This is a genomic window from Escherichia sp. SCLE84 (genome assembly GCF_012584495.1).
Taxonomy (GTDB): domain Bacteria; phylum Pseudomonadota; class Gammaproteobacteria; order Enterobacterales; family Enterobacteriaceae; genus ECMA0423.
The window spans coordinates 3,397,359-3,858,731 of sequence record NZ_CP051430.1 but is presented as its reverse complement, the minus strand read 5'-3'; the positions used below and the strand labels follow the sequence as shown (position 1 = coordinate 3,858,731).

The window sequence follows — 461,373 nt, the reverse complement described above, 5'->3', positions numbered from 1 at the left end:
AGGCAGCAGAAATGTCGGATAAGGCACCGCTGATTACTGATACACCGGCAGTAAATTAAAGCTCGATAAAATATGGACCAGTGCGTTGCCAACGCCAAACACCAGAATCAGCGTAATCATCGGCTTGCCGCCCCAGACGCGGAATTTCGGGCTGCCAAAGCGTTTACGCGATGCGCGGGCTAACAGCGCCGGAACAATTGCCGCCCAGATGGTAGCTGCTAAACCAGCATAACCAATGGCGTACAGGAATCCGTTCGGGAACAGTAGACCACCCACAACAGGCGGGGCAAAGGTCAGCAATGCCGTTTTCAAGCGCCCCAGGGCTGAGTCATCGAAACCAAACAGATCTGCCAGATAGTCAAACAAACCCAGCGTTACGCCAAGGAACGAACTCGCTACCGCAAAGTTTGAGAACACGACCAGCAGAAGGTCCAGGCTACGGCTGTTCAGCACGCCGCTTAATGCCTGTACCAGCACATCAATATTACCGCCCTTCTCTGCAATACCGATAAACTCCGGACGCGGGATGTTACCCATCGTCGCCAGCAACCAGATGGTATACAGCGCCAGTGCCATCAGCGTACCGTACACCAGGCATTTCACGATGGTTTTCGGATCTTTGCCGTAATACTTCATCAGGCTTGGCACGTTACCGTGATAACCAAACGACGCCAGGCAGAACGGCAATGTCATCAGCAGATACGGCGCATAAGATGCATTGCTTTCTGCAACGTTGAACAATGTCGCAGGCTGCACATGCCCCAACAGGCTGCCAAAGGTGAGGAAGAAGGTAATGACTTTCGCCCCCAGCACAATCGCCGTCATGCGGCTGACGGCCTTAGTACTCAACCACACCACAAACGCTACCAGCAGTGCAAAACCAAAACCCGCCGCCCGTGCCGGGACGTTTAGCGACATCTCTGCGAAGGTGTGATGCAGAATTGAACCACTGGCAGAAATATAGGCATAGGTCAGGATATAGAGCACAAAGGCAATGGAAATACCGTTGACCACGTTCCAGCCTTTGCCCAGCAAATCTTTGGTGATGGTGTCAAAACTCGAACCGATTCGGTAATTCAGGTTAGCTTCCAGAATCATCAAGCCGGAATGCAGCATACAGAACCAGGTAAAGATCAGCGCCGCCATTGACCAGAAAAACCACGCCCCGGACATGACCACTGGCAGAGAAAACATCCCTGCGCCAATAATGGTGCCGCCGATAATCACCACGCCGCCAAGCAGCGACGGTGACGTTTGGGTGGTGGTTAGTGTTGCCATGAGGGCTTCTCTCCAGTGAAAAATAGTGCGACTGCGTTGTTATGCATTGCACTGTACCAGTACACGAGTACAAAAGACAGAAAAAAAGCCCCGATGGTAAAAATCGGGGCTGTATATATTATTTTACAGATTGTGTTCGCTGTTCAGCGATGATTACGCATCACCACCGAAACGACGACGACCGGTAGAGTCATCACGACGCGGAGCGCGGCCTTCACGACGTTCGCCGCTAAAACGACGACCATCACCACGGCCACCTTCACGGCGTTCACCGCTGAAGTTACGACCGCCTTCACGACGTTCGCCACCGAAACCACGACCACCGCCACGACGCTCACCGCCAGTATGCGGCTGTGCATCGCCCAGTAACTGCATGTTCATCGGCTTGTTGAGAATGCGAGTGCGCGTAAAGTGTTGCAGCACTTCACCCGGCATACCTTTCGGCAGTTCGATGGTGGAGTGAGAAGCAAACAGCTTGATGTTACCAATGTAACGGCTGCTGATGTCGCCTTCGTTAGCAATCGCACCAACGATATGACGAACTTCAACACCATCATCGCGGCCCACTTCAATGCGGTACAGCTGCATATCGCCAACATCACGACGTTCACGACGCGGACGATCTTCACGGTCACCACGCGGGCCACGGTCGTTACGATCGCGCGGACCACGGTCATCACGGTCACGGAATTCACGTTTCGGACGCATCGGCGCATCTGGCGGTACGATCAGAGTACGTTCACCCTGTGCCATTTTCAGCAGTGCCGCAGCCAGAGTTTCGAGATCCAGCTCTTCACCTTCTGCAGTCGGCTGAATTTTGCTCAGCAGTGCGCGGTATTGATCCAGATCGCTGCTTTCCAGCTGCTGCTGTACTTTAGCGGCGAATTTTTCCAGACGGCGTTTGCCCAGCAGTTCTGCGTTCGGCAGTTCTACTTCCGGAATAGTCAGCTTCATAGTACGTTCAATGTTGCGCAGCAGACGACGCTCGCGGTTCTCAACGAACAGCAGCGCGCGGCCAGCACGACCCGCACGACCGGTACGACCGATACGGTGAACGTAAGACTCAGAATCCATCGGGATATCGTAGTTAACTACCAGGCTGATACGCTCAACGTCCAGGCCACGGGCTGCAACGTCGGTCGCAATCAGGATGTCCAGACGACCATCTTTCAGGCGTTCCAGTGTCTGTTCACGCAGCGCCTGGTTCATGTCACCGTTCAGCGCGGCGCTGTTGTAGCCGTTACGCTCAAGAGCTTCAGCCACTTCCAGAGTCGCGTTTTTGGTACGAACGAAGATAATCGCCGCATCAAAATCTTCCGCTTCCAGGAAACGTACCAGTGCTTCGTTTTTGCGCATACCCCAGACAGTCCAGTAGCTCTGGCTGATGTCAGGACGGGTAGTCACGCTGGACTGAATGCGCACTTCCTGCGGCTCTTTCATAAAGCGGCGGGTAATGCGACGAATCGCTTCCGGCATGGTTGCAGAGAACAGAGCGGTCTGATGACCTTCCGGGATCTGCGCCATAATGGTTTCAACGTCTTCGATGAAGCCCATGCGCAGCATTTCGTCAGCTTCATCCAGAACCAGACCGCTCAGTTTAGAGAGGTCCAGAGTGCCACGTTTCAGGTGGTCCAGCAGACGGCCCGGAGTACCGACAACGATCTGCGGCCCCTGACGCAGGGCGCGTAATTGCACGTCATAACGCTGGCCGCCGTACAGAGCAACCACATTTACGCCGCGCATGTGTTTAGAGAAATCCGTCATTGCTTCAGCAACCTGTACCGCCAGTTCGCGGGTCGGTGCCAGCACCAGAATCTGTGGTGCTTTCAGCTCAGGATCAAGATTCTGCAACAGAGGTAAAGAGAATGCTGCAGTTTTTCCGCTCCCCGTCTGGGCCATACCCAGAACGTCGCGGCCATTCAGCAGATGTGGAATACACTCTGCCTGAATTGGAGATGGTTTTTCGTAACCCAGATCGTTAAGGGCTTCAAGGATAGGAGCCTTCAGGCCCAGATCTGCAAAAGTGGTTTCGAATTCAGCCATGTAGTACGTGTGCCTCAAAATTAATGGCGGCCAGTCTACATAACTCATCATGAAATTGATCAGCAATTTTCATTGAAAAGTGTGAACCGGCTCAAAGTAGGTGTATTAACGAACAACAACGCCCTCACCCGTTAAGGTGATGGCAATCAAAAAAGATTACGGGCTGATGTGTACGTCAGCTATTGCTGGTCCGATTCTGCCAGGTCATCTTGGTCCTGGCCCAGGAGCGATAATTCCAACAATGCGTATCGGTGCTCAACAAAGTTATGAACGTTGTTGGCAACCGCCAGTTTGAACAGTGCCGTGGCGCTGTCCAAATCCCCCAGACTTAGGTAGTACTTACCTAAATAGAAGTTGGTTTCACTGAGATGCTCAGCGAGCGAGGTGTTATCCGTTGCGTCCGCCTTGAGCCTTTCCATTAACGTTTGTTCGCTAATGTTGCCCAGGTAGAACTCGACAATGTTCCATCCCCACTGTTCCTTATCCGATTTTTCGAAGTGCTGTTTCAACACTTCTTTAGCCTGCTTCTCATCGAGCTTCTGCTCGGCGAGATAAAGCCACAGACTACGGAAAGGATCATTGGGATCGTCTTGATAAAACGCCAGCAGATCATCTTGCGCTAACTTGTCACGACCGCCGTAATATAATGCGATCCCGCGATTCAAGTGCGCGTAGTTGTAAGTTGGATCAAGCTCAAGTACAGAATCAAACGCTTCATAGGCAGCATCAAAATTGCCTGCCTGCGTTAAATATATGCCTAAGTAATTGAATACTTCAGGCATATCCGGTCGGATTGCCAGCGCTTGCGAAAAATCGTTACGCGCTAATGCCCTCAGACCGAGACTATCATACAACACTCCGCGCTCATATAAAAGCTGTGCGCGTTCGTCATCGGTTAAAGCCCGACTGGCAAGGATTTGTTCCATACGTGCCAGAATCACTTCCTGCTGTAAAGTCGGTTGCAATGGTACCGCGAGGACTTCACTTTTACGCCAGGAAGTATTACTGCATCCTGCAAGCGTAAGTGCTGTCGCAACGAAACACCAGCGCAAAAAAGGCTTCATTTCCCACTCCCGAAGACCACGGTTGAATGAACGTCCTGTTCCCGGTTGCTAACAAGGCGTCCTGCCCGGTTAAAAGCCCCCCGCCGCAGCGGAGGGCAAATGGCAACCTTACTCGCCCTGTTCAGCAGCCGGAGCTTCCGGTGCTGCAGCAGGTTGAGACTGCTCAGTCGCTTCTTTAATGCTCAGACGGATACGGCCCTGGCGATCAACTTCCAGAACTTTCACCGGTACTTCCTGACCCATCTGCAGGTAATCGGTCACTTTCTCAACGCGTTTGTCAGCGATTTGAGAGATGTGGACCAGACCTTCTTTACCGCCGCCGATGGCAACAAATGCGCCAAAGTCAACGATACGGGTCACTTTACCAGTGTAGACGCGGCCCACTTCGATTTCTGCAGTGATCTCTTCGATACGACGAATAGCATGTTTCGCTTTCTCGCCGTCGGTCGCTGCGATCTTCACAGTACCGTCATCTTCGATTTCGATGGTAGTGCCAGTTTCTTCGGTCAGGGCACGGATAACAGAGCCGCCTTTACCGATAACGTCTTTGATCTTATCCGGGTTGATCTTGATGGTATGGATACGCGGTGCGAACTCAGAGATATCGCCACGCGGCGCGTTGATCGCCTGTTCCATTACGCCCAGGATATGCAGACGCGCACCTTTAGCCTGGTTCAGCGCAACCTGCATGATCTCTTTGGTGATACCTTCAATTTTGATATCCATCTGCAGTGCAGAGATACCGTCGCGGGAACCTGCAACTTTGAAGTCCATATCGCCCAGGTGATCTTCGTCGCCCAAAATGTCAGACAGTACAACGTAGTTGTCGCCTTCTTTCACCAGACCCATTGCGATACCCGCAACGGCAGCTTTGATTGGCACACCTGCGTCCATCAGCGCCAGAGACGCGCCGCACACGGAAGCCATAGAAGAAGAACCGTTGGATTCGGTGATTTCAGACACTACACGTACGGTGTACGGGAATTTGTCCATATCCGGCATGACTGCCAGCACGCCGCGCTTCGCCAGACGACCGTGACCAATTTCACGACGCTTCGGAGAACCGACCATGCCGGTTTCGCCTACGGAGTACGGAGGGAAGTTGTAGTGGAACAGGAAGGTATCGGTACGTTCGCCCATCAGTTCATCAAGAACCTGCGCGTCACGAGCGGTACCCAGCGTTGCAGTAACCAGTGCCTGCGTTTCACCGCGGGTGAACAGCGCAGAACCGTGAGTACGCGGCAGCACGCCAGTACGCACATCCAGACCACGGATCATATCTTTTTCACGACCGTCGATACGCGGTTCGCCTGCCAGTACGCGGCTACGAACAACGTTTTTCTCGATAGCGTGCAGAATTTCACCCAGTTCGTTTTCGTCCAGGGTTTCGTCTTCAGCAAGCAGCGTCGCGATGGTTTCAGATTTGATGACATCAACCTGCGCATAACGCTCTTGTTTGTCGGTGATGCGGTAAGCATCGCTCAGGCGAGCTTCAGCCAGTGCAGCAACGCGCGCGTTCAGCGCTTCGTTTACCGGCTCCGGCTGCCAGTCCCAACGTGGTTTACCGGCTTCTTTCACCAGTTCATTGATGTTCTGAATAACAACCTGCTGTTGTTCATGACCGAACACTACTGCGCCCAGCATCTGGTCTTCGCTCAGCAGTTCAGCTTCAGATTCAACCATCAGAACAGCGGCTTCAGTACCGGCAACAACCAGATCCAGTTTGCTCTCTTTCAGCTCGTCCTGAGTCGGGTTCAGTACGTACTGGTCATTGATGTAACCTACGCGAGCAGCACCAATCGGACCATTGAACGGAATACCAGACAGAGACAGTGCTGCGGAAGCACCAATCATCGCGACGATATCCGGGTTAACTTGCGGGTTAACAGAAACCACGGTGGCGATAACCTGAACTTCGTTGACGAAGCCTTCCGGGAACAGCGGGCGAATCGGGCGGTCAATCAGACGCGCGATCAGGGTTTCGCCTTCGCTTGGGCGGCCTTCACGACGGAAGAAGCTACCCGGGATACGACCAGCAGCGTAGGTACGCTCCTGATAGTTAACGGTCAGTGGGAAGAAGTCCTGACCTGGTTTGGCTTTTTTCTGGCCAACAACGGTAACAAATACCGCGGTGTCATCCATGCTAACCATAACAGCGGCAGTAGCCTGACGAGCCATCATGCCGGTTTCCAGAGTCACGGTGTGTTGGCCGTACTGGAATTTACGAACGATCGGATTAAGCAATGTAATATCCTTTCTCTTTCTTAGACAGTACCTTACGGCACTGGTGTTAATACCCGATCTTCTGCGCATCCTCGCGACTAATGACAACCCTAACCCAGCTCTATGTGGGTAAAGCCTCTCATTAGCCGCGCGAACCTCTGCAACGGAAGATCATTCATAGCAACAATACATTAGTTTCCAGTGAATTGCTGCCGTCAGCTTGAAAAAAGGGGCCACTCAGGCCCCCTTTTCTGAAACTCGCAAGAATTAGCGACGCAGACCCAGGCGCTCGATGAGCTGGGTGTAACGTGCTACGTCTTTACGTTTCAGGTAGTCGAGCAGTTTACGACGCTGAGAAACCATGCGCAGCAGACCACGACGGCTGTGGTGATCTTTTTTGTGCTCTGCAAAGTGGCCCTGCAGGTGGTTGATCTGTGCAGTCAGCAGTGCTACCTGAACTTCGGTAGAACCGGTGTCGTTTGCGTCACGACCAAACTCAGAAACGATTTTAGCTGTTGCTTCAGTACTTAGAGACATTTTAAAACTCCAAAGTATATAGAATGAAAGGACGCCGATCTCTAATTCAGCGATCCCAGTGTACGTTACGCAAAGTGTTAAACAATTTACGCGACGTTAAGCGGCAGTATTCTACTCGTAGCGACCTGTTATCGCAAGACGGTTAACATTACGCCGGGTATTCAACCACCAGGCGACGAGGCGCAACGCGGCCTTCATCGTCAATTTCGCCCATACCGATAAATTTGCCGTTCTCACCTTCTGTAACGCGAACCAGTCCTTCCAGCGGCGCACCGGATGTACGAACTGGGTTACCATTTTTGAAGTAAACAGAAGACGTTAACGGAAGATTCACCACCGGGTAGTCCGAAGCTGGACTGTCCATTGGCATCAGTAATGGATCAAGTAACTCCGCAGCCGGAATATCCTGCTGTTCGGCTTGTTCGACCAGTTCACGCAGATGTTCCAGGGTCACCATCCGTTCAACCGGATATTTACTTACCGCCAGACGACGCAGGTAAATAACATGCGCGCCACAACCGAGTTTTTCACCCAGGTCATCAATGATGGTGCGGATATAAGTGCCTTTTGAGCAGTGAATTTCCAGCTCCAGCTCATTGCCTTCGTGGCGAATAAACAGCAATTCATAAACGGTAATCGGGCGCGCTTCACGCGGTACTTCAATGCCCTGACGCGCATATTCGTACAGTTTTTTACCCTGATATTTCAGTGCTGAATACATCGAAGGGATCTGTTCGATATCGCCACGGAAAGTATCCAGCGCCGCCGCCAGTTGCTCTGCGCTAAAGGTTACCGGACGTTCTTCAACGATTTGTCCGTCGGCATCAGAAGTATCGGTACGCTGTCCAAGACGCGCAATGACCCGATAGCGTTTGTCGGAGTCCAGCAGATACTGGGAAAACTTCGTCGCTTCCCCGAGGCAAATTGGCAACATGCCAGTTGCCAGCGGGTCCAGCGCACCGGTATGCCCGGCACGGTTGGCGTTATAAATCCGTTTCACTTTTTGCAGCGCATCATTGCTGGACATACCCTGCGGTTTATCCAGCAACAAAACGCCGTTAATGTCGCGACCGCGACGACGAGGACGACTCATTAGTCCTCCTTGCTGTCGTCCGGGTTAACACGACGTTCTTCGTCATGTTTGACCACGCTGGTCACCAGGTTTGACATGCGCATCCCTTCAACCAGAGAGTTGTCGTAGAAGAAGGTCAGTTCCGGCACGATACGCAGGCGCATCGCTTTCCCCAGCAGGCTGCGGATGAAACCAGAAGCTTCTTGCAACGCTTTGATGCCCGCTTTAACCGCGTCTTCATCTTTGTCGTTGAGGAACGTCACATATACTTTGGCATACGCCAGGTCGCGAGACATTTCGACACCGGAAACGGTGGTCATCATGCCCAGGCGAGGATCTTTAATTTCACGCTGCAGGATGAGAGCGATCTCTTTTTGCATTTCCTGCGCTACGCGCTGCGGGCGACCAAATTCTTTCGCCATAATAAATTCTCCTGACAAAAAAGGGGCTGTTAGCCCCTTTTTAAAATTAATTTCAGGTGGAAGGGCTGTTCACGTTGGCCTGATAAGACGCGCCAGCGTCGCATCAGGCAGTCCATGCAGGATGCGGCGTAAACGCCTTATCCCGCATGGAACCCTAAAAACCTTAAGCGATGGTACGTTGGATCTCGATGATTTCAAATACTTCGATCACATCGCCAGTGCGGACGTCGTTGTAGTTCTTAACGCCGATACCACATTCCATACCGTTACGGACTTCGTTAACGTCATCTTTGAAGCGGCGCAGGGACTCCAGCTCGCCTTCGTAGATAACCACGTTGTCACGCAGAACGCGGATCGGGTTGTGACGTTTAACCACACCTTCGGTAACCATACAGCCTGCGATGGCACCAAATTTCGGTGATTTGAACACGTCACGAACTTCCGCCAGACCGATAATCTGCTGTTTCAGTTCCGGAGACAGCATACCGCTCATCGCCGCTTTCACTTCGTCAATCAGGTTATAGATGACGGAGTAGTAACGCAGATCCAGGCTTTCCGCTTCAATCACTTTACGTGCAGAGGCATCAGCACGTACGTTGAAGCCAACCAGGATGGCGTTGGACGCCGCAGCCAGGGTGGCGTCGGTTTCGGTGATACCCCCTACGCCAGAACCGATGATCTTCACTTTAACTTCGTCAGTAGACAGTTTCAGCAAGGAGTCGGAGATCGCTTCCACAGAACCCTGTACGTCTGCCTTCAGGACGATATTCACTTCGTGAACTTCGCCTTCGGTCATGTTGGCAAACATGTTCTCGAGTTTAGATTTTTGCTGACGCGCCAGTTTAACTTCGCGGAATTTACCCTGACGATAGAGTGCAACTTCACGCGCTTTCTTCTCGTCACGTACAACGGTAACTTCATCACCCGCAGCCGGAACGCCGGACAGGCCGAGGATTTCCACCGGAATGGACGGACCCGCTTCCAGCACTTCCTGACCCAGTTCGTTACGCATCGCACGAACACGACCGTATTCGAAGCCACACAGAACGATATCGCCCTTGTGCAGAGTACCTTCACGTACCAGAACGGTAGCAACCGGACCACGACCTTTATCGAGGAAGGATTCGATAACCGCACCGCTCGCCATACCTTTACGTACCGCTTTTAGCTCCAGAACTTCCGCCTGCAGCAGGATAGCGTCCAGCAGTTCATCGATACCGGTACCCGCTTTCGCAGATACGTGTACGAACTGGCTTTCACCGCCCCACTCTTCCGGCAGGATGCCATACTGGGAGAGTTCGTTCTTAACACGATCCGGATCGGCTTCTGGTTTATCGATCTTGTTCACTGCAACCACCACCGGTACCTGCGCCGCTTTCGCGTGCTGGATTGCTTCGATGGTCTGCGGCATCACGCCGTCGTCGGCAGCAACAACCAGGACTACGATGTCCGTTGCCTGCGCACCACGTGCACGCATTGAAGTAAACGCGGCGTGCCCCGGGGTGTCCAGGAAGGTGATCATGCCGTTTTCAGTTTCAACGTGGTATGCACCAATGTGCTGGGTAATGCCGCCCGCTTCGCCAGAGGCCACTTTCGTTGAACGAATGTAGTCCAGCAGAGAGGTTTTACCGTGGTCAACGTGACCCATGATGGTCACAACCGGCGCGCGCGGTTCAGCCGCAGCCCCCGTGTCACGGTCGCTCATTACCGCCTCTTCCAACTCGTTTTCACGACGCAGGATAACTTTGTGGCCCATCTCTTCAGCAACCAGCTGTGCGGTTTCCTGATCGATAACCTGGTTGATGGTTGCCATTGCGCCCAGTTTCATCATCGCTTTGATGACCTGAGAGCCTTTAACCGCCATCTTGTTCGCCAGTTCGCCAACGGTGATGGTTTCGCCGATCACAACGTCACGGTTAACGGCCTGAGCTGGCTTCTGGAAGCCTTGCTGCAGGGAAGAACCTTTACGTTTTCCGCCTTTACCGCCACGTACTGCTGCGCGTGCTTCTTCACGATCAGCTTTTGATTCAGCGTGTTTGTTGCCTTTCTTCGGACGCGCTGCTTTCGCGTTACGACCACGGCCACGGCCGCCTTCGACTTCACGATCGCTTTCGTCTTCTGCCTGGCGAGCATGTTGAGAAGTTGTGACATGATAATCGCTGGAATCTTCAGTCGGTTCCGCGTTATCAGTCCATTTGTTTTCTTCCGCCATACGACGTGCTTCTTCAGCAACGCGACGTGCTTCTTCTTCGAGTTTACGACGCGCTTCTTCTTCAGCTTTACGCTTGAGCTCTGCAGCTTCCTGCTCACGGCGGGCTTTTTCAGCCTGGGCGTTTTTAGTCATATCGTCTTGTTGATTGCTCACTTTGTCTTTTTCCGCAGCTTCACGTTTCGCTTGTTCAGCAGCTTCACGCTTAGCTTGTTCTGCGGCCTCACGTTCAGCTTTTTGTTGCGCCTCGCGTTTAGCCGATTCTTCTGCCTCACGACGGGCTTGCTCTTCCGCTTCACGCTGCGCTTGCTCTTCCGCTGCAAGGCGTTCAGCCTCTTGCGGATCGCGTTTCACAAAGGTGCGTTTCTTGCGGACTTCGATTTGTACCGATTTGCTTTTTCCACCGGTACCAGGAATGTTAAGGGTGCTGCGTGTTTTACGTTGCAGCGTCAATTTGTCCGGGCCTGAATTTTTCTGATTCAGGTGGTCAATCAAAGTCTGTTTCTCTTGTGCAGACACAGAGTCGTCAGCAGACTTCCGGATACCTGCATCAGCAAATTGCTGTACCAGGCGTTCCACGGAGGTCTGTCGCTCTGCGGCCAGCGTTTTAATCGTTACATCTGTCATGCTGTTCCTTCCTGCTACAGTTTATTACGCTTCGTCACCGAACCAGCAAATATTACGGGCAGCCATAATCAGTGCTCCGGCTTTTTCGTCGGTCAACCCTTCGATATCAGCCAGATCATCAATGCCCTGTTCGGCGAGATCTTCCAGCGTACAAACGCCACGGGCGGCCAGTTTGAATGCCAAATCACGATCTACCCCTTCAAGGTTCAGCAGATCGTCAGCCGGTTTGTTATCACCGAGGCTTTCTTCCTGGGCCTGTGCAATGGTGGCCAGTGCATTTTTAGCACGCTCGCGCAGTGCTTCAACGGTCGGCTCATCAAGGCCTTCGATTTCCAACAGCTCTTTCATCGGCACATAGGCCAGTTCTTCCAGCGTCGAGAAACCTTCTTCTACCAGAACAGTCGCGAAGTCTTCGTCGATGTCGAGATATTTGGTGAAGGTGTCGATCGCTGCGTGCGCTTCCGCCTGATGCTTAGCCTGCAGGTCGTCAACGGTCATTACGTTGAGTTCCCAACCGCTCAGCTGCGAAGCCAGACGCACGTTCTGACCGTTACGGCCAATCGCCTGCGCCAGGTTACCGGCTTCAACGGCGATATCCATGGTGTGTTTATCTTCATCCACCACGATAGAAGCAACGTCTGCCGGTGCCATTGCGTTAATCACAAACTGCGCCGGGTTATCATCCCACAGGACGATATCGATACGCTCGCCGCCCAGTTCAGTAGAAACCGCCTGAACACGCGCGCCACGCATACCTACACAGGCACCTACCGGATCGATACGTTTATCGTTGGTTTTCACCGCGATTTTCGCACGAGAACCCGGATCGCGAGCCGCTGCTTTAATTTCAATCACTTCTTCGCCGATTTCTGGCACTTCAATACGGAACAGTTCGATCAGCATTTCCGGCTTGGAACGAGTGACGAACAGTTGCGCGCCACGCGCTTCCGGGCGAACGGAATAGAGCACGCCACGAACGCGGTCGCCAGGGCGGAAGTTTTCACGCGGCAGCATATCTTCGCGCAGGATCACGGCTTCAGCATTGTTGCCGAGATCCAAAGAGATGTTGTCGCGGTTTACTTTTTTCACCACGCCGGTGATGATTTCACCTTCGTGTTCACGGAACTGATCAACCACCATCGCACGTTCGGCTTCACGCACTTTCTGCACGATAACCTGTTTTGCCGTCTGGGTAGTGATACGGTCAAAGGTAACAGACTCAATCTGATCTTCAACGTAATCGCCCAGGTTCAGGCTTTCATCTTCATAACGTGCGGCTTCAAGGGTGATTTCCTTGGTCGGCTGGGTGACTTCATCAACAACTAACCAGCGACGGAAGGTGTCAAAATCACCGCTTTTGCGATCGATCTGTACGCGGACGTCGATCTCTTGTTCATATTTTTTCTTTGTTGCTGTCGCCAGCGCGCTTTCCAATGCTTCGAAAATCTTCTCGCGAGGTAGCGCCTTTTCATTGGATACGGCTTCAACTACAGCCAAAATTTCTTTGTTCATCGCGGGCTTTTCACCTCATCCAGACTATTAAAAGTGGGGAACCAGGTTCGCCTTCTGGATATTACTCAGCGCGAACACTTCATCTTTACCTTCGACGGTAACTGTGATCATTTCACCGTCTACCGCTTTGATAACGCCCTGCCATTTACGACGGTTTTGTACCGCCATACGGAGAACCAGAGTCACCTCTTCTCCGACAAAACGGGCGTAGTGTTCAGCCGTGAACAGTGGGCGATCGAGACCCGGTGAGGAGACTTCCAGGTTATAAGCAACGGTGATGGGATCTTCAACATCCAGCACAGCACTTACCTGGTGGCTCACATCAGCACAATCATCAACATTGATGCCATCTTCACTATCAATATAGATGCGCAGTGTGGATGTGCGACCGCGAATAAATTCGATGCCAACCAGTTCAAAACCCAGGGCCTCAACTGGCGCAGTAATCATCTCTGTTAATTTTTGCTCTAATGTGGACAAGCCCACCCCCAAGACATAAAAAAAGGGCTTAAAGCCCAGTTATTCTGTAGTCAGATAACAAAAAACCCCGATAAATCGGGGCTTTATATAACTGAACCCTATAACCGCAACTGCGGTCTGGAGCACTTTCCAGAAGGATTTTTTCAAATCCCACTACGAAGGCCGAAGTCTTCACAGTATATTTGAAAAAGGACTCTAAGGGAAAGTGGTTGCGGGGGCCGGATTTGAACCGACGACCTTCGGGTTATGAGCCCGACGAGCTACCAGGCTGCTCCACCCCGCGCCTGAAACGTGGCAAATTCTACTCGTTTTGGGTAAAAGATGCAAATACTGCTGGGATTTGGTGTACCGAGACGGGACGTAAAATCTGCAGGCATTATAGTGATCCATGCCACATTTTGTCAACGTTTATTGCTAATCACGTGAATGAATATCCAATTCACTTTCATTTGTTGAATACTTTTGCCTTCTCCTGCTCTCCCTTAAGCGCATTATTTTACAAAAAACACACTAAACTCTTCCTGTCTCCGATAAAAGATGATTAAATGAAAACTCATTTATTTTGCATAAAAATTCAGTGAGAGCGGAAATCCAGGCTCATCATCAGTTAATTAAGCAGGGTGTTATTTTATGACGACGATTCTCAAGCATCTCCCGGTAGGTCAACGTATTGGTATCGCTTTTTCTGGCGGTCTGGACACCAGTGCCGCACTGCTGTGGATGCGACAAAAGGGAGCGGTTCCTTATGCATATACTGCAAACCTGGGCCAGCCAGACGAAGAGGATTATGATGCGATCCCTCGTCGTGCCATGGAATACGGCGCGGAGAACGCACGTCTGATCGACTGCCGCAAACAACTGGTGGCCGAAGGTATTGCCGCTATTCAGTGTGGCGCATTTCATAACACCACCGGCGGCCTGACCTATTTCAACACGACGCCGCTGGGCCGCGCCGTGACTGGTACCATGCTGGTTGCTGCGATGAAAGAAGATGGCGTGAATATCTGGGGTGACGGTAGCACCTATAAAGGAAACGATATCGAACGTTTCTATCGTTATGGTCTGCTGACCAATGCTGAACTGCAGATTTACAAACCGTGGCTTGATACTGACTTTATTGATGAACTGGGCGGCCGTCATGAGATGTCTGAATTTATGATTGCCTGCGGTTTCGACTACAAAATGTCTGTCGAAAAAGCCTACTCCACAGACTCCAACATGCTTGGTGCAACGCATGAAGCGAAGGATCTGGAATACCTCAACTCCAGCGTCAAAATCGTCAACCCGATTATGGGCGTGAAATTCTGGGATGAGAGCGTGAAGATCCCGGCAGAAGAAGTCACAGTACGCTTTGAGCAAGGTCATCCGGTGGCGCTGAACGGTAAAACCTTTAGCGACGACGTAGAAATGATGCTGGAAGCTAACCGCATCGGCGGTCGTCACGGCCTGGGCATGAGCGACCAGATTGAAAACCGTATCATCGAAGCGAAAAGCCGTGGTATTTACGAAGCTCCGGGGATGGCACTGCTGCACATTGCGTATGAACGTCTGTTGACCGGTATTCACAACGAAGACACCATTGAGCAGTATCACGCGCATGGTCGTCAGTTGGGCCGTCTGCTGTATCAGGGGCGTTGGTTTGACTCCCAGGCGCTGATGCTGCGTGACTCTCTGCAACGCTGGGTTGCCAGCCAGATCACTGGTGAAGTTACCCTGGAGCTGCGCCGTGGGAACGATTATTCAATCCTGAATACCGTCTCAGAGAACCTGACCTACAAGCCAGAGCGTCTGACGATGGAAAAAGGCGACTCGGTGTTCTCGCCAGATGATCGTATTGGTCAATTGACCATGCGCAACCTGGATATCACCGATACCCGCGAGAAACTTTTCGGTTATGCCAAAACTGGCCTGCTCTCCTCCTCTGCCACTTCAGGCGTGCCGCAGGTGGAGAATCTGGAAAATAAAGGCCAGTAATTCGACATCAACCCTGCCCTTCAGGGGTGGGGTTACCTTGCTTATCCTCTGTAAACTCCTTTCTGAGCATCACATAATCGAAAACATCATGGTTTGCATCCACAACCCGTGAGTCTCCTTTATAGTGTGCAATCACTTCCTCCAGCGTTTGCGGCTGTTCCGGCTTTGTTACCCCCATCCACGCATTAATAAGGTAATTATTGTACGCAGTGGAAAAGATATCGTTTTCTGTTGTGCGATCCACGCCATCCCCAAGAACGGGGCTATACCAGATAAACATCGGGACATGATATGCCTGCTGGCTGGCCTCCCTGCCTCCATGAAAATAGACGTTCTTCTTCGTAGGGTCGCGTTCCAGGCCGTGGTCGGCAAAATACATGACCGAGGCGCGGCGATCTTTTAATAATTCAAAAACCTGACCTAGCAAACTGTCTGTGTAATGAATGGAGTTGTCATAGCAGGCATCCTGATCGTCCTGCGGTTGAAACACGGCGCTGGATTGCGGATAGGCGCTACAAGCCGGTTCATGGCTTCCATTTAAATGAAGAACAATCAGTTTCTTTTGCTGCGTCTTTTGCTGTAACGCTTGCGATAAATGCGGCAACAACAATTCATCAAATCCTCTGACATAGACTGTTTCCATGGCGCGCATGGCGATACTGGTAACTGCTGTACCATTCTGCCGAAAAGCGGATTGCGAGCTTAGCCAGAAAGTCTGAAATCCTGCTTGATTAGCCATATTAATAATGTTGTCGGGGTAATTATGAATGTCATGACTCAAAACAGAATCAGCAGTTAAAGAAAGGGGAACCGACAGCGCAGTGTAAGGTGCGCCGCTTATTGCTTGATTAAACAGTTTGATCTGTTTTCTTTGTGCTTCAACTTGCGGTGTCGTAGAGCGTGTATATCCATACAAAGACATATTGTCGACACGTACAGACTCCCCCACAATCAACACGTAGGTATCAATACCTGTATCCCTGACTGATAATTGAAAATACGGCACCGTGTTTGCAATTGAGAGTAATCTTTGATGCTCTTTCGCTGCTAAAGCAAAATAGTTGAGATTAAAAAACGGCGTATAGGTAGCAAATCGCGACGCTAGTATATATGGACTGAACGCTTTTTTATTTTTTGCATCTTTATAAGCAAATTGACAAGCGGAAAATAAACTGCCCGAAATGACAATCAGCAATAATATTCCTGTCACTTTTTTTGTCGGCAAGGAAACATCATATTTTATTATTACTGCCAAAAAAAGAAGGGATAAAAAAGCAAAAGCACATAGATAAGGGATATACATCCCCAGCATTTTGACAACTTCATCCGGATCACTCTGCAGCACACTAATCGCAAATCCATCATTGAAAGTTGTACCAAAGGTACACCATGAATAGAGGCTAATACTCATGTCTGCCGCAGTCAGTAACACAAATGGTGCGGCAACAAGCAGGCGAAGCGGAAGGGATGATATACGTTTAACAACCAGGATGGTCAGGACGAAGAACAGCAATCGCTGAACCATATGCGCTCCGGAAGAGGCGACTAAGTTCGTAATACCAAAAACAATAACACAAAGATACAACAACCAATGAGATTTAAAACTTCTAGCAAATTTGTTGAATACTGTCATCCAGAAATCCAAGTTCACAACCAATATAAACAATTATCAACAATGTTCAATTTTATATCAGACATGTTTTTCAACTCTGATCCATATCAGACCGAAACACTGTTAGTTTTTTCTTTTTAAATGATGCGGCCATTGTTCTCAGTAATTAAATAACATTATCAATGCGTCTCTAAACATTACGCAGAACGTAGCCATCAGTAGTTATACTGACAGGAGCAGGATGGTTTATCGAGAAGTAAACATATCCGTATTCGTACCGGAACTGGAGTTGACACAATAAAGTGCCAATTATGTCAGCAGTAGGGAAAAGTTTATAACTAAGGCGTACCGGCACCATCGTTTCAAAGTACCAGCTACGAGTAAAGCAACTGGACGAGATACAGATACCTGACAACCATTCCTCAGACCAGGACCAAAACGAAAAAAGACGCTTTTCAGCGTCTCTTTTCTGGAATTTGGTACCGAGGACGGGACTTGAACCCGTAAGCCCTATTGGGCACTACCACCTCAAGGTAGCGTGTCTACCAATTCCACCACCTCGGCACGGATACTACTTTTTAGTTCGGGATATCGCTGGTCGGCTTAGCCGGAGCAGCTGGCTGAGTTTGTTCGGTTTTCGCCGGCGCACTCAGGTTTTCCCATTCGCTACCTTTATTGGTTTTATTGCTATTGATGTTACCCAGCACCAGACTGATGATGAAGAATAACGTTGCCAGCAGCGCCGTCATGCGGGTCATGAAGTTACCAGAACCACTTGAACCAAACAGCGTAGCGGAAGCGCCTGCTCCGAAGGAGGCTCCCATATCAGCGCCTTTACCTTGCTGCAGCATGATCAGACCAACAAGGCCAATTGCCACAATAAGGAAAACTACTAAAAGAGCTTCGTACATAATCAACCTGTTCCTTGCGGAGTTGCCGCGTACCAATGCTTCAACCAATAAAGCGGGAGTTTTTAATCTTTCCCACTGAAGCGGGTGTGAATACTAACCAAAGCGAATGACCTTCGCAAGGGCAATTTTATCGCATTGTATCAACTGCGGAAAAAAACAGCAAAACCGATGTGTTCGCTGAGAAAAAAGGCGACAATCGCCGCCTTTTTAGCCAGTTATCTAACGCTTTAAACGGCTTTTACTGCATCGGCGATGCGGTGTGCAAATTCAGTCACCTGCGCTTCGTCTTCGCCTTCCACCATCACGCGAATTAACGGTTCGGTGCCGGATTTACGCAGCAACACGCGTCCACGGTTGCCCAGCGCAGCTTCAACCTCTGCGGTCACGGCTTTAACTGACTCATGCTCAAGTGGATCGCCGCTACCTGCGGTGTAACGTACGTTAACCAGAATCTGCGGGAACATTTTCATGCCGCTGCAAAGGTCGTGCAGGCTCATATGGTTACGTGCCATCGCCGCCAGCACCTGCAAGCCAGCAACGATGCCGTCACCGGTAGTAGTTTTATCCAGTAGGATCACATGACCGGAATTCTCTGCACCGATACGCCAGCCTTTCTCCTGCATTTTTTCCAGTACGTAGCGGTCACCCACTTTCGCGCGCGCAAATGGAATTCCTAACTGTTTCAGCGCCAGTTCAAGCCCCATGTTGCTCATCAATGTACCCACAGCGCCACCACGCAGCTGGCCCTGACGAAGACCTTCACGCGCGATGATATACATGATCTGATCGCCATCGACTTTATTGCCTTCATGGTCGACCATAATCACGCGATCGCCATCGCCGTCGAAGGCAATACCGAGATCCGCTTTTTCAGCCAGCACACGAGCCTGGAGCGCGCGAACGTCGGTAGCCCCCACTTCGGCATTGATGTTTACACCGTTTGGCTCACAACCGATAGCGATAACGTTCGCCCCCAGTTCGCGCAGCACGTTCGGCGCGATGTGATAAGTCGCACCGTTTGCACAATCCACCACAATCTTCAGTTCACTGAGGCTAAGTTCGTTCGGGAACGTGGCTTTGCAAAACTCGATATAGCGACCCGTGGCATCAACGATACGGCTGGCTTTACCCAGTTCTGCCGAATCAACGCAGCTGATCTCCTTTTCCATTTCCGCTTCGATGGCCTCTTCTACCGCATCCGGCAGTTTGGTGCCGTCGATAGAGAAGAATTTAATCCCATTATCGTAGAACGGGTTATGCGATGCAGATATCACAATTCCGGCCTCTGCGCGGAAGGTACGCGTCAGATAAGCCACGGCCGGTGTTGGCATCGGGCCAGTGAAGAGTGCGGAAAGGCCCGCTGCCGCCAGACCCGCTTCCAGTGCTGACTCCAGCATATAGCCAGAAATACGCGTGTCTTTACCAATAATAATCTTACGGGAGCCGTGGCGCGCCAGCACTTTACCCGCGGCCCAACCCAGCTTAAGCACAAAATCAGGTGTGATCGGCGCATCCCCTACACGACCACGAATCCCATCGGTACCGAAATATTTACGATTACTCATAGCGTTTGTTTTCCTTTGCAGACAGAGTGGCTTCCACCACCCGCATCGCTTCTACGGTTTCTTTGACGTCATGAACACGAATGATGTGCGCGCCTTGCATTGCGGCAATGACCGCACAGGCCAGACTACCGCTCAGGCGCTCGGACGGCCCCACGTTCAGCAGCTGCCCAATCATCGATTTTCGTGACATACCCACCAACAGCGGCAGGTTGAAATGGTGAAATTCAGCCAGGCGCGCCAGTAATGAATAGTTATGGGAGAGATTTTTACCGAAACCGAATCCGGGGTCGAGCAACAATTTCTCTTTTGCGATACCCGCCTGCTCGCAACGTGCTATTTGCTCAATAAAGTAGCGATTCACTTCTGCAAAGACATCGTCATACTTCGGAGCTTCCTGCATGGTTTTTGGATTTCCCTGCATATGCATCAGACAAACCGGTAAACCGGTTTCTGCAGCCGCCTCCAGAGCGCCAGGTTCGGAAAGGGAGCGGATATCATTAATAATGTGAGCGCCAACTTTCGCTGACTCACGGATGACTTCTGGTTTGGATGTATCGACCGAGATCCAGACTTCGAAGCGTTGAGCAATTGCCTCAACCACAGGAATAACACGTTGCAACTCTTCTTCAACGCTAACTTCCGCCGCCCCTGGGCGCGTGGACTCGCCACCAACGTCAATGATCGTCGCGCCAGCATTGATCATCAGATTCGCATGTTTCACCGCATCTATCAGCGAGTTATGCGTGCCACCATCCGAAAAGGAATCAGGCGTGACGTTGAGGATCCCCATTACGTGAGGATGGCTAAGGTCCAGTGAAGTACCCTGGGCAAAGAGTTTCATGATGTTATCCCTGGTATGAATTGATAAGAAAAAACCCCGGAGCACGCCCCGGGGTTTTCGGTACAAATACAGTCATCTGATGCGGGAACTTACTTGTCGCCTAACTGCTCTGACATGGTGTTACCCGGGTTCGGCGTACGCGGTTCATCAACCGGACGAGGAGCCTTTGGACTACCATTGTCGCCAGAATTGTTAGAAGCGCCTGGTTCTTCCCAGCCCGCTGGCGGACGTACATCGCGACGTGCCATCAGGTCATCAATCTGCGGTGCGTCGATAGTCTCATATTTCATGAGAGCATCTTTCATCGCATGCAGAATATCCATATTGTCGGTCAGAAGCTGACGCGCACGATTATAGTTACGCTCAATCAGTGCTTTCACTTCCTGGTCGATGATACGTGCAGTTTCATCGGACATATGTTTCGCTTTCGCTACGCTACGGCCGAGGAATACTTCACCTTCTTCTTCCGCGTACAGCAGTGGACCCAATTTCTCAGAGAAGCCCCACTGGGTCACCATGTTACGTGCCAGATTGGTCGCAACTTTAATATCGTTGGACGCACCGGTAGAAACATGTTCCGGCCCATAGATGATCTCTTCTGCCAGACGACCACCGTACAGCGTAGAAATCTGGCTTTCCAGTTTCTGACGGCTGGCGCTGATTGCGTCGCCCTCAGGCAAGAAGAAAGTCACACCCAGCGCACGACCGCGTGGGATAATCGTCACTTTGTGCACCGGATCGTGTTCCGGCACCAGGCGACCGATAATCGCATGACCCGCTTCGTGGTAAGCCGTTGATTCTTTCTGCGCTTCCGTCATCACCATGGAGCGACGTTCCGCACCCATCATGATTTTGTCTTTCGCTTTCTCGAACTCAACCATCGACACAACGCGTTTGTTGCCACGAGCAGCGAACAGTGCCGCTTCGTTCACCAGGTTCGCCAGGTCAGCACCGGAGAAACCAGGAGTACCACGGGCAATGATTGCCGCGTCGATATCGGGGGCCAATGGTACGCGACGCATGTGAACTTTCAGGATCTGCTCACGACCGCGAACATCTGGCAAGCCGACCACAACCTGACGGTCGAAACGGCCAGGACGCAGCAGGGCCGGGTCGAGAACGTCCGGACGGTTAGTCGCGGCGATAACGATGATACCTTCGTTACCTTCGAAGCCATCCATCTCAACCAGCATCTGGTTCAGAGTCTGTTCACGTTCATCGTGACCACCGCCCAGACCAGCGCCACGCTGGCGGCCTACGGCGTCGATTTCATCGATAAAGATGATGCACGGTGCCGCTTTCTTCGCCTGTTCGAACATGTCACGAACACGGGATGCACCCACACCGACGAACATTTCTACGAAGTCAGAACCGGAGATAGTAAAGAACGGAACTTTCGCTTCGCCTGCAATCGCTTTCGCCAGCAACGTTTTACCGGTACCCGGAGGACCGACCATCAGGACGCCTTTCGGGATCTTACCGCCGAGTTTCTGGAAGCGGCTCGGCTCGCGCAGATACTCTACCAGTTCAGCAACTTCTTCTTTTGCTTCGTCGCAGCCCGCAACGTCAGCAAAGGTCGTTTTGATCTGATCTTCCGTCAGCATGCGCGCTTTGCTCTTACCAAACGACATGGCACCTTTGCCACCGCCGCCCTGCATTTGACGCATGAAGAAGATCCAGACACCAATCAGCAACAGCATCGGGAACCAGGAGATGAAGATAGAAGCCAGCAGGCTTGGTTCTTCAGGCGGTTCACCGACAACCTTGACGTTCTTGGTCAACAGGTTATCCAGTAATTTCGGATCCTGAACCGGAATGTAAGTGGTATAACGGTTACTATCTTTCTTGGTAACGTTGATTTCACGTCCGTTGATACGCGCTTCACGAACCTGGTCGTTATTGACCTCTTGTAGGAAGGTAGAGTAATCCACCTTACGGCCATTAGACTCGCTGGGCCCAAAGCTCTGGAATACTGACATCAGCACAACGGCAATGACCAGCCAGAGTATTAGGTTTTTCGCCATGTCACTCAAGGGATTAACCTCTTATTACAACTGTGTTAAAAACAGCGTCAGGATACTCTATATCCAGCATCTTTCAAACTTTCGTCTGAAATCTCCCGGTTAGGGTTTACGCCCGGTCGCTACAATATACACTTCCCGCGAACGTGCACGAGAAGAGTCCGGCTTACGAACTTTGACCTTCGTAAACAGGGAGCGAATTTCCCTTAGATACTCATCGAAACCTTCGCCCTGGAACACCTTCACTACAAAACTGCCACCTGGCGCTAATACATCACGACACATTTCTAACGCCAGTTCCACCAGATACATGGCACGGGGGATATCCACCGCCGGTGTTCCGCTCATGTTTGGTGCCATATCGGACATGACAACCTGGACTTTGCTGTCGCCAACGCGCTCCAGCAGTGCTTTCATCACCAGTTCATCACGAAAATCGCCCTGAAGAAAGTCCACACCAACGATAGGATCCATAGGTAAAAGATCGCAAGCGATGATGCGGCCTTTGCCGCCAATTTGGGTGACCACATATTGTGACCAACCACCCGGAGCAGCACCAAGGTCGACAACCGTCATTCCCGGTTTAAAGAGTTTGTCACTTTGCTGTATTTCATCAAGTTTAAACCAGGCACGGGAACGTAACCCCTTTTTCTGTGCCTGTTGAACATATTTATCGCTAAAGTGTTCCTGAAGCCAGCGGCTGGAGCTGGCAGAACGCTTCTTACCTGTCATTTAACTTTCCCATGGGGATAACTCATCGTAACCAATTGCGTAAATTTTTACGCGCCTATTTGGTGATATATGGGAGATGGCGGTAGAATGACCCGTTTTCAATCCCAACGTAAGCAAAAAATACGATGAATCTGAGTACTAAACAAAAACAGCACCTGAAAGGTCTGGCACATCCGCTCAAGCCAGTTGTTCTGCTTGGCAGTAATGGTTTGACCGAAGGGGTGCTGGCCGAGATTGAACAAGCGTTAGAGCACCATGAACTCATCAAGGTGAAAATCGCCACCGAAGATCGCGAAACTAAAACCTTGATCGTGGAAGCTATCGTGCGCGAAACCGGCGCCTGTAATGTACAGGTCATCGGTAAAACGCTGGTGCTTTATCGCCCAACTAAAGAACGTAAAATCTCGCTGCCACGCTAAGATTATCCTAAAGTTACACACATTTGCTGTGTAAAACGAGGGGTTTTCCGCAGGCAGGAGAGCAAAATGCCACGCTCTGTTCGTTGATAAAAGGCCGCATAGCGGCCTTTTTCCTTTCTTTACAATACATCAACATCTTGAGTATTGGGTAATTCTTACAGGTATTCCACCTTAATTACTTCAAATTCTACTTCGCCGCCCGGCGTTTTGATGACCACAACATCATCTTCTTCTTTGCCGATCAGGCCACGAGCAATAGGCGAGTTTACAGAAATCAGGTTTTGTTTAAAGTCAGCTTCGTCATCGCCAACGATGCGATAAGTCTGTTCTTCGTCAGAATCCAGATTCAGCACCGTTACGGTAGCACCAAAAATAACGCGCCCATTGTTGGGCATTTTGGTGACATCAATCACCTGCGCGTTCGACAGCTTGGCTTCGATGTCTTTAATACGGCCTTCGCAGAAACCCTGCTGTTCACGAGCTGCGTGGTATTCGGCGTTTTCTTTCAGGTCGCCATGCTCACGCGCTTCCGCGATAGCAGCAATGATTTCAGGACGGCGCACAGATTTCAGAAAATCCAGCTCTTCGCGTAATTTTTCAGCGCCGCGTAAGGTCATCGGAATAGCTTGCATTTGTTATACCTCTTGAATATTCCTGATGGGGCAAGTCTTCACCCACCCCGGCTGTTCGGCCTGCCCGGCATAACTCCTCACCGGGACCAGAAGCAAAAAAATACCGACCCGGGTACAAGTCCCAGGTCAGCTACAATTCACATTTTGATAGTCATTTTACCCTGAAGTTCCCGAAGGGTCATCGTTTACTTTATAGGGCGTTGCGCCGTAGTATGACGGCTCGATTCCAGGTTGTTAGCGCGAGATTATGCGATTTTCCAGATTTATCATCGGATTGACCAGCTGTATAGCGTTCAGTGTTCAGGCCGCGAATGTTGATGAGTACGTTACTCAACTCCCCGCTGGTGCCAACCTTGCCCTGATGGTGCAAAAAGTCGGCGCGTCGGCCCCCGCTATTGATTACCACAGTCAGCAGATGGCGCTGCCCGCCAGTACGCAGAAAGTGATTACTGCGCTGGCGGCGTTGATTCAACTCGGCCCCGATTTTCGTTTCACCACGACGCTTGAAACCAAAGGCAATGTGGAAAACGGCGTACTTAAGGGTGACTTAGTGGCGCGATTTGGTGCCGATCCGACGTTAAAACGTCAGGATATTCGCAATATGGTCGCGACTTTGAAAAAATCTGGCGTCAACCAAATCGATGGCAATGTGTTGATAGATACCTCCATTTTCGCCAGCCACGATAAAGCCCCCGGCTGGCCATGGAATGACATGACACAATGCTTTAGCGCTCCGCCTGCCGCTGCCATAGTTGACCGCAACTGTTTCTCCGTCTCGCTCTACAGTGCCCCAAAACCTGGTGATATGGCTTTTATACGCGTGGCATCTTATTACCCCGTTACGATGTTCAGCCAGGTACGCACCCTCCCCCGAGGTTCTGCCGAAGCGCAATACTGCGAACTGGATGTCGTACCAGGCGACCTGAACCGCTTTACGCTGACGGGATGCCTGCCACAACGTTCTGAGCCGCTCCCGTTGGCTTTTGCCGTGCAGGATGGAGCCAGCTATGCCGGGGCAATTCTGAAAGATGAGTTAAAACAGGCAGGTATCACCTGGAGCGGAACACTGCTGCGCCAGACTCAGGTTAACGAACCTGGAACGGTAGTTGCCAGTAAAAAGTCGGCCCCGTTGCACGATCTGCTTAAGATTATGCTGAAAAAGTCGGACAACATGATCGCCGATACGGTTTTCCGCATGATAGGCCATGCGCGCTTCAATGTGCCTGGAACATGGCGGGCCGGGTCGGACGCCGTGCGTCAGATCCTGCGCCAGCAAGCCGGTGTCGATATTGGAAACACCATTATTGCCGATGGTTCAGGGCTTTCGCGGCATAACCTGATTGCCCCCGCCACCATGATGCAGGTGCTGCAATACATTGCCCAACACGACAATGAACTTAACTTTATCTCCATGCTGCCGCTTGCGGGCTATGACGGCTCTTTGCAGTACCGTGCAGGTCTGCATCAGGCGGGCGTGGATGGAAAAGTCTCAGCGAAAACCGGTTCGTTGCAGGGGGTATATAACCTGGCGGGATTCATTACCACAGCGAGCGGGCAACGAATGGCGTTTGTACAATATCTTTCTGGCTATGCAGTAGAACCGGCGGATCAGCGTAATCGCCGTATTCCGTTAGTGCGTTTTGAAAGCCGTTTGTATAAAGATATTTATCAGAACAATTAGTCAAAAAGAAACCCCGGCACATGGCCGGGGTTTTGCTGATTAACGCTTGTAAATGAACTCAACGCCTTCTTCGTCGTCTTCGTCCCAGTCATCATCCCAGTCCTCATCATCCTCTTCAGCAATCTCTTCAAGCTGCTGGCGATGATAATCATCCCACATGAATTCGACTTTCTCTGGCTGTTTCGCTTCTTCAGCCTGCACGACCGGGTTTTCAATGATAAAGGTCATCACATCCCAGCAGAGATCTTTCACGCCCAGTCCACTCGCCGCAGAGATCAGATAATATTTATCTTCCCAGCCCAGCGCTTCAGCAATCGCTTTCGCTTTCTCTTCAGCTTCTGCCTTATCCAGCAGATCGATCTTATTGAACACTAACCAACGTGGTTTCGCCGCCAGATCCTGGCTGTATTTTTCCAGCTCGCTGATAATAATACGCGCGTTTTCAACCGGATCGGTGCCGTCAATCGGATCGATATCGATGAGGTGCAACAGGACGCGGCAACGTTCCAGGTGCTTCAGGAAGCGAATGCCCAGACCTGCGCCTTCCGCAGCGCCTTCAATCAGTCCTGGAATATCGGCAACAACGAAGCTCTTTTCGTTGTCCATTCGTACCACACCCAGACTTGGCACCAGAGTGGTAAACGGATAATCCGCCACTTTCGGTTTAGCCGCCGATACCGCACGAATAAAGGTCGATTTACCCGCGTTTGGCATCCCCAACATACCGACGTCAGCCAGCAGCATCAGCTCCAGCAGCAGCTCACGCTTATCGCCCGGCGTACCGTTAGTTTTCTGCCGTGGTGTACGGTTAACTGACGATTTGAAACGGGTATTGCCCAGACCGTGCCAGCCGCCCTTAGCAACCAGCAGACGCTGACCGTGTTTGGTCATATCGCCCATGGTTTCACCAGTACCCTGGTCGATTACACGCGTACCTACCGGCACTTTAATTGTGACGTCTTTACCGCGCTTACCGGTACAGTCGCGGCTTGCGCCATTCTGACCGCGCTCTGCACGGAAAGATTTTTCAAAACGATAATCGATAAGCGTGTTCAGGTTCTCGTCGGCTTCCATCCATACGTCACCACCATCACCACCGTCGCCGCCATCCGGGCCGCCTTTCGGAATATACTTTTCGCGGCGGAAGCTCACGCAACCATTACCGCCATCACCTGCAACGACCAGAATCGATGCTTCATCAACAAACTTCATTTTATTCTCCGTAAATCATTCGCCTGCGCGGGGTTGCGATACCACCGTTGTATGCTTACGTAATCCGCCCCAAATACGATGACCAATGGCGGAATACATCGCGCCCGCAACCACGACAAACGCACCGAGATAACCTAAAAGGTTTAACATCGGTCTGGCGAAGAAATCGGGCCAGGCCAGTGATAAAAGATCTGAAAAAAACAGCGTAAACAGTGGGGTGAGCGTGATGATCGCGCTCACCTGCGCTGCCTGCCAGCGAGCCATCGCTTCCGCCAGGGCGCCATATCCTACCAAGGTATTCAGTCCGCAAAAAATTAAACATGCGAGCTGCCAGTGGCTAAGCTGCGCTATCACTCCAGGCTTTGCCAGAGGGAAGAGCGCAATTGTACATAAAGTGTACAGTAAAAACAGGATCTGCGGTGAGGCCAGCCGACGCAATAAAACCTTTTGCGCCACGCCATAACTCACCCAAACCGTCGCCGCACCGACCCCAAAGATAACTCCCCAGGTGTAATCGGTGAGCTTTGTAAATATCTCGACCAGACTGGTGTTAAAAAACATCACCAGGCCGCTCAGGAGCATCAATGCCCCTACAACCTGAGTGCTGCGCATTTTCTCTTTCAGGATAAATACGCTGGCAACCATCATGCCAACTGGCGAGAGTTGCCCAATCACCTGCGAAGCGGTCGGACTCAGGTATTGCAAGGATGAGCTGAACAGGATGAAGTTCCCAAACAGCCCGGCGGTCGCCACTGCCAACAAAATCAACCAGCGTGGCTTACGAAACACGCGTAATGGCGGCAACCTCTTCTTCACCGCAAGAATGGCACCAAGGCCAATACTCGCCATCAAGAAACGGTAAAACACGATTGTCGGAGGTTCCATCACCTCCAGCACCTGCTTCATTGCGATTGGCAACGCCCCCCAGCAAATTGCTGTGGTGAGCGCCAAAAGAATGCCAATGCCTGCCTGCTGCTTCATACCGTATTCCCTGCAAAGCGCATTTGCGGATTAACGTCGCACCATGCGCATTTTTACCGGTTATCGAATGTAAAAAGCCCCGCAACGTGTTGCGGGGCTTTCATCCGTTACCGGGACGCGAAAAACTTATTCAGCTTCGATGCTGATAAATTTACGGTTTTTCGGGCCTTTAACTTCGAATTTCACTTTACCGTCTGCTTTAGCAAACAGAGTGTGGTCACGACCGCAACCTACGTTAGCGCCAGCGTGGAATTTGGTACCACGTTGACGAACGATGATGCTACCCGCCAGAACGGATTCGCCACCGAAACGCTTAACGCCCAGGCGTTTAGCTTCTGAATCGCGACCGTTACGTGTGGAGCCGCCAGCCTTTTTATGTGCCATTTGAAATCTCTCCTCAGGTCTTAGGCGCTGATGCCAGTAATTTTCACATCAGTGAACCACTGACGATGGCCCTGCTGCTTACGATAGTGTTTACGACGACGAAACTTAACGATTTTAACTTTCTCGCCACGACCGTGAGCAACAACTTCAGCTTTGATTACGCCGCCATCAACGAAAGGAACGCCGATTTTGACTTCTTCACCGTTTGCGATCATCAGCACTTCAGCGAACTCAACAGTTTCGCCAGTTGCGATGTCCAGCTTTTCCAGGCGAACGGTCTGACCTTCGCTTACTCGGTGTTGTTTACCACCACTTTGGAAAACCGCGTACATATAAAACTCCGCTTCCGCGCACACCTTTTCAATGATTCAGAGTGCGCTATAAATATTCACAATAGGGCGCGAATATTACGCAAAACGCACGCCTTTGACAAGTGCTACAGTCAATACACGAAGAAAAAAAACACAACTTGTACGGTAACGTTTATCTGTGCCATTTTTTCAGTACAATCACTCTATATTCCTAACCATAAACCCTAAGTTGCCTTTGTTCACAGTAAGGTAATCGGGGCGAAAAGCCCGGCTTTTGCGATGAATTTAGAAAAAATCAATGAGTTAACCGCGCAAGATATGGCGGGTGTTAATGCGGCAATCCTTGAGCAGCTTAATTCCGACGTCCAGCTGATCAATCAGTTAGGCTATTACATCGTCAGCGGCGGCGGTAAACGTATTCGTCCGATGATTGCTGTACTGGCTGCACGAGCTGTTGGCTATGAGGGAAATGCGCATGTCACCATTGCTGCCCTGATCGAGTTTATCCACACGGCGACTCTGCTGCACGACGACGTTGTGGATGAATCAGATATGCGCAGGGGTAAAGCTACCGCCAACGCTGCATTTGGCAATGCCGCCAGCGTGCTGGTAGGCGATTTTATTTATACCCGCGCGTTCCAGATGATGACCAGCCTCGGTTCGCTCAAAGTGCTGGAAGTCATGTCAGAAGCCGTAAACGTCATCGCAGAAGGTGAAGTTCTGCAACTGATGAACGTTAACGATCCGGACATCACTGAAGAAAACTACATGCGCGTTATCTATAGCAAAACCGCGCGTCTGTTTGAGGCTGCCGCGCAGTGTTCCGGGATTCTGGCTGGCTGTACGCCGGAAGAGGAGAAAGGCCTGCAGGATTATGGGCGCTATCTCGGCACTGCTTTCCAGTTGATCGACGATTTACTCGATTACAATGCCGATGGCGAACAGTTAGGTAAAAATGTCGGCGACGATCTGAACGAAGGTAAACCGACGCTGCCGCTGCTGCATGCGATGCATCATGGCACACCAGAACAGGCACAGATGATCCGTACCGCCATCGAACAGGGTAACGGTCGCCATCTTCTGGAACCGGTTCTGGAAGCAATGAACGCTTGTGGATCTCTTGAATGGACGCGTCAGCGTGCCGAGGAAGAAGCAGACAAAGCCATCGCAGCATTACAGGTGCTCCCGGACACCCCTTGGCGAGAAGCACTCATCGGCCTCGCGCACATCGCTGTTCAACGCGATCGTTAATCCCCTCCCTTCATCCCGCGCAGTGCGCGGGATGATTCCAGTAAATTCCATAAAAACACTAATTCAGCGCTATAACACCTGAAAAAAAGGGCGATGAATCTTTATATATTCTGAATATTCACACTCTTTACAGGAACTTTTTAGAGCAATAGGCCATCAGGAGTATAGTGATGCCCGACAGAAGAAGTGTTCTGAATGAAAGCGACTAACTTAAGGAGTGAGGAAAGATGGAAAGTAATTTCATTGACTGGCATCCCGCTGACATCATTGCGGGTTTGCGCAAGAAGGGAACGTCAATGGCGGCGGAGTCTCGCAGAAATGGTTTGAGTTCCTCAACGCTGGCAAACGCATTATCGCGCCCATGGCCGAAAGGAGAGATGATTATTGCGAAAGCCCTGGGAACTGACCCCTGGGTTATCTGGCCATCACGCTACCATGATCCGCAGACCCATGAGTTTATCGACAGAACGCAGTTGATGCGTAGCTACACTAAACCGAAAAAATGAGTGGTCTGGCGGTAGCCCCGCGAACGGGGCTGCCAGCTCTCAGACGATTACTCGCCTTTCACACGCTCAATATTTGCACCTAAAGCGCGCAGTTTGTCTTCAATGCGTTCGTAGCCACGATCGATGTGATAAATACGATCAACCACCGTCGTCCCTTCCGCAATACAGCCAGCCAGCACCAGGCTTGCTGATGCACGCAGATCGGTTGCCATAACCTGTGCGCCAGAAAGTTTTTCAACACCGTGACAAATAACGGTATTGCTTTCGATTTCGGCATGCGCGCCCATACGGCTAAGCTCCGGCACATGCATAAAGCGGTTTTCAAAGACCGTTTCGGTGATGAATCCGGTCCCTTCTGCCACCAGGTTCAACAGCGTGAACTGGGCCTGCATATCGGTCGGGAATGCCGGATGCGGCGCGGTACGTACGTTAACAGCCTTCGGACGTTTGCCATGCATATCCAGGCTAATCCAGTCTTCGCCGACTTCGATGTCCGCTCCAGCGTCACGCAGTTTCGCCAGCACGGCGTCGAGAGTATCTGGCTGCGCGTTACGGCAGATAATTTTGCCGCGAGAAATCGCCGCCGCCACCAGGAAAGTACCGGTTTCGATACGATCCGGTAGCACGCGATAGACACCGCCGCCTAAACGTTCCACACCTTCGATGACGATACGATCGGTGCCCTGACCGCTAATTTTCGCACCCAGCGTAATCAGGAAGTTCGCGGTATCGACGATTTCCGGTTCACGCGCTGCGTTTTCAATAATCGTGGTACCTTCCGCCAGGGTTGCAGCACACATGATGGTCACCGTTGCGCCAACGCTGACTTTATCCATCACGATATGTGCGCCTTTCAGACGACCATCGACGGAAGCTTTAACGTAACCTTCTTCCAGTTTGATGGTCGCGCCTAATTGTTCGAGGCCAGAAATGTGTAGATCAACCGGACGCGCACCGATCGTACAACCGCCAGGCAGTGAAACTTGCCCCTGACCAAAGCGCGCTACCAGCGGCCCCAGTGCCCAGATAGAAGCACGCATGGTTTTAACCAGATCGTAAGGTGCGCAGAATACATTAACGTCGCGGGCATCAATATGCACAGAACCATTACGTTCTACTTTCGCACCCAGCTGGCTTAGCAGCTTCATTGATGTATCGACGTCTTTCAGTTTCGGGACGTTCTGGATCTCTACCGGTTCTTCCGCCAGTAGAGCGGCAAAAAGGATAGGCAGAGCAGCATTTTTAGCGCCGGAAATTGTGACTTCGCCCTGGAGCTTCGTTGGCCCCTGAACACGAAATTTATCCATTTAGTTTGTTCTCAGTTAACAATTCATATCCGCTACCGGCGAATCGCCCATAGCTCAAAAGCCGTTCAGTTTGCGATCGCGCGCCCACTCCGCAGGGGTATACGCTTTGATCGACACAGCATGAATGCGGTTATCCGCAATATATTCCATCAGCGGGCCATAGACCGTCTGCTGTTTTTTAACCCGACTCATGCCGTCAAACAACTCACCCACGGCAATAACCTGAAAGTGGCTGCCATCGCCGGAAACGTGGACTTCCTGGAGGGAGAGAGCGTTCATCAACACGCTCTGAATTTCATTATTTTCCATGGGATCTTCAATCATCAGTTAATAAACCAGCGAAACATCTTAGAGCAAAGTTGCGCTGGCATAAATAAGCAAAAAGCCTCGCTGATAAATCAGACAAGGCTCGACTTGCAGGCAGGTTTGCCGGACAGGCGGTTAACGCCATATCCGGCCTGAAAAAATTTAACGAGGCAGAACATCAGCAGGCAAATTATACAATTTCGCGAGGGTATACACTTTGTCGTTTACCCCCTGAAGCGTCACGTTGTTGCCCTGCTTTTTCGCCAGATCGATAAGATGGAGCAGCAGTGCCAGTCCACCCGTATCCACGCGGGACACACGGCTAAGATCGATGCAGGTAATCCCCTTCACCGCTTCCTCACGCATTTCCCAAAGCGGTAGCAGAACGTCCTGATCCAGCTCTCCGGATAACGCCAGCGTGTCACCCGTCTGCATCCAGCTCAGTGACTCGCTCATTATTTTTTCTCTTCCAGAGTGATTTTCTGTTGAGAAATCGATTTCAGTTGCGCAGTCAGGCCGTCGATACCTTTGGTACGCAGCAGCGTTCCCCACTCGTTTTGTTTGGTGGTGATCATACTGACGCCTTCAGCAATCATGTCGTAAGCCTGCCAGTTGCCCGTCTGGGAGTTTTTACGCCACTGGAAGTCCAGACGCACCGGCGGACGGCCATTCGGGTCAATAATGGTAACGCGAATAGGCACAATGGTTTTATCGCCCAGCGGCTGTTCTGGCGCAATCTGATAGGTTTGACCGTGATACATCGCCAGCGCCTGACCGTAAGCCTGCTTCAGGTACTCACGGAAAGCGGCAAAGTAGGCTTCACGTTGAGCAGGGGTCGCACTCTTGTAATACTGGCCCAGCACCAGCGCACCGGCGTATTTCACCTGTACGTATGGCAGCAGTTCCTGATCAACAATGGTACGCAGATAATCCGGGTTGGCCCGAATTTGCGGTTGCTCATTCTTCAGGCGATCGAACGTTTTCTGCGCCGCCTCGTCCATCAGCTTATAAGGATTGGTCTGGTCTGCCGCGGTTGCCGCACTCAGAGGTGCAATCACCAGCAAAGCGACCATCATTAAACGTTTAAACATGCGTCGGTTCTCCTGAAATTATTTCGTTGTACCCACAGGTTCAGTGGTTTCATTATTACCTGGCGCAGCAGCTGGCGCATCGCCACTATTCTTATTGTCATCGCCTTTACTACCGTAAAGGAACTGACCAATGAGATCTTCCAGCACCATCGCAGACTTAGTGTCCTGAATTGTATCGCCATCCTTCAGGATAGCAGTCCCCAGTTCCGGGTCTTCAAAACCGACGTTTAATGCCAGATATTGTTCCCCCAGCAGGCCGGAAGTACGAATGCTCAGCGAACTGGTATCTGGAATGTGGTTATAACGTTGTTCAATTTCCAGCGTTACGCGCGGCAGATAGGTTTTCGGGTCCAGCGTAATATCCGCCACCCGACCCACAACAACGCCACCAATACTGACCGGAGAGCGCGCTTTCAGGCCGCCAATGTTATCGAACGTCGCATAAAGCGTGTAGGTCGGTTCAGTACGTATGGACGTCACGTTCGCCGCCTTCAGGCAAACAAACAGCGCCGCCAGCAGTGCTGCTAATAAAAAGATACCCACCCAAATTTCATTTTTTTTCGTTTGCATGAACTCAATTCCCAAACATCAATGCGGTCAGCACAAAATCCAGCCCCAGAACAGCCAGAGACGAGTGGACAACGGTGCGAGTGGTTGCCCGGCTAATCCCGGCAGACGTCGGGATGGCGTCGTAGCCGTTAAACAACGAAATCCACGTCACCGTGATGGCGAACACCACGCTCTTAATCAGACAGTTGACCAGATCCATACGCCAGTCGACGGCATTTTGCATTGCCGACCAGAAGAACCCGCTATCAATGCCTTTCCAACTGACGCCGACCAGAGATCCGCCCCAGATCCCCACGGCGACGAAAATAACCGTCAACAGTGGTAATGAAATAACCCCAGCCCAGAAACGGGGAGAAATAACCCGACGCAGCGGATCCACCGCCATCATCTCCATACTGGAGAGTTGCTCTGTAGCGCGCATCAGGCCGATTTCTGCGGTTAGCGCCGAACCAGCACGCCCGGCAAACAACAACGCGGCAACCACCGGCCCCAGTTCACGCAGTAGCGATAACGCCACCAGCATACCCAGACTGGTTTCCGCACTATAAGTGGTCAGAACCAGATAACCTTGCAGCCCCAACACCATTCCGATGAACACGCCAGAAACCACAATAATCAGCATCGACAGGACGCCGACATTATAGAGCTGGCGCACCAGCAGCGGCGCATGTTTGCGAAATTCCGGTTTGCCGACCAGCGCATTGAATAACATTAACCCGGCCCGCCCGAACGTTCTCAGGGTTTTAATCCCTTTATGTCCGAGCGACGCCAGCGCATTTAACAGCATGAGTGGCTTAACTCCCTGGTAAAAGATCAGCGTGATAATCGCCGGCAGGATAGCGGAACGGAACAGGCCCGTCAGCTATCCCGTCCAGAAACTGACGTACGCGCGGATCAGGATTCGCCTGCAACGCCTGGGCACTGCCATGAGCGACAATTTTTTTGTCCGCCAGGATCCAGGCGTGATCCGCAATACTTAACACTTCCGGCACATCGTGAGAAACCACCACACAAGTCACGCCCAGCGCGCTGTTCAGCTCAGAAATCAGCTTCACCAGTACGCCCATGGTGATGGGATCTTGCCCAACAAAAGGTTCATCAAACATGATGAGATCCGGCTCCAGCGCAATCGCACGCGCCAGCGCTGCACGCCGCGCCATCCCACCAGAAAGTTCAGAAGGCATTAGCTTAGCCGCTCCACGCAGCCCCACGGCCTCCAGCTTCATCATCACTGTACTATGCAACAATGGCGCGGGAAGTTGAGTATGTTCGCGCAGTGGATAGGCGACGTTGTCAAATACGTTCATATCAGTGAACAACGCCCCGGACTGAAATAACATGCTCATCCGTTTGCGCACTGTATACAGGCGCGAACGAGACATCGCCGGAATATTCTCACCATCGAAAAGGATCTCACCATGATCTGGTGCGATTTGCCCGCCAATCAGACGGAGTAGCGTCGTTTTACCGATGCCCGATGGCCCCATGATTGCCGTGATCTTCCCTCGCGGCACGGTCAGGGAAATATTATCGAAGATGCAGCGATTGCCACGCGTAAAACTGACATCGCGCATATCGACTAAATTCGCCACAGACTGCTCCATAATTCACCCTTCGTCTTGCGTTGATTTTCTAAGCATGGCGCTCAATTTAACCTTGAACCCAACATATTTACAGAATATTACCCGCCGTGGTTAGCGAAAGCTGGCATTTGTTTTACTTTTTAGCCGCATAAAGTCAAAATTAAGAATCCGTTACGGCTTTCTGAAAATCTTCAGCGGACCGGCGAGTATACCTGAAGAAAGGACGTTAGATGCTTTTAGCTACGGCACTGTTAATTGTTGGTTTACTTTTGGTCGTTTACAGTGCCGACCGCCTGGTTTTTGCCGCGTCTATTCTTTGCCGAACCTTTGGCATCCCGCCGCTGATCATCGGCATGACGGTGGTCAGTATTGGTACATCGTTACCAGAAATCATCGTCTCGCTTGCCGCGTCTCTGCACGAACAACGCAATTTAGCCGTTGGTACAGCCCTCGGCTCAAACATTATCAATATATTGCTGATCCTCGGTCTGGCTGCGCTGGTTCGTCCTTTTACCGTCCATTCTGATGTTCTACGCCGTGAATTACCCTTAATGTTGTTGGTCAGCGTGGTGGCCGGTTCCGTACTCTATGACGGACAACTTAGTCGCAGCGATGGTATCTTTCTCCTCTTTCTGGCTGTGCTATGGCTGCTGTTCATTGTTAAACTTGCACGTCAGGCTGAACGTCAGGGGACTGACAGCCTGACCAGAGAGCAGCTTGCAGAGCTGCCGCGTGACGGCGGATTGCCCGTCGCGTTTTTATGGCTCGGCATTGCGCTTATCATCATGCCAGTGGCCACGCGGATGGTGGTTGATAACGCCACGGTGCTGGCGAATTACTTTGCCATCAGCGAGTTGACGATGGGTCTGACGGCAATTGCTATCGGAACCAGCCTGCCGGAACTGGCAACCGCAATAGCGGGGGTTCGCAAAGGTGAAAACGACATTGCTGTCGGAAATATCATTGGCGCAAACATTTTTAATATTGTCATCGTGTTGGGTTTACCCGCGCTGATAACGCCAGGAGAGATTGATCCACTGGCGTACAGTCGTGACTACAGCGTGATGTTGCTGGTGAGCATTATTTTTGCGTTGCTGTGCTGGCGGCGCTCCCCGCAACCGGGCCGTGGTGTAGGGGTATTATTAACTGGCGGATTTATCGTATGGCTGGCGATGTTGTACTGGTTATCGCCAATACTCGTTGAATAACTGGAAACGCATTATGTCGCACGTAGAGTTACAACCGGGTTTTGACTTTCAGCAAGCAGGTAAAGAAGTCCTGGCGATTGAACGTGAATGCCTGGCGGAGCTTGATCAATACATCAATCAGAATTTCACGCTTGCTTGTGAAAAGATGTTCTGGTGTAAAGGGAAAGTTGTCGTCATGGGGATGGGGAAATCGGGGCACATCGGGCGCAAAATGGCGGCAACGTTTGCCAGCACCGGTACACCTTCATTTTTCGTCCATCCTGGTGAAGCCGCGCATGGTGATTTAGGCATGGTTACCCCACAGGATGTGGTGATTGCTATCTCTAACTCAGGTGAATCCAGCGAAATCACGGCCTTAATTCCAGTGCTTAAGCGTCTTCACGTACCGTTAATCTGCATCACCGGTCGCCCGGAGAGCAGCATGGCGCGCGCCGCAGATGTGCATCTGTGTGTTAAAGTAGCGAAAGAAGCCTGTCCGTTAGGGCTGGCACCGACCAGCAGCACCACCGCCACGCTGGTTATGGGCGATGCCCTCGCTGTCGCGCTGTTAAAAGCACGCGGCTTTACTGCTGAAGATTTTGCGCTCTCACACCCAGGCGGCGCACTGGGTCGTAAACTTCTGCTGCGCGTAAACGATATTATGCATACGGGCGATGAGATCCCGCATGTTAAGAAAACGGCCAGTCTGCGTGACGCATTGCTGGAAGTTACCCGCAAAAATCTTGGTATGACTGTCATTTGCGATGACAATATGATGATTGAAGGCATCTTTACCGACGGTGATTTACGCCGTGTCTTCGATATGGGCGTGGATGTTCGTCAGTTAAGTATTGCCGATGTGATGACGCCGGGGGGAATACGTGTGCGCCCTGGCATTCTGGCCGTTGAGGCACTGAACTTAATGCAGTCCCGCCATATCACCTCCGTGATGGTTGCCGATGGCGACCATTTACTCGGTGTGTTACATATGCATGATTTACTGCGTGCAGGCGTAGTGTAAAGATTCAAGGATAAACAACAATGAGCAAAGCAGGTGCGTCGCTTGCGACCTGTTACGGCCCTGTCAGCGCCGACGTTATGGCAAAAGCAGAGAACATTCGTCTGCTGATCCTCGACGTTGATGGCGTACTGTCAGATGGCCTGATTTATATGGGCAATAACGGCGAAGAGCTGAAAGCGTTCAATGTTCGTGACGGTTATGGCATTCGTTGTGCGCTCACCTCTGATATTGAAGTCGCTATCATTACCGGGCGAAAGGCTAAACTGGTAGAAGATCGTTGTGCCACATTGGGGATCACTCACTTGTATCAGGGGCAGTCAAACAAACTGATCGCCTTTAGCGATTTGCTGGAAAAACTGGCGATTGCCCCGGAAAATGTGGCTTATGTCGGCGATGATCTCATCGACTGGCCGGTAATGGAAAAAGTGGGTTTAAGCGTCGCCGTGGCCGATGCGCATCCACTGTTGATCCCGCGCGCCGATTACGTGACGCGCATTGCTGGCGGTCGTGGCGCAGTGCGCGAAGTTTGCGACTTATTACTCCTGGCGCAGGGCAAACTGGATGAAGCCAAAGGGCAATCGATATGAGTAAAGCCAGACGTTGGGTTATCATTGTGCTATCACTGGCGGTTCTGGTGATGATCGGCATTAATATGGCCGAAAAAGACGATACCGCCCAGGTGGTCGTCAACAACAATGATCCCACCTATAAAAGCGAGCATACGGACACGCTCGTCTATAACCCAGAAGGGGCACTAAGCTATCGATTGATTGCTCAACACGTTGAATATTATTCCGATCAGGCCGTTTCGTGGTTTACGCAGCCGGTACTTACCACGTTTGATAAGGATAAAATCCCGACATGGTCCGTAAAAGCAGATAAAGCCAAGCTGACCAATGACCGGATGCTCTATTTATATGGACACGTTGAAGTCAACGCACTCGTGCCGGACTCTCAACTTCGCAGAATCACGACGGATAACGCGCAGATCAATCTGGTGACGCAGGATGTTACCTCTGAAGACCTCGTCACGTTATACGGAACAACATTTAACTCCAGCGGTCTGAAAATGCGCGGTAACTTACGCAGCAAGAACGCCGAGCTGATTGAAAAGGTTAGAACATCCTATGAAATTCAAAACAAACAAACTCAGCCTTAATCTTGTGCTTGCCAGCTCACTTCTGGCCGCCAGCATTCCGGCATTTGCCGTAACCGGAGACACTGATCAGCCGATCCACATTGAATCGGACCAGCAATCTCTTGATATGCAAGGCAACGTGGTTACCTTTACCGGTAATGTCATCGTCACCCAGGGCACCATCAAAATTAATGCCGACAAAGTGGTTGTTACCCGTCCGGGCGGCGAACAAGGTAAAGAAGTGATTGACGGCTACGGTAAACCGGCAACGTTCTACCAGATGCAGGACAACGGTAAACCGGTTGAAGGTCACGCTTCCCAGATGCACTACGAACTGGCAAAAGATTTTGTCGTTCTGACGGGTAATGCTTATCTGCAGCAGGTTGATAGCAACATTAAGGGCGATAAGATCACTTACCTGGTAAAAGAGCAGAAAATGCAGGCTTTCAGCGACAAAGGCAAGCGCGTAACCACCGTTCTGGTGCCGTCGCAGCTGCAGGACAAAAACAACAAAGGCCAGACCCCGGCACAGAAGAAGGGTAATTAATTCGTTATGGCAACATTAACTGCAAAGAACCTTGCAAAAGCCTATAAAGGCCGTCGCGTGGTAGAAGACGTCAGCCTGACCGTCAACTCCGGGGAAATTGTCGGTCTGCTGGGGCCAAACGGTGCCGGTAAGACCACCACTTTCTACATGGTTGTAGGCATTGTGCCGCGCGATGCGGGCAACATCATTATTGATGATGACGATATCAGTCTGCTGCCTCTGCATGCACGCGCGCGCCGCGGTATCGGCTATCTGCCACAGGAAGCCTCCATTTTCCGTCGCCTCAGCGTTTACGATAACCTGATGGCGGTACTGCAAATTCGTGACGACTTGTCTGCTGAACAACGTGAAGACCGCGCGAACGAGCTGATGGAAGAGTTTCACATTGAGCACCTGCGTGACAGCATGGGGCAGTCACTCTCCGGGGGTGAACGTCGCCGTGTAGAAATTGCCCGCGCACTGGCTGCGAATCCGAAATTTATTCTGCTCGACGAACCGTTTGCCGGGGTTGACCCGATCTCGGTTATCGACATTAAACGCATCATTGAGCACCTGCGCGACAGCGGCCTGGGCGTGCTGATCACTGACCACAACGTGCGTGAAACACTGGCGGTTTGTGAACGCGCTTATATCGTCAGTCAGGGGCATTTGATCGCCCACGGCACGCCTACAGAAATCTTACAAGACGAACACGTTAAGCGTGTATACCTTGGGGAAGACTTCAGACTCTGATAGGGTAGAAGTTTGCGACGTTTTAGCAGGAGAGTACGATTCTGAACATGAAGCAAGGTTTGCAACTCAGGCTTAGCCAACAACTGGCGATGACGCCACAGCTCCAACAGGCAATTCGTCTGTTGCAGTTGTCGACGCTGGAACTTCAGCAGGAGCTACAGCAGGCGCTGGAGAGTAATCCGCTGCTTGAGCAAATCGACACTCATGAAGAAATCGACACCCGCGAAACGCAAGACAGTGAAACGCTGGACACCGCCGACGCGCTCGAACAAAAAGAGATGCCGGAAGAGCTGCCGCTCGATGCCAGTTGGGACACCATTTACACCGCTGGTACACTATCCGGCACCAGCGGTGACTACATTGACGATGAGCTGCCGGTCTATCAGGGCGAAACGACGCAGACCTTGCAGGATTACCTGATGTGGCAGGTCGAGCTGACACCGTTTTCCGACACTGACCGCGCTATTGCTACCTCTATCGTCGATGCCGTTGATGACACCGGTTATCTGACTGTCCCGCTGGAAGATATTCTCGAAAGTATGGGCGATGAAGAGATCGACATCGACGAGGTTGAAGCCGTCCTTAAGCGGATCCAACGGTTTGATCCGGTCGGTGTAGCGGCAAAAGATCTGCGTGACTGCCTGCTAATCCAACTCTCCCAATTCGATAAAACCACGCCGTGGCTGGAAGAGGCCAGACTGATCATTAGCGATCATCTCGATCTGTTAGCCAATCACGACTTCCGCACTTTAATGCGCGTCACGCGTCTGAAAGAAGATGTGCTGAAAGAAGCCGTCAATCTGATCCAGTCGCTCGATCCGCGCCCCGGGCAGTCGATCCAGACTGGCGAACCTGAGTATGTCATTCCAGATGTGCTGGTGCGTAAGCATAACGGTCACTGGACGGTAGAACTCAACAGTGACAGCATTCCGCGTCTGCAAATCAACCAGCACTACGCCTCGATGTGCAATAACGCGCGCAACGATGATGACAGCCAGTTTATCCGCAGCAATCTGCAGGATGCCAAATGGTTGATCAAGAGTCTGGAAAGCCGTAACGATACGCTACTGCGCGTGAGTCGCTGTATCGTTGAACAGCAGCAAGCCTTCTTTGAGCAAGGTGAAGAATATATGAAACCGATGGTACTGGCCGATATCGCCCAGGCTGTCGAAATGCATGAATCGACGATATCTCGCGTGACCACGCAAAAATACCTGCATAGTCCACGAGGCATTTTTGAACTGAAGTATTTCTTTTCCAGTCACGTCAATACCGAGGGCGGCGGCGAAGCTTCCTCCACGGCGATTCGTGCACTGGTGAAGAAATTAATCGCGGCGGAAAACCCAGCGAAACCGTTGAGCGACAGCAAGTTAACCTCTTTACTGTCGGAACAAGGTATCATGGTGGCACGCCGCACTGTTGCGAAGTACCGAGAGTCTTTATCCATTCCGCCGTCAAACCAGCGTAAACAGCTCGTTTGACCCAACCGATAAGGAAGACACTATGCAGCTCAACATTACCGGAAATAACGTCGAGATCACCGAGGCACTGCGCGAATTTGTTACAGCTAAATTTGCCAAACTTGAGCAATATTTTGACCGAATCAACCAGGTCTATGTTGTTCTGAAAGTGGAGAAAGTCACCCACACCTCAGATGCAACACTGCATGTAAACGGTGGTGAAATTCATGCCAGCGCGGAAGGTCAGGACATGTACGCTGCCATTGATGGCTTAATTGATAAGCTGGCACGCCAGTTGACCAAACATAAAGATAAACTGAAACAACACTAATTGTCCGGGCAATTAGCATGTGCATGGCGGCCTGTTGTGCGGCACAACGGGCCATTTGTACGGTTAATGCTCCGAGCCTGTTCCACTGTTTGAGTGGGCAGGTTCTTAGGTGAAATTATGACAAATAATGATACAACTCTACAGCTTAGCAGTGTTCTTAACAGGGAATGTACGCGAAGCCGCGTCCACTGTCAGAGCAAAAAACGCGCCCTGGAAATCATCAGCGAGCTGGCGGCGAAACAACTTAGCCTGCCGCCTCAGGTGGTTTTTGAAGCTATCCTGACGCGGGAAAAAATGGGCAGTACCGGTATCGGCAATGGTATTGCCATTCCGCATGGCAAACTGGAAGAAGATACTCTGCGCGCCGTTGGCGTTTTCGTTCAGCTCGAAACGCCTATAGCTTTCGATGCCATCGACAACCAACCGGTGGACTTACTTTTTGCCCTGCTGGTGCCGGCAGACCAAACTAAAACGCACCTGCATACTCTGTCGCTGGTGGCGAAACGTCTGGCGGACAAAACCATCTGCCGCCGTTTACGCGCAGCCCAGAGCGATGAAGAGCTGTATCAAATCATTACGGATACCGAAGGTACTCCGGATGAAGCGTAGTTATTCGGTAATGTCTCTTTTAGACGTTGTGAGGAGAAACAGTACATGGTACTGATGATCGTCAGCGGACGTTCAGGTTCAGGTAAATCTGTCGCCCTGCGTGCGCTGGAAGATATGGGTTTTTACTGCGTGGATAACCTTCCCGTAGTGTTGTTACCCGATCTGGCTCGAACTCTGGCCGATCGCGAGATTTCTGCCGCCGTCAGCATTGATGTTCGTAATATGCCGGAGTCACCAGAAATATTCGAACAGGCGATGAGTAACCTGCCTGACGCTTTCTCACCGCAACTACTGTTCCTGGATGCCGACCGTAATACCTTAATTCGTCGTTACAGTGACACGCGCCGACTGCATCCGCTTTCCAGCAAAAACCTGTCGCTGGAAAGTGCTATCGACAAAGAAAGCGATTTGCTGGAGCCTCTGCGTTCGCGAGCGGATCTGATTGTCGATACCTCAGAAATGTCCGTTCACGAGCTGGCTGAAATGCTGCGTACCCGTCTGCTGGGTAAACGTGAACGCGAACTGACCATGGTCTTTGAGTCTTTCGGCTTCAAACACGGTATCCCTATCGATGCAGATTACGTCTTTGACGTGCGCTTCTTGCCGAACCCGCACTGGGATCCGAAACTGCGTCCAATGACAGGTCTTGATAAACCTGTCGCCGCGTTCCTCGACCGCCACACAGAAGTACACAATTTTATCTACCAGACGCGAAGCTATCTTGAACTATGGTTACCTATGCTGGAAACCAACAACCGTAGCTACTTGACGGTCGCCATTGGTTGTACCGGCGGGAAGCACCGTTCGGTGTATATTGCAGAGCAACTGGCAGACTACTTCCGCTCGCGCGGTAAAAACGTCCAGTCACGCCATCGTACGCTGGAAAAACGTAAACCATGACCGTCAAGCAAACTGTTGAAATCACAAACAAGCTGGGCATGCATGCCCGGCCTGCAATGAAGCTGTTTGAATTAATGCAGGGTTTTGACGCTGAAGTGCTGTTACGTAATGACGAAGGCACCGAGGCCGAAGCCAACAGCGTTATTGCGCTGCTGATGTTGGATTCTGCCAAAGGACGGCAGATTGAAGTTGAAGCGACCGGCCCACAGGAAGAGGAAGCACTGGCCGCCGTTATCGCCCTCTTTAACTCTGGTTTTGATGAAGATTAATCTTCATCACTTTGACATACAACTCCCTTCAAACTCCCCCCGACAATAAGAAAATCACGTACTGAAATCGTTCTCAATCAACGTCATTTGTACATTTTGTGCGCTTTTCACTTTCAGAAGAACCTTAAGAAAACCTTAAGAGGCATTGTTTAGGTTTTGTTTAAGTTAATCGACCATACTGGAGATCGTCAGAAAATATTTCCAGGAGATGGCATGATTCGCTTATCTGAACAAAGTCCCCTGGGCACCGGAAGACATCGGAAATGTTATGCGCATCCGGAAGATGCCCAACGCTGTATCAAGATTGTCTACCATCGTGGCGATGGTGGCGATAAAGAGATCCGCCGTGAGTTAAAGTACTACGCGCATCTTGGTCGCCGGTTAAAAGACTGGAGTGGAATACCGCGCTATCACGGTACCGTTGAGACGGATTGCGGAACCGGTTATGTCTACGATGTGATTGCAGATTTTGACGGTAAACCCTCCATTACGCTGACCGAATTTGCTGAACAATGCCGTTACGAAGAAGACATTGCACAACTGCGCCAGCTACTGAAACAGCTGAAGCGTTATTTGCAGGATAACCGTATCGTGACGATGTCGCTGAAGCCGCAGAATATCCTCTGTCACCGCATCAGTGAGTCAGAGGTTATCCCGGTCGTCTGTGACAACATTGGTGAAAGCACATTGATTCCACTGGCGACCTGGTCGAAGTGGTGTTGTCTGCGTAAGCAAGAGCGGTTATGGAAACGATTTATCGCCCAACCGGCGCTGGCTATTGCCCTGCAGAAAGATCTGCAACCTCGTGAGAGCAAAACGCTGGCCCTCACTTCGCGCGAAGCTTAATCCAGCTGGTGTTGTTGCATAAACGGCTCACCGCCTAACTGATACATCTGCCGTAAAATCCACGCCTGACGGCTACGCACGTAGCCCGATGGCGAGGAGACTTTGAAACGAAGTGGATTAGGTAATACAGCTGCCAGTAATGCAGCTTCCGACCGGGTAAGTTTGCTCGCGGGTTTGTGGAAATAACGTTGTGCCGCAGCTTCGACGCCAAACACACCGTCGCCAAATTCGGCGATATTCAGGTAAACCGTCAGGATACGCTTTTTGCTCCAGACTGTTTCTATCCCCAGCGTTAATCCAGCTTCCAGCCCTTTTCGTACCCAGCTACGCCCATCCCATAAAAAGAGATTTTTGGCCGTCTGCTGAGAAATCGTTGAAGCACCGCGAATACGGTTTTCATTGCGCTCGTTGTGCGCCAGGGCTTTCTCAATGGAAGCGACATCAAAGCCCCAGTGCTCAGGAAATTTCTGATCTTCTGCGGCAATCACCGCCAGTCCCATCCACGGCGAGATTTGATCCATACTGACCCAGTCAGAATGTGCCACGTAACGAAAATTGCCATGCAGCCAGGCGCTGACCTGTCGCTCGACCATTACCGCTGAGAAGGGAACAGGCGCAACACTAAACAACGCGATGCCCCCGCCCCAGAAAACGGCGAGGACAACCATTAACCGCAAAAGAAAACGGCGAACGAAACTAAACACCGTTAAGCGGCTTTTACTCATTCAGCCAGAACCAGCACGCGGGAAACCAGCTTATCAATGCCGCTCGCCGCTTCTGCAATGTTCTGCGCCAGCATATATGCTGGGGTGGTGACAATCTTATTGTCTTCATCAACCACGATATCATCGACAGGACAGGGCACATGCTCCGCGCCCATCTCTTCCAGCACTTCTGCGGTATCGATATCAGTACCGATGGTCAAACGCAGCGGGAAATCGAAAATTTTCGGCAGCATCGCCGGGGCAATACACATAAAACCAAGCGGTTTTCCGGCCTGATGCATCGCTTGTGCCAGCGCCTTTAATTCACGGTCAACGGTGCATTCGCTACCAAGAGTGGCAAAATTGCTTAAATTCTTCGCCGCGCCAAACCCCCCCGGCACAATCAACGCATCCAGTTCAGCGGCATCGGCCTGGGCCAGAGGACGGATTTCACCGCGCGTTATTCGTGCCGCTTCAATCAGCACGTTGCGCGTTTCCGTCATCGCTTCGCCAGTTAAATGGTTGATAACATCAACCTGCTGCTTATCCGGTGCAAAGCAGACCGCCTGCGCACCGCTGCGTGAAATAGCTAACAACGTCAACACCGCTTCATGAATTTCAGAACCGTCATAGACGCCGCATCCGCTCAGAATTACGCCAATTTTCTTCATTGTGATCATCCTTTCGCAATTGACTGAAACACATTAATTTTTTTAATAAAAATGGTACGCATCACACATTTAACTGATTCATGTAACAAATCATTTAAGTTTTGCTATCTTAACTGCGTGCGGCCTGAAAAACAGTGCTGTGCCCTTGTAACTCATCATAATAATTTACGGCGCAGCCAAGATTTCCCTGGTGTTGGCGCAGTATTCGCGCACCCCGGTCTAGCCGGGGTCATTTTTTAGTGGCTTTTGCCACCCACGCTTTCAGCACTTCTACGTCGTGACGCCACTCTTCTTTCATCTCTTCAATCCATTCACCGACGTTATCTTCCCAGGCAGGAAGGTCCGGAGACTGAATTTGCTGACCCAGCTGTTGCAGATGGCGTAACCCCACTGACCCCGCCGCACCTTTAATTTTATGTCCTTCCTCTACAATGCCTTTTTTATCCTGCGCCGTCAGATTCGACTCCAGCACGCTGACATAGCCCGGCATCATCTTCTCAAACACCGCTAACCCGTCGGTGATCAGCTTCGGTCCTACAAGTTCGAGATACTGTTCCAGCATGGGAATATCGAGCAATGCTTCTGATTTACTGTTCTCTTCTGTCGTCACCGTACTCTCCTCATCATCCTGGGTATCCCAGAATTTCTTGATCATCGCGGTTAGCGCCGGAACCGAAAGCGGCTTACTCAGCACATCATCCATTCCAGCATTGAGGTACTCTTGTTTGTCTTTCAGCACGTTAGCGGTTAAGGCCACCAGCGGCGGTAAATCCTCGCGCGGATAACGCTTCGTCAGTTCACGAGAGATATCCAGCCCGGTCATATCTGGCAACTGAATATCCAGCAACACCAGGTCGTATTCGCCCGGTTTAAACATCTCCAGCGCCGCCTTGCCGGTCATGGCGACATCAACGCTGTTACCTAATTTTTCCAGCACAGAACGCGCAACAATCACGTTCAGTTCAATGTCTTCCACCAGCAGCACATTCAGCGCCGGTAAAGGCATATCGTCTTCATCAAACGCATCATCGACCTCTTCTGCTACCGACGGTGCGTGGATCGTCAACGTAAAGGTTGAACCTTTGCCCTGTTCGCTGGTAACCGTAATATCGCCGCCCATATTTTTCGCCAGACGACGAGAAACGGCCAGACCAATACCGGTGCCGGTGGCAGGTTTACCGCCATGACTGTCTTTCACCTGGTAATACATGGCGAAAATTTTATCCAGCTCATCCTGCGGAATGCCGATACCAGAGTCTTCCACTTCAAAATGCAGCATATCGCCTTCATCGTAGCGCACGCGCACGGTAACCTGGCCTTGCTGGGTGAATTTGACGGCGTTACTGATGAGGTTCCACAGGATCTGCCGTAAACGCGTCCCGTCGGTAATGACCTGATGCGGTAATGGCAGCGTCGGCTCCAGGTTAAAGCGCAATCCTTTTTGTTGCGCCTGCAATGCGGAGAGATTTTCCAGATCGGCAAGGAAGCTGGTGAAATCAACCGGTTGATTATCAAGCTGGACCTTGCGCCGTTCCATCTTATCCATGTCGATAATATCGTTAAAGATATTCCCCAGCGTGACGGCCGAAACATGGATGGTCTTGAGATATTTTTCCTGCTCGGCGGTGAGTTCGGTATCCAGCAGAATACGGCTCAGGCCGACGATACCGTTCAGCGGTGTACGCAATTCGTGACTGATGGTGGAAATAAACGTCGTTTTGTCGCGGCTGGCCCGTTCAAGCGCATCCTGATACCGCTTACGCTCGGTAATGTCGCGACCAAAGCCCATCAAACCGTGACGTTTACCCACGCGGTCGTAGTACGGCACTTTACGGATTTCAAAGCAGGCTTTGCGCCCGTCCGGGTAATCCAGCCACTGTTCATAGGTCAGTGACACATTATGACGGAACACTTTTTCATCGGTTTCAATGACTTTTGCGGCGGCTTCCGGTGAGTAAACATCAGCAGGTTTCAGGTGAACCAGTTGTTTTTCGCTTTTTCCGGTCAGCAGCTCCATCGCGCGGTTACAGCCGGAAAACTCTTTATCTTCGTTACGATAAAAAACCAGGTCGGGTGAAGCATCAAGGAAGGAACGTAAGAATGAGGATTGCTGCTCGAGCTGAATTTGTGTCTCTTCGCGCTCTTTGATTTCAATTTTCAGTTGGCCGAAGGTTTCCTGCAGTTCTGCTTCCGCTTTTTCACGAACGGCAATTTCCTGATTTAGCTGGGCAATATTATCTTTTAACTGAACGTTGAGGCTCAAATCGCGCTCGCGCATCTCCTCCAGTTTTTGCACCAGCCGTGACAGACGTTGTCGTGACTCCTCCAGTTGCTCGACGACCACCGATAGAAAGTAGACCGCCCACGGCGTAATCAGCAAACCAAAGAAGATAGAACGAATAACATCAATGCTTTCGACCTGACCATGCAGCACCATGGTTACCGCCATTTGTACCACAATGGCAAGAACGACGAGGGCCAGCGCCAGCAACATTGAGAAGCGCACCAGACCTAACTTCATCATCAGGTCAACATAATACTGCGCCAGCAGACGAATTTGCTTCATTAGGGAATTCCTTCACGACAACCTGCCCCAATAATACCCAATTCTGACAGTTACGTTATAAATTGTGTGAGAAATGCGGAATTCCCCTCAACGACCTACTCCGTTGGAGGTATCCACGGACATTCCAGCGCCGATCCCTGTACGCCATGTTCATTCAGATAGCGATCCAGCTCGACCATTCCCGTCCATCGATTTTCGCACCACAGAGGAGCAAGCAGCGTCGGGCGACGGGCGCTGGCGGAAATGCGGTGGTAGATCACTTCCGGTGGCGTATGGCGAATCATTTCTCCGGCAGTGAGCGTGTAATCCTCCAGTTCAATACCGTTCAAACGCCCCGCTTCCCAGGCTTTCGCCATAATGCTGCCTTTCACAATATGCAGCGGATGCAGCTTTATGCCGTCCACGCCGGTTTCAACCACTCGCTCCAGCGTTTGCAAACATTCAGCCTGCCCTTCGCCAGGCAGGCCGACAATTAAGTGGGAACACACCTTCAGCCCGCGCTGACGTGCCAGCTGGGTTGTACGCTGATAACAGGCAAAATCATGGCCGCGGTTGATGCGATGCAGTGTTTTGTCGTGGGCGGTTTGTAGCCCCAGCTCCAGCCACACTTCGTAACCCTGGTCCTTATATTCGCAAAGCAGATCCAGCACCGCATCCGGCACGCAGTCCGGGCGGGTACCAACACACAAACCGACAATATTGGCCTGGCTCACCGCCTGCTGATACATAGAACGCAGCACCTGAACTTCCGCAAAGGTGCTGGTATACGCCTGAAAGTAGGCCAGATAGCGTTTAGCGCGGTTAACTAAATTCGCCTGGTGCGCCAGTTGCTCGGCAATGGAACGATGCTGCTGCGCTTCATCGGCAAACGAGGCAACATTACAGAATGTGCAGCCACCACGCCCGATGGTACCGTCACGGTTAGGGCAGCTAAAACCGCCGTGTAGCGTCAGCTTATGCACCTTTTGCCCATAACGACGGGTGAGATCACCACCAAACATATTGACTAATTTCTGTAACTGCATAATCTGATAGACCGCGCCTTGAAAAGAGGCCAAAGCCTGCCATTTTTAGCTCAATTCGGCGATGACCTGGATCAATCGTCCCGGCCTGCTTTTATCAACTGCATAATCAATCAAAATTACCGAAATTTCATGCATAATCACATAAATCACTTTTGCTTATCTTGTGTCAGATTTTTTTATCTCCTTATGGATTTTAGGCAAAAACAGTAGCATGAAACGTCATTACCAATTAAGGCAGTATAAAATGCTGGTTTTCTCGTCAGTTCAAGGCAGGATAAGGGTTAACACGCCTTTATGACAGTCAGGAATTGACTGTTTCTCTAACGACTTCCCTTTTAGCCTTAAAGATAAAATCCATTTTAATTTCAGTAATTTAATAAAGAATTTTGCGCTAAAGCACATTTCTGTACCAATAAGCTTGCCATTTGACCTGTATCAGCTTTCCCGATAAGTTGGAAATCCGCTGGAAGCTTTCTGGATGAGCAGCCTGCTCATCATATTTATGCAGTAATTGAGATCCCCTCTTCACCGTATTAACCGATGCGAAAAGGACAACAAGGGGGCGAATGCGAGGCGCGCGTATGACACGCAAACCCCGTCGCCACGCTCTTTCTGTGCCCGTGCGCAGCGGTTCGGAAGTGGGGTTCCCGCAGAGCCTGGGGGAGGTTCACGATATGTTGTACGATAAATCCCTTGAGAGGGATAACTGTGGTTTCGGCCTGATCGCCCACATAGAAGGCGAACCTAGCCACAAGGTAGTGCGTACTGCAATACACGCACTGGCCCGCATGCAGCACCGTGGCGCGATTCTCGCCGATGGTAAAACCGGCGACGGTTGCGGCTTGCTGTTACAAAAACCGGATCGCTTTTTTCGCATCGTTGCGCAGGAGCGCGGCTGGCGTTTAGCAAAAAACTACGCCGTCGGGATGCTATTCCTGAATAAAGATCCTGAACTCGCCGCTGCCGCACGCCGCATCGTTGAAGAAGAACTGCAACGCGAAACCTTGTCGATTGTGGGCTGGCGTGATGTCCCCACTAACGAAGGCGTGCTGGGTGAAATCGCCCTCTCCTCTCTGCCACGCATTGAGCAAATTTTTGTGAACGCCCCGGCAGGCTGGCGTCCGCGCGATATGGAGCGCCGTCTGTTTATCGCCCGCCGCCGCATTGAAAAGCGTCTCGAAGCCGACAAAGACTTCTACGTCTGTAGCCTGTCGAATCTGGTGAACATCTATAAAGGTCTGTGTATGCCGGCGGATCTGCCGCGCTTTTATCTGGATCTTGCGGACCTGCGTCTGGAATCGGCCATCTGCCTGTTCCACCAGCGCTTCTCCACTAACACCGTACCGCGCTGGCCGCTGGCGCAGCCGTTCCGCTACCTGGCGCATAACGGTGAAATCAACACCATCACCGGTAACCGCCAATGGGCGCGTGCGCGTACCTATAAATTCCAGACGCCGCTTATCCCTGATCTGCACGACGCCGCACCGTTCGTCAATGAAACCGGCTCTGACTCCAGTTCGATGGATAACATGCTGGAACTGCTGCTGGCAGGCGGAATGGATATCATCCGCGCCATGCGTCTGTTAGTGCCACCCGCCTGGCAGAACAACCCGGATATGGACCCGGAACTGCGTGCCTTCTTTGACTTTAACTCCATGCATATGGAGCCGTGGGATGGCCCGGCGGGCATCGTGATGTCCGACGGTCGTTTTGCCGCCTGTAACCTCGACCGTAACGGTCTGCGTCCGGCGCGCTACGTCATCACCAAAGATAAGCTCATCACCTGCGCCTCTGAAGTCGGTATCTGGGATTACCAGCCTGACGAAGTGGTCGAAAAAGGCCGCGTCGGGCCAGGCGAACTGATGGTTATCGACACCCGCAGTGGGCGTATTCTGCACTCGGCAGAAACCGATGACGATCTGAAAAGCCGCCATCCATATAAAGAGTGGATGGAGAAAAACGTCCGCCGACTGGTACCGTTTGAAGATCTGCCCGATGAAGAAGTGGGTAGCCGCGAACTGGACGACGACACGCTCGCCAGCTATCAGAAACAGTTTAACTACAGCGCGGAAGAGCTGGACTCCGTAATTCGCGTACTGGGCGAAAACGGTCAGGAAGCGGTCGGTTCGATGGGCGACGACACCCCATTCGCCGTGCTCTCCAGTCAGCCGCGCATTATTTACGACTACTTCCGCCAGCAGTTTGCCCAGGTGACTAACCCGCCAATCGACCCGCTGCGTGAAGCGCATGTTATGTCGCTCGCCACCAGTATCGGTCGTGAAATGAACGTCTTTTGCGAAGCAGAGGGCCAGGCGCACCGTTTAAGCTTTAAATCGCCGATTCTGCTCTACTCCGATTTCAAACAGCTCACGACGATGAAAGAGGAGCACTACCGCGCAGATACGCTGGATATCACCTTTGACGTCACTAAAACCACGCTCGAAGCGACAGTCAAAGAGCTGTGCGACAAAGCCGAAAAAATGGTACGTAGCGGCACCGTGCTGCTGGTGCTCTCCGACCGGAATATCGCTAAAGATCGCCTGCCGGTTCCAGCCCCGATGGCGGTTGGCGCGATCCAGACCCGTCTGGTCGATCAAAGCCTGCGTTGCGATGCCAACATCATCGTCGAAACCGCCAGCGCCCGCGATCCGCACCACTTCGCCGTGTTGCTGGGCTTCGGCGCGACGGCTATTTATCCATACCTTGCCTATGAAACGCTGGGCCGCCTGGTAGACACCCATGCGATTGCCAAAGATTATCGTACCGTGATGCTCAACTACCGTAACGGCATCAACAAAGGCTTGTACAAAATCATGTCCAAAATGGGCATCTCCACCATCGCCTCTTACCGCTGCTCGAAACTGTTTGAAGCGGTCGGTCTGCACGATGATGTAGTGGGCCTGTGCTTCCAGGGGGCGGTCAGCCGCATTGGTGGGGCGAGCTTTGAAGACTTCCAGCAGGATCTGCTGAACCTGTCGAAACGTGCCTGGCTGGCGCGTAAGCCCATCAGCCAGGGCGGCCTGCTGAAATACGTCCACGGCGGCGAATACCACGCTTACAACCCGGACGTGGTGCGCACGCTGCAACAGGCGGTACAAAGCGGCGAGTACAGCGACTATCAGGAATACGCGAAGCTGGTTAATGAGCGTCCGGCAACCACGCTGCGCGATCTGCTGGCAATTACGCCGGGTGAAAACGCGGTCAACATTGCTGATGTTGAACCGGCAAGCGAACTGTTTAAACGCTTTGATACCGCCGCGATGTCTATCGGCGCGTTAAGCCCGGAAGCCCACGAGGCGCTGGCGGAAGCGATGAATAGCATCGGCGGTAACTCGAACTCCGGTGAAGGCGGCGAAGACCCGGCGCGCTATGGCACTAACAAAGTGTCGCGCATCAAGCAGGTGGCTTCTGGTCGCTTCGGCGTTACTCCGGCGTATCTGGTCAATGCCGACGTCATTCAGATTAAAGTCGCCCAGGGCGCGAAGCCGGGCGAAGGCGGTCAGTTGCCGGGCGACAAAGTCACTCCTTACATCGCCAAACTGCGCTATTCGGTGCCCGGAGTGACGCTGATCTCCCCGCCGCCGCACCACGATATCTACTCTATCGAGGACTTAGCGCAGCTCATTTTCGACCTCAAGCAGGTTAACCCGAAAGCGATGATCTCCGTGAAGCTGGTTTCCGAACCGGGCGTAGGCACCATCGCGACTGGCGTGGCAAAAGCTTATGCCGATTTAATCACCATCGCAGGCTATGACGGTGGCACCGGCGCAAGCCCGCTGTCGTCAGTGAAATACGCAGGTTGCCCGTGGGAGCTGGGGCTTGTTGAAACCCAGCAGGCGCTGGTTGCCAATGGTCTGCGTCATAAGATCCGTTTGCAGGTCGATGGCGGCCTGAAAACCGGTGTTGATATCATCAAAGCGGCGATTCTCGGCGCAGAAAGCTTCGGCTTCGGCACTGGCCCGATGGTGGCGCTCGGCTGTAAATATCTACGTATTTGCCATCTGAACAACTGCGCAACGGGTGTAGCAACTCAGGATGACAAACTGCGTAAGAACCACTATCACGGCCTGCCGTTCAAGGTTACCAATTACTTTGAATTTATTGCCCGTGAAACCCGCGAGCTGATGGCACAGCTGGGCGTAACGCGTCTGGTGGATCTGATTGGTCGCACCGACCTGCTGAAAGAACTGGACGGTTTCACCGCCAAACAGCAAAAACTGGCGCTGTCGAAGCTGCTGGAGACCGCCGAACCGCATCCAGGTAAGGCACTCTACTGCACCGAAAACAACCCACCGTTTGATAACGGCCTGCTGAACGCGCAGTTGCTGCAACAGGCGAAACCGTTTGTCGATGAACGCCAGAGCAAAACCTTCTGGTTCGATATTCGCAACACCGACCGTTCTGTCGGCGCGTCGCTTTCAGGCTATATCGCCCAGACGCACGGCGATCAGGGGCTGGCAGCCGATCCTATCAAAGCGTACTTCAACGGCACCGCAGGCCAGAGTTTCGGTGTGTGGAACGCGGGCGGCGTGGAACTGTACCTGACCGGGGATGCCAACGACTATGTCGGTAAAGGCATGGCGGGCGGCTTAATCGCCATTCGTCCTCCGGTTGGTTCCGCCTTCCGCAGCCATGAAGCAAGTATTATCGGCAACACCTGCCTGTATGGCGCGACCGGTGGTCGTCTGTATGCCGCAGGCCGCGCGGGTGAACGTTTCGGCGTGCGGAACTCCGGTGCTATCACCGTGGTAGAAGGCATTGGCGACAACGGCTGTGAATATATGACGGGCGGTATTGTCTGTATTCTGGGTAAAACCGGCGTTAACTTCGGTGCGGGCATGACCGGCGGCTTCGCTTACGTTCTCGATGAAAGCGGTGATTTCCGCAAACGCGTTAACCCGGAACTGGTCGAGGTCTTAAGCGTTGACGATCTGGCGATCCATGAAGAGCATCTGCGCGGTCTTATCACCGAGCATGTTCAGCATACTGGCTCTCAGCGCGGTGAAGAGATTCTGGCGAACTGGTCAACCTTCGCCACTAAATTTGCGCTGGTTAAACCGAAGTCCAGTGATGTAAAAGCACTGCTGGGTCATCGTAGTCGTAGCGCAGCAGAGTTGCGCGTGCAGGCGCAGTAAGGGGTAGCAACAATGAGTCAGAATGTTTATCAATTTATCGACCTGCAGCGCGTTGATCCGCCAAAGAAACCGCTGAAGATCCGCAAAATTGAGTTTGTTGAAATTTACGAGCCGTTTTCCGAAGGCCAGGCCAAAGCGCAGGCTGACCGCTGCCTGTCGTGCGGCAACCCATACTGCGAGTGGAAATGTCCGGTACACAACTACATCCCGAACTGGCTGAAGCTCGCCAACGAGGGGCGTATTTTTGAAGCGGCGGAACTGTCGCACCAGACCAACACCCTGCCGGAAGTTTGCGGACGAGTCTGCCCGCAAGACCGTCTGTGCGAAGGTTCCTGCACTCTGAACGATGAGTTTGGCGCGGTGACCATCGGCAACATTGAGCGTTATATCAATGATAAAGCGTTCGAAATGGGCTGGCGTCCGGATATGTCCGGCGTGAAGCAAACCGGTAAAAAAGTGGCGATTATCGGCGCAGGCCCGGCAGGTCTGGCGTGTGCGGATGTCCTGACGCGTAACGGCGTAAAAGCCGTTGTCTTCGACCGTCATCCAGAAATTGGCGGGCTGCTGACCTTCGGTATTCCGGCCTTCAAGCTGGAAAAAGAGGTAATGACGCGTCGCCGTGAAATCTTCACTGGCATGGGTATTGAATTCAAACTCAATACCGAAGTGGGCCGCGACGTGCAGCTGGACGATCTGCTGAGTGATTACGATGCCGTCTTCCTTGGCGTCGGGACTTATCAGTCAATGCGCGGCGGGCTGGAAAACGAAGACGCCGATGGCGTGTACGCAGCGCTGCCGTTCCTTATCGCCAACACCAAACAGTTAATGGGCTTTGGTGAAACCCGCGACGAACCGTTCGTCAGCATGGAAGGCAAACGCGTGGTGGTCCTTGGCGGTGGCGACACTGCGATGGACTGCGTGCGTACGTCCGTGCGCCAGGGAGCGAAGCACGTTACCTGTGCCTATCGTCGTGATGAAGATAACATGCCGGGTTCCCGCCGCGAAGTGAAAAACGCGCGGGAAGAAGGCGTAGAGTTCAAATTCAACGTCCAGCCACTGGGGATTGAAGTGAACGGTAACGGTAAAGTCAGCGGCGTAAAAATGGTACGTACCGAAATGGGCGAACCGGATGCCAAAGGCCGTCGCCGCGCGGAGATCGTTGCAGGTTCCGAACATATCGTTCCGGCAGATGCAGTGATCATGGCGTTTGGTTTCCGTCCACACAACATGGAATGGCTGGCAAAACACAGCGTCGAGCTGGATTCACAAGGCCGCATCATCGCCCCGGAAGGCAGCGACAACGCCTTCCAGACCAGCAACCCGAAAATCTTTGCTGGCGGCGATATCGTCCGTGGTTCCGATCTGGTGGTAACCGCTATTGCCGAAGGTCGTAAGGCGGCAGACGGTATTATGAACTGGCTGGAAGTTTAAGCTCTGTCCCAGCGCCGCCTCCTCAGAAAAGAGTCGGCGCTGAAATTCTCCTTTCTTTCTGGAAAGCGCCTCGCATAATCTGAAGAAAACCAATGTAATACGCTCATCTGGATTGTTACCGGTAGATGCCCGGCGTATAGCTGATTCCATTATTCAACGCAGCGCCATATAAAGGGACAGATAATGGAATCGCTCTCAGAGAGAACCTCAACAGGCTACCAGCAAATCCACGACGGTATTATTCATCTGGTCGATAGCGCCCGGACGGAAACGGTACGTAGCGTTAACGCGCTGATGACCGCGACATACTGGGAAATTGGCCGACGAATTGTCGAATTTGAACAAGGTGGCGAGGCCAGGGCTGCGTATGGTGCGCAGCTAATCAAGCGACTATCAAAGGATTTAAGTCTAAGGTATAAGCGTGGGTTCTCTGCAAAAAACTTACGCCAAATGAGGCTTTTTTACCTCTTTTTTCAACATGTTGAAATTCGCCAGACAGTGTCTGGCGAATTAACACCATTGGGAATTCCGCAGACACCATCTGCAGAATTCCCATCGGCAAAGATTTGGCAGACGCTGTCTGCCAAATCTTTCCCCCTGCCCTGGTCCACCTACGTCCGTTTACTTTCCGTTAAAAACGCTGACGCCCGCAGCTTTTATGAAAAAGAGACGCTCCGCTGTGGCTGGTCTGTTCGCCAGCTAGAACGGCAAATTGCGACCCAATTTTATGAGCGAACACTACTGTCACATGACAAATCAGCCATGCTGCAACAACACGCTCCTACCGAGACGCATATTCTTCCGCAGCAGGCGATACGCGATCCCTTTGTGCTCGAATTTCTGGAATTGAAAGATGAATACTCAGAATCCGATTTTGAGGAGGCGCTGATCAACCACCTGATGGATTTCATGCTGGAACTTGGGGATGATTTTGCCTTTGTTGGTCGACAGCGAAGGTTACGCATTGATGACAACTGGTTTCGTGTCGATCTGCTGTTTTTCCACCGCCGTTTACGCTGCCTACTAATCGTCGATCTAAAAGTGGGCAAATTCAGCTATAGCGATGCCGGACAGATGAATATGTATCTCAACTACGCCAAAGAGCACTGGACGCTACCGGATGAAAATCCGCCCATCGGTCTGGTTCTCTGTGCAGAGAAAGGAGCCGGAGAAGCACATTATGCTCTGGCAGGTTTGCCTAACACCGTTCTGGCAAGCGAATATAAGATGCAACTACCTGATGAGAAACGACTCGCAGATGAACTCGTTCGAACACAGGCGGTGCTAGAGGAAGGCTATAGACGCCGTTAATTTCAGCGGTTTCGAATTCTGCAGACAGTGTCTGCAGAATCTTTAAAACGAACTAAGTTTTAAGCCATTAAATCAGCCTTAACCTTCACCACAACCTTTTTAATCTCTCCAGGCTCGCCGACAACGCATCCTGGTTTATGCGGTTCACCTGGCATAAACACGGCGAACATTCCCGGTTTTAAGATGATGGTTTGCTCGTTTTCAATGGTGCTGCAAAGCTGATAATCATCCTCATGGTGGAACTCTTCACACTGGCGCGCAGTGCCTGCCATGCCAAACAGAATCCGTTCCTCACCGTTTAATAACAGTTGGATATCAATGTATTGCTCGTGCAATTCCGCTTTTTTCTCGACGGGCGATTGAGTGTTAAACGTCATGACATTCATAAAGATATTGTCGCCCTGTAATTCGTAACGACCCGGCGCTTTTTCTTGCGGCCTGGCGGCTAATGCCAGCGTTAACGCGTCCTGTAACGCAGGATGTAACCCAGCAGACGGTAATGACTGTACTTCACCCATCATCATAATTTTTCTCCCTGGGCCAACAGCGCAGCCCCAAGTAAACCTGCATCATGGCGGTAGTGCGCCGCCAGTAAATCAACATGAAATGCCGCTGGCTCCTGCGCCAGATACGTTTCCACCAGCGCCAGATACCCTTCTGCCAGACCAACGCTGCCACCGACCACCACGCACTGGCAATCAGTTGTGGCTTTAATATCAGCGATCAGCCTTGCAAGCGTACGTGCGGAGCGATGGATCAGCCATTGCGCTTGTTCGTCGCCCTGCCCGGCGCGTGTAAAAATAGTTCTCGCATCCGCGCCCGCCAGTTCACCCTGCGCTGCCGCCGCAATGCCGCGACCAGAAGCAATCGCTTCCACGCAACCTGTGCGTCCACAGCCGCAGACTGGACCATGCGGATCGGCAAGCGTATGCCCGATATGCCCCGCCAGACCGCCAGGGCCGGTAAGCAGTTTACCGCCGCTCACTACACCGCCGCCGACGCCAGTGGAAACGGTGATAAACACCATCTCGGTTACATCGCCTTCCAGCGCCTGATACTCTGCCCATGCTGCGGCCTGCGCGTCGTTAATGGCAATGGTCGGCAAATTGGTAAGTTGTTCCAGCGTTTTGACTAACGGAAAGTGTAGCAATCCACCGAGATTATGCGGATTCAGCGCCAGCAAACTGCCGTCGCAAATAATTCCGGTTGAAGCGATGGCAACCCGCTGCGCATGAGCTTGCAACGGAGAGACTAATGCGGATAAGGCATCACGCAAGGCTTCTGGTGTCTGGCTGGCTGGCGTAGGAAGTTCACGACGATCGCGGATCTGCCCGTCAGCGCCAATCAGCGCGGCGGCAAGTTTAGTACCGCCGATATCAATCGCCAGTGTGGTCATAGCACCGCCTTTTTCATCGCTGTGTTGTACCACTGACAAATGTGTTCAAGACGCGTAATGGCAGAACCGACCGTCACCGCCCACGCGCCGTGGCGCATCGCATCTGCCGCCTGAGCAGGCGTGTTGTAACGCCCTTCGGCAATCACCCGACATCCGGCGTCGCTCAACGTTTTCACCAGCGCCAGATCCGGCTCTTCTGGCGTTTCAGGCGTGGTATAGCCAGAAAGCGTAGTGCCAATAATTTCGGCTCCCAGCTTTTGGCATGCCAGGCCGTCTTCCGGCGTTGAGCAGTCGGTCATCGCCAGTAAACCGTGATGGTGAATACGTGCCAGCAGCGTTTCAACAGGCACCGGACGCGGGCGGTCGGTGCCGTCAATGGCGATAATGTCCGCGCCCGCCTGCGCCAGCGCATCGACATCTTCAATATAGGCCGTGATGCGTACCGGAGAATCCTCCAGATCGCGTTTCACAATTCCAATAATCGGCACGCTCACCACCGCACGCGTGGCTTGCAGATTTGCCACACCTTCAATACGAATGGCGACCGCGCCCGCCTGCTCTGCCGCTAATGCCATGGCGGCGACGATTTCGGGTTTATCGAGCGGGCTGTCAGGAACCGGCTGGCAGGAGACAATCAGGCCACCGTTAGCAGCGATTTTTTGATCCAGTTGTGCAAGTAACGACATACATCTTCCCTTAGCGAAAGGCCCGGTACAGAGACCGGGCAACAGGATTAACTTTTGGTTTTGACTAAATCGTTTTTGGCGCTGCCAAACGGCACGGCACCGCTGAATGGTTTACCGTCGATAGCGTCATGAGTACGCAACGCTTCCGGGCGCAACCAACGCTGAACGCGAGAAGGCATATCCAGCCCAATCAGCAGGATCACCACGAACGTCAGACTGAACGAGAGCGATGCCAGCGCAGTACCCAGATCCAGACGTTGAGCGATCAACGCGCCGATGATTGGGGCCAGTGCACCGCCCAATGCGCCAACGTTGTAGGTAAAGCCCAGGCCCGCTGCACGCTGGTCGGTATCGAAATAACCGCCAATCAGTTTTGGTAAGATCCCGGCGATCCCTTGTCCAAGCATTTGCTGGAAGAACAGTAACAGACCGAGCACCCAGACGTTTGCGCCGCCAATCGCAAATACCGGAATAATCAGCAGCTGCGAGGCCAGCAGGCTACAAACGTACGCTTTGCGGGTTCCCAGCCAGTCACCGAGGAAGCCACCTACGCAGCATCCCACCGCCGCGCCAAAGCCACTAAAGAACAGCACATTGGCTACAGTATGCGGGTTATAAGCCAGATCGGTTTTCAGATACGTTGGCAGCAGCGCCTGAATCGGCCATGAGTAGAGGAAAGCAAACAACACGACCACCATCAGCATTACGCCCGTTGGCCAGCGTTTGCCTGTACTCTGCACCATAAAGCTGATAAAGATTGCGGCGCATAACAGCCCAAGAACAGCGACGATCGCGGCATTTTGCAGGTTACCGGCGAAGCAGAACCACAGCGCAGTAGCCGCCGCCAGTGTCATTACGATATTGGCAATGCGATGTTCACCACGGTAGAGAATATCCACCATTGTGCGTACTGGTGCTTTACCTGCGTGTTTCTCTTTCCAGTCTTCCGCTTCCGGGATGTTTTTACGCAGCCAGAGAGCAAAGATGATTGGCAAAATGCCGATAAAGAACAGCGCACGCCAGCCCCAGACCGGAACCACCAGGCTATAGACCTGAGCGGCAACGACGGCCCCCACAGAGAAGCCTGAAATCAGAAAACCACTGGCTTTGTTACGCAGATGTTTTGGCCAGCTTTCAATGACATAGGTGGCGCTGGAACCGTATTCACCCGCCATCCCCATGCCGATGACCAGACGCGCGATAAACATGGTGATGTAGCCTGGCGCAAAGCCGCAGGCCAGCGTCCCGGCCGAGAAGAGAACGATGCTGGTGACCATTGCCAGACGACGCCCGTAGCGGTCACCCATAGCGCCGAGCATCAGGCCGCCGAACCAGCGAGAGATAAAGGCTGCGGAGATCAGACTTGCCGCCTGCACCGTCGTCAGCCCGAATTCACCCTGTACTTCGGTGAGTACCAGGGCGATTAAAACGAAATCAAAACCGTCAAGCAGATATCCCAACCAGGCAGCGGAAAATGCGCGCCATTGTGCACGGTTGAGATGGCGATACCACGGGATATTCTGGGTTGTAGTACTCATTGTGAGTCTCCCGCGGTGGGCGATGCCCACACGCTTTGGTATAAAAATTGTAGGGTACAGATGCGTTTATTTCCCCTCACCCGGTAGGGGCGAGCGAGGGGAAACAACTCACCCGCGCTCTTGCATCAACTGCTGGGCCAGCGCCTTCAGTTCTGGCAGATATTTTTCATCTACCGGTCCAAACGGTTTGCGGCACAGCGGCACAGAAACGACATCCATATAATGGAGGACAGTTTTCAGGCCGCGGAATACGCCCGTTTTGATCAGTAAATCAATGACTTTATTGCATTCAGTTTGCAGTTTCTGCGCGGTCTGGATATCGCCTTCTTTCAACGCCTTAACGATCCCCTGATAGCGCCAGCCCATGATGTTGTAGGTACTACCGATACCACCATCAGCGCCCGCCAGCAGACCAGAGGCGAAGATTTCGTCGTAACCGTTATAGAGCACAAGATCAGGATGTTCACGACGGATCTGCTCCATCTGATAGAGATCGCCAGAGGTCTGTTTCAGCGCACCTACGCCAGGCAATGTAACAAGTGTGTTGATCTGATCCAGGGTCAGTTTTACCCCACTCAGGGCTGGAATGTTGTACACCACCATCGGCAAACCATCCGCCGAATCAATAATTGCCCGATAGTGATCGCAGTGTTCTTCAAAGCTGAAAGGATAGTAGAACGGCGTGACGGCGGAGACGGCATCGAAGCCATAACGTTTAGCCGATGCCGCAAGTTGTTGGCTTTCGGCGGTGCTGACGCAACCGACGTGGGCGATGAGTTTAATCTTACCTTTCGCCTCTTCGGCGACGATTTCCAGTACCTGTTCACGCTCGGAAAGGCTTTGTACAAAGGCCTCGCCGGTCGAACCACCCACGTATAAACCGTCGATGCCCTGCTGAATATTGAACTGAACCAGGCGACGCAGACTCGCTTTATCCAGTGCTTGTTGTTGGTCAAAAGGAGTCAGGAGTGCAGCCATTACGCCACGTAAATTCGTTGCCATAAATACCTCTGAAGTGATGCTTGTCTGATAAACGATATACCTTTATACCTGTTATACCAGATCAATTAAGCAACACCCCATACAGAAAGCTTATAATGCGATCTGCTTCACTAAAGTGGCATTATTTCTTTTTGTTGGTGGTCTGACCGAAAGCGTGCCAGGTAGCAGAGACGCTGTTGAGATGCGATTGCAACGCACGATCGGCTTCGTCAGGATCATGACGGCGGATCGCATCAACGATCGCAATATGCTGTTGATAACTAACGTTGTTATGTTCGTGCAGTGCCTGATCGGTAACCGTTGGGCGTGCGGCAATAAGCCAGTCGAGCAGGGCAACGTGGATCGCCATGAAGATTGGGTTACCGGGGATCTCCGCCAGCACGCGGTGGAAATCAACGTCTGAACGAATGAATGCCGCGTTGTTATCCAGCGACTGACTGTTGATTTCCAGTGCTTTTGCCAGCAAATCGATTTGCTCATCGGTGGCATGTTCAGCCGCATAGCGCACCAGGCTGGATTCAAAGAACAGACGTAATTGTTCGAAATGGGCAATCCCACCAGGATGAGAAAGGAAATCTTTCGCCATGCCGGAAAGCTCGCCGATGATGGTGTCCGCAGAAGGACGTGAGACGCGGGCACGTTCGCCGTTGTTGATTTGCACCAGACCTTTGCGTTTTAACGCTGCCAGCGCTTCGCGCACAGAAGGACGCCCGACGTTAAAGAACGCCATCAGTTCGCGTTCAGACGGTAATTGTTCACCTTCGCCAAATTCACGACGGCGGATCATCTGTTCCAGCTCTTCTTCCACCATTTCGGAGAGTTTTTTACGCGCCAGCGGGCGGCTACGCAAGTTGCGACCAATTGCAGGTGAAGAATCTTCGGTTTGCGAATCAAATGCGTTCATAAGGCCCATTCTGTAAGGTCAGTGTGATTAACATCATCAGTGACATCCTATCACAGGATTGAAAGTAGGGGAAAATGGCAGGTTTTTCTCTTTGTGCCTCATCATTACCATAATTAACGGAATAATTAACTATTGCGAAAAATTAATGTAACGCAGATAAAAACATCCCGTTTGAATTATTTATAAGACTATTCACGAGCATTATGAATATTATGAATGTGTTCTTACAAAATAATCATAAGCGCATATTTTTTAATGAAAAATCACCTCACCTACAATTAAAAACACGACATCCGCACCATAAATAGACTTGCAAAAAATATAACATCATTGTTTTCAATCTGCCGTTTATGGGATTGACCGTTTTCTTTTGACACGGAGTTCAACAATGTTCGGCATAATTATATCTGTCATCGTATTAATTACGATGGGCTATTTGATCCTGAAAAACTACAAACCTCAGGTGGTGCTGGCTGCCGCAGGTATCTTCCTGATGATGTGCGGTGTCTGGTTAGGGTTCGGTGGTGTACTCGATCCCGCCAAAAGCAGCGGCTACTTGATCGTCGATATTTATAATGAAATCCTGCGCATGCTGTCCAACCGCATTGCCGGATTGGGGCTGTCGATTATGGCGGTGGGCGGTTATGCCCGCTACATGGAGCGCACAGGAGCCAGTCGCGCGATGGTGAGCTTGCTAAGCCGCCCGTTAAAACTCATTCGCTCGCCGTATATTATTCTGTCGGCAACTTACGTCATCGGCCAAATCATGGCGCAGTTTATTACCAGCGCCTCCGGCCTGGGTATGTTGCTGATGGTCACCTTATTTCCGACGCTGGTGAGTCTGGGAGTAAGTCGCCTCTCTGCGGTGGCGGTTATCGCAACCACGATGTCCATTGAGTGGGGGATTCTGGAAACGAACTCCATTTTTGCAGCCCAGGTCGCGGGAATGAAAATTGCCACTTACTTCTTCCACTACCAGCTTCCGGTCGCCTCTTGCGTCATTATCTCGGTGGCGATCTCCCACTTTTTCGTGCAACGCGCTTTTGACAAAAAAGATAAAAATATCAATCACGAACAGGCAGAGCTAAAAGCTCTCGATAATGTCCCGCCGCTCTATTACGCCATTTTACCTGTGATGCCGTTAATCTTGATGCTCGGCTCGCTGTTCCTCGCCCACATCGGGCTGATGCAGTCAGAACTGCATCTGGTGGTGGTGATGTTACTGAGTTTGACGGTGACGATGTTTGTTGAGTTCTTCCGCAAGCATAACTTGCGCGAAACAATGGACGATGTGCAGGCGTTTTTTGACGGCATGGGTACGCAGTTTGCCAACGTGGTAACGCTGGTGGTCGCGGGTGAAATATTTGCGAAAGGCTTAACGACGATTGGCACTGTTGATGCGGTTATCAGGGGTGCTGAGCATTCTGGTCTGGGCGGTATTGGCGTGATGATTATTATGGCGCTAGTCATTGCCATTTGTGCCATTGTGATGGGCTCTGGCAATGCGCCGTTTATGTCATTTGCCAGTCTTATTCCGAATATCGCAGCCGGACTACATGTACCAGCGGTTGTAATGATTATGCCGATGCATTTTGCCACGACGCTAGCGCGCGCGGTTTCGCCGATTACTGCGGTGGTGGTCGTTACGTCAGGAATTGCAGGCGTTTCGCCTTTTGCGGTGGTGAAGCGAACAGCGATCCCCATGGCAGTCGGTTTCGTGGTGAATATGATTGCCACAATCACGCTATTTTATTAAGCCATTAAAAGACAAAACAGGCCACCAGGGCCTGTTTTTGTATTACTTCACAACGCGTAATGCCGGTCGACCACCGCGTGGTGGCTGCGGAGGTTCATCGTCAGGATGAGTGTCATCATCGTGATCTGGCTTGTCGCCATCAATAACCGACATAACGGTTTCGTTGTCTGCCGATGCCTCTTCATCATTCATGATGCTGGTATCTTCATCGTAGGCAGCTTCAGGCTCAAACATCGTGCCTGCGCCATTTTCACGGGCGTAGATAGCCAGCACGGCAGCCAGCGGCACAGAAACCTGACGCGGAATGCCGCCAAAGCGCGCGTTAAAGCGTACCTCATCATTCGCCAGTTCCAGATTGCCGACAGCACGCGGCGCAATGTTGAGTACGATTTGCCCGTCACGCGCATATTCCATAGGAACCTGCACGCCAGGGAGCGTCACATCCACCACCAAGTGCGGCGTGAGCTGGTTATCCAGCAACCACTCATAGAATGCACGCAGCAGATAGGGACGACGTGGTGTTAGCTGTGACAAATCCATACAGATTAACTCCGGCCCAGACGCATTTCACGTTCTGCTTCAGTTAAAGAAGCAAGGAAAGAGTCACGCTCAAAGACGCGGGTCATATAGCCTTTCAGCTCTTTCGCACCCGGGCCGCTGAACTCGATGCCCAGTTGCGGCAGACGCCACAGCAGCGGAGCAAGATAGCAATCGACCAGGCTGAACTCATCGCTCAGGAAGTACGGCTTCTGACCGAAGACCGGCGCAATCGCCAGCAGTTCTTCGCGCAGTTGCTTACGTGCGGCATCTGCTTCAGAAGCTGAACCGTTGATGATGGTGTTCATCAGCGTGTACCAGTCTTTTTCGATGCGATGCATGTACAGACGGCTTTCACCGCGAGCTACCGGGTAAACAGGCATCAGTGGCGGATGCGGGAAACGCTCATCCAGATATTCCATAATGATGCGAGATTCCCACAGGGTCAGCTCACGATCCACCAGGGTCGGAACGCTCTGATTCGGGTTGAGGTCAATCAGATCCTGAGGCGGATTGTCCTTTTCCACGTGTTCGATCTCGAAACTTACACCTTTCTCAGCCAGCACAATGCGGACCTGATGGCTATAGATGTCAGTAGGACCGGAAAACAGCGTCATTACCGAACGTTTGTTGGCAGCGACAGCCATGAAAACCTCCAGGTATAGTCAGAATTTTTACTGCTACCAGCCACCAGGTGGCCAGTCAGAAGTTGTGTTACCCAGTAAGGAACGACTCTCTTTGTTCGAAAATCAAACAAAAAATGAGCAATACCCGACATTTGGGCAGAAAATTGGATGATAGTTTACCAGATTTTGCGACCTTTGTGGTGAGTCGATGCCGGAAATGGGGAAAAAGAGATGCGCTTTAGTCTGAAATAGTTGACTTAGTCCCTTATTGGCGATGTGGTTTTTGTTTTGCCTGTCTGTCAGACGGTAGCAAAAAGCAACTTTCCAATTTTTACGCTGATTCAGAATTTAACCATAAAAAAACCCGCCGAAGCGGGTTTTTTCGCAAATTGTTTTCTGCCGGAGCAGAAGCCAATTAACGTTTGGAGAACTGCGGACGACGACGTGCTTTACGCAGACCGACTTTCTTACGTTCAACCTGACGAGCGTCACGAGTAACGAAGCCAGCTTTACGCAGTTCAGAACGCAGGGACTCGTCGTATTCCATCAGAGCGCGGGTGATACCGTGACGGATCGCACCAGCCTGACCAGAGATACCACCACCTTTAACGGTGATGTACAGGTCCAGTTTCTCAACCATGTCGACCAGTTCCAGCGGCTGACGAACTACCATGCGAGCAGTTTCACGACCGAAGTACTCTTCCAGAGAACGTTGGTTGATTACGATTTTACCGTTGCCCGGTTTGATGAAAACGCGAGCTGCGGAACTTTTGCGGCGACCAGTGCCGTAGTATTGATTTTCAGCCATTGCCTATAATCCCGATTAGATGTCAAGAACTTGCGGTTGCTGTGCCGCGTGGTTGTGCTCGTTACCCGCGTAAACTTTCAGTTTACGGAACATAGCACGACCCAGCGGGCCTTTTGGCAACATGCCTTTAACCGCGATTTCAATCACACGCTCAGGACGGCGAGCAATCATCTCTTCAAAGGTCGCTTGTTTGATACCACCGATGTGGCCGGTGTGGTGATAGTACACTTTGTCAGTACGCTTGTTGCCGGTTACAGCAACTTTGTCAGCGTTCAGAACGATGATGTAATCACCGGTATCTACGTGCGGAGTGTATTCCGCTTTGTGCTTACCGCGCAGGCGACGAGCCAGTTCAGTAGCCAGACGGCCCAGAGTTTTACCGGTCGCGTCAACAACATACCAGTCGCGTTTTACGGTTTCTGGTTTAGCTGTAAAAGTTTTCATTAAAAGCTTACCCAATAAATAGTTACACGTTGGTGAACACCCAAACGTCTTCAATTGTTGAGGTTCACACGACAAAGTCCGGCAAACCTACCCCTTCGAATAGCCTATGCCAGCACACAAAAAGTTTTGGGAAAAAAACTTTCTTGTAACGTGGGGTCGCAGGATTATAGAGAAGTCGGGGTCAAAGATCGACCCCTTTTTGTGATTTGTGACAGGTTTTAACCCGCCAAATGCTCGCGCTTCAGATACTCTTCGCTTTGCATCTCTTCCAGACGTGACAGGCAACGCTGGAACTCAAACTTCAGCCGATCGCCCTGATAAATTTCATACAGCGGCACTTCTGCACTCACCACTAATTTGACATGGCGCTCGTAAAACTCATCCACCAGCGCAATAAAGCGCCGCGCTTCGCTCTCCATCAACCGCGTCATAACTGGTACATCAAACAACATGACCGTATGAAAGAGACGTGAGAGCGCAATATAGTCATGCTGACTGCGGGCGTCGACGCACAGCGTAGTAAAAGAGACCGCCAGCGTCTGGTTCTCGACGCCCATTGTCGCCAATGGCCGATGGTTGATTTCTAACGTCGGTGAATTTTCTCGTTTCGCCCCCGCCAGCGCCAACCATAGTTTATCCATCTGCGCCCGGGTTTCATCGTTGAGTGGCGAAAGCCACAGATGCGCCTGAGTGAGTGTACGCAGTCGATAATCAACACCAGCGTCCACGTTCATTACATCACAATGCTGTTTAATGGCATCGATTGCAGGCAGAAAACGCGCACGTTGCAAGCCATTTCGATAAAGTTCGTCCGGCGGAATATTTGACGTCGCTACCAGGGTAATACCGCGGGCGAACAGGGCTTTCATCAGACCGCCAAGTAGCATGGCGTCGGTAATATCAGAAACAAAAAATTCGTCAAAACAGAGCACGTCAGTTTCGGCTTTAAAGCGATCGGCAATAATTTCCAGTGGATCGGTCTGCCCCTGTAAGGCAGTTAGCTCTTCATGCACCCGCAGCATAAAACGGTGAAAGTGCAGGCGCTGTTTCCGCTCTCCCGGCAGGCTTTGATAGAAAAGGTCCATCAGCCAGGTTTTCCCGCGTCCTACACCGCCCCACATATATAAGCCACGCACTGGCGTATGCTTTGTGTCTTCGCGTTTACCCCACAGCTTACCGACCCGCGCCATTAGCCCACTCGTCCTGGGGGCTGGTGGCGTGCTATTGATGAGTTCCTGATAAATAATTTCCAGGCGGCTGACGGCCTCTTTTTGAACGTCGTCGGGTTGATGGCTGCCTTCATTGAGCGCCTTCAGGTATTGCGATGTTGGGGTAACGCTTTGCATGATCTTATTGTTATTCCTTGAATAATCGGTGCGCCGTTGTTCACGGTTGACGAAAAAAAGGCCGTTCTACACTACGCGATATGCAGTCGGGATTCCACTTCTGTGGAATTAACGGTTATAGTGGCATAATCAGCCGCAGGCATGGAGCCTGAAGCCAACACCCTACGGAAACAAAAGACAACGGGAGATGTTCATGACCTGGGAATATGCGCTAATTGGGTTAGTCGTCGGCATCATTATTGGTGCTGTGGCCATGCGTTTTGGTAATCGTAAACTACGCCAGCAACAGGCGTTGCAGTACGAACTGGAAAAGAATAAAGCTGAACTGGACGAGTATCGCGAAGAGCTGGTTAGCCACTTTGCCCGCAGCGCGGAATTACTGGATACCATGGCGCACGACTATCGCCAGCTTTATCAGCATATGGCGAAAAGCTCCAGCAGCCTGCTGCCGGAACTGTCTGCTGAAGCAAACCCGTTCCGTAATCGTCTGGCAGAGTCTGAAGCCAGCAACGATCAGGCACCGGTGCAGATGCCTCGCGACTATTCTGAAGGCGCATCCGGCCTGCTGCGTAGTGGCGCAAAACGCGACTAATTTATTTTTCGGGCGCAGCCATTGCGCCCTCCTCTTCTTTCCTGGCCCGACTATCATTTAATCTGGTGTCTCATTGTTAGCCGTCTGAAAATTCAATAACATCAAACTGTTTTGAATCTCTTTTCTTATCATTCAGGTACGAGAGCAGGAATAATGAAAAAACAAACCCAGCTGTTGAGTGCATTAGCGTTAAGTGTCGGGTTAACTCTCTCGGCGTCATTTCAGGCCGTCGCGTCGATTCCAGGCCAGGTTGCCGATCAGGCCCCTCTCCCCAGTCTGGCTCCAATGCTGGAAAAAGTGCTTCCGGCAGTGGTGAGCGTACGGGTGGAAGGAACGGCCAGTCAGGGACAGAAAATCCCGGAAGAATTCAAAAAGTTTTTTGGTGATGATTTACCGGATCAACCTGCACAACCCTTCGAAGGTTTAGGTTCCGGTGTCATCATCAACGCCAGTAAAGGCTATGTGCTGACCAACAACCATGTGATTAATCAGGCACAGAAAATCAGTATTCAGCTCAATGATGGGCGCGAGTTTGATGCAAAACTGATTGGTAGCGATGACCAGAGCGATATCGCCCTGTTACAAATTCAAAACCCGAGCAAATTAACGCAAATCGCTATTGCCGACTCCGATAAATTGCGCGTCGGTGATTTTGCCGTGGCGGTCGGTAACCCATTTGGCCTTGGGCAAACCGCCACCTCTGGCATTGTTTCCGCATTAGGACGCAGCGGGTTGAATCTTGAAGGTCTGGAAAACTTTATCCAGACAGATGCTTCCATTAACCGCGGTAACTCCGGCGGTGCACTATTAAACCTTAACGGTGAGTTAATTGGCATCAACACTGCAATCCTTGCGCCTGGCGGCGGGAGCGTCGGGATTGGATTTGCCATCCCCAGTAATATGGCGCGAACACTGGCGCAGCAGCTTATCGACTTTGGTGAAATCAAACGCGGTTTGTTAGGCATCAAAGGCACCGAGATGAGTGCCGATATCGCCAAAGCCTTCAACCTTGACGTGCAGCGTGGCGCGTTTGTCAGCGAAGTGTTGCCAGGTTCTGGCTCGGCAAAAGCGGGCGTCAAAGCGGGCGATATTATTACCAGCCTCAACGGCAAACCGCTGAATAGCTTTGCTGAGTTGCGCTCTCGTATCGCGACTACAGAGCCGGGCACGAAAGTGAAGCTTGGCCTGCTGCGTAACGGCAAACCACTGGAAGTAGAAGTGACGCTTGATACCAGCACCTCTTCGTCGGCCAGCGCTGAAATGATCACGCCAGCGCTGGAAGGTGCAACGTTGAGCGATGGTCAGCTAAAAGATGGCGGCAAAGGTATTAAGATCGATGAAGTTGTCAAAGGAAGCCCAGCTGCTCAGGCTGGCTTGCAAAAAGACGATGTGATCATTGGCGTCAACCGCGATCGGGTGAACTCGATTGCTGAAATGCGTAAAGTGCTGGCGGCAAAACCGGCCATCATCGCCCTGCAAATTGTACGCGGCAATGAAAGCATCTATCTGCTGATGCGTTAATGTCGTAAACCGGGCATCAGGCTTACGTGTGATGTCCGGTTAACTCGTGGTATGCTGCTGCCGTTCCCTTTTTTAATGACGCCTCCATCATGTTTGTGAAGCTCTTACGTTCCGTTGCGATTGGATTAATTGTCGGCGCTATTCTGCTGGTTGCCATGCCTTCGCTGCGCAGCCTTAACCCGCTTTCCACTCCGCAATTTGACAGTACCGATGAGACGCCTGCCAGCTATAATCTGGCGGTTCGCCGCGCCGCGCCAGCGGTGGTTAACGTTTACAACCGTGGTTTGAACACCAACTCTCACAACCAGCTTGAGATCCGCACCCTGGGATCCGGTGTAATCATGGATCAACGCGGTTATATCATCACCAATAAACACGTCATCAACGACGCCGATCAGATCATCGTCGCCTTACAGGATGGTCGTGTATTTGAAGCATTGCTGGTGGGATCTGACTCTCTAACCGATCTGGCGGTACTTAAAATTAATGCCACTGGCGGTTTACCTACCATTCCGATCAATGCACGTCGCGTACCGCACATTGGCGACGTAGTACTGGCGATCGGTAACCCGTACAACCTCGGGCAGACCATTACCCAGGGGATTATTAGTGCCACGGGTCGAATCGGTCTGAACCCGACCGGGCGGCAAAACTTCCTACAAACCGATGCTTCCATTAACCACGGTAACTCTGGCGGCGCGCTGGTGAACTCGCTGGGCGAACTGATGGGCATTAACACGCTGTCGTTTGATAAGAGTAACGATGGCGAAACGCCGGAAGGTATCGGCTTTGCGATTCCTTTCCAGTTAGCAACCAAAATTATGGATAAGCTGATCCGCGATGGTCGCGTGATCCGCGGCTACATTGGTATCGGCGGACGCGAGATCGCACCACTGCACGCGCAGGGCGGTGGTATAGATCAACTGCAAGGGATCGTGGTTAATGAAGTGTCACCTGACGGCCCGGCGGCGAATGCGGGTATTCAGGTCAACGATCTGATTATTTCGGTGGATAACAAACCGGCCATCTCTGCTCTGGAGACGATGGATCAGGTGGCGGAAATTCGCCCTGGTTCGGTGATCCCGGTTGTAGTGATGCGTGATGATAAGCAGTTAACGCTGCAGGTCACCATTCAGGAATATCCGGCAACCAATTAAGTCGAGTGCTCAAAACAAAAACCGGAGTCTGTGCTCCGGTTTTTTATTATTCGCTAATCAATTACTTATTAACGAACTCTTCGCCCAGGGCGATATCTTTCTTGAGCGTATCCAGCATACCTTCCAGCGCGTTCTGTTCAAATGCGCTCAGGGTACCGATAGATTTACGCTCTTCCACGCCGTTTTTACCCAGCAGCAGCGGTTGAGAGAAGAAACGGGAGTACTGACCGTCGCCTTCAACGTAGGCACATTCGACAACGCCTTGTTCGCCCTGCAGTGCACGAACCAGAGACAGACCAAAACGTGCAGCTGCCTGGCCCATAGACAGGGTTGCAGACCCGCCACCGGCTTTCGCTTCAACCACCTCAGTACCCGCGTTCTGGATACGTTTGGTCAGATCAGCCACTTCCTGCTCGGTAAAACTAACGCCAGGAACCTGTGACAGCAGCGGCAGAATGGTAACACCAGAGTGACCGCCAATAACCGGCACTTCAACTTCGCCTGGCTGTTTGCCTTTCAGTTCCGCAACAAAGGTGTTGGAACGAATGATATCCAGCGTGGTAACGCCGAACAGTTTGTTTTTGTCATAAACACCGGCTTTTTTCAGCACTTCAGCAGCAATCGCAACTGTGGTGTTAACCGGGTTAGTGATAATACCAATGCACGCTTTCGGGCAGGTTTTCGCAACTTGCTGTACCAGGTTTTTCACGATGCCGGCGTTAACGTTAAACAGGTCGGAACGATCCATACCCGGTTTACGCGCTACACCTGCAGAGATAAGAACGACATCTGCGCCTTCCAGCGCCGGAGTCGCATCTTCACCAGAAAAACCTTTGATTTTCACAGCAGTAGGGATATGGCTCAGATCGACAGCCACACCGGGAGTCACTGGAGCGATATCATACAGAGAGAGTTCTGAACCTGAAGGCAGTTGGGTTTTTAACAGTAGTGCAAGCGCCTGGCCAATACCGCCAGCAGCGCCGAGGACTGCGACTTTCATCCTAAACTCCTTATTATATTGATAAACTAAGATATGTTGCTCCGCTGCCGCGACCTTAATCCACAAAATTGCCGTTTACAATGACCACATCTCAAGAATGTGTAGTCACGCAAGTTTAGCGTTTATGCATTTAATTGCCGTAATCAGGAACCTAACTTACGTAATTAACAGTCGCTTATGCATTAGCGCAACATTCCAACAGGTGGTGACAATATACCCTACCGTTCAGCCAAAACAACATCAATTTGATAACAATTAATTTACTTTTAAGCAGAATTTGCATGCCGTGACGCAGGCATGTTTCTCAATAACGAAATTTGATAAAATCCCGCTCTTTCATAACATTATTTCAGCCTTCTTCAGGGCTAACTGTTTGCATAAAAATTCATCTGTATGCACAATAATGTTGTATCAACCACCATATCGGGTGACTTATGCGAAGCTCGGCTAAGCAAGAAGAACTAGTTAAAGCATTTAAAGCATTACTTAAAGAAGAGAAATTTAGCTCCCAGGGCGAAATCGTCGCCGCGTTGCAGGAGCAAGGCTTTGACAATATTAATCAGTCTAAAGTCTCGCGGATGTTGACCAAGTTTGGTGCTGTACGTACACGCAATGCCAAAATGGAAATGGTTTACTGCCTGCCAGCTGAACTGGGTGTACCAACTACCTCCAGTCCATTGAAGAATCTGGTGCTGGATATCGACTACAACGATGCAGTTGTCGTGATTCATACCAGCCCTGGCGCGGCGCAGTTAATTGCTCGCCTGCTGGACTCACTGGGCAAAGCAGAAGGTATTCTGGGCACCATCGCTGGCGATGACACCATCTTTACCACCCCTGCTAACGGTTTCACAGTCAAAGACCTGTACGAAGCGATTTTAGAGCTGTTCGACCAGGAGCTTTAATCTCTGCCCCGTCGTTTCTGACGGCGGGGAAAATGTTGCTTATCCCTCTCAATCCCCTGCTTTCCCCTGCGATTCATTTAACGAATAGTGCGTTTTACCGCGACATATCATTCACGCAATGAATACATGCGGTAAAAAAAGCACATTATGCAAAATTCATTATCTGATTGAAAAGACTGGTATTTATAATAAATAACCGTGTTTTTAATACTTTTTTGTTATTAAAATTCACATTTTTAACACTTAGTATCAACTGAAACAGTTAGCGTGGTATTAATTAGTTCAATAATTAGTGTATACTTGATTTTGTGATATGGGTCACGAAACAAAGGCCCAGCTAAAAGATTATGTCGAGGTAAAAATCATGAAAATCAAAACCACTGTAGCTGCATTAAGCGTACTTTCTGTTCTCTCTTTCGGTGCATTCGCTGCCGACTCCATTGATGCTGCACAAGCACAAAATCGTGAAGCAATCGGGACCGTATCCGTAAGTGGTGTGGCGTCTTCGCCAATGGATATGCGTGAAATGCTGAACAAAAAAGCGGAAGAGAAAGGCGCAACGGCCTACCAGATTACTGAAGCTCGTAGCGGTGACACCTGGCACGCTACGGCTGAACTGTACAAATAAACCCTCATCGTCTTGTCCGACGATATTGCCCCCGGTTCGGGGGCTTTTTTTGCGCTAATGACGAACATTAAAACGCAAATGCCCTTCCAGCTCTTCCTCTGCCTCATCAAACAGCAATATTAACGCGCCAAAACGGCGACGCGTTTTCTCTCCCAGATGAACAAATTCAATCTCAAGTGGTAGCGGCAGGACATCGTTCATTAACACATCCCATAGTGAGTCGAGATCGCGTACCTTATCTTTCGCCAGACCAAAGGTTTGGCTAAAGTCACGATAAAAATCCTCCTGACTCTCAATCTCATCAAAATCAAAGGTATAAATATTCATCTGTTGCCACCGTCACGTTTCGCGGCGAGTTCTGCCGTGCATCGCTAAGTATAGCCATGAAAAAACCGACGCTTTTGGCGTCGGTTTTGACTTAACTATCGGTCAACGCATGTTGATACTTATGGAGCATCCCCGCCAGCCGATGAACCGGTTCCGTCACCTGCGGTGGCGCTTGCCAGATGCGTAGCTTTTCCTGGTAGATTTCCAGTTCTTCCAGCAACTGGCCAAAGTACCGACGACGTTTATCATCGCTACGGGCAGATATCACATGGTCTGCTGTGCGGCGCATTTGTCGGTGAAACGCCGATAAATCCTCGTTAACCGGGATCGGCGCATCACGCAGGCGCTGGTGCGCGATAATCATCGTCAGCGCCAGGCGAAATTTCGGCAAATCCCCTGGGAACTTATTCATCAGCAAAAACAGCTGCTGATAAAGTGCCGGGAGGTGGTTCTCTTTACGACGAGCCACATTGGTAGTCATCGCGGAAACAGCGGCAGAAACAAACTGATTAAGCAGTACACGTCCGGTCCTGTCGCGCGATTTATCCCGCACAAGCAAAATAACGGTGAACGCGAGCACACAGCCGACGATTTGCCCTAATGCGCTGTCGAGAAACTGACTGAAATGGAAAGTCATCGGGTTATCCAGCACGATAATATTTATGGTGCTGGCCAGCGCCCCCATCGAGCCCAGTCGCCGTTTCTGTACTTCTATACCGAGGAAAAATCCCAGCACTGCCAGGCTAATACACAGCAGCAACATGCTCTGTTGGGTATTAGGGATAATCACCAAAAAGTAGAGCAGCCCTAACGGCAGCGCGGCCAGCGTCCCGTAGATAAAGTCGATCGCCACCATGCGTGGATTCGGCAAACGCATTGCCAGTGACGTCACTACCGCAATCATCACCATTGCACCACTGCCGGAAGTCCAGCCCGTCCACAGCCAGAAAAGCGTGCCCAGAATGCAGGAAAGTGTGGTTCGCCAGAAGTTAACCATCGCATGATGACGTTCGGCTGACTCTACTTTGACTTCCGGTTCGCCTTGCAGGATCTCTTCTTCGGTGGCGTTGATTTTTGTGTTACTGATAACGCCGCGCTTGAGAAGCTGATAACGCGTTGCCGCCGCGACCCAGCTATAAATGGTGACAGGCGTTTCCCGTTCCCCGGTCCAGGCGATAACTCTCCGCAGGCGTTTGAGCTGCTTGTGGACGTCCTGCGCGGTTTCTACCGGCGTGTCAAAAAATTCGCGGAAAGTATCAGTGATCAATTCCGGGCGCGTATTCTGAATAAGATAAGTTTCGCAGGATTGGGTAATCAGCGTCAGCGATAGCGTATTGATCGCTTTTAAACGTCGATTGGCCCGCGCCCAGCGGGAAGATTCCATATTCAGGTTGCTGCGCATGCCTTGTAGCGCCGTGGTGCGTCGCACCAGGTCGCCCCAGGCTTTATCGACAACTTCACCATCGCCATGCTTGATACAGAGTTGCATTAATTGATATTGCGCGACCAGCAAACTTTCCAGCTCTCGATCCACTTCTTGTTTGATCGATCGCGGAGAAAAGAGCAAATCCGCCATAATCGCACACACAATACCGATAACGATCTCGCTACAACGTTCGACGGCAAACTGCGGCGTAAGCAATGGTTCCGGCTGAATGGTGATCACAATGATCAGCGCGGTATAACCGGCCAGCCCCCACGCGTACGAGTTTTCTATTCGTACCAGCGAGGATATCCAGGTACAAAAACCGGCCCAGATACAGCACACCAGAATCATCAATAATGGTGCGCGGATCATCGCAATGATGATCACCAGTCCGGCAATACAGCCAATAAATGTGCCGATGATGCGCAAAAAGCCACGATAACGAATAGCGCCAGAATACGGTTCACCTCCCGCAGCAAAGGCCGGACCGGCGGCAACAATCGCCGCTGTCAGTACCGCCCAGCGTGGCGTTTCCAGCTGGAAGTGAAAGCCAACAAACAGCGCCAGTACAATGGCGGTCGCCAGTTTTACCGCAAAGCGAATATGTTGGTTAGCAATGGAGAAAATACCCATCGTGATTAACCAAACTCACGCAGGCGATGGGCCATTTTACGGAAGAACGAATCCTGGCTTTCGTCGCGATCTTGTTTGCCAGTGACCACCACTGTAGCAGTGGTGCCCGCAGGCCAGATGTTCTCTTGCTGGTTGTCGAGACGAATACGAACCGGAACACGTTGCGCAAGACGCACCCATTCAAGGTTAGAGTCGATGGTCGCCATCCCTTTGTCGTCACGCGTGCTGCTGGCGTTGGTGACCCCAGCGGCAACACTATCAACAGTCCCTTTCAGCACTTTGTTACTGCCAAGCGGCGTGATCTCTGCACGATACCCCGGACGCACCCCTTCCAGCTTAGTTTCTTCCATATAGGCCAGTACATAGAAGGAGTTCTGTTTCACCAGCGCAACCGCCGTTGATCCTCGAGTAATAAACTCACCGGTATAGACGTTGAGGTTGGTCACCCAGCCATCTGCTGGCGCGCGGATCACCGTGCGTTCAAGATCCAGTTTTGCCAGATCGCGGGTCGCCTGCGCTTTCGCTAACTGATGCAGAACCGTTTGTAGTACGTTGTTAGCCTGGTCGATCTCTTCGCGAGACATCGCCTGCACACCGAGACGGTTACGACGTCCGGCCTCCTGGCGTTTCTCCTGTGCCAGTACCTGATAATAAGCAACATCGGCTTGCGCTTCCTCAAGCGCCTTTTGATAGCGCGGCTGGTCGATGGTGAACAGTATCTGTCCTTTTTTCACCAGCTGGTTATCATGAACATTCACCTGGGTAATGAGTCCAGAAACGTCCGGCGCGATCGCAACGACGTCAGCGCTAAAGCGCGCGTCACGCGTCCAGGGGGATTCGGTGTAATAGACCCAGGCATTAAAAATTGCGATGAAGGCCAGAATGACTAATACGACCGTGATGGCCGTACGGGAGAATTTTCTTATTAGTGTTTTCACTTCAACCTCAAACGAACAGTCGCGATATCAAATAAAACAAGCAGCAATAGAGCGCGGTGTTGAACAACGCCGGATGCCAGACAAAGTCGTAGATACCTGTTGGCACAAGTACCCGGCGCACCAGCCAGAAAATCGCCAGTGATAAAAGCAATTCAAAAAATATCGGTGGGAAGGACAGCCCAAACACCACGATAACGGGAAACAGACTCATGTTGACCTTGGTTGTATAGAGAGAGCAGGCGTTATTATTTTCAGCATCTGTCGCCGCAGAGAAGGGCATGGAAAGCCGGGCGAGAGCAACATTGCTGTAGATTGATATTTAATATATTAGCGTAACTGTTATGCTGTTATCTATATTATGTGATCTAAATCACTTTTAAGTCAGAGTGAATAATGGAACGACTAAAACGCATGTCGGTGTTTGCCAAAGTAGTTGAATTTGGCTCTTTTACCGCCGCCGCCAGACAGCTACAGATGAGCGTTTCGTCCATCAGTCAGACGGTGTCAAAACTGGAAGATGAGTTGCAGGTAAAGCTGTTAAACCGTAGCACACGCAGCATTGGCCTGACCGAAGCCGGTAGAATTTACTACCAGGGCTGCCGTCGTATGCTTCATGAAGTGCAGGATGTTCATGAGCAACTGTATGCCTTCAATAACACCCCCATCGGGACGCTACGCATTGGCTGTTCTTCAACTATGGCACAAAATGTTCTCGCCGGGCTGACAGCCAAAATGCTGAAAGAATACCCAGGTTTGAGCGTCAATCTGGTTACCGGAATTCCAGCCCCCGACCTGATTGCCGACGGTCTGGATGTGGTGATCCGCGTCGGCGCGTTGCAGGATTCCAGCCTGTTTTCCCGCCGTCTTGGCGCGATGCCAATGGTGGTGTGCGCCGCGAAAAGCTATCTCACACAATACGGCATACCGGAAAAACCCGCCGATTTAAGTAGCCATTCATGGCTTGAATACAGCGTGCGGCCCGACAATGAATTTGAACTGATTGCACCGGAAGGGATCTCGACTCGCCTGATCCCGCAAGGGAGATTTGTGACTAATGATCCGATGACGCTGGTGCGCTGGCTAACGGCGGGTGCCGGGATCGCCTACGTGCCGCTGATGTGGGTGATCAACGAGATCAATCGCGGTGAGCTGGAGATCCTGCTGCCGCGTTATCAGTCAGATCCACGCCCGGTTTATGCGTTATATACCGAAAAAGATAAGCTGCCGCTGAAGGTACAGGTCGTGATCAACTCGCTGACGGATTATTTTGTTGAGGTCGGTAAATTGTTTCAGGAGATGCACGGGCGCGGGAAAGAGAAGTAATTCATATTGTACTGTTACGTTCTACAAACCTGTGCCAACGGGTTCCCCTCACCCTAACCCCAGAGGAGCGAGGGGACCGTTCGTGCACGTAGAAAGATTAATTATCCTTCTGAAAATAATGAAATTATTACGCAGTACCGCCAACAGTCAGGTTATCAACTTTCAGCGTTGGCTGGCCCACGCCAACCGGCAAACTTTGCCCTTCTTTACCGCAGACACCCACGCCGTTATCCAGTTTCAGGTCGTTGCCAACCATCGAAATCTGCTGCATGGTTTCGATACCGGAACCAATCAACGTCGCGCCTTTCACCGGCTTCGTTACTTTACCGTTTTCAATCAGATACGCTTCTGAAGTGGAGAAAACGAATTTGCCGGATGTAATATCCACCTGACCGCCACCAAAGTTCGGTGCATAGATACCGTACTCAACGGATTCAATAATTTCCTGCGGGGTCGATTTACCCGGCAGCATATAGGTGTTGGTCATACGCGGCATGGGCAGATGGGCGTAGGATTCACGGCGACCGTTGCCAGTCGGCGTCATCCCCATCAAACGCGCGTTGAGTTTATCCTGCATGTAGCCTTTCAGAATGCCGTTCTCAATCAGCACGTTGTACTGGCCTGGCGTACCTTCGTCATCAATCGCCACCGAACCACGGCGATCGACCATCGTGCCGTCATCAACCACGGTACACAGTTCTGAAGCCACCAGCTCCCCGACCTGCCCACTAAATACTGAAGTGCCGCGGCGGTTGAAGTCGCCTTCCAGACCGTGACCTACCGCTTCATGCAACAGCACGCCCGGCCAACCTGCGCCAAGTACTACCGGCATGGTGCCCGCTGGTGCAGCAACGGCAGAAAGATTGACCAGCGCCATACGCACTGCTTCTTTTGCCCATGCATCCGCACGGACTTCGCCGTCAAGATCGGCAAGGAAGAACTCATAACCAAAACGACCGCCGCCGCCACTGGCACCGCGTTCGCGTTTGCCATCTTCTTCGACCAGAACGCTCACGGAAAGACGCACCAGCGGACGAACATCCGCCGCCAGCGTGCCGTCGGTGGCCGCAACCAGAATTAATTCATAAACGCCGCTGAGGCTGGCAGTCACTTCTTGTACGCGCTTGTCCGCTTCGCGGGCAACCTTATCGACGCGACGCAGGATATCCAGCTTCTCTTCACGGCTCATGCTTTGCAGCGGATCTACCGAGGTATACAACGGGCTATGCTCTACCGCGCCCAGCGTCTGTACTTTGCCATCACCACTATCACGGACGATGGTGCGCGCCGCTTGCGCACTCTGTTCCAGCGCCAGCAGGCTGATTTGGTCAGCGTAAGCAAATCCGGTTTTTTCACCACTGATTGCACGCACACCAACGCCCTGATCGATGTTGTAAGAACCATCTTTAATAATGCGGTCTTCTAAAACCCAGGATTCGTGATAGCTCGACTGAAAATAGAGATCGCCATAATCAAGGCGACGTTCGGCCAGTTGACCGAGGATCGCGAACAAGTCCTGATGTTTCAGGCCGTTCGCCGCTAGCAATTGTTCACTTACCAGGTTCAGACTCATCGTTTTTGCTACTCGTTAGTTACTGCAGTAGAGGATTTTTTACGGCTGCCGGATGCGGCGTGAACGCCCTATCCGGCCTACAGTTATGTTCCGGCTCGTTGGCCTTTGGCAACGATTATCATATGAGATTGGGGCAATTACGCGCCCTCGTCAAATCATTGCGCTTTTTCTTTACGCGGTTGGCGCAACACTTCGTTGATTTGCGGATCGTCCAGCGGACCCGAAATGTGATAGCGCAAAATGGAGACTTTGCTCCACAGCGGCCCCAGCACTTTACTGGCTGCAAATACTGCCGCGCCAACAATGGGGTTAACCGCAAAAGCCGCAGCCACGCCCACCGTCGCAGAAATCTCTGGTGCGACAACCGCTTCCATATTCAGGTCGCGACGTACCAGATTTACCGACCCTTTCATGGCGATATCCGCCTCCAGGCCATCCACCAGCGTGTCGTCGGTGTGCATAACCCCGTCTTTAATCCACGCGGTGCTGCGAATGGAGTCAAAATAGAACCCTTCGCCAAAAGTGTCTCTGAAATCAAAACGCAGCTTACGCATCAGGGCATCAACGCTCAATAAGCGCAGCAATTGCCCGGCATGTCCGGTATTGATTTCGGTAATTTCGCCTTTACCCAGTTGAGTATGAATGATGCCATTCAACGTCGCCTCATCTGGTTGCCAGGGTGCTTTGCGCCAGTGTAAATCGTAATCCACATTAAATGACGACTGGCGTATGGGCGTCGTGACACCAAAAAATTCTGCGGCGGCATCAATTTTCTGCCCGCGCAGTTTTCCTTTCAGCGAGGTACGTTCATTCTCCGGATTATTAACCCATTCACCATCGGCAGTAAGCCGCGAGAAACCAGTATCAATCAGTCCATTGGTCAGCGTTAACGTATCGCCAGAAATGGTGATATCACTGTCAATGCGACCGAATTTTTGCCCCCAGAACCAGCACTCTGTGCATCGTATTTGTGCGTCCGGCCAGCCACGGAAGTTAATGCGCTCCGTTGTCGGGAAAGGTGATGACGGCGTTGAATCACCACGAGTTTTCGCCACGCTCGGGTTGTAATAAATATATTTGATATTCGCCAGCCACGGCGCGTTATTACGCATCGCTAGCGTGGCGTTGATTTCACGCCCTTGCGCCTCAACCAGGGTGCCATTTGCCGTCGGTTGCGAAACAATACTCAGGTTATTCCATTGCTGATTTCCCAGTGACAACATAGGCGTACGTAACGTTATGTGTTGTGGGAAACTCGCTGCACCACCGACACTCTCCGCAGCGCCTTTCTGGAACAGGGCCAGCCACTCGGCACCATTCATCGGCGGCATATTGAGTTCAACGCCACTTTGTTCCGGCAACGGCGGGAGCGTTTTACTGTCTGCCGCCCAAATAGCACGATCGAGCGTCAGCTTTTGACCAAGCAACCAGCGGCTATTGAAATGGTTATCCGCACCAGCCTGTCCGGTTAATTCAAAGCTGTTGAGATTGCCATCAACCTTAACGTTTACCGCTAGTGGTTCACCCGCAGGTTTGGCTAACGGTGAAGGTAAGTGACTACTCACATTATTCAGATCGCCGTTCATCTCTACGTTATAGGTCGCGCCAGCATGATAAGGCAGATCAATGCCCACTTTACCATCCCACGCCACGCTGCCACTCAATGCTTCGTTCACCGCTTCAGGCAGAACGCTGGTTTTCGCCGGTTGCCAGTTACCGTTGAGATTCACCGCAACCTGGTAGGCTTTTGCCCCTTCTTTGGTGGAAAAATCCACGTTCAACGGCTGATTAAACCAGCTTGCTGTCAGTGGTTCACTTTGCAGATCGCCATTGATAAAGCTGAATTTACCGCTCAAATTTTTCAGGGTGCTGTCGAGTGGTTTGATAAACAGACTGTTATTACGCAGCGTCACTTCACCTTTCGCGGTTACCAGTTCGCCGTTCAGCGGGATATCAAGATGTAAGCGAGCATTCACATCGCCGTCGAGCTGGAGTTCTTGCAGGGTCGCACCCAGAGAATCTTTCAGCGGTGTCTCATCAAAGTAAGGGCCAACGGCTTTACCCGGACCTTTAATGTCAGCGTCAATCAGCAGTTTTTCTTTCGAGTAGTCAGGGATCACTGCGGTGAGATTACTCGCGCGCACGCCGCCCAGATTAACGCCATCGGTTTTCATCCATAAACCGTCGTTAATAAAGTCCAGTTCAATATCAAGGTTAGTTAATGCAGGCCAGTCCGGCTGGAAGGCAAACTTCGCGTTGCGCAGCGGCACCAGCACTTCAAACTGACCTTCGTTGTGTTTATAGGGGAAGAGTTGCGGATTGCCACCATAAACCAGCGTCGCGTTATCCGCTTCACCGCCCTGAATCGCGCCACTTAAGTAATCAACCAGGTCTTTACCCATCAAGTTTTCCGGGAAATAGCGCCAGGCTTGTGAACCATCATCGGTACTGATGCCAGCCAGAATACCCAGCCAGGGTTCATCGTTAGCAGGTTGCAGGTAACGAAAACCGCCGCGCGCATGGACGGCTTTGGCTTTAACGTCAATATTACGCCCATCCAGCTGGAAACCTTTGTCATTGTTCAGCCAGCTTATAGTTGCCTGGCCGTCGGCGATTTCCAGTGGCGCACGGAATACCGTTTCGTAAGGCATCTTTGCCTGCTTCATCGACGCGGTAAGCAAACCATTTTCAACGCTGCCGGAAAGCGTCCCGGAGAAGTGTTCCGCACCCGGTAATAATTTCCATTGCTTCCAGGCCAGATCGCTCCACGATGCCTGAAAACGGGTCTTGTCTGCCGCCTGAAGCGGGATATCCAGCGCCAGAGTGTTAATCTTGCCGCTCGGTTGTGTGGAGCGCCAAACATCACCCAGTGCAGGTGAAAGTTTCGCGGCCAGCGGGCGTATGCCCTCCAGGCCTGCCAGCTCCAGATTACTGGCGCGAATCCGGAGTTCGTCACTGCGTTTATTGTCTTTGCCGCCAACGTCCTGTTCCGGTATCCAGGCCAGCGTCAATGCTCCGCTCGGCCAGGGTTTGCCGTCCATCGTGATCCGTGTATCGGGAATAGAGAACTGCCAGCCCGGATTTTCACGCGTAATATGCGCGGTCAGATTATCCACCGACAGCGTATGCGTTTGCTTCTCGCCCAACCAGCTGGCACCGCCCTGTTTCAGCCAGACGTCACCGCCGGTTACATCGCCTTTGTCGATCGTCATCCAGCCTTCAAGGGAGAACTGTGCCGTTTCCAGAGCAATATTGTCCTGCATCCATTTACCGAGCCACGGCTTCAGGTCGATGTCATCCGCCTGTAGCCAGACGCGACCATTGCTTAACAACCCCTCATCATCGCGCAAATCCATGCGCACCTGCATCACGCCGTGCTGTCCGGTAAGGCTGGAGAGGCTTACCAGGCCTTCCGCACGGTGTCGACGTGGATCGTTCAGCCAGGTGAGTTGTGGGATCGCCAGCTCGGCGCGCTGACCGGATGGCGTCAGAAAACTGACTTCACTGTCGCGGAGATCGAAATGGTCAAATTGACGAAGAAACAGATCGCTGATGTGACTGGCTTCCAGACTGTCATCGCTACCACCGCTGGTGATAGGAGTGTTGGTGCGAAAGCGCAGCTGCCAGAAAGTGAGGTCGCGAAACTGCCAGCGCATATGTAACAGGCTCTGCCAGACATCCAGCGCCAGAGTAACGCGTTTAACCGAAAATTCGCCGCCATCTTTTAGTTCTGCACGGATGTCGTGTGCTTCAAGCGTCGGGCCAAAATTCTGCCAGCTGGCTGAGAGCTGACTGGCTTCTACCGGCATGCCAGTCGCGGATTCTATTTTGTTGAGGATTTCCGGACGCCAGGCGTCAAGATGCGGTAAAGCAATACGCAGGCCGCTAACCAGCAGAGCAGCGATCACAACGAGCGCGGCTCCAGTAAGCAGTAAAATCCCCGGCAATCGCCTCACCCGTCACTCCTTGTCTGCTAAAAATGTGACTCAAAAACCCTTTGCCGGATGGCGGCCCAGCATCTGTTTACATCATTACGACGTCAAACTGCTCCTGGTTATAGAGCGGTTCAATTTGTACTTTAACCTGTTTGCCAACGAAAATTTCCACTTCCGCCAGCGAGTGTGACTCTTCGCCTTTCAAGGCTTCAGCTACTGCCGGAGATGCATAGACCAGGAAACGGTCGGAGTCGTAAGCATGGTGGACACGAACAATCTCGCGCATGATTTCATAGCATACCGTTTCCACGGTTTTCACCGTTCCGCGACCGTGGCAGGTTGGGCATTCGTTACACAGTACGTGCTCAATGCTTTCGCGGGTGCGTTTACGCGTCATCTCCACCAGCCCCAGCGCCGAAAAACCATTAACGCTGGTTTTCACCCGGTCTTTGCTCAACGCCTGCTCCAGCGAGTGCAGCACGCGGCGGCGGTGATCTTCATTATTCATATCGATGAAATCAATAATGATAATCCCACCCAGATTACGCAACCGTAACTGGCGAGCGATAGCCTGCGTCGCTTCAATATTGGTATTGAAAATGGTGTCGTCCAGATTGCGATGACCGACAAACGCTCCGGTATTGATGTCCACGGTGGTCATCGCTTCGGTCTGGTCGATAATCAGATAACCACCGGATTTCAGTTCTACTTTGCGTTCCAGCGCTCGCTGGATTTCGTTTTCGACATCAAAGAGATCGAAAATCGGCTGGCGTCCGGTGTAATGCTCCAGCTTGCTGGTCATCTCGGGAATGTACTCCGAGGTAAACTCCAGCAATGCTTCGTAAGTCAGGCGTGAGTCAACGCGAATGCGGTCCAGTTCGGCGTCGGCGAAATCACGCAGAACACGCTGCGCCAGCGCCAGTTCGCCGTACAGCTGATAACGGGTCTGCGGGCGTTTTTTACGCTCCATAACTTTGGTCCAGACGCGTTTCAGATAAGCGGCATCGGAGGCCAGTTCAGCCTCGCCAACCCCTTCCGCTGCGGTACGGATGATAAACCCGCCCTGCTCGTCGCAATACTCTGCGACCACTTTTTTCAGGCGTTCACGTTCTGATTCGCTTTCAATACGTTGGGAAACCCCAACGTGAGAAGCCCCTGGCATAAACACCAGATAGCGAGAAGGCAGCGTGATATCGGTGGTCAGGCGCGCACCTTTAGTGCCAAGCGGATCTTTCACCACCTGCACCATCAGATCTTGCCCCTGACGAACCAGTTCCGAGATGTCGCGCACCGTGAATTGCTTTTGTTCTTCACCCGCCACACATTCGGTGTGCGGCATGATGTCAGATGCATGAAGAAACGCGGCTTTATCCAGCCCAATATCTACAAAAGCCGCCTGCATACCCGGAAGTACACGACTTACACGACCCTTGTAGATATTGCCTACTATTCCGCGTCGCGCCTCACGTTCAATATGAATTTCCTGCAGAATACCGCCATCAATATACGCCACTCGCGTTTCCGAAGGCGTTACGTTTACTAACAATTCAGCCGTCATGTTTATCCCTTTTCTCACGCAGTGCGTTAAAATTACTTAATAATTCATACGTTTCAACCAGCGGTAAGCCGACTACGGCGTGATAGCTGCCATTTATCTTCCTGACAAAACAGCCACCCAGCCCCTGAATACCGTATGCACCTGCTTTATCTAACGGTTCACCGCTGGCGACATAGCCCGCGATGTCTTCGTCTGTTAACGTTCTGAAAGTCACATCGGTGACCACCAGGCAATCGAGAATGTGCTGGCTGTCGGCCAACGCCACTGCCGTCATCACCTGATGGGTCTGACCCGATAATTTGCGCAACATCTGCGCCGCATGCTCTGCGTCGCGCGGTTTCTCCAGCACTTCTCCATTCAGGATAACGATAGTATCCGCACCCAGCACCGGGAGATCCTGCGCCGTTTGCGCGACACCCGCCTGTGCTTTCTCGCGCGCCAGACGCACAACATACTGCTGCGCGCTCTCCTGCGGCTGACGCTGCTCCTCAATGCCCGTAACAATACGTTCAAAGGTCACGCCAAGTTGCGCAAGTAACTCCTGACGACGCGGAGAACCGGAAGCTAAATACAGAGAAGTCATAGAAACCTTTATTGCACTGCAAACTGCTGACGGACTTTACGCATCAGCAAGAAAATCCACGGCCAGAGCACCCCATTGACTACACTACTCCAGAACACTTCCGGTCTGAAAGAGACGTTAATCACTAAAAACTCTGCCCAGAAAACAATAATATCCACCACCAGCGAAAGCAACATGACGACCAGCGCCTGCTGCCATAATGCGAGGTTGCGGAAAAGCTGGTATTTCAGCGCCACCAGGTAAGCAATGATGCTCATCGCCAATACGCGTACGCCAAGCGTCGAGCCGCTGATCAGATCCAGTATGGCACCCATCACAAAACCTGTGCCCACATTTACGCGATGAGGCAAGGCCAGGATCCAATACAACAAGATGAGTAACACCCAGTTTGGCCGGAAAACAATCAGGTTATCCGGCCAGGGCATGATTTGCAGCAACAGCGCAATGAGGAAAGAGAGCCAGATTACCCAACGTCCCTGGCTACGATAGCTCGCCACTATTGCCCTCCCGGCGCACGCGCAGGCGGTTGAGCACCACTTTGCGGCGGCGTAGCCCTTTGTGGAGAGCGATTAGCAGCAGGCTGTGTGGGCGCAGCAGGCGCAGTAGCTGCATTTCCTGTCGTCGGTTGCTGCGGAGTCGGCTGAGCGATCCCCGTTGCCGGTTCAGGTAACTTTGGCCCCATCGCGTCTGGCGAAGGCAATACCTGCGGCATCATCTGCATCAGACGTTCATTAGCAACACGATGCACCTCTTCCGGCGTCATCGGGTTAGCGCCGTTACGATCCGCGCCCCACAGCAGCAGCAGATAACGCAAACGTTGCAGTCCTGCAGTCGGACGCGCCTGAATCACAGTATAAGCGCGCTGGGTATCGAGTTTTACGGAAGAGACAACCGCAACCGGATAGCCTTCCGGGAAACGACCGCCCAGACCGGAGGTCACCAGCACATCACCAACACGAATATCCGTATTCGCTGGCAGATGCTCAAGCTGCAAATCATCCGTACAACCGTTACCGGCTGCAATTACGCGGATATCGTTGCGCAGCACCTGGATTGGCAGCGCGTGGGTCGCATCACAAATCAGCAGCACGCGACTGGTCAGTTTAGCGACGGCCACCACCTGACCAACAACACCTTTGTCGCTGATGACCGGCTGGCCTTCATAAACGCCATTAACGCTACCTTTATCGATAACAACTTGATCGCTATAAGGATCGTTAACCGTGGAGATAACCTGAGTCACCATTTTCTGCTCATCCTGACGCAGCGGGGAACCCAGCAGCTCGCGCAGACGCGCGTTCTCCTGTTTGTATTGTCCAAGCATCAGCAGTTCACTGTTTTTCAGCAACAGTTCCTGACGTAACGCCCGGTTTTCAAGTTCTAGTTGGTCACGCGAGGCCAGCGTCTGCGATACGCCATCCAGCAATTCACGAGGAGCATTGGAAACAAAGTAGAAAGGACTGACGGCGGTATCCATATAAGTACGGATTTGACTGAACGTCCCCAGGCGGCTGTCGGCAATAATAATGCCGAGCGCCACCAGCACCGCCAGAATAAGGCGAATCTGTAGCGACGGGCCACGGCTAAAAATTGGCTTCATAAGTTATGCGTATTCTCGTATCAGACCAGGCAGGGTAAACAGACATTTCCCCTGCCTGCATCCGATTACTCTTCGCTGAACAGGTCGCCGCCGTGCATGTCGATCATTTCCAGCGCTTTGCCGCCACCGCGCGCCACACAGGTCAGCGGGTCTTCAGCAACAACGACTGGAATGCCGGTTTCTTCCATTAACAAACGGTCAAGGTTACGCAGCAGTGCGCCACCACCGGTGAGCACCATGCCGCGCTCGGAGATGTCGGAAGCCAGTTCCGGCGGGCACTGTTCCAGTGCAACCATTACCGCGCTCACAATACCGGTCAGCGGTTCCTGCAGTGCTTCGAGGATTTCGTTGGAGTTCAGGGTAAAACCGCGTGGAACACCTTCTGCCAGGTTACGGCCACGAACTTCGATTTCACGGACTTCATCGCCCGGGTAAGCCGAACCGATTTCGTGCTTGATACGTTCTGCGGTGGCTTCACCGATCAGAGAACCGTAATTACGACGCACATAGTTGATGATAGCTTCGTCGAAACGATCACCACCAATGCGCACGGAAGAGGAGTAAACCACGCCGTTCAAGGAGATAACAGCAACTTCAGTGGTACCACCACCGATATCAACCACCATAGAACCGGTCGCTTCAGAAACCGGCAGGCCAGCACCAATTGCGGCAGCCATCGGTTCTTCAATCAGGAAGACTTCACGGGCACCAGCGCCCTGCGCGGATTCACGAATTGCGCGGCGTTCAACCTGGGTCGCGCCAACCGGTACACAAACCAGAACGCGCGGGCTTGGACGCATAAAGCTGTTGCTGTGCACTTGTTTGATGAAGTGCTGGAGCATTTTTTCAGTCACGAAGAAGTCGGCGATAACGCCGTCTTTCATTGGGCGAATGGCAGCAATATTGCCCGGCGTACGGCCCAGCATCTGCTTCGCGTCATGACCTACTGCAGCTACGCTTTTCGGTGAACCGGCACGATCCTGACGAATGGCCACCACGGAAGGCTCATTCAATACGATGCCTTGTCCTTTTACATAAATGAGGGTATTCGCAGTACCCAGGTCAATGGACAAGTCATTGGAAAACATGCCACGAAATTTTTTCAACATACTAAGGGATAATCCTGAAAGCTGGGGCGGAAAAGAAAATCCGCTTACTTTACCAACCACACGCAGCAGCGACAAGGCGCAAAAATCATCTGCTACGGTGAAAATTAGTGCAGTTCGTTTCCTTTGTTACAAATCTCTGCCTGAGTCCAGAAAGGCTTAATGCATCAGCAGCATTCCTCGCCTGTTTGCAACCGCGTAAGGTCATTCATCTGCATATGTGCTGCAACAATCTGGCGAGCAGACAAGCACACTCCCATGAGACGCAGCGCGCGTTATTCTACGTGAAAACGGATTAAACGGCAGGTTAAACCGAGTATCTTTGTGAATATTTTTTCACGTTAGTATCAAGTGGCTGTGAGGACGCGAAAAAATCCCCTTGCCCGCCTGTAACACCGCGCTGAATCAGGGTCTGCCACTCGCTTCGCGAACGCACACCGGTGGCGTAAACTTGGGTGCTGGTCCCGGAGCAGGCTTCCACCAGGCTTTGAACCAGCAGCTGGTTCTCCGTTCGCTTCTCAATGTTTCTGACCAGCCCCGGATGGAGCTTGAGTAACTCAACATTAAGTTCTTTGATCCAACTGGTGCTTACCAGCGTCAAACCAGCCTGGTTGACGGCTACCCGTACCCCTAAAGCATTCACTAAACGAATAACAGGTTGTAAACGACTGATATGTTGACCTACATCGGCCTCTGCAAGTTCAATAATTATGCGTTTTCGTTGTGATTTTTCACATTGCATTAACGTATCGCGCAGCCAACGCTGAAAACGCGGGCGAATCAGCGACTCAACGGTAACCTGAATCGCCAGATTTTCCTCTGGCCAGTAACGCAATAGTGGAATAAGACGGCTGATTTGCAGACGGTCATACTCTTCCGATAAGCCAAACTGCAAGACCATCGGCATATACTCCGCCGAGCTAACCTCTTCATTACCATCGAAGATGCGGCACATGAGTTCGCGATGATGAACCTGACCTTCGCGAGTAACCGCCGGTTTTTGATAAAGGCGCGGGCCGCCGCGACTGAGCATTTGCTCGATAAGCGTACGCCAGCGAACATTACCGCATCCTTTTTCAGGCAACGAGTCATCGTAAATAGCCCAGCTATTGCCGCCCTGCAATCCCGCATTACGCGTGGCAGACTCTGCATGTTCCATTACCTGCTCGGTATCCTGACCACTACGCCAGGCGCAGATACCAATGTGGATCATATCGTCGCGATCGAGCATTTTATTGTTCGGCAAGGTATCGACGGCTTTGATTAACTGACCGGCGATGCTCTCTGCCTCTTTTAACGTCCGGTGCGGTAACAGCGCAGCAAAATCACTGCGGTGGTAACGCGCCAGCAGTGCGCCAGGGTAGCGCATCATAAATGTCGACAGCAGATTCGTCAGAGTGAAGAACTGTTCTTCAACCTGGCTGTGCCCCCAAGTATCGCTCAACATATTGAAATCCGGCAGACGAATCATCATCACGATCCCGTGGGTACCTACTTTCTCCTGATCTTCCAGTAACGTTGCTAACTGATTATCGAAAAAGAGTCGGTTATTGAGGCCGGTTTTCACGTCCTGGGCGGCATAAGAGCGGATCAGCGTATCAAGACGGCTGTGTTGTTCGCGTGCGTTCTGAATTTCACGAAGCAGCGTATCTAGCGCACTGCTGGTTCTGGGCGGCCATTCATAGATGGTTCCCAACACATTAGAGCCACGCTCACCGTTTAAGATACGAGTAGCCCGGGTTTCCAGCAATTCTTGCCCGGCAAGTTGCCGTTGTAACCAGCGTACCGCCAGAAAGAGCATAACAATGATAAAGCCAATCGCCCCCGTGAGCGGCGCGGTAGTCATTAAAGAATGGAAATAGTTGCCCATCGGATCCTGATAAACCAGACGCAGCGACATCCCCGGATGCTTTATCAACGGAACACTCAGTTCGCGAAACAGATCGCTGGAGCCAACCGGACGATAACTACCATTTCTGGCCAGGGTATAAACCTGTTTATCACCATGGAGCAGGTCTACACGAACGATATCTGCCGACATCATTAATTCGGTAATTTGTGGCCTTAATGTGCTGAAGTCATTCGACACAAGGTGGGTATCAATCGCCGTCGCCACCGCCTGAACGCGATGACTAAACTTATACTGAATTGCGTTGTAGAAACTTAGCGAACAGCCCAGCAAAGTCACAAAAATTGTTAACCCGGTGAGCAGCGTAACAAAGGCCGAAAATTTCGTCGTTAATCTCATCCTTGTGTTAACTCCGATAGTGAGGAAGCGGGCATACTAGCAAATCAGATTTATCTCGCAATTTATTGCGCTTCATCGGCTTTGCTTTTCCATTAGCGAGTATAGTCTTCAGAAATTATTTTCCAATCCATCATGCACATGAGGACCACTTATGCAGGCGTTACTTTTAGAACAGCAGGACGGCAAAACTCTCGCATCGGTACAGACACTTGACGAAAGTCGCCTGCCGGAGGGCGATGTCACGGTTGATGTTCACTGGTCGAGCCTGAACTATAAAGATGCGCTGGCGATTACCGGTAAGGGAAAAATCATCCGTAATTTTCCGATGATTCCTGGGATCGATTTTGCCGGAACTGTACGCACCAGCGAAGATCCGCGTTTTCATGCCGGTCAGGAGGTGTTACTCACTGGCTGGGGCGTTGGTGAAAACCACTGGGGTGGGCTGGCGGAGCAGGCGCGAGTGAAAGGTGACTGGCTGGTTGCCATGCCGCAAGGGCTGGACGCGCGTAAAGCAATGATTATCGGTACTGCCGGTTTTACCGCCATGCTGTGTGTGATGGCGCTGGAAGATGCCGGTGTTCGCCCGCAGGACGGGGAGATTGTCGTGACGGGTGCCAGTGGTGGCGTCGGCAGTACCGCCGTGGCGCTGCTGCATAAGTTGGGTTATCAGGTCGTTGCCGTTTCCGGTCGCGAAAGTACCCATGAATATCTGAAAAGTTTAGGTGCCAGTCGTATTCTCCCTCGTGATGAGTTTGCCGAATCCCGTCCTCTGGAAAAACAAGTCTGGGCTGGGGCAATTGACACTGTTGGCGACAAAGTGCTGGCAAAAGTGCTGGCGCAAATGAATTACGGCGGCTGCGTGGCGGCCTGTGGTCTGGCGGGTGGTTTTACTCTGCCAACCACGGTCATGCCATTTATTCTGCGTAATGTCCGTTTGCAAGGGGTGGATTCAGTAATGACGCCACCAGAACGCCGCGCACAAGCCTGGCAGCGACTGGTCGCCGATTTACCGGAATCATTCTATACCCAGGCGGCAAAAGAGATATCTCTGTCAGAGGCACCGAACTTTGCCGAGGCCATCATTAATAACCAGATCCAGGGTCGCACGCTGGTGAAGGTTAACTAACCATTTAGCAAGGAATAATAAGAGAGGGAACTCATTTTGACATCATTATTCAATCGGTTAACGGGAAAAGCGGTTAGCCGGACAGCTTTCGTCGAACACCTTGGTCAGGAAGTTGTACAACATCATCCAAACTGGAAAGTCATGATTTCGACTGACCACAAATTGATGCGCATTGATACTCCTCTAAACAGCCATTATTGATATGCCTCCGTCGCCTGTTAGGTTTATGGTGCTTTGCCTGGGCGACACTACGCTTAACCTGTTACTGATTTCTGGTCCCATGGGGTGAATAATCTGATTTTATTTGACTACAAATTAACCACTCGAACCTATTTAATGCTGAGAATTGTCAGTCGGTTGATTTTGCGTGCTTTAGCATTCACATCTATCCAGACGATGCAGTGAAAATTGGGTAATCCCCAGCAACCGCTGCGTAATGTCGTCTATCTTGTCGCGATCCTGGCATCCCTACATTATTTGTGGTCTGTGAAGATTATCTCATTGCAGCCCCTCATCTTCGCAGGGCTGGCTTTACAGCTTTTCACCTTACGTTATAAGAAGTTCCGTCGATGATGGCGCTAATTTCGTGAATTGTGCGGCTTGTTGCAAATTACACGGTGTTGAAGGTTATTTACATGTTAGCTGTTGATTATCTTCCCTGATAAGACCAGTATTTAGCTGCCAATTGCTACGAAATCGTTATAATGTGCGACCTCGTCCTCCCTGACGCAGTTTTTGCGCTGCGGAAAAGGTGACATTGGCGCAACGAAGGTATATTTTGTTTTTTGCCGGAGGATAGCAGCAGATCGCTGCACAATGTCCGTCAAGTCTAACATTGACACTCTGGGGCAAAATAGACCGGCGTCCCGGCCTGCTGGAATTTATCGCTATGCATACAGCTGTCGGGGCATACGCTTTACAGACGGCGGTGAAACGCCTGTCACAATCACACTAAACAAAGAGTACGGAACCCACTCATGGATATTCGTAAGATTAAAAAACTGATCGAGCTGGTTGAAGAATCAGGCATCTCCGAACTGGAAATCTCCGAAGGCGAAGAGTCAGTACGCATCAGCCGTGCAGCTCCTGCCGCAAGTTTCCCTGTGATGCAACAAGCTTACGCTGCACCAATGATGCAGCAGCCAGCTCAATCTAACGCAGCCGCTCCGGCGACCGTTCCTTCCATGGAAGCGCCAGCAGCAGCGGAAATCAGTGGTCACATCGTACGCTCCCCGATGGTTGGTACTTTCTACCGCACCCCAAGCCCGGACGCAAAAGCGTTCATCGAAGTGGGTCAGAAAGTCAACGTGGGCGATACCCTGTGCATCGTTGAAGCCATGAAAATGATGAACCAGATCGAAGCGGACAAATCCGGTACCGTGAAAGCAATTCTGGTCGAAAGTGGACAACCGGTAGAATTTGACGAGCCGCTGGTCGTCATCGAGTAACGAGGCGAACATGCTGGATAAAATTGTTATTGCCAACCGCGGCGAGATTGCATTGCGTATTCTTCGTGCCTGTAAAGAACTGGGCATCAAGACTGTCGCTGTGCACTCCAGCGCGGATCGCGATCTAAAACACGTATTACTGGCAGATGAAACGGTCTGTATTGGCCCTGCTCCGTCAGTAAAAAGTTATCTGAACATCCCGGCAATCATAAGCGCCGCTGAAATCACCGGCGCAGTAGCAATCCATCCGGGTTACGGCTTCCTCTCCGAGAACGCCAACTTTGCCGAGCAGGTTGAACGCTCCGGCTTTATCTTCATTGGCCCGAAAGCAGAAACCATTCGCCTGATGGGCGACAAAGTATCCGCAATCGCGGCGATGAAAAAAGCGGGCGTCCCTTGCGTACCGGGTTCTGACGGCCCGCTGGGCGACGATATGGATAAAAACCGTGCCATTGCTAAACGCATTGGTTATCCGGTGATTATCAAAGCCTCCGGCGGCGGCGGTGGTCGCGGTATGCGCGTAGTGCGCGGCGACGCTGAACTGGCACAATCCATCTCCATGACCCGTGCGGAAGCGAAAGCTGCTTTCAGCAACGATATGGTTTACATGGAGAAATACCTGGAAAATCCTCGCCACGTCGAGATTCAGGTACTGGCTGACGGTCAGGGCAACGCTATCTATCTGGCGGAACGTGACTGCTCCATGCAGCGCCGCCACCAGAAAGTGGTCGAAGAAGCACCAGCACCGGGCATTACCCCGGAACTGCGTCGCTACATCGGCGAACGTTGCGCTAAAGCGTGTGTTGATATCGGCTATCGCGGTGCAGGTACTTTCGAGTTCCTGTTCGAAAACGGCGAGTTCTATTTCATCGAAATGAACACCCGTATTCAGGTAGAACACCCGGTTACTGAAATGATCACCGGCGTTGACCTGATCAAAGAACAGCTGCGTATCGCTGCCGGTCAACCGCTGTCGATCAAGCAAGAAGAAGTTCACGTTCGCGGCCATGCGGTGGAATGTCGTATCAACGCCGAAGATCCGAACACCTTCCTGCCAAGCCCAGGCAAAATCACCCGTTTCCACGCACCTGGCGGTTTTGGAGTGCGTTGGGAGTCTCATATCTACGCGGGCTACACCGTACCGCCGTACTATGACTCAATGATCGGTAAGCTGATTTGCTACGGTGAAAACCGTGACGTGGCGATTGCCCGCATGAAGAATGCGCTGCAGGAGCTGATCATCGACGGTATCAAAACCAACGTTGATCTGCAGATCCGCATCATGAATGACGAGAACTTCCAGCATGGTGGCACTAACATCCACTATCTGGAGAAAAAACTCGGTCTTCAGGAAAAATAAGACTGCAAAAGCGTCAAAAGGCCGGATTTTCCGGCCTTTTTTATTACTGGGGATCGACAACCCCCATAAGGTACAATCCTCGCTTTCTTCACCCATCAGGGACAAAAAATGGACACTCGTTTTGTTCAGGCCCATAAAGAGGCGCGCTGGGCGCTGGGGCTGACCCTTTTGTATCTGGCGGTATGGTTAGTAGCCGCTTACTTACCTGGCGTTGCCCCCGGTTTTACCGGCTTTCCGCGCTGGTTTGAGATGGCCTGCATCCTGACGCCGCTGCTGTTTATTGGACTGTGCTGGGCGATGGTGAAATTTATCTATCGCGATATTCCACTGGAGGATGACGATGCAGCTTGAAGTAATTCTACCGCTGGTCGCCTATCTGGTGGTGGTGTTCGGTATCTCGGTTTATGCGATGCGTAAATGGAGCACCGGCACCTTCCTTAATGAGTATTTCCTCGGCAGCCGCTCTATGGGCGGTATTGTGCTGGCGATGACGCTCACCGCGACCTATATCAGTGCCAGTTCGTTTATCGGCGGGCCAGGAGCTGCTTATAAATACGGGCTGGGCTGGGTATTGCTGGCGATGATTCAGCTTCCTGCAGTCTGGCTTTCACTCGGTATTCTCGGCAAGAAGTTTGCGATTCTTGCGCGCCGCTACAATGCAGTGACGCTGAACGATATGCTGTTTGCCCGCTACCAGAGTCGTCTTCTGGTGTGGCTGGCGAGTTTGAGTTTGCTGGTTGCGTTCGTTGGTGCGATGACCGTGCAGTTTATCGGCGGTGCGCGCCTGCTGGAAACCGCGGCGGGTATTCCTTATGAAACCGGGCTGCTGATTTTTGGTATCAGCATTGCGTTATATACCGCCTTTGGTGGCTTTCGCGCCAGCGTGCTGAACGACACCATGCAAGGGCTTGTGATGCTGATTGGCACCGTTGTGCTGCTTATTGGCGTGGTACATGCCGCTGGCGGCTTAAGCAACGCAGTACAGACCTTGCAAACCATCGATCCGCAACTGGTTACGCCACAAGGCGCTGACGATATTCTGTCGCCTGCCTTTATGACGTCGTTCTGGGTACTGGTGTGCTTTGGCGTGATTGGCCTGCCGCATACTGCGGTGCGCTGTATCTCTTATAAAGACAGCAAAGCAGTACACCGGGGGATCATCATCGGTACGATTGTAGTCGCAATCCTGATGTTCGGTATGCACCTGGCCGGAGCGTTAGGTCGTGCAGTGATCCCCGATCTCACCGTACCGGATCTGGTGATCCCGACGTTAATGGTAAAAGTGCTGCCACCGTTTGCTGCCGGAATCTTCCTGGCTGCACCTATGGCTGCGATCATGTCGACGATCAATGCCCAGTTGCTGCAAAGTTCCGCTACGATCATTAAAGATCTCTATCTGAATATCCGTCCGGATCAAATGCAAAACGAGACGCGTCTGAAGCGGATGTCGGCGGTAATTACGTTAGTTCTCGGCGCGTTGCTGCTGCTTGCCGCCTGGAAGCCGCCAGAAATGATCATCTGGCTGAATTTGCTGGCCTTCGGTGGGCTGGAAGCCGTTTTCCTGTGGCCGCTGGTGCTGGGTCTTTACTGGGAACGCGCCAACGCCAAAGGCGCGCTAAGTGCGATGATCGTTGGCGGCGTGCTGTATGCCGTACTCGCGACGCTGAATATTCAGTACCTGGGCTTCCACCCTATCGTGCCCTCGTTACTACTAAGTTTGCTGGCTTTCCTGGTCGGAAACCGTTTCGGTACATCCGTCCCGCAAGCTACCGTTTTGACTACTGATAAATAAAGAGTTTTGCCATGCCTTGGATCCAACTGAAACTGAACACCACCGGCGCGAACGCGGAAGATCTTAGCGATGCGCTGATGGAAGCGGGTGCCGTTTCTATCACTTTTCAGGATACCCACGATACGCCAGTATTTGAGCCGCTGCCGGGCGAAACGCGCCTGTGGGGCGACACCGATGTGATTGGTCTGTTTGACGCTGAAACCGATATGAACGACGTGGTGGCGATTCTGGAAAACCATCCGCTGCTCGGCGCAGGCTTCGCGCATAAAATCGAACAACTAGAAGATAAAGACTGGGAGCGCGAATGGATGGATAATTTCCACCCGATGCGCTTTGGTGAACGACTGTGGATCTGCCCTAGCTGGCGTGATGTGCCGGACGAAAACGCCGTCAACGTGATGTTAGATCCAGGGCTGGCGTTTGGTACGGGTACCCATCCAACCACCTCTCTGTGCCTGCAATGGCTCGACAGCCTCGATTTAACCGGTAAAACAGTCATCGACTTTGGCTGTGGTTCCGGCATTCTGGCGATCGCGGCGCTGAAACTGGGTGCAGCAAAAGCCATTGGTATTGATATCGATCCGCAGGCGATTCAGGCCAGCCGCGACAACGCCGAACGTAATGGCGTTTCTGACCGTCTGGAACTCTACTTACCGAAAGATCAGCCAGAAGAAATGAAAGCCGACGTGGTGGTCGCTAACATCCTTGCAGGCCCATTACGTGAACTGGCACCGTTAATCAGCGTCCTGCCGGTTTCAGGCGGTTTGCTGGGCCTTTCCGGTATTCTGGCAAGCCAGGCAGAGAGCGTTTGTGAAGCTTATGCCGACAGCTTCGCACTGGACCCGGTCGTGGAAAAAGAAGAGTGGTGCCGTATTACCGGTCGTAAGAATTAACCTTCGCATCGCCGTAGGGTGACGCGGGGCGAAGTGCGAGCAAGCTCACAAAAGGCACGTAAATTTGCCGATTATTTACGCAAATTTGCGTGCCAAAATTTTCATTCATAAAGAAAAATTGAGAACTTACTCAAATTTCTTTGAGTGTAAATTTTAGTCACTATTTTCTAATATGATGATTTTTATGAGTAATTATCGCACCACGCTCATTTTAAATGCAATTCTTTGATCCATCTCAGAGGATTGGTCAAAGTTTGGCCTTTCATCTCGTGCAAAAAATGCGTAATATACGCCGCCTTGCAGTCACAGTATGGTCATTTCTTAACTCATGCGCATCGGACAATATCAGCTCAGAAATCGCCTGATCGCAGCGCCCATGGCTGGCATTACAGACAGACCTTTTCGGACGTTGTGCTACGAGATGGGAGCCGGATTGACAGTATCCGAGATGATGTCTTCTAACCCACAGGTTTGGGAAAGCGACAAATCTCGTTTACGGATGGTGCACATTGATGAACCCGGTATTCGCACCGTGCAAATTGCTGGTAGCGATCCGAAAGAAATGGCAGATGCAGCACGTATTAACGTGGAAAGCGGTGCCCAGATTATTGATATCAATATGGGTTGCCCGGCTAAAAAAGTGAATCGCAAGCTCGCAGGTTCAGCCCTCTTGCAGTACCCGGATGTCGTTAAATCGATCCTTACCGAGGTCGTCAATGCAGTGGACGTTCCTGTTACCCTGAAGATTCGCACCGGCTGGGCACCGGAACACCGTAACTGCGAAGAGATTGCCCAACTGGCTGAAGACTGTGGCATTCAGGCTCTGACCATTCATGGCCGTACACGCGCCTGTTTGTTCAATGGAGAAGCTGAGTACGACAGTATTCGGGCAGTTAAGCAGAAAGTTTCCATTCCGGTTATCGCGAATGGCGACATTACTGACCCGCTTAAAGCCAGAGCTGTGCTCGACTATACAGGGGCGGATGCCCTGATGATAGGCCGCGCAGCTCAGGGAAGACCCTGGATCTTTCGGGAAATCCAGCATTATCTGGACACTGGGGAGTTGCTGCCCCCGCTGCCTTTGGCAGAGGTTAAGCGCTTGCTTTGCGCGCACGTTCGGGAACTGCATGACTTTTATGGTCCGGCAAAAGGGTACCGAATTGCACGTAAACACGTTTCCTGGTATCTCCAGGAACACGCTCCAAATGACCAGTTTCGGCGCACATTCAACGCCATTGAGGATGCCAGCGAACAGCTGGAGGCGTTGGAGGCATACTTCGAAAATTTTGCGTAAACAGAAATAAAGAGCTGACAGAACTATGTTCGAACAACGCGTAAATTCTGACGTACTGACCGTTTCTACCGTTAACTCTCAGGATCAGGTAACCCAAAAACCCCTGCGTGACTCGGTTAAACAGGCACTGAAGAACTATTTTGCTCAACTGAATGGTCAGGATGTGAATGACCTCTATGAGCTGGTACTGGCTGAAGTAGAACAGCCCCTGTTGGACATGGTGATGCAATACACCCGTGGTAACCAGACCCGTGCTGCGCTGATGATGGGCATCAACCGTGGTACGCTGCGTAAAAAATTGAAAAAATACGGCATGAACTAATTCAGGTTAGCTAAATGCTTGATTAAAAAGGCGCTACTCGGCATGGGGAAGCGCCTTTTTTATAGGTGTCACAAAGGGAGTGACCATGAGAACAGGATGTGAACCGACCCGGTTTGGTAATGAAGCTAAGACCATTATTCACGGTGATGCGCTTGCCGAACTTAAAAAGATCCCCGCCGAAAGTGTCGATCTGATCTTTGCCGACCCACCATATAACATCGGTAAAAATTTTGATGGTCTGATCGAAGCCTGGAAAGAAGATCTGTTTATCGACTGGCTGTTTGAAGTGATTGCAGAGTGCCACCGCGTTCTGAAAAAGCAGGGCAGCATGTACATCATGAACAGCACGGAAAACATGCCCTTTATCGATCTCCAGTGCCGCAAGCTTTTTACCATCAAAAGTCGCATCGTCTGGTCATATGACAGTTCTGGAGTACAGGCGAAAAAACACTACGGCTCCATGTACGAACCCATCCTGATGATGGTGAAAGACGCAAAGAACTACACATTCAACGGTGATGCTATTCTGGTAGAAGCCAAAACCGGATCGCAGCGCGCGTTGATCGATTATCGCAAAAATCCTCCACAGCCATACAATCATCAAAAAGTACCGGGTAACGTCTGGGATTTTCCGCGCGTGCGTTATTTGATGGATGAATATGAGAACCACCCGACGCAAAAACCGGAAGCCTTACTGAAACGCATTATTCTCGCCTCTTCCAACCCAGGCGATATCGTTCTCGACCCGTTTGCCGGTAGCTTTACTACCGGTGCCGTAGCCGTCTCCAGCGGGCGAAAATTCATTGGTATTGAGATCAACAGCGAGTACATCAAAATGGGGCTTCGACGGCTGGATGTCGCGTCGCATTACTCTGCGGAAGAACTGGCGAAAGTGAAAAAAAGAAAGACCGGCAACCTGTCAAAACGAAGCCGGTTAAGCGAAGTTGACCCCGATCTCATTGCAAAGTAAAGGAAGTGTAAGCCTGGTTTTCAGATTATTCATTTCGTGTATATTTCCTGCCAGACTTGGTTAAACATACACAGGCTCAGGTAATGATTCGCAAGTATTGGTGGCTCGTCGTTTTCGCTGTCTTCGTTTTTCTGTTTGATACTTTACTGATGCAGTGGATTGAACTGCTGGCAACAGAAACAGACAAATGCCGCAATATGAACTCAGTTAATCCACTAAAACTGGTTAACTGTGACGAACTGAATTTTCAGGACAGAATGTGAATTTACATGACACTTAATTCATTCGTTTGATGAATTAATTTCGTTATGTTTTCATCTGGCATGAACATTCTTAATACGTTATCGACCAGAGCGGGGGCTTGTTTATAAAGATCATAACCCGCCATATTCATTAACCAGTTTTGAACAATTCCGCTGAAGGCACCATTAATAATAATCATCACAACATCTAAATCGAGGTTATTTGCTACACAACCTTGTTGCTGACACGCCTGCAATACTTCGCGGAGAGTCTGCGGATTGAAGCCCATCTTTTCGCGTATCACTCCCTCGGCCAGCATCTCATCATTAAATTCACATTTGTGATATAAGATTTTCAGCAACGCCTGCTGGCGGGGAATTTTGGCAATATATTGCAAGCCGACAATCAATTTTTCACGCAATTGTTGAAACGGGTCATGCTCTAATCCAGCCGTCAAGTGTTCCTGGATTAACTCCCGCAATGAAGGCTGTTGCAACCACATCTCATTAAACAGTTGAGTCTTGTTTTCGAAGTGCCAGTAGATAGCGCCACGCGTAACGTTAGCAGCGTCGGCAATGTCGTTGAGTGTCGTCTTGCTTACGCCATGCTGCGCAAACTGGGCGATGGCAGTTTCAATCAGTTCTTGCCGGGTCTTCAGAGCTTCGGCTTTGGTTCTTTTTGCCATGATTAATTATTCAGGAAATAAATATATTCGACACAGAGTGAGAAAATAGCGAAGGTTAATCTATCACCTAATGTGTATTTATACGAGAGGCTAATATTGAGTTGCTATAAATCGTCAAATAAATAATATATATTATTTACCTAAAATACATTCGCCACATGAATATATATTTCAATTTACGAGGTTTTAATTCTGCCTCTTTCAACCCGCGTCAAAATAAAACAGTAGAATATTAATCTTTTTTTGTGTTTATGTGCCTTGAGACGCCAGTATTCATAACTATTCCTTACATCGACGAATGATAATTTGTAGGATAGCAAACTGTATTTTTCTTTCTGCGAGTTAACGCGTTGCCTTTCTGGGTAAATAACGCGCTTTTGGTTTTTTGAGGAATAGTAATGACGAAACATGCCAGGTTTTTCCTCCTGCCCTCCTTTATTCTGATCTCCGCGGCTTTAATCGCCGGTTGTAACGATAAGGGAGAAGAGAAAGCTCACGTCGGTGAACCGCAGGTTACCGTTCATATTGTGAAAACGGCCCCGTTAGAAGTTAAGACTGAATTACCAGGCCGCACCAATGCTTACCGTATAGCCGAAGTTCGCCCACAGGTTAGCGGGATCGTACTGAATCGTAATTTCACTGAAGGCAGCGATGTACAAGCAGGCCAGTCCCTGTACCAGATCGATCCCGCGACCTATCAGGCAAATTATGACAGCGCGAAAGGCGAACTGGCGAAAAGTGAAGCCGCCGCCGCCATCGCGCATTTGACGGTAAAACGTTACGTTCCGCTCGTGGGTACGAAATACATCAGCCAGCAGGAGTACGACCAGGCCATTGCTGATGCTCGCCAGGCCGATGCCGCCGTGATTGCCGCAAAAGCCACAGTCGAAAGCGCTCGCATCAATCTCGCTTATACCAAAGTGACTGCGCCAATTAGCGGACGTATCGGCAAATCGACCGTGACCGAAGGCGCTCTTGTCACTAATGGGCAAACGACTGAACTGGCGACTGTCCAGCAGCTCGATCCTATCTACGTTGATGTGACCCAATCCAGCAACGATTTTATGAGGCTGAAGCAATCCGTAGAGCAAGGAAATTTGCATAAGGAAAACGCCACCAGCAACGTAGAGTTGGTCATGGAAAACGGTCAAACCTATCCCCTGAAAGGTACGCTGCAATTCTCTGATGTGACCGTTGATGAAAGCACCGGCTCCATAACCCTACGTGCCGTCTTCCCTAACCCGCAACATACGCTTTTGCCGGGTATGTTTGTGCGCGCACGGATTGATGAAGGCGTCCAACCTGACGCCATTCTTATCCCGCAACAAGGCGTTAGCCGCACACCGCGTGGTGATGCAACCGTGCTGATTGTTAACGATAAAAGTCAGGTGGAAGCGCGCCCTGTCGTTGCCAGTCAGGCGATTGGCGATAAATGGTTGATTAGCGAAGGTCTGAAATCTGGCGATCAAGTCATTGTCAGCGGCCTGCAAAAAGCGCGTCCGGGAGAGCAGGTTAAAGCCACTACCGATACCCCCGCAGATACTGCATCGAAGTAAGGTAATCTGACATGGCAAACTTTTTTATTCGACGACCGATATTTGCATGGGTGCTGGCCATTATTCTGATGATGGCGGGCGCACTGGCGATCCTACAATTACCCGTCGCTCAGTATCCAACCATTGCACCGCCTGCGGTTTCTGTTTCAGCAAACTATCCGGGCGCTGATGCGCAGACCGTGCAGGATACGGTGACGCAGGTTATCGAACAGAATATGAACGGTATCGATAACCTGATGTATATGTCCTCCACCAGCGATTCCGCCGGTAGCGTGACAATTACCCTTACCTTCCAGTCCGGGACCGATCCTGATATCGCGCAAGTGCAGGTGCAGAACAAACTCCAGCTCGCCACGCCGTTGCTGCCGCAGGAGGTTCAGCAGCAGGGGATCAGTGTTGAAAAGTCCAGTAGCAGCTATTTGATGGTGGCGGGCTTTGTCTCTGATAACCCAGACACCACACAGGACGATATCTCGGACTATGTGGCCTCTAACGTTAAAGATACGCTTAGCCGTCTGAATGGCGTCGGTGACGTACAGCTTTTCGGCGCACAGTATGCGATGCGTATCTGGCTGGACGCCGATCTGCTAAACAAATATAAACTGACACCGGTTGATGTGATTAACCAGTTGAAGGTACAGAACGATCAGATCGCTGCCGGACAGTTGGGCGGAACGCCAGCGTTACCAGGGCAACAGTTGAACGCCTCAATTATTGCTCAGACGCGGTTAAAAAATCCGGAAGAATTCGGCAAAGTAACCCTGCGCGTAAACAGTGACGGCTCGGTGGTACGCCTGAAAGATGTCGCACGAGTTGAACTTGGCGGTGAAAACTATAACGTTATCGCTCGTATCAACGGAAAACCGGCGGCGGGCCTGGGGATTAAGCTGGCAACCGGCGCGAATGCTCTCGATACCGCGAAAGCCATTAAGGCAAAACTGGCGGAATTACAGCCATTCTTCCCGCAGGGAATGAAGGTTCTCTACCCTTATGACACCACGCCATTCGTCCAGCTTTCTATTCACGAAGTGGTAAAAACGCTGTTCGAAGCCATTATGCTGGTGTTCCTGGTGATGTATCTGTTCTTGCAGAATATGCGAGCAACGCTGATCCCCACCATTGCGGTACCCGTGGTGTTATTAGGGACGTTTGCCATCCTCGCCGCTTTTGGTTACTCCATCAACACACTAACGATGTTCGGGATGGTGCTTGCCATCGGGCTGCTCGTCGATGATGCGATAGTGGTGGTGGAGAACGTCGAGCGCGTGATGATGGAGGATAAGCTCCCGCCAAAAGAAGCGACGGAAAAATCGATGTCGCAAATTCAGGGCGCACTGGTGGGTATCGCGATGGTGCTGTCAGCGGTATTTATTCCGATGGCATTCTTCGGCGGTTCTACTGGGGCAATTTATCGCCAGTTCTCTATCACCATCGTTTCGGCAATGGCGCTTTCTGTTCTGGTGGCATTGATTCTTACCCCTGCGTTATGTGCAACACTGCTCAAACCCACCTCAGCTGAGCATCACGAAAATAAGGGTGGTTTCTTCGGCTGGTTTAATACCACCTTCGATCATAGCGTTAACCACTACACCAACAGCGTCGGCAAAATCCTCGGTTCCACAGGACGATATTTACTGATCTATGCGCTGATTGTTGCAGGAATGGTGGTGTTGTTTTTACGTCTTCCGTCTTCCTTCTTACCTGAAGAGGATCAGGGTGTCTTTCTGACCATGATTCAGTTACCCGCTGGCGCGACGCAAGAGCGGACGCAAAAAGTGTTGGATCAAGTGACGGATTACTATCTGAAGAACGAGAAAGCGAACGTTGAAAGTGTCTTTACGGTTAACGGCTTTAGCTTCAGCGGCCAGGCACAAAACGCCGGTATGGCCTTCGTCAGTCTGAAACCGTGGGAAGAGCGTAATAGTGATGAAAACAGTGCGGAAGCGGTAATCCATCGTGCCAAAATGGAATTGGGCAAGATCCGCGACGGTTTTGTCATTCCATTCAATATGCCAGCCATTGTTGAACTGGGCACGGCAACGGGTTTCGACTTTGAGTTAATTGATCAGGCTGGGCTGGGTCACGATGCCCTGACCCAGGCCCGTAACCAGTTGCTTGGCATGGCGGCGCAACATCCTGCCAGCTTAGTCAGCGTGCGTCCTAATGGCCTGGAAGACACCGCGCAGTTTAAACTGGAAGTTGACCAGGAAAAGGCGCAGGCATTAGGTGTTTCACTTTCTGACATCAATCAGACCATTTCAACGGCGTTGGGTGGGACTTACGTTAACGACTTCATCGACCGTGGTCGCGTGAAAAAGGTGTATGTTCAGGCGGATGCCAAATTCCGTATGCTGCCAGAAGATGTCGATAAACTTTATGTCCGCAGCGCCAACGGCGAAATGGTGCCATTCTCGGCCTTTACCACTTCACATTGGGTGTATGGCTCTCCGCGACTGGAACGCTACAACGGTCTGCCGTCAATGGAGATTCAGGGGGAAGCCGCGCCAGGAACCAGTTCCGGCGATGCCATGGCGTTGATGGAAAACCTTGCGTCAAAATTACCTGCGGGCATTGGTTATGACTGGACGGGTATGTCGTATCAGGAACGCTTATCGGGAAACCAGGCTCCCGCTCTGGTAGCAATTTCCTTTGTGGTTGTTTTCCTGTGCCTTGCTGCACTCTATGAAAGCTGGTCAATTCCTGTCTCGGTTATGTTGGTAGTGCCGTTAGGGATTGTCGGCGTGCTACTGGCGGCAACACTCTTTAATCAAAAAAATGACGTCTACTTTATGGTGGGCTTGCTAACGACAATTGGCTTGTCGGCCAAAAACGCTATTTTGATTGTTGAGTTCGCTAAAGATCTCATGGAGAAAGAGGGTAAAGGTGTTGTTGAAGCGACACTGATGGCAGTACGTATGCGTCTGCGTCCTATCCTGATGACCTCTCTCGCCTTTATTCTCGGCGTATTACCGCTAGCTATCAGTAACGGTGCCGGCAGTGGCGCGCAGAACGCTGTGGGTATCGGGGTAATGGGAGGAATGGTCTCTGCAACGTTGCTGGCAATCTTCTTCGTACCGGTGTTCTTTGTGGTGATCCGCCGTTGCTTTAAAGGATAAATCAGAAACATAAAGGCGCTTTCGGGTGCCTTTATTATTTCCAGTGAAACCCATAAAAATTAATAAGATATTCTTCTGCTCACTCTTTAAAAGCTTTCTATAGTTCCCGCTCCCTTCACTATTTTTACAATTCACATAATTTGTCATTATTCATTCCGCAAGATTTATAACCTCCGGTGATAAAATGGCATTCAGCTCGTTAATAAGAGAGTTAACTTATTAAGCGTTAGCGTTTATTACTGAGGTAACACCATGAAAAGATTAATTCCTGTGGCATTGCTCACCGCATTGCTGGCGGGCTGTGCTCACGATTCGCCCTGCGTTCCGGTTTATGACGATCAGGGTCGTCTGGTTCACACCAATACCTGTATGAAAGGCACGACTCAGGATAACTGGGAAACGGCTGGGGCTATTGCTGGCGGGGCAGCGGCTGTTGCTGGCCTGACGATGGGGATCATCGCTCTGTCGAAATAACTGAACAGGGCGCGGAGTTTCGCGCTCTGTTTAACGATACAGTATCTTTACATAAGATAAAATATTGCTATATTCTGCTGGCTAATTCTCTGCTGATTTAGCATGTTATATCGCGTTATTTCGCTGCTTTCGAAATAACGCATCAATTTAACTTTCACACTTCCCACCAGAAATATACTCACGCTAACAATCATTATTCTGCTTAGTAAAACACGCGTAAATATTTTGCGCCAAAATGTGGCGCATGTTTCATTTTCGCACCATTGCGGGGCGCTGTTTTTATTATTTCCTGTCTACACTCAGCTTATTGCGACGCGAAATCGGGCGCAAAAGCTGGCACTACTTTTGCTTATAAGAGGATGGCCACAGACAGGTAAAAGACGTTTCCCAAACGTCCTATAACGATAATTTTCGCCTCACAGGAAGCATTATGAAAAAGATGATGATAGCCACACTGGCTGCCGCCAGCGTGCTGCTTGCCGTTGCAAATCAGGCGCATGCTGGCGCGACGCTTGATGCCGTTCAGAAAAAAGGTTTTGTGCAATGCGGGATCAGTGATGGATTACCTGGGTTCTCTTATGCCGATGCAGACGGTAAGTTTTCAGGTATTGATGTTGATGTTTGTCGTGGTGTTGCCGCTGCTGTATTTGGTGACGACACGAAAGTGAAATATACCCCACTCACAGCAAAAGAACGCTTCACCGCTTTACAGTCAGGGGAAGTGGATTTGCTCTCCCGTAATACGACCTGGACTTCATCTCGCGATGCCGGGATGGGAATGGCATTTACCGGCGTCACTTATTACGACGGCATTGGCTTCCTGACGCACGATAAAGCGGGGCTAAAAAGCGCGAAAGAACTGGATGGCGCTACCGTCTGTATTCAGGCGGGTACTGATACCGAACTCAACGTTGCCGACTATTTCAAGGCAAACAATATGAAGTACACACCGGTGACTTTCGATCGCTCTGACGAATCAGCGAAGGCACTGGAATCTGGTCGCTGCGATACGCTGGCCTCGGATCAGTCGCAACTGTATGCCCTGCGCATCAAATTAAGCAACCCAGCTGAATGGATTGTCTTACCGGAGGTTATCTCTAAAGAACCGCTTGGGCCGGTAGTTCGTCGTGGCGATGATGAATGGTTCTCGATTGTACGCTGGACGCTTTTCGCCATGCTGAATGCTGAAGAGATGGGCATCAATTCCCAGAACGTCGATGAAAAAGCGGCTAATCCAGCAACGCCTGATATGGCACATCTGCTGGGTAAAGAAGGCGATTACGGCAAGGATCTGAAGCTGGATAATAAATGGGCCTATAACATCATCAAACAGGTGGGTAACTACTCGGAAATTTTCGAGCGTAACGTAGGTTCAGAAAGCCCGCTGAAAATTAAACGTGGGCAAAATAATCTCTGGAATAACGGCGGTATTCAGTACGCGCCGCCCGTGCGTTAAGTCGGTGTGAGGTAACGGGCGTCGCTACGGCGGCGCTCTCTTCAGCGTTATGCTTTCCGAGGTTTCTATGTCTCATCGCCGCTCAACCGTTAAAGGCTCACTCTCTTTTGCCAACCCTACGGTTCGCGCCTGGTTATTCCAGATCCTTGCCGTTGTTGCTGTTGTCGGCATTGTTGGTTGGTTATTTCACAACACTGTAACGAATCTCAATAATCGTGGCATTACTTCAGGTTTTGCCTTTCTGGATCGCGGCGCTGGCTTCGGTATTGTCCAGCATTTGATCGATTACCAGCAGGGCGACACCTACGGACGCGTTTTTATTGTCGGCTTACTCAATACGCTACTGGTTTCTGCATTGTGTATTGTGTTCGCTTCTGTTTTAGGCTTCTTTATCGGTCTGGCGAGACTTTCGGATAACTGGCTGCTACGAAAACTATCCACAATTTATATTGAGATCTTCCGTAATATTCCCCCGCTGCTGCAAATCTTCTTCTGGTACTTTGCCGTGTTGCGCAATTTGCCCGGACCACGCCAGGCTGTGAGCGCGTTTGATCTGGCCTTTTTGAGCAATCGTGGGCTTTATATTCCGTCACCGCAGCTGGGAGACGGATTTATTGCGTTTATCCTGGCTGTTGTTATGGCTATAGTCCTTTCTGTTGGGCTATTCCGCTTTAATAAAACATACCAGATAAAGACCGGACAACTGCGCCGCACCTGGCCGATCGCCGCAGTGTTGATCATTGGTTTGCCTTTACTGGCGCAATGGCTTTTTGGCGCAGCACTACACTGGGATGTCCCAGCCCTACGAGGCTTTAACTTCCGCGGCGGGATGGTTTTAATTCCTGAACTGGCAGCCTTAACGCTGGCACTTTCGGTTTATACATCTGCATTTATCGCCGAGATTATCCGCGCTGGGATCCAGGCAGTGCCTTATGGTCAACATGAAGCGGCTCGGTCACTGGGATTACCCAACCCGGTTACGCTACGCCAGGTCATTATTCCCCAGGCACTGCGAGTGATTATTCCGCCGTTAACCAGCCAGTATCTCAACATCGTCAAAAACTCCTCTCTTGCCGCCGCTATTGGCTATCCCGATATGGTTTCGCTGTTTGCTGGCACCGTGCTGAACCAGACGGGGCAAGCCATCGAGACGATAGCCATGACCATGTCGGTCTATCTGATTATCAGCCTGACTATCTCGCTGCTGATGAATATCTATAACCGCCGCATCGCGATCGTTGAACGCTAAGGAGTCATGATGACAAAAGTATTGCTGTCTCAGCCCTCGCGCCCAGCGAGCCATAACTCAAGCCGCGCGATGGTGTGGGTGCGAAAAAATCTGTTCTCCAGCTGGAGCAATAGCCTGCTGACTATTGGCTGCATATGGTTGATGTGGGAACTGATCCCACCGTTGCTGAACTGGGCATTTTTGCAGGCTAATTGGGTTGGCTCAACGCGTGCCGACTGCACAAAAGCCGGTGCCTGTTGGGTCTTCATCCACGAACGATTTGGTCAGTTTATGTATGGACTTTACCCACACGACCAACGCTGGCGAATTAACCTGGCATTACTGATTGGCCTTGTGTCAATCGCACCAATGTTCTGGAAAATACTCCCGCATCGCGGTCGCTATATTGCGGTCTGGGCGGTGATTTACCCACTGATTGTCTGGTGGCTGATGTATGGCGGTTTTTTTGGTCTGGAGCGGGTTGAAACCCGGCAATGGGGCGGGCTGACGCTAACTTTAATTATTGCATCCGTTGGGATTGCGGGGGCGCTACCGTGGGGGATCTTACTGGCGTTAGGTCGCCGCTCCCATATGCCGATTGTGCGTATCTTATCGGTCATTTTTATCGAGTTCTGGCGCGGCGTACCGCTGATTACCGTATTGTTTATGTCTTCGGTCATGCTGCCTTTGTTTATGGCAGAAGGCACCAATATCGACAAACTGATCCGCGCGCTGGTTGGCGTGATCCTGTTTCAGTCAGCATATGTTGCGGAAGTCGTGCGAGGCGGATTACAGGCGCTGCCTAAAGGGCAATATGAAGCGGCAGAGTCGCTGGCGTTGGGTTACTGGAAAACTCAGGGGCTGGTTATTCTGCCACAGGCGTTGAAGCTGGTAATTCCTGGGCTGGTAAATACCATCATCGCACTCTTCAAAGATACCAGCCTGGTGATCATTATCGGGTTGTTCGATCTTTTCAGTAGCGTTCAGCAGGCAACCGTTGATCCCACCTGGTTGGGTATGTCGACGGAAGGGTATGTTTTCGCCGCGCTGATCTACTGGATCTTCTGTTTCAGCATGTCGCGCTATAGCCAGCATCTGGAAAAACGTTTTAACACCGGGCGTACACCGCATTGAGGACACTATGAGCCAAATTTTACTGCAACCTGCTAACGCGATGATTACGCTGGAAAACGTCAATAAATGGTATGGACAATTCCATGTTTTGAAAAATATAAATTTAACCGTGCAACCGGGAGAACGGATCGTTCTGTGTGGCCCTTCAGGTTCCGGTAAATCGACAACCATTCGTTGTATTAATCATCTGGAAGAACATCAACAGGGACGGATCGTGGTAGATGGCATCGAACTTAATGAAGATATCCGCAATATTGAGCGCGTCCGGCAGGAAGTGGGAATGGTCTTTCAGCATTTCAATCTCTTCCCTCATCTGACCGTTCTACAGAACTGTACCCTGGCACCGATTTGGGTACGCAAGATGCCAAAGAAAGAGGCTGAAGCTCTGGCGATGCATTACCTTGAGCGGGTGAGAATTGCCGAACATGCGCATAAGTTTCCCGGACAAATTTCTGGTGGTCAGCAGCAACGCGTTGCCATTGCGCGTTCGCTGTGTATGAAGCCGAAAATTATGTTGTTTGATGAGCCAACGTCGGCGCTCGATCCGGAGATGGTGAAAGAGGTGCTGGATACGATGATTGGGCTGGCGCAATCGGGTATGACAATGTTGTGTGTAACGCATGAGATGGGGTTTGCGCGAACCGTCGCTGACCGGGTGATTTTTATGGATCGTGGGGAAATAGTGGAGCAAGCTGCACCTGATGAATTTTTTACGCATCCTAAATCAGAGCGTACGAGGGCATTTTTATCGCAGGTAATCCATTAATTGAATGTTAGTTCGAAAAGCAAAAAGGCCATCCTTTCGGATGGCCTTTTTGCTTGATTTGATGTCTGGCAGTTTATGGCGGGCGTCCTGCCCGCCACCCTCCGGGCCGTTGCTTCGCAACGTTCAAATCCGTTCCCGGCGGATTTGTCCTGGTTGGGAGAGTGTTCACCGACAAACATCAAATAAAACAAAAGGCCCAGTCTTCCGACTGAGCCTTATGTTTTATTTGATGTCTGGCAGTTCCCTACTCTCGCATGGGGAGACCCCACACTACCATCGGCGCTACGGCGTTTCACTTCTGAGTTCGGCATGGGGTCAGGTGGGACCACCGCGCTACTGCCGCCAGACAAATTCTTTTCTAATCTGCCGAACTTTAACCTAAAAAGTGGTGCTGATACCCAGAGTCGAACTGGGGACCTCACCCTTACCAAGGGTGCGCTCTACCAACTGAGCCATATCAGCACGCTAAATTTGATGCCTGGCAGTTCCCTACTCTCGCATGGGGAGACCCCACACTACCATCGGCGCTACGGCGTTTCACTTCTGAGTTCGGCATGGGGTCAGGTGGGACCACCGCGCTAAGGCCGCCAGGCAAATTCTGTTTTATCAGACCGCTTCTGCGTTCTGATTTAATCTATATCAGGCTGAAAATCTTCTCTCATCCGCCAAAACACCTTCGGCGTTGTAAGGTTAAGCCTCACGGTTCATTAGTACCGGTTAGCTCAACGCATCGCTGCGCTTACACACCCGGCCTATCAACGTCGTCGTCTTCAACGTTCCTTCAGGACTCTCAAGGAGTCAGGGAGAACTCATCTCGGGGCAAGTTTCGTGCTTAGATGCTTTCAGCACTTATCTCTTCCGCATTTAGCTACCGGGCAGTGCCATTGGCATGACAACCCGAACACCAGTGATGCGTCCACTCCGGTCCTCTCGTACTAGGAGCAGCCCCCCTCAGTTCTCCAGCGCCCACGGCAGATAGGGACCGAACTGTCTCACGACGTTCTAAACCCAGCTCGCGTACCACTTTAAATGGCGAACAGCCATACCCTTGGGACCTACTTCAGCCCCAGGATGTGATGAGCCGACATCGAGGTGCCAAACACCGCCGTCGATATGAACTCTTGGGCGGTATCAGCCTGTTATCCCCGGAGTACCTTTTATCCGTTGAGCGATGGCCCTTCCATTCAGAACCACCGGATCACTATGACCTGCTTTCGCACCTGCTCGCGCCGTCACGCTCGCAGTCAAGCTGGCTTATGCCATTGCACTAACCTCCTGATGTCCGACCAGGATTAGCCAACCTTCGTGCTCCTCCGTTACTCTTTAGGAGGAGACCGCCCCAGTCAAACTACCCACCAGACACTGTCCGCAACCCGGATCACGGGTCCACGTTAGAACATCAAACATTAAAGGGTGGTATTTCAAGGTCGGCTCCATGCAGACTGGCGTCCACACTTCAAAGCCTCCCACCTATCCTACACATCAAGGCTCAATGTTCAGTGTCAAGCTATAGTAAAGGTTCACGGGGTCTTTCCGTCTTGCCGCGGGTACACTGCATCTTCACAGCGAGTTCAATTTCACTGAGTCTCGGGTGGAGACAGCCTGGCCATCATTACGCCATTCGTGCAGGTCGGAACTTACCCGACAAGGAATTTCGCTACCTTAGGACCGTTATAGTTACGGCCGCCGTTTACCGGGGCTTCGATCAAGAGCTTCGCTTGCGCTGACCCCATCAATTAACCTTCCGGCACCGGGCAGGCGTCACACCGTATACGTCCACTTTCGTGTTTGCACAGTGCTGTGTTTTTAATAAACAGTTGCAGCCAGCTGGTATCTTCGACTGATTTCAGCTCCATCCGCGAGGGACTTCACCTACATATCAGCGTGCCTTCTCCCGAAGTTACGGCACCATTTTGCCTAGTTCCTTCACCCGAGTTCTCTCAAGCGCCTTGGTATTCTCTACCTGACCACCTGTGTCGGTTTGGGGTACGATTTGATGTTACCTGATGCTTAGAGGCTTTTCCTGGAAGCAGGGCATTTGTTGCTTCAGCACCGTAGTGCCTCGTCATCACGCCTCAGCCTTGATTTTCCGGATTTGCCTGGAAAACCAGCCTACACGCTTAAACCGGGACAACCGTCGCCCGGCCAACATAGCCTTCTCCGTCCCCCCTTCGCAGTAACACCAAGTACAGGAATATTAACCTGTTTCCCATCGACTACGCCTTTCGGCCTCGCCTTAGGGGTCGACTCACCCTGCCCCGATTAACGTTGGACAGGAACCCTTGGTCTTCCGGCGAGCGGGCTTTTCACCCGCTTTATCGTTACTTATGTCAGCATTCGCACTTCTGATACCTCCAGCATACCTCACAGTACACCTTCACAGGCTTACAGAACGCTCCCCTACCCAACAACGCATAAGCGTCGCTGCCGCAGCTTCGGTGCATGGTTTAGCCCCGTTACATCTTCCGCGCAGGCCGACTCGACCAGTGAGCTATTACGCTTTCTTTAAATGATGGCTGCTTCTAAGCCAACATCCTGGCTGTCTGGGCCTTCCCACATCGTTTCCCACTTAACCATGACTTTGGGACCTTAGCTGGCGGTCTGGGTTGTTTCCCTCTTCACGACGGACGTTAGCACCCGCCGTGTGTCTCCCGTGATAACATTCTCCGGTATTCGCAGTTTGCATCGGGTTGGTAAGTCGGGATGACCCCCTTGCCGAAACAGTGCTCTACCCCCGGAGATGAATTCACGAGGCGCTACCTAAATAGCTTTCGGGGAGAACCAGCTATCTCCCGGTTTGATTGGCCTTTCACCCCCAGCCACAAGTCATCCGCTAATTTTTCAACATTAGTCGGTTCGGTCCTCCAGTTAGTGTTACCCAACCTTCAACCTGCCCATGGCTAGATCACCGGGTTTCGGGTCTATACCCTGCAACTTAACGCCCAGTTAAGACTCGGTTTCCCTTCGGCTCCCCTATTCGGTTAACCTTGCTACAGAATATAAGTCGCTGACCCATTATACAAAAGGTACGCAGTCACACAGATTGCTCTGTGCTCCCACTGCTTGTACGTACACGGTTTCAGGTTCTTTTTCACTCCCCTCGCCGGGGTTCTTTTCGCCTTTCCCTCACGGTACTGGTTCACTATCGGTCAGTCAGGAGTATTTAGCCTTGGAGGATGGTCCCCCCATATTCAGACAGGATACCACGTGTCCCGCCCTACTCATCGAGCTCACAGCATGTGCATTTTTGTGTACGGGGCTGTCACCCTGTATCGCGCGCCTTTCCAGACGCTTCCACTAACACACACACTGATTCAGGCTCTGGGCTGCTCCCCGTTCGCTCGCCGCTACTGGGGGAATCTCGGTTGATTTCTTTTCCTCGGGGTACTTAGATGTTTCAGTTCCCCCGGTTCGCCTCATTAACCTATGGATTCAGTTAATGATAGTGTGACGAATCACACTGGGTTTCCCCATTCGGAAATCGCCGGTTATAACGGTTCATATCACCTTACCGACGCTTATCGCAGATTAGCACGTCCTTCATCGCCTCTGACTGCCAGGGCATCCACCGTGTACGCTTAGTCGCTTAACCTCACAACCCGAAGATGTTTCTTGCGATTCATCATCGTGTCGCGAAAATTTGAGAGACTCACGAACAACTTTCGTTGTTCAGTGTTTCAATTTTCAGCTTGATCCAGATTTTTAAAGAGCAAAACTTCGCAGTGAACCTTTGCAGGTACACTCTGAAGTATTTTTTATTTAATCACTACAGAGATGGTGGAGCTATGCGGGATCGAACCGCAGACCTCCTGCGTGCAAAGCAGGCGCTCTCCCAGCTGAGCTATAGCCCCATAACATGTAGTTAAAACCTCTTCAAATTTGCGGTGCAAATTTGGTAGGCCTGAGTGGACTTGAACCACCGACCTCACCCTTATCAGGGGTGCGCTCTAACCACCTGAGCTACAAGCCTGTAGAGGTTTTACTGCTCATTTTCATCAGACAATCTGTGTGAGCACTGCAAAGTACGCTTCTTTAAGGTAAGGAGGTGATCCAACCGCAGGTTCCCCTACGGTTACCTTGTTACGACTTCACCCCAGTCATGAATCACAAAGTGGTAAGCGCCCTCCCGAAGGTTAAGCTACCTACTTCTTTTGCAACCCACTCCCATGGTGTGACGGGCGGTGTGTACAAGGCCCGGGAACGTATTCACCGTGGCATTCTGATCCACGATTACTAGCGATTCCGACTTCATGGAGTCGAGTTGCAGACTCCAATCCGGACTACGACGCACTTTATGAGGTCCGCTTGCTCTCGCGAGGTCGCTTCTCTTTGTATGCGCCATTGTAGCACGTGTGTAGCCCTGGTCGTAAGGGCCATGATGACTTGACGTCATCCCCACCTTCCTCCAGTTTATCACTGGCAGTCTCCTTTGAGTTCCCGGCCGGACCGCTGGCAACAAAGGATAAGGGTTGCGCTCGTTGCGGGACTTAACCCAACATTTCACAACACGAGCTGACGACAGCCATGCAGCACCTGTCTCACGGTTCCCGAAGGCACATTCTCATCTCTGAAAACTTCCGTGGATGTCAAGACCAGGTAAGGTTCTTCGCGTTGCATCGAATTAAACCACATGCTCCACCGCTTGTGCGGGCCCCCGTCAATTCATTTGAGTTTTAACCTTGCGGCCGTACTCCCCAGGCGGTCGACTTAACGCGTTAGCTCCGGAAGCCACGCCTCAAGGGCACAACCTCCAAGTCGACATCGTTTACGGCGTGGACTACCAGGGTATCTAATCCTGTTTGCTCCCCACGCTTTCGCACCTGAGCGTCAGTCTTCGTCCAGGGGGCCGCCTTCGCCACCGGTATTCCTCCAGATCTCTACGCATTTCACCGCTACACCTGGAATTCTACCCCCCTCTACGAGACTCAAGCTTGCCAGTATCAGATGCAGTTCCCAGGTTGAGCCCGGGGATTTCACATCTGACTTAACAAACCGCCTGCGTGCGCTTTACGCCCAGTAATTCCGATTAACGCTTGCACCCTCCGTATTACCGCGGCTGCTGGCACGGAGTTAGCCGGTGCTTCTTCTGCGGGTAACGTCAATGAGCAAAGGTATTAACTTTACTCCCTTCCTCCCCGCTGAAAGTACTTTACAACCCGAAGGCCTTCTTCATACACGCGGCATGGCTGCATCAGGCTTGCGCCCATTGTGCAATATTCCCCACTGCTGCCTCCCGTAGGAGTCTGGACCGTGTCTCAGTTCCAGTGTGGCTGGTCATCCTCTCAGACCAGCTAGGGATCGTCGCCTTGGTGAGCCGTTACCCCACCAACAAGCTAATCCCATCTGGGCACATCCGATGGCAAGAGGCCCGAAGGTCCCCCTCTTTGGTCTTGCGACGTTATGCGGTATTAGCTACCGTTTCCAGTAGTTATCCCCCTCCATCAGGCAGTTTCCCAGACATTACTCACCCGTCCGCCACTCGTCAGCGAAGCAGCAAGCTGCTTCCTGTTACCGTTCGACTTGCATGTGTTAGGCCTGCCGCCAGCGTTCAATCTGAGCCATGATCAAACTCTTCAATTTAAAAGTTTGATGCTCAAAGAATTAAACTTCGTAATGAATTACGTGTTCACTCTTGAGACTTGGTATTCATTTTTCGTCTTGCGACGTTAAGAATCCGTATCTTCGAGTGCCCACACAGATTGTCTGATAAATTGTTAAAGAGCAGTTGCGACGCGCTTTAGCGCACTGTCGCGAGGTGGCGTATATTACGCTTTCCTCTTTCAGAGTCAACCCTGAATTTCAGGATTTTTTCTCTTCGTTGTTCCGACCATCCTGTGAAGTGTTTCACGTTGTCGTCTCAACGGAGGCGCATTATAGGGATCCCAATTTTTTGCACAAGTATTTTTTTGATCTTTTTTTCTGTTTGTTGTTTTTTCACCCTTTTTGCTGCAATCGCACACAAAACGGTGCTTTTTTGCATACTAAAAGACTTGCACAAGGCCAATAATGCCCCCAAAGTCATTAGTAAATCATTTATTGCTGAGGTAAGTATGTCTGATGTTTTACGCCCATACCGCGATCTTTTTCCACAAATCGGTCAGCGCGTAATGATCGACGATAGCAGTGTCGTGATTGGTGACGTTCGTCTGGCTGATGATGTGGGGATCTGGCCGCTCGTTGTGATTCGTGGAGATGTACATTATGTACAGATCGGAGCACGCACCAATATCCAGGATGGCAGTATGTTGCATGTCACTCATAAATCCTCGTACAACCCAGATGGCAACCCATTAACCATTGGCGAAGATGTCACTGTTGGTCACAAGGTGATGCTCCACGGCTGCACCATTGGCAATCGAGTTTTGGTTGGGATGGGCTCAATTTTACTTGATGGCGCAATAGTAGAAGATGATGTGATGATTGGTGCGGGTAGTCTGGTCCCACAAAATAAACGGCTGGAGAGCGGATATCTGTATCTCGGTAGCCCCGTCAAACAGATCCGCCCGTTAAGTGATGAAGAGAAGGCTGGGTTACGCTATTCCGCGAATAATTACGTGAAATGGAAGGACGAATATCTGGATCAGGGTAACCAGACCCAGCCTTGATCATCTTCACTTTGTTCCTGAATTAAGTTTTCCGCTTCTTCTTCCAGATCCCAGCGATGCTGACGAAAACTCGCTAACCACTGTTCTGGCGTATCTCCAGTAAAACGATACGCCAGACTCTCGCCAGAGATCGCACATGTCAGTTGCATGCCATTCACGAGAGCGGGAAAACATACACATTTTTTATTCTCGTCCCACTCTTCTCTGTCCGGAAACTGGATGGCCTGATTCACGCGGACAATTCCTCCTGCAATTGCTTTATAACTGGTTCTACGTCAGGCAGAACACCGTGCCAGAGAAGAAAGGCATGAGCCGCCTGTGCCACCAGCATTCCTAAACCATCAGCATTACGCTTTGAGCCTCGCTGCTCACACCATGCCAGAAAAGGAGTTTTTCCTTTCTGATAGAACATGTCATAGCAATAAATGCCTGGATGAATGAGAGATGACGGGATCGCCGGAATATCACCACTGATGCCACTGGATGTTGCATTAATAATGAGATCAAACTCATGACCTTCCAGTTCGTCCATACCCAACGCCTGAATACTGCCAGTGTGCGCAAACAATTTAGCCAACTCTTCCGCGCGGGATACCGTCCGATTAGTGATTGTCACCGCACAGTCCAGGGAAAGGAGTGGTAGTAGTACGCCGCGAGATGCTCCACCAGCGCCGATAAGCAGAATACGTAAACCCGGACGGATAAAAGACAGACGTTCCAGATCGCTTAACAAACCTATACCATCGGTATTGTCACCCTGCAAGCGTCCATCTTCTAACCGCTTGAGGGTATTAACAGCACCAGCCAACGCTGCCCGTTCAGTAAGCTCATCCGCTCTGGCAAAAGCCTCTTCTTTAAAAGGTACCGTCACATTCGCACCTTTACCACCAGCACTAAAGAAAGCGTTCAGTGTGTTGATGAAATCATTGATGGGTGCCAACACGCGCCCATAGGGATGTTCAATATTCAGTTGTTGAGCAAATTGCTGATGAATGAATGGCGATTTGCTGTGGGCTATCGGATTACCAAAAACAGCATAGGTTTCCATTATGTTACCCCTGTCGAAACAGTTCACCCGTCAGGGCATCGCGGATTTCTGAAGGATTTAAACGCCCCCCCGTTTCACCAGGCACAACCGGGAACGCCGCGCCAAATTGTGCGCGAACTTCGTCTACTGTTCGACAAGGTGGCAATCCACTCAAGTTGGCACTGGTAGAAACCAGCGGTTTACCATAAGCCTGGCACAAAGCAACCACCAACGGATGGTCGGTGACTCGTACAGCAAGCGAATCAAAGCGGCCCGTCAACCAGCGCGGTGTTGTCGCAGGCGCGGGAAAGACAAAGGTGACAGGACCTGGCCAGCGGGAAAAAATGGTTTCACGCTGCGCATCAGTCAGCATGGTGTCATCAATATAGGGTTTAAGCTGCTCGTAATTTGCCGCGATTAAAATCAGCCCCTTATCAACCGGACGCTGTTTTAACTCCAACAGTCGCATCACTGCTGTTTCGCTATCAGGATCGCACCCGACACCGAAAACGGCTTCCGTTGGATAGGCGATGACACGTTCTTCATTGAGGACATCTATCGCAGCTGCGATAGCGTCTCCTTGCAGGTTATTATTCACGTTATTATTCCGCCGAAACCGGCTTTCCACATTGTTTACTGGCACAAAAGTGTTTTACACCCTGCGCGGTTTTCTTTTCGATGAGTAGTGGATAATGACACTCAGGGCATTCTCCAGCTATGGGTTTGAAGTTAATGGCAAATTGACACTCCGGGTAGCGATCACAGGAGTGAAATGTTTTGCCATAACGGGAGCGGCGCTGGACCAGATGGCCCGTCCGGCATTGGGGGCATGTAATTGCTGTTTCGTCCGGTTTATCGATAAGTTCGGTATGTTCGCATTCAGGGTAGTTACTGCAACCAATAAACATACCAAAGCGTCCCTGGCGTAATACCAGATTTTCGCCACATGCAGGGCAAACCTGCCCCTCCAGAACTTTGACAATATGTCCATCCGCTGAAGATTTCAGAGGACGGACGTAGTCACACGCCGGATACTGTGAGCATCCAAGAAACGGACCGTGTTTCCCGGATCGAATAACCAGTTCAGCCCCGCACTTTGGGCAGGACTCATTATTACGCACCGTGAACAGTGCTGATTTCGCCATAACAACTTATGCTGAATTAAAGAAATGATTAATGCAGCATACCTTCATTCACTTCAAAGAGTAATTCTTCCATTTGCTGGTACGCATTTTCGCAGCCCGGAATATTGAACAACACCATCAGGATTACCCATTTCAGATCATCCAGTTCGAACTCTGCGTTATCCAGCGCGAGCACTCGCTCTATCACCATTTCACGAGTTTCAAGGTTGAGCACCTGAATCTGCTCAAGGAAAAGCAGAAAACCACGACAGCTGGCATCCAGTCTTTCACACTCCTCAGGGGTATAAATACGCATGGAGAGTGGATCAGAGGCCAGTTGCATCGGTTCTGCCAGTCCTTCCTGATAATCCGCAAGCTTTTCCAGCCAAAGCAGGGCATTGTAAATATCTTCTCGATCAAATCCTGCGTCGGTAAGATCCTGTTCAAGTTTGTCTTGATCCACACGCAACTCAGCTTCTGTGTGAATATAGGTTTCAAACAAATACATTAGTACGTCGAACATGGCATGCCCTCCTCAATCGGACATAGCCGCCGGGTACAGCTGCGATCCATCCTGCTAACTCCAGTTCGAGTAGTTGAGTAACTACCTCTGGCACAGGTTGGCCGGCACGTTCAGCGACGACGTCAACAGGTGTTACCTCATCTCCTACGTTAGCCAGGAGCTCAGGAAATGGCAATGCCACGTCTTGCTGATCTGGTGAATAAAATGAATTTTCAGGGGCGTCTGGCAACCAGTGCAATCCAAATTGCAAGTTTTCCAGAATTTCTTCCGGTTCCGTCACAAGAATCGCACCTTGTTTTATTAACCAGTGAGGCCCTTCGCTTCCCGGATTCCCTATTGGACCTGGCAAGGCAAAAACTTCACGCCCCTGCTCAAGCGCACAACGTGCTGTCACTAGCGAACCACTGCGCAAAGCCGCTTCCACCACCAGTACACCTTTACTTAGACCACTGATAATGCGATTTCTTCGTGGGAAATTGTAAGCAAGGGGTGGAACATCGAGGGGAAATTCCGAGACGAGAGCTCCGCCATGTTCAAGCAAACTGGCAGCCAGTCGGGCATGGCGGCGGGGATGAATGGTATTAAGTCCATTCCCCAATACAGCAATGCTGACGCCATTTACCTGTAAGGCCGCTTTATGCGCCACACCATCGATTCCACGCGCCAGTCCACTTGTAATTGTCACTCCACGCGTCGCCAGAGTTTCGCAAAATAATCGTCCCCATCGCTCGCCATACCATGAATGCGCCCGACTCCCCACTATGGCAAGCTGAAATGAATGCAGCGCGTGCAGTTCTCCTTCAACAAACAGTGCGCCGGGGTAATCTGTCGTCGCCTGAAGTTGAGGAGGATAAAATTCGCTGTCCGCAGGGATTAAATGATGGTTGGGTTGCTCCAACCAACAAAGTGAGCTTTCGATACTCTTTCGCGGAAATGAAAGAAAGCGTTGTGCTGCCGCAATGTAAGCCCTGTTTGCTGCAATCCAACCGCATCAATTTGCGACTGTTTTGCCAGCCAGTGAGCTATACGGACCATATCATCGCCGTACAAGCTGCTGATACTCATTAAACGCAGCCAAATTTCTGTATCGACCATCCTTATCTCCCTGCCATAAGCAGCCTTAGCAATCTTTGCGATTGGTCAGTGATGCTGTCAATCAGAGGGGGATTTGTCTAGAATAGAAGAAATAATCTTTCTAACTCCTGAACACATCTCTGGAGATTTATGTCAGTTTTGCAAGTGTTACATATTCCGGACGAGCGGCTTCGCAAAGTTGCTAAACCGGTAGAAGAAGTGAATGCAGAAATTCAGCGTATCGTCGATGATATGTTCGAGACGATGTACGCAGAAGAAGGTATTGGCCTGGCGGCAACCCAGGTTGATATCCATCAACGTATCATTGTTATTGATGTTTCGGAAAACCGTGACGAACGGCTGGTGTTAATCAATCCGGAGCTTTTAGAAAAAAGCGGCGAAACAGGCATTGAAGAAGGTTGCCTGTCGATCCCTGAACAACGTGCTTTAGTGCCACGCGCAGAGAAAGTTAAAATTCGCGCCCTGGACCGCGACGGTAAACCATTTGAATTGGAAGCAGACGGTCTGTTAGCCATCTGTATTCAGCATGAGATGGATCACCTGGTCGGCAAACTGTTTATGGATTATCTGTCACCGTTGAAACAACAACGTATTCGTCAGAAAGTTGAAAAACTGGATCGTCTGAAAGCCCGGGCTTAAGGATAAGAACTAACGTGTCAGAATCACTACGTATTATTTTTGCGGGTACACCTGACTTTGCAGCGCGTCATCTCGACGCGCTGTTGTCTTCTGGTCATAACGTCGTTGGCGTGTTCACCCAGCCAGACCGACCGGCAGGACGCGGTAAAAAACTGATGCCCAGCCCGGTTAAAGTTCTGGCTGAGGAAAAAGGTCTGCCCGTTTTTCAACCTGTTTCCCTGCGTCCACAAGAAAACCAGCAACTGGTCGCCGATCTGCAGGCTGATGTTATGGTCGTCGTCGCCTATGGCTTAATTCTGCCTAAAGCAGTGCTGGAGATGCCGCGTCTTGGCTGTATCAACGTTCATGGTTCACTGCTGCCACGCTGGCGCGGTGCTGCACCAATCCAACGCTCACTATGGGCGGGTGATGCAGAAACTGGTGTGACCATTATGCAAATGGATGTCGGTTTAGACACCGGTGACATGCTCTATAAGCTCTCCTGCCCGATTACTGCAGAAGATACCAGTGGTACGCTGTACGACAAGCTGGCAGAGCTTGGCCCACAAGGGCTTATCACCACGTTGAAACAACTGGCAGACGGCACGGCGAAACCAGAAGTTCAGGACGAAACTCTTGTCACTTACGCCGAAAAGTTGAGTAAAGAAGAAGCGCGTATTGACTGGTCACTTTCGGCAGCACAGCTTGAACGCTGCATTCGCGCTTTCAATCCATGGCCAATGAGCTGGCTGGAAATTGAAGGACAGCCGGTTAAAGTCTGGAAAGCATCGGTCATTGATACGGCAACCAACGCTGCACCAGGAACGATCCTTGAAGCCAACAAACAAGGCATTCAGGTTGCGACTGGTGATGGCATCCTGAACCTGCTCTCGTTACAACCTGCGGGTAAGAAAGCGATGAGCGCGCAAGACCTCCTGAACTCTCGTCGGGAATGGTTTGTTCCGGGCAACCGTCTGGTCTGATAGTCCACTCTTCTAAGCCCGGTCTTGCCGGGCGTTTTTATACTTATGAAAAAACAACGTAATTTACGTAGCATGGCGGCCCAGGCCGTTGAACAAGTCGTCGAGCAAGGGCAATCATTAAGCAACATTCTGCCACCGCTCCAGCAAAAAGTTTCCGATAAAGACAAAGCACTTCTTCAAGAGTTGTGCTTTGGCGTACTGCGTACGCTTTCGCAGTTAGACTGGCTGATTAATAAGTTAATGGCCCGTCCGATGACCGGCAAACAGCGGACCGTGCATTACCTGATTATGGTTGGTTTGTATCAACTGCTTTATACCCGCATTCCACCTCATGCTGCGCTGGCTGAAACGGTTGAAGGCGCTATCGCAATTAAGCGTCCGCAACTTAAAGGGTTGATAAACGGTGTATTACGCCAGTTCCAGCGTCAGCAAGAAGAGTTATTAGCCGAGTTTAATGCCAGTGATGCACGTTATCTGCATCCTTCCTGGTTGCTGAAGCGTCTGCAAAAAGCGTATCCAGAGCAGTGGCAATCCATCGTCGAAGCCAATAACCAGCGTCCGCCAATGTGGCTGCGCGTTAATCGTACGCATCATTCCCGCGACAGCTGGCTTGCATTGTTGGATGAAGCAGGAATGAAAGGTTTCCCGCATGCGGATTACCCTGATGCTGTACGGCTGGAAACACCTGCACCTGTTCATGCGCTACCTGGTTTTGAAGACGGATGGGTTACCGTTCAGGATGCATCAGCACAAGGTTGCATGACCTGGCTTGCGCCACAAAACGGTGAACACATTCTGGATCTTTGTGCCGCCCCCGGCGGTAAAACAACGCATATCCTTGAGGTGGCACCAGAAGCGCAGGTTGTTGCGGTTGATATTGACGAACAGCGCCTCTCTCGCGTTTACGACAATTTAAAACGCCTTGGTATGAAAGCGACCGTGAAACAAGGTGATGGCCGCTACCCTTCCCAATGGTGTGGCGAGCAACAGTTTGATCGCATTTTATTAGATGCGCCTTGTTCAGCAACCGGTGTGATTCGTCGCCATCCGGATATTAAATGGTTACGTCGCGATCGCGATATCCCGGAACTCGCGCAATTGCAGTCTGAAATTCTCGACGCCATTTGGCCGCATTTAAAATCCGGTGGAACCCTGGTCTATGCCACCTGTTCGGTGTTACCGGAAGAGAATAGCCTGCAGATTAAAGCCTTTTTGCAACGTACCGCTGATGCCGAACTTTGCGAAACAGGAACACCAGAGCAACCGGGTAAACAAAATCTGCCTGGTGCCGAAGAGGGCGACGGCTTCTTTTACGCTAAGCTAATCAAAAAGTGATGAGATAACGGGTCGCGACTGATGAAAATTATCATTCTGGGTGCCGGCCAGGTTGGCGGCACACTGGCGGAAAACCTGGTTGGCGAGAACAACGATATCACTGTTGTCGATACCAACGGTGAGCGTCTGCGGACCTTGCAGGATAAATTTGACCTGCGAGTCGTGCAGGGGCATGGCTCTCATCCACGCGTATTGCGGGAGGCAGGTGCCGACGACGCCGATATGCTGGTTGCTGTAACCAGTTCAGATGAAACCAATATGGTTGCCTGCCAGGTAGCCTACTCACTTTTCAACACCCCTAATCGCATCGCTCGCATCCGCTCACCAGACTACGTGCGCGATGCCGATAAGCTATTTCATTCAGATGCTGTACCGATTGATCATCTGATCGCACCAGAGCAGTTGGTTATCGATAATATTTACCGACTGATTGAGTATCCCGGCGCATTGCAGGTGGTGAACTTCGCTGAGGGTAAAGTCAGCCTCGCTGTGGTTAAAGCCTATTATGGCGGCCCGCTGATTGGTAACGCACTTTCGACCATGCGCGAACATATGCCACATATCGATACTCGTGTGGCAGCAATTTTCCGCCACGATCGCCCCATTCGTCCACAAGGTTCGACCATTGTGGAAGCTGGTGATGAAGTGTTCTTTATTGCCGCTTCACAGCATATCCGTGCGGTGATGAGTGAATTACAGCGACTGGAAAAACCGTATAAGCGGATCATGCTGGTTGGTGGCGGTAATATCGGTGCAGGGCTGGCGCGTCGTCTGGAAAAAGATTACAGCGTTAAACTCATCGAACGTAATCAGCAGCGCGCTGCCGAACTGGCGGAAAAGTTGCAGAATACGATCGTCTTTTTTGGTGATGCGTCGGATCAAGAACTGCTGGCCGAAGAACATATCGATCAAGTTGATCTGTTTATTGCCGTCACCAACGATGACGAGGCCAATATCATGTCCGCCATGCTTGCCAAACGTATGGGTGCGAAAAAGGTGATGGTATTGATCCAGCGTCGCGCTTATGTGGATCTGGTTCAGGGGAGCGTGATCGATATTGCGATTTCACCACAACAAGCAACTATTTCTGCGTTGCTTAGCCATGTGCGAAAAGCAGATATTGTTGGTGTTTCCTCATTGCGCCGCGGCGTAGCAGAAGCTATTGAAGCCGTTGCTCACGGTGATGAAAGCACCTCACGCGTTGTCGGCAGAGTCATTGACGAAATCAAGCTACCGCCAGGAACGATTATTGGAGCGGTGGTACGTGGAAACGACGTGATGATTGCCAATGACAATCTGCGCATTGAGCAAGGCGATCACGTAATTATGTTCCTCACAGATAAAAAGTTTATTACCGACGTCGAAAGACTCTTCCAGCCAAGCCCTTTCTTCTTGTAATTAATAAGGCGTCTAATGACGCCTTATTATTTCCCTTTGATTATCAAGGATTAATTAAATTCATTCCTGGCAGGAAAATGGCTTAACATTTGTTAGACTTATGGTTGTCGGCTTCATAGGGAGAATAACATGAGCATTATTAAAGAATTTCGCGAATTTGCGATGCGCGGGAACGTGGTGGATTTGGCGGTGGGTGTCATTATCGGTGCGGCATTCGGGAAGATTGTATCTTCACTGGTTGCCGATATCATCATGCCACCTCTGGGCTTATTAATTGGCGGGATCGACTTTAAACAGTTTGCTGTCACGCTACGCGATGCGCAGGGGGATATCCCTGCTGTTGTGATGCATTACGGTGTCTTCATTCAAAACGTCTTTGATTTTCTGATTGTGGCCTTTGCCATCTTTATGGCGATTAAGCTAATCAACAAACTGAATCGGAAAAAAGAAGAACCAGCAGCCGCACCAGCACCAACTAAAGAAGAAGTATTACTGACAGAAATTCGTGATTTGCTGAAAGAGCAGAATAACCGCTCTTAACAAACGCCTGAAAGCAGAAGGCCAGTGGTAAAAAAGTGATTTACTTTCTTGCCACTGGCCTCCCAGTTCCCCCGATTGCCATGTTTTCCTTTTCGCATGTAACTGCCTTTCCCTTTCTTATTTTTCTCTACTCGCTGTCGGAATAAGGGATCATGTAGTAATGCTTCTATCGCATTATCCTTTATCTGCCCTTTAGTATGCTGATATCGGCTCATAAAAACTCCAGTTGGTTATTTAACGGCGCGAGTGTAATCCTGTCAGTGCAAAAAATCAACAGCCACTCTTAACGCCACTCGCCCCTTGTTCAAGAGCTTCAAGAATCGAGCAATAAACACTGCTATGGGCGGTCCCACAACAGGCATCGTTAAGGCGTTGCAAGGAACGCTGCATACTCTGCAACTCGGCTATCCGTGCTTCGACTTCCTGCAATCTTTCCTGCACAATGCCTTTTGACTCCTGACAGGTATGGTGTTCAGGATCGATACGGATCGACAGCAACTCGCGGATCGACTCCAGACTGAAACCTAGTTGTCTGGCATGGCGGATAAATTTCAATCGCTGGAGATCGCTTTCGGTATACAGGCGAAACCCACCTTCAGTACGCACTTCATGCTCCATCATCTGCTGTTTTTCGTAATAACGAATCGTGTCGGGTGTTACTTCCGCCATTTTTGCCAGCTCACCAATGCGATACATACATACTCCACTAGTTATCGTTGATTTTATTCAACAACTTGTCAGCATAATCGCCGCGTAAAAAATCGGTACTCAGTCCAGCTTGTCGCAGCTTCAATTCCAGTAATGACAATCGACGGCTAACCTCTTGATATTGCGGATCATCGTGACGGATACCTTTGAGAATATCCAGAAGCTGAATTGCTTCCCTCCGTTGCTCAAGTTCTGGCGGTAAGCAACCGGCATTCTTCAACAAGCGATACCCCGCACGTAATTCCGGTGGCACGTGAGAATCATCATCCAGTATCAATGGTTCGCCGCTACCTGCCAGGTTATCAAACTCACCTTTCGCTTGCGCTTCTGCTATATGACGCTCTGCCCACTGGTCAAGTAACCACATATATACTCCAGGGGATGAACAAAAAGAGTACAGCTATTGTAGATAAGTGGGGATGCTACGGGTATAAAAAAACCCGCCGGGGCGGGTTTTTTTACGTTGCTTCAGATTACTCTGCAGCAGCTTCTGCTTTCTCTGAACGATCAACCAGCTCGATGTAAGCCATCGGCGCGTTGTCGCCTGCACGGAAGCCACACTTCAGAATACGAGTGTAACCACCGGCACGGCTCGCGAAACGCGGGCCCAGTTCGTTAAACAGTTTTGCCACGATCTCGTTATCACGAGTACGGGCGAATGCCAGACGACGATTAGCAACGCTATCAGTCTTGGCAAGAGTAATCAGCGGCTCAACTACGCGGCGCAGCTCTTTCGCTTTAGGCAGAGTCGTCTTGATGATTTCATGACGAACCAGTGAACCTGCCATATTGCGGAACATAGCCTGGCGATGGCTGCTGTTGCGGTTCAGTTGACGACCACTCTTACGATGGCGCATGACCTTATCCTTCTCAGTAAAACCTTAACCTGTGATCCGGTTACTCGTCAGCGATGCTTGCCGGTGGCCAGTTTTCCAGGCGCATGCCCAGAGACAGTCCACGGGAAGCCAGCACGTCTTTAATCTCAGTAAGAGATTTTTTACCAAGGTTAGGCGTTTTAAGGAGCTCAACCTCGGTACGCTGTACCAGATCACCGATATAGTGGATAGCTTCTGCTTTAAGGCAGTTAGCAGAGCGGACAGTCAATTCCAGATCGTCAACAGGGCGCAGCAGGATCGGATCGAACTCTGGTTTCTCTTCTTTCACTTCAGGCTGACGTACATCACGTAAGTCAACGAAAGCTTCCAGTTGTTCAGCCAGAATGGTTGCCGCACGACGAATCGCCTCTTCAGGATCGATTGTGCCGTTGGTTTCCATTTCGATGACCAGCTTGTCCAGGTCGGTACGCTGTTCTACACGCGCTGCTTCAACATTGTAGGCAATACGCTCCACAGGGCTGTAGCATGCGTCGACCAGCAGACGGCCGATTGGGCGCTCATCTTCTTCCGAATGAATTCGGGTAGAAGCCGGCACATAACCACGACCGCGCTGAACTTTGATACGCATGCTAATAGACGCGTTCTCATCGGTCAGGTGGCAGATCACGTGCTGCGGCTTGACGATTTCGACATCACCGTCGTGGGTGATATCGGCTGCAGTCACAGGGCCAATGCCAGATTTATTCAAGGTAAGAATAACTTCATCTTTGCCCTGAACTCTCACCGCCAGCCCTTTCAGGTTGAGCAGGATTTCCAGGATATCTTCCTGAACGCCTTCTTTGGTGCTGTACTCATGTAGTACACCATCAATCTCAACCTCGGTCACCGCGCAACCCGGCATCGATGAGAGCAGAATACGGCGCAGTGCGTTACCCAGAGTATGGCCAAAGCCACGCTCTAAAGGCTCAAGGGTCACCTTGGCGTGCGTCGAACTCACTTGCTCGATATCAACCAGGCGCGGTTTTAGAAACTCTGTCACAGAACCCTGCATTGTGTCCTCTCTTTGGTACTAAGCTTTACTTGGAGTAAAGCTCGACGATCAGGTGTTCGTTAATGTCCGCAGACAGATCAGAACGCTCCGGCTTACGCTTAAACGTACCTTCCATCTTGCCAGCATCAACTTCCAGCCAGGTTGGCTTTTCACGCTGCTCAGCCAGCTCCAGAGCGGCTTTCACGCGAGACTGCTTCTTCGCTTTCTCACGAATGCTTACAACGTCATTCGGACTAACCTGATAAGAAGCGATGTTAACAACACGACCGTTTACCATAATTGCTTTATGGCTAACCAGCTGACGTGCTTCTGCACGAGTGGCACCGAAGCCCATACGGTATACAACGTTGTCCAGACGACCTTCCAGCAGAGCCAACAGGTTTTCACCGGTGTTGCCTTTCAGACGTGCTGCTTCTTTGTAGTAGTTACGGAACTGACGCTCCAGCACACCATAGATACGGCGAACTTTTTGCTTTTCACGCAACTGCACACCATAGTCAGACAGACGCGGTTTACGCGCACCGTGCTGGCCAGGAGCTTGTTCAATTTTACACTTGGTATCGATCGCGCGAACGCCAGACTTAAGGAATAAGTCGGTGCCCTCACGACGGCTCAGCTTGAGCTTAGGACCCAAATATCTTGCCATTTTCTTTCTCCAACAAACCTGGAAAACGAGGCGTTATACGCGACGTTTTTTCGGCGGACGACAACCGTTATGAGGGATCGGAGTCACATCAGTAATATTAGTGATGCGGAAACCTGCGGCGTTCAGAGCACGAATAGTAGATTCGCGGCCTGGACCCGGACCTTTAACCATAACTTCCAGATTCTTGATGCCGTATTCTTTCACGGCGTCAGCGCAACGCTCTGCTGCAACCTGAGCTGCAAACGGAGTGGATTTGCGAGAACCACGGAAACCGGAACCACCGGCTGTTGCCCAACCCAACGCGTTACCCTGACGATCAGTGATAGTCACGATGGTGTTGTTGAAAGAAGCATGGATATGAGCCACGCCGTCAGAGACTTGTTTTCTTACACGTTTACGTGCACGAATTGGTGCCTTTGCCATTATTCAATCACCCCGATTATTTCTTGATCGGTTTGCGCGGACCCTTACGGGTACGTGCGTTGGTCTTGGTACGCTGACCGCGAACCGGGAGACCACGACGATGACGCAAACCGCGATAGCAACCAAGATCCATCAGGCGCTTGATGCTCATGCTGATTTCACGGCGCAGATCACCTTCAACGACAAATTTGGCAACTTCGTCACGCAGCGTGTCGATTTGTCCTTCAGACAGCTCACTGATCTTAACATCTTCAGCGATACCCGCTGCAGCCAGGATGGCTTTAGAACGGGTCTTGCCGACGCCATAAATCGAAGTTAATGCGATTACGGCATGCTTATGATCAGGAATGTTAATGCCTGCTATACGGGCCACTATGCACTCCTACTATTTAATATGTACGTTCCATGCTGAAAAGCCCGTTTTCAGGATACTCAAATGGAAACGCACAGACATACAAAAGATTGGCTGGCTAATCTAGCCAGCTCAACCCAACTTTGCAAGAAAAATATGCGAAAAAATCAGCCTTGGCGCTGTTTATGCTTCGGCTCGGCACTGCAAATCACACGGATGACACCATCACGCTTAACGATTTTGCAGTTACGGCATAATTTCTTGACGGAAGCACGAACTTTCATTTTTACTCTCCGTAACTTCTCGGGCGACCAATTATCGGCCGTAGCCTTTCAGGTTCGCCTTCTTCAATGCAGACTCATACTGACTGGACATCATCAGAGTTTGCACTTGAGCCATAAAGTCCATAATCACGACAACAACGATAAGCAGTGAGGTCCCACCGAAGTAGAACGGTACTTTCATTGCATCACGCATGAACTCCGGGATCAGGCAGATAAAGGTAATATACAGCGCACCAACCAGGGTCAGGCGGGTCATTACTTTATCGATATACTTCGCCGTTTGCTCTCCCGGACGAATTCCTGGTACAAATGCACCGGACTTCTTCAGGTTATCTGCTGTTTCACGCGGGTTGAAAACCAACGCCGTGTAGAAGAAACAGAAGAAGATGATTGCAGACGCATAGAGTAACACATAAAGCGGTTGCCCAGGCTGCAAATACAGCGAAATTGTTGTCAGCCAGTTCCAACCAGTACCGCCCCCGAACCATGACGCGATGGTCGCCGGGAACAGAATAATACTGGAAGCGAAGATTGCCGGGATTACCCCCGCCATATTCACTTTCAGCGGTAAATGTGTGCTCTGTGCAGCATAGACACGACGACCTTGCTGACGTTTCGCGTAGTTTACCACAATGCGGCGTTGACCACGCTCAACAAATACAACAAAGAACGTCACTGCAAATACTAATACTGCAACCAACAGCAACACGAGGAAGTGCAGGTCGCCTTGACGCGCTTGCTCGATAGTATGGGCAATGGCTGGCGGGAGTCCCGCGACAATACCGGCGAAGATAATGATTGAAATACCGTTGCCGATACCTCGTTCAGTAATCTGTTCGCCCAACCACATCAGGAACATCGTTCCTGTGACCAGACTTACAACAGCGGTGAAGTAGAATGCAAAGCCTGGGTTAATCACCAGGCCTTGCATACCAGGCATATTCGGCAGACCGGTAGCAATACCGATCGACTGGAATATTGCCAGCACCAGAGTACCGTAACGGGTGTACTGGCTGATCTTACGACGACCAGACTCCCCTTCTTTCTTAATTTCTGCCAACGTTGGGTGAACCACCGTCAGCAGCTGGATAATGATCGACGCCGAAATATACGGCATGATCCCCAGAGCAAAGATAGAAGCACGGCTGAGAGCACCACCAGAGAACATGTTAAACATCTCAATGATGGTGCCTCGCTGTTGCTCAAGCAGTTTGGCAAGTACAGCGGCATCAATACCAGGGATCGGAATAAAAGAGCCAATACGGAACACAATCAGCGCACCGATAACAAACAGCAGTCTGCGTTTCAGCTCGCCTAAGCCACCTTTGGCACTTTGAAAATCTAATCCCGGTTGTTTAGCCATCTGCTACTTATTCCTCGATTTTACCGCCAGCAGCTTCGATAGCAGCACGAGCGCCTTTAGTAACACGCAGGCCACGAACAGTTACCGGAGTCGTTACTTCGCCAGCCAGGATCACTTTCGCGAACTCGATCTGGATACCGATAATGTTAGCCGCTTTCAGCGTGTTCAGGTCTACAACACCGCCTTCTACTTTAGCCAGGTCAGACAGACGAACTTCGGCTGTAATCGCTGCTTTACGAGAAGTGAAGCCGAATTTCGGCAGACGACGGTACAGAGGCATCTGACCACCCTCGAAACCGCGACGTACGCCACCGCCAGAACGAGATTTCTGACCTTTGTGACCACGACCACCGGTTTTACCGAGGCCAGAACCGATACCACGACCCAGGCGTTTACCCGCCTTTTTGGAGCCTTCGGCCGGAGACAGAGTATTTAAACGCATCTCTTACTCCTCAACTTTAACCATGAAGGAAACCGCGTTGATCATACCGCGAATAGCAGGAGTATCCTCGCGCTCTACGGTGTGACCAATACGACGCAGACCCAGGCCAAGCAGCGTTGCCTTGTGTTTCGGCAGACGACCGATTGCACTGCGGGTTTGAGTAATTTTAATAGTCTTTGCCATGGTTTATTTCCCCAGAATTTCTTCAACGGATTTACCACGCTTGGCAGCGACCATTTCTGGAGAATTCATATTTTCCAGGCCATCAATAGTTGCACGAACCACGTTGATCGGGTTGGTGGAACCATATGCTTTAGCCAGAACGTTATGAACCCCAGCGACTTCCAGAACGGCGCGCATTGCACCACCGGCGATGATACCGGTACCTTCGGAAGCCGGCTGCATGAATACGCGAGAACCCGTGTGAACACCTTTAACAGGGTGTTGCAGAGTGCCGTTATTCAGCGCGACGTTAATCATATTGCGACGGGCTTTTTCCATCGCTTTCTGGATCGCTGCTGGAACTTCACGCGCTTTACCGTAACCAAAACCAACGCGACCGTTACCATCGCCAACTACAGTCAGAGCTGTGAAGGAGAAAATACGACCACCTTTAACGGTTTTAGATACGCGGTTTACCGCGATCAGCTTTTCCTGCAGTTCGCCAGCTTGTTTTTCGATGTGAGCCATCTTACACCTCTACCTTAGAACTGAAGGCCAGCTTCACGGGCAGCATCTGCCAGTGCCTGGACACGACCATGATATTGGAACCCGGAACGGTCAAAGGATACATCTTTGATGCCTTTTTCCAGAGCGCGTTCAGCGACAGCTTTACCCACAGCTGCAGCCGCGTCTTTGTTACCGGTGTACTTCAGTTGTTCAGCGATAGCTTTTTCTACAGTAGAAGCAGCTACCAGAACTTCAGAACCGTTCGGTGCAATTACCTGTGCGTAAATGTGACGCGGGGTACGATGTACCACCAGGCGAGTTGCGCCCAGCTCCTGGAGCTTGCGGCGTGCGCGGGTCGCACGACGGATACGAGCAGATTTCTTATCCATAGTGTTACCTTACTTCTTCTTAGCCTCTTTGGTACGCACGACTTCGTCGGCGTAACGAACACCCTTGCCTTTATAAGGCTCAGGACGACGGTAGGCGCGCAGATCCGCTGCAACCTGGCCGATCACCTGCTTATCAGCGCCTTTCAGCACGATTTCAGTCTGAGTCGGACATTCAGCAGTGATACCCGCAGGCAGCTGATGGTCAACAGGATGAGAGAAACCCAGAGACAGGTTAATCACATTGCCTTTAACCGCTGCACGGTAACCTACACCAACCAGCTGCAGCTTCTTAGTGAAGCCTTCGGTAACACCGATAACCATTGAGTTCAGCAGGGCACGCGCGGTACCAGCCTGTGCCCAACCGTCTGCGTAACCATCACGCGGACCGAAGGTCAGGGTATTATCTGCATGTTTAACTTCAACAGCATCGTTGAGAGTACGAGTCAGCTCGCCGTTTTTACCTTTGATCGTAATAACCTGACCGTTGATTTTTACGTCAACGCCGGCAGGAACAACGACCGGTGCTTTAGCAACACGAGACATTTTTTCCTCCGATTAGGCTACGTAGCAGATAATTTCGCCACCAAGACCAGCCTGGCGCGCTGCACGATCAGTCATAACACCTTTAGAGGTAGAAACAACTGCGATACCCAGACCCGCCATAACTTTCGGCAGCTCATCTTTACGTTTATAGATGCGCAGACCTGGGCGGCTGACACGCTGAATGCTTTCTACAACAGCTTTGCCCTGGAAATACTTCAGAGTAAGTTCCAGTTCAGGCTTGGTGTCGCCTTCAACTTTAAAATCTTCAATAAAACCTTCTTCCTTCAGCACGTTGGCGATTGCCACTTTCAGCTTGGAGGAAGGCATGGTGACCGCAGCTTTGTTCGCGGCCTGACCGTTACGGATACGGGTCAGCATATCCGCGATCGGATCTTGCATGCTCATCTGTCTTTACTCCCGTGATTCAATTGGTGACAATTACCAGCTAGCCTTTTTCAGACCCGGGATTTCACCGCGCATAGCGGCTTCACGGACCTTAATACGGCTCAACCCGAACTTCCGCAGGAAACCATGCGGACGACCTGTTTGACGGCAGCGGTTACGCTGACGAGACGGGCTGGAATCACGCGGCAGAGTCTGCAGCTTGAGAACAGCGTTCCAACGATCTTCGTCGGAAGCGTTCACATCAGAGATGATCGCTTTCAGTTCAGCGCGTTTCGCGAAGTATTTATCAGCTAAAGCTACGCGTTTTACTTCGCGTGCTTTCATTGATTGCTTAGCCATTTAGTAACCCTACCTTACTTGCGGAACGGGAAGTCAAAGGCAGCCAGCAGAGCGCGGCCTTCTTCGTCAGATTTCGCAGTAGTGGTAATGGTAATATCCAAACCACGAACGCGGTCGACTTTATCGTAGTCGATTTCTGGGAAGATGATCTGCTCACGGACACCCATGCTGTAGTTACCACGACCGTCGAAAGACTTAGCGGACAGGCCACGGAAGTCACGGATACGAGGTACAGCAATAGTGATCAGGCGCTCAAAGAACTCCCACATGCGTTCGCCACGCAGAGTTACTTTACAGCCGATCGGATAGCCCTGACGGATTTTGAAGCCTGCAACAGATTTGCGTGCTTTGGTGATCAGCGGTTTTTGACCGGAGATTGCTGCCAGGTCTGCTGCTGCGTTATCCAGCAGTTTTTTGTCAGCGATCGCTTCACCAACACCCATGTTCAGGGTGATCTTCTCGACCCGAGGGACTTGCATGACAGAATTGTAGTTAAACTCAGTCATGAGTTTTTTAACTACTTCGTCTTTGTAGTAATCATGCAGTTTCGCCATCGTACTACTCCAAATTACTTGATAGTTTCGCTGTTAGACTTGAAAAAACGGACTTTTTTGCCGTCTTCGAATCTAAAGCCTACACGGTCAGCCTTGCCGGTTGCCGCATTGAAGATTGCTACGTTGGAAACCTGAATAGCGGCTTCTTTTTCAACGATGCCACCCGGTTGGTTCAGGGCCGGAACCGGCTTCTGATGTTTCTTAACCAGGTTGATACCTTCAACAATGACCTTGCCGGAAGACAGGACATTCTTAACTTTACCGCGTTTACCTTTATCTTTACCGGTTAACACGATAACTTCGTCATCACGACGGATTTTCGCTGCCATGATTCGCTCCTTAGAGTACTTCTGGTGCCAGAGAGATAATTTTCATGAACTTCTCACTACGAAGCTCACGAGTTACCGGCCCAAAAATACGCGTACCGATAGGCTGCTCGCTGTTGTTGTTCAGAAGAACACAAGCATTACCATCGAAGCGAATGACAGAACCGTCCGGGCGACGAACACCCTTCTTGGTGCGCACCACTACCGCCTTCAGCACATCACCTTTTTTGACCTTACCACGCGGAATTGCTTCTTTGATGGTGATCTTGATGATGTCGCCTACGCCTGCGTAGCGACGGTGCGAGCCACCCAGAACCTTGATACACATTACGCGACGTGCACCGGAGTTGTCGGCGACGTTCAGCATAGTCTGTTCTTGGATCATTTTAGTGCTCCGCTAATGTCAACTACTACTGAGACCCGAAAATCAGGTCGTTAAAAATCCCCATATCGAGGGCGCGGCATTATAACACCGCTTCAAGGATATGGGTAGAAAAAATAAACGGCTCATTTCTGAGCCGTTTATTCGTATCGAGAGAGTGTACTGTATTACAGAACCGCTTTCTCTACAACGCGAACCAGCGTCCAGGATTTAGTCTTGGACAGCGGACGGCATTCGCGGATTTCAACCACGTCACCGATACCGCATTCGTTGTTCTCGTCATGTACGTGCAGTTTGGTCGTACGCTTGATGAATTTACCGTAGATCGGGTGTTTCACAAAACGTTCGATAGCAACAACAATGGATTTCTCCATTTTGTCGCTAACAACGCGACCTTGCAGAGTACGGATTTTATCGGTCATTACGCACCCGCCTTCTCGTTCAGTAAAGTCTTAACGCGTGCGACATCGCGACGCACTTGCTTCAACAGGTGAGACTGTTGCAGCTGGCCACTTGCAGCCTGCATACGCAGGTTGAACTGCTCACGCAGCAGGTTCAGCAGCTCGGTGTTCAGCTCTTCAACGCTCTTCTCACGCAGCTCTTTTGCTTTCATTACATCACCGTCTTAGTTACAAAGGTGGTTTTAATCGGCAGTTTCGCTGCTGCCAGCTTGAATGCTTCACGGGCCAGCTCTTCCGGAACACCGTCCATTTCATACAGGACTTTACCCGGCTGAATCAAGGCAACCCAATACTCCACGTTACCTTTACCTTTACCCATACGCACTGCCAGCGGCTTTTCAGTGATCGGTTTGTCCGGGAACACACGGATCCAGATCTTACCTTGACGCTTAACTGCACGGGTCATAGCACGACGTGCTGCTTCGATCTGACGGGCAGTCAGACGACCACGGCCAACAGCTTTCAGACCGAAGCTGCCGAAGCTAACATCCGTACCCTGCGCCAGACCGCGGTTACGGCCTTTGTGCATTTTACGGAATTTTGTACGCTTTGGTTGTAACATCAGCGACGCTCCTTATTTACGGCCTTTACGCTGCTGCTTTTTAGGCTGAGCAGCCGGTTTTTCCGGTTGTTCAACAGCAGCCATACCACCCAGGATCTCGCCTTTGAAGATCCACACTTTAACGCCGATTACACCGTAAGTGGTGTGCGCTTCAGAGGTGTTGTAGTCGATGTCAGCACGCAGAGTGTGCAGCGGTACGCGACCTTCGCGGTACCATTCGGTACGTGCGATTTCCGCGCCGCCCAGACGGCCGCTAACTTCAACTTTAATACCTTTAGCGCCCAGACGCATTGCGTTCTGTACAGCACGCTTCATAGCACGACGGAACATAACGCGACGTTCCAGCTGAGAAGTGATGCTGTCAGCAACCAGTTTTGCGTCCAGTTCAGGCTTACGAACTTCGGCGATGTTGATCTGTGCAGGAACGCCAGCGATGTCCGCTACGACCTTACGCAGTTTTTCTACGTCTTCACCTTTTTTACCGATAACGATACCCGGGCGAGCAGTGTGAATGGTTACACGGATGCTCTTAGCCGGACGCTCGATAACGATACGAGATACGGACGCTTTAGCCAGTTCCTTAGTCAGGTACTGACGTACTTTAAAATCGCTGTCCAGGTTGTCAGCGAATTCTTTGGTGTTCGCAAACCAGGTAGAGTTCCATGGTTTTACAATACCCAGGCGAATACCATTAGGATGTACTTTCTGACCCATTGCTAGTCTCCAGAGTCTCAGCGATCGGACACAACCACAGTGATGTGGCTGGTGCGCTTCAGGATGCGATCTGCACGACCTTTTGCACGCGGCATAATGCGCTTCATGCTCGGGCCTTCGTCTACGAAAATTTTCGTAACTTTCAGATCGTCAATGTCAGCGCCATCGTTGTGTTCAGCGTTAGCAATGGCAGATTCCAGAACTTTCTTGACCAGTACAGCCGCTTTCTTGTTGGTGTAGGTCAAAATATCCAGAGCCTGCGACACTTTCTTACCGCGAATCAGGTCAGCAACAAGGCGAACCTTCTGAGCAGAAGAACGAGCATGGCGATGTTTAGCGATAGTTTCCATCTCTTCCTCCTACCTTATTTCTTCTTCGCTTTTTTATCAGCAGCGTGGCCGCGATAAGTACGAGTCGGTGCGAATTCACCCAGTTTGTGACCGACCATTTCGTCGGTTACAAATACCGGAACGTGCTGACGACCATTATGGACAGCGATGGTCAAACCGATCATGTTAGGAAAGATCGTTGAACGACGGGACCAAGTGCGCAGGGGCTTCTTGTCTCCGCTTTCCACCGCTTTCTCTACCTTCTTCAGCAAGTGCAGGTCAATAAAAGGACCTTTCTTGAGAGAACGTGGCATGGCTTATCCTCTAAAATTATTTGCTACGGCGACGTACGATGAATTTATCAGTACGCTTGTTGCTGCGGGTCTTCTTACCTTTGGTCTGAACGCCCCACGGAGTTACCGGGTGCTTACCAAAGTTACGACCTTCACCACCACCATGTGGGTGGTCTACCGGGTTCATCGCGGTACCGCGAACGGTCGGACGAACACCACGCCAGCGTGCAGCACCTGCTTTACCCAGAACGCGCAGCATATGCTCAGCATTGCCAACTTCGCCCAGAGTTGCACGGCAGTCTGCTTCTACTTTACGCATTTCACCAGAACGCAGACGCAGGGTGACATAAGCACCATCACGAGCAACGATCTGAACGTAAGTACCAGCGGAACGTGCCAGCTGACCGCCTTTACCTGGTTTCATTTCTACGTTATGAACAGTAGAACCAACCGGGATGTTGCGCATCGGCAGGGTGTTACCTGGTTTGATTGCAGCATCAACGCCAGACTGAATCTGGTCGCCAGCTTTCAGGCCTTTAGGGGCCAGGATGTAACGGCGTTCACCGTCTTTGTACAGAACCAGCGCGATGTTCGCGGAACGGTTCGGATCGTACTCAAGACGTTCAACAACTGCCGGGATACCGTCTTTGTTGCGTTTGAAGTCAACAATACGGTAAGCCTGCTTGTGGCCACCACCGATATGACGAGTGGTGATACGGCCATTGTTGTTACGACCACCGGATTTGCTGTTTTTTTCCAGCAACGGAGCAAAAGGTTTGCCCTTGTGCAGCTCAGGGTTAACCACTTTAACTACGTGGCGACGACCCGGAGATGTCGGTTTACATTTAACAACTGCCATTGTATTACTCCTCCGACTTACTCAGCGCCGCCAACGAAGTCCAGATTCTGGCCTTCTTTCAGGGTGACGTAAGCTTTTTTCCAGTCGCTACGACGACCGATACGCTGTCCGTGACGTTTAACTTTCCCTTTAACTACCAGGGTGTTAACGACTTCGACTTCGACTTCAAACAGTTTCTGCACAGCAGCTTTGATTTCTGCTTTGGTCGCGTCTTTAGCAACTTTGAGTACGATGGTGTTGGATTTTTCCATCGCAGTAGACGCTTTTTCAGAAACGTGCGGTGCACGCAGCACCTTCAGCAGACGTTCTTCACGAATCATGCCAGCATCTCCTCAACTTGCTTAACAGCATCAGCAGTCATTACGACTTTGTCGAAGGCGATCAGGCTAACCGGGTCGATACCAGTTGCATCGCGTACGTCAACCTTGTGCAGGTTGCGCGCAGCCAGGAACAGGTTTTCGTCCAGCTCACCGGTGATGATCAGCACATCTTCCAGAGCCATGTCTTTCAGTTTCTGTGCCAGCAGCTTAGTTTTCGGCGCTTCTACAGAGAACTTCTCGACAACGATCAGACGATCCTGACGTACCAGTTCGGACAGGATGCTTTTCAGCGCGCCGCGGTACATCTTCTTGTTAACTTTTTGACTGTGGTCCTGCGGACGAGCAGCAAAGGTCACGCCACCAGAACGCCAGATCGGGCTCTTGATAGAACCAGAACGCGCACGGCCGGTGCCTTTCTGGCGCCACGGTTTTTTACCGGAACCAGTTACTTCAGCACGAGTCTTCTGAGCACGAGTACCCTGACGAGCACCAGCTGCATAAGCAACAACAACCTGGTGAACCAGCGCTTCGTTGAAATCACGACCGAAGGTAGTTTCGGAAACAGTCAGCGCGCTCTGCGCGTCTTTCAATACTAATTCCATTGCTATCTCCTTACGCCTTCACAGCTGGTTTAACGATCAGGTCGCTACCGGTTGCACCCGGGACAGCACCTTTAACCAGCAGCAGGTTGCGCTCAGCGTCAACGCGTACTACGTCAAGGCTCTGAACGGTTACACGTTCGTTACCCATCTGACCTGCCATTTTCTTGCCTTTGAACACTTTGCCCGGAGTCTGGTTCTGACCGATAGAACCCGGAACGCGGTGAGACAAGGAGTTACCGTGAGTAGCGTCCTGGGTACGGAAGTTCCAGCGCTTAACGGTACCTGCGAAACCTTTACCTTTAGAGGTGCCAGTTACGTCAACTTTTTTAACGTCAGCAAACAGTTCAACGCTAATGCTCTGACCTACAGTGAACTCTTCGCCTTCAGCCAGGCGGAATTCCCACAGACCACGGCCAGCTTCTACGCCAGCTTTAGCGAAGTGGCCAGCTTCAGGCTTGGTCACACGGTTAGCTTTTTTAGCACCGGTGGTCACCTGAATAGCACGGTAGCCATCGTTAGCCAGGTCTTTAACCTGAGTAACGCGGTTTGCTTCAACTTCGATTACGGTTACTGGGATAGAAACGCCGTCTTCTGTGAAGATACGGGTCATACCCACTTTTTTACCGACTAAACCAATCATTGTTTCAACCTCTCAATCGCTCAATGACCTGATTAACCCAGGCTGATCTGCACGTCTACACCGGCAGCCAGATCCAGACGCATCAGAGCATCAACGGTTTTCTCGGTTGGCTCAACGATGTCAACCAGACGCAAGTGAGTACGGATTTCGTACTGATCGCGCGCGTCTTTGTTGACGTGCGGGGAGATCAGAACAGTGAAGCGCTCTTTGCGTGTCGGCAGCGGGATCGGACCACGGACCTGCGCACCAGTGCGCTTGGCAGTCTCGACGATTTCCGCGGTTGCTTGATCGATCAGACGATGATCAAACGCTTTCAGGCGGATACGGATTCTTTGGTTCTGCATGAGACCAGAGCTCCAATTATTTTATAAACGAAAATGATTACTCCTCAGACCCATTACGATTGATGGGAGAGTGTAACCGTTCTTACGTAGCTCCCCGATTGGGAGCATTGTTAGGTAGCCAAATTCGGCTAACTGAGGTTCAGATTGAACCTGCTGTCAACTACGACAAGCCCGCGCATTATACGCAAATCTGAGCCTGACGCAAGCATCGGGTAGAAATTAATCGCAACGCGCAGATTGCGAGCTGTATTCCACGAAATTTGTAAGGTTGTGAAGATAGCGTTTTTCACCGGAACCAGGTTAACAAATCAGCGATTTCTCTGTTGCTGAGCATCCGGAGTTATTCGATGGTGATACTCCAATTACAGAGGATGTTTTATGGACGCTAACCTTCCCTTTCTGATTTTGTACGCTTGTTTATCTGTCCTACTTTTTTTATGGGATGCAAAGCATGGCTTGTTACCTGACAGATTTACCTGCCCGTTACTCTGGTCAGGTCTTTTGTTCTCTCAGGTTTGTAATCCTGACGGTTTAGCCGATGCGTTATGGGGGGCGATTATTGGTTACGGCACATTCGCTGTCATTTACTGGGGGTATCGCATACTGCGTCATAAAGAAGGATTAGGCTATGGTGATGTGAAGTTTCTCGCCGCCCTTGGTGCCTGGCATACCTGGACCTTCTTGCCACGACTGGTTTTCCTTGCTGCCTCATTCGCTTGCGGAGCCGTAGTTGTTGGTCTGCTCATGAGAGGAAAAGAGTCATTAAAAAACCCGCTGCCGTTTGGGCCATTTCTGGCGGCTGCGGGTTTCGTTGTAGGTTGGGATAGTTTGCTAGCAGGCCGTTAATCTTTAACTTTTATTTGTGATTGCAGGTAATTTTGTAAACCGATTTTACCGATGAGATCCAGCTCAGTTTCGAGCCAGTCAATATGACCTTCTTCATCGGCAAGGATCTCGATCATCATATCACGGCTAACATAGTCATGAACGCTGTCGGCATACGCGATAGCCTCACGGAGATCCTTCGCGCCTTCCAGTTCTAATCGCAGGTCGGATTGCAGCATCTCCTCGACATCTTCACCAATCCCCAGTTTGCCTAAATCCTGTAAGTTGGGGATTCCTTCTAAAAACAAAATACGCTCGATATATTTATCAGCGTGTTTCATCTCATCGATGGATTCATGGTATTCGACGTCATTGAGACGCATCAGGCCCCAGTTTTTAAACATCCGGGCATGGAGAAAATACTGATTGATTGCGACAAGCTCATTTCCCAATAGTTTATTGAGATAATTTATGATTTTAACATCACCTTTCATTTTATAGTCCCTCCGCTTCCACTATTAGAGCGTAGATGGGGCTAGCGGGATGTCAAAAAATAAGCGTGGTCTTCAGGCAATCTCTTTAAATTCTGGCATCTGCATCAACTCGTCCTGCATCACTTCGCGCGCGGCGCGAATGCACTTACCGCATTGATTTCCCACAGGAATAAACTTACGCAATTGTTGGAAAGATTGCGGATGAAACTGACGGACTGCCTGGCGAATTTTTTTGTCACTTACACCATTACACAAACAAACGTACATGATTGCTCCCGTTCAAATTCTGCGCAAAGTGTAAATGAGAATGGTTATGATTACAATAGCACAGTTTTATTTGCGCCATAGTTCAGCGAGCAAAATTACGACTAAATATTTCGAGCTCAAATTACGGGCAGCAAAAAGGGCGCCGAAGCGCCCTTTTCAATTCAAAACTAATTAACGTGTAATTAGCCCAGAACTTTAGCAACAACGCCCGCGCCAACGGTACGGCCGCCTTCACGGATTGCGAAACGCAGACCGTCGTCCATCGCGATCGGGTGGATCAGGGTAACAACCATTTTGATGTTGTCGCCCGGCATTACCATCTCTACGCCTTCCGGCAGTTCGATGGTACCAGTCACGTCAGTAGTACGGAAGTAGAACTGCGGACGGTAGCCTTTGAAGAACGGAGTATGACGGCCGCCTTCATCTTTGGACAGAATGTACACTTCAGATTCGAACTTGGTGTGCGGCTTGATGGTGCCCGGCTTAGCCAGTACCTGACCACGTTCGATTTCTTCACGTTTGATACCACGCAGCAGAACACCTACGTTCTCACCAGCACGGCCTTCGTCCAGCAGTTTGCGGAACATTTCAACGCCAGTACAGGTAGACTTCTGAGTCTCTTTGATACCAACGATTTCAACTTCTTCACCAACTTTGATGATACCGCGTTCTACACGACCGGTAACAACGGTACCACGACCGGAGATGGAGAATACGTCTTCGATCGGCAGCAGGAACGGCTTGTCAATCGCACGCTCTGGTTCCGGAATATAAGAATCCAGGAAGCCAGCCAGTTCCAGGATTTTCGCTTCCCACTCTGCGTCGCCTTCCAGCGCTTTCAGAGCAGAACCACGAACGATCGGAGTGTCGTCGCCCGGGAAGTCGTACTGAGACAGAAGTTCACGAACTTCCATTTCAACCAGTTCCAGCAGCTCTTCGTCATCAACCATGTCGCATTTGTTCAGGAACACGATGATGTACGGAACGCCTACCTGACGACCCAGCAGGATGTGCTCACGAGTCTGCGGCATCGGGCCGTCAGTCGCAGCAACTACCAGGATCGCGCCGTCCATCTGAGCAGCACCGGTGATCATGTTTTTAACATAGTCGGCGTGCCCCGGGCAGTCTACGTGTGCGTAGTGACGGGTCGGGGTGTCATATTCAACGTGAGAAGTGTTGATGGTGATACCACGAGCTTTTTCTTCCGGCGCGTTATCGATCTGGTCGAATGCACGAGCAGCACCGCCGTAGGTTTTAGCCAGTACGGTGGTGATTGCAGCGGTCAGAGTAGTTTTACCGTGGTCAACGTGGCCGATAGTACCAACGTTAACGTGCGGTTTTGTACGTTCAAATTTTTCTTTAGACACGGCTATATTCCTTACTATAGTGCTCTCCCCTTCAGGAGAGAGCACGGGACTTTGGTATTAACCCTTAGGCTTATTTACCACGGGCTTCAATTACGGCCTGAGCAACGTTACTCGGCGCTTCATCATACTTCAGGAATTCCATAGTGTATGATGCACGACCTTTGGTCAGAGAACGCAGCTGAGTTGCGTATCCGAACATTTCAGACAGCGGTACTTCAGCGTGGATCTTAACGCCAGTAACTTCAGATTCCTGACCTTTGAGCATACCACGACGACGGCTCAAGTCACCGATAACGTCACCGGTGTTCTCTTCCGGAGTTTCTACTTCAACCTTCATGATCGGCTCAAGCAGAACTGGTTTCGCTTTCTTAAAGCCTTCTTTAAAGGCGATAGAAGCAGCCAGTTTAAACGCCAGTTCAGAGGAGTCAACGTCATGGTAAGAACCGAAGTGCAGACGAATACCCATGTCTACTACCGGGTAGCCTGCCAGCGGACCTGCTTTCAGCTGTTCCTGGATACCTTTATCAACGGCCGGGATGTATTCGCCAGGGATTACACCACCTTTAATGTCGTTGATGAACTCGTAGCCTTTCGGGTTTGAACCCGGCTCCAGCGGGTACATGTCGATAACAACATGACCATACTGACCACGACCACCAGACTGTTTCGCGTGTTTACCTTCAACATCGGTAACTTTCTGGCGGATAGTTTCACGGTAAGCAACCTGCGGTTTACCTACGTTCGCTTCAACGTTGAATTCACGCTTCATACGGTCAACGATGATGTCGAGGTGCAGTTCGCCCATACCCGCGATGATGGTCTGGTTAGATTCTTCGTCAGTCCATACACGGAAAGACGGGTCTTCTTTAGCCAGACGGCCCAGAGCCAGACCCATTTTTTCCTGGTCAGCTTTGGTTTTCGGTTCAACTGCGATGGAGATTACCGGCTCAGGGAATTCCATACGTTCCAGAATGATCGGCGCATCCGGGTCACACAGGGTGTCACCAGTGGTTACGTCTTTCAGACCGATAGCAGCAGCGATGTCGCCCGCGCGAACTTCTTTGATCTCTTCACGTTTGTTAGCGTGCATCTGAACGATACGACCGAAACGCTCACGTGCAGCTTTCACGGAGTTCAGTACGGTATCACCAGAGTTAACCACACCGGAGTAAACACGGAAGAAGGTCAGGTTACCAACAAACGGGTCGGTAGCGATTTTGAACGCCAGTGCAGAGAACGGCTCGTCATCACTTGCGTGACGTTCAGCCGGAGTGTCTTTACCGTCGTCCAGGATACCGTTGATCGCAGGTACGTCAACCGGGGATGGCAGGTAATCAATTACCGCATCCAGCATCGCCTGAACACCTTTGTTCTTGAACGCAGAACCACAGGTTACCAGGATGATTTCGTTGTTCAGAACGCGCTGACGCAGAGCACCTTTGATTTCTGCTTCAGTCAGTTCTTCACCACCCAGGTATTTTTCCATCAGCTCTTCAGAAGCTTCAGCTGCGGATTCGATCAGGTTCTGGTGCCATTCGTTAGCCAGTTCAACCATGTCTGCCGGGATATCTTCGTATTCGAAGGTTACGCCCTGGTCAGCGTCGTTCCAGTTGATAGCTTTCATTTTCACCAGGTCAACAACACCGGTGAAATGTTCTTCAGCACCAATCGCCAGCTGCAGCGGAACCGGGTTCGCGCCCAGACGGGTTTTGATCTGGTTAACAACTTTCAGGAAGTTCGCACCCATGCGGTCCATTTTGTTAACGAACGCAATGCGCGGAACTTTATATTTGTTTGCCTGACGCCATACGGTTTCAGACTGCGGCTGAACACCACCAACTGCGCAGTAAACCATTACCGCACCATCGAGAACACGCATGGAACGTTCTACTTCGATTGTGAAGTCAACGTGCCCCGGGGTGTCGATGATGTTGATGCGATGCGGCTCATACTGCTTAGCCATACCAGACCAGAATGCAGTAGTCGCAGCGGAAGTGATGGTAATACCACGTTCCTGCTCCTGCTCCATCCAGTCCATGGTTGCAGCGCCGTCATGAACTTCACCGATTTTATGGTTTACACCGGTGTAGAACAGAATACGTTCGGTAGTAGTGGTTTTACCGGCGTCGATGTGCGCACTGATACCGATGTTACGGTAGCGTGCGATGGGTGTTGTACGAGCCATTTGTTTCCTCGTTTATCTTTTAGGCGTTCAATTTAAGTAGCCCAAAGCGGGCTGCTTACTGGAAGCGCCCGCCTGGTGACTAAAACTCCGAAGGGATTACCAACGGTAGTGTGCGAACGCCTTGTTGGCTTCGGCCATACGGTGAACGTCTTCACGTTTCTTAACTGCAGTACCTTTGTTTTCTGCAGCATCAGAAAGTTCGTTCGCCAGGCGCAGAGCCATGGATTTATCACCGCGTTTACGAGCAGCTTCAACGATCCAACGCATTGCCAGAGCATTACGACGAACCGGACGGACTTCAACTGGTACCTGATAAGTAGAACCACCAACGCGGCGAGACTTAACTTCTACAGTCGGGCGCACGTTTTCGAGAGCTACTTCGAATGCTTCCAGTTCAGATTTACCAGAGCGCTGAGCCAGGGTCTCCAGCGCGCTGTATACGATAGATTCAGCAGTAGATTTTTTACCATCTACCATCAGGATATTTACAAATTTAGCCAGCAGTTCTGATCCGAACTTCGGATCCGGCAGAATTTTACGCTGACCAATGACGCGACGACGTGGCATGGAAATACTCCGTTGTTAATTCAGGATTGTCCAAAACTCTACGAGTTTAGTTTGACATTTAAGTTAAAACGTTTGGCCTTACTTAACGGAGAACCATTAAGCCTTAGGACGCTTCACGCCATACTTGGAACGAGCCTGCTTACGGTCTTTAACGCCGGAGCAGTCAAGCGCACCACGTACGGTGTGGTAACGAACACCCGGGAGGTCTTTAACACGACCGCCACGGATCAGGATCACGGAGTGCTCCTGCAGGTTGTGACCTTCACCACCGATGTAGGAAGTCACTTCGAAACCGTTAGTCAGACGAACACGGCATACTTTACGCAGCGCGGAGTTCGGTTTTTTAGGAGTGGTAGTATATACACGAGTACATACGCCACGTTTTTGCGGGCATGCTTCCAGCGCAGGCACGTTGCTTTTCGCAACTTTGCGAGCACGTGGTTTGCGTACCAGCTGGTTAACTGTTGCCATTAAATAGCTCCTGGTTTTAGCTTTTGCTTCGTAAACACGTAATAAAACGTCCTCACACAATATGAGGACGCCGAATTTTAGGGCGATGCCGAAAAGGTGTCAAGAAATATACAACGATCCCGCCATCACCAGGCCATCTGGCTGGAGTGCTTAACCGTAAGTCTGACGAAATCAGTATAGTCAATGGGAATGATGTCGTTCGAAATTTGACCAGTCAAACCGCGGGCAATAAGGTCTTCGTTCAGGGCATAGACCTTAATGGGGGCATTACGCAGACTTTCAAGGTAGCGGTTACCGTCAACTGCGGCAGTTACGCCATCTTGCAATAATAGCAGTTCGTCTCCTTCACTGAGCAGACGCAGCAGCGCAGCAAAATCCGTCAGCCAGGGTGAACGATGTAACGTGTACAGCATAAACGCCTCAAAACCTCAAAATAACATCGTAGTTGGCGAGTTCGCGGCGTAAGGCATCTGCTTCGAGCGGCGTGGCTTCGACAACAAAGGGTGTCTGCGGATCTAACCCGCGTTCGCGCAGTGAAGCCGCACAAACCCAGCACTGTTCAATGTCGTACAGACCCAACAATTTAAAAGTGGCAATGTAATCACGCGCCAGCACTGCATCGGGCTTTTGTCCTGACAGCAGCTGAAAAACGCCATCAGCAATAAAGAAGACGGCCAGATCGTCAGTTAATGCGGAAGTTGCCAGTAAAGCATCTAAACCTTCCCGGCCAGCAGCTGTACCATGAGGTGCAGTAGAAAAAACAAACGCAATTCGTTTCATCAGAACTGTACCACCCTGTCACAGGTCAGCGAGGCTTCCGCCAGCGCGCCAAGTCCGCTTAAGGTAAATCCCGGCTGAAGGTTTGACGAAGCCAGCCCCAGCCTTCCTGCTTCAGTTTCATCGACGATACCGCGGCGTAACGCTGCCGCTACGCAGATATTCAGCGCCACACCATGTTGCGCATTCAACTGTTGCCAGCCGCGCACAAGGTCAAATTCGTCACTTGCCGGTGAGGTCAATTGGTTAGCGTTATAGACCCCTTCCCGATAGAAAAAGACGCTGCTTAACTCATGGCCTTCTACTATCAGCGCCTGCGCAAACTGAAAAGCACTACTCGCCTGTTGCGTACCGTATGCTGGCCCGGTCACCACGATGGCAAAACGCATTACTTATCTTGCCCCTGGAAATCACCGCTTTTGAACTGGCGGATGTAGAGATAGACAGTGTGTTTGGAGATGTTCAGGCGGTCAGCAACCTGGTTGATCGCGTCTTTAATATCGAAGATCCCTTTCTCGTAGAGATTCAGCACGATCTGACGATTTTTGGCGTTATTAGAAACATTGCGATCGGCATTCACTTCTTCGATGGTGAACTCCAGCGTTTGGGTAACCAGATCTTCAACAGAAGAGGCAAAGTTGACGCTTGAACCGACATCCGGGGTTTCTGGCGGCACAAAAGTGCTCATAATCTGCGAGAAGGGAACATCAAGATTCATATTGATGCACAGCAGACCAATTACACGCTGTTCGCGGTTACGAATCGCGATAGTCAGGGACTTCATTAATACGCCGCTTTTGGCGCGAGTAAAGTAGCATTTAGAAACGCTGCTATCCGCTCCCGTCATATCGTGCAGCATACGTAGCGCCAGGTCAGTAATTGGCGAACCAATCTTCCGGCCTGTATGTTCACCGTTAGCAATGCGAATGGCTGAACATTTTAGATCCTGCAAAGAGTGCAAAACGATTTCACAGTGGGAGCCAATAAGCATCGCTAACCCGTCCACCACCGCTTCGTAGGATTTCAGAATATCAAAATCGGTCTGGTCGAAAGGACGTTGATCCAGTAAATCCAACTCACTGGTTTCGTTGGTTAAAAGCGACCTGGACATGAAAAAAAACACTCCTTTTCAGGAGCCTGTCGTTAACTTTTCAGGGCAGGCTCATTAATGATGCGGGTAACTAAATTAATACAGCGGAGGTTCCGCTTTCCAGCACTAATTATATCCGGCCTGTAATAAAAAAACCGCCGCCTGGTCAGGCGGCGGTTCTTAATGCTTATTTTTTAGCAGAATCTGCGGCTTTCGCATCAGCTTCCGGCTTTGCATCAGCCTTCGGCGCTGGTTTCACATCCAGCAGCTCTACGTCAAACACCAGGGTAGAATTCGGTGGGATCCCCGGAACACCCGCTTTGCCGTAAGCCAGTTCTGGTGGAATAACCAGTTTGATCTTACCGCCTTTCTTGATGTTCTTCAGACCTTCTGTCCAACCCGGGATAACACCGTCCAGACGGAAAGAAAGCGGTTCACCACGGGTGTAAGAGTTGTCGAACTCTTTACCGTCGATCAGCGTACCTTTGTAGTTCACTACAACAGTATCGCTGTCTTTCGGTGCTTCGCCTTTACCGGCTTCTACTACCTGATAAACCAGACCAGTTGAAGAGGTTTTCACACCTTTCTCTTTGGCAAATTTCTCGCGGTACTCTTTACCTTTTGCTTCGTTATCAGCCGCGTCTTTTTCCATCTTCGCCTGAGCAGAAGACTTCACGCGAGCTTCGAATGCTTGCAGAGTCTGTTCGATCTCTTGGTCGGAGAGTTTGCTCTTATCAGCAAATGCATCCTGAACACCAGCGATCAGCTGATCTTTATCCAGTTTGATGCCCAGTTTTTCTTGTTCTTTAAGAGAGTTTTCCATGTAACGACCCAGCGAAGCACCCAGTGCATAAGCTGATTTCTGATCGTCATTTTTGAACGCTGCTTTGCTGTCAGCAGTTGTAGCAGGTTTTGCAGCTTCAGCAGCAAAAGTGATTGGTGCATGCAGGGCAACGGCCATTGTGGTCGCCAGCAGCGTTACTTTAAACAGTGATTTCATCCATATCTCCAGGATCGGGGCATCTCACCCCAGGGTTAACTATTATCAGAAGGGTACTATAAAGCGTTGTCGAACAAATCTACATACAGACACGCCCTATTATCATCTATTTTCAGACTCTTTTTGTTTAAATTAGTTTCGATGACCGCGAAATGAGTGCTGTCTCGGGCAGCAAAGTTAAGTAGAATCCGCGGCGACCATTCGACAAAAGAGGTGAATCATGCAGGATTTATCATTGGAAGCACGCCTGGCAGAGCTGGAGAGCCGACTGGCTTTTCAGGAAATCACCATTGAAGAACTGAACGTCACGGTGACCGCTCATGAAATGGAGATGGCGAAACTGCGCGATCATCTGCGTCTGCTGACCGAGAAGTTAAAAGCCAGCCAGCCGTCGAACATCGCGTCGCAGGCTGAAGAAACGCCACCGCCACATTATTGAGGCGTAAAAAAAGCGGGGATTCCCCGCTTTTTTGTCACCTTTTCGGTATTAGTGGCAACCACAACCGCCGTTGCCTTTACCGCCACAGCAGCCTTCGCCACCGTGTTCATGACCGTGATCGTGGCCATGACCGCCGCAGCAACCGTCGTGGTCGTGATCGTGGTGATGATCGTGCGCGCCGTGAACGTGGCCATGAGCCAGTTCTTCTTCGGTCGCTTCGCGAATCGCCACAACTTCAACGTTGAATTTCAGGTTCTGACCGGCCAGCATGTGGTTACCATCAACCACGACGTGATCGTCTTCAACCGCAGTGATTTCAACCGGTACCGGACCCTGGTCAGTTTCAGCCAGGAAACGCATACCTACCTGCAGTTCATCAACGCCCATAAATACGTCTTTAGGAACACGTTGCACCAGGTTTTCGTCGTACTGACCGTAAGCGTCGTTCGCGCCAACAGCGACATCAAATTTGTCGCCAACTTCATGACCTTCCAGCGCCGTTTCCAGGCCAGAGATCAGGGAACCGTGACCATGCAGGTAGTCCAGCGGCGCACTCACCGGAGACTCATCAACCAACACACCGTCTTCTGTACGTACCTGATAGGCCAGGCTGACCACCAGGTCTTTTGCTACTTTCATGATATCTCCTGAGCATGGGAAGAATAGTGGCGCAGATTGTAGCGGAATTCTGCAGCCGTGTACTCACTAGCTTAAAAAAACTCGGCGCATATCGCTAGTCCGGATGAAAAATCCCGATCACTTGCTCATCTTTGCGAACGTGATCGCGGGCTTCTTTGTCTGCTTCTCGCATCTGATGTCCGCACTTAACACATTCAACAATATCAATATTATTTTCGCGCCACATCGCCATTGAATCCTGCGCCTGACAGGCCGGGCATTTTGCGCCCGCAATAAAACGTTTTCGGATTGCCATCTTTACCCTCTACTCAAATTCATCCCAGCCGTCCAGCTGGCGTCGTTCTTGTTGCATTTCACGCTGGAAAATCTCTTCCAGTTCGCGTCGGGCTTCCCTGGCGCGAGAAATTTGTACGGTATCAGCATGCATCGGGATTAACTCCCGCAGCATTCGCATATCCAGGCGGCGAAAATGCAGTTGCGCCCGCTGTGCCTGATGCGGATGCATGCCAAGCGTGACCAGCGTCTTGCGCCCCAGCTCTAACGCACTGGAGAATGTTTCACGGGAAAACTGCGTCACCCCTGCCTGTAATAACTCATGCGCTTCCACACGTCCGCGCGCTCGCGCAAGAATATGCAAATGCGGAAAGTGCTGCTGGCATATTTCCACCAGCTTCATGGTGTCTTCCGGCTCGTTACAGGTAATGACGATAGACTCAGCGGCCTCTGCACCCGCAGAACGTAAAAGATCGACCTGCGTGGCGTCGCCGTAATAAACTTTGTAGCCATATTTACGCATCAGGTTAACGGCGCTGATATCCCGCTCCAGCACGGTAATGCGCATTTTATTTGCCATCAGCAAACGACCAATCACCTGACCAAAACGCCCGAAGCCCACGACAATGACCTGGGGTTTATCATCGTTGACCCACGGTTTTTCGTCTTCTTCTTCCGGTCCGTTAAACTGGCGGGATAGCCATTTATCCACCAGCTTCATCAGCAACGGCGTGGTCATCATGGAAAGCGTCACCGTCACCAGCAACAGCGCCATCTGGTCGCCCTGGAATAAACGTTGTGAAGAAGCGGTAGAAAAGAGGACAAAGGCAAACTCACCGCCCTGACTCAACACGCCAGCAAACTGCATCCGCTCTGAGCTACGCACGCCATACAATCGCGCCAGCAGATACAACACGAGAATTTTCACCGCCACCAGCACAACCACGCTTATCACTACCCACAACAGATGGGTATAAAGCACCCCGAGATTGAGCGACATGCCGACAGAGATAAAGAACAAACCGAGCAGCAAGCCTTTGAAGGGATCGATAGCCGTTTCCAGTTCATGGCGATATTCACTTTCCGCCAGCAGCACGCCCGCAATAAACGTACCGAGCGCCATCGACAGCCCCAGCGCGTCCATAAACAATGCGGAACCCAACACCAACAGCAGCGTCGCGGCGGTGAACACTTCCCGCACGCCAGAAGCTGCAATAAAACGGAATACCGGACGCAGTAAATAGCGCCCGCCAATCAGCATGCCGACAAACGCCAGCACCTTCATGCCGATCTTCATCCAGTCGAAATGTTCGTCTGCCGAACCCGCCAACAACGGCACTAACGCCAGTGCCGGGATCACCGCCAGATCCTGAAACAGCAGAACCGAAAACCCGAGCTGCCCGGATTCGCTGCGATTCATCCCTTTCTCACGCATCAATTGCAACGCCATTGCAGTTGAAGACATCGCAAGGCCAATGCCACCGACAACCGCCGCCTGCCAGGCGAAATCCGTCAGCATCAATAATCCCGCCAGCAACGCCGCGCTTAACAGCACCTGTGCCGCGCCTACGCCAAAAATCGAACGCCGCAGTTGCCAAAGTTTGGAGGGATTCAACTCAAGACCGATGATAAACATCAGGAATACCACGCCGAGTTCCGAAAAGTGGAGGATCTCATCGACGTCGCTAATAAACCCCAGCCCCCATGGACCAATTGCAATTCCTGCCAGCAAATATCCCAACACAGCGCCAATACCCAGCCGCGATGCCAGCGGCACCGCAGCCACCGCCGCGAAGAGAAACAGCACTCCTGCGAGTAAAAAATCGGAACCTTCCATCAGCGGCCTCCTGGAGACAGCGGATTTGCCAGCCAGTCACCGTAGGCTCTGGCGTGACTCGCCAGCTCCTGTGCGCTTTGCCGTCTCGCCCAGTAAATAATGATGGGACTTAACCAATGCATCCGGCACATGCCCGCCGCCAGTTCAAAGGGACGCAGAACATCGCTCATCGGGTAGCGATTCAATGCGTCATAACGGTAAGCACTTTCCGGCTCGCCGGTGGTAATCACGCTACGCCAGTACTTTCCCACCAGTTGGTTTCCTCCCGGCCCGCTGGCAAAACCACGACTTAATACCCGGTCCAGCCACTCTTTCAGTAGCGCCGGGCAGCTATAGGTATAAAGAGGATGCTGAAAGACAATCACCTCGTGCTCGCGCAGTAATGCCTGCTCACGGGGGATATCAATAAAAAAATCGGGATAGTGCGCATAAAGGTCGTGCACGGTAACATTGCTGAGCTGCGTGGCCGGTTTAAGCAGTACCCGGTTTGCCACCGAGTCCTGAGATTCCGGATGGGCATACAGCAGCAAAACTTTCGCTGGCTGAGACATCATCCCCCTCCCGGTATGGTTTTTGTGTATAGTCGCTGTTTTGGGCTACCATTGCGCCCGGTGCGGCAGCTCGCCCATACATTACATTATCATAATGATAAGTTAACATAGTCTGAACATACGGCGCCTTATGATTGTTTTCTCCTCGTTACAAATTCGTCGCGGCGTGCGCGTCCTGCTGGATAATGCCACCGCCACCATCAACCCTGGGCAGAAAGTCGGCCTGGTGGGTAAAAACGGCTGTGGTAAATCTACCCTGCTGGCATTGCTGAAAAATGAAATCAGCGCCGACGGCGGCAGCTACACCTTTCCGGGAAGCTGGCAACTGGCGTGGGTGAATCAGGAAACGCCGGCGTTACCGCAAGCGGCGCTGGAATATGTCATTGACGGCGACCGTGAATATCGTCAACTAGAAGCGCAGCTACACGACGCCAACGAACGTAACGACGGGCACGCCATTGCGACCATTCATGGCAAGCTGGATGCTATTGACGCATGGAGTATTCGCTCCCGTGCCGCCAGCCTGCTGCACGGCCTCGGTTTCAGCAATGAACAACTGGAGCGCCCGGTAAGTGATTTCTCCGGTGGCTGGCGTATGCGTCTTAACCTTGCCCAGGCGCTGATTTGCCGTTCAGACTTGCTGCTGCTCGACGAACCGACTAACCACCTCGATCTCGATGCCGTTATCTGGCTGGAAAAATGGTTGAAGAGCTATCAGGGCACGCTGATCCTGATCTCTCACGACCGCGACTTCCTCGATCCGATCGTTGATAAAATTATTCATATCGAACAACAAAGCATGTTCGAGTACACCGGCAACTACAGTTCGTTTGAAGTACAGCGCGCCACCCGTCTGGCGCAGCAACAAGCGATGTATGAAAGCCAGCAGGAACGCGTAGCGCATCTGCAAAGTTATATCGACCGTTTCCGTGCCAAAGCCACCAAAGCGAAGCAGGCCCAGAGCCGCATTAAGATGCTCGAGCGTATGGAGCTGATTGCCCCCGCGCACGTCGACAACCCGTTCCGCTTTAGCTTCCGCGCGCCGGAAAGCCTGCCAAATCCGTTACTGAAGATGGAAAAAGTCAGCGCGGGCTATGGCGATCGCATTATTCTCGACTCGATTAAACTGAACCTGGTGCCCGGCTCGCGCATTGGTCTGTTAGGCCGCAACGGCGCGGGTAAATCGACATTAATCAAACTGTTAGCCGGTGAACTTGCGCCAGTCAGCGGTGAAATTGGTCTGGCGAAAGGGATCAAGCTCGGCTACTTCGCCCAGCATCAACTTGAATACCTGCGCGCCGACGAATCACCTATTCAACATCTGGCACGTTTAGCGCCGCAGGAGCTGGAACAAAAACTGCGTGACTACCTCGGCGGCTTTGGTTTCCAGGGCGATAAAGTAACCGAAGAAACGCGCCGCTTCTCAGGTGGGGAAAAAGCCCGCCTGGTGCTGGCATTAATTGTCTGGCAGCGTCCGAATCTGCTGCTGCTCGACGAACCGACTAACCACCTTGACCTCGACATGCGTCAGGCACTCACCGAAGCATTAATCGAGTTTGAAGGCGCGCTGGTTGTCGTTTCGCACGACCGTCATTTGCTGCGTTCCACCACTGACGATCTCTACCTGGTTCACGATCGTAAAGTCGAACCGTTCGATGGCGATCTGGAAGATTATCAACAGTGGTTGAGCGACGTACAAAAGCAGGAAAACCAGACCGACGAAGCGCCAAAAGAGAACGCGAACAGCGCCCAGGCACGTAAAGATCAGAAGCGTCGGGAAGCGGAGCTGCGTGCGCAAACCCAGCCGCTGCGTAAAGAGATTGCCCGTCTGGAAAAAGAGATGGAGAAGCTGAACGCGCAACTGGCGCAGGCGGAAGAGAAACTCGGCGACAGCGAACTGTATGACCAGAGCCGTAAAGCGGAGTTGACCGCCTGCCTGCAACAGCAAGCCAGCGCCAAATCCGGCCTGGAAGAGTGCGAAATGGCGTGGCTGGAAGCCCAGGAGCAGCTTGAGCAGATGCTGCTGGAAGGCCAAAGCAACTGATGGCGCAGATAACGACGACCGATGCCAATGAATTTAGCAGCAGTGCTGAATTCACCCCTATGCGCGGCTTTAGCAATTGTCATCTACAAACTATGCTGCCGCGTTTGTTTCGTCGTCAGGTGAAATTCACCCCGTACTGGCAGCGGCTGGAGTTGCCCGACGGCGATTTTGTCGATCTCGCGTGGAGTGAAGACCCCGCACAGGCGAAACATAAACCGCGTTTAGTGGTGTTTCACGGGCTGGAAGGCAGTCTCAATAGCCCTTACGCCCACGGTCTGGTTGAGGCGGCGCAAAAGCGCGGCTGGCTGGGCGTGGTGATGCATTTTCGCGGATGCAGCGGTGAACCAAACCGTATGCACCGCATTTACCATTCGGGCGAAACCGAAGACGCCAGTTGGTTTTTACGCTGGCTGCAACGCGAATTTGGTCATGCGCCAACGGCTGCCGTCGGCTATTCGCTCGGCGGTAATATGCTGGCCTGTTTGCTGGCAAAGGAAGGCAATGATCTCCCGGTTGATGCGGCGGTGATTGTCTCTGCGCCGTTTATGCTGGAAGCCTGTAGCTATCATATGGAAAAGGGCTTTTCCCGCGTTTATCAGCGTTACTTGCTGAACCTGTTAAAAGCCAATGCCGCGCGCAAGCTGGCAGCCTACCCCGGAACGCTGCCGATTAATCTCGCGCAGTTAAAATCGGTACGTCGCATCCGTGAATTTGACGATCTCATCACCGCCAGAATTCACGGCTACGCCGACGCTATCGACTATTATCGTCAGTGTAGCGCCATGCCGATGCTGAACCGGATCGCCAAACCGACGCTGATTATTCACGCCAAAGACGATCCGTTTATGGATCATCAGGTGATCCCGAAACCGGAAAGTCTCCCCCCGCAGGTGGAGTATCAACTGACTGAACATGGCGGTCATGTTGGCTTTATTGGCGGTACATTACTTCATCCGCAAATGTGGCTGGAGTCACGCATTCCTGACTGGTTAACAACGTATCTGGAGGCGAAATCATGTTGATTCCGTGGCAAGACCTCTCCCCCGAAACGCTGGAAAATTTAATTGAAAGCTTTGTGTTACGTGAAGGCACCGATTATGGTGAACATGAGCGTACACTTGAACAGAAAGTCGCCGACGTCAAACGCCAGCTACAGTGCGGAGAAGCGGTGCTGGTATGGTCGGAGCTGCACGAAACGGTCAATATTATGCCGCGCAGTCAGTTTCGCGAATAACCTGCAACCGTCGGCGGACGAGATAATAATGATAGCTAAGTCATGGAGTTACTATGTCTGCCAAACATCCGGTCATTGCGGTAACAGGATCCAGCGGCGCGGGGACCACCACCACCAGCCTCGCGTTTCGTAAAATATTCGCGCAGTTAAATCTGCATGCAGCTGAGGTGGAAGGCGACAGTTTTCACCGTTACACCCGCCCGGAAATGGACATGGCGATCCGCAAAGCGCGCGACGCCGGGCGGCATATCAGCTACTTCGGCCCCGAGGCTAACGACTTCGGCCTGCTGGAACAAACCTTCATTGAATACGGTCAGAGCGGCAAAGGGAAATCTCGCAAATATCTGCATACCTACGACGAAGCCGTACCGTGGAATCAGGTACCGGGGACATTCACCCCCTGGCAACCTTTACCGGAACCCACTGATGTACTGTTTTATGAAGGTTTACACGGCGGCGTAGTCACGCCACAGCATAACGTTGCGCAGCATGTGGACTTACTGGTCGGCGTGGTGCCTATCGTTAACCTTGAGTGGATTCAAAAACTGATCCGCGACACCAGCGAGCGCGGGCACTCACGAGAAGCAGTGATGGACTCAGTAGTGCGTTCAATGGAAGACTATATCAACTACATCACACCGCAGTTTTCCCGCACCCATCTTAACTTCCAGCGCGTTCCCACCGTCGACACTTCAAACCCGTTCGCGGCAAAAGGTATCCCGTCGCTCGATGAAAGCTTTGTGGTGATCCATTTTCGTAATCTGGAAGGGATCGATTTCCCCTGGCTGCTGGCGATGTTGCAAGGCTCATTCATTTCCCACATCAATACGTTAGTGGTACCGGGCGGCAAAATGGGTCTGGCAATGGAATTAATTATGCTGCCGCTGGTGCAACGATTGATGGAAGGAAAGAAAATCGAGTAACTCTGCTATTACGCCGGATAAAATACTATCCGGCTTCACAACGGGATAGTTAAATCACGCGGCAACCACTTCATACGAGTGAGTAATATTCACCGCTTTTTCCAGCATCAACGCCACTGAACAATATTTCTCAGCAGAGAGATCAACCGCACGCGCAACCGCTGCGTCTTTCAGGTCGCGACCGGTGACGATAAAATGCAGATTAATGTGCGTAAACAGGCGTGGTGCCTCTTCGCGGCGTTCAGAGGTCAATTTTACTTCACAATCGACCACATCCTGACGCCCTTTTTGCAGGATAGAAACCACATCGATGGCACTGCAACCCCCCGCCGCCATCAACACCATTTCCATCGGACTTGGTGCTTTATCGCCTGAGTTGCCGTCCATTAAAATCTGATGACCAGAGGCGGATTCGCCCAGAAAAATTAACCCTTCGACCCACTTCACTCGCGCTTGCATTTTTGCTACTCCACTGCGTCAATTTTCCTGACAGAGTACGCGTACTAACCAAATCGCGCAACGGAAGGCGACCTGGGTCATGCTGAAGCGAGACACCAGGAGACACAAAGCGAAAGCTATGCTAAAACAGTCAGGATGCTACAGTAATACATTGATGTACTGCATGTATGCAAAGGACGTCACATTACCGTGCAGTACAGTTGATAGCCCCTTCCCAGGTAGCGGGAAGCATATTTCGGCAATCCAGAGACAGCGGCGTTATCTGGCTCTGGAGAAAGCTTATAACAGAGGATAACCGCGCATGGTGCTTGGCAAACCGCAAACAGACCCGACTCTCGAATGGTTCTTGTCTCATTGCCACATTCATAAGTACCCATCCAAGAGCACGCTTATTCACCAGGGTGAAAAAGCGGAAACGCTGTACTACATCGTTAAAGGCTCTGTGGCAGTGCTGATCAAAGACGAAGAGGGTAAAGAAATGATCCTCTCCTATCTGAATCAGGGTGATTTTATTGGCGAACTGGGCCTGTTTGAAGAGGGCCAGGAACGTAGCGCATGGGTACGTGCGAAAACCGCCTGTGAAGTGGCTGAAATTTCGTACAAAAAATTTCGCCAATTGATTCAGGTAAACCCGGACATTCTGATGCGTCTGTCTGCACAGATGGCGCGTCGTCTGCAAGTCACTTCAGAGAAAGTGGGCAACCTGGCGTTCCTCGACGTGACGGGCCGCATTGCACAGACTCTGCTGAACCTGGCAAAACAACCAGATGCTATGACTCACCCGGACGGTATGCAAATCAAAATTACCCGTCAGGAAATCGGTCAGATTGTCGGCTGTTCTCGTGAAACCGTGGGACGCATTCTGAAGATGCTGGAAGATCAGAACCTGATCTCCGCACACGGTAAAACCATCGTCGTTTACGGCACTCGTTAATCCCGTCGGAGTGGCGCGTTACCTGGTAGCGCGCCATTTTGTTTCCCCCGATGTGGCGCAGACTGATTTATCACCCCGATATCAACTATGCACTTCGACAAACGCTGGTGCTATGTTTGCCCGTAGCCGTTGGGTTAATGCTTGGCGAATTACGATTCGGTCTGCTCTTCTCTCTCGTTCCTGCCTGTTGCAATATTGCAGGCCTTGATACGCCTCATAAACGTTTTTTCAAACGCTTAATCATTGGTGCGTCGCTGTTTGCCACCTGTAGCTTACTGACACAGCTGCTACTGGCAAAAGATGTTCCCCTGCCCTTTTTGCTGACCGGATTAACGCTGGTACTTGGCGTCACTGCTGAGTTGGGGCCATTGCACGCAAAATTGCTTCCCGCATCGCTGCTGGCAGCCATTTTTACCCTCAGTCTGGCGGGATACATGCCGGTCTGGGAACCGTTGCTCATCTATGCGTTGGGCACTCTCTGGTACGGATTGTTTAACTGGTTTTGGTTCTGGATCTGGCGCGAACAACCGCTGCGCGAGTCACTAAGTCTGCTGTACCGTGAACTGGCAGATTATTGTGAAGCCAAATACAGCCTGCTTACCCAGCACACCGACCCTGAAAAAGCGCTGCCGCCGCTGCTGGTGCGCCAGCAAAAAGCGGTCGATCTAATTACCCAGTGCTATCAGCAAATGCATATGCTTTCCGCGCAAAATAATACTGACTACAAGCGGATGCTGCGTATTTTCCAGGAGGCGCTGGATTTACAGGAACATATTTCGGTCAGTTTGCATCAGCCGGAAGAGGTGCAAAAGCTGGTCGAGCGTAGCCATGCGGAAGAAGTTATCCGCTGGAATGCGCAAACCGTCGCCGCTCGCCTGCGCGTGCTGGCTGATGACATTCTTTACCATCGCCTGCCAACGCGTTTTACGATGGAAAAGCAAATTGGCGCACTGGAAAAAATCGCCCGCCAGCATCCGGATAATCCGGTTGGGCAATTCTGCTACTGGCATTTCAGCCGCATCGCCCGCGTGCTGCGCACCCAAAAACCGCTCTATGCCCGTGACTTACTGGCCGATAAACAGCGGCGAATGCCATTACTTCCGGCGCTGAAAAGTTATCTGTCACTAAAGTCTCCGGCGCTACGCAATGCCGGACGACTCAGTGTGATGTTAAGCGTTGCCAGCCTGATGGGCACCGCGCTGCATCTGCCGAAGTCGTACTGGATCCTGATGACGGTATTGCTGGTGACACAAAATGGCTATGGCGCAACCCGTCTGAGGATTGTGAATCGCTCCGTGGGAACCGTGGTCGGGTTAATCATTGCGGGCGTGGCGCTGCACTTTAAAATTCCCGAAGGTTACACCCTGACGTTGATGCTGATTACCACCCTCGCCAGCTACCTGATATTGCGCAAAAACTACGGCTGGGCGACGGTCGGTTTTACTATTACCGCAGTGTATACCCTGCAACTATTGTGGTTGAACGGCGAGCAATACATCCTTCCGCGTCTTATCGATACCATTATTGGTTGTTTAATTGCTTTCGGCGGTACTGTCTGGCTGTGGCCGCAGTGGCAGAGCGGGTTATTGCGTAAAAACGCCCATGACGCTTTAGAAGCCTATCAGGAAGCGATTCGCTTGATTCTTAGCGAGGATCCGCAACCTACGCCACTGGCCTGGCAGCGAATGCGGGTAAATCAGGCACATAACACTCTGTATAACTCATTGAATCAGGCGATGCAGGAACCGGCGTTTAACAGCCATTATCTGGCAGATATGAAACTGTGGGTAACGCACAGCCAGTTTATTGTTGAGCATATTAATGCCATGACCACGCTGGCGCGGGAACACCGGGCATTGCCACCTGAACTGGCACAAGAGTATTTACAGTCTTGTGAAATCGCCATTCAGCGTTGTCAGCAGCGACTGGAGTATGACGAACCGGGTAGTTCTGGCGATGCCAATATCATGGATGCGCCGGAGATGCAGCCGCACGAAGGCGCGGCAGGTACGCTGGAGCAGCATTTACAGCGGGTTATTGGTCATCTGAACACCATGCACACCATTTCGTCGATGGCATGGCGTCAGCGACCGCATCACGGGATTTGGCTGAGTCGCAAGTTGCGGGATTCGAAGGCGTAATGCAGGCTAAACCATCGGATAAGGCATTCACGCCGCATCCGACATCTTTTGCCTGATGCTTCGTATTTACGCCCCAACCACCTTCGCCACCGCGTGGGCGAAACGTTGCATCCCTTCATCGATATCCGCATCTTCCACCACCAGCGACGGTGCAAAACGCATCACATCCGGTCCGGCATTCAGCACCATTACGCCAGCCCCTGCGCCCGCATACAGGAAATCACGCGCCCGACCTTTGAACTGTGGCTTAAGCTCCGCGCCAATCAACAGCCCCATACCGCGAATATCGCTAAACACATCGTACTGCTGATCGATCTTCTGCAGATGGTCAACAAAACGCTGGCGTTTCGCCTGAATGCCTTCCAGCACTTCAGGGGTATTGATGATATCAAACGCCGCCCCCGCTACTGCACAGGCCAGAGGATTACCGCCGTAGGTGGAACCGTGAGAACCAGGATGAAACGCAGAAGCAATTTCCGCCGTGGTCAGCATGGCGCTAATCGGGAAGCCGCCGCCTAACGCTTTCGCAGAGGTCAGAATATCCGGCGTAACGCCGTAGTGCATGTAAGCAAACAAATCGCCGGTCCGCCCCATCCCGCACTGCACTTCATCAAACACCAATAATGCCTGATGTTGATCGCACAGCTCGCGCAAGCCCTGCAAAAACTCTGGCGTCGCTGCCGTCACACCGCCCTCGCCCTGGATCGGCTCAACCACCACCGCACAGGTGTGATCATCCATCACCGCTTTCACTGCATGGAGATCGTTAAAGGGAACGTGGATGATGTCTGCCGGTTTCGGCCCAAAGCCGTCGGAATATTTTGGCTGCCCACCCACCGAAACGGTAAACAGCGAGCGACCATGAAAAGCGTTATGGAAGGCAATAATTTTGGTTTTGAACGGGCTATGACGCACACAGGCGTAATGGCGTGCCAGTTTAAAGGCGGTTTCGTTAGCTTCCGTGCCGGAGTTCATAAACACCACGCGTTCGGCAAACGTTGCCTCAATCAGTTTACGCCCAAGACGCAGCGCCGGTTCATTGGTGAAAACGTTACTGATATGCCACAGAGTTTCGCCCTGGGTTTTTAACGCGTTCACCAGCGCAGGATGGCAATGGCCCAACGCCGTAACTGCAATGCCACCCGCGAAATCGACATACTCCTTGCCTTGCTGATCCCAGATTCGGCTGCCCTGACCTTTTACCGGAATAAACTCTGCCGGAGCATAAATCGGCAGGATCACTTCATCGAAAGTCGCGCGTGTAATTGCTGTTTGTTCAATTGCCATCTCATGATCACCCTGTTACGCATAAACAAATGTGAAATTATAACCACAAAATATGCATAAAAAATCACTAAATGGCAATCAGAAATCAGCGATGCAGGAAATTAGCCAGCAGTTGATGTCCTTGTTCGCTAAGAATACTTTCTGGATGGAACTGCACACCTTCCAGATCCCACTGGCGATGGCGAATCCCCATAATCTCGCGGGTTTCGCTCCAGGCCGTCACGTCAAAGCACGCTGGTAATGAGTCAGGTTCCACCACCAGCGAATGGTAGCGTGTCACGGTAAGTGGATTTGCCAGCCCCCGAAATACGCCCTCACCGTTATGTGTAATCGGCGAGGTTTTGCCGTGCATGACCTTTGCGGCGCGCACAACTTTACCGCCAAATGCCTGCGCCATTGCCTGATGACCGAGGCAGACGCCAAGAATCGGCAAGCGCCCGGCATAGTGGCGAATAACGTCAAGGGAGATCCCGGCTTCATCTGGCGTACAGGGGCCAGGTGAGATGACAATTTTTTGTGGTTTAAGGGCGTCGATATCCGCCAGCGTCAACGCATCGTTGCGCTTAACCAGCACATCCGCCCCCAGTTCACAAAAGTACTGGTAGAGGTTCCAGGTAAAAGAATCGTAGTTATCTATAAGCAGGATCATGGCGGCTCCGGTACGAAAGAACCACGCTATTTTACTCAGATTCCCCGGCTTCGCTTACCACTTTGCTAAATATCATCTGCAGCGCGGTGAGATCCCCCATTGCCCCACTCTGATTTGCCTGATTCCAGGCTTCTTTTTCGATACCCTGCCAGCTCAGTTGATATCCGGCATGAATCGCCAGTTGCTCGAAGAAGATCCGCTGTGCCAGTCCGCTTCCCACACGGAAGGGATGCAGCACGTTGATTTCACAATAGTAATGCGCCAGCCGCTCGACGAACTTCGCTTTCTCCAGGCCAACCAGATAACCTTCTTCCTCCAGATCCTGCATCAGGGCATTGCCCTCTTTTTCGATATAAGCAAAGTGGCAGAACGGCGTATCGCCCTGATAAATATCAACTTCACGCAGTTGCCCCGCCCAGTCGAAAATATCCTGATACAGCTGGCGATGGATAGTGCGCAAATGCGGTAAACCGCGCACCAGCGGACCAAGCTCAATGGTCGCAGCACGCAACGCCGTCATTTCGTAAGCGGCCTGTTCCAGCCGCTGCTGCTGGTGGATGTTCAGCCGGTTACGCATGATATCAAGGCCAGGATAAAGATACGGATCGCGCCCTTCGCCGAATTTATCGCTCATAGTGCCTCCTCAGCTCTTCAAGGCGCGCTAAAGCCTCTGCGGCAGTAAGAGTGACTAAAGGCATCTCGACGCCTTCAAGACGGCGACTGGCCTGGAAATTACGATTACGCTGAAGCTCCCAGAGACGGGACTTTTGCTTATCGGTGAGTTTCTTCACTTGATGCCTCCCTGAACGTGTCCATTTGCCACAAGTATAAGCGGCAAATCCGGGTTACGCCGGGAGAGCAGAAGCGCGGGCAAGATTGCCCGCGCGAAAAATCATTACGGCAGGACTTTAGCGGAAAGGATAACTACCGGTTTTGACGGCACATTCTGGTACGGACCAACGTCATGAGTCGGCACCTGGGAAATCTTATCGGCAACGTCCATGCCTTTCACCACTTTACCAAATACCGCGTAACCGAAATCACGCTGACCATGGTCAAGGAAGGCGTTATCGGCAACGTTGATAAAGAACTGGCTGGTGGCGCTGTCTTTGTCAGCGGTACGCGCCATCGCGATGGTGCCACGCGTGTTGCGCAGGCCGTTATCGGCTTCATTTTTGATTGGCGGGTTTGGTTTTTTCTGCTGCATCTGCTCGGTGAAACCGCCGCCCTGAATCATAAAGCCAGGAATGACGCGGTGAAAGGTAGTGTTGTTATAAAAACCGCTGTTCACATAATCGACAAAGTTTTGCACAGACACTGGCGCTTTTTGTTTATCCAGCTCCAGTTCGATGTTACCAGCTGAGGTTGTCAACAATACGTGCGGGTCCCCTTTCGCTGCCATTGCTGCGGGAGAAAGAGCAGAAAGAGCGAAAACAGCAGCCATCGCCGCCAGGGTCGATTTGAACATGAGATTTCCTTAACAAACAGAGCAGAAAAAAAGCAAGTGAAGAGATTCTAAATAGCCTTCAAGAACAAGGCCATCCCTTTACCTAATTTTACGTATCTGAAATATATGTAACCTGACGATCACTTTTTATTCCGTGATCAAAATCACCTCTTAAAATGCAATTTAGCAACCGATTGCAATAAAACATTTAAACAGATCACAAAATCACCTAAAATCGCCCGCTCGCGGCATATCCCGCTATGCCATTTTATTTTTGAACGCAGGCCAATCATGACTAACAGCAATCGCATCAAGCTCACATGGATTAGCTTTCTCTCCTACGCACTGACTGGTGCGTTGGTTATTGTCACCGGGATGGTGATGGGAAATATCGCCGATTATTTCAATCTGCCTGTTTCCAGTATGAGTAACACCTTCACCTTCCTCAACGCCGGCATTTTAATCTCTATCTTCCTCAACGCCTGGCTGATGGAAATCGTCCCGTTGAAAACGCAGTTACGTTTTGGCTTTCTCCTGATGGTGCTGGCGGTTGCCGGTTTGATGTTCAGCCACAGCCTGGCGCTGTTCTCGACGGCGATGTTCATTCTCGGGGTGGTCAGCGGCATTACTATGTCGATTGGTACATTCCTGATAACACAAATGTATGAAGGGCGTCAGCGCGGTTCCCGCCTGTTATTTACTGACTCCTTCTTCAGTATGGCTGGGATGATTTTCCCAATGATCGCCGCGTTTCTACTGGCGCGCAGCATTGAGTGGTACTGGGTTTATGCCTGCATCGGGCTGGTGTATGTCGCTATTTTTATTCTGACCTTCGGCTGTGAGTTCCCGGCACTGGGCAAACATGCGCCAAAAACGGATGCTCCGGTAGAGAAAGAAAAGTGGGGGATCGGCGTACTGTTTCTCTCTGTTGCGGCGCTGTGCTACATCCTCGGTCAGTTAGGTTTTATCTCCTGGGTGCCTGAGTATGCCAAAGGCCTGGGCATGAGCCTGAACGACGCGGGCACGCTGGTGAGTAACTTCTGGATGTCATACATGGTCGGCATGTGGGCGTTCAGCTTTATTCTTCGCTTCTTTGATTTGCAACGCATTCTGACCGTACTGGCTGGTCTGGCTGCGATTCTGATGTACGTCTTTAACACCGGAACACCAGCACATATGGCGTGGTCAATTCTCGCTCTGGGCTTCTTCTCCAGCGCGATCTATACCACCATCATCACCCTGGGTTCACAGCAGACCAAAGTACCGTCGCCAAAACTGGTTAACTTTGTCCTGACCTGCGGAACCATCGGTACTATGTTGACCTTTGTGGTTACCGGCCCGATTGTTGAACATAGCGGTCCGCAGGCGGCACTGCTTACAGCAAACGGTCTGTACGCTGTCGTCTTTGTGATGTGCTTCCTGTTAGGTTTCGTCAGCCGTCACCGTCAGCATAACACCCTGACCTCTCATTAATTGCTAATGCCGGACGGCACTATCGTCGTCCGGCCTTTTCCTCTCTTCCCCCGCTACGTGCATCTATTTCTATAAACCCGTTCATTTTGTCTATTTTTTGCACAAACATGAAATATCAGACAATTCCGTGACTTAAGAAAATTTATACAAATCAGCAATATACCCCTTAAGGAGTATATAAAGGTGAATTTGATTTACATCAATAAGCGGGGTTGCTGAATCGTTAAGGTAGGCGGTAATAGAAAAGAAATCGAGGCAAAAATGAGCAAAGTCAGACTCGCAATTATCGGTAACGGTATGGTCGGCCATCGCTTTATCGAAGATCTTCTTGATAAATCTGATGCGGCCAACTTTGATATTACCGTTTTCTGTGAAGAACCGCGCATCGCTTATGACCGCGTACACCTCTCGTCTTACTTCTCTCACCACACCGCCGAAGAGCTGTCGCTGGTGCGCGAAGGCTTCTACGAGAAACACGGCATCAAAGTTCTGGTCGGCGAACGCGCTATCACCATCAACCGTCAGGAGAAGGTGATTCACTCCAGCGCCGGACGTACCGTTTTTTATGACAAGCTGATCATGGCAACCGGTTCCTACCCGTGGATCCCACCAATCAAAGGTTCTGATACTCAGGACTGCTTTGTCTATCGCACCATTGAAGACCTCAACGCCATTGAATCCTGCGCCCGTCGCAGCAAACGCGGTGCCGTTGTTGGTGGCGGCCTGTTAGGTCTGGAAGCCGCTGGCGCGCTGAAAAACTTAGGTATTGAAACCCACGTTATCGAATTTGCCCCTATGCTGATGGCGGAACAGCTTGATCAGATGGGTGGCGAGCAGCTGCGTCGCAAAATCGAAAGTATGGGCGTGCGCGTTCACACCAGCAAAAACACCCTTGAGATTGTGCAGGAAGGTGTCGAAGCGCGTAAAACCATGCGTTTTGCCGACGGCAGCGAACTGGAAGTCGACTTTATCGTCTTCTCTACCGGTATCCGTCCGCGCGATAAGCTGGCAACCCAGTGTGGTCTGGACGTTGCTCCGCGTGGGGGTATTGTCATTAATGATTCCTGCCAGACTTCCGATCCGGATATCTACGCCATCGGTGAATGCGCAAGCTGGAACAACCGTGTATTTGGTCTGGTAGCACCAGGCTACAAAATGGCGCAGGTCGCCGTTGACCATATTCTCGGTAGCGAAAACGCCTTTGAAGGTGCTGACCTTAGCGCCAAGCTGAAACTGCTGGGCGTAGACGTAGGCGGTATTGGTGATGCGCACGGTCGCACGCCTGGCGCACGTAGCTACGTTTACCTCGACGAAAGCAAAGAGATCTACAAACGCCTGATTGTCAGCGAAGACAACAAAACCCTGCTCGGTGCGGTACTGGTGGGCGATACCAGCGACTACGGCAACCTGCTGCAACTGGTGCTGAATGCTATCGAGCTGCCGGAAAACCCGGATTCTCTGATTCTGCCGGCGCACTCGGGTAGCGGTAAGCCGTCTATCGGTGTTGATAAACTGCCGGACAGCGCGCAAATCTGCTCCTGCTTCGACGTCACCAAAGGTGATCTGATTGCTGCCATCAACAAAGGCTGCCACACAGTTGCGGCGCTGAAAGCTGAAACCAAAGCGGGTACTGGCTGCGGTGGCTGTATCCCGCTGGTCACTCAGGTACTGAACGCGGAACTGGCGAAACAGGGCATCGAAGTTAACAACAACCTGTGCGAACACTTTGCTTATTCGCGTCAGGAACTGTTCCATTTGATCCGCGTTGAAGGCATTAAAACCTTCGAAGAACTGCTGGCGAAACACGGCAAAGGCTACGGTTGTGAAGTTTGTAAACCAACCGTCGGTTCGCTGCTGGCCTCCTGCTGGAACGAATACATTCTGAAGCCGGAACATACTCCGCTGCAGGATTCTAACGACAACTTCCTCGCTAACATCCAGAAAGACGGCACCTACTCGGTGATCCCGCGTTCTCCGGGCGGTGAAATCACCCCGGAAGGGCTGATGGCAGTGGGTCGTATCGCGCGTGAATTTAATCTCTACACCAAAATCACCGGCTCCCAGCGCCTGGCGATGTTTGGCGCACAGAAAGACGATCTGCCGGAAATCTGGCGTCAGCTGATTGAAGCTGGCTTCGAAACCGGTCATGCCTATGCGAAAGCACTGCGTATGGCGAAAACCTGCGTGGGTAGCACCTGGTGCCGCTACGGTGTTGGCGATAGCGTCGGCCTCGGCGTGGAACTGGAAAACCGCTACAAAGGCATCCGTACGCCGCACAAAATGAAGTTCGGTGTCTCCGGCTGTACCCGTGAATGTTCAGAAGCTCAGGGTAAAGACGTGGGTATTATCGCCACTGAAAAAGGCTGGAACCTGTATGTTTGCGGCAACGGCGGCATGAAACCGCGTCATGCGGATCTGCTGGCGGCGGATATCGATCGCGAAACGCTGATCAAATATCTCGACCGCTTCATGATGTTCTACATCCGTACCGCCGACAAACTGACGCGTACCGCGCCGTGGTTAGAAAACCTCGAAGGCGGCATCGATTACCTGAAAGCGGTGATCATTGACGACAAACTGGGGCTGAACGCTCATCTGGAAGAAGAGATGGCGCGCCTGCGTGAAGCGGTAGTGTGTGAGTGGACTGAAACGGTCAATACACCGTCCGCGCAGACTCGCTTCAAACACTTCATCAACAGCGACAAGCGTGACCCGAACGTACAGATGGTGCCAGAGCGCGAACAGCACCGTCCGGCAACGCCGTATGAACGTATCCCGGTAACTCTGGTGGAGGACAACGCATGAGCCAGTGGAAAGACATCTGCAAAATCGATGACATCCTGCCTGAAACCGGCGTCTGCGCGCTGTTAGGCGACGAGCAGGTCGCGATTTTCCGCCCGTATCACAGCGACCAGGTGTTTGCGATCAGCAACATCGATCCGTTCTTCGAGTCCAGCGTGCTGTCACGCGGGCTGATTGCGGAACACCAGGGCGAGCTGTGGGTCGCCAGCCCGCTGAAAAAACAGCGTTTTCGCTTAAGTGATGGCTTGTGCATGGAAGACGAACAGTTTTCCGTCAAACATTACGAAGCACGAGTGAAAGACGGCGTGGTGCAGCTGCGCGGTTAATGTTTTAACGGGAGGCGCAATGCCTCCCCTTTTTGCATGGTCCTGTAATGACCTTCGGTATATTGCAGGACATTTTTTAAACTTTTTGTTTTATTTTTTTGTTTTTATTTTTTAAAGGATAATCAAATGTTTACAGACACTATTAATAAGTGTGCGGCTAACGCTGCGCGCATTGCACGCCTGTCGGCAAATGACCCGCTCGGCTTTTGGGTCAGCTCCGCCATGGCGGGCGCGTATGTGGGTCTTGGGATCATCTTGATTTTCACGCTCGGTAATTTGCTCGACCCGTCCGTACGTCCGCTGGTGATGGGCGCGACCTTTGGTATCGCCTTAACGCTGGTGATTATCGCCGGTTCTGAACTGTTCACCGGACACACCATGTTCCTCACCTTTGGGGTAAAAGCGGGCAGCATCAGCCACGGGCAAATGTGGGCAATCCTGCCGCAAACCTGGCTGGGTAACCTGGTCGGTTCCGTCTTCGTTGCCATGCTCTATAGCTGGGGCGGCGGTAGCCTGCTGCCGGTAGATACCAGCATCGTTCACTCCGTCGCGCTGGCTAAAACCACTGCACCGGCAATGGTACTGTTCTTCAAAGGTGCATTGTGTAACTGGCTGGTTTGCCTGGCAATCTGGATGGCGCTGCGCACTGAAGGGGCGGCGAAATTTATCGCTATCTGGTGGTGTCTGCTGGCATTTATCGCGTCTGGCTACGAGCACTCTATCGCTAACATGACGCTGTTCGCGCTCTCCTGGTTCGGCAACCACAGCGAAGCCTACACGCTGGCGGGTATTGGTCATAACCTGCTGTGGGTGACGCTGGGTAATACTTTATCAGGTGCCGTATTCATGGGATTGGGTTATTGGTATGCTACGCCGAAAGCGAATCGTCCGGTTGCGGACAAATTTAATCAAACTGAAACGGCTGCCGGTTAATTACTAAGGGGTTTTTACGTGGATCATTTGCCTATATTTTGCCAATTACGCGATCGCGACTGTCTGATTGTCGGCGGTGGTGATGTCGCGGAACGCAAAGCAAGGTTGCTGTTAGACGCAGGCGCTCGCTTAACGGTGAATGCATTAGCGTTTATTCCACAGTTCACCGCATGGGCAGATGCAGGCATGTTAACCCTCGTCGAAGGGCCATTTGATGAAAGCCTTCTCGACACATGCTGGCTGGCGATTGCAGCGACGGATGATGACGCGCTTAACCAGCGCGTCAGCGAAGCCGCTGAAGCTCGTCGCATCTTCTGTAACGTGGTCGATGCGCCGAAAGCCGCCAGCTTTATTATGCCGTCGATTATTGACCGCTCACCGCTCATGGTAGCGGTCTCCTCTGGCGGCACCTCTCCGGTTCTGGCACGCCTGTTGCGCGAAAAACTTGAATCACTGCTGCCGTTGCATCTGGGCCAGGTAGCGAAATACGCCGGGCAATTACGCGGGCGAGTGAAACAACAGTTCGCCACGATGGGTGAGCGTCGCCGTTTCTGGGAGAAATTGTTCGTTAACGATCGCCTGGCGCAGTCGCTGGCAAACAACGATCAGAAAGCCATTACTGAAACCACCGAACAGTTAATCAACGAACCGCTTGACCATCGCGGTGAAGTGGTGCTGGTTGGTGCAGGTCCGGGCGATGCCGGGCTGCTGACGCTGAAAGGACTGCAACAAATTCAGCAGGCAGATGTGGTGGTCTACGACCGTCTGGTTTCTGACGATATTATGAATCTGGTACGCCGCGATGCTGATCGCGTTTTCGTCGGCAAACGCGCGGGATACCACTGTGTACAGCAGGAAGAGATTAACCAGATCCTGCTGCGGGAAGCGCAAAAAGGCAAACGCGTGGTGCGGCTGAAAGGTGGCGATCCGTTTATTTTTGGCCGTGGTGGCGAAGAGCTGGAAACACTGTGCAACGCGGGTATTCCGTTCTCGGTGGTTCCGGGTATTACCGCAGCTTCTGGTTGCTCTGCCTATTCGGGTATTCCACTCACGCATCGCGATTATGCCCAGAGCGTACGCTTAATTACCGGACACTTAAAAACCGGTGGCGAGCTGGACTGGGAAAACCTGGCGGCAGAAAAACAGACGCTGGTGTTCTATATGGGGTTGAATCAGGCCGCGACTATTCAGCAAAAGCTGATTGAACACGGTATGCCTGGCGAAATGCCGGTGGCAATTGTCGAAAACGGAACGGCAGTCACGCAGCGCGTGATTGACGGTACGCTCACGCAACTCGGTGAACTTGCTCAGCAAATGAACAGTCCATCGCTAATTATTATTGGTCGGGTTGTTGGCCTGCGCGATAAACTGAACTGGTTCTCCAACCATTAATTTAACCCGGGCCAGAGAATTCTGGCCTTCTTAATGACTCTTTTTATATATTCAGCAAATAAAACATAACCCCTTAATAAATATTATCTGCTAATGGGTTATATTCACCGTTACAGCGACTTACAAAATTAAGTCATTCGCTCACTGACGCCAATTAAATATTCCTGTATCGTTCTTAACGAGCAGTCTGCTTATATTCATATAATCAATGAATATTAATTAATATATAATACATAGGGAATGTAAATGAACAAATTTATTAAAGTTGCACTGGTAGGTGCAGTACTGGCTACGTTAACTGCATGTACTGGTCATATTGAAAACCGTGATAAGAACTGCTCTTACGACTACCTGCTGCACCCGGCAATTTCTATTTCTAAAATCATTGGCGGTTGCGGTCCTACTGCACAGTAAGTCTCTGACAGAAATCGGCTAACACCGGTTTAATTGCCCGACGCCCTCTGGATTTTCCGAGGGCGTATTTGTTTCTATATCCTTCTTGCCCCCGCCCGTAAAAATATTTTCAATTTAAATTCAATTTGATAACTACATCCATTAGCCACAGCGCGATCCTGTGCGAAATTTTGTGATCTTCCTCCACATTACACAACATCATATGTTGTTATATTCATCATGTATTGTCATGTTACCTTTTAAATGACTGCAAACTCTCCCCTACAACGTATTGGACAAGAAAAAGGTATCGCTATGGGAAGCCAGGAACTCCAACGCAAGCTCGGATTTTGGGCCGTTCTTGCAATCGCCGTCGGGACAACCGTCGGCTCCGGTATTTTTGTATCTGTGGGTGAAGTGGCAAAAGCAGCGGGCACGCCGTGGCTTACGGTGCTCGCGTTTGTCATTGGCGGGTTAATTGTGATCCCGCAAATGTGCGTCTATGCGGAACTATCCACCGCTTATCCGGAAAATGGCGCAGATTATGTTTATCTGAAAAATGCCGGAAGCCGACCGCTGGCTTTCCTCTCCGGCTGGGCCAGCTTCTGGGCCAACGATGCGCCGTCATTGTCGATTATGGCGCTGGCGATTGTCAGCAATCTTGGCTTTTTAACGCCTATCGATCCGTTGCTCGGTAAATTTATCGCCGCCGGATTAATTATCGCCTTTATGTTGCTACACCTGCGCTCCGTTGAAGGCGGCGCAGCGTTTCAGACGCTAATTACCATCGCCAAAATTATCCCGCTCACTATCGTCATTGGCCTTGGGATCTTCTGGTTTAAAGCGGAGAATTTTGCCGCCCCTACCACCACTGCGATTGGCGCAACGGGCAGCTTTATGGCGCTGCTGGCGGGGATCTCTGCCACCAGTTGGTCGTATACCGGCATGGCCTCTATCTGTTATATGACCGGCGAAATTAAAAACCCCGGAAAAACCATGCCACGAGCGCTGATTGGTTCCTGTCTGCTGGTTCTGGTGCTCTACACCCTGCTGGCGCTGGTGATTTCCGGCCTGATGCCCTTCGACAAACTCGCCAATTCTGAAACGCCGATTTCCGACGCCCTGACCTGGATCCCCGCACTCGGCAGCACCGCTGGGATCTTTGTTGCCATCACGGCGATGATCGTCATTCTTGGTTCGCTTTCCAGCTGCGTGATGTACCAGCCGCGGCTGGAATACGCGATGGCGAAAGACAACCTGTTCTTTAAATGCTTCGGCCATGTGCATCCGAAATACAACACGCCGGATGTCTCCATCATCCTGCAAGGGGCGCTGGGGATCTTCTTCATCTTCGTTTCCGATCTCACCAGCCTGCTGGGTTATTTCACCCTGGTGATGTGTTTCAAAAATACCCTCACCTTCGGCTCCATCATCTGGTGTCGTAAACGCGACGATTACAAACCGCTGTGGCGTACTCCGGCTTTCGGGCTGATGACCACCCTCGCCATTGCGTCAAGCCTCATTCTGGTCGCCTCAACCTTTGTCTGGGCACCGATTCCCGGCCTTATCTGCGCCGTCATCGTTATTGCTACTGGTCTGCCTGCTTACGCCTTCTGGGCGAAGCGTAGCCGCCAGCTCAACGCTTTGTCGTAATGTTATCTGGAGAAAATAAAATGTTGGATATTGATAAAAGCACCGTGGACTTTCTGGTCACCGAAAATATGGTTCAGGAAGTGGAAAAAGTTCTCAGCCATGACGTTCCGCTGGTGCACGCCATCGTGGAAGAGATGGTGAAGCGCGACATTGATCGTATTTATTTCGTTGCCTGCGGCTCGCCACTCAACGCGGCGCAAACGGCGAAACATCTGGCGGATCGCTTTTCCGATCTTCAGGTCTACGCCATTTCCGGCTGGGAGTTCTGCGATAACACCCCGTATCGCCTCGACGATCGTTGCGCGGTGATTGGCGTTTCTGACTACGGTAAAACGGAAGAGGTAATCAAAGCGCTGGAGCTGGGCCGGGCCTGCGGCGCACTCACTGCGGCGTTCACCAAACGCGCGGACAGCCCGATTACCTCGGCGGCGGAATTTAGCATTGATTATCAGGCCGACTGTATCTGGGAAATTCACCTGCTGCTCTGCTACAGCGTGGTGCTGGAGATGATCACCCGCCTCGCGCCGAACGCGGAAATCGGCAAGATCAAAAACGATCTCAAGCAGTTGCCGAATGCGCTCGGTCATCTGGTACGCACCTGGGAAGAAAAAGGCCGCCAGCTTGGTGAACTGGCCAGCCAGTGGCCGATGATTTATACCGTTGCTGCGGGTCCGCTGCGTCCGCTGGGTTACAAAGAAGGCATTGTAACGCTGATGGAATTTACCTGGACGCACGGCTGCGTGATTGAGAGCGGAGAGTTCCGCCATGGCCCGCTGGAGATTGTCGAACCGGGCGTTCCGTTCCTGTTCCTGCTCGGCAATGATGAAAGTCGCCACACCACCGAACGCGCCATTAACTTTGTTAAACAGCGTACTGACAACGTGATCGTCATCGATTACGCCGAAATTTCGCAAGGGCTGCACCCGTGGCTGGCACCGTTCCTGATGTTCGTGCCAATGGAGTGGCTCTGCTACTACCTGTCTATTTACAAAGATCACAACCCGGATGAACGCCGCTATTACGGTGGTCTGGTGGAATATTAATCCCTCTCCCGGCCCGGCAACGGGCCGAATTTACGCAAGGAGTTACCCGATGAAAACAGGTATGTTTACCTGCGGCCACCAGCGGCTGCCTATTGAACACGCATTTCGTGATGCAAGCGAGCTGGGTTACGACGGCATCGAAATTTGGGGCGGTCGCCCGCACGCGTTCGCGCCGGACTTAAAAGCGGGCGGCATCAAACAAATCAAGGCGCTGGCGCAGACGTATCAGATGCCGATTATCGGCTATACGCCAGAAACCAACGGCTATCCGTATAACATGATGCTGGGCGATGAACATATGCGTCGCGAAAGCCTCGACATGATCAAGCTGGCGATGGATATGGCAAAAGAGATGAACGCGGGTTATACGCTGATTTCCGCGGCCCACGCGGGCTATCTCACGCCACCTAATGTTATCTGGGGACGGCTGGCAGAGAACCTAAGCGAACTGTGTGAGTACGCGGAAAACATCGGCATGGATCTGATCCTCGAACCGTTAACGCCGTATGAATCGAACGTCGTGTGTAATGCTAATGATGTGCTTCATGCGCTGGCGCTGGTGCCTTCGCCGCGCCTGTTCAGCATGGTCGACATTTGCGCGCCGTATGTCCAGGCGGAACCGGTGATGAGTTATTTCGACAAACTGGGTGATAAATTGCGTCATCTGCATATTGTCGACAGCGACGGGGCCAGTGACACACATTACATTCCCGGCGAAGGCAAAATGCCGCTGCGGGAGCTGATGCGCGATATTATCGACCGGGGCTATGACGGTTACTGCACGGTGGAACTGGTGACGATGTATATGAACGAGCCCAGACTCTATGCCCGCCAGGCGCTGGAACGCTTTCGCGCGCTGCTGCCGGAGGATGAGAGATGAAAACCCTGGCGACAATCGGCGATAACTGCGTCGATATCTACCCGCAACTGAATAAAGCGTTTTCTGGCGGTAATGCGGTCAATGTGGCGGTGTACTGCACTCGCTACGGCATACAGCCGGGATGCATTACCTGGGTGGGTGACGATGACTACGGCACAAAGCTGAAGCAGGATCTCGCCCGCATGGGCGTCGATATCAGCCATGTCCATACGAAACACGGCGTTACCGCACAAACTCAGGTGGAACTGCACGACAATGATCGCGTTTTTGGCGACTATGATGGCCGACTTTGCCCTGAGTGAAGAGGATTACGCCTGGCTGGCGCAGTATGACATTGTGCACGCGGCAATCTGGGGACATGCGGAAGACGCATTCCCACAGCTGCACGCTGCGGGCAAACTTACCGCTTTCGACTTCTCCGACAAGTGGGACAGCCCGCTCTGGCAGACACTGGTGCCGCATCTCGATTTTGCCTTTACCTCCGCACCGCAAGAAGACGAAGCGCTGCGTCTGAAGATGAAAGCGATTGTTGCCCGTGGCGCAGGAACAGTGATTGTCACGCTGGGTGAAAACGGCAGCATTGCCTGGGATGGCGCGCAGTTCTGGCGTCAGGCTCCTGAACCGGTGACGGTTATCGACACCATGGGTGCCGGAGATTCGTTCATTGCCGGATTCCTTTGCGGCTGGTCTGCGGGGATGACATTACCGCAGGCGATGGCGCAGGGAACGGCGTGCGCGGCGAAAACCATTCAGTACCACGGTGCCTGGTAGGTATAACGTTGGCGTGAGCATCTTCACGCCAACGTGCTGTTACTTGCCGGAAAACGACCCTATAATCCGAGTAATTCATTCTTTATTTCAGGGTCGATTATGTCAGCTACGGACCGCTACTCTCATCAACTCCTCTACGCTACCGTCCGCCAGCGACTGCTGGATGATATCGCGCAGGGGGTTTACCAGGCCGGGCAACAGATCCCTACCGAAAACGAGCTTTGTACACAATATAACGTCAGCCGCATTACCATTCGCAAAGCCATCAGCGACTTAGTGGCAGACGGCGTACTGATCCGCTGGCAGGGAAAAGGCACCTTTGTACAAAGCCAGAAAGTTGAAAACGCCCTGCTTACTGTCAGTGGTTTTACCGATTTTGGCGTCTCACAAGGCAAGGCGACGAAAGAGAAAGTGATCGAACAGGAACGGGTCAGCGCCGCGCCGTTTTGCGAAAAGCTGAACATCCCCGGAAACAGCGAAGTGTTCCATCTCTGCCGGGTGATGTATCTCGATAAAGAGCCGCTGTTTATTGATAGTTCATGGATCCCGCTGTCGCGTTATCCTGACTTTGATGAGATTTACGTCGAAGGAAGCTCCACCTATCAGTTATTTCAGGAGCGTTTTGACACGCGAGTGGTCAGCGACAAAAAGACCATCGATATCTTTGCCGCCACCCGCCCGCAGGCAAAATGGCTGAAATGCGAACTGGGCGAACCGTTGTTTCGCATCAGCAAAATCGCCTTTGATCAGAATGACAAACCGGTGCACGTCTCCGAACTCTTCTGCCGCGCCAATCGCATCACCTTAACTATTGATAATAAAAGACATTAACCGTAGGCCGGATAAGATGCGCCAGCATCGCATCCGGCGATGCTGGCGCGTTGAATTTTACATCCCGTACGTTCCTCTCACCCTAACCCTCTCCCCAAAGGGGCGAGGGGACCGTTCAGTACGGAATTTAGCTTGACGGTGCTATCCAGCATTAAATACTGGCAATACTCTCACGCAAAATCCGCAGCACCGTCTCTTCACCGCTGCGATTCGGGTTAATGCGAATCGCACAATGTTCTGATTGTGGATTCGCCTGGCGAAACGTTCCGGAAAGGCGATAAAAGAGCGGCGGGATTTCATATTTCGACTCTGCACCCACCGGGTAAGGCAAGGCACCGCGCTTTTGCGCCTCTTCCAGCACTCTGGCGGCAATCGGCTGATGAAACTCGACAATCAACACCTTCGACTGCGCATTAGCAATCACCGCGCTTTTCACTTCCGGCACCGCACCACCGTTAAGCAAAGCCAGCAACCGTTCAGATACCCCTGCCTGCACCGCGTGCATCACTGGCGCAAACACCAGACCACGCAAGACTTCCAGCGCCTGTGCGCCCTGGATCTGGCTACCGCCGGAGTAAAGCGTGGCGCGAATACGGTTGATAACATCAGCATCGCCGACCACTGCACCAACACCCTCTGGCCCAAATAGCTTGAAGCAGGAAAATGTCGAGACATTCGCGCCGCATTCACAGCCGATTCGCGCCACCTTCATCACCGCATAGTTGTCATCGGTTAACGCTGGAACACCTGCCGCGCGCAACGTTGCCAGCACATCTGCCAGCACGTAGCTGTCCTGCGGCTGCTGGCGCGTATGCTGCACCAGCGCCGCATCCGGTTGTTGCTCGTCGACGACCTGCTTCAGTGCCGACAGGTCATTGAAATCAACAGTAATAAGCGTCAGCCCCATCTGCTCAATAATAACCCGTGTCGTCGGGTAAACAGGCGCGTCATGCACCAGAAGACGCTGCCCCGGTTTGAGCAAAGCCGCCAGCCCGGCGCGAATCGCGCCAGTCCCCGCGCCCTGCACCAGCGCCGCAGCCTGTGCGTGAAATGCATCAGCCAGCACCTGTTCCACACGCTGGGTAACGCGCGGTTGATTCAGTCCTGGCGTTAAGCCTAAATCACCGCCAGTAAGAAACTCGCTGCCGGGGAAATGGCGACAAATGCTATCCACCAGCGCAAACTGCTTTTGCTGCGCCTCAATAATCGTCAGGCTTTGCAGAGGAAACGTCTTCATAGGTGCCTTCCTTAAGCCGGAACGAACAGGCCAAGCCAGTAAAGAACATTCAGCAGAATACCGGTGATCATTACTGCCACGACCGGTGCCGCCATTTTCTGTACCGGACGGCCCAGGGATTCGTTGAGGAAGTAAATGGCAACCGCGATAGAGAATCCGGTATAACCCGCCATCTTAATTGCTGCGAAAATCGAACCGACCAGCAGCGCCACTTCCATCAGCATATTCATGGCGTTACGGATGTTATCCGACGCATTACGCACCGACGGGTAGCGTCCCAGCCATTTGCCGATCGAACGAAGCAGCAAGACTTCCGCCGAAATAACCACTGCGCCTAATACCGCTGCAACCATCGGATTCGGCGAGAGATAGCCCACCGCATAAACAAAGGTAAAGCCCGCAACTGCATACACACCCGTTGCTAAGGCGGTGGTGGCAATCAACGGTACAAAACCCAGCCCGCGCATAAATTCTGCCAGTGCCGCCTGGTTGATCAGCGTTTGCGATTGTTCCGGCGTTACGCCTGCGGAGTACGCTTTCTCCAGAGTGAAGATCGACACTTCACTGCCGGCGAAAATCTTCATGCTGGCAACGGCGGCAATCAATGCTCCCACGATGGCGATATAGGGTAAGTTTTTGATAATCCGCGACGTGCGTTCTTCAAACACCGAAAGCCCGCTGGCATCGATGTCATTTTCATCACGATGACGCAGGTCGTGAGTTATCGCGATCCCCAGCAGCATCACCATGCCAATAAAGATTTCGATGGATTCAGGGTTAAGATGTGGGAAATAGCGCACGACTACCACACGGGTCATCAGAACAACCACGGCGGCGACCAGACTTTGCTTCCAGCCAAACTGGTAGAAAATCGCCACCAGCGGGAACAGTGCAAAAGCAGAAACCACCGGCGAGCTTAATTCCCCGAGGCTACCTAATACATCCACCGGCAGCGCGGTCAGCAGCTGGTTTACTGGCAACAGGCAAGTAAGGATCAACACGCCCCAGATAGCGCCAAGACCAAACGCCATCAGGCTGTTTATCGCCAGTACGCCGAGGATATCGGTAGGAAGAAAGAGTAACCATGCGTTGAGCAGCCCGGTTTTCAGGGTAAAAGAGATCCCCACCGAGGCCACAAAACCAATGCTCAGACCAAAAGCGATACTCCCCGCCTCGCGACGATTCATATAGCCTTCAATCAGTTGCGGCAGGATCGGGCGGATGCCGTCATGAAAAACAGCCGCCGAGCGATGCGCCAGAAGCGATGTCATACCCGTCAGGCACGCCACCACGATAATCTGAATATACAGATCCATAGTCGTGCCTTTTATTTCAGATGGTTAATCAGCATCGGAATCGCGTGTTCGACGTGCTCAACGGAAAGGCCAAACGCCACTTTCCCTTCAGCGATCATTTTGGCGATATGCTCGTCTTTCGCTTTAATGCCTGGTTTGGCAATGGTGCAACTTTTGTTATAGCCAATCACCGCGATGGCAATCGACAATGCCGCGCCCGCACCGGTATTACACGCACCGATGTAGTAATCCAGTTGCCCGGATTTCACTTTCATTGCCGCTTCCATGTCGTTGTGAATGAAAACTTCAAAACTGCCAGGAGCCGTCGCTTCAATGGTTTTTTTAATCTGCTCACGCTGTAAGCCTGCAACGCCAATCTTTTTCATGAGTCTGTCCTTATTGGAAAAATTGAGAGGGATTTTCACGTAACATCACATCCACATCGGCCTGACTGAATCCTGACTGGCGCAATTGCGGAATAAAGGTGGTCAATAAATAGTCATAGCCATAACCACCATTGGCTTTTAAATGGGAGCGGCGCGTAATATCCATCGACAGCATGACGCGGTTCAGCAACCCACGGTCACGTAGCGCGTGGAGCATCGCAATGCGCTTTTCGTCCGGGTAGTAACTGTTCTTACCAATGGTGTCGAACTGCACGTACGCGCCGAGATCGATCATCTTCAAAATGTTGTCGAGATTGTCTTTCAGATCGCAGTGACCAACGGTGACGCGCGAAAGATCAACTCCGTGGGCTTGCAACAGAGCCAGTTGTTCCAGCCCCATGGTGCTGAACGACGTATGCGTGGAGATCGGGCGTCCGGTCTGGTTATGCGCCAGCGCAGCGGCAATAAATACCTTCTCTTCCAGCGGCGTAATCTTTCCTTCGCTGGAGCCGATCTCCGCGATGATCCCGGCTTTCAGCTTCGTGCCATCGATACCCTGTTCAATTTCATCGACCATCTCCTGCGCCAGTTCCTGCACGCTGCGGGTCACCACATGTTCCGGGAAAAACGCATCCTGGTAATAACCAGTACAGGCCACCACGTTGATCCCGGTTTCGCGCATTACATCGAGCATAAATTGCGCATTGCGCCCCATGTAACGGTTGGTCATCTCAATCACATTACGTACACCCCGGGTCATCAGGTCGTTCATCTCCTGGCAAATGAACGCATACTGATCAAGGCGGCAGTCCACGTTGTTTTTAAAGCCGGAGAGATCAATATGCAGATGCTCATGGGCCAGGGTGTAACCCGTCGGATCAAAACTCATAGGGTGTCTCCTGCAAACCGGAGGGAGGAAAGAAAAGAGCGACCATTTTGTGGCGGTGGCGCACGGAAAAATTCACACACGGTAGCCCCCACATCTGAAAGCGTGGTGCGTACACCGAGTTGCGTGTGGACCAGCCCTTGCTGATAAACCAGCACTGGCACCACTTCACGGGTATGGTGGCTGTGACCAATGGTCGGATCGTTACCGTGATCCGCCATCACGACCAGGCAATCATCTGGCTGCATCGCCTCAACAAGCCGGGCAAGGTTACGGTCAACGACCTGCAAACGTTCGGCATAACGTGCGACGTCTTCTGCATGACCAGCGAGGTCGGTTTCCTGGATATTGATGCAAATAAACGCCGTCGGATGCGTGTTAAATTCGTCGAGGGTGATATCCATAATCCGCTGGCTATCCACCAGGTTTTGCCAGCTCACGCCATAAGGATTGCTGACGATATCTGCCACCTTACCTACCAGCACGGTTGGCACGCCCGCCTCATACAGTTTTTGCGGCACCTGCACTTTTTCATCAACACCGTAGCCCATATGCACGACCTGGAAACCGTTGTCATAAGCGCCAGAACGCGGCGCATTGATACCAATAAAGCGCCCTTCTTTGCTTTCTGCGGCATCGAGAATGCGTTGACTGTCGGTTAACAGGCCACCAAATGTAATGACCCGACCGACCTGTACCTGCTCACGCACGATACGACCAATTTTGATTGCGTCGTCAAAAGAGATCACAGAGAGATTGGCGGTAATGTTATAGACCTGGCCTAAATCCGCCTCGAGATTTTCGCCAATCGCAACCGCCTGATTGACCCACAGAAATTGCAGTTCATCGCCACGGCGCTCCACCTGCCAACCGGCGGATACTAATGCCTGCTCAACACGGTCAATCACATCGCAAAAAGGCATCCGCAGCGGCGGTAACGGGCGCGTGCCTAAAATTTCCTGATGCCCCATAAAGGTATCGCCACCTTCATGTTGCAGCTCTGCCACGCCCCAGGTTGCGGAATCTGACGGCTGCATATCGCCTGGCGCATAACCCAATGCGTTGATTAGCCCCAGCTTCTCCAGCGTTGGTAGCTGCAAATGCGGCAACTGGCTCAGGATGTGACCACTGGTATTCGCTCCCGCATCTTGCGGACGCACCAGCGTGACATCTTTCATTGCCCCTACGCCAAAGCTATCAATCACTAACACCACAAATCGCGCCATTACGCCCCCAGAGAGTTTCCAAGACTGTCATAACGACCAACGATTTTCGGTTCGCCACGGTGAATACCGGACACCAGCACCACATCGCTACGGGTGACAAAAATCTGCGTGCGGAAACAGAGCACCACTGCACTGCTCACCGGATACTCGCCTGCCAGCGGCAGGGTGTAGTCGATACTGCTGTCATCCACAGTTTTGAGATTGGTTTCAGTAATCTTTTGATTTTCTGGCGTAAACACCAGCGCATGTTGCGCATGACCACGACGGTAGTAACCGCCGCCGTAGCAGTAGCTGTCGCCACGGAAATGATGGGAGATTTCACTTAACCAGAGCATCGCGATACGTTCAGGCTGATCGCCCTGCTGGTTTGCCGGAATAGTGCCCGTCAGCGCATGACCGGGTTCGGCATGAGTCACACCGTATTCCGCCAGCAATGGCAGCGAAGTGCAGCTGGTCGCTGAAGGCGCGTTCAGTTGCTCAAGTGCAATACCAGATTTCGCCAGTTGATCCCGTGCCTGTATCAGCGTGTGAAGATTCGGTGTCGGCAAAACTTTTCCGGCAGCCTCATCCCAAAGCAGGCAAGGGAAATGGGTAAGTCCGGCTAAATGCAGCCCCGGCAGTTTCTTAATTTCAGCAACCACCTCGTGCAGCGAATGCTGTACAAAACCGCTCTCCTGCCCCGGATAAAGAAAATCATCGTCGCTATAAACTTTGAGCAGCACAAACTGCACACGTCCGGCCTTCACCGCTGCCGCAGAAACTTCCCGCGCTTTGTCGAGAGTAAACACGGTGATGACGTCGGTGCCCTGTTCAACGGCGTCAGCAACCTGATGACAAGGGATTTGTACCAGATGCCCCTGATGCGCCACCGACAAACCAGCGCGGCGCATGACTCGCGCCTCTTTGTAATCCACCGCCACAATGCCGCTGTAACCTAATGCCAGCAATTTTTCCGCCAGCCATGGGTTACGGCCAAACTGCTTGGTCATCAGATACAGTTCAATGCCGTAAAGCCGCGCCGTCTCAATCAGTCGCTTACCGTTTTCCAGTACCTGATCCACGTCGATCACCCAGCTGTCCGGGGCGATCTTGCCCTGCTGCCACAAACTTAGTGCGGCGGAAATCAGCGCCGGGTTCTGGCGTTTCAATGCTTCTACAAACATCTTGTTGCCTCGTTTCTGTTCCTTGAATTAAATATTCATTTTTTTGAATATTTAGGTTGTGCGACGTGGATTTGTCGGGAGCTTCAAACCTCTTCGTTAGCAGCCATCCATAATCCATAAAGGTTGGCCAGCAAATAGCCTTCTTCACACGGGTTAACTTCCAGTGCGAATTCCTTCAACAATACCTGATGCAATTGCACAACAGCTTGCCAGTGGCTGGATTGCGCCAGCTCTGCCAGCAATTCGTTATCCAGCGGCTCTATTTCTTCACCACGGCGACTGCGCATCAGTGCACTCGCCATATGTGTAATCGCCATCGTTCCTTGCTCACTGCGCACTGGCAGATGGCACTCTGTTTCCAGTACGTTGACGACCTGCATCATGCCTTTGCAGATGTCCTTATCAATAACGCCTGCCTCGCAAAGCAGGTTGAGTCTGGTTTCCATATCAGATGCCTTTCGTTTAATAACTCGGTTCCTGTTCCCCACTCACCACGCGTTGTTGATGGGCGAGCAGGGCGTGTTTATCTACAACGGCACGCAGCAGTTGTTGCATTGGGTAATCATCGGCTCGCGTCAGGACCACGGCTTCGGTGGCCTGTAAAAATCGCGGATCGTCTGTGAGCGGCGTCGCCTCTAATCCCAGCATGGTCAGTTCGTTTTCCGCCACCACGTTCCAGATCACCGCATCGACATCGCCTTTAACAATGCGTTGTAAACTCTCGTGATAAGAGAGATCGACTCGTTCCACATCACTACCGCCAAAAAAAACATCGGTCATGATTTTCTGATCCGCCGAACGGTTATCCAGCCCCACGCGCTTCACGTTTGCGGACTCGCCTTTATGGCAAATCAACTGGTGCTCGCCAACGTAGGTGTGCGGCCCCAACTCCAGCGCGAGGCATAACCCTTTTTGCGTGAGATAACTTTCCGCCGCCAGTCGGGAAACCACCGCCATGTCATACACGCCGTTAAGTAAACACTCCACGCGAATATCCGCGCCGCGCATATGCGCATAGTAAAAAGGAATGCCATCAAACTGAGCTTTCAGCCCGCTCGCTAAACCTTCGTACAAGCGGGTATAGGGCAAAGGCATCGCACATACCACGTTGTTGATATCCACATGACTCAGCAATGCTTTGTTATCCATCTCGACCAGATAACTGCCATTGCGCCCACGGCGTTCAATCCGTATCGCTCCGCTTGATTCCAGCGTTTTCAACGCGGCCTGCGTCAGGCCAACCGATGAACGGCATTCAGTTGCCAGCTCATCTATGGTTTTCAACCTATTACCGCATTTTTCACCCAACAAATAACGGGCCAGCGTCGTGATAACGACGCCTTCTTTTTTGATAAACGTTCGACGCATAATATATTTTCAATAAAATGAATGTTTATATCTTCATTAAAATGAAGATAAGTGGCAACTGTGAGATGTGGAAACGGCGAGGCGCTTCACATTTTTTCGGATTATTGCAAATGAGGATAAAAAAACCGGGTTTCCCCGGTTTCAGAGTGATGACGAAGTGATTTATTCGACAATGCGAGCAAAGGGTAATTCCCACTGGCGCTTGCCTGCTCCCCTCACCCTAACCCTCTCCTCAAAGGGGCGAGGGGACCGTCCGAGCGTTTTGATATTAAGGCTTCGCCACAAAACCAATCGCTTCGTACACCGCTTTCAGCGTACGGGAAGCGTGTACACTGGCTTTTTCTGCGCCGTCTTTCATCACCTGTTGCAGGAAGGCTTCATCGTTGCGGAAACGGTGATAGCGTTCCTGCAATTCAGTCAGCATACCGGAAACGGCATCAGCCACTTCACCTTTCAGATGACCATACATCTTGCCTTCGAACTGTTTTTCCAGTTCTGGGATGCTCTGGCCCGTTACCGCAGAAAGGATATCCAGCAGGTTGGAAACGCCCGCTTTGTTCTGCACATCGTAGCGAACTACCGGCGGCTCGTCGGAGTCAGTGACCGCGCGTTTGATTTTCTTCACTACCGATTTCGGATCTTCCAGCAGGCCGATAACGTTATTGCGGTTATCGTCAGACTTGGACATCTTCTTGGTCGGCTCCAGCAGCGACATTACGCGCGCGCCAGATTTCGGAATAAACGGCTCCGGCACCTTAAAGATCTCGCCATACAGCGCGTTGAAACGCTGGGCGATATCGCGACTCAGTTCCAGGTGCTGTTTCTGGTCTTCACCCACCGGTACCAGATTAGTTTGATACAGCAGGATGTCCGCAGCCATCAGCACCGGATAGTCAAACAGACCAGCGTTGATGTTCTCGGCATAACGCGCAGATTTATCTTTAAACTGCGTCATGCGGCTCAGTTCGCCGAAGTAGGTATAGCAGTTCAGTGCCCAGCCTAACTGCGCATGTTCTGGTACGTGGGACTGAACAAAAATGGTGCTTTTCTCAGGATCGATACCACAAGCCAGATACAAGGCCAGCGTATCCAACGTCGCTTTACGCAGCTTCTGTGCATCCTGGCGCACGGTGATCGCGTGTTGGTCAACGATACAGTAAATGCAATGGTAGTCATCCTGCATGTTTACCCACTGACGCAGCGCACCCATGTAGTTACCAATGGTCAATTCACCTGAGGGCTGTGCGCCACTAAAAACGATGGGCTTAGTCATTTTTCGATTCCTGATTTTCGCTATGCGGAAGCCCTAATGCGGGCAGAAGGTCATTTATAGACTGATAAATTACATCAGGCTGGCTGAGATCGATAGCCTCGCCGTAGTTATATCCGTAGGTTAAGCCAACTGATGGGCAACCTGCCGCTTTTGCCGCCTGAATATCATTGCGTGAGTCGCCGACAAACAGCATCTGTTGTGGGGCAATTCCCATCCGCTCAGCCACCAGTAACAGCGGGTCCGGATGCGGTTTTTTGTTTTGCACATCATCGCCGCCGATAACCACGCTAAAGTATTTGGCAATATCTAAGGCTTCGAGCAGCGGCGCGACGAACGGCGTCGGTTTGTTGGTGACCAGGCCTAGCGGCAGGCCTTTAGCCTGCAACGCGCCCAACGTATCGGCAACGTGCGGGAACAAAAACGTCCCCTCTTCGGCAACCTCGCCATAGTAGCGATCGAACAGTTTACGCAGAATACGTACCTGTTCTTCTGCCGGAATGTCGTCATCAACGGGCGGTTTACCCATTGTTTTACGCTGAGTCGCACGTTCCTGACGCGCCCAGGTCAATGCGCGCTCCATCAGAACATCTGCGCCGTTACCAATCCAGGTAATAACGCGTTCTTCACCTGCGACGGGCAACTCCAGCGCATACAGCGCCATATCTACCGCAGCAGCAAGACCGGGAGCACTGTCGACCAGCGTACCATCAAGATCAAAAGCGACGCCGCGAATATCTTCAAACTTATTCATGACTTACCTTTGCCAGTTCACTGCGCATTTCATCAATGACTTTTTTGTAGTCTGTCTGGTCGAAGATTGCCGAACCGGCGACGAACATATCCGCGCCCGCCGCAGCGATTTCGCCAATGTTGTTCACCTTCACGCCACCGTCTACTTCCAGACGAATGTCAAAGCCAGACTCGTCGATACGACGACGTACTTCGCGCAGTTTATCCAGTGTTTGAGGAATGAACGACTGACCGCCGAAACCAGGATTGACGGACATCAGCAGGATCACATCCAGCTTATCCATCACGTAATCCAGATAGCTCAGCGGTGTCGCCGGGTTAAATACCAGTCCCGCTTTACAGCCATTTTCTTTAATCAGTTGCAGCGTGCGGTCAACATGCTCGGAGGCTTCTGGATGAAAGGTAATGATGCTGGCACCAGCGGCAGCGAAATCAGGCACAATGCGATCGACAGGTTTCACCATCAGGTGTACGTCGATAGGGGCGGTAATGCCGTAGTTACGCAAGGATTTCAGCACCATTGGCCCAATCGTCAGATTGGGAACATAGTGGTTATCCATGACGTCAAAATGCACGACATCAGCGCCAGCTGCCAGGGCTTTTGCGGTATCTTCACCCAGGCGGGCAAAATCAGCCGACAGAATTGAGGGGGCAATCAAATACTGTTTCATCCGCTTCTCCTTGAGAATTATTTTTTCGCGGGTGAAACGACTCCTGGTTTGTACAAAGCCAGCAGTTCGTCCACCTTTTTACGTGTGCCGCCGTTGCTGCTTATACTGCGTCGAACTTTGACGACATGCAATTTTGCGCGCTGATACCACTCACGCGTTAACATCGTATCGTGATTGGAGATCAGCACTGGAATATGGCGCTCAACCAGACCTTCGGCGATCTCCGCCAGATGCGCTTGTTGTTCAAGCGTAAAACTGTTTGTGTGATACGCCGTAAAGTTGGCGGTCGCAGACAGCGGTGCATAAGGCGGATCGCAATAGACGACGGATGCATCATCTGCGCGCGCCATGCTATCGGCGTAAGACTCACAATAGAAAAAGGCATTCTGCGCTTTTTCAGCGAAGTGATACAACTCTGCTTCCGGGAAATAGGGTTTTTTGTAGCGGCCAAACGGCACGTTAAACTCACCGCGCAGATTGTAACGACACAGGCCGTTGTAACCGTAGCGGTTCAAATATAAAAACAGTACCGCCCGACGGAACGGATCCTGGCTTTTGTTGAACTCTTCGCGGAACTGATAGTAAACCTCGGCGCAATTTGTTTCGGGAACAAACAGCTCGCGTGCGGCCTGTACGTACTCATCAGTACGCATCTTCACAATGTTATAGAGACTGATCAGGTCGCTATTGATATCGGCAAGGATATAACGAGAAAAGTCGGTGTTGAGAAACACCGACCCGGCACCTACAAAAGGCTCAACCAGACATTCGCCCTTGGGCAAATGCCGTTTAATATCATCAAGCAGGGGATACTTGCCCCCTGCCCACTTCAAAAAAGCGCGATTTTTCTTCATGCTGACTAACTAATTACACCTTCTCCGGCTGTGGAGAAAGCTCCGACAGCATCCAGCGCTTCAGGCAACTCCCGCAACGATAAACCATTGCGGGAGATAACCTTGATTACTTCAGATCGGCCTGTACCTGACGCAGCGGTTTCGCCCACGGGTTTTTGGCCTGGACATCTGCTGGCAATGTAGATACCGCTTTTTTCGCCTCTTCTTTCGAAGCGTACACGCCAGAAACCAGGACATACCACGGCTGACCATTACGCGTCGTTTCATAGACAACGTAGTTTTTCAGATTCTCTTTCTTCGCCCAACCGTTCAGGTTGTCGTAGTTAGAGGAACTGCTCAGCTGCAGAGTGTAATGGCTGGACGGTGCCGATTTCAACGAACCAACATTACCTGCGGTCTTCCCTCCAGCGGCTGGTGTTGCCGTGGTTTGCGCCGGGGATGCCGTCTGTACTGGAGCCGTAGTCGCCGTCTCTTTTGGTGCTGGCGTAGAAGTCGCAGCCGGTGCCTTCGTGCTCGCCACAGGGGCAGCTGGTTCAGTACGCTTCGGCGTCTGTGCTACCGGCTTCGGCTCCGTTTTCACGGTTGCTTGCGGTTTTTTCGGTTCAATCACCGCCTGCTGACGAGCTGGGCGCGTAGTGGACGGACGTTCAGCGGTTTGCGTTTTCGCCGTGTCACGCGATGCATTGCCATTGCGAACAGGCGCGACAGTCGCGGGTTCGGTCGGCAATGTGGAATTGACCGCCACATTGTTCAACTGTTGCTGATTTTGTGGCTGGGTCAGCGCATTGTTCAGGTCACCCTGCACTTCAACACGTTGTTGACCATCCGTTGCCGCCGGGGTTTGCCCTTGAGTCGGCGTAGAAGAGATCGGTGGCAGAGAAACATCCTGCTGAGTATTTTCCGCAGACGTGGTTCCCGGCGCTGGCTGCACGCCATTCGCCTGATCGGTCGCATTGCCTGCAAGATCAATACTCTTCTCGCCAGACGCGGTTTGATCGCTGGAAGAGGTCGAGGGGGCTTTTAGCGCAGAACCGATACCGATGATCAACAGCAGTAGAACCAGAATGCCGACGCCCATCATCATATACTGACGAGAAGCGGGTTTACTGGCTGCTTTTTTGCGCTTACGCGGACGACGCTCTACGCGCTCTTCATCCACGGTTTCATCTTCGGATTCGTCAATTTCTTCTTCGATTTCCGGTTCCTCATTGCGCTCTTTTTGCGCACGAGTCGGACGGCGATCGTCAGTGTCATCAAGTTCAATATCATCAAAATTGATCTGCGGTTCGCCACGTTCAGTACGCTCAGAACGTTCAGAAGATTGACGAGAACGACCAGTACGACGATCGCTGGGATCGGGTTTCAGCTCGTCTTCTGGTTTGAATTCATCCATTTAACACCCCACTAAAAGGTTAATGCTTACCACGTTGCAATTAACCTGAAGCTAATAGACCGCTTGATAAGCGGCCTGACCTTTCTTGTTGTTACGCTGATTGACAATCGGCAATGGCGTTAAGAACAAGCTCGTGCGAAACGCCGCTGCGAACTTCACTCTTACCAATTGCCAACGGAAGAATTAAGCGTATCTCTCCCGCAAGGACTTTCTTGTCACGCAGCATATGCGGTAAATACGCCTGCGCGGACATTTCGCGCGGCCCATTGACCGGTAACCCAGCCCGCTTGAGCAGGGTTATAATACGCTGCGTTTCGGCAGAACTAAACTGCCCGAGACGTTCCGACGTCCGCGCCGCCATCACCATACCCGCAGCGACCGCTTCACCATGTAACCAATTGCCATACCCCATTTCAGCTTCAATGGCATGACCAAAGGTGTGTCCCAGATTCAGTAAAGCACGTAACCCGGTTTCGCGCTCGTCGGCGGCGACAACTTCTGCCTTCAGTTCACAACAACGGCGAATACAGTACGCCATTGCCGGACCGTCCAGACGCAACAACGCATCCAGATTCTCTTCCAGCCAGTTAAAAAACGCACCGTCAAGAATAATGCCGTATTTGATGACTTCTGCCAGCCCCGACGCTAACTCACGCGGGGGAAGCGTTTTCAGACAGTCGAGATCCACCACCACTGAAGCAGGCTGGTAGAACGCGCCAATCATGTTTTTACCGAGGGGATGGTTGACCGCAGTTTTGCCGCCAACGGAGGAATCGACCTGCGACAGTAACGTCGTCGGGACTTGAATGAAACGAACACCGCGCTGATAACTCGCCGCCGCGAAGCCGGTCAGATCGCCCACTACGCCGCCGCCAAGCGCCACCAGCGTAGTATCGCGACCATGCGGCTTTTGTAACAACGCCGTAAAGACGGTATCGAGTACAGCCAGGCTTTTATACTGCTCGCCGTCAGGGAGGATAACGCTATCGACGTTAACACCCGCCTGTTCAAGTACGCCGCGGACCTTATCGAGATACAGAGGAGCCAGGGTTTCGTTGGTGACCAACATGACCTGCTCGCCCGATTTCAGCGGTAAGAATGAAGCTGGTTCATTAAACAAACCAGATGCGATGGTAATTGGGTAACTACGTTCCCCGAGAGTAACGACAATCCTCTCCATAACGCGACATCCACCTTAATTACTGTACCCGCAGACGAGTGTATATAAAGCCAGAATTAGTTGCTTTCCAGCATGTGAATAATCTGGTTTGCAACCACTTTAGCGCTTTGATCATCAGTACGAATGGTCACGTCGGCAATCTCTTCATACAGCGGATTGCGTTCATTGGCCAACGCTTCCAGAACTTCACGCGGCGGTGTTTCAACGTGCAGCAACGGGCGTTTTTTATCACGCTGCGTGCGTGCAAGTTGCTTTTCGATGGTCGTTTCAAGATAAACGACAACGCCACGAGCGGAAAGACGGTTACGCGTTTCACGGGATTTCACAGAGCCGCCGCCAGTAGCCAGCACAATACCCTGTTTCTCGGTCAACTCATTGATGACCTTTTCTTCGCGATCGCGGAAGCCTTCTTCGCCTTCTAAATCGAAAACCCAGCCCACATCAGCTCCGGTTCGTTTCTCAATCTCTTGATCGGAATCGTAAAATTCCATATTGAGTTGTTGAGCTAACTGGCGCCCAATAGTGCTTTTTCCGGCACCCATAGGCCCAACCAGAAAGATATTGCGTTTCTCTGCCATTTTTTCGGTACTACTAAGACTATTCGTTAATGATAAACCCGCTTCGCTCAGAGAGCGCCGCAGGACATGAACTGAAACCTCATAAGATATTGCGAGAGTCAGACTGAAAATTATCTCAATACTCCAGCGGGTTTGGCAACTGAATAAATCACCCATCCCTCTGCATATCTGGTCGCTGCAAGCGCGCTGCCTTGCTACCACCGCTCTGGCGATAAATCACCGGGTAAGATTAGCGTAAAAAAGACAGCAAAATGCCGCCTGAATGATAAATCATCATCATGGAACGCAGGCAGCGAAGAGCACCAACTCTCAAATCGGTACTCCTTGTATGCTAAATACCTGCGCGCGTCAAATAGATGAAACACGTTCAGCATAAAAACATTACCGCTTTTACGGCTGTTTACTCACTGGAAACCAGTCGTGGCGTGATAAACACCACTAACTCGCGTCGTTCATCTTCTTTTCCGTCATGACGAAATAATTGCCCGAACCAGGGAATGTCGCCAAGCAACGGTACGCTATCCTGACCCGATTTATTTTTACGGGTAAAAATGCCGCCCAGCGCCAACGTTTCTCCGCTTTTGACCTCGACCTGCGTTTCGATCTCCTGCTTATCAATCGCCAGCACTTCGCCATCGGCCTGCTGTAGCACCTGCCCCGGAACGTTCTGGCTGATGTGTAATTTCAGCCGGATGCGACCTTTTTGTAACACCGTGGGCGTGACCTCCATCCCCAGGACGGCCTCTTTAAATTCCACCGACGTCGCGCCACTTTCCCCGCTGGAAACCTGATATGGAATTTCGCTCCCCTGTTTAATGCTGGCAGGCTGAAGATGTGAGGCCAGCAGACGCGGACTGGCGATAATATCCAGCTGCTGTTTTTGTTCGAGCGCAGAAAGCTCAAGATCCAGCAAGCGTCCGTTGATGCGCCCAATGTTAAAACCGACATGCGTTGTCGCCGTCGCTACGGAGAGGTCGCTACCAAGCGTGGTGACTTGCCCAACGCCACCAGCGTGTTGCGCATCGGCCAGCGTCCATTTCACGCCTAACTCACGCAAACTTTTTTCATTAATGGTGACAATATGCGCCGACAGCTCAACCTGCCCGACCGGCAGATCCATTTGCGCTACCCACTGTTCAAGCGCGCTTAACGCCGTTTTGTTATCTCGTAGCAAAAGGCGATTGGTGCGTTTATCGACGGTCATACTCCCTTTGGCACTCAGTAGCTTCTCCCCCGCTTTCGCCAGTTCTCCCGCGTCGGCGTATTGCAGGGTTATACTGCGATTTTCCAGCGGCAGATTTGCCTGCGCCCGCGCCTGCTCCGCCTCCTGGCGGGCGATATTGTTATTCTGCCAGGCAATGGAATGCACTGAGAGAATGTTGTCTTCCTGCCGCGTTATCAGTCCGGCGCTTTTCACTACAGTTTGTAGTGCCTGCTTCCAGGGAACATCTGTTAGATGTAACGACACCGTACCGCTGACGTCTGGCGACACGACCAGGTTCAACTTCTCCTGTTCAGCCAGCGCCTGCAACACCTGAGCTACCGGAACGTCATCCACCATCAGCGTCACTTTTTGCGGCTTTGCCGCCTGTACGCCGGGTATCAGCATCAACAGTAGTGCGGCTATCCATTGCTTCATTTGTATCTCCTTGCCGTTGCCACAACCATTGTGGCGGTTCGCAGTTTGTCCCGGTACCCAGCGTTAGTACGTCTGGCGTCAGCTGTAAAATTGTCCAGCCGTTTTCCAGCACATCGTTTTGCTGCACCCGTCGCCATTTCTTTTGCCCGTCTTTTATTACACCGATGATGCGCTCGCCTCGCCCTACCATCCCCTGATAGCGCCACTGGCTAAGTTCGCTAATCCGGCATAGATCTTCCGGCGGTTTAAAAGGGTCACGCATACCGGTTAAAAGGCACAATGCAATACCTGCCAACAACCAGCGTTTAACCCTCATGCGGCGTCTCCAGTTGTAACGTGAACAAAAGATCATCACCTTCCACGCTTAACGAAAAACGGCTCACGCTGACGTTGCGCTCTGCCAGCCGTGTAAATGCCGACGGCACTGCTTCCCACAGCGTTTTCAACGCCAACTCGCCTCCCTGCGCGGATGGATGCCAGGAAACCAGTTGCGCGCCGGATAACTGAAAATCCAGTGGCGAAAAGGGCAGCGTTTTTTCCTCGCTGAAGGGAGTGGTGTCTACCAGGCGATACAGTGCGGCCCACTGCTGGTGATGACTTGCCCGTAGTCGAATTAATGCGTCGCGCTCTTCATGGTGTGTCGATGATAGAAAAATGAGCGTAACTAACATCAGCAACCAGAATGCCCAGCAAAGCTGGCGGAGGCGGGGTGATGTGGCGAACCACCAGTCAAAGAACATGTTCATCGCTAACCTTCCTTGTTAACTGATACTCAAATTGCCAGCGTCCCTGCGCATCCTGCTGCGTGGCTCCCCGCTGATTGAGATGAAAAGACGCATCCTGGCGGAGTAACGTTTCTAGTGCGTTTAACGCGGTAATGCTTGTTGTCAGCCCCTTGATCTCCAGCGTTCCCTGCTGCCAGCTTATCGTTGTCAGCCAGGCGTGCTCGGGTAAAAGCGCCGCCAGTGCTTCCAGCGCAGATTGCCAGTCGCGGGTAAATTGTCGCTGGCGCTGCCGTTGCGAACGCTGTTCGCGTAACTGCTGTTGCTCCAGCAAACGTGGCTTCGTTATCTGTAAGCTGCGGGCGAGTTGTTGTTCCGCCTGAAGCAAAACTGCGTCTATGCGCGCTTCGGCGCTGCCTGTCAGACGCAGTATTAGCGTTATCCCGACGGCCAGCAGCAGAGGCGCAACGAACATCAGCAACCAGAAACGCAGAAAAGCGGTCCGGCGTTGCTGTCGCCAGGGCAAAAAATTAATTGGCGGGTTCATCAGTACGCCTTCCCAAGCGCCAGCCCCAGCGCGATGGCAAAGTCTCCACCTGGCGGCGGTAGCGGCGGCTGACGAACAGAAACGGCCTCCCAGGGATCAAATCCGCCTTCGCCACATATCGCGACGCTTTCGGGATCAACGGATAACGCTGCCGCCAGCTCCTTCGCGCTAGTCATCCCCACCGCCAGTTTGCGCCCCCAGCGACAGCGTGTCGCCCACAGCCACTGTTCGTTATCACGCCAGGCCAGACATTGCTGATGAGAAGGTAAAAAAGGCAGGAATTGCTGTAATGCACTGGCATCCGGGGTGATCGCGCTCACATGAACACGCAACCTTTCTGCCAGAGTAAGTAGCGTTGCCAGCTCTTTGCTTTGCGCGGCAGTCACGTTATAGGCGGGGCTGAGTGAGTCTTCGCTGTAATCGAAGCGCAGGGAGTCCGGATCCATATCCAGCTCGCGGGCCATCGTCCCTGACAGCCAGGCCGTTTGCTCCCGCTCACCAAGGGACATCGACGGGCGCGGAAATGACCGCTGTAATGTGCGACTGGCGGGAAACGCCAACATAATGTGATGACGCTGCGGCAGTTCGCGACTCCACGGTAACAACGTTTTAGCCAGCTGCTGCGCATCAACAATCCGCCCATCTTTGATAATGTCGTTCTCCAGCGGCAACCGCCACCAGCGTTGCAAAAAGCATTCTTTTGCTCCCCGCACGATCGCAACCGCTACCGCTTCTTGCTGTTGTAAATGCAAACCAATTTGCCAGATCTTAAATGCCATTGTGATGATCTCCTTATCACCCGTCACTCTGACGGGTATATCAATGCGTCTGGCTTGCCTTTATACTACCGCGCGTTTGTTTATAAACTGCCCAAATGAAACTAAATGGGAAATTTCCAGTGAAGTTCGTAAAGTATTTTTTGATCCTTGCAGTCTGTTGCATTCTGCTGGGAGCAGGCTCGATTTATGGCCTATACCGCTACATCGAGCCACAACTGCCGGATGTGGCGACATTAAAAGATGTTCGCCTGCAAATTCCGATGCAGATTTACAGCGCCGATGGCGAGCTGATTGCTCAATACGGTGAGAAACGTCGTATTCCGGTTACGTTGGATCAAATCCCACCGGAGATGGTGAAAGCCTTTATCGCGACGGAAGACAGCCGCTTCTACGAGCATCACGGCGTTGACCCGGTGGGGATCTTCCGTGCGGCAAGTGTGGCGCTGTTCTCCGGCCACGCGTCACAAGGGGCGAGTACCATTACCCAGCAGCTGGCGAGAAATTTCTTCCTCAGTCCAGAACGCACGCTGATGCGTAAGATTAAGGAAGTCTTCCTCGCGATTCGCATTGAACAGTTGCTGACGAAAGACGAGATCCTCGAGCTTTATCTGAACAAGATTTACCTCGGTTACCGCGCCTATGGTGTCGGTGCTGCGGCACAAGTCTATTTCGGTAAAACGGTCGACCAACTGACGCTGAACGAAATGGCTGTGATCGCCGGGCTGCCGAAAGCGCCTTCCACCTTTAATCCGCTCTACTCAATGGATCGTGCCGTCGCGCGGCGTAACGTCGTACTGTCGCGGATGCTGGATGAAGGGTATATCACCCAACAACAGTTCGATCAGACACGCACTGAGGCGATTAACGCTAACTATCACGCGCCGGAGATTGCTTTCTCTGCGCCGTACCTGAGCGAAATGGTGCGCCAGGAGATGTATAACCGTTATGGCGAAAGTGCCTATGAAGACGGTTATCGCATTTACACCACCATCACCCGCAAAGTGCAGCAGGCCGCACAGCAGGCGGTACGTAATAACGTGCTGGACTACGACATGCGCCACGGCTATCGCGGCCCGGCAAATGTGCTGTGGAAAGTGGGCGAGTCGGCGTGGGATAACAACAAGATTACCGATACGCTGAAGGCGCTGCCAACCTATGGTCCGCTGCTGCCTGCCGCAGTCACCAGCGCCAATCCTCAGCAAGCGACGGCGATGCTGGCGGACGGGTCGACCGTCGCATTGAGTATGGAAGGCGTTCGCTGGGCGCGTCCTTACCGTTCGGATACTCAGCAAGGACCGACGCCGCGTAAAGTGACCGATGTTCTGCAAACGGGTCAGCAAATCTGGGTTCGTCAGGTTGGCGATGCATGGTGGCTGGCACAAGTGCCGGAAGTGAACTCGGCGCTGGTGTCGATCAATCCGCAAAACGGTGCCGTTATGGCGCTGGTCGGTGGCTTTGATTTCAATCAGAGCAAGTTTAACCGCGCCACCCAGGCACTGCGTCAGGTGGGTTCCAACATCAAACCGTTCCTCTACACCGCGGCGATGGATAAAGGTCTGACGCTGGCAAGTATGTTGAACGATGTGCCAATTTCTCGCTGGGATGCAGGTGCCGGTTCTGACTGGCAGCCGAAGAACTCACCACCGCAGTATGCTGGTCCAATTCGCTTACGTCAGGGGCTGGGTCAGTCGAAAAACGTGGTGATGGTACGCGCAATGCGGGCGATGGGCGTCGACTACGCTGCAGAATATCTGCAACGCTTCGGCTTCCCGGCGCAAAACATTGTCCACACCGAATCGCTGGCGCTGGGTTCAGCGTCCTTCACCCCAATGCAGGTGGCGCGCGGCTACGCGGTCATGGCGAACGGTGGCTTCCTGGTGGACCCGTGGTTTATCAGCAAAATTGAAAACGATCAGGGCGGCGTGATTTTCGAAGCGAAACCGAAAGTAGCCTGCCCGGAATGCGATATTCCGGTGATTTACGGTGATACGCAGAAATCGAACGTGCTGGAAAATAACGATGTTGAAGATGTCGCTATCTCCCGCGAGCAGCAGAATGTTTCTGTACCAATGCCGCAGCTGGAGCAGGCAAATCAGGCGTTAGTGGCGAAGACTGGCGCGCAGGAGTACGCACCGCACGTCATCAACACTCCGCTGGCATTCCTGATTAAGAGTGCTTTGAACACCAATATCTTTGGTGAACCAGGCTGGCAGGGTACCGGCTGGCGTGCAGGTCGTGATTTGCAGCGTCGCGATATCGGCGGGAAAACCGGTACCACTAACAGTTCGAAAGATGCGTGGTTCTCGGGTTACGGTCCGGGCGTTGTGACCTCGGTCTGGATTGGCTTTGATGATCACCGTCGTAATCTCGGTCATACAACGGCTTCCGGAGCGATTAAAGATCAGATCTCAGGTTACGAAGGCGGTGCCAAGAGTGCCCAGCCTGCATGGGACGCTTATATGAAAGCCGTTCTTGAAGGTGTGCCGGAGCAGCCGCTGACGCCGCCTCCGGGTATTGTGACGGTGAATATCGATCGCAGCACCGGGCAGTTAGCTAATGGTGGCAACAGCCGCGAAGAGTATTTCATCGAAGGTACGCAGCCGACGCAACAGGCGGTGCACGAGGTGGGAACGACCATTATCGATAATGGTGAGGCACAGGAATTGTTCTGATTAAAAAGGCGCTTCGGCGCCTTTTCAGTTGGCTGACAAAGTGCATTTGTTTATGCCGGATGCGGGTGAACGCGTTATCCGGCTAACAAAATCGTGAAAAATCAATATATTGCAGGAAACCCATAAGCCTGATAAGCGTTGTGCATCAGGCAAACTTCACGCATTTACACTCGCCCCTGCCCTTTCAACCATTCGCGCACGAGGAACAGCGCGCTGACATTACGCGCTTCGTTGAAGTCAGGGTCTTCCAGCAAATCCATCATATGCGCCAGCGGCCAGCGCACCTGTGGTAGCGGCTCTGGCTCATCGCCTTCCAGCGATTCCGGGTAGAGATCTTGCGCGACCACGATATTCATTTTGCTGGAAAAGTAAGACGGTGCCATGCTGAGCTTCTTCAAAAAAGTCAGATCGTTCGCACCAAATCCAACCTCTTCTTTTAGCTCGCGGTTAGCGGCTTCGTAGACGCTTTCACCCGGATCAATTAATCCTTTCGAAAAACCTAATTCGTAGGATTCAGTTCCCACTGCGTATTCGCGGATCAGGATCAGGTGATCGTCCACAATCGGCACAATCATCACTGCTTCCCGGTTGGTTGGACGCATTCGTTCATAAACACGCCGCACGCCATTGCTGAACTCCAGATCCACGCTCTCGACGGTAAACAGTCGGGAACGGGCTACAGTTTCAACATTCAGAATGGTGGGTTTTTGTAATGATTTGCTCATCGTGGGATCTATGCTGTGAAATCAGCGGTTATTGTGCGATATCGGACACGCTTTCGGCAATGTGAATTGCATGTTATTTACATTTATGTAACTTAATAAATAATCGTCCTCAAATCAAATTAAAAGTCAATAGGTTGAAATAACTCCAGGAATTTGCTGATATTCCGCCTTCAGAGGGTTTGCTATGATCAGCGGTTACTGTGATGTGCTTAATGATGCTCAAGTTAAACTCCACGCTTGCCGATAGCCAACCGCAGAATCATGTATTGTGTCTGGTGCGACTGACCACGCCTGACAGACTAAGTAAGATGGGGAAAGCATGAGCACCATTGTGATTTTTTTAGCTGCTTTGCTGGCCTGCTCACTACTTGCGGGATGGCTGATAAAAGTGCGATCCAGACGGCGTCAGCTGCCCTGGACCAACGCCTTCGCGGATGCGCAAACGCGTAAACTCACACCTGAAGAACGTAGCGCCGTTGAAAATTATCTTGAGAGCCTGACGCAGGTATTACAGGTGCCTGGCCCAACGGGAGCTAGCGCGGCACCGATCTCTCTGGCGCTGAATGCCGAAAGCAACAACGTCATGATGCTGACACACGCTATCACGCGTTACGGCATCTCTACCGACGATCCGAATAAATGGCGTTACTACCTCGATTCGGTAGAAGTCCACCTGCCCCCTTTCTGGGAACAATACATCAACGATGAGAATACCGTTGAACTGATTTATACCGATTCGCTGCCGCTGGTTATTTCACTCAACGGTCATACGCTGCAGGAGTACATGCAGGAAACGCGCGGCTATGCCTTGCAACCTGTTCCGTCCACGCAGGCGTCGATTCGCGGGGAAGAGAGTGAGCAAATCGAGCTACTCAATATTCGCAAAGAAACGCATGAAGAATATGCGCTGAGTCGTCCGCGCGGGCTGCGTGAAGCGTTGCTGATCGTCGCCTCCTTCCTGATGTTCTTTTTCTGCCTGATTACCCCGGATGTATTTGTTCCGTGGCTGGCAGGCGGCGCATTACTGCTGCTGGGCGCAGGTCTGTGGGGGCTATTCGCGCCCCCGGCAAAATCCTCCCTGCGAGAAATTCATTGTCTGCGCGGTACACCCCGTCGTTGGGGATTGTTTGGCGAAAACGATCAGGAACAGATCAACAATATTTCACTCGGTATTATCGACCTGGTCTATCCCGCACACTGGCAGCCATACATTGCTCAGGATCTCGGTCAACAAACCGATATTGATATCTATCTCGACCGCCACGTAGTGCGTCAGGGGCGATATCTTTCGCTGCATGATGAAGTAAAAAACTTTCCGTTACAGCACTGGCTGCGCAGTACGATTATCGCTGCGGGCTCGCTGCTGGTGCTGTTTATGCTGTTATTCTGGATCCCGCTGGATATGCCGCTGAAATTCACTCTCTCATGGATGAAAGGCGCGCAGACCATTGAAGCCACCAGCGTAAAACAACTGGCTGACGCTGGCGTGCGGGTAGGCGATACATTGCGTATTAGCGGTACGGGAATGTGTAATATTCGCACTTCCGGAACCTGGAGCGCGAAAACCAATTCACCTTTTTTACCGTTTGACTGCTCGCAGATCATCTGGAATGACGCCCGCTCATTACCATTACCAGAATCTGAACTGGTCAACAAAGCGACGGCATTGACTGAAGCAGTTAATCGCCAGCTGCACCCTAAACCGGAAGATGAATCTCGCGTCAGTGCCTCATTACGTTCAGCGATTCAAAAATCCGGCATGGTATTGCTTGATGATTTTGGCGACATTGTACTGAAGACAGCGGATTTATGTTCTGCCAAAGATGACTGTGTGCGACTGAAAAATGCGCTGGTCAATCTCGGCAACAGTAAAGACTGGGACGCGCTGGTAAAACGCGCCAACGCCGGGAAGCTCGATGGCGTGAATGTGTTATTACGCCCGGTGAGTGCGGAATCGCTGGATAACCTGGTGGCAACCTCCACCGCGCCGTTTATCACGCATGAAACGGCGCGAGCGGCACAATCACTAAACAGTCCGGCCCCCGGCGGATTCCTGATTGTCAGCGACGAAGGCAGCGATTTTGTTGATCAGCCCTGGCCTTCGGCATCACTTTACGACTACCCGCCGCAAGAACAGTGGAACGCTTTCCAGAAACTGGCACAAATGCTGATGCATACGCCGTTTAACGCCGAAGGTATCGTCACAAAAATCTTCACTGACGCCAATGGTACGCAGCATATTGGCCTTCATCCGATCCCGGATCGTTCCGGCCTGTGGCGCTATCTCAGCACCACATTGCTGCTACTGACGATGCTGGGTAGCGCCATTTACAATGGCGTACAGGCCTGGCGTCGTTACCAGCGTCATCGCACTCGCATGATGGAGATTCAGGCCTATTATGAAAGCTGCCTGAACCCGCAACTGATCACCCCTTCAGAAAGCCTTATCGAATAACACGTTTGCGCGGCAGGTTATGCTACCCTGTCGCGCAAATTGCTTCACTCTGGAGATTTCCCTCATGCATATCAACATTGCCTGGCAGGACGTAGATACCGTTCTGCTGGATATGGACGGCACATTGCTCGACCTCGCCTTCGATAACTATTTCTGGCAAAAGCTGGTGCCTGAAACATGGGGCGCGAAAAACGGGGTTACGCCACAGGAAGCGATGGAATATATGCGCCAGCAATATCACGACGTACAGCATACGCTAAACTGGTACTGTCTTGATTACTGGAGTGAGCAACTGGGTCTGGATATCTGTGCGATGACCACCGAGATGGGACCGCGTGCCGTACTGCGTGAAGATACCATTCCGTTTCTTGAGGCACTGAAAGCCAGCGGTAAGCAGCGAATTTTGCTCACCAATGCGCATCCGCACAACCTGGCGGTAAAACTTAAGCATACCGGTCTGGACGCACACCTTGATTTATTACTTTCCACCCACACATTTGGTTATCCGAAAGAGGATCAGCGGTTATGGCATGCGGTGGCCGAAGCTACGGGTCTGAAAGCTGAAAGAACGCTGTTTATTGATGACAGCGAAGCGATTCTCGATGCTGCCGCGCAATTTGGTATTCGTTACTGCCTCGGCGTGACTAATCCTGATTCCGGGATTGCCGAGAAACAGTATCAACGCCATCCGTCACTGAATGACTACCACCGCCTGATCCCCTCGCTAATGTGAAGGAGACGCCATGAAAGAAAAACCTGCTGTTGAGGTTCGACTGGATAAATGGCTATGGGCTGCCCGTTTTTATAAAACCCGCGCGCTGGCCCGTGAAATGATTGAAGGCGGTAAGGTGCATTACAACGGGCAGCGCAGCAAGCCGAGCAAAATCGTCGAGCTGAATGCCACGCTCACTCTGCGCCAGGGAAATGACGAACGCACGGTGATTGTAAAGGCGATTACTGAACAGCGTCGCCCCGCCAGCGAGGCAGCCTTGCTGTATGAAGAGACTGCGGAAAGTGTAGAGAAACGCGAAAAAATGGCGATGGCACGTAAACTTAATGCCTTAACCATGCCGCACCCGGACCGACGCCCGGACAAAAAAGAGCGCCGCGACCTGTTACGATTTAAACACGGCGACAGTGAATAACTGTCACCTGCAAGAGAGATGATTATGCCGCAACATGACCAATTACATCGCTATCTGTTTGAAAATTTTGCCGTTCGCGGCGAACTGGTAACCGTTTCGGAAACCCTGCAACAGATCCTTGAGAACCACGATTATCCGCAGCCCGTTAAAAACGTGCTGGCAGAACTGCTGGTTGCGACCAGCCTGTTAACCGCTACGCTGAAGTTTGATGGTGATATCACCGTACAGCTGCAAGGCGACGGTCCGATGAATCTGGCGGTTATTAACGGTAACAATAACCAGCAAATGCGCGGTGTGGCGCGCGTGCAGGGCGAAATTCCAGAAAATGCCGACCTGAAAACGCTGGTCGGCAATGGTTACGTGGTGATCACCATTACCCCGAGCGAAGGCGAACGCTATCAGGGCGTGGTTGGTCTGGAAGGTGATACCCTGGCGGCCTGCCTGGAAGATTACTTTATGCGTTCTGAACAGCTGCCGACGCGCCTGTTTATTCGCACCGGCGACGTAGACGGCAAACCGGCTGCAGGCGGTATGTTGTTGCAGGTAATGCCTGCGCAAAATGCCCAGCAGGACGACTTTGACCACCTGGCGACGCTAACCGAAACCATCAAAACCGAAGAACTGCTGACCTTACCGGCAAACGAAGTGTTGTGGCGTTTGTATCACGAAGAAGAGGTGACGGTTTACGATCCGCAGGATGTGGAGTTCAAATGCACCTGCTCGCGTGAACGTTGCGCCGATGCGCTGAAAACGCTGCCTGATGAAGAAGTTGATAGCATCCTGGCGGAAGATGGCGAAATTGACATGCATTGTGATTACTGCGGTAACCACTATCTGTTCAATGCGATGGATATTGCTGAAATCCGCAACAACGCGTCTCCGGCAGATCCGCAAGTTCATTAATGAGTATGTCCGGCAGAGAGGGCTCTGCCGGATTTTACGACGTAATGGCCTGATGTGCTGCGCTTACCAGGCCTGTGAAATAAATCGCAAATTATTGTTGGTCAGATACAGCGTCGTATCCGTTAAAAGAGTTGTCACTTACTTAAGTTTATTTCCAGCGTTTCACCATCTACCGTCAGATCGCGCCACGCTTTCGGCCTCGTCCCCAGTTTTCCATCCTTCGCAGCTGTGAGTAATTTTTCTTTCGTTATTTCGTTCGGAAGTAAACTCATATCAAGCGCGTCCCATTCTTTTCTGTCTGAGTCAAAGCCATAGACAATGACTCTGTCATCATTAAAAGCAAACAGGATCCGCTCCGCCTGACCATCACTATTCAGATCTTGCTCGACCAGGACGCAGGCGTCTTTTTCAATACAGGTCATCACGTTATAGCGATCCTGGATTAAGGCCGACCAGAATGTCGCATCCGGTTTAACAGAACCAGGGGCAATTAACACATTTTCGGCTAATACTTTTTCCGATACCTGTTCCTGAAGATGTTGCTCTCCATCTAACGCCATCAGCAGATCCCGCGCGCGTTTCGGGTCTTTCATAAACCCGGCATCGCTTTTCAGCGACTCAAGCGCCGCACGTCCATAGCGACCGCTCTGTTCGAGCATGTAGATAGTTACCTGGTCTGGCGTGTTTTTGCCGCTCTGATAACGCGCCATATGACTGTTCACGCTAATACGCATACTGTCCAGCACCGGCGAATTAAGAAGCACCAGTATCACCAACACCAATAACGAAACCGCAAGGTTCACTTTGCCCTGAAGAACAAGGGGATTTTGCCCATTACGCCAGACGATACTGACAAAATACCCCAGCGACCACACCAGTAACACCAGCACCGCCAGCGCGCCCTGCAAGCGGTCGACAGTCCAGCCGTACTGAGCGACCCGCAGCCATAACGCCCAGGCGGCGACGAACACATACAGCGGAGCAACCAGCAAAGCGGTTTTAATCAGGCAACGCAACGGCCCCGTCCAGGGAAGTGACGCTTTTTGCGGATCGCGGACAATAGCCATTAAGATCAATTGCAAAAAGGCCAGCGTTAACAGCAACCCGGCGGCGGAGATGTGGCGAGAAATCGCGCTCAGGCCCGTAAACGGCAGAGTGATGATAAACATCAGGGTTAGCAATGATACTAACGGCAGCAACCCCGTGGCGATTAACGTGAACAACTTTTGAATAGAGTCGATTAAACGTGACTGTGTGCGCGCGAGAATCACCGCCAGTGCGGTAACCAGACCTAATGTAAGATACATAAACCAGTCGGTTGCAAAAAAGAGCGTATTGAAAAACTTGATGCCAACAAGTTTAAACAACTCACCCCACAGTAAAAGCACCAGCCACGTCAGGCCATTGGCGAGAAAAATCACCAGTAATATAAGTACGTTATGCCATACTGACTGGTAAAAGTAGCTATAGCGGCTACTGCCATTGCGGATACGAAGGCTTTGTTGTATCCACGGTAGCAACAACATTGCCATCAACAGCAGATAGCAGCCAAAATCCCAAATCGCCTTTTCAGCTCTCCAGGGGTTCATGCCATCAGTTTGCCACTTCAGCCAACCGCTCATCCCTGTCGTGGCAATAAACACCAGCGCCAGCCATCCCCAAAGGCGCTTCTGTTTAAAAGAGATCACGGAGAAGAGTAAAACGGATGAAAACGCAACGGTCGCAGGCACGCCATAAACAATCCAACTGTGATTTTTTCCGGCAAGCCAGGCGATCAACAGGTAGCAAACCAGCCCCTGAAGTAATCCGGTAGCAATCATCCCCCAGCGTGTTGCCGGTGAAAGTTCAACGTTATCCATGTTGGTTATCCAGAATCAAAAGGTGGGTTAATTATCGCATCCGGGCAGTAGTATTTTGCTTTTTTCAGAAAATAATCAAAAAAAGTTAGCGTGGTGAATCGATACTTTACCGATTGAATTTGCATCAATTTCATTAAGGAATGCGATTCCACTCACAATATTCCCGCCATATAAACCAAGATTTAACCTTTTGAGAACATTTTCCACACCTAAAATGCTATTTCTGCGATAATAGCAACCGTTTCGTGACAGGAATCACGGAGTTTTTTGTCAAATATGAATTTCTCCAGATACGTAAATCTATGAGCCTTGTCGCGGTTAACACCCCCAAAAAGACTTTACTATTCAGGCAATACATATTGGCTAAGGAGCAGTGAAATGCGCGTTAACAATGGTTTGACCCCGCAAGAACTCGAGGCTTATGGTATCAGTGACGTACATGATATCGTTTACAACCCAAGCTACGACCTGCTGTATCAGGAAGAGCTCGATCCGAGCCTGACAGGTTATGAGCGCGGGGTGTTAACTAATCTGGGTGCCGTTGCCGTCGATACCGGGATCTTCACCGGTCGTTCACCAAAAGATAAGTATATCGTCCGTGACGATACCACTCGCGATACTTTCTGGTGGGCAGACAAAGGCAAAGGTAAGAACGACAACAAACCTCTCTCTCCGGAAACCTGGCAGCATCTGAAAGGCCTGGTGACCAGGCAGCTTTCCGGCAAACGTCTGTTCGTTGTCGACGCTTTCTGTGGTGCGAACCCGGATACTCGTCTTTCCGTCCGTTTCATCACCGAAGTGGCCTGGCAGGCGCATTTTGTCAAAAACATGTTTATTCGCCCGAGCGATGAAGAGCTGGCAGGTTTCAAACCAGACTTTATCGTTATGAACGGCGCGAAGTGCACTAACCCGCAGTGGAAAGAACAGGGTCTGAACTCCGAAAACTTCGTGGCGTTTAACCTGACCGAGCGCATGCAGCTGATTGGCGGCACCTGGTACGGCGGCGAAATGAAGAAAGGGATGTTCTCGATGATGAACTACCTGCTGCCGCTGAAAGGTATCGCTTCTATGCACTGCTCCGCCAACGTTGGTGAGAAAGGCGATGTTGCGGTGTTCTTCGGCCTTTCCGGCACCGGTAAAACCACCCTTTCCACCGACCCGAAACGTCGCCTGATTGGTGATGACGAGCACGGCTGGGACGATGACGGCGTGTTTAACTTCGAAGGCGGCTGCTACGCAAAAACTATCAAGCTGTCGAAAGAAGCGGAACCTGAAATCTACAACGCTATCCGTCGCGATGCGCTGCTGGAAAACGTCACCGTGCGTGAAGATGGCACTATCGACTTTGATGATGGTTCAAAAACCGAGAACACCCGCGTTTCTTATCCGATCTATCACATCGATAACATTGTTAAGCCGGTTTCCAAAGCGGGCCACGCGACTAAGGTTATCTTCCTGACTGCTGATGCTTTCGGCGTGTTGCCGCCGGTTTCTCGCCTGACTGCCGATCAAACCCAGTATCACTTCCTCTCTGGCTTCACCGCCAAACTGGCCGGTACTGAGCGTGGCATCACCGAACCGACGCCAACCTTCTCCGCTTGCTTCGGCGCGGCGTTCCTGTCGCTGCACCCGACTCAGTACGCAGAAGTGCTGGTGAAACGTATGCAGGCGGCGGGCGCGCAGGCTTATCTGGTTAACACTGGCTGGAACGGCACTGGCAAACGTATCTCGATTAAAGATACCCGCGCCATTATCGACGCCATCCTCAACGGTTCGCTGGATAATGCAGAAACCTTCACTCTGCCGATGTTTAACCTGGCGATCCCAACCGAACTGCCGGGCGTAGACACGAAGATTCTCGATCCGCGTAACACCTACGCTTCTCCGGAACAGTGGCAGGAAAAAGCCGAAACCCTGGCGAAACTGTTTATCGACAACTTCGATAAATACACCGACACCCCTGCGGGTGCCGCGCTGGTAGCGGCTGGTCCGAAACTGTAATGATTTGAAGCTGGAGAATATCTATCCAGTATCTTATAGAAAGCAAAACGGGAGGCACCTTCGCCTCCCGTTTATTTACCCTTCTTTTGTCGTGCCCTGCGCCCGCGTTACCGGCACTGGCAGCCAGGCGCGAATGGAAAGCCCGCCCCGCTCGCTGGTGCCAAGCTCCAGCATCCCGTTATGGTTATCCACGATACGCTGCACAATTGCCAGCCCTAATCCCGTGCCGCTAATGGTGCGCGCACTGTCGCCGCGGACAAACGGCTGGAACAGGTGCTTACGTTGTTCCGGCGCAATTCCCGGACCGTCATCTTCCACCTGGAACCAGGCGCGATTCGGCTCCGTTCCGCTGCTGACTTTGATCCAGCCATTGCCATAACGGGCGGCGTTGACCACCATATTCGCCACCGCGCGTTTGATCGACAGCGGGTGCATTTTCACTTCAATGCTGCCGGGGTAAAGCGCGGTTTCAATTTCCCGCTCATAGCCACTTTCGGCAGCAATCACCTCACCGAGTACTGCATTAAGATCCGCCATTTCCATCGGCATCTCCTGCCCGGTGCGCAGGTAGTCGATAAACTGCTCAATGATGGCGTTGCACTCTTCGATATCTTTATTGATCGATTCTGCCAGATAGCCATCCTGCTCGCTCATCATCTCAGTCGCCAGGCGAATACGCGTCAGCGGCGTGCGCAAGTCGTGACTTACCCCCGCCATCAGCAGCGTGCGGTCATCCGCCAGTTGCTTAACACCAGCCGCCATATGGTTAAAGGCACGGGTAACGGAACGCACCTCCGAAGCGCCATATTCACGCAGCGGCGGCGGAATAATCCCTTTACCAACCTGCAAGGCTGCGTGTTCGAGATCGACCAACGGTCGGTTCTGGATACGAATAAACAGCCACGCCCCGCCTATCGCCAATAGCATAATCGCCAGCGTATAGCGGAACAGCGGAGAGAAATCGCCCTGATGAATTTCGGTCAGCGGCACGCGTACCCAGATATTGGGCGACAGCCAGGTTTTCAGCCAGACGACAGGCGAACTTTTGTTGACCTCAACGCGCACTTCCGTCGGGCCGCCCAGTTGCTGTGCCATCTGATGGCTTAAGAATTCATAGTGTTGCGCCCAACGCAGACCTGCCTCTTCGGCAGCCTCGTTGGAGTAGAGAGAGATCCCCAGCTCACGGTAGATCTCCCGACGGAAAGCGGGAGGCACAACCAACTGCGTGCCGTCCTCCAGTTGCAGTTTGTCGGTCATCAACATACGCACTTCGTACGCGAGGACTTTATTAAACTGCTGGAGGCTCGGCAAAATCGCGAAGTTCAGCACCACCAGATAAGTCGTCACCAGGCTGGCGAACAGCAAGGTGACGATGAGCAATAACGTACGGGCAAATGAACTTCGTGGCGAGAAGCGCAATCGCCTCATGCTTTAGAGCCGTCCGGTACAAAGACGTAGCCCAGGCCCCAAACGGTCTGAATGTAACGCGGATGCGCTGGATCTTCTTCTACCATGCGGCGCAGACGCGAAATCTGCACGTCGATGGAGCGTTCCATTGCGGAATATTCACGACCACGGGCAAGGTTCATCAGCTTATCGCGGGAGAGCGGCTCACGCGGATGGCTGACCAGTGCCTTCAGTACCGCAAACTCACCGCTGGTGAGCGGCATCGGCTCATCTTCGCGGAACATTTCGCGCGTACCGAGGTTAAGTTTGAACTTACCGAAAGCAATTACCGCCTCTTCCTGTGACGGTGCGCCTGGCAGTTCGTTCGCCTGACGACGCAGCACCGCACGAATACGGGCCAGCAGTTCACGCGGGTTAAACGGTTTTGGAATGTAGTCGTCAGCGCCAATCTCCAGGCCTACGATACGGTCCACTTCTTCCCCTTTCGCCGTCACCATAATGATCGGCATCGGGTTGCTCTGACTACGAAGACGTCGGCAAATCGACAAGCCATCTTCACCAGGTAACATTAAATCCAGTACCATAAGATGGAAAGATTCACGAGTCAGCAGGCGATCCATCTGTTCTGCATTAGCGACGCTTCGAACCTGGAAGCCTTGTTCGGTGAGATAACGTTCCAGCAGCGCACGCAGGCGCATGTCGTCATCGACCACCAGAATCTTGTAGTTCTCTTGCATTGTTTGTACTCCCAAAGGTTCGCAACAATTTGTAAGCGTGTATTCTTAAAAAAGCTCACGTTCGTCACCAGCTAAATCTGGTATGAATTTCAGCCTAAATTGTTACAAAGCATATTAAACAGCAGCTTAAGTATACAATTTATTCGGCGAAACATTATTGATTCTGTTGATATGATCACGTTATACCCAATGTGCGCATTATCAAACAGACAAAGGGAATCAACGAGATGAAAACGCCCCTGGTTACCCGGGAAGGGTATGAAAAACTCAAACAAGAGCTTAATTATCTCTGGCGTGAAGAACGCCCGGAGGTCACAAAAAAGGTGACCTGGGCCGCAAGTCTGGGCGACCGCAGCGAAAATGCTGACTATCAGTATAATAAAAAGCGTCTGCGTGAAATCGACCGTCGCGTGCGCTATCTCACTAAATGCATGGAAAATCTCAAAATCGTCGATTACTCCCCTCAGCAGGAAGGCAAAGTCTTTTTTGGCGCGTGGGTGGAGATTGAAAACGACGATGGCGTGACTCACCGTTTCCGTATTGTCGGCTACGATGAAATTTTTGGCCGTAAAGATTACATCTCTATCGATTCCCCGATGGCCCGCGCATTGCTGAAAAAAGAAGTCGGCGATCTGGCGGTGGTGAATACCCCTGCCGGGGAAGCGAGCTGGTATGTTAATGCTATCGAGTACGTGAAACCGTAAGGAAGAGTCTTAACCTCCTGCCGATGGCTGGCATTTTTGCCAGCCAGTCCGTATAACTATCCCCTGATTTTTGATCCGAAAAGATGAACTCAAACCATGATGAATGATTCGTTCTGCCGCATTATTGCGGGTGAAATTCAGGCGCGCCCGGAACAGGTTGACGCTGCCGTTCGCCTGCTTGACGAAGGGAATACCGTGCCGTTTATCGCACGTTATCGTAAGGAAATCACCGGCGGTCTGGATGACACGCAGCTGCGTAATCTGGAAACGCGTCTGAGCTATCTGCGCGAGCTGGAAGAGAGACGTCAGGCGATCCTCAAATCCATTTCCGAGCAAGGCAAACTCACCGATGATCTGGCGAAGGCCATCAACGCCACCCTAAGCAAAACCGAACTCGAAGACCTCTACCTGCCCTACAAACCTAAACGCCGCACCCGCGGGCAAATCGCCATTGAAGCAGGGCTTGAGCCGTTGGCTGACCTGCTGTGGAGCGATCCGTCACACACGCCAGAAGTCGCCGCTGCACAATATGTTGATGCCGATAAAGGCGTGGCAGATACCAAAGCCGCGCTGGATGGCGCGCGCTATATCCTGATGGAACGGTTTGCCGAAGATGCCGCGCTGCTGGCGAAAGTGCGTGATTATCTGTGGAAGAACGCGCATTTGGTTTCTACGGTGGTGAGCGGTAAAGAAGAGGAAGGGGCGAAATTCCGCGACTATTTCGATCATCACGAACCGTTGTCCACGGTGCCTTCTCACCGCGCGCTGGCGATGTTCCGTGGGCGTAACGAAGGCGTACTCCAGCTTTCGCTGAATGCCGATCCGCAGTTCGATGAGCCGCCCAAAGAGAGCTATTGCGAGCAAATCATCATGGATCACCTTGGCCTGCGCCTGAACAATGCCCCGGCGGATAGCTGGCGCAAAGGCGTAGTGAGCTGGACCTGGCGCATCAAGGTGCTGATGCATCTGGAAACCGAACTGATGGGTACCGTGCGCGAACGCGCGGAAGATGAAGCAATCAACGTCTTTGCCCGTAACCTGCACGATCTGCTGATGGCGGCCCCTGCCGGACTGCGTGCAACGATGGGCCTCGATCCGGGTCTGCGTACTGGGGTAAAAGTGGCGGTGGTCGATGCCACTGGCAAACTGGTGGCGACCGATACCATTTACCCGCACACCGGACAAGCCGCAAAAGCAGCGATGACCGTTGCTGCCTTGTGTGAAAAACATAACGTTGAACTGGTGGCGATCGGCAACGGTACAGCTTCCCGCGAAACTGAACGTTTCTATCTCGACGTGCAGAAGCAGTTCCCGAAAGTGACCGCACAGAAAGTGATCGTCAGCGAAGCTGGCGCGTCGGTTTACTCAGCTTCCGAGCTGGCAGCGCAGGAGTTCCCGGATCTCGACGTTTCGCTGCGTGGTGCGGTATCTATCGCCCGCCGTTTGCAGGATCCGCTGGCGGAGCTGGTGAAAATCGATCCGAAATCTATCGGCGTAGGTCAGTATCAGCATGACGTCAGCCAGACGCAACTGGCCCGCAAACTGGACGCAGTAGTAGAAGACTGCGTAAACGCCGTTGGCGTCGATCTCAACACTGCTTCTGTTCCGCTGTTAACCCGCGTGGCGGGCCTGACGCGCATGATGGCGCAAAACATCGTGGCCTGGCGCGATGAGAACGGTCAGTTCCAGAACCGTCAGCAACTGCTGAAAGTGAGCCGTCTGGGGCCGAAAGCCTTCGAGCAGTGCGCGGGCTTCTTGCGCATTAACCATGGTGATAACCCGCTGGACGCGTCTACCGTCCACCCGGAAGCCTATCCGGTGGTGGAACGCATTCTGGCAGCAACACAGCAGGCACTGAAAGATCTGATGGGTAACAGCAGCGAACTGCGTAACCTGAAAGCGTCTGACTTTACTGATGAAAAATTCGGTGTGCCGACAGTAACTGACATCATCAAAGAGCTGGAAAAACCGGGTCGCGATCCGCGTCCGGAATTTAAAACCGCTCAGTTTGCCGATGGCGTCGAGACAATGAACGACCTGCAACCGGGTATGATCCTCGAAGGTGCGGTGACCAACGTCACCAACTTTGGCGCGTTTGTCGATATCGGCGTGCATCAGGACGGCCTGGTTCACATCTCTTCATTGTCGAACAAGTTTGTAGAAGATCCGCATACCGTGGTGAAAGCGGGCGACATTGTGAAGGTGAAAGTGCTGGAAGTGGATCTTCAGCGTAAACGTATCGCCCTGACCATGCGTCTGGACGAGCAGCCTGGCGAAACCAACGCCCGTCGCGGCGGCGGTAATGAACGCCCGCAAAACAACCGCCCGGCAGCCAAACCGCGCGGACGTGAAGCGCAGCCTGCCGGTAACAGCGCGATGATGGACGCGCTGGCGGCAGCAATGGGCAAAAAACGTTAAACGCCCTGATTGACCCCTAAACCTGCGCGATAAGGTGTCCACGCCGCATCTGGCAACGAACGCCTTGTCTGACATAAAAGTGCCGGAGAATATCTCCGGCATTTTTATTCCACAGCCAAACTCACAATATATTCCGGCAACATTTATCACTTCATTAACAACTGAAACCTTAATTAAACATTAGCCAGTCCTGGTAATTCGCTATTCGAATTATATTTTCGCTGCGATATAACCTTGAGCCACATCAACATTGAGTCAGATTATTATTCAAACCAACATTCGCACACATTTTAAGTATTGCTGATAGAAACCATTCTCATTATCATTGTGCTGTTGATTATTTAATCTCTCCTTCGTTGGCAAATCATCTGGTCTCATGTCGCTGTCAAACGCCCCATGAGGTAGTTATCCAGTTAATGAGAAACAAGTAGGCACCTATGCAATACACTCCAGATACTGCGTGGAAAATCACTGGCTTTTCCCATGAAATCAGCCCGGCATATCGCCAAAAACTGCTTTCTCTTGGCATGTTACCTGGCTCCTCTTTTAATGTGGTGCGCGTCGCTCCACTCGGCGACCCCATTCATATCGAAACCCGTCGTGTGAGCCTGGTATTACGCAAAAAAGATCTGGCCTTATTAGAAGTGGAAGCGGTTTCCTGTTAATACGGTGATAACAACAATGAAAAAATTAACCATAGGCTTAATTGGTAATCCAAATTCTGGCAAGACAACCTTATTTAACCAGCTCACTGGCGCACGTCAGCGTGTAGGTAACTGGGCTGGCGTTACCGTCGAACGTAAAGAAGGGCAATTCTCCACCACCGATCATCAGGTCACGCTGGTGGACCTGCCCGGCACCTATTCTCTGACCACCATCTCATCGCAGACCTCGCTCGATGAGCAAATCGCCTGTCACTACATTTTGAGTGGCGACGCCGACCTGCTGATTAACGTGGTGGATGCGTCTAACCTTGAGCGTAACCTGTACCTGACGCTACAACTGCTGGAACTCGGCATTCCCTGCATCGTGGCACTGAACATGCTCGACATTGCCGAGAAGCAAAATATTCGTATTGAAATTGATGCTCTGTCGGCGCGTCTTGGCTGCCCAGTGATCCCGCTGGTTTCAACCCGTGGTCGCGGTATTGAAGCGCTCAAGCTGGCGATTGATCGCTATAAAGCTAACGAGAATGTGGAACTGGTGCATTACGCACAGCCGCTACTCAACGAAGCAGATTCACTGGCAAAAGTGATGCCTTCCGACATCCCGCTGAAACAACGTCGCTGGCTGGGCCTGCAAATGCTGGAAGGCGATATCTACAGCCGCGCCTACGCCGGTGAAGCGTCGCAGCATCTGGATGCCGCCCTCGCCCGTCTGCGTAATGAGATGGACGATCCGGCGCTGCACATTGCCGATGCGCGTTACCAGTGCATTGCTGCCATCTGTGATGTGGTAAGCAACACCCTGACGGCAGAACCCAGCCGTTTCACCACTGCGGTAGATAAAATCGTGCTCAACCGTTTCCTCGGTCTGCCGATTTTCCTCTTTGTGATGTACCTGATGTTCCTGCTGGCTATCAACATCGGCGGGGCGTTACAGCCGCTGTTTGACGTCGGCTCCGTGGCGCTATTTGTGCATGGTATTCAATGGATTGGCTACACGCTCCACTTCCCGGACTGGCTGACTATCTTCCTCGCCCAGGGCCTGGGTGGCGGCATTAACACCGTGCTGCCACTGGTGCCGCAGATTGGCATGATGTACCTGTTCCTCTCCTTCCTTGAGGACTCCGGGTATATGGCGCGTGCGGCGTTTGTGATGGACCGTCTGATGCAGGCGCTGGGCTTGCCGGGGAAATCCTTTGTGCCGCTGATCGTCGGTTTCGGTTGTAACGTACCGTCGGTAATGGGTGCACGTACGCTTGATGCACCGCGTGAACGTCTGATGACCATCATGATGGCACCGTTTATGTCCTGCGGCGCGCGTCTGGCTATCTTCGCAGTATTCGCGGCTGCCTTCTTCGGGCAGAACGGTGCGCTGGCGGTCTTCTCGCTGTATATGCTGGGTATTGTGATGGCGGTGCTGACTGGCCTGATGCTCAAGTACACCATCATGCGCGGTGAAGCGACGCCGTTTGTCATGGAGTTGCCGGTCTATCATGTACCACACGTTAAAAGCCTGATTATCCAGACCTGGCAGCGTCTGAAAGGCTTCGTTCTGCGTGCTGGTAAAGTGATCATCATCGTCAGCATTTTCCTGAGCGCTTTCAACAGCTTCTCGCTGAGCGGGAAAATCGTCGATAACATCAACGACTCGGCGCTGGCGTCCGTCAGCCGGGTGATCACCCCGGTCTTCAAGCCAATTGGCGTGCATGAAGATAACTGGCAGGCAACGGTTGGCCTGTTTACAGGTGCCATGGCGAAAGAAGTGGTAGTGGGTACGCTCAACACCCTCTACACCGCAGAAAATATTCAGGACGAAGAGTTCAATCCGGCAGAATTTAACCTCGGTGAAGAGCTGTTCAGTGCGGTAGATGAAACCTGGCAGAGCCTGAAAGACACCTTCAGCCTTAGCGTACTGATGAACCCCATTGAAGCTAGCAAAGGCGACGGCGAAATGGGTACCGGGGCGATGGGCGTGATGGATCAGAAATTCGGTAGCGCAGCTGCCGCATACAGCTACCTGATTTTCGTCCTGCTGTATGTACCGTGTATCTCGGTGATGGGGGCTATCGCCCGTGAATCAAGCCGTGGCTGGATGGGCTTCTCCATCCTGTGGGGGCTGAATATCGCTTACTCACTGGCAACATTGTTCTATCAGGTCGCCAGCTACAGTCAGCATCCAACTTACAGCCTGGTGTGCATTCTGGCGGTTATCCTGTTTAACATCGTGGTTATCGGTCTGCTGCGCCGCGCGCGTAGCCGGGTGGATATCGAACTGCTGGCAACCCGCAAGTCGGTAAGCAGTTGCTGCGCAGCCAGCACCACCGGTGATTGCCATTAATGGCTTCACTTATTCAGGTGCGCGATTTGCTGGCGTTACGGGGCCGTATGGAAGCGGCCCAGATAAGCCAGACATTGAACACTCCACAGCCAATGATTAACGCCATGCTGCAACAACTGGAAAGTATGGGCAAAGCCGTGCGGATTCAGGAAGAACCTGACGGCTGCCTCTCTGGCAGTTGTAAAAGCTGCCCGGAAGGAAAAGCCTGTCTGCGCGAGTGGTGGGCGCTGCGTTAACCTTACTCCATCGCCTGTTTTGGAAAGCCCGGTATGCGTCTGCATCCGGGCTTTTTTGCGTGCGGCTTTCCATAAAAATGCAACTCTTGCAGCACGGCGTAAGTTCCTTTGAAAGCATCTCGCAGGGATGAAAACTCGCTAATACACAGGAGTGAAGTGGCGCGTAGAGTCGCGGCATTCAAACAACAGGTGAAGGAACGCCATGAGCAAAAAGCAGAGTTCCACCCCACACGATGCGCTGTTCAAACTCTTTTTACGCCAACCGGACACGGCTCGTGATTTTCTTGCGTTTCATTTACCGGCACCCATTCACGCGCTTTGTGATATGAAAACCCTCAAGCTGGAGTCGAGCAGCTTTATTGATGACGATCTGCGTGAAAGCTATTCCGATGTGCTGTGGTCGGTGAAAACGGAACAAGGACCAGGATACATCTATTGTCTGATTGAACATCAAAGCACCTCAAACAAACTGATCGCATTTCGCATGATGCGTTACGCTATTGCCGCAATGCAAAATCACCTTGATGCCGGATACAAAACGTTGCCGATGGTGGTGCCATTGTTGTTTTACCACGGTATTGAAAGCCCCTATCCCTATTCGCTGTGTTGGCTGGATTGTTTCGCCGATCCCAAACTGGCAAGGCAGCTTTATGCCTCCGCATTTCCGCTGATTGATGTCACCGTCATGCCTGATGATGAAATCATGCAGCACCGACGTATGGCGCTGCTGGAGTTAATTCAAAAACATATTCGTCAACGCGACCTGATGGGGCAGGTAGAGCAAATGGCCTGCTTATTAAGTAGTGGATACGCTAATGACAGACAAATCAAAGGGCTGTTTAATTACATACTGCAAACCGGCGACGCGGTACGTTTTAACGATTTTATCGACGGCGTTGCCGAACGTTCACCGAAACACAAGGAGAGTTTAATGACAATTGCGGAAAGATTGCGGCAGGAGGGGGAACAATCCAAAGCCCTGCATATAGCCAAAATAATGCTTGAATCCGGAGTCCCTCTTACAGACATCATGCGCTTTACCGGGGTGTCAGAAGAAGAGTTGGCTGCGGCGAGCCAGTAAATTTCTGTCTCGCCATTTCAAAAGTTGCCTACACCCTCTGCTTCAACGCCACCAGCAGGTGACAAAACTCGACCGGATGCGAAATAAACGGCGCATGGGCCGCTTTGGCGAAGATATATGATTCGCTGTGAGGCCAAAGTTTATCCAGCATCGGCACCACTTTGCGCGGCACCAGACCGTCGAGATAGCCATACAATCGCAAAAACGGCATGGGCACGTTTTGCAGCGGCTGACGGAGATCGACCGTTTTCAGGATTTCCAGCCCGCCATTAAGCACGTCAACCTCCGGCATCGGTAACGCCAGAACGGTTTTCTTCAACGCCCGCGCATCCTGGCGCGCCGTTTCAGTCCCCATGGTTTGTAACGCCAGGAACCGCTCCACTGTACGCTGAAAATCATCACTGAGTTGCTGCTGAAATCCCGCCAGCACGTCCGGTTTTATCCCCGGCCACTCGTCACGAGCACTAAAACAAGGTGACGACGCCACGGTGACCAGCGCCTGAACACGCTCGGGATGGGTTAACGCAATCTGGCTTGCCACCAGCCCGCCCAGACTCCAGCCTAACCAAATGGCTTTATCAGGTGCCTGTTGCAGCACGGCTTCGGCCATATCAGCAAGTGACAGCGCACCAAATCCCCGGCTACGCCCGAAGCCGGGCAGGTCAACAAGGTGCAGCGTAAAATGCGAGCTAAGTTCCTCGTCAATGCAACGCCACACTTCGGCATTCAGTCCCCATCCGTGCAGCAGCACAAGATGAACATTCCCCTGACCTTTGGTCTGCCACCAGATGTTATTCATCCGCTATTGTTCTCTTTTGACTTACAAGGATGAACATATGCTAACAGTACCGGGATTATGCTGGCTATGCCGAATGCCACTGGCGTTAGGTCATTGGGGGATTTGTTCGGTCTGCTCACGCGCTGCCCGTACAGATAAAACGTTATGCCCACAATGTGGATTACCCGCCACACACTCACATCTTCCCTGCGGTCGCTGCCTGCAAAAACCACCGCCCTGGCAAAGACTGGTCACGGTTGCCGACTATGCGCCGCCGTTAAGTCCGCTTATCCACCAGCTTAAATTTTCCCGGCGCAGTGAAATCGCCAGCGCCCTGTCACGTCTGTTACTATTGGAAGTCTTACACGCTCGTCGCACCACCGGGTTGCAATTGCCGGATCGCATCATCAGCGTTCCGTTATGGCAGCGGCGTCACTGGCGTCGGGGATTTAATCAGAGCGATTTGCTGTGTCAGCCGTTATCACGCTGGTTGCACTGCCGATGGGATAGCAAAGCCGTCACACGAACACGGGCCACTGCGACCCAGCATTTTCTCAGTGCCCGGCTACGCAAGCGCAACCTGAAAAATGCCTTTCGTCTTGAATTGCCCGTGCAAGGTCGCCATATGGTGATTGTGGATGATGTCGTTACCACCGGAAGTACCGTCGCAGAGATTGCGCAGTTGCTTTTACGCAATGGTGCGGCGACTGTCCAGGTCTGGTGCCTTTGTCGAACCTTGTAGAGCCTCGATGATGGGCGTATTATAACCAACTAAAATAGTCAACTATTAGGCCATTACTATGATCCGTATTTCCGATGCTGCACAAGCGCACTTTGCCAAACTGCTGGCAAATCAGGAAGAAGGGACACAAATCCGCGTATTTGTGATTAACCCTGGCACGCCTAACGCTGAATGTGGTGTTTCTTATTGTCCGCCGGATGCCGTGGAAGCCACCGACACTGCCCTGAAATTTGACCTGCTGACCGCGTATGTTGATGAGTTAAGCGCACCATACCTGGAAGATGCAGAGATCGACTTTGTTACCGACCAGTTGGGTTCTCAGTTAACGCTGAAAGCCCCGAACGCCAAAATGCGTAAAGTGGCAGACGATGCACCGCTGATGGAGCGCGTGGAGTATATGCTGCAGTCGCAGATCAACCCACAGCTTGCTGGTCACGGTGGTCGCGTTTCGCTGATGGAAATCACCGAAGACGGTTACGCCATTCTGCAATTTGGCGGCGGCTGTAACGGTTGTTCCATGGTCGATGTGACGCTGAAAGAAGGGATCGAGAAGCAGCTGCTGAACGAATTCCCGGAGCTGAAAGGTGTGCGCGATCTCACCGAACACCAGCGCGGCGAACACTCCTACTACTAAGTTATCCCCTCTTTTGTAGATTGCCCGATGCGACGCTAAAGCGTCATTTCGGGCCTACGTTGAACATGTGCCAGACGTTGGCACAGCATTGCTTTGGCAAATCCCTCCCTTCGTTTCCCCGCGATAATATGACCAACCTCTCATAATTTAAATTTACCCCGCTCTGGTGATTCTCAAACGCCAGATGTTACCCGTATCATTAACATGGGTACCAAACATACTCCTGACATCTGACTACAATAATTAGTTTTAGTGGGTATCAGTCGTGGTGCCGCAATATCTCTGTTCCCGATTGGGATAATTAGAGTTTGTCGTCAGAAAATTGACGTTACCCATAACAAATGAAAGGCCAGGTAAATCATGCCATTAGTCATTGTTGCTATCGGTGTAATCTTGTTGTTGCTCCTGATGATCCGCTTCAAAATGAACGGCTTCATCGCTCTCGTCCTCGTGGCGCTTGCTGTTGGATTAATGCAAGGAATGCCGCTGGATAAAGTTATTGGCTCCATCAAAGCCGGTGTCGGCGGGACGCTCGGTAGCCTTGCCCTGATCATGGGTTTTGGCGCAATGCTGGGCAAAATGCTGGCAGACTGCGGTGGCGCACAACGTATCGCCACCACGCTGATTGCCAAATTTGGTAAAAAACACATCCAGTGGGCGGTGGTACTGACCGGTTTTACCGTTGGTTTTGCCCTGTTCTATGAAGTGGGCTTTGTGCTGATGCTGCCGCTGGTGTTTACCATCGCGGCTTCTGCGAATATTCCACTGTTGTATGTTGGTGTACCAATGGCAGCTGCACTGTCTGTGACCCACGGCTTCCTGCCACCGCATCCGGGTCCGACTGCGATTGCCACCATTTTCAATGCCGATATGGGTAAAACCCTGCTGTACGGTACTATTCTGGCAATCCCGACCGTGATTCTCGCCGGTCCGGTTTACGCTCGCGTGTTGAAAGGTATCGATAAGCCAATTCCGGAAGGTCTCTACAGCGCGAAAACCTTCAGCGAAGAAGAGATGCCGAGCTTTGGCGTCAGCGTCTGGACCTCTCTGGTGCCGGTAGTACTGATGGCGATGCGTGCGATTGCCGAAATGATCCTGCCGAAAGGTCACGCTTTCCTGCCGGTAGCGGAGTTCCTCGGTGACCCGGTAATGGCTACGCTGATTGCCGTGCTGATTGCCATGTTCACCTTTGGTCTGAACCGTGGTCGTTCAATGGATCAGATTAACGACACGCTGGTTTCTTCCATCAAAATCATTGCGATGATGCTGTTGATCATCGGTGGTGGCGGTGCGTTCAAGCAGGTGCTGGTAGACAGCGGCGTGGACAAATACATTGCTTCCATGATGCACGAAACCAACATTTCTCCGCTGCTGATGGCCTGGTCGATTGCTGCCGTACTGCGTATCGCGCTGGGTTCCGCAACCGTTGCGGCAATCACTGCGGGTGGTATCGCGGCACCGCTGATTGCAACGACGGGTGTTAGCCCGGAGCTGATGGTTATTGCGGTGGGTTCCGGTAGTGTGATTTTCTCTCATGTGAACGATCCGGGCTTCTGGCTGTTCAAAGAGTACTTTAACCTGACTATCGGCGAGACCATCAAATCCTGGTCGATGCTGGAAACCATTATCTCGGTGTGCGGTCTGGTAGGCTGTCTGCTGCTGAATATGGTGATTTGATAACACTGACTGCCGGATGCATCGCATCCGGCATCAACCGCACTCTACTTCTTCTTCGCTGCAGCTCTGCGCCGTCTGTCCAAATCCTTCAGCAACTTGTTCACGCCATCATCGGCAAACATCGACTCAAGCGTTGCGGAAAGCTTGCGTCGCCAGTTTTTATACTGGTAACTGGTGCCAGGAATATTCACCGGTTCGGCCATATCCAGCCAGTCTTCCGGCTGTAGTCCTAACAGAGCACTGTTACTGTCGGCAATGTAGCGCTGCAAACCACGGTTCAGCGTCGGCGTCATCGACATCAACGATGCCTTATGCCCGGCACGTTTTGGCAGACAACCATATTTATGCAGTGCATCCAGCAGCCCTTGCTTCGCCAGTTCGCGATCCTGATACAGACCGCGCAGTACCACTTCATCCGGATACAGCCCCAGGGTTTTGCCCAACGTTAGATCCCCGCTCTCCCAGTAACCGCGCAGCGTAGGCAGGTCATGTGTCGCCGCAACCGCCATCGACTGCTCCGGATACGCTTTCGGTGCACGGAACGTCTTCTCGTGGTCGTTTTCGAAATAGAGCACTTTGTAGGAGTACACACCGCTGCTGCGCAGCTTACCGACAATCTCTACCGGTACGGTACCGAGATCTTCACCAATCACCATACAGCGATGACGTTTACTTTCGAGTGCCAGAATCGAGAGCAGATCATCCACCGGATAGTGAACATACGCGCCCTGATCTGCCGTCTCGCCATACGGTATCCACCACAAACGCAGCATCGACATCACATGGTCAATTCGTAATGCGCCGCAGTTTTGCATATTGGCACGCAACAGCTCGATAAACGGTTCATAGGCACGCGCGGTGATGATATGCGGGTCCATTGGCGGTAATCCCCAGTTCTGCCCCAACGGGCCGAGGATATCCGGCGGCGCGCCAACCGACGCTTTCAGGCAATATAGTTCACGATCACACCAGGTTTCCGCCCCACCTTCCGCTACGCCAACCGCCAGATCACGATACAAGCCAATCGGCATTTCATAGCCCTGGCTTATCTCCCAGCAGGCGGCAAACTGGCTGTAAGCCAGCCACTGCAACCAGAGATAAAAATCGACGTCATCACGATGTTCTTCGCAGAACTGACGCACTTCTGGTGAATCCACGTTCTGATACATCTCTGGCCATGCAGGCCAGCCCCAGCGCATTTCGTCCTCTTTCACTTGCTGGGCATGTAGCGCATCAAAGGCTGCCTGCCAGAACAGGCTGTCGCCCTGCTCTGCAACAAACTGGCGAAACGCGGTCATCTGCTCATCATCACGTTGCGCGAAACCTTTCCACGCCATTCGTAATGCTGTCATTTTTAGGGCGGTAACCGTGGAGTAATCGACCCAGTCGGCATCGCGCGCCTGTTGCAGCGTCTGTTGCGTGGTCGGCAACTGCCACCAGGCCTGAGCCTCTTCGCTAAGATGGAAATCTTCAACGGCGTTAACGTCGATATAAATCACATTCAGCCAACGGCGAGAAGACGGGCTGTATGGGCTGGCACTCTCCGGATTTGCCGGATAGAGCGCATGAATCGGGTTCAGGCCGATGAACGACCCGCCACGTTTTGCCACATCCACCAGCATCGCTTTGAGATCGCCAAAATCCCCAATACCCCAGTTTTTTTCCGATCGCAGCGTATAAAGCTGAACGCAGGCACCCCACAGCTTTTGTTTATTCAGCAACGCCTGCGGTTCGTAACAGCGTTTCGGGGCGACAATCACCCGGCAATGCGCGCGCTGGTCGTCCTGGGTGAGTGTCAGCGTGTGATAACCTTCCGGCAGCTTCGTCGGTAGATTGAACGCTTTGCCCCCCGTTACATGGCCTTTGTACTGTGTTCCTTCTTCGGTGGTCAGCAGCCAGCTATATTCGCCGCTGCCCTCCACCACCATCGGCATTTTTTTGCCGCTGGTATAAACCATGACATTCGGGACTGGCGTTACCGCCACTTTCGTGGCGGTACGTTGATGCATCGCGTCAAGCAAACGCCGTTTGGTTTCGGCGCTAATCGACTGCGGTTTACCGTGGGCATTGATGTAATTGGGGCTAATCCCCGCCGCCAGCGCGGCATTATCCAGACGTTTGCTTTCCATCGAGCTTCCTTAGCGTTTTGCCTGCCAGATACGAGCCTGATAATCGCGAATAGAGCGATCCGAGCTAAACATACCGCAGCGGGCGGTATTGAGGATCGCCGCGCGAGTCCAGGCCTCCTGGTCGCGGTACAGCACATCCACCTGCTTTTGTGCCTCAACATAGGCTGCGAAATCCGCCATCACCAGATACGGATCGCCGCCTTGTTTGCCGATACTGTGCAGCATCTGGTCGAAGGCATGCTTATCGCCGTCGCTGTATTTACCGCTTTCCAGCTCTTTCAATACTGCGTCCAGCACCTTATCTTTCTTCCGCCATTTCACCGGGTCGTAGCCTTTGGCCAGAATTGCCTTCACTTGTTCCACGGTATGACCAAAAATAAAGATATTTTCTTCACCGACTTTCTCGGCGATTTCAACGTTCGCACCATCCAGCGTACCGACAGTAAGCGCACCATTGAGCGCCAGTTTCATATTGCCGGTACCGGAAGCTTCTTTACCTGCAGTCGAAATTTGTTCGGAGATATCCGCCGCCGGGATCAGTTTTTCCGCCGCCGAAACGCAATAATCCGGCAGGAACACCACCTTCAACTTATCGCCAACCAGTGGATCGTTGTTGATCACGTCAGCCACTTTGTTGATCGCAAAGATAATATTCTTCGCCAGGTAGTAGCCCGGTGCCGCTTTCGCGCCGAAGAGGAAGACGCGCGGTACGCGATCAGCCTGCGGGTTTTCACGAATTTCTTTGTACAACGCCAGAATATGCAGCAGATTCAGGTGCTGGCGTTTGTACTCATGCAGACGTTTGATCTGAATATCGAAAATCGCCTGTGGATTGATCTCAATACCGGTACGAACTTTCACAAACTCCGCCAGACGGACTTTATTCGCCTGCTTGATCTCGCGATATTGCTGACGGAATTTCGCATCATCAGCGAATTTTTCCAGATTGATCAGCTGATCGAGATCGTTAGCCCACTCTTTTTGCAGTGATTTATCCAACAGAGCCGCCAGTGCAGGGTTGCACTGTTTGATCCAGCGACGTGGGGTAATACCGTTGGTGACGTTATGGAATTTGTTCGGCCATAGCTGGTGATATTCCGGGAACAGATCTTTCACCACCAGATCCGAGTGCAGCGCCGCAACACCGTTCACCGCGAAACCGCCAACCACACACAGGTTCGCCATATGCACTTGTTTATCGTGCACCACCGCCAGTTTGGCCCACACTTTTTCATCGCCCGGCCAGGTTTTCTCCACCAGCGTTTTAAAGCGAGTATTAATTTCGTTAATAATCTGCATATGGCGCGGCAGTAAGCCTTTCACCAGTTTCACATCCCAGCGTTCCAGCGCTTCTGGCATCAGGGTATGGTTGGTGTAAGCGAAAGTTTTGCTGGTAATGGCCCAGGCGTCATCCCAGCTCATCTGGTGCTCATCGATCAGCACGCGCAGCAGTTCTGGAATCGCGATAGTTGGGTGGGTATCGTTCAGCTGAATAACTTCGTAATCCGCCAGTTCGTGCAGTTTACGCCCCGCCAGATGATGGCGACGCAAAATATCCGCTACCGAACAGGCACACTGGAAGTACTGCTGCATCAAGCGCAGCTTTTTACCGGCAGTATGGTTGTCGTTTGGATAGAGAACTTTGGTCAGTTTTTCTGCATTGATGCCCTGCTGTTCGGCACGCAGGAAATCACCGTCGTTAAATTTAGTCAGATCAAACGGATGCGCGTGCGTCGCCTGCCACAGACGCAGCGGCTGCGCCACGCCATTACGATAGCCGACAACGGGGAGATCCCACGCTTGACCGGTAATGGTAAACTCCGGCTCCCAGCGTCCGTCTTTCGTCACTTTACCGCCAATCCCTACCTGCACATCCAGTGCTTCGTTGTGGCGGAACCACGGGTAGTTACTGCGATGCCAGTCATCCGGCGCTTCAACCTGTTTGCCATCGACAAAAGACTGGCGGAACAAACCATATTGATAGTTCAGACCGTAACCCGTCGCAGACTGACCGACAGTTGCCATTGAGTCGAGGAAGCACGCCGCCAGACGTCCCAGACCACCGTTACCCAGCGCCGGGTCGATCTCTTCTTCCAGCAGGTCCGTCAGATTGATGTCATAAGCCTTCAACGAATCCTGTACATCCTGATACCAGCCGAGATTCAACAGGTTGTTGCCCGTCAGGCGACCAATCAAAAACTCCATTGAGATGTAGTTAACATGTCGCTGATTCGCCACCGGCTTGGCGAATGGCTGAGCACGCAGCATTTCGGCCAGTGCTTCACTCACTGCTAGCCACCACTGGCGAGGAGTCATTTCAGCCGCAGAATTTAAGCCATAACGCTGCCACTGACGTGAAAGCGCTTCCTGAAATTGCTTATCGTTAAAAATAGGTTGTGACATAGGAGTTCCACTTTTCTTAGATTTTCAACACAACGTTATCGCTAGTTTGCCAGGCTCGATGTTGACCTTCCTCATCCTGCGGGGGATTAGGCAGGGAGGAGTTGCGGGGATGAGCAAGGAAATGTGATCTCAACCACTTAAAGCTAGTGCAAACCACAGGATTAGCAGCAAATCAATGCAATACAGCGCAGAAAATCTGTATCTAAGTGCAAAAAATGGCCGTTGCGTATTTTCAAAAAGCGGAAGGTAACTCTATAAATTAAGTAAAGGAGTGAAACAGTTTCATAAGTAAAATATCCAGTGTGCTCCATCTCATTCTTAATAGATTTATTAAGATCATCTTTTTAGATGGCACTTTCATCAGGAATGAAGAAGAAACCCTTGCTTAAATGAATCTGATGAACATAAGGGAAACCAGTATTCACGCTGGATCAGCGTCGTTTTAGGTGAGTTGTTAATAAAGATTTGGAATTGTGACACAGTGCAAATTCAGACACATAAAAAAACGTCATCGCTTGCATTAGAAAGGTTTCTGGCCGACCTTATAACCATTAATTACGAAGCGCAAAAAAAATAATATTTCCTCATTTTCCACAGTGAAGTGATTAACTATGCTGATTCCGTCAAAACTAAGTCGTCCGGTTCGACTCGACCATACCGTGGTTCGTGAGCGCCTGCTGGCTAAACTTTCCGGCGCGAACAACTTCCGGCTGGCGCTGATCACGAGTCCTGCGGGCTACGGAAAGACCACCCTCATTTCCCAGTGGGCGGCAGGCAAAAACGATATCGGCTGGTACTCGCTGGATGAAGGTGATAACCAGCAAGAGCGTTTCGCCAGCTATCTCATTGCCGCCGTGCAGCAGGCAACCAACGGTCACTGTGCGATATGTGAGACGATGGCGCAAAAACGGCAATATGCCAGCCTGACGTCACTCTTCGCCCAGCTTTTCATTGAGCTGGCGGAATGGCATAGCCCACTTTATCTGGTCATCGATGACTATCATCTGATCACTAATCCAGTGATCCACGAGTCAATGCGCTTCTTTATTCGCCATCAACCAGAAAATCTCACCCTGGTGGTGTTGTCACGCAACCTTCCGCAACTGGGCATTGCCAATCTGCGTGTTCGTGATCAACTGCTGGAAATTGGCAGTCAGCAACTGGCATTTACCCATCAGGAAGCGAAGCAGTTTTTTGATTGCCGTCTGTCATCGCCGATTGAAGCTGCAGAAAGCAGTCGGATTTGCGATGACGTTTCCGGTTGGGCGACGGCACTACAGCTAATCGCCCTCTCCGCCCGGCAGAATACCCACTCAGCCCATAAGTCGGCACGCCGCCTGGCGGGAATCAATGCCAGCCATCTTTCGGATTATCTGGTCGATGAGGTTTTGGATAACGTCGATCTCGCAACGCGCCATTTTCTGTTGAAAAGCGCCATTTTGCGCTCAATGAACGATGCCCTCATCACCCGTGTGACCGGCGAAGAAAACGGGCAAATGCGTCTCGAAGAGATTGAGCGTCAGGGGCTGTTTTTACAGCGGATGGATGATACCGGCGAGTGGTTCTGCTATCACCCGCTGTTTGGCAACTTCCTGCGCCAGCGCTGCCAGTGGGAACTGGCGGCGGAGCTGCCGGAAATCCACCGTGCCGCCGCAGAAAGCTGGATGGCCCAGGGATTTCCCAGCGAAGCGATTCATCATGCGCTGGCGGCAGGCGATGCGCTGATGCTGCGCGATATTCTGCTTAATCACGCCTGGAGTTTGTTCAACCATAGCGAACTGTCGCTGCTGGAAGAGTCGCTTAAGGCCCTGCCGTGGGGCAGTTTGCTGGAAAATCCGCAGTTAGTGTTATTGCAGGCGTGGCTAATGCAAAGCCAACATCGCTATGGCGAAGTTAACACCCTGCTAGCCCGTGCTGAACATGAAATCAAGGACATCAGAGAAGGCACCATGCACGCAGAATTTAACGCTCTGCGCGCCCAGGTGGCGATTAACGATGGTAATCCGGATGAAGCGGAACGGCTGGCAAAACTGGCACTGGAAGAGCTGCCGCCGGGCTGGTTCTATAGCCGCATTGTGGCAACCTCGGTGCTGGGTGAAGTGCTGCACTGCAAAGGCGAATTGACCCGCTCACTGGCGCTAATGCAGCAAACCGAACAGATGGCACGCCAGCACGACGTCTGGCACTACGCCTTATGGAGTTTAATCCAGCAAAGTGAAATTCTGTTTGCCCAAGGGTTCCTGCAAACCGCGTGGGAAACACAGGAAAAAGCGTTCCAGCTGATCAACGAGCAGCATCTGGAACAGCTGCCGATGCATGAGTTTCTGGTGCGCATCCGAGCACAACTGTTATGGGCCTGGGCACGGCTGGATGAAGCCGAAGCGTCGGCGCGTAGCGGGATTGAAGTCTTGTCGTCTTATCAGCCACAGCAACAGCTTCAGTGCCTGGCAATGTTGATTCAATGCTCGCTGGCCCGTGGTGATTTAGATAACGCCCGTAGCCAGCTGAACCGTCTGGAAAACCTGCTGGGGAATGGCAAATATCACAGCGACTGGATCTCTAACGCCAACAAAGTCCGGGTGATTTACTGGCAAATGACCGGCGATAAAGCCGCCGCTGCCAACTGGTTGCGTCATACGGCTAAACCAGAGTTTGCGAACAACCACTTCCTGCAAGGTCAATGGCGCAACATTGCCCGTGCACAAATCTTGCTGGGCGAGTTTGAACCGGCAGAAATTGTTCTCGAAGAACTCAATGAAAATGCCCGGAGTCTGCGGTTGATGAGCGATCTCAACCGTAACCTGTTGCTGCTTAATCAACTGTACTGGCAGGCCGGACGTAAAAGTGACGCCCAGCGCGTGTTGCTGGACGCATTAAAACTGGCGAATCGCACCGGATTTATCAGTCATTTTGTCATCGAAGGCGAAGCGATGGCGCAACAACTGCGCCAGCTGATTCAACTCAATACGCTGCCGGAACTGGAACAGCATCGCGCACAGCGTATTCTGCGAGAAATCAATCAACATCATCGGCATAAATTCGCCCATTTCGATGAGAATTTCGTTGAACGTCTGCTAAATCATCCGGAAGTGCCAGAACTGATCCGCACCAGCCCATTGACCCAACGTGAATGGCAGGTCCTGGGGCTGATTTACTCCGGTTACAGCAATGAACAAATTGCGGGCGAACTGGAAGTGGCGGCAACCACCATCAAGACGCATATCCGCAATCTGTACCAAAAACTCGGCGTCGCCCACCGTCAGGCTGCCGTGCAGCACGCGCAGAAACTGCTGAAGATGATGGGTTATGGGGTGTGAGTTTAGCCGGATAATGCATTGGATCCGGTTTACATCTTTACATCATTCAATACTCACCCGCGTTACGCCATCTGTTTCTATCAAACCAAACCGCACCGGCAAGAAACGCTCCACCACCGCGATATTGGTCAGCAGATGGCATGAAGGATGGGCGACCTTAAATTCTCCCGCGCCCGCCAGCGCCATCGGCAGTACCAGTTGGTCGGCGAGATATTCCCCCACCGCCGCTGGGCTTGCCAGGTAGCGTTTCACCTCTTTCACTAACTGCGCGGCTACCACCTCGGCACTGACGCGCTTTTCACCGACGACGAAAAAGCGTTCAGTGATATTTTCACTTTCGACTTCCAGCGAGACGGTATTACCCGGCCCCTGGTCGCGCGGCAGGTTATGAATATTCTGTTCATGCAGGGAAAAACTCCCCGCCAGTGTAGCGATTTCACGCTCAGCAACATGGCGCGGCACACCAGCTAATAGAACTTCTCCACACATCTGCACAATGTTCCCGCGCTCGCCAAGTTGCAAGGTGTTAAACGATGCCACGGGCGAGACTTCCGTTGCCACCACACCGCCTCCGGCAGGATAAAAACCGTGACGTAACAGCGTGGTTTGCTGATGAATTCCTATTTTCGCCAGCAGCGGCTCCAGCACCCGGCGGATAAAATCCGCAGGCGGGGCCGACGGGTTATCGGTGCCTCCGCTCACTTCAACACGCGAAGGTCCATCGGCAAACCACAGCGCGGGCAGCACCGTTTGCAGCACCAGCGTACAGCTTCCGGCACTACCGATAGCAAAGCGGTACTCGCCGCCGCGCACGGTGCCAGGCCGGAAGACCAGACGCTGCGACCCCAGCTCCGCGCCTTCCACCGTTGCCCTACAAATTTCCGCAGCCGCTTTTACCGCGGTCAGATGCTGGCGCAACAGCCCCGGTTTCGCTCGCCCGGCACGAATGCTGGTGATGGTAAATGGCTGGCCGGTTATCATCGACAGGCTCAGCGCCGAGCGCAGGATCTGCCCGCCACCTTCGCCCTGTGCGCCATCCAGCGCAATCATCCTTTTCATCATTTATCCTTTTACGCACACCACCTGACGCAGGGTATAGATAACTTCCACCAGATCGCTTTGTGCCGCCATCACCGCATCAATATCTTTATACGCCATCGGGATTTCGTCGATCACTTCGGCATCTTTACGGCATTCCACATGCGCGGTGGCACGAATTTGATCTTCCACGCTGAACAGTTTTTTCGCTTTAGTACGGCTCATTACCCGCCCGGCACCGTGGCTGCACGAACAGAACGACTCTTCATTTCCCAGCCCACGGACGATAAAGCTTTTCGCTCCCATCGAACCGGGAATAATTCCATATTGACCAGCACGCGCAGACACCGCGCCTTTACGCGTCACGTAGATCTCTTCGCCAAAGTGCTGTTCTTTTTGCACATAGTTGTGGTGACAGTTGATCTCTTCCATCGCCAGCGTTTGCTGTTGTCTTACCGTTTTCTGCGTAACGCTCTGCAACGCTGTTACTACGTTTTCCATCATTGCATCGCGGTTAAGGCTGGCAAAAAGCTGCGCCCAGGCCACCGCTTTCAGGTAATCATCAAAGTATTCCGTACCTTCCATAAAGTACGCCAGATCACGCGACGGCAACGTTTCAAGCTGGTCCTGCATCTCTTTTTGCGCCAGATCGATAAAGTAAGTCCCGATGGCGTTACCAATTCCGCGTGAACCGGAGTGCAGCATAATCCACACCTGATCCGACTCATCAAGACAGATTTCAATAAAATGGTTACCCGTTCCCAGCGTTCCCAGATGTTTATAGTTATTGGTATTCAGGAAACGCGGATATTTTTGCGTTAACCACTGATAACCGGCTTCCAGCTCAGCCCATTTAGCATCGACGTTAACAGGTGGATTTTCCCAGGCACCTTTATCACGTTTACAACGGCCAGTGGTACGCCCGTGCGGCACGGCCGTTTCAATCGCCTGACGCAGCTCTGCCAGGTTTTCAGGCAGGTCTTCCGCCGTTAACGCGGTACGCAGCGCGTTCATTCCACAGCCAATATCCACGCCCACCGCCGCCGGAATAATCGCCCCTTTGGTCGGGATCACGCTACCAATGGTGGAACCTTTACCCAGGTGTACATCAGGCATTACCGCAATATGTTTGAAAATAAACGGCATCTTCGCCGTATTAATAAGTTGCTGACGCGCATCGGCTTCTACCGGCACGCCTTTGGTCCACATTTTTACCGGGGCATTTTCAGTGGGCAGTAATTCGTAATTCATTTTGTTTTTCTCTTTTCGTTGTTTGCTGTCGTGATAATTGCAACCGTCGTGCCAGAAAATTAAATAAGCAGATTAATTTTTTAATTCATTGTTTTTAAATAGGTTAAATCTTTACGTCCGTAAACGGAGATTTTCCACAAAACCAATTCACCGATAATGAAATATCGTCTTTTATAAGGATATCTAAGATGCGTAAAACAGTGGCTTTTGGCTTTGTCGGTACCGTGCTGGATTATGCCGGACGCGGCAGTCAGCGCTGGTCGAAATGGCGTCCGACGCTTTGTTTATGCCAGCAAGAATCGTTAGTCATCGATCGGCTGGAATTGTTGCACGACACCCGCTCGCGCTCGCTATTCGAAACGCTTAAACGCGATATCGCCAGCGTTTCGCCAGAAACAGAAGTCGTGGGCGTTGAGATTGAACTGCATAACCCGTGGGATTTCGAAGAGGTTTACGCCTGCCTGCATGATTTCGCCCGTGGTTACGAGTTTCAGCCAGAAAAAGAAGACTATTTAATTCACATCACCACCGGCACCCACGTCGCGCAGATTTGCTGGTTTCTGCTGGCGGAAGCGCGTTACCTGCCCGCCCGGCTGATACAATCTTCACCTCCGCGCAAAAAAGAACAGCCGCGCGGCGCAGGTGAAGTGACGATTATCGATCTCGATTTAAGCCGTTATAACGCCATCGCCAGCCGCTTTGCCGAGGAACGCCAGCAAACGCTTGATTTTCTTAAGTCCGGCATTGCCACGCGTAACCCCCACTTCAACCGCATGATTGAGCAGATCGAAAAAGTGGCGATCAAATCCCGCGCGCCGATTCTGCTTAACGGTCCAACCGGCGCGGGCAAGTCATTTCTGGCGCGACGCATCTTCGAGTTAAAACAGGCGCGGCATCAGTTTAGCGGCGCGTTTGTGGAAGTGAACTGCGCCACCCTGCGCGGCGATACCGCCATGTCGACGCTGTTTGGTCATGTAAAAGGCGCGTTTACCGGGGCGCGGGAATCTCGTGAAGGTTTATTACGCAGCGCCAACGGCGGAATGTTGTTTCTTGATGAGATTGGCGAACTGGGCGCAGACGAACAGGCAATGCTGCTAAAAGCCATTGAAGAGAAAACCTTTTACCCGTTTGGCAGCGATCGCCAGGTGAGCAGTGATTTTCAGCTTATCGCCGGAACGGTGCGCGATTTGCGCCAGCTGGTTGCCGAAGGCAAATTTCGCGAAGATCTGTACGCGCGGATCAATCTCTGGACCTTCACCCTGCCGGGTCTACGCCAGCGCCAGGAAGATATTGAACCGAACCTTGATTATGAAGTGGAGCGCCACGCCACACTCACTGGCGACAGCGTGCGTTTTAACACCGAAGCGCGGCGCGCCTGGTTGGCTTTTGCGACCTCTCCCCAGGCAACATGGCGCGGTAACTTTCGCGAACTTTCTGCCAGCGTCACGCGGATGGCCACCTTTGCCACTAGCGGACGCATCACTCTGGACGTGGTTGAAGATGAGATAAACCGTCTGCGCTATAACTGGCAGGAGAGCCGCCCCTCCGCGCTTACGGCGTTGCTGGGCGCAGAGGCAGAAAACATCGACCTTTTTGACAGGCTGCAACTGGAACACGTGATAGCTCTCTGTCGCCAGGCAAAGTCGCTTTCCGCTGCCGGACGCCTGCTTTTTGATGTTTCGCGCCAGGGCAAAGCCAGCGTCAATGACGCGGATCGGCTACGCAAATACCTGGCGCGTTTTGGTCTGACGTGGGAAGCCGTGCAGGATCAGCACAGCTCCAGTTGAATATGATGGTCCGTCAGCACCTGCATTACGCTTACTGGCGGCGGGGCGTCGGTGTAGACGGCATCTACCATGCTGATGCTGCCCATATTGACCATCGCGTTACGGCCAAATTTCGAGTGATCGACAACCAGCATAACGTGGCGCGAGTTCTCAATAATGGCGCGCTTGGTGCGAACTTCGTGGTAATCGAACTCCAGCAGCGAGCCGTCGCTATCGATGCCGCTTATCCCCAGAATGCCGAAATCAAGGCGGAACTGGGAGATAAAATCGAGCGTCGCTTCGCCAATGATCCCGCCATCGCGGCTGCGTAATTCGCCACCGGCGAGAATAATGCGGAAATCTTCTTTTACCATCAACGTGTTAGCAACATTGAGATTGTTGGTGACAATACGCAAATTGCTGTGATTAAGCAGCGCGTGCGCCACCGCTTCCGGCGTGGTGCCGATATCGATAAACAGTGTCGAGCCGTTGGGGATTTGCTCCGCCACTTTGCGGGCAATCCTCTCTTTTTCTTCGGTCTGGGTGGCTTTGCGATCGTGCCACGGCGTGTTAACCGAACTGGAAGGCAGCGCCGCACCGCCATGGTGACGCAGGATCAGGTTTTGCTCCGCCAGCTCATTGAGGTCGCGGCGAATAGTCTGCGGGCTGACGGAGAAATGCTCTACCAGCTCTTCAGTACTGACATAACCCTGCTGTTTAACCAGTTCGATAATACCGTTGTGACGTTGTGTTTGTTTCATTTATAAATCCCTGGAATTATTTTCGTTTTCGCGCATTGAGCGAATCAACAAAAGCCATCGCTAAACCCACGGCTAACCCGGCGATGTGTGCTCCGTTCGCCATCGACATCCCAAACAAATCAAACCATCCGGCGACAATCCAGATCAGCGCAAAGATAATTAACCCACGTTGCAGGTAAATGCCACTTTGCGGATCGCGTTCACCACGTAGCCAGACGTAGCCCATCAGCGCATACACCACGCCAGAAAGCCCGCCAAACCACGGCCCGCTGAATTTTTGCTGCACATAGCCGCTTAACAGGGCGCTAATGAGAGTAATAACAATTAGCTTACCGCTACCGAGGCGTTTTTCCACCGCACCGCCGAGATACCACCACCAGAGCAGGTTAAAGAGGATATGCATCAGCGAGAAGTGCATTAACGCGTGGGTGAAGTAACGCCAGAACTCAAATTTCAGTGTTGGATCGAATGGCCAGGCCAGCCATAACATCACTTCCTGATCGCCGAGAATTTGCATGGCGATAAACACCACCACGCAGGCGATCATCACCACCCAGGTTACCGGACCTGCGCGTTCACGCAAGGCGGCAAAGAAAGGATAACGGCGATAATGCAGGCCACTGCCGGTATGGCCTGCCTGCCAGCTGGCCGCCAGATAACGCGGATCTGCCGGGTTTTCGAGAAAACGCGCCAGCTCCGCCCGTACGCGCTCGGCCTGGGACTCATCCGCCAGCCAGACATCGCTTTGGTTATGTTGTTGAATCGTGAGGATAACACCCTGCGTCGCCATGTAATCAACAAACGCCTGCGCCACGCGGGGGTTAGCAAAAGAGGTAATCATCAACATCGTTGCTGTCGCTTATTCCACACAAAAGGGGACAGTATAAAGCGTTACGCGCCGTACGCCACCTCTGCGGGAAACTGACGTTGCCAGGCTTCAAAGCCGCCGTCAATGCTATAGACCACATCGTAGCCCTGTTGCAGCAGATACTGCGCCGCGCCTTTGCTGCTATTGCCGTGATAACACATCACCATCACCGGAGTGTCAAAGTCGTTATCACGCATAAACGCGCCCAGCGTGTCGTTGGTTAAATGGAAAGCCTGCACCGCATGCCCCATAGCGAAACTCTGTGGATCGCGAATATCGACCAGCACCGCCTCTTTTTCCTGCAACTTCTGGTGCGCGTCGGCAACGTTAATACATTCGAACTGATCCATGCGTCTCTCTTTCTTTACAAACAAGTGGGCAAATTTACCGCACAGTTTACGTCGAAGCGGCAGATAAACGCCATAATGTTATACATATCACTCTAAAATGTTTTTTCAATGTTACCTAAAGCGCGATTCTTTGCTAATATGTTCGATAACGAACATTTATGAGCTTTAACGAAAGTGAATGAGGGCAGCATGGAAACCAAAGATCTGATTGTGATAGGTGGCGGCATCAATGGTGCTGGTATCGCGGCAGACGCCGCTGGACGCGGTTTATCCGTGCTGATGCTGGAGGCGCAGGATCTCGCTTGCGCGACCTCTTCCGCCAGTTCAAAACTCATTCACGGTGGCCTGCGCTACCTTGAGCACTATGAATTCCGCCTGGTCAGCGAGGCGCTGGCTGAACGTGAAGTGCTGCTGAAAATGGCTCCGCATATCGCCTTCCCGATGCGTTTTCGCCTGCCACATCGTCCGCATCTGCGCCCGGCGTGGATGATTCGGATTGGTCTGTTTATGTACGATCATCTGGGTAAACGCACCAGCCTGCCGGGATCAACCGGTTTGCGTTTTGGCGCAAACTCAGTGTTAAAACCGGAAATTAAGCGCGGATTCGAATATTCTGACTGTTGGGTAGACGACGCCCGTCTGGTACTCGCCAACGCCCAGATGGTGGTGCGTAAAGGCGGCGAAGTGCTTACTCGGACTCGCGCCACCTCTGCTCGCCGCGAAAACGGCCTGTGGATTGTGGAAGCGGAAGATATCGATACCGGCAAAAAATATATCTGGCAAGCGCGCGGCTTGGTTAACGCCACCGGCCCGTGGGTGAAACAGTTCTTCGACGACGGGATGCATCTGCCTTCGCCTTATGGCATTCGCCTGATCAAAGGCAGCCATATTGTGGTGCCGCGCGTGCATACCCAAAAGCAGGCCTACATTCTGCAAAACGAAGATAAACGCATTGTGTTCGTGATCCCGTGGATGGACGAGTTTTCCATCATCGGCACCACCGATGTGGAATACAAAGGCGATCCAAAAGCGGTGAAGATTGAAGAGAGTGAAATCAACTACCTGCTGAAAGTGTATAACGCGCACTTTAAAAAGCAGCTAAGCCGTGACGATATCGTCTGGACCTACTCCGGTGTGCGTCCGCTGTGTGATGATGAGTCCGACTCGCCGCAAGCCATTACCCGTGATTACACCCTTGATATCCATGATGAAAACGGCAAAGCACCGCTGCTGTCGGTATTCGGCGGTAAGCTGACCACCTACCGCAAACTGGCGGAACATGCGCTGGAAAAACTGACGCCGTATTATCAGGGCATTGGCCCGGCGTGGACGAAAGAGAGCGTGCTGCCGGGTGGTGCCATTGAAGGCGACCGCGACGATTACGCCGCTCGCCTGCGCCGCCGTTACCCGTTCCTGACTGAATCGCTGGCGCGTCATTACGCACGCACTTACGGCAGCAACAGCGAGCTGCTGCTCGGCAATGCGGGGGCGATAAGCGACCTCGGGGAGGATTTCGGTCATGAGTTCTACGAAGCGGAACTGAAATACCTGGTGGATCACGAATGGGTCCGCCGCACCGACGATGCCCTTTGGCGTCGCACAAAACAAGGCATGTGGCTGAATGCGGATCAACAATCTCGTGTGAGTCAGTGGCTGGTGGAATATACGCAGCAGAAGTTGTCGCTGGCGTCGTAAGGATGATGCCCGGTTGAAGTGCAACCGGGCTATTTGGATTCCTTAGACTATTCATTGTAAATAATTGAATAACGGCCCCTGAGCTAAAATCGCCAAACTTAAGCACGTTACCCAATCGCCCCACTTCTTCCTCTGGTTTCTATTTTTTCTGCACCAATGGCAATAATATCCCCATGCAAAACCAAGCTGTGCACTAATCGGGCCGACAAAATCAGTCCAAGGCTGCGGCCAAAAAGGGGAAAAATTCAGGGGAGGCCAGACAAACGTCAGAAAGAAATTTCGGATATTTTCCAGCAACGCTGATTTCTCTGGAGAAATATAAAGAATGAAATTCGAGAGAATTAACCAGAAATAGACCGGCGAAAAGACCAGCCAGCAATGCAGTCTGTTTTTTAATTCAGGAGGCGTTCTGCGGGAGAATTGCCAACCGATGCCAGCCATTACACTGAAAAAAAGTGCATATTCAACCATTAACTCAAGTTGTAATTCCTGAAGAGAAATACGCACAACCAGGAGCGGAAAGGAGAATATTATTTCTGCCAGAAAAGTTAACGTGAATATAAGTACGGCTAAGACAATAACCGTCGGCCATACCAATAATGGCACGATAACAAAACCGAGAATTACAGGGGGAATATAAAGCCGGAATTTAATCATTTTTATTTTCCTGGTGATTCGGATGATGCGTCATACATCGCGCATAAACACTCATCAATTATCCAGTCATCTTCCCAGACCTGATATTCTGTCATTGGTTCGGGCTGTTTTAGCGGATTCTCAATCGCTTGCCGCGCTCTTTCTTTCAGTAAAGGATGATTATTTCTAGCCCAGGCATTGATTTGGGTGGTAATGACGTTATCGATATCGTCCTGGTTATCTCTGATATAATCCTCACAATATCTGTTCAATAAACAGGCAAGAGAAACGGTCGACCAAAAGCCGGGAACTGAATTAATGGCATCCAGCAATGGCGCAAGAGCGATATCGGCACGGAAAAACATTTCCAGCATATACTGTAATTCGACAGCTTCATCGCCGGATACCCAATCAGTCATATACTGGCAGGCAAATCGCTGTAAAATTGCCCGTTCATCCGCACGCCAGTTTTCTTTACTGGCAAGGTTTATACGCCGTAGAGAAAAAACTACGTGAATATTGTCAAAATGCCCCTGTGCAACAAATTCCAGTAAACGCGGCAGAAAATAGCGGACCTCATCGCTATTTTGCGGATCAGGCCCTGGGCTACTATTCCAGGCATTGATTAAGGAATACGGGATCGCTCGTAACGATGTACTCCGTAATGCCTTTTGTTCCTGCTGACTCAGGCAATATTCACAACAAACCACAAATTTCTGCGGCACCTGATAACGACGAAAGGTGTGATAAATCTGCTCAATTAATGCCTGCATGGCGGGGCTGGGTTGCATAGTTACCCCCTCGCCCGCTGATCGCGTGTAAACGGTTGATAGACAAAACGAGCATTCGCCGCGTTCAGGCGAATAAGGGCGCTACGCGAAAGGGAAAAGCTGGGGCGAATGCAACTATTGCAGTCTCGACAGCTTTCCTCTGCGCAATTTTCCACTGAGTAATGACGCGTGTAGAGTTTCAGTTCGGCCTGCTTATCGCGAAATCCGCGTAAACTGTTATTGTTATGAAATTTCCAGGCATCTTTTAAGACCTGAAAGATATAGACATCCTCAATCCAGGAGTCACATTTTTTAAGCGGGCGCTTTGCTATTATCACCCGCTCATCCGGATTTAGCATCGCCGTAAATTGTACGGTGACGTCATTTGTCGTGTTCAGGTCACATTGAACATCTGGTACATCACTGATATAGGGGTCAAATCCAAAATCAGCACCACAGGCACAAAGACGGCTAATGGTGGCGGTATCGAGGGAAAATCCCGGCCATACCTTGCTGGAGGTTAAGCCAATATTTAATGTGACATTATATCGAAGCAATCCCTCAAGACCGTCAGCACCGACGAACTTTTCCCCTTCATCCAGGGCCTGGTTAATGAGTTGCTGAACAATGCCTTCATCCCAGTATGCCGATTTGCAGTTGGCAATCGTAATATCCACGCCTGTGAATGGATCAGTACCGACAAGGCTTGCAAATAATGTATTAACTAATTCCATTTTTATTATCCGCCTTAATGCAACGTTTTATACATCGGCACATAACCTACATCTTCCACCAGGCTCTGCCCCTGCGGCGTTAAAAACCACTCCACCAATTTTTGTGTTTCTGACGTCATATTTTCCCGCGTTACCATAAAGGCATCGACGATATAGGGATATTTGCCGTTGCGAATGTTTTCGGCAGTCGGTGCAATACCGTTAATCGCTAGCAGTTTTATATTTTTATCGGCGTTCATTTGTGTTGCGTAATAACGGAAGGTGTAACCTATTGCGTTGTTTGTATTACGGTATTCGGCAACGACTTTAATCATTCCCTCCATCATACTTGCCACTTCTGTTTCCTGCGGCGAGATCATGCGGACATTTGTCATGACCTGGGATTGCATCACCGTCTGGCTACCAGAGTCTTCCGGGCGTTGCCAGGTCTGGATCTCCTGATCGTTACCGCCAACCGTGCGCCAGTTGGTAATTGCACCACTGAAGATGTCACGCACTTGTTGTTCGGTCAGGGAATTAACCGGGTTATCTACATTGACGATGAAAACAAACGCTTCACGGGCAAAAGGCGTGTAAATCAAAGTGACGCCCGATTCCTCCGCGCGTTTTTTCTGCCCACCGGAAGGTTGAGCCACAAAGATAATATCGGCATTACCTTTAACAATCTTGTTATATGCTTCGGGAGTACGAGAGTTCGCCAGATATTCCCATTCGTGAAAATCTTCCGGCAAAACGCTTAGTGCATAAAAGGCAGAGGCATAAATGGGGTACGCCGCCGTTGCGCCATCAAGTCGCGGCCAGTTTTGCGTGAACTGAATTTGCGGTTTACCACGCAGTGGTGTCAGTTGATTATTGAGTTTATCGGGTCGCCAGGCCCAGGTATCAATATTTTCACGCACACCGACGCCGGGATTAAGCTGTTTATATAAATAAGCCTGGTAACCGGCGACAAAACCAAGCATGAGAAGGATAAACAAGAGAGAATTACGGCAACGTAACCCGGACGTGCCCGTTAAAGGATATCTGGTCGGCCAGCCGTACCCCAGCGAAAAACTGATATGCGCGCCAACAGGTATAATGACTAACCACCAGTACTCACCACCGACTAATGAGGCTAACAAAACGCCCAGCCAGGGGAGCATAAGATCAGCCAACCAACCCGCTCCCATCTGGCGAAATTGATAATCTGCCAGATGCAGCGCGATTATCCAGACCCCCAGGGTTAATAATGCGGGTACTAAAAAAAGACATTGTCGCCAGACGGCTATTTCTCTTTTTTCTGGTGCACTATCGTCCGCCCACACTCGCCCCGAGAAAAATAGCATTAATGCGCCCAGCGCCAGCATAAAAATGTTGAGCAGAAGGTAAATTGTTGGCGTGATAAAGATATTACAAACTTCAATAATACCGGCAAGTCCGACACCCAGCATGGCAATAACCGCCGCCAAAAACTGCGCCAGAATGGGGATGCCGAAAAAAGTCATTACCAGCGAGGTCAAAATCCATTTTCTGTTTTGCATTATTCTTTCCATTCTTTCTGAATGGCGAAATTATACTCCCCGAGTCCCCTTGCCCCTTCTGGACACTTTTCCGAAATGATGGCGAAAAAAACGGGACCCTTTGGCCCCGTTCTATTTATTAGTGAAATTACAATCTCACCGGATCAATATGCCAGATATGATCGGCGTACTCTTTGATAGTACGGTCAGAAGAGAAGTAGCCCATATTGGCAATGTTCAGCATCGCTTTTGCGGTCCACTCTTCCTGAAGCTCGTAGAGTTCGTCGACTTTATCCTGACAATCGACATAGCTGCGATAATCCGCCAGAACCTGATAGTGATCGCCGAAGTTGATCAGCGAATCAACCAGATCGCGATAGCGACCCGGATCTTCCGGACTGAATACACCGCTGCCGATTTGCGTCAGCACCTGATGCAGCTCCTCATCTTTCTCGTAGTATTCACGCGGTTTGTAGCCCTGACGACGCAGTTCTTCCACTTCTTCCGCAGTGTTACCAAAGATAAAGATATTGTCAGCACCGACATGATCCAGCATCTCGACATTCGCACCGTCCAACGTACCGATAGTCAGCGCACCGTTAAGCGCAAACTTCATGTTACTGGTGCCGGAAGCTTCCGTCCCCGCCAGCGAAATCTGTTCAGACAGATCGGCCGCCGGAATGATCAACTGCGCCAGGCTAACGCTGTAGTTCGGGATGAACACGACTTTCAGCTTGTCGCCAATCTGCGGATCGTTGTTGATCACTTTCGCTACGTCATTGATCAAATGAATAATGTGCTTCGCCATGTAATAGGCCGAAGCCGCCTTACCGCCAAAAATATTCACGCGCGGTACCCACTTCGCATCCGGGTCGGCCTTGATGCGGTTATAGCGGGTAATCACATGCAACACATTCATCAATTGACGTTTGTATTCGTGAATACGTTTGATTTGTACATCGAACAACGCCTTTGGATTCACCACCACATTCAGCTGCTGGGCGATATACTCTGCCAGACGCTTTTTGTTCTCCAGCTTCGCCTGATGCACAGCGTGATTAACCATTGGGAAATCACAGTGTTGTTGCAGCTCATTAAGCAGGCTAAGGTCGGTGCGCCAGTTACGGCCCAGGTGTTCGTCCAGCACGGCTGAAAGCGATGGGTTCGCTACCGCTAGCCAGCGACGCGGCGTCACACCGTTGGTGACGTTGGTGAAACGACCCGGGAAGATTTTCGCAAAGTCGGCAAACAACGATTGCACCATCAGATTAGAGTGCAGTTCCGATACACCGTTAACTTTGTGGCTCACAACAACCGCCAGCCAGGCCATACGCACACGACGACCGTTGGATTCATCAATGATCGACGCCCGTCCCAGCAGATCGGTATCGTTCGGATACTGTTCCTGCAAGGTTTTCAGGAAATAGTCGTTGATTTCAAAGATGATCTGCAGGTGACGCGGCAGAATTTTACCCAGCATATCAACCGGCCAGGTTTCCAGCGCCTCGCTCATCAGCGTGTGGTTAGTGTAGGAGAAGACCTGACAACACACCTCAAACGCGTCGTCCCAGCTAAATTGGTGCTCATCGATCAGCAGACGCATCATCTCAGGAATCGACAGTACCGGATGGGTATCATTGAGATGAACCGCGATTTTATCCGCCAGGTTATCGTAGGTTTTATGCAACTGATAATGGCGGCTTAAAATGTCCTGAATGGTCGAGGAAACCAGGAAGTATTCCTGACGCAGGCGCAGCTCACGCCCGGAGTAGGTGGAGTCATCCGGATACAGTACGCGAGATACGTTCTCGGAGTGGTTTTTATCTTCCACTGCCGCGAAGTAGTCACCCTGGTTGAATTTACCGAGGTTAATTTCGCTACTGGCTTGCGCACTCCACAAACGCAACGTGTTGGTCGCGTCGGTATCGTAACCAGGGATTATCTGATCGTAAGCGACTCCCAGAATCTCTTCGGTTTCAATCCAGCGCGTTTTTTTACCTTCCTGCTGAATGCGACCACCAAAACGGACTTTATAGCGCGTGTTGTGGCGTTTGAATTCCCACGGGTTACCGTATTCCAGCCAGTAGTCTGGCGACTCTTTCTGGCTACCGTTAACGATGTTCTGCTTGAACATACCGTAGTCATAGCGGATGCCGTAACCGCGCCCCGGCAACCCTAACGTCGCCAGAGAATCAAGGAAGCAAGCCGCCAGACGTCCCAGGCCACCGTTACCGAGGCCCGGATCATTTTCTTCATCAATCAGCTCTTCGAGATTTAACCCCATCGCTTCCAGTGCGCCCTGTACATCTTCGTAAATTCCTAGCGACAACATGGCGTTGGAGAGCGTACGGCCAATCAAAAACTCCATCGACAGGTAGTAAACCTGACGAGTTTCTTGCGACAACTGGGCACGGTTTGAACGTAACCAGCGCTCCACGAGACGATCGCGCACAGCAAATAACGTTGCGTTCAGCCATTCATGTTTATTGGCGACGACCGGGTCCTTTCCAATCGTAAACATCAGCTTGTAAGCGATAGAGTGCTTAAGAGCTTCTACGCTAAGCGTGGGCGATGAATATGTAAACGGAGCATTCATATAGGCGTTTCCTGAAAACTATTTCAAGCGATAGTAAAGCTCACGGTACGACTTCGCCGCGACCTGCCAGCTAAAATCCATTGCCATAGCCTGACGTTGCACAAACCGCCACAGTGAAGGACGGGACCACAGTACAAAAGCACGCCGAATAGCCCGTAACAGCGACCAGGCATTACTATCTTCAAAGACAAACCCACTGGCGACGCCATCTGCAAGGTTCTCAAGAGAACAGTCAGAAACCGTATCAGCAAGCCCACCGGTGCGCCGCACTAACGGCAGCGTACCGTACTTCAATCCATAAAGTTGCGTTAAGCCGCACGGTTCAAAACGGCTGGGCACCAGAATGACGTCCGCGCCGCCCATAATGCGATGCGAAAATGCTTCGTGATAGCCAATCTGAACGCCCACCTGACCGGGGTATTCCGCTGCCGCCGCAAGGAAACCTTCCTGCAGCACCGGATCGCCCGCGCCGAGTAGCGCCAGCTGCCCGCCCTGCTCCAGAAGACCCGGTAAGGCTTCCAGCACCAGGTCGAGACCTTTCTGGCTGGTCAGACGGCTCACCACTGCAAAAAGCGGCACTTTATCGTCAACCTTAAGCCCCATTGCGATTTGTAACTGGCGCTTATTTTCCGCTTTATCTTCCAACGTATCGCGGGTGTAACGCGAGGCCAACAGTAAGTCCGTCTCTGGACTCCAGATTTTCTCGTCCACGCCGTTCAGTACGCCGGAAAGACGCCCTTCACGGTGACGCTGTTGCAACAGACCTTCCATACCGTAGGCAAACTGCGGTTCGGTGATCTCGCGAGCGTAGGTTGGACTGACCGCCGTAATGTGATCGGCATAGTACAGACCGGCCTTCAGGAAAGAGATTTGTCCGTTGAATTCCAGCCCATGAATATTAAAGAATGACCATGGCAATTGGATGTCATTCATATGATGTGCATAAAACATGCCTTGATAGGCCAGGTTGTGCACAGTAAACACCGACTTCGCCGGACGCCCGCGCGCCGCCAGATACGCAGGCGCAAGGCCTGCATGCCAGTCGTGCGCATGCACCACATCAGGACGCCAGAATGGGTCAAGCCCGCTGGCCATTTCTGCCCCAACCCACCCCAGCAGCGCAAAACGCAATACGTTGTCGGTATAGGCAAATAAGTTGGTATCGTGATACGGGCTTCCCGGACGATCATAGAGATGCGGCGCGTCAATCAGGTAAATGCCAACCCCGTTGTAATGACCGAACAACAGCGTGATATGTCCGGCGAAGGTATCACGACGGGATACTACCTGCGCATCGGTCACGCCACGGCGAATATCGGGAAATGCAGGCAACAGTACGCGAGCGTCAACGCCGTCTGCGATTTGTGCTGCGGGTAATGCCCCAATAACATCAGCCAGACCGCCGGTTTTAAGCAGCGGGAACATCTCTGAACATACATGTAAAACCTGCATTATCGCTCCTGTTTATGCCCTAACTTCCGTAGCATTTCGCGCGTTACCAGCACGATGCCTTCTTCTGAACGATAGAAACGACGTGCATCTTCCTCTGCGTTTTCACCAATCACCATGCCTTCCGGAATAACACAAGCACGATCGATGACGCAGCGGCGCAGACGGCACGAGCGACCTACCCATACTTCCGGTAACAATACGGCGGAATCAATGTTGCAGAATGAATTCACGCGAACGCGCGAGAACAGAACGGACTGCACCACCACCGAACCGGAGATCACACAACCGCCGGAAACCAGTGAGTTAAGGGTCATCCCGTGGCTACCGGAGCGATCCTGCACGAATTTCGCTGGCGGTAATGATTCATTGTAGGTGCGAATTGGCCAATTGCGATCGTACATATCCAGTTCCGGCACCACAGAGGCCAGATCGAGGTTCGCTTTCCAGTAAGCTTCCAGCGTACCCACATCGCGCCAGTACGGCTCGGCATCCGGGTCGGATTGTACGCAAGAGAGCGGGAACGGGTGCGCATAGGCCAGACCGGCTTCGGTGATCTTGGGAATCAAATCTTTGCCAAAGTCGTGGCTGGAGTTCTCATCGCGATCGTCTTCTTCCAGCAGTTCATACAGATAGTCGGCGTCAAAGACGTAGATACCCATACTCGCCAGAGATTTGCTCGGATCGTTCGGCATTGACGGCGGGTTAGCAGGTTTTTCAACGAATTCGATAATTTTATCGTTCTCATCAACCGCCATAACGCCAAATGCGGAGGCTTCTTCAATCGGTACTGGCATACAAGCAACGGTGCAACGTGCGCCTTTTTCGACGTGGTCGATAAGCATACGCGAGTAGTCTTGCTTGTAGATATGGTCGCCCGCCAGGATCACCACGTATTCCGCTTTATAACGGCGGATAATGTCGAGGTTTTGGGTGACCGCATCTGCGGTGCCGCGATACCAGTTTTCCCCTTTCATTCTCTGCTGTGCTGGCAGCAGATCGACAAACTCGTTCATTTCTTCATTGAAGAATGACCAGCCGCGCTGAATGTGCTGCACCAGAGTGTGGGACTGGTACTGGGTGATCACGCCCATACGACGGATCCCAGAGTTGATGCAGTTAGACAGCGCAAAGTCAATAATGCGGAACTTACCGCCGAAGTGTACGGCCGGTTTTGCTCGCTTATTGGTTAAATCCTTCAGGCGGGTACCACGTCCTCCCGCCAGTATCAGGGCAACAGATTTCAATGGCAGCTGGCGCGCCAACATTAAGTGATCGTTCTTCTCTAAACTAACCATGACTAACTCCTTTTTTATCATCTCTGGAACACACACAATCCGTGTGCAGGTCCCTGCCAGACAGCCGTAATCACTGGGTTATCCTCTCCAGCGAATGGGGGAATGGCGTGCCACTCCCCAGCAGGTAAAACAATCGCTGTTACCTCAAGCGTGGCGTTAATTGCGATCAAAAAGCGATCCGAGAGCAGAATTTGCAGCTGTTTCGGCCCGTTTTGCCACTCATCCGTGCTTAAAGGTTGAGCATATCGATTTAGCCAACGGACATTGCCGTCGCCTTCTTCCCACCAGCGATTCTCCACCAAAGCGGGAATGCGCTTGCGCAGATGGATTAACGCGGCGGTAAATGCGGTTAAACCACTGCTTGCCTGCGACCAGTCCAACCAGGTTAATTGGTTATCCTGACAGTAGGCATTGTTATTGCCATGCTGGCTGTGACCATGTTCGTCACCGGCCAGTAACATCGGCGTACCCTGGGAGAGCAACAACGTTGTTAACAGGGCGTGAATGCTGTCGCGCCGCCGTTCAACCAGGTCAAGAGAACCGCCTAACCCTTCTTTACCATGATTGTTACTGTAATTGTTGTTGGTCCCGTCGCGATTTTCTTCTCCGTTTGCTTCATTGTGTTTATGGTTGAAGCAAACGCAGTCGCGAAGCGTAAAACCGTCATGCGCGGTGACGAGATTAATCGCGGCACTCGGCAGACGACCATTACGTTTAAAAACATCGCTGGAGGCAGCAAAACGCCCGGCAAACGCCCCCAGAGGCAAATCATAATGTAGCCAGAAACGACGGGCAGCATCGCGGAAATGATCGTTCCACTCGGCAAACAGCGGCGGGAAATTTCCCACCTGATAACCACCAGGAGCGATATCCCACGGTTCAGCAATTAACTTCACCTGCGAGAGCACCGGGCAGTTCTGGATAGCGGTAAACAACGGCGCATCCTGACGGAACTCTGGCGTACGGCCCATGACTGCCGCCAGATCAAAGCGGAAACCATCGACGTGGCAGGTTTCTACCCAATAACGCAGGCAGGCGCTGGCATAATCCACCACCGCCGGATGACTCAAATTGAGCGTGTTGCCGCAACCGGTCCAGTTGTGATAATCGCCGTCTTCTCTTATCCAATAATAGCTACGGTTATCGATCCCACGCAGCGAGAATAACGGGCCGTCGAGGTCCAGTTCCGCACTATGGTTGAGCACGATATCAAGAATGACTTCGATACCCGCTTTATGCAGTGCTTTGATTGCATCGCGAAACTCATCCAGCGCCGTTTCTGGCGAGCAGGCATACGCCGGATGCAGCGCAAACATCGCCACCGGGTTGTAACCCCAGTAGTTACTTAGCCCCATGCGTTGCAGACGTGGTTCACTGGCAAACTGCGCCACTGGCAGCAGTTCCAGCGCGGTAATGCCCAATTGTTTCAAATAGTTGATCATCACCGGATGCCCGAGGGCTTTATAAGTGCCACGGATCTCGACCGGGATCTCCGGGTGCAAGTACGTTAATCCTTTGACATGGGCTTCATAAATGATGGTGCTGCCCCACGGCGTGCGCGGCGGGGCATCATCTTCCCAGTCATAGTGATCAACCACCACTACGCATTTCGGCGCAATGGCGGCGTTGTCGCGATAGTCAGGTTCATTATGACCGGCGTGCAGCAGCGGGTTATCTTTAAACTCCCCGTCAATTTGCCGCGCGCAAGGATCAATCAACAACTTCGCCGGGTTAAAGCGATGCCCCTCGGCGGGTTGCCAGGGGCCATGAACGCGATAACCATAACGCAAACCCGGGCGCGCATCCGGCAGATAACCGTGCCAAATGTCGCCACTGTGCCCTGGCAAGTCATAGCGATGTTCCTGGCCATTGGCGTCAAAGACACACAGTTCTACCCGCTCGGCATGAGCGGAGAAAAGTGTGAAGTTGACGCCCTGACCGTCGTAATGCGCGCCGAGGGGAGCGGGTTTGCCAATGGCGAGTTGTGTCATTCTGCCTCCCGAACCAGCCAGATAGTGGCCAGCGGTGGTAGCGTCAGGCTTAGTGAATGCTGACGACCGTGGCTGGCAATCTCATCGCTGTGTACCGTGCCGCCATTGCCTGCATTACTGCCGTGATAGTGCATGGAATCGGTATTGAGGATTTCACGCCATTTGCCCGGCTGGTTTATGCCGAAGCGATAATCATGACGCGGTACCGGCGTAAAGTTACTGGCAACGATGATTTCGTTACCCTCTTTATCGCGACGCACAAAGATCAGCACCGAGCGTTCTTTGTCATCCACCACCAGCCATTCAAAGCCGTACGGGTCAAAATCCAGTTCATGCATTGCTTTATGGTGGCGGTAGGTGAGGTTCAGATCGCGCACCAGACGCTGGACACCGTGGTGCCAGTTATCGCCGCCTTCCAACAGATGCCAGTCGAGGCTGGCGTCATGGTTCCACTCGCGGCCCTGGGCAAATTCGTTACCCATGAACAGTAGTTTCTTGCCCGGGAATGCCCACATCCAGCCATAGTAGGCGCGCAGGTTCGCGAATTTCTGCCATGCGTCGCCCGGCATGCGGTCGAGAATCGATTTTTTACCGTGGACCACTTCATCATGCGACAACGGCAGGACGAAGTTTTCAGTGTAGTTGTAGAGAATCCCGAAGGTCAGTTTATCGTGATGATACTGACGATAAACCGGGTCGAGCTTCATGTAGTCCAGGGTGTCATGCATCCAGCCGAGGTTCCACTTGTACCAGAAGCCCAGACCGCCCATATCCTGCGGACGAGAAACGCCAGGGAAATCGGTAGACTCCTCAGCCATTGTCACCGCACCGGAAACCTGCTCACCAAGAATACGGTTGGTATTACGCAAGAATTCAATCGCTTCAAGATTCTCGCGCCCGCCAAATTCGTTCGGGATCCACTCCCCCTCTTTACGGCTGTAGTCGCGATAAATCATTGACGCCACCGCATCGACGCGCAGCGCATCAATACCAAAACGTTCAATCCAGTAAAGCGCGTTACCGACGAGGAAGTTACTGACTTCACGGCGACCATAGTTGTAGATCAGCGTGTTCCAGTCCTGATGATAGCCTTCACGCGGATCGCTGTGTTCATACAAGTTCGTGCCATCAAATTCGGCAAGCGCAAAGTCATCAGTCGGGAAGTGGCCTGGCACCCAGTCGAGAATCACGTTCAGACCAGCTGCGTGTGCGGCATCAATGAAATAACGGAAGTCGTCGCGAGTACCAAAACGGCGGGTTGGTGCATACAGGCCGGTTGGCTGATAACCCCAACTGCCATCGAAGGGATGCTCGTTAATGGGCAGTAGTTCGAGGTGGGTAAAGCCCATCCATTTAGCATAAGGCACCAGTTGATCGGCCAGCTCGCGGTAGCTCAACCAGAAATTGTTGTCGGTGTGGCGACGCCAGGAACCCAGGTGAACTTCATAAATAGAGATTGGCGCATCAAACTGATTCGCTTTTTTGCGCTCTTCAGTCTGTACAACCTTTTCCGGCAGCCCGCAAATAAGAGACGCGGTTTCCGGGCGCATTTGCGCTTCGAAGGCATAAGGGTCGGACTTCAGACGCAAGTTGCCATTGGCATCAATCATCTCGTATTTATAGAGCTGACCGTTATGCGCCCCAGGGATAAACAGTTCCCAGATGCCGCTCTCTTTACGCAGGCGCATCGGGTGACGGCGACCGTCCCAGTAGTTAAATTGCCCAACCACCGAGACCCGACGGGCGTTTGGAGCCCAGACAGAGAAACGCGTACCTGTGACGCCATCCATAGTATCTGCATGCGCGCCTAAGGTTTCATACGGGCGCAGGTGAGTACCTTCAGATAATAGCCAGGCATCCATTTCCTGGATTAGCGGACCAAAACGGTAAGGATCATCAATCAGGTTTTGCTGACCATGCCAGACAACAGCCAACTGATAGCGGAAAAAATTCTTACGTCGCGGAATGACGCCGCTAAAGAATCCCCGTGAGTCGAGACACTCCAGTTTTGCGAGTTTGCGCCCGGTTTTCGGTTCAATCACCCACACATCGGTAGCGTCGGGTAAAAGGGCACGGACTTCCAGTCCCGCGGTGGTTTTATGCATTCCCAGTACGGAAAAAGGATCCGCAAAATGGCCTGCAATTAGCGCGTTAATCACGTCTCTATCGATACGATCGGACATGCTTGTCTTCCTGTTTTATTGTGTCACCCCATCCAATTGGATTTTTGACTTCTGGTTGTGACATTTTTTTGACCTGAACGGCGCAGCACTCTGTGCATCCTCTCTGCGTCGTCCTCACTTCAGGTAAGGCTGTGAATACTCATGTATTCAGCCACCCTTAAAGAATAGCCAATGCTCTATTTAACTCCCGGTAAATCATGAAACATCTGCGCTTACTCCTGTATTACGCACTAACAGGGGCGGCATCGCGCCCCAGATTTAATGAATAAAGATTACGCCAGTTGACGAAGCATCCGACGCAGCGGCTCCGCGGCCCCCCACAGCAGCTGGTCGCCCACGGTAAAGGCTGACAGGAACTCTGGTCCCATATTCAGCTTACGCAGGCGGCCTACCGGCGTGGTCAGCGTGCCGGTAACGGCAGCTGGGGTTAGCTCACGCATAGTGATTTCCCGATCGTTCGGAACGACTTTCGCCCACGGATTGTGCGCAGCCAGCAGTTCTTCCACGGTCGGAATAGACACATCTTTTTTCAATTTAATAGTGAATGCCTGGCTGTGGCAGCGCAATGCCCCGACACGCACACATAAACCATCTACCGGAATTACGGAAGATGTGTTGAGGATCTTGTTGGTTTCCGCCTGCCCTTTCCACTCTTCGCGGCTCTGACCGTTATCGAGCTGTTTGTCGATCCACGGAATCAGGCTACCCGCCAGCGGCACGCCAAAGTTATCCACCGGCAGCTCACCGCTACGGGTTAAGGTTGTGACTTTGCGTTCGATATCGAGAATAGCAGAGGACGGGGTCGCGAGTTCATCTGCCACATGGCCATACAGATGGCCCATCTGGGTTAATAACTCACGCATATGTCGCGCACCACCGCCGGAAGCGGCCTGGTAGGTTGCAACGGACACCCAATCAACAAGATCATTGGCGAATAAACCACCCAACGACATCAACATCAGGCTTACGGTACAGTTACCGCCAACAAAAGTCCTGATGCCATTATTTAATCCGTCGGTAATGACGTCCTGATTGACGGGGTCAAGAATGATGATGGCGTCATCTTTCATGCGCAGAGACGATGCTGCGTCAATCCAGTAACCTTGCCATCCGCTTTCACGAAGCTTTGGATAGATTTCGTTGGTATAATCGCCGCCCTGACAGGTCACAATGATATCGAGGGCCTTTAGCGCCTCCAGATCAAAGGCATCCTGAAGTGTGCCAGTGGTTCCGCCAAAAGACGGCGCAGCCTGGCCAAGCTGAGAAGTAGAAAAGAAGACAGGGCGAATGGCGTCGAAGTCGCGCTCTTCAACCATGCGTTGCATGAGAACGGAGCCGACCATACCGCGCCAGCCGATAAAACCAACATTTTTCATAAGCGTTTTTTTCCTGCAAAGATGTGTGCTGTATAAATGTGCCGGTCTCCTCTTGGCACATCTTTCACCATACAAAAAGCAGCCAAAGTCGCAAGTGAAATTAATCAATGATAGCGAAGCCATCAGTAATGCGACTTATCCTGCTTTGTTAGCACGCAGAAAGTCCGCGGCAATTATCAGGGAATTTGAGTTATGAATGAAATCATTTCTGCAGCAGTTTTATTGATCCTGATTATGGATCCGCTCGGAAACCTACCTATTTTCATGTCCGTACTGAAACATACTGAACCGAAAAGACGGCGGGCAATCATGGTGCGAGAGTTGCTTATTGCTCTCCTGGTGATGCTGGTGTTCCTGTTTGCGGGTGAGAAAATTCTGGCATTTCTCAGCCTGCGAGCAGAAACCGTCTCCATTTCTGGCGGCATCATTCTGTTTCTAATCGCCATTAAGATGATTTTCCCCAGCGCTTCAGGAAATAGCAGCGGGCTTCCGGCAGGTGAAGAGCCATTTATCGTGCCGTTGGCAATTCCGTTAGTCGCCGGGCCGACTATTCTCGCCACGCTGATGTTGCTGTCTCACCAGTACCCAAATCAGATGGGACATCTGGTGATTGCTCTGCTGCTGGCCTGGGGCGGCACCTTTGTCATCCTGCTACAGTCTTCGCTATTTTTACGTCTGCTGGGCGAGAAAGGGGTGAACGCACTTGAACGCCTGATGGGATTGATTCTGGTGATGATGGCAACCCAGATGTTCCTCGACGGCATTAGAATGTGGATGAAGGGGTAAGGTTCAAACAGGTGCTGCACACAACCAGACGCGGCACCTGTTTTATTACCTGAACTGATAATGACCTTCGCCCAATCGGATAACCCTTCCCTCTTCTTCTGCGCGGTTCAGCCACACACTAATTTGTTCGATGGTTAAACCAGTACAAGACGACAGCCTTTCAATACTTATCGATTCCTTTGCAAAGATCGCCAGTTCCGCCACAAAGAGTTGATAAAAATCGACAGGCGTATGCGCGGGCATTACTGCGTAATTTGCGTCATTTTCATGCAGCGAAAACAGTTCTGGTTGAGCGTTACGGAGTGCTCTGTCATACATCAGCCCAGGAACGTCTGACAGTCTGATCGGCACATTCTCAGCCTGTTCAGCACTCCATGACGCCCCATTTTCTACTAATCGTGAATTGGCTGATTGCATATCCTGATTTGGTTTAACCTGCACAGGCAGCCACTGATGTTTTAATGCCTCTATCGCCCCGGTTATCGTTCCACCGGTCATTCCCGCACGTACAACCATTGCGCTTTCAGCAAGGCAATAAATATATTTATTTCGCGCCATCGCATTGCCGACGGTGAAACGCACCTCTGGGTAAAACGGCGAAATCAACACCAGGTTGCCTGCTATAAGCCCTTCACGCCATTTCACTAACGTACTCGTTTTTAACAAGCTATCAGCTAATACGCCAACGGCAGTTCCCCCGGCCTCCAGTGCCGACGCCATTGCACATTCATCAATACCTCGCGCACCACCAGAGATAACGCAAATCCCCTGTTGGGCCAGTTTCGCGGCCAGTTGTTGGGTATAGCGCAAATCGTCAGTCGGAGCATCTCGCGAGCCAACAATCGCCATACCTTCCGCTTGCAGTAATGCTTTATTCCCGCAGCCAAATAAAACGGGAGGTGCATCCGTTCGCAATCGGTTTTTCAAGCGAACGGGATAATCAGCATCTCCTCGGGTTATGATCCATAAACCGGCGCGTTGCCACTTATCTACCGCCAACGCCAGACTATGACCGCGCGCCAGCAAGCCAAGAATACGCTCCTGAGAAATACGCGGATCGCTCCAGCCTGTAAGTTTCTCTTGCGGTTGCGGCACCAGAAGCTCGGCGGGACTGATACGTTGGTGCTTCAGCCATAATGCAAACTTCCCCCATTCACTATTACTAAGAGGTTTATGCTCACTCGCCGCCGCGCGAGAAAAATCGCTGGTTAGCAGGAGAGTCGCTTGTGCATTGGCTGAAAGATTCATCAATTTTTTACCGAGGTAGAAGCAAGGGCAAGAGGATAAACCGTCGGGCAACCTGCCTGGCGTAACAGTGCTGTCAGAACTGTCAGCGTCCATGCAGAATCCACGATATCGTCAACCAGCAACGCCGGACCTGGCATCAAAGGAGGGGTAATCACAAACGCCCCGTCGAGATTTTGACACTGGTGAAAACGGTTTTGCTGCATTTTCTGCGGTGGATTGTCCACGACTTTTTCAATGGCATCAATAAAAGGTAAGCCAAGTTTCGCCGCCAGTCGCCGGGCAAAATCAGGAACCAGGTCGAGGTGCCTTAATGAAGGAACGCAGCATACCCAGGTTGGTTCAGGATGCGGATTCCAGCGTTGGCGAACCATTTCCGCACATGCCTCCACCAGCTCATCACTGAATCGCCCCGTTTTTTTCTCCTGTGCTACCTGCTTTCCCCATCCGGAATCTCCCCAACGAGAAAGGACTCGCCCCGTAGATCCTTGTAAACCCGCAGGCAAGTTCCCTTTAAATCCGTATTGCGTAAAAGCTCCAGATGCTACCTGTTTATTGAGATTTAATGGCAGGTCAGCGTGTTTAATAAATAAATTTGCCGCATGGAGTAAGCCGCTATCAATATCGGGCGACAACAACGGATGCTGAAGACAACTGCTACATTTACCACAACGTTCGGCACTTGGCTCATCGAGTGCGCGGCGCAGAAATTGCATTTTGCACTCCTTGGTCGTGATATAGCTTTCAACATCTGCCAGCTCATTTTTTCTCTGATTCATCAAATGGTTAATTCGTTCATGGTCAGGAGAGAAACTGACGATAGTTCTGCGCCATAATTTCTCGGTATACACCACAGGCGATGGATTTTCAGCTACCAATAATTTCAGTGCTTTTTCTATTTGCCCATAACGGAGATTCGTCCGTTGTTCAATGCCTCGTAGGGTAAGACCGTCATTCTCGCTAAGTACGTTGAGTATTTCATGAATTTGCGCCTCCGCAGGAAAGGCGCTTTCACGGAAGAATTTATGAATAGCGCGGTCTTCACCACCACAAAGCAATATGCCAACAGCGGAATCTATAGCACGCCCGGCACGCCCTACCTGTTGGTAGTAACCGACAATAGACCCCGGCATCTGGTAATGAATAACAAACCCCAAATCCGGTTTGTCAAAGCCCATTCCCAGCGCCGTCGTCGCGACCAGAACTTTAATTTTATTTGCCAGCAACGCCTGCTCCAGATATTCCCTGGCAGTATTAGAATCTTCCGCGCCTTCACAAGTCACGCCGCTGTAGTAAGCAAATGCACTGATACCATTTGTCCTTAACCACTCGGCGACAAGGTCGGCATCGCGAGTAGTCAGGGTATAAACAATTCCCGATTTGGAAAACTGAGGGATAACCGTTGCTAACCATGCCAGACGGGATGACTGTTCACCTAAGACTAAGGCATCAAGCGCCAAACTTTCGCGAGCCAGCGTTCCACGCTGAATCACAATGTCACCCAATTGCTGACGGATATCCTCAACGACACGGTTATTCGCTGTCGCGGTTGTACCCAGAACTGGGGTATTCGCAGGCAGTTGGCGCAAAATATCTAATATACGTCGGTAATCCGGGCGAAAATCGTGGCCCCAATCAGAGATGCAGTGCGCCTCGTCGACCACAAGCAAGCCAATACGATCGGCTATAGGATATAAAACCGTTTCGATAAAGTCTTGGTTTGCCAAACGTTCCGGGGAAACCAGCAAGCAATCGACCTCACCTTGCAGCAACTTATCGCTAATACGCTGCCATTCTTCCCTGTTTGTAGAATTCAACGTTTCAGCCGTAATACCTAACCGTTCAGCGGCGGCAACCTGGTTACGCATCAGGGCAAGCAAAGGAGAGATGATAATTGTCGGGCCAGCACCGCGATCGCGGAAGATTTTACTGGCGATGAAGTACACGGCACTTTTCCCCCAGCCAGTGCGTTGGACAACCAGCAGTTTTCGTCGTTGGTTCACCACCGCGTCTATGGCTTCCCATTGCCCTTCCCTGAAAGTAGCGGTGGTATTTCCTAACATCCGCTGTAAAAGCAATTCAGCTGCGTGCTTTTCCATCTTTATCTCCTGCGATCTTTAGGCAGTGATTAGAACGGATTATTAGCAGGTAAATTTGCGAGAGGGATCAAAAAGATGAAGAGAGGAGATAAGAGAAATGAATTACTGCGAGCAAGCTCGCAGTAATTTGTCGCAGTAATTAACTCAACAGCTGGAACGCAATCATCCCAACGATGGCACCGACAGTGCCGAGGATGGTTTCCATCATGGTCCAGGTTTTCAGCGTTTCGGCTTCGGTCGCGCCGGTAAATTTACCGAACAACCAGAAACCGGCGTCGTTAACGTGGCTGACAACAATCGAACCACCAGCGATACAAATCGACAGCGCCGCCATTTGCGCACCGGAGTAGTTCAGTTGTTCAATAACCGGCATCACCAGTCCTACCGCCGTTAAACAGGCTACGGTGGCAGAACCCTGAATGATGCGCACTGCAGCTGCCAGCACGAAGCAGGTGATAGCAATCGGCAGGCCCATGCCGGTTAACGCTTCGCCCAGTGCCGGACCTACGCCAGAGTCAACCAGCACCTGTTTGAACACGCCGCCTGCACCAATCACCAGCAGAATGATCCCCGCCGGTTGCAGCGCGTGACCGCAAATCTCCATCACTTTGTCTTTTGGCATGCCCTGACGCATTGCCAGGCCATAAATCGCTACCAGACAAGCAACCAGAATCGCGGTAAACGGATGACCAATAAACTCGAACCATTCGTAAGCGGTAGAGCCTTCTGGCACAAAACGCGCGGCAATGGTTTTCAGCCCCACCAGCACCAGCGGCAACAGGATCAGCGACAGGCTGAATCCGAAAGATGGCATTTTGCCTTCGCCGAGATGCGGTTCGCTGATGTCGTCAGGAATATGCAACTCCACGTAGCGGCTGATGAAATTACCCCACAGCGGCCCGGCAATAATCATTCCCGGAATTGCCGCACACAGGCCAATCAGGATCATCCAGCCAAAATCGGCGTTCATCTGCGATGCCAGCAGCATTGGCGCTGGCCCTGGCACCAGGAACGCCGCCGCTGCCGCCACGCCTGCGAATAATGGGATTACCAGCTTCACCAGGTTCGTACCGGTGTGGCGCGCCATTGAGAAAGCAACGCTAATCAGCAGAACAATCGCCACTTCAAAGAACAGCGGTAGCGCACAGACCAGCCCCGCAAGGCCGATGGCATAATGCGCGCGGCTGTGACCGAAGGATTTAAGCATTTTGACGGCAATCTGATCGACTGCGCCGGTTTCATGTAAGATCTTGCCAAACATAGCTCCCAGGGCGACAACCACCGCCAGGAAGCCGAGGGTGCCTCCCATCCCTTTTTCCATCGTCGCTGCGATTTTATCGAGCGGCATACCGGAAAAAAGGCCAGCCCCCATGGACACCACCATCAAAGCCAGGAAAGCGTGCATACGCGCCTTCATGACTAAAAACAGCAGCAGTAAAACAGACCCTACTGCTGTTAAAACAAGCGTTAATGTAGTCACTACTTATTTGCCTTTTTTAATAACCTCAATGGTGCTTGCCACAACACCTTCCAGCGGTTGATCGATATCCACCACCAGTACATCAGTTTCGTCCGCACCCGGCTCCTGCAGCGTTTCAAACTGCGTCACCAACATTTGGGTTTTAAAGAAATGGCCTTTGCGCGCTTTCAGGCGGCTTTCAATCACGTCAAAATCGCCTTTCAGGTAGATGAAAGAGAGATTCGGATTACCTTCACGCAGCAAGTCGCGATAGTGTTTTTTCAATGCAGAACAGACGATCAGTGACACTTTATTAGTGCGCTGCATAGCAAACGCGGCGTCGTTCAGCGCCTGCAACCACGGTTTGCGATCGTCGTCATTCAGCGGTTCGCCAGACGCCATTTTTTCGATATTGCGCCGTGGATGGAGGAAATCGCCATCAAGAAACGCGGCATGAAGTTGATGCGCCACTTCACTGGCGACCGCAGATTTGCCGCTGCCTGAGACGCCCATCAAGACGTAAATGTGGTGATCATGGTTAGTCGTGCTCAAAGTGGTGCCCCCACAATACAAGAATTAAAAATGTTACGGGTAACTGTTATCGGTAACATTGTCCGGCCGGACAATATCAGAAGCAATATCCATCCGTGCCTTAAGTGTATAAGTGTGAGCTACTTCAAATTTGTGGGCTTAAATAGATCCGCCCGGTGACAAGGTGAAACCTAAATCTAACATTTTCGGTGTCACAGATTCGCCACGAATACGCGCCAGCAGGCGTTCAGCGCCAATACTGCCCATCCGCTCACGCGGCGTCAGCACGCTCGCCAGTCGTGGCTCCATCACCTGACCAATGTCATGACCGTGGAAACCGGCAATCGCCATATCGTCAGGAACTTTTAACCCCAGACGCTGACATTCAAACGCCGCGCCGACCGCCAGATCATCATTAGTACAGAACACGCCATCCAGCTGCGGATATTCCCGCCGCGCCTGGCGAATCAGTTCAATACCGGAAGAGTAAGAAGAAGATTGCTCAACCATCACGCTATACGGCACCAGGCCTGCATCCAGCATCGCCTGTTCGTATCCCTTCTGTTTGATGATAGTACGTTCGTCGAGACGTGCGCCGAGATAGGCAATGTGGCGATGCCCGCGCGCAATAATGGCGGTAGTCATCTGGCGTGCCGCTTCAAAGTTATCAAAACCGACGGCGATATCGAGGCACGGCGACTGGCTGTCCATCAACTCCACCACCGGGATCCCCGCCACTTCAATCATCTTTAAGGTGCGCGGCGTGTGGGTACGTTCGGTGAGGATCAGGCCGTCGATATTCCAGGACAGCATGGATTCGAGACGTTCTTGCTCCATTTCCGGTTTATAGCCGTAGTGCGCCAGCATCGTCTGATAACCGTGCGCGTCGGTGACGCTTTCGATTCCGCGTAATACTTCCGCGAAAACCTGGTTGGTGAGAGAAGGTAACAGGACGCCAATCGCCCGGCTGGTAGCGTTAGAGAGGATATCGGGCGCACGATTGGGAATATAGCCCAGTTCATCAAGAGCGGCGGCAATCTTGCCGCGTAGAGCGACGGAAACCTGCTCCGGGTTACGCAAAAAGCGGCTGACCGTCATTTTGGTCACGCCTACACGGTCAGCCACATCCTGAAGTACGGGTCTTTTCTTTTTCATCGTCCTGAAGGTACAAAAGAGATAGATTCTCTTAGTTTAACACGGACGCATCAGAACCTTCCCGGGGAAAACAGTGCTTGTTTACAATTATTAGATATACACTAAATCAATTGCATCGCATTGTGCTAACGACGCGGCAAAACCCCGGAAGCGTGCATCAGCACGCGACCGGAGCGAGCGAGGAAGCCTGCAAAAAGGCAGGCTTCAAAGATGCCGTTGAGTTTTAAACCGGCGGCAGATCGAACAGTAACACTTCGCTGTCGCTATCCGCATGGATGGAGATTGCCTGCTCATCCCAGATTGCCAGACCATCGCTGGTCGAGGCTTTCACGCCGTTAATGGTGACATTGCCTTTCACCACCTGGATCCAGACGCGGCGTTCAGCGGCAATCTGATGCACCGACTGCTCATCTTTCAGCAACGCCCAACGATACAGTTCCATATCCTGATGCACTTTCAGCGAACCATCTCGCGCATCCGGCGAGAGCACCAGCTGTTTGCCCTGCACGGCATCGAAGCGACGCTGTTCATAACGCGGCGTAATGCCATTTTCTTCAGGCATGATCCAGATCTGATACAGATGCAGACGCTCGGTGCTGCTTGGGTTGTACTCTGAGTGACGAATACCCGTACCCGCACTCATAATCTGGAACTCACCCGCCGGAACCTGCTCTTTATTGCCCATGCTGTCCTGATGCTCAACAGTACCTTCCAGCACGTAGGTCAAAATTTCCATATCTTTATGCGGGTGAGTGCCGAAGCCCTGCCCTGCTTCAATCACGTCGTCGTTAATCACGCGCAGCGCGGAAAAGCCCATAAAGTTCGGATCGTAATAGTTGGCAAAAGAGAAAGTATGCCAGGAGTCCAGCCAGCCATGATTTGCATGACCACGTTCATTTGCTTTGCGTAAGTAGATCATTTGTATTCGCCCCATGAATGATTTCGATGGGCTTAGTGTGGACCCGATCTGCCTGGGATGATAGAGGGTGAAAATTGACCCCTCTGTTCAAAAAAATTGAACTATTCGAGGGGCCATCAAACTTACTTAGCGAGAGTTACTGTGGAGGGAGAGGCTTGCTCAAATCCGCGTTCAAGGATTTCCAGATTCGTAAGAACTTCAGATTCCTTGACGTAATTTGGCGCACCGTGGGTGATGGTTTGATACAACGCATCATAAACGCGCCCGTAATCGCCCATCTCCGGCTTCATCTCTTCTCTGACCGTCACGCCCTCGTCATTGACATACTCCAGCACACCGACCGAATCATCCGCTGCGAATCCCGGTTCGCCCGGCATAATATTAGCCTGCAGGCTGGTTTCCTGCTAGTCGATACCGTATTTAATAAACGAACCTTTCTTACCGTGAACGATAAATTTCGGATAATCGATTTTCACCAGATGGCTGGTTTTGACGATGGCTTTCAGGTCGCCATAAAACAGTTGCGCTTCAAAGGTGTCGTCAGGATTGGCTTTATTACGCAGGCTGCGGATGTCATAAGCGACGTGATCCGGGCGACCGAACAGAGAAATAATCTGGTCCATCGTATGCACACCAAGGCCATAAAACGCGCCATCCTGCGGCAGCCCAGGTTTGGTCTCTGCCACCGGGCGGTAATAGTCAAAATGGCTTTCCACTTCAACAATCTCTCCCAACTTGCCACTTTCAATCGCTTTTTTCGCTGTCAGGAAGCAGGAGTCAAAGCGACGATTCTGATACGGCGTGACGGTCAGCCCTTTGCTTTTCGCCAACGCAAACAGCTCCTTCGCCTGGGCAAGCGTCGGGGTGAACGGTTTTTCGACCAGCACATTTTTCCCGGCTTCCAGCGCGCGTTTCGCGTACTCGAAATGGCTGTCCGCGTGGGTGCAGACAACAACCAGCTTAACATCGGGATCGTTTAGTACTTCGTCGAGATCGCTGGTGAAATGGATATGGGAATAAATGGGAGCCTGTTCTTCCGGCTTCGCATGGCGACGAAAAATATGCGCGACATGCCAGCTATCCTTGCGGTTAAGTACATACGGCAGATGGTAACGGGTGGTGCTTTTGCCGAAGCCAATAAAGGCGCAGTTGATGACCATGATTTCGTCCTTTTTAAGGTGGTTATTTACACCTTAGCGCAAAGCGGACGTGGTTCCTACTGGAGTGCGCATAACGAACACAAGCACTCCCGTGGATAAATTGAGAACGAAAGATCAAAAAAAAGCCAGCACCCGGCTGGCTAAGTAATACTGGAAGCAATGTGAGCAATGTCGTGCTTTCAGGTTCTCCGCGAGGGTCTTCCTGATCGCGAGACAATAATAATCATTCTCATTCGCACTTGTCCAACACTTTTTGCAAAAAAATGCATTTGACTCGCATTTGAAAGTCAATGATGTTGAAAGGGACATTTACCCCAAAGAGGACAAAGGAATGAGTGAGATAGTAATACGCCACGCAGAAACACGGGATTACGAGGCCATCAGGCAGATTCACGCCCAGCCGGAGGTGTATTGCAACACACTACAGGTGCCTCATCCTTCCGATCATATGTGGCAGGAGCGACTCGCCGATCGTCCCGGCATCAAGCAACTCGTCGCCTGTATTGATGGAGACGTCGTGGGCCATCTCACCATTGACGTGCAACAGCGCCCACGCCGCAGTCATGTTGCCGATTTTGGTATCTGTGTCGACTCTCGTTGGAAGAACCGCGGCGTCGCCAGCGCCCTGATGCGAGAGATGATTGAAATGTGCGACAACTGGTTGCGGGTAGATCGCATTGAACTAACCGTGTTTGTCGATAACGCCCCGGCAATTAAGGTCTATAAAAAATACGGCTTTGAAATTGAAGGGACTGGTAAGAAGTACGCATTGCGTAATGGTGAATATGTCGATGCATATTATATGGCGCGGGTGAAGTAAGATAGTGCCCTTTTTCTGAGATGGAAAAAGGGTGTCATTCAAAATCGACATACCTTCCTTTAAGGTATTTATTTGCCCAATACATATATTGAGATTTAACTCATAATTACTTCCTAAAGTGTAATATTTTATTTTTTAATATATACGCCTACAATTTCCTGGAGTAAATAAATAACAATTAACAAGCATAATATTGCCATTGATAAAATAGCATGCCATAAAAGGACTTTTCAGGGATGAGTAATATTGTTTACCTGACAGTAACGGGAGAACAACAAGGAAGCATCTCCGCAGGTTGTGGGACTTCTGAGTCTACAGGTAATCGTTGGCAGAGCGGGCATGAGGATGAAATATTTACATTCTCACTCTTAAATAATATTAATAATACGGGGCTTGGTTCACAGTTCCATGGTATAACATTTTGTAAATTAATTGATAAAAGCACTCCATTATTTATTAATTCCATTAACAATAATGAACAATTATTTATGGGATTTGACTTCTATCGAATAAATAGATTTGGTAGATGGGAAAAGTATTATTATATACAACTAAGAGGCGCTTTTTTATCGGCTATTCATCACCAGATCATTGAAAACCAACTGGATACAGAAACAATAACTATTAGTTATGAATTTATCCTCTGTCAACATCTTATCGCAAATACCGAGTTCAGCTATTTGGCACTCCCTGAAAATTATAACCGTTTGTTTTTACCAAATTCAAAAAACCAAACAAATAATCGTTTCAAAACGTTAAACAGCAAAGCTATTGGCAGGCTACTTGCTGCTGGTGGCGTATACAATGGGAACATTGAAGGATTCAGAGATACTGCGGAAAAACTGGGTGGAGATGCAATAAAAGGCTATGATCAAATACTAAATGAAAAAACAGCGGGCATAGCGATAGCAACAGCATCTATTCTTTTAACAAAGCGTTCTAATGTTGATACATATACAGAAATAAATAGTTACTTAGGCAAACTTAGAGGTCAACAAAAACTTCTTGATGGTATAGACATAATAGAAATAATATACATTAAGAGACCTTCAAAAGACTTAGCTAACTTACGAAAGGAGTTTAATAAAACTGTAAGAAAAAATTTTCTTATCAAACTTGCAAAAACCTCCGAAGCATCTGGAAGATTCAACGCCGAAGACCTTTTAAGAATGAGAAAGGGCAATGTTCCTCTAAATTATAATGTTCACCATAAACTATCTCTAGATGATGGTGGTACTAATGATTTCGAAAATTTAGTATTAATCGAAAACGAACCATATCATAAAGTTTTTACTAACATGCAATCACGAATAGCTAAGGGAATATTAGTAGGTGAAAGCAAAATCACTCCCTGGGCCATTCCATCTGGCTCAATTTATCCTCCCATGAAAAATATTATGGACCACACAAAATGATGACTAAAACCCAAATAAATAAATTAATAAAAATGATGAATGATTTAGACTATCCATTTGAAGCACCGCTCAAGGAATCATTTATTGAAAGTATAATCCAAATAGAATTTAATTCTAATTCAACTAATTGCCTGGAAAAGTTATGTAATGAAGTTAGTATTCTTTTTAAGAATCAACCTGATTATCTTACTTTTTTAAGAGCAATGGATGGATTCGAAGTTAATGGATTACGATTATTTAGCCTCTCGATTCCAGAACCTTCAGTTAAAAACCTTTTTGCCGTAAATGAATTTTATAGAAATAATGATGATTTCATAAACCCTGATCTACAAGAACGGTTAGTGATCGGGGATGATAGCATTTCAATATTTACTTATGACATTAAAAGTAACTTTTTTGAAATTAGAGATAATATTGGCACAGAAAATATATTCAGTTCGTTTAGTGATTTCTCTTCATTCTTAAACGAAATCATGGACAGTTGTTCATAATAATCAAAAGGAAACAAAAATCATTGTAAACCATGCCATCTTTTTAGAGATTACCAGCAGAAAATTCCTTGTTCGAAATTTAGCAGTGCAAGCTATGGAAAAACTTACAACGGAACTACACTCCTTAAGTGAGATGGACCGAAGACATGTAGTCTCTATTTTAGCCGAAATAGCTAATGGCTATGATGATTTTAATGACATGTTGATTTATTTAGAATTTTACCCGAATCATAAGATTCTGATATCTTAAATAAGAAAATCCCGTTCGACGTTCTGAAAAAGAAATCATAAAATATTAGCAGATACTTATTTCGTGACTATATCTTATCCGATGAACTTTTTTCAAAACCAGCATTTAATAATATCTTTGACGAAGATGAACGCGTCTTTGCTCAATGTATCACACAGGAATAATAATATAACACTCAACAATAATATTTATTATAATTATGATTACTTATCACGACGCATTCGCGAAAGCGAACCATTACCTTGATGATGCAGATCTCCCGGTCGTCATTACTCTACATGGACGCTTTAGCCAGGGCTGGTATTTCTGTTTCGAAGCACGAGAATTTCTCGAAACTGGAGATGAGGCCGCGCGCTTAGCTGGTAACACACCTTTTATTATTGATAAAGACAGTGGTGAAATTCATTCTCTGGGAACGGCAAAGCCGCTGGAAGAATATCTACAGGATTACGAAATAAAAAAGGCTACCTTCGGCTTGCCCTGACAAAATAGCCCTCTTCCCACGAAGAGGGCCGCTAACCTTAGTACCCCGCCGTTAAATCATCCACCGAGCGCGGGTCGGATGCGCCGTACAACTCACCGTCCGGCCCAACCATAATGCTTTGTGTACTGCCCATCGCCTCTTTCAGCGCCACTTTCTGACCTTTTGCTTCCAGCAGCTTGAGCGTATCCGGGCTAAACCCTTTTTCGACACGCAGCTCGTCCGGCAACCATTGATGGTGGAAACGCGGTGCATTGGTCGCTTCAGCGACATTCATGCCATAATCGATGCTATTCACCACCATTTGCAGCACGGTGGTAATAATCCGACTCCCGCCAGGGCTACCGGTAACCAGCCAGGTTTTACCGTCTTTCACCACAATGGTTGGTGACATCGACGACAGCGGGCGTTTATTCGGCCCGACCGCGTTGGCATCACCGCCCACCAGCCCGTAAACGTTCGGTACGCCCGGTTTGGCGGAGAAATCATCCATCTGGTTATTAAGCAGAATACCGCTCTCGCCCGCGACAATACCCGTACCGAAGGTGGTGTTCAGCGTATAGGTCACCGCCACCGCGTTACCATCTTTATCCACCACTGAGTAATGGGTAGTTTGATTACTCTCATAAGGCGCAAGCTTGCCAGGGCGAATCTCGCTGGACGGTTTCGCTTTATTGATATCGATTTGCTCGGCAATAGATTTGGCATAGGCTTTATTGGTCAGCGCCTGCCACGGGACTTTGACAAAATCCGGGTCGCCAAGATATTCCGAGCGGTCGGCGTAGGCATATTTCTCAGCCTCTGCCATGATTTGCATCGCATCGGCGCTGCCAAAGCCGTATTTCTTCATATCGAAGTTTTCCAGAATATTGAGGATTTGTACGATATGGATCCCGCCGGAGGATGGCGGTGGCATGGAGTAAACCTGATACCCGCGATAATCGCCGCTTATCGGAGTGCGTTCGACCGCTTTATAGGCCGCTAAATCTTCTTTAGTGATCAAGCCACCGTTTTTCTGCATCTCCTGGGCGATCTGTTCCGCAATCGTGCCTTTATAGAATTCGTCCGGGCCGTTTTCAGCAATCATCTCCAGGCTCTTTGCCAGGTTCGCCTGCACCAGCGTGTCGCCCTTTTTCAGCGGCTCGCCCTCTTTCCAGAAGATAGCTTTACTGTTTTCGTGATTCGGCAACACTTCGCTACCGTAGGTTTTGAGATCGTCAGCCAGCGCGTCGTTAACGATAAAACCATCGCGTGCCAGTTTAAACGCGGGCTGCACGACTTTGTTCAGCGGCATGGTGCCGTATTTATCCAGCGCCAGCGAGAAACCTGCTACCGTACCCGGTGTGCCGGAAGCCAGATGCGAAGTGAGTGATTTTTTGCTGTCCGGGTTGCCCTGATCATCGAGGAACATATCGCGGGTCGCTTTGGCGGGTGCCATTTCGCGGAAATCGATAGCCGTGGTATTGCCATTTTTCGAGCGGATTAACATAAAACCACCACCGCCCAGATTCCCTGCCTGCGGATGCGTTACCGCCAGCGCGTAGCCCACCGCCACGGCGGCATCAACGGCATTCCCGCCCTCCTTGAGAATATCCACCCCCACCTGAGTGGCAGTGGCGTCCACAGACGCTACCATTCCCTGTTTCGCGCGTACCGGGTGGAAGACATCTTCCTCCACACCATACGAGACGGGCGGCGCAGGAGGCGCGGCGGCGGCGCTAAAACAACTTCCTGAGAGCAGAGCAGCAATGGCCACCCGGCGTAAAAACGTCGGTTTTATCATCGTTATTCTCCAGAGATTAAGGGGCAACCCCAGCTAAGCCTGGTATATAACTCTGAATTAATCATCGTTTTGTCGGGAAGCGAGTAAACTTAAAGGATATCTTCAGAGGAGGATACGCGATGAAACGACTTCTGATTCTTACGGCACTCCTGCCGTTTGTCGGCTTTGCACAGCCCATTAATACTCTGAACAACCCTAACCAGCCGGGGTATCAGATACCCAGCCAGCAGCGGATGCAAACCCAGATGCAGACTCAGCAAATCCAGCAAAAAGGGATGCTGAATCAGCAACTGAAAACGCAAACTCAGTTGCAACAGCAGCATTTAGAAAACCAGATAAACAATAATTCTCAGCGGGTGTTGCAGTCACAGCCGGGGGAGCGAAATCCCGCCCGGCAGCAAATGCTGCCCAACACCAACGGCGGGATGTTAAACAGCAACCGTAATCCGGATAGTTCGTTGAATCAGCAGCATATGCTGCCGGAGAGGAGAAACGGCGACATGCTGAATCAGCCCAGCACGCCGCAGCCTGACATTCCGTTGAAAACTATTGGGCCGTAAAGTTCGGACCAATCACGTCAATCGCATCGGTACAGATGCAATCCACGCCCCAGCGCAGCAACTCTGCCGCGCGCTGGGGTTTATTGACGGTATAAACCAGAATCCGCAGTCCGGCGTCTTTCAACTGCATCACTCGCACTTTATCGAGTAACTTATGATTGAGATGAATAGAGACGCAGCCCAGCCGCGCGGTCAGTTCGCGCCAGTCGTCGCGCCACTCATCAAGCAATAAACCACGCGGCAGTTCCGGTGCCGCCAGCTGTGCAGCTTCTAAAGCATCAATCTCAAACGATGACAGCAGCGGCGGCGTCATACCGGCCCACAGTTGGCGTGCCGCCAGCGCCACCATTTTGCCCGTTAATGGTCCAGTGCCAGTGGTGGGTTTGATTTCGATATTCGCCATCATCCCGTGTTCGCGACAGCGTTCCGCCACCTGCGAAAGCAACGGCAGCGGCTCACCTTTAAACGCTTTGCTGTACCAACTGCCCGCATCCACGCGCAGTAAATCCTGCCAGTTCAGTTCACCCGCGACGCCCCAGCCGTTGCTGGTGCGTTCGAGATTGTCGTCATGGAGCAGGAAGATCTCGCCATCTTTCGATAACTTCGCGTCAAATTCGATCATCTTATGACCGTATTTTGCCCCAACGTCGATTGCCGCCAGGGTGTTTTCGGGGGCCAGCTTACCGCCGCCACGATGAGCGACGATGCGGGGATAAGGCCAGTTACTCATACTCGTTGTCCTGTTTCACCATCAAAAAGATGCAGCTGATTTTCCGCCAGATGCAGCCACAGCGTGCTGCCTGCCGTCGGGCGCTCCTGATGCGCCAGTCGCACCACCAGCTTCTGCTCGCCCCAGCGTCCGTGCGCCAGGTTATCTGCGCCGAGGATCTCCAGCGTATCCATCACCAGCGGTACGCCACCTTCTGCTTGCGAGCTTAGCGCAATATGTTCCGGGCGAATGCCGAGAGTCATTTTACGCCCGGCATACTGACGGTAGCCACCGTTTAGCGGTAGCACGATACCGCCGTCCAGTTCGAAATGCGTGCCTTCGGTATTCACGCGGCCTGTCAGCAGGTTCATCGCCGGACTGCCGATAAAACTCGCTACAAACAGGCTGGCGGGCTTTTCGTAGACTTCAACTGGTGTGCCAATCTGTTCGGCAACGCCGCCGTTCATCACCATTACTCGCTGGGCGAGCGTCATCGCTTCAACCTGATCGTGAGTAACGTAGAGTGAAGTCGTTTTCAGGCGACGGTGCAACTGTTGCAGTTCAAGACGCATCTGCACGCGCAGCTTGGCATCGAGGTTAGAGAGCGGCTCATCAAACAGGAACACCGCCGGATCGCGCACAATCGCGCGGCCCATCGCCACACGCTGGCGCTGACCGCCGGAAAGCTCGCGCGGGCGACGTTTGAGCAGACCGTCCAGCTCCAGAATGCGCGCCGCTTCTTTAACGCGCTCGGCAATTTGCTGCTTGCCCATGCCGCGAATTTTCAGCCCCCACGCCATGTTTTCTTCGACACTCATATGCGGATAAAGCGCGTAGTTCTGGAACACCATCGCAATCCCGCGATCTTTTGGCTCCATTTCAGTCACGCGCTGGTCGTTGATCCAGATATCGCCTTCTGTCACCCGCTCCAGCCCGGCAACCATGCGCAGCAGCGTCGATTTCCCGCAGCCAGACGGCCCGACCATCACGATAAATTCGCCATCCGCCACATCAAGGGTCAGCGGTTTAATGACCTGGGTTTTACCATCCCAGCTTTTGGTTACTGCCTGTAATTTCAGTCCTGCCATCTTATTTCTCACTATCGACCAGGCCGCGCACGAAGGCACGCTGCATCACTAAAACAATCACCACCGGAGGGATAAGCGTTAACAACATCGCCGCCATCACTGAGTTCCATTCCGTGGTGCCTTCGCCTGTAGCGATCATCCCTTTGATCCCTGCCACGGTGGTGCCGAGATCCACATCGGTAATAATCAACAACGGCCACAAATACTGATTCCAGCCGTAGATAAAGGTGATCACAAACAGCGCCGCCAGATTAGTTTTGGAGAGCGGAAAAACGATGTCGCAAAAGAAGCGCATTGGCGATGCGCCGTCGATCCGCGCGGCTTCCACCAGCTCATCCGGCAGCGTCATAAAGAACTGGCGGAACAGGAAAGTAGCGGTCGCCGAGGCCATCAGCGGCAGCGTTAAACCGGCGTAGCTGTCGAGCATCTGCAGGTTGGCGATGACTTCCACCGTCGGGAAGATACGTACTTCAACCGGCAGCATCAGGGTGATAAAAATCATCCAGAAGAAGAGGTTACGTAGCGGAAAACGAAACCAGACAATGGCAAATGCCGAGAGCATCGAGACGGTAATTTTGCCGAGCGTAATGCTGAACGCCATCACAAAGCTGTTAAGCAACATCCGCCAGAACGGCGCGCTATTCGTGCCTACCCCGTTCACCCAGATGTTGTGGATGTTTTCCAGCAGATGTGTGCCGGGGATGAGCGTCATCGGCGCGGCATAGACGGCCTGTTTATCCAGCGTCGCCGCGACAAACGCCACGTACAGCGGGAAGAGGATCACCGCGATCCCGAGGATCAGCATGGTATGGCTGAATATCGTCAGCCACGGACGGTTCTCAATCATTGGTAACGCACCTTGCTTTCAACATAGCGGAACTGCACCACCGTCAGCACGATGACGAGGAACATCAACACCACCGACTGTGCGGCAGACGAAGCCAGATCCAGTCCGGTAAAACCTTCGCGGTAGATCTTATAAATCAGCGTCGTGGTGGCCTGAACCGGCCCGCCGGACGTGGCGGCGTCGATCACCGGGAAGGTGTCGAAGAAGGCATACACCAGGTTCACTACCAGCAGGAAGAAACTCACCGGGGCGATAAGCGGCAGCGCAATCTTAAAGAAGCGGCGAATCGGCCCTGCACCGTCGATGGCTGCGGCTTCGATCAACGAACGGGGAATGGATTGCAGCGCGGCATAGAAGAACAGGAAGTTGTAGCTGATTTGCTTCCATACTGAGGCAAACACCACCAGAAACATTGCCTGACCGCTGTTTTGCGCGTGGTTCCAGTCGTAGCCGAACTCCGCGAGAAAATGGGTGATCAGCCCGCGACCGGGGTTAAACAGGAAGATCCACAATACGGCGGCAACGGCGGGAGCCACGGCGTAAGGCAGCAACATTAAGGTTTGATAGAAACGGCTGCCGCGCACGATGTACTCCACCAGCGCCGCAAAGAACAGCGATACCAGCAAACCGCTGACGGTGACAAAGGTGCTGAATTTTATCGTCGTCCAGAAGGAGTCGAGATAGTAGCTGTCATGGAACAGCGTGACGAAGTTATCCAGGCCGACAAACTGGCTGGAGAAACCAAACGGATCGACGCTTTGTAGCGAGTACCACAACGCTTCGCCCGCAGGCCAGATAAAAAAGATAACGGTGATGATGAGCTGCGGCGCGACCAGCAGATAAGGCAGCCAGCGCGAGCGGAACACCGGACGGGATGATGACATTACGGTTAATTCCTGAACTGTGCCGGATGCGCTTCGCTTATCCGGCCTACACGCGATGCCAGGTCAGATAAGCGAAACGCATCCGACATTACACTGATTAAGACTTCGTCGATTTCTCAAAGCGGCGCAGCAACTGATTTCCACGCTCAACGGCGGTATCCAGTGCCTGCTGTGGTGTCTTCTTACCGGTCCACACGCTCTCCAGCTCTTCATCCACAATCACGCGGATCTGCGGCATGTTGCCCAGACGCAGCCCTTTGGTGAACGGCAACGGCGGCTTATTCAGCATCTGACGCGTCGCGGTATCCGCCCCTGGGTTTTTCTCGTAAAAGCCCTGCTCACGGGTCAGGTCATACGCTGCTTTGGTGATTGGCAGATAACCGGTTTTCTGATGCCACTCGGCAGCGTTTTCTGGCTTCGCGAGGAAGTCGAGGAACTTCGCCACGCCGGTATACGTTTCTTTATTTTTGCCCTGCATCACCCACAGGCTGGCCCCGCCGATAATGGCGTTTTGCGGTGCATCTTTCGCATCGGCGTCGTAAGGCATCATGCCTACGCCATAGTTAAATTTGGCGTACTCACGAATATTAGCGAGAGAACCGGAAGAGGCGGTGGTCATCGCGCAATCACCGTTATAGAACTTCTCGGTGGATTCATCCTTACGACCGACGTAGCTGAAGTCGCCCTTCTTGTTCATCTCCTCGAGCATGGCGATGTGTTTCACCTGCTCCGGCTTGTTGAACTCCAGCACCGCGTCCGTGCCGTCAAAGCCGTTGTTTTTGCTGGCAAACGGCAGACCGTTCCAGGCGCTAAAGTTTTCCAGTTGGATCCAGCCCTGCCAGCCGCTGGCGTAGCCGCACTTCATACCGGAGGCTTTCAGTTTCGCGGCATAGTCCGCCAGATCCTGCCAGGTTTTCGGCGGTTGTTCCGGGTCTAATCCTGCTTTCTTGAAGGCGTCTTTGTTGTAATAGAGAACGGGGGTCGAGCTGTTGAATGGCTGGGAGAGTAAGTGGCCCGTTTTGCTGTCGGAGTAGTAACCGGAAACCGTCGGCACAAACTGCGACTCATCGAATTGAATCCCCGCCTCTTTAAACACGTCATATACCGGTTTAATGGCTTTCGATGCCATCATGGTGGCGGTGCCAACTTCATAAACCTGCAAAATAGCCGGAGCGTTGCCGGTACGAAATGCGGCAATCCCCGCGCTTAAATTCTGTTCGTAGTTGCCTTTATAGGTCGGTACAATTTTGTAATCCGGATTTTCGGCGTTAAAACGTTGGGCCAGAGAATCCACCTCTTTACCCAGTTCCCCTTCCATAGAATGCCAGAACGGAATGGTCGTCACTGCCTGTGCATTCCCCATTAACGCCAGTCCGAGCGCCAGTGCTGAAGCTGTATAATGTAACGGTTTCATCGTTTATCTCTCTTGTTGTACCGAATGCGCGAATTCACGCGTTTTATGCTCGCGGGGTAACATGACATGCTCGAATTACAGAAAAATAACTTTTTTGTTACATTTGTAAGATAGTAAGGTGTCAGAAAGATGACAAGGCGGTGACGGCGTGGGTGAGGGAAAATGGGAGATGGGGCACGGATAAGCGGAAAATAGAAGGTCTGAATCAAACTCTACAGATTACTCATCGTTTCATGCCGGATGCGGCGTAAACGCCTTATCCGGCCTACAAGATCGTGCAAATTCAATATATTGCAACTCACCCAGTAGGCCTGATAAGCGCAGCGCATCAGGCAATTTTACATTTGTCACCTGTCTCAAAGGAGTCTTTTGACTCCTTATCAATCAACGTGTTATTACCCGCCTAAATACGCACTTCTCACTGCTTCGTTCGCCAGCAGCGCGTCGCCGGTATCGGAGAGCACCACATGGCCGTTTTCCAGCACGTAGCCGCGATCCGCCAGCTTTAGCGCCTGGTTGGCGTTCTGCTCGACGAGGAAGATAGTCATCCCCTGCTCGCGCAGCTGCTCGATGGTGTCGAAAATTTGCTGGATGATAATCGGCGCAAGACCGAGCGATGGCTCATCAAGTAGCAGCAAACGCGGGTTGCTCATCAGCGCGCGACCAATCGCCAGCATTTGTTGCTCACCGCCGGACATGGTGCCTGCCCGCTGAACACGGCGCTCATGCAGACGTGGAAACAGTTCATACACCCACTTTATGCGCTCCTGGAACTGGTCGCGTTCGGCAAAAAAGCCGCCCATCGCCAGGTTCTCTTCCACCGTCATCCGCGAGAAGACGCGACGCCCTTCCGGGACAATCGCTACCGCTTCGCGCATGATTTTCGCCGTCTGCCAGTCGGTAATGTCTTTATCATCAAACACAATTCGCCCGCTGGTAGCGCGCGGATCGCCGCATAACGTGCCGAGCAAGGTGGTTTTCCCCGCCCCGTTCGCGCCAATGAGGGTGACAATCTCGCCCTGATTGATATGCAGGCTCACCTCATGCAGCGCCTGGATTTTGCCGTAGTGGGCGCTGACTTTGTCAAAGGACAACATGACTTTTTCCATCTTATGCCTCACCTAAATAGGCACGGATCACGTCCGGGTTATTACGGATTTGCTCCGGCGTACCGTTTGCCAGTGGCGTCCCCTGATTGACCACATAAATTCGGTCTGAAATCCCCATCACCAGCTTCATATCGTGTTCAATCAACAAGATAGTGGTGTTGTGATGATTGCGCAGTTCGGCAATCAGCTCATCCAGCTCTTTGGTTTCTTTTGGGTTAAGACCTGCCGCCGGTTCGTCGAGCATTAAAATCTCCGGCTGCGTCACCATGCAGCGGGCAATCTCCAGACGGCGTTGGTCACCATAGGCCAGGTTACTCGCCTGACGGTTGGCGTGTTCCAGCAAACCAATGCGCTCAAGCCAGGTGGCGGCGCGGTCGAGCGCTTCGCTCTGGGCGCGACGGAAAGAAGGCGTTTTCAACAGGCCAGAGAACAGCCCGGTTTTCAGTTGCTGATGCTGCGCCACCAGCAGGTTTTCAATTACCGTCATTTCACGGAACAGACGCACATGCTGGAAGGTGCGCACCACGCCCATGCGGGCAATTTGCTGCCCCGGTAAACCTTCAAGATGCTGATCGCGCAGTAAAATGGTGCCGCCGGTGGGTTTGTAGAAACCGGTCAGGCAGTTAAAAACCGTGGTTTTTCCGGCACCGTTAGGGCCGATTAACGAGACGATCTCCTGCGGGTACAGTTCAAGATTGACGTTGTTCACCGCCAGCAGGCCGCCGAAGCGCATCATCAGGCCGTTCACAGATAATAATGGCTGACTCATGCCTGCTCTCCTTTCGCTGCGCCGTTTTTCAGCTTCAGTTGCGGGCGCGTCATGGGCAGCAAGCCCTGCGGACGCCAGATCATCATCAGCACCATCAAACCACCGAGCATTAACATGCTGTATTCGTTGAAATCACGCATCAACTCGCGCGACACCACCAGCAAAATTGCCGCCAGAATCACCGCAAACTGCGATCCCATACCGCCGAGCACCACTATCGCCAGTACAAACGCCGATTCAGCAAAGGTGAAGGATTCCGGGCTGACAAAGCCCTGGCGCGCAGCAAACAGCGTTCCGGCAAAACCGGCAAACGCGGCACTGATGGTAAAAGCGGTCAGCTTGATACGACGCGGGCTTAAGCCCAGCGAACGGCAGGCGATCTCATCTTCACGCAACGCTTCCCACGCACGCCCCAGCGGCATCCGCAGCAGGCGGTTAATGACAAACAGGCTTAGCACCACCAGCAGCAACGCCACCAGATACAGGAAGATGACGCGATCGGAGGGATCGTATTTCAGGCCAAAGAAATTACTGAACGTGTCCCAACCGCCTTCACGGGCGGTACGGCTGAACTCAAGGCCGAAGAAAGTCGGTTTCGGGATCTGACTGATTCCGTTCGGGCCGCCGGTAATTTCGGTGTTATTGAGCAGCAATATGCGCACAATTTCGCCGAAGCCGAGGGTAACGATCGCCAGATAATCACCACGCAGACGCAGCACCGGAAAGCCGAGCAGGAAGCCCGCCGCCGCTGCCATTAACCCGGCAATCGGCAGACAGGTCCAGAAGCCCAAGCCGTAATAGTGATTGAGCAGCGCAAAAGTGTAAGCGCCGATGGCGTAAAAACCGCCGTACCCCAGCACCAGCAGGCCGGAAAGCCCTACCACCACGTTCAGCCCGAGGCCGAGGATAATGTAGATCATGGTCAGGGTGGCGATATCCACCGTCCCGCGTGAAACCATAAACGGCCACGCCACCGCAAGCACCAACAGCGCCACGAGGAACAGTTTCTGCTTCACCGTGGAGCCATCAATCGCGGGCAGAATAAACTTCGGCCCGGAAACGCTTTTCAACCCTTTCTGGAAAGCAGGTCGCAAAATCTGGAAGAAAAAGACCACCGCCGTGCCGATAAACACCCACTGCCAACGGACATCCGAAGCCGTGTCGACCACCAGTTTGGTGCCGTCCAGCTCCAGCTGTACGCCCATAAAGACGCCAGCGAGGATAAAGAACATCGCGGCAGAGAGCAGCGCCATTGCAATATGCATCGGTTTCATACTTTCTCTACCTCCGGGCGCCCCAGAATACCGGTCGGCATCACCAGCAGTACCAGGATCAGCAGGGCAAATGAGACCACATCTTTATATTCCGTACTCAGATAGGCAGAAGAGAGCGCCTCCGCAATCCCCAGGATCAGCCCGCCAATCATCGCCCCCGGAATGCTGCCAATCCCGCCGAGCACCGCCGCGGTAAAGGCTTTCATCCCGGCCATAAAGCCGATGTAGGGGTTAATCACACCGTAGAACTGACCGAGCAGCACACCCGCCACCGCCGCCATCGCCGCGCCAATCACAAAGGTCAGCGCAATCACCCGGTCGGTGTTGATGCCAAGCAGGCTCGCCATTTTCAGATCTTCCGCGCAGGCACGACAGGCGCGCCCCATACGGGAATAGCGAATGAAAATCGTCAGCGCCAGCATGGCGAGGAAGGTAACAATCCAAATCACCGCCTGCATGGTAGTAATAGAGGCAGAGAAGTTTTCGCTATGGCCCACCACCCACTGCCCGTTAAACAGACTGGGCAGCGCCACGTCACGCGAACCTTCGGTCAGGCTAACGTAGTTTTGCAGGAAGATGGACATGCCGATTGCCGAGATGAGCGCAATCAGGCGCTTAGAGTTACGCACCGGGCGATAGGCTACCCGTTCGATACTCCAGCCGTAGGCGCTGGCAATGACGATTGCGCCGACGAATCCCGCCGCCACCAGCAGCCAGCCGGTATCAATGCCCATCATCATCAGCGCGGCGATGATCATAAATGAGACGTAGCTGCCAATCATATAAACCTCGCCGTGGGCGAAGTTGATCATGCCGATAATGCCGTAAACCATGGTGTAGCCGATGGCTATCAGCGCGTAGGTACTGCCCAGCGTGACGCCGTTAAACATCTGCTGCAAGAAATACAAAAACTGCTCAGACATAAGGTAACCTTTCTAAACCCGCCCGCATTTTACGGGCGGTGGGATGATCACTTGGCTGCCGTGGATGAACCGTCGGCGTGCCACTGGAAGACACCAAAATCAAATCCCTTAAGATCGCCTTTTTCATCCCAGTTCAGCGGCCCAATCACGGTGTTTGCACCGTTAGCTTTTAAATCTTTCACCAGCGCCAGCGGCTCATCGCTGCCAGTACGCTCAAGGGCAGTCGCCAGAGATTGCACCGCCGCGTAGGTGATCCAGACATAAGGCCCGGACGGATCTTTCTTGTCTGCTTTCAGCGCATCAACGATGCCCTGGTTTGCCGGATCCTGGTCATAGCGTTTTGGCATAGTGACCAACATGCCTTCGGCAGCATCACCGGCAATATTCGACAATGATGCGTTACCCACACCTTCCGGCCCCATAAACTGAGTTTTCAGGCCAACGGAACGGGCCTGGCGCAGCATCTGCCCCATTTCCGGGTAGTAACCGCCGTAGTAAACGAAGTCGATGTTTTCTTTTTTCAGGCGGGCGATCAGCGCGGAGAAATCTTTCTCCCCGGCGGTAATACCGTCGAAGAAGACGACGTTGGCGTTAGCCGCTTTTAGCCCGTCCTGCACCGAACGCGCCAGCCCTTCGCCATACTGTTGTTTGTCGTGAATGATGGCGATGCGCTGGGGCTTCACCGTCTCAAGAATGTATTTTGCCGCCGTAGGCCCCTGGGAAGAGTCCAGCCCGGCAGTACGCATAATGTGTTGATAACCGCGTTGGGTCAGCTCCGGGTTGGTCGCTCCCGGCGAGATCATCAGAATACCTTCGTCTTCGTAGATATCTGACGCAGGTTGGGTAGAAGAAGAACACAGATGACCAATAACGTATTTAATGCCGTCGTTAACGATTTTGTTGGCGACCGCAACGGCTTGTTTCGGGTCGCAGGCGTCGTCATATTCCACGCCCACCAGCTTATCGCCTTTAATTCCCCCTTTGGCATTAATGTCTTTAATCGCCTGACGCGCGCCGTTAAATTCCATATCGCCCCACTGGGCAATCGGGCCGGACATCGCGCCGACAACGGCAACTTTAATATCGTCAGCCATAGCGGTGTGTGAAATTGCCAGTGCAATCATCCCTGCGATGATAGTTTTCGCATTCCGTTTCATAGTCAAAAATCCCCATTCGTGATGTTGTGTTGCTTTGTTTTTATGTGTTAACAAATCAGACTGTTCTTTTTTTATACTGCACTGTTTTTGCCTGTCTGATTAAGGGTTTAGCGCAGTATTTTGTGATAATAGTGATTAAAATCCCTATTTTTCAGTCGATTAAGAACAGATAATATTCTGAATTTATTGATAGATAAACAGAAAAAAGTGCCTTTGTCAGCATAAAATAACGGCACAAAGGGCGGAATAATTCACTATCATTCAGGGGATTATGCTGGGTATTTTTCATTCTATAATGTTTTAACTTTGTAATTATTGCTGTTAAAAAATTAATCACCTGCCAAAAGAAATAAAAAAGAGAAAGCCTCCGATTAAATTATTTCGCTACACTGGTTCCACTTTTGTGATTTACACGGGTTACCCATGAAGCTGACCATCATTCGATTAGAAAACTTTAGCGACCAGGACCGGATTGACCTGCAAAAGATCTGGCCGGAGTATTCCCCTTCCTCTTTACAGGTTGACGATAACCACCGCATCTACGCCGCGCGTTTTAACGAGCGCCTGCTAGCGGCCGTGCGGGTAACCTTAAGCGGCACCGAGGGAGCACTGGATTCCCTGCGCGTGCGGGAAGTCACCCGCCGTCGCGGTGTGGGGCAATATCTGCTGGAAGAGGTTTTGCGTAACAATCCTGCCGTTTCATGCTGGTGGATGGCGGATGCAGGCGTGGAAGATCGCGGTGTGATGACGGCGTTTATGCAGGCGCTGGGGTTTACGGCGCAACAGGGCGGCTGGGAGAAGCGTTAATCGTCAAGTTGATTTCAAAAGTGATGACCAACGAGAAATTGCCTGATGCGCTACGCTTATCAGGCCTACAATGTGTGTTGCAATTTACTGATTTCTTTGGATCTTGTAGGCCGGATAAGGCGTTTACGCCGCATCCGGCATGAAGCAACGTACTCGATATTAGCAATTTGGCGGCAACCCAAAGTTGCCGATTAATGATTACTTCGCATCGGTCGCCGTGCCGTTGGCGTGCCAGTCAAATACGCCGAACTCAAAGCCTTTCAGATCACCTTTCTCATCCCACGTCAGCGGCCCCATCACGGTATCCACGGAGTTCGCTTTCAGGTATTTGGCGATCTCAGCCGGATCGTCAGACTGATTCAGGCCCGCCTGCAAAGATTGCAGCGCGGCGTAGGTGGTCCAAACGAATGCGCCGCTTGGGTCCTGTTTTTTCGCTTTGATGGCGTCAACAATGGGTTTGTTCGCCGGAACCTGATCGTAGTTCTTCGGCTTGGTCACCAGCAGCCCTTCCGCTGATTCGCCCGCAATGTTAGACAGCGAAACGTTAGCCACACCTTCCGGCCCCATAAACTGAGTTTTCAGCCCTGCCGCGCGTGCCTGACGCAGGATTTGCCCCATTTCCGGGTGATAACCGCCGTAGTAAACGAAGTCGATATTCTCTTTTTTCAGACGGGCCACCAGCGTTGAGAAATCTTTTTCCCCGGCGGTGATACCATCAAAGAACACCACGTTAGCATTGCCTTTCTTCAGGCCGTCCTGCACCGCTCGCGCCAGACCTTCGCCGTATTGCTGTTTGTCGTGAACGATAGCAATACGCTGCGGTTTCACTTTCTCAAGAATATATTTCGCCGCCGTCGGCCCCTGGTCGGAGTCCAGGCCGGTGGTGCGCAGGATCAGCTGATAGCCACGGGCGGTCAGCTCCGGCGCGGTTGCCGCTGGGGTGATCATTAAAATGCCTTCGTCTTCGTAGATGTCAGACGCAGGCTGCGTTGATGAAGAACAGAGGTGACCAATCACATATTTAATGCCGTCGTTAACGACTTTGTTCGCCACCGCAACCGCCTGTTTCGGGTCACAGGCATCGTCATATTTTACGATTTGCAGTTTGTTGCCTTTAATGCCGCCTTTAGCGTTGATATCCGCAACCGCCTGCTCTGCGCTGGTAAACTCCTGGTCACCGTACTGCGCAACCGGACCGGACATTGCGCCCACGACCGCGACTTTAATATCTTCTGCCAGAGCCATATTGCTGAATGCCAGCGCGATACATCCTGCCAGTAACGCTTTACCCTTTATGTTCATCCTGAGAATCCCCATTCTTCTGGTTATTACGTGTGTTGTGGTGTTGTGATTCAGCACTTTATTTCGTTTTATGCATGACTACCCGTGCTTTAGCAGCATACTCTGCTAAAACATACCCCATTTTTATGATATTGGAATAGCTATTTTGACAGTTTATTAACAATCTGCGTGGGGATTGACGTTTTGCCGGAGGGGGAATTGATTATTGTAGAGGCCCAAAAAACAAAAACCCCGGACTCTCATCCAGGGTTCTCTGCTTAATAGCGGAAATTACGCTTCAATAGCGGCGCGAAGTTTTTTCATCGCGTTCTTTTCCAGTTGGCGCACACGTTCAGCGGAAACACCGTAACGGTCAGCCAGTTCCTGCAACGTGGACTTGTTGTCTTCGTCCAGCCAGCGCGCGCGGATGATGTCCTGGCTGCGTTCGTCCAGACCTTGCATCGCGTCGGTCAGACGGTTTGCCGCCTGCTCTTCCCAGTTATCATCTTCGATGCCGTCGGCAAAGTTAGATGATTTATCCTGCAGATAGAGCACCGGTGCCATCGGCTGGCTGTCGGAATCGTCGTCGGAAGACAGGTCAAAGGTCATGTCCTGTGCCGCCATACGTGATTCCATCTCACGAACGTCTTTGCTGGTTACGCCCAGTTCACGGGCCACCATTTCGACTTCATCCTGGTTAAACCAGCCCAGACGCTGCTTAGTTTTACGCAGGTTGAAGAACAGTTTGCGCTGCGCTTTGGTGGTCGCAACTTTGACGATACGCCAGTTACGCAGAACGTATTCGTGGATCTCTGCTTTGATCCAGTGAACGGCGAAGGAGACCAGGCGCACACCCACTTCCGGGTTGAAACGGCGCACTGCTTTCATCAGGCCGATGTTACCTTCCTGAATCAAATCCGCCTGTGGCAGGCCATAGCCCGCATAATTACGAGCAATATGAACAACAAACCGCAGGTGAGACAGGATCAGCGTTTTAGCTGCTTCCAGATCGCCATGGTAATGCAGCTTTTCAGCCAGCGCCCGCTCCTCGTCAGCCGACAACATCGGCCACGCGTTAGCTGCCCGGATGTAGGAATCCAGGTTGCCAACTGGGGCTAAAGCTAAACTTTGCATTTTGTCAGTCATTCAAATCCTCTCAATCGATATCTTCTGGCGCTTCAGTGGTAGCAACAACTGTGCCAGAGCTTAAGAGCAACGAGGTTATCATTCACTGTTTTATCAGACCGTGATTTTATCCACAAGTTCAATGCAAGCTTGTGAATAAATTACGCACAAAATGTGACATAGAGATGAAATACCGGGAAGAGACAACGGGATCTCTTTCCCTGCTACGGAACCCATTGCAGGGAAAGAGTATAACACGCTTTTATTATTCAGGCGTAAAGTGGCGTAAATGTTGTACCGTGGCAAGCCACGCTGCCACCCAGCCAATCATCGAGCATACCAGCAGCAATAGCAGGCATTCATCGAACGATAAACCATTGATATCAAACTTCGTTCCGAAAACCTGTGCCACTTCTGCAACCGCCGATGACAAACGCAGTACCAGAATTTCTGACAAAATTAATGACAGCAATGCGCCAGAAAATCCCAGCAATGCGCCTCCGTACAGGAACGGGCGCAGGATGAAACCATCCGTCGCACCAATCAGTTTCTGCACGTTAATGGAGTCACGGCGAGCAAAGATGCTCAGACGCACACTGTTGCCGATGACGAGGAACACTGCTGCCACCATCAACACGCCGATCATCGCGGAAACGCGCCCGACCAGCCCGGTCAACGCCGCCAGACGGGCAAACCAGCTGTCATCCATCCGCACTTCGTCAATGCCGTTAATCTGGGTGATACGATCACGCAGCGTATTCAGTGATTCCGTCCCCTGAAAATCGAGTTTCGGGATCACCACCGCCACTGCCGGAAGCGGGTTTTCTTCCAGCATATCCAGCGCACCACCAAAACCAGACCAGTTACGGAACTCGCCCAGTGCGTCTTCACGAGAAAGATAGTTCACTTTCTCCACGCCCTGCTCGGCCTGTAGCTGTGCTACCACGCCTGCTGCGGCGTCATCGTCCAGCGTTTTTTGCAAGTAAACAGTGATTTGCGGTGACGGATAATATTGCGTCGCCGCCTGGTTAACGTTTTTGTACACCATATAACAGACGCTGGGCAGCGTCAGGGAGATGGCGATAACCATCACCGTTAAAAACGTGGCGAACGGTTTGCTTTTCAGATCCTGCAATGCGCCGTGGAAGGCATAGCGCACCTGTTCGTTGAAAACGTTGGTTTTGCGATTTACCGGTTTTGGCGAGGATTTCGCGCGTTTTGGCGCGTTACGACCGCCGTCGCCAGAGCCGCCGACCGATTTACGGAAGCGATCCAGACGCCCGCCAAACTGCCGAATATGATTGATTGCATCGCGCTTATTCATGGCCCACGCCTCCATGCAAGTGACCATCGCTCAGGGTGAGCATGCGATAGGAACGCCGCGAGATCAGGTTGATGTCGTGCGTTGCCATCAATACGGTTACCCCAACGCGGTTAAACTCTTCAAACAGACGTAGAATCCCTTCCGACAACGCGTCGTCCAGGTTACCAGTCGGTTCGTCCGCCAGCAGTACCGCGGGCTTGTTCACCACCGCGCGGGCAATGCCAACACGCTGTTGTTCACCGCCAGAAAGCTGAATAGGGAAGTTCTTCGCTTTGTCCAGTAGCCCGACTTTATCCAGTGCCGCCGACACCCGGCGACGAATATCGTCACCGCTGGCACCGGCGATAATCAGCGGGATTGCCACGTTATCGTAGACAGTACGGTCCATCAGTAGATGGTGATCCTGGAAAATCATGCCAATCTGGCGGCGCAGAAACGGAACTTCACGGTTTTTCAGACGCGTGATGTCATGGCCGCTAAACCAGATTTTCCCGGCGCTGGGCCGCTCAATCCCACAGATCAGCTTCAGGAGGGTACTTTTCCCTGCGCCGGAATGACCGGTCAGAAACGCCATCTCACCCGGCTGCATATGGAACGTAACGCCCTGCAGCGCCTGTCTCCCACCGAGATAAGCCTTGCTGACATGTTCAAAGCGAATCATTGTTAATCCTCTCGGGCAAAAAGTGCCTCTATAAAGTCGTCCGCCTTAAACGGACGCAAATCCTCAATACGTTCGCCGACACCAATGTAGCGGATAGGGATACCAAACTGGTCAGCCACCGAGAAAATTACCCCGCCTTTCGCCGTGCCGTCCAGTTTCGTTAGCGTGATGCCGGTTAAGCCAACAGCTTCATGGAACAGTTTGGCCTGGCTTACCGCGTTCTGCCCGGTGCTGGCATCGATAGTCAGCATAACTTCATGCGGCGCTTCAACGTCGAGTTTCTTCATCACGCGGACGATTTTCTTCAACTCTTCCATCAGGTGCGATTTGTTCTGCAGGCGTCCGGCGGTATCGGCAATCAGTACGTCAACATTACGCGCCTTCGCAGCCTGAATGGCGTCGAAGATAACCGAAGCGGAATCCGCACCAGTATGCTGGGCAATCACCGGGATATTGTTACGCTGACCCCAGACCTGAAGCTGTTCAACCGCAGCTGCACGGAAAGTATCGCCCGCCGCCAGCATCACCGATTTACCCTGCTGCTCAAACTGACGCGCCAGCTTACCAATCGTCGTGGTTTTACCCACACCGTTGACGCCCACCATCAGGATCACGAACGGCGTTTTACCTTCAACATTCAGCGGCTCATCGACTTTCGCCAGAATCTCGCCCATCTCTTCTTTCAGCAGGCCATAGAGCGCCTCGGCATCACGAAGCTGCTTGCGGGATGCGCCTTCCGTCAGATTGGTGATAATTTTACGTGTGGTTTCCACGCCCACATCGGCGATCAACAGCTGTTCTTCCAGCTCCTCAAACAGATCATCGTCGATTTTTTTACCGCGGAACAGGCTGATAAATCCGGAACCGAGATTTTCTTTGGTTTTTAACAGGCTGCGTTTCAGGCGCGCGAAGAAACCTTCTTTGGTCGGTTTTTCCTGCTCCTGAGCGATTTCTTCCACCGGCTGCTCTTCTACCGGAGGAACCACCATCACCGCCTCTTCTGCCGCTTCGGCAGCCAGCGCCTGTGCTTCCAGCTCTTCGTCGGTGATTTCTTCTTTAGCCGCTTCTTCTTCCGCCGCTTCGACAATCTCTACGGTTTCCGCTTCAGCCTGCCACTCTTCTGGCGAAACCTCTTCGGCGTTGACGTCTTCCGGCAACGGCAGCTCTTCACGTTCGATAGCCACTGGCTCCGCCGTTTCTTCTACGACCGGTTCCGGCTGTGCAACGACTTCCGCTTCAGGCTGCGCTTTTTCACTTTCAGCAACCTGTTCAGTGACTTCCACAACGTCGGCAGCAAAAGTTTCCGCCTCGGCTTCAGTATGCGCCTGCGGTTGCTCTTCGACGGCTTGTTCAGAAGCCTTCGCAGGCTCTTGCGCCTGAACGATTTCTTCTACAACCGGTTGTTCATTCTGAACTTCTGTCTCTTTTTCCGGGGTCTGCTCTTTTTGACCAAAGCCCAGCCAGGAAAAAAAGCCACGTTTTTTTTCTTTCGCCATTTGCGACTACACTCCTCGCTGTTGCTTCATGGCACAGCGTTAACGCTATGTACATAGCAGCTAAAAAAATGATGAAATAGTCTATCACTTAACTTAATTCACATCACCGCCTGCAAGTATGTGTTATCTGGCGGATTGAGCAATTTATCATGAAAAAACCGAATCATTCCGGCAGCGGCCAAATCCGCATTATTGGCGGGCAGTGGCGAGGCCGTAAACTCCCGGTTCCTGATAGCCCAGGTCTGCGCCCCACCACCGACCGCGTACGCGAAACGTTGTTTAACTGGCTGGCTCCGGTCATTGTTGACGCCCAATGTCTGGATTGCTTCGCCGGGAGCGGCGCGCTGGGACTGGAAGCGTTATCGCGCTACGCTGCGGGGGCCACGTTGATTGAGATGGATCGCGCGGTTTCTCAGCAGTTAATTAAGAATCTGGCGACACTAAAAGCAGGCAATGCACGCGTGGTGAACAGCAACGCGATGTCATTCCTGGCGCAAAAAGGTACACCGCATAATATCGTGTTTGTCGATCCACCGTTCCGCCGTGGCTTGTTAGAAGAGACGATAAATTTACTGGAAGATAACGGCTGGCTGGCTGACGAAGCCCTGATTTATGTCGAAAGCGAAGTCGAAAACGGTCTGCCCACTGTTCCGGCAAACTGGTCATTACATCGGGAAAAAGTGGCGGGTCAGGTGGCTTATCGGCTGTATCAACGCGAAGCACAAGGAGAAAGTGATGCTGATTAATATTGGTCGTTTGTTAATGCTCTGCGTTTGGGGATTTTTAATCCTCAATCTGGTGCATCCCTTCCCGCGCCCGCTGAATATTTTCGTTAACGTGGCGCTGATTTTTACCGTGCTGATGCATGGTATGCAACTGGCGCTATTGAAATCCACTTTACCGAAAGATGGCCCGCAGATGACCACCGCCGAAAAGGTGCGGATTTTCCTTTTCGGCGTGTTTGAACTGCTGGTCTGGCAGAAGAAATTTAAAGTTAAAAAATAACCTTATTGTTCGCCTACAAAGCTGACAAAGCGCGTTCCTTTATAGCTCAGCGTACCTTTATCGCCCACTGTCAGGGCGTGGTACTGCTGGGCCTCGAGGCGAAACGTCTGCTCCATTCCTCCGCTTTGCGGTTTGAAGCTTGCCTCATAGCGCATACTGGTGCCTGCCGGAGTCACTTCCTGCTGGCGCGAACGGCGATCGTTAATCGGTTTTTCCCGCTTGTTGCTCACCACCACCAGCTTTTGCTGGAGCGGAGCCATATCATTATCAGCTTTTTCCCGTCGCTGTTGCATAAAACGAAACGATGCGGCGACGACAATTAAGCCAATGATAACAATAAAGAAAAGAGGTGGTTTGCTCATCTTTATCCCTCATCGGAAAATGCGGAAATAAGCATACCCTGCCAGTTATGGTGTTGTCATCCGTCCACCCTCGCCACTAAACTGGAAGCAAGACCGTAGGCATTCCGCTTACGAAAAAATAACGAATTCAAGGAACTAAGATGCTTTGGTCGTTTATCGCTGTCTGTCTTTCCGCATGGCTATCTGTGGATGCATCGTATCGTGGGCCAACCTGGCAACGCTGGGTGTTTAAACCGTTAACCCTTCTTCTCCTGCTGTTACTGGCCTGGCAAGCGCCGATGTTCGACGCCATTAGCTATCTGGTGCTGGCAGGGCTGTGCGCCTCACTGCTGGGCGATGCGCTAACCCTGTTGCCACGTCAACGTCTGATGTACGCCATCGGCGCGTTTTTCCTCTCGCACCTGCTGTACACCATCTATTTCGCCAGTCAGATGACGCTCTCTTTCTTCTGGCCTCTGCCACTGGTGTTGCTGGTTCTGGGCGCGCTGTTACTGGCGATTATCTGGACGCGGCTGGAAGAGTATCGTTGGCCTATCTGCACGTTTATCGGCATGACGCTGGTGATGGTGTGGCTGGCAGGTGAACTGTGGTTCTTCCGTCCGACCGCTCCGGCACTCTCTGCGTTTGTTGGCGCTTCATTGCTGTTTATCAGTAACTTTGTCTGGCTGGGTAGCCACTATCGCCGCCGCTTCCGGGCAGATAACGCGATTGCTGCGGCCTGCTACTTTGCCGGTCATTTCCTCATCGTCCGCTCGCTGTATCTCTGATAAAACTTGACTCTGGAGTCGACTCCAGAGTGTATCCTTCGGTTAATGAGAAAAAACTTAACCGGAGGATGCCATGTCGACTCCTGACAATCACGGCAAGAAAGCCCCTCAATTTGCTGCGTTCAAACCGCTAACCACGGTACAGAACGCCAACGACTGTTGCTGCGACGGCGCATGTTCCAGCTCGCCAACGCTCTCTGAAAACGTCTCCGGCACCCGCTATAGCTGGAAAGTCAGCGGCATGGACTGCGCCGCCTGTGCGCGCAAGGTAGAAAATGCCGTGCGCCAGCTTGCAGGTGTGAATCAGGTGCAGGTACTGTTCGCCACCGAAAAACTGGTGGTCGATGCCGACAATGACATCCGTGCCCAGGTTGAATCTGCGGTGCAAAAAGCGGGCTATTCCCTGCGCGATGAGCAGGCCGCCGACGAGCCACAAGCATCGCGCCTGAAAGAGAATCTGCCGCTGATTACGCTAATCGTGATGATGGCAATCAGCTGGGGTCTGGAGCAATTTAATCATCCGTTTGGGCAACTGGCGTTTATCGCGACCACGCTGGTTGGGCTGTACCCGATTGCTCGTCAGGCATTACGGCTGATCAAATCCGGCAGCTACTTCGCCATTGAAACCTTAATGAGCGTAGCCGCTATTGGTGCACTGTTTATTGGCGCAACGGCTGAAGCTGCGATGGTGTTGCTGCTGTTTTTGATTGGTGAACGACTGGAAGGCTGGGCCGCCAGCCGCGCGCGTCAGGGCGTTAGCGCGTTAATGGCGCTGAAACCAGAAACCGCCACGCGCCTGCGTAACGGTGAGCGGGAAGAGGTGGCGATTAACAGCCTGCGGCCTGGCGATGTGATTGAAGTCGCCGCAGGTGGGCGTTTGCCTGCCGACGGTAAACTGCTCTCACCGTTTGCCAGTTTTGATGAAAGCGCCCTGACCGGAGAATCCATTCCGGTGGAGCGCGCGACGGGCGATAAAGTTCCTGCAGGAGCCACCAGCGTAGACCGTCTGGTAACGCTGGAAGTGCTGTCAGAACCGGGTGCCAGCGCCATTGACCGGATTCTGAAACTGATCGAAGAAGCCGAAGAGCGCCGCGCCCCCATTGAGCGGTTTATCGACCGTTTCAGCCGTATTTATACGCCAGCGATTATGGCCGTCGCCCTGCTGGTGACGCTGGTGCCACCGCTGCTGTTTGCCGCCAGCTGGCAGGAGTGGATTTATAAAGGGCTGACGCTGCTGCTGATTGGCTGCCCGTGTGCGTTAGTTATCTCCACGCCTGCGGCGATTACCTCCGGGCTGGCGGCGGCAGCGCGTCGTGGGGCGTTGATTAAAGGCGGAGCGGCGCTGGAACAGCTGGGTCGTGTTACTCAGGTGGCGTTTGATAAAACCGGTACGCTGACCGTCGGTAAACCGCGCGTTACCGCGATTCATCCGGCAACGGGTATTAGTGAATCTGAACTGCTGACACTGGCGGCGGCGGTCGAGCAAGGCGCGACGCATCCACTGGCGCAGGCCATCGTACGCGAAGCACAGGTTGCTGAACTCGCCATTCCCACCGCCGAATCACAGCGGGCGCTGGTCGGGTCTGGCATTGAAGCGCAGGTTAACGGTGAGCGCGTATTGATTTGCGCTGCCGGGAAACATCCCGCTGATGCATTTGCTGGTTTGATTAATGAACTGGAAAGCGCCGGGCAAACGGTTGTGCTGGTAGTACGTAATGATGACGTGCTGGGTATCATTGCATTGCAGGATACCCTGCGCGCCGACGCAGCAACTGCCATCAGTGAACTGAACGCGCTGGGGGTTAAAGGAGTGATCCTCACCGGCGATAATCCACGCGCAGCGGCGGCAATTGCCGGGGAGCTGGGGCTGGAGTTTAAAGCGGGCCTATTGCCGGAAGATAAAGTCAAAGCGGTGACCAAGCTGAATCAACATGCGCCCCTGGCGATGGTCGGTGATGGTATTAACGACGCGCCAGCGATGAAAGCTGCCGCCATTGGGATTGCAATGGGCAGTGGCACAGACGTGGCGCTGGAAACCGCCGACGCAGTATTAACCCATAACCACCTGCGCGGCCTGGTGCAAATGATTGAACTGGCACGCGCCACTCACGCCAATATCCGCCAGAACATCACTATTGCGCTGGGGCTGAAAGGGATCTTCCTCGTCACCACGCTGCTAGGGATGACCGGACTATGGCTGGCGGTGCTGGCAGATACCGGTGCGACCGTGCTGGTAACAGCGAATGCGTTAAGATTGTTGCGCAGGAGATAAGGCAAACCGATCGCAACATTGAGCGCGATCGGTCCCCTCGCTCCTCTGGGGAGAGGGTTAGGGTGAGGGGAAAAGGCGGCATCGAAGCCAATCTTTCCCCATCAACCGCCTTTACGAATCAAATAACGATAAGGCAGTCCATCCGTCTCTTTCGCAACCAGTTCGTGTTCCATAAAGGTACAAAACCCAGGAATATCGCGGGTCGTCGCCGGATCGTCGGCGATAATCAGTAAAGTTTCGCCAGGCTGCATATTGCGCACGGTTTTGCGCACCATCATCACCGGTTCCGGGCAGCGCAGGCCAAGCGCGTCGAGTGTGTGGTCAGGGCTGGAAAAGAGATCGGTCATTTTCTTCTCATCACTTAAAAAAACGGCGCTAGTTTACGCCCTGTGAGTCCGTAAGCAAACCAGGTTAACGATTGCGTGAAAATTAACCATTGCATTGTCAACGTAAAGCAGTATCATGCGGCGGCTCGAAAAAAGGGTAAGCACGTTATTATGTTAAGATAACAGACGTGTCGTACGTATTGGGTTCCCTCACCCCAATGGTTAATCAAAAAGGTACAATATGAACGTTTTCTCGCAAACTCAACGCTATAAGGCGTTGTTCTGGTTATCGTTATTTCATCTGCTGGTGATCACCTCCAGTAACTATCTGGTCCAGCTTCCGGTCTCCATTTTTGGTTTTCATACCACCTGGGGCGCGTTTAGTTTTCCGTTTATCTTTCTCGCGACCGACCTGACCGTGCGTATTTTTGGCGCACCGCTGGCCCGACGCATTATCTTCGCGGTAATGATCCCTGCGTTATTAATCTCCTATGTCATCTCGTCGCTGTTCTATATGGGTTCATGGCAGGGATTCGGCGCACTCGCCCACTTCAACCTGTTTGTCGCCCGTATCGCCACCGCCAGTTTCATGGCCTACGCGCTGGGGCAAATCCTCGACGTGCACGTTTTTAACCGCCTGCGTCAAAGTCGCCGCTGGTGGCTGGCACCGACAGCGTCCACACTGTTCGGTAACGTCAGTGACACGCTGGCCTTTTTCTTCATTGCCTTCTGGCGTAGCCCGGATGCCTTTATGGCTGAACACTGGATGGAAATCGCGCTGGTCGATTACTGTTTCAAAGTGTTAATCAGTATCGTTTTCTTCCTGCCAATGTATGGCGTATTACTCAATATGCTGTTGAAAAGACTGGCAGATAAATCCGAAATCAACGCTTTGCAGGCGAGTTAAAGGTTCGTTATCAGAGTTGTGATAAGATGGATGAATGAGCCGTTATGGCCGTTTATCGAAAGGAAGAAGTCAATGCGCAATCTGGTTAAATATGTCGGAATTGGCCTGCTGGTTATGGGGCTTGCGGCCTGTGATGATAAAGACACTAACGCTACGGCGCAGGGTTCGGTCGCGGAAAGTAACGCTACCGGGAATCCCGTCAACCTGCTTGATGGCAAGTTAAGTTTCTCGCTGCCAGCGGATATGACCGACCAGAGCGGTAAGCTGGGAACGCAGGCCAATAACATGCATGTCTGGTCCGACGCCACCGGGCAGAAAGCAGTCATCGTCATCATGGGCGATGATCCGAAAGAAGATCTGGCGGTGCTGGCGAAGCGTCTGGAAGATCAGCAACGTAGCCGCGATCCGCAGCTGCAAGTGGTAACCAATAAAGCCATTGAGCTGAAAGGTCACAAAATGCAGCAGTTAGACAGTATTATCTCCGCGAAAGGCCAGACGGCGTACTCTTCCGTTATTCTGGGTAACGTGGGTAATCAACTGCTGACCATGCAAATTACGCTGCCCGCTGACGATCAGCAAAAAGCGCAGACCACCGCAGAAAACATCATTAATACGCTGGTTATTCAGTAAGTTTTAAGATGATGAGGCGGCCTCAGGGACGTGTTCCGGAGGCCGTTTTTTTAATCGCCACGTCAGTAATAACGCGATTGCGACCAGTCCCGCCGCCGCCAGATAAATCACCGGTACGCCCGCCCAGCTCATCACCAGCCCAGCCAGTGGTCCAGTCACACCAAGCGATAAATCCATAAATACGGTGTAAGTTGCCAGCGCCGCCCCCTGATTTTGCTGCGGAACCGCTTTTACCGCCACTACACCCAATGCCGGGAACACCAGCGAAAACCCGGCCCCCGCCAGTAAGACGCCGATTTTCGCCATCCACGGCATAGTCGCCACGCCAACCAGTAGCAGGCCGATTATCTCAACGCTAAAGCAAATCATCGCTACGTTTAAGCCACCGATACGGTTAATGCCGTTAGGGAATAACAAACGCGTACCGACAAACGCACAGCTAAACAGCGTCAGCGCGAAAGCCGCACCGTCCCAACCTTTAGCGTCATAAAACAGCGTGATAAAGGTGGCGATGACGCCAAATCCGGCGGAAGCCAGTGCCAGCGCCATACCGTACAGCCAGACGCTCCCAAGCACCGCGCGAAACGGCAGCGGTTTGCCTTTACTGGCTTTTACCGTCGGACGCGGGATCGCCAACAAAATGGCCACCAGCGCCACGCCCATAATGATTAACGCTAACGCCTGCAAGCCGCCCCAGTGATAAAACACGACGCCTAACGGCGCACCCATCGCCATCGCCCCGTAAGTGACAATGCCGTTCCACGAAATCACCCGCCCGATATGCAGCGAGCCAACCACGCCAACGCCCCACAGGGTCGATCCCGTTCCGGCAAAACTTTGCCCAATCCCAAGGATGACGCGCCCCAGGCAAAGTAATAACAGGCTGATGACAGGCAGACTGGCGGTTAATCCTGCCGTCAGATACCCCAGACCGCTCAAAAAGCAGCCGCATAAACCGAAGACGACAATCTTTTTGGGTCCCAGCAAATCGGCATAACGTCCGGCATGAGGGCGGCTCAGCAAGGTGGCGAAATATTGCAGGCTGATAACCAATCCTGCCCAGAAAGCGCTAAAGCCCATCACATCATGGACATAGCCCGGTAATACAGCGAGCGGCAACCCGATGGTGAGGTAGCTGGCGAAGTTAAACATGACAATGGAGACAATGCGCAAATTCAGGCGCAATCCGTTTAGCGCGGGTTCGGCTACGGGTTCGGGCATGAGGATCACCACATTTTTACAACAGTGTTTCATTTTTACCATGTGCTGACGTGAAAATCAGCAGTAAGAATCAGAATATTGCTGGCGTGACTCCCGCTACACTTAATACAAAAAGTCACAAGGAAGCCCCAATGGAAACCCCTCAACCCGATAAAACGGGCATGCACATTCTGCTCAAGCTGGCCTCGCTGGTAGTGATCCTCGCGGGCATTCACGCAGCGGCAGATATCATTGTGCAGCTGTTACTGGCGCTGTTTTTTGCCATCGTCCTCAACCCGCTCGTCACCTGGTTTATTCGTCGGGGAGTACAACGCCCCGTTGCCATTACGATTGTAGTGGTGGTGATGCTGATCGCACTAACCGCGCTGGTCGGCGTACTGGCGGCATCGTTTAACGAATTTATCTCTATGCTGCCGAAGTTTAATAAGGAGCTGACGCGCAAACTTTTTAAATTGCAGGAGATGTTGCCTTTTCTTAATTTGCATATGTCGCCGGAGCGAATGCTGCAGCGGATGGACTCGGAAAAAGTGGTTACCTTCACCACAGCGCTAATGACCGGGCTTTCCGGGGCAATGGCGAGCGTGCTTTTGCTGGTGATGACCGTAGTTTTTATGCTGTTTGAAGTGCGCCACGTCCCTTACAAAATGCGTTTTGCGCTGAATAATCCACAGATTCACATCGCGGGATTACACCGCGCACTTAAAGGCGTTTCGCACTATCTTGCATTGAAGACGCTACTCAGTTTATGGACAGGTGTCATCGTCTGGCTGGGGCTGGAGCTGATGGGGGTACAGTTTGCGCTGATGTGGGCAGTACTGGCGTTTTTGCTTAACTACGTGCCCAATATCGGCGCGGTAATTTCCGCCGTACCGCCAATGATTCAGGTGCTGCTGTTTAATGGTATTTACGAATGTATTCTGGTCGGCGCATTGTTTTTAGTTGTCCATATGGTCATCGGCAATATTTTAGAGCCACGGATGATGGGCCATCGCCTGGGGATGTCCACCATGGTGGTATTTCTTTCATTGTTAATCTGGGGATGGCTGCTCGGCCCGGTAGGGATGCTACTTTCGGTGCCATTAACCAGCGTGTGTAAAATCTGGATGGAAACGACGAAAGGTGGCAGCAAACTGGCGATTTTACTGGGGCCGGGCAGACCGAAAAGTCGGTTACCGGGATGAGGCGACAAGTGATACGATACGCACTTTCATTTTCCATTAAACGTTGGCCCTGATATGTATCGGATAGTTCTGGGGAAAGTTTCGACCTTAAGCGCAGCTCCACTGCCACCGGGTTTACGCGAGCAAGCACCGCAAGGTCCACGACGCGAACGCTGGCTGGCGGGGCGTGCATTGCTTTCGCACACGCTTTCCCCGCTACCGGAGATCATCTATGGCGAACAAGGCAAACCTGCATTCGCGCCGGAAACGCCGCTATGGTTCAACTTAAGCCATAGCGGTGACGATATCGCTCTGCTGTTGAGTGATGAAGGCGAAGTCGGCTGCGATATCGAAGTGATTCGCCCGCGCGCCAACTGGCGCTGGCTGGCGAACGCCGTATTCAGCCTCGGGGAACACGCTGAGATGGACGCCGTGCATCCTGATCAGCAACTGGAAATGTTCTGGCGCATCTGGACGCGCAAAGAAGCCATCGTTAAACAGCGTGGCGGCAGCGCCTGGCAAATCGTCAGCGTAGACAGCACCTATCACTCCTCGCTGTCAGTCAGCCATTGTCAGCTTGAAAATTTAAGCCTGGCGATCTGCACCCCCACCCCCTTTACGCTCACCGCCGACAGTGTGCAATGGATCGATTCAGTTAACTGATCCGCCCACCCGACTGCCCATCTATTGATCCAGAACAGGTAATCAGTATGACGAATACTTAAAATCGTCATACTTATTTCCGCCATCTATTTTAATCCATTGGGGTTATCATGCTCTCCACACTCCGCCGCACTCTATTTGCGCTGCTGGCTTGTGCGTCTTTTATCGTCCATGCCGCTGCACCAGATGAAATCACTACCGCCTGGCCGGTGAATGTCGGGCCACTAAACCCGCACCTTTACACGCCTAACCAGATGTTCGCCCAGAGCATGGTTTATGAACCATTGGTGAAATATCAGGCAGACGGTTCGGTGATCCCGTGGCTGGCAAAAAGCTGGACTCATTCAGAAGATGGTAAAACCTGGACCTTCACCCTGCGTGATGACGTGAAATTCTCCAACGGTGAACCGTTCGATGCCGAGGCGGCGGCAGAAAACTTCCGCGCAGTGCTCGATAACCGTCAACGTCACGCCTGGCTGGAGCTGGCAAACCAGATTGTTGATGTTAAAGCACTCAGTAAAACAGAGCTGCAAATTACCCTGAAAAGCGCCTACTATCCTTTCCTGCAAGAACTGGCCCTGCCCCGTCCTTTCCGTTTTATCGCTCCCTCGCAGTTTAAAAACCATGAAACCATGAACGGAATTAAAGCGCCGATTGGCACCGGACCATGGATTTTGCAGGAATCGAAACTGAATCAGTACGATGTCTTCGTCCGTAACGAAAACTACTGGGGCGAAAAGCCAGCGATTAAAAAGATCACCTTTAACGTCATCCCGGACCCGACTACCCGCGCGGTGGCGTTTGAAACTGGCGATATCGACCTGCTGTACGGAAACGAAGGGTTATTACCGCTCGATACCTTCGCCCGCTTTAGCCAGAATCCGGCTTACCACACCCAACTGTCACAGCCGATCGAAACCGTGATGCTGGCGCTCAATACCGCCAAAGCCCCCACCAATGAGCTGGCAGTACGTGAAGCTCTTAATTACGCGGTAAACAAAAAATCGCTGATTGATAACGCGTTGTATGGCACCCAGCAGGTCGCCGACACCCTGTTTGCCCCTTCTGTGCCCTACGCCAACCTCGGCCTGAAACCGCGCCAGTACGATCCGCAGAAAGCGAAAGCGTTGCTGGAAAAAGCCGGTTGGACGCTGCCTGCGGGCAAAGACATCCGCGAGAAAAATGGTCAGCCGCTGCGCATTGAACTGTCGTTCATCGGCACCGATGCGTTAAGCAAATCGATGGCGGAAATCATTCAGGCTGATATGCGCCAGATTGGCGCAGATGTCTCGCTGATTGGCGAAGAAGAGAGCAGTATCTATGCTCGTCAGCGCGACGGTCGTTTTGGCATGATTTTCCACCGCACCTGGGGCGCGCCATACGATCCACACGCCTTCCTCAGTTCAATGCGCGTACCGTCACACGCTGACTTCCAGGCACAGCAAGGATTAGCCGACAAACCGCTGATTGATAAAGAGATCGGCGAAGTGCTGGCGACCCATGACGAAACGCAACGTCAGGCGCTGTATCGCGACATTCTGACCCGTCTGCATGACGAGGCGGTTTATCTGCCTATCAGTTACATCTCAATGATGGTGGTATCAAAACCGGAGCTGGGTAACATCCCCTACGCGCCGATCGCCACTGAAATTCCGTTCGAACAGATTAAACCGGTGAAACCTTAATGTTGCGTTACGTATTACGCCGCTTTCTGCTGCTGATCCCGATGGTGCTCGCCGCCTCGGTGATCATTTTTCTGATGCTGCGCCTCGGTACCGGCGACCCGGCGCTCGATTATCTGCGTTTATCTAACCTGCCGCCGACGCCGGAGATGCTGGCCTCTACCCGCACCATGCTCGGGCTGGATCAGCCGCTGTACGTCCAGTACGGCACCTGGTTGTGGAAGGCGCTGCATCTTGACTTTGGTATCTCATTCGCCAGCCAACGCCCGGTGCTGGACGATATGCTGAACTTCCTGCCCGCCACGCTGGAACTTGCAGGTGCGGCGCTGGTATTAATTCTGCTCACTTCCGTACCGCTCGGTATCTGGGCGGCGCGCCATCGCGACCGTCTGCCGGATTTCGCCGTACGTTTCATCGCGTTTCTTGGCGTGTCGATGCCTAACTTCTGGCTGGCGTTTTTACTGGTGATGGCGTTTTCGGTGTATCTGCAATGGCTACCCGCGATGGGTTACGGCGGCTGGCAGCACATCATTTTGCCTGCGGTTTCCATTGCCTTTATGTCGCTGGCGATTAACGCGCGTTTACTGCGCGCCAGTATGCTGGACGTCGCCGGTCAGCGTCACGTCACCTGGGCGCGTCTGCGCGGCCTGAACGACAAACAGACCGAACGTCGCCACATCCTGCGCAATGCCTCGCTGCCGATGATCACCGCCGTGGGGATGCACATCGGCGAACTGATTGGCGGGACGATGATTATCGAAAACATCTTTGCCTGGCCGGGCGTCGGGCGCTATGCGGTGTCGGCGATTTTTAACCGTGACTATCCGGTGATCCAGTGCTTTACGCTGATGATGGTGGTGGTTTTTGTGGTCTGTAATTTGATTGTCGATTTGCTCAACGCCGCGCTGGACCCGCGCATTCGTCGTCATGAAGGAGCGCACGCGTGAACTTTTTCCTCTCTTCCCGCTGGTCGGTACGCCTGGCGCTGATCATTATCGCCCTGCTGGCGCTGATTGCGCTCACCAGCCAGTGGTGGCTGCCGTATGACCCCCAGGCGATTGATTTGCCGTCGCGCCTGCTTTCGCCGGATGCGCAGCACTGGCTGGGCACCGATCACTTAGGTCGCGATATTTTCTCGCGGCTGATGGCAGCGACCCGCGTGTCGCTCGGTTCGGTAATGGCCTGCCTGCTGCTGGTGCTGACATTAGGGCTGGTTATTGGCGGCAGCGCCGGGTTGATTGGCGGGCGCGTTGATCAGGCCACCATGCGCGTCGCCGATATGTTTATGACCTTCCCGACCTCGATTCTGTCGTTCTTTATGGTTGGCGTGCTCGGCACCGGGCTGACCAACGTAATTATCGCCATCGCCCTGTCGCACTGGGCGTGGTATGCACGCATGGTGCGCAGCCTGGTGATTTCACTACGCCAACGCGAGTTTGTGCTGGCGTCACGGCTTTCTGGCGCGGGCCATGTGCGGGTGTTTGTCGATCATCTGGCAGGCGCGGTGATCCCTTCGCTGCTGGTGCTGGCAACGCTGGATATCGGCCATATGATGCTGCACGTCGCGGGGATGTCTTTCCTTGGCCTCGGTGTGACCGCGCCGACCGCCGAATGGGGCGTGATGATTAACGACGCGCGCCAGTATATCTGGACCCAGCCGCTGCAAATGTTCTGGCCGGGGCTGGCGCTGTTTATCAGCGTGATGGCCTTTAACCTGGTGGGTGACGCACTGCGCGATCATCTGGACCCTCATCTGGTGACGGAGCACGCACACTAATGCCGCAACAGATTGAACTACGTAATATCGCGCTACAGGCCGCGCAGCCGCTGGTACACGGTGTATCGTTAACCCTGCAACGCGGGCGCGTGCTGGCGTTAGTCGGCGGTAGCGGCAGCGGGAAATCATTAACCTGCGCCGCGACGCTGGGCATTTTGCCCGCTGGCGTTCGCCAGACGGCGGGGGAAATTTTAGCCGATGGCAAACCGGTTTCGCCTTGCGCCCTGCGCGGCATCAAAATTGCCACCATCATGCAGAACCCGCGCAGCGCCTTTAATCCACTGCACACCATGCACACCCACGCGCGGGAAACCTGCCTGGCGTTAGGGAAACCCGCCGATGACGCTACGCTTACCGCTGCCATAGAAGCGGTGGGGCTGGAAAACGCCGCGCGCGTGCTGAAGCTGTACCCGTTCGAGATGAGCGGCGGCATGTTGCAGCGCATGATGATTGCGATGGCGGTGCTGTGTGAATCACCGTTTATCATCGCCGATGAACCGACCACCGACCTCGACGTGGTAGCACAGGCGCGCATCCTCGATCTGCTGGAAAGCATTATGCAAAAACAAGCGCCGGGAATGCTGCTGGTCACCCATGATATGGGCGTTGTGGCGCGTCTGGCGGATGACGTGGCGGTGATGTCACAAGGTAAAATTGTCGAACAGGGCGATGTAGAAACGCTGTTTAACGCCCCCAAACATACGGTGACGCGCAGCCTGGTTTCCGCTCATCTCGCCCTCTACGGTATGGAGCTGGCATCATGACCTTACTTAACGTCTGCGGCCTTTCCCATCACTATGCCCACGGTGGATTTAGCGGAAAACATCAACATCAGGCGGTGCTGAATAACGTTTCCCTGACCCTGAAAAGCGGCGAAACCGTCGCCCTGCTGGGACGCAGCGGCTGCGGAAAAAGCACCCTCGCGCGGCTGCTGGTAGGCTTAGAGTCTCCCTCACAAGGGAATATTAGCTGGCGCGGCGAACCGCTGGCGAAACTCAATCGCGCCCAGCGTAAAGCGTTCCGCCGCGATATTCAGATGGTATTTCAGGACTCCATCAGCGCCGTGAATCCGCGCAAAACCGTGCGCGAGATCCTGCGTGAACCGATGCGCCACCTGCTATCACTGAAAAAATCCGAACAACTGGCGCGCGCCAGCGAAATGCTGAAGGCGGTCGATCTCGATGACAGCGTTCTCGACAAACGCCCACCGCAGTTAAGCGGCGGCCAGCTCCAGCGCGTCTGCCTGGCTCGCGCGCTGGCGGTCGAACCGAAACTACTGATTCTGGATGAAGCCGTTTCTAACCTTGATCTCGTGTTACAGGCGGGCGTCATTCGCCTGCTGAAAAAGCTACAACAACAGTTTGGCACCGCCTGCCTGTTCATCACCCACGACTTACGCCTGGTGGAACGCTTCTGTCAGCGGGTGATGGTGATGGACAACGGACAAATCGTCGAAACCCAGGTGGTGGGAGATAAATTAACCTTTTCCTCTGACGCCGGACGTGTGCTACAAAACGCGGTATTACCCGCATTCCCCGTGCGCCGTCGCACCACAGAAAAGGTTTAACGCAAATGCAACGAGTCACCATCACGCTTGATGACGATTTACTGGAGACGCTGGACAGCCTGAGCCAGCGTCGTGGTTATAACAACCGTTCCGAAGCTATCCGCGATATTCTGCGTAGCGCCCTGGCGCAAGAAGCTACCCAGCAGCACGGCACACAAGGTTTCGCGGTGCTGTCGTATGTGTATGAACACGAAAAACGCGACTTAGCCAGCCGTATTGTTTCCACCCAGCATCATCACCACGACCTCTCCGTCGCCACGCTGCATGTGCACATCAACCACGACGACTGTCTGGAAATCGCCGTGTTGAAAGGTGACATGGGTGACGTGCAGCATTTTGCCGATGACGTTATCGCCCAGCGCGGCGTGCGGCACGGGCATTTGCAGTGCTTGCCGAAGGAAGATTAACACCGACCAACGCGCCGTTATTTCCTTACGGCGCAGTAAACTTCTGACAAATATCGACTCACGTCACATTTTTTTGATCACGATTTGGTCCCTCAAAATGTGAGACGCTTCGATCCTCTTTTTCTCCCGTTCACCTACTATACGCTTGAAGTTGTCCATGATTGTCCATAGACAACTGTAAATGTTCAGGTGCGCGCCATGAAATCATTAAGTAAGTCGTCACAAATACCGCTCTATCAACAAGTGGTGGAGTGGATAAGAGAAAGTATTTATACCGGAGATCTGGTGGAAGACGATCGCATTCCTTCGGAATACCAGATTATGGATATGCTGGAAGTGAGTCGGGGAACCGTTAAAAAAGCGGTCGCCCAACTGGTAAAAGAAGGCGTGTTAATACAGGTCCAGGGTAAGGGAACATTTGTCAAAAAAGAGAACGTGGCATATCCGTTAGGTGAAGGATTATTGTCATTCGCGGAATCGCTGGAAAGCCAGAAAATACATTTTACCACTGAAGTTATTACGTCACGGATTGAATCGGCTAATCGTTATGTGGCAGAGAAATTAAGAATAACGCCCGGTCAGGATATTCTTTACCTTGAACGCTTACGCTCAATTGGTGATGAAAAAGCGATGCTGATAGAGAACCGTATCAATATTGAGCTATGCCCCGGTATTGCGGAAATCGATTTTAATCAACACAATTTATTTCCAACAATAGAAAGTTTGTCGCAAAGAAAAATTCGTTACTCGGAAAGTCGCTATGCCGCGCGATTAATTGGTAATGAACGTGGTCATTTTTTAGATATCAGTGAAGACGCACCCGTTTTGCATCTGGAGCAGTTAGTCTTTTTCTCCCGAGGATTACCCATTGAGTTTGGCAACGTCTGGTTAAAAGGAAATAAATATTATCTTGGCACCGTACTGCAACGGCGGGAAGTGAGTTAAGTACACTTTTTTAAGAGGAATAAAATGCAAGGCATACATTTTCAGGAAAATTATATTCAACGACTTCCGGCAGGGTTAAGCGTTGAACAGATCATCCGTCAGTTAGCGCAACCGTTGGTTGCCGCCGAGCTGGTCGTCCCTGATTTTGCCGATCACGTACTGAAACGTGAGGCGACGTACCCAACGGGGCTGCCTACCGAACCACCGTGCGTCGCTATTCCGCACACGGACCATAAACATGTCAGGCACAATGCAATTGCCGTCGGCATCCTGCCGGAACCGGTAGAGTTTGCCGATATGGGCGGCGATCCTGACCCCGTACCTGTCAGGGTGATTTTTTTGCTCGCCTTAAGCGAAAGTAATAAACAATTAAATGCCCTGGGCTGGATTATGGAAATGATTCAGGATACGCCCTTTATGCAAGCCCTGCTTGCGATGGAAACAACAGAAATACACACAGTAATCTTAAACAAAATGAAAGAACGAGGTGAAATATGAGTCAAACCATTTTATTTGTCTGCGCCACGGGTATTGCCACATCCACGGCGGTAACAGAAAAAGTCATGGAATATTGTAAAGAGCACGGTCTTAACGTCAATTATTCCCAAACCAACGTTGCCTCTTTACCTGGAAATACTGATGGCGTAGCACTGGTAGTCTCAACGACTAAAGTGCCTTATGAACTCGACGTCCCGGTAGTTAACGGCTTGCCGATTATTACCGGTATTGGCGAAGAGAAAGTACTGGCGCAAATTGTTTCGATCCTTAAAAATTAATTAATAATAATTAATTTCAACCCACTCCATCAGGCGCTAACGCGAGGTGCGCTCTCGCCTGAAAAAGAGGTTTATTATGAACGATATCGCGCATACCCTCTATAATATTGTGCAATATATATTGGGATTTGGCCCGACGGTAATGTTGCCGTTGGTGTTATTTATTCTTGCTCTCTGTTTTAAAGTAAAACCCGCTAAAGCCTTACGTTCGTCATTAACAGTCGGCATTGGTTTTGTCGGTATTTATGCCATTTTCGATATTCTGACCAGCAATGTCGGGCCAGCGGCCCAGGCGATGGTTGAACGCACCGGAATTAATTTACCGGTGGTAGATTTAGGCTGGCCGCCGCTTTCCGCTATTACATGGGGTTCGCCAATTGCCCCGTTTGTTATCCCCCTGACCATTCTGATTAACGTGGCGATGCTGGCGTTAAATAAAACCCGTACCGTTGACGTAGATATGTGGAACTACTGGCATTTTGCCCTTGCTGGTACGTTGGTTTATTACAGCACCGGCAGCCTGTTCTTTGGTTTGCTGGCGGCGGCGATTGCTGCGGTGGTAGTACTTAAACTCGCCGACTGGTCTGCGCCACTGGTACAAAAATACTTTGGACTGGAAGGGATCTCATTGCCGACGCTCTCTTCGGTGGTGTTCTTCCCGGTCGGTCTGCTGGTCGACAAAATCATCGACCATATCCCCGGCCTCAATCGTATTCATATCGACCCGGAAACCGTACAGAAAAAGTTTGGCATCTTCGGCGAACCGATGATGGTTGGCACTATTCTGGGCATACTGCTCGGCGTGATTGCAGGATACGATTTCAAAAAAGTGTTGCTGCTTGGCATCAGCATTGGCGGTGTGATGTTCATCCTGCCACGCATGGTACGCATCCTGATGGAAGGTTTATTACCGCTGTCTGAAGCCATTAAAAAGTATCTCAATGCCAAATACCCTGACCGTGACGATCTCTATATCGGCCTGGATATCGCCGTTGCCGTAGGTAACCCGGCGATTATCTCCACCGCCCTGCTGCTGACGCCTATCTCGGTCTTTATCGCGTTTGTCCTTCCGGGTAATGAAGTCCTGCCGCTTGGCGACCTTGCCAACCTGGCGGTAATGGCGTCGATGATTGCTTTAGCCAGCCGTGGCAATATTTTCCGCACCGTTCTGGCGGCGATCCCGGTGATTATTGCCGACCTGTGGATTGCGACTAAAATCGCACCGTTTATTACCGGCATGGCGAAAGACGTTAACTTCAAATTTGCCGAAGGCTCCAGTGGCCAGGTTTCCAGTTTCCTTGATGGCGGTAACCCGTTCCGCTTCTGGCTGCTGGAAATCTTCAACGGCAATATCATCGCCATTGGTCTGGTGCCGGTTATCGCCCTGGTACTGTATGGCATTTTCCGAATAACGCGGAGCACGGTTTATGCCTGATAACAGCGCAGCTATCGTTATCGATATTGGCACCACCAATTGCAAAGTCACCTGCTTTTCCTGCCTGGACGCAACGACGTTGGGCGCGCATAAATTCGTGACGGCAAAGCAGATCTCCCCACAGGGCGATGTCGATTTCGATATCGACGCCCTCTGGCAGGAGGTCCGCCAGGCGATAGCGCAACTGAACGCCGCTTCGCCGCTGCCAGTCAGACGGATCAGCATTGCCAGTTTTGGCGAATCAGGCGTGTTCCTTGACGAGCATGGCGAGATCCTGACGCCAATGCTGGCATGGTATGACCGTCGCGGTGAAGAGTATCTGGCAACGCTTAGCGAGGCAGACAGTGCAGCACTTTATGACATCTGCGGTCTACCACTACACAGCAATTACTCTGCCTTCAAAATGCGCTGGTTGCTGGAACATTACCCGCTGCGTAATCGCCGCGGCCTGCGCTGGCTACATGCGCCGGAAGTGCTGCTCTGGCGGCTGACTGGCGAACAGCGCACGGATATCACCTTAGCCAGCCGCACGCTGTGTCTGGACGTGCGCAAAGGCGAATGGTCAGCGAAAGCGGCGGCGTTGTTACACGTTCCCTGTACGGCATTTGCGCCATTGGTGCAGCCAGGCGAGCACGCCGGATGGGTCAGCGAGTCACTTTGCAAGACGCTTGGGTTCTCGCAACCGGTCAGCGTGACGCTGGCCGGACATGACCATATGGTGGGTGCGCGAGCGTTGCAGATGATGCCAGGCGATATCCTTAACTCGACGGGGACCACGGAAGGCATTCTGCAACTGGATACACAACCGACGCTGGATGAACAGGCCAAACGTGACAAGCTGGCAAACGGCTGTTACTCACTTGCCAACCAGTTCACCCTGTTTGCGTCGCTGCCCGTGGGCGGTTTCGCGCTGGAGTGGCTGCGCAACACGTTCCGGCTAACCGATGAGGAGATCGCCGCATCACTTACTCGCGGACATGCTGATTATCTGGCGGGGAATTGGTTGCTCGATGACATTCCCGTCTTTATTCCACATCTTCGCGGTTCGGGTTCGCCCTATAAAAATCGCCATACCCGTGGATTATTTTATGGGCTTGGCGATACGTTAAGTATCGACATGTTAATTGCCAGCGTATCACTGGGATTAACCATGGAATTTGCCAACTGCTTCGCCTGTTTTAACGTGCCTGGCACCAGCGCGTTAAAAGTGATCGGTCCGGCAACCCATAATCCTCTTTGGCTGCAATTAAAGGCGGATATTTTACAGCGTCCGGTTGAAGCAATTGCATTTAACGAGGCGGTTTCTGTCGGAGCATTATTAACCGCCGCACCGGATATTCCACCGCCGCCAGTCGCTATAGCCCAACGTTTGTTACCGAATCGGGCGAGATACCATCAATTACAGCGTTATCAGCACAAATGGAAAAGCTGGTATCAGTTGAAATTACAACAAGAAGGCGTGATGCCATTACATCATCGGGAGGAACACTATGTTGAATAAAACCGTGGAGGTCAGAAACAGTACTGGCCTGCATGCACGTCCGGCGGCCTGTCTGGCGAAAGCCGCCAAAAAATATAGCTGTAAAGTGACGCTGCACTATGAGGGTAATGATATTAATGCCACCAGCATGATGAATATTATGCGCGCCGGAATAAAAGGCGGAAAAACGGTGGAAATACGCTGCGACGGTGATGATGAAAACGAGGCCATACAGACTCTCACCGACTTATTTCGCGACCGCTTCGGTGAAGCTGAATAATTAACTGATATTAAAAGATGAGGTTTTCAATATGCCATTAGTTAATGGACGGATACTGCTCGACCGCATTCAGGAAAAACGGGTATTAGCGGGCGCATTTAATACCACCAATCTGGAGACGACAATTTCAATTTTAAACGCTATTGAGCGTTCGGGATTACCCAACTTCATTCAGATTGCGCCAACCAATGCACAACTCTCGGGATACGATTACATTTATGAAATCGTGAAACGTCACGCCGATAAAATGGATGTTCCGGTCAGTCTTCATCTGGATCACGGGAAAACTCTGGAGGATGTGAAACAGGCGGTGCGCGCGGGCTTTACCTCGGTCATGATTGACGGTGCCGCATTCTCTTTTGAAGAGAATATCGCTTTCACCCAGGAAGCTGTCGATTTCTGTAAATCCTATGGTGTACCGGTTGAAGCGGAGCTGGGGGCGATTCTCGGCAAAGAAGATGATCATGTCAGCGAAGCCGATTGCAAAACGGAACCGGAAAAGGTGAAGACCTTTGTCGAGCGTACCGGTTGCGACATGCTGGCAGTTTCTATTGGCAACGTTCATGGCCTGGACGATATACCGCGTATCGATATCCCCCTGCTGAAGCGCATTGCCGAAGTCTGTCCGGTGCCGTTGGTTATTCACGGCGGCTCCGGTATCGCCCCGGAGATATTACGCAGCTTTGTTAATTATCGCGTCGCTAAAGTAAATATCGCCAGCGATCTGCGCAAAGCGTTTATCACCGCCGTCGGCAAAGCGTATGTGAATAATCACAACGAGGCGAATCTGGCACGAGTCATGGCATCAGCAAAAAACGCCGTCGAGGAAGATGTGTATAGCAAAATCCTGATGATGAATGAGGGGCATCGGTTGGTTAGAAAGGCATCTTAAGAGCCACAAAAATATAGCGGCGCAACAGAAATTGTTGGGCCGCTATAAGTTATAAATGATTCAAACGCTCATTCAGTGTTTCAATAATATAGGTATTAACAGAGACTTGTTGCTGCGCAGCCGCATTATTAAGGCGTTCACTCAGCGATTCTGGATAGCGTAACGTAAAGGTCTTAATCTTTTCTGTACGCGCATACGGCTCAATACCCGCAGCTTTACAATCCTCAAGATACTCTAGCAGGGAAAGTTCCCCTTCTTTTTGCAGCCCCTGAATGCTGTCAGAGACAAAATCACAATAACCTGACAAGCCCAGGAATTTGCCACGAAATGCATTCAGTTCTGGCACGTAAGTGATAACTGCAGGTTGCCCGGCAATCTCCATAGAGTTTGGCGTCTTCAGTTTGATCATGGTTTTACCCCTATACTTAGTAACCAGTCACGCACGCTTTCTACAGCGCCTTTATCGGTATCTGGCGACGGATGAGGCCGATGGAAACACGCAACGCTCATATTTAGTATGAACTTACAACGCGAACCTCTTCCTTCCTTAATTTCTCCGCCTAATGCTTTAACCAGTGACTCTATATCAGACCACTTGATCCCTTGAGGAACAGGAGTTTTAAATATTTGATCCAATGTATTTTTTTGTTTCTTCCGTAAAGCCTGTACCTTGGTTCTCATGGCATGTCCTTATGACTTCACTTTATGACATCAATAGTATGACATCACAGTATGAAGTCAAGTTTCCCTTCCTTACGCCATTGTCCCAATCGTCTTCCTGAATCGCAGCAGTGCGATGGTGAAAAACGCGCCGCCAATTGCCATCAGCGTCAGGAACTGCGGCCAGACGATTTCGAATCCGGCACCCCGGTAGAGGATGGCCTGCGCGAGGCTAACAAAGTGTGTCGTCGGCATGGTCAGCATAATGTCCTGCACCATCTGCGGCATACTTTCGCGCGGCGTGGATCCACCAGAAAGCATTTGCAACGGTAGCAGCACCAGAATCACCAGCAGCCCCAGTTGCGGCATTGAACGCGCTATCGTCCCCATAAAAATGCCGATTGACGTGGTGGCAAACAGACTGAGCGCCACGCCCAGCATAAACAGCGGGATCGAGCCTTCAATCGGTACGCCCAGTACACCTTTCACCATCAGCACCAGCGATAATCCCGATACCACCAGCACCACCAGCCCCATCGACCAGATCTTCGCCATCATGATCTCAAACGGCGTTATCGGCATCACCAGTAAATGTTCCACCGTGCCGTGTTCACGCTCGCGGATCAGCGCCGATCCGGTCAATACAATCGCCAGCATGGTAATGTTGTTGATGATCGCCATCACCCCGCCAAACCACGCGGGATCAAGGTTCGGGTTAAAGCGCATCCGGGTTTCCAGCGATACCAACGGTTCGCTGTTATCACGGTAGCGCGCGACAAAGCTGTTCACTTCACCGTTGATAATATTCTGGATATACCCATTGCCGGTAAATGCCTGGCTCATGCGCGTGGCATCGACGTTCACCTGAATATCCGGCTGGCGTCCGGCGAGGACATCACGCTGAAAATTAGGCGGAATATTTATCGCGAAGGTATAGCGTCCGGCGTCCAGTCCGGCATCCATCTCATCGGCGGTGATCATCTCCGGTGGCAAAAACCACGGGCGATAGAAGCTGTTAACGATCCGGTTCGATAACTGCGATTGATCCATATCGGCAATGGCGATCGGCGCGAGGTTCAACGATCCAGGCGTAACGGTCGCTGACGAATACACCGACACCGTAAACGAGAAGACAATCAGCGTCAGCATCGCTTTATCACCGAGCAGACTGCGCAACTCTTTGATACCCAGATTAAAAATATTGCGTAAATGGCGCATCATCCCTCCTGTTTTTTCAGCAGCAGGATACTTAAGCCCATCACCAGCGGGATGGCTATCAGCAACGGGATAAAAAGTTGCCACAAATCAGTCAGATCCAGCGCCTTCGAGAACGTCCCGCGGGCGATAGTCAGAAAATGACTGGTCGGGTAAACCTCGCCGATCCAACGTCCAGGCCCTTCCAGCGAAGCTACCGGATCGATCATCCCGGAAAACTGTGTCGCCGGGATCAATGTGATAATCGCCGTTCCGAAAATGGCGGCAATCTGGCTTTTCATAAAAGTGGAGATCAGCAGCCCCATTCCGGTGGCAATGATGATATACAGCAGCGCCGCCAGGGTGAGCGTCAGGAAACTGCCTTTATGCGGTACGCCAAACACAAACACCGACAGGCCGCAGAGCAGGAAAAAGTTCAGCATCCCCAGCGCGATGTACGGCAGCTGTTTGCCAAGCAAAAATTCGCTACGGGTGGTGGGGGTCACGTAAAGGTTGATAATCGACCCTAGCTCTTTTTCCCGCACCACGCTAAGGGCGCTTAGCATTGACGGGATCATCATCAGCAGAAGCGGGATCACCGCCGGAACAATCGCTGGCAGGCTTTTTACGTCCGGGTTATAGCGATAACGCGTCTCAATGTTCATCAGCCCGCTTTGGCTGGCGGGTGTCGATTGTCGGCTCGCCACATCCTGAAGCCAACTCTGGTGCATTGCCTGCACGTAACCTTTTACCGTTTCGGCACGACTGGGCATCGCTCCGTCGATCCAGACGCCGAGTTCCACAGGCGTACCACGCGCGATATCGCGCCCGAAATTGGGCGGGATCTCAATCGCCACCGTGATATCGCCCGCACGCATCCGACGATCAAGCTCGTCATAACTGGTGAGCGGCGGCTGTTCGATAAAGTAACGGGAACCGGAGAGATTGAGCGTCCACGCCTGGCTACTGACGGTCTGGTCGCGGTCGAGCACAGCAAAGCGCAGGTTTTCCACATCCATACTGATGCCGTAACCCATTATCAGCATCAGGATCACCGTTCCCATCAGCGCCAGCGTCGAACGTACTGGATCGCGTCGCAGTTCCAGCGCTTCGCGGCGGCTGTAGCTAAACAGACGGCGCAGGCTAAATCCCTGACGCGGCGCGTGGGTGGTGTCGTGTACCACGGGCGGCGCTTCGGCTTCGTTGCTCTGCCCTGCCGCTTCCTGCAAATAGGCGATAAATGCCTCTTCCAGACTGGCGGCTCCGCGTTTCTCAACCAGTTCCTGCGGTGTACCGCTGGCAAGCACTTTTCCGGCGTGCATCAGTGAGATGCGGTTGCAACGTTCCGCTTCGTTCATGAAGTGGGTGGAGATGAAGATAGTCACTTTGTCCTGGCGCGAGAGATCGACCATCAACTGCCAGAACATATCCCTCGCCACCGGATCGACACCAGAAGTAGGCTCATCGAGGATTAACATCTCCGGGCGATGAATCACCGCCACCGCCAGCGAAAGCCGCTGGCGAATGCCGAGCGGCAATGACTCCGGCAGAATATCTTCAACGTCGTTGAGCTTAAAACGCTCGCTCATTTCAGCCACTCTTGCGGGAATTTCCGCTTCCGGGATGTGAAACAAACGGGCATGTAACTCAAGGTTTTGCCGCACGGTGAGTTCGTTATAGAGCGAAAACGCCTGCGACATATAGCCCACCCGACGGCGGGTATCGATATCTTTTGGATCAACCGGTTGCCCGAACAGCCACGCCTCACCTTCGCTGGCGGGCAGCAGTCCGGTGAGCATTTTCATGGTGGTGGATTTACCGCAGCCGTTCGAACCAAGGAATCCAAAAATCTCCCCGCGTGGAATGCGGAAATTAACGTGATCAACGGCAACGAAGGAACCAAAACGCATGGTCAGATCGCGCGCTTCGATGGCAATCTCTGCGTTTTCAGGTTGATACGGTGGGATCACTACCGCCTGATGCGCCTGGCGTTGCGCTTGCGGTAACAGATTTATAAATGCTTCTTCCAGCGTAGCGCTTTGCGTTTGCTGCCGTAGCTCTTCGGCGCTGCCAGTTGCCAGCACTTCTCCGGCATTCATCGCTACCAGCCAGTCGAAGCGTTCGGCCTCTTCCATATAGGCGGTGGCGACCAGCACGCTCATATTGCTCTGCCGCTGACGAATACTGTCGATCAGATCCCAGAACTGGGCGCGGGAGAGCGGGTCAACCCCCGTTGTTGGCTCATCAAGGATCAACAGTTCCGGGTCGTGGATTAACGCGCAGCACAGCCCAAGTTTTTGCTTCATCCCGCCGGAGAGTTTCCCTGCCGGACGATCGCGAAACGGTGCTAACCCCGTGCTGGTCAGCAGCTCATTAATTCGCACTTCCCGCTCCGCTTTGTCGTGACCGAACAGGCGAGCGAAAAAATCGACGTTTTCATACACCGACAAGGTGTGGTAGAGGTTTTTGCCCAGCCCCTGCGGCATCCAGGCGATGCGCGGGCAGACGTCGCGGCGATGCCTCGGGTCGCGCATATCGCCGCCCAGCACCATCACATTGCCCTGCTCAATGACGCGGGCACCGGAAATCAACGACAATAAGCTCGACTTCCCGACGCCATCCGGACCAATCAGCCCGACCATACAGCGGGCCGGAATATCGAGAGTAATATTGTTCAGCGCAACGGTTTTTCCATAATGCTGGCTCACGCCCGCCAGTTGCGCGACAGGCGGGACGGGAACCAGTTCCAGATGCGTCATTGCGGCAACCTCACCACGAGGTCGTCAGGCCACGGAAGTTCTTCATTCACCCGCACCCACGCTACGCCCGGTAAACCGGTTTTGACATATTCCAGATGCTGCTGGAGTAATTCCGGTGGGATACGCGCTTTGACGCGGAACATCAGTTTCAGCCGTTCATCGCTGGTTTCGACGGTTTTTGGCGTGAACTGGGCGACACTGGCGACAAAACTGATGGTCGCCGGAATACGCAGATCTGGCGCGGCATCGAGGATCAGCCGGGCTTCACCACCCAGTTTCAGCGTGCCCGCCTGTTCGGTTGGCAGGAAGAAGGTCATATAGACGTCGCTGAGATCGACCATATTCAGCACCCGACCGCCTGCCGCCAGCACTTCCCCTGGCTCGGCAACCCGATACTGCACGCGTCCGTCACGCGGGGCTTTCAGTTCGCTGTCATCGATATCTGCGGCAATGCGCCGTTCAGTGGCTTGTGCCGCTTCGACGCGGGTTTGCGCCTGAATGATATTGGTACGTGCCGCCTCTATAGCGGCTTTAGAAGCAGAAACCTGAGCTTTTGCCGATTCCAGCGCAGCTCGGGCGCTCTCAGCGGCGGCGCGGTCGTCATCCAGCTGTTGCGCAGAAATAGCCCCTCGTTGGGCCAGTGAACGGGAACGCATATGACGTTTTGCTACGGAGTCCAGTTCTGCCTGGCGTTGATTAACCAGCGACTGCGCGGCGCGAGTTTCGCTTTGTCGTTGCTCCAGCAAAGCCTGCGCGGCGGCAACGGCGCTTTGTGCCTCTTTGATTTGCGCGATGGCTTCCAGTCGCTGTTCCTGCAACACGCGAGTATCCATCTTCGCCAGCACTTCACCTTCGCGAACAAACTGGCCTTCTTTCACCAGAATGGTGTCGATACGCCCGGCAATTTTGCTGGCGATATCCACTTCCGTCGCTTCAATGCGCCCATTGCTGACAGCAAAGCCTTCCGGCACACCCGCCGGGCGCAACAGCCACCACGCCACGACGGCAGCCACCGCCAGTGCCCCGACAACCCACCACGCCAGATGGCGCTTACTCTTATCCATAATCGGCCCGCCATAATCCCTGTAAGCAAACGACGCGTGTTACAACTGCCGCCGAACGACGTTCAGCGGATTCTTCCATCCGGGATAAGAAGGAAACGACAAATACGACCAGCGCGCAGAGCATTGAGCGCCAACGGGGAAGGCTTAGTGAAAACGGGTAGTAATGTTGTCATCATCAGCATTCCTGGCCGTAAATGAAACACGCATACTCATAAGTGTGATCTATAAAACTGGCTGACAAAACGGTATCCATCCTGTTGGATCGCGTTTCACGCCTGTTCAGTTGCAGGAACAGAGCATTCCTTTTTACGTTTTATCAACAGTCTCAACCAGATAGTAACATTAATATTCATGTTGTCTATGGTTCAGAGCTGTAACATTGTGCGCCTTCTAATCAAAGGCATAAGTCCATTTCTGTTTTTTTCATGCTGGTAAGACTTCCAGGGAGTGGTTATCTCAGGCCCTGCACCAGGGTTAATTTGGCAATTATGCATGCTGAACATTCTTCCAGCATGTTTACTGTCACGGGCGTTAAGACCTAAAACTGTCCCCGTTTCACCTATACATTCTCTTCCACCATTACCGTTATGTGCAACAACTTGATTTATACCTAACATTTGTGAGCATGCTAATAGTGCTTCAAGTTTAGGTCTGTAATCTGTCGAAACAGAAAAATAACGATTAAAGGATCGACAAGAGATAGCCCGGCTATTTTTAAACTTTTTGCCATTAATTACAGCATGGTGCTTTTTATTGATAATTGCCGCTAATTCGACCGGATCGAGAGCATTGGTCATTTCATCACTAGAGACTGTTATCGGTCCTATAATGTAACGTTTTCGCTGATCATCAAAAGTTATCCCATGATGATTTGCCATTATTTTGTATTTGGGGCCATAGAAACATACAGGATAATCTTTTATCCCAGCGTAGGTATCCTCATCAAGTGGTTTCATGCGCGTGAAGTTCTGCATATAGTTACCATTGCAATTCGTTTCATGATTTCCAGCTAATACATGAACATTTTCATTGATACTCATTATGCGTTTTAACAAATCGATGATAAATTGATCGCCACAGATATTACTAAATCGATCGCCGGTTTGGTCGCCAAGAAACGTACATGGCGTCACAGCGTCTTTATTAATAACTAAATAAGGCTGAAGACTTTCTAAAACTATATCTCTTCTGTTCAGAATACTGATTATTGTATTAACATTAGTGTCAAGTTGCTCATTAAAGTTCTCCCTTAGCAATACGTTGAGAACTTCATCTTCTATATTAAGCAACTGGCTAAGGAAATTTTCTCCTTCAGCCATGATTCTCAAATGTCCCGTTGCAAAAAGCGCGTACAAAACTGCACCGACTGAGCCATCGGTATCGCCAAAATAGGTTGGTCTGGTACTTGTGGGATCAACAGGTGAACAATTGGAGAAATAGGTTCTGTCAGCGAACTGGGGGTTTATCATTGTTTCGAATTTAATATCAGATACATTGAATTGCGATATTTTCCAGTCCCAGACGGGTTTGTACGACTCAGTAACTGCAACATCATTAGCATCATCATTTACTGTCATATTATTAAGTAAATAAACAATGCTGCACCAATTAATATCGGTATTATCAAGATAGCAGCCGTAATTTTTACTATTAATTGTCACAATAAACTGATAATTATTATCCCTACGTAGAATATGAGCGCGCATGTCCGATAGCATACTATATTTTTCTGAATGATTCGTTTGTATGGTAAATGATATTTTGTCATCTCGAATAGATTGTTGGAAACGTTCTATTTGCCAATCATCAATTTTTTCCACAACTTCACCGAGCATTGTCCTGGCAATACTTGATATATCATCACCTATACCATTTGCAATATACCCAAACAGTTCTTTAGTGAAGTTAGTAACATGCTCTTGCACCATATCATTTGTTGCGATTGTCGTTGTACTGTCGTTAGTGCCTGCCACAGTTCCAATTTTCATCTTTTACCTCATATAATTCACCGCGAGGAATGCATAGTTAACATTTAATCTTATGACATACACCTCATGTTCGATGGAAAAATAATTATATTTTGCACAAATCATTCAGCCTTAAAGCATAATATGAAATTTCTTATCTCATAGCAGAGAAAGTCCCTAAAGATTGTAGAGGCGTCATCAGAACATGCCTCTACAATCGATTAAGAAAACCTATGAAATACTGGCAGGATTAAAAAGACATACCACCGTATTCATGGAGTTTTAATGAGATTGAAAACAACTAAGCCCTGAGGAATAAATTATTTTATTATTTTTATCACGTGCTTCCTTCAGGGAATTTAGCCCCATAATACCATTATCAAATTGTTGATTCTGATCTACCCCGACCCCATGATGCCCATATTTTTGTCTAATGTATTTGCTGGGGTCTTCACCTTTGAGTGTCTCCCCATATATGAAGATACGTTTACGTGCTGGTCTGAAATCAGTAGTGTTATCAAAATAATTAGCATATACAGGTGTGGGTTTCAAAGTATTGCTTCGGATTAGATGGAATAGAGGATCATCCATGTGTTCTTTATGTTTTTTATTAAAAATATTGGCTAATTCCTCAGGATCAGTAGGATTTTTCATCTGATTAAATGGAACCTGCAAAGCACCGAGACAATAACATTTTTTTCTTCATCTCTTATTATTCCGTGATGACTGGTTAAAACTTTCCTTTCTGAGTCATAATGACAAACATCGAGCGTTTTAATTAAGTTATACGTATCACCGGCAGAGAGTTTATAATTTTCTAGTCATGCAGTATAGTTACCATTAAAATTGATTTCATGATTTCTAGCCAGAACGATGACATTTTTATTAATACGGCTATCTTTATTACCCTCCATATTTCGCATAGAATTTAGCAAAGTAAGGATATATTTATCACCAAAAATAGTACTAAATCTATCGCCTGTATGATCCCCAAGGAAGATACAAGGGGTTATCGCATCGTCCTTTAAAAAAACATGTTGATGCAACTCATTCAATATCATGTCTCTCGTATTTAATAAATTGTAGAGCAATTTATTATTTTTATGTATGTATGCAGATGAAGCCATGTTTTCGTGTTTTAATAATTCACATAATAAACTCCAACCCTTTTCCCTGATGCCTATATGCCCTGAAACGAGCAATGCATAAAGTACAGCGCCTACTCTTCCATCTGTATCGCCAAAATAAGCCGTGTTGGCATTTTGTGGGTTAATCACACCACAGTGTTTATAAAAGTCTATTTTAGAAAACACAGATTTAACATAGCTATCAAACTTATCCTTAGGAAACGTCTCTTTAGAGACATCCCAACGCCAGTCAGCTTTAAAATTACCGCTAAGAAGAGTAAAGAAATTTTCAGGTATGATAGAAAGGCCATTAACTTTATAAATTATGTCTGATTTATCTCCGGAGAAATTAATAAAATAATAACCATCCTTACACTCAATCGTAACGGTAATGGGAGACGATAATTTTATCACATAGTTATTGTCTGGTATAATTGTAAAGATAAACGTGTTAGTAGTATTCTTGGCGAAACTATTATATTCTTGAATATCTATAGATGGCTCACTATTGTAAAACCATATTTTCTCCATCTGAAGACTATGTTCATTTACCCTCCAGTGACCATGTTGCAGGAAATAGATGATATTCAGGCCTAAATCGTTATCTATTTGCGAAAAGTCATTCAGCATATTAACTTAAACTGTGTTTGATCGATATTTTTTATCAACCTTGCCATGGTGTTGATGACTGTTAACTTTATCTGAATGCTTATCTTGATGGTTTGAAGAGAAGTGCTTAAATATATTGTGAAATACTTTCATAAATAACCTGTAATATTTTTACTTGTTAGTAACAAAATAAACAATACATGTCTGAAAGACATATTTACGATGATACAAAGCAATAATACTTATATGTTCGATGATTTTAAGCACCGAGACTATCCGGTCTTTTACTAAATAATGGAAAACAATCCATCCCTGGAGGATAATTGTAAAAAAAACAACAGAATAAGAATTAATCTTAGGATAAATATTTATTTATCATGGCCTTTTAACCGGTAAAAAATGGCACTCGGCACAGTAAACCCCGCTATAGTTATGCTATGCATTTGTCTTTAATGATATCTCGTCGTTATATTAACAGGCTGAAATTATCATTAATGCACATTTCATTATTAGCAGGGATACCTGAGGAGTTTAAAGTGAACATATATATCGGGTGGCTTTTCAAATTAATCCCTTTGATTATGGGATTAATTTGCATCGCGTTAGGTGGCTTTGTGCTGGAAAGTTCAGGGCAAAGCGAGTATTTCGTCGCGGGTCATGTGCTGATTTCTCTGGCGGCCATATGCCTGGCATTATTCACTACCGCATTTATTATCATTTCGCAGCTCACACGCGGCGTTAATACGTTTTACAATACATTGTTCCCCATTATTGGCTATGCGGGGTCAATTATCACCATGATATGGGGTTGGGCACTGTTAGCAGGCAATGATATGATGGCAGACGAGTTTGTCGCCGGCCATGTTATTTTCGGCGTTGGTATGATTGCCGCCTGTGTATCGACGGTGGCAGCGTCATCCGGTCACTTTCTGCTCATTCCCAAAAATGCAGCGGGGAGCAAGAGCGATGGAACGCCGGTACAGGCTTATTCTTCATTAATCGGTAATTGCCTCATTGCCGTTCCCGTTTTACTCACCCTGCTCGGTTTCATTTGGTCTATTACGCTGTTACGTAGTGCTGACATAACTCCGCATTATGTCGCGGGTCACGTATTGCTTGGGTTAACCGCAATCTGTGCCTGTCTAATTGGCCTTGTTGCCACAATTGTCCATCAAACACGTAATACGTTTTCAACTAAAGAACACTGGCTGTGGTGTTATTGGGTTATTTTTCTCGGCTCAATCACGGTACTGCAGGGGATATACGTCTTAGTCAGTTCCGATGCAAGCGCCCGACTGGCTCCCGGCATTATTCTTATTTGCCTCGGAATGATCTGTTACAGCATATTCTCAAAAGTCTGGCTACTGGCACTGGTATGGAGACGTACCTGTTCGTTAGCCAACAGAATACCGATGATTCCCGTCTTCACCTGCCTGTTTTGCCTTTTCCTGGCATCGTTTCTTGCGGAAATGGCGCAGACCGACATGGGATATTTTATTCCTTCGCGGGTTTTGGTCGGTTTAGGAGCGGTATGCTTTACGTTGTTCTCAATCGTTTCAATATTAGAAGCAGGTTCTGCTAAAAAATAATTGCAACGTACCGGATAAAACCAGCGTTGACCATTTGCGTAACGCTGGTTTTTCTTAGGCATCATGAAATAACGCAGCATTAATGCATAGTGGTTAAGGATAAAAAAACAACAAAGTTACTGTTTTTTTCAACCTGTTCATATTTTATAAAGATCTGGCCACTGGGTGAGTTTTCAATCACCTTTCCTTCCACCTTATATTAAGCCTGGAGGGTTTCAGTTCACGGGCTCATTAGAAAATAATCACAAGATAGCCACTATCAAAATTAGCTCATTTTTAATACGGCTCTAATAATTTTCATCTTTAGGTAACAGGTCAGGACGACTTCGCTGCAATCAAATCCTGCGCACAAGCCCACGCACTCGACCACGCCCACTGGAAGTTATAGCCCCCCAGCCAGCCGGTAACGTCCATCACTTCGCCGATGAAGTACAGCCCAGGCACTTTGCGCGCTTCCATCGTCCGTGAAGAGAGTTCGTTGGTGTCCACGCCGCCGAGCGTCACTTCGGCAGTGCGATAGCCTTCAGTGCCGTTGGGTTGTACGCGCCAGTCGGTCAATGTGCTAATCAGTGCCTGTTGGTCACGCACGTTGAGCTGTTTTAGCGAAACATCCGGGATTTGCCCGAGTTGCTGTAAGCGTTCAACCAACCGCTTCGGTAGATGAACCGCCAGTGTGTTTTTCAGGCTCTGATTCGGATGTGCGTTACGCTGCTCATTCAGGAAGGTTTCGAGATCCACATCCGGTAGCAGATTGATACTGACAAATTCACCCGGTTGCCAGTAGCTGGAAATCTGCAACACCGCCGGTCCAGACAAGCCGCGATGGGTGAAGAGTAAGTTCTCACGGAAAACGATGCCGTTTTCAGCGGTAATCACGGAAGGCACCGCCACGCCCGCCAGCACCTGTAACTCTTCGAGCAACGGTTTATGCAGAGTGAATGGCACCAGACCCGCGCGGGTCGGCAGCACGTTGAGGCCAAATTGTTCGGCAATCTTATAACCAAACGGCGACGCGCCCAGCCCCGGCATTGACAGCCCACCGGTCGCGATGACCAGCTTTTCGCAACCGACAGTCATGCCGTTCAGTTCAAGCGTGAAGCCTGTTTCATCCTTCGCCACACTCAGCACTTCGCTACGCAATCTGAAGGTTACATTGCCCTTCTCGCACTCATCCACCAGCATGTCGACAATCTGCTGCGCGGAGTCATCGCAGAAGAGTTGTCCTAACGTTTTCTCGTGCCAGGCGATGCCGTGTTTATTGACCAGATCAATGAAATCCCACTGGGTAAAACGCGCGAGTGCAGACTTACAAAAATGCGGATTCTGGCTCAGATAAGCGCCTGGTTCGACATAAAGGTTGGTAAAGTTGCAGCGCCCACCGCCAGACATAAGGATTTTGCGCCCTGGTTTTTTACCATTATCGATCAGCAGAACCCGGCGTCCTGCCTGACCTGCCAGCGCAGAACAGAACATACCCGCCGCACCAGCGCCTATAATAATGGCATCAAACCTTTCCACGTTGCGCTCCTCTTAGAAAAAACGGGCGTGAATTGTAAAGATTCCTCAGTGGTCGCACCAGCATCAATATTACTAAAAGGAAGTATTTGCCTGAATTATATAAGATAATTATTTTTTGAGTGAAATCCATACAGGAGGCAAATCAAAAAAAGTCTATATTTCACTTTGCCCGCGCCGCGAAAGTCACTGATAATGCGCCGCGTTCATGTCCTCAAAATGGCGTAACGTCCTATGCTACATTTGTTTGCTGGCCTGGATTTGCATACCGGGCTGTTATTATTGCTTGCACTGGCTTTTGTGCTGTTCTACGAAGCCATCAATGGTTTCCATGACACAGCCAACGCCGTGGCAACCGTTATCTATACCCGCGCGATGCGTTCTCAGCTCGCCGTGGTTATGGCGGCGGTGTTCAACTTTTTGGGTGTTTTGCTGGGTGGTCTGAGTGTTGCCTATGCCATTGTGCATATGCTGCCGACGGATCTGCTGCTTAATATGGGATCGTCTCATGGCCTTGCCATGGTGTTCTCTATGTTGCTGGCGGCGATTATCTGGAACCTGGGTACCTGGTACTTTGGTTTACCTGCATCCAGCTCTCATACGCTGATTGGCGCGATCATCGGGATTGGTTTAACCAATGCGTTGATGACCGGGACGTCAGTGGTGGATGCACTCAATATCCCGAAAGTATTAAGTATTTTCGGTTCTCTGATCGTTTCCCCTATTGTCGGCCTGGTGTTTGCTGGCGGTCTGATTTTCTTGCTGCGTCGCTACTGGAGCGGCACCAAGAAACGCGCCCGTATCCACCTGACCCCAGCGGAGCGTGAAAAGAAAGACGGCAAGAAAAAGCCGCCGTTCTGGACGCGTATCGCGCTGATCCTTTCCGCTATCGGCGTGGCGTTTTCGCACGGCGCGAACGATGGTCAGAAAGGCATTGGTCTGGTTATGTTGGTATTGATTGGCGTCGCGCCAGCAGGCTTCGTGGTGAACATGAATGCCACTGGCTACGAAATCACCCGTACCCGTGATGCCATCAACAACGTCGAAGCTTACTTTGAGCAGCATCCTGCGCTGCTCAAACAGGCTACCGGTGCTGATCAGTTAGTACCGGCTCCGGAAGCTGGCGCAACGCAACCTGCGGAGTTCCACTGCCATCCGTCGAATACCATTAACGCGCTCAACCGCCTGAAAGGTATGTTGACCACCGATGTGGAAAGCTACGACAAGCTGTCGCTTGATCAACGTAGCCAGATGCGCCGCATTATGCTGTGCGTTTCTGACACTATCGACAAAGTGGTGAAGATGCCTGGCGTGAGTGCTGACGATCAGCGCCTGTTGAAGAAACTGAAGTCCGACATGCTTAGCACCATCGAGTATGCACCGGTGTGGATCATCATGGCGGTCGCGCTGGCGTTAGGTATCGGTACGATGATTGGCTGGCGCCGTGTGGCAACGACTATCGGTGAGAAAATCGGTAAGAAAGGCATGACCTACGCTCAGGGGATGTCTGCCCAGATGACGGCGGCAGTGTCTATCGGCCTGGCGAGTTATACCGGGATGCCGGTTTCCACTACTCACGTACTCTCCTCTTCTGTCGCGGGGACGATGGTGGTAGATGGCGGCGGCTTACAGCGTAAAACCGTAACCAGTATTCTGATGGCCTGGGTGTTTACCCTTCCGGCTGCGGTACTGCTTTCCGGCGGACTGTACTGGCTCTCCTTGCAGTTCCTGTAATCGTACACACCAAAACGAGCGGGTCAGTTTACTGGCCCGCTTTTTTTATGCGTTATTATTGCTGAAGTGCTTAATGCCAAATCATCAATGCAATCAGGCTGACCACCACCAGACCACACAATGCGCTGGTCAGAATAAACTGCCGACGCACCCGCTCACAGCGGCGAATAAATTCATCATCGTGATGATCGCGATAACGTTGGGCATAGATATACCAAACGAGACGCACCTGTTTGTTGGGTTGGCCATGTGAGGTAAAAAAGCCCCCTCCATCAACATATTGATAGAGCAATGGATCGCAGTTACGCAGTACCACTAACAACGCGCGTAGTGATGAGAAATAGCGCGCCATGTTAACAATGCAAACGACACATAAAGCCCAAAATAATGCGACGGTGCTTATCATACCTCCTCCCCGGCGACCTGCCCGCGGAGTTCCACCCCGGGGCTACCGCTCCCGATACGCTGCCAATCAGTTAACACCAGGTCCTGGAGAAACCGCTTTTGTGGTGACCAACATCCGAGCGGCTCTATAGATAGTGTAGGAGATCAGGTTGTTTTTTTTCCAGAAGGTTAACCACTATCAATATATTCATGTCGAAAATTTGTTTATCTAACGGGTAAGCAAGGCGGATTGACGGATCATCCGGGTCGCTATAAGGTAAGGATGGTCTTAACACTGAATCTTTACGGCTGGGTTAGCCCCGCGCACGTAGTTCGCAGGACGCGGGTGACGTAACGGCACAAGAAACGCTAGCTGGCCAGTCATCGACAACTTTATGGAAGGAGTAACACTATGGCTTATAAACACATTCTCATCGCGGTCGATCTCTCCCCGGAAAGCAAAGTTCTGGTAGAGAAAGCAGTCTCTATGGCTCGCCCCTACAATGCGAAAGTTTCTCTGATCCACGTAGATGTAAACTACTCTGACCTATACACCGGGCTTATTGATGTGAATCTGGGTGATATGCAGAAACGCATCTCTGAAGAGACACATCATGCGCTGACCGAGCTTTCCACTAATGCAGGCTACCCAATCACTGAAACCCTGAGCGGCAGCGGCGACCTGGGCCAGGTTCTGGTCGATGCAATCAAGAAATACGATATGGATCTGGTGGTTTGTGGTCACCACCAGGACTTCTGGAGCAAACTAATGTCTTCCGCACGTCAGCTGATCAACACCGTTCACGTTGATATGCTGATTGTTCCGCTGCGCGACGAAGAAGAATAATCATCCCCCCACGACGTGTTCCTGAACGCCCGCATATGCGGGCGTTTTGCTTTTTGGCGCGCCTTGTTACCTGATGCAGCGTAAACCCCTTATCTGGCCTACGATCTGCGTACGCAATCAAAATCTCCTGCCAATACAACATTTAACACCATCATATTTTCCATCATTAGTGTGATCAGCTGGTTATTTTCTGTTGTAATAGTGTATTAATCTATTCACCGCATCAATATTAAGAATCTCTGACAGATGTAAACTTTTTCGCGCGTTATCCCTTACGCGTTCATACTTTTCAGGATGGTATTGGAAGGTTAATAAATATGAATACAACAACACCCATGGGGATGCTGCAGCAACCTCGCCCATTTTTCATGATCTTTTTTGTCGAGTTATGGGAGCGATTCGGCTACTACGGCGTGCAGGGCGTACTGGCGGTTTTCTTCGTTAAACAGCTTGGATTCTCGCAAGAGCAGGCTTTTGTCACTTTTGGTGCTTTTGCTGCGCTGGTCTATGGCCTCATTTCCATTGGCGGCTATGTCGGCGACCACCTGCTGGGGACCAAACGCACCATTGTTCTCGGAGCACTTGTGCTGGCGATTGGCTACTTCATGACCGGCATGTCGCTACTTAAGCCTGACCTGATTTTCATCGCCCTGGGGACTATCGCTGTCGGTAACGGCCTGTTTAAAGCTAACCCAGCCAGCTTGCTTTCGAAGTGCTATCCGCCGAAAGATCCGCGGCTTGATGGCGCATTCACCCTGTTCTATATGTCGATCAATATCGGCTCGTTGATAGCGTTATCGCTGGCCCCTGTGATCGCTGATAGATTCGGTTATTCAGTCACCTACAACCTGTGCGGGGCGGGGTTAATTATCGCATTACTGGTTTACATCGCCTGTCGTGGAATGGTGAAAGACATTGGTTCTGAACCCGACTTCCGGCCAATGAGCTTCAGCAAACTGTTGTACGTGTTACTTGGCAGCGTGGTGATGATCTTCGTCTGTGCATGGCTGATGCACAACGTAGAAGTCGCCAATCTGGTGCTGATTGTTCTCTCCATCGTCGTCACCATCATCTTCTTTCGTCAGGCATTCAAGCTGGATAAAACCGGGCGCAATAAAATGTTTGTCGCCTTTGTCCTGATGCTCGAAGCGGTGGTGTTTTACATTCTCTACGCCCAGATGCCAACGTCGCTGAACTTCTTTGCCATCAACAACGTGCATCATGAAATTCTCGGCTTTTCCATCAACCCGGTCAGCTTCCAGGCGCTTAACCCGTTCTGGGTGGTACTCGCCAGCCCAATACTGGCAGGCATTTACACGCATCTGGGTAACAAAGGCAAAGACCTCTCGATGCCGATGAAATTTACTCTCGGCATGTTTATGTGCTCACTGGGCTTTTTGACGGCGGCAGCTGCGGGAATGTGGTTTGCTGATGCACAAGGACTGACATCGCCGTGGTTTATCGTGCTGGTTTACTTGTTCCAGAGCCTGGGTGAATTGTTTATTAGCGCCCTGGGTCTGGCGATGATTGCTGCCCTGGTGCCGCAGCATTTGATGGGCTTTATTCTCGGGATGTGGTTCCTGACGCAGGCTGCCGCGTTCTTGCTGGGCGGCTATGTGGCAACATTTACCGCGGTGCCGGACAACATTACCGATCCGCTTGAGACGTTGCCCGTCTATACCAACGTGTTTGGTAAGATTGGTCTGGTCACGCTGGGCGTTGCAGTAGTGATGCTGTTGATGGTGCCGTGGCTGAAACGCATGATTGCGACGCCGGAAAGCCATTAATTATTCTTGCAGAAAGCAGGGTAGCGTTATCGCTACCCTGCTTTACTTTTACACCGGCGTTCCGGCATAAATATCAAACCTATGCCCTTTAGTGACTACCGCGTTTGGCGTGGCGACATTCGCCAGCGGTGGCGCGTAGTCCGGGCGCTTTACCACCACGCGTTTGGTCGCCAGCAGCCGCGCAGGCTCCAGCAATCCATCGGCATCAAGATCCGGCCCCACCAGCGACTGAAAGACACGCATCTCTTTTTTCACCAGCGCGCTTTTCTGCTTATGCGGGAACATCGGGTCGAGATAAACCACCTGCGGGCGCGGGGTAATATCAGTCAGCGCCGTCAGGCTGGAGGCGTGAATTAACTGCAACCGCTCCTGCAACCAGCCGCCGATTTCCGCATCCGCATAACCACGCGCCAGGCCGTCGTCGAGCAATGCGGCAACGACTGGATTACGCTCCAGCATCCGCACGCGGCAACCGACTGAAGCCAGCACAAAGGCATCGCGCCCCAGCCCTGCGGTGGCGTCCACCACATCCGGCAAATAATCGCCTTTAATGCCCACCGCTTTCGCCACCGCCTCACCGCGACCACCGCCGAATTTGCGTCGGTGCGCCATCGCTCCGCCAACAAAATCAACAAATATGCCGCCAAGTTTTGGCTCATCACGCTTGCGCAATTCCAGATGTTCCGGCGTTAACACCAGCGCCATCAGGTTGTCTTCATCGTGCTCCAGCCCCCAGCGGGCCGCCAGAACAGATAAGGCGCCGTCTCCGGCGCCTGTTTCATCAATTAAGCAGATTTTCACTGAATGATCAGCCCTTAATGCCGTAATGCTCCAGCATCGCATCCAGCTGCGGTTCACGACCACGGAAGCGTTTGAACAGATCCATCGGCTCTTCTGAACCGCCACGGCTCAGAATGTTGTCGAGGAACGACTGCCCGGTTTCACGGTTGAAAATGCCCTCTTCCTCAAAGCGCGAGAAAGCATCTGCCGCCAGTACGTCAGCCCACAGGTAGCTGTAGTAACCTGCCGCATAACCACCGGCGAAAATATGGCTGAAAGCGTGCGGGAAACGGCCCCAGGACGGAGATGGCACCACGGCAACCAGTTTCTTGATTTCTGCCAGAGTTTCGAGGATTTTTGCCCCCTGATCCGGGCGGAACTCGGCATGAAGGCGGAAATCAAACAGGCCGAACTCCAGCTGACGCAGAATAAACAGCGCCGCCTGGTAGTTCTTCGCCGCCAGCATTTTATCCAGCAACTCTTTCGGCAGCGGTTCGCCGGTTTCATAGTGACCGGAGATAAACGCCAGCGCCTCCGGCTCCCAGCACCAGTTTTCCATAAACTGACTCGGCAGTTCGACCGCATCCCACGGCACACCGCTGATACCGGAAACACCAGCGGTTTCGATGCGGGTCAGCATATGGTGCAGGCCGTGACCGAACTCGTGGAACAGGGTGATCACTTCGTCGTGAGTGAACAGCGCCGGTTTACCATTTACCGGGCGGTTGAAGTTACAAGTCAAATACGCGACCGGTTTTTGCAGCGAACCATCAGCTTTACGCATCTGGCCTACGCAGTCATCCATCCACGCCCCGCCGCGCTTGTTTTCACGGGCATACAGATCGAGGTAGAAGCTGCCGCGCAGTTCGTTATTTTCGTCATACAGTTCGAAGAAACGTACATCCGGATGCCAGACATCAACATCTTTACGCTCTTTAGCGGTGATGCCGTAAATACGTTTCACCACTTCAAACAGGCCGTTAACCGCTTTGTTTTCTGGGAAGTACGGACGCAGCTGCTCGTCGCTGATGCTGTAGAGGTGCTGTTTTTGTTTTTCGCTGTAGTACGCGATATCCCACGGCTGCAACTCATCGACGCCAAATTCCGCTTTGGCGAAGGCGCGCAGTTGTGCCAGCTCTTTTTCGCCTTGCGGACGCGCGCGTTTTGCCAGATCGGTTAAGAAATCCAGCACCTGCTGCGGGTTTTCTGCCATTTTAGTGGCAAGGGATTTAAAGGCGTAGTTTTCAAAGCCCAGCAGTTGCGCCAGTTCGTGACGCAGAGCGAGGATCTCTTCCATCACCTTGCTGTTATCCCATTTACCGGCGTTCGGGCCTTGATCGGAGGCGCGGGTGCTGTAAGCGCGATACATCTCTTCACGCAAGGCCTGGTTGTCGCAGTAGGTCATTACCGGCAGGTAGCTTGGGATATCCAGCGTCAGCAGGTAGCCTTCCAGCTCTTTCGCTTCGGCCTGGGCTTTTGCCGCAGCCAGCGCGCTTTCAGGCATCCCCGCCAGCTCCGCTTCGTCGGTAACGAGTTTGGTCCAGCCCATCGTCGCATCGAGGACGTTGTTGCTGTACTGGTTGCCCAGCTCGGAAAGACGAGTGGCAATCTCACCGTAGCGTTGTTGTTTCTCTATTGGCAGACCGATGCCAGAGAGTTCGAAGTCGCGCAGTGCGTTATCAACCGCTTTTTTCTGAGCCGTGTTCAGCGTGGCGTAATGATCGCCATCGCGCAGGTCGCGATACGCTTTATACAGCCCTTCATGTTGCCCTACCCAGGTGCTGTATTCCGACAGCAGCGGCAGGGTTTGTTCGTACGCTTCACGCAGTTCCGGGCTATTTTTCACCGAGTTCAGGTGGCTGACCGGGGAGAAGATACGCCCCAGCACATCGTCCACTTCCGCCAACGGCTGGCAGAGATTTTCCCAGGTGTACGGTGCTCCTTGCGCTACTACGCGCTCCACATTTTCGCGGCAGTCGTTCAGCGCCTTAGTCACGGCTGGAACGACATGTTCCGGGAGAATTTTAGAAAACGGAGGCAATTCAAAGGGAGTCAGTAACGGATTCGTCATTCGCGCAGTCCTGGTTAAAGAGGTTAAGGAAGCGCTCAACAGGCGCTTTACATAATGTGTGTAGCATGGGGTTAAGTGTAGTGAATTTCAATGAGAAACGTTACGCTTTCGCGGCGGCGGCCTCTTTTCGGTATACTGTCCTGATACGCTTTTGTGCGCCCCGAATACGGGCCGATTTTTACTTACCGGAACACCTTTACCCATGCTCAGTTATCGCCACAGCTTTCACGCTGGCAACCACGCCGACGTCCTTAAACATACCGTTCAGAGCCTGATCATCGAGTCGCTGAAAGAGAAAGATAAACCGTTTCTCTATCTCGACACCCACGCAGGGGCCGGGCGTTATCAGTTAGGCAGCGAACATGCCGAGCGTACCGGCGAATATCTCGAAGGCATCGCCCGTATCTGGCAGCAGGACGATTTGCCCGCAGAACTGGAGGCGTACATCAATGTGGTAAAACACTTCAACCGTAGCGGTCAGTTGCGTTACTACCCCGGTTCGCCATTGATTGCTCGCCAGCTACTGCGCGAACAAGACAGCCTGCAACTGACCGAACTGCACCCGAGCGATTACCCGTTGCTGCGTTCTGAATTTCAGAAAGACAGCCGTGCGCGCGTCGAAAAAGCCGATGGTTTCCAGCAGCTTAAGGCCAAACTGCCGCCGGTTTCCCGCCGTGGTTTAATCCTTATCGACCCGCCGTATGAAATGAAAACCGACTATCAGGCGGTGGTCAGCGGGATAGCAGAAGGTTACAAACGTTTCGCCACTGGTACTTACGCACTGTGGTATCCGGTGGTGCTGCGTCAGCAAATTAAGCGCATGATCCACGATCTGGAAGCGACCGGTATTCGCAAAATTCTGCAAATTGAACTGGCGGTACTGCCAGACAGCGATCGCCGTGGCATGACCGCTTCCGGCATGATTGTGATTAACCCGCCGTGGAAACTGGAACAGCAGATGAATAACGTGCTGCCGTGGCTGCACAGCAAACTGGTTCCGGCAGGCACCGGGCACGCCACCGTAAGCTGGATCGTGCCGGAGTAATTGCAGCCATTGCTGGCACCTATTACGTCTCGCGCTACAATCGCGGTAATCAACGATAAGGACACTTTGTCATGACTAAACACTATGATTACATCGCCATCGGCGGCGGCAGCGGCGGTATCGCCTCCATCAACCGCGCGGCTATGTACGGCCAGAAATGTGCGCTGATTGAAGCCAAAGAGCTGGGCGGCACCTGCGTAAATGTTGGCTGTGTGCCGAAAAAAGTGATGTGGCACGCGGCGCAAATCCGTGAAGCGATCCATATGTACGGCCCGGATTATGGTTTTGATACCACTATCAATAAATTCAACTGGGAAACGTTGATCGCCAGCCGTACCGCCTATATCGACCGTATTCATACTTCCTATGAAAACGTGCTCGGTAAAAATAACGTTGATGTAATCAAAGGCTTTGCCCGCTTCGTTGATGCCAAAACGCTGGAGGTAAACGGCGAAACCATCACGGCCGATCATATTCTGATCGCCACAGGCGGTCGTCCGAGCCACCCGGATATTCCGGGCGTGGAATACGGTATTGATTCTGATGGCTTCTTCGCCCTTCCTGCTTTGCCAGAGCGCGTGGCGGTTGTTGGCGCGGGTTACATCGCCGTTGAGCTGGCGGGCGTGATTAACGGCCTCGGCGCGAAAACGCATCTGTTTGTGCGTAAACATGCGCCGCTGCGCAGCTTCGACCCGATGATTTCCGAAACGCTGGTCGAAGTGATGAACGCCGAAGGCCCGCAGCTGCACACCAACGCCATCCCGAAAGCGGTAGTGAAAAATGCCGATGGTAGCCTGACGCTGGAGCTGGAAGATGGTCGCAGTGAAACGGTGGATTGCCTGATTTGGGCGATTGGTCGCGAGCCTGCCAATGACAACATCAACCTGGAAGCCGCTGGCGTTAAAACTAACGAAAAAGGCTATATCGTCGTCGATAAATATCAAAACACCAATATTGAAGGTATTTACGCGGTGGGCGATAACACGGGTGCAGTGGAGCTGACACCGGTGGCAGTTGCAGCGGGTCGCCGTCTCTCTGAACGCCTGTTTAATAACAAGCCGGATGAGCATCTGGATTACAGCAACATTCCGACCGTGGTCTTCAGCCATCCGCCGATTGGTACTGTTGGTTTAACGGAACCGCAGGCGCGCGAGCAGTATGGCGACGATCAGGTGAAAGTGTATAAATCCTCTTTCACCGCGATGTATACCGCCGTCACCACTCACCGCCAGCCGTGCCGCATGAAGCTGGTGTGCGTTGGATCGGAAGAGAAGATTGTCGGTATTCACGGCATTGGCTTTGGTATGGACGAAATGTTGCAGGGCTTCGCGGTGGCGCTGAAGATGGGTGCAACCAAAAAAGACTTCGACAATACCGTCGCCATTCACCCAACGGCGGCAGAAGAGTTCGTGACAATGCGTTAAATGTTAAAGGGCTAAGAGTAGTGTGCTCTTAGCCCTTAATTACGTTTCCGCTATCAGTTCAGAAGCTGAAGCAGAAAGCGGATCAGTTCCAGCAGCGCAATTAACGCCCCAAGAACGATGATTGCTTTATCAATCACCCGTTTTCTCCATGCGATGGAGTGAGAATGCATCCGCTTACTCATCCACTGCCTGTCACGGCGCATGCCCTATTGTTAGATAATGGCATTCTCACTCCGGCCAGAGCATCAGTTAACGGCACCACCCGTACTTCTGACCAGGACTTTGAAAGCGTTTATGCGCATTACCAGAGTGAAAATGCCTCAGAGCTAACTGGATAATCATACAGTACATTCAGGTTATAAAACCAGCATGTCCTTGCAATAGTTTCAGTATGGTATTAGCATTGATGCGTTAGATAATGGCATTCTCACTCCAGCCAGTGCCACCAACTCAGGGCTGGAAAGTAAAAAACCGACGCAAAGTCGGTTTTTTTACATCCGGATTCGGACAAGGCTTAATATGACGATGACCCAGTGAAAGTATATAAATCGTCATTGCGATATATACCGAAGTGCCCCCTCCGCCAGCTGAAGAAATCGCTAATTCTTGCAATGTTAGCCACTGGCTAATAGTATTGAGCTGTTAGATAAGAACTCTCTCACTCCAGCCAGAGCCACCAACTCAGGGCTGGAAAGTAAAAAACCGACGCAAAGTCGGTTTTTTTACGTCCTGATTCAGACCTCCTTTCAAATGAATAGCCAACTCAAAATTCACACCTATTACCTTCCTCTGCACTTACACATTCGTTAAGTCATATATGTTTTTGACTTATCCGCTTCGAAGAGAGACACTACCTGCAACAATCAGGAGCGCAATATGTCATTTCTGTTACCCATCCAATTGTTCAAAATTCTTGCTGATGAAACCCGTCTGGGCATCGTTTTACTGCTCAGCGAACTGGGAGAGTTATGCGTCTGCGATCTCTGCACTGCTCTCGACCAGTCGCAGCCCAAGATCTCCCGCCACCTGGCATTGCTGCGTGAAAGCGGGCTATTGCTGGACCGCAAGCAAGGTAAGTGGGTTCATTACCGCTTATCGCCGCATATTCCAGCATGGGCGGCGAAAATAATTGATGAAGCCTGGCGATGTGAACAGGAAAAGATTCAGGCAATTGTCCGCAACCTGGCTCGACAAAACTGTTCCGCAGACAGTAAGAACATTTGCAGTTAAAAAATTTAGCTAAACACATATGTATTTTCGCATGTGTTTTATCCAGGAGGCATTATGTTACTGGCAGGCGCTATCTTTGTCCTGACCATTGTATTGGTTATCTGGCAGCCGAAAGGTTTAGGCATCGGCTGGAGTGCAACGCTCGGCGCAGTTCTGGCGTTAGTTACGGGCGTGGTCCATCCGGGTGATATTCCGGTGGTGTGGAATATCGTCTGGAACGCGACGGCTGCGTTTATTGCCGTCATTATCATCAGCCTGCTGCTGGATGAGTCCGGCTTTTTTGAATGGGCGGCGCTGCACGTTTCACGCTGGGGCAATGGACGCGGTCGCTTGCTGTTTACCTGGATTGTCCTGCTTGGTGCTGCCGTTGCCGCCCTGTTTGCCAATGATGGCGCGGCGCTGATTTTAACGCCAATTGTCATCGCCATGCTGCTGGCTTTAGGGTTCAGTAAAGGCACTACGCTGGCGTTCGTGATGGCGGCCGGATTCATTGCCGATACTGCCAGCCTGCCGCTTATTGTCTCCAACCTGGTGAATATCGTTTCCGCTGATTTCTTTGGCCTCGGCTTTCGCGAATACGCCTCGGTGATGGTGCCGGTGGATATCGCCGCGATTGTTGCCACGCTGGTGATGCTACATCTCTATTTTCGCAAAGATATTCCGCAGAACTACGATATGGCGCTGCTGAAATCTCCCGCAGAAGCGATCAAAGATCCTGCTACGTTCAAAACTGGCTGGGTTGTTTTACTGCTTCTGCTGGTGGGATTTTTCGTCCTGGAACCGCTCGGCATTCCGGTAAGCGCCATTGCGGCAGTGGGCGCACTGATATTATTTGTCGTCGCTAAACGCGGTCATGCGATTAATACGGGTAAAGTCCTGCGCGGTGCACCCTGGCAGATTGTCATCTTCTCGCTCGGCATGTATCTGGTGGTTTATGGCCTGCGCAATGCCGGATTAACGGAATATCTTTCTGGCGTACTCAACGTGCTGGCGGATAACGGCCTGTGGGCCGCGACGCTCGGCACCGGATTCCTCACCGCCTTCCTCTCTTCTATTATGAACAATATGCCGACGGTACTTGTTGGCGCGTTGTCCATTGATGGCAGCACGGCATCTGGCGTTATCAAAGAAGCGATGGTTTATGCCAACGTGATTGGCTGCGATTTGGGGCCGAAAATTACCCCGATTGGTAGCCTGGCAACGCTACTCTGGCTACACGTACTTTCGCAGAAGAATATGACTATCAGCTGGGGATATTACTTCCGTACAGGGATTATCATGACCCTGCCTGTGCTGTTTGTGACGCTGGCTGCGCTGGCGCTACGTCTCTCTTTCACTTTGTAATGAGATATTGATATGAGCAACATTACCATTTATCACAACCCGGCCTGCGGCACATCGCGTAATACGCTGGAGATGATCCGCAACAGCGGCACAGAACCGACCATTATCCATTATCTGGAAACTCCGCCAACGCGCGATGAACTGGTCAAACTCATTGCCGATATGGGGATTTCCGTACGCGCGCTGCTGCGTAAAAACGTCGAACCGTATGAGGAGCTGGGCCTTGCGGAAGATAAATTTACTGACGATCGGTTAATCGACTTTATGCTTCAGCACCCGATTCTGATTAATCGCCCGATTGTGGTGACGACGCTGGGAACTCGCCTGTGCCGCCCTTCAGAAGTGGTGCTGGAAATTCTGCCAGATGCGCAAAAAGGCGCATTCTCCAAGGAAGATGGCGAGAAAGTGGTTGATGAAGCGGGTAAGCGGTTGAAATAAAGCGGCGATATCCACTGCCCATAGTTGGTAAAGTGCGCTTTGTTTATGTCGGATGCGACGCTAACGCGTCTTATCCGACCTACAAAACCGTGCAAATTCAATATATGGCATGAAATATGTAGAGCGTAGCGCATCAGGCAATTTTGCTATTTACGCAGCACTCCTCGCGTAAGAATTCAATTATCGCTTCCAGCATTGCGTATTGCGAAACACACATCAGCGTCCGACTCTCACGGTTTTGTTTGACCAGTCCTACCGATACCAGTGCTGATATATGGTGGCTGAGTGTGGAGCCAGGTATCCCAAGCTGCTTTTGCAACTCACCGACCGGCAAACCTTGTTCCCCCGCTTTGACAAGATGTTTAAATATGAACAAACGGGTCGGGTGACCTAGCTCTTTCAGCGCTTTAGCGACTTCTTCCAACTGCATGTGACACCCCTCTGTCTGGTTGATATTTCGATAATACCAGAAATATCTTGATCTGAATCTCATTTCGATTATTCTGGAAATATAGATTTATTCAATGAGGTTACGTATGAGTAGTTGGCTTGAGATGCTGCAAGATGCCGCAGAGATGTTTGTGTTTCTCGCCGTCGAGCTTTCTTTGCTGTTTATAGTGATTAGTGCCGGTGTCAGCCTGATAAGACAAAAGGTGCCAGACCATAAAATCCAGCAGATGATGGGGGCCAGAAAAGGGAGAGGCTATCTCCTGGCTGCTCTGTTGGGAGCCGTTACCCCGTTCTGTAGTTGCTCGACAATACCCATGCTACGTGGATTGTTGTCAGCGAAAGCCGGGTTTGGTCCGACTCTCACTTTTTTATTTGTTTCACCATTACTTAATCCCATTATCGTCGGACTAATGTGGGTGACCTTTGGTTGGAAAGTCACCTTGTTGTACGCGATTATCGCCACCGGCGTCTCCGTTCTTGCCAGTATTATCCTGGATTCTCTGGGGTTTGAACGTCATATCATTGCCAGTAAAAGCTCATCAGCAAATTGTTGTGCTCCAGCCAAAGCGTCGGCAAAAACTTTGCCGGGGACGACATATACGCCAATAGAAGTGAGTTGCTGTAGTCCAACGGCTAAAGCCATTGAGAAACCCGTCGTTAACTGTTGCAATACCAAAGCAGTGGCAAGTATTAATCCCATAAAACTAGCCACCAAAGATGCGTTGCAACAGTTTAAAGATGTACTGCCATATCTTTTGTTAGGGGTATTAATAGGCTCTTTTATTTATGGCTTTATTCCCTCAGCGTGGATTGCCGCTCATGCAGGAGCAGATAATCCCTTCGCCATCCCATTAAGCGCCGTTGTCGGTATTCCGCTGTATATCCGGGCTGAGGCGGTTATCCCTCTGGCATCTGTTCTGATGACAAAAGGAATGGGTCTGGGAGCATTAATGGCATTAATCATCGGCAGTGCCGGCGCAAGCCTGACGGAAGTGATATTACTTAAATCAATGTTCAGAATGCCGATGATAGCTGCATTCCTGACGGTTATATTAGGTATGGCTATCTTGATGGGCTATTTGACTCAATTGCTATTTTAAATAGATGCCAGCAGTAAACTATAAGATGCATAGTTAGTGCCATATCCTTCTAAGTAGAAAATCATAGATAGGATAATCCTTAAAAATTACAAATGTTTTAACTAATGCATTGAGAATGATGACGGCTCGGTCAGTAAGTCATCAGCAGACAATAACCACGTAATCATGCTTCTCTGACATTTTATTGGAGAAGCAATGTCTCTTTGTCTCAGTACCATCCCCCCTTTTAAAGGGCAGATTTCAGTCGCCAATACAACACATTTTTAAATACACTTTAACCTGGTTCATTATTACACATCTAAAACATCACAAAAATATCACTTTACACACTATCGGAGAACATAATAACTTTTTAAAATGAGCGCTTTTTGATAGTTATTAACGTATTCTTTTACGATACTATCACTGCCCTTTTTTATACACAAATATTACCGGGTGGAGATAAAAGGGAAGTCAAAGGTAATTATATCAGGAAGATATGGCGCATTATATTTATTGTGTGTAGAAGAAAATCCATTCCTGTTCTAATTATCCAATTTAAAAATCCTAGCATAAACAGATGATGAATAAGGAATGTTATGTCAATTGACTTTACCCCAGGTATAATAAATACATATAACGGTGACATTTATAACCGCACAACAAATACCGACGATGTTAAAACGCCAGACACACCGAAGTGGCCTTGTGATAATCGGGAAGAACAACACCCCATTAATTCCACATTCTCTGGAGAAGGATACAACCCTGAACAATTTGATTTAGCGCAACAACAACTCCAACAAATTAATGCATGCCACACGAACACCACATATACAAATGCAGACTACTCAAAAGTTGTGGCTCAACTTGTAAGTCTTATTAATAACATTGAAACGATAAGTTCGACACCAATTACGCAACAGACACAATCAATACTTAATCAGATTCATAACATTAGATACGAAAAGGATAAGGATTCTGTATGTCAAATCATTGTTGTCGTTAATCCAGAACCCAACAATCCAATCATAACTAAAATTCTCGTAGAAGAAGGAATACCCGAAAGATTCAGTGTCCAAACCGTTTCTTCCGATAATAAAAATTTTGCTGGGCAACGAGCTGACTTACCAACTGATATAAGAGACATTCAAAGCCTGTACCTAAAAATGGCGAAGCTGTATATTGAGCACAGTGAAAATGAAAATAGGATGGAAGCCCTTGCTGGATGCGACTTTATTGATTTCAACATGACAGGGCAAGATATGTCCAGGCTAGTCCTAACCTTATCAAAATTTTATTTTGAAGATCTACTTAATATAAATTTCACTGACGCAAATTTATTTAACACTATTTTTTCACACAAGGAAAATCCAATCCCCAAACTACATGAATATGAACAGCATCTTGACAAACAAATCAATGGCTTGTTTTCTACATTGTTAACTATTAATGACAACTCTTTACGCGCGAAAGCGGAAATTGCTTCGAGAATAATTGATTTCTTAGAGGCAAAGGTAGTAAATCTTTCATTTGATGACATATTAAAATATAAGCAAGAGTTCAAAAAAATATGTTATAAACAACTTCAAGAGTTTACAACACCCTCTCTATACAATAAAATTCAAAAATGGGCAACAATGTCTAAAAATGAATTCATAGCATTTCATTACGAGACACTTCAACCCGAAAAGATTTCATACCCCTTTTATTTAAAGAGAGATCTGCCTAATGAAAAAGATATAAATTATGGGGTGGAAATAGAAATACCATCTGGTAAAAGAATTCGCTTATCAAATCATTATCAGAATATAATACCATAATATTGATTATTTGTACTTTATAATCATTGAATAATGATAGATTTTATGTAATTTTAAAACAAAGGGTTATATTATGGGGCGATGGATACTCATACCACGCCCCAAAATAACGGAATTGAACTAAACAGAAGGGATATAAACATTAGACAGGTTTACGTTACTATCAGGCATATCACCTCAGAATCAGATGAAAACTATAAAGAAATATCTATTATGGTTTTAATATTTGTTGATAAGGATAGTAACATGAACATGACAAAAGGTGCACTCATCCTCAGCCTTTCATTTTTGCTTGCCGCATGTAGTTCAATTCCGCAAAATATCAAAGGCAATAACCAACCTGATATTCAAAAAAGTTTTGTTGCTGTTCATAACCAGCCGGGGTTATATGTTGGTCAACAAGCGCGCTTTGGTGGGAAGGTTATCAACGTTATCAATGGCAAAACGGATACGTTGTTAGAAATCGCTGTATTACCGTTGGATAGCTATGCGAAGCCTGATATTGAAGCCAACTATCAGGGCCGACTGCTCGCCAGACAAAGCGGCTTCCTTGATCCAGTGAACTATCGTAATCACTTTGTTACCATCCTCGGTACCATTCAGGGTGAACAACCAGGCTTTATCAATAAAGTCCCGTATAACTTCCTGGAAGTGAATATGCAGGGCATCCAGGTGTGGCATTTGAGAGAAGTGGTTAATACCACCTATAACCTGTGGGATTACGGCTATGGTGCATTCTGGCCGGAACCGGGCTGGGGTGCGCCTTACTACACCAATGCGGTGAGTCAGGTAACACCTGAGCTGGTCAAATAACACCACCGAAAGATGCAGATGCTTTCTCAGCATCTGCATCATGTATTACATAAAATTAATATACAGTAAGCTAACTATTATTATTATAAGCCCTGTCCTGTTAATTACCTTTGGCAAACTGATTATAAAGTTAATGTCCGCACCAGGAGTCGGTTATGTTTCTTATAATTACCAGGGATACGATGTTCTTCACCGCGATGAAAAACATTCTGAGTAAAGGTAATGTCGTTCATATACAGAACGAAGAAGAGATCGACGTAATGTTGCATCAGAATGCCTTCGTCATTATTGATACATTAATGAATAATGTATTTCATTCTAATTTTCTCACTCAAATTGAACGATTAAAACCTGTCCATGTGATTATTTTCTCCCCCTTTAATATTAAACGCTGCCTGGGGAAAGTGCCGGTGACCTTTGTTCCGCGGACTATCACTATCATTGATTTTGTCGCACTCATCAATGGCAGTTACTGCTCTGTGCCTGAAGCGGCTGTGTCACTTTCGCGCAAGCAACATCAGGTTCTGAGCTGCATTGCGAATCAAATGACAACGGAAGATATTCTGGAGAAACTGAAAATATCGCTAAAAACGTTCTACTGCCATAAACACAATATCATGATGATCCTCAATCTTAAGCGGATCAATGAGCTGGTACGCCATCAGCATATTGATTATCTGGTGTGAATTTCAGGCTTACGGTGAGTCTGGCTACGCTGCCACACAGATTAGCTAATTGAAACGCCTTTCACCCCTGCCATACCTTTTAATAATCGCAACAGGTCTTCTATCGACGTTGTGGCATGAAGCTGGATATCAATGGCGACCACTTCATGATCTTCATTTTCCTGCAACGAAACTAAATCCGTTTTTATTTTTTGCTGCTTAAACCAGTCGAGCATTGATACCGTATTACCGTTCACTAATGTCAGCTGTAAATGGTAATTTTTGTTCATCAGGCGGAAGGTTAATTGATGGAAGACTTCCAGCACCAACAAGGTCATCACTGAACCATAAATACCCAGTTCGTACATACCGCTGCCAATAACCATACCTATGGCGGCGGTCACCCAGATATCCGCTGCCGTCGTCAGACCTACAATATTTTGGTTACGAACGAGAATGTTACCTGCACCGATAAACCCGACGCCCGTCACCACCTGAGCAGCAATACGGCTGGGGTCGAGTCCGACGTGATCTAAAGACAGCACGTCAGCAAAACCATATTTCGAAACAATCATAAACAGGGCGCTTCCCATGCCAATTAATACATGTGTGCGTAACCCTGCTCCTTTGCCGCGCATTTGCCTTTCCATGCCAATAGCGCCACAGGCAATTGCCGCGAGTATAAGACGTATAATAAATTCTGCTGTCATATAAAAATGCAAAAAGGAGCAGCAAGATGGCTCAACTTGCTACTCCTTTTTACTTGTACCTCATTAATTCGGCAAGTCATTAGATGCTTGATTTTTGAAGGTATACAAATTTTTCTGCGGGTTTTTCTTACAGTATTCGATCACTTTAGGAATTTGAGTGAGATCGGTTTCATTTAAAGTAACGGTATCGCCACCTTTATATACTGTTTCTTCATGCAGCATCCACCATGCAACCGGGGTCATTGCTTTTGGATTCAGATCAATAAATTCCTGGCAGGTCATATCTTTAGCGGATTCATTGGCTGCCAGCGCAGATTGTGCGTTCACCAGTGACAAAGCCGCTACAGCGCCCATAAAAATAAACGCTTTACGGAGAGATGAAATATTCATTTTGTAACCCATTCAATATAGAGATTATATATGAACAGGAGGAATAGCTGCTTTTAAAGAAGATATTCCGGCCTGTTCAATATGCAAGGAAGTACGATGTAACGCATTCCCGGAATTACATATCTTTCTTAATTTTGTCCCATTCGCCTTTAACTTTATCTTTAAAGTTGGCTTGTTTATCCTGAGTACAAGCCTGAACGATAGCTGGGGTTACGGTTGCAATACCCTGAACATCTAAAACCGCATCTTCTGGTTTATCTTTGTTGTTCAGCGCTTCAGCAAAACCAACTGCAGTTGGCTGGAAGGATTCGTCCACAGCCAGGAAATCTTCACAGGTCCAGGAGTTGACCGGTTTTTTGTTATCAGCTGCTTTTTGCGCATCCGCTGCATTGCTCACAACTGGCAGAAGAAGCAGACCACCAAGAATAACGCCTAATACTTTTTTCATCGTAATATCCTCAACTATAAAGTGAAAGAGCCGTCACGAATCAATTTCGACACTGAGGTTATAACCTGGTTTTCTGTATATGTCATGTTGATGGAAAATATCAAAATCAGATATTTTTATTTCAATACAATGAGTTACAGATGCATCAGATACTGCAATTAGGAAATTTTTATTAAATCGACTGCATTCTTAGACGCGTTTTTGGCATAGATTGATAGCAGGGGATTTTCTTCTTAATTTTATAGGGTGGTTCTATGTTATATATAGATAAGGCAACAATTTTGAAGTTTGATCTGGAGATGCTGAAAAAGCATCGCAGAGCAATCCAGTTTATTGCCGTGCTGCTGTTTATCGTCGGGTTGCTGTGTATCAGTTTCCCGTTCGTCTCTGGCGATATTTTAAGCACAGTAGTGGGTGCATTATTAATCTGCTCGGGTATTGCGCTTATTGTCGGGTTATTCAGCAACCGCAGTCATAATTTCTGGCCGGTATTATCCGGTTTCCTCGTCGCAGTCGCCTATTTATTGATCGGCTATTTCTTCATCCGCGCACCGGAGCTGGGCATTTTTGCCATTGCGGCATTTATTGCCGGTTTGTTCTGTGTTGCAGGGGTTATTCGCCTGATGAGTTGGTATCGTCAGCGTTCAATGAAAGGCAGCTGGCTACAGCTCGTTATTGGTGTGCTGGATATCGTCATTGCCTGGATATTCCTTGGTGCAACGCCGATGGTGTCTGTAACGCTGGTTTCCACACTGGTGGGAATTGAACTGATATTTAGCGCCGCCAGCCTGTTCAGCTTCGCCAGTTTGTTCGTTAAGCAGCAATAATTATCCCGGTTGTCACCCGGATCATAGTCACTTGATGTGACTATGATCCGATTAATACTCTCTCCGCTACGCAGTGTTGTAGATCAATTGCGCACTATCATTGAAATAATTACCTGCTAGTGATCATTTCAACCTACTGAATTTCATCTAATTTTTTTCACTCCATGGCAAATTAGCCATTTCAAACATTATCATGGCTGATATTTTCCGTAGTCAGGTTTAATGTTTTAAAAGTGCTGTGGGAAAGTGAACAAAGAGTTCCGTAAGCGTTGATGCTATGGGCGGTTAAATAAGTAATCCGGGTTCATTTTTTTGCAACTGGCGTTGATTACATTGCATAAATATCCGTGTCTCCAGACGCTATATAAAAACCTGAAGACATGAATGCGTTATTTACTCAGGTAATTTCAATGCGTTAAAAGAAAGCTGGCAATCCAATTGCCAGCTTAAGTCGAAACAAGGAGACTCGATATTTAAATCGGATTACATTTTAACTTTAGTAATATTCTTCAGAGATCACAAACTGGTTATTGATAACTTATTCTTGGGCAGTAATCCGCAAACGTTAACTTTTTGTTTACTATTTACAAGCTGATAACAACCAGGAATCTTACTTAGGATCAATATATGGAGTGCGTGATGGATAAATCTGAAGTATTGATTAGTGTTAATAGACGTATTAGTTCACGAAGGGTAAAGTTCTTATAGGCGTTTACTATATTGAACAACGATTCGGACAAGGATGTAAATAATGAAAAGGATGACATGTTCGAAACGATAACGGCTAAGGAGCAAGTTATGATTTTTCTCATGACGAAAGATTCTTTTCTTTTACAGGGCTTTTGGCAGTTGAAAGATAATCACGAAATGATAAAAATCAATTCCCTGTCAGAGATCAAAAAAGTAGGCAATAAACCCTTCAAGGTTATCATTGATACCTATCACAATCATATCCTTGATGAAGAAGCGATTAAATTTCTGGAGAAATTAGATGCCGAGAGAATTATTGTTTTGGCACCTTATCACATCAGTAAACTAAAAGCTAAAGCGCCTATTTATTTTGTTAGCCGCAAAGAAAGTATCAAAAATCTTCTTGAGATTACTTATGGTAAACACTTGCCCCATAAGAATTCACAATTATGTTTTTCACATAATCAGTTCAAAATTATGCAACTGATTCTGAAAAATAAAAATGAAAGCAATATCACGTCGACGCTCAATATTTCGCAACAAACATTAAAGATTCAGAAATTCAACATTATGTACAAGCTGAAACTAAGACGTATGAGCGACATCGTCACCCTGGGTATCACATCTTATTTTTAGTCAGGACATAAGCAACTGAAATTGATGGCTGGCATGACGAGGGATGCAGATGCTGATTTCATTACCCCCGGTGATTACTAAAGGAGAGGCTAAAACGACTTTATTCCCCTGGTATGTGTATCCACCAGTAGAACCCTTCGTTGCCCGAATGCTGGCAGGAACTGTTGGCAGAACGGCAACATTTTTTTTGTCGTTGACCTCACCATGTCGATCACTGTGCCTGTATCCCACCTTACTGGCTGACAACCCCACTATGCCGCTGGTCTGTAAATCCCTCATATCTCTCCTCGCGCGCAATTTAAAGAACCGTTATTTCTCAAGAATTTTCAGGGACTAAAATGAACAGAAGAAGAAAGCTGTTAATACCGTTGTTATTCTGCGGCGCGATGCTCACCGCCTGCGATGACAAATCGGCGGAAAACGCCGCCGCCATGACGCCTGAGGTCGGTGTCGTCACACTCTCCCCCGGTTCGGTCAATGTGTTGAGCGAATTGCCCGGTAGAACCGTTCCTTATGAAGTTGCCGAGATACGTCCCCAGGTGGGCGGTATTATCATTAAACGCAACTTTATCGAAGGCGATAAAGTGAACCAGGGCGATTCGCTGTATCAGATTGATCCTGCACCTTTACAGGCCGAGCTAAACTCCGCCAAAGGCTCGCTGGCGAAAGCGCTCTCTACCGCCAGCAATGCCCGCATCACCTTTAACCGCCAGGCATCGTTGCTGAAGACCAACTACGTTAGCCGTCAGGATTACGACACCGCGCGCACCCAGTTGAATGAAGCAGAAGCCAATGTCACCGTCGCCAAAGCGGCTGTTGAACAGGCGACGATCAATCTGCAATACGCGAATGTCACCTCGCCGATTACGGGCGTCAGCGGGAAATCGTCGGTGACCGTCGGCGCACTCGTTACCGCTAATCAGGCAGATTCGCTGGTTACCGTACAACGTCTGGACCCGATTTATGTCGATCTCACGCAGTCGGTGCAAGATTTCTTACGCATGAAAGAAGAGGTCGCCAGTGGGCAAATCAAACAGGTTCAGGGCAGTACGCCAGTACAGCTCAATCTGGAAAATGGTAAACGCTACAGCCAGACCGGCACGCTGAAATTCTCCGACCCGACGGTGGATGAAACCACGGGCTCCGTGACGTTACGGGCGATTTTCCCCAACCCAAATGGTGACTTGCTGCCTGGCATGTACGTCACGGCATTAGTGGATGAAGGTAGCCGCCAGAATGTATTACTGGTGCCGCAGGAAGGCGTCACCCACAACGCCCAGGGTAAAGCAACGGCGCTCATTCTGGATAAAGACGATGTTGTGCAGCTACGCGAAATTGAAGCCAGCAAAGCCATCGGCGACCAGTGGGTTGTCACCTCTGGCTTGCAGGCTGGCGATCGGGTGATCGTTTCCGGTTTGCAACGCATTCGTCCGGGTATCAAAGCACGAGCAATTTCCTCCAGCCAGGAAAACGCCAGCACCGAATCGAAACAATAACGTTGCAGGCTTAAGGGGACTTTCATGGCTAACTATTTTATTGATCGCCCGGTTTTTGCCTGGGTACTTGCCATTATTATGATGCTTGCAGGTGGTCTGGCGATCATGAACTTACCGGTTGCGCAGTATCCGCAGATTGCGCCACCGACCATTACCGTCAGCGCTACCTATCCAGGTGCCGATGCGCAAACGGTAGAAGACTCGGTCACTCAGGTGATTGAGCAAAATATGAATGGGCTTGATGGCCTGATGTACATGTCTTCAACCAGTGATGCGGCGGGTAATGCCTCTATCACTCTGACCTTCGAGACTGGGACATCTCCTGATATCGCACAGGTTCAGGTGCAAAATAAACTGCAACTCGCTATGCCTTCATTACCTGAAGCGGTGCAGCAGCAGGGGATTAGCGTTGATAAGTCGAGCAGTAATATTCTGATGGTAGCGGCGTTTATTTCTGATAACGGCAGCCTCAACCAGTACGATATCGCGGACTATGTAGCGTCTAATATCAAAGACCCGCTAAGCCGTACCGCGGGCGTTGGTAGCGTACAGCTCTTTGGTTCCGAGTACGCCATGCGTATCTGGCTGGACCCGCAAAAACTCAATAAATACAATCTGGTACCTTCCGATGTTATTTCCCAGATTAAGGTGCAAAACAACCAGATTTCCGGTGGTCAACTGGGTGGCATGCCACAGGCGGCAGACCAGCAACTAAACGCCTCGATCATTGTGCAGACGCGTCTGCAAACGCCGGAAGAATTTGGCAAAATCCTGTTGAAAGTTCAGCAAGATGGTTCGCAAGTGCTGCTGCGTGATGTCGCCCGCGTCGAACTTGGAGCGGAAGATTATTCCACCGTGGCGCGCTATAACGGCAAACCTGCTGCCGGGATCGCCATCAAACTGGCTACCGGAGCAAACGCCCTGGATACCTCGCGGGCAGTCAAAGAGGAGCTGAACCGCTTATCAGCCTATTTCCCCGCAAGTCTGAAGACGGTTTATCCTTACGACACCACGCCGTTTATCGAAATTTCTATTCAGGAAGTTTTTAAAACACTGGTTGAGGCTATCATCCTCGTCTTCCTGGTCATGTATCTGTTTTTGCAGAATTTCCGTGCCACAATCATCCCGACGATTGCCGTACCGGTGGTTATTCTCGGGACGTTTGCGATCTTGTCGGCGGTCGGTTTCACCATCAACACGTTAACTATGTTCGGGATGGTGCTGGCGATAGGGCTACTGGTGGATGACGCCATCGTGGTGGTGGAGAACGTCGAGCGTGTCATTGCGGAAGATAAGCTACCACCGAAGGAAGCGACGCATAAATCGATGGGGCAGATCCAACGTGCGCTGGTCGGTATTGCTGTTGTTCTTTCCGCAGTGTTTATGCCGATGGCCTTTATGAGCGGCGCAACCGGGGAGATCTACCGCCAGTTCTCCATCACGCTGATCTCCTCCATGCTGCTTTCAGTATTTGTGGCAATGAGCCTGACCCCTGCCCTGTGCGCCACCATTCTGAAAGCCGCGCCGGAAGGCGGTCACAAACCTAACGCCCTGTTCGCACGCTTCAACACGCTGTTTGAAAAATCAACTCAGCACTATACCGATAGCACCCGCTCGCTGTTGCGTTGTACCGGTCGCTACATGGTGGTCTACCTGCTGATTTGCGCCGGGATGGCGGTGCTGTTCCTGCGTACACCGACCTCTTTCTTACCAGAAGAGGATCAGGGGGTATTTATGACCACCGCGCAGTTACCTTCCGGTGCCACCATGGTTAACACCACGAAAGTGCTGCAACAGGTGACGGATTATTATCTTACAAAAGAGAAAGATAATGTTCAGTCGGTGTTTACCGTTGGCGGCTTTGGCTTCAGCGGCCAGGGGCAAAACAACGGCCTGGCGTTTATCAGTCTCAAGCCGTGGTCTGAACGTGTCGGTGAGGAAAACTCGGTTACCGCGATCATTCAGCGGGCAATGATTGCGTTAAGCAGTATCAATAAAGCCGTCGTCTTCCCGTTCAACTTACCCGCGGTGGCTGAACTGGGTACCGCGTCAGGTTTTGATATGGAACTGCTGGACAACGGTAACCTGGGGCACGAAAAACTAACCCAGGCACGAAACGAGCTGTTATCACTGGCAGCGCAATCGCCTGACCAGGTCACCGGGGTACGCCCGAACGGCCTGGAAGATACGCCGATGTTCAAAGTGAACGTCAACGCCGCGAAAGCTGAGGCAATGGGTGTGGCGCTGTCTGATATCAACCAGACAATTTCCACCGCCTTCGGCAGCAGCTACGTGAACGACTTCCTCAACCAGGGGCGGGTGAAAAAAGTGTATGTCCAGGCAGGCACGCCGTTCCGTATGTTGCCGGATAACATCAACCAATGGTATGTACGCAACGCCTCTGGCACGATGGCACCGCTTTCTGCCTACTCGTCTACCGAATGGACCTATGGTTCACCGCGATTGGAACGCTACAACGGCATCCCGTCAATGGAGATTTTAGGTGAAGCGGCGGCCGGGAAAAGTACCGGTGACGCTATGAAATTTATGGCAGACCTGGTCGCTAAACTTCCGGCAGGCGTCGGCTACTCATGGACCGGACTGTCGTATCAGGAAGCGTTATCCTCAAACCAGGCTCCTGCACTGTATGCCATTTCACTGATCGTGGTGTTCCTCGCCCTCGCCGCACTCTATGAGAGCTGGTCAATTCCGTTCTCGGTGATGTTGGTTGTTCCGTTAGGCGTCGTTGGCGCATTACTGGCCACCGATCTGCGCGGCTTAAGTAATGACGTCTACTTCCAGGTTGGTTTGCTGACCACCATCGGGCTTTCCGCCAAGAACGCCATCCTGATTGTCGAATTTGCCGTTGAGATGATGCAGAAAGAAGGGAAAACGCCGATAGAGGCAATCATCGAAGCGGCGCGGATGCGTTTACGCCCAATCCTGATGACCTCTCTGGCCTTTATTCTCGGCGTGCTGCCGCTGGTTATCAGTCATGGTGCCGGTTCTGGCGCGCAAAACGCGGTAGGTACCGGCGTGATGGGCGGGATGTTTGCCGCAACAGTGCTGGCAATTTACTTCGTTCCGGTCTTTTTCGTTGTAGTGGAACATCTCTTTGCCCGCTTTAAAAAAGCGTAACGTGTAAATGAGAGTAAGGTTGAACGTGAAGGTTCAGCCTTACTCTTTCCTGCTAACCATTCACCACTCAACAACCAGCTAACCGTCAGGAATACCAGGCTTAGTACACAGCACTGAAAGTAGAAACCACTCCAGCCATTCGTCATCAATTTGAACAGCACAATACTGACCCACATTCCCGTAATCGTATGAATTGTCAGCTTAATAATCCCAAACATGCCGAGTCTTTTCCTCCTGAAAATACCTATACCGCCTGGCAAACTGCGAAAGAGAACTAGCCGGTAGCCCGGCAGAAATCATCAGGGAAGAGTTTCACATGAAGCAGGTGTGAGATCCTGACCAATATTCAAATGCAAAATATGTCAGGAAAAGGTACCTGGCGAATGTTGCGCAAACTGATGTGGCGTTACACCATAATATTGTCGAAATGTGTTTATAAAGTACGACGTACTGCTATAGCCACATTTTTCTGCAATAGTATGCAGAGGAATTTGACGTAACTCGAGTAATCGTCTGGCCATCGACATCCTGGAAGCGAGTAATATTTTACTGAAACAGGTATTTTCATCCTGCAACTTTTTTTTGATGAGACTCTCGCTGGTATACATTCTTTCCGCGATATCGCGCAGATACCAACGTTTGGCGATATCAAAGCTAATAAGGCGTTCAACTTTTCCTGAAACAGTGCTGATGCTATTGAAAAGTAAGGGGATCAGTTCTTTCTTATGAGAAAACATCGATAAACAGGAAAGGTAGAGCATATTGCTCAGTATCGGTGAATTTACCCCGGATTCATTGAAGCTATCAAAAATCGCCGTCACCAGCGGCATGGGGGGTGACTGGTTAATTAATAGACGGTCTTTGCTATGTAACCCTAAATTGCGTGGTAGCTGACGAATATTTTGTAAGTAATGGCAAACTGTCAGCTCATCGATATCCAGTCGTCGCGTATCCGGTGAACAAAACGCAAAATCGTCTGCCAAATTTTTCTCCAGCAGCACGATACTCTCGTTATGCAGCGATATTTTATGCTTTTCATGATAAATATCGAATGAACGACGAATGAGGATCACCGAGCAGACATGAGTCATGATTATCCCTTATATTTCATACTGCGATTATTTCAATTTCAGTATACTAATGAAATGTTGCCAGACTGTTTCTTAGCGAAAAAACTGCCAGATTTGGTAGGACCAAAATTTATCCACAAAGTAGTTTTGCATAACAGTTAATTGATAATAAGTAAATGCAGCACGAATATATTTTCGCACTGCGTATAGCTTATGTTTATAAAAAAATGGCTGATCTTATTTCCAGTAAAAGTTATATTTAACTTACTGAGAGCACAAAGTTTCCCGTGCCAACAGGGAGTGTTATAACGGTTTATTAGTCTGGAGACGGCAGACTATCCTCTTCCCGGTCCCCTATGCCGGGTTTTTTTTATGTCTGAGTAAAATTCTATAATCTTATTCCTTCCGCAGAACGGTCAGTGCCGTAAAAATTTCCTTGCGCAACAATACTTGCCGCCGAGTCACGGTTCGGCAATCCCTGCGCCGATCGCTCCTGATACTCTGTGGGCGTCATCCCATAATAATTTCGAAAGACGTAAATGAAATACGACACGCTGTGATATCCACAGGACACTGCGACTCGCTTAATTGAAAAGCCATGTATAACAATAAGTTGCAAAGCACGTTGCATTCTACACTCAGTAAGCAACTGTGAATATGATGTCTCTTCTTCGCGCAATTTTTTCTTTAACAGGCTTGGACTCATCAACAGCTCGCTGGCGATTCGGGCTAGTGTCCACTCATGGGCGATATTATTATTGATAACCGTACAAACTCGTGTTCGCATGTTCGGTTGCAAAACGTTCAAAAGCAGCGGTATAAAGTGCTCATCCTCAAGAAAAACAGATAACAACGCAAAGATTAATGCTCTTTTACGTAGCATTTCTGCATAGCGAAGATTCTTATTCTGCGATAGTTGCGCAACTTCCTGAAAAACAGGAATATCTCTGCTACAGTGATGAACGAGTAATGAAGAAATTTTTTTATGTGCATGAAGATTTAATGCCTCCTCCTTGAGCATCGGCAGAAATAATGAAAGCGTATCCCTTGATACTAATACAAAATTTTCAACACACTTATCTACTCGAATTTGGCTTGCATCCGCAAAAACCAGGTCACCGCCATTAAAATAGCGATATTCACCATTAACCATGGTGAGAATATATTTATGTCTTGCGTACGCAATTAGACAATTCCCATGTAATGATTGCATAGTTGACTTAATATTACATAAACATATTACTGTTAATTAATGTAGCACGCCGCCCTCTTAAGTCAAATTGATTGATAAATAAATTTAAACGAAGCGGGAGAACAGGATGATAATGTGTGATGTTCTACGGGCAGGATGACTGGATTTATAATACAAAAACGTGTTTAAGAACGAAGTGAAATTAATAGCAAGCAAATAATCCCTTTTCGTGACATTAAAGGCAATCGCTACATTTAATAAACATTCATATAACATATATCTTATCAACACGATTAATAGACAGCCAATATATTATTGCGATTAATAAGCAACCGAATGCCCAGCTGTTTTTTTAAAGGCTGGGCATTCGGTTTTTACAACGTTATGTTATCAGGTGTGTTTAAAGCTGTTCTGCTGGGCAATACCCTGCAGTTTCGGGTGATCGCTGAGATATTTCAGGGAGGCTTTGTAGTCTTCCAGCAACAGTTCAGCAAAGTCCATTTCGAAGCCGCGACGACACATAATGCGCATCACCACGATGTCGGTGGCTTCACCGCCGAGAGTGAAGGCCGGAACCTGCCAGCCGCGCAGACGCAGACGTTCAGAGAGGTCGTACAGGGTGTATCCCGGATCTTCACCATCTTTCAGTTTGAAGCAAACCGCCGGGATGCCTTCGTCCGGGCGACCCGTACAGATGAACTCATACGGCCCCAGTTTGGCGATTTCATCCGCCAGATAAGCGGCAACCTGGTAAGAGGCGTTCTGTACTTTGGTATAGCCTTCACGACCGAGGCGCAAGAATTCATAGTACTGTGCAATTACCTGACCCGCCGGGCGGGAGAAGTTGATGGCAAAAGTACCAATTTGACCACCCAGGTAGTCAACGTTGAACACCAGTTCCTGCGGCAGCGCTTCTTCGTCACGCCAGATAACCCAGCCGCAGCCCAGCGGAGCCAGACCGAATTTATGGCCTGAAGCACTGATCGATTTCACACGCGGCAGGCGGAAGTCCCAGACGATATCCGGGGCGACGAACGGTGCCAGGAAGCCACCGCTGGCAGCGTCGATGTGCATGTCGATGTCGATACCGGTGTCGGCCTGGAATTTATCCAGCGCATCGTGCAGCGGTTGTGGGAACTCATAGTTACCGGTGTAGGTCACGCCGAAAGTCGGCACCACGCCGATGGTGTTTTCGTCACAGGCTTCAATCATGCGTTTCGGGTCCATAAACAACTGACCGGGGCGCATAGGGATCTCACGCAGCTCCACATCCCAGTAGCGGGCGAATTTATGCCAGCAGATTTGTACCGGACCGCACACCAGGTTTGGTTTATCCGTTGGTTTGCCTGCAGCTTCCATACGCTTGCGCCAACGCCATTTCATCGCCATCCCGCCGAGCATACAGGCCTCGGAAGAACCAATGGTGTTGGTGCCAACGGCCTGACCATTTTTCGGCGCAGGCGCATGCCACAGATCGGCAACCATATTTACGCAACGCAGGTCGATGGCTGCGGATTGCGGATATTCTTCTTTGTCGATCCAGTTTTTATTGATCGACAAATCCATCAATTTATGGACGTTTTCGTCGTCCCAGGTCTGGCAGAAAGTGGCCAGGTTCTGACGAGCGTTGCCATCAAGATATAATTCATCATTGATAATCTGGAATGCGACATCATCGCGCATTTCGTGCAGCGGAAATCGTTTTGACTCCGCGATAGTAGAAATGGCCTTTGCGCCAAAACGTGAATCGAGTAGTTCTGAGCGGAAATCCGTTAACAGCTTCTGGTCCATTTCGAACTCCTTAAATTTATTTGAAGGCAATAAAAAAGTAGGATTTATCCGCAATGGAAGCAAGGCATTACAGGCTTAATTTAAATAACAAAATCCTAAGCAGAAAAACGACTTTTTATAATATAAACATTTAACATGATAATATTAAAAACAGACTTTATTATCGTAATAAAAATCGCCCAAACATTCCTGTTCGGGCGATCAAATTAATTATTGTTTATCCTGCATATACGGCGTGTACACCCCGTTCAGACTGTGCAGGAAAGCTACGATATCATCCACATCCTCCTGCGGCAGCTCTTTGCCTACCTGATAGCGCAGCATCAGTTTCACCGCCCCGTCCAGCGTCGGCACGTCACCGCGATGGAAGTACGGTGCCGTTAAAGCAACGTTACGTAAACCGGGTACTTTCTGACGCAATTTATCACGCTCTTCTTTAGTCACATTCATACGACCAATATCCGCCGCCGTAATTTCCCCAAAGTTAAAGTCTTTTTTCAGCCCCAACGGTTCAAAGGAACGTCCACCGAGAATAATACCACCATGACAAGTTGCACATTTATTATCTTTAAATAATTGATAGCCTTTTTTCTGTTGCGCCGTCAGCGCATTTTCATCTCCACGCAACCATTTATCAAATGGGGAATCCGGCGTAATTAATGTTTTCTCAAATTCAGCAATGGCATCAGTAATATTTTCGCCACTGAAACCTTGCGGATAGACGCCGAGGAACTGCGCTTTAAGCTGCGGATCTTTTTCCAGCTTAGCAATAATTTCGTCCCAGGATTTCGACGCCATTTCAATCGGGTTCAACGGCGGTCCACCAGCCTGATCCTGCAATGTTGCCGCACGACCATCCCAGAACTGCTCAACGTTAAATACTGAGTTAAATACCGTCGGCGCGTTAATCGGCCCAACTGCGCCACCAACACCAATCGATGTTTTTCTGCCATCGACGCCCCCCGCATTCAACGCATGGCAATGAGCGCATGAAATGGTGCTATCAGCCGATAAACGGGGATCGTGATACAGCGCAAAGCCCAACGCCACTTTTTGCGCATCGGTAGGCAATTTTTGCGGGATGGGCTGCACCGGTTCATTGCGATGCTCCGGAGCAGTATCATTGCTGGCGTAATATTCCGCGCGCTGTTTTGCAATCCAGGCCAGTATTTCCGCCCGCTCTTCATCACTCACCTTACCCGCCCAGTGTAGCGCGGTATAACGCGTTGGTGGCATAGTTTCATACTGCATCACCCATTCAATCTTATTCAGATCGCTTTGCGAAACGGGTTTATCAGCCAGCAGTGCCGCACGCACGGCCTCGAGGTTAAAAGATTTATATCCAAGCTTAATGTCGTAATCCATCAACTGTTTCGCGCCAGGAATATAATAATAGGCGGGTAATTCTGCCGAAGGCGTGTGGCAATAGTCGCATCCTTTTTCGCGGAGAAAGCCTAAAACCTTATTATTTTCACTGACAGCAGATGCCTGAACATCGGCCTGTTTACTGCGTTTATTATCGTGGTACCACACATAACCAGATAACCCTAAATAGCAAATCGCGACGCCAGCCAGGCCGATCGCGGTAATACGTGAGACCATTTTCATTATTCTTCCCTCACGGTGGTGAGTTATTGTGACCCAGAAAATTTTCCAGAATGCTGCAAACGTCTCTGCGAGACAAAGCCATCATAAAAAACAGTAAGATACGCTTTTTGATAGGAATCAATCAATTACATGAATATAAACTATCAATAAGATAGCCTGTGCCTATTACCCAGATCAGGAATGGCATATCATGATTGCGGCGAGAGCAGGATTGAATGTTCTGAAAATGAAAAACAACACGAAATCCGTATTTTTATAAATTCCATGGATATTAGTGCGTTATATTTTTTGACAGGTTAATAAACGTGATCCACCGCACGCTTTGTCGCCCACCAGGCGGAGCGAATGACTACCCTTAAAGAAAAGCCCGATAATTAGCGACGAATTTCGGAGGTTGGATCCTTATGCTCAATCAGAAAATTCAAAACCCTAATCCAGACGAACTGATGATCGAAGTCGATCTCTGCTATGAGCTGGACCCGTATGAATTAAAACTGGATGAGATGATCGAGGCAGAACCGGAACCCGAGATGATTGAAGGGCTGCCCGCCTCTGATGCGCTGACGCCTGCCGATCGCTATCTCGAACTGTTCGAGCATGTTCAGTCGGCGAAAATTTTCCCCGACAGTAAAACCTTTCCCGACTGCGCACCCAAAATGGACCCGCTGGATATTTTAATCCGCTACCGTAAAGTGCGCCGTCATCGTGATTTTGACTTGCGCAAGTTTGTTGAAAATCACTTCTGGCTGCCGGAGGTCTACTCCAGCGAGTATGTATCGGACCCGCAAAATTCCCTGAAAGAGCATATCGACCAGCTGTGGCCGGTGCTAACCCGCGAACCACAGGATCACATTCCGTGGTCTTCTCTGCTGGCGCTACCGCAGTCATATATTGTCCCGGGCGGCCGTTTTAGCGAAACCTACTATTGGGATTCCTATTTCACCATGCTGGGGCTGGCGGAAAGTGGTCGGGAAGATTTGCTGAAATGCATGGCCGATAACTTCGCCTGGATGATCGAAAACTATGGTCACATCCCCAACGGCAACCGCACCTATTATTTGAGCCGATCGCAACCACCGGTTTTTGCGCTGATGGTGGAGTTGTTTGAAGAAGATGGTGTACGCGGTGCGCGCCGCTATCTCGACCACCTTAAAATGGAATATGCCTTCTGGATGGACGGTGCAGAATCGTTGATCCCTAATCAGGCCTATCGCCATGTTGTGCGGATGCCGGACGGATCGCTGCTCAACCGTTATTGGGACGATCGCGACACGCCGCGTGACGAATCCTGGCTTGAGGACGTTGAAACCGCGAAACATTCTGGTCGCCCGCCCAACGAGGTGTACCGCGATTTACGCGCGGGAGCGGCCTCAGGTTGGGATTACTCTTCCCGTTGGCTGCGTGATACTGGTCGTCTGGCGAGCATTCGTACCACCCAGTTCATCCCCATCGATCTGAATGCCTTCCTGTTTAAACTGGAGAGCGCCATCGCCAACATCTCGGCGCTGAAAGGCGAGAAAGAGACAGAAGCGCTGTTCCGCCAGAAGGCCAGTGCCCGTCGCGATGCGGTAAACCGTTACCTCTGGGATGATGAAAACGGCATCTACCGCGATTACGACTGGCGACGCGAACAACTGGCGCTGTTTTCCGCTGCCGCCATTGTGCCGCTCTATGTCGGCATGGCGAACCATGAACAGGCCGATCGTCTGGCAAACGCCGTACGCAGCCGGTTACTGACACCTGGCGGGATTCTGGCAAGCGAGTACGAAACCGGTGAACAGTGGGATAAACCCAATGGCTGGGCACCGTTACAATGGATGGCAATTCAGGGATTTAAAATGTATGGCGATGACCTTCTGGGTGATGAAATCGCGCGCAGCTGGCTGAAAACGGTGAATCAGTTCTATCTGGAACAGCACAAAATGATCGAGAAATACCATATTGCCGATGGTGTTCCCCGCGAAGGCGGCGGTGGCGAGTATCCGTTGCAGGATGGGTTTGGCTGGACTAACGGTGTGGTACGCCGTTTAATTGGTTTGTACGGCGAACCATAATATTTTTACAGCCAGCCGCTAACTTCCTGCTGGCTGTAAAATTATCCTCTTCAGGAGGAGATATTTAACATCATTGCCGCCTGGGTGCGATTTTTCACTTCCAGACGGCGATACAGGGATTCCAGATGCGCTTTTACCGTTCCGGTACTGATATTCAGCGCTCTGCCGATCTCCTTATTTGATTCGCCCGCCGCTAACATGGTTAAAATCTCCCGCTGGCGGGCGCTTAACGATTTGAGATCTTTAATGTCCTTTTCCGGCGTCGTCCGCCAGTCTCCAGGCAGAAACATCATCCCCATCGCCGCACTATTTACCGCCAACGCAAATGTCTCGACGGTTGAATCACGAGGCACAATGGCCAGCACATTAAAATGAATAACTTCCTGTAACCACCGTTTATTGCAATCCGTCGCCGTGATTAACACCTTAACCTCAGGAAACTGCACCACGGTTTTTTGCAGCAACCAGTAGCAAAACTCACCATCCTGATCGCCATCGAGCATAACTAAGGCTTCAGGGTAACTTTCCAGCTTTTGCCATAACTCGTCTGCCTGACTGGCCCCCTGAATACTCACTCCTGGAATACGCTGCTGTAAACTGATTTTCATTCCATGAATAAATATTGACTGCCTGTCAAACATGACTATTTGCATAACTGAATCTCCACCTGAATACGTTAAAAAGACTTAAGTAGTGGAAGGGTATTACCCGCGAGAAAAAATAAGAATTCGCCATTTGGCGGTGGCCATTCTACAGAGATGACGCGTAGAAAATAGTTACCGATATAAATAGTTACAGCTAAACGCCTGAAATTACATGTCGAGGGCACTATTTAAAACAATTTTGAGGATTTCCTTATATTGGTGGTTAGTACGCATGCAATTAAAAATGAAACTCCGCGACCACAAGCAAAAATAACAAACGGCAATGAGACAAAAATAAGCACAAATAGCCAACACGTCCTCTATTCACTTTAAAGGGAATCGCTGAAAAATACGCTCTGTTTAGGGGGATTCACCTTTCTCAGAAAGCTATTCCGCCCTTTTCCTGCTGAGAAATCGCCACATTCGTCATGACAACATTGTGAAACCCGGCATTAGATGTTAGAAAAAACAATAAACAATGCGATATGCGCGTTACTGTTTCGCTGTGAACAACAATCGGTCAAAGAAATGGATAAAATTCACGCAATGCAGTTGTTCATCAAAGTCGCGGAGCTGGAAAGTTTTTCCCGCGCGGCGGATTTCTTTGCTTTGCCAAAAGGAAGTGTTTCGCGCCAGATACAGGCACTGGAACATCAACTTGGCACCCAGCTTCTCCAGCGCACCACGCGACGGGTCAAACTCACGCCAGAAGGCATGACCTATTATCAACGAGCAAAAGATGTGTTGAGTAATCTCAGCGAACTGGACGGTCTGTTTCAACAGGATGCCACCAGTATCAGCGGTAAATTACGCATCGACATCCCGCCAGGAATCGCGAAAAGCCTGTTACTGCCGCGCCTGTCGGAATTTCTCTATCTGCATCCGGGAATTGAGCTGGAACTGAGTAGCCATGACCGTCCGGTAGATATTCTTCATGATGGTTTTGATTGCGTGATACGCACTGGCGCGTTACCGGAAGATGGCGTTATCACCCGTCCCCTCGGCAAACTGACCATGGTCAACTGTGCCAGTCCGCACTATCTGACGCGCTTTGGTTATCCGCAAAGCCCCGATGATCTGACTTCACACGCAATAGTGCGTTATACACCGCACCTGGGTGTACATCCGTTAGGTTTTGAGGTTGCCAGCGTTAATGGCGTCCAGTGGTTTAAGTCTGGCGGCATGTTGACGGTAAACAGTAGCGAAAACTATCTCGCCGCCGGTCTTGCCGGTCTGGGGATTATTCAGATCCCGCGCATTGCCGTGCGCGAAGCCCTGCGTGCCGGGCGGCTTATTGAAGTGTTGCCAGGCTACCGTGCCGAGCCGCTCTCCCTTTCGCTGGTTTACCCGCAGCGTCGGGAGCTTTCCCGGCGTGTAAACCTGTTTATGCAGTGGCTGGCTGGCGTAATGAAAGAGCACCTGGACTGACCGACTATACTTTTTAAGAATGACCACGACAGAAGGACAAAAGAGCGGATGACGCAGGAAAACGAGATCAAACGTCCCACCCAGGATCTGGAGCACGAGCCGATTAAGCAGTTGGATAATAGCGAGAAAGGCGGCAAAGTTAGCCAGGCGCTGGAAACCGTCACCACCACTGCCGAAAAAGTCCAACGCCAACCGGTTATTGCGCACCTGATTCGCGCGACAGAACGCTTTAACGATCGGCTGGGTAACCAGTTTGGTGCGGCTATCACCTATTTCTCATTTTTATCGATGATCCCGATTTTGATGGTGTCGTTTGCCGCAGGGGGCTTTGTGCTGGCCTCCCATCCGATGTTGCTACAGGATATCTTCGACAAAATTCTGCAAAACATCAGCGATCCGACGCTAGCCGCCACGTTGAAAAACACCATCAACACCGCCGTTCAGCAGCGTACGACTGTAGGGCTTGTCGGCCTGGCGGTAGCGCTTTATTCCGGCATCAACTGGATGGGTAACCTGCGTGAAGCGATTCGTGCCCAGTCGCGCGATGTCTGGGAACGCTCGCCGCAAGATCAGGAGAAGTTCTGGGTAAAATATCTGCGTGATTTTATTTCGCTGATTGGTTTGTTGATTGCGCTGATTGTGACGCTTTCGATCACCTCGGTTGCCGGTTCGGCGCAGCAAATGATTATTAGCGCCCTGCACCTGAACAGCATTGAGTGGCTGAAACCGACGTGGCGGTTGATTGGCCTGGCGATTTCCATCTTCGCCAACTATCTGCTTTTCTTCTGGATCTTCTGGCGGTTACCGCGCCACCGTCCGCGCAAAAAAGCCCTGATTCGCGGAACATTTCTGGCTGCTATTGGTTTTGAAGTGATTAAAATCGTGATGACCTACACCCTGCCATCGCTGATGAAATCCCCCTCTGGCGCAGCATTTGGTTCCGTGCTGGGGCTGATGGCATTTTTCTACTTCTTCGCCCGTTTGACGCTGTTTTGCGCGGCGTGGATTGCCACCGCCGAATATAAAGACGACCCGCGAATGCCAGGGAAAACGCAGCCTTAAAATAGGCCGGATGCGGCGTAAACGCCTTATCCGGCATACGATTTTATTCGGCCTGGCTCCCCGTAGGCCGGATAAGATGCGCCAGCATCGCATCCGGCTATAATGCGCACATAACCTCTTGAAACTCTTCCCCAGAGCCTCTTCAGCCATCTATTTGGGAGCAAACAATTTCATTCCAACTCATAACCCCAGCATATAAATCCAGTTGGTAACTTTTATTTAACCTGAAACCAGTTTTATCCACTATTTATAAAATTATGTGAAGCATTTCATAGAAGAAAAATCACTGGCCTAAACATTATCCCCTTTTTGCCTGGTTTTTGACCATTTCCGCGATTTGTTACACATTGAAATATCACTTTTGCTGTGCGTAATATGGCTATTCGTTAGCCAAAAAATAAGAAAAGATTATGCAAGCAACAGCCACAACACTCGACCACGAGCAAGAATACACGCCGATCAACTCGCGTAATAAAGTCCTTGTCGCCTCTCTCATTGGCACGGCCATTGAGTTCTTCGACTTTTACATTTACGCCACTGCGGCCGTTATTGTGTTTCCGCATATCTTCTTCCCGCAGGGCGATCCAACGGCAGCAACGCTACAGTCGCTCGCCACCTTCGCCATCGCCTTCGTCGCGCGCCCCATTGGCTCTGCCGTTTTTGGTCATTTTGGCGATCGCGTTGGGCGTAAAGCGACGCTGGTCGCCTCGTTGCTAACGATGGGGATTTCGACCGTGGTGATTGGTCTGCTGCCGGGCTATGCCACGATTGGTATTTTCGCCCCACTGCTGCTGGCGCTGGCTCGATTTGGTCAGGGTCTGGGCTTAGGCGGTGAATGGGGCGGCGCGGCGCTGCTGGCGACTGAAAACGCCCCACCGCGCAAACGTGCACTGTATGGCTCCTTCCCACAGCTGGGCGCACCGATTGGCTTCTTCTTTGCCAACGGCACTTTCTTGCTGCTTTCCTGGCTACTGACCGATGAGCAGTTTATGAGCTGGGGCTGGCGTGTGCCATTTATCTTCTCGGCGGTGCTGGTCATTATCGGCCTGTATGTTCGCGTGTCGCTGCATGAGTCGCCGGTGTTTGAGAAAGTCGCTAAAGCGAAAAAACAGGTGAAGATCCCGCTGGGTACGCTGCTGACCAAACATGTTCGCGTAACCGTACTGGGTACGTTCATCATGCTGGCAACATATACGCTGTTTTACATCATGACGGTCTACTCTATGACCTTCAGTACCGCCGCCGCGCCAGTTGGGCTTGGCCTGCCACGTAACGAAGTGTTGTGGATGCTGATGATGGCAGTTATTGGTTTTGGCGTGATGGTGCCAGTCGCCGGATTACTGGCTGATGCCTTTGGTCGCCGTAAAAGCATGGTAATTATCACCACGCTGATCATCCTGTTCGCGCTGTTCGCCTTTAACCCGCTGCTCGGTTCTGGCAACCCGATTCTGGTTTTTGCCTTCCTGCTGCTGGGGTTAAGTCTGATGGGGCTGACCTTCGGGCCGATGGGCGCGCTGTTACCAGAGCTGTTCCCAACAGAAGTGCGTTACACCGGAGCATCGTTCTCTTACAACGTAGCGTCGATTCTCGGGGCTTCCGTTGCGCCGTATATCGCAGCCTGGTTGCAGACTAACTACGGGTTAGGTGCGGTGGGGTTATATCTGGCGGCGATGGCTGGCTTGACGTTAATCGCCCTGCTGCTGACCCATGAGACGCGACATCAGTCGTTGTAAGTATCGTGTGGGCAGCCACCCTCACCCCAGCCCTCTCCCTGAAAGGGAGAGGGAGAAAAGCGGAGCGAGATGTTATATCGCGAACATAACAGCCCTCCCCCAGAAAGTGAACGGAAAAGCGGTACTCGTTGTTTCAACACGCACAAAACAGTCCCCTCGCCCCTTTGGGGAGAGGGTTAGGGTGAGGGGAACACGCTGCTCCCGAACTCACCAGCAAACACAATCCAACCTCATCACTTCTTCATCTGCGACAATATCGTCCGACACTGATTAGCCTCCCCTTCGGAAGGTGAGATCAGTGCCAGTAACGCCGCCGCCGGTGTTACCAGCGTTGCCAGTGCCGCAGCAACAGCACCACGGGCAATCAACGGCCCGGCTTTCACCCCAGCCTGCGGATTTTTAAACGTCCCACGCACATACAGCGGCGAACGCAGTGTGATAATCCGAATCCCTTTACTCTCCGGATCAATAGTCAAATCCAGCTGTTCCGAAGCAAAACTTGCCGTGCCGGTAACATTAATCAACGCGTTCTCAGTATCGAAAGCAAAAATCTGCGGGCGCGCCACGCCGTTGGCAATATTCAGATTCGCCGCCGCGCAGTTCACCCGCACCTCATCGTCACCAAATATCGCACCGACAATGTAGTTGCCGACATTCAGCCCAACAATCTCCATCAGGTTGCGGCTCACCAGCCCGTTATTCATCAACAGTTTCAGGTTGCCGTTACTGTTGCCTAAAAGCGCCGCCACCGAGTTACCGCTACCGCGTAGTTCCGCGTCACCGTTCATTTCCCCCAGCGTCTTCTGCATCAGTTCCACATCGGGCATCAGTTCTTTCAGTTTCAGTCGACGAGCCTGAATATCTGCCCGCCCCTGCATCGGCTTTTTATCGCCTTCCAGATGGATATTCGCCGCAATGCTGCCGCCCGCCATGCCAAATTTCAGCGGTTGCAGGCGCAGGTCAGCATTTTTGAGGATGATATGAGTAGAAAGATCGCTAATCGGCAGGCTACTGCCATGCTCAATGCGCCGCCCTTTGAAGCGAACATCGGCATCCATAACGTCCCATTTATCGGTTTCGAAGCGGTCATAAGGCAGCACTTTGCCCGCAGGCTGAACGCTTTTTTCGCCCTTCTTCTGTTCAGACCGTTTCGACTTTTCTGCCCCTTTCCCGGAGTCAACGCCAATTAACGGTCCCAGGTCCGCCAGCCGCAATTGCCGCGACTCGACATCACCTTCCAGTTTTGGTCGTGGCTTTCCGGTGGTGTAGACCAGAGAACCGTGGATATCGCTATCGCCAATTCGCCCATTAAAACCGCGATAATCAAAGACCGACGATTTTTCAGTGTCGATTTTCGCTACCAGCCGACCATCCGTTTCAAACGGCGGGGTATCGGGCAGCAGAACGCCCGTCAGTTCATAGAGATCACCCAGTGAATCGCCAGAAAATTTAAGCCGTAAATCGACACCGCCCATCTTCATTGGGTCATTCACGACGCCATCAAAAGCAACACGGGTGTTACCAGAGCGGAAATCAGCCTGTACCGGAAACGGCGTTCCTTCGCCACGCAGCGCCAGCATACCGCCTATTTTTCCCGTACCCGTGAGCGGTTCACCGTTATAACGTCCCTGCGCCTTCAGGCCAAAAACGTAATCGCCCACCTTTTCTTTATCCGCTTTACCTTTCGATCCAGTAACTTCGCTGAACGGCAGCGGCTTGCCTAACGGATCAACAAAAATCTCCAGATCCGCTTTGCTTACTTTGTCATCAATAGCGATCCGCCCTTGATCGAAAAGAATATTATCCAGCCGAAACGACCATGCCGACGGCTTTGCATTCGCGTCTTTGTTATCATCGTTGGCGAGATTAAACGTCCAGTTATTGTTCTTTTCGGAGAGGCGAATCAGGCGCGCGTCGGGCTTTTCGAGCTTGATCCACGGCAGCCAGACCGTTTTGGTCAGCAGCGCCAGCGGGGCCAGCGTTGCCTCTACGCGTGGCAAATGCACCATCGTGACTTCGGGAATATCCGGTGGATTGCCAAGAATGATGTCTTCCGCGTGTACATGGGGCCACGGCACCCAGCTGCGCCAGCCAGTTTCTTGTTTTTGCCGCTCCCACACCACGCCCAGATCGCCACGGATAGCGAACGGACGATTCAACTCCGCAGAGACTTTCTGGTTGATGGTCGGTTTGAGTCGATTCCAGTCAAAAGTTGCAATCAAAATGATCGCCACGACAATCAACAACAAGAAAGCCACTGAAATCGCAGCGGTTATTTTGCCTGCCTTGCTCATCGTTCGCTTCCTCATATTCTTCCTGTGCCAGTCCTAAAGATAGTCCAGCCAGGCGGAAAATGAGGCAGCTTATAGCGCCAGAACCGCCGTATTCAGCGTTTCTATCGGTGCCGGGCGTGAAAGAAACCAGCCTTGTGCGGCGAATGCGGGCGAGTTCTGAACATCACGCCACTCTTCCGGCGTTTCTACGCCCTCGACAATCACCCCGCGACAATAGCGATTCATTAGATGTAAAAGCTGAGAAAAGAGTGTGCGTCCTTCCGGCGACTGACGCAGCATCACAAACAGTTCTCGCGCGATTTTGATGTAGTCATAACGCACTTCACTTAGTGCAGAGAAATTTGCCATCCCGGTACCAAAATCATCCAGCCACAGCGGGCCAAATTCACACATCGAGGCAAAGGTTGAATCTTTCGGCAGACGGATATGCTCCACCAGTTCGAAACGCAGCCAGGGAAGACGCTCAATCTGGCGCAGGATTTTTGGTTGCTGACGCAGGGCGATGAGCGTAGGGCCATCAATATTGACCGATGCCAGCAGGCCGTGCTCTATAAAGAAGTCGGCTTTTTGCGCCAGCAAATCAATCTGCTCTTTCACAACCTCCATCCGATGGCTGACGGTGATTTCAGTAAAATAGCGATCCGGCGGCAGGCGTTGCGAAGGGTTCAAGGGATGCGTGACCACCGTTAATAGCTCCACGGCCATTAACCGTCCGCATGTTTGATAGATCGGCTGCCAGGTGTAAGCACGCTCACACTGCAACCAAAAACGCCGTTCCTGCAAGCTCTCGATGCTTGCTTCAGGGTTGCTTATTCGCTGGATAACCTGCCTTATCATCAAAGATGTCCTGTGTTTAAAAGTGATGCTGCCCGGACTCGACAAAGATTATCGGCGCGCAAGGGCAGAACTTTACCGCCTGGCCGGGGTAAATTTCCTCACTCCACAACGGAATCTTTCAGGAATACGTTCTGGCTCAAAAAAATAATGGAACACTGTTTTAATATGGTTGACCAGCAAACCACCACAGCGCAAACTAACGCTAATTTTTTACAGATCAGGTTCACGACTATGTCCAAAAAGATTGCCGTGATTGGCGAATGCATGATTGAGCTTTCCGAGAAAGGCGCGGACGTTAAGCGCGGTTTCGGCGGCGATACCCTGAACACTTCCGTCTATATCGCCCGTCAGGTCGATCCTGCGGCATTAACCGTTCATTACGTAACGGCGCTGGGAACGGACAGTTTTAGCCAGCAAATGCTGGACGCCTGGCACGGCGAGAACGTTGATACTTCCCTGACCCAACGGATGGAAAACCGTCTGCCGGGCCTTTACTACATTGAAACCGACAGCACCGGCGAGCGTACGTTCTACTACTGGCGGAACGAAGCCGCCGCCAAATTCTGGCTGGAGAGTGAGCAGTCTGCGGCGATTTGCGAAGAGCTGGCGAATTTCGATTATCTCTACCTGAGCGGGATTAGCCTGGCGATCTTAAGCCCGACCAGCCGCGAAAAGCTGCTTTCCCTGCTGCGCGAATGCCGCGCCAACGGCGGAAAAGTGATTTTCGACAATAACTATCGTCCGCGCCTGTGGGCCAGCAAAGAAGAGACACAGCAGGTGTACCAACAAATGCTGGAATGCACGGATATCGCCTTCCTGACGCTGGACGATGAAGACGCGCTGTGGGGTCAACAGCCGGTGGAAGACGTCATTGCGCGCACCCATAACGCGGGCGTGAAAGAAGTGGTGGTGAAACGCGGGGCGGATTCTTGCCTGGTGTCCATTGCTGGCGAAGGGTTAGTGGATGTTCCGGCGGTGAAACTGCCGAAAGAAAAAGTGATCGATACCACCGCAGCTGGCGACTCTTTCAGCGCCGGTTATCTGGCGGTACGTTTGACGGGCGGCAGTGCGGAAAACGCGGCGAAACGCGGGCACCTGACCGCAAGTACCGTTATTCAGTATCGCGGCGCGATTATCCCGCGTGAGGCGATGCCAGCGTAAACGCAGCATATGCAAAAGGCTGGATAAAGTGTTACCCCTCTATCCAGCTCATCCATAAATACCTGATGGTTGTGCTAACTCATCACCATCAGGCATTACTGTGCAGGTGGAATATCCGTCACTTCAGGATGTACGTCATCCGTGGCGACAGAGGTGGCGGCAGCAGCAGTCGATGGGGCCATGATTTGATCCCAGGCCGCCTGCAACGCTTTCATGTTAAATTCCGGCTCGCCTTTCGGCTGCAGCAGTATTAACGCCATATCATTCGACAACTGCTGACGCAGATCCTGATTTAACATCTCCACCGTCAGGCTGTTAAGGAAATCCTGCCGCAGTTTCTGATACTGCTCCGGCGCGATATCGACGACCTGATTTTGCAACGAACGCATCCGCTGACCCATCAGAATATCGGTATCAGCCCGCGCATAGGCGGCAAACAGTTTCTGCAGCTCCAGTTTCTTTTGCGCCACTAACGCATTGAACTCTTCTTCCGGCAGACCTTTATCGCGAACCTTCGCCAGTTCACGCGCCACCAGATTAAGGTTGCTGTTCAGCTTGTCGTTTGGTGATTCGATGTTGATGGCACACTGCGCACGCAGATACAGCACACGGCAGTCAAATCCAAGACCGATGTCTTTGCTGTTACTGGCGCTTAACGCTTGCTGAACATGCCAGAACAGCGCCTCGCGGGCCAGGTCCGCACGCCAGTAGCGCAGCAGTGCGGCTGATTCACGAATCGGCTGCCACGGCGTATCCCACATGATAGATAACCGGTCCTGACGTACCGCGTCAGTCATAATACTCACCGCTTCCGCACGCAGCGGAGAAAGCGTCGGCACCGGAGCTGGCGTTTCACGTTTGCCTTTCAGTTCGCCAAACGTTTTGTTTATTTGGTCGACAACCGAGCGCGCATCCACGTTTCCCACCACCAGTAGCGTCATTGCATCCGGGGTGTACCATTTCTGATAGAAATCTTTAATTTTTTCCGCTTCAACGGGTTGTTTCAGCGGATCGGCAGGATCGTGACCTAACAAGGTTGATCCTTTCAGACGATAACGCCACCAGCCCTCTTTAGTATCGGCAGGCCAGGTTGCCACCATGTCCTGACTTTGCAGCGCGTGGTTGATGGTTTCTGGCGTGATAGTCAGTTTGCCAGTGGCATTTGCCAGGTAAGAGAGCGCCTCTTTCAGCAAATCGTTACGGTTATTGGGCAAACTCAGATTAAACAGCGTAGTGTCATACGAGACAATTACCGGCGGCATCGGGCGTTTAGGGTCGATCCCCTGCTGCCACAATGAACGCGCCTGTGCTGCGTCAAGGCCACCGCTTTGCGTTAGCGCAATACGAGGGATGGCGTGACTGTAACCGCTCTGTTGTGTACTTTCGGCGAGCGAACCGGTATTAACCAGCAGGCGAATTTCAACACGATCGCTGGGACGCTGGGGGGTGGTCAGCACTTGCCACTGTAAACCGTTGGAAAGCGTCCCCTGTTGCCATGCTGGATCAGGCTGGAGCGCATCTGCCTGCACATAGCCAGCAGTGGCCATCATCAGCAAACCGCCCGCTAAAAGTCGAATTTTTGTGCCCTGCATGTGAACCCCTGATCAACTATCCTGGTAATAAAAAAACTGCCCGTTGTCGGTCAGTCTAAATGACGTTAAAAACACTTCGTGTTAGACCGCAAGAACATGAAAATGTCACGGAAGAAGTGAAATAAACCTGAACTCACCCAGGTGGTAAGTTCAGGCACAGGGGTCAATTATGCGCAAACACCCGCACTCGGGGAAGGGAGTGCGGGCATAAGTGATGAGATTAAGAGGATAATTCGTGCGTTTTGCCATCCGGCGCACGATTATTCAGCACATCGTCCAGTTTTTTGTGGTCCAGTTCTTTCACCCACTTAGCAACGACAATGGTCGCTACGCCGTTACCGACCAGGTTAGTCAGCGCACGAGCTTCTGACATAAAGCGGTCGATACCGAGGATCAGCGCCAGACCCGCTACCGGCAAATGGCCCACCGCAGAGAGCGTCGCCGCCAGCACGATAAAGCCACTACCCGTTACCCCTGCCGCCCCTTTAGAAGAAAGCAGCAACACGATTAACAGCGTGATTTGGTGGACGATATCCATCTGACTGTTAGTGGCCTGGGCGATAAACACCGCCGCCATTGTCAGGTATATCGATGTGCCATCAAGGTTAAACGAGTAGCCTGTCGGGATGACCAGCCCCACCACCGATTTACGGCAGCCGAGTTTCTCCATCTTGTCGAGCATACGCGGCAGCGCCGACTCGGAAGATGAAGTCCCCAGTACAATCAGCAGTTCTTCACGGATGTAGCGGATAAATTTGAAGATACTGAAACCAGTCGCTTTAGCGATTGAACCCAATACCAGCACCACAAACAGGATACAGGTAATGTAGAAACAGATAATCAGCTGCCCCAGTTGCACCAGTGTGCCGACGCCGTATTTACCGATGGTAAACGCCATTGCCCCGAACGCACCAATAGGTGCCAGACGCATGATCATATTGATGATGCCGAAGATGACCTGCGAGAAACTTTCGATGACGTTAAAAATCAGTTGGCCTTTGCTGCCCAGACGGTGGAGCGCAAAACCAAACAGTACGGCAAACAGCAGCACCTGCAGAATGTTACCGCTGGCAAATGCGCCAATGACGCTCGCCGGGATGACATCCATAATGAAGGCGACAATGCCCTGGTCTTTCGCCTGATCGGCGTAAACCGCTACCGCTTTCGCATCAAGCGTTGCCGGATCGACGTTCATTCCGGCACCAGGCTGCACGACGTTAACGATGATAAGACCAATAATCAGCGCGATGGTACTGACAATCTCAAAGTAAAGCAGTGCGACTGCGCCGGTACGACCGACCGCCTTCATGCTTTCCATGCCCGCAATGCCCGTTACGACGGTACAAAAGATGACAGGAGCGATGATCATCTTAATGAGCTTAACGAAGCCGTCGCCAAGCGGTTTCATTTGCTCGCCTATTTCAGGATAGAAATGGCCAAGGAGAATACCAATGGCTATCGCTGTCAGGACCTGAAAGTAAAGGCTTTTAAACAGAGAGGTTTTCATAGGGTGTCCTTTAGTAAAACCACAGGTCTTGTAAGGTTATGGGGTACCTGCGGCCTTAAAATAACACCCAGACAACATCACAGAAATGTACCTGGATCATAATTGAAACAAAAAGGTTAAAAAGTTTGAGCTGGCTCGCACAAACCAGCACTTTTTAAAGTTTTGTAATCAGTTTGGGGTAGCTACTTTTCTTCCAGGTAACTCTCTTCGAAGATTTCAATAGGGAGTGGTCGAGCAAAAAGGAAGCCCTGGGCAATACCAACGCCCGCTTTTGCCAGCCAGTCGCGTTGTGCTTCAGTCTCCACGCCTTCGGCAATCATTTGTAAGTTCAGGCTCTGCGCCAGCATGATAATTGCAGCAATCATGCTGCTATCTTCCGGCAAGCCTTCAACAAACATTTTGTCGATTTTCAGTACGTCGATTGGCAACGATTTCATATGCTGCAGCTGACGCAGCCCTGCGTAGCCCATGCCGAAATCATCCAGCGCCACCCGAACTCCGGCATTGCGCAGCGGACGGAGGATTGCCACCGCAGCATGAGGGTCGTCAATACGTCGGCTTTCTGTCACTTCCAGAATCAGTGTTCCCGGCTGAATGCGATAGCGGGTTAACAGTTCCAGCATATCCGCCACCATATTCGGGTGCATCAGTTGCAGCGCAGAGAGGTTTACCGACAAGGGCAGCATAATGCCGCGCTCTTGCCAGGCTGCAAGCAATCGACAGGACTCTTCCAGCACCCAGTGACCGACGGTAACCATGAGCCCACAGCACTCAATGCGATCGATTAAGCCATCCGGCAGGTCCCAACTGCCATCCGGTTGCTGGATACGCAGTAACACTTCCGCACTGACCAGTTTACCGCTGGTCATCTCGACCTGTGGCTGTAACCAAATTGCAAACTGATGATTTTCCAGTGCATTAAGGATATCGCTCTCTTCCGTCAACCGCTTCTGGGCGGCTTCCATCTGCTGCGGATCAAAGAACTGAATCTGATTCTTGCCTTTATGGCGAGCGGTAAATGCCGCAGAAATAGCGCGACTGTAAAGCTGTTCGGCGGTGAGATCGCCGTAGAACATCGCCACGCCAATGCTACAGTGCGGACGGAGTTGAATACGTTCAATCGGCAGGCGCTCGCTCATGATAGTGAGCACTTGCTGACCTAAGGTGATTGCGTGCCACGGTTCCTGTACACCGTTGGCAATGACAGCAAAGTCATAACCGCTAATCTGCGCGAGGATCATACGTGGCGACAGTACCGATTTGAGTTTTTCCACCAGCGTCAGCAGCAGAATTTCTCGTTGCGCCTCTTTCAGCACGCCCGCAGTATCACGCAGGGTTTCACAGGTGATGATCATCAGCGCGGTGGTTTGTTTACGCGCGACAACCTGCTCCAGCATCTCCATCAGCAAGGCTTTGTTCGGCAAATCCGACACCGGGAAGCGCATCGCATTTTCGTTCTGTTCTTCATAATGGCGCTGCAGCAATTGCTGGTTGAGGTTGTAACTGCGCACCAACATACCGATTTCATCGTCCTGATGCAGACGCGGTAATGCCAGTTGGTGACCAACAAGCTCCTGGGCTGGGATGGCGTTAAGTTCGCGAGCAATATTGCGTAACGGATGCAAAATCAGGCGGTTAATGCACCAGCTGATGGCGACGGTCAGGATAAGCGACAAAAGTAAGTAAATGGTCACTAACGTTGAGAGGGTGCTCATCACGAACTTATACATACGGAAGGAATCCGCCTGTAGTACCAGATAGGCAATTGGCTGCGGGTTTGCCGGACGTTCGAGCGAGTAAACGCCCAGCGAGATTTGAACCGGTAGCTCAAACAGGCGAGTAACCATTACCGGCACCGGGCGCTCTGGAATAAAACTTTTACGCAGCGCCTGGAACTGGTTAGGCAGCACTACATCGGCACGGCTGACCACGCCTGCCGGTTTAATGCTGGCAAGAATAGCTTCCGCTTCGGGAATATCGCCTTTCAAAATAGCTGAAGATAAGGGTTCGCGGACAGAGCGAGCAATGCTTTCCAGTTGCGTAGCCGTGTTATAGCGATTCTGTTGGACCAGATGGAACAGCAAAACGGTGCAAAAAATAAAAACGAACACCAGGACAACGGCTGCCACCATTGCCATCTGCTTGATTGTTAACGAGCGACTTACGCGCAAATTGTCTCCCCCCGGAAATCCCAGATTGCCGCCCGAGTATACCCGATCGCAGCGGCATTAAGAGAGGCGCTATCTGAAAACTTACCAGTCGGCGTAAGGTATCAGCGGCTGCGGCGGTAAATCCATGTCACCCTGCCATCCGGCGGCGGAATAACGTACGTAGAGCAGGAAATGGCTGGGTGCGTAATCTTTCGCCTGCTGGATATCAATTGCCGTGCCAACAAACCAGTTGGAAGTAACACGTCGTTCAAGTAATGCCCGCGCCGTGTAGCCGAAGCCCTGACTGCTGCCGCCATCGTTGGATTGCCGCGCAGCTTCTTCCTGCCAGTCGGTCGGGATCAGATTCATCAGCGGATAACGCGGCATGGTTTTGGTGCGTGAATGCGACCACGAGCCAGACGCCCCCAGCTCCCACGACCAGTTTTCCGTGCGCTCCCGCCACATCACCGGTATGGCAAACGACAGGTATTCCTGCGGACTGTAGTAACCGCCCTGACCGAGTGAGTAGCCACTCAGATCTTTGTCGTAATGCCAGATCATGTTGTTCAGGCCGATTGTGACGCGGCGATTGTTCTGGTTAATGACCTTATAGTAATAGCCCGTCATCCAGCGCACGCGCCAGTTATCTTCGACATTTTTACCGGTTAACTGGTCGCCACTAAGCGATGCCCAGACGCCGTTTGCTTCACCTTTATCGTAGCTCAGACTTAGCCCCACACCGTCGGCACGTACGCCACCCCATTTTTTCCCGGTATTGCTCGGGGAGTCTTTTTGCCCACCAAAGGCCAGCAAAGAACTGGAGATGGGCCGACGGTGGGCGTTAACGGTGTAACCCAGCGGCCCGATATCATCGCTGTAACTGATGCCGCCGACCACATCCACCACGTTGAAGCCCATCGGCGTGGTACCGATATCCCAGCTCCAGACGTCATTTCGCCAGCCGACCGCCACGCTGGCACCGGAATCCGACTGGCTGCGGTTGCCGCTACAGTCCTGTAATGTACAGGTGCCCCAGTTGTCATCCCATTTACCATCGGCATTAGTGGAGAAACTGCCGACGTTCATATTGACGAAATCACTGCGAAAGAACATCCGCCCGTCAGAATACGGCGCATCCACCTGCAACATGGTAGTGTGCGCTTTCAGATCGGAGTAACCACCGGTGCCGCTCGAACCCCAGTAATCATGCTCGAGGGTGACGTTAAGATCCTGCTGGCGATAGAGGTCCGCCGCATCGCTGCGCACGCCGCGTTTCAGCCAGTCATCTTTCTCGTCGTTACGGGTCAGTCGGGTAAAGGTGTCGTTATCCTGCGGACGCGTCGTGGTCACACCGGATGCGACCATGGCGTCTTTGTAGGTTTCCAGCGCCTGCGTTGGATCGCCCGCCTGCGCTTCAAACTTCGCACCGTCGCGCAGCACCATCGCGCTTTCCATCGACGGTGGCTGAGATTTTGCCTGCGGGATCAACTTATTAAACGTCCGCTGCGCTGCTGCGGTATCGCCAAGCTGCGCCTGTGCCAGCGCCACGCGCCGCTGTGTGTTCAGCGAGGCGTTATCGGTAGCGGGCAGTTTCGCCAGCTGGCTACGTGCCGCCGCTTTGTCACCGGCAGCAATATCCACTTCCGTCAGACCAAGAATGGCGTCGGCGTTAGCTGGCTCCCGCGTCAGGACATTCTGATATGCAGCACGGGCGGCGGTGTAATCACGTCGTTGTTGCGCCCAGTCAGCCAGCGTGAGGTCAATACGCGTGGAAGGTGGTTGCTGACGCAGCATCGCTTCCGCTTCAGCTTCTTTGCCGCTTTCTCGCAGGCGATTAGCGGTTTCCAGCACCTGATCGCTTTGCAGTCGATTAACCAGCTCCTGAATATTGCTGTTCCACTGCGCGCGCGGCAGGCTGTTGATATGCGCCAGCGCCGCTCTGTCCTGGTCATGACCAGAGAGGTACAGCCCGTAAGCGTAAACCTGCTCCGGGTCGTTCAGCTTATGCTGCGCCAGATTGCGCATTAACGTATCGGCCTGGCTGCGTTGTCCGGCCTGCCAGAGATCCTGCGAAAGTCGGTAAGTAATCCATACGCTGCCGGGGTCCAGCGCCAGTCGTTGCCGCTGAAGTGCTGCCGCCTGCGCCCATTTGCCCTGGTTTTCCAGTGCCTCTGCCTGCTGTGCCAGACGGTCGTTTTGCAGGCTGCGTTCGATATCATCAATGCTACGCCGCTGACTGGCAGAGAGCGAGGCGATAAACGCTTCAGCTTTTTCTGGCGATTGCTGGCGGTAAATATTTGCCAGCCCGCGCACGGCGTTAGTGTTGCCGCTGTCCATACGCAAGGTCTGCTGATAATAACGTTCGGCGGCGGGATAATCTTTTCGCGCCATCGCCACATCGCCCAGCCCCAGCACTGCATAACTGTCGGTGTTATCGACATTACGCGCCTGCTGGAACAGGCGTTCTGCCCGGTCAGGATTATTGGCTTTCAGCGCAGCATCGCCCTGCTGGATCGCCAGCCAGTAGCGGTTTACTTTCAGCAGACTGTTCCATTTGTCGTTGTTGCTGCTGTGCGGGTCCAGTGCGAGGGCTTTTTCCAGATTCGCCACTGCATTGGCGCGATCGCCTTTCTGAGAATACGCCTGGCCCAGCGCCCCCAGAGCTTCACTGTCTTTCGGGTTCGCCCGCACCGCCTGTTGTAGTTCGGGAATGGCTTTACCCGCCATACCAGAGTCCACCGCCGCTAAACCTTGCGCACGAGCGCGGAAAGCAGGATCGGCCAGCTGTTTTTGCTGTTCTGCCAGTTGCGATTGCGCAGCCGCCACGCTATCGCCATCACTAAAGATCGAGAGATATTTTTTCAGCGCCGACACACTGGCATCACTGACGGGCATGTCTTTAATCTGCCCGTACCAGATTTTAGAGGCCCCTTCGCGCCCGGCGTTCGATTTTGCCATCTGTTCCAGGACGGCAAAACCTTCGTCACGGCGATCGCTACTAAACAGCAATAGCGCCAGATTGTTTTGCAGGCCCGTATTGCCCGGTGCATCCGCATTGATGCGTTTTAACTGATTAATCGCTTCGCCACGGCGAGCCGGAATTTTCGCCACCGTACTCCAGTACTCGACAGCAATGTCACCTTCCGGCGGCGCACCGTTGAACAGTTTGTTGTAACTCGCCACAGCTTCTTCTGCATGACCGGTCGTCGCCTGCAATCGTGCCTGTTGCAGTGCCTGACGACCATCCGGCGTGGAAAGTAGCATCGTAGTCCGCGACGATTTATACGCATTTGAACTCGGCGCTAACTGCGACAGCCGATCGAGCTGTTTTTGCGCGCCATCAATATCGCCCTGACGTAACAAAGAACGGAAACGGGCGGCAACGACGTCCGGGTTATTCGGATCAATAAGTTCCAGCCGATATAACGACTGTTGCACCAGATCTTCACGATGGGTCGCTTCGCCTAACCGAACTTGCTCCAGCAACTGTTGCTGAGCGGTTGGTGCTGCCTCGACCATCGGCATGACGGCCAGACCGAGGGAAAGCGTGAATATGTTTAGTGTGAATTTGCGCATTCCTGGCCCCAGTCAGGTAATAACTCACCTTTTGTCGAGAAGCGGAAACGGTGTTGATCCCAGCCTTGTCCAAACAGGGTCAGCACATAGTTGTAATAGGCATCGCTGCCGGGAAAGTTATCGGCCACGCGCTGGCGCTGAACGGCCTGCGCATCGCGGTTTTGTAAAAAGGGCAGCATGGCGGCAGAAAAACCGACTGGTCCTTTACCCTGCGCTTTCCCCGTAGCCACATCCACTTTTTCCGGCGGATAACCGTTTTTCTCAGTGAATGTCGCCATCGGTTTAAACCGGTTGAGCATCCGCGCTTTCTGCGGATCGCTGTCAGGCATCATGCCTACCCACATGTAAACGCGGATGGCGTCGTAGCTGCTGATCAATGTTTTTTCGGCTTTTAGCTGCCAGCCTTTGTCTTTCTCATAGCGCACCCAGTCTGGCGAAAAACCTTTCGGGGCGGTTTCCAGCAATAAACGTTGATTGGTTTCGCGCAGCGTGGTCCACGGCGCGCCAAAGCGGGTGAAATACTGCGCCAGCGTCGGCGGCAGGTAGCTGGGGTTAAAACGCCAGCTGTTATCCTCAGCAAAACCCACTTTGCCCGGTAACAACATGGAACCCAGCCCAGGCACCGTCACCACTTCCTCCCGCGCAATACGTTTTAGCAACGCGCTGCCGATGTCGGTATAACGCTGCTCTTTCCACAAACGCCCCGCCTCCAGCAACGACCAGGCCATCCAGACATCACCATCGGAGGCCGAATTGCTGTCCAGCACTTCCCACTTACTGTTCTCTTTCTTGCCCCACAGCCAGGCGGGCAAACGTTCTTTTAAAGAGCCCTGAGCGAGATTGTTCTGCGTCCAGTCGAGAATATTATCGAAAGCTACACGGTCGTTAGCCGCCAGGGCAAAGAACATACCGTAACTTTGCCCTTCGGAGGTGGTGATTTTGCGCGCGTCGCTGGGGTCGATGACGCGCCCTTCCTGACTGATGTAATCCTTTTTAAACTGCTCCCAGGCAGGCCAGGTACAGGCTGCCTGAACACTAAAGGCAGCCAACAGCAGCATCGTCACGATTCCACTACGCAACACATTCATCTTCAATTACTCGTTATCCGGGTTAAGACGACGACGACTAATAATTCGCAGCAGACGCCACAGTACCCATGCCAGCAATATCACACTGATAGCCGCCAGCACCGCCAGCAGAATCGGATGGTTTGCCAGCGCATACCACAAGCGCTCGAACCACGGCAGATGACCTACGTAATAAACGTCGCCAACACGTAGGCTGTTGATACCGGACTCGCGGATCACCGCGACCGAACCGAACATGGTGGCGCGTTTGCCGCTATCGTTCACCGCATCGTTAAGCATTTCATAACCGCGTGGGCTATCTGCCAACAGCGCAATCACGCTGCGCTGGTCGTTATACGGCGACTGGAAGCCAATCACCGCCGCCATCGCACCGGAAGAGGTCAGCGTTGACCGGGTTTCTGCCGCGCGATCGCTCTCGTCCGGCACAATGCCGGGGAACGGGGTCTGGCGCATCGGTGTTTTCACCCAGCTTTCGGTCGCCTGCACCAATAGGTCGATCTGCTTATCGTCTTTCAGTTTGTCCGGGATACCACCGATGATCATGATGTCGGCATCTTTGCCCTGAATGGTGCTGCCATCATCGGTCACCGTCAGATTAATCGCCGGGAAGCCCGTCTGTGCGCCGATAAAACCAACAGTATTCAGCAACGTTTCCATCTGTGCTTCGTTAGGCGCTTTCGGCATCACGGTGATGGTTTGCGACAGATCCGCCATCCGGCTGAATGGGAAGCCCGCGTTAGCAAAGGCGCGTAGATCCGGCATCGGGATGAAGTGGTAATACTTCGAGAAGTCGATGGTGGAGTCGTCACCAATCACCACATGATTCTGCACCGGCTGGAAGGTAATACAGTTATCCACCGAACCGCCCGGCATCGGGTTCATATACTCAAAGTCGAAGCGCAGCTGGTTGGTCGCGCCCAGTTTCAGCGCCGGAATAGAGACATCTGTTTTGCCATCCAGCAAACCTTGTAATACCGGAATCCGCAGCAGCAGGCGGTTCGCCTCCTGTTTGCTGCTCAGGTTGAAGGATTGCAGGAACTGGTTATTCAGGCTGATATCCATCCGCGAACTGTCTTTCACCGGCGGCATGGTGTAGCGGTAATTAATATCCATATCAATGCCGGTACTGCGCATCAGGTAGAGATCCGGCGGCAGGTTTAGCGAAACGTTAATCGCTGCTGGCTCAAGACCGCTGGATTGTAACTGTTCTTCATAGGTTTTCAGTTCGCCAAATGTGACCGGACGATCGGTACGTACCCAGTTCGGCGCATCGTACGGCTTACGCGGTAGCAGCGGTTTCACTTCATTCACTACCACGCTTTCACCACGGAACAGAATGTTACCCTGAGCGATACCTTTCGCTGCCTGCAACAGGTCTTTGTCGTCACGACCAAACACCACCAGCAGTTTGACGTAAGGATTCTGCGGATGGTTAATCATCTCAATCACAGGGGCTTTTACCGCCGGATGATCGCGCAGGAAGTCCGGCCGTTTGTCGTTGGTTGCAAAGACAATGGCATTGCGATCCGGCAGTTGGTTATAGAGTACCGGGAAGTTCTGCCCACGCCAGCCAGAACGCGAACCAAACCACGAGGCGACAATGGCAGAGGCTTGTTGCAGCCCAACATCCGGCGCACCCGCAAAGACCATCGGCAAGGTGTTGGTGCGGTTATCACGCGGATCAAAGAATGGCACCGGGAAGTGTGACAGGTCATTCTTCACATTCAGGGTCTGATAGGTCAGATCCAGTCCACTGCTCCGCCCAACATCCAGCCAAAGCGTGGTGCTGGCCGGGTTTTCGCACACGTCCTGATAATGGCCGACAAACTCCAGCCGCACACGGTTGAAGTCGGTAATAAACAGTGGGTTAATGGGCATTTGCGCCAGCGTTTTTTTACCCAACTGTTCTTTGGTCACTGGCAGCACGCCCATCAGCTCATCATTGAGATAAACCTTTAACTGCGACTGGACAGGCAGTAACGATGGCGATGGCGTGTATTCGAGGTTGAGCATCGCCTTCGTCACCACTTCATCGCTGCGCATACCAAACTCAATGCTGCCGTTCGGGTTAATGCCACGTAGCACCATGCTGCCCGGCGGCGGCGCAATTTGCGCAAAGGTCAGCTTCACATCACGCGAAGGACCGTTCTGCGCCACGACTGGCGCATCAGCGCCCTGCACGCCCAGCATCACTTGCCCCACCTGCGGATTTTGTTCCGTCTGGGCGGCTACAGCTGGCTCAGCATTGATCAGTGGTTGCGTTGCTGGCGTCGCCTGCGTCATGAAAGAGGGGAACGCACTCATCCCCATAGCCACTGCACAAATCCAGAATAGTTTTCTTTTCATCGCGTTATCATCATTGTTGAGCCAAAGCCTGATCCGATGGTTGTGCCGTTTCGCTCCGCTCCGGGCGGCGCGGAATAAACGATACAACCCAGGAAACCAGAGAAGTCAGCACACGGAATATGCCCTTCACCGACGAAGGCGCAAACTCCGCCAGATGGCGGTAGCCACGGAAGCCGAGCTTCAGAATATCCAGCAGACTTTCCAGCGGCTTATCTTCCGGGTAGCTGTCCTGCCAGAGCGCCCATGTATCCGCACGGGCAAACGTACACTGCACAAAATCGATATGTTGCTGGGTGGTGAGCGGCATTAATTTCAGCCCAACTTCATTACCCATCACGCGCGCCACCTGGGTCGGGAAGACGTATTCCTGCTGACCGCGTTTAAGCAACAGATTCACTTTCTGCCCTTCCAGAATCTGCGCCTGACCGTTGATCTTGATCCCCAAACCACCGTCGGAGAAATCCTGAACGGTACACGAGAAGAGGTGACCATCTTCGCGGGCAATTGCCGCGGGCATCGTCATCTCCACGCGGTGCGATCGGCGTACCTGTTTGCTTTCTACCGATACCGCAACTGCGCCGCCAAGAACAATCAGGTTGTAGAACACCCACACCATACTGACGACCACGGTGAGCATCTCGGTTGGCGGGCCATAGAAGTAGCGCCAGATGCCTACCGCAACGCCCACCAGGTTGAGTAGAACAAGGAAGATGTAGGGCCGCGAGATCACCCAGTCGACGTACTCTTCTTCCACCAGTCCACCTTTGGCGGTGACGTTAAATTTGCCTTTGTGCGGGTTAATCAGCGCCACCAGCGTCGGTGGTGCGATATACCACGCCAGCACCGTTTCGTAGATTTCACTCCAGAAAGAGTGGCGATATTTGCCCTGGATCTTCGAGTTGGTCAGGCTGGCATGGATCATATGCGGCAGCACGAACAGGGCGATCATCAACGCTGGCGCATAGATGATGTAGGCATGAAGCAGCAGGAACGCCAGCGGCGCAGTCAGGAAGATCAGTCGTGGAATGCCCGACAAGAAGTGGAACATGGCGTTGACGTAGCACAGCCGCTGGGCGAATTTCAGCCCTTTACCGGTAAGCGGGTTATCGAGACGGAAGATTTGCACCATCCCGCGTGCCCAGCGAATACGCTGACCGATATGCGCCGACAGACTTTCGGTCGCCAGCCCCGCCGCCTGCGGAATACGCATATATGCAGAGGTGTAGCCACGACGGTGCAGGCGCAGAGACGTGTGCGCATCTTCGGTTACCGTTTCGACAGCAATACCGCCAATTTCATCCAATGGTTTGCGACGAATTACTGCACAGGAACCGCAGAAGAAAGTGGCGTCCCACATATCGTTGCCATCCTGCACCAGACCATAGAACAGCGTGCCTTCGTTCGGTGTTTTACGGAAACGCCCCAGGTTGCGTTCAAACGGGTCCGGCGAGAAGAAGTGGTGTGGAGTCTGCATCATCGCCAGCTGTTTCTCTTTCAGGAACCAGCCCATGGTCATTTGCAGGAACGATCGCGTTGGTACGTGGTCGCAGTCGAAAATCGACACGAACTCGCCTTTGGCATATTTCAGCGCATTGTTGATGTTGCCCGCTTTCGCATGTTCATGAGTGGTGCGGGCGATATATTTCACCCCCACGTTTTGCGCAAACTGGCGAAACTCTTCCCTGCCGCCGTCATCGAGGATCCAGATGTTCAGTTTGTCTTTCGGCCAGTCGATACCCAGCGAGGCGTAAATGGTATTTTTCACCACATTGAGATCTTCGTTGTAAGTCGGGACAAAGATATCCACCGACGGCCACAGCGACATATCCTTCGGCAATGGCACCGGCTGACGATTCAGCGGCCATACTACCTGGAAGTAGCCGAGCACCAGCACAATCCACGCGTACGTTTCAGCGAAGAGCAGAATAAGCCCGCACACCAGGCTGACCGGATCGTCCCAGTTCAGCGTAGAGGTGTAACGCCACCAGATATAACGGCAAGAAACGGTCAGCGACAGCACAATCAACATTAGCGCCGAGAAGCGCCCCGGCATCCGCCGTACGATCAGCGCTACCCCCCACAGCAGCATCAGGAAGATAAACTGCGCCAGCGGGTTAAACGGCTGAGTAACGCAGATTAACGCCAGAATCAGCGAGAAGGTGACGATGATACCGAGGATCAACCGCCGCGCCCCGGCACTCAAATGACCGAGCTCTTTTTTCTCATCCAGATGCTGTGTTTTATGGCTAACGCGCTCAGGCAGCTCGTTCATCCATTGATGGTAACGTCCACGAATATTTTGCAGACCTGAAAATGCCCGCCTGCGCGGTTTCGGCGTTTCTTTGCGCGATGCACCGATCAATAACCAGCATGTTTGAATGAGATAACGGACCGGGTCCAGCGGACGCGGACGCGAGGCGTTGATATGCGGATACAGGTTTTTATGTTCTGCGCGAATACGCTGCCAGCGCGGGTGCTCCAGCGGAATAAAAATCCAGGCCAGGATCATCCAGAAACAGCCGAGCGTCGCGCTGAAAGCCGACGCACCGTGGCGACGATAATCGCGATAACGCCCGATAAGCCGCGCGTTGACCGGCGGGATAAGCAACCACCGGGTCAGGATACTCATGATGCACTCCCGACTGGCGTTTTCAGCCCGGAATAGTTCAACAGGCACCAGTTCGCCAGCGTCAGTATCTCTTCTGCCGCCAGCGCATCACTGCGGTATTCACCGACTGGTTGCTTAGCCGCCAGGCATTCAGCCATCGCTTCATCACGATGAATGAGCATCGGCAGCAATCGGCGCTGGCTTTGCAACCAAAGCTGGTAAATATCGTCCTGAACCTGACTGCCAATACGGAAGTTATTAATCAAAATATGTGCGCCATCCGGCAGCGCTTGCTGATGCAGGCGGATATGGCAGTTGGCATCCACATTGACGATTGCCAGCGAGTGATCGCACAAACTCAGCAGCTGGTGGGTTATCTGCGAGGCATCACGCGGTAAGTCGATTAAAATCCACTGGTAACGCCCGCTGGCTTTTAGTTGCTGTAAGCCGGAGCAAATATCGCTCAGCCGGGTTTGCCAGTGCTGTGGATTTTCTTGTTCTTCAATGGATAACTGACCAAAAGGCAGCAAATCGAGCTGCGAGGTGTAGCGCAACCCAGCGTCACGCCAGTCCTGGCCATCCAGCATCGCTCTGGCCCAGCCCTGACGGTGGGTAAAATCAACATTAAATGACAGGCGCAACAAGTTGTCCGGGCAGGCATCGACCACCAGGACATTTTCTCCCAACATTTGTAATGACCAGGCTAATGCGGCGGTGATGGTTGTTGTCCCCACGCCTCCCCGCACCCCCTGCAATCCCAGTACGGCCATTCACCAATCCCCTACTTTTGTTGCGCAAACTCTGCCAGCAACGGCCAGCGTTTTAATGCCGCGGCCAACTGTTCGCGTTGGGAAATATCGGCATAATCAATATCAGGCAGTGAAAATGCCTGCTTTAACGCCACAATATCATTCTGGAAGATATAGCCTATCGCGGGATCAGGCAGAGTATCTGGTTCATTGTTATTCATTTTGCTTGATCCCTATGAAATAACTGTACCGTTCATGAGACAATTCTAACCGTGAGCATTTCGCCGGTTTATTGTTTACGGCGAGACGGGAATTTGCTCACTTTTTGACTTTCCGTTACGCAACAGAAAAAGTTAAAAACGAAAAGACTAAAATCACACGTCTTGTGACCTTCTAAATTGATTCACATGCTAAATCTGATAAGTTTTAATTTCAATGGTAGGTTTATTTCTTAGCTTTCGCTAGTAAACTGATAATCAGACAAAATGGTGACATGAGGGACATTGTGGACCCTGTATTCTCTATCGGTATCTCATCATTATGGGATGAGCTGCGACATATGCCAGCAGGCGGCGTCTGGTGGTTTAACGTCGATCGCCATGAAGATGCTATCAGTCTGGCGAATCAAACAATTGCATCCCAGGCTGAAACCGCACACGTCGCGGTCATTAGCATGGACAGCGATCCGGCGAAAATCTTTCAATTAGATGATTCTCAAGGGCCGGAAAAAATAAAATTATTTTCAATGCTAAATCATGAAAAAGGTCTATACTATTTGACCCGTGATTTGCAGTGTTCTATTGATCCCCATAATTACCTTTTTATTCTTGTTTGCGCAAATAACGCATGGCAAAACATTCCTGCCGAGCGGCTTCGCTCATGGTTGGATAAAATGAATAAATGGAGCAGGTTAAACCATTGTTCGCTTTTGGTAATTAATCCCGGAAATAATAACGATAAACAATTTTCATTGTTGCTTGAGGAATACCGTTCACTTTTTGGTCTTGCCAGTTTGCGTTTTCAGGGTGACCAACATTTGCTGGATATTGCCTTCTGGTGCAACGAAAAAGGGGTCAGCGCCCGTCAGCAGCTTAGCGTTCAGCAACAAAATGGTATCTGGACATTAGTTCAAAGCGAAGAGGCGGAGATCCAACCACGCAGCGACGAAAAACGCATTCTGAGTAATGTTGCTGTACTGGAAGGTGCGCCGCCGCTATCGGAACACTGGCAACTGTTCAACAATAACGAAGTCCTGTTCAATGAAGCCCGTACCGCTCAGGCGGCGACGGTGGTCTTTTCTTTACAGCAAAATGCGCAAATCGAGCCACTGGCCCGCAGCATTCATACCCTGCGTCGCCAGCGCGGTAGTGCGATGAAAATCCTCGTGCGGGAAAATACCGCTAGCCTGCGCGCCACCGATGAACGTTTGTTATTGGCCTGCGGTGCAAATATGGTTATTCCGTGGAATGCGCCACTCTCCCGTTGTCTGACGATGATCGAAAGCGTGCAAGGGCAGAAGTTTAGTCGCTATGTGCCGGAAGATATCACTACCTTGCTGTCAATGACCCAGCCGCTCAAACTGCGTGGTTTCCAGAAGTGGGATGTGTTCTGTAATGCCGTCAACAACATGATGAATAACCCTCTATTACCTGCCCACGGTAAAGGCGTTCTGGTTGCCCTACGTCCGGTACCGGGTATCCGCGTTGAACAAGCCCTGACGCTGTGTCGCCCTAACCGTACCGGCGATATCATGACCATTGGCGGTAATCGGCTGGTGCTGTTTCTCTCATTCTGTCGGATTAACGATCTGGATACCGCGTTGAATCATATTTTCCCATTGCCTACTGGCGACATTTTCTCAAACCGTATGGTCTGGTTTGAAGATGATCAAATCAGTGCCGAGCTGGTGCAGATGCGCTTGCTTGCCCCAGAACAATGGGGCATGCCGCTGCCTTTAACGCAAAGTTCTAAACCGGTCATCAATGCCGAGCACGATGGTCGCCACTGGCGACGAATACCAGAACCCATGCGACTGTTAGATGATGCTGTGGAGCGCTCATCATGATGACCATCAGCGATATCATTGAAATTATTGTCGTTTGCGCACTGATATTTTTCCCGCTGGGCTATCTGGCGCGGCACTCTTTGCGACGCATTCGCGACACCTTACGTTTGTTCTTTGCTAAACCTCGTTATGTTAAACCGGCCGGGACGTTACGCCGCACGGAAAAAGCCAGGGCAACCAAAAAATGACTCAATTTACGCAAAATACCGCCATGCCTTCTTCCCTCTGGCAATACTGGCGCGGCCTTTCCGGCTGGAACTTCTATTTTCTGGTTAAGTTCGGCCTGTTGTGGGCGGGATATCTTAACTTCCATCCGCTCCTCAATTTGGTGTTTGCCGCGTTTCTGCTGATGCCCATTCCGCGCTACAGCCTGCATCGCTTGCGCCACTGGATTGCCCTGCCGATCGGCTTTGCTTTGTTCTGGCATGACACCTGGTTGCCTGGCCCGGAAAGCATAATGAGCCAGGGTTCGCAGGTGGCGGGGTTCAGTACCGATTATTTAATCGACCTTGTCACACGCTTTATTAACTGGCAGATGATTGGGGCCATTTTTGTTTTATTAGTGGCCTGGTTATTCCTGTCACAATGGATTCGCATTACCGTTTTTGTGGTTGCCATACTGCTATGGCTGAACGTACTTACCCTGGCGGGACCAAGTTTCTCCTTGTGGCCAGCCGGACAACCGACGACCACTGTAACAACGACGGGTGGTAACGCAGCGGCAACCGTTGCGGCGACGGGTGGCGCACCGGTAGTGGGTGATATGCCCGCACAAACTGCACCGCCAACAACGGCGAACCTTAACGCCTGGCTGAATAATTTCTATAACGCGGAGGCGAAACGTAAATCGACCTTCCCGTCTTCGCTGCCCGCTGATGCTCAGCCATTTGAACTACTGGTGATTAACATCTGTTCGCTTTCCTGGTCGGATATAGAAGCCGCCGGGTTGATGTCGCATCCACTGTGGTCGCATTTCGATATTGAGTTCAAGAACTTTAACTCCGCCACCTCCTACAGTGGCCCGGCGGCGATCCGTTTACTGCGCGCCAGCTGCGGGCAGACTTCGCACACTAATCTGTATCAACCGGCAAATAACGACTGCTATCTGTTTGATAACCTTTCGAAACTGGGCTTTACCCAGCACCTGATGATGGGGCATAACGGCCAGTTCGGCGGTTTTTTGAAAGAAGTTCGCGAAAATGGCGGCATGCAGACTGAATTGATGGATCAAACAAATCTGCCGGTTATTTTGCTGGGCTTTGATGGTTCGCCGGTTTATGACGATACCGCCGTGCTTAACCGCTGGCTGGACGTTACCGAAAAAGATAAAAACAGCCGTAGTGCCACGTTCTACAACACGCTTCCACTGCATGACGGCAACCATTATCCGGGGGTCAGCAAAACAGCGGATTACAAAGCGCGGGCGCAGAAATTCTTTGATGAACTGGACGCCTTCTTTACTGAACTGGAGAAATCGGGTCGTAAAGTGATGGTGGTCGTGGTGCCGGAACACGGCGGCGCGCTGAAGGGCGACAGAATGCAGGTATCTGGCCTACGTGATATCCCTAGCCCGTCTATCACAGACGTCCCCGTTGGGGTGAAATTCTTCGGCATGAAGGCACCACATCAGGGGGCACCGATTGTCATTGACCAACCGAGCAGCTTCCTGGCTATCTCCGATCTGGTGGTTCGCGTTCTTGATGGCAAGATTTTCACCGAAGACAATGTTGACTGGAAAAAACTCACCAGTGGGTTGCCACAAACAGCACCGGTCTCCGAGAACTCAAATGCAGTAGTTATTCAATACCAGGATAAACCGTACGTTCGCCTGAACGGCGGCGACTGGGTGCCTTACCCGCAGTAAGCACGAAAAAGGCCGCAGAGTTTAACCTCTGCGGCCTGATCCGGGCGCAAATTGCCATTACGGCAGCCTGACGCCCGCATGACACGTTACTTCCGCTTATTCAGCCAGTTCACGATCATACTGGCAAGAATGCCAGCAATGACCGGAGCCGCTAAATCATGCCAGAAGGCCATGCCCAGCTCTGCGAGCGTCATATAGCCGCCTGTGTTGTAATGACAACGTTTCGCGGCTATTCTTGAGTTGTTTGGGTTCAAGATTAGCCCCCGTTATGTTGTCAGGTGCATACCTGCAACGTGCGGGGGTTTTCTCTCTCCAGCAACCAATGCCACCAGGGATAAAGCCCCCGCAACATTGCGCCTCACCGGAACCTTTCCGGCTTGCCGCTGATTCTACGACTGTTTTTCTGTTCCGAAATCCATCACTTACTCACTCTGTGCTGCGCATTCCGCAGAATATTATCCGCCTGCAACCGTTGCATTTTTCTTACGAAAAAGGCCGCAGAGTTTCATCCCTGCGGCCTGGTCCGGGCGCAAATTGCCATTACGGCAGCCTGACGCCCGCATGACACGTTACTTCCGCTTGTTCAGCCAGTTCACGATCATACTGGCAAGAATGCCAGCAATGACCGGAGCCGCTAAATCATGCCAGAAGGCCATGCCCAGTTCTGCGAGCGTCATATAGCCGCCTGTGTTGTAATGACAACGTTTCGCGGCTATTCTTGAGTGGTCTAGGTTCAAGATTAGCCCCCGTTATGTTGTCAGGTACATACCTGCAACGTGCGGGGGTTTTCTCTCTCCAGCAACCAATGCCACCAGGGATAAAGCCCCCGCAACATTGCGCCTCACCGGAACCCTTTCGGCTTGCCGCTGATTTTACGATTGCTTTTTACTGTCAGCACCCGGCAATCTTCCTCATTGCGCGATGCCTTCCAGCTTAATTTCTTTATTTGCAATAGTTGCAGTTCATATCCGGGCTGACTCCAGACTGGTAGTGAAATGCGCAATTTTGTAGAATTGCGCCTCCTCGCGACCTCCCCAGTGAATCTGTTGCCTCATTTTTTACATACTGCGTATTCGACTTCTCCACCTGTTGCGCAAGAGAAACTGGGTTTATTCATTTTTGCGAGGCCGACTTCTTTCTGGACAGGACTTTATGCAGCACAACACACTATCGAAACACAATCAGAAATTGCCGTTTACACGCTACGACTTCGGCTGGGTTTTATTATGCATAGGCATGGCGATTGGTGCCGGAACCGTGCTGATGCCAGTACAAATTGGCTTGAAGGGAATTTGGGTATTTATTACCGCAGCGATCATTGCTTATCCTGCCACCTGGGTAGTGCAGGACATTTATTTAAAAACCCTTTCTGAAAGCGATTCCTGTAATGACTACACCGATATTATCAGTCATTACCTGGGGAAGAACTGGGGAATTTTCCTCGGGGTTATCTACTTTTTGATGATTATCCACGGGATTTTTATCTACTCTCTCTCCGTGGTTTTCGACAGCGCCTCGTACCTGAAAACCTTCGGTTTAACCGATGCCGATCTTTCACAATCTCTACTTTATAAAGTCGCTATTTTCGCCGTACTGGTGGCGATTGCGTCTGGTGGTGAACGATTACTGTTTAAGATTTCCGGGCCAATGGTGGTGGTCAAAGTAGGGATTATTGTCGTGTTCGGTTTTGCGATGATCCCGCACTGGAATTTCGCCAATATAACCGCCTTCCCGCAAGCCTCCGTCTTTTTCCGCGATGTCTTGCTTACCATTCCATTTTGCTTCTTTTCTGCAGTATTTATTCAGGTACTTAACCCAATGAATATTGCCTATCGTAAACGGGAAGCGGATAAAGTACTGGCAACCCGGCTCGCGCTGCGTACCCACCGAATTAGTTATATCACGCTCATCGCGGTGATCCTGTTTTTTGCCTTTTCGTTTACCTTCTCAATTAGCCACGAAGAAGCCGTTTCTGCCTTTGAACAAAATATCTCGGCACTGGCGCTGGCCGCGCAGGTGATCCCTGGACATATCATTCATATCACCTCTACGGTGCTGAATATCTTTGCCGTACTGACCGCATTCTTTGGCATTTATCTCGGTTTCCACGAGGCTATTAAAGGCATTATTCTCAATCTGTTAAGCCGAATTATTGATACCAAGAAAATTAACTCACGCATGCTGACTCTGGCGATCTGCGCTTTTATCGTCATTACATTGACGATTTGGGTTTCGTTTCGTGTATCGGTGCTGGTGTTCTTTCAGTTGGGAAGCCCGTTATATGGCATTGTGTCGTGCCTCATTCCGTTTTTCCTGATCTATAAAGTCGCACAACTGGAAAAACTTCGCGGATTTAAAGCCTGGCTAATTCTGCTTTACGGCATTTTGCTATGCTTGTCGCCACTGTTGAAGCTGATTGAGTAAACCGGAGCGCATGGCCCCGGTTTTGTGAGTTAACGCTGCGGATTTTCATCCTGATCAACAGCAAAACAAGCTACCAGTTGACCGCCGTAGTCTTTTAGCTGCGGCTGCAACTGGGTGCAGGGGCCGAAGCGCCGACGACAGCGGGCGTTGAAGGCGCAACCCGGCGGTGGATTCAGCGGGCTTGGCAGTTCACCGGTGAGTTTGATGCGTTCGCGGCGATCGTCCGGGTTCAGGCGCGGCGTCGCGGAGAGTAGCGCCTGAGTGTACGGATGGCGCGGGTTATTGAAGATTTGGTCTTTCGTTCCCTTCTCCACGCAGCGGCCCAGGTACATCACCATCACTTCATCGGCAATGTGCTCCACCACCGACAGGTCGTGGGAGATAAAGACATAAGAAAGCCCCAGTTCCTGCTGTAAATCCATCATCAGATTCAGCACTTGCGCACGCACTGAGACGTCCAGCGCAGAAACCGGCTCATCGGCAATCACCACATCCGGGTCGAGCATCAGACCACGGGCAATAGCGATACGCTGACGTTGTCCGCCGGAGAACATATGCGGATAGCGGTCATAGTGCTCGGTTTTCAGGCCGACTTTCGCCATCATCGACAGGGCTTTTTCCCGACGCTGTTCTTTGCTTAAGCTGGTGTTAATAAGCAGCGGCTCTTCGAGAATTTGCCCAACTTTTTTACGCGGATTCAGCGAACCGTAAGGGTTCTGGAAGACGATCTGGATTTTCTGCCGACGCAGCTTCTGCGCCTGCGGATCGTGCTTAAGCAGATCCTGCCCCTGGTAATACAGCTCGCCACCGGTGGGCATTTCAATCATCGTCAGCAACCGACCGAGGGTCGATTTACCGCAGCCAGATTCGCCCACTACTGCCAGCGTTTTGCCACGTTCAAGGTTAAACGAAACGCCATCCAGCGCTTTAACCAGACGTTCCGGCGCGAACATGCCTTTCTTCACCGGATAATGTTTTTTCAGGTCGATAGCCTGCAACAGCGGTTGTTGCGAGGTGGCCTCTTGCGTACTCATAGTGTCGGCCTCCCGGCATCATCAAGTGGGTAATGGCATTTGGACTGACGCCCATCAGCGAGCATATTCAGCGCCGGTTCTTCAGCGCGACATCTGTCAGTGGCATAGGGGCAGCGCGGGTTAAGCAGGCAGCCGTTCGGGCGGTCGTACTTACCGGGAACGACACCTGGCAACGACGCCAGACGTTCTTTGTCCTGAGCAAATTCTGGCAGCGCACGCAGCAATGCCTGAGTATACGGGTGACGCGGCGCATGGAAGATGGCGTGCGCATCACCGGTTTCCACCACCTGGCCTGCATACATCACGATGATTTTATGTGCCGCTTCCGCCACCAGCGCCAGGTCATGGGTAATTAACACCAGCGCCATGTTCTCTTTCTGCTGTAGCTCCAGCAGTAGTTCGATGATTTGCGCCTGAATGGTCACGTCCAGCGCGGTGGTCGGTTCATCGGCAATCAGCAGTTTTGGCCGACAGGCAATCGCCATGGCGATCATCACGCGCTGGCTCATGCCGCCGGAAAGCTGATGCGGGTAAACATCCAGACGCGATGCCGGATCGGGAATACCGACCTGATTCAGCAGGTCAATCGCTCGCTGACGGCGGGTACTTTTGTTGCCGCCCTGATGCACCTTAATCGCTTCCATAATCTGGAAACCCACGGTGTAGCACGGGTTAAGGCTGGTCATCGGGTCCTGGAAGATCATCGCCACTTCGGCACCCACCAGGTTGCGGCGCTCTTTTTCTGAGATACGCTGCAAATCCTGGCCGTTAAACTCCAGTTTTTCTGCCATTACGCGGCCCGGATAATCAATCAGCCCCATAATCGCCAGTGAACTGACCGACTTACCGGAGCCGGACTCACCCACAATCCCGACCACTTCGCCCTGTTTTACGCTGTAGCTGATGCGGTCTACGGCGCGGAACGGCGCGCTTTCGTCGCCGAAATGCACCGATAATTTATCTACATTTAATAACGCCATCTCGAACCTCTTACTGCTTCAGTTTGGGATCGAGCGCGTCACGCAGACCGTCACCCATCAGGTTAAATGCCAGCACCGTCAGCAGGATCGCCAGACCCGGGAAGGTCACGACCCACCAGGCGCTTTGCGCGAACTGCAACACGTCGGAGAGCATGGTGCCCCACTCAGGCGTTGGCGGCTGTGCCCCCATGCCGAGGAAACCAAGAGCAGCCATATCGAGAATGGCGTTAGAGAAACCGAGCGACGCCTGAACAATCAGCGGCGCAAGGCAGTTCGGGAAGATGTTAATAAACATCTGACGCATCGCCCCGGCACCCGCCACGCGAGACGCGGTGACGTAATCGCGGTTAACTTCCACCAGCACGGCGGCGCGGGTTAAGCGCACATAGTGCGGCAAGGCAACGAAGGTCAGTGCCAGCGCGGCGTTACCAATCGACGGGCCGAAAATTGCCACCAGCACCAGCGCCAGCAGCAGACTTGGCAGCGCCAGCATGATATCGACCACGCGCATAATGATGTTATCGACCAGGCCGCCAAAGTAACCGGCGATCAGGCCGAGAATAACGCCCATAATCAGCGATAACACAACTACCAGACAGCCAACCAGCAGCGACAGGCGCGCACCGTACATCAGGCGCGACAGCACATCACGGCCTACGTCATCGGTGCCCAGCAAGTGCGCCATGCTGCCGCCTTCCTGCCAGGCTGGCGGGGCGAGCAGTGCATCGCGGAACTGTTCCGCCGGGTTATAGGGTGCAATCCAGTTGGCAAAGATCGCGATGAACAGCACGATGACGACGTAAACCAGCCCGACGACCGCGCCTTTGTTGCGTTTAAAATAGTGCCAGAACTCCTGTAACGGGGTCATCGGCACCGGTGCGCTAATCACTTTATTTTCAGTAACCTGTGACATGATGTCCCCTTACTTCTTATGACGAATACGCGGGTTCACCACGCCGTACAGCAGATCGACCAGCAAGTTGACGAGGATAATCATCGTCGCCACCAGCAATACGCCGCCCTGCACTACCGGATAGTCGCGGCGTTGCAGTGCGTCAATCAACCAGCGTCCCAGACCGGGCCACGAGAAGATGGTTTCGGTCAGAATCGCCCCCGCCAGCAATGTTCCCACCTGCAGGCCGATAACGGTCACCACCGGCAGCATCGCGTTACGCAGCGCATGGACGATAATCACCCGCATGCGGGTTAGCCCTTTGGCGCGCGCGGTGCGGATGTAATCCTCGCCCAGCACTTCCAGCATCGAGGAGCGTGTCATACGCACAATGACCGCCAGCGGAATAGTACCCAGCACAATGGCAGGCAAGATCATATGGGCGACGGCATCGATAAAGTTGCCGTCTTCACCCCAGATGGCGGTGTCGATTAGCATAAAACCGGTTAACGGATTGGAGTCATCGAGGAACACCATATCGCTCACGCGACCGGAGACGGGCGTCAGGTTCCAGTGCACCGAAACCAGCATGATCAGCATCATGCCCCACCAGAAGATCGGCATCGAGTAGCCGGTCAGCGCCAGGCCAACCGCTGTGTGATCGAAAATGGAACCGCGTTTAACCGCAGCCAGCACGCCGACCGGAATACCGACCGCAGTCGCAAAAATCATCGCGCAGACGCCAAGTTCCAGCGTGGCCTGGAGGCGCGGCACGAACTCTTCCCAAACCGGGATGCGGCTTTTCATTGAAATGCCTAGATCGCCATGCATAACGCCCCAAATGTAATGGAGATACTGCTGCCACATCGGTTTATCTAAGCCGAGTTCAGCCAGCAGCTGCGCGTGACGCTCTGGGGAGATCCCACGTTCGCCCGCCATGATCATCACCGGATCGCCCGGGATCATGTGGACAAAGGCAAATGTGAGAAGGGTAATACCGATAAACGTGGGGATGACGAGTCCCAAACGTCGGAGAATAAACTGCAACATAACCCGGATTCTCTATAGTGACCCGCAGCCTGGAACTGCGTGTCTGTATTGCTCACAAATCAATTCCCGCCCAGGTCGGGCTGGGAATGAAGTATTGCTGCCGGATGGCGCTGCACGCAGAGGCACAGCGCCACCGGGTATGGCTTTTAATTATTCGATAGAGACGTTTTCGAAGTGATGTTTGCCTAATGGATCAACCACATAGCCTTTAACTTCTTTGCGTACCGGTTCAAACACGGTGGAGTGAGCGATGATCAGTGCCGGAGCCTGATCGTGCATCACCACCTGCGCTTGCTTGTACAGTTCAACGCGTTTGTTATGGTCGTCGGTAGCACGCGCCGGTTGAATCAGATCTTCAAACGGTTTGTAGCACCATTTTGAGTAGTTGGAGCCTTGTTCAGAGGCGGCGCAGCTGAACAGGGTGGCGAAGAAGTTATCCGGATCCCCGTTATCGCCAGTCCAGCCCATCATTACCGTCTGGTGCTCGCCATCTTTCGCACGCTTGAGGTACTCACCCCATTCGTAGGTGACAATTTTGGCCTGCACGCCGACTTTCGCCCAGTCAGCCTGAATCATCTCCGCCATGCGGCGAGCGTTCGGGTTATATGGGCGCTGTACCGGCATCGCCCACAGGTCGATGGAGAAACCTTTTTCCAGACCCGCTTCTTTCAGCAAGGCTTTCGCTTTTTCAGGATCGTAGGTGTAATCCTGAACGTCGTCGTTATAGCCCCACATGGTTGGCGGGATCAGGTTTTTCGCTGATACACCCGCGCCCTGATAAACCGCTTTGATGATCGCGTCTTTGTTCACCGCGTAGGTCAGTGCCTGGCGAACTTTCACGTCATCCAGCGGTTTTTTCTGCACGTTATAGGAGAGGTAGCCGACGTTCAGCCCCGGCATTTCCATCAGGTTGATGGATTTATCCTGCTTCATGCGAGCGATGTCTGCCGGGTTCGGGTACGGCATCACCTGGCATTCATTCTTCTGCAATTTCGCATAACGCACGGAAGCGTCAGGAGTAATAGAGAAGACCAGCGTATCGATCTGCGGTTTGGTGCCCCAGTAGCCATCAAACGCTTTGTAGCGGATACGGGAGTCTTTTTGGTACTGCTGTAACTGGAACGGACCGGTGCCGATTGGGTTGAGGTCCAGTTTTTCCGGTGTACCGGCTTTCATCATCGCGTCAGCATATTCTTTTGACAGAATAGAGGCGAAGTCCATTGCCAGGTCAGCGAGGAACGGCGCTTCCGGGCGAGTCAGCACAAACTGAACGGTGTTGTCGTCCACCTTTTTCACTTCGCTGATCAGCTCCGGCAAGCCCATGCCTTCGAAGTATTCGTAGCTGCCGCCAGAAACTTTATGGTACGGGTTTTGCGCGTTTTTCTGACGATCAAACGAGAACACCACATCATCGGCGTTCAGTTCGCGCGTCGGTTTGAATTCTTTATTGTCGTGCCACTTCACACCTTTACGCAGATGGAAGGTATAGGTTTTACCGTCTTCGCTGACTTCCCACTTTTCAGCGAGGCCCGGGATCACTTCAGTGGTGCCGATTTTAAATTCAACCAGGCGGTTATAAAGCGGTACGGAAGAGGCGTCATAGGTGGTGCCGGAGGTAAACAGCTGCGGGTTAAACCCTTCCGGAGATCCTTCTGAGCAATAAACCAGAGTTTTAGCCTGAACACTTGCTGCGACGGTCATAGCCACCAGGCTGAGACCAAGCTTCAGCATCCCTGACTTTTTCAAGGAAATACGCATTATTCTGCTCCAATTGTGATGTTTGTTGTTTTAACCCTTTGCAGTGGGTTGTCGCTGCCTGACCTTTTTTGTTTTTTGCCCGGTCGGGTCAACGTTATGAGGTGGGGATGCCGTACTAATTAACATCAGTGTAACAGTGCGGATCCTCCATAAAATGCCCCTCGTGACCTACAATCTGTCAACAGAATGTGAAAACGTCAATACAGCCAACCGGGATTTACACCAACGGTGAGAATCCACAAACAAAGATTAAAAAAACTTCAAACAGCTATTTGCAGCAGAGAAATTTGTGCTACTCCAACATGACCAGAACAATCAGCTTAATATTTAGCAACATTTGGTGATTAAGTTTTATGCATTTAGTGAAAAAAATCTGAGGAAAAGGTGGATATCTGAGCGATTAATACCATGAACGCTAAAACGCACAGCGGAAAATGCCAGCGCCAGCCATAAGTAACGCAAAAAAAGATTTAAGCAAATATAAAAAAAGACAATGGTTTCTGTCACAAATCCGTTAATGGATAGTGAGATATGGGGCGCAAATTTGGCAGGGAAATGTGTGGCGTGTAGGTCGAATAAGGCGTTCACGCCGCATCCGACAATAAGTGCGGTGCCATTGCCTGATGCGACGCTGACGCGTCTTATCAGGCCTACGTCGAGTCGAACCTCCCTGCCCCCGGAGGTTCTCATCCTCATGAGCTGCAGATGCAAAAAAGCCTGCTCGTTGAGCAGGCTTTTCGAATTTGGTCGGTGATAGAGGATTACTCGCCACTTCGTGGCTCGCCCTGCGGGCCGTTGCTGGCGCAACGTTCTCTCGCTTCGCTCGAGTCGAACCTCCCAGCCCCCGGAGGTTCTCATCCTCATGGGCTTCAAATGCAAAAAAGCCTGCTCGCTGAGCAGGCTTTTCGAATTTGGTCGGTGATAGAGGATTCGAACCTCCGACCCCTTCGTCCCGAACGAAGTGCGCTACCAGGCTGCGCCAATCACCGAATGCGGGGCGCATCTTACTGCGCAGATACGCCCTCGTCAATCCCTTAATAGCAAAATGCCTTTTGATCGGCGAGAAAGTCAGCAGGCCGCTTAGTTAGCCGCTGCCTCTTTTGCCTGCGGGATGTGACACCAGTTGTTGTTTTCGTTAATTCCACCATCCGGTGAAGTATAGCCAAGACAACCCATGATGGTATCGTACAGCTCTACGTGACGGCGTGGCACTTTCATGTCGGCTTCTTTTTTCAGCTGCGCAAATGCCTGCGCATTGGCCGGATTTTCCAGATATTTATCTGACATCCAGACCATCATCGGTACGCGGAACTGCTCCGGCGGTGCCAGTTCACGCGGCGTGCCGTGCAGGTGCTCGCGTTCATTAATTGACTCACCGTGGTCAGCTGCGTAGAACACAATCGCTTTCTTATCGCGAACCTGATCAATCACGCTGGAGATAAAGTGATCCACATAGGTCACCGAGTTGTCATAGGAGTTGATCATCTGCGCTTTGGTACAGCCGCTATCAACACCAATACATTCCGGCTTCCACTGCGCGAAGCTACGCGGATAACGCTGGGTGTAGTTAAAATGCGAACCTTTGGTATGCAGAATGATCAGATGCTTACCATCCGGGTTGCGCCCTAGCGATTGCTGCATTTCGTCTACCAGCAACATATCATCTACCGGCTTGCCACGATTACGTGGCTCCGCACCAATCTGCTCACGATAAGCAATGTTGTCCGCCATCGTGTTGCTGTAGAACCACATTTCGCTCTGCATAGCGTAGAGGTCAGAACTGAATCCTAACTGCTTCAGAACCGCGAAAATGTTCTGTTCTTTTAATGTGCGCTGCGGATTATCTTCCGCGCCCCCCTGACGTACAAACATGCAACGCAGTGAGAGTTTGGTTGCGGTATCACAGGAGTAACCACGGAACGCCGCCAGATTTTTCTCCTGGGCCAGTTTCGGCGTGGTATTACGCTCATAGCCGAAAATACCCATATGGTCCCAACGCGTGGTTTCACCGATGATAAACACGACATAAGTGTCATCAACGTTTTGCGGTGCCTGATAAGTGAATTTCTTCGCCGGATTAAGCAATGAATTATTATCGGAAGATTCATCGACCCGCGCCCAGGCATACAGCCCCAACGCAGAAAGCCAGTTTGATGGCAGATAAGAGTTCGCTACGACACCGCCATAACTCGGCAAATCAACGCCGGTCGCCCTCTCCACTTTCTTCTGCTGGATATCCAGCAAACGAATCGGTGCCCAAACCATAATACCCGCCAGTACGACGACCGCCAGGCTGCGAATACGCTGCCCTGGGGTTCGCAGTTGTCGGAGCAAGGTGTAGCGACAGCGGTTATTCCAGATAAGGATAAGAGGCAATGCACTAACGGCGATTAACCAGAGAATAAAGTTCAGACCAACAACTTCTTTTGACAGGTCGATATCGGTGGTCATGACGGAAGCGATGATGCCATAACCAATGACCACATTAAGGAAGGTCATGTAATAGCTGGCACCTGCGGAAAAGAGCACCACCAGCGACGCCAGAATACGCCAGCTGCGGCGGCCAAACAGCGATAGAAGACGTAGTAAAAAGAAGGTCACCAGTACGGTGGCGGCCAGTTCAACAACAGCAGAAACGCCTTTCCAGACGGTAAAATCGTGCGCATAGCTGCCGAAGCGGCGATAAAAAACCGCGCCATTCATAAAAAGGCCAATATAGATTGCAAGCAAAAAGCTCAGCTTCTGCTGTGTAATCGATTTGATGTATCTCATGCAAACAAACCCTGGACAAACAGGTGATAACACCCTGCTTAGCGGCTTTTCAGGCCCGGCAGGGGAAAAGTGCGGAGGTAGTCAGATAAGTAAAATCTACACGCGCGAATAAGTAGACCACAGCAAAGCGAAAAAGTGTGGGGAAAGAGTGTGCATGAAGCACAAATTTACAAAAATGCAAGTTTGAAAAGAGACTTTAGCGTTACAAAAAGCAGTAAAAAGGGCCAGTTAACTGGCCCTTAAGATGTGAAATTATTCGTACTGTACAGTAAAGTCGACCGTTGCATCTGCGCGACCAATAGTTGCATCGGCGCGAATAGGCACGTAGCTGGCGATATAGTTCAGTTGATGTGCGCCATCACCGTTAATTGCAAACTCAACCGGTGTCGGCGTTGTATTTTCCGGGAACTGTTGTACTCCAGCAGCGGTTTTGATTTTCAGCCCAACGCCTGTAGCGCCACCCGCATCCAGCGCAAAAAGATTTGAGTCGTCTGCATTGGGTGTACCGTCCATAGTCACGTAGGCTCTGACCACTTCGCTACAGTTTTTCAGGCCGATGGAAAAAGGAGTGGGATTAATTTCCGTTCCGATTCTTACCGGCTTTTTGAGAACCGCGGTGCCCATGTCAACCTCAACGCTGTCTTTCACCAGTTCGCAAGCACCCTGGCTGATTTTAAGGGTGAATTTCAATGTTCCTTTCGGCCCTAAATCCGTGGTTGCCGCGAATGACGAAAAGGAAAGAGGCAGCAGGCATAACGCAAGTATTGTTCGCTTCATGACTGTTACTCCAGTTCGACATGTATGGTAGCAATACCGCTATAATCCCCGGCAGCGGGTAATTTTCCGGTAGTGCTAACGGGATAAGCGGTAATTGTGGTTGTCGCTTTGCGTTTGACATCTTCATACAGCGAGCCTGGGTTCATTTCTAATAAGCTATTACTGTCATTCGGCTTAAGAATATTACCTTTACCGTCCTCAATGACTGCACCAACATCGGCGTTGCCTAAATCAATTGCGCTGGGATAGGCAGTATTTGGTGTTGCATCAATACTGAGATAAATTTTGACGCCATCTGAAATATTATTGCAGTCAAAGCTTAATTCTTTTTGTACCTTCTGAACATTTTGTGGTGGTTGTCCGGCACGCCCTTTAAAATCATGGGCCTGATATTCTCCGAATGGAATATCCAGTACGGTGCCAGCGGCAAGTTCACAGCCTTGAGTAACTGTAATACTCCCGGAAATACTGACATTGGCCATGGGCTGACTATCATTGTAAACACCTTTCTTTTTTGTCCCAAAGAGGGACGCAACTCGTGTTTTAGGAATAATCATTTGCCCAACAAAAGGATGTGAAATATAAATACTGATACTTCCTTTACCACCTGTCCCCCAATTGTTAGCAGTATAGGGCGTACATTCTTTCTGTGCCGTGCCATTGCTTCGATCGGTAAAAGGCACCGGGATATCTAATTGTGTGTAGACATATATTTTGGTGAGAATATCAATGTAATTATTGAATTTATAGTACCCATCTACAGTTCCAGGCTCAGGCAGAAGCGTTACACCTTTAAAATAAGTCACAACTCCATTATCTGGAATGGGATCCGGGCATTCACAATAAGCGGAATATTTTGTACCTAAAGCAAAGGGCTGAGTTAATATTTTCCCAGCCTTATTTTCTGAAGGTACCTGGATAGTCTGTACGAAATCAAAACTATACTCATGGGCCACCCCATTTGATGTCTGACATGGTCCCCAATCCGCAGCCCATATATTTCCAGCAAAAGTGCTCGTCCCTAACAGCACCATACCTGCCAACAAATTTTTAATTTTCATCTAAATATCCTTATTTCTCGCATACCGCATTAACCATCACGATAGCCGCATTGTCCTTGTTCTCTGGCAAGCGGAATGGCACACGGCAACGTTGCGCCTGCTCGTTCCCCCAGCTCACCTGCAATTCGCCCTCTTCTGGCATCCCGCTGATATAAAGCTGTCCTTCTTCACCCACAATGCTGCTGGCAGGTTTGCTCTCATCAATTAACGCTGCGGTTGCACCAAACGGTACTGCGTTGCCATTCGCCTGTTTTAAGCTCATCAGCACACGGTAACCGACGCGGGTATCAAAGCGGGAACGCACAACTGCACCACGAGTAGGCACGACTTTCTGGAACGCTTCCTGTAGTTCAACGTTTTGCCCCAACGTGTCGCTACGCAATTCCACAATGGTTTCACGATATGGTGTGAGATAAGGCACCACGGCGTTGCCCATCCAGTCAACTTCTACGCCGCTGCTGTTAACCACATGTCCACCACGCGCGCCCGGTGCAGAAACAATCGCCAGACTTTCGCCTAAAGGCTGCGAAAGCGTTATACCTTCACTGTGAACGATGACACCGCCGCGCACGCCATAGTTAACCTGTTGGTTATCTTTAGAATAGTTATAGCCTACGTCAATGTTACCAGAGCCACCCATATACCCCATGTTGACGCTGCCACTGTAGCCTACGCCATTACTGGTGTAACCCTGCTGAACGTTATAGCTCAGGTTACGATCTTCCAGTAACGTGCCGCTAACAGAGGCCTGTTGCGACGTCTTGCCATTCTGGTCGGTAGTCATGCGATAACTGCTCCACGCGCCCCCCAGAGGGATGGAAACACTGAATGACCACAAGCGATCGTCTTCTTCCCATTCCGGACTTCTCGTCCAGGTATAGGCCACGCTGTAATTCACCCGACCAATGTGACCGTGATAACCGGCGCTTAAGGAGTTTTCCTTACCGTCAACGTTCCAGTAATCCTGCTGCGTCATATTGAAATAAACCGAGCCGTAGTCTCCCAGTTGCTGGGTAATATTGCCCTGTATCTGGCTGCGCTTGTGATAACGGCGGTAATCACTGTCGGCGTCACTGCGAACATCAGTTGCTTCCTGGAAGGTGTAGTAGCCGCTGGTTGAGTATTTGTAGCCCAACAGACGCAGGTCAGTGCCACCCTCAAAACTTTTCGAATAGAGGAAGCGATAAGACTGGCCTTCCTCTTTTTCATTGTTGCGTAACTGACTTTTCGCCTGAGTGACATCCACCGATACTGCGCCAATGGTACCGAAGTTTTTCCCCAGGCCCAGAGCTAAAGCGTTGTAATCTGCCGACAACAATGCACCACCGTAGGCGGTCATACCCCACGGCAAGCCGTACATGGCGGTAAACTGCCCGAAATGTGGTTTATCGCTGTCGTAATTACCAGCACGATATTCACCGGCAGCCAGACTGTATTTCAGATACCCTTCACGCTGGAAAATCGCCACCGCCGAAAACGGCTGGATAAAACGTTGTTCACTTCCGTCGGCTTCTTTAATGATCACCGTCAGGTCGCCGCTGCCGGAGGTTGCGTAGAGATCGTTAATCTCAAATGCACCCGGCTGAACAAAAGTGCGATAAATGACATAGCCGTTCTGTTCGATACTCACTTCAGCGTTGCTTTTGGCGATGCCGCGCACTACCGGAGCAAAGCCACGCTGGCTGTCCGGCAACATTTCATCGTCGGATGCCAGTAACGCCCCACGCATTTGTACGCTATCAAAAATCTCGCCAGGCGTGGCGGTATCACCCAGAGTTATCTGTGATTTAAGTGGAATAATTGCCCGGTTTAACGATGTACCAACGTTATCCCATTGGTTTTTGCCATCGGTACGGTTCCAGATACTGTTATTACGTAAACGCCACGGACCAACGTTCAAACCGCTGCGCAGGTTCAGGTAATAACTGTCACTGGTCGAATCTGAAGATGAACCTGTACCTTCATTGCGTCCATTGCTGCCACTAAAGCTGTAATCCAGCAACAGCGCAGGTATTCCTTCGTCCCAGCGAGAAGGATCAACCGTGCCGCGAGCGGTCATCATCATTGCCGCCTGTGGAAAGGAAAGATGCAGCGTCTGAGTATTAAAATCAAAGCGGCTGGTGGCCTGGGGAATGATTTCATCAAACGCTACGCAGGCTTCTGGTGGTGACATCTTCAGCGCCGGAAAGCTGTCAACGCGCACGCCCATTTCTTCCAGTTGCACCCGGCTAAGGCAAGGCATAAGCGACTCACCGCTGGCTTTGCGTTTCGCTTCGCTGGCGGTACTAAAATCCAGCGTCCGGGAAGCCATTTTTTCTTCGTTTACAAACACCGAAACCCGGTATTTACCGGGGATTTGCTGGCCGACAGGTGAGTCGTATACCGACAAGTCGATGTGTTGATCGATACCCTGAACGTTTTCGAGAAATTTAGGGTTAAATTTTCCGCCATACGCAGGTAACGAGCTGGCAATCGTTAATGCCAGCAGAGAGAAGGAAAAATGCGCTCTGTAGTGATAGAGAGGTAAATGCATCCAATGCATAGTAAAAGCGCCTTGTAAAAGGATCAGTTAATCGGCTTCGTCAGCATTTCGCCAGCAACACCGAAATCATTAATAATGCTGTATTTCACTTCGTGCGCGTTGCCTGTACCGGCTGGAAGGTTAATGTTTAACTTTCCTTTCGCGAGAACCATTCCCGCCCGTTCAATCTTTTGTCCATTAATGGAAAACTGATTAAAGGTCAGGTTATAAGCGGAGTCGTTATTAACCACAATTTGGTTATTTTGACACTGGAAACGTAACTGTTTCATGGCCTCGAGGTTGCTTCCCGGCAAACCTTTTGGACGATAGAACAACTTCAAACGGGTGCGAACGGCTATCTGTAAGACGTTTTTATTTTCATTTTCAGCACTTTTCGCAGGAATGGCCTTTACATTAATCCAGTAAACGGATTCACGATCTTTAGGTAAGGTATCTTCAATATTGACGATACGTAAGACGTTATTTTTATCAGGATCAAGTTTGAATAATGGCGGTGTAATAATAAACGGTGTTTTTTTATTGCCATTCACATCATCAATCCATGACTGGATCAAAAACTCTTCATTTTTATTATGGTTTTCAACGGTCAGCGACGCTTCTTTCTTGCCGCCATCATAAATAACACGCGTCGTGCTTAAGGCTACGCCACCAGCAAAACACTGTTGTGCGGTCATTAAAAGTGCCAGCACAGCAAAGCTAATACGTTTCATGATTCGGTCCCTGAGTCATTGGTGTGAATAATGGCAACACAGTCTCTGTTGCCATTGAGAGATGATCGTTCCGTCAGGATCGATTAGTTGTAAGTCAGGTTGAAGTCGACTTCAGCGTTACCGTAACCCGTGGTTACTGCATCTTTGGTAGAGACATAGTTAGCGGTGAAATACAGAACGGTCTGACCTTCTTTCAGGACAGTAGCAGATTTACCAGTATTCAGGTCAACCAGGGTATTGGTGTTATCATAAATACCGATACCTACGCCAGTTGCGGCACCTGGTTCAGTGCTTACAGAAACCAGTTTGCTGTTGTCTGCATCGCCAACGCCGTTAAAGCTGATTTCCACATTTTTGAAAGTGGAGATATCGCAGTTTTCCAGTTTGATTTTGAACGGCGTTGCTGTGGATTTATCACCCATAGCAGTAAATACAGACTTGTTCACCTGACCCAGAACAACTTCTTGTTTTTGAGTGTCTGGAGACACAACACAAGCGGCGTCAACAATCTCACCGGTGAATTTAACAGTACCGTCGCCCGCATCAGCTGCGAATACGGAAGTAGAGGTCAGCGCAAGCGCAGATAAGGCAAACAGAACCTTTTTCATTTATAACTCCATTTATATAGATAAATATGCTTGATGTTGTTCATACAACGGGGCGCAGATTATACAAATGGTGCTAAAAAAGAAAATTATTTTTACTGAAGATTAGTTTTTGCAATAAATTGAAATGTACTTCAACTTCAATTAATTGCACACAAAAACGCTTCCAACGACTATTTTTTTAGGAATATATTTATATTTACATGATATATAAACAAATAAAATATATTTGTGGTGTAAATATTATTGTTCTTTTAATATGCGTCCATAAAAAAAGGGAGACTTTGAAGTCTCCCTCCTCGCATTTATTTCAGTAGCAACATATTTCTAAATATGCGCCTCACGCAATACTTTCTGCTCTGGCTGACGAATTGTCGTAGAAAGCGCCAATGACAGAATCAGCAGGGCGAAAATCACGTAGAAGGTCACATAGAAGCCGCCAAACAGTGAGGCGATAATCGAACCACAAATGCTACCGATACCGAAACCGAGGTAAATCACACCGTAGTTTTTCGCCAGGTTATTGAGGCCGAAGAACTCACTGACCAGTGACGGAAAGACGGTAATAGTGCCGCCAAAGTTAAATGCCACGCAGGCAATCGCTGCAAAGAACGTCACTGCATTTAATGGTGCAAACAGCAGGGCCGCCATACCCACCAGCGAAATCACCTGACCAATGGTGATAACACGGATACGGGCAATTTTGTCAGACAGTATCCCCAGCACCAGACGACCTGAAAGGTTAGCGATGGAAATAACCGTTACTGCATTGGCTGCGGAAACCACATCAAGGTGTGCCAGACTTTGGGCGATATCTTTCGCTACCCCAATCACGTACAGGCCGCTCATGCAGGCAGTCAGGAACATTACCGCTAACATCCAGTACTGCGGTTTACGCATCGACTCTGCCAGCGTGTAATCTTTCTCCACCACACCATTGCTGGTTTTCACTTCCTGTTTTGGTGCGTCTTTCATTAACGTTGCGCCGAAAACAATCATCACCAGCGCAATCGCTCCCCAAATCACAAATGTTTTTTCCAAACCCACCGTTTCGAGCAGCTGCGTGTCGATAAATTTGAAACCCAGGCTACCCAGACCATAAGAACCGATAGCGAACGCGGAGATCAGACCTTTACGCTCCGGGAACCACTTCACGCAGTTAGAGAGCGTCAGCAGGTAACCCGCGCCATCCGCCAGACCGACCAGCACACCGGCGCTTAACCACAGCATCATCAGGTTGTTGGAATGCGCGGTCAGGAAGAAGCCTAATCCCAGCAAAATGCCGGAAGCCATGGTGACGCGTTTAACGCCAAAACGTTCCTGCAATTTGCCCGCAACAGAAGACGAAATTGCCAGCCCCAGACTTAACAAGCCGAAAGAGAAAGCGACCTGGCTTACCGGCGCATCCAGCTTGGCAGAAAGCGCGCCATTAAACAGGCTCCAGGTATAAACCGACCCCAGTGCAAACTGGGTAATGATAGTACCGATGAGTGTCAGCCAGCGGGTACGCTGATAATTTGAAGGTGTCATGGCAGTATTCCTGCAGTAATAAAAAGGAAAAATCTCTGCCGACAACCATAACGAAGTGCATTTTATGCCTGGGGAAAAACGGCATGAAATGCCATCAGAACGGAATGAAATGCCTTAGTTCAGGAATGAATGACGCGACAATTATTCACCAAATTTATTATTTAGTAAGTTAGCACCCACTATCGCCACAACTGTTGTTATCCAATGGTTTCAATTGTGATTTTTACGTTAAAATCTGGCACTAACCCCCATCGTATACAGATAGTCGCTATTGTTAGTGGTATTTTCTGCCTGAGATAGCGCGGCATAGGCGGCAATATTTTGATTGAGCAACATATCAGCGCCTACGGTGACATCCAGCCAGTTGCCGTTCTGGTTTGTCGCCGTCATCCGGCTCAGGCCTGATTGCGCCTTCCAGATATTCTCGCCAAATTGCTGGTTATAGCTGATTTGCGCCCAGGGTCGGAGATCGCCAAGCCGGGAGTCAACACGCCAGCCTAAGCTACTCACGCTGGCATGCCATAACGGATCGGTCAGCGTGGTAGTACTGTCGCCAAACTCGTTATACATCGAGGTGGTTGTGCCATCGTAATGTAATGCCGCGACCGGGCCGGTTGTAACCTGTTCATATAAAGGAAAATTCCAGCCCATACTCATACTGCTGGTCACATCCACAGGAGTTTCTTCCGCCAGATTGACTTCCAGTCCCAGCGCCCTTTGGCTACTTTGAATACGTTGCGACAAAATATCGTTGTAATCAGGTTGATGATCACTATCCCAGGTGTAACGCTCTGTGGAATGTCCGGGTTGCGTATCAACGATATATTCTTGTTGCCAGGCGTAAGCTGTGTTGAGAAAAAAGGCACTGATTACCACGCTCGCCAGCAGGCTTAGCTGCCAGCGACCACCGCTTTTTTTTATGATCATTAACACGACTCCAGGGAAGAGCCGAATTCGGCAATATTATTGTCATTGTATGAAGGATATCGGGCATAGTAGCCCTGTATTAAATATTGACTTTTTCACCGATGCGTCAAGAAAAGCGGCTGAAATTTTTACGATCGGGTACATAGCGAGGGAAAGTATGGAACGTTGCGGCTGGGTGAGTCAGGACCCGCTTTATATTGCCTACCATGATAATGAGTGGGGCGTGCCTGAAACTGACAGTAAAAAACTGTTCGAAATGATCTGCCTTGAAGGGCAGCAGGCTGGGTTATCGTGGATCACCGTCCTCAAAAAACGCGAAAACTATCGCGCCTGCTTTCATCAGTTCGATCCGGTGAAGGTCGCAGCAATGCAGGAAGAGGATGTCGAAAGACTGGTACAGGACGCCGGGATTATCCGCCATCGAGGGAAAATTCAGGCAATTATTGGTAATGCGCGGGCGTACCTGCAAATGGAACAGAACGGCGAACCGTTTGTCGACTTTGTCTGGTCGTTTGTAAATCATCAGCCACAGGTGACACAAGCCACAACGTTGAGCGAAATTCCCACATCTACGTCCGCCTCCGACGCCCTATCTAAGGCACTGAAAAAACGTGGTTTTAAGTTTGTCGGCACCACAATCTGTTACTCCTTTATGCAGGCATGTGGGCTGGTGAATGATCATGTGGTTGGCTGCTGTTGCTATCCGGGAAATAAACCATGATTCGGGAAGCGCAACGTTCAGAACTCCCCGCGATCCTCGAACTGTGGCTGGAAAGTACAACCTGGGGGCATCCCTTTATAAAAGCGAATTACTGGCGTGACTGCATTCCGCTGGTGCGGGATGCCTATCTTGCCAACGCGCAAAACTGGGTCTGGGAAGAAGACGGTAAGCTTCTCGGTTTTGTCAGCATTATGGAAGGCCGATTTCTGGCAGCGATGTTTGTCGCACCGAAGGCCGTCAGGCGCGGTATTGGTAAGGCGCTGATGCAGTATGTGCAGCAGCGCCATCCCCACCTGATGCTGGAGGTTTATCAAAAAAATCAACCGGCGATAAATTTTTACCAGGCACAGGGTTTTCACATTGTCGATTGCGCATGGCAGGATGAAACCCAACTACCCACATGGATTATGAGCTGGCCGGTGGTTCAAACGCTGTAAGTGTCAGTTCCGGACCGTTGTATTTTTCCAGCCATGCCAGCGCCGTATTACCCGCACAGCCATTCCCCAGCCGCGAGCTGGGGAGATCTTTGGTCAGCACGTTCACTGCGCCGTTTTTACAAATACCGTCAGCGGTTAAATCCAGATCCGGCCATGCCCCTTCGTGAATGCAAATCACGCCAGGTTTAATTCCCTCGCTAATGACCGCTCCGGCAAGAATTTGCCCGCGTGCGTTCCACAACCGAACAGTATCGCCATCTTGTATGCCGCGCTCCTGGGCATCGTCAGGATGAATGGTGACAGGCTCACGATTTGCCACCGCGTACAATTCGCGCAGAGAACTGTAATTCAGCTGGCTGTGCAGGCGGTGCGCCGGATGGGCAGAAAGTACCTGCAACTGTTCTGGTTCGGCATTGCCCTGCCATTCGTCCGGCTCCAGCCACATTGGATGCCCAGGGCAATCCGGGTAACCGTAATCGGCAATACGCTGTGAGAAGATTTCAATCTTGCCGCTGGCGGTTTTTAACGGATGCGCCAGCGGATCGCGGCAAAAATCAGCGAAGCGAATAAACCGCTCGCTGTCCGGGTTTTCCGGCATCTCAATTAACTGGTTGGCTTGCCAGAACTCAGCAAATGGCGGCAATTCAACCTGCTGGCTTGCCCCGCGCTGCCGGGCAACGTTATAAAACGTTTCCAGCCATTGCAGCTGACTTTTTCCTTCCGTAAACCGCGCATAGCCGCCCTTCTCCCAACGTTCACTCAACTCGGCAAAAACATCAAAATCATTACGCGCTTCATAGCGTGGCGGCACCACTTGCTTCATCGGCACCAGATGCTGATTACTGTAATCACCGGTCATGGTGAGATCATTACGCTCAAAAGAGGTAGTCGCAGGCAGAACGATATCCGCGTGTTTCGCCGCCGCCGTCCAGAAGCATTCAGAGATCACCACCAGCTCCGGTTTTTGCCAGGCACGGATCAGACGATTGGTATCCTGATGATGAGTAAAGTTAGCACCGCCCGCCCACCAGATAAAACGAATATCCGGAAAATGTCGGTCCATACCGTTGTGTTGATATGCGCCACCAGGGTTTTCCAGTGCTTCAACAATGCGGGCCACAGGGATTTTATCTACCGCATCGCAGCCACCCGGCAAGCTGCCCTGCATGGAAGAGAGCACCGCAGAACGCCGCGTGGGGTTACCACCATTGGCAAAATGGTAAGAAAGACCAAAACCGCCGCCGGGTGTGCCGATTTGCCCCAACATTGCTGCCAGCGTGACGATCATCCAGTGTTTTTGCTCACCAAACTGTTGGCGCTGCATTCCCCAGCCTGCCATCAGCATGGTGGTATTTTGGTGGAAAATAGCCGCCAGCTCGCGGATTTTCGCTGCGCCAACACCACAAATCTCTGCTGCCCATTCGGCGGTTTTCGCTATTCCGTCACTCTCGCCCAGCAAATAAGAGGCGAAGACGGCATAACCTGTGGTGCAACGCGCCAGAAACGCTTCGTCGTGCCAACCATTTTCCACCAGCGTATGGGCGATCCCCAGCATCAGCGCAACATCGGTGCCCATGTGCGGTGCCACCCACTCCATTTTATCGCCAAAGAAATCGACGGTTTCCGATCGCATTGGATCAATGCAGATCAGCTTTTTCCCACTGTCACGCAGTGCAGAAAAGTAAGAAAGCCCCTGCTCATCGGATGCATTCCACGCAATTTTCAGCGTATTGAGTGGATTAGCACTCCACAGCACCACGACATCGCTATGTTCCAGCACCAGCGGCCAACTGGTCTGCTGTTGATAAACTTCGCTACCACCCACGACATACGGCATGATCGCCTGTGCCGCGCCGGTCGAATAATCCCCCAGATGCCCGGTATAACCGCCTGCCAGCGCCATATAGCGTTGTAATAATGTCGAGGCCTTATGCAGCACGCCGTTTGAACGCCAGCCGTAGGAACCAGCAAAAATCGATGCCGGACCATAAGCCTCACGAATGCGTTTATGTTGTTGGTGAATAAGATCCAGCGCCTCATCCCAACTCACGCGAACAAATTCATCCTGCCCACGAATGCCTTGCGGGTTTTCCGGTGACGCGAGAAAGCCTTTGCGCACCATTGGAAATCGTACCCGCGTATTGCTGTGAACCTGGTCGCGAACCGCGCTCTGCAAGGAGTTTTCCATTCCTGTGGCTAACGCGCCACGCGAGCTAAACACGGTTTCGCCGTCGGTTTCAACCAGCATGGGCCCCCAGTGGGCGGCAGTCAGAACGGAATATCGTGAGGATGAGTTGGCCAAACCGAAGACTCCTGAAAGGTTAGATGTATTGAGCAGTTAAATATTACTTACAAATTTCCGAGTATTCCCAGGAATAATCTTCATGTTCACGCGGCATAATCTCCCGCCACGGAACCCGTGGCAAAGAATAAAAAGGTTATTAAGGATTAACAATGAAGAAACGTGTTTATCTTATTGCCGCCGTAGTGAGTGGCGCTCTGGCGGTATCTGGCTGCACAACTAACCCTTACACCGGCGAACGCGAAGCAGGCAAATCTGCTATCGGCGCAGGTCTGGGCTCTCTCGTGGGCGCGGGTATTGGTGCGCTCTCTTCTTCGAAGAAAGATCGCGGTAAAGGCGCGCTGATTGGCGCAGCAGCAGGCGCAGCTCTGGGCGGCGGCGTGGGTTATTACATGGATGTGCAGGAAGCGAAGCTGCGTGACAAAATGCGCGGCACTGGTGTTAGCGTAACCCGCAGCGGGGATAACATTATCCTCAATATGCCGAACAATGTGACCTTCGACAGCAGCAGCGCGACCCTGAAACCGGCAGGCGCTAACACCCTGACCGGCGTGGCAATGGTGCTGAAAGAGTATCCGAAAACGGCGGTTAACGTGATTGGTTATACCGACAGCACGGGTGGTCACGACCTGAACATGCGTCTCTCCCAGCAACGTGCGGATTCCGTTGCCAGCGCGTTGATCACCCAGGGCGTGGACGCCAGCCGCATCCGTACTCAGGGCCTTGGCCCGGCTAACCCAATCGCCAGCAACAGCACCGCAGAAGGTAAGGCGCAAAACCGCCGTGTAGAAATTACCTTAAGCCCGCTGTAATCCCTTTCATGCCAGGTGATGCAGAAATCACCTGGCATTCTTCAGTTTTCCTTCATCATATTTCAGGCTAAGGTGATCGCCTTATCAGTGAATGGAGAGAAGCATGAAGCCGTCCGTTATCCTCTACAAAGCCTTACCTGATGATTTACTGCAACGCCTGCAAGAGCATTTCACCGTTCACCAGGTGGCAAACCTCAGCCCACAAACCGTCGAACAAAATGCAGCAATTTTTGCCGAAGCTGAAGGTTTACTGGGTTCAAACGAGAATGTTGATGCCGCATTGCTGGAAAAAATGCCGAAACTGCGTGCCACATCAACGATCTCCGTCGGCTATGACAATTTTGATGTCGATGCGCTTACCGCCCGAAAAATTCTGCTGATGCACACGCCAACCGTATTAACAGAAACCGTCGCCGATACGCTGATGGCGCTGGTGTTGTCTACCGCTCGTCGGGTTGTGGAGGTAGCAGAACGGGTAAAAGCAGGCGAATGGACCGCGAGCATAGGCCCGGACTGGTACGGCACTGACGTTCACCATAAAACACTGGGCATTGTCGGGATGGGACGGATCGGTATGGCGCTGGCACAACGTGCGCACTTTGGCTTCAACATGCCCATCCTCTATAACGCGCGCCGCCACCATAAAGAAGCAGAAGAACGCTTCAACGCCCGCTACTGCGATTTGGATACACTGTTACAAGAGTCAGATTTCGTTTGCCTGATCCTGCCGTTAACTGATGAGACGCATCATCTGTTTGGCGCAGAACAATTCGCCAAAATGAAATCCTCCGCCATTTTCATTAATGCCGGACGTGGCCCGGTGGTTGACGAAAATGCACTGATCGCAGCATTGCAGAAAGGGGAAATTCACGCCGCCGGGCTGGATGTCTTCGAACAAGAGCCACTGTCCGTAGATTCGCCGTTGCTCTCAATGGCCAACGTCGTCGCAGTACCGCATATTGGATCTGCCACCCATGAGACGCGTTATGGCATGGCCGCCTGTGCCGTGGATAATTTGATTGATGCGTTACAAGGAAAGGTTGAGAAGAACTGTGTGAATCCGCACGTCGCGGACTAAGCCGCGACTGCGTAGAGTAAAGCCCGATAATCGCTCGGGCTTTTACTCTTTATTGGGTTGCAGTAACTGCTGTAGTCCAGGCCTGATTAAACGCCTGATGCTGTGCCGGTAATGGCGCAATCAGTTTGTTATATTCACTTGCCTGCTGTGAAGTCGGGAACTGGATGCCATTTGCGACAAAGCTCACCTGAGTACCTTGCTGAGCAATGTAGTCTCCAACCATCACCAGTTGTTGCGTGAAAGTTTGTGCCGCCGGAATCAACGGTTGCAATGCATCAGCTGGCGTCGTTACCACTTTGGTGAATGCCTGATCAAAGACCGGTTTCAGGTCATCGCTCTGTTTTAGCGCAGAGTGCGCAGCATCGGCCTGCAACTTCGCATTTTGCAGTTGTTGCGCCAGCACACCTAGCGAACCGTTCATTTCACGCAGCGGACCGCTTTGCGTAACGTAATCCTGCGGTACGCGAATTGCGTTAACGCTGTCTACGACCGGGCGCAGACCGGAATCCATCGCCTGATTCACCTGCTGAGAATAACCATACAGAATCGCGTAATCAGAGACAAAAGGACCAAACTGTTTTTTCTGATCGGCAGTCAGGGTTGGTAGACGTTCACCGCTACGCATCACTGTATTCTGCAGGAAGTCGATAAACGCTTTACGCTGATCGCCTTCTTTATCAAAACACCCACTCAGGCTAACTACCATTAATAACGCCGCAAGAGGCGCAAACCAGCGAGAGCAGGACTTTCCTGTCGCCATTTTCTTACTCCTTTCACCCAAAAAAAGCGCACAACGACACACGCGTGTCTGACGTGACAAGGATAGTCCAGGACAGGCTTGCAGGATACCCTTTCTACGTAATCTTCCTGGTAAAATCATGGAGAAAATGAAACAAGGTTAATTTGTTGTTTCATTGTTAAAAAATGATAGTGCCGTTGCTTTTTTTGTAGCCAGAGATTTACGCCTTCGCAGAAGGTTAGATTTTCGAAATCTTTACAAACCAGGAGTGGTAAGAGATATATCGGCATTTATCAGATCGTTAGGTGGCTATAAGTCACGCTAAATGACTGGCTGAATCGAATCATAGCCAGAGCATGCCCTGACTTCACCCCGCTGTGTCTGCTTTTCCCGACTATTCTTAATGAGCTTCGATGCAATTCACGATCCCGCAGTGTGATTTGAGGAGTTTTCAATGGAATATAAAGATCCAATGCATGAGCTGTTGAGCAGCCTGGAACAGATTGTTTTTAAAGATGAAACGCAGAAAATTACCCTGACGCACAGAACAACGTCCTGTACCGAAATTGAGCAGTTACGAAAAGGGACAGGATTAAAAATCGATGATTTCGCCCGGGTTTTGGGCGTATCAGTCGCCATGGTAAAGGAATGGGAATCCAGACGCGTGAAGCCTTCAAGTGCCGAACTAAAATTGATGCGTTTGATTCAAGCCAACCCGGCATTAAGTAAGCAGTTGATGGAATAGACTTTTATCCACTTTATTGCTGTTTACGGTCCTGATGACAGGACCGTTTTCCAACCGATTAATCATAAATATGAAAAATAATTGTTGCATCACCCGCCAATGCGTGGCTTAATGCACATCAACGGTTTGACGTACAGACCATTAAAGCAGTGTAGTAAGGCAAGTCCCTTCAAGAGTTATCGTTGATACCCCTCGTAGTGCACATTCCTTTAACGCTTCAAAATCTGTAAAGCACGCCATATCGCCGAAAGGCACACTTAATTATTAAAGGTAATACACTATGTCCGGTAAAATGACTGGTATCGTAAAATGGTTCAACGCTGACAAAGGCTTCGGCTTCATCACTCCTGACGATGGCTCTAAAGACGTGTTCGTACACTTCTCTGCTATCCAGAACGATGGTTACAAATCTCTGGACGAAGGTCAGAAAGTGTCCTTCACCATCGAAAGCGGCGCTAAAGGCCCGGCAGCTGGTAACGTAACCAGCCTGTAATCTCTGCTTAAAAGCACAGAATCTAAGATCCCTGCCATTTGGCGGGGATTTTTTTATTTGTTTTTCAGGAAATAAATAATCGATCGCGTAATAAAATCTAGTATTATTTTTGTGAAAAATAAATTTGGGTGCAATGAGAATGCGCAACGCCGTAAGAAAGGCGGGAATAACTTCCCGCCGAAGACTCTTACTCTTTTAAATTGCAGGCTAAAAATGCCGCCAGCTCATAACTCCCCTGTTTAATATGCAATTCACACAGTGAATCTCTTATCATCCAGGTGAAAAATAAAAGCGTGAAACAAATCACTATTAAAGAAAGTAATCTATATTTCTGCGGCATTCCCAGCCCCCTGTGTTGATTTCCAACGAGTAAGAGGCTAACCTTATGGTGTTCAGGCATAGGGTAGCCTCACTTTGTACTGACCCCAGAAAGTTGGACAGTTAAACACGAGGCATATAGGTCTGATTCCGATATTCAATTGGAGTCAGACCTTTTAATTTCAGGCTAATTCTTCTGCTGTTGTAGTATTCAATATATTCCGTAACAGCATCCTTCAGCTCGCTTATATTACTGAACTCATCAAGATAAAAACACTCCGACTTTAAGGTTCCAAAGAAACACTCCACCACAGCATTATCCAGACAATTGCCTTTTCTGGACATGCTTTGTTTAATACCATGTTCTTTAAGGATATTTTGATATCTTCTCATACGATACTGCCATCCCTGGTCAGAGTGCAGAACAGGATGCTCGTGAGGATTAAGCTTTTTGAATGCCTGATCGAGCATATTCTCGACCATGTTCATCACTGGTCTTTCCGAAAGGCTGTAAGAAATAACTTCGTTGTTGAAGAGATCTATTACTGGAGACAAATACAGCTTGCGCCCATTGACTGCAAATTCAGTAACATCGGTAACCCACTTCTCGTTTGGCCGCGTAGCCTTGAAATCTCTTTGGAGAACATTGGGGGCGGTTTGCCCTACCTCTCCTCTGTAAGAGCGGTATCGCTTGACCTTAATCGCTGCCTTCAGTGAGAGGATTCCCATCAGGCGCTGAACAGCTTTATGGTTAATCTGTTTCCCTTCTCGATGAAGAGACAGCGTTACCCTACGGTATCCGTATCGGCCTCTATTCTCATGATAAATCTCACCAATACGCTTTTTAACGTCCGCATACTTGTCAGGCTTGCTGAGAGCCTTTAGATGGTAATAAAACGTACTGCGCGGTATCTCCGCAGCCCTGAGAAGCTCATCAAGAGGATAAAACTGCCTTAGCTCGTTGAGTACTTTCACTTTTTCGTGGGATGAGCTAAGGCTTTCAGCTTTTTTAGATACACAAGCCGCGTTTCAAGAAATCGAACTTGCCTTTCAAGATCCTCAATGCGTCGGTCTTTTGACAGCTCCAATGCTGATGCCGCTTTTTCTGGATCAACTGATATTGCAATGTTTCTTTTGGTGCCAATCTTGAGCGCGCGTAAACCAGCTTCTCCGCGCTCTTCATAAACCTTCAGCCACCTGGCTACAGAACCACTACCAGCAAGCATAAAGTGAGCAGCAGCCTGATTAAGGGACATGTGCTGCTCGATCACCGCTTTCACGACCTTAATACGCAACTCAGGATCAGCACTAACACCTTTAGGTTTGGGAATTAAACCTTTTTCTCCATGTTTTTCATAGAGGGCAACCCATGTCCTGACCTGGGTTCGGGGGACACCAAAACGTGCCGAGATGATCCTGTAACCATCATCAGTAGTGAAGTAGTGATTCACGACTTCAAGGCGCTTTTCAAAAGGGTATTTTGGCTTTGACATATCAGGGGCTATTCCATTTCATCGTCCAACAAAATGGGTGCAGTACACTTTGATTTATAGTCAGGTGGGGCTTTTCTCTGTCTGCCTTTCGGTGAATACCTGAGACAAACAGTCTCAAGCACCCGTGGCTATTCTAGCTTAATAAGTTTGTTTCTTCTCCTTGATATAATCCTAAAAAAACCTCATAAAATTAATATATGAGATAATCTTTATTCAGCAGAAGATTATTAAAGGTTGCTGTATTATTTAGCGATAATAAAAAAAGCCTGCCAGATGGCAGGCTTTTTAATAACGGCGTTATTACTGCAACAGCGAAATATCCGCAACGCGCAGGAACAGTTCGCGCAGTTTCTCCAGCATGGTCAGACGGTTGAGACGCAATTCTTTGTCATCAACCATGACCATCACTTTATCGAAGAAAGCATCAACCGGCTCACGCAGCTCTGCCAGTTCGACCAGCGCATCCTGGTAACGACCTTCCGCAAAGTACGGCTCCAGCTTGTCACGTAGCACCACAACCTGCATCGCCAGTTTAATTTCTTCCGGCTCTTTCAGGGTAGAGGCATTCACGCGGTCGCTCAGCACTTCGTCAGATTTCGCCAAAATGTTGGAGACACGCTTGTTCGCCGCCGCCAGTGCAGCAGCTGCTTCAAGGGTACGGAAGTGCGATACCGCTTTCATGCGGGCATCGAAATCAGCCGGACGAGTCGGACGACGCGCCAGTACCGCCTGGATGGTGTCAACGGTGTAACCTTCGTCCTGATACCAGGCGCGGAAGCGACCGAGCATAAAGTCGATAACATCATCAACCACGTTGGCGTTAGTCAGCTTATCGCCATACAGACGCACTGCTTCTTCGGTCAGCGTTTGCAGATCAAGGTTGAGGTTCTTCTCAACGATAATTCGCAGCACGCCAAGTGCGGCACGACGCAGCGCAAACGGGTCTTTGTCGCCTTTCGGATGCTGGCCGATACCGAAGATACCCGCCAGAGTATCCATCTTGTCAGCAATCGCCAGCGCACAGGCTACCGGGTTAGACGGCAGGTCATCACCGGCAAAGCGCGGCTGATACTGCTCATTCAGCGCCACCGCGACATCTTCCGCTTCGCCATCGTGACGCGCATAGTGCATCCCCATAACGCCCTGGGTGTCGGTGAACTCGAAGACCATGTTGGTCATCAGGTCACACTTAGACAGCAGGCCCGCACGGGTTGCGTGGTTAACGTCAGCGCCAATCTGTTCAGCAATCCAGCCAGCCAGCGCCTGGATGCGGTCAGTTTTGTCGCGCAGCGTACCCAGCTGTTGCTGGAACAGCACGGTTTGCAGGCGCGGCAGGTTATCTTCCAGACGTTTTTTACGGTCGGTATTGAAGAAGAACTCGGCATCCGCCAGACGTGGACGAACGACTTTCTCGTTACCAGAGATAATTTGCTGCGGATCTTTCGATTCGATGTTGGCAACGAAGATGAAGTTCGGCAGCAGTTTGCCATCGTTCGCATACACCGGGAAGTATTTCTGGTCACCTTTCATGGTGTAAACCAGGGCTTCAGCCGGCACCGCGAGGAATTTCTCTTCGAATTTTGCGGTCAGAACGACCGGCCACTCCACCAGCGAAGCCACTTCTTCCAGCAGGCTTTCGCTTAAGTCAGCGTTACCGCCAATCTTACGCGCTGCTTCTTCGGCATCGGCTTTAATCTTCGCTTTACGTTCTTCGTAATCGGCGATGACTTTCCCGCGCTCACGCAGAATTTCCGGATACTGATCGGCGTTGTCGATGGTGAATTCCGGTTCGCCCATAAAGCGGTGGCCGCGAATCACGCGATCGGACTGAATGCCCAGAATGGTTGCCGGAATGACTTTGTCGCCCAGCAGCAGGGTCACGGTGTGCACCGGACGCACGAAGTGCACGTCGCTTGCGCCCCAACGCATCAGTTTCGGGATCGGCAGTTTCGCCAGAGAAGTCGCAACCATATTCGGCAGCAGTGCTTCGGTGCTTTCGCCCTTCACATGGGCGCGATACAGCAGCCATTCGCCTTTATCGGTAGTCAGACGCTCAGCCTGGTCAACGGTAATACCGCAACCACGCGCCCAACCTTCTGCCGCTTTGCTCGGTTTGCCTTCAGCGTCGAACGCCTGGGCAATCGCCGGGCCGCGTTTTTCGATTTCACGATCCGGTTGCGCTTCCGCCAGGTTAGCTACTTTCAGCGCCAGACGACGCGGAGCAGCAAACCATTGAACGGTGCCGTGTGCGAGGCCAGCGTTATCCAGCTCCGCAGTAAAATTCGCAGCAAAGGACTCAGCCAGGCTGCGCAGTGCTTTTGGTGGCAGCTCTTCAGTGCCGATTTCCACCAGAAAAGTTTTCTCAGACATAGCCGCCTCTTACTTATCTTTGTTGCACATCGGGAAGCCGAGGGCTTCACGGGAAGCGTAGTATGCTTCTGCCACTGCTTTGGTCAGGGTGCGAATGCGCAGAATGTAGCGCTGACGCTCGGTGACGGAGATGGCTTTACGCGCATCCAGCAGGTTGAAGCTGTGGGCGGCTTTCAGAATACGCTCGTAGGCTGGCAGCGGCAGCGGATTTTCCAGCGCCAGCAGCTGCTGCGCTTCTTTCTCGTACTGCTCAAAGCAGGTGAACAGGAAGTCCACATCCGCGTATTCGAAGTTGTAAGTGGACTGCTCCACTTCGTTCTGATGGAACACGTCGCCGTAGGTGGTTTTACCCAGCGGGCCGTCGCTCCAGACCAGGTCGTAAACGCTGTCTACGCCCTGAATGTACATGGCCAGACGTTCCAGACCGTAGGTGATCTCGCCGGTAACCGGTTTACACTCCAGACCACCAACCTGCTGGAAGTAAGTGAACTGCGTCACTTCCATGCCGTTTAGCCACACTTCCCAGCCCAGTCCCCAGGCACCCAGAGTCGGGTTTTCCCAGTTATCTTCCACGAAACGGATGTCGTGAATAGTCGGGTCCATGCCCAGCTCTTTCAGAGAACCGAGGTACAGCTCCTGAATATTGTCCGGCGATGGCTTAATGACCACCTGGAACTGATAGTAGTGCTGTAAACGGTTGGGGTTTTCGCCGTAGCGACCATCGGTCGGGCGACGAGAAGGCTGAACATAAGCAGCCGCCATCGGTTCTGGCCCCAGCGCGCGCAGACAGGTCATTGGGTGAGAGGTTCCCGCGCCGACTTCCATGTCCAATGGTTGAACAATGGTGCAGCCCTGGCGAGCCCAGTAATCCTGTAAGGTCAGGATCAAGCCCTGGAAGGTCCTGGTATCAAACTTTTGCATATTATTTCGTGCTGGATACGTGTGGATTTAAAGGAAGGGATCAGTATACCCGCTGGATGGAAGATATACAGTACGAAACGGGAAAAAGCAGGGCTTAACGCATGGAAAGATGCAAAAAATGGCCATCTGCGTCAAAAGAACAGACAAACTGCTCTTTACGGAAGGTATAACCGCGCATTTCATAGCTTCCCTGGAACTGTTCGAAGGCGGTGACGTCGATTTTTTGCTCGCCGGTGTTATAACGTTTTGCCGCCTGATCCTTGCATAACGCTTCCATATTCAACGAACGCAGAGGATCAACCTTTACCCGTTGTGCTTTCTGCACGGGTGACGGTGTAGAACAACCCACTAGCACCATAAGCGCCATTGCCGGAAAGAAAGCGTTCATCATCATTAAATTACCGTCTGGTTTGCAGGTGAGTCTTATTATTTATATCGGTATAGTGGCTGATATCTTACGAATTTCCTTAAGCCTCTATAAGCTGTAGTGATAAAACTCAGATTATTCCAGTGCGCCAACTGAATGATTTATCGGTCAGACTTTTTTTAACCAGATACAGAGACACAGATGCAGCCCAAAATTTACTGGATTGATAACCTGCGAGGGATAGCGTGTTTAATGGTGGTGATGATTCACACCACTACCTGGTATGTGACCAATGCTCATAGTGTTAGCCCCGTCACCTGGGATATCGCCAATGTTCTGAATTCTGCCTCTCGTGTCAGCGTGCCGCTATTTTTCATGATTTCCGGCTATCTCTTTTTTGGCGAACGCAGCGCCCAGCCGCGCCATTTCTTGCGTATCGGCTTATGTCTGATTTTTTATAGCGCAATCGCACTGCTCTACATTGCGCTGTTTACCTCCATCAATATGGAGTTAGCGCTGAAAAACCTGCTGCAAAAGCCAGTGTTTTACCACTTGTGGTTTTTCTTCGCGATTGCGGTGATTTATCTGGTTTCACCGCTGATTCAGGTGAAGAACGTCGGCGGAAAAATGTTGCTGGTGCTAATGGTGGTGATTGGCATTATCGCTAACCCAAACACAGTGCCGCAGAAAATTGACGGTTTTGAATGGCTGCCAATTAACTTATATATCAATGGCGATACTTTTTACTACATTCTGTATGGCATGTTGGGCCGCGCTATAGGGATGATGGACACACAGCATAAAGCACTGTCGTGGGTGAGCGCCGCGCTGTTTGCGACGGGGGTTTTTATTATCTCTCGCGGGACATTATATGAATTGCAGTGGCGCGGAAATTTTGCCGATACCTGGTATCTTTACTGTGGGCCGATGGTTTTTATCTGCGCAATCGCGCTATTGACTCTGGTTAAAAACACGCTGGATACGCGTACCATTCGCGGACTTGGCTTAATCTCCCGCCATTCATTGGGTATATACGGATTCCACGCCTTGATTATCCATGCGCTGCGCACCCGGGGAATTGAGCTTAAAAATTGGCCAATACTGGATATTATTTGGATCTTTTGCGCGACGTTGGCAGCGAGTTTGTTACTTTCTATGCTGGTACAACGAATCGACAGAAACAGATTAGTGAGTTAAGTAAAAGCCCGTTCACATTGGACTGACCGGGCTTACGTGAATTATTCGCTGTATTCTTCCTGGGTAACCTGTGTTTCTTTTGGCGGGTTTATTCCGGTATCACGAATATTCTTCTGCACCGCTACTGCACCAAACAAGCTTAAGAAGAAAGCCAGTCCATAAAAACCTTTTTCACTGAGTAATAATGTCGCATTCCACAGACCTACCATCAGTAATGCAACAGAGATAATAAAGACAGTCAGGCAGGTCATATAATAAATGGAAGTGGTCGGTATGCCTTCATACTTGTCCCGAACGGTCTTTTGATAAGACGCAGCAGAAAACAGTCCTAACACCAGTACGGCAAAATAATACCCTTTTTCATTTAACTGCATCTCTGCATTCCATAGCCCTAACAGATAGGTAACGATACCACCAACGAGAGCTATCCATGACACAATACTAAAGGCCGGTGAATAGGTTGATATTTTGTTGTCCATCACAGTATTCCTTTCATTCCTGAATGTGTAAGAGCTTTATGTTGCTCATACCGAGCGAAACAAACGCATTTGACCAAACAAGCAGACAAAAAAGGCGATGGGGTAGATCACCATTTCATAAGCATTGATAGGTGCATTTAAAACACCGATAAACAAGAGACCGATAGTGATTAACGCAACTAACTGGCAGATATGGGTAAAAAAATTATCCAGTTGCCCGAGTTTCTCTGCGCGAAGATATGCATAGTTACCAAAAGTTGCTGTCATTAACACGCCAAGAAAATAGCCTTTTCCACTTAGCAATGGGCATGAGATCCATAGCCCAACCAGATAAACCAGCGCCCCGACAACAAATAATAGTTTTGCCACAGTTTTTGAGGTTTTCATAACGATCTCCATATCTACCAGCGATACATTACGAGTAACCAACGAAAGACAAAACTGAAAAATGCCATTAACAAATGATTTTCAGAATAAATTCATACTAAATATTAATTAATTAGTGAGATATATAGATGTGAATTATCCCCCACCCGGTCAGGCAGGGGATAACGTTTACGCCATTAATGGCAGAAGTTGCTGATAGAGGCGACGGAACGTTTCACGTCGTGGCTGATAAGCGGCATAACGCTGCGCATCTGGTAGATGCGACTGTTCTAACGGTAGCTGCGGCAACAACTCAATGAGCGATTTCTCTGGATTCGCCGCAATCTGCGCCAGCCTTGCTGCGCCCAGTGCTGGCCCCACATCCCCCCCCGTACGGTAATCGAGCTGCTGACCGCTGATATCCGCCAGCATCTGACGCCAGTACTCACTACGCGCCCCGCCACCAATCAACGTAACACTTTGCGGTTTAATGCCGCAGGCATGCACGACATCCATGCCATCTGCCAGCGCATAACCCACGCCTTCCAGCACTGCTCGCGCCAGTTCATTGGGGCCATGTTGATGAGTCAAACCAAAGAAAACCCCCTTCGCCTGGGGATTATTGTGTGGTGTACGCTCGCCGGAAAGATAAGGCAGAAACCAAACTGGCTCGGCACTTTCATCAGCCTGTTGAGCTGCAGCGATTAAAGCTGGGACATTGCACAGGCCGGTTAATTTCGCGACCCAATCCAGACACGATGCTGCACTCAGCATTACAGACATTAAATGCCAACGCTGCGGTAGCGCATGGCAAAAGCTGTGTACAGCGCTTTCTGGCTTGCTTAAGAACCCTTCGCTGACAGCAAAATAGACCCCCGACGTCCCCAGCGATAACATTGCCTGATTAGCATCAACCATTCCCACACCAACTGCACCAGCTGCATTGTCGCCACCGCCTGCGACAACTGGCACCGTCGCCATACCCCACGCTTTCGCAACTTCAGGTAACAAAGCACCAGTAATTTCGCTGCCTTCATATAATGCGGGCATCTGGTCACGAGATAAGTCGCAAGCCTGCAGCATGACGTCACTCCAGTCACGCTTTGCGACATCCAGCCACATGGTGCCAGCTGCGTCAGACATATCGCTGGCAAACTCCCCCGTCATACGCAGACGCAAGTAATCTTTCGGTAATAATACTTTGTCGATTTGACGGAATATCTCCGGCTCATGCCGCTGAACCCATAGCAATTTAGGCGCAGTAAATCCGGGCATCATCAGGTTGCCGGTAATCACTCGTGATTGCGGAACTCTCGCTTCCAGCAAAGTGCACTCTTGCGCACAGCGCCCGTCGTTCCACAAAATGGCAGGGCGCAATACCCGTTGTTGAGCATCCAGTAAGGTTGCTCCATGCATCTGGCCGGCAATACCCAATGCTTTAACGTCCTGCAGAGAATGCTGATCGCCCAGAGCTTTCATTGCGCGATCAGTTGCCTGCCACCACTGTTCCGGGTCTTGTTCCGACCAGAGTGGATGCGGGCGCGAAACGGTCAGCTTTTCCGTTTGCGAAGCAACCACCTCACCCTGCTCGTTGAGCAAAATAACTTTTACGCCCGAGGTGCCAAGATCTATCCCGATATACATATCGATCGTTCCTTAAAAAAATGCCCGGTATCGCTACCGATAACCGGGCCAACGGACTGCACAGTTAGCCGTTATTTGTCGAACAGATAATGATTTACCAGATTTTCCAGTTGCTCCTGGCGACCACTCTGATGCACCGGAGACAAATTATGTTCCTGAGCATATTTGGCTAAATCTGCCAGTGACATTTGGCCTTTCAGGATTTGCTGGCCCAATTCGCTATTCCAGCCGGAATAACGCTGCGCGATGCGTTTATCCAGCTCGCCATCTTCAATCATGCGCGCTGCAATTTTCAGCGCCAGTGCCATCGTATCCATCGCGCCGATATGACCGTAAAACAGATCATATTTATCAGTACTTTGACGACGTACTTTGGCATCGAAGTTCAGACCACCGGTGGTGAAACCGCCTGCTTTGAGAATTTCATACATCACCAGCGCATTCTCTTCCACACTGTTCGGGAACTGGTCGGTGTCCCAGCCCAGTTGCGCATCGCCACGGTTGGCGTCGACAGAACCGAACAGGCCAAGCGCAATGGCGGTGGCAATTTCATGATGGAAAGAGTGACCTGCCAGCGTCGCGTGGTTAGCTTCAATGTTCAGTTTAATCTCTTTTTCCAGACCAAACTGTTTCAGGAAGCCATAGACCGTCGCGGCATCGTAATCATATTGATGTTTGGTCGGTTCTTGCGGTTTCGGTTCGATAAGCAACGTGCCCTGGAAACCGATTTTATGTTTATGCTCAACCACCATCTGCATAAAGCGGCCCAGCTGTTCACGCTCCTGACGCAAGTCGGTATTTAACAGCGTTTCGTAACCTTCACGACCGCCCCACAGGACATAGTTTTCACCGCCCAATTTATGGGTTGCTTCCATCGCTGTAACAACTTGCGTTGCCGCCCAACTGAAGACTTCAGGATCTGGGTTCGTCGCCGCACCCGCGCCATAGCGAGGGTTTGTAAAGCAGTTAGCGGTTCCCCACAGCAGCTTCACGCCGCTCTCTTCTTGCTTGCCTGCCAGGACATCAACCATTTGCGCAAAATTATTGATGTACTCTTTTAACGACGCGCCCTCAGGGGAAACATCCACATCGTGGAAGCAATAAAATGGCACATGTAACTTGTGGAAAAACTCAAATGCGACATCTGCTTTACGCTTCGCCAACGCCAGTGCCTCACCAGGCTGCTGCCACGGACGATTAAACGCCCCCACACCAAACATGTCCGCCCCGTTCCAGCAGAATGTGTGCCAGTAGCAGGCGGCAAAACGCAAGTGCTCTTCCATACGCTTGCCCAACACCAGTTCGTCGGGATTGTAGTGACGGAATGCTAACGGGTTTGAGGATTTTGAGCCTTCATAACGAACGCGATCGAGCTGGTCAAAATAGGCTTGCATATTGAACTCCATAATCAGGTAATGCCGCGGGTGATGGATGATGTCGTAATATTGGGCACTCCCTTTCAGTTGCTCAATTATGTTATTTCACACTGCTATTGAGATAATTCACAAGTGTGCGCTCGCTCGCAAAATAAAATGGAATGATGAAACTGGGTAATTCCTCGAAGAGAAAAATGCAATAAGTACAATTGCGCAACAAAAGTAAGATCTCGGTCATAAATCAAGAAATAAACCAAAAATCGTAATCGAAAGATAAAAATCTGTAATTGTTTTCCCCTGTTTAGTTGCTAAAAATTGGTTACGTTTATCGCGGTGATTGTTACTTATTAAAGCTGTCCTCTAACTACAGAAGGCCCTACACCATGAAAATAAAGAACATTCTACTCACCCTTTGCACCTCACTTCTGCTTACCAACGTTGCGGCACACGCCAAAGAAGTCAAAATAGGTATGGCGATTGATGATCTCCGTCTTGAACGCTGGCAAAAAGATCGAGATATTTTTGTGAAAAAGGCAGAATCTCTCGGCGCGAAAGTATTTGTACAGTCTGCAAATGGCAATGAAGAAACACAAATGTCGCAGATTGAAAACATGATAAACCGGGGTGTCGATGTTCTTGTCATTATTCCGTATAACGGTCAGGTATTAAGTAACGTTGTAAAAGAAGCCAAACAAGAAGGTATTAAAGTATTAGCTTACGATCGTATGATTAACGATGCGGATATCGATTTCTATATTTCTTTCGATAACGAAAAAGTCGGTGAACTGCAGGCAAAAGCCCTGGTCGATATTGTTCCGCAAGGTAATTACTTCCTGATGGGCGGCTCGCCGGTAGATAACAACGCCAAGCTGTTCCGCGCCGGACAAATGAAAGTGTTAAAACCTTACGTTGATTCCGGAAAAATTAAAGTCGTTGGTGACCAATGGGTTGATGGCTGGTTACCGGAAAACGCATTGAAAATTATGGAAAACGCGCTAACCGCCAATAATAACAAAATTGATGCTGTAGTTGCCTCAAACGATGCCACCGCAGGTGGGGCAATTCAGGCATTAAGCGCGCAAGGTTTATCAGGGAAAGTAGCAATTTCCGGCCAGGATGCGGATCTCGCAGGTATTAAACGTATTGCTGCCGGTACGCAAACTATGACGGTGTATAAACCTATTACGTTGTTGGCAAATACTGCCGCAGAAATTGCCGTTGAGTTGGGCAATGGTCAGGAACCAAAAGCAGATACCACACTGAATAATGGCCTGAAAGATGTGCCCTCCCGCCTCCTGACACCGATCGATGTGAATAAAAACAACATCAAAGACACGGTAGTTAAAGACGGATTCCACAAAGAGAGCGAGCTGTAAGCGTTACGCCCCGGCGCGGAGCGGGGGCGTGATTTCTCTCCATGCCGCGTGAATGAATTGGCTTAGGTGGAGTCGTTATGCCTTATCTACTTGAAATGAAGAATATTACCAAAACCTTCGGCAGTGTGAAGGCGATTGATAACGTCTGCTTGCGGTTGAATGCTGGCGAAATCGTCTCACTTTGTGGGGAAAATGGGTCTGGTAAATCAACACTGATGAAAGTGCTGTGTGGTATTTATCCCCATGGCTCCTACGAAGGCGAAATTATTTTTGCGGGAGAAGAGATTCAGGCGAGTCACATCCGCGATACCGAACGCAAAGGTATCGCCATCATTCACCAGGAATTGGCCCTGGTGAAAGAATTGACCGTGCTGGAAAATATCTTCCTGGGTAACGAAATAACCCACAATGGCATTATGGATTATGACCTGATGACGCTACGCTGTCAGAAGCTGCTCGCACAGGTCAGTTTATCCATTTCACCTGATACCCGCGTTGGCGATTTAGGGCTTGGGCAACAACAACTGGTTGAAATTGCCAAGGCACTTAATAAACAGGTGCGCTTGTTAATTCTCGATGAACCGACAGCCTCATTAACTGAGCAGGAAACGTCGGTTTTACTGGATATTATTCGCGATCTACAACAGCACGGTATCGCCTGTATTTATATTTCGCACAAACTCAACGAAGTCAAAGCGATTTCCGATACGATTTGCGTTATTCGCGACGGACAGCACATTGGTACGCGTGATGCTGCCGGAATGAGTGAAGACGATATTATCACCATGATGGTCGGGCGAGAGTTAACCGCGCTTTACCCTAATGAACCACATACCACCGGAGATGAAATATTACGTATTGAACATCTGACGGCATGGCATCCGGTCAATCGTCATATTAAACGAGTTAATGATGTCTCGTTTTCCCTGAAACGTGGCGAAATACTGGGTATTGCCGGACTCGTTGGTGCCGGACGTACCGAGACCATTCAGTGCCTGTTTGGCGTGTGGCCCGGACAATGGGAAGGAAAAATTTATATTGATGGCAAACAGGTAGATATTCGTAACTGTCAGCAAGCCATCGCCCAGGGGATTGCGATGGTACCCGAAGACAGAAAGCGCGACGGCATCGTTCCGGTAATGGCGGTTGGTAAAAATATTACCCTCGCCGCACTCAATAAATTTACCGGTGGCATTAGCCAGCTTGATGACGCGGCAGAGCAAAAATGTATTCTGGAATCAATTCAGCAACTCAAAGTTAAAACGTCGTCCCCCGACCTTGCTATTGGACGTTTGAGCGGCGGCAATCAGCAAAAAGCGATCCTCGCTCGCTGTCTGTTACTTAACCCGCGCATCCTCATTCTTGATGAACCTACCAGGGGTATCGATATTGGCGCGAAATACGAGATCTACAAATTAATTAACCAACTCGTCCAGCAGGGTATTGCCGTTATTGTCATCTCTTCCGAATTACCTGAAGTGCTCGGCCTTAGCGATCGGGTACTGGTGATGCATGAAGGGAAACTAAAAGCCAACCTGATAAATCATAACCTGACTCAGGAGCAGGTGATGGAAGCCGCATTGAGGAGCGAACATCATGTCGAAAAGCAATCCGTCTGAAGTGAAATTGGCCGTACCGACATCCGGTGGCTTTTCCGGGCTGAAATCACTGAATTTGCAGGTCTTCGTGATGATTGCAGCTATCATCGCAATCATGCTGTTCTTTACCTGGACCACCGATGGTGCCTACTTAAGCGCCCGTAACGTCTCCAACCTGTTACGCCAGACCGCGATTACCGGCATCCTCGCGGTAGGAATGGTGTTCGTCATAATTTCTGCTGAAATCGACCTTTCCGTCGGCTCAATGATGGGGCTATTAGGTGGCGTCGCGGCGATTTGTGACGTCTGGTTAGGCTGGCCTTTGCCACTTACCATCATTGTGACGTTGGTTCTGGGACTGCTTCTCGGTGCCTGGAACGGATGGTGGGTCGCGTACCGCAAAGTCCCTTCATTTATTGTCACCCTCGCGGGCATGTTGGCATTTCGCGGCATACTCATTGGCATCACCAACGGCACGACTGTTTCCCCCACCAGCGCCGCGATGTCACAAATTGGGCAAAGCTATCTACCTGCCAGCACTGGCTTCATCATTGGCGCGCTTGGCTTAATGGCTTTTGTTGGTTGGCAATGGCGCGGAAGAATGCGCCGTCAGGCTTTGGGTTTGCAGTCTCCGGCCTCTACCGCAGTAGTCGGTCGCCAGGCTTTAACCGCTATCATCGTATTAGGCGCAATCTGGCTGTTGAATGATTACCGTGGCGTTCCCACTCCTGTTCTGCTGCTGACGTTGCTGTTACTCGGCGGAATGTTTATGGCAACGCGGACGGCATTTGGACGACGCATTTATGCCATCGGCGGCAATCTGGAAGCAGCACGTCTCTCCGGGATTAACGTTGAACGCACCAAACTTGCCGTGTTCGCGATTAACGGATTAATGGTAGCCATCGCCGGATTAATCCTTAGTTCTCGACTTGGCGCTGGTTCACCTTCTGCGGGAAATATCGCCGAACTGGACGCAATTGCAGCATGCGTGATTGGCGGCACCAGCCTGGCTGGCGGTGTGGGAAGCGTTGCCGGAGCAGTAATGGGGGCATTTATCATGGCTTCACTGGATAACGGCATGAGTATGATGGATGTACCGACCTTCTGGCAGTATATCGTTAAAGGTGCGATTCTGTTGCTGGCAGTATGGATGGACTCCGCAACCAAACGCCGTTCTTGATTTTGATAAAAATTTTCTCAAAGCCGGTTACGTATTACCGGTTTTGAGTTTTTGCATGATTCAGCAGGAAAAGAACCATGTTTACTAAACGTCACCGCATCACATTACTGTTCAATGCCAATAAAGCCTATGACCGGCAGGTAGTAGAAGGCGTAGGGGAATATTTACAGGCATCACAATCAGAATGGGATATTTTCATTGAAGAAGATTTCCGCGCCCGCATTGATAAAATCAAGGACTGGTTAGGAGATGGCGTCATTGCCGACTTCGACGACAAACAGATCGAGCAAGCGCTGGCTGATGTCGACGTCCCCATTGTTGGGGTTGGCGGCTCGTATCACCTTGCAGAAAGTTACCCACCCGTTCATTACATTGCCACCGATAACTATGCGCTGGTTGAAAGCGCATTTTTGCATTTAAAAGAGAAAGGCGTTAACCGCTTTGCTTTTTATGGTCTTCCGGAATCAAGCGGCAAACGTTGGGCCACTGAACGCGAATATGCATTTCGTCAGCTTGTCGCCGAAGAAAAGTATCGCGGAGTGGTTTATCAGGGGTTAGAAACCGCGCCAGAGAACTGGCAACATGCGCAAAATCGGCTGGCAGACTGGCTACAAACGCTGCCACCGCAAACCGGGATTATTGCCGTTACTGACGCCCGGGCGCGGCATATTCTGCAAGTATGTGAACATCTACATATTCCCGTACCGGAAAAATTATGCGTGATTGGCATCGATAACGAAGAACTGACCCGCTATCTGTCGCGTGTCGCCCTTTCTTCGGTCGCTCAGGGCGCGCGGCAAATGGGCTATCAGGCGGCAAAACTGTTGCATCGATTATTAGATAAAGAAGAAATGCCGCTACAGCGAATTTTGGTCCCACCAGTTCGCGTCATTGAACGGCGCTCAACAGATTATCGCTCGCTGACCGATCCCGCCGTTATTCAGGCCATGCATTACATTCGTAATCACGCCTGTAAAGGGATTAAAGTGGATCAGGTACTCGATGCGGTCGGGATCTCGCGCTCCAATCTTGAGAAGCGTTTTAAAGAAGAGGTGGGTGAAACCATCCATGCCATGATTCATGCCGAGAAGCTGGAGAAAGCGCGCAGTCTGCTGATTTCAACCACCTTGTCGATCAATGAGATATCGCAAATGTGCGGTTATCCATCGCTGCAATATTTCTACTCTGTTTTTAAAAAAGCATATGACACGACGCCAAAAGAGTATCGCGATGTAAATAGCGAGGTCATGTTGTAGCGATGATGAGAATTGTCGGCGTCACATCAGGGAACTCAGCACAGCCACCTGATGCGAGCAAAAGCCTTATCCGACCGACAAATCAGATAAGGCTCAAGGAAATGCAATTACATATGCGCCGCGATTAACCGTTGGTTATCCTGGTACATTGCGAACAGGTAGTTGTTATAACTCTTCCCTTTGGTCGAGTAGCCCTTCAGCTTGTGAATCATCGCTGTGGCAGTCACTTCCTGATCCGCTTTACGCAGCTGCGCACGCGATTTACGGAACGAAGAGTAAGCCGGGTGCGTATTCAGGTTAGTGACATAGGCGCTCACCGATTCTTTGACAGAACTAAACTGTGAGTACCCTTTCACTTTACCCGGCGCATTGGTACAACGTCCTTTCATGCATTTCATGCCGAACAGATTGTTATTGTTGCGCGCCAGCTTCGACGTTCCCCAACCGCTTTCTGCTGCAGCCATCGTCGCCACCATACTGGTAGGGATAATGTCTACGCGTTCAAGCAAGGTATTCCACGGGATTTTTCGCGTATTACCAGACCACTTCACCTTGTAGCGTTTGGCGATGTCTTTCAGACGCGCACGCTCAGCAGGTGACCATTGGCCCTGATACTGTTTTGAAATCAGCCAGTTACGTTCTGCAGTAATGGCTGCATTTTGGCTGGTAATGTAAGGCATTACGGTCCGGAGAAACGCCTTTTTCCTTGGTGTTCCGGAAGGGTATTTTCGCAAATCAGGAAGTGAACTACTCTTTGCACTATTGCGAGAATACTCTTGTTTACTGCTTACCTGTTTATTACTAGCTTTAGTTAAGTGGGACTTTTGACTCGCTGTTGTTGTGTGCGTCTTCGCTAACACCTCACTCGAAAACACCAGAGTGAGTAACATAAGAATCATCGCCCCATATCGTCGTATGGGAGTCAAAATCATCAGGTCTCCTGGTCGGATTTAATCATTCCAACACCTTATATTTTTCACAAATTTGAGAGTTGAATCTCAAATCATATCAAAAATAGCTGTCAAGAGCACCCCAAGGAATAGTCCAAATCTGAAACTATGTCACGTGTTAACGATTCAGATTGGCGCTAAATCGCAGAAAATGTGGGGTTTATCGCAAAATTCAGCCGTTTTTTGCGCGAGATCGCTCACCCTTGCTTCTCATCCTGTGGACTTACCGCTCAGGGATGAGTTTTGTCTGGCTTATCGCTGGCAAACTGTCTGAAATCGCAGCAATAAGGACTCATCCACCATGAAACTCGCCGCCTGTTTTCTGACACTCCTTCCTGGCTTCGCCGTTGCCGCCAGCTGGACTTCTCCGGGGTTCCCTGCCTTTAGCGAACAGGGAACGGGAACATTTGTCAGCCACGCGCAGTTGCCCAAAGGTACGCGTCCACTCACGCTAAATTTTGACCAACAGTGCTGGCAGCCTGCAGATGCGATAAAACTCAATCAGATGCTTTCCCTGCAACCTTGTAGCAACACGCCGCCTCAATGGCGATTGTTCAGAGACGGCAAATATACGCTGCAAATAGACACCCGCTCCGGTACGCCAACATTGATGATTTCCATCCAGAACGCCGCCGAACCGGTAGCAAACCTGGTCCGTGAATGCCCGAAATGGGATGGATTACCGCTCACGCTGGATGTCAGCGCCACTTTCCCGGAAGGAGCCGCCGTACGGGATTATTACAGCCAGCAAATTGCGATAGTGAAGAACGGTCAAATAACGTTACAACCCGCTGCTACCAGCAACGGTTTACTCCTGCTGGAACGGGCAGAAACTGACGCCCCTGCCCCTTTCGACTGGCATAACGCCACGGTTTACTTTGTGCTGACAGATCGTTTCGAAAACGGCGATCCCAGTAATGACCAGAGTTACGGACGTCATAAAGACGGTATGGCGGAAATTGGCACTTTTCACGGCGGCGATTTACGCGGCCTGACCAACAAACTGGATTACCTCCAGCAGTTGGGCGTTAATGCTTTATGGATAAGCGCCCCATTTGAGCAAATTCACGGCTGGGTCGGCGGCGGTACAAAAGGCGATTTCCCGCATTATGCCTACCACGGTTATTACACACAGGACTGGACGAATCTTGATGCCAATATGGGCAACGAAGCCGATCTACGGACGCTGGTTGATAGCGCACATCAGCGCGGTATTCGTATTCTCTTTGATGTCGTGATGAACCACACCGGCTATGCCACGCTGGCGGATATGCAGGAGTATCAGTTTGGCGCGTTATATCTTTCTGGTGACGAGGTGAAAAAAACGCTGGGTGAACGCTGGAGCGACTGGAAACCTGCCGCCGGGCAAACCTGGCATAGCTTTAACGATTACATTAATTTCAGCGACAAAACAGGCTGGGATAAATGGTGGGGAAAAAACTGGATCAGAACGGATATCGGCGATTACGACAATCCTGGATTCGACGATCTCACTATGTCGCTGGCCTTTTTGCCGGATATCAAAACCGAATCAACTACCGCTTCTGGTCTGCCGGTGTTCTATAAAAACAAAACGGATACTCACGCTAAAGTCATCGAAGGCTTTACACCTCGCGATTACTTAACCCACTGGTTAAGTCAGTGGGTCCGCGACTATGGGATTGATGGTTTTCGGGTCGATACCGCCAAACATGTTGAGTTGCCCGCCTGGCAGCAACTGAAAACCGAAGCCAGCGCCGCGCTTCGCGAATGGAAAAAAGCTAACCCCGACAAAGCATTAGATGACAAACCTTTCTGGATGACCGGTGAAGCCTGGGGCCACGGCGTGATGCAAAGTGACTACTATCGCCACGGCTTCGATGCGATGATCAATTTCGATTATCAGGAGCAGGCGGCGAAAGCAGTCGATTGTCTGGCGCAGATGGATACGACCTGGCAGCAAATGGCGGAGAAATTGCAGGGTTTCAACGTGTTGAGCTACCTCTCGTCGCATGATACCCGTCTGTTCCGTGAAGGGGGCGACAAAGCAGCAGAGTTATTACTATTAGCGCCAGGCGCGGTACAAATCTTTTATGGCGATGAATCCTCGCGTCCGTTCGGTCCTACAGGTTCTGATCCGCTGCAAGGTACACGTTCGGATATGAACTGGCAGGATGTTAGCGGTAAATCTGCCGCCAACGTCGCGCACTGGCAGAAAATCAGCCAGTTCCGCGCCCGCCATCCCGCAATTGGCGCGGGCAAACAAACGACACTTTCGCTGAAGCAGGGCTACGGCTTTGTTCGTGAGCATGGCGACGATAAAGTGCTGGTCATCTGGGCTGGGCAACAGTGACTTTTCCGGCTTCCCGTTCGTCAGTACCTCGGGAAGCCGCCAACCAGGATAAAATGTCAGCCCTAATCAGCGTTGCAGGATAAAGCACCGCTCACTCTCCAACAGACCGATTTGCACCCCAGCAAATGTAGCGTTATTGTTACCTTCCTTGCTACAGAGTTCGACAGATATCCCGCTATGACATTCTCCCTTTTTGGTGACAAATTTACCCGCCACTCCGGCATTACGCTGCTGATGGAAGATCTGAACGACGGTTTACGCACGCCTGGCGCGATTATGCTCGGCGGCGGTAATCCGGCGCAGATCCCGGAAATGCAGGACTACTTCCAGACGCTACTGACCGACATGCTGGAAAGTGGCAAAGCGACTGATGCACTGTGCAATTACGACGGTCCACAGGGGAAAACGGAGCTACTCACACTGCTTGCCGGAATGCTGCGCGAGAAGTTGGGTTGGGATATCGAAGCACAGAATATTGCACTAACAAACGGCAGCCAGAGCGCGTTTTTCTACTTATTTAATCTGTTTGCCGGACGCCGTGCCGATGGTCGGGTCAAAAAAGTGCTGTTCCCGCTGGCACCGGAATACATTGGCTACGCTGACGCCGGACTGGAAGAAGATCTGTTTGTCTCTGCGCGTCCGAATATTGAACTGCTGCCGGAAGGCCAGTTTAAATACCACGTCGATTTTGAGCATCTGCATATTGGCGAAGAAACCGGGATGATTTGCGTCTCCCGGCCGACGAATCCAACAGGCAATGTGATTACTGACGAAGAGTTGCTGAAGCTTGACGCGCTGGCGAATCAACACGGCATTCCGCTGGTGATTGATAACGCTTATGGCGTCCCGTTCCCGGGTATCATCTTCAGTGAAGCGCGCCCGCTATGGAATCCGAATATCGTGCTGTGCATGAGTCTTTCCAAGCTGGGGCTGCCTGGCTCCCGCTGCGGCATTATCATCGCCAATGAAAAAATCATCACTGCCATCACCAATATGAACGGCATTATCAGCCTGGCACCTGGCGGTATTGGTCCGGCGATGATGTGTGAAATGATTAAGCGTAACGATCTGCTGCGCCTGTCTGAAACAGTCATCAAACCGTTTTACTACCAGCGTGTTCAGGAAACTATCGCCATCATTCGCCGCTATTTACCGGAAGATCGCTGCCTAATTCATAAACCAGAAGGAGCCATTTTCCTCTGGCTATGGTTTAAGGATTTGCCCATTACGACCGAGCAACTCTACCAGCGCCTGAAAGCACGCGGCGTGCTGATGGTGCCGGGGCACAACTTCTTCCCGGGACTGGATAAACCGTGGCCGCATACGCATCAATGTATGCGCATGAACTACGTACCAGAGCCGGAGAAAATTGAGGCGGGGGTGAAGATTCTGGCGGAAGAGATAGAAAGAGCCTGGGCTGAAAGTCACTAAAAATTGCCTGATGCGCTACGCTTATCAGGCCTACATGATTTCTGCAATATATTGAATTTGGAAGAATTTGTAGGCCGGATAAGGCGTTTACGCCGCATCTGGCATAAACAAAGCGCACTATTCCGGCGTTGAGAAACGCCGGAAAACGTTTCAAACAGGCTGCTGCCGTAGCCGATGCCGCTGCACTTTCTCGACATCCATGCACTGCAACGCCTTTGTCGGGCAGGCTTCAACACAGGCCGGCCCCGTCTCCCGATGCCAGCACAGATCGCACTTAATCGCCCTCGCCTTTTTGCGCGAAGAAACGACCTCCATCGCACCAAACGGGCAAGCCAGCATACAGCTTTTACAGCCAATGCAACGTGTTTGTTCAACGAAAATATGCCCATGTTCGCGGCTTATCGCGTCAACAGGGCAGACATTCGCGCACGGTGCATCTTCACACTGATGACAGGCTACTGCCGTGGTCCAGCTGTGGTCTTTAATGACACGAATACGGGAAATAAACTCGTCTGGTGACAACGCAGCGCAATCCTGATTATCCTGATGCGACACTGCGCAAGCCACTTCACAGGTACGGCAACCGATACATTTCGTCGCATCCGCAATAATAAACCGGTTCATGATCACTCCTTTGCACTAAAACAGCAGAGTGCCAGAGAGCGCGTCCCTACTGCTTTGATCCAACGAAGGAAATGTTAAAGTTTTGGCACTTGTCCAAAGCGTTATGTGATCGCGCCCTGGTCGTCCCTGACAGTAAATCCCAGTTCATTAGAAATAGCCTGCGCGGTTTCACGCAGTGGTTTCAGGAGATTTTTCTCCCCCACCTGTTTCAGACGTGATGTCGAAAGCGAAATCGACACGGCGTACGGCACCCGCCCATGAATATTAAACACCGGAACAGCAATACAGGAGACGCCGAGTTCGTTTTCTTCTCTGTCCATCGCCGCTCCGCTTTCACGAATGTGCGCCAGTTCGTCGAACATCGCGGGCAGCTCGGTAATGGTATTGCGGGTTAACGGCTGGATCTCATGCTGATGGTTTTCCCAGTATGACTTCACGTAGTCCGGGTGACCAAACGCCATGTAGATCTTGCCCATTGCGGAACAGTAGAGCGGCATATGCTGGCCAATATAGGCACGGGTTCGCAGCATCCCGGTTGTGGGTTCCAGCTTATAAATCAAAATAGCGTGATCGTCTTCGCGGCTGGAGAAGTTAATGGTTTCACCAGTGGCGATGTTCAGTGCCTCAAGATGCGGAGCGGCGATATGAATGATATTCAGCGAAGACAGCGCCTTCTGCCCGACGGCAATAAATTTGGTAGTCAGGCGGTAACTCCCTGCGGCGGGCGCGGTGGTCACATAGCCGCAGGACTGTAATCCCTGCAATAAGCGATGGACGGTACTCTTATTTAAACCAGCCAGCTCCGAAAGATGCGCCAACGGACAACCGTTTGGATAGTTGCTCAAAATCTCAATCAGCATCAACCCGCGAAACAGACTCTGGCTTCCGGCTGGACGCTCTTTTTCCTGCGCCATCTCGTTCTCTTTTTTTCCCATCACTTCTTTCCCCATTTTGTCGCGTCCTGATGGTAGCGCAAAGTGTGCCGTAGTTCACGATCTCGACAGATAATTTATAACCACTTGATTTTTATGTATTTTGAAATTCATCAATCAGATTGCTTTGTTAAAAAGTGATCGATATATTTGAAATCAAGTTTCGCATATTGAAATTTTAAGCCAAAAAAGCGATCAAAAAAACAAGGAAGCCTGGGATGAAAGTGACATTTGAGCAGTTAAAAGCAGCCTTTAATCGGGTCTTAATTTCACGCGGCGTTGACAGCGAAACGGCTGACGCCTGTGCAGAGATGTTCGCCCGCACCACCGAATCCGGCGTTTATTCTCACGGCGTTAATCGTTTCCCTCGTTTCATTCAACAACTGGAAAACGGCGATATCATTCCTGATGCCCAACCCAAACGTATAACCAGCCTCGGCGCAATTGAACAGTGGGATGCCCAGCGTTCGATCGGCAACCTGACGGCGAAAAAGATGATGGATCGCGCCATTGAACTGGCTGCCGATCACGGTATTGGTCTGGTGGCACTTCGTAATGCCAACCACTGGATGCGCGGCGGCAGCTACGGCTGGCAGGCGGCGGAAAAAGGCTATATTGGCATTTGCTGGACCAACTCCATCGCCGTAATGCCGCCGTGGGGCGCAAAAGAGTGTCGCATTGGCACTAACCCGCTGATCGTCGCCATTCCTTCCACGCCGATCACCATGGTCGATATGTCGATGTCGATGTTCTCTTACGGCATGTTAGAAGTTAACCGCCTGGCGGGCCGTCAGCTCCCGGTCGATGGTGGCTTTGATGATGAGGGCAATTTGACCAAAGAACCTGGTGTTATCGAGAAGAATCGCCGCATTTTGCCGATGGGCTACTGGAAAGGTTCTGGCATGTCGATTGTGCTGGATATGATCGCTACTCTCCTTTCCGACGGCGCATCGGTTGCCGAAGTCACCCAGGACAACAGCGACGAATACGGCATTTCACAAATTTTTATTGCCATTGAAGTGGACAAGCTTATCGACGGTCCCACCCGCGATGCCAAGCTGCAACGTATCATGGATTACGTTACTACCGCTGAACGCGCTGACGAAAACCAGGCCATCCGCTTACCCGGCCACGAATTTACTACCCTGCTGGCCGAAAACCGCCGTAACGGTATTACCGTTGATGACAGCGTGTGGGCCAAAATCCAGGCGTTATAAGGAGATAAGTCATGATTTTTGGACATATCGCGCAGCCCAATCCGTGCCGTTTGCCCGCCGCCATTGAAAAGGCGCTCGATTTTCTGCGCGCTACCGATTTCAACGCCCTGGAGCCGGGCGTTGTCGAAATCGACGGCAAAAATATTTATGCGCAAATTATCGATTTAACCACACGCGAAGCGGTGGAAAACCGTCCGGAAGTGCATCGTCGGTATATCGATATTCAGTTTCTGGCGTGGGGTGAAGAGAAAATCGGCATTGCTATTGATACGGGAAATAATAAAGTCAGCGAATCACTATTAGAGCAGCGCGATATTATTTTTTATCATGACAGTGAACATGAATCATTTATAGAAATGATACCGGGCAGCTACGCAATTTTCTTTCCGCAGGATGTTCACCGACCAGGTTGTATTTTGCAAACAGCCTCTGAGATACGAAAAATTGTGGTTAAAGTCGCATTAACGGCGCTGAATTAATCGAATAATCGTCTACGCCAGAACGACTGGGTAATGTTATTGCTCTAACTATATTAATAATTTAGGTTGCTGCACATGCAACTTGAATTATGACAGACATAGCCTCAAGGAATAGCTATGAAAAAAATACTTGAAGCAATACTGGCAATTAATCTCGCCGTACTTTCCTGTATTGTGTTTATAAACATTATTTTAAGATATGGTTTTCAGACAAGCATTTTATCTGTAGATGAATTGTCACGTTATTTATTTGTCTGGTTAACATTTATTGGCGCGATTGTGGCTTTTATGGATAACGCCCACGTTCAGGTCACCTTTCTGGTGGAGAAACTCTCCCCCGCATGGCAACGACGAGTCGCTCTGGTTACCCATTCCTTAATCTTATTTATTTGTGGCGCACTGGCCTGGGGCGCAACGCTAAAAACAATTCAGGACTGGAGCGATTATTCACCGATCCTCGGTTTACCCATCGGCCTGATGTATGCCGCTTGTCTGCCCACCAGCCTCGTTATCGCATTCTTTGAACTGCGTCATTTATATCAACTCATCACGCGTAGCAATTCTCTAACGTCGCCACCGCAAGGAGCTTAATCATGGCTGTGCTGATTTTTCTGGGCTGTCTGTTGGGTGGTATTGCTATCGGTTTGCCTATTGCCTGGGCACTGTTGTTGTGCGGGGCGGCGTTAATGTTCTGGCTGGACATGTTTGATGTCCAGATCATGGCACAAACGCTGGTGAACGGAGCCGATAGCTTCTCCCTGCTGGCGATTCCGTTCTTTGTGCTGGCGGGTGAAATCATGAATGCGGGCGGCTTGTCAAAACGCATTGTTGACCTGCCGATGAAACTGGTGGGGCATAAACCAGGCGGGCTGGGCTACGTCGGCGTGCTGGCAGCTATGATTATGGCGAGCCTTTCTGGTTCTGCCGTTGCGGATACCGCCGCCGTTGCCGCTCTACTGGTGCCGATGATGCGCAGCGCCAACTACCCGGTCAACCGGGCGGCGGGGCTGATTGCCTCTGGCGGCATTATCGCGCCAATTATTCCCCCTTCCATTCCGTTTATTATCTTCGGCGTTTCCAGCGGATTATCCATCAGTAAGCTGTTTATGGCGGGCATTGCCCCTGGCATGATGATGGGCGCAACGCTGATGCTTACCTGGTGGTGGCAGGCCAGTCGCCTTAATTTACCCCGCCAGCAAAAAGCAACGATGCAGGAAATCTGGCACTCTTTTGTCTCCGGTATCTGGGTGCTGTTTCTTCCAGTCATCATTATTGGCGGGTTTCGCTCCGGTCTGTTTACCCCTACCGAAGCCGGGGCCGTTGCTGCTTTCTATGCGCTGTTTGTCGCCACAGTTATTTACCGTGAAATGACCTTCGCCACACTTTGGCATGTACTCATTGGCGCGGCGAAAACCACCTCAGTGGTTATGTTTCTGGTGGCCTCGGCACAAGTTTCCGCCTGGCTGATTACCATTGCTGAACTGCCGATGATGGTTTCTGATTTACTGCAACCGTTGGTCGATTCACCGCGTCTGCTGTTTATCGTCATTATGGTGGCTATCCTGATTGTCGGCATGGTCATGGATTTAACGCCGACGGTATTAATTCTTACCCCGGTATTAATGCCTTTAGTTAAAGAGGCAGGAATCGATCCGATTTATTTCGGTGTCATGTTTATCATTAACTGCTCAATCGGCTTAATTACACCGCCTATCGGTAATGTACTTAACGTTATTTCAGGGGTGGCAAAACTCAAATTCGATGATGCAGTCAGAGGCGTTTTCCCTTACGTCCTGGTTTTATATTCATTATTAGTCGTATTTGTTTTTATTCCCGATCTCATCATCCTCCCTTTGAAATGGATTAATTAAAAGGAAAATATTATGAAATTACGCTCTGTAACCTACGCATTATTCATTGCTGGCCTGGCTGCATTCAGCACATCTTCTCTGGCGGCGCAATCTTTACGTTTCGGTTATGAAACCTCACAAACCGACTCGCAACATATTGCGGCGAAAAAATTCAATGATTTATTGCAGGAGAGAACCAAAGGCGAGCTGAAATTAAAATTGTTTCCGGATAGCACCCTCGGTAACGCGCAGGCGATGATCAGCGGCGTACGTGGCGGCACCATCGATATGGAAATGTCCGGCTCGAATAACTTTGCCGGGTTATCACCAGTGATGAACTTGCTTGATGTCCCTTTCCTGTTCCGCGATACCGCTCACGCGCATAAAACGCTCGACGGCAAAGTCGGTGATGATCTGAAAGCCTCACTTGAAGGTAAAGGACTAAAAGTACTGGCCTACTGGGAAAACGGCTGGCGCGATGTCACCAACTCGCGCGCACCGGTTAAAACCCCCGCCGACCTGAAAGGGCTGAAAATTCGCACCAACAATAGCCCGATGAATATCGCCGCATTCAAAGTCTTTGGCGCTAACCCGATCCCGATGCCATTTGCCGAAGTCTATACCGGGCTGGAAACGCGCACTATCGACGCTCAGGAACACCCGATCAATGTCGTCTGGTCAGCAAAATTTTTCGAAGTGCAGAAGTACCTTTCTCTGACGCACCACGCCTATTCCCCGCTTCTGGTGGTGATCAACAAAGCGAAGTTTGATGGCTTAACCCCGGAGTTCCAGCAAGCGCTAATTTCATCTGCGCAGGAAGCGGGTAACTACCAGCGCAAACTGGTTGCCGAAGATCAGCAAAAAATCATCGACGGCATGAAAGAAGCGGGCGTGGAAGTCATCACCGATCTCGACCGCAAAGCCTTTAGCGACGCACTGGGTACTCAGGTCCGCGACATGTTTGTAAAAGATGTTCCGCAGGGTGCTGATCTACTGAAAGCCGTGGATGAGGTGCAATAAACCATGACGCAATACTGGCTGGGGTTAGATTGTGGCGGTAGCTGGCTGAAAGCCGGGCTGTATGACCGCGAAGGCCGGGAGGCAGGCGTGCAGCGCCTGCCGCTGTGCGCATTAAGCCCGCAGCCAGGTTGGGCAGAGCGCGATATGGCAGAACTGTGGCAATGCTGCATGGCTGTCATTCGCGAACTGCTTACCCATTCCGGCGTTAGCGGGGAACAAATTGTCGGTATCGGTATCTCCGCACAAGGAAAAGGCTTGTTTTTGCTGGATAAAAACAACAAGCCGCTCGGTAACGCCATTTTGTCCTCGGATCGCCGGGCGATGGAAATCGTTCGTCGCTGGCAGGAAGATGGCATCCCGGAAAAACTCTACCCGTTGACCCGACAAACCTTGTGGACCGGGCATCCGGTGTCGCTGTTACGCTGGCTGAAAGAGCACGAACCGGAACGCTACGCGCAAATTGGCTGCGTGATGATGACGCACGACTACCTGCGCTGGTGTTTAACCGGCGTCAAAGGCTGTGAAGAGAGCAATATTTCCGAGTCCAACCTCTACAACATGAGTCTTGGGGAATATGACCCGTGCCTCACCGACTGGCTGGGGATTGCTGAAATCAATCACGCCCTGCCGCCTGTTGTCGGATCTGCCGAAATCTGCGGGGAGATCACCGCTCAGACAGCCGTACTGACCGGTCTGAAAGCGGGTACGCCCGTTGTCGGCGGCCTGTTTGATGTGGTTTCCACCGCACTCTGCGCCGGGATCGAAGACGAATTTACCCTTAATGCGGTGATGGGCACCTGGGCGGTGACCAGCGGCATAACCCGCGGTTTACGTGACGGTGAAGCGCATCCGTATGTCTATGGTCGCTACGTTAACGATGGTGAATTTATCGTTCACGAAGCCAGCCCCACCTCTTCCGGCAACCTCGAATGGTTTACCGCACAGTGGGGAGAAATCTCGTTTGATGAGATCAATCAGGCCGTTGCCAGCTTGCCGAAGGCTGGGGGCGATCTCTTTTTCCTGCCGTTCCTGTACGGCAGCAACGCCGGACTCGAGATGACCAGTGGTTTCTACGGGATGCAGGCCATTCACACCCGCGCGCACCTGTTGCAGGCCATCTATGAAGGGGTGGTGTTCAGCCATATGACCCACCTCAACCGAATGCGCGAACGTTTTACTGATGTTCACACCCTACGCGTCACTGGCGGCCCGGCGCACTCCGATGTCTGGATGCAAATGCTGGCGGACGTCAGCGGTCTGCGTATCGAGCTGCCGCAGGTGGAAGAAACCGGCTGCTTTGGTGCGGCCCTTGCCGCCCGCGTCGGCACCGGGGTTTATCACAACTTCAGCGAAGCCCAACGTGACTTGCGACACCCGGTGCGCACCCTGCTGCCAGATATGACCGCCCATCAGCTTTACCAAAAAAAATATCAACGTTATCAGCATCTCATTGCCGCACTTCAGGGCTTTCACGCCCGCATTAAGGAGCACACATTATGAGCCGACCACTTCTGCAACTGGCCCTCGACCACTCATCACTTGAAGCCGCGCAGCGCGACGTGACGCTGTTAAAAGACAGCGTCGATATCGTCGAAGCGGGCACCATTCTCTGTTTAAACGAAGGGCTTGGCGCGGTGAAAGCCTTGCGCGAACAGTGCCCGGACAAAATCATCGTTGCTGACTGGAAGGTCGCCGACGCTGGTGAAACGCTCGCGCAACAGGCGTTTGGCGCAGGCGCTAACTGGATGACCATCATCTGCGCCGCTCGCGACGGTAGAAAAAGGCCACGCAATGGCGCAACGCTGCGGGGGTGAAATTCAGATAGAGCTGTTCGGTAACTGGACGCTGGACGACGCCCGCGACTGGCATCGTATTGGCGTGCGGCAGGCCATTTATCATCGCGGTCGTGATGCACAGGCCAGCGGGCAACAGTGGGGCGAAGCCGATCTGGCACGCATGAAGGCGCTTTCAGATATCGGCCTTGAGCTTTCCATTACTGGCGGGATTACCCCTGCTGACCTGCCGCTGTTTAAAGATATCCGCGTGAAAGCGTTTATTGCCGGGCGGGCACTGGCAGGCGCGGCAAATCCGGCGCAAGTGGCTGGCGATTTCCATGCGCAAATCGACGCTATCTGGGGAGGTGCGCGTGCGTAATCATCCGTTAGGGATTTATGAAAAAGCGCTGGCGAAAGATCTCTCCTGGCCGGAGCGGCTGGTGCTGGCAAAAAGCTGCGGTTTTGATTTTGTCGAAATGTCGGTGGATGAAACCGACGAACGGCTCTCACGTCTTGACTGGAGCGCCGCACAAAGGACTTCGCTGGTTGCCGCGATGATCGAAACAGGTGTTGGGATCCCGTCGATGTGCCTGTCCGCACATCGTCGCTTTCCCTTTGGTAGCCGTGACGAGGCAGTGCGCGAACGGGCGCGGGAAATCATGAGTAAAGCGATTCGCCTGGCGCGCGATCTCGGCATTCGCACCATCCAGCTGGCAGGTTATGACGTCTATTACGAAGACCACGACGAAGGCACCCGGCAACGTTTTGCTGAAGGGCTGGCGTGGGCAGTCGAACAGGCGGCGGCATCACAAGTAATGCTGGCGGTGGAGATTATGGATACAGCGTTTATGAACTCCATCAGCAAATGGAAAAAATGGGACGAGATGCTCGCCTCGCCGTGGTTCACCGTCTACCCGGACGTCGGCAACCTCAGCGCCTGGGGCAATGATGTTCCCGCCGAACTGAAACTGGGCATTGACCGTATCGCCGCGATCCACCTGAAAGACACCCAGCCAGTCACCGGGCAAAGCCCCGGACAGTTCCGTGATGTGCCGTTTGGCGAAGGCTGCGTCGATTTCGTTGGCATCTTCAAAACGCTGCATGAACTGAACTATCGCGGTTCTTTCCTGATTGAGATGTGGACCGAAAAAGCCAAAGAGCCGGTGCTGGAGATCATTCAGGCGCGGCGCTGGATTGAAGCGCGTATGCAGGAGGCTGGATTTATATGTTAGAGCAACTGAAAGCCGACGTGCTGGCGGCGAATCTGGCGCTTCCCGCTCACCATCTGGTGACGTTCACCTGGGGCAATGTCAGCGCGGTAGACGACACGCGGCAATGGATGGTAATCAAACCTTCCGGCGTCGAGTACGACGTGATGACCGCCGACGATATGGTGGTGGTTGAGATAGCCAGCGGCAAGGTGGTGGAAGGTAGCAAAAAGCCCTCGTCCGATACGCCAACGCATCTGGCACTTTACCGTCGCTATGCCGAAATTGGTGGCATTGTGCATACCCACTCGCGCCACGCCACCATCTGGTCACAGGCCGGGCTGGATCTCCCCGCCTGGGGCACCACGCACGCTGATTACTTCTATGGTGCCATCCCCTGCACACGCCTGATGACCGCAGAGGAGATCAACGGCGAGTATGAATACCAGACCGGCGAAGTGATCATTGAAACTTTCGAAGAACGCGGCAGGAGTCCGGCACAAATCCCGGCGGTACTGGTACATTCTCACGGCCCGTTCGCCTGGGGAAAAAATGCCGCCGATGCGGTGCATAACGCCGTGGTGCTGGAAGAGTGTGCCTATATGGGCCTGTTCTCGCGCCAGCTTGCGCCGCAGCTCCCTGCGATGCAAAACGAACTGCTGGATAAACACTACCTGCGTAAGCATGGAGACAATGCCTATTACGGGCAGTAATCCCTCACGCCGGGGCTTCATCGCCCCGGCACTACGAATTGATATGTTCCTTGCTGTAACGCCGCTTCCACGCTGCTGGCGTTAAACCGGTGTGCTTGCGAAAAATCTGCCGGAAATAGCCAACCTCATTAAACCGTATTGCATGGAGCAGGCCGACAACGTCGAGTCACTGCATAACCTGTTGCTGCCCGCCGATGCGCCATTTACGACATTTGAAGGCAAGGGATTGTTCAGCCATAAGATCCTGATTCAGACGCCAGGTTCCCGGTATGAACAGAGCAATCCAGAGCAACAACCTTTGTGGCATTACGACGGAGCACCAGCCGCACCGACATCCACCGGTGAATTAAAAACGCCAGCTCACGCCGGTGACAAAGGTAAAACTCTCATTACGATCAATCATCGGGCTGTCGGTAATCTCTTCCGGCAGCTCGCTGTATCCGGCGCTCGCCATCAATACTACGTGCTCTCCTATCGGGTATTTTGCCGTCAGGCTGACATAGGGCACCCAGGCATCCTGCGCGGAATAACTTGCCAGACCGCTACGACGGGACTCACTCTCTGAAATGCCATAGTAATAGTCACTGAAATTCTCGTCATAATAGAGAACGCCCAGCGCAGGTGTCAGCGACAGGCGACCTATCTGCATTTTGTGGAAAACCGATAGCTCCCCCACCCAGCCGTTGCTGTTATCCAGAACGTCCGCAGCTGCAGAGGCTTTCACGGTTCCCCAACGCTCGTGGTGATACCAGGCAACCCCCGCCATAGCCGTACTATCACGCTTATCAAGTTGTTGCATGGCATGATCGTCATTATCGGCAGGGTCAAATTCCAGCGGCATCCAGGATGCGGTCAGGCTAAGTTCATTTTTTTCACTTTGCGACAGAATAAAACCTAACGTGGTCTGACGAACATAAAAAGAATCACCTTCATAACTAATCAGGGGAATTGCCTTTGTATTTTCATTATAACCGCGATAAGGCGATTCATTATAAGCCGCACCGGCACCAATGGATAATTCAGAAGCAGTTGCGCTTGCCATAAAAGGCAACGCAAATAACGCCACAATATTGCGGTTAATTAACATGTCCGGTATTCCATTTTAAAATAAGATAAAAAAGAGTCGGCATAGTAATGCTTACAATTTCTCCGGTGCAAGATTCATATTTATATAGTAATATATAAAATTATATATAATTGGGCTGTTGCGATGACAAAATTACAACTTAAGTACCGGGAGTTAAAAATTATCTCGGTAATCGCTGCCAGTGAAAATATCAGCCATGCCGCGACTGTACTTGGCATCGCACAGGCCAACGTCAGCAAATATCTTGCTGATTTTGAATCAAAAGTGGGTTTAAAAGTCTTTGACCGAACCACCCGGCAGCTGATGCTCACACCTTTTGGCACCGCGCTGTTACCGTACATCAACGACATGCTGGATAGAAACGAGCAACTTAATAATTTTATTGCAGATTATAAGCATGAGAAACGTGGTCGGGTCACTATCTACGCCCCAACCGGCATAATTACCTATTTATCCAAACATGTAATCGATAAAATTAAAGATATCGGTGATATCACCTTATCGCTAAAAACCTGCAATCTTGAGCGTAATGCCTTTTATGAAGGCGTCGAATTTCCTGATGATTGTGATGTTTTAATCAGCTACGCTCCACCAAAAGATGAATCGCTGGTTGCCAGTTTTATTACCCAATATGCCGTAACCGCTTATGCCAGCCAGCGCTATCTTGAGAAACATCCTATTAGCCGTCCTGACGAACTCGAACATCACTCCTGTATTTTGATCGACTCGATGATGATTGACGACGCGAATATCTGGCGCTTCAACGTCGCCGGGAGTAAAGAGGTGCGGGATTATCGCGTGAAGGGAAATTACGTTTGCGATAACACGCAATCGGCGCTGGAGCTGGCACGAAATCACCTGGGGATTGTGTTTGCGCCAGACAAAAGTGTGCAGAGCGACCTGCAAGACGGCACGCTGGTGCCCTGCTTTCAGCACCCGTATGAATGGTGGCTGGATCTGGTGGCTATCTTCCGTAAACGGGAATACCAGCCCTGGCGGGTCCAGTATGTGCTGGATGAAATGCTGCGTGAAATTCGCCACCAGCTTGCTCAGTCGCAGCAACTGCGGCCTGAACAAGCGGCGGAAAGCGAAGATTAATGATCGAGATAAAGGTAATGCACCCAACTGGTCATGCGTAACAGCACTTTGCGCATCACCGAGACATGGCTGAAATGATCAGAGTAGACCGCCACCTGGGCGTAAATACCGTCTGGTAAAGCGCTCAAATCAGTGTGCTCATCCAGTTCAATGGTCGCGATAACGCCATCTGAACCCGGCGCTGTGTTTAACGTCTGTAAGGTGCCGGTCGACTGATAAGCTCCGCCGGGAACAGCTGGACTAATGGCTGCCAGCTTGCCGCTGAATACCTTACCTGGCAGAGCGTTAAATACCACTTCCGCATCATCGCCAGGGGCCAGTCGCAGCAAGGAGTTCTGACGGAACTGCGCCACAATTTGTCGTTTCTGATCGGGTATAAACACCATCACCGGACGTAGCGGCAGCGACGCGGCATAGGTACCCGGACGAATCAGCACCTGGGTCACATAACCATCGCTCGGCGCACGCACTATCGTCTGCTCAAGGTTATATTTTGCTTCCGCGAGCTGCGCTTTCAGGCTGGCGATTTGAGAATGTTCACCCAACACCAGGCTATCCAGCTGGCTCTGGATCTGTTTTTGTTCCGCCGCCGATGACTTTACGGAGGCTTCCTGCGCCAGATAATTTTGCCGCGCCACATCAATATCGCGTTCTGAAAACGGGTTTACTTTCGCCTGGCTGCCGCGTGCGTAACGCTGATACTCTTTAGCGAATTTATCCCGCGTGGCCTTTGCCTGCTGAGTATTCGCCGCCATCTCATCTAACTCTGCGCCCAACGCCCGCTGTTTATGTTCTGCGGTAACGATATCCGCCATCAGCCGATCCACCCGCGCCTGATAACGCGTCGGGTCCAGTCGAAATAGCACCTCACCTTTTTTAATCAGCGTATTTTTCTTATCCGTCACTTCGATCACCACGCCTGTCACCTGTGGGACAACAGGAATAGAAATAACCGCTTTTTGCGCTTTGAAGGTATACGGATGGTTATAGTTCATTAACAGAATTAAACCACTGACAATAAATATGCCACCCAGGGCCGCTGTGGGAATGGTCCATTTATTTACAGGAATTTTGAAGATCTTAAACATTGCCCATGCGAAAGCCACATAGGTCAAAATAATCAGTAAATCCATAAGTATTACTCGGCAGAAGAGGATTTGATGTCGGCGAGCTGTTTCTCCAGCCCGGCAATACGCTGTTGTAGCTGCACAACGGAGGAGTCATGGTTTTGCATTCCCCATCCCCGCTCCGGGCGGTAAAGCGTGGCCCAAATCCACAAAAATGGCCAGATAACATGTAACGTAAAAAGACTCACCCAACCAGCAACATGAATGGCGTCGGCATGAGGATGATTACGTTTTTTAGCAATCAGGTAGGGAATATCATGTAAAATAATAATCCCATAGAAGATCACCAGAAATACAAAAATAAGCACTCCCAGTGCAAAATAGTCCAGGAACATATTTCCCTCAGAGAATATAAAAAAGAACAATTAACGCATATTATGAAATGCCATGATGCAGTGCAATTTCCTTATTTATATAACGACATATTGTTTTTTATATACTTTCTGAAGTGTGCTACCTGGCTTTTCAACAGGTCGAGACTTATCATATTGAAATAATGGAACTATTGGCCAAACTAATGAATAACTCCAGTAAAACATCCACAGTACAGATTAAGCGTATTAAACCTTCAATTATCTACCGTTTATTGCTGATTGGCCTCGGATCACCAATGGTGATTTACGGCCTGATTCGCCCGCTCACCATCGAAACGCGAGATTAAACTCCTGACAAAACACGCCCCAGAAACGCACTTCTGTTGGCGTAGTCTGGGTTATTGCGCACGTAGGTTTAAAACGTAAATTGTAACAACGTGCGCTTTGTTTATGCCGGATGCGGCGTGTACGCCTTATCCGGCCTACGGTCAGGTTCCCGTAGGCATGATAAGACGCGTAAGCGTCGCATCAGGCAATGAATACCCAATGCGACCAGCTTCTTATATCAGAACAGCCCCAACGGTTTATCCGAGTAGCTCACCAGCAGGCACTTGGTTTGCTGGTAATGCTCCAGCATCATCTTGTGGGTTTCGCGACCGATACCTGATTGTTTGTAGCCACCAAACGCAGCATGTGCCGGGTAAGCGTGATAGCAGTTGGTCCACACGCGCCCGGCCTGAATGCCGCGCCCCATCTTATAGGCCAGATTACCGTTACGACTCCAGACGCCTGCGCCCAGGCCATATTGCGTATCGTTCGCCAGCTCCAGCGCTTCTTCCATCGTTTTGAAGGTGGTCACCGCCAGCACCGGGCCAAAAATCTCCTCCTGGAACACCCGCATATTGTTCTGACCAAACAGAATCGTCGGTTCGAGGTAGTAGCCGTCTTTCAGTTCACCTTCCAGCAGCTTGCGCCGCCCGCCGGTGAGCACGTCTGCGCCCTCTTTTTTACCGATATCAATGTAGTTGAGGATGGTTTCCAGTTGCCCGTGAGAAACCTGCGCGCCCATTTGCGTCACGCTGTCGAGTGGGTTACCGCTGCGAATGCTTTCGACACGGCGGATGGCGCGTTCCATAAAGCGTTCGTAGATTGACTCCTGCACTAAGGCACGACTCGGACAGGTGCAAACTTCACCCTGGTTAAAGGCAAACAGTGCAAAGCCTTCCAGCGCTTTATCGAAAAAGGCATCTTCTTCATCCATCACATCAGCAAAGAAGATATTTGGCGATTTGCCGCCCAGCTCCAGCGTCACCGGAATAATGTTTTGCGTGGCGTATTGCATAATTTGTTGGCCCACTTCCGTTGAGCCGGTAAACGCCACTTTGGCGATGCGTTTCGAGGTCGCCAGATATTCGCCAATTTCCCCACCTGCGCCGTTGACCACGTTCACCACGCCCGGCGGCAGTAAATCACCGACGATTTCCATTAGCAGCAGTACAGAAAGCGGGGTAAGACGTGCGGGTTTCAGCACCACACAGTTGCCCGCCGCCAGCGCGGGAGCCATTTTCCAGCTCGCCATCAGCAGCGGGAAGTTCCACGGGATAATCTGCCCCACCACGCCTAACGGTTCATGGAAATGATAGGCCACGGTTTCGCTATCAACTTCACTGATCCCACCTTCCTGCGCCCGAATACACGAGGCGAAATAGCGGAAATGGTCAATCGCCAGCGGTACATCCGCAGCACTGGTTTCGCGAATGGGTTTGCCGTTATCCCAGGTTTCAGCTGTCGCTAACAGCTCGAGGTTTTGTTCCATTCGATCGGCAATCTTAAACAGAATCGCCGCGCGATCCTGCACCGAGGTGTGCGCCCATTTATCTTTCACTTTGTGCGCAGCATCCAGCGCCAGATCGATGTCTCGTTTGCCCGAAGACGCCACTTCGCACAGCAGCTGCCCGGTCACCGGCGTCAGATTCTGGTAATACTCGCCGTCGGCAGGGGCTACCCATTCGCCGCCAATAAAGTTGTCATAGCGGGCTTTTAACTTGAGGGGGAAACCATACTCGCCGGGCTTAATCTGTGCTGAAGGGGGATTATTGGTCATGATCGTCTCCTTGCGGTGTGAGGTATAACAAGGGTAGACGTGACTGGCGAAATCTTCGCCAGTCGGTAACAGCTTTACGACAGCTATCACGAATTTACGGGCAAGGGTTACAGAGATAGTTGAAAAAGCGGCTGACAATTTGCCAGCCGTTGTGGAAATGATGATTACATCGCTGCGCGATAAATCGCCACAATTTCTTCGTGAGTTGCCTGGATCGGGTTAGTAAAACCACAGGCATCTTTCAGGGCATTAGTCGCCAGAACCGCGAAATCTTCTTCTTTCACGTTCAGGTCGCGTAGGCCTGCCGGGATATCCACTTTCTTCGCCAGTTCACGGATGGCGTTAATGCAGGCTTCAGCACCTTCCGCATCGTTTTTACCTGTCACGTTCACGCCCATTGCAGCGGCACAGTCACGCAGACGTGCGGCGGCGACTTTGCTGTTGAATACCTGAACATGCGGCAGCAAAACGGCGTTACATACACCGTGTGGCAGGTTGTAGAAACCGCCCAGCTGGTGCGCCATCGCATGAACATAACCCAGAGAAGCATTATTGAACGCCATACCGGCGAGGAACTGGGCATAAGCCATTGCTTCACGCGCTTTCGCATTACTGCCATCTTCAACGGCTAACGGCAGGTTTTCGGCAATCATGGTCACGGCTTTCAGTGCACAAGCGTCAGTGATCGGCGTGGCGGCAATAGAAACATACGCTTCGATAGCGTGCGTTAAGGCATCCATACCCGTTGCGGCGGTCAGTGACTTCGGCATACCAATCATCAGAGAGGAGTCATTGACAGAAAGCAGCGGAGTGACATGTTTATCAACAATCGCCATTTTGATATGACGCGCTTCGTCAGTGATGATGCAGAAACGGGTCATTTCAGAGGCCGTACCCGCCGTGGTATTGATGGCGATCATCGGCAGCTGCGGTTTTGCAGAGCGGTCAACGCCTTCGTAATCGCGAATATCGCCGCCATTGGCTGCCACCAGCGCAATACCTTTTGCGCAGTCGTGTGGAGAACCACCGCCTAAGGAGATCACGCTATCGCAATTATTCTCTTTAAGTAATTTCAAACCTGCGGCGACGTTTTCCGTGGTGGGGTTAGGTTGGGTGCCATCATAAATAACGCTAAAAATATTGCGTTCTTCCAGTGCTTTTTGCACATCGCCCGCCATACCTAATTTCGTTAACATACTGTCAGTGACAATTAAGGTACGGGTAAATCCATAATCTGCCATCATATTCATTGCATCAGTCAATGAATCAGCGCCGATGACATTCACAGAAGGAATAAAGAAAGTTGAAGATGCCATAACACACTCCTGAAAGTGTAAAAAAGGGTGGGCAGCTTACTGAGGATTTTCATTCGAAAACATGATCATTATTATTGATTATCAAAATTAATCTAATAAAAAGCACATTGTATTCATTAAACAATGTGCTTTTTTTAAAATCATAAGAAATTTGTATTAATTTATTTTAAAAATTAATTAATCATTTCCTTATTTTTCCGGAAATAATAATGCGTCGCGCAATAAATGATCATTTCCACGACGACGCGTAAAGCCAATGCGGTCAAAATATTCCAGAATCTGAATTGCCAGCTTTCGGCCTACGCCTAAGCGATCGCGGAAATCCGCCGCGCAGGTTGAACCACACTCCTGATCGAGATCGCGGATCATATTGGCAAATTCGACAATCCGATCGTTACGGTAATAACGATCTTTGACGATCGCGGTAATTATTCCTTGCTGCGCCGCCTGGCGTAGCGTCAGGCGCATTGCCTGCTCGTCGGTACCCGTCTCTTTTGCCAGATCACGCACCCACCACGGCTCGTCACCAAACAGCGGCTCTGCTTTTTGCCAGATGGCCTGCTGCTCTTCGCTGAAGCCCGCTTTGTGATCCGGCAGATGCAGCCAACCGTGATGACTGAGGATGTCGCCGCTTTCGCGCATCTTTTCAATCAGCAACAGTACTAGCGCTTCATCTTCCATTGGCAACGCCATACGTCGCAGACGTTCGCGCCCAGGCCCAGGTTCATCGCGATGTTGCTCATGATAAGTCGCTAATGTGTCGAGAATTTTCCGTTGCCAGCGAGCGGCAACCGGCGCATTCAACAAGCTATAACCAGCCTGAATATAGCCAGGCTGTTGCAGCAATTCGCGCATCCCTTCGCCGTTGAGCTGGCGCGCCCAGGCGAAATCCGCAAGGTTAACCGCGCCGCGTTCCAGATGAACAGATAACGCATCGGCATCGCTCTGCGCCCGTGCAAGAGACGCCAGCCATTGCAGATATTCCGGCTTACGTTTACCGCGACGCGGCGGGTTAAGCATCACCACACGCGCCCCCGCCAGCGTGTTGCGGGCCGAGATATCGCGCAGCACTAAGCGATCGTTATCCGCCAGCCACAGCGGCGTGTCGAACACCAGCTCGGCAAGGTTATCTTCCAGCAGCGAAACGCGTCCCGTAACGTGGCTGGCGGCGTGGTGAATATGCAGCGGCTGCCACTGGGTCAGCGGTGTATGGGTTTGAAGCTCGACAATCACCCGTGTGAACGGCTCTGGCGGCACATCGGCAAGCAGCCAGTCGCCACGGTTAATCTGCTCTTTTTCCGCATCACCCGCGATGTTAAGCGCGATACGCTGCCCGGCATTGGCGGTTTCTGTTGGCTGGTTTTGCGCATGCAGCGCACGTACACGCATCGGTTTATTTACACCAGTCAGCCAGAGTGAATCGCCTACCTTCACTTCCCCGCTTAACGCCGTACCGGTGACGACCAGCCCGGCACCTTTTACGGTAAATGCGCGGTCAATAGCGAGGCGGAAACTATGTTGGCTGGCGTGCTCGCGTTCCGGCAACTGAAGCAGATGCTCGCGCAGGGCATCAATTCCCCGACCTTCGGTTGCTGCGGTGATAAACAGTTTTGCCTCAGCAAAACCGTATTCCCGCAGCACCTCCTTTACCTGGCGTTCAACCTCATTAACACGCGCTTCGTCCACGCGATCGGCTTTGGTCAGCGCCACTGTCAGCATCGGGTTACCGGTCAGCTGCAAAATCGCCAGATGCTCACGGGTCTGTGCCATCACGCCGTCATCGCACGCCACCACCAACAGCGCGTGATCGATACCACCAACGCCCGCCAGCATGTTGGAAAGAAACTTTTCATGACCGGGTACGTCGATAAAACCAGGCACGCGACCATCCGGCTGCGGCCAGTAGGCATAGCCGAGATCGATGGTCATGCCGCGCTTTTTTTCTTCCGGCAGACGGTCAGCATTTACGCCAGTAATCGCCTGCAATAAGGTTGTTTTGCCGTGGTCAACGTGTCCGGCAGTCGCAATAATCATTTCAACAACATCTCCAAAAACCGTTGCTCATCTTCAAGGCAGCGTAAATCCAGCCACAATCGTCCGTCATAAATACGACCAATCACCGGCACTGGCAATTCACGCCAGCGGGCGGCTAATGACTCAAGGTGGCTACCGCGTCCATCATGGGGTGTAAACGTTAATGCCGCGCTCGGCAGGCGATCAACCGGCAGCGAACCACTGCCAATCTGCGAAAGACATGGCATAACCTGTACCGCAAACTCCGCGCCGTAATGTGCGGCAAGGGGGGCCTGTAAACGTTGTGCCTGGATTAGAATGACCTCTGCGCTGCGGGTAAGCAGGCGCAGGGTCGGTAATTTTTCACTCAGAGCTTCAGGGTGTAAATAAAGACGCAACGTGGCTTCCAGCGCCGCGAGGGTCATTTTATCCGCGCGTAATGCACGCTTCAGCGGGTGGCTTTGCAGGCGGGCGATCATCTCTTTTTTACCAACAATAATTCCTGCCTGCGGCCCGCCTAACAACTTGTCGCCGGAGAAACTCACCAGACTGACGCCCGCCGCAATCAACTCCTGCGGCATTGGCTCTTTCGGCAAACCGTACTGGCTAAGATCGACCAGCGAGCCACTGCCTAAATCAGTCACTACGGGAACATCCAGCTCTTTGCCGAGCGCCACCAGTTCCGCTTCATCTATCGCTTTGGTGAACCCCTGAATGCTGTAGTTACTGGTATGTACTTTCATCAACAGTGCGGTATTTTCATTCACCGCCTGACGATAATCATTCGCGTGCGTGCGGTTGGTGGTCCCTACTTCGTGTAGGGTGCAGCCTGCCTGACGCATAACATCGGGAATACGAAACGCGCCGCCAATCTCCACCAGTTCGCCGCGAGAAACCACCACCTCTTTCCCGCTGGCAGTGGCCGCCAACATCAATAACACCGCCGCCGCATTGTTATTAACGATACAGGCATCTTCCGCCCCCGTAATGCGGCACAGCAACTGCGCCAGCGCACGATCGCGATGTCCGCGTCCAGCGTCGTCCAGATCGTACTCGAGGGTCACTGGCGAACGCATAGCCTGCGCAACGGCTTCCACCGCGGCTTCCGCCTGTAAAGCTCGCCCAAGGTTGGTATGCAGCACGGTTCCCGTCAGGTTGATCACCGGACGCAGCGCGCTCTGCGCTTCTTTCGTCAACCGGGCATCGACTTCTTGCGCCCAGTTTTCACACCACGCAGGCAGCGTCTGGCTGCCACGAATCACTTCTCGCGCTTCGTCGAGCATCTGACGCAACAATTCCACCACGCGGGTGTGACCATAAGTATCACGCAAAGAAAGGAAGGAGCTATCGCGCAATAAGCGATCAATAGCCGGAAGTTGACTATAGAGGGAACGCGTTTCGGTTGTCATAGGAAACCTGGCTGATCAAGGCCCTCTCACACGGAGAAGGGCGTTTAACATAACCACGGATTGTAACGTGAGATGGGTCAGGAGGACATATCGCGCATCAAGCCTTTGGCGGTTCGGTGCGAGCAAAACTTTCGCGGCTAAACAGGTTTTCGACCAGTTTGACTAAGTGTGGGCGATCGACACACCAGCCTGGCGCAACGCGGCGGAAATTGAGATATCCGACGGCACAGGCAATGGCGATAGTCGCCAGATTGACCGTATCGGTTTTGAGTGTGCCATCGACCAGATATCCTTCCAGCACATCCAGACTGCGGTTGATTTTCTCCCGCTGGCGTAACAATTCATCTTCAGACTGCTGCGCCGCTGGACGCGCCTGTTCACGCACCGATACCAGCCCGGCATCCATAATGCCATCCGCCAGTGCCTCAATTTTGCGCACCCGCAACGACTCCAGCGGATCGCGCGGCAACATCGCCGGAGCGACATTCATTAATTCAATATATTCAGCGATGATCGGCGAATCAAACCAACATTCGCCCTCTTCGGTCACCAGCACCGGCACTTTTCCTAACGGGTTAAATTGCGCCACGCCGTTGTCCGCGTTATAGGGCAGTTCATTAATAAATTCGAAAGTTATGCCCTTTTCTAACAACAGAATAGAAAGTTTGCGTACAAACGGGCTGGTGTAGCTACCGACGAGTTTCATGCCGAGTCCTTTGTGCGAGGAAAAATATCAGTATGGCCTGGTGATGGGAAAAAGGGCAGAAAATGTTGATGGTTTGTTACTTCCAAATAAATCACATATTTATCATGGTGATATAAATATTTTCCTAATTGTTTCTATCTGATGGATATCTCACTTAAGGCTTTCTTATAAATCTGTAGGGTTTTGCCTGGAAGCAGACAAATAACCCGATAAAACAAGGATGAGCAGATGAGCGGAAAACCGGCAGCGCGTCAGGGCGACATGACGCAGTATGGCGGTAGCATTGTTCAGGGTTCAGCCGGGGTGCGCATTGGTGCCCCCACCGGTGTGGCCTGTTCGGGGTGCCCCGGCGGGGTGACGTCCGGCCATCCGGTCAATCCGCTGCTCGGTGCAAAGGTCCTTCCCGGTGAAACCGACATCGCCCTGCCCGCCCCGCTGCCGTTCATCCTCTCCCGCACCTACAGCAGTTACCGGACAAAAACGCCCGCGCCGGTGGGGAGCCTCGGCCCCGGCTGGAAAATGCCTGCGGATATCCGCTTACAGCTGCGCGATAACACACTGATACTCAGTGATAACGGCGGCAGAAGCCTGTATTTTGAGCACCTGTTTCCCGGTGAGGACGGTTACAGCCGCAGCGAGTCACTGTGGCTGGTGCGCGGCGGCGTGGCGAAACTGGATGAAGGTCACCGGCTGGCCGCACTCTGGCAGGCGCTGCCGGAAGAACTCCGCTTAAGTCCGCATCGTTATCTGGCGACAAACAGTCCGCAGGGGCCGTGGTGGCTGCTCGGCTGGTGTGAGCGGGTGCCGGAAGCGGATGAGGTGCTGCCTGCGCCGCTGCCGCCGTACCGGGTACTGACCGGGCTGGTGGACCGCTTCGGGCGCACACAGACGTTCCACCGCGAAGCCGCCGGTGAATTCAGCGGCGAAATCACCGGCGTGACGGATGGTGCCGGGCGTCACTTCCGGCTGGTACTGACCACGCAGGCGCAGCGGGCAGAAGAAGCCCGGCAGCAGGCCATTTCCGGCGGGACGGAACCGTCCGCTTTTCCTGATACCCTGCCGGGTTACACCGAATATGGCCGGGACAACGGCATCCGTCTGTCTGCCGTGTGGCTGACGCACGACCCGGAATACCCGGAGAATTTACCTGCCGCGCCGCTGGTGCGCTATGGCTGGACGCCGCGCGGCGAACTGGCGGCAGTGTATGACCGCAGCAATACACAGGTGCGCAGCTTTACTTACGATGATAAATACCGGGGCCGGATGGTGGCGCACCGTCACACGGGCCGACCGGAAATCCGTTACCGTTACGACAGCGACGGGCGGGTGACAGAACAGCTAAACCCGGCAGGCTTAAGCTACACGTATCAGTATGAGAAAGACCGCATCACCATCACCGACAGCCTGGACCGCCGTGAAGTGCTGCACACGCAGGGCGAAGCCGGGCTGAAGCGGGTGGTGAAAAAGGAACACGCGGACGGCAGCGTCACGCAGAGTCAGTTTGACGCCGTGGGCAGGCTCAGGGCACAGACGGATGCCGCAGGCAGGACAACAGAGTACAGCCCGGATGTGGTGACGGGCCTCATCACGCGCATAACCACGCCGGATGGCAGGGCATCGGCGTTTTACTATAACCACCACAACCAGTTAACGTCAGCCACCGGGCCTGACGGGCTGGAATTGCGCCGGGAATATGATGAATCCGGCCGTCTGATTCAGGAAACCGCCCCTGACGGCGATATCACCCGCTACCGTTATGATAATCCACACAGTGACCTCCCCTGCGCAACGGACGATGCCACCGGCAGCCGGAAAACCATGACGTGGAGCCGTTACGGTCAGTTGCTGACCTTCACTGACTGTTCCGGTTATGTAACCCGCTATGACCATGACCGTTTTGGTCAGGTGACGGCGGTGCACCGCGAGGAAGGCCTGAGCCAGTACCACGCATACGACAGCCGTGGACAGTTAACTGCGGTGAAAGACACGCAGGGCCATGAAACGCGGTATGAATACAACGCCGCCGGTGACCTGACCACCGTCATTGCCCCGGACGGCAGCAGAAACGGGACACAGTACGATGCGTGGGGAAAAGCCATCTGTACCACGCAGGGCGGTCTGACGCGCAGTATGGAATACGATGCTGCCGGACGGGTCATCCGCCTGACCAGTGAAAACGGCAGCCACACCACCTTCCGTTACGATGTACTCGACCGGCTGATACAGGAAACCGGCTTTGACGGCCGCACACAGCGTTATCACCACGACCTGACCGGCAAACTTATCCGCAGCGAGGATGAGGGGCTGGTCACCCACTGGCACTATGACGAAGCAGACCGCCTCACGCACCGCACCGTGAATGGCGAAACCGCAGAGCAGTGGCAGTATGACGAACGCGGCTGGCTGACAGACATCAGCCATATCAGCGAAGGGCACCGGGTGACGGTGCATTACGGGTATGATGAGAAAGGCCGGCTGACCGGTGAGCGTCAGACGGTGCATCACCCGCAGACGGAAGCACTGCTCTGGCAGCATGAGACCAGACATGCGTACAACGCGCAGGGGCTGGCGAACCGCTGTATACCGGACAGCCTGCCCGCCGTGGAATGGCTGACCTACGGCAGCGGTTACCTGGCAGGCATGAAACTCGGCGACACACCGCTGGTGGAGTACACCCGCGACCGCCTGCACCGGGAAACGCTGCGCAGCTTCGGCCGTTATGAACTCACCACCGCTTATACCCCTGCCGGGCAGTTACAGAGCCAGCACCTGAACAGCCTGCTGTCTGACCGCGATTACACCTGGAACGACAACGGCGAACTCATCCGCATCAGCAGCCCGCGCCAGACCCGGAGTTACAGCTACAGCACCACCGGCAGGCTGACCGGCGTTCACACCACCGCAGCGAATCTGGATATCCGCATCCCGTATGCCACAGACCCGGCAGGTAACCGCCTGCCCGACCCGGAGCTGCACCCGGACAGCACCCTCAGCATGTGGCCGGATAACCGTATCGCCCGTGACGCGCACTATCTTTACCGGTATGACCGTCACGGCAGGCTGACAGAGAAAACCGACCTCATCCCGGAAGGGGTTATCCGCACGGATGATGAGCGGACTCACCGGTACCATTACGACAGTCAGCACCGGCTGGTGCACTACACGCGGACACAATATGCAGAGCCGCTGGTCGAAAGTCGCTATCTTTACGACCCGCTGGGCCGCAGGGTGGCAAAACGGGTGTAGCGGCGTGAACGGGACCTGACGGGCTGGATGTCGCTGTCACGGAAACCGCAAGTGACCTGGTACGGCTGGGACGGCGACCGGCTGACCACGATACAGAACGACAGGAGCCGCATCCAGACGATTTATCAGCCGGGGAGCTTCACGCCACTCATCAGAGTTGAAACCGCCACCGGTGAGCTGGCGAAAACGCAGCGCCGCAGCCTGGCGGATGCGCTTCAGCAGTCCGGCGGCGAAGACGGTGGCAGTGTGGTGTTCCCGCCGGTGCTGGTGCAGATGCTCGACCGGCTGGAAAGTGAAATCCTGGCTGACCGGGTGAGTGAGGAAAGCCGCCGCTGGCTGGCATCGTGCGGCCTGACCGTGGAGCAGATGCAAAACCAGATGGACCCGGTGTACACGCCGGCGCGAAAAATCCACCTGTACCACTGCGACCATCGCGGCCTGCCGCTGGCGCTCATCAGCACGGAAGGGGCAACAGCGTGGTGCGCAGAATATGATGAATGGGGCAACCTGCTGAATGAAGAGAACCCGCATCAGCTGCAGCAGCTTATCCGGCTGCCGGGGCAGCAGTATGATGAGGAGTCCGGCCTGTATTACAACCGCCACCGCTATTATGACCCGCTGCAGGGGCGATATATCACTCAGGATCCGATTGGACTGAAGGGGGGATGGAACCTGTATGGATATCAATTGAATCCGATATCAGACATCGACCCCCTGGGTTTATCTATGTGGGAGGATGCAAAATCGGGGGCATGTACTAATGGTCTTTGCGGCACACTATCCGCTATGATAGGTCCAGATAAATTTGATTCTATAGATAGCACCGCATATGACGCCTTAAATAAAATAAATAGCCAATCTATTTGCGAAGATAAAGAGTTCGCTGGTTTAATATGTAAGGATAATAGTGGCAGATATTTCTCAACAGCACCTAACCGAGGAGAAAGAAAAGGATCATATCCATTCAATAGCCCTTGCCCTAATGGTACTGAGAAAGTATCAGCTTATCATACTCATGGTGCAGATAGTCATGGAGAATATTGGGACGAAATATTTTCAGGTAAAGATGAGAAAATAGTTAAAAGTAAAGACAACAATATCAAGTCATTTTATTTAGGTACGCCCAGTGGTAATTTTAAAGCAATAGATAACCACGGGAAGGAAATAACAAACAGAAAAGGATTACCTAATGTCTGCAGAGTTCATGGTAATATGTAAAAAAATATTGTTTAGGAACTGTGTCATTGTATCTTTGTTTGTTTTTACATACAACACATGGGCACAGTGTAATAATAATATTAAAATAATGCGCAAGTATGAAAGTGAAGGTAAATATACCGTTAGAAATTTGGTTAAAAATAAAGCTATAGCATTGGAATTAGCTGAGATATATGTTAAGAATCGTTATGGACAGGATGCCGCAGAAGAAGAAAAACCATACGAAATCACTGAGTTAACAACAAGTTGGGTTGTTGAAGGTACCATTCACTCAGACCAAATTGCTGGTGGGGTTTTTATTATAGAAATAGGCAAAAATGATGGGAGAATTCTGAATTTTGGCCACGGAAAATAAGTATGTAAGGATAATCAAACATCGTGTGCGCTGATGGCAGAGTAGGTGGAGGACTCCAGACAGTCAAACGATAGAAAAAGATAGCCTTTATGGAGGTTCCTGCAATGTCAAATACATACCAGAAAAGAAAGGCAAGTAAAGAGTATGGTTTATATAATCAATGTAAGAAACTAAATGATGATGAATTATTTCGCTTACTTGATGATCACAATTCCTTGAAAAGGATTTCATCTGCCAGAGTATTACAGTTAAGAGGTGGGCAAGACGCTGTTAGATTGGCAATTGAGTTCTGCTCTGATAAAAATTATATCCGTAGAGATATCGGAGCATTTATACTCGGGCAAATAAAAATTTGCAAAAAATGCGAAGATAATGTTTTTAATATTTTGAACAATATGGCATTGAATGATAAGAGCGCTTGCGTTCGAGCTACGGCAATCGAGTCAACGGCTCAGCGATGCAAGAAAAACCAAATTTATTCACCTAAAATAGTAGAACAATCTCAAATTACTGCTTTTGATAAATCGACTAATGTCAGACGTGCTACAGCATTTGCTATTTCTGTTATCAATGATAAAGCAACAATTCCACTATTGATTAATCTGTTAAAAGATCCAAATGGAGATGTCAGAAACTGGGCCGCATTTGCAATAAATATCAATAAATATGATAATAGTGATATTAGGGATTGTTTTGTGGAGATGCTTCAGGATAAAAATGAGGAAGTCCGTATTGAAGCAATAATCGGACTTTCCTACAGAAAAGATAAAAGGGTTTTATCTGTTTTATGCGATGAGTTAAAAAAAAATACTGTTTATGATGATATCATTGAAGCTGCGGGTGAATTAGGTGATAAAACGCTACTTCCTGTTTTAGATACTATGTTGTACAAGTTTGATGACAATGAAATTATAACTTCCGCTATTGATAAGCTGAAGCGTTCATAGCGTGAGTTGCCTATGCACAGTGGGGGATTCCCGCCGGCACGGTGCAGATGCTCGACCGGCTGGAAAGTGAAATCCTGGCTGACCGGGTGAGTGAGGAAAGCCGCCGCTGGCTGGCATCGTGCGGCCTGACCGTGGAGCAGATGAAAAACCAGATGGACCCGGTGTACACGCCGGCGCGAAAAATCCACCTGTACCACTGCGACCATCGCGGCCTGCCGCTGGCGCTCATCAGCACGGAAGGGGCAACAGCGTGGTGCGCAGAATATGATGAATGGGGCAACCTGCTGAGTGATGAGAACCCGCATCATCTGCAGCAGCTCATTCGCCTGCCGGGTCAGCAGTATGATGAGGAGTCCGGCCTGTATTACAACCGCCACCGCTATTATGACCCGCTGCAGGGGCGGTATATCACTCAGGATCCGATTGGGCTGAAGGGGGGATGGAATTTTTATCAGTATCCGTTGAATCCGGTCATAAATGTAGATCCGCAAGGTTTGGTTGATATAAATTTATACCCCGAAAGTGATCTTATCCATTCTGTAGCTGATGAGATTAATATCCCAGGCGTTTTCACAATCGGGGGGCATGGTACCCCCACATCTATTGAATCCGCAACGCGCAGTATCATGACAGCTAAAGATCTAGCATATCTAATTAAATTTGATGGGAATTATAAAGATGGGATGACAGTTTGGTTATTTTCTTGTAATACAGGTAAAGGACAAAATTCATTTGCTAGCCAATTAGCTAAAGAGTTACATACAAATGTAATAGGACCTGACACGCTATGGACGTGGTGGGGGCGAGGAACTAATGGTAAGTTAAAAATGGATACAGTGCTAACAGCACCAACGAACCTTAATTCAAATAAGGATCTAATGGCTATAACAACAAAAGACCTTGGTAATTGGATAACATATGGGCCATCTGGGCACCCCATTTCTAATATGCAAGGTACGCCAGAAAAACCCAGTGATATAAGATAGGTTGTAGATGTATGAAAGCATGCTTGTTACTATTTTTTTATTTTCCTTTTATTTGTCAATTGCATGGTGCTGATGTGAAAATAAAAGAAAACGAAAGTGTGATGGGATCTACAGCAATGACCTATGATTTAAGTGAAGAAAAGCTGATGAAACTGAAGTATAAATCACAACATGGTGATTCAGAGGCATCATTTCGACTATATCAATATTACTGCTTTACTAAAAATAATATTGATAAACAATTGCGATTCTTGGAAAGATCAGCATCTCAGGGGAATGTTACAGCGCAGTTTAATTATGGGGTCTTTTTATCAGATACAAATCCAACATTATCAGAATATTATAATTTGAATAGAGCTATTTATTGGATGGAATTCGCTGTAAATAACGGTAATATTGATGCAAAGAGCAAACTTCAAGAGCTCAAAAAGCTAAAGCGAATGGATAGAAGGAAGAATAAGGAGAATCCGTAAAAGCAATAGTTCATCAGACTGCCGCAGCAGTAGTATGATGATGAATCAGGGCTGTACTATAACTATTATCGGTAACATTAACCGCAGCAGGGGCGGTATAACACTCAGGCTCCGATTGGGATGGAAGGTAGGTGGAATTTTTATCAGTATCCGTTGAACCCGATTTCTGGAATCGATCCCCTTGGGATTAGCCACCTGTTTATACAGTATAACTTTAGGTATGCTTTCGTGTGTTTCAGATATACCATGTGATGATAATTTTTATGATGTGCTTAGTATTCCAGTCGCTTCTGGTAATAATATGCAATGTAAAAATAATCCCCGTTGTACACATTTATAAATAGATGGCCAATACCTCAAGGCCTATGGAGTTGGAATGTTAATGACCCGGGAGCAAGCAATAGAAAACCTGACGGCATACGATTAGTACCGTCAGTTAATACAGGAACTTATAATCGCAATGGATTTTCAATACATAGTTGTTTAAACGCTTTTGGTCCGTCTTTAGGACCTCGATTCTGTTCCGAGGGTTGTATAACTGGTTTATCTAATGACATGCAAAAATTAAATGAGTTAATATTTTCAGAGCCAGATAGCACATTAACAGTTACGGACTAAAAAATATGGCAAGGTTATTAACAATTGTATTTTTTTCTCTATTTCTGCGAGTGCAGTTACTGCAAGACAATTTCAGAGAGAGTTAGATTTGGCAGACAAAGCAATATTATGGGCACTAATATCAGCCAGTAATAAAGAGGGACGAAAAGCGTGTTCACTAAGCTATTTTGCCTGTAAGGCCGCAGAGGCTGAACTCGGACTGGCATATATGGCTGCGAATGATAACAAGGAATTTCTCACATCCTTATCTAATATAATGAGGTACAAAATAGATGCTGGACTTTCCGAATCCTATACATGCTATTTATTAAGTAAGGGAAAGATCATAAGACCATATCTGAAAAATCTAAATCCACTCCAACTTGCCGCTGATTGCATTGAAACAGTAAATAAAATAAAAGATAAGAATAAAAAAATCATTGATATAAATTCAGTTAATATTTGTAGTGATGATAAAAATATAAAATTGAGAGTTAATAGTACTATTATGGCCATTGATGATTCTATAAAGTGCATCGATGAATGATAACTTAATTTTATTTAAAAATATATTAATAACTCACTCTCCAGGAGTTTTTTTAACTTAGTTTTATAATGAATACGATAATTAAAAGTGAAGAAGAAAATAGTTGTATACATATATTCCATGACCCTACATTGTGATCTATAGATTAAATATTTTTTAAATGTGACTGTCATCCTTCAGATAATAAAGCCATCATCGCAATAGATGGAAAAGCACTCCTGCTCTTTTTTGATTAGAGCCGTCGCAGGAGGAACAACTCATATCATCATTGCGATCTCGACGATGTATAGTCTCATCCTGCGGCAGAACAAGACGGATAAAAAATCCAATGAGAGCACACTCGTCCAGAACTTATTAACATAATGAATATTAAAGAAAAATCATCGCAGCTAATGAAGTAATATGCAAAAATAATTAGTCCTTACAAGGAGCAAAGTTCCATAATCTCCCCCCTCCCCCTCAATGATCCAAATAAAGATAATGCATCCAGCTGGTCATTCTTAGCAGCACTTTCCGCATCACCGAAACATGGCTGAAATGGTCGGAGTAAACCGCCACCTGGGCGTAGATGCCGTCGGGTAAGGCATCGATATCATCGTTAGGGTCCAGTTCAATGGTTCCCAGCACACCGTCCGTGCCGGGCACGACCGTTAATGATTGCAATACCCCCTGCGCCTGATAAGAACCGCCTGGCACGACAGGTAAAATACTGGTCAGTTTGCCGTGGAACACCTGCCCAGGTAGCGCGTTAAACACCACTTCCGCATCATCGCCGGGTTTCAGACGTAACAGCGAGTTTTGCCGAAATTGGGCGACAATTTGCCGTTTTTGCTCGGGGATGAAAACCATCACCGGACGCAACGGCAAGGCAGCTGCGTATGTGCCTGGGCGGATCAGTACCTGAGTGACGTAGCCATTGCTTGGTGCGCGAATGACAGTCTGCTCAAGATTATATTTTGCTTCAGTAAGTTGCGCTCTTAAGCTCACAATCTGCGATTGCTCGCCGTTAACCATACTGTCGAGCTGGCTCTGGATCTGCGCCTGCTCCGCCACCGAGCCTTTCACCAGCGCATCCTGCGCGAGGAAATTTTGCCGCGCATCGTCGATGTCACGTTCCGAGAACGGATTCACCGCCGCCTGGCTGCCTTTCAGATAACGTTGATAATTTTTAAACAGACGGTCGCGCTCCGCTGAAACCTGGGTGGTGTTGGCCTGCGCTTCTGTGAGCTGCGCGCGCAGAGTCTTTATATTATGCGTCGCCGTCATCAGGTCAGCCTGAAGCCTGTCAACTCGCGCCTGGTAACGAACCGGGTCGAGCTTAAAAAGCACCTCGCCCTTTTGAATAAGCTGATTATTCTTGTCAGTGACTTCAGTAACAATTCCCGTCACCTGTGGCGTGATGGGGATCGCTATCACTGCCTTTTGCGCGGTAAAAGTGTAAGGGTGGTTGTAGTTCATCAACAAAATCAAACCACTCACCAGAAACACGCCACCCAGCGCCGCCGTCGCCAGCGTCCACTGATTCACCGGAATACGAAAGATTTTAAAGACCGCCCACGCCAGCGCCACGTAAGTTAAAACAATCAATAGATCCATAATTAGATCTCCGGGAACGTGGAATAGTCAGTCTTTTTCTCGGCGGCGAGTTGATGCTCCAGCCGGGAAATTCGGTCAGAAAGTGCGGCGATTTCCGGGTCAGTCGCTTTCTCCTGCGACGCAACATGTGACTGCATACCCCAGCCACGCTCCGGTTGATAGAGCGTCGCCCAGATCCACAGAAACGGCCAGATAACATGCAGAGTAAACAGGCTCACCCAGCCCGCCGTATGAATAGCGTCGGCATGGGGATGGTTGCGCTTTTTGGCAATCAGATAAGGGATGTCATGTATCGCGATGATTCCATAAAAAATCACCAGAAAGACGAAGATCAGCACTCCCAACGCGAAATAGTTTAGAAACATATCTGCCTCGGATTCACGTTTATCAGTGTTGTTTTTGGGCTGGCAGCCAGAAGGGAGTCAGGCTGATATTTTGACAATAATCCGGGTTCGCGATTCTCGCCATAACACCAAAGAATAATTTTTAGAGGTGATGAGTTGCTTAGTTACATAACGATTGTATGACGAAGGCATAACATGCTGTAGATCACATCAGGTGAACGCCGTAAGAAAATATCTTGTGATTCAGATCACAAAGATTCAACAAACCATCAAAACAAAAATGTGACACTACTCACATTTAAATGCCATTTTTAGCGAAAATCGCCGCCTTGTTGCTTTTTTACACAAGCGTTTTGTGATGAACGTCACGTCAATTACCTCTCTACCCCCTATATTTATGTGATTGATATCACACAAAAGGCCGTCGACTGGACAGTTAACCGATTCAGTGCCAGATTTCGCAGTATCTACAAGGTCCGGCTACCTCTGCCGCCACATTAACAAAAAACCTCGGGCTTCCAGCCTGCGCGACAGCAAACATAAGAAGGGGTGTTTTTATGTCATCCGATATTAAGATCAAAGTGCAAAGCTTTGGTCGTTTCCTCAGCAACATGGTGATGCCAAATATCGGCGCGTTTATCGCGTGGGGTATCATCACCGCGTTATTTATTCCAACAGGGTGGTTACCGAACGAGACGCTGGCGAAGCTGGTCGGGCCGATGATCACTTATCTCCTGCCGCTGCTGATCGGTTATACCGGTGGTAAGCTGGTAGGCGGCGAACGTGGCGGCGTAGTCGGTGCCATCACCACCATGGGCGTTATCGTCGGCGCAGACATGCCGATGTTCCTCGGTTCTATGATTGCAGGTCCGCTGGGCGGCTGGTGCATTAAGCACTTCGACCGCTGGGTAGACGGTAAGATCAAATCCGGTTTTGAGATGCTGGTGAATAACTTCTCCGCAGGCATCATCGGGATGATCCTCGCTATTCTGGCATTCCTCGGCATTGGCCCGATTGTTGAAGCCCTGTCCAAAATGCTGGCTGCGGGCGTTAACTTCATGGTTGTCCATGACATGCTGCCGCTGGCGTCTATCTTTGTTGAACCGGCGAAAATCCTGTTCCTCAACAATGCCATTAACCACGGTATCTTCTCGCCGCTGGGTATTCAGCAGTCCCATGAACTGGGTAAATCAATCTTCTTCCTGATTGAAGCTAACCCAGGTCCAGGTATGGGCGTGCTGCTGGCGTACATGTTCTTTGGTCGTGGTAGCGCTAAACAGTCTGCGGGCGGTGCGGCAATCATCCACTTCCTGGGTGGTATCCACGAAATCTACTTCCCGTATGTGCTGATGAATCCGCGTCTGATCCTCGCAGTCATCCTCGGCGGTATGACTGGCGTGTTCACGCTGACTATCCTGGGCGGTGGTCTGGTTTCTCCGGCATCTCCGGGTTCTATCCTTGCTGTACTGGCGATGACACCAAAAGGTGCTTATTTCGCTAACATCGCGGGTGTGTGTGCGGCGATGGCTGTCTCCTTCGTTGTCTCTGCTATTTTGCTGAAAACCAGCAAAGTGAAAGAAGAAGATGATATTGAAGCAGCAACTCGTCGTATGCAGGACATGAAAGCTGAGTCTAAAGGCACATCTCCGCTGTCTGCGGGCGATGTGACTAACGACCTGAGCCACGTACGTAAAATCATCGTTGCCTGTGACGCCGGTATGGGTTCAAGTGCGATGGGCGCAGGCGTGCTGCGTAAGAAAATTCAGGATGCAGGTCTGTCACAGATTTCGGTCACTAACAGCGCGATCAACAACCTGCCGCCAGATGTGGACCTCGTCATCACTCACCGTGACCTGACCGAACGCGCTATGCGCCAGGTTCCGCAGGCGCAGCATATTTCGCTGACCAACTTCCTCGACAGCGGCCTGTACACCAGCCTAACCGAACGTCTCGTTGCTGCCCAGCGCCATACTGAAAACGAAGTGAAAGTGAAAGACAGTCTGAAAGACAGCTTTGACGATTCCAGTGCTAACCTGTTCAAACTGGGCGCGGAGAACATCTTCCTCGGTCGCAAAGCAGCAACCAAAGAAGAAGCGATTCGTTTTGCTGGCGAGCAGCTGGTGAAAGGCGGTTACGTTGAGCCGGAATACGTTCAGGCGATGCTGGATCGTGAAAAACTGACCCCGACTTATCTGGGTGAGTCTATCGCGGTGCCACACGGTACGGTTGAAGCGAAAGATCGCGTACTGAAAACGGGCGTGGTGTTCTGCCAGTACCCGGAAGGCGTGCGCTTCGGTGAAGAAGAAGATGACATTGCCCGTCTGGTGATTGGTATTGCAGCCCGTAACAACGAGCACATTCAGGTTATCACCAGCCTGACCAATGCACTGGATGATGAGTCCGTCATCGAGCGTCTGGCACACACCACCAGCGTGGATGAAGTGCTGGAACTGCTGGCAGGTCGTAAGTAATCCAATCCCACCCTCTCCACATGGAGAAGGTGGGGTTAATTGCCTGATGCGCTACGCTTATCAGGCCTACAGGATGCATCACAATTTGTTGAATTTGCACGTTCTTGTAGGCCGGATAAGGCGCTTACGCCGCATCCGGCGCTGCCCCTCTCCTCACGGAGAGGGTTTGGGTGAGGGAAAAGCCTCACCCCAGCCCTCTCGGGTAAAAACATTGATGAAGGTTAATACTATGAAAGCATTACATTTTGGCGCAGGTAATATCGGTCGTGGCTTTATCGGTAAACTGCTGGCAGACGCGGGTATCCAACTGACGTTTGCCGATGTCAATCAGGTGGTACTTGATGCCCTGAATGCCCGTCATAGCTATCAGGTTCATGTGGTTGGTGAAACCGAGCAGGTAGATACCGTTTCCGGCGTCAATGCTGTCAGCAGCATTGGTGATGATGTCGTTGATCTGATTGCTCAGGTCGATTTAGTCACTACCGCCGTTGGCCCGGTTGTGCTGGAACGTATTGCTCCGGCTATCGCCAAAGGGCTGGTGAAACGCAAAGAACAAGGTAATGAATCCCCGCTGAACATCATCGCCTGTGAAAACATGGTACGCGGTACCACGCAGCTGAAAGGCCATGTGATGAACGCCCTGCCGGAAGACGCCAAAGCGTGGGTAGAAGAACACGTTGGCTTTGTCGATTCCGCCGTTGACCGCATCGTACCGCCTTCGGCTTCGGCAACTAACGATCCGCTGGAAGTGACGGTAGAAACTTTCAGCGAATGGATTGTCGATAAAACGCAGTTCAAAGGCGCACTGCCGAACATCCCAGGCATGGAGTTAACCGACAACCTGATGGCATTTGTCGAACGTAAACTCTTCACCCTGAACACGGGTCATGCTATAACCGCGTACCTCGGAAAACTGGCCGGTCATCAGACCATTCGTGACGCTATTCTCGACGAGAAAATCCGCGCGGTGGTAAAAGGTGCGATGGAAGAAAGTGGTGCGGTACTGATCAAGCGCTACGGCTTTGACGCAGACAAACATGCGGCGTACATCCAGAAAATCCTCGGTCGTTTTGAGAACCCGTATCTGAAAGATGATGTAGAGCGCGTAGGCCGTCAGCCGCTGCGTAAACTGAGTGCTGGCGACCGTCTGATCAAGCCACTGCTCGGTACGCTGGAATACAGCCTTCCGCACAAGAATCTGATTCAGGGGATTGCTGGTGCAATGCACTTCCGCAGTGAAGATGATCCGCAGGCTCAGGAACTGGCAGCACTGATCGCTGACAAAGGTCCGCAGGCGGCGCTGGCACAGATTTCCGGTCTTGATGCCAACAGCGAGGTTGTATCCGAGGCGGTAACCGCTTATAAAGCAATGCAATAATGGTGGACCAGGCGCAGGACACCCTGCGCCCGAATAACAGATTGTCAGATATGCAGGCAACAATGGAACAAACCCAGGCCTTTGAAAACCGTGTGCTTGAGCGTCTGAATGCTGGCAAAACCGTGCGAAGCTTTCTGATCACCGCCGTCGAGCTTTTGACCGAGGCGGTAAATCTTCTGGTGCTTCAGGTATTCCGCAAAGACGATTACGCGGTGAAGTATGCTGTAGAACCGTTACTCGACGGCGACGGTCCGCTGGGCGATCTTTCTGTGCGTTTAAAACTCACTTACGGGTTGGGCGTCATTAACCGCCAGGAATACGAAGATGCGGAGCTGCTGATGGCATTGCGTGAAGAACTAAATCACGACGGCAACGAGTACGCCTTTACCGACGACGAGATCCTTGGACCCTTTGGTGAACTGCACTGCGTGGCGGCGTTACCACCGCCGCCACAGTTTGAACCAGCAGACTCCAGTTTGTATGCAATGCAAATTCAGCGCTATCAACAGGCTGTGCGATCAACAATGGTCCTTTCACT

427 protein-coding genes, 6 tRNA genes, 4 rRNA genes, 1 other RNA gene and 9 pseudogenes (1 of these 447 cut by a window edge) are annotated in these 461,373 nt (G+C 51.2%); 177 read left to right on the top strand and 270 right to left on the bottom strand.

Features of this window, described 5'->3' with window-relative positions; genetic code table 11:
• Positions 1-33 precede the first annotated feature (33 nt).
• The 12 genes from mtr to HGD79_RS18655 form a co-directional block, all read right to left on the bottom strand.
• The gene (gene mtr, locus HGD79_RS18710; RefSeq protein ID WP_000224340.1) at positions 34-1,278 is read right to left on the bottom strand and encodes a tryptophan permease; all 1,245 of its coding nucleotides are present in this window, start codon (positions 1,276-1,278) and stop codon (positions 34-36) included.
• 153 nt (positions 1,279-1,431) lie between these two features.
• On the bottom strand, positions 1,432-3,321 hold the full coding sequence (deaD, locus tag HGD79_RS18705; protein ID WP_001295553.1) for an ATP-dependent RNA helicase DeaD: 1,890 nt from the start codon (positions 3,319-3,321) through the stop codon (positions 1,432-1,434).
• Positions 3,314-3,394, bottom strand: coding sequence for a protein YrbN (yrbN, locus tag HGD79_RS18700; RefSeq protein WP_010723222.1), 81 nt, complete (start codon positions 3,392-3,394; stop codon positions 3,314-3,316). The genes deaD and yrbN overlap by 8 nt, the downstream gene beginning before the upstream one ends.
• 106 nt (positions 3,395-3,500) lie before the next feature.
• Positions 3,501-4,385 (bottom strand): lipoprotein NlpI, encoded by an 885-nt coding sequence (nlpI, locus tag HGD79_RS18695; protein ID WP_000802080.1) that lies wholly within the window; start codon positions 4,383-4,385, stop codon positions 3,501-3,503.
• Positions 4,386-4,493: 108 nt separating this feature from the next.
• On the bottom strand, positions 4,494-6,629 hold the full coding sequence (gene pnp / locus HGD79_RS18690; protein WP_001298740.1) for a polyribonucleotide nucleotidyltransferase: 2,136 nt from the start codon (positions 6,627-6,629) through the stop codon (positions 4,494-4,496).
• 246 nt (positions 6,630-6,875) lie between these two features.
• On the bottom strand, positions 6,876-7,145 hold the full coding sequence (gene rpsO / locus HGD79_RS18685) for a 30S ribosomal protein S15 (RefSeq protein ID WP_000059466.1): 270 nt from the start codon (positions 7,143-7,145) through the stop codon (positions 6,876-6,878).
• 148 nt (positions 7,146-7,293) lie between these two features.
• Complete coding sequence (truB, locus tag HGD79_RS18680; RefSeq protein ID WP_000089698.1) at positions 7,294-8,238, bottom strand: tRNA pseudouridine(55) synthase TruB; 945 nt, start codon at positions 8,236-8,238, stop codon at positions 7,294-7,296.
• Entirely contained in the window at positions 8,238-8,639 is a 402-nt protein-coding gene (gene rbfA / locus HGD79_RS18675) for a 30S ribosome-binding factor RbfA (RefSeq protein WP_001040205.1), read from the bottom strand. Before rbfA ends, truB begins: the two co-directional genes overlap by 1 nt.
• A gap of 163 nt (positions 8,640-8,802) precedes the next feature.
• Positions 8,803-11,475: a translation initiation factor IF-2 gene (gene infB, locus HGD79_RS18670; protein ID WP_000133044.1), complete on the bottom strand. Its 2,673-nt coding sequence runs from the start codon at positions 11,473-11,475 to the stop codon at positions 8,803-8,805.
• Positions 11,476-11,499: 24 nt separating this feature from the next.
• The gene (nusA, locus tag HGD79_RS18665) at positions 11,500-12,987 is read right to left on the bottom strand and encodes a transcription termination factor NusA (protein ID WP_001031057.1); all 1,488 of its coding nucleotides are present in this window, start codon (positions 12,985-12,987) and stop codon (positions 11,500-11,502) included.
• A gap of 27 nt (positions 12,988-13,014) precedes the next feature.
• Complete coding sequence (rimP, locus tag HGD79_RS18660; RefSeq protein WP_001300397.1) at positions 13,015-13,467, bottom strand: ribosome maturation factor RimP; 453 nt, start codon at positions 13,465-13,467, stop codon at positions 13,015-13,017.
• Between the two features lie 206 nt (positions 13,468-13,673).
• Positions 13,674-13,750 (bottom strand) — tRNA-Met (locus HGD79_RS18655).
• A 347-nt stretch (positions 13,751-14,097) separates the two neighbouring features.
• On the opposite strand from HGD79_RS18655, the gene argG reads away from it, so the two are divergent.
• Positions 14,098-15,441 carry an argininosuccinate synthase gene (argG, locus tag HGD79_RS18650; protein ID WP_000207683.1) on the top strand — a complete coding sequence of 448 codons (1,344 nt, stop codon included), beginning with the start codon at positions 14,098-14,100 and terminating at the stop codon, positions 15,439-15,441.
• 7 nt (positions 15,442-15,448) lie between these two features.
• Here the strand turns inward: argG and HGD79_RS18645 are convergent, their stop codons facing one another.
• The 7 genes from HGD79_RS18645 to rlmE all read right to left on the bottom strand — a co-directional run bounded on the left by HGD79_RS18645 (position 15,449) and on the right by rlmE (position 23,123).
• A complete protein-coding gene (locus HGD79_RS18645) occupies positions 15,449-17,074 on the bottom strand; it encodes a phosphoethanolamine transferase (protein WP_001399811.1) in 1,626 nt (541 codons plus the stop codon).
• A gap of 456 nt (positions 17,075-17,530) precedes the next feature.
• Positions 17,531-17,617, bottom strand: a tRNA-Leu gene (locus HGD79_RS18640).
• A 14-nt stretch (positions 17,618-17,631) separates the two neighbouring features.
• A complete protein-coding gene (secG, locus tag HGD79_RS18635; protein ID WP_001295556.1) occupies positions 17,632-17,964 on the bottom strand; it encodes a preprotein translocase subunit SecG in 333 nt (110 codons plus the stop codon).
• Between the two features lie 227 nt (positions 17,965-18,191).
• Positions 18,192-19,529 (bottom strand): phosphoglucosamine mutase, encoded by a 1,338-nt coding sequence (gene glmM / locus HGD79_RS18630; protein WP_139496493.1) that lies wholly within the window; start codon positions 19,527-19,529, stop codon positions 18,192-18,194.
• Entirely contained in the window at positions 19,522-20,370 is an 849-nt protein-coding gene (gene folP, locus HGD79_RS18625) for a dihydropteroate synthase (RefSeq protein WP_000764731.1), read from the bottom strand. The genes glmM and folP overlap by 8 nt, the downstream gene beginning before the upstream one ends.
• 89 nt (positions 20,371-20,459) lie before the next feature.
• Positions 20,460-22,394 carry an ATP-dependent zinc metalloprotease FtsH gene (ftsH, locus tag HGD79_RS18620; RefSeq protein WP_001107467.1) on the bottom strand — a complete coding sequence of 645 codons (1,935 nt, stop codon included), beginning with the start codon at positions 22,392-22,394 and terminating at the stop codon, positions 20,460-20,462.
• Between the two features lie 99 nt (positions 22,395-22,493).
• The gene (gene rlmE / locus HGD79_RS18615) at positions 22,494-23,123 is read right to left on the bottom strand and encodes a 23S rRNA (uridine(2552)-2'-O)-methyltransferase RlmE (protein WP_000145975.1); all 630 of its coding nucleotides are present in this window, start codon (positions 23,121-23,123) and stop codon (positions 22,494-22,496) included.
• A 125-nt stretch (positions 23,124-23,248) separates the two neighbouring features.
• On the opposite strand from rlmE, the gene yhbY reads away from it, so the two are divergent.
• Positions 23,249-23,542: a ribosome assembly RNA-binding protein YhbY gene (gene yhbY / locus HGD79_RS18610; RefSeq protein ID WP_001054420.1), complete on the top strand. Its 294-nt coding sequence runs from the start codon at positions 23,249-23,251 to the stop codon at positions 23,540-23,542.
• A gap of 155 nt (positions 23,543-23,697) precedes the next feature.
• On the opposite strand, the gene greA is transcribed toward yhbY, so the two are convergent.
• Positions 23,698-24,174, bottom strand: a complete 477-nt coding sequence (gene greA, locus HGD79_RS18605; protein WP_001148001.1) for a transcription elongation factor GreA — start codon at positions 24,172-24,174, stop codon at positions 23,698-23,700.
• A 247-nt stretch (positions 24,175-24,421) separates the two neighbouring features.
• On the opposite strand from greA, the gene dacB reads away from it, so the two are divergent.
• The gene (gene dacB, locus HGD79_RS18600) at positions 24,422-25,855 is read left to right on the top strand and encodes a serine-type D-Ala-D-Ala carboxypeptidase (protein ID WP_168848471.1); all 1,434 of its coding nucleotides are present in this window, start codon (positions 24,422-24,424) and stop codon (positions 25,853-25,855) included.
• A 39-nt stretch (positions 25,856-25,894) separates the two neighbouring features.
• Here the strand turns inward: dacB and cgtA are convergent, their stop codons facing one another.
• From cgtA to rplU, 4 genes are all read right to left on the bottom strand, one after another.
• Positions 25,895-27,067 (bottom strand): Obg family GTPase CgtA, encoded by a 1,173-nt coding sequence (gene cgtA / locus HGD79_RS18595; RefSeq protein WP_000673561.1) that lies wholly within the window; start codon positions 27,065-27,067, stop codon positions 25,895-25,897.
• A 15-nt stretch (positions 27,068-27,082) separates the two neighbouring features.
• Positions 27,083-28,048 carry a DMT family transporter gene (locus HGD79_RS18590; RefSeq protein ID WP_000813037.1) on the bottom strand — a complete coding sequence of 322 codons (966 nt, stop codon included), beginning with the start codon at positions 28,046-28,048 and terminating at the stop codon, positions 27,083-27,085.
• Between the two features lie 126 nt (positions 28,049-28,174).
• Positions 28,175-28,432: a 50S ribosomal protein L27 gene (gene rpmA / locus HGD79_RS18585; protein WP_000940595.1), complete on the bottom strand. Its 258-nt coding sequence runs from the start codon at positions 28,430-28,432 to the stop codon at positions 28,175-28,177.
• 20 nt (positions 28,433-28,452) lie between these two features.
• Complete coding sequence (gene rplU, locus HGD79_RS18580) at positions 28,453-28,764, bottom strand: 50S ribosomal protein L21 (protein ID WP_000271401.1); 312 nt, start codon at positions 28,762-28,764, stop codon at positions 28,453-28,455.
• Positions 28,765-29,022: 258 nt separating this feature from the next.
• On the opposite strand from rplU, the gene ispB reads away from it, so the two are divergent.
• Positions 29,023-29,994 carry an octaprenyl diphosphate synthase gene (gene ispB / locus HGD79_RS18575; protein ID WP_001047336.1) on the top strand — a complete coding sequence of 324 codons (972 nt, stop codon included), beginning with the start codon at positions 29,023-29,025 and terminating at the stop codon, positions 29,992-29,994.
• Between the two features lie 227 nt (positions 29,995-30,221).
• Positions 30,222-30,500, top strand: coding sequence for a DNA-binding transcriptional regulator SfsB (sfsB, locus tag HGD79_RS18570; RefSeq protein WP_000445413.1), 279 nt, complete (start codon positions 30,222-30,224; stop codon positions 30,498-30,500).
• A gap of 47 nt (positions 30,501-30,547) precedes the next feature.
• Here the strand turns inward: sfsB and murA are convergent, their stop codons facing one another.
• The 7 genes from murA to mlaF all read right to left on the bottom strand — a co-directional run bounded on the left by murA (position 30,548) and on the right by mlaF (position 35,378).
• Entirely contained in the window at positions 30,548-31,807 is a 1,260-nt protein-coding gene (murA, locus tag HGD79_RS18565) for a UDP-N-acetylglucosamine 1-carboxyvinyltransferase (protein ID WP_000357259.1), read from the bottom strand.
• A 54-nt stretch (positions 31,808-31,861) separates the two neighbouring features.
• Positions 31,862-32,116: a BolA family iron metabolism protein IbaG gene (gene ibaG / locus HGD79_RS18560; protein ID WP_000429656.1), complete on the bottom strand. Its 255-nt coding sequence runs from the start codon at positions 32,114-32,116 to the stop codon at positions 31,862-31,864.
• Between the two features lie 159 nt (positions 32,117-32,275).
• Positions 32,276-32,569: a lipid asymmetry maintenance protein MlaB gene (gene mlaB / locus HGD79_RS18555; RefSeq protein ID WP_000004488.1), complete on the bottom strand. Its 294-nt coding sequence runs from the start codon at positions 32,567-32,569 to the stop codon at positions 32,276-32,278.
• Positions 32,569-33,204 carry a phospholipid-binding protein MlaC gene (gene mlaC / locus HGD79_RS18550; RefSeq protein ID WP_000476487.1) on the bottom strand — a complete coding sequence of 212 codons (636 nt, stop codon included), beginning with the start codon at positions 33,202-33,204 and terminating at the stop codon, positions 32,569-32,571. Before mlaC ends, mlaB begins: the two co-directional genes overlap by 1 nt.
• Before the next feature lie 18 nt (positions 33,205-33,222).
• Positions 33,223-33,774 (bottom strand): outer membrane lipid asymmetry maintenance protein MlaD, encoded by a 552-nt coding sequence (gene mlaD / locus HGD79_RS18545; protein ID WP_001296448.1) that lies wholly within the window; start codon positions 33,772-33,774, stop codon positions 33,223-33,225.
• A gap of 4 nt (positions 33,775-33,778) precedes the next feature.
• On the bottom strand, positions 33,779-34,561 hold the full coding sequence (gene mlaE / locus HGD79_RS18540; protein ID WP_000925795.1) for a lipid asymmetry maintenance ABC transporter permease subunit MlaE: 783 nt from the start codon (positions 34,559-34,561) through the stop codon (positions 33,779-33,781).
• Positions 34,562-34,568: 7 nt separating this feature from the next.
• Positions 34,569-35,378 carry a phospholipid ABC transporter ATP-binding protein MlaF gene (gene mlaF, locus HGD79_RS18535; protein ID WP_000438245.1) on the bottom strand — a complete coding sequence of 270 codons (810 nt, stop codon included), beginning with the start codon at positions 35,376-35,378 and terminating at the stop codon, positions 34,569-34,571.
• 209 nt (positions 35,379-35,587) lie between these two features.
• On the opposite strand from mlaF, the gene HGD79_RS18530 reads away from it, so the two are divergent.
• The 12 genes from HGD79_RS18530 to yrbL all read left to right on the top strand — a co-directional run bounded on the left by HGD79_RS18530 (position 35,588) and on the right by yrbL (position 44,397).
• Positions 35,588-36,565, top strand: coding sequence for a calcium/sodium antiporter (locus HGD79_RS18530; protein ID WP_096147531.1), 978 nt, complete (start codon positions 35,588-35,590; stop codon positions 36,563-36,565).
• 13 nt (positions 36,566-36,578) lie between these two features.
• Complete coding sequence (gene kdsD, locus HGD79_RS18525) at positions 36,579-37,565, top strand: arabinose-5-phosphate isomerase KdsD (RefSeq protein ID WP_001295557.1); 987 nt, start codon at positions 36,579-36,581, stop codon at positions 37,563-37,565.
• A 20-nt stretch (positions 37,566-37,585) separates the two neighbouring features.
• A complete protein-coding gene (kdsC, locus tag HGD79_RS18520) occupies positions 37,586-38,152 on the top strand; it encodes a 3-deoxy-manno-octulosonate-8-phosphatase KdsC (RefSeq protein ID WP_000030016.1) in 567 nt (188 codons plus the stop codon).
• Positions 38,149-38,724, top strand: a complete 576-nt coding sequence (lptC, locus tag HGD79_RS18515) for an LPS export ABC transporter periplasmic protein LptC (RefSeq protein WP_000030537.1) — start codon at positions 38,149-38,151, stop codon at positions 38,722-38,724. Before kdsC ends, lptC begins: the two co-directional genes overlap by 4 nt.
• Positions 38,693-39,250 carry a lipopolysaccharide ABC transporter substrate-binding protein LptA gene (lptA, locus tag HGD79_RS18510; protein WP_000669785.1) on the top strand — a complete coding sequence of 186 codons (558 nt, stop codon included), beginning with the start codon at positions 38,693-38,695 and terminating at the stop codon, positions 39,248-39,250. The genes lptC and lptA overlap by 32 nt, the downstream gene beginning before the upstream one ends.
• A gap of 6 nt (positions 39,251-39,256) precedes the next feature.
• The gene (lptB, locus tag HGD79_RS18505) at positions 39,257-39,982 is read left to right on the top strand and encodes an LPS export ABC transporter ATP-binding protein (protein ID WP_000224099.1); all 726 of its coding nucleotides are present in this window, start codon (positions 39,257-39,259) and stop codon (positions 39,980-39,982) included.
• Positions 39,983-40,029: 47 nt separating this feature from the next.
• The gene (gene rpoN, locus HGD79_RS18500; protein WP_168848470.1) at positions 40,030-41,463 is read left to right on the top strand and encodes an RNA polymerase factor sigma-54; all 1,434 of its coding nucleotides are present in this window, start codon (positions 40,030-40,032) and stop codon (positions 41,461-41,463) included.
• A 22-nt stretch (positions 41,464-41,485) separates the two neighbouring features.
• A complete protein-coding gene (gene hpf / locus HGD79_RS18495; RefSeq protein WP_001176599.1) occupies positions 41,486-41,773 on the top strand; it encodes a ribosome hibernation promoting factor in 288 nt (95 codons plus the stop codon).
• A 117-nt stretch (positions 41,774-41,890) separates the two neighbouring features.
• Positions 41,891-42,382, top strand: a complete 492-nt coding sequence (ptsN, locus tag HGD79_RS18490; RefSeq protein ID WP_000183676.1) for a PTS IIA-like nitrogen regulatory protein PtsN — start codon at positions 41,891-41,893, stop codon at positions 42,380-42,382.
• Positions 42,383-42,427: 45 nt separating this feature from the next.
• Positions 42,428-43,282, top strand: a complete 855-nt coding sequence (gene rapZ, locus HGD79_RS18485) for an RNase adapter RapZ (RefSeq protein ID WP_000243741.1) — start codon at positions 42,428-42,430, stop codon at positions 43,280-43,282.
• Entirely contained in the window at positions 43,279-43,551 is a 273-nt protein-coding gene (gene npr / locus HGD79_RS18480) for a PTS phosphocarrier protein NPr (RefSeq protein ID WP_000216791.1), read from the top strand. Before rapZ ends, npr begins: the two co-directional genes overlap by 4 nt.
• A gap of 213 nt (positions 43,552-43,764) precedes the next feature.
• Positions 43,765-44,397 (top strand): PhoP regulatory network protein YrbL, encoded by a 633-nt coding sequence (yrbL, locus tag HGD79_RS18475; protein WP_000620405.1) that lies wholly within the window; start codon positions 43,765-43,767, stop codon positions 44,395-44,397.
• Here the strand turns inward: yrbL and mtgA are convergent.
• From mtgA to HGD79_RS18455, 4 genes are all read right to left on the bottom strand, one after another.
• Positions 44,394-45,122, bottom strand: coding sequence for a monofunctional biosynthetic peptidoglycan transglycosylase (gene mtgA, locus HGD79_RS18470; RefSeq protein WP_000047091.1), 729 nt, complete (start codon positions 45,120-45,122; stop codon positions 44,394-44,396). The two genes, yrbL and mtgA, sit on opposite strands and share 4 nt — an antisense overlap.
• Positions 45,119-45,772: an isoprenoid biosynthesis glyoxalase ElbB gene (gene elbB, locus HGD79_RS18465; RefSeq protein WP_001299134.1), complete on the bottom strand. Its 654-nt coding sequence runs from the start codon at positions 45,770-45,772 to the stop codon at positions 45,119-45,121. The genes mtgA and elbB overlap by 4 nt, the downstream gene beginning before the upstream one ends.
• 229 nt (positions 45,773-46,001) lie before the next feature.
• Positions 46,002-48,338, bottom strand: coding sequence for an aerobic respiration two-component sensor histidine kinase ArcB (gene arcB / locus HGD79_RS18460; protein ID WP_000809774.1), 2,337 nt, complete (start codon positions 48,336-48,338; stop codon positions 46,002-46,004).
• 95 nt (positions 48,339-48,433) lie between these two features.
• A complete protein-coding gene (locus HGD79_RS18455) occupies positions 48,434-49,363 on the bottom strand; it encodes a TIGR01212 family radical SAM protein (RefSeq protein ID WP_168848469.1) in 930 nt (309 codons plus the stop codon).
• 674 nt (positions 49,364-50,037) lie between these two features.
• Here HGD79_RS18455 and gltB point away from each other — a divergent pair.
• The 3 genes from gltB (at position 50,038) to HGD79_RS18440 (ending at position 57,240) form a co-directional block, all read left to right on the top strand.
• Positions 50,038-54,498: a glutamate synthase large subunit gene (gltB, locus tag HGD79_RS18450; protein ID WP_001388534.1), complete on the top strand. Its 4,461-nt coding sequence runs from the start codon at positions 50,038-50,040 to the stop codon at positions 54,496-54,498.
• Between the two features lie 12 nt (positions 54,499-54,510).
• A complete protein-coding gene (gene gltD / locus HGD79_RS18445) occupies positions 54,511-55,929 on the top strand; it encodes a glutamate synthase subunit GltD (RefSeq protein WP_000081670.1) in 1,419 nt (472 codons plus the stop codon).
• Between the two features lie 183 nt (positions 55,930-56,112).
• Entirely contained in the window at positions 56,113-57,240 is a 1,128-nt protein-coding gene (locus tag HGD79_RS18440) for a PDDEXK nuclease domain-containing protein (protein ID WP_000445144.1), read from the top strand.
• Between the two features lie 59 nt (positions 57,241-57,299).
• On the opposite strand, the gene nanQ is transcribed toward HGD79_RS18440, so the two are convergent.
• The 6 genes from nanQ to nanR form a co-directional block, all read right to left on the bottom strand.
• Positions 57,300-57,764, bottom strand: coding sequence for an N-acetylneuraminate anomerase (gene nanQ, locus HGD79_RS18435; protein WP_000979884.1), 465 nt, complete (start codon positions 57,762-57,764; stop codon positions 57,300-57,302).
• Positions 57,761-58,636: an N-acetylmannosamine kinase gene (nanK, locus tag HGD79_RS18430; protein WP_168848468.1), complete on the bottom strand. Its 876-nt coding sequence runs from the start codon at positions 58,634-58,636 to the stop codon at positions 57,761-57,763. The genes nanQ and nanK overlap by 4 nt, the downstream gene beginning before the upstream one ends.
• On the bottom strand, positions 58,633-59,322 hold the full coding sequence (locus tag HGD79_RS18425) for an N-acetylmannosamine-6-phosphate 2-epimerase (RefSeq protein ID WP_000054239.1): 690 nt from the start codon (positions 59,320-59,322) through the stop codon (positions 58,633-58,635). Before HGD79_RS18425 ends, nanK begins: the two co-directional genes overlap by 4 nt.
• Positions 59,323-59,369: 47 nt before the next feature.
• On the bottom strand, positions 59,370-60,860 hold the full coding sequence (nanT, locus tag HGD79_RS18420; RefSeq protein WP_000108459.1) for a sialic acid transporter NanT: 1,491 nt from the start codon (positions 60,858-60,860) through the stop codon (positions 59,370-59,372).
• Between the two features lie 108 nt (positions 60,861-60,968).
• Positions 60,969-61,862, bottom strand: a complete 894-nt coding sequence (gene nanA / locus HGD79_RS18415) for an N-acetylneuraminate lyase (protein ID WP_000224714.1) — start codon at positions 61,860-61,862, stop codon at positions 60,969-60,971.
• Positions 61,863-61,983: 121 nt separating this feature from the next.
• On the bottom strand, positions 61,984-62,775 hold the full coding sequence (nanR, locus tag HGD79_RS18410) for a transcriptional regulator NanR (protein WP_000523845.1): 792 nt from the start codon (positions 62,773-62,775) through the stop codon (positions 61,984-61,986).
• Positions 62,776-63,154: 379 nt separating this feature from the next.
• On the opposite strand from nanR, the gene dcuC reads away from it, so the two are divergent.
• Entirely contained in the window at positions 63,155-64,522 is a 1,368-nt protein-coding gene (dcuC, locus tag HGD79_RS18405) for an anaerobic C4-dicarboxylate transporter DcuC (protein WP_000467002.1), read from the top strand.
• Positions 64,523-64,564: 42 nt separating this feature from the next.
• Here dcuC and sspB read toward each other — a convergent pair whose 3' ends face one another.
• The 5 genes from sspB to zapE all read right to left on the bottom strand — a co-directional run bounded on the left by sspB (position 64,565) and on the right by zapE (position 68,283).
• A complete protein-coding gene (gene sspB / locus HGD79_RS18400; RefSeq protein ID WP_000366129.1) occupies positions 64,565-65,062 on the bottom strand; it encodes a ClpXP protease specificity-enhancing factor in 498 nt (165 codons plus the stop codon).
• Between the two features lie 5 nt (positions 65,063-65,067).
• Complete coding sequence (gene sspA / locus HGD79_RS18395) at positions 65,068-65,706, bottom strand: stringent starvation protein SspA (protein ID WP_000257293.1); 639 nt, start codon at positions 65,704-65,706, stop codon at positions 65,068-65,070.
• 394 nt (positions 65,707-66,100) lie between these two features.
• Positions 66,101-66,493 carry a 30S ribosomal protein S9 gene (gene rpsI / locus HGD79_RS18390; protein WP_168848467.1) on the bottom strand — a complete coding sequence of 131 codons (393 nt, stop codon included), beginning with the start codon at positions 66,491-66,493 and terminating at the stop codon, positions 66,101-66,103.
• Positions 66,494-66,508: 15 nt separating this feature from the next.
• Complete coding sequence (gene rplM / locus HGD79_RS18385) at positions 66,509-66,937, bottom strand: 50S ribosomal protein L13 (protein WP_000847559.1); 429 nt, start codon at positions 66,935-66,937, stop codon at positions 66,509-66,511.
• Positions 66,938-67,155: 218 nt separating this feature from the next.
• A complete protein-coding gene (zapE, locus tag HGD79_RS18380; RefSeq protein ID WP_168848466.1) occupies positions 67,156-68,283 on the bottom strand; it encodes a cell division protein ZapE in 1,128 nt (375 codons plus the stop codon).
• A 193-nt stretch (positions 68,284-68,476) separates the two neighbouring features.
• Between zapE and zapG the strand changes: the two genes are divergently transcribed.
• The 3 genes from zapG to degS all read left to right on the top strand — a co-directional run bounded on the left by zapG (position 68,477) and on the right by degS (position 71,553).
• A complete protein-coding gene (gene zapG / locus HGD79_RS18375) occupies positions 68,477-68,875 on the top strand; it encodes a Z-ring associated protein ZapG (RefSeq protein ID WP_001411417.1) in 399 nt (132 codons plus the stop codon).
• 153 nt (positions 68,876-69,028) lie between these two features.
• Positions 69,029-70,396, top strand: a complete 1,368-nt coding sequence (gene degQ, locus HGD79_RS18370) for a serine endoprotease DegQ (protein ID WP_001295271.1) — start codon at positions 69,029-69,031, stop codon at positions 70,394-70,396.
• A gap of 89 nt (positions 70,397-70,485) precedes the next feature.
• Complete coding sequence (degS, locus tag HGD79_RS18365) at positions 70,486-71,553, top strand: outer membrane-stress sensor serine endopeptidase DegS (RefSeq protein WP_000497723.1); 1,068 nt, start codon at positions 70,486-70,488, stop codon at positions 71,551-71,553.
• Between the two features lie 61 nt (positions 71,554-71,614).
• Here the strand turns inward: degS and mdh are convergent, their stop codons facing one another.
• Positions 71,615-72,553: a malate dehydrogenase gene (gene mdh, locus HGD79_RS18360; RefSeq protein WP_112032824.1), complete on the bottom strand. Its 939-nt coding sequence runs from the start codon at positions 72,551-72,553 to the stop codon at positions 71,615-71,617.
• Positions 72,554-72,987: 434 nt separating this feature from the next.
• Here mdh and argR point away from each other — a divergent pair, with 434 nt between their 5' ends.
• Together argR and yhcN are read left to right on the top strand one after the other, a co-directional pair.
• Positions 72,988-73,458 (top strand): transcriptional regulator ArgR, encoded by a 471-nt coding sequence (argR, locus tag HGD79_RS18355; RefSeq protein WP_001257846.1) that lies wholly within the window; start codon positions 72,988-72,990, stop codon positions 73,456-73,458.
• A 364-nt stretch (positions 73,459-73,822) separates the two neighbouring features.
• Positions 73,823-74,086: a peroxide/acid stress response protein YhcN gene (yhcN, locus tag HGD79_RS18350; RefSeq protein ID WP_000695690.1), complete on the top strand. Its 264-nt coding sequence runs from the start codon at positions 73,823-73,825 to the stop codon at positions 74,084-74,086.
• 54 nt (positions 74,087-74,140) lie between these two features.
• Here yhcN and HGD79_RS18345 read toward each other — a convergent pair whose 3' ends face one another.
• The 4 genes from HGD79_RS18345 to aaeX all read right to left on the bottom strand — a co-directional run bounded on the left by HGD79_RS18345 (position 74,141) and on the right by aaeX (position 77,621).
• Positions 74,141-74,413 carry a barstar family protein gene (locus HGD79_RS18345; RefSeq protein WP_001029013.1) on the bottom strand — a complete coding sequence of 91 codons (273 nt, stop codon included), beginning with the start codon at positions 74,411-74,413 and terminating at the stop codon, positions 74,141-74,143.
• Between the two features lie 91 nt (positions 74,414-74,504).
• Positions 74,505-76,472 carry a p-hydroxybenzoic acid efflux pump subunit AaeB gene (gene aaeB / locus HGD79_RS18340; RefSeq protein WP_000510962.1) on the bottom strand — a complete coding sequence of 656 codons (1,968 nt, stop codon included), beginning with the start codon at positions 76,470-76,472 and terminating at the stop codon, positions 74,505-74,507.
• A gap of 5 nt (positions 76,473-76,477) precedes the next feature.
• On the bottom strand, positions 76,478-77,410 hold the full coding sequence (gene aaeA / locus HGD79_RS18335; RefSeq protein ID WP_000854021.1) for a p-hydroxybenzoic acid efflux pump subunit AaeA: 933 nt from the start codon (positions 77,408-77,410) through the stop codon (positions 76,478-76,480).
• Between the two features lie 7 nt (positions 77,411-77,417).
• Positions 77,418-77,621, bottom strand: a complete 204-nt coding sequence (gene aaeX / locus HGD79_RS18330) for a p-hydroxybenzoic acid efflux pump operon protein AaeX (protein ID WP_000051841.1) — start codon at positions 77,619-77,621, stop codon at positions 77,418-77,420.
• A gap of 182 nt (positions 77,622-77,803) precedes the next feature.
• On the opposite strand from aaeX, the gene aaeR reads away from it, so the two are divergent.
• A complete protein-coding gene (aaeR, locus tag HGD79_RS18325; protein ID WP_000440317.1) occupies positions 77,804-78,733 on the top strand; it encodes an HTH-type transcriptional activator AaeR in 930 nt (309 codons plus the stop codon).
• Between the two features lie 127 nt (positions 78,734-78,860).
• On the opposite strand, the gene tldD is transcribed toward aaeR, so the two are convergent.
• From tldD to csrD, 8 genes are all read right to left on the bottom strand, one after another.
• A complete protein-coding gene (gene tldD, locus HGD79_RS18320) occupies positions 78,861-80,306 on the bottom strand; it encodes a metalloprotease TldD (protein ID WP_000055909.1) in 1,446 nt (481 codons plus the stop codon).
• 155 nt (positions 80,307-80,461) lie between these two features.
• Positions 80,462-84,262, bottom strand: a complete 3,801-nt coding sequence (yhdP, locus tag HGD79_RS18315; RefSeq protein ID WP_139496494.1) for an AsmA2 domain-containing protein YhdP — start codon at positions 84,260-84,262, stop codon at positions 80,462-80,464.
• Positions 84,263-84,329: 67 nt separating this feature from the next.
• Entirely contained in the window at positions 84,330-85,799 is a 1,470-nt protein-coding gene (gene rng / locus HGD79_RS18310) for a ribonuclease G (protein ID WP_000123197.1), read from the bottom strand.
• Complete coding sequence (gene yhdE / locus HGD79_RS18305; RefSeq protein ID WP_000203096.1) at positions 85,789-86,382, bottom strand: nucleoside triphosphate pyrophosphatase YhdE; 594 nt, start codon at positions 86,380-86,382, stop codon at positions 85,789-85,791. Before yhdE ends, rng begins: the two co-directional genes overlap by 11 nt.
• A gap of 8 nt (positions 86,383-86,390) precedes the next feature.
• Positions 86,391-86,879 carry a rod shape-determining protein MreD gene (mreD, locus tag HGD79_RS18300; protein ID WP_000179409.1) on the bottom strand — a complete coding sequence of 163 codons (489 nt, stop codon included), beginning with the start codon at positions 86,877-86,879 and terminating at the stop codon, positions 86,391-86,393.
• Positions 86,879-87,982, bottom strand: coding sequence for a rod shape-determining protein MreC (gene mreC, locus HGD79_RS18295; protein WP_000802516.1), 1,104 nt, complete (start codon positions 87,980-87,982; stop codon positions 86,879-86,881). The genes mreD and mreC overlap by 1 nt, the downstream gene beginning before the upstream one ends.
• A gap of 65 nt (positions 87,983-88,047) precedes the next feature.
• Positions 88,048-89,091, bottom strand: coding sequence for a rod shape-determining protein MreB (gene mreB / locus HGD79_RS18290; RefSeq protein WP_000913396.1), 1,044 nt, complete (start codon positions 89,089-89,091; stop codon positions 88,048-88,050).
• Between the two features lie 304 nt (positions 89,092-89,395).
• Positions 89,396-91,336 (bottom strand): RNase E specificity factor CsrD, encoded by a 1,941-nt coding sequence (csrD, locus tag HGD79_RS18285; RefSeq protein WP_168848465.1) that lies wholly within the window; start codon positions 91,334-91,336, stop codon positions 89,396-89,398.
• Between the two features lie 151 nt (positions 91,337-91,487).
• On the opposite strand from csrD, the gene HGD79_RS18280 reads away from it, so the two are divergent.
• The 10 genes from HGD79_RS18280 (at position 91,488) to HGD79_RS18235 (ending at position 100,804) form a co-directional block, all read left to right on the top strand.
• Positions 91,488-92,462: an MDR family oxidoreductase gene (locus HGD79_RS18280; protein ID WP_001148478.1), complete on the top strand. Its 975-nt coding sequence runs from the start codon at positions 91,488-91,490 to the stop codon at positions 92,460-92,462.
• Positions 92,463-93,439: 977 nt separating this feature from the next.
• Positions 93,440-93,910: an acetyl-CoA carboxylase biotin carboxyl carrier protein gene (gene accB, locus HGD79_RS18275; protein WP_000354622.1), complete on the top strand. Its 471-nt coding sequence runs from the start codon at positions 93,440-93,442 to the stop codon at positions 93,908-93,910.
• A 10-nt stretch (positions 93,911-93,920) separates the two neighbouring features.
• Complete coding sequence (accC, locus tag HGD79_RS18270) at positions 93,921-95,270, top strand: acetyl-CoA carboxylase biotin carboxylase subunit (RefSeq protein ID WP_000884639.1); 1,350 nt, start codon at positions 93,921-93,923, stop codon at positions 95,268-95,270.
• 108 nt (positions 95,271-95,378) lie between these two features.
• Positions 95,379-95,621, top strand: coding sequence for a YhdT family protein (locus HGD79_RS18265; RefSeq protein WP_000381170.1), 243 nt, complete (start codon positions 95,379-95,381; stop codon positions 95,619-95,621).
• On the top strand, positions 95,611-97,062 hold the full coding sequence (panF, locus tag HGD79_RS18260) for a sodium/pantothenate symporter (protein ID WP_168848464.1): 1,452 nt from the start codon (positions 95,611-95,613) through the stop codon (positions 97,060-97,062). The genes HGD79_RS18265 and panF overlap by 11 nt, the downstream gene beginning before the upstream one ends.
• An 11-nt stretch (positions 97,063-97,073) precedes the next feature.
• Positions 97,074-97,955 carry a 50S ribosomal protein L11 methyltransferase gene (prmA, locus tag HGD79_RS18255; protein WP_001145827.1) on the top strand — a complete coding sequence of 294 codons (882 nt, stop codon included), beginning with the start codon at positions 97,074-97,076 and terminating at the stop codon, positions 97,953-97,955.
• Positions 97,956-98,283: 328 nt separating this feature from the next.
• On the top strand, positions 98,284-99,249 hold the full coding sequence (dusB, locus tag HGD79_RS18250) for a tRNA dihydrouridine synthase DusB (protein ID WP_001219652.1): 966 nt from the start codon (positions 98,284-98,286) through the stop codon (positions 99,247-99,249).
• Between the two features lie 25 nt (positions 99,250-99,274).
• Positions 99,275-99,571: a DNA-binding transcriptional regulator Fis gene (gene fis, locus HGD79_RS18245; RefSeq protein WP_000462905.1), complete on the top strand. Its 297-nt coding sequence runs from the start codon at positions 99,275-99,277 to the stop codon at positions 99,569-99,571.
• 85 nt (positions 99,572-99,656) lie between these two features.
• A complete protein-coding gene (yhdJ, locus tag HGD79_RS18240) occupies positions 99,657-100,541 on the top strand; it encodes an adenine-specific DNA-methyltransferase (protein ID WP_001258900.1) in 885 nt (294 codons plus the stop codon).
• A gap of 83 nt (positions 100,542-100,624) precedes the next feature.
• On the top strand, positions 100,625-100,804 hold the full coding sequence (locus HGD79_RS18235) for a DUF2556 family protein (RefSeq protein WP_001295275.1): 180 nt from the start codon (positions 100,625-100,627) through the stop codon (positions 100,802-100,804).
• A gap of 2 nt (positions 100,805-100,806) precedes the next feature.
• On the opposite strand, the gene acrS is transcribed toward HGD79_RS18235, so the two are convergent.
• Positions 100,807-101,469 (bottom strand): multidrug efflux transporter transcriptional repressor AcrS, encoded by a 663-nt coding sequence (gene acrS, locus HGD79_RS18230; RefSeq protein ID WP_001129522.1) that lies wholly within the window; start codon positions 101,467-101,469, stop codon positions 100,807-100,809.
• A gap of 398 nt (positions 101,470-101,867) precedes the next feature.
• Between acrS and acrE the strand changes: the two genes are divergently transcribed.
• The 7 genes from acrE (at position 101,868) to HGD79_RS18195 (ending at position 111,199) form a co-directional block, all read left to right on the top strand.
• Complete coding sequence (gene acrE / locus HGD79_RS18225; protein WP_000160334.1) at positions 101,868-103,025, top strand: multidrug efflux RND transporter periplasmic adaptor subunit AcrE; 1,158 nt, start codon at positions 101,868-101,870, stop codon at positions 103,023-103,025.
• Positions 103,026-103,036: 11 nt separating this feature from the next.
• A complete protein-coding gene (gene acrF, locus HGD79_RS18220; RefSeq protein WP_001273212.1) occupies positions 103,037-106,141 on the top strand; it encodes a multidrug efflux RND transporter permease subunit AcrF in 3,105 nt (1,034 codons plus the stop codon).
• A 252-nt stretch (positions 106,142-106,393) separates the two neighbouring features.
• Positions 106,394-106,615 (top strand): membrane protein, encoded by a 222-nt coding sequence (locus HGD79_RS18215; protein ID WP_000825639.1) that lies wholly within the window; start codon positions 106,394-106,396, stop codon positions 106,613-106,615.
• A gap of 430 nt (positions 106,616-107,045) precedes the next feature.
• Positions 107,046-108,071, top strand: coding sequence for an amino acid ABC transporter substrate-binding protein (locus tag HGD79_RS18210; RefSeq protein WP_000738579.1), 1,026 nt, complete (start codon positions 107,046-107,048; stop codon positions 108,069-108,071).
• 67 nt (positions 108,072-108,138) lie between these two features.
• The gene (locus HGD79_RS18205) at positions 108,139-109,320 is read left to right on the top strand and encodes an amino acid ABC transporter permease (RefSeq protein ID WP_000019655.1); all 1,182 of its coding nucleotides are present in this window, start codon (positions 108,139-108,141) and stop codon (positions 109,318-109,320) included.
• Between the two features lie 9 nt (positions 109,321-109,329).
• The gene (locus tag HGD79_RS18200; RefSeq protein ID WP_001299298.1) at positions 109,330-110,433 is read left to right on the top strand and encodes an amino acid ABC transporter permease; all 1,104 of its coding nucleotides are present in this window, start codon (positions 109,330-109,332) and stop codon (positions 110,431-110,433) included.
• A 7-nt stretch (positions 110,434-110,440) separates the two neighbouring features.
• The gene (locus tag HGD79_RS18195; protein WP_000078339.1) at positions 110,441-111,199 is read left to right on the top strand and encodes an amino acid ABC transporter ATP-binding protein; all 759 of its coding nucleotides are present in this window, start codon (positions 110,441-110,443) and stop codon (positions 111,197-111,199) included.
• A gap of 231 nt (positions 111,200-111,430) precedes the next feature.
• On the opposite strand, the gene rrf (HGD79_RS18190) is transcribed toward HGD79_RS18195, so the two are convergent.
• The 7 genes from rrf (HGD79_RS18190) to HGD79_RS18160 all read right to left on the bottom strand — a co-directional run bounded on the left by rrf (HGD79_RS18190) (position 111,431) and on the right by HGD79_RS18160 (position 116,779).
• Positions 111,431-111,546, bottom strand: a 5S ribosomal RNA gene (gene rrf, locus HGD79_RS18190).
• A 39-nt stretch (positions 111,547-111,585) separates the two neighbouring features.
• Positions 111,586-111,661 (bottom strand) — tRNA-Thr (locus HGD79_RS18185).
• Between the two features lie 14 nt (positions 111,662-111,675).
• A 5S ribosomal RNA gene (rrf, locus tag HGD79_RS18180) occupies positions 111,676-111,791 on the bottom strand.
• A 94-nt stretch (positions 111,792-111,885) separates the two neighbouring features.
• Positions 111,886-114,791 (bottom strand): 23S ribosomal RNA (locus HGD79_RS18175).
• Positions 114,792-114,974: 183 nt separating this feature from the next.
• Positions 114,975-115,050: transfer RNA gene (locus tag HGD79_RS18170), tRNA-Ala, on the bottom strand.
• A 42-nt stretch (positions 115,051-115,092) separates the two neighbouring features.
• Positions 115,093-115,169, bottom strand: a tRNA-Ile gene (locus HGD79_RS18165).
• Positions 115,170-115,237: 68 nt separating this feature from the next.
• A 16S ribosomal RNA gene (locus tag HGD79_RS18160) occupies positions 115,238-116,779 on the bottom strand.
• Together the 16S, 23S and 5S rRNA genes with 3 tRNA genes alongside form the textbook arrangement of a ribosomal RNA operon.
• A gap of 470 nt (positions 116,780-117,249) precedes the next feature.
• Here HGD79_RS18160 and HGD79_RS18155 point away from each other — a divergent pair.
• The gene (locus tag HGD79_RS18155) at positions 117,250-117,804 is read left to right on the top strand and encodes a gamma carbonic anhydrase family protein (RefSeq protein WP_001286216.1); all 555 of its coding nucleotides are present in this window, start codon (positions 117,250-117,252) and stop codon (positions 117,802-117,804) included.
• Here the strand turns inward: HGD79_RS18155 and HGD79_RS18150 are convergent.
• The 6 genes and pseudogenes from HGD79_RS18150 to dprA form a co-directional block, all read right to left on the bottom strand.
• The gene (locus HGD79_RS18150; RefSeq protein ID WP_001070563.1) at positions 117,780-118,037 is read right to left on the bottom strand and encodes a DUF1488 domain-containing protein; all 258 of its coding nucleotides are present in this window, start codon (positions 118,035-118,037) and stop codon (positions 117,780-117,782) included. The two genes, HGD79_RS18155 and HGD79_RS18150, sit on opposite strands and share 25 nt — an antisense overlap.
• The gene (aroE, locus tag HGD79_RS18145) at positions 118,034-118,852 is read right to left on the bottom strand and encodes a shikimate dehydrogenase (RefSeq protein WP_000451238.1); all 819 of its coding nucleotides are present in this window, start codon (positions 118,850-118,852) and stop codon (positions 118,034-118,036) included. Before aroE ends, HGD79_RS18150 begins: the two co-directional genes overlap by 4 nt.
• Before the next feature lie 4 nt (positions 118,853-118,856).
• Positions 118,857-119,429 (bottom strand): L-threonylcarbamoyladenylate synthase type 1 TsaC, encoded by a 573-nt coding sequence (tsaC, locus tag HGD79_RS18140; RefSeq protein WP_001297709.1) that lies wholly within the window; start codon positions 119,427-119,429, stop codon positions 118,857-118,859.
• A gap of 4 nt (positions 119,430-119,433) precedes the next feature.
• Positions 119,434-119,976, bottom strand: coding sequence for a type I DNA topoisomerase (locus HGD79_RS18135; protein ID WP_001129724.1), 543 nt, complete (start codon positions 119,974-119,976; stop codon positions 119,434-119,436).
• Positions 119,977-120,004: 28 nt separating this feature from the next.
• A complete protein-coding gene (smg, locus tag HGD79_RS18130; protein WP_000460670.1) occupies positions 120,005-120,478 on the bottom strand; it encodes a DUF494 family protein Smg in 474 nt (157 codons plus the stop codon).
• Positions 120,450-121,573, bottom strand: a pseudogene (gene dprA / locus HGD79_RS18125) (DNA-protecting protein DprA). The gene smg and the pseudogene dprA overlap by 29 nt, the downstream one beginning before the upstream one ends.
• A 129-nt stretch (positions 121,574-121,702) precedes the next feature.
• Here dprA and def point away from each other — a divergent pair.
• The 5 genes from def to mscL all read left to right on the top strand — a co-directional run bounded on the left by def (position 121,703) and on the right by mscL (position 126,447).
• The gene (def, locus tag HGD79_RS18120) at positions 121,703-122,212 is read left to right on the top strand and encodes a peptide deformylase (protein WP_000114984.1); all 510 of its coding nucleotides are present in this window, start codon (positions 121,703-121,705) and stop codon (positions 122,210-122,212) included.
• Positions 122,213-122,226: 14 nt separating this feature from the next.
• Entirely contained in the window at positions 122,227-123,174 is a 948-nt protein-coding gene (gene fmt / locus HGD79_RS18115) for a methionyl-tRNA formyltransferase (protein WP_000004454.1), read from the top strand.
• Between the two features lie 45 nt (positions 123,175-123,219).
• Positions 123,220-124,509 carry a 16S rRNA (cytosine(967)-C(5))-methyltransferase RsmB gene (rsmB, locus tag HGD79_RS18110; RefSeq protein ID WP_000744779.1) on the top strand — a complete coding sequence of 430 codons (1,290 nt, stop codon included), beginning with the start codon at positions 123,220-123,222 and terminating at the stop codon, positions 124,507-124,509.
• Positions 124,510-124,530: 21 nt separating this feature from the next.
• A complete protein-coding gene (gene trkA / locus HGD79_RS18105; protein ID WP_000691382.1) occupies positions 124,531-125,907 on the top strand; it encodes a Trk system potassium transporter TrkA in 1,377 nt (458 codons plus the stop codon).
• Between the two features lie 129 nt (positions 125,908-126,036).
• Positions 126,037-126,447, top strand: coding sequence for a large-conductance mechanosensitive channel protein MscL (mscL, locus tag HGD79_RS18100; RefSeq protein WP_000022442.1), 411 nt, complete (start codon positions 126,037-126,039; stop codon positions 126,445-126,447).
• Here the strand turns inward: mscL and arfA are convergent.
• The 31 genes from arfA to rpsJ form a co-directional block, all read right to left on the bottom strand.
• Positions 126,444-126,662: an alternative ribosome-rescue factor ArfA gene (arfA, locus tag HGD79_RS18095; protein ID WP_000092699.1), complete on the bottom strand. Its 219-nt coding sequence runs from the start codon at positions 126,660-126,662 to the stop codon at positions 126,444-126,446. The two genes, mscL and arfA, sit on opposite strands and share 4 nt — an antisense overlap.
• A gap of 55 nt (positions 126,663-126,717) precedes the next feature.
• Positions 126,718-127,143 (bottom strand): Zn(2+)-responsive transcriptional regulator, encoded by a 426-nt coding sequence (gene zntR, locus HGD79_RS18090; protein WP_000285607.1) that lies wholly within the window; start codon positions 127,141-127,143, stop codon positions 126,718-126,720.
• A gap of 10 nt (positions 127,144-127,153) precedes the next feature.
• The gene (locus HGD79_RS18085; protein ID WP_000266488.1) at positions 127,154-127,522 is read right to left on the bottom strand and encodes a DUF1992 domain-containing protein; all 369 of its coding nucleotides are present in this window, start codon (positions 127,520-127,522) and stop codon (positions 127,154-127,156) included.
• A gap of 106 nt (positions 127,523-127,628) precedes the next feature.
• Positions 127,629-128,012 carry a 50S ribosomal protein L17 gene (rplQ, locus tag HGD79_RS18080; RefSeq protein WP_001216368.1) on the bottom strand — a complete coding sequence of 128 codons (384 nt, stop codon included), beginning with the start codon at positions 128,010-128,012 and terminating at the stop codon, positions 127,629-127,631.
• 40 nt (positions 128,013-128,052) lie between these two features.
• Entirely contained in the window at positions 128,053-129,042 is a 990-nt protein-coding gene (gene rpoA / locus HGD79_RS18075; RefSeq protein ID WP_001162094.1) for a DNA-directed RNA polymerase subunit alpha, read from the bottom strand.
• Between the two features lie 25 nt (positions 129,043-129,067).
• Complete coding sequence (rpsD, locus tag HGD79_RS18070; protein ID WP_000135224.1) at positions 129,068-129,688, bottom strand: 30S ribosomal protein S4; 621 nt, start codon at positions 129,686-129,688, stop codon at positions 129,068-129,070.
• Between the two features lie 33 nt (positions 129,689-129,721).
• The gene (rpsK, locus tag HGD79_RS18065) at positions 129,722-130,111 is read right to left on the bottom strand and encodes a 30S ribosomal protein S11 (protein ID WP_001029684.1); all 390 of its coding nucleotides are present in this window, start codon (positions 130,109-130,111) and stop codon (positions 129,722-129,724) included.
• 16 nt (positions 130,112-130,127) lie between these two features.
• Positions 130,128-130,484 (bottom strand): 30S ribosomal protein S13, encoded by a 357-nt coding sequence (gene rpsM, locus HGD79_RS18060; RefSeq protein WP_000090775.1) that lies wholly within the window; start codon positions 130,482-130,484, stop codon positions 130,128-130,130.
• Between the two features lie 146 nt (positions 130,485-130,630).
• On the bottom strand, positions 130,631-130,747 hold the full coding sequence (gene rpmJ, locus HGD79_RS18055) for a 50S ribosomal protein L36 (protein ID WP_000868187.1): 117 nt from the start codon (positions 130,745-130,747) through the stop codon (positions 130,631-130,633).
• A 31-nt stretch (positions 130,748-130,778) separates the two neighbouring features.
• The gene (gene secY / locus HGD79_RS18050; protein ID WP_001118861.1) at positions 130,779-132,110 is read right to left on the bottom strand and encodes a preprotein translocase subunit SecY; all 1,332 of its coding nucleotides are present in this window, start codon (positions 132,108-132,110) and stop codon (positions 130,779-130,781) included.
• Positions 132,111-132,117: 7 nt separating this feature from the next.
• On the bottom strand, positions 132,118-132,552 hold the full coding sequence (gene rplO / locus HGD79_RS18045) for a 50S ribosomal protein L15 (RefSeq protein WP_001238917.1): 435 nt from the start codon (positions 132,550-132,552) through the stop codon (positions 132,118-132,120).
• Positions 132,553-132,555: 3 nt separating this feature from the next.
• Positions 132,556-132,735, bottom strand: a complete 180-nt coding sequence (rpmD, locus tag HGD79_RS18040) for a 50S ribosomal protein L30 (protein WP_001140433.1) — start codon at positions 132,733-132,735, stop codon at positions 132,556-132,558.
• A 3-nt stretch (positions 132,736-132,738) separates the two neighbouring features.
• Complete coding sequence (gene rpsE, locus HGD79_RS18035) at positions 132,739-133,242, bottom strand: 30S ribosomal protein S5 (protein ID WP_000940121.1); 504 nt, start codon at positions 133,240-133,242, stop codon at positions 132,739-132,741.
• A 14-nt stretch (positions 133,243-133,256) separates the two neighbouring features.
• Entirely contained in the window at positions 133,257-133,610 is a 354-nt protein-coding gene (gene rplR, locus HGD79_RS18030) for a 50S ribosomal protein L18 (protein WP_000358960.1), read from the bottom strand.
• Between the two features lie 9 nt (positions 133,611-133,619).
• Positions 133,620-134,153, bottom strand: a complete 534-nt coding sequence (gene rplF / locus HGD79_RS18025) for a 50S ribosomal protein L6 (protein WP_000091945.1) — start codon at positions 134,151-134,153, stop codon at positions 133,620-133,622.
• Between the two features lie 12 nt (positions 134,154-134,165).
• Complete coding sequence (gene rpsH / locus HGD79_RS18020) at positions 134,166-134,558, bottom strand: 30S ribosomal protein S8 (RefSeq protein WP_000062611.1); 393 nt, start codon at positions 134,556-134,558, stop codon at positions 134,166-134,168.
• Positions 134,559-134,591: 33 nt separating this feature from the next.
• The gene (rpsN, locus tag HGD79_RS18015) at positions 134,592-134,897 is read right to left on the bottom strand and encodes a 30S ribosomal protein S14 (protein ID WP_001118930.1); all 306 of its coding nucleotides are present in this window, start codon (positions 134,895-134,897) and stop codon (positions 134,592-134,594) included.
• A 14-nt stretch (positions 134,898-134,911) separates the two neighbouring features.
• Positions 134,912-135,451, bottom strand: coding sequence for a 50S ribosomal protein L5 (gene rplE / locus HGD79_RS18010; protein ID WP_001096200.1), 540 nt, complete (start codon positions 135,449-135,451; stop codon positions 134,912-134,914).
• A 14-nt stretch (positions 135,452-135,465) separates the two neighbouring features.
• Positions 135,466-135,780 (bottom strand): 50S ribosomal protein L24, encoded by a 315-nt coding sequence (gene rplX, locus HGD79_RS18005; protein WP_000729185.1) that lies wholly within the window; start codon positions 135,778-135,780, stop codon positions 135,466-135,468.
• 10 nt (positions 135,781-135,790) lie between these two features.
• Positions 135,791-136,162 carry a 50S ribosomal protein L14 gene (gene rplN, locus HGD79_RS18000; protein WP_000613955.1) on the bottom strand — a complete coding sequence of 124 codons (372 nt, stop codon included), beginning with the start codon at positions 136,160-136,162 and terminating at the stop codon, positions 135,791-135,793.
• A 164-nt stretch (positions 136,163-136,326) separates the two neighbouring features.
• Positions 136,327-136,581 carry a 30S ribosomal protein S17 gene (rpsQ, locus tag HGD79_RS17995; protein WP_000130100.1) on the bottom strand — a complete coding sequence of 85 codons (255 nt, stop codon included), beginning with the start codon at positions 136,579-136,581 and terminating at the stop codon, positions 136,327-136,329.
• The gene (gene rpmC / locus HGD79_RS17990) at positions 136,581-136,772 is read right to left on the bottom strand and encodes a 50S ribosomal protein L29 (RefSeq protein ID WP_000644741.1); all 192 of its coding nucleotides are present in this window, start codon (positions 136,770-136,772) and stop codon (positions 136,581-136,583) included. Before rpmC ends, rpsQ begins: the two co-directional genes overlap by 1 nt.
• A complete protein-coding gene (gene rplP / locus HGD79_RS17985; RefSeq protein WP_000941212.1) occupies positions 136,772-137,182 on the bottom strand; it encodes a 50S ribosomal protein L16 in 411 nt (136 codons plus the stop codon). The genes rpmC and rplP overlap by 1 nt, the downstream gene beginning before the upstream one ends.
• 12 nt (positions 137,183-137,194) lie before the next feature.
• Entirely contained in the window at positions 137,195-137,896 is a 702-nt protein-coding gene (gene rpsC, locus HGD79_RS17980) for a 30S ribosomal protein S3 (RefSeq protein WP_000529945.1), read from the bottom strand.
• A gap of 17 nt (positions 137,897-137,913) precedes the next feature.
• Positions 137,914-138,246: a 50S ribosomal protein L22 gene (gene rplV / locus HGD79_RS17975; protein ID WP_000447529.1), complete on the bottom strand. Its 333-nt coding sequence runs from the start codon at positions 138,244-138,246 to the stop codon at positions 137,914-137,916.
• A gap of 14 nt (positions 138,247-138,260) precedes the next feature.
• Positions 138,261-138,539: a 30S ribosomal protein S19 gene (rpsS, locus tag HGD79_RS17970; RefSeq protein WP_001138117.1), complete on the bottom strand. Its 279-nt coding sequence runs from the start codon at positions 138,537-138,539 to the stop codon at positions 138,261-138,263.
• Between the two features lie 16 nt (positions 138,540-138,555).
• Entirely contained in the window at positions 138,556-139,377 is an 822-nt protein-coding gene (rplB, locus tag HGD79_RS17965; protein WP_000301864.1) for a 50S ribosomal protein L2, read from the bottom strand.
• A gap of 17 nt (positions 139,378-139,394) precedes the next feature.
• Positions 139,395-139,697, bottom strand: a complete 303-nt coding sequence (gene rplW / locus HGD79_RS17960; protein ID WP_000617544.1) for a 50S ribosomal protein L23 — start codon at positions 139,695-139,697, stop codon at positions 139,395-139,397.
• Positions 139,694-140,299 (bottom strand): 50S ribosomal protein L4, encoded by a 606-nt coding sequence (gene rplD, locus HGD79_RS17955; RefSeq protein ID WP_000424395.1) that lies wholly within the window; start codon positions 140,297-140,299, stop codon positions 139,694-139,696. The genes rplW and rplD overlap by 4 nt, the downstream gene beginning before the upstream one ends.
• 10 nt (positions 140,300-140,309) lie before the next feature.
• Positions 140,310-140,939 carry a 50S ribosomal protein L3 gene (gene rplC / locus HGD79_RS17950; RefSeq protein ID WP_000579833.1) on the bottom strand — a complete coding sequence of 210 codons (630 nt, stop codon included), beginning with the start codon at positions 140,937-140,939 and terminating at the stop codon, positions 140,310-140,312.
• 32 nt (positions 140,940-140,971) lie between these two features.
• Complete coding sequence (rpsJ, locus tag HGD79_RS17945) at positions 140,972-141,283, bottom strand: 30S ribosomal protein S10 (protein WP_001181004.1); 312 nt, start codon at positions 141,281-141,283, stop codon at positions 140,972-140,974.
• Positions 141,284-141,661: 378 nt separating this feature from the next.
• Between rpsJ and HGD79_RS17940 the strand changes: the two genes are divergently transcribed.
• Complete coding sequence (locus HGD79_RS17940) at positions 141,662-142,129, top strand: A24 family peptidase (RefSeq protein WP_000339836.1); 468 nt, start codon at positions 141,662-141,664, stop codon at positions 142,127-142,129.
• Here the strand turns inward: HGD79_RS17940 and bfr are convergent.
• From bfr to fkpA, 11 genes are all read right to left on the bottom strand, one after another.
• Positions 142,126-142,602: a bacterioferritin gene (gene bfr / locus HGD79_RS17935; protein ID WP_000675515.1), complete on the bottom strand. Its 477-nt coding sequence runs from the start codon at positions 142,600-142,602 to the stop codon at positions 142,126-142,128. The genes HGD79_RS17940 and bfr overlap by 4 nt on opposite strands.
• 72 nt (positions 142,603-142,674) lie before the next feature.
• Positions 142,675-142,869: a bacterioferritin-associated ferredoxin gene (bfd, locus tag HGD79_RS17930; protein ID WP_000289090.1), complete on the bottom strand. Its 195-nt coding sequence runs from the start codon at positions 142,867-142,869 to the stop codon at positions 142,675-142,677.
• A gap of 182 nt (positions 142,870-143,051) precedes the next feature.
• Positions 143,052-144,236 carry an elongation factor Tu gene (gene tuf / locus HGD79_RS17925; protein WP_000031783.1) on the bottom strand — a complete coding sequence of 395 codons (1,185 nt, stop codon included), beginning with the start codon at positions 144,234-144,236 and terminating at the stop codon, positions 143,052-143,054.
• A 70-nt stretch (positions 144,237-144,306) separates the two neighbouring features.
• Positions 144,307-146,421, bottom strand: coding sequence for an elongation factor G (fusA, locus tag HGD79_RS17920; RefSeq protein WP_000124700.1), 2,115 nt, complete (start codon positions 146,419-146,421; stop codon positions 144,307-144,309).
• A gap of 96 nt (positions 146,422-146,517) precedes the next feature.
• On the bottom strand, positions 146,518-146,988 hold the full coding sequence (gene rpsG, locus HGD79_RS17915; protein ID WP_001138043.1) for a 30S ribosomal protein S7: 471 nt from the start codon (positions 146,986-146,988) through the stop codon (positions 146,518-146,520).
• A 96-nt stretch (positions 146,989-147,084) separates the two neighbouring features.
• Positions 147,085-147,459: a 30S ribosomal protein S12 gene (rpsL, locus tag HGD79_RS17910; protein WP_000246815.1), complete on the bottom strand. Its 375-nt coding sequence runs from the start codon at positions 147,457-147,459 to the stop codon at positions 147,085-147,087.
• 125 nt (positions 147,460-147,584) lie between these two features.
• Positions 147,585-147,872: a sulfurtransferase complex subunit TusB gene (gene tusB / locus HGD79_RS17905; protein WP_000967397.1), complete on the bottom strand. Its 288-nt coding sequence runs from the start codon at positions 147,870-147,872 to the stop codon at positions 147,585-147,587.
• 7 nt (positions 147,873-147,879) lie between these two features.
• Positions 147,880-148,239 (bottom strand): sulfurtransferase complex subunit TusC, encoded by a 360-nt coding sequence (tusC, locus tag HGD79_RS17900; protein ID WP_000820720.1) that lies wholly within the window; start codon positions 148,237-148,239, stop codon positions 147,880-147,882.
• A complete protein-coding gene (gene tusD / locus HGD79_RS17895; protein WP_001209710.1) occupies positions 148,239-148,625 on the bottom strand; it encodes a sulfurtransferase complex subunit TusD in 387 nt (128 codons plus the stop codon). The genes tusC and tusD overlap by 1 nt, the downstream gene beginning before the upstream one ends.
• A complete protein-coding gene (locus HGD79_RS17890; RefSeq protein ID WP_000091466.1) occupies positions 148,625-149,347 on the bottom strand; it encodes a transcriptional regulator in 723 nt (240 codons plus the stop codon). Before HGD79_RS17890 ends, tusD begins: the two co-directional genes overlap by 1 nt.
• Before the next feature lie 166 nt (positions 149,348-149,513).
• Complete coding sequence (gene fkpA / locus HGD79_RS17885; protein ID WP_000838261.1) at positions 149,514-150,326, bottom strand: FKBP-type peptidyl-prolyl cis-trans isomerase; 813 nt, start codon at positions 150,324-150,326, stop codon at positions 149,514-149,516.
• A gap of 220 nt (positions 150,327-150,546) precedes the next feature.
• Here fkpA and HGD79_RS17880 point away from each other — a divergent pair, with 220 nt between their 5' ends.
• Positions 150,547-150,765: a protein SlyX gene (locus HGD79_RS17880; protein WP_001153615.1), complete on the top strand. Its 219-nt coding sequence runs from the start codon at positions 150,547-150,549 to the stop codon at positions 150,763-150,765.
• Positions 150,766-150,813: 48 nt separating this feature from the next.
• On the opposite strand, the gene slyD is transcribed toward HGD79_RS17880, so the two are convergent.
• The 4 genes from slyD to kefG form a co-directional block, all read right to left on the bottom strand.
• A complete protein-coding gene (gene slyD, locus HGD79_RS17875; RefSeq protein ID WP_000861334.1) occupies positions 150,814-151,404 on the bottom strand; it encodes a peptidylprolyl isomerase in 591 nt (196 codons plus the stop codon).
• 94 nt (positions 151,405-151,498) lie between these two features.
• Positions 151,499-151,699 carry a YheV family putative zinc ribbon protein gene (locus HGD79_RS17870; RefSeq protein ID WP_001007730.1) on the bottom strand — a complete coding sequence of 67 codons (201 nt, stop codon included), beginning with the start codon at positions 151,697-151,699 and terminating at the stop codon, positions 151,499-151,501.
• A gap of 9 nt (positions 151,700-151,708) precedes the next feature.
• Positions 151,709-153,514, bottom strand: coding sequence for a glutathione-regulated potassium-efflux system protein KefB (gene kefB / locus HGD79_RS17865; protein ID WP_000399122.1), 1,806 nt, complete (start codon positions 153,512-153,514; stop codon positions 151,709-151,711).
• The gene (kefG, locus tag HGD79_RS17860) at positions 153,514-154,065 is read right to left on the bottom strand and encodes a glutathione-regulated potassium-efflux system ancillary protein KefG (RefSeq protein WP_001298723.1); all 552 of its coding nucleotides are present in this window, start codon (positions 154,063-154,065) and stop codon (positions 153,514-153,516) included. The genes kefB and kefG overlap by 1 nt, the downstream gene beginning before the upstream one ends.
• A gap of 130 nt (positions 154,066-154,195) precedes the next feature.
• Here kefG and HGD79_RS17855 point away from each other — a divergent pair, with 130 nt between their 5' ends.
• Genes HGD79_RS17855 through HGD79_RS17840 form a run of 4 tightly spaced genes read left to right on the top strand, consistent with a single transcriptional unit; the run spans position 154,196 to position 158,266 of the window.
• The gene (locus tag HGD79_RS17855) at positions 154,196-156,109 is read left to right on the top strand and encodes an ABC transporter ATP-binding protein (RefSeq protein WP_000634798.1); all 1,914 of its coding nucleotides are present in this window, start codon (positions 154,196-154,198) and stop codon (positions 156,107-156,109) included.
• On the top strand, positions 156,109-157,131 hold the full coding sequence (locus HGD79_RS17850) for a hydrolase (RefSeq protein WP_000057405.1): 1,023 nt from the start codon (positions 156,109-156,111) through the stop codon (positions 157,129-157,131). The genes HGD79_RS17855 and HGD79_RS17850 overlap by 1 nt, the downstream gene beginning before the upstream one ends.
• Positions 157,125-157,343 carry a YheU family protein gene (locus tag HGD79_RS17845; RefSeq protein ID WP_000907085.1) on the top strand — a complete coding sequence of 73 codons (219 nt, stop codon included), beginning with the start codon at positions 157,125-157,127 and terminating at the stop codon, positions 157,341-157,343. The genes HGD79_RS17850 and HGD79_RS17845 overlap by 7 nt, the downstream gene beginning before the upstream one ends.
• A gap of 53 nt (positions 157,344-157,396) precedes the next feature.
• Positions 157,397-158,266, top strand: coding sequence for a phosphoribulokinase (locus HGD79_RS17840; protein WP_001274680.1), 870 nt, complete (start codon positions 157,397-157,399; stop codon positions 158,264-158,266).
• Positions 158,267-158,320: 54 nt separating this feature from the next.
• On the opposite strand, the gene HGD79_RS17835 is transcribed toward HGD79_RS17840, so the two are convergent.
• A complete protein-coding gene (locus HGD79_RS17835) occupies positions 158,321-158,725 on the bottom strand; it encodes an OsmC family protein (RefSeq protein ID WP_001148904.1) in 405 nt (134 codons plus the stop codon).
• Positions 158,726-159,026: 301 nt separating this feature from the next.
• Between HGD79_RS17835 and crp the strand changes: the two genes are divergently transcribed.
• Complete coding sequence (gene crp, locus HGD79_RS17830) at positions 159,027-159,659, top strand: cAMP-activated global transcriptional regulator CRP (protein WP_000242755.1); 633 nt, start codon at positions 159,027-159,029, stop codon at positions 159,657-159,659.
• Positions 159,660-159,709: 50 nt separating this feature from the next.
• Positions 159,710-161,800: a YccS/YhfK family putative transporter gene (locus HGD79_RS17825; RefSeq protein ID WP_001295162.1), complete on the top strand. Its 2,091-nt coding sequence runs from the start codon at positions 159,710-159,712 to the stop codon at positions 161,798-161,800.
• A gap of 66 nt (positions 161,801-161,866) precedes the next feature.
• On the opposite strand, the gene argD is transcribed toward HGD79_RS17825, so the two are convergent.
• The 5 genes from argD to ppiA all read right to left on the bottom strand — a co-directional run bounded on the left by argD (position 161,867) and on the right by ppiA (position 165,204).
• Positions 161,867-163,087: a bifunctional acetylornithine/succinyldiaminopimelate transaminase gene (gene argD, locus HGD79_RS17820; protein ID WP_000963785.1), complete on the bottom strand. Its 1,221-nt coding sequence runs from the start codon at positions 163,085-163,087 to the stop codon at positions 161,867-161,869.
• An 85-nt stretch (positions 163,088-163,172) separates the two neighbouring features.
• Positions 163,173-163,736, bottom strand: coding sequence for an aminodeoxychorismate synthase component 2 (gene pabA, locus HGD79_RS17815; RefSeq protein ID WP_000601847.1), 564 nt, complete (start codon positions 163,734-163,736; stop codon positions 163,173-163,175).
• A 31-nt stretch (positions 163,737-163,767) separates the two neighbouring features.
• Positions 163,768-164,370, bottom strand: coding sequence for a putative adenosine monophosphate-protein transferase Fic (locus HGD79_RS17810; protein ID WP_001280624.1), 603 nt, complete (start codon positions 164,368-164,370; stop codon positions 163,768-163,770).
• On the bottom strand, positions 164,360-164,527 hold the full coding sequence (locus tag HGD79_RS17805) for a YhfG family protein (RefSeq protein ID WP_000736860.1): 168 nt from the start codon (positions 164,525-164,527) through the stop codon (positions 164,360-164,362). Before HGD79_RS17805 ends, HGD79_RS17810 begins: the two co-directional genes overlap by 11 nt.
• A gap of 104 nt (positions 164,528-164,631) precedes the next feature.
• A complete protein-coding gene (ppiA, locus tag HGD79_RS17800; protein WP_000477225.1) occupies positions 164,632-165,204 on the bottom strand; it encodes a peptidylprolyl isomerase A in 573 nt (190 codons plus the stop codon).
• A gap of 270 nt (positions 165,205-165,474) precedes the next feature.
• Here ppiA and tsgA point away from each other — a divergent pair, with 270 nt between their 5' ends.
• The 11 genes and pseudogenes from tsgA to frlR all read left to right on the top strand — a co-directional run bounded on the left by tsgA (position 165,475) and on the right by frlR (position 177,680).
• Positions 165,475-166,656 carry an MFS transporter TsgA gene (gene tsgA / locus HGD79_RS17795; RefSeq protein WP_000185258.1) on the top strand — a complete coding sequence of 394 codons (1,182 nt, stop codon included), beginning with the start codon at positions 165,475-165,477 and terminating at the stop codon, positions 166,654-166,656.
• Between the two features lie 261 nt (positions 166,657-166,917).
• Positions 166,918-169,461 carry an NADPH-nitrite reductase large subunit gene (gene nirB / locus HGD79_RS17790; RefSeq protein WP_000049213.1) on the top strand — a complete coding sequence of 848 codons (2,544 nt, stop codon included), beginning with the start codon at positions 166,918-166,920 and terminating at the stop codon, positions 169,459-169,461.
• Entirely contained in the window at positions 169,458-169,784 is a 327-nt protein-coding gene (gene nirD / locus HGD79_RS17785) for a nitrite reductase small subunit NirD (protein ID WP_000084764.1), read from the top strand. Before nirB ends, nirD begins: the two co-directional genes overlap by 4 nt.
• 126 nt (positions 169,785-169,910) lie before the next feature.
• Positions 169,911-170,717: a nitrite transporter NirC gene (gene nirC, locus HGD79_RS17780; RefSeq protein WP_096147536.1), complete on the top strand. Its 807-nt coding sequence runs from the start codon at positions 169,911-169,913 to the stop codon at positions 170,715-170,717.
• 18 nt (positions 170,718-170,735) lie between these two features.
• Positions 170,736-172,109: a siroheme synthase CysG gene (gene cysG, locus HGD79_RS17775; RefSeq protein WP_139496477.1), complete on the top strand. Its 1,374-nt coding sequence runs from the start codon at positions 170,736-170,738 to the stop codon at positions 172,107-172,109.
• 246 nt (positions 172,110-172,355) lie between these two features.
• Complete coding sequence (locus HGD79_RS17770; protein WP_001031834.1) at positions 172,356-172,523, top strand: YhfL family protein; 168 nt, start codon at positions 172,356-172,358, stop codon at positions 172,521-172,523.
• Between the two features lie 294 nt (positions 172,524-172,817).
• On the top strand, positions 172,818-174,155 hold the full coding sequence (gene frlA, locus HGD79_RS17765) for a fructoselysine/psicoselysine transporter FrlA (RefSeq protein WP_247653391.1): 1,338 nt from the start codon (positions 172,818-172,820) through the stop codon (positions 174,153-174,155).
• Positions 174,156-174,175: 20 nt separating this feature from the next.
• Entirely contained in the window at positions 174,176-175,198 is a 1,023-nt protein-coding gene (frlB, locus tag HGD79_RS17760) for a fructoselysine 6-phosphate deglycase (RefSeq protein ID WP_001295163.1), read from the top strand.
• Between the two features lie 49 nt (positions 175,199-175,247).
• Positions 175,248-176,078 carry a fructoselysine 3-epimerase gene (gene frlC, locus HGD79_RS17755; RefSeq protein ID WP_000847831.1) on the top strand — a complete coding sequence of 277 codons (831 nt, stop codon included), beginning with the start codon at positions 175,248-175,250 and terminating at the stop codon, positions 176,076-176,078.
• Positions 176,075-176,849 (top strand): annotated as a pseudogene (frlD, locus tag HGD79_RS26720) (fructoselysine 6-kinase). The gene frlC and the pseudogene frlD overlap by 4 nt, the downstream one beginning before the upstream one ends.
• A 99-nt stretch (positions 176,850-176,948) precedes the next feature.
• Complete coding sequence (frlR, locus tag HGD79_RS17740; protein ID WP_001276847.1) at positions 176,949-177,680, top strand: DNA-binding transcriptional regulator FrlR; 732 nt, start codon at positions 176,949-176,951, stop codon at positions 177,678-177,680.
• 151 nt (positions 177,681-177,831) lie between these two features.
• On the opposite strand, the gene HGD79_RS17735 is transcribed toward frlR, so the two are convergent.
• From HGD79_RS17735 to hofM, 20 genes are all read right to left on the bottom strand, one after another.
• Positions 177,832-178,917, bottom strand: coding sequence for an aminotransferase class I/II-fold pyridoxal phosphate-dependent enzyme (locus HGD79_RS17735; protein WP_000847144.1), 1,086 nt, complete (start codon positions 178,915-178,917; stop codon positions 177,832-177,834).
• Positions 178,918-178,928: 11 nt separating this feature from the next.
• Positions 178,929-180,233, bottom strand: coding sequence for a YhfT family protein (locus HGD79_RS17730; protein ID WP_000366877.1), 1,305 nt, complete (start codon positions 180,231-180,233; stop codon positions 178,929-178,931).
• 11 nt (positions 180,234-180,244) lie between these two features.
• Positions 180,245-180,598, bottom strand: a complete 354-nt coding sequence (locus HGD79_RS17725; RefSeq protein ID WP_001297518.1) for a DUF2620 domain-containing protein — start codon at positions 180,596-180,598, stop codon at positions 180,245-180,247.
• A 10-nt stretch (positions 180,599-180,608) separates the two neighbouring features.
• The gene (locus HGD79_RS17720) at positions 180,609-181,487 is read right to left on the bottom strand and encodes a phosphotriesterase-related protein (RefSeq protein ID WP_168848462.1); all 879 of its coding nucleotides are present in this window, start codon (positions 181,485-181,487) and stop codon (positions 180,609-180,611) included.
• Positions 181,484-182,710, bottom strand: a complete 1,227-nt coding sequence (locus tag HGD79_RS17715; protein WP_168848461.1) for a phosphopentomutase — start codon at positions 182,708-182,710, stop codon at positions 181,484-181,486. The genes HGD79_RS17720 and HGD79_RS17715 overlap by 4 nt, the downstream gene beginning before the upstream one ends.
• Positions 182,710-183,873: a YhfX family PLP-dependent enzyme gene (locus HGD79_RS17710; RefSeq protein WP_000497372.1), complete on the bottom strand. Its 1,164-nt coding sequence runs from the start codon at positions 183,871-183,873 to the stop codon at positions 182,710-182,712. The genes HGD79_RS17715 and HGD79_RS17710 overlap by 1 nt, the downstream gene beginning before the upstream one ends.
• Positions 183,874-183,956: 83 nt before the next feature.
• Positions 183,957-184,319, bottom strand: a complete 363-nt coding sequence (locus HGD79_RS17705; RefSeq protein WP_001298733.1) for a hypothetical protein — start codon at positions 184,317-184,319, stop codon at positions 183,957-183,959.
• Positions 184,320-184,335: 16 nt separating this feature from the next.
• Positions 184,336-185,241 carry a GntR family transcriptional regulator YhfZ gene (yhfZ, locus tag HGD79_RS17700; protein WP_096147539.1) on the bottom strand — a complete coding sequence of 302 codons (906 nt, stop codon included), beginning with the start codon at positions 185,239-185,241 and terminating at the stop codon, positions 184,336-184,338.
• Between the two features lie 268 nt (positions 185,242-185,509).
• Entirely contained in the window at positions 185,510-186,514 is a 1,005-nt protein-coding gene (trpS, locus tag HGD79_RS17695; protein WP_000165553.1) for a tryptophan--tRNA ligase, read from the bottom strand.
• Positions 186,507-187,265, bottom strand: a complete 759-nt coding sequence (gene gph / locus HGD79_RS17690; RefSeq protein ID WP_001031729.1) for a phosphoglycolate phosphatase — start codon at positions 187,263-187,265, stop codon at positions 186,507-186,509. The genes trpS and gph overlap by 8 nt, the downstream gene beginning before the upstream one ends.
• Positions 187,258-187,935 carry a ribulose-phosphate 3-epimerase gene (rpe, locus tag HGD79_RS17685; RefSeq protein ID WP_168848460.1) on the bottom strand — a complete coding sequence of 226 codons (678 nt, stop codon included), beginning with the start codon at positions 187,933-187,935 and terminating at the stop codon, positions 187,258-187,260. The genes gph and rpe overlap by 8 nt, the downstream gene beginning before the upstream one ends.
• A 17-nt stretch (positions 187,936-187,952) precedes the next feature.
• Positions 187,953-188,789 carry an adenine-specific DNA-methyltransferase gene (gene dam / locus HGD79_RS17680; protein ID WP_000742143.1) on the bottom strand — a complete coding sequence of 279 codons (837 nt, stop codon included), beginning with the start codon at positions 188,787-188,789 and terminating at the stop codon, positions 187,953-187,955.
• Positions 188,790-188,895: 106 nt separating this feature from the next.
• Positions 188,896-190,182 carry a cell division protein DamX gene (gene damX / locus HGD79_RS17675; RefSeq protein ID WP_000343199.1) on the bottom strand — a complete coding sequence of 429 codons (1,287 nt, stop codon included), beginning with the start codon at positions 190,180-190,182 and terminating at the stop codon, positions 188,896-188,898.
• A 91-nt stretch (positions 190,183-190,273) separates the two neighbouring features.
• The gene (gene aroB / locus HGD79_RS17670; RefSeq protein WP_000439846.1) at positions 190,274-191,362 is read right to left on the bottom strand and encodes a 3-dehydroquinate synthase; all 1,089 of its coding nucleotides are present in this window, start codon (positions 191,360-191,362) and stop codon (positions 190,274-190,276) included.
• A gap of 56 nt (positions 191,363-191,418) precedes the next feature.
• Complete coding sequence (aroK, locus tag HGD79_RS17665) at positions 191,419-191,940, bottom strand: shikimate kinase AroK (protein ID WP_000818618.1); 522 nt, start codon at positions 191,938-191,940, stop codon at positions 191,419-191,421.
• A gap of 400 nt (positions 191,941-192,340) precedes the next feature.
• Positions 192,341-193,579 (bottom strand): DNA uptake porin HofQ, encoded by a 1,239-nt coding sequence (hofQ, locus tag HGD79_RS17660; protein WP_000815968.1) that lies wholly within the window; start codon positions 193,577-193,579, stop codon positions 192,341-192,343.
• A complete protein-coding gene (gene hofP, locus HGD79_RS17655) occupies positions 193,491-193,895 on the bottom strand; it encodes a DNA utilization protein HofP (RefSeq protein ID WP_001264141.1) in 405 nt (134 codons plus the stop codon). Before hofP ends, hofQ begins: the two co-directional genes overlap by 89 nt.
• Entirely contained in the window at positions 193,885-194,325 is a 441-nt protein-coding gene (hofO, locus tag HGD79_RS17650; RefSeq protein ID WP_001055760.1) for a DNA utilization protein HofO, read from the bottom strand. Before hofO ends, hofP begins: the two co-directional genes overlap by 11 nt.
• A complete protein-coding gene (gene hofN / locus HGD79_RS17645) occupies positions 194,309-194,848 on the bottom strand; it encodes a DNA utilization protein HofN (protein ID WP_168848459.1) in 540 nt (179 codons plus the stop codon). The genes hofO and hofN overlap by 17 nt, the downstream gene beginning before the upstream one ends.
• The gene (gene hofM / locus HGD79_RS17640; RefSeq protein WP_001315880.1) at positions 194,848-195,627 is read right to left on the bottom strand and encodes a DNA utilization protein HofM; all 780 of its coding nucleotides are present in this window, start codon (positions 195,625-195,627) and stop codon (positions 194,848-194,850) included. The genes hofN and hofM overlap by 1 nt, the downstream gene beginning before the upstream one ends.
• Before the next feature lie 119 nt (positions 195,628-195,746).
• Here hofM and mrcA point away from each other — a divergent pair, with 119 nt between their 5' ends.
• Complete coding sequence (gene mrcA, locus HGD79_RS17635) at positions 195,747-198,299, top strand: peptidoglycan glycosyltransferase/peptidoglycan DD-transpeptidase MrcA (RefSeq protein ID WP_000673804.1); 2,553 nt, start codon at positions 195,747-195,749, stop codon at positions 198,297-198,299.
• Between the two features lie 164 nt (positions 198,300-198,463).
• Here the strand turns inward: mrcA and nudE are convergent, their stop codons facing one another.
• Positions 198,464-199,024: an ADP compounds hydrolase NudE gene (nudE, locus tag HGD79_RS17630; protein WP_000045744.1), complete on the bottom strand. Its 561-nt coding sequence runs from the start codon at positions 199,022-199,024 to the stop codon at positions 198,464-198,466.
• Between the two features lie 319 nt (positions 199,025-199,343).
• Between nudE and igaA the strand changes: the two genes are divergently transcribed.
• The 4 genes from igaA to hslO all read left to right on the top strand — a co-directional run bounded on the left by igaA (position 199,344) and on the right by hslO (position 203,527).
• Positions 199,344-201,479 (top strand): intracellular growth attenuator protein IgaA, encoded by a 2,136-nt coding sequence (igaA, locus tag HGD79_RS17625; protein ID WP_000104549.1) that lies wholly within the window; start codon positions 199,344-199,346, stop codon positions 201,477-201,479.
• 64 nt (positions 201,480-201,543) lie between these two features.
• A complete protein-coding gene (yrfG, locus tag HGD79_RS17620) occupies positions 201,544-202,212 on the top strand; it encodes a GMP/IMP nucleotidase (protein ID WP_168848458.1) in 669 nt (222 codons plus the stop codon).
• A gap of 10 nt (positions 202,213-202,222) precedes the next feature.
• On the top strand, positions 202,223-202,624 hold the full coding sequence (hslR, locus tag HGD79_RS17615) for a ribosome-associated heat shock protein Hsp15 (RefSeq protein ID WP_000660485.1): 402 nt from the start codon (positions 202,223-202,225) through the stop codon (positions 202,622-202,624).
• A gap of 24 nt (positions 202,625-202,648) precedes the next feature.
• Complete coding sequence (gene hslO, locus HGD79_RS17610; protein WP_001135574.1) at positions 202,649-203,527, top strand: Hsp33 family molecular chaperone HslO; 879 nt, start codon at positions 202,649-202,651, stop codon at positions 203,525-203,527.
• A gap of 134 nt (positions 203,528-203,661) precedes the next feature.
• On the opposite strand, the gene HGD79_RS17605 is transcribed toward hslO, so the two are convergent.
• Positions 203,662-205,386, bottom strand: a complete 1,725-nt coding sequence (locus HGD79_RS17605) for a DUF4153 domain-containing protein (protein WP_000370831.1) — start codon at positions 205,384-205,386, stop codon at positions 203,662-203,664.
• A gap of 378 nt (positions 205,387-205,764) precedes the next feature.
• On the opposite strand from HGD79_RS17605, the gene pckA reads away from it, so the two are divergent.
• A complete protein-coding gene (gene pckA / locus HGD79_RS17600; protein WP_001265681.1) occupies positions 205,765-207,387 on the top strand; it encodes a phosphoenolpyruvate carboxykinase (ATP) in 1,623 nt (540 codons plus the stop codon).
• Between the two features lie 75 nt (positions 207,388-207,462).
• On the opposite strand, the gene envZ is transcribed toward pckA, so the two are convergent.
• The gene (gene envZ, locus HGD79_RS17595; RefSeq protein ID WP_001253696.1) at positions 207,463-208,815 is read right to left on the bottom strand and encodes a two-component system sensor histidine kinase EnvZ; all 1,353 of its coding nucleotides are present in this window, start codon (positions 208,813-208,815) and stop codon (positions 207,463-207,465) included.
• Complete coding sequence (gene ompR / locus HGD79_RS17590; RefSeq protein WP_001157751.1) at positions 208,812-209,531, bottom strand: two-component system response regulator OmpR; 720 nt, start codon at positions 209,529-209,531, stop codon at positions 208,812-208,814. Before ompR ends, envZ begins: the two co-directional genes overlap by 4 nt.
• A 227-nt stretch (positions 209,532-209,758) precedes the next feature.
• Here ompR and greB point away from each other — a divergent pair, with 227 nt between their 5' ends.
• From greB to rpnA, 6 genes are all read left to right on the top strand, one after another.
• A complete protein-coding gene (gene greB / locus HGD79_RS17585; RefSeq protein ID WP_000856744.1) occupies positions 209,759-210,235 on the top strand; it encodes a transcription elongation factor GreB in 477 nt (158 codons plus the stop codon).
• Positions 210,236-210,331: 96 nt separating this feature from the next.
• Positions 210,332-212,653, top strand: coding sequence for a Tex family protein (locus HGD79_RS17580; protein WP_000980706.1), 2,322 nt, complete (start codon positions 210,332-210,334; stop codon positions 212,651-212,653).
• Between the two features lie 437 nt (positions 212,654-213,090).
• Positions 213,091-213,318, top strand: coding sequence for a ferrous iron transporter A (gene feoA / locus HGD79_RS17575; RefSeq protein ID WP_001200452.1), 228 nt, complete (start codon positions 213,091-213,093; stop codon positions 213,316-213,318).
• A 16-nt stretch (positions 213,319-213,334) separates the two neighbouring features.
• Positions 213,335-215,656, top strand: a complete 2,322-nt coding sequence (gene feoB, locus HGD79_RS17570; protein WP_000737014.1) for a Fe(2+) transporter permease subunit FeoB — start codon at positions 213,335-213,337, stop codon at positions 215,654-215,656.
• A complete protein-coding gene (feoC, locus tag HGD79_RS17565; protein WP_000157586.1) occupies positions 215,656-215,892 on the top strand; it encodes a [Fe-S]-dependent transcriptional repressor FeoC in 237 nt (78 codons plus the stop codon). The genes feoB and feoC overlap by 1 nt, the downstream gene beginning before the upstream one ends.
• A gap of 202 nt (positions 215,893-216,094) precedes the next feature.
• Complete coding sequence (gene rpnA / locus HGD79_RS17560) at positions 216,095-216,973, top strand: recombination-promoting nuclease RpnA (protein ID WP_000039069.1); 879 nt, start codon at positions 216,095-216,097, stop codon at positions 216,971-216,973.
• A gap of 28 nt (positions 216,974-217,001) precedes the next feature.
• Here the strand turns inward: rpnA and bioH are convergent, their stop codons facing one another.
• Complete coding sequence (gene bioH, locus HGD79_RS17555) at positions 217,002-217,772, bottom strand: pimeloyl-ACP methyl ester esterase BioH (protein WP_001060069.1); 771 nt, start codon at positions 217,770-217,772, stop codon at positions 217,002-217,004.
• Positions 217,773-217,809: 37 nt separating this feature from the next.
• On the opposite strand from bioH, the gene gntX reads away from it, so the two are divergent.
• From gntX to gntT, 3 genes are all read left to right on the top strand, one after another.
• A complete protein-coding gene (gene gntX / locus HGD79_RS17550; RefSeq protein ID WP_001298725.1) occupies positions 217,810-218,493 on the top strand; it encodes a DNA utilization protein GntX in 684 nt (227 codons plus the stop codon).
• 58 nt (positions 218,494-218,551) lie between these two features.
• The gene (nfuA, locus tag HGD79_RS17545) at positions 218,552-219,127 is read left to right on the top strand and encodes a Fe-S biogenesis protein NfuA (protein ID WP_000619389.1); all 576 of its coding nucleotides are present in this window, start codon (positions 218,552-218,554) and stop codon (positions 219,125-219,127) included.
• 360 nt (positions 219,128-219,487) lie between these two features.
• Positions 219,488-220,804, top strand: coding sequence for a gluconate transporter (gene gntT, locus HGD79_RS17540; RefSeq protein ID WP_001131758.1), 1,317 nt, complete (start codon positions 219,488-219,490; stop codon positions 220,802-220,804).
• Between the two features lie 44 nt (positions 220,805-220,848).
• On the opposite strand, the gene malQ is transcribed toward gntT, so the two are convergent.
• Positions 220,849-222,933 carry a 4-alpha-glucanotransferase gene (gene malQ, locus HGD79_RS17535; protein ID WP_000444350.1) on the bottom strand — a complete coding sequence of 695 codons (2,085 nt, stop codon included), beginning with the start codon at positions 222,931-222,933 and terminating at the stop codon, positions 220,849-220,851.
• 9 nt (positions 222,934-222,942) lie between these two features.
• Positions 222,943-225,336 carry a maltodextrin phosphorylase gene (gene malP / locus HGD79_RS17530; RefSeq protein ID WP_000081909.1) on the bottom strand — a complete coding sequence of 798 codons (2,394 nt, stop codon included), beginning with the start codon at positions 225,334-225,336 and terminating at the stop codon, positions 222,943-222,945.
• A 611-nt stretch (positions 225,337-225,947) separates the two neighbouring features.
• Between malP and malT the strand changes: the two genes are divergently transcribed.
• The gene (gene malT / locus HGD79_RS17525; RefSeq protein ID WP_000906983.1) at positions 225,948-228,653 is read left to right on the top strand and encodes an HTH-type transcriptional regulator MalT; all 2,706 of its coding nucleotides are present in this window, start codon (positions 225,948-225,950) and stop codon (positions 228,651-228,653) included.
• Between the two features lie 42 nt (positions 228,654-228,695).
• Here malT and rtcA read toward each other — a convergent pair whose 3' ends face one another.
• Positions 228,696-229,712: an RNA 3'-terminal phosphate cyclase gene (gene rtcA, locus HGD79_RS17520; protein WP_001351532.1), complete on the bottom strand. Its 1,017-nt coding sequence runs from the start codon at positions 229,710-229,712 to the stop codon at positions 228,696-228,698.
• Between the two features lie 3 nt (positions 229,713-229,715).
• Complete coding sequence (rtcB, locus tag HGD79_RS17515) at positions 229,716-230,942, bottom strand: RNA-splicing ligase RtcB (protein ID WP_001105436.1); 1,227 nt, start codon at positions 230,940-230,942, stop codon at positions 229,716-229,718.
• 188 nt (positions 230,943-231,130) lie between these two features.
• Here rtcB and rtcR point away from each other — a divergent pair, with 188 nt between their 5' ends.
• Positions 231,131-232,729, top strand: coding sequence for a DNA-binding transcriptional regulator RtcR (gene rtcR, locus HGD79_RS17510; protein WP_001232966.1), 1,599 nt, complete (start codon positions 231,131-231,133; stop codon positions 232,727-232,729).
• On the opposite strand, the gene HGD79_RS17505 is transcribed toward rtcR, so the two are convergent.
• The 3 genes from HGD79_RS17505 to glpE are packed head-to-tail and all read right to left on the bottom strand — an operon-like array spanning position 232,711 to position 234,687.
• The gene (locus HGD79_RS17505; protein ID WP_000815099.1) at positions 232,711-233,469 is read right to left on the bottom strand and encodes a DeoR/GlpR family transcriptional regulator; all 759 of its coding nucleotides are present in this window, start codon (positions 233,467-233,469) and stop codon (positions 232,711-232,713) included. The genes rtcR and HGD79_RS17505 overlap by 19 nt on opposite strands.
• A gap of 16 nt (positions 233,470-233,485) precedes the next feature.
• The gene (gene glpG / locus HGD79_RS17500) at positions 233,486-234,316 is read right to left on the bottom strand and encodes a rhomboid family intramembrane serine protease GlpG (protein WP_000928731.1); all 831 of its coding nucleotides are present in this window, start codon (positions 234,314-234,316) and stop codon (positions 233,486-233,488) included.
• Positions 234,317-234,360: 44 nt separating this feature from the next.
• The gene (gene glpE, locus HGD79_RS17495) at positions 234,361-234,687 is read right to left on the bottom strand and encodes a thiosulfate sulfurtransferase GlpE (protein WP_000371928.1); all 327 of its coding nucleotides are present in this window, start codon (positions 234,685-234,687) and stop codon (positions 234,361-234,363) included.
• A gap of 189 nt (positions 234,688-234,876) precedes the next feature.
• On the opposite strand from glpE, the gene glpD reads away from it, so the two are divergent.
• Positions 234,877-236,382 carry a glycerol-3-phosphate dehydrogenase gene (glpD, locus tag HGD79_RS17490; protein WP_000448115.1) on the top strand — a complete coding sequence of 502 codons (1,506 nt, stop codon included), beginning with the start codon at positions 234,877-234,879 and terminating at the stop codon, positions 236,380-236,382.
• A 51-nt stretch (positions 236,383-236,433) separates the two neighbouring features.
• Here the strand turns inward: glpD and HGD79_RS17485 are convergent, their stop codons facing one another.
• The 10 genes from HGD79_RS17485 to asd all read right to left on the bottom strand — a co-directional run bounded on the left by HGD79_RS17485 (position 236,434) and on the right by asd (position 250,914).
• On the bottom strand, positions 236,434-237,039 hold the full coding sequence (locus HGD79_RS17485) for a hypothetical protein (protein ID WP_000589361.1): 606 nt from the start codon (positions 237,037-237,039) through the stop codon (positions 236,434-236,436).
• 2 nt (positions 237,040-237,041) lie between these two features.
• Entirely contained in the window at positions 237,042-237,809 is a 768-nt protein-coding gene (locus HGD79_RS17480) for a hypothetical protein (protein WP_001183155.1), read from the bottom strand.
• Between the two features lie 2 nt (positions 237,810-237,811).
• Entirely contained in the window at positions 237,812-238,522 is a 711-nt protein-coding gene (locus HGD79_RS17475; RefSeq protein WP_000424555.1) for a hypothetical protein, read from the bottom strand.
• A 14-nt stretch (positions 238,523-238,536) separates the two neighbouring features.
• Positions 238,537-240,045 (bottom strand): PstS family phosphate ABC transporter substrate-binding protein, encoded by a 1,509-nt coding sequence (locus tag HGD79_RS17470; protein ID WP_168848538.1) that lies wholly within the window; start codon positions 240,043-240,045, stop codon positions 238,537-238,539.
• 124 nt (positions 240,046-240,169) lie between these two features.
• Positions 240,170-242,617 carry a glycogen phosphorylase gene (gene glgP / locus HGD79_RS17465; RefSeq protein WP_139496480.1) on the bottom strand — a complete coding sequence of 816 codons (2,448 nt, stop codon included), beginning with the start codon at positions 242,615-242,617 and terminating at the stop codon, positions 240,170-240,172.
• A gap of 18 nt (positions 242,618-242,635) precedes the next feature.
• Entirely contained in the window at positions 242,636-244,069 is a 1,434-nt protein-coding gene (glgA, locus tag HGD79_RS17460; protein WP_001197646.1) for a glycogen synthase GlgA, read from the bottom strand.
• On the bottom strand, positions 244,069-245,364 hold the full coding sequence (gene glgC, locus HGD79_RS17455) for a glucose-1-phosphate adenylyltransferase (RefSeq protein WP_000253975.1): 1,296 nt from the start codon (positions 245,362-245,364) through the stop codon (positions 244,069-244,071). Before glgC ends, glgA begins: the two co-directional genes overlap by 1 nt.
• A 17-nt stretch (positions 245,365-245,381) precedes the next feature.
• Positions 245,382-247,355 (bottom strand): glycogen debranching protein GlgX, encoded by a 1,974-nt coding sequence (gene glgX, locus HGD79_RS17450; protein ID WP_168848457.1) that lies wholly within the window; start codon positions 247,353-247,355, stop codon positions 245,382-245,384.
• Positions 247,352-249,538: a 1,4-alpha-glucan branching enzyme gene (gene glgB / locus HGD79_RS17445; RefSeq protein ID WP_001283723.1), complete on the bottom strand. Its 2,187-nt coding sequence runs from the start codon at positions 249,536-249,538 to the stop codon at positions 247,352-247,354. Before glgB ends, glgX begins: the two co-directional genes overlap by 4 nt.
• Positions 249,539-249,810: 272 nt before the next feature.
• Positions 249,811-250,914 carry an aspartate-semialdehyde dehydrogenase gene (gene asd, locus HGD79_RS17440; protein ID WP_000799956.1) on the bottom strand — a complete coding sequence of 368 codons (1,104 nt, stop codon included), beginning with the start codon at positions 250,912-250,914 and terminating at the stop codon, positions 249,811-249,813.
• Between the two features lie 192 nt (positions 250,915-251,106).
• Between asd and yhgN the strand changes: the two genes are divergently transcribed.
• Positions 251,107-251,700 (top strand): NAAT family transporter YhgN, encoded by a 594-nt coding sequence (gene yhgN / locus HGD79_RS17435; RefSeq protein WP_001002544.1) that lies wholly within the window; start codon positions 251,107-251,109, stop codon positions 251,698-251,700.
• Between the two features lie 45 nt (positions 251,701-251,745).
• Here the strand turns inward: yhgN and HGD79_RS17430 are convergent, their stop codons facing one another.
• The 7 genes and pseudogenes from HGD79_RS17430 to HGD79_RS17400 form a co-directional block, all read right to left on the bottom strand.
• A complete protein-coding gene (locus HGD79_RS17430; RefSeq protein WP_001399745.1) occupies positions 251,746-253,041 on the bottom strand; it encodes a DNA-processing protein DprA in 1,296 nt (431 codons plus the stop codon).
• Positions 252,948-255,044 carry a RecQ family ATP-dependent DNA helicase gene (locus HGD79_RS17425; RefSeq protein ID WP_000410810.1) on the bottom strand — a complete coding sequence of 699 codons (2,097 nt, stop codon included), beginning with the start codon at positions 255,042-255,044 and terminating at the stop codon, positions 252,948-252,950. The genes HGD79_RS17430 and HGD79_RS17425 overlap by 94 nt, the downstream gene beginning before the upstream one ends.
• 139 nt (positions 255,045-255,183) lie before the next feature.
• Positions 255,184-256,524: a gluconate transporter gene (gene gntU, locus HGD79_RS17420; protein WP_000210111.1), complete on the bottom strand. Its 1,341-nt coding sequence runs from the start codon at positions 256,522-256,524 to the stop codon at positions 255,184-255,186.
• Positions 256,525-256,527: 3 nt separating this feature from the next.
• Positions 256,528-257,055: a gluconokinase gene (gene gntK, locus HGD79_RS17415; RefSeq protein WP_000108330.1), complete on the bottom strand. Its 528-nt coding sequence runs from the start codon at positions 257,053-257,055 to the stop codon at positions 256,528-256,530.
• Positions 257,056-257,193: 138 nt separating this feature from the next.
• Complete coding sequence (gene gntR / locus HGD79_RS17410) at positions 257,194-258,189, bottom strand: gluconate operon transcriptional repressor GntR (RefSeq protein WP_000730263.1); 996 nt, start codon at positions 258,187-258,189, stop codon at positions 257,194-257,196.
• A gap of 223 nt (positions 258,190-258,412) precedes the next feature.
• Positions 258,413-259,108, bottom strand: a complete 696-nt coding sequence (yhhW, locus tag HGD79_RS17405; RefSeq protein ID WP_000639811.1) for a quercetin 2,3-dioxygenase — start codon at positions 259,106-259,108, stop codon at positions 258,413-258,415.
• Between the two features lie 122 nt (positions 259,109-259,230).
• A pseudogene (locus tag HGD79_RS17400) lies at positions 259,231-260,268 on the bottom strand (oxidoreductase).
• Between the two features lie 331 nt (positions 260,269-260,599).
• On the opposite strand from HGD79_RS17400, the gene yhhY reads away from it, so the two are divergent.
• The 5 genes from yhhY (at position 260,600) to HGD79_RS17375 (ending at position 263,728) form a co-directional block, all read left to right on the top strand.
• Positions 260,600-261,088, top strand: coding sequence for an N-acetyltransferase (gene yhhY, locus HGD79_RS17395; RefSeq protein WP_001295206.1), 489 nt, complete (start codon positions 260,600-260,602; stop codon positions 261,086-261,088).
• 236 nt (positions 261,089-261,324) lie between these two features.
• On the top strand, positions 261,325-262,503 hold the full coding sequence (locus HGD79_RS17390) for an Hcp1 family type VI secretion system effector (RefSeq protein ID WP_000065908.1): 1,179 nt from the start codon (positions 261,325-261,327) through the stop codon (positions 262,501-262,503).
• Entirely contained in the window at positions 262,500-262,994 is a 495-nt protein-coding gene (gene yrhA, locus HGD79_RS17385) for a protein YrhA (protein ID WP_000988496.1), read from the top strand. The genes HGD79_RS17390 and yrhA overlap by 4 nt, the downstream gene beginning before the upstream one ends.
• A gap of 94 nt (positions 262,995-263,088) precedes the next feature.
• Positions 263,089-263,244 (top strand): protein YrhD, encoded by a 156-nt coding sequence (yrhD, locus tag HGD79_RS17380; protein WP_001307436.1) that lies wholly within the window; start codon positions 263,089-263,091, stop codon positions 263,242-263,244.
• A gap of 199 nt (positions 263,245-263,443) precedes the next feature.
• The gene (locus tag HGD79_RS17375) at positions 263,444-263,728 is read left to right on the top strand and encodes a YrhB family protein (protein ID WP_033813320.1); all 285 of its coding nucleotides are present in this window, start codon (positions 263,444-263,446) and stop codon (positions 263,726-263,728) included.
• Positions 263,729-263,765: 37 nt separating this feature from the next.
• Here HGD79_RS17375 and ggt read toward each other — a convergent pair whose 3' ends face one another.
• Positions 263,766-265,508 carry a gamma-glutamyltransferase gene (gene ggt, locus HGD79_RS17370; protein WP_000595086.1) on the bottom strand — a complete coding sequence of 581 codons (1,743 nt, stop codon included), beginning with the start codon at positions 265,506-265,508 and terminating at the stop codon, positions 263,766-263,768.
• Positions 265,509-265,627: 119 nt separating this feature from the next.
• Here ggt and HGD79_RS17365 point away from each other — a divergent pair, with 119 nt between their 5' ends.
• Positions 265,628-266,068, top strand: coding sequence for a DUF2756 family protein (locus HGD79_RS17365; protein ID WP_000825996.1), 441 nt, complete (start codon positions 265,628-265,630; stop codon positions 266,066-266,068).
• Here the strand turns inward: HGD79_RS17365 and ugpQ are convergent.
• The 10 genes from ugpQ to livK form a co-directional block, all read right to left on the bottom strand.
• Positions 266,055-266,798 carry a glycerophosphodiester phosphodiesterase gene (gene ugpQ, locus HGD79_RS17360; protein ID WP_000073590.1) on the bottom strand — a complete coding sequence of 248 codons (744 nt, stop codon included), beginning with the start codon at positions 266,796-266,798 and terminating at the stop codon, positions 266,055-266,057. The two genes, HGD79_RS17365 and ugpQ, sit on opposite strands and share 14 nt — an antisense overlap.
• A complete protein-coding gene (ugpC, locus tag HGD79_RS17355) occupies positions 266,795-267,865 on the bottom strand; it encodes a sn-glycerol 3-phosphate ABC transporter ATP binding protein UgpC (RefSeq protein ID WP_000907801.1) in 1,071 nt (356 codons plus the stop codon). The genes ugpQ and ugpC overlap by 4 nt, the downstream gene beginning before the upstream one ends.
• 1 nt (position 267,866) lies before the next feature.
• The gene (gene ugpE / locus HGD79_RS17350) at positions 267,867-268,712 is read right to left on the bottom strand and encodes a sn-glycerol-3-phosphate ABC transporter permease UgpE (protein ID WP_000572176.1); all 846 of its coding nucleotides are present in this window, start codon (positions 268,710-268,712) and stop codon (positions 267,867-267,869) included.
• Positions 268,709-269,596, bottom strand: coding sequence for a sn-glycerol-3-phosphate ABC transporter permease UgpA (ugpA, locus tag HGD79_RS17345; RefSeq protein ID WP_000099289.1), 888 nt, complete (start codon positions 269,594-269,596; stop codon positions 268,709-268,711). The genes ugpE and ugpA overlap by 4 nt, the downstream gene beginning before the upstream one ends.
• Positions 269,597-269,693: 97 nt before the next feature.
• Positions 269,694-271,010 (bottom strand): sn-glycerol-3-phosphate ABC transporter substrate-binding protein UgpB, encoded by a 1,317-nt coding sequence (ugpB, locus tag HGD79_RS17340; RefSeq protein ID WP_000803193.1) that lies wholly within the window; start codon positions 271,008-271,010, stop codon positions 269,694-269,696.
• Positions 271,011-271,405: 395 nt separating this feature from the next.
• Entirely contained in the window at positions 271,406-272,119 is a 714-nt protein-coding gene (gene livF, locus HGD79_RS17335) for a high-affinity branched-chain amino acid ABC transporter ATP-binding protein LivF (protein WP_000416895.1), read from the bottom strand.
• A 1-nt stretch (position 272,120) separates the two neighbouring features.
• Positions 272,121-272,888, bottom strand: coding sequence for a high-affinity branched-chain amino acid ABC transporter ATP-binding protein LivG (gene livG / locus HGD79_RS17330; RefSeq protein ID WP_000082101.1), 768 nt, complete (start codon positions 272,886-272,888; stop codon positions 272,121-272,123).
• Positions 272,885-274,162, bottom strand: coding sequence for a branched chain amino acid ABC transporter permease LivM (gene livM, locus HGD79_RS17325; RefSeq protein ID WP_000803771.1), 1,278 nt, complete (start codon positions 274,160-274,162; stop codon positions 272,885-272,887). Before livM ends, livG begins: the two co-directional genes overlap by 4 nt.
• Entirely contained in the window at positions 274,159-275,085 is a 927-nt protein-coding gene (livH, locus tag HGD79_RS17320; RefSeq protein WP_001295111.1) for a high-affinity branched-chain amino acid ABC transporter permease LivH, read from the bottom strand. Before livH ends, livM begins: the two co-directional genes overlap by 4 nt.
• Positions 275,086-275,132: 47 nt before the next feature.
• Positions 275,133-276,242: a high-affinity branched-chain amino acid ABC transporter substrate-binding protein LivK gene (gene livK / locus HGD79_RS17315; RefSeq protein WP_000827696.1), complete on the bottom strand. Its 1,110-nt coding sequence runs from the start codon at positions 276,240-276,242 to the stop codon at positions 275,133-275,135.
• A gap of 423 nt (positions 276,243-276,665) precedes the next feature.
• On the opposite strand from livK, the gene panM reads away from it, so the two are divergent.
• The gene (gene panM, locus HGD79_RS17310) at positions 276,666-277,049 is read left to right on the top strand and encodes an aspartate 1-decarboxylase autocleavage activator PanM (RefSeq protein ID WP_000778785.1); all 384 of its coding nucleotides are present in this window, start codon (positions 276,666-276,668) and stop codon (positions 277,047-277,049) included.
• A 198-nt stretch (positions 277,050-277,247) separates the two neighbouring features.
• Here panM and livJ read toward each other — a convergent pair whose 3' ends face one another.
• The 5 genes from livJ to ftsY form a co-directional block, all read right to left on the bottom strand.
• On the bottom strand, positions 277,248-278,351 hold the full coding sequence (livJ, locus tag HGD79_RS17305) for a branched chain amino acid ABC transporter substrate-binding protein LivJ (protein WP_168848456.1): 1,104 nt from the start codon (positions 278,349-278,351) through the stop codon (positions 277,248-277,250).
• A 270-nt stretch (positions 278,352-278,621) separates the two neighbouring features.
• Positions 278,622-279,476 (bottom strand): RNA polymerase sigma factor RpoH, encoded by an 855-nt coding sequence (gene rpoH / locus HGD79_RS17300; protein ID WP_000130217.1) that lies wholly within the window; start codon positions 279,474-279,476, stop codon positions 278,622-278,624.
• A 244-nt stretch (positions 279,477-279,720) separates the two neighbouring features.
• Positions 279,721-280,779, bottom strand: a complete 1,059-nt coding sequence (gene ftsX, locus HGD79_RS17295; protein ID WP_001042003.1) for a permease-like cell division protein FtsX — start codon at positions 280,777-280,779, stop codon at positions 279,721-279,723.
• Complete coding sequence (gene ftsE / locus HGD79_RS17290) at positions 280,772-281,440, bottom strand: cell division ATP-binding protein FtsE (protein ID WP_000617723.1); 669 nt, start codon at positions 281,438-281,440, stop codon at positions 280,772-280,774. Before ftsE ends, ftsX begins: the two co-directional genes overlap by 8 nt.
• A 2-nt stretch (positions 281,441-281,442) precedes the next feature.
• Positions 281,443-282,936, bottom strand: coding sequence for a signal recognition particle-docking protein FtsY (gene ftsY / locus HGD79_RS17285; protein WP_001040630.1), 1,494 nt, complete (start codon positions 282,934-282,936; stop codon positions 281,443-281,445).
• A gap of 149 nt (positions 282,937-283,085) precedes the next feature.
• On the opposite strand from ftsY, the gene rsmD reads away from it, so the two are divergent.
• The gene (gene rsmD, locus HGD79_RS17280) at positions 283,086-283,682 is read left to right on the top strand and encodes a 16S rRNA (guanine(966)-N(2))-methyltransferase (RefSeq protein WP_000743193.1); all 597 of its coding nucleotides are present in this window, start codon (positions 283,086-283,088) and stop codon (positions 283,680-283,682) included.
• Positions 283,672-283,941 (top strand): DUF1145 family protein, encoded by a 270-nt coding sequence (locus HGD79_RS17275; RefSeq protein ID WP_001295207.1) that lies wholly within the window; start codon positions 283,672-283,674, stop codon positions 283,939-283,941. Before rsmD ends, HGD79_RS17275 begins: the two co-directional genes overlap by 11 nt.
• Before the next feature lie 2 nt (positions 283,942-283,943).
• On the opposite strand, the gene HGD79_RS17270 is transcribed toward HGD79_RS17275, so the two are convergent.
• A complete protein-coding gene (locus HGD79_RS17270; RefSeq protein WP_000042901.1) occupies positions 283,944-284,303 on the bottom strand; it encodes a DUF2500 domain-containing protein in 360 nt (119 codons plus the stop codon).
• A gap of 140 nt (positions 284,304-284,443) precedes the next feature.
• Between HGD79_RS17270 and HGD79_RS17265 the strand changes: the two genes are divergently transcribed.
• Positions 284,444-285,070 (top strand): lysoplasmalogenase, encoded by a 627-nt coding sequence (locus HGD79_RS17265; protein ID WP_000964718.1) that lies wholly within the window; start codon positions 284,444-284,446, stop codon positions 285,068-285,070.
• Between the two features lie 73 nt (positions 285,071-285,143).
• Positions 285,144-287,342, top strand: a complete 2,199-nt coding sequence (gene zntA, locus HGD79_RS17260; protein WP_168848455.1) for a Zn(II)/Cd(II)/Pb(II) translocating P-type ATPase ZntA — start codon at positions 285,144-285,146, stop codon at positions 287,340-287,342.
• A gap of 101 nt (positions 287,343-287,443) precedes the next feature.
• Here zntA and tusA read toward each other — a convergent pair whose 3' ends face one another.
• Positions 287,444-287,689, bottom strand: coding sequence for a sulfurtransferase TusA (gene tusA, locus HGD79_RS17255; RefSeq protein WP_000130621.1), 246 nt, complete (start codon positions 287,687-287,689; stop codon positions 287,444-287,446).
• Between the two features lie 220 nt (positions 287,690-287,909).
• Here tusA and HGD79_RS17250 point away from each other — a divergent pair, with 220 nt between their 5' ends.
• Together HGD79_RS17250 and dcrB are read left to right on the top strand one after the other, a co-directional pair.
• Entirely contained in the window at positions 287,910-288,575 is a 666-nt protein-coding gene (locus HGD79_RS17250) for a 7-cyano-7-deazaguanine/7-aminomethyl-7-deazaguanine transporter (protein WP_001100467.1), read from the top strand.
• Positions 288,576-288,647: 72 nt separating this feature from the next.
• On the top strand, positions 288,648-289,205 hold the full coding sequence (gene dcrB / locus HGD79_RS17245; protein WP_001245295.1) for a phage sensitivity protein DcrB: 558 nt from the start codon (positions 288,648-288,650) through the stop codon (positions 289,203-289,205).
• Positions 289,206-289,208: 3 nt separating this feature from the next.
• On the opposite strand, the gene HGD79_RS17240 is transcribed toward dcrB, so the two are convergent.
• Positions 289,209-290,426, bottom strand: coding sequence for an MFS transporter (locus HGD79_RS17240; RefSeq protein WP_001298709.1), 1,218 nt, complete (start codon positions 290,424-290,426; stop codon positions 289,209-289,211).
• Positions 290,427-290,557: 131 nt separating this feature from the next.
• Here HGD79_RS17240 and HGD79_RS17235 point away from each other — a divergent pair, with 131 nt between their 5' ends.
• From HGD79_RS17235 to HGD79_RS17165, 15 genes are all read left to right on the top strand, one after another.
• Entirely contained in the window at positions 290,558-291,607 is a 1,050-nt protein-coding gene (locus tag HGD79_RS17235; protein ID WP_001297848.1) for an AI-2E family transporter, read from the top strand.
• A 54-nt stretch (positions 291,608-291,661) separates the two neighbouring features.
• A complete protein-coding gene (acpT, locus tag HGD79_RS17230) occupies positions 291,662-292,249 on the top strand; it encodes a 4'-phosphopantetheinyl transferase AcpT (protein ID WP_000285784.1) in 588 nt (195 codons plus the stop codon).
• A gap of 110 nt (positions 292,250-292,359) precedes the next feature.
• Positions 292,360-293,934 carry a nickel ABC transporter substrate-binding protein gene (gene nikA / locus HGD79_RS17225; RefSeq protein ID WP_000953353.1) on the top strand — a complete coding sequence of 525 codons (1,575 nt, stop codon included), beginning with the start codon at positions 292,360-292,362 and terminating at the stop codon, positions 293,932-293,934.
• A complete protein-coding gene (nikB, locus tag HGD79_RS17220; RefSeq protein ID WP_000947068.1) occupies positions 293,934-294,878 on the top strand; it encodes a nickel ABC transporter permease subunit NikB in 945 nt (314 codons plus the stop codon). The genes nikA and nikB overlap by 1 nt, the downstream gene beginning before the upstream one ends.
• Positions 294,875-295,708 (top strand): nickel ABC transporter permease subunit NikC, encoded by an 834-nt coding sequence (gene nikC, locus HGD79_RS17215; RefSeq protein ID WP_001008963.1) that lies wholly within the window; start codon positions 294,875-294,877, stop codon positions 295,706-295,708. The genes nikB and nikC overlap by 4 nt, the downstream gene beginning before the upstream one ends.
• A complete protein-coding gene (gene nikD / locus HGD79_RS17210; protein ID WP_001136236.1) occupies positions 295,708-296,472 on the top strand; it encodes a nickel import ATP-binding protein NikD in 765 nt (254 codons plus the stop codon). The genes nikC and nikD overlap by 1 nt, the downstream gene beginning before the upstream one ends.
• Positions 296,469-297,275 carry a nickel import ATP-binding protein NikE gene (gene nikE / locus HGD79_RS17205; RefSeq protein ID WP_000173666.1) on the top strand — a complete coding sequence of 269 codons (807 nt, stop codon included), beginning with the start codon at positions 296,469-296,471 and terminating at the stop codon, positions 297,273-297,275. Before nikD ends, nikE begins: the two co-directional genes overlap by 4 nt.
• 5 nt (positions 297,276-297,280) lie before the next feature.
• Positions 297,281-297,682 carry a nickel-responsive transcriptional regulator NikR gene (nikR, locus tag HGD79_RS17200; protein WP_001190062.1) on the top strand — a complete coding sequence of 134 codons (402 nt, stop codon included), beginning with the start codon at positions 297,281-297,283 and terminating at the stop codon, positions 297,680-297,682.
• Between the two features lie 198 nt (positions 297,683-297,880).
• Complete coding sequence (locus HGD79_RS17195) at positions 297,881-298,627, top strand: GntR family transcriptional regulator (RefSeq protein ID WP_000839066.1); 747 nt, start codon at positions 297,881-297,883, stop codon at positions 298,625-298,627.
• A 24-nt stretch (positions 298,628-298,651) separates the two neighbouring features.
• Positions 298,652-299,125: a PTS sugar transporter subunit IIA gene (locus HGD79_RS17190; RefSeq protein WP_001161553.1), complete on the top strand. Its 474-nt coding sequence runs from the start codon at positions 298,652-298,654 to the stop codon at positions 299,123-299,125.
• The gene (locus HGD79_RS17185; RefSeq protein ID WP_000084022.1) at positions 299,122-299,403 is read left to right on the top strand and encodes a PTS sugar transporter subunit IIB; all 282 of its coding nucleotides are present in this window, start codon (positions 299,122-299,124) and stop codon (positions 299,401-299,403) included. The genes HGD79_RS17190 and HGD79_RS17185 overlap by 4 nt, the downstream gene beginning before the upstream one ends.
• A 76-nt stretch (positions 299,404-299,479) precedes the next feature.
• Positions 299,480-300,838 (top strand): PTS galactitol transporter subunit IIC, encoded by a 1,359-nt coding sequence (locus HGD79_RS17180; protein WP_001298729.1) that lies wholly within the window; start codon positions 299,480-299,482, stop codon positions 300,836-300,838.
• A complete protein-coding gene (locus tag HGD79_RS17175) occupies positions 300,831-302,339 on the top strand; it encodes an FGGY-family carbohydrate kinase (protein WP_001298718.1) in 1,509 nt (502 codons plus the stop codon). The genes HGD79_RS17180 and HGD79_RS17175 overlap by 8 nt, the downstream gene beginning before the upstream one ends.
• A complete protein-coding gene (locus tag HGD79_RS17170; RefSeq protein WP_000933060.1) occupies positions 302,329-302,598 on the top strand; it encodes an HPr family phosphocarrier protein in 270 nt (89 codons plus the stop codon). The genes HGD79_RS17175 and HGD79_RS17170 overlap by 11 nt, the downstream gene beginning before the upstream one ends.
• 31 nt (positions 302,599-302,629) lie before the next feature.
• The gene (locus tag HGD79_RS17165) at positions 302,630-303,490 is read left to right on the top strand and encodes a class II aldolase (protein WP_001131783.1); all 861 of its coding nucleotides are present in this window, start codon (positions 302,630-302,632) and stop codon (positions 303,488-303,490) included.
• A gap of 49 nt (positions 303,491-303,539) precedes the next feature.
• Here HGD79_RS17165 and HGD79_RS17160 read toward each other — a convergent pair whose 3' ends face one another.
• The 8 genes and pseudogenes from HGD79_RS17160 to HGD79_RS17130 form a co-directional block, all read right to left on the bottom strand.
• Positions 303,540-303,899 carry a type II toxin-antitoxin system HicB family antitoxin gene (locus HGD79_RS17160; RefSeq protein ID WP_000593554.1) on the bottom strand — a complete coding sequence of 120 codons (360 nt, stop codon included), beginning with the start codon at positions 303,897-303,899 and terminating at the stop codon, positions 303,540-303,542.
• A complete protein-coding gene (locus HGD79_RS17155) occupies positions 303,896-304,171 on the bottom strand; it encodes a type II toxin-antitoxin system HicA family toxin (protein ID WP_001259385.1) in 276 nt (91 codons plus the stop codon). The genes HGD79_RS17160 and HGD79_RS17155 overlap by 4 nt, the downstream gene beginning before the upstream one ends.
• 72 nt (positions 304,172-304,243) lie before the next feature.
• Complete coding sequence (locus tag HGD79_RS17150) at positions 304,244-305,368, bottom strand: ABC transporter permease (RefSeq protein ID WP_001216257.1); 1,125 nt, start codon at positions 305,366-305,368, stop codon at positions 304,244-304,246.
• A complete protein-coding gene (rbbA, locus tag HGD79_RS17145) occupies positions 305,368-308,103 on the bottom strand; it encodes a ribosome-associated ATPase/putative transporter RbbA (RefSeq protein ID WP_168848454.1) in 2,736 nt (911 codons plus the stop codon). Before rbbA ends, HGD79_RS17150 begins: the two co-directional genes overlap by 1 nt.
• Positions 308,100-309,167 carry an HlyD family secretion protein gene (locus HGD79_RS17140; protein WP_000361467.1) on the bottom strand — a complete coding sequence of 356 codons (1,068 nt, stop codon included), beginning with the start codon at positions 309,165-309,167 and terminating at the stop codon, positions 308,100-308,102. The genes rbbA and HGD79_RS17140 overlap by 4 nt, the downstream gene beginning before the upstream one ends.
• Before the next feature lie 62 nt (positions 309,168-309,229).
• Positions 309,230-309,343: a protein YhiY gene (yhiY, locus tag HGD79_RS26710; RefSeq protein WP_001296785.1), complete on the bottom strand. Its 114-nt coding sequence runs from the start codon at positions 309,341-309,343 to the stop codon at positions 309,230-309,232.
• A 189-nt stretch (positions 309,344-309,532) separates the two neighbouring features.
• Complete coding sequence (locus tag HGD79_RS17135; RefSeq protein WP_001298721.1) at positions 309,533-311,155, bottom strand: DUF4049 domain-containing protein; 1,623 nt, start codon at positions 311,153-311,155, stop codon at positions 309,533-309,535.
• Positions 311,156-311,416: 261 nt separating this feature from the next.
• Positions 311,417-313,023: pseudogene (locus HGD79_RS17130) on the bottom strand (DUF4049 domain-containing protein).
• A gap of 383 nt (positions 313,024-313,406) precedes the next feature.
• Here HGD79_RS17130 and HGD79_RS17125 point away from each other — a divergent pair.
• Positions 313,407-314,459: a DUF2776 domain-containing protein gene (locus tag HGD79_RS17125; RefSeq protein ID WP_096147545.1), complete on the top strand. Its 1,053-nt coding sequence runs from the start codon at positions 313,407-313,409 to the stop codon at positions 314,457-314,459.
• A 315-nt stretch (positions 314,460-314,774) separates the two neighbouring features.
• On the opposite strand, the gene HGD79_RS17120 is transcribed toward HGD79_RS17125, so the two are convergent.
• Positions 314,775-315,977 (bottom strand): NAD(P)/FAD-dependent oxidoreductase, encoded by a 1,203-nt coding sequence (locus tag HGD79_RS17120; protein ID WP_000439180.1) that lies wholly within the window; start codon positions 315,975-315,977, stop codon positions 314,775-314,777.
• Positions 315,978-316,208: 231 nt separating this feature from the next.
• Here HGD79_RS17120 and pitA point away from each other — a divergent pair, with 231 nt between their 5' ends.
• Complete coding sequence (pitA, locus tag HGD79_RS17115) at positions 316,209-317,708, top strand: inorganic phosphate transporter PitA (RefSeq protein ID WP_000902780.1); 1,500 nt, start codon at positions 316,209-316,211, stop codon at positions 317,706-317,708.
• A 70-nt stretch (positions 317,709-317,778) separates the two neighbouring features.
• Here pitA and uspB read toward each other — a convergent pair whose 3' ends face one another.
• Positions 317,779-318,114, bottom strand: a complete 336-nt coding sequence (gene uspB, locus HGD79_RS17110) for a universal stress protein UspB (protein WP_000626187.1) — start codon at positions 318,112-318,114, stop codon at positions 317,779-317,781.
• A 390-nt stretch (positions 318,115-318,504) separates the two neighbouring features.
• On the opposite strand from uspB, the gene uspA reads away from it, so the two are divergent.
• Positions 318,505-318,939 (top strand): universal stress protein UspA, encoded by a 435-nt coding sequence (gene uspA, locus HGD79_RS17105; protein ID WP_000323571.1) that lies wholly within the window; start codon positions 318,505-318,507, stop codon positions 318,937-318,939.
• 98 nt (positions 318,940-319,037) lie between these two features.
• Here the strand turns inward: uspA and HGD79_RS26705 are convergent, their stop codons facing one another.
• Positions 319,038-319,091 (bottom strand): hypothetical protein, encoded by a 54-nt coding sequence (locus HGD79_RS26705; protein ID WP_212591402.1) that lies wholly within the window; start codon positions 319,089-319,091, stop codon positions 319,038-319,040.
• A gap of 165 nt (positions 319,092-319,256) precedes the next feature.
• On the opposite strand from HGD79_RS26705, the gene dtpB reads away from it, so the two are divergent.
• Positions 319,257-320,726: a dipeptide/tripeptide permease DtpB gene (gene dtpB, locus HGD79_RS17100; RefSeq protein WP_001098652.1), complete on the top strand. Its 1,470-nt coding sequence runs from the start codon at positions 319,257-319,259 to the stop codon at positions 320,724-320,726.
• A gap of 48 nt (positions 320,727-320,774) precedes the next feature.
• Here dtpB and rsmJ read toward each other — a convergent pair whose 3' ends face one another.
• Complete coding sequence (gene rsmJ / locus HGD79_RS17095) at positions 320,775-321,527, bottom strand: 16S rRNA (guanine(1516)-N(2))-methyltransferase RsmJ (protein WP_000686608.1); 753 nt, start codon at positions 321,525-321,527, stop codon at positions 320,775-320,777.
• 7 nt (positions 321,528-321,534) lie between these two features.
• The gene (prlC, locus tag HGD79_RS17090) at positions 321,535-323,577 is read right to left on the bottom strand and encodes an oligopeptidase A (protein WP_001295214.1); all 2,043 of its coding nucleotides are present in this window, start codon (positions 323,575-323,577) and stop codon (positions 321,535-321,537) included.
• Positions 323,578-323,779: 202 nt separating this feature from the next.
• Here prlC and rlmJ point away from each other — a divergent pair, with 202 nt between their 5' ends.
• Both rlmJ and gorA read left to right on the top strand, forming a co-directional pair.
• Positions 323,780-324,622: a 23S rRNA (adenine(2030)-N(6))-methyltransferase gene (gene rlmJ / locus HGD79_RS17085; protein ID WP_000954225.1), complete on the top strand. Its 843-nt coding sequence runs from the start codon at positions 323,780-323,782 to the stop codon at positions 324,620-324,622.
• A gap of 71 nt (positions 324,623-324,693) precedes the next feature.
• Positions 324,694-326,046, top strand: a complete 1,353-nt coding sequence (gene gorA / locus HGD79_RS17080) for a glutathione-disulfide reductase (protein WP_000160808.1) — start codon at positions 324,694-324,696, stop codon at positions 326,044-326,046.
• 53 nt (positions 326,047-326,099) lie between these two features.
• Here the strand turns inward: gorA and dinQ are convergent, their stop codons facing one another.
• A complete protein-coding gene (gene dinQ / locus HGD79_RS17075) occupies positions 326,100-326,183 on the bottom strand; it encodes a damage-inducible type I toxin DinQ (protein WP_001295215.1) in 84 nt (27 codons plus the stop codon).
• Between the two features lie 739 nt (positions 326,184-326,922).
• Between dinQ and arsR the strand changes: the two genes are divergently transcribed.
• Genes arsR through arsC form a run of 3 tightly spaced genes read left to right on the top strand, consistent with a single transcriptional unit; the run spans position 326,923 to position 329,058 of the window.
• On the top strand, positions 326,923-327,276 hold the full coding sequence (gene arsR / locus HGD79_RS17070) for an As(III)-sensing metalloregulatory transcriptional repressor ArsR (protein WP_000008953.1): 354 nt from the start codon (positions 326,923-326,925) through the stop codon (positions 327,274-327,276).
• A gap of 54 nt (positions 327,277-327,330) precedes the next feature.
• A complete protein-coding gene (gene arsB, locus HGD79_RS17065) occupies positions 327,331-328,620 on the top strand; it encodes an arsenite/antimonite:H(+) antiporter ArsB (protein WP_000922639.1) in 1,290 nt (429 codons plus the stop codon).
• A gap of 12 nt (positions 328,621-328,632) precedes the next feature.
• Positions 328,633-329,058 carry a glutaredoxin-dependent arsenate reductase gene (gene arsC, locus HGD79_RS17060; RefSeq protein WP_000065772.1) on the top strand — a complete coding sequence of 142 codons (426 nt, stop codon included), beginning with the start codon at positions 328,633-328,635 and terminating at the stop codon, positions 329,056-329,058.
• A gap of 133 nt (positions 329,059-329,191) precedes the next feature.
• Here arsC and HGD79_RS17055 read toward each other — a convergent pair whose 3' ends face one another.
• Entirely contained in the window at positions 329,192-329,488 is a 297-nt protein-coding gene (locus HGD79_RS17055; RefSeq protein WP_001175589.1) for a metalloregulator ArsR/SmtB family transcription factor, read from the bottom strand.
• A 106-nt stretch (positions 329,489-329,594) separates the two neighbouring features.
• Between HGD79_RS17055 and HGD79_RS17050 the strand changes: the two genes are divergently transcribed.
• The 4 genes from HGD79_RS17050 to HGD79_RS17035 all read left to right on the top strand — a co-directional run bounded on the left by HGD79_RS17050 (position 329,595) and on the right by HGD79_RS17035 (position 333,909).
• The gene (locus tag HGD79_RS17050) at positions 329,595-330,608 is read left to right on the top strand and encodes a permease (protein ID WP_062893942.1); all 1,014 of its coding nucleotides are present in this window, start codon (positions 329,595-329,597) and stop codon (positions 330,606-330,608) included.
• Between the two features lie 578 nt (positions 330,609-331,186).
• Positions 331,187-332,410 carry a hypothetical protein gene (locus HGD79_RS17045; protein WP_096147548.1) on the top strand — a complete coding sequence of 408 codons (1,224 nt, stop codon included), beginning with the start codon at positions 331,187-331,189 and terminating at the stop codon, positions 332,408-332,410.
• Between the two features lie 246 nt (positions 332,411-332,656).
• Positions 332,657-333,223 carry an outer membrane lipoprotein Slp gene (slp, locus tag HGD79_RS17040; protein WP_001057453.1) on the top strand — a complete coding sequence of 189 codons (567 nt, stop codon included), beginning with the start codon at positions 332,657-332,659 and terminating at the stop codon, positions 333,221-333,223.
• 155 nt (positions 333,224-333,378) lie between these two features.
• Positions 333,379-333,909, top strand: a complete 531-nt coding sequence (locus HGD79_RS17035; protein ID WP_000478619.1) for a LuxR C-terminal-related transcriptional regulator — start codon at positions 333,379-333,381, stop codon at positions 333,907-333,909.
• A 41-nt stretch (positions 333,910-333,950) separates the two neighbouring features.
• Here HGD79_RS17035 and HGD79_RS17030 read toward each other — a convergent pair whose 3' ends face one another.
• The 3 genes from HGD79_RS17030 to hdeA form a co-directional block, all read right to left on the bottom strand.
• Complete coding sequence (locus tag HGD79_RS17030) at positions 333,951-334,598, bottom strand: MgtC/SapB family protein (protein WP_001296814.1); 648 nt, start codon at positions 334,596-334,598, stop codon at positions 333,951-333,953.
• 63 nt (positions 334,599-334,661) lie between these two features.
• Complete coding sequence (gene hdeB / locus HGD79_RS17025) at positions 334,662-334,988, bottom strand: acid-activated periplasmic chaperone HdeB (RefSeq protein WP_001298717.1); 327 nt, start codon at positions 334,986-334,988, stop codon at positions 334,662-334,664.
• A 115-nt stretch (positions 334,989-335,103) separates the two neighbouring features.
• Entirely contained in the window at positions 335,104-335,436 is a 333-nt protein-coding gene (gene hdeA / locus HGD79_RS17020; RefSeq protein WP_000756550.1) for an acid-activated periplasmic chaperone HdeA, read from the bottom strand.
• A 254-nt stretch (positions 335,437-335,690) separates the two neighbouring features.
• Between hdeA and hdeD the strand changes: the two genes are divergently transcribed.
• On the top strand, positions 335,691-336,263 hold the full coding sequence (hdeD, locus tag HGD79_RS17015) for an acid-resistance protein HdeD (RefSeq protein WP_000965672.1): 573 nt from the start codon (positions 335,691-335,693) through the stop codon (positions 336,261-336,263).
• Positions 336,264-337,061: 798 nt separating this feature from the next.
• Positions 337,062-337,589 (top strand): acid resistance transcriptional activator GadE, encoded by a 528-nt coding sequence (gene gadE, locus HGD79_RS17010; protein WP_000576690.1) that lies wholly within the window; start codon positions 337,062-337,064, stop codon positions 337,587-337,589.
• On the opposite strand, the gene HGD79_RS17005 is transcribed toward gadE, so the two are convergent.
• Entirely contained in the window at positions 337,590-337,868 is a 279-nt protein-coding gene (locus HGD79_RS17005; protein WP_001205329.1) for a hypothetical protein, read from the bottom strand.
• A 107-nt stretch (positions 337,869-337,975) separates the two neighbouring features.
• Here HGD79_RS17005 and mdtE point away from each other — a divergent pair, with 107 nt between their 5' ends.
• Positions 337,976-339,085 (top strand): multidrug transporter subunit MdtE, encoded by a 1,110-nt coding sequence (mdtE, locus tag HGD79_RS17000; protein WP_001340474.1) that lies wholly within the window; start codon positions 337,976-337,978, stop codon positions 339,083-339,085.
• Between the two features lie 24 nt (positions 339,086-339,109).
• Entirely contained in the window at positions 339,110-342,223 is a 3,114-nt protein-coding gene (mdtF, locus tag HGD79_RS16995; protein WP_000024890.1) for a multidrug efflux pump RND permease MdtF, read from the top strand.
• Between the two features lie 362 nt (positions 342,224-342,585).
• Here mdtF and gadW read toward each other — a convergent pair whose 3' ends face one another.
• The 4 genes from gadW to ccp all read right to left on the bottom strand — a co-directional run bounded on the left by gadW (position 342,586) and on the right by ccp (position 347,884).
• Positions 342,586-343,314, bottom strand: a complete 729-nt coding sequence (gadW, locus tag HGD79_RS16990) for an acid resistance transcriptional activator GadW (RefSeq protein WP_096147551.1) — start codon at positions 343,312-343,314, stop codon at positions 342,586-342,588.
• Positions 343,315-343,681: 367 nt separating this feature from the next.
• A complete protein-coding gene (gene gadX / locus HGD79_RS16985; protein ID WP_001191068.1) occupies positions 343,682-344,506 on the bottom strand; it encodes an acid resistance transcriptional activator GadX in 825 nt (274 codons plus the stop codon).
• 369 nt (positions 344,507-344,875) lie between these two features.
• Entirely contained in the window at positions 344,876-346,276 is a 1,401-nt protein-coding gene (locus HGD79_RS16980) for a glutamate decarboxylase (protein WP_000372240.1), read from the bottom strand.
• A gap of 210 nt (positions 346,277-346,486) precedes the next feature.
• Entirely contained in the window at positions 346,487-347,884 is a 1,398-nt protein-coding gene (ccp, locus tag HGD79_RS16975; RefSeq protein WP_000784825.1) for a cytochrome c peroxidase, read from the bottom strand.
• A 404-nt stretch (positions 347,885-348,288) separates the two neighbouring features.
• On the opposite strand from ccp, the gene HGD79_RS16970 reads away from it, so the two are divergent.
• Positions 348,289-349,938, top strand: a complete 1,650-nt coding sequence (locus HGD79_RS16970; RefSeq protein WP_000934218.1) for an alpha,alpha-trehalase — start codon at positions 348,289-348,291, stop codon at positions 349,936-349,938.
• Positions 349,939-349,988: 50 nt separating this feature from the next.
• Here the strand turns inward: HGD79_RS16970 and HGD79_RS16965 are convergent, their stop codons facing one another.
• Complete coding sequence (locus HGD79_RS16965; RefSeq protein ID WP_001167676.1) at positions 349,989-350,591, bottom strand: response regulator transcription factor; 603 nt, start codon at positions 350,589-350,591, stop codon at positions 349,989-349,991.
• 519 nt (positions 350,592-351,110) lie between these two features.
• Here HGD79_RS16965 and HGD79_RS16960 point away from each other — a divergent pair.
• The 3 genes from HGD79_RS16960 (at position 351,111) to HGD79_RS16950 (ending at position 354,805) form a co-directional block, all read left to right on the top strand.
• Positions 351,111-352,010 (top strand): LysR family transcriptional regulator, encoded by a 900-nt coding sequence (locus HGD79_RS16960; RefSeq protein ID WP_211086008.1) that lies wholly within the window; start codon positions 351,111-351,113, stop codon positions 352,008-352,010.
• Positions 352,011-352,058: 48 nt separating this feature from the next.
• Positions 352,059-353,072, top strand: coding sequence for an inner membrane protein YhjD (yhjD, locus tag HGD79_RS16955; protein ID WP_000191257.1), 1,014 nt, complete (start codon positions 352,059-352,061; stop codon positions 353,070-353,072).
• A 410-nt stretch (positions 353,073-353,482) separates the two neighbouring features.
• Positions 353,483-354,805 carry an MFS transporter gene (locus HGD79_RS16950; protein WP_001149003.1) on the top strand — a complete coding sequence of 441 codons (1,323 nt, stop codon included), beginning with the start codon at positions 353,483-353,485 and terminating at the stop codon, positions 354,803-354,805.
• 233 nt (positions 354,806-355,038) lie between these two features.
• Here the strand turns inward: HGD79_RS16950 and HGD79_RS16945 are convergent, their stop codons facing one another.
• Together HGD79_RS16945 and pdeH are read right to left on the bottom strand one after the other, a co-directional pair.
• Positions 355,039-357,099 carry an AsmA family protein gene (locus HGD79_RS16945; RefSeq protein ID WP_168848452.1) on the bottom strand — a complete coding sequence of 687 codons (2,061 nt, stop codon included), beginning with the start codon at positions 357,097-357,099 and terminating at the stop codon, positions 355,039-355,041.
• Between the two features lie 69 nt (positions 357,100-357,168).
• Positions 357,169-357,936 (bottom strand): cyclic-guanylate-specific phosphodiesterase, encoded by a 768-nt coding sequence (gene pdeH, locus HGD79_RS16940; protein ID WP_001295219.1) that lies wholly within the window; start codon positions 357,934-357,936, stop codon positions 357,169-357,171.
• 231 nt (positions 357,937-358,167) lie between these two features.
• Here pdeH and kdgK point away from each other — a divergent pair, with 231 nt between their 5' ends.
• On the top strand, positions 358,168-359,097 hold the full coding sequence (kdgK, locus tag HGD79_RS16935; RefSeq protein WP_001296796.1) for a 2-dehydro-3-deoxygluconokinase: 930 nt from the start codon (positions 358,168-358,170) through the stop codon (positions 359,095-359,097).
• Between the two features lie 95 nt (positions 359,098-359,192).
• On the opposite strand, the gene HGD79_RS16930 is transcribed toward kdgK, so the two are convergent.
• The 9 genes from HGD79_RS16930 to bcsR all read right to left on the bottom strand — a co-directional run bounded on the left by HGD79_RS16930 (position 359,193) and on the right by bcsR (position 374,934).
• Complete coding sequence (locus HGD79_RS16930) at positions 359,193-360,689, bottom strand: pitrilysin family protein (RefSeq protein ID WP_001163135.1); 1,497 nt, start codon at positions 360,687-360,689, stop codon at positions 359,193-359,195.
• A 220-nt stretch (positions 360,690-360,909) separates the two neighbouring features.
• Positions 360,910-362,196: a C4-dicarboxylate transporter DctC gene (gene dctA, locus HGD79_RS16925; protein ID WP_000858214.1), complete on the bottom strand. Its 1,287-nt coding sequence runs from the start codon at positions 362,194-362,196 to the stop codon at positions 360,910-360,912.
• 182 nt (positions 362,197-362,378) lie between these two features.
• On the bottom strand, positions 362,379-364,367 hold the full coding sequence (gene hmsP, locus HGD79_RS16920) for a biofilm formation regulator HmsP (RefSeq protein ID WP_001266306.1): 1,989 nt from the start codon (positions 364,365-364,367) through the stop codon (positions 362,379-362,381).
• Positions 364,368-364,448: 81 nt separating this feature from the next.
• On the bottom strand, positions 364,449-367,922 hold the full coding sequence (gene bcsC, locus HGD79_RS16915) for a cellulose synthase complex outer membrane protein BcsC (protein WP_168848451.1): 3,474 nt from the start codon (positions 367,920-367,922) through the stop codon (positions 364,449-364,451).
• The gene (gene bcsZ, locus HGD79_RS16910) at positions 367,904-369,010 is read right to left on the bottom strand and encodes a cellulose synthase complex periplasmic endoglucanase BcsZ (protein WP_001307453.1); all 1,107 of its coding nucleotides are present in this window, start codon (positions 369,008-369,010) and stop codon (positions 367,904-367,906) included. The genes bcsC and bcsZ overlap by 19 nt, the downstream gene beginning before the upstream one ends.
• Before the next feature lie 6 nt (positions 369,011-369,016).
• On the bottom strand, positions 369,017-371,356 hold the full coding sequence (gene bcsB / locus HGD79_RS16905) for a cellulose biosynthesis cyclic di-GMP-binding regulatory protein BcsB (RefSeq protein WP_001300150.1): 2,340 nt from the start codon (positions 371,354-371,356) through the stop codon (positions 369,017-369,019).
• A 10-nt stretch (positions 371,357-371,366) separates the two neighbouring features.
• Positions 371,367-373,985 (bottom strand): UDP-forming cellulose synthase catalytic subunit, encoded by a 2,619-nt coding sequence (gene bcsA, locus HGD79_RS16900; protein WP_000025892.1) that lies wholly within the window; start codon positions 373,983-373,985, stop codon positions 371,367-371,369.
• Positions 373,982-374,734 (bottom strand): cellulose biosynthesis protein BcsQ, encoded by a 753-nt coding sequence (gene bcsQ / locus HGD79_RS16895; RefSeq protein WP_000279530.1) that lies wholly within the window; start codon positions 374,732-374,734, stop codon positions 373,982-373,984. The genes bcsA and bcsQ overlap by 4 nt, the downstream gene beginning before the upstream one ends.
• A gap of 11 nt (positions 374,735-374,745) precedes the next feature.
• Positions 374,746-374,934, bottom strand: coding sequence for a cellulose biosynthesis protein BcsR (bcsR, locus tag HGD79_RS16890; protein WP_001063318.1), 189 nt, complete (start codon positions 374,932-374,934; stop codon positions 374,746-374,748).
• A gap of 272 nt (positions 374,935-375,206) precedes the next feature.
• Here bcsR and bcsE point away from each other — a divergent pair, with 272 nt between their 5' ends.
• Genes bcsE through bcsG form a run of 3 tightly spaced genes read left to right on the top strand, consistent with a single transcriptional unit; the run spans position 375,207 to position 378,642 of the window.
• A complete protein-coding gene (gene bcsE / locus HGD79_RS16885; RefSeq protein ID WP_001204931.1) occupies positions 375,207-376,778 on the top strand; it encodes a cellulose biosynthesis c-di-GMP-binding protein BcsE in 1,572 nt (523 codons plus the stop codon).
• On the top strand, positions 376,775-376,966 hold the full coding sequence (gene bcsF / locus HGD79_RS16880; RefSeq protein WP_000988308.1) for a cellulose biosynthesis protein BcsF: 192 nt from the start codon (positions 376,775-376,777) through the stop codon (positions 376,964-376,966). The genes bcsE and bcsF overlap by 4 nt, the downstream gene beginning before the upstream one ends.
• Positions 376,963-378,642, top strand: a complete 1,680-nt coding sequence (bcsG, locus tag HGD79_RS16875; RefSeq protein ID WP_000191596.1) for a cellulose biosynthesis protein BcsG — start codon at positions 376,963-376,965, stop codon at positions 378,640-378,642. The genes bcsF and bcsG overlap by 4 nt, the downstream gene beginning before the upstream one ends.
• Before the next feature lie 86 nt (positions 378,643-378,728).
• Here the strand turns inward: bcsG and HGD79_RS16870 are convergent, their stop codons facing one another.
• Complete coding sequence (locus HGD79_RS16870) at positions 378,729-378,836, bottom strand: type I toxin-antitoxin system toxin Ldr family protein (RefSeq protein WP_001295224.1); 108 nt, start codon at positions 378,834-378,836, stop codon at positions 378,729-378,731.
• 375 nt (positions 378,837-379,211) lie between these two features.
• Positions 379,212-379,319 (bottom strand): type I toxin-antitoxin system toxin Ldr family protein, encoded by a 108-nt coding sequence (locus HGD79_RS16865; RefSeq protein ID WP_001295224.1) that lies wholly within the window; start codon positions 379,317-379,319, stop codon positions 379,212-379,214.
• Positions 379,320-379,794: 475 nt separating this feature from the next.
• Between HGD79_RS16865 and HGD79_RS16860 the strand changes: the two genes are divergently transcribed.
• On the top strand, positions 379,795-381,066 hold the full coding sequence (locus HGD79_RS16860; protein ID WP_001296805.1) for an aromatic amino acid transport family protein: 1,272 nt from the start codon (positions 379,795-379,797) through the stop codon (positions 381,064-381,066).
• 29 nt (positions 381,067-381,095) lie between these two features.
• Here HGD79_RS16860 and dppF read toward each other — a convergent pair whose 3' ends face one another.
• The 15 genes from dppF to HGD79_RS16785 all read right to left on the bottom strand — a co-directional run bounded on the left by dppF (position 381,096) and on the right by HGD79_RS16785 (position 397,704).
• A complete protein-coding gene (gene dppF, locus HGD79_RS16855; RefSeq protein ID WP_000107026.1) occupies positions 381,096-382,100 on the bottom strand; it encodes a dipeptide ABC transporter ATP-binding subunit DppF in 1,005 nt (334 codons plus the stop codon).
• The gene (gene dppD / locus HGD79_RS16850) at positions 382,097-383,080 is read right to left on the bottom strand and encodes a dipeptide ABC transporter ATP-binding protein (RefSeq protein WP_001196486.1); all 984 of its coding nucleotides are present in this window, start codon (positions 383,078-383,080) and stop codon (positions 382,097-382,099) included. Before dppD ends, dppF begins: the two co-directional genes overlap by 4 nt.
• A 10-nt stretch (positions 383,081-383,090) precedes the next feature.
• Entirely contained in the window at positions 383,091-383,993 is a 903-nt protein-coding gene (dppC, locus tag HGD79_RS16845; RefSeq protein ID WP_000084677.1) for a dipeptide ABC transporter permease DppC, read from the bottom strand.
• A gap of 9 nt (positions 383,994-384,002) precedes the next feature.
• A complete protein-coding gene (gene dppB / locus HGD79_RS16840; RefSeq protein ID WP_000938864.1) occupies positions 384,003-385,022 on the bottom strand; it encodes a dipeptide ABC transporter permease DppB in 1,020 nt (339 codons plus the stop codon).
• Positions 385,023-385,172: 150 nt separating this feature from the next.
• The gene (dppA, locus tag HGD79_RS16835; RefSeq protein WP_001222883.1) at positions 385,173-386,780 is read right to left on the bottom strand and encodes a dipeptide ABC transporter substrate-binding protein DppA; all 1,608 of its coding nucleotides are present in this window, start codon (positions 386,778-386,780) and stop codon (positions 385,173-385,175) included.
• Between the two features lie 744 nt (positions 386,781-387,524).
• Positions 387,525-387,658, bottom strand: a non-coding RNA gene (locus tag HGD79_RS16830) — RtT sRNA.
• A 34-nt stretch (positions 387,659-387,692) separates the two neighbouring features.
• A tRNA-Pro gene (locus tag HGD79_RS16825) sits at positions 387,693-387,769 on the bottom strand.
• Positions 387,770-387,860: 91 nt separating this feature from the next.
• Complete coding sequence (gene eptB / locus HGD79_RS16820) at positions 387,861-389,552, bottom strand: kdo(2)-lipid A phosphoethanolamine 7''-transferase (protein ID WP_001269222.1); 1,692 nt, start codon at positions 389,550-389,552, stop codon at positions 387,861-387,863.
• Between the two features lie 252 nt (positions 389,553-389,804).
• The gene (gene lpfE, locus HGD79_RS16815; RefSeq protein WP_000831422.1) at positions 389,805-390,329 is read right to left on the bottom strand and encodes a long polar fimbrial protein LpfE; all 525 of its coding nucleotides are present in this window, start codon (positions 390,327-390,329) and stop codon (positions 389,805-389,807) included.
• A gap of 5 nt (positions 390,330-390,334) precedes the next feature.
• Complete coding sequence (gene lpfD, locus HGD79_RS16810; RefSeq protein WP_000694926.1) at positions 390,335-391,390, bottom strand: long polar fimbrial protein LpfD; 1,056 nt, start codon at positions 391,388-391,390, stop codon at positions 390,335-390,337.
• Positions 391,391-391,400: 10 nt separating this feature from the next.
• Positions 391,401-393,932 (bottom strand): outer membrane usher protein LpfC, encoded by a 2,532-nt coding sequence (gene lpfC / locus HGD79_RS16805; RefSeq protein ID WP_000558677.1) that lies wholly within the window; start codon positions 393,930-393,932, stop codon positions 391,401-391,403.
• 23 nt (positions 393,933-393,955) lie between these two features.
• A complete protein-coding gene (lpfB, locus tag HGD79_RS16800) occupies positions 393,956-394,642 on the bottom strand; it encodes a long polar fimbrial biogenesis chaperone LpfB (protein WP_000822475.1) in 687 nt (228 codons plus the stop codon).
• Positions 394,643-394,725: 83 nt separating this feature from the next.
• Positions 394,726-395,250, bottom strand: a complete 525-nt coding sequence (locus tag HGD79_RS16795; protein WP_000756356.1) for a long polar fimbria major subunit LpfA — start codon at positions 395,248-395,250, stop codon at positions 394,726-394,728.
• Positions 395,251-395,574: 324 nt separating this feature from the next.
• A complete protein-coding gene (locus HGD79_RS16790) occupies positions 395,575-396,777 on the bottom strand; it encodes an MFS transporter (RefSeq protein WP_000189036.1) in 1,203 nt (400 codons plus the stop codon).
• 228 nt (positions 396,778-397,005) lie between these two features.
• Complete coding sequence (locus tag HGD79_RS16785; RefSeq protein WP_001355788.1) at positions 397,006-397,704, bottom strand: autotransporter outer membrane beta-barrel domain-containing protein; 699 nt, start codon at positions 397,702-397,704, stop codon at positions 397,006-397,008.
• Between the two features lie 157 nt (positions 397,705-397,861).
• Between HGD79_RS16785 and tag the strand changes: the two genes are divergently transcribed.
• Both tag and HGD79_RS16775 read left to right on the top strand, forming a co-directional pair.
• Positions 397,862-398,425, top strand: a complete 564-nt coding sequence (gene tag / locus HGD79_RS16780) for a DNA-3-methyladenine glycosylase I (protein ID WP_000438957.1) — start codon at positions 397,862-397,864, stop codon at positions 398,423-398,425.
• Positions 398,422-398,862: an N-acetyltransferase gene (locus HGD79_RS16775; protein ID WP_000617473.1), complete on the top strand. Its 441-nt coding sequence runs from the start codon at positions 398,422-398,424 to the stop codon at positions 398,860-398,862. The genes tag and HGD79_RS16775 overlap by 4 nt, the downstream gene beginning before the upstream one ends.
• Here HGD79_RS16775 and bisC read toward each other — a convergent pair.
• Positions 398,831-401,164, bottom strand: coding sequence for a biotin sulfoxide reductase (bisC, locus tag HGD79_RS16770; RefSeq protein ID WP_000013948.1), 2,334 nt, complete (start codon positions 401,162-401,164; stop codon positions 398,831-398,833). The genes HGD79_RS16775 and bisC overlap by 32 nt on opposite strands.
• Before the next feature lie 152 nt (positions 401,165-401,316).
• On the opposite strand from bisC, the gene HGD79_RS16765 reads away from it, so the two are divergent.
• A complete protein-coding gene (locus HGD79_RS16765) occupies positions 401,317-401,976 on the top strand; it encodes an OmpA family lipoprotein (protein ID WP_000747625.1) in 660 nt (219 codons plus the stop codon).
• Between the two features lie 103 nt (positions 401,977-402,079).
• Positions 402,080-403,054 carry a glyoxylate/hydroxypyruvate reductase GhrB gene (ghrB, locus tag HGD79_RS16760; protein ID WP_000805027.1) on the top strand — a complete coding sequence of 325 codons (975 nt, stop codon included), beginning with the start codon at positions 402,080-402,082 and terminating at the stop codon, positions 403,052-403,054.
• Positions 403,055-403,103: 49 nt separating this feature from the next.
• Here ghrB and HGD79_RS16755 read toward each other — a convergent pair whose 3' ends face one another.
• Positions 403,104-403,814 carry a DUF3053 domain-containing protein gene (locus HGD79_RS16755; protein ID WP_000190516.1) on the bottom strand — a complete coding sequence of 237 codons (711 nt, stop codon included), beginning with the start codon at positions 403,812-403,814 and terminating at the stop codon, positions 403,104-403,106.
• Positions 403,815-404,247: 433 nt separating this feature from the next.
• On the opposite strand from HGD79_RS16755, the gene HGD79_RS16750 reads away from it, so the two are divergent.
• The 3 genes from HGD79_RS16750 to HGD79_RS26700 all read left to right on the top strand — a co-directional run bounded on the left by HGD79_RS16750 (position 404,248) and on the right by HGD79_RS26700 (position 405,230).
• Entirely contained in the window at positions 404,248-404,538 is a 291-nt protein-coding gene (locus tag HGD79_RS16750) for an HTH-type transcriptional regulator (RefSeq protein ID WP_000455798.1), read from the top strand.
• A gap of 280 nt (positions 404,539-404,818) precedes the next feature.
• On the top strand, positions 404,819-405,031 hold the full coding sequence (cspA, locus tag HGD79_RS16745; protein ID WP_000014594.1) for an RNA chaperone/antiterminator CspA: 213 nt from the start codon (positions 404,819-404,821) through the stop codon (positions 405,029-405,031).
• A 139-nt stretch (positions 405,032-405,170) separates the two neighbouring features.
• Positions 405,171-405,230, top strand: a complete 60-nt coding sequence (locus tag HGD79_RS26700; RefSeq protein ID WP_212591412.1) for a hypothetical protein — start codon at positions 405,171-405,173, stop codon at positions 405,228-405,230.
• Here HGD79_RS26700 and hokA read toward each other — a convergent pair.
• From hokA to HGD79_RS16720, 5 genes are all read right to left on the bottom strand, one after another.
• Positions 405,219-405,371, bottom strand: a complete 153-nt coding sequence (gene hokA / locus HGD79_RS16740) for a type I toxin-antitoxin system toxin HokA (RefSeq protein WP_001135738.1) — start codon at positions 405,369-405,371, stop codon at positions 405,219-405,221. The genes HGD79_RS26700 and hokA overlap by 12 nt on opposite strands.
• A 101-nt stretch (positions 405,372-405,472) precedes the next feature.
• A protein-coding gene (locus tag HGD79_RS16735; protein ID WP_087522250.1) for an IS3-like element IS150 family transposase occupies positions 405,473-406,842 on the bottom strand; the annotation gives its coding sequence in 2 pieces (ribosomal slippage) (positions 405,473-406,362 and positions 406,362-406,842; 1,371 coding nt in all).
• Positions 406,843-407,142: 300 nt separating this feature from the next.
• Complete coding sequence (gene glyS / locus HGD79_RS16730; RefSeq protein WP_001291774.1) at positions 407,143-409,212, bottom strand: glycine--tRNA ligase subunit beta; 2,070 nt, start codon at positions 409,210-409,212, stop codon at positions 407,143-407,145.
• A gap of 9 nt (positions 409,213-409,221) precedes the next feature.
• Positions 409,222-410,133, bottom strand: a complete 912-nt coding sequence (gene glyQ / locus HGD79_RS16725; protein WP_001168544.1) for a glycine--tRNA ligase subunit alpha — start codon at positions 410,131-410,133, stop codon at positions 409,222-409,224.
• A gap of 94 nt (positions 410,134-410,227) precedes the next feature.
• Positions 410,228-410,527, bottom strand: a complete 300-nt coding sequence (locus HGD79_RS16720) for a YsaB family lipoprotein (protein WP_000980111.1) — start codon at positions 410,525-410,527, stop codon at positions 410,228-410,230.
• A 174-nt stretch (positions 410,528-410,701) separates the two neighbouring features.
• Between HGD79_RS16720 and wecH the strand changes: the two genes are divergently transcribed.
• The gene (gene wecH / locus HGD79_RS16715) at positions 410,702-411,697 is read left to right on the top strand and encodes an O-acetyltransferase WecH (RefSeq protein ID WP_001182653.1); all 996 of its coding nucleotides are present in this window, start codon (positions 410,702-410,704) and stop codon (positions 411,695-411,697) included.
• Between the two features lie 41 nt (positions 411,698-411,738).
• Here the strand turns inward: wecH and yiaA are convergent, their stop codons facing one another.
• The 4 genes from yiaA to xylA form a co-directional block, all read right to left on the bottom strand.
• Positions 411,739-412,176: an inner membrane protein YiaA gene (gene yiaA, locus HGD79_RS16710; protein ID WP_001298726.1), complete on the bottom strand. Its 438-nt coding sequence runs from the start codon at positions 412,174-412,176 to the stop codon at positions 411,739-411,741.
• A gap of 45 nt (positions 412,177-412,221) precedes the next feature.
• Positions 412,222-412,563 carry an inner membrane protein YiaB gene (gene yiaB / locus HGD79_RS16705; protein ID WP_000858193.1) on the bottom strand — a complete coding sequence of 114 codons (342 nt, stop codon included), beginning with the start codon at positions 412,561-412,563 and terminating at the stop codon, positions 412,222-412,224.
• A gap of 168 nt (positions 412,564-412,731) precedes the next feature.
• Positions 412,732-414,186, bottom strand: coding sequence for a xylulokinase (gene xylB / locus HGD79_RS16700; protein ID WP_000275386.1), 1,455 nt, complete (start codon positions 414,184-414,186; stop codon positions 412,732-412,734).
• A 71-nt stretch (positions 414,187-414,257) separates the two neighbouring features.
• Entirely contained in the window at positions 414,258-415,580 is a 1,323-nt protein-coding gene (gene xylA, locus HGD79_RS16695) for a xylose isomerase (protein ID WP_001149592.1), read from the bottom strand.
• A 365-nt stretch (positions 415,581-415,945) separates the two neighbouring features.
• Here xylA and xylF point away from each other — a divergent pair, with 365 nt between their 5' ends.
• The 4 genes from xylF (at position 415,946) to xylR (ending at position 420,972) form a co-directional block, all read left to right on the top strand.
• On the top strand, positions 415,946-416,938 hold the full coding sequence (gene xylF / locus HGD79_RS16690) for a D-xylose ABC transporter substrate-binding protein (protein ID WP_001296518.1): 993 nt from the start codon (positions 415,946-415,948) through the stop codon (positions 416,936-416,938).
• Between the two features lie 77 nt (positions 416,939-417,015).
• Positions 417,016-418,557: a D-xylose ABC transporter ATP-binding protein gene (gene xylG, locus HGD79_RS16685; RefSeq protein WP_001146479.1), complete on the top strand. Its 1,542-nt coding sequence runs from the start codon at positions 417,016-417,018 to the stop codon at positions 418,555-418,557.
• Entirely contained in the window at positions 418,535-419,716 is a 1,182-nt protein-coding gene (xylH, locus tag HGD79_RS16680; RefSeq protein ID WP_000045978.1) for a xylose ABC transporter permease XylH, read from the top strand. Before xylG ends, xylH begins: the two co-directional genes overlap by 23 nt.
• Positions 419,717-419,793: 77 nt before the next feature.
• The gene (gene xylR, locus HGD79_RS16675; RefSeq protein WP_000494484.1) at positions 419,794-420,972 is read left to right on the top strand and encodes a D-xylose utilization transcriptional activator XylR; all 1,179 of its coding nucleotides are present in this window, start codon (positions 419,794-419,796) and stop codon (positions 420,970-420,972) included.
• Between the two features lie 107 nt (positions 420,973-421,079).
• Here xylR and HGD79_RS16670 read toward each other — a convergent pair whose 3' ends face one another.
• Positions 421,080-421,904, bottom strand: a complete 825-nt coding sequence (locus tag HGD79_RS16670; protein ID WP_001297957.1) for a protein bax — start codon at positions 421,902-421,904, stop codon at positions 421,080-421,082.
• Positions 421,905-422,223: 319 nt separating this feature from the next.
• Here HGD79_RS16670 and malS point away from each other — a divergent pair, with 319 nt between their 5' ends.
• Positions 422,224-424,254 (top strand): alpha-amylase, encoded by a 2,031-nt coding sequence (gene malS / locus HGD79_RS16665; RefSeq protein WP_000761259.1) that lies wholly within the window; start codon positions 422,224-422,226, stop codon positions 424,252-424,254.
• A 177-nt stretch (positions 424,255-424,431) separates the two neighbouring features.
• Entirely contained in the window at positions 424,432-425,685 is a 1,254-nt protein-coding gene (gene avtA, locus HGD79_RS16660; protein WP_000144344.1) for a valine--pyruvate transaminase, read from the top strand.
• 150 nt (positions 425,686-425,835) lie between these two features.
• Here the strand turns inward: avtA and HGD79_RS16655 are convergent, their stop codons facing one another.
• Both HGD79_RS16655 and yiaJ read right to left on the bottom strand, forming a co-directional pair.
• Positions 425,836-426,309, bottom strand: a complete 474-nt coding sequence (locus tag HGD79_RS16655; protein WP_001326163.1) for a 4Fe-4S binding protein — start codon at positions 426,307-426,309, stop codon at positions 425,836-425,838.
• Positions 426,310-426,410: 101 nt separating this feature from the next.
• Entirely contained in the window at positions 426,411-427,259 is an 849-nt protein-coding gene (yiaJ, locus tag HGD79_RS16650; protein ID WP_000514233.1) for an IclR family transcriptional regulator YiaJ, read from the bottom strand.
• 200 nt (positions 427,260-427,459) lie between these two features.
• Between yiaJ and yiaK the strand changes: the two genes are divergently transcribed.
• The 9 genes and pseudogenes from yiaK to araD all read left to right on the top strand — a co-directional run bounded on the left by yiaK (position 427,460) and on the right by araD (position 435,503).
• Entirely contained in the window at positions 427,460-428,458 is a 999-nt protein-coding gene (gene yiaK, locus HGD79_RS16645; RefSeq protein WP_000869039.1) for a 3-dehydro-L-gulonate 2-dehydrogenase, read from the top strand.
• 11 nt (positions 428,459-428,469) lie between these two features.
• Entirely contained in the window at positions 428,470-428,937 is a 468-nt protein-coding gene (locus HGD79_RS16640) for a YhcH/YjgK/YiaL family protein (RefSeq protein WP_000576071.1), read from the top strand.
• Positions 428,938-429,054: 117 nt separating this feature from the next.
• Positions 429,055-429,528 carry a 2,3-diketo-L-gulonate TRAP transporter small permease YiaM gene (gene yiaM, locus HGD79_RS16635; RefSeq protein WP_000721664.1) on the top strand — a complete coding sequence of 158 codons (474 nt, stop codon included), beginning with the start codon at positions 429,055-429,057 and terminating at the stop codon, positions 429,526-429,528.
• Positions 429,529-429,530: 2 nt separating this feature from the next.
• Entirely contained in the window at positions 429,531-430,808 is a 1,278-nt protein-coding gene (gene yiaN, locus HGD79_RS16630) for a 2,3-diketo-L-gulonate TRAP transporter large permease YiaN (RefSeq protein WP_000279605.1), read from the top strand.
• Between the two features lie 12 nt (positions 430,809-430,820).
• The gene (gene yiaO / locus HGD79_RS16625; RefSeq protein WP_000776894.1) at positions 430,821-431,807 is read left to right on the top strand and encodes a 2,3-diketo-L-gulonate TRAP transporter substrate-binding protein YiaO; all 987 of its coding nucleotides are present in this window, start codon (positions 430,821-430,823) and stop codon (positions 431,805-431,807) included.
• A 3-nt stretch (positions 431,808-431,810) separates the two neighbouring features.
• Positions 431,811-433,307, top strand: coding sequence for an L-xylulokinase (gene lyxK, locus HGD79_RS16620; protein ID WP_032330699.1), 1,497 nt, complete (start codon positions 431,811-431,813; stop codon positions 433,305-433,307).
• Positions 433,304-433,961: pseudogene (gene ulaD, locus HGD79_RS16615) on the top strand (3-keto-L-gulonate-6-phosphate decarboxylase UlaD). The gene lyxK and the pseudogene ulaD overlap by 4 nt, the downstream one beginning before the upstream one ends.
• Positions 433,954-434,814 (top strand): L-ribulose-5-phosphate 3-epimerase, encoded by an 861-nt coding sequence (locus HGD79_RS16610; RefSeq protein WP_001323662.1) that lies wholly within the window; start codon positions 433,954-433,956, stop codon positions 434,812-434,814. The pseudogene ulaD and the gene HGD79_RS16610 overlap by 8 nt, the downstream one beginning before the upstream one ends.
• On the top strand, positions 434,808-435,503 hold the full coding sequence (gene araD, locus HGD79_RS16605; protein ID WP_000893122.1) for an L-ribulose-5-phosphate 4-epimerase: 696 nt from the start codon (positions 434,808-434,810) through the stop codon (positions 435,501-435,503). Before HGD79_RS16610 ends, araD begins: the two co-directional genes overlap by 7 nt.
• A 31-nt stretch (positions 435,504-435,534) precedes the next feature.
• On the opposite strand, the pseudogene HGD79_RS26380 reads toward araD, so the two are convergent.
• Positions 435,535-435,636 (bottom strand): annotated as a pseudogene (locus HGD79_RS26380) (AraC family transcriptional regulator); the annotation flags it as partial.
• Positions 435,637-435,639: 3 nt separating this feature from the next.
• Between HGD79_RS26380 and HGD79_RS26695 the strand changes: the two are divergent.
• Positions 435,640-435,903: pseudogene (locus HGD79_RS26695) on the top strand (hypothetical protein); the annotation flags it as partial.
• Here the strand turns inward: HGD79_RS26695 and HGD79_RS16600 are convergent.
• Positions 435,850-436,590 (bottom strand): MipA/OmpV family protein, encoded by a 741-nt coding sequence (locus HGD79_RS16600; protein WP_000906799.1) that lies wholly within the window; start codon positions 436,588-436,590, stop codon positions 435,850-435,852. The pseudogene HGD79_RS26695 and the gene HGD79_RS16600 overlap by 54 nt on opposite strands.
• Positions 436,591-436,713: 123 nt before the next feature.
• On the opposite strand from HGD79_RS16600, the gene HGD79_RS16595 reads away from it, so the two are divergent.
• Positions 436,714-437,688, top strand: coding sequence for a LysR family transcriptional regulator (locus HGD79_RS16595; RefSeq protein ID WP_000164033.1), 975 nt, complete (start codon positions 436,714-436,716; stop codon positions 437,686-437,688).
• Here HGD79_RS16595 and HGD79_RS16590 read toward each other — a convergent pair.
• The gene (locus tag HGD79_RS16590) at positions 437,685-438,821 is read right to left on the bottom strand and encodes an HlyD family secretion protein (RefSeq protein ID WP_000364884.1); all 1,137 of its coding nucleotides are present in this window, start codon (positions 438,819-438,821) and stop codon (positions 437,685-437,687) included. The genes HGD79_RS16595 and HGD79_RS16590 overlap by 4 nt on opposite strands.
• 5 nt (positions 438,822-438,826) lie before the next feature.
• Positions 438,827-439,150: a DUF3302 domain-containing protein gene (locus HGD79_RS16585; RefSeq protein ID WP_000478193.1), complete on the bottom strand. Its 324-nt coding sequence runs from the start codon at positions 439,148-439,150 to the stop codon at positions 438,827-438,829.
• 170 nt (positions 439,151-439,320) lie between these two features.
• Between HGD79_RS16585 and HGD79_RS16580 the strand changes: the two genes are divergently transcribed.
• Positions 439,321-439,476: a hypothetical protein gene (locus tag HGD79_RS16580; RefSeq protein WP_001298731.1), complete on the top strand. Its 156-nt coding sequence runs from the start codon at positions 439,321-439,323 to the stop codon at positions 439,474-439,476.
• Positions 439,477-439,694: 218 nt separating this feature from the next.
• Here HGD79_RS16580 and aldB read toward each other — a convergent pair whose 3' ends face one another.
• The 5 genes from aldB to HGD79_RS16555 form a co-directional block, all read right to left on the bottom strand.
• Positions 439,695-441,233, bottom strand: coding sequence for an aldehyde dehydrogenase AldB (gene aldB, locus HGD79_RS16575; RefSeq protein WP_000183978.1), 1,539 nt, complete (start codon positions 441,231-441,233; stop codon positions 439,695-439,697).
• A gap of 164 nt (positions 441,234-441,397) precedes the next feature.
• On the bottom strand, positions 441,398-442,549 hold the full coding sequence (gene yiaY, locus HGD79_RS16570; protein ID WP_000168712.1) for an L-threonine dehydrogenase: 1,152 nt from the start codon (positions 442,547-442,549) through the stop codon (positions 441,398-441,400).
• 189 nt (positions 442,550-442,738) lie between these two features.
• On the bottom strand, positions 442,739-444,583 hold the full coding sequence (gene selB, locus HGD79_RS16565) for a selenocysteine-specific translation elongation factor (protein ID WP_000582482.1): 1,845 nt from the start codon (positions 444,581-444,583) through the stop codon (positions 442,739-442,741).
• Positions 444,580-445,971, bottom strand: coding sequence for an L-seryl-tRNA(Sec) selenium transferase (gene selA / locus HGD79_RS16560; RefSeq protein ID WP_168848450.1), 1,392 nt, complete (start codon positions 445,969-445,971; stop codon positions 444,580-444,582). The genes selB and selA overlap by 4 nt, the downstream gene beginning before the upstream one ends.
• Before the next feature lie 97 nt (positions 445,972-446,068).
• Complete coding sequence (locus tag HGD79_RS16555; protein WP_000779792.1) at positions 446,069-446,677, bottom strand: glutathione S-transferase; 609 nt, start codon at positions 446,675-446,677, stop codon at positions 446,069-446,071.
• A gap of 228 nt (positions 446,678-446,905) precedes the next feature.
• Between HGD79_RS16555 and rhsB the strand changes: the two are divergent.
• The 6 genes and pseudogenes from rhsB (at position 446,906) to HGD79_RS16525 (ending at position 455,046) form a co-directional block, all read left to right on the top strand.
• Positions 446,906-451,141 (top strand): annotated as a pseudogene (gene rhsB / locus HGD79_RS16550) (rhs element protein RhsB).
• Entirely contained in the window at positions 451,113-451,496 is a 384-nt protein-coding gene (yhhH, locus tag HGD79_RS16545; protein WP_001271686.1) for a protein YhhH, read from the top strand. Before rhsB ends, yhhH begins: the two are co-directional and overlap by 29 nt.
• Before the next feature lie 104 nt (positions 451,497-451,600).
• Positions 451,601-452,443 (top strand): HEAT repeat domain-containing protein, encoded by an 843-nt coding sequence (locus HGD79_RS16540; protein WP_000072855.1) that lies wholly within the window; start codon positions 451,601-451,603, stop codon positions 452,441-452,443.
• Between the two features lie 27 nt (positions 452,444-452,470).
• Positions 452,471-453,429 (top strand): annotated as a pseudogene (locus HGD79_RS16535) (RHS repeat-associated core domain-containing protein); the annotation flags it as partial.
• An 11-nt stretch (positions 453,430-453,440) separates the two neighbouring features.
• A complete protein-coding gene (locus HGD79_RS16530; RefSeq protein ID WP_063113593.1) occupies positions 453,441-453,902 on the top strand; it encodes a sel1 repeat family protein in 462 nt (153 codons plus the stop codon).
• 634 nt (positions 453,903-454,536) lie between these two features.
• Complete coding sequence (locus HGD79_RS16525) at positions 454,537-455,046, top strand: Imm57 family immunity protein (protein ID WP_236921898.1); 510 nt, start codon at positions 454,537-454,539, stop codon at positions 455,044-455,046.
• Between the two features lie 459 nt (positions 455,047-455,505).
• On the opposite strand, the gene HGD79_RS16520 is transcribed toward HGD79_RS16525, so the two are convergent.
• The gene (locus tag HGD79_RS16520; protein WP_000364939.1) at positions 455,506-456,642 is read right to left on the bottom strand and encodes an HlyD family secretion protein; all 1,137 of its coding nucleotides are present in this window, start codon (positions 456,640-456,642) and stop codon (positions 455,506-455,508) included.
• Positions 456,643-456,644: 2 nt separating this feature from the next.
• Positions 456,645-457,007: a DUF3302 domain-containing protein gene (locus HGD79_RS16515; protein WP_000479624.1), complete on the bottom strand. Its 363-nt coding sequence runs from the start codon at positions 457,005-457,007 to the stop codon at positions 456,645-456,647.
• Positions 457,008-457,543: 536 nt separating this feature from the next.
• On the opposite strand from HGD79_RS16515, the gene mtlA reads away from it, so the two are divergent.
• The 3 genes from mtlA to mtlR form a co-directional block, all read left to right on the top strand.
• Positions 457,544-459,457 (top strand): PTS mannitol transporter subunit IICBA, encoded by a 1,914-nt coding sequence (gene mtlA / locus HGD79_RS16510; protein ID WP_000093258.1) that lies wholly within the window; start codon positions 457,544-457,546, stop codon positions 459,455-459,457.
• 229 nt (positions 459,458-459,686) lie between these two features.
• Positions 459,687-460,835: a mannitol-1-phosphate 5-dehydrogenase gene (mtlD, locus tag HGD79_RS16505; RefSeq protein ID WP_000645424.1), complete on the top strand. Its 1,149-nt coding sequence runs from the start codon at positions 459,687-459,689 to the stop codon at positions 460,833-460,835.
• Positions 460,835-461,373, top strand: the 5' portion of a protein-coding gene (gene mtlR, locus HGD79_RS16500) for a mannitol operon repressor MtlR (protein WP_168848449.1). The gene runs 49 nt beyond the window's last position; only the first 539 of its 588 coding nucleotides appear in the window; its start codon is at positions 460,835-460,837; its stop codon lies beyond the right edge, outside the window. The genes mtlD and mtlR overlap by 1 nt, the downstream gene beginning before the upstream one ends.

Coding starts and splice junctions, on each gene's coding strand:
- mtr (WP_000224340.1), bottom strand. CDS start 1,278: ATGGCAACACTAACCACCACCCAAACGTCACCGTCGCTGCTTGGCGGC.
- deaD (WP_001295553.1), bottom strand. CDS start 3,321: ATGGCTGAATTCGAAACCACTTTTGCAGATCTGGGCCTGAAGGCTCCT.
- yrbN (WP_010723222.1), bottom strand. CDS start 3,394: ATGAAAATTGCTGATCAATTTCATGATGAGTTATGTAGACTGGCCGCC.
- nlpI (WP_000802080.1), bottom strand. CDS start 4,385: ATGAAGCCTTTTTTGCGCTGGTGTTTCGTTGCGACAGCACTTACGCTT.
- rpsO (WP_000059466.1), bottom strand. CDS start 7,145: ATGTCTCTAAGTACTGAAGCAACAGCTAAAATCGTTTCTGAGTTTGGT.
- truB (WP_000089698.1), bottom strand. CDS start 8,238: ATGAGTCGTCCTCGTCGTCGCGGTCGCGACATTAACGGCGTTTTGTTG.
- rbfA (WP_001040205.1), bottom strand. CDS start 8,639: ATGGCGAAAGAATTTGGTCGCCCGCAGCGCGTAGCGCAGGAAATGCAA.
- infB (WP_000133044.1), bottom strand. CDS start 11,475: ATGACAGATGTAACGATTAAAACGCTGGCCGCAGAGCGACAGACCTCC.
- nusA (WP_001031057.1), bottom strand. CDS start 12,987: ATGAACAAAGAAATTTTGGCTGTAGTTGAAGCCGTATCCAATGAAAAG.
- argG (WP_000207683.1), top strand. CDS start 14,098: ATGACGACGATTCTCAAGCATCTCCCGGTAGGTCAACGTATTGGTATC.
- HGD79_RS18645 (WP_001399811.1), bottom strand. CDS start 17,074: ATGACAGTATTCAACAAATTTGCTAGAAGTTTTAAATCTCATTGGTTG.
- secG (WP_001295556.1), bottom strand. CDS start 17,964: ATGTACGAAGCTCTTTTAGTAGTTTTCCTTATTGTGGCAATTGGCCTT.
- glmM (WP_139496493.1), bottom strand. CDS start 19,529: ATGAGTAATCGTAAATATTTCGGTACCGATGGGATTCGTGGTCGTGTA.
- folP (WP_000764731.1), bottom strand. CDS start 20,370: ATGAAACTCTTTGCCCAGGGTACTTCACTGGACCTTAGCCATCCTCAC.
- ftsH (WP_001107467.1), bottom strand. CDS start 22,394: ATGGCGAAAAACCTAATACTCTGGCTGGTCATTGCCGTTGTGCTGATG.
- rlmE (WP_000145975.1), bottom strand. CDS start 23,123: ATGACAGGTAAGAAGCGTTCTGCCAGCTCCAGCCGCTGGCTTCAGGAA.
- yhbY (WP_001054420.1), top strand. CDS start 23,249: ATGAATCTGAGTACTAAACAAAAACAGCACCTGAAAGGTCTGGCACAT.
- greA (WP_001148001.1), bottom strand. CDS start 24,174: ATGCAAGCTATTCCGATGACCTTACGCGGCGCTGAAAAATTACGCGAA.
- dacB (WP_168848471.1), top strand. CDS start 24,422: ATGCGATTTTCCAGATTTATCATCGGATTGACCAGCTGTATAGCGTTC.
- cgtA (WP_000673561.1), bottom strand. CDS start 27,067: ATGAAGTTTGTTGATGAAGCATCGATTCTGGTCGTTGCAGGTGATGGC.
- HGD79_RS18590 (WP_000813037.1), bottom strand. CDS start 28,048: ATGAAGCAGCAGGCAGGCATTGGCATTCTTTTGGCGCTCACCACAGCA.
- rpmA (WP_000940595.1), bottom strand. CDS start 28,432: ATGGCACATAAAAAGGCTGGCGGCTCCACACGTAACGGTCGCGATTCA.
- rplU (WP_000271401.1), bottom strand. CDS start 28,764: ATGTACGCGGTTTTCCAAAGTGGTGGTAAACAACACCGAGTAAGCGAA.
- ispB (WP_001047336.1), top strand. CDS start 29,023: ATGAATTTAGAAAAAATCAATGAGTTAACCGCGCAAGATATGGCGGGT.
- sfsB (WP_000445413.1), top strand. CDS start 30,222: ATGGAAAGTAATTTCATTGACTGGCATCCCGCTGACATCATTGCGGGT.
- murA (WP_000357259.1), bottom strand. CDS start 31,807: ATGGATAAATTTCGTGTTCAGGGGCCAACGAAGCTCCAGGGCGAAGTC.
- ibaG (WP_000429656.1), bottom strand. CDS start 32,116: ATGGAAAATAATGAAATTCAGAGCGTGTTGATGAACGCTCTCTCCCTC.
- mlaB (WP_000004488.1), bottom strand. CDS start 32,569: ATGAGCGAGTCACTGAGCTGGATGCAGACGGGTGACACGCTGGCGTTA.
- mlaC (WP_000476487.1), bottom strand. CDS start 33,204: ATGTTTAAACGTTTAATGATGGTCGCTTTGCTGGTGATTGCACCTCTG.
- mlaD (WP_001296448.1), bottom strand. CDS start 33,774: ATGCAAACGAAAAAAAATGAAATTTGGGTGGGTATCTTTTTATTAGCA.
- mlaE (WP_000925795.1), bottom strand. CDS start 34,561: ATGCTGTTAAATGCGCTGGCGTCGCTCGGACATAAAGGGATTAAAACC.
- mlaF (WP_000438245.1), bottom strand. CDS start 35,378: ATGGAGCAGTCTGTGGCGAATTTAGTCGATATGCGCGATGTCAGTTTT.
- HGD79_RS18530 (WP_096147531.1), top strand. CDS start 35,588: ATGCTTTTAGCTACGGCACTGTTAATTGTTGGTTTACTTTTGGTCGTT.
- kdsD (WP_001295557.1), top strand. CDS start 36,579: ATGTCGCACGTAGAGTTACAACCGGGTTTTGACTTTCAGCAAGCAGGT.
- kdsC (WP_000030016.1), top strand. CDS start 37,586: ATGAGCAAAGCAGGTGCGTCGCTTGCGACCTGTTACGGCCCTGTCAGC.
- lptC (WP_000030537.1), top strand. CDS start 38,149: ATGAGTAAAGCCAGACGTTGGGTTATCATTGTGCTATCACTGGCGGTT.
- lptA (WP_000669785.1), top strand. CDS start 38,693: ATGAAATTCAAAACAAACAAACTCAGCCTTAATCTTGTGCTTGCCAGC.
- lptB (WP_000224099.1), top strand. CDS start 39,257: ATGGCAACATTAACTGCAAAGAACCTTGCAAAAGCCTATAAAGGCCGT.
- rpoN (WP_168848470.1), top strand. CDS start 40,030: ATGAAGCAAGGTTTGCAACTCAGGCTTAGCCAACAACTGGCGATGACG.
- hpf (WP_001176599.1), top strand. CDS start 41,486: ATGCAGCTCAACATTACCGGAAATAACGTCGAGATCACCGAGGCACTG.
- ptsN (WP_000183676.1), top strand. CDS start 41,891: ATGACAAATAATGATACAACTCTACAGCTTAGCAGTGTTCTTAACAGG.
- rapZ (WP_000243741.1), top strand. CDS start 42,428: ATGGTACTGATGATCGTCAGCGGACGTTCAGGTTCAGGTAAATCTGTC.
- npr (WP_000216791.1), top strand. CDS start 43,279: ATGACCGTCAAGCAAACTGTTGAAATCACAAACAAGCTGGGCATGCAT.
- yrbL (WP_000620405.1), top strand. CDS start 43,765: ATGATTCGCTTATCTGAACAAAGTCCCCTGGGCACCGGAAGACATCGG.
- mtgA (WP_000047091.1), bottom strand. CDS start 45,122: ATGAGTAAAAGCCGCTTAACGGTGTTTAGTTTCGTTCGCCGTTTTCTT.
- elbB (WP_001299134.1), bottom strand. CDS start 45,772: ATGAAGAAAATTGGCGTAATTCTGAGCGGATGCGGCGTCTATGACGGT.
- arcB (WP_000809774.1), bottom strand. CDS start 48,338: ATGAAGCAAATTCGTCTGCTGGCGCAGTATTATGTTGACCTGATGATG.
- HGD79_RS18455 (WP_168848469.1), bottom strand. CDS start 49,363: ATGCAGTTACAGAAATTAGTCAATATGTTTGGTGGTGATCTCACCCGT.
- gltB (WP_001388534.1), top strand. CDS start 50,038: ATGTTGTACGATAAATCCCTTGAGAGGGATAACTGTGGTTTCGGCCTG.
- gltD (WP_000081670.1), top strand. CDS start 54,511: ATGAGTCAGAATGTTTATCAATTTATCGACCTGCAGCGCGTTGATCCG.
- HGD79_RS18440 (WP_000445144.1), top strand. CDS start 56,113: ATGGAATCGCTCTCAGAGAGAACCTCAACAGGCTACCAGCAAATCCAC.
- nanQ (WP_000979884.1), bottom strand. CDS start 57,764: ATGATGATGGGTGAAGTACAGTCATTACCGTCTGCTGGGTTACATCCT.
- nanK (WP_168848468.1), bottom strand. CDS start 58,636: ATGACCACACTGGCGATTGATATCGGCGGTACTAAACTTGCCGCCGCG.
- HGD79_RS18425 (WP_000054239.1), bottom strand. CDS start 59,322: ATGTCGTTACTTGCACAACTGGATCAAAAAATCGCTGCTAACGGTGGC.
- nanT (WP_000108459.1), bottom strand. CDS start 60,860: ATGAGTACTACAACCCAGAATATCCCGTGGTATCGCCATCTCAACCGT.
- nanA (WP_000224714.1), bottom strand. CDS start 61,862: ATGGCAACGAATTTACGTGGCGTAATGGCTGCACTCCTGACTCCTTTT.
- nanR (WP_000523845.1), bottom strand. CDS start 62,775: ATGGGCCTTATGAACGCATTTGATTCGCAAACCGAAGATTCTTCACCT.
- dcuC (WP_000467002.1), top strand. CDS start 63,155: ATGTTCGGCATAATTATATCTGTCATCGTATTAATTACGATGGGCTAT.
- sspB (WP_000366129.1), bottom strand. CDS start 65,062: ATGGATTTGTCACAGCTAACACCACGTCGTCCCTATCTGCTGCGTGCA.
- sspA (WP_000257293.1), bottom strand. CDS start 65,706: ATGGCTGTCGCTGCCAACAAACGTTCGGTAATGACGCTGTTTTCCGGT.
- rpsI (WP_168848467.1), bottom strand. CDS start 66,493: ATGGCTGAAAATCAATACTACGGCACTGGTCGCCGCAAAAGTTCCGCA.
- rplM (WP_000847559.1), bottom strand. CDS start 66,937: ATGAAAACTTTTACAGCTAAACCAGAAACCGTAAAACGCGACTGGTAT.
- zapE (WP_168848466.1), bottom strand. CDS start 68,283: ATGCAAAGCGTTACCCCAACATCGCAATACCTGAAGGCGCTCAATGAA.
- zapG (WP_001411417.1), top strand. CDS start 68,477: ATGACCTGGGAATATGCGCTAATTGGGTTAGTCGTCGGCATCATTATT.
- degQ (WP_001295271.1), top strand. CDS start 69,029: ATGAAAAAACAAACCCAGCTGTTGAGTGCATTAGCGTTAAGTGTCGGG.
- degS (WP_000497723.1), top strand. CDS start 70,486: ATGTTTGTGAAGCTCTTACGTTCCGTTGCGATTGGATTAATTGTCGGC.
- mdh (WP_112032824.1), bottom strand. CDS start 72,553: ATGAAAGTCGCAGTCCTCGGCGCTGCTGGCGGTATTGGCCAGGCGCTT.
- argR (WP_001257846.1), top strand. CDS start 72,988: ATGCGAAGCTCGGCTAAGCAAGAAGAACTAGTTAAAGCATTTAAAGCA.
- yhcN (WP_000695690.1), top strand. CDS start 73,823: ATGAAAATCAAAACCACTGTAGCTGCATTAAGCGTACTTTCTGTTCTC.
- HGD79_RS18345 (WP_001029013.1), bottom strand. CDS start 74,413: ATGAATATTTATACCTTTGATTTTGATGAGATTGAGAGTCAGGAGGAT.
- aaeB (WP_000510962.1), bottom strand. CDS start 76,472: ATGGGTATTTTCTCCATTGCTAACCAACATATTCGCTTTGCGGTAAAA.
- aaeX (WP_000051841.1), bottom strand. CDS start 77,621: ATGAGTCTGTTTCCCGTTATCGTGGTGTTTGGGCTGTCCTTCCCACCG.
- aaeR (WP_000440317.1), top strand. CDS start 77,804: ATGGAACGACTAAAACGCATGTCGGTGTTTGCCAAAGTAGTTGAATTT.
- tldD (WP_000055909.1), bottom strand. CDS start 80,306: ATGAGTCTGAACCTGGTAAGTGAACAATTGCTAGCGGCGAACGGCCTG.
- rng (WP_000123197.1), bottom strand. CDS start 85,799: ATGACGGCTGAATTGTTAGTAAACGTAACGCCTTCGGAAACGCGAGTG.
- yhdE (WP_000203096.1), bottom strand. CDS start 86,382: ATGACTTCTCTGTATTTAGCTTCCGGTTCTCCGCGTCGTCAGGAGTTA.
- mreC (WP_000802516.1), bottom strand. CDS start 87,982: ATGAAGCCAATTTTTAGCCGTGGCCCGTCGCTACAGATTCGCCTTATT.
- mreB (WP_000913396.1), bottom strand. CDS start 89,091: ATGTTGAAAAAATTTCGTGGCATGTTTTCCAATGACTTGTCCATTGAC.
- csrD (WP_168848465.1), bottom strand. CDS start 91,336: ATGAGATTAACGACGAAATTTTCGGCCTTTGTTACGCTGCTCACCGGG.
- HGD79_RS18280 (WP_001148478.1), top strand. CDS start 91,488: ATGCAGGCGTTACTTTTAGAACAGCAGGACGGCAAAACTCTCGCATCG.
- accB (WP_000354622.1), top strand. CDS start 93,440: ATGGATATTCGTAAGATTAAAAAACTGATCGAGCTGGTTGAAGAATCA.
- accC (WP_000884639.1), top strand. CDS start 93,921: ATGCTGGATAAAATTGTTATTGCCAACCGCGGCGAGATTGCATTGCGT.
- HGD79_RS18265 (WP_000381170.1), top strand. CDS start 95,379: ATGGACACTCGTTTTGTTCAGGCCCATAAAGAGGCGCGCTGGGCGCTG.
- panF (WP_168848464.1), top strand. CDS start 95,611: ATGCAGCTTGAAGTAATTCTACCGCTGGTCGCCTATCTGGTGGTGGTG.
- prmA (WP_001145827.1), top strand. CDS start 97,074: ATGCCTTGGATCCAACTGAAACTGAACACCACCGGCGCGAACGCGGAA.
- dusB (WP_001219652.1), top strand. CDS start 98,284: ATGCGCATCGGACAATATCAGCTCAGAAATCGCCTGATCGCAGCGCCC.
- fis (WP_000462905.1), top strand. CDS start 99,275: ATGTTCGAACAACGCGTAAATTCTGACGTACTGACCGTTTCTACCGTT.
- yhdJ (WP_001258900.1), top strand. CDS start 99,657: ATGAGAACAGGATGTGAACCGACCCGGTTTGGTAATGAAGCTAAGACC.
- HGD79_RS18235 (WP_001295275.1), top strand. CDS start 100,625: ATGATTCGCAAGTATTGGTGGCTCGTCGTTTTCGCTGTCTTCGTTTTT.
- acrS (WP_001129522.1), bottom strand. CDS start 101,469: ATGGCAAAAAGAACCAAAGCCGAAGCTCTGAAGACCCGGCAAGAACTG.
- acrE (WP_000160334.1), top strand. CDS start 101,868: ATGACGAAACATGCCAGGTTTTTCCTCCTGCCCTCCTTTATTCTGATC.
- acrF (WP_001273212.1), top strand. CDS start 103,037: ATGGCAAACTTTTTTATTCGACGACCGATATTTGCATGGGTGCTGGCC.
- HGD79_RS18215 (WP_000825639.1), top strand. CDS start 106,394: ATGAAAAGATTAATTCCTGTGGCATTGCTCACCGCATTGCTGGCGGGC.
- HGD79_RS18210 (WP_000738579.1), top strand. CDS start 107,046: ATGAAAAAGATGATGATAGCCACACTGGCTGCCGCCAGCGTGCTGCTT.
- HGD79_RS18205 (WP_000019655.1), top strand. CDS start 108,139: ATGTCTCATCGCCGCTCAACCGTTAAAGGCTCACTCTCTTTTGCCAAC.
- HGD79_RS18200 (WP_001299298.1), top strand. CDS start 109,330: ATGACAAAAGTATTGCTGTCTCAGCCCTCGCGCCCAGCGAGCCATAAC.
- HGD79_RS18195 (WP_000078339.1), top strand. CDS start 110,441: ATGAGCCAAATTTTACTGCAACCTGCTAACGCGATGATTACGCTGGAA.
- HGD79_RS18155 (WP_001286216.1), top strand. CDS start 117,250: ATGTCTGATGTTTTACGCCCATACCGCGATCTTTTTCCACAAATCGGT.
- aroE (WP_000451238.1), bottom strand. CDS start 118,852: ATGGAAACCTATGCTGTTTTTGGTAATCCGATAGCCCACAGCAAATCG.
- HGD79_RS18135 (WP_001129724.1), bottom strand. CDS start 119,976: ATGGCGAAATCAGCACTGTTCACGGTGCGTAATAATGAGTCCTGCCCA.
- smg (WP_000460670.1), bottom strand. CDS start 120,478: ATGTTCGACGTACTAATGTATTTGTTTGAAACCTATATTCACACAGAA.
- def (WP_000114984.1), top strand. CDS start 121,703: ATGTCAGTTTTGCAAGTGTTACATATTCCGGACGAGCGGCTTCGCAAA.
- rsmB (WP_000744779.1), top strand. CDS start 123,220: ATGAAAAAACAACGTAATTTACGTAGCATGGCGGCCCAGGCCGTTGAA.
- trkA (WP_000691382.1), top strand. CDS start 124,531: ATGAAAATTATCATTCTGGGTGCCGGCCAGGTTGGCGGCACACTGGCG.
- mscL (WP_000022442.1), top strand. CDS start 126,037: ATGAGCATTATTAAAGAATTTCGCGAATTTGCGATGCGCGGGAACGTG.
- arfA (WP_000092699.1), bottom strand. CDS start 126,662: ATGAGCCGATATCAGCATACTAAAGGGCAGATAAAGGATAATGCGATA.
- zntR (WP_000285607.1), bottom strand. CDS start 127,143: ATGTATCGCATTGGTGAGCTGGCAAAAATGGCGGAAGTAACACCCGAC.
- HGD79_RS18085 (WP_000266488.1), bottom strand. CDS start 127,522: ATGTGGTTACTTGACCAGTGGGCAGAGCGTCATATAGCAGAAGCGCAA.
- rplQ (WP_001216368.1), bottom strand. CDS start 128,012: ATGCGCCATCGTAAGAGTGGTCGTCAACTGAACCGCAACAGCAGCCAT.
- rpoA (WP_001162094.1), bottom strand. CDS start 129,042: ATGCAGGGTTCTGTGACAGAGTTTCTAAAACCGCGCCTGGTTGATATC.
- rpsD (WP_000135224.1), bottom strand. CDS start 129,688: ATGGCAAGATATTTGGGTCCTAAGCTCAAGCTGAGCCGTCGTGAGGGC.
- rpsK (WP_001029684.1), bottom strand. CDS start 130,111: ATGGCAAAGGCACCAATTCGTGCACGTAAACGTGTAAGAAAACAAGTC.
- rpmJ (WP_000868187.1), bottom strand. CDS start 130,747: ATGAAAGTTCGTGCTTCCGTCAAGAAATTATGCCGTAACTGCAAAATC.
- secY (WP_001118861.1), bottom strand. CDS start 132,110: ATGGCTAAACAACCGGGATTAGATTTTCAAAGTGCCAAAGGTGGCTTA.
- rplO (WP_001238917.1), bottom strand. CDS start 132,552: ATGCGTTTAAATACTCTGTCTCCGGCCGAAGGCTCCAAAAAGGCGGGT.
- rpmD (WP_001140433.1), bottom strand. CDS start 132,735: ATGGCAAAGACTATTAAAATTACTCAAACCCGCAGTGCAATCGGTCGT.
- rpsE (WP_000940121.1), bottom strand. CDS start 133,242: ATGGCTCACATCGAAAAACAAGCTGGCGAACTGCAGGAAAAGCTGATC.
- rplR (WP_000358960.1), bottom strand. CDS start 133,610: ATGGATAAGAAATCTGCTCGTATCCGTCGTGCGACCCGCGCACGCCGC.
- rplF (WP_000091945.1), bottom strand. CDS start 134,153: ATGTCTCGTGTTGCTAAAGCACCGGTCGTTGTTCCTGCCGGCGTTGAC.
- rpsH (WP_000062611.1), bottom strand. CDS start 134,558: ATGAGCATGCAAGATCCGATCGCGGATATGCTGACCCGTATCCGTAAC.
- rpsN (WP_001118930.1), bottom strand. CDS start 134,897: ATGGCTAAGCAATCAATGAAAGCACGCGAAGTAAAACGCGTAGCTTTA.
- rplE (WP_001096200.1), bottom strand. CDS start 135,451: ATGGCGAAACTGCATGATTACTACAAAGACGAAGTAGTTAAAAAACTC.
- rplX (WP_000729185.1), bottom strand. CDS start 135,780: ATGGCAGCGAAAATCCGTCGTGATGACGAAGTTATCGTGTTAACCGGT.
- rplN (WP_000613955.1), bottom strand. CDS start 136,162: ATGATCCAAGAACAGACTATGCTGAACGTCGCCGACAACTCCGGTGCA.
- rpsQ (WP_000130100.1), bottom strand. CDS start 136,581: ATGACCGATAAAATCCGTACTCTGCAAGGTCGCGTTGTTAGCGACAAA.
- rpmC (WP_000644741.1), bottom strand. CDS start 136,772: ATGAAAGCAAAAGAGCTGCGTGAGAAGAGCGTTGAAGAGCTGAACACC.
- rplP (WP_000941212.1), bottom strand. CDS start 137,182: ATGTTACAACCAAAGCGTACAAAATTCCGTAAAATGCACAAAGGCCGT.
- rpsC (WP_000529945.1), bottom strand. CDS start 137,896: ATGGGTCAGAAAGTACATCCTAATGGTATTCGCCTGGGTATTGTAAAA.
- rplV (WP_000447529.1), bottom strand. CDS start 138,246: ATGGAAACTATCGCTAAACATCGCCATGCTCGTTCTTCTGCTCAGAAG.
- rpsS (WP_001138117.1), bottom strand. CDS start 138,539: ATGCCACGTTCTCTCAAGAAAGGTCCTTTTATTGACCTGCACTTGCTG.
- rplB (WP_000301864.1), bottom strand. CDS start 139,377: ATGGCAGTTGTTAAATGTAAACCGACATCTCCGGGTCGTCGCCACGTA.
- rplW (WP_000617544.1), bottom strand. CDS start 139,697: ATGATTCGTGAAGAACGTCTGCTGAAGGTGCTGCGTGCACCGCACGTT.
- rplD (WP_000424395.1), bottom strand. CDS start 140,299: ATGGAATTAGTATTGAAAGACGCGCAGAGCGCGCTGACTGTTTCCGAA.
- rplC (WP_000579833.1), bottom strand. CDS start 140,939: ATGATTGGTTTAGTCGGTAAAAAAGTGGGTATGACCCGTATCTTCACA.
- rpsJ (WP_001181004.1), bottom strand. CDS start 141,283: ATGCAGAACCAAAGAATCCGTATCCGCCTGAAAGCGTTTGATCATCGT.
- HGD79_RS17940 (WP_000339836.1), top strand. CDS start 141,662: ATGGACGCTAACCTTCCCTTTCTGATTTTGTACGCTTGTTTATCTGTC.
- bfr (WP_000675515.1), bottom strand. CDS start 142,602: ATGAAAGGTGATGTTAAAATCATAAATTATCTCAATAAACTATTGGGA.
- bfd (WP_000289090.1), bottom strand. CDS start 142,869: ATGTACGTTTGTTTGTGTAATGGTGTAAGTGACAAAAAAATTCGCCAG.
- fusA (WP_000124700.1), bottom strand. CDS start 146,421: ATGGCTCGTACAACACCCATCGCACGCTACCGTAACATCGGTATCAGT.
- rpsG (WP_001138043.1), bottom strand. CDS start 146,988: ATGCCACGTCGTCGCGTCATTGGTCAGCGTAAAATTCTGCCGGATCCG.
- rpsL (WP_000246815.1), bottom strand. CDS start 147,459: ATGGCAACAGTTAACCAGCTGGTACGCAAACCACGTGCTCGCAAAGTT.
- tusB (WP_000967397.1), bottom strand. CDS start 147,872: ATGCTGTACACGTTACATCGTTCACCCTGGCTGACGGATTTTGCTGCG.
- tusC (WP_000820720.1), bottom strand. CDS start 148,239: ATGAAACGAATTGCGTTTGTTTTTTCTACTGCACCTCATGGTACAGCT.
- tusD (WP_001209710.1), bottom strand. CDS start 148,625: ATGCGTTTTGCCATCGTGGTGACCGGGCCAGCATACGGTACGCAACAG.
- HGD79_RS17890 (WP_000091466.1), bottom strand. CDS start 149,347: ATGTCCAGGTCGCTTTTAACCAACGAAACCAGTGAGTTGGATTTACTG.
- fkpA (WP_000838261.1), bottom strand. CDS start 150,326: ATGAAATCACTGTTTAAAGTAACGCTGCTGGCGACCACAATGGCCGTT.
- HGD79_RS17880 (WP_001153615.1), top strand. CDS start 150,547: ATGCAGGATTTATCATTGGAAGCACGCCTGGCAGAGCTGGAGAGCCGA.
- slyD (WP_000861334.1), bottom strand. CDS start 151,404: ATGAAAGTAGCAAAAGACCTGGTGGTCAGCCTGGCCTATCAGGTACGT.
- HGD79_RS17870 (WP_001007730.1), bottom strand. CDS start 151,699: ATGGCAATCCGAAAACGTTTTATTGCGGGCGCAAAATGCCCGGCCTGT.
- kefB (WP_000399122.1), bottom strand. CDS start 153,514: ATGGAAGGTTCCGATTTTTTACTCGCAGGAGTGCTGTTTCTCTTCGCG.
- kefG (WP_001298723.1), bottom strand. CDS start 154,065: ATGTCTCAGCCAGCGAAAGTTTTGCTGCTGTATGCCCATCCGGAATCT.
- HGD79_RS17855 (WP_000634798.1), top strand. CDS start 154,196: ATGATTGTTTTCTCCTCGTTACAAATTCGTCGCGGCGTGCGCGTCCTG.
- HGD79_RS17850 (WP_000057405.1), top strand. CDS start 156,109: ATGGCGCAGATAACGACGACCGATGCCAATGAATTTAGCAGCAGTGCT.
- HGD79_RS17845 (WP_000907085.1), top strand. CDS start 157,125: ATGTTGATTCCGTGGCAAGACCTCTCCCCCGAAACGCTGGAAAATTTA.
- HGD79_RS17840 (WP_001274680.1), top strand. CDS start 157,397: ATGTCTGCCAAACATCCGGTCATTGCGGTAACAGGATCCAGCGGCGCG.
- HGD79_RS17835 (WP_001148904.1), bottom strand. CDS start 158,725: ATGCAAGCGCGAGTGAAGTGGGTCGAAGGGTTAATTTTTCTGGGCGAA.
- crp (WP_000242755.1), top strand. CDS start 159,027: ATGGTGCTTGGCAAACCGCAAACAGACCCGACTCTCGAATGGTTCTTG.
- HGD79_RS17825 (WP_001295162.1), top strand. CDS start 159,710: ATGTGGCGCAGACTGATTTATCACCCCGATATCAACTATGCACTTCGA.
- argD (WP_000963785.1), bottom strand. CDS start 163,087: ATGGCAATTGAACAAACAGCAATTACACGCGCGACTTTCGATGAAGTG.
- pabA (WP_000601847.1), bottom strand. CDS start 163,736: ATGATCCTGCTTATAGATAACTACGATTCTTTTACCTGGAACCTCTAC.
- HGD79_RS17810 (WP_001280624.1), bottom strand. CDS start 164,370: ATGAGCGATAAATTCGGCGAAGGGCGCGATCCGTATCTTTATCCTGGC.
- ppiA (WP_000477225.1), bottom strand. CDS start 165,204: ATGTTCAAATCGACCCTGGCGGCGATGGCTGCTGTTTTCGCTCTTTCT.
- tsgA (WP_000185258.1), top strand. CDS start 165,475: ATGACTAACAGCAATCGCATCAAGCTCACATGGATTAGCTTTCTCTCC.
- nirB (WP_000049213.1), top strand. CDS start 166,918: ATGAGCAAAGTCAGACTCGCAATTATCGGTAACGGTATGGTCGGCCAT.
- nirD (WP_000084764.1), top strand. CDS start 169,458: ATGAGCCAGTGGAAAGACATCTGCAAAATCGATGACATCCTGCCTGAA.
- nirC (WP_096147536.1), top strand. CDS start 169,911: ATGTTTACAGACACTATTAATAAGTGTGCGGCTAACGCTGCGCGCATT.
- HGD79_RS17770 (WP_001031834.1), top strand. CDS start 172,356: ATGAACAAATTTATTAAAGTTGCACTGGTAGGTGCAGTACTGGCTACG.
- frlA (WP_247653391.1), top strand. CDS start 172,818: ATGGGAAGCCAGGAACTCCAACGCAAGCTCGGATTTTGGGCCGTTCTT.
- frlB (WP_001295163.1), top strand. CDS start 174,176: ATGTTGGATATTGATAAAAGCACCGTGGACTTTCTGGTCACCGAAAAT.
- frlC (WP_000847831.1), top strand. CDS start 175,248: ATGAAAACAGGTATGTTTACCTGCGGCCACCAGCGGCTGCCTATTGAA.
- frlR (WP_001276847.1), top strand. CDS start 176,949: ATGTCAGCTACGGACCGCTACTCTCATCAACTCCTCTACGCTACCGTC.
- HGD79_RS17735 (WP_000847144.1), bottom strand. CDS start 178,917: ATGAAGACGTTTCCTCTGCAAAGCCTGACGATTATTGAGGCGCAGCAA.
- HGD79_RS17730 (WP_000366877.1), bottom strand. CDS start 180,233: ATGGATCTGTATATTCAGATTATCGTGGTGGCGTGCCTGACGGGTATG.
- HGD79_RS17725 (WP_001297518.1), bottom strand. CDS start 180,598: ATGAAAAAGATTGGCGTTGCAGGCTTACAGCGTGAGCAGATTAAAAAA.
- HGD79_RS17720 (WP_168848462.1), bottom strand. CDS start 181,487: ATGAGTTTTGATCCGACGGGTTACACCCTGGCCCATGAGCATCTGCAT.
- HGD79_RS17715 (WP_168848461.1), bottom strand. CDS start 182,710: ATGGCGCGATTTGTGGTGTTAGTGATTGATAGCTTTGGCGTAGGGGCA.
- HGD79_RS17710 (WP_000497372.1), bottom strand. CDS start 183,873: ATGTTTGTAGAAGCATTGAAACGCCAGAACCCGGCGCTGATTTCCGCC.
- HGD79_RS17705 (WP_001298733.1), bottom strand. CDS start 184,319: ATGGAAACCAGACTCAACCTGCTTTGCGAGGCAGGCGTTATTGATAAG.
- yhfZ (WP_096147539.1), bottom strand. CDS start 185,241: ATGCGTCGAACGTTTATCAAAAAAGAAGGCGTCGTTATCACGACGCTG.
- trpS (WP_000165553.1), bottom strand. CDS start 186,514: ATGACTAAGCCCATCGTTTTTAGTGGCGCACAGCCCTCAGGTGAATTG.
- gph (WP_001031729.1), bottom strand. CDS start 187,265: ATGAATAAGTTTGAAGATATTCGCGGCGTCGCTTTTGATCTTGATGGT.
- rpe (WP_168848460.1), bottom strand. CDS start 187,935: ATGAAACAGTATTTGATTGCCCCCTCAATTCTGTCGGCTGATTTTGCC.
- dam (WP_000742143.1), bottom strand. CDS start 188,789: ATGAAGAAAAATCGCGCTTTTTTGAAGTGGGCAGGGGGCAAGTATCCC.
- damX (WP_000343199.1), bottom strand. CDS start 190,182: ATGGATGAATTCAAACCAGAAGACGAGCTGAAACCCGATCCCAGCGAT.
- aroB (WP_000439846.1), bottom strand. CDS start 191,362: ATGGAGAGGATTGTCGTTACTCTCGGGGAACGTAGTTACCCAATTACC.
- aroK (WP_000818618.1), bottom strand. CDS start 191,940: ATGGCAGAGAAACGCAATATCTTTCTGGTTGGGCCTATGGGTGCCGGA.
- hofQ (WP_000815968.1), bottom strand. CDS start 193,579: ATGAAGCAATGGATAGCCGCACTACTGTTGATGCTGATACCCGGCGTA.
- hofP (WP_001264141.1), bottom strand. CDS start 193,895: ATGAGGGTTAAACGCTGGTTGTTGGCAGGTATTGCATTGTGCCTTTTA.
- hofO (WP_001055760.1), bottom strand. CDS start 194,325: ATGAACATGTTCTTTGACTGGTGGTTCGCCACATCACCCCGCCTCCGC.
- hofN (WP_168848459.1), bottom strand. CDS start 194,848: ATGAACCCGCCAATTAATTTTTTGCCCTGGCGACAGCAACGCCGGACC.
- hofM (WP_001315880.1), bottom strand. CDS start 195,627: ATGGCATTTAAGATCTGGCAAATTGGTTTGCATTTACAACAGCAAGAA.
- nudE (WP_000045744.1), bottom strand. CDS start 199,024: ATGAGCAAATCATTACAAAAACCCACCATTCTGAATGTTGAAACTGTA.
- igaA (WP_000104549.1), top strand. CDS start 199,344: ATGAGCACCATTGTGATTTTTTTAGCTGCTTTGCTGGCCTGCTCACTA.
- yrfG (WP_168848458.1), top strand. CDS start 201,544: ATGCATATCAACATTGCCTGGCAGGACGTAGATACCGTTCTGCTGGAT.
- hslR (WP_000660485.1), top strand. CDS start 202,223: ATGAAAGAAAAACCTGCTGTTGAGGTTCGACTGGATAAATGGCTATGG.
- hslO (WP_001135574.1), top strand. CDS start 202,649: ATGCCGCAACATGACCAATTACATCGCTATCTGTTTGAAAATTTTGCC.
- HGD79_RS17605 (WP_000370831.1), bottom strand. CDS start 205,386: ATGGATAACGTTGAACTTTCACCGGCAACACGCTGGGGGATGATTGCT.
- pckA (WP_001265681.1), top strand. CDS start 205,765: ATGCGCGTTAACAATGGTTTGACCCCGCAAGAACTCGAGGCTTATGGT.
- envZ (WP_001253696.1), bottom strand. CDS start 208,815: ATGAGGCGATTGCGCTTCTCGCCACGAAGTTCATTTGCCCGTACGTTA.
- ompR (WP_001157751.1), bottom strand. CDS start 209,531: ATGCAAGAGAACTACAAGATTCTGGTGGTCGATGACGACATGCGCCTG.
- greB (WP_000856744.1), top strand. CDS start 209,759: ATGAAAACGCCCCTGGTTACCCGGGAAGGGTATGAAAAACTCAAACAA.
- HGD79_RS17580 (WP_000980706.1), top strand. CDS start 210,332: ATGATGAATGATTCGTTCTGCCGCATTATTGCGGGTGAAATTCAGGCG.
- feoA (WP_001200452.1), top strand. CDS start 213,091: ATGCAATACACTCCAGATACTGCGTGGAAAATCACTGGCTTTTCCCAT.
- feoB (WP_000737014.1), top strand. CDS start 213,335: ATGAAAAAATTAACCATAGGCTTAATTGGTAATCCAAATTCTGGCAAG.
- feoC (WP_000157586.1), top strand. CDS start 215,656: ATGGCTTCACTTATTCAGGTGCGCGATTTGCTGGCGTTACGGGGCCGT.
- rpnA (WP_000039069.1), top strand. CDS start 216,095: ATGAGCAAAAAGCAGAGTTCCACCCCACACGATGCGCTGTTCAAACTC.
- bioH (WP_001060069.1), bottom strand. CDS start 217,772: ATGAATAACATCTGGTGGCAGACCAAAGGTCAGGGGAATGTTCATCTT.
- gntX (WP_001298725.1), top strand. CDS start 217,810: ATGCTAACAGTACCGGGATTATGCTGGCTATGCCGAATGCCACTGGCG.
- nfuA (WP_000619389.1), top strand. CDS start 218,552: ATGATCCGTATTTCCGATGCTGCACAAGCGCACTTTGCCAAACTGCTG.
- gntT (WP_001131758.1), top strand. CDS start 219,488: ATGCCATTAGTCATTGTTGCTATCGGTGTAATCTTGTTGTTGCTCCTG.
- malQ (WP_000444350.1), bottom strand. CDS start 222,933: ATGGAAAGCAAACGTCTGGATAATGCCGCGCTGGCGGCGGGGATTAGC.
- malP (WP_000081909.1), bottom strand. CDS start 225,336: ATGTCACAACCTATTTTTAACGATAAGCAATTTCAGGAAGCGCTTTCA.
- malT (WP_000906983.1), top strand. CDS start 225,948: ATGCTGATTCCGTCAAAACTAAGTCGTCCGGTTCGACTCGACCATACC.
- rtcA (WP_001351532.1), bottom strand. CDS start 229,712: ATGAAAAGGATGATTGCGCTGGATGGCGCACAGGGCGAAGGTGGCGGG.
- rtcB (WP_001105436.1), bottom strand. CDS start 230,942: ATGAATTACGAATTACTGCCCACTGAAAATGCCCCGGTAAAAATGTGG.
- rtcR (WP_001232966.1), top strand. CDS start 231,131: ATGCGTAAAACAGTGGCTTTTGGCTTTGTCGGTACCGTGCTGGATTAT.
- HGD79_RS17505 (WP_000815099.1), bottom strand. CDS start 233,469: ATGAAACAAACACAACGTCACAACGGTATTATCGAACTGGTTAAACAG.
- glpG (WP_000928731.1), bottom strand. CDS start 234,316: ATGTTGATGATTACCTCTTTTGCTAACCCCCGCGTGGCGCAGGCGTTT.
- glpE (WP_000371928.1), bottom strand. CDS start 234,687: ATGGATCAGTTCGAATGTATTAACGTTGCCGACGCGCACCAGAAGTTG.
- glpD (WP_000448115.1), top strand. CDS start 234,877: ATGGAAACCAAAGATCTGATTGTGATAGGTGGCGGCATCAATGGTGCT.
- HGD79_RS17485 (WP_000589361.1), bottom strand. CDS start 237,039: ATGATTAAATTCCGGCTTTATATTCCCCCTGTAATTCTCGGTTTTGTT.
- HGD79_RS17480 (WP_001183155.1), bottom strand. CDS start 237,809: ATGCAACCCAGCCCCGCCATGCAGGCATTAATTGAGCAGATTTATCAC.
- HGD79_RS17475 (WP_000424555.1), bottom strand. CDS start 238,522: ATGGAATTAGTTAATACATTATTTGCAAGCCTTGTCGGTACTGATCCA.
- glgP (WP_139496480.1), bottom strand. CDS start 242,617: ATGAATGCTCCGTTTACATATTCATCGCCCACGCTTAGCGTAGAAGCT.
- glgA (WP_001197646.1), bottom strand. CDS start 244,069: ATGCAGGTTTTACATGTATGTTCAGAGATGTTCCCGCTGCTTAAAACC.
- glgC (WP_000253975.1), bottom strand. CDS start 245,364: ATGGTTAGTTTAGAGAAGAACGATCACTTAATGTTGGCGCGCCAGCTG.
- glgX (WP_168848457.1), bottom strand. CDS start 247,355: ATGACACAACTCGCCATTGGCAAACCCGCTCCCCTCGGCGCGCATTAC.
- glgB (WP_001283723.1), bottom strand. CDS start 249,538: ATGTCCGATCGTATCGATAGAGACGTGATTAACGCGCTAATTGCAGGC.
- asd (WP_000799956.1), bottom strand. CDS start 250,914: ATGAAAAATGTTGGTTTTATCGGCTGGCGCGGTATGGTCGGCTCCGTT.
- yhgN (WP_001002544.1), top strand. CDS start 251,107: ATGAATGAAATCATTTCTGCAGCAGTTTTATTGATCCTGATTATGGAT.
- HGD79_RS17430 (WP_001399745.1), bottom strand. CDS start 253,041: ATGGACGCTGACAGTTCTGACAGCACTGTTACGCCAGGCAGGTTGCCC.
- HGD79_RS17425 (WP_000410810.1), bottom strand. CDS start 255,044: ATGGAAAAGCACGCAGCTGAATTGCTTTTACAGCGGATGTTAGGAAAT.
- gntR (WP_000730263.1), bottom strand. CDS start 258,189: ATGAAAAAGAAAAGACCCGTACTTCAGGATGTGGCTGACCGTGTAGGC.
- yhhW (WP_000639811.1), bottom strand. CDS start 259,108: ATGATCTACTTACGCAAAGCAAATGAACGTGGTCATGCAAATCATGGC.
- yhhY (WP_001295206.1), top strand. CDS start 260,600: ATGAGTGAGATAGTAATACGCCACGCAGAAACACGGGATTACGAGGCC.
- HGD79_RS17390 (WP_000065908.1), top strand. CDS start 261,325: ATGAGTAATATTGTTTACCTGACAGTAACGGGAGAACAACAAGGAAGC.
- yrhA (WP_000988496.1), top strand. CDS start 262,500: ATGATGACTAAAACCCAAATAAATAAATTAATAAAAATGATGAATGAT.
- yrhD (WP_001307436.1), top strand. CDS start 263,089: ATGGAAAAACTTACAACGGAACTACACTCCTTAAGTGAGATGGACCGA.
- HGD79_RS17375 (WP_033813320.1), top strand. CDS start 263,444: ATGATTACTTATCACGACGCATTCGCGAAAGCGAACCATTACCTTGAT.
- ggt (WP_000595086.1), bottom strand. CDS start 265,508: ATGATAAAACCGACGTTTTTACGCCGGGTGGCCATTGCTGCTCTGCTC.
- HGD79_RS17365 (WP_000825996.1), top strand. CDS start 265,628: ATGAAACGACTTCTGATTCTTACGGCACTCCTGCCGTTTGTCGGCTTT.
- ugpQ (WP_000073590.1), bottom strand. CDS start 266,798: ATGAGTAACTGGCCTTATCCCCGCATCGTCGCTCATCGTGGCGGCGGT.
- ugpC (WP_000907801.1), bottom strand. CDS start 267,865: ATGGCAGGACTGAAATTACAGGCAGTAACCAAAAGCTGGGATGGTAAA.
- ugpE (WP_000572176.1), bottom strand. CDS start 268,712: ATGATTGAGAACCGTCCGTGGCTGACGATATTCAGCCATACCATGCTG.
- ugpA (WP_000099289.1), bottom strand. CDS start 269,596: ATGTCATCATCCCGTCCGGTGTTCCGCTCGCGCTGGCTGCCTTATCTG.
- ugpB (WP_000803193.1), bottom strand. CDS start 271,010: ATGAAACCGTTACATTATACAGCTTCAGCACTGGCGCTCGGACTGGCG.
- livF (WP_000416895.1), bottom strand. CDS start 272,119: ATGGAAAAAGTCATGTTGTCCTTTGACAAAGTCAGCGCCCACTACGGC.
- livG (WP_000082101.1), bottom strand. CDS start 272,888: ATGAGTCAGCCATTATTATCTGTGAACGGCCTGATGATGCGCTTCGGC.
- livM (WP_000803771.1), bottom strand. CDS start 274,162: ATGAAACCGATGCATATTGCAATGGCGCTGCTCTCTGCCGCGATGTTC.
- livH (WP_001295111.1), bottom strand. CDS start 275,085: ATGTCTGAGCAGTTTTTGTATTTCTTGCAGCAGATGTTTAACGGCGTC.
- livK (WP_000827696.1), bottom strand. CDS start 276,242: ATGAAACGGAATGCGAAAACTATCATCGCAGGGATGATTGCACTGGCA.
- panM (WP_000778785.1), top strand. CDS start 276,666: ATGAAGCTGACCATCATTCGATTAGAAAACTTTAGCGACCAGGACCGG.
- livJ (WP_168848456.1), bottom strand. CDS start 278,351: ATGAACATAAAGGGTAAAGCGTTACTGGCAGGATGTATCGCGCTGGCA.
- rpoH (WP_000130217.1), bottom strand. CDS start 279,476: ATGACTGACAAAATGCAAAGTTTAGCTTTAGCCCCAGTTGGCAACCTG.
- ftsX (WP_001042003.1), bottom strand. CDS start 280,779: ATGAATAAGCGCGATGCAATCAATCATATTCGGCAGTTTGGCGGGCGT.
- ftsE (WP_000617723.1), bottom strand. CDS start 281,440: ATGATTCGCTTTGAACATGTCAGCAAGGCTTATCTCGGTGGGAGACAG.
- ftsY (WP_001040630.1), bottom strand. CDS start 282,936: ATGGCGAAAGAAAAAAAACGTGGCTTTTTTTCCTGGCTGGGCTTTGGT.
- rsmD (WP_000743193.1), top strand. CDS start 283,086: ATGAAAAAACCGAATCATTCCGGCAGCGGCCAAATCCGCATTATTGGC.
- HGD79_RS17275 (WP_001295207.1), top strand. CDS start 283,672: ATGCTGATTAATATTGGTCGTTTGTTAATGCTCTGCGTTTGGGGATTT.
- HGD79_RS17270 (WP_000042901.1), bottom strand. CDS start 284,303: ATGAGCAAACCACCTCTTTTCTTTATTGTTATCATTGGCTTAATTGTC.
- HGD79_RS17265 (WP_000964718.1), top strand. CDS start 284,444: ATGCTTTGGTCGTTTATCGCTGTCTGTCTTTCCGCATGGCTATCTGTG.
- zntA (WP_168848455.1), top strand. CDS start 285,144: ATGTCGACTCCTGACAATCACGGCAAGAAAGCCCCTCAATTTGCTGCG.
- tusA (WP_000130621.1), bottom strand. CDS start 287,689: ATGACCGATCTCTTTTCCAGCCCTGACCACACACTCGACGCGCTTGGC.
- HGD79_RS17250 (WP_001100467.1), top strand. CDS start 287,910: ATGAACGTTTTCTCGCAAACTCAACGCTATAAGGCGTTGTTCTGGTTA.
- dcrB (WP_001245295.1), top strand. CDS start 288,648: ATGCGCAATCTGGTTAAATATGTCGGAATTGGCCTGCTGGTTATGGGG.
- HGD79_RS17240 (WP_001298709.1), bottom strand. CDS start 290,426: ATGCCCGAACCCGTAGCCGAACCCGCGCTAAACGGATTGCGCCTGAAT.
- HGD79_RS17235 (WP_001297848.1), top strand. CDS start 290,558: ATGGAAACCCCTCAACCCGATAAAACGGGCATGCACATTCTGCTCAAG.
- acpT (WP_000285784.1), top strand. CDS start 291,662: ATGTATCGGATAGTTCTGGGGAAAGTTTCGACCTTAAGCGCAGCTCCA.
- nikA (WP_000953353.1), top strand. CDS start 292,360: ATGCTCTCCACACTCCGCCGCACTCTATTTGCGCTGCTGGCTTGTGCG.
- nikB (WP_000947068.1), top strand. CDS start 293,934: ATGTTGCGTTACGTATTACGCCGCTTTCTGCTGCTGATCCCGATGGTG.
- nikD (WP_001136236.1), top strand. CDS start 295,708: ATGCCGCAACAGATTGAACTACGTAATATCGCGCTACAGGCCGCGCAG.
- nikE (WP_000173666.1), top strand. CDS start 296,469: ATGACCTTACTTAACGTCTGCGGCCTTTCCCATCACTATGCCCACGGT.
- nikR (WP_001190062.1), top strand. CDS start 297,281: ATGCAACGAGTCACCATCACGCTTGATGACGATTTACTGGAGACGCTG.
- HGD79_RS17195 (WP_000839066.1), top strand. CDS start 297,881: ATGAAATCATTAAGTAAGTCGTCACAAATACCGCTCTATCAACAAGTG.
- HGD79_RS17190 (WP_001161553.1), top strand. CDS start 298,652: ATGCAAGGCATACATTTTCAGGAAAATTATATTCAACGACTTCCGGCA.
- HGD79_RS17185 (WP_000084022.1), top strand. CDS start 299,122: ATGAGTCAAACCATTTTATTTGTCTGCGCCACGGGTATTGCCACATCC.
- HGD79_RS17180 (WP_001298729.1), top strand. CDS start 299,480: ATGAACGATATCGCGCATACCCTCTATAATATTGTGCAATATATATTG.
- HGD79_RS17175 (WP_001298718.1), top strand. CDS start 300,831: ATGCCTGATAACAGCGCAGCTATCGTTATCGATATTGGCACCACCAAT.
- HGD79_RS17170 (WP_000933060.1), top strand. CDS start 302,329: ATGTTGAATAAAACCGTGGAGGTCAGAAACAGTACTGGCCTGCATGCA.
- HGD79_RS17165 (WP_001131783.1), top strand. CDS start 302,630: ATGCCATTAGTTAATGGACGGATACTGCTCGACCGCATTCAGGAAAAA.
- HGD79_RS17160 (WP_000593554.1), bottom strand. CDS start 303,899: ATGATCAAACTGAAGACGCCAAACTCTATGGAGATTGCCGGGCAACCT.
- HGD79_RS17155 (WP_001259385.1), bottom strand. CDS start 304,171: ATGAGAACCAAGGTACAGGCTTTACGGAAGAAACAAAAAAATACATTG.
- HGD79_RS17150 (WP_001216257.1), bottom strand. CDS start 305,368: ATGCGCCATTTACGCAATATTTTTAATCTGGGTATCAAAGAGTTGCGC.
- rbbA (WP_168848454.1), bottom strand. CDS start 308,103: ATGACGCATCTGGAACTGGTTCCCGTCCCGCCTGTCGCGCAACTGGCG.
- HGD79_RS17140 (WP_000361467.1), bottom strand. CDS start 309,167: ATGGATAAGAGTAAGCGCCATCTGGCGTGGTGGGTTGTCGGGGCACTG.
- yhiY (WP_001296785.1), bottom strand. CDS start 309,343: ATGATGACAACATTACTACCCGTTTTCACTAAGCCTTCCCCGTTGGCG.
- HGD79_RS17135 (WP_001298721.1), bottom strand. CDS start 311,155: ATGAAAATTGGAACTGTGGCAGGCACTAACGACAGTACAACGACAATC.
- pitA (WP_000902780.1), top strand. CDS start 316,209: ATGCTACATTTGTTTGCTGGCCTGGATTTGCATACCGGGCTGTTATTA.
- uspB (WP_000626187.1), bottom strand. CDS start 318,114: ATGATAAGCACCGTCGCATTATTTTGGGCTTTATGTGTCGTTTGCATT.
- uspA (WP_000323571.1), top strand. CDS start 318,505: ATGGCTTATAAACACATTCTCATCGCGGTCGATCTCTCCCCGGAAAGC.
- dtpB (WP_001098652.1), top strand. CDS start 319,257: ATGAATACAACAACACCCATGGGGATGCTGCAGCAACCTCGCCCATTT.
- prlC (WP_001295214.1), bottom strand. CDS start 323,577: ATGACGAATCCGTTACTGACTCCCTTTGAATTGCCTCCGTTTTCTAAA.
- rlmJ (WP_000954225.1), top strand. CDS start 323,780: ATGCTCAGTTATCGCCACAGCTTTCACGCTGGCAACCACGCCGACGTC.
- gorA (WP_000160808.1), top strand. CDS start 324,694: ATGACTAAACACTATGATTACATCGCCATCGGCGGCGGCAGCGGCGGT.
- arsR (WP_000008953.1), top strand. CDS start 326,923: ATGTCATTTCTGTTACCCATCCAATTGTTCAAAATTCTTGCTGATGAA.
- arsB (WP_000922639.1), top strand. CDS start 327,331: ATGTTACTGGCAGGCGCTATCTTTGTCCTGACCATTGTATTGGTTATC.
- arsC (WP_000065772.1), top strand. CDS start 328,633: ATGAGCAACATTACCATTTATCACAACCCGGCCTGCGGCACATCGCGT.
- HGD79_RS17055 (WP_001175589.1), bottom strand. CDS start 329,488: ATGCAGTTGGAAGAAGTCGCTAAAGCGCTGAAAGAGCTAGGTCACCCG.
- HGD79_RS17050 (WP_062893942.1), top strand. CDS start 329,595: ATGAGTAGTTGGCTTGAGATGCTGCAAGATGCCGCAGAGATGTTTGTG.
- HGD79_RS17045 (WP_096147548.1), top strand. CDS start 331,187: ATGTCAATTGACTTTACCCCAGGTATAATAAATACATATAACGGTGAC.
- slp (WP_001057453.1), top strand. CDS start 332,657: ATGAACATGACAAAAGGTGCACTCATCCTCAGCCTTTCATTTTTGCTT.
- HGD79_RS17035 (WP_000478619.1), top strand. CDS start 333,379: ATGTTTCTTATAATTACCAGGGATACGATGTTCTTCACCGCGATGAAA.
- HGD79_RS17030 (WP_001296814.1), bottom strand. CDS start 334,598: ATGACAGCAGAATTTATTATACGTCTTATACTCGCGGCAATTGCCTGT.
- hdeB (WP_001298717.1), bottom strand. CDS start 334,988: ATGAATATTTCATCTCTCCGTAAAGCGTTTATTTTTATGGGCGCTGTA.
- hdeA (WP_000756550.1), bottom strand. CDS start 335,436: ATGAAAAAAGTATTAGGCGTTATTCTTGGTGGTCTGCTTCTTCTGCCA.
- hdeD (WP_000965672.1), top strand. CDS start 335,691: ATGTTATATATAGATAAGGCAACAATTTTGAAGTTTGATCTGGAGATG.
- gadE (WP_000576690.1), top strand. CDS start 337,062: ATGATTTTTCTCATGACGAAAGATTCTTTTCTTTTACAGGGCTTTTGG.
- HGD79_RS17005 (WP_001205329.1), bottom strand. CDS start 337,868: ATGAGGGATTTACAGACCAGCGGCATAGTGGGGTTGTCAGCCAGTAAG.
- mdtE (WP_001340474.1), top strand. CDS start 337,976: ATGCTCACCGCCTGCGATGACAAATCGGCGGAAAACGCCGCCGCCATG.
- mdtF (WP_000024890.1), top strand. CDS start 339,110: ATGGCTAACTATTTTATTGATCGCCCGGTTTTTGCCTGGGTACTTGCC.
- gadW (WP_096147551.1), bottom strand. CDS start 343,314: ATGACTCATGTCTGCTCGGTGATCCTCATTCGTCGTTCATTCGATATT.
- gadX (WP_001191068.1), bottom strand. CDS start 344,506: ATGCAATCATTACATGGGAATTGTCTAATTGCGTACGCAAGACATAAA.
- HGD79_RS16980 (WP_000372240.1), bottom strand. CDS start 346,276: ATGGACCAGAAGCTGTTAACGGATTTCCGCTCAGAACTACTCGATTCA.
- ccp (WP_000784825.1), bottom strand. CDS start 347,884: ATGAAAATGGTCTCACGTATTACCGCGATCGGCCTGGCTGGCGTCGCG.
- HGD79_RS16970 (WP_000934218.1), top strand. CDS start 348,289: ATGCTCAATCAGAAAATTCAAAACCCTAATCCAGACGAACTGATGATC.
- HGD79_RS16965 (WP_001167676.1), bottom strand. CDS start 350,591: ATGCAAATAGTCATGTTTGACAGGCAGTCAATATTTATTCATGGAATG.
- HGD79_RS16960 (WP_211086008.1), top strand. CDS start 351,111: ATGGATAAAATTCACGCAATGCAGTTGTTCATCAAAGTCGCGGAGCTG.
- yhjD (WP_000191257.1), top strand. CDS start 352,059: ATGACGCAGGAAAACGAGATCAAACGTCCCACCCAGGATCTGGAGCAC.
- HGD79_RS16950 (WP_001149003.1), top strand. CDS start 353,483: ATGCAAGCAACAGCCACAACACTCGACCACGAGCAAGAATACACGCCG.
- HGD79_RS16945 (WP_168848452.1), bottom strand. CDS start 357,099: ATGAGCAAGGCAGGCAAAATAACCGCTGCGATTTCAGTGGCTTTCTTG.
- pdeH (WP_001295219.1), bottom strand. CDS start 357,936: ATGATAAGGCAGGTTATCCAGCGAATAAGCAACCCTGAAGCAAGCATC.
- kdgK (WP_001296796.1), top strand. CDS start 358,168: ATGTCCAAAAAGATTGCCGTGATTGGCGAATGCATGATTGAGCTTTCC.
- HGD79_RS16930 (WP_001163135.1), bottom strand. CDS start 360,689: ATGCAGGGCACAAAAATTCGACTTTTAGCGGGCGGTTTGCTGATGATG.
- dctA (WP_000858214.1), bottom strand. CDS start 362,196: ATGAAAACCTCTCTGTTTAAAAGCCTTTACTTTCAGGTCCTGACAGCG.
- bcsC (WP_168848451.1), bottom strand. CDS start 367,922: ATGCGCAAATTCACACTAAACATATTCACGCTTTCCCTCGGTCTGGCC.
- bcsZ (WP_001307453.1), bottom strand. CDS start 369,010: ATGAATGTGTTGCGTAGTGGAATCGTGACGATGCTGCTGTTGGCTGCC.
- bcsB (WP_001300150.1), bottom strand. CDS start 371,356: ATGAAAAGAAAACTATTCTGGATTTGTGCAGTGGCTATGGGGATGAGT.
- bcsA (WP_000025892.1), bottom strand. CDS start 373,985: ATGAGTATCCTGACCCGGTGGTTGCTTATCCCGCCGGTCAACGCGCGG.
- bcsQ (WP_000279530.1), bottom strand. CDS start 374,734: ATGGCCGTACTGGGATTGCAGGGGGTGCGGGGAGGCGTGGGGACAACA.
- bcsR (WP_001063318.1), bottom strand. CDS start 374,934: ATGAATAACAATGAACCAGATACTCTGCCTGATCCCGCGATAGGCTAT.
- bcsE (WP_001204931.1), top strand. CDS start 375,207: ATGAGGGACATTGTGGACCCTGTATTCTCTATCGGTATCTCATCATTA.
- bcsF (WP_000988308.1), top strand. CDS start 376,775: ATGATGACCATCAGCGATATCATTGAAATTATTGTCGTTTGCGCACTG.
- bcsG (WP_000191596.1), top strand. CDS start 376,963: ATGACTCAATTTACGCAAAATACCGCCATGCCTTCTTCCCTCTGGCAA.
- HGD79_RS16870 (WP_001295224.1), bottom strand. CDS start 378,836: ATGACGCTCGCAGAGCTGGGCATGGCCTTCTGGCATGATTTAGCGGCT.
- HGD79_RS16865 (WP_001295224.1), bottom strand. CDS start 379,319: ATGACGCTCGCAGAACTGGGCATGGCCTTCTGGCATGATTTAGCGGCT.
- HGD79_RS16860 (WP_001296805.1), top strand. CDS start 379,795: ATGCAGCACAACACACTATCGAAACACAATCAGAAATTGCCGTTTACA.
- dppF (WP_000107026.1), bottom strand. CDS start 382,100: ATGAGTACGCAAGAGGCCACCTCGCAACAACCGCTGTTGCAGGCTATC.
- dppD (WP_001196486.1), bottom strand. CDS start 383,080: ATGGCGTTATTAAATGTAGATAAATTATCGGTGCATTTCGGCGACGAA.
- dppC (WP_000084677.1), bottom strand. CDS start 383,993: ATGTCACAGGTTACTGAAAATAAAGTGATTAGCGCACCGGTGCCGATG.
- dppB (WP_000938864.1), bottom strand. CDS start 385,022: ATGTTGCAGTTTATTCTCCGACGTTTGGGACTCGTCATCCCCACGTTT.
- dppA (WP_001222883.1), bottom strand. CDS start 386,780: ATGCGTATTTCCTTGAAAAAGTCAGGGATGCTGAAGCTTGGTCTCAGC.
- eptB (WP_001269222.1), bottom strand. CDS start 389,552: ATGAGATACATCAAATCGATTACACAGCAGAAGCTGAGCTTTTTGCTT.
- lpfE (WP_000831422.1), bottom strand. CDS start 390,329: ATGAAGCGAACAATACTTGCGTTATGCCTGCTGCCTCTTTCCTTTTCG.
- lpfD (WP_000694926.1), bottom strand. CDS start 391,390: ATGAAAATTAAAAATTTGTTGGCAGGTATGGTGCTGTTAGGGACGAGC.
- lpfC (WP_000558677.1), bottom strand. CDS start 393,932: ATGCATTGGATGCATTTACCTCTCTATCACTACAGAGCGCATTTTTCC.
- lpfB (WP_000822475.1), bottom strand. CDS start 394,642: ATGAAACGTATTAGCTTTGCTGTGCTGGCACTTTTAATGACCGCACAA.
- HGD79_RS16795 (WP_000756356.1), bottom strand. CDS start 395,250: ATGAAAAAGGTTCTGTTTGCCTTATCTGCGCTTGCGCTGACCTCTACT.
- HGD79_RS16790 (WP_000189036.1), bottom strand. CDS start 396,777: ATGACACCTTCAAATTATCAGCGTACCCGCTGGCTGACACTCATCGGT.
- HGD79_RS16785 (WP_001355788.1), bottom strand. CDS start 397,704: ATGATCATAAAAAAAAGCGGTGGTCGCTGGCAGCTAAGCCTGCTGGCG.
- tag (WP_000438957.1), top strand. CDS start 397,862: ATGGAACGTTGCGGCTGGGTGAGTCAGGACCCGCTTTATATTGCCTAC.
- HGD79_RS16775 (WP_000617473.1), top strand. CDS start 398,422: ATGATTCGGGAAGCGCAACGTTCAGAACTCCCCGCGATCCTCGAACTG.
- HGD79_RS16765 (WP_000747625.1), top strand. CDS start 401,317: ATGAAGAAACGTGTTTATCTTATTGCCGCCGTAGTGAGTGGCGCTCTG.
- ghrB (WP_000805027.1), top strand. CDS start 402,080: ATGAAGCCGTCCGTTATCCTCTACAAAGCCTTACCTGATGATTTACTG.
- HGD79_RS16755 (WP_000190516.1), bottom strand. CDS start 403,814: ATGGCGACAGGAAAGTCCTGCTCTCGCTGGTTTGCGCCTCTTGCGGCG.
- HGD79_RS16750 (WP_000455798.1), top strand. CDS start 404,248: ATGGAATATAAAGATCCAATGCATGAGCTGTTGAGCAGCCTGGAACAG.
- cspA (WP_000014594.1), top strand. CDS start 404,819: ATGTCCGGTAAAATGACTGGTATCGTAAAATGGTTCAACGCTGACAAA.
- hokA (WP_001135738.1), bottom strand. CDS start 405,371: ATGCCGCAGAAATATAGATTACTTTCTTTAATAGTGATTTGTTTCACG.
- glyS (WP_001291774.1), bottom strand. CDS start 409,212: ATGTCTGAGAAAACTTTTCTGGTGGAAATCGGCACTGAAGAGCTGCCA.
- glyQ (WP_001168544.1), bottom strand. CDS start 410,133: ATGCAAAAGTTTGATACCAGGACCTTCCAGGGCTTGATCCTGACCTTA.
- HGD79_RS16720 (WP_000980111.1), bottom strand. CDS start 410,527: ATGATGATGAACGCTTTCTTTCCGGCAATGGCGCTTATGGTGCTAGTG.
- wecH (WP_001182653.1), top strand. CDS start 410,702: ATGCAGCCCAAAATTTACTGGATTGATAACCTGCGAGGGATAGCGTGT.
- yiaA (WP_001298726.1), bottom strand. CDS start 412,176: ATGGACAACAAAATATCAACCTATTCACCGGCCTTTAGTATTGTGTCA.
- yiaB (WP_000858193.1), bottom strand. CDS start 412,563: ATGAAAACCTCAAAAACTGTGGCAAAACTATTATTTGTTGTCGGGGCG.
- xylB (WP_000275386.1), bottom strand. CDS start 414,186: ATGTATATCGGGATAGATCTTGGCACCTCGGGCGTAAAAGTTATTTTG.
- xylA (WP_001149592.1), bottom strand. CDS start 415,580: ATGCAAGCCTATTTTGACCAGCTCGATCGCGTTCGTTATGAAGGCTCA.
- xylF (WP_001296518.1), top strand. CDS start 415,946: ATGAAAATAAAGAACATTCTACTCACCCTTTGCACCTCACTTCTGCTT.
- xylG (WP_001146479.1), top strand. CDS start 417,016: ATGCCTTATCTACTTGAAATGAAGAATATTACCAAAACCTTCGGCAGT.
- xylH (WP_000045978.1), top strand. CDS start 418,535: ATGTCGAAAAGCAATCCGTCTGAAGTGAAATTGGCCGTACCGACATCC.
- xylR (WP_000494484.1), top strand. CDS start 419,794: ATGTTTACTAAACGTCACCGCATCACATTACTGTTCAATGCCAATAAA.
- HGD79_RS16670 (WP_001297957.1), bottom strand. CDS start 421,904: ATGATTTTGACTCCCATACGACGATATGGGGCGATGATTCTTATGTTA.
- malS (WP_000761259.1), top strand. CDS start 422,224: ATGAAACTCGCCGCCTGTTTTCTGACACTCCTTCCTGGCTTCGCCGTT.
- avtA (WP_000144344.1), top strand. CDS start 424,432: ATGACATTCTCCCTTTTTGGTGACAAATTTACCCGCCACTCCGGCATT.
- HGD79_RS16655 (WP_001326163.1), bottom strand. CDS start 426,309: ATGAACCGGTTTATTATTGCGGATGCGACGAAATGTATCGGTTGCCGT.
- yiaJ (WP_000514233.1), bottom strand. CDS start 427,259: ATGGGGAAAGAAGTGATGGGAAAAAAAGAGAACGAGATGGCGCAGGAA.
- yiaK (WP_000869039.1), top strand. CDS start 427,460: ATGAAAGTGACATTTGAGCAGTTAAAAGCAGCCTTTAATCGGGTCTTA.
- HGD79_RS16640 (WP_000576071.1), top strand. CDS start 428,470: ATGATTTTTGGACATATCGCGCAGCCCAATCCGTGCCGTTTGCCCGCC.
- yiaM (WP_000721664.1), top strand. CDS start 429,055: ATGAAAAAAATACTTGAAGCAATACTGGCAATTAATCTCGCCGTACTT.
- yiaN (WP_000279605.1), top strand. CDS start 429,531: ATGGCTGTGCTGATTTTTCTGGGCTGTCTGTTGGGTGGTATTGCTATC.
- yiaO (WP_000776894.1), top strand. CDS start 430,821: ATGAAATTACGCTCTGTAACCTACGCATTATTCATTGCTGGCCTGGCT.
- lyxK (WP_032330699.1), top strand. CDS start 431,811: ATGACGCAATACTGGCTGGGGTTAGATTGTGGCGGTAGCTGGCTGAAA.
- araD (WP_000893122.1), top strand. CDS start 434,808: ATGTTAGAGCAACTGAAAGCCGACGTGCTGGCGGCGAATCTGGCGCTT.
- HGD79_RS16600 (WP_000906799.1), bottom strand. CDS start 436,590: ATGTTAATTAACCGCAATATTGTGGCGTTATTTGCGTTGCCTTTTATG.
- HGD79_RS16595 (WP_000164033.1), top strand. CDS start 436,714: ATGACAAAATTACAACTTAAGTACCGGGAGTTAAAAATTATCTCGGTA.
- HGD79_RS16590 (WP_000364884.1), bottom strand. CDS start 438,821: ATGGATTTACTGATTATTTTGACCTATGTGGCTTTCGCATGGGCAATG.
- HGD79_RS16585 (WP_000478193.1), bottom strand. CDS start 439,150: ATGTTCCTGGACTATTTTGCACTGGGAGTGCTTATTTTTGTATTTCTG.
- aldB (WP_000183978.1), bottom strand. CDS start 441,233: ATGACCAATAATCCCCCTTCAGCACAGATTAAGCCCGGCGAGTATGGT.
- yiaY (WP_000168712.1), bottom strand. CDS start 442,549: ATGGCATCTTCAACTTTCTTTATTCCTTCTGTGAATGTCATCGGCGCT.
- selB (WP_000582482.1), bottom strand. CDS start 444,583: ATGATTATTGCGACTGCCGGACACGTTGACCACGGCAAAACAACCTTA.
- selA (WP_168848450.1), bottom strand. CDS start 445,971: ATGACAACCGAAACGCGTTCCCTCTATAGTCAACTTCCGGCTATTGAT.
- HGD79_RS16555 (WP_000779792.1), bottom strand. CDS start 446,677: ATGAAACTCGTCGGTAGCTACACCAGCCCGTTTGTACGCAAACTTTCT.
- yhhH (WP_001271686.1), top strand. CDS start 451,113: ATGTCTGCAGAGTTCATGGTAATATGTAAAAAAATATTGTTTAGGAAC.
- HGD79_RS16540 (WP_000072855.1), top strand. CDS start 451,601: ATGTCAAATACATACCAGAAAAGAAAGGCAAGTAAAGAGTATGGTTTA.
- HGD79_RS16530 (WP_063113593.1), top strand. CDS start 453,441: ATGAAAGCATGCTTGTTACTATTTTTTTATTTTCCTTTTATTTGTCAA.
- HGD79_RS16520 (WP_000364939.1), bottom strand. CDS start 456,642: ATGGATCTATTGATTGTTTTAACTTACGTGGCGCTGGCGTGGGCGGTC.
- HGD79_RS16515 (WP_000479624.1), bottom strand. CDS start 457,007: ATGTTTCTAAACTATTTCGCGTTGGGAGTGCTGATCTTCGTCTTTCTG.
- mtlA (WP_000093258.1), top strand. CDS start 457,544: ATGTCATCCGATATTAAGATCAAAGTGCAAAGCTTTGGTCGTTTCCTC.
- mtlD (WP_000645424.1), top strand. CDS start 459,687: ATGAAAGCATTACATTTTGGCGCAGGTAATATCGGTCGTGGCTTTATC.